The organism is Tardiphaga sp. 862_B3_N4_1 (assembly GCF_051811085.1).
In the GTDB taxonomy this organism is placed as follows: Bacteria; Pseudomonadota; Alphaproteobacteria; order Rhizobiales; family Xanthobacteraceae; genus Tardiphaga; species Tardiphaga robiniae.
In genome coordinates this window covers 1,341,578-1,794,645 of the sequence record NZ_JBPWQB010000002.1, presented here as the reverse complement: position 1 = coordinate 1,794,645, position 453,068 = coordinate 1,341,578, and the positions used below count along the sequence as shown (strand labels likewise).

Genomic DNA, 453,068 nt, shown 5'->3' with positions numbered 1-453,068 from the left:
CGCGGCTGAACTGAGAGGCGCTTTCATAGCCGACCGCATAGGCGACGTCGGAGGCACTATGGTCGCCGGCGAGCAGCAACTGGCGTGCTTCCTGAAGGCGTATCTGCTTCTGATACTGGATCGGGCTCAATCCAGTCAGCGCGACGAAGTGGCGATGCAGGCTGGCGCGGCTCATGCCGGCGGCTTCGCATAGCGCCTCGATCCGCAGCCGCGTGTTGCCGCGGTCGCGAATCCATTCAACCGCGCGGCGGATGCCGCCGATCGCGCCTTCCGGGCGGGCGATGTGGCGCAACAGTCGCCCCTGCGGGCCTTGCAGGAGACGATAGAGCAATTCGCGCTCCGCCATCGGCGCGAGCGCCGGGATGTCCGCCGGCGTGTCGAGCAACGCCAGCAGTCGTAGCAGCGTATCACGTAGCTGGGGCGTCATCGGATTGATCGCGATGCCGCTGCCTGGCGATTCCGCGTCGCGCACCGCCGGCATCGTCGATGCGACCTCGGCGAGAAGTGCCGGATCAAGGACCAGCGAAACCGCCACAAAAGGACTGCCGTCGTCAGCGTCATGGATCTGTCCGCTCAAGGGAAGATCGAGTGCGCTGACCAGATATTGAGACGCGTCATAGCGCAGCAACTCGTCGTGGATGGCCACCTCTTTCGATCCCTGCAGGATGAAGCAGATCATCGAACGGTAGAGACATGGCGACGTGCCCGAGGTCGCCTGTCCGACGCCGATTTCCAGGCGCGGGATGGGCGTGAGGGTCATTCCGGTCCGCCCGTGGCGGAGCGCGAGATCGCAAAGGGGCTTCAGGCTGTCGGTCATGCCAAGGAGTATGACATCAATCCTCACGTCCGCAAAGAGCCTGAGACAATCAGGCAAGTAATTGAGAGCATCAGGCGGGGCTTTGGACACAGCAAGCGCCTATCTGGCTGGCAGCGAACGTGACGCCTAAGCGGCGCGCCGTCCGGAAAATCCAAATCACAAGGAATGTAGCCATGTCTCAGAAGATCGCACTCATTACCGGCGCCAGCCGCGGCCTCGGTCGCAGCATGGCGCTGCACCTCGCCCGTCGCGGCGTCGGCATCGTCGGCACCTATCGCCAGGGCGCCGCGGAAGCCCAGACGCTGGTAAGCGAGATCGAGGCGCTGGGCGGCACAGCGGCGATGCTCGCGCTCGACGTCACCAAGGTAGCAAGCTTCCCGGCCTTCGCCGCATCCTTCGCCGAGACGCTCCGGAGCCGCTTCGGCAGCGACCGGTTCGACTATCTGGTCAACAACGCCGGTGCGGTCGTCCACGTGCAGGTCGCTGACGCAAGCGAGGAACAGTTCGATATGATGATCGACATGCACCTGCGCGGACCGGTGTTCCTGACGCAGGCATTGCTACCGATCATCGCCGATGGCGGACGCATCCTCAACGTCTCGACGGGCTTCACGCGCACGTCGATGGCCAGCTTCGGCCTTTATGCGGCGGCCAAAGCTGGGCTCCAGACGCTGACCCGGTTCATGGCGCTCGAGCTCGGCGCGCGGCAGATCCGCGTCAACGCCATCGCGCCCGGCGCCATCGCCACCGATTTCGGCGGTGGCCGGGTCCGCGACGACGAACAGGCCAATGCCTTCGTCGCGAGCAAGATCGCGCTCGGCCGCGCCGGTCAACCCGATGATATCGGTGGCGCAGTCGCAGCGATCCTGTCCGATGACATGGGCTGGGCCAACGGCACTACCTTCGATGTCTCGGGTGGTCAGTCGCTCTGATGCTGCATCCGGCTCCATCGGAGAAACCATCATGACCGACACCGATCTTACTCTCATCAGCCACCCACTGTGCCCGTTCGTCCAGCGTGCCGCGATCGTCCTGCTCGAAAAGGGGGTGGCGTTCGACCGGGTCAACGTCGATCTATCAGCCAAGCCCGACTGGTTCCTGGCCCTGTCGCCGACCGGCAAGGTGCCGGTGCTGAAGGTGCACCAGCCGAACGGTGAGGATGCGATCCTCTTCGAAAGCGTGGTTATCTGCGAATATCTGAACGAGACGCAGGGTGGCGCGGCGATGTACCCCGACGATGCATTGCTGCGTGCGCGGCATCGCGCCTGGATCGAATTCGCCACCCAGACCTTTACGGAGGGCTGGCAGTTCCTCCACGCCAAGGACATTGCGACCGCCGACGCGAAGCGGGCCGCCTTCCGTGATCGGCTGAGCAAGATCGAGGCGGAACTGGGCGACGGCCCCTATTTCGCCGGGGCGGACTTTGGTCTGGTCGATGCGGTCTACGCACCGCTGTTTGGCTATTTCGGGATCACCGATCCGGAAGTAGCGGACCTGATCTTTGCTGGCCTGCCACGTGTGACGGCGTGGCGCGCGGCACTTGCCGAGCGATCCAGCGTCCAGAACGCCGTGATCGACACCTATCCCGACCTGTTTCGCGATCACCTGCGCCAGCAGGGCGCGATGATCGCGGCTTAACAACCAGAATTCCAAGGAGTGATATCATGACCGACCCATCCAAGAGCGCGCTGATCCTGGTCGAATATGTCAACGACTGGCTCTCCCCGACCGGCGGCATTTATCCGGTGTTTCAGGACCGGGAGCAGGTCGACACCGCTATCGCCAATTCGAAGATCATCCTCGAAGAGGCCCGCCGTCGCGGCCTGCACGTGATCCACGCAGCGCTGAAGTTCGAGCCGACCTTCAAGGTGCTGGGCGAGGCCAAGTACGGCCTGCGCAAGATCACGCGCGACCATGGCGCGTTCCTGGGCGAGCAGGCCGATTTCTTCCCCGGCTTCGAGCCGGCGGCGGGCGAGCATGTCGTTCGCGAGCGCGCCGGCGGCAGCAGCGTTTTTGTTGGAACCACGCTCGACGGCTACCTGCGCAACAACCGCATCTTCGACATCTACCTCGCCGGCTTCTCGCTGCGACAGTGCGTCGAGTCTTCGATGCGCAACGCGCACGACCTCGGCTACCACACCAACGTCATCTACGACGCGTCAGCCGGCTATACTCGCAAACAGCAGGACGACTTCGTCGCCGAGATCGCCCCATTTTACGCCAACGCCGTCACCACGCAGGAGTTCGTGGCTAAGGCATAATCCGCCGCTGGACCCGGCCCGGTTATAGGGCCGGGTTTCCGTCGGCCGTAGATGCGAGGCGATACGATGATTGGGATCAGGGTCGAACTCACCATCGCGCCGGGTAACACCGACGCATTCGAACACGCCTTAGCGGTCCAAGCCGCCGCAGTGCGTGCCAACGAGCCGGGTACCGGCCGTCAAACCTGACGGATCATGAGAAGGTCAAACAATTTTATACGGTTTCGGAAAAGCTACCCGACCCGCAGGCGGCCCTTACGGTTCGTAATACCGGCCCTTGATGGGCGGCTGACGAAGAGCAGAAACGACTATTTGTGCGCCGACAATTGGCTCTATCCCTGAACGAGCTACGGCGCCGCGACTTTCGTCATGGCGCCGTAAGGACTCTATTGTTTAGTAAGAACTTTATTGTCCAAAGACAATCGGCAAACCCGGATCCTTAAAACGTCAGACCTGACGCTCGACCATCTTCATCTTCAGCTCGGCGATAGCTTCAGAGGGGTTGAGGCCCTTCGGGCACGCCTTGGCGCAGTTCATGATGGTGTGGCAGCGATAGAGCCGGAACGGATCCTCGAGATTGTCGAGACGTTCGCCGGTGGCTTCGTCGCGCGAATCCTTGACCCAGCGGGTAGCCTGAAGGAGGGCAGCCGGACCGAGGAAGCGGTCGCTGTTCCACCAATAGCTCGGGCACGAGGTTGAGCAGCAGGCGCACAGGATGCATTCGTAGAGGCCGTCGAGCTTCTCGCGGTCCGAATGGCTCTGCTTCCATTCCTTCTGCGGGGTCGGCGTGGTGGTCTTCAGCCACGGCTCGATCGACGCATACTGGGCGTAGAAGTTGGTGAGATCCGGCACCAGATCCTTCACGACGGGCTGATGCGGCAGCGGATTGACCTTGATGGCGCCATCGTCGACTTCGTCCATCGCGCGGGTGCAGGCCAGCGTGTTCTGGCCATCGATGTTCATGGCGCAGGAGCCGCAGACGCCTTCGCGGCAAGAGCGCCGGAAGGTCAGCGTCGGATCGATGTTGTTCTTGATCCAGATCAGACCATCGAGAACCATCGGACCGCAGTCGTTGGTGTCGATATGATAGGTGTCGACCGACGGGTTCTTGCCGTCATCCGGATTCCAGCGGTAGACGCGGAATTCGCGCGTCTGCGTGGCGCCGGCCGGCTTCGGCCATTCCTTGCCGCCGGTGATCTTGGAATTCTTCGGAAGTGCGAACTCAGCCATTCTCTCAAGCCTTCGCTGTCATCATTAGTACACGCGCGCTTTGGGCACGATGTACTGAACGTCGTTGGTCATCGTGTAGTCGTGCACCGGGCGATAATCGATGGTGGTCTTGCCGCCCCCATCGATCCACGCCAGCGTGTGCTTCATCCAGTTCTTGTCGTCGCGATCCGAGAAGTCCTCGCGCGCATGCGCGCCGCGGCTCTCGGTGCGGTTCGCAGCCGAGTCCATGGTGACGATGGCCTGAGTGATCAGGTTGTCGAATTCGAGGGTCTCGATGAGATCCGAATTCCACACCAGCGACCGGTCAGACACGGCGATATCGCCGATACCGCCATACACCTTGTGGATCAACTCCTTGCCTTCGTTCAGCACTTCGCCGGTGCGGAACACGGCGCAGTTGGTCTGCATCACATGCTGCATGTTCTCGCGGATCTTCGCGGTCGAAGTGCCACCCTTCGCATAGCGGTAGTGATCGAGACGACCAAGCGCGCGGTCGGCCGAGTCCTTCGGCAGGTCGGGCTGCTTGGCATTCGGCGTCAGCTTCTCAGCGCAGCGCAGCGCGGCCGCACGGCCGAACACCACGAGATCGATCAGCGAGTTGGAGCCGAGACGGTTGGCGCCGTGCACCGACACGCAGGCGGCTTCGCCCACAGCCATCAAACCCTGCACCACCGCATTGTCGTCGCCGTCCTTCTTGGTGACGACTTCGCCGTGATAGTTGGTCGGGATGCCGCCCATGTTGTAGTGCACCGTCGGAACGATCGGAATCGGCTCCTTGGTGACATCGACACCGGCGAAAATGCGCGCCGAGTCGGAGATGCCCGGCAGACGTTCGGCCAGCACCTTCGGATCGAGATGGTCGAGATGAAGGAAGATGTGATCCTTCTTCTTGCCGACGCCGCGGCCTTCGCGGATTTCGATGGTCATGGCGCGCGAAACGACGTCGCGCGAAGCGAGATCCTTGGCCGACGGTGCGTAACGCTCCATGAAGCGCTCGCCTTCGGCATTGACGAGATAACCGCCTTCGCCGCGCGCGCCTTCGGTAACGAGACAGCCCGAACCGTAAATGCCGGTCGGATGGAACTGAACGAATTCCATGTCCTGCAGCGGCAAACCAGCCCGCAGCGCCATACCGCCGCCGTCACCGGTGCAGGTATGCGCCGAAGTGCAGGAGGCGTAAGCGCGGCCGTAGCCGCCGGTGGCGAGAATGACGGTCTGCGCCTTGAAGCGATGCAGCGTGCCGTCGTCGAGCTTGAGCGCAATGACGCCGCGGCAGACATTCTGATCGTCCATGATCAGATCGATGGCGAAGTATTCGATGAAGAACTCGGCCGAGTGACGCAGGGCCTGGCCGTACATCGTGTGCAGCATGGCGTGACCGGTACGGTCGGCGGCCGCGCAGGTGCGCTGGGCCTGGCCCTTGCCGTAATCCATGGTCATGCCGCCGAATGGGCGCTGATAGATCTTGCCGTCTTCGGTGCGCGAGAACGGCACGCCCCAATGTTCGAGCTCGTAAACGGCATCGGGCGCGTTGCGCACCATATATTCGATGGAGTCCTGATCGCCGAGCCAGTCCGACCCCTTCACGGTGTCGTACATGTGCCAGCGCCAGTTATCCTCGTGCATGTTGCCGAGCGAGGCGGAGATGCCGCCCTGCGCCGCAACCGTGTGCGAGCGGGTCGGAAACACCTTGGTGATGCAGGCGGTGCGCAGGCCAGCTTCGCCGCAGCCGACGGTCGCGCGCAGGCCGGCGCCGCCGGCGCCAACGACAACGACGTCATAGGTGTGATCTTCGATGGGATAGGCGTGGCCGTTGGTGGCGGGGCCGCCAACGCCGTTCGCGCCAGTGCCGTTGACGGCCATGCGCTACACTCCGGATGAAAGTTTAAGGATGGCGTAGATCGATGCCAGCGCCACAGCGGCAGAGAAGAAATTGTTGCCAATGATCGAGATCAGCTTGATCTTCTCGTCATGGACATAGTCTTCGATCACGACCTGCATGCCGATCTTCATGTGCCAGATGCTGGCAACGATGAAGAGCAGCATGACGATAGCCACGATCGGCGAACCAAGGACCTGCGCGACGCCGGCCTGGTTGCTTCTGAAAACCGACATCACGATGAAGATCACAGGGATCAGCAGAAGCAGCATGGCCACTGCAGTCAGGCGCTGACGCCAGAAGTCTGATGTGCCCGAATGCGAGGAGCCGAGACCACGGACGCGGCCGAGCGGCGTGCGCACCGACTTCGGAGAGTTGGAACCGCTCATCGTCCGCCTCCGATCGCGTAGGCAATGATCCAGAGCAGGATGGTGATGCCGATGCCGCCGATCAATGCGGCCCAGGTGAGCCATTCACGCTCGGATGGCTTGAAACCGTAACCGAGATCCCAGACCAGATGGCGGATGCCGCTCATGGCGTGATGGATCAGCGCCCACGTGTAGCCGAATGCGATCAGGCGACCGATGATGCTGCCGGTGAAGGCCTGCACGTGTGCATAGGCCGCGGGGCCGGACGCAGCGGCGATCAGCCACCAGACAAGAAGCAAGGTGCCGAAATACAGGGCGACGCCGGTAGCGCGATGCACGATGGACAGCGCCATCGTCAGGGTCCAGCGGTACACTTGGAGATGCGGCGAAAGGGGTCGTTCGATCCGAGCGGTCATTTAGCAACTTTGACAGGTTAATGGGCAGACGGTGCCCGATTGGGGATCGCGTAGAGCAATTCTATTTACGAACTCAAAACAACCAGTGCAATCGCGAAATGACATACTCCGAACAATCGTTCAGAGCTTCAAATGAGCCTTGCATTTGCGGGTATTGACAGTTGCCGGGCTTGTTGCTGACAGCCTTGGTGAAGCGCGATTCATGAGAACTTCATGATGCGATAGCAAATGGCAATCGGGGCGGGAATGGCTGGGCTCAATGTAACCGAGATTGTCGAACTGGCGGCGCTTCTTATTGCCGTCGGCGCACTGGCCGGTTTCCTGGCAGGTGTCTTCGGGATAGGCGGAGGCGCCATCCTGGTCCCCGTATTTTACGAGTGTTTCCGCATCGCCGGAGTGCCTCTGGAAGTACGGATGCCGCTCTGTATCGGCACCTCGCTGGCGATTATCATCCCGACCTCGATCCGGTCCTTCCGTGCCCATATGGCCCGCGGCGCCGTAGATATGGAGATCCTGCGGAAGTGGTGGTGGCCGATCCTGATCGGCGTCATCATCGGCAGTGTCACCGCCCGCTATGCGCCGGAGCGGCTGTTCAAGATCGTTTTTGTTGCCGTTGCCTGGTCCGCGGCGGCACGGCTGCTGCTCGCGCGCGACGGCTGGAAGCTCGGCGACGACTTGCCCGACGGCCCACTGATGAAGATTTACGGCTTCTTCGTCGGTCTTCTCTCCACGCTGATGGGCATTGGCGGCGGATTGTTCTCGAACCTGCTGATGACCTTTTATGGCCGGCCTATCCATCAGGCGGTGGCGACATCCTCAGCACTCGCCGTGCTGATCTCGATCCCCGGCGCCATCGGCTACATCTATGCCGGCTGGCCGGCCGCTGCGCGCTTTCCCGATGTCGCAGCGCTGCAGCTGCCGTTCGCCATCGGTTATGTCTCGCTGATCGGCGCGCTGCTGGTGATGCCGACCAGCCTGCTGGTGGCGCCGCTCGGCGTGAAGGCGGCGCATGCGATGTCGAAGCGCGCGCTGGAAATGGCGTTTGGAATTTATCTATTCATCGTCGGTAGCCGGTTTGTCATCGCTCTAATATGACCCCGTAAATCGGGGCGGCCGACGCGCAGCAACAACCGTAATAGTATCCGGATCACAACTTGCTATGGATGCCGTCAGACCACACGACGGAACACCGATGGCGCACTCACATCACGATCATGACGACCACGGTCACACACACGACCATGCCGGCCACGACCACGCGCAAGGCGATCACGCCGGTCATTCCCACGGTCCCGGCGGACATGTGCATGCGCCCGCTAATTTCGGCATGGCTTTTGCCGTCGGCATCAGCCTCAATACCGTCTTCGTCGTCATCGAGGCGATCTATGGCTATGCCAGCGGCTCGATGGCGCTGGTGGCCGATGCCGGGCACAATCTCTCGGATGTGCTCGGGCTGATCGCGGCATGGACCGCAGCTGTGCTGTCGAAGCGCGCGCCGACGCCGCGCTTCACCTATGGTTTGCGCGGGTCCTCAATTCTCGCAGCGCTCTTCAACGCCGTGTTCCTGCTGGTTGCTGTCGGTGCCATCGCCTGGGAGGCCGTGCTAAGACTGTTCAATCCCGAACCGGTAGCCGAGATCACCGTGATGATCGTCGCGACCATCGGCATCGTCATCAACGGCGTGACCGCCTGGCTGTTTGCCTCGGGCCGCAACAGCGACCTCAACATCCGCGGCGCCTATCTGCATATGGTCGCCGACGCTGCGGTCTCGGTTGGCGTGGTCATTGCCGCGATCGTCATCATGTTCACCGGCTGGCTGTGGATCGACGCCCTGACCAGCCTCGTCATCTGTGTGCTGATCGTCTGGGGCACCTGGAGCCTCTTGCGCGACTCCACTGCGATGTCGCTCGCCGCCGTTCCGCGCGGCATCGATCCTGCTGCAGTGCGTACCTATCTGGAGAAATGCCCCGGCGTCGCGCAAGTGCACGACCTGCATATCTGGCCCATGAGCACCACCGAAGTGGCGCTGACCTGTCACATGGTGATCCCGTCAGGCGCGCCTGGTGATGCCTATCTGATGGAAGTCGCCGCGCGCCTGAAGCGTGACTTCGGCATTGAGCACGCGACGATCCAGATCGAGATGGATCCGAATTCGGCCTGCGCACTCGCGCCGGAGCATGTGATCTAGGGTATGGCCACACAGCATCTCATGGTTCGAGACGGCGCTGCGCGCCTCCTCACCATGAGGGACCGTGCGGGGGCTTACTTCGCGTAGATATCCTTGTAGCTATCGCGCAGTACGTTCTTCTGCACCTTGCCCATGGTGTTGCGCGGCAGATCGTCGACGAAGATCACGCGCTTCGGCATCTTGAACTTGGCGATCTGGCCATCCAGCGCCTTGAGCACGGAGGCCTCGTCGATCGCGGTCTTCTTGTCGCTCACGACCACGGCGGTGACGCCCTCACCGAAATCTGCATGCGGCACGCCGATCACGGCGCTTTCTATCACGCCGGGCATGGCGTCGATCTCGCTTTCGATTTCCTTCGGATAGACATTGAAGCCGCCCGAGATCACCAGATCCTTGCCGCGGCCGAGAATGTGGACATAGCCCTTGGCGTCGATCTTGCCGAGGTCGCCGGTGATGAAGAACCCGTCGTCGCGGAACTCCGCCTTGGTCTTCTCCGGCATCCGCCAATAGCCCTGGAACACATTCGGCCCTTTCACCTCGATCATGCCGATGGTGTCGCGCGCGAGTTCTTTGGCCGTCTCCGGATCGGTGACGCGTACGGACACGCCGGGCAGCGGGAAGCCGACAGCGCCAGGCACGCGCTCGCCGTCATAGGGGTTCGACGTGTTCATGTTGGTTTCGGTCATACCGTAACGCTCGAGCACGGCGTGGCCGGTGCGCGCAAACCATTCGCGATGCGTATCGGCCAGCAGCGGTGCGGAGCCGGAGATGAACAGCCGCATGTGGCTGCAAGTCTCTTTCGTCAGGTTCGGCGACTGCAGGATACGCGTGTAGAAAGTCGGCACGCCCATCAGCACGGTGGCGCGGGCCATCAGCTTGATGATGAGTTCCGGATCGAGCTTGGGCAGGAAGATCATCGACGCGCGCGCAAACAGCGTCACATTGCTCGCCACGAACAGACCATGCGTGTGATAGATCGGCAGAGCGTGGATCAGCACATCGTCCTTGGTGAAACGCCAGTATTCAACAAGGCTCAGCGAGTTCGACGCCAGATTGTCGTGGCTCAGCATCGCGCCCTTGGAGCGGCCGGTGGTGCCGGAGGTATAGAGGATCGCGGCGAGATCCTCGTTCTTGCGCTCGACCGTGCTGAAGTCCGGCTTCTCTTTCGCTGCCGCATCGGTCAGCGAACCCTTGCCGTCGGCGCCCAGCGTCTCGACCTTTGCACCGACCTTGGCCGCAATGGCGGCGAAGCCTTCCGCCTTGGAGGGATCGCACACCACCAGCGACGGTTCGGCGTCGGTAATGAAGTAATCGAGCTCGTTCAGCGTATAGGCGGTGTTGAGCGGCAGATAGACCGCGCCGGCCCGCACCGTCGCCAGATACAGCACCAGACCGGGCACCGACTTCTCGGTCTGCGCCGCGACACGGTCACCCGGCTTGACGCCGCGAGCCACCAGCACGTTGGCCATCTGGCCCGCCAGCGCGATCAGGTCGCCATAGCTGATGTGCTTGCCCTCGGGCGTCTCGATGGCGAGACGCGAGGCATCGTCGAGTTTGTCGAACAGGCGAGAAAACAGGTTGGCGTTCATGGCAAGGTCACGCGGTGCAGGAGTGCGGGAGCGACCGGTGCAGCTGCCTGACGATCGCGTCAATTAATCCCGTTCCTTAGCAAGAATGGCCATATCTAGGCAACGCATGCCCCCTGGGGATCGCCCCCATATCTGGTGGATCGGCCCCTGGGGCGCGTCATCCCGGCACGGTTTCCGCACGTGATTGTATTAAACGCGATGCATCGAACTCGTTATTGCCTCGCGCGAACGAGATGCGCCCGCAAAAGTTTCAACGGCGCCAAAAAATATAGACTGAAACTGGCCCCCGAGGCCTCGCGTAACTCGGGCATCGACGGCGCAATCTGGCCTCCAGGGGATTGCCGCGGTTGATGCCGTTCATCGCACCAGCGAGATCGCTGGTCACTCACATCACTCGGGAGACGATCCATGTCCAAGCGCATTGCACTTCTGTCGGCCGTCGCATTCAGCACCCTCGCCATCACTGGCGCCGTGCTTGCCCCCGCACAGGCCGAAGACAAGAAGATGATGAAGAGCGAAATGTCGGGCGAGAAAACCGTCATGGTCGGCGGCGCGCCGATGTATCCGTCGAAGAACATCGTCGAGAACGCCGTCAACTCGAAGGATCACACCACGCTGGTCGCCGCCGTGAAGGCTGCCGGCCTGGTCGATACGCTCTCCAGCAAGGGCCCGTTCACGGTGTTCGCACCGACCAACGCCGCCTTCGGCAAACTGCCGGCCGGTACCGTCGATACGCTGGTGAAGCCGGAGAGCAAGGCGACCCTCACCAAGATCCTGACCTACCATGTGGTCTCCGGCAAGCTGAACGCCGCCGACCTCAAGGACGGCCAGAAGCTGAAGACCGTTGAAGGCGAAGAGCTGACCGTGAAGGCTTCGGGCGGCAAGGTGATGATCGTCGATGCCAAGGGCGGTTCCTCGACCGTGACCATCGCCGACGTCAACCAGTCGAACGGCGTGATTCACGTCATCGATACTGTCCTGATGCCGAAAGCCTGATCTCCGGCTTCTGCGCAACAAGTTCGCGCATCCTGACTTGTCCCCACTGGATGCGCGCGTCCCCCAAGGATACCGAGGGGCGCAAAAGGAGCGAGCCGGGGCAACCCGCCTCGCTTTTTTGTGATCGATATGAGCCGGCCCGACCGGGGTTGTTACAGGAGCCGCCGTAACGAACGACCGGTTATGCCGTATAGCTGGTAATAACTCGCGTGACCGAGCACCAATCGAACCACTGCTCAGCCCAGGATATGCCTATGTCGAGCATCACAGCCGCCGGCGACCGCGCCGCAACCAAGGTTACGAATACCAAAGTCATCCAGCCCGCCTGGGTGCGCGTCGTGCACTGGGTCAATGCCGTCGCGATCGTGCTGATGATCATGTCGGGCTGGCAGATCTACAACGCCTCGCCGCTGTTCAATTTCACCTTTTCATCGTCGATCACGCTCGGCGGCTGGCTCGGCGGCGGCATCATGTGGCATCTCGCAGCGATGTGGCTGCTGGTGATCAACGGCCTCGTCTATCTCACTCTTGGCATTGTCACCGGACGCTTCCGCAAGAAGCTGCTGCCGATCTCGGCGAAAGGTGTGCTCGACGACACCAAGGCTGCGCTGACTGGCAAGCTCTCGCACGCTGATCTCTCGACCTACAATCAGGTGCAGAGGCTGCTCTATACCGGGATTATCGTGGTCGGCATTCTGATCGTCCTGTCGGGCCTCGCAATCTGGAAGCCCGTCCAGTTGCAATATCTTACTGCGCTGTTCGGCGGCTACGACACCGCCCGCTATGTGCATTTCTTCATGATGGCGGCCATCGTCGGCTTCCTCGTCATCCACGTCGCTCTGGCCCTGATCGTGCCGAAGAGTCTGCGTGCAATGATTATCGGACGCTGAGGGACACGACCATGATCAGGAAACTCCGCTCCCTCATCATTCCCGGCGTCGACAAGAATCTCCTCGTCAAGGATGCCACCAAACTGATGCCCGATCTGTCGCGCCGCCGTTTCATCGCGTCGGGTGCAAGCTTCGGCGCGTTAACGCTGCTCACCGGCTGCGATGTGAGCGACAGTCTCTCGGCCGAGAACCTGCTGACGCATATGTCGAAGTTCAACGACATGGTGCAGGCCCGAATCTTCAATCCGAACACGCTGGCACCAACCTATTCCGAGAAAGACATCAAGCGTCCATTTCCGTTCAATGCCTTCTATGCCGAGGACGACGCGCCGAATGTGGACGGCAAGGAGTGGAAGCTCGAAGTCTCCGGCCTCGTCCAGGACAAGAAGTCATGGACGCTGGACGAACTGCATAAACTGCCCGAGGTGTCACAGATCACCCGCCATATCTGCGTGGAAGGCTGGAGCGCCATCGGCTCCTGGCAGGGTACGCCGCTGCGTGACTTCCTGAAACTGGTCGGCGCGGACACCAATGCAAAGTGGGTCCATTTCCGCTGCGCCGAGGACTATACGAGCTCACTCGATATGCCCACGGCCATGCATGCGCAGACGCAGATGACCTTCAAATTCGACAACCAGCTTCTGCCGCGGGCCTATGGTTTCCCGATGAAGATCCGCGTACCGACCAAACTCGGATTCAAGAATCCGAAATACGTCGTCGCGATGGAAGTCACCAACGACTACAAAGGCGGCTATTGGGAAGACCAGGGCTATAACGATTTCAGCGGGAGCTGATCGGTTTCTGGAACATCGACATGGCAGCGCCAATCGCGAGCGTTGCCGCCGAGACCACCAGCGCCGAGGTGAGGCTACCCGTTGCATCCGTGATAGCACCCACCGCGATCGGGCCCAAGGTCTGGCCGATGCCGAACACGATCGTCACCGCTGCAATGGCCTTCGACCATGCCGCGCGAGGATAGTTGAAGCGCACGAAGGCCGTGGTCGCCGCAACCACCGCGAAGAATGCAACGCCGAAAATGGCGGCGGAGATGCCGAGCACCACAGGCGAATGCCCGAGCAGCGGCATCGCTGCGCCTACCGCATTGGTGCCGAGAATGATTGCCATGGCGCGGCCGCTCTGGCCACGCGCGAGCACGCCGCGCCACAGCCAAGGCGACGCGAACGAGCTGACGCCGATCAGACACCAGAACGCACTCTGGGCCACAGCGCTGCCGCCGCCATCGCGCACATAGGCAATCATGAAGGTCATGTAAGCGATATAACCGGCGCCAAACATGAAATAGGCAATGAGGTAAATCCACATCGGGCGGATCGCGAGCGGCACCTTGTCGTCCGTTGACGTGTCATCGGACGCATCAACGCGCGGACGCAATAGAGGCAGGCCGATGACGACCGATACGAGACCAAGGACCAGCCACACGATCCACCAGGAGCCCGGACCGAAGCCCTGCAGCACGAATGGCGCGATCAGGCCGGACAGGAGGATGCCCATACCTGGCCCGGCATAAAACAGACTGAGCAGATAGGACGAGCGTTCGGGATAAGCGAGGCCGATGGTGGCGGCGAGCGCGCCGCCGGCCACGAACGAAACCGCCGCGCCAAAACCGGTGACCAGCCGCGCGATGCTGAGCAGCGTAAAATCCACGGTGACGCCGCAAACGATGAGCGACAGGATGCAAGCAAGCGTACCGCCCTGAATCACCGCGATTAGACCGAAGCGCCTGCCGAGCCCGGCCGCAACCAGAGCGCCGGCGAGATAGCCCGCGGCGTTGACGGTATTCATGAAGCCGGCCGCCGAATAGGACCATTGCAGGCTGTCGCGCATATCGGGCAACACTAGCGAATAGGCAAAGCGGCCGATGCCGAGCCCGATGGCCGGCGCGAGCGACAGGACGACTATCAGCCACGCCGGGTTAGGGCGCGCCGGGGAAGGCACAGATGACGTCACGGGGATCTCCGCTGCGTCAGCAATGTCGCAGGTTTCACGGCACCCGCAATCATCCCTTCGGCAACACTGTCTTGCCATTCCTGCAATGACGTCTTAGCACTCGCGGCAATCAGTAACGGATTGCAAGGGCACTTGAATATGGCAACGCACAAATTGCTGCTTCTCCCCGGCGACGGCATCGGCCCTGAAGTGATGGCCGAGGTGAAGCGCCTGATCGACTGGATCGATGCCCAGGGCATCGCCAAATTCACGATCGAGAACGGCCTGGTTGGCGGCGCCGCCTATGATGCCGACAAGCTCCCTATCACCGATGCCACAATGGCCAAGGCGGATGCGGCCGACGCCATCATCTTCGGCGCCGTCGGCGGCCCGAAGTGGGACAGCGTGCCCTATGAGCATCGCCCCGAGGCCGGCTTGCTGCGCCTGCGCAAGGATCTCGGCCTGTTCGCCAATCTGCGCCCAGCCGTGTGCTATCCCGCGCTGGCGGAATCATCGAGCCTGAAGCGTGAGGTCGTCGAGGGCCTCGACATCATGATCGTGCGCGAGCTCACAGGCGGCGTCTATTTCGGCGAACCGAAGACCATCACCGATCTCGGCAACGGCCAGAAGCGTGCCGTCGATACGCAGGTTTACGACACCTATGAAATCGAGCGCATCGCCCGCGTCGCTTTCGATCTAGCCCGCAAGCGTCAGAACAAAGTGACGTCGATGGAGAAGCGTAACGTCATGAAGTCGGGCGTGCTCTGGAACGAGGTTGTCACCCAGGTGCATGGCCGCGAATACAAGGACGTCACGCTCGAGCATCAGCTCGCCGATTCCGGCGGCATGAACCTCGTGAAGTGGCCGAAGCAGTTCGACGTCATCGTTACCGACAACCTGTTCGGCGACATGCTCTCGGATATCGCGGCGATGCTGACCGGTTCGCTCGGCATGCTGCCCTCGGCCTCGCTCGGCGAAGTCGATGCCAAGACCAAAAAGCGCAAGGCAATGTATGAGCCGGTGCATGGTTCGGCGCCGGACATTGCCGGCAAGGGCATGGCCAATCCGCTGGCGATGATCGCCTCGTTCGGCATGGCGCTGCGTTACTCGCTGGACATGGGTGAGTTGGCCGACAAGGTCGACCAGGCCATCGCCGCGGTGCTGGCAAAGGGTCTGCGCACGGCCGATATCAAGTCGGAAGGGTCAACCGTGGTGAGCACATCCGGCATGGGCGAAGCACTGCTGAAGGAATTGCAGGCGCTGCACGCTTAAGCGCGCGAAGGCTCAAGCCTCTCAATCTGTCGTCCCCGCGAACAGAAAATGCCCGGCTGAGCCGGGCATTTTCGCATTCGGACGTCGCTGCACTCGGTAGAGGGGGAAGCACTCGGGATCGCCGCCGAAATCCCTCTGCGAGTTAAGACGTTGGCGGTCCAGCGGACGGTTTTTAGCAGTCGAAAGGGTGGCTGAAAGGATTAAGATCTATATTCGGTTGCCGATTTGCGGCATTCCATCAGATACATTCTCCAGCAAATTCTTGAGAAGGCTGATTTGACCAATTAATTGGATTGCCTCTCCAGGGGTCATCTTTGCATCTTCCTTGGCGTGCGCAGCAGTATTCCGTGCCTGCCGCAAACTTTGGAACAGTGTAATTACGTTTGCCGAAATATAGCTCTCGTCGGCTAGCGCCTTGAGTACCTCGTTTAGATTTCGATGTGGTTTGTCATCAGGTAGTTTCTGCCGTATTCGCAGCAGCGTCCCTTCCAACCCCTTAAACGATTGCAACAAAGCTGCTTCAGGGAAGTTTTGGGCCAAATTAACGAGAGAGGGATCAATATCTGCGGCGTTCTCTGCAACATCTCCGCGCTCAAACTTTACGGCTTCGCTTGCTCGCTCAGCCAATTGCACCTCTTGCGCAAGTTCAACGTTGACGCCCGCGGCGCCAAATTTCTTGATCTGCGAAAGGATGTGCCTGAGCTGCTCCTTGAATACATAAACTATGACAATAGCAGCCGTCGGCCACGCCAAAGCGCCCACAACGCTAGCAATAAATTGCTTCCAATCCATGTCTTCCCCCGCCCCAATTCTACTTTTAAGAAATATCGCTCGTGAAAGCAATTTCAGATTGATGCGCTACTTCGTTTTATAGCCCCAAACAAAAAATGCCCGGCTGAGCCGGGCATTTTCGTATCGATATGTCGCCGCGCTCAGTAGAGCGGGAAGCGCTCGGGATAGCCGCCGAGATCCCACTGCGAGTTGAGCGGCTGGCGATCCAGCGGACGGTTGTTGTTGTCGCGGGCGAAAGAGTAACCGGGCGGATAGGCATAGTCGGTGAACTTGCGGTCACCCGGGAGCACTTCGACGCCGGCATCGAGCCAGGAGCGACGCGTCACGTAAACGCGGGTGCGGCCCTGCTGATAGGACACGTTCGGGCCGCGCGCGCCATAAACAGCGTCACGGTCAGAAACACGAACCTTCTTCTTGGTGGCGGCATCGGCCGGCGAGACGGCAACGGCGGTCGCGATGACGGCAACCGTCGCGAACAACATGGCGAGAGTTTTCGCGGCGGGGAATTTCAAGGTCATCAGGTCCTCATTGCAGTCAGAAGATCGGCATTCAAAAGCCGAGTCGGCAAATCCGATTTGCGGTCAATTTAGCTGGCCGGGGTATCCGGCCACAAGGTCTATCCGGCCACAGTCGTCGATATAATGCGCGGTGTGGCCGAATGTTGCATGTAATCCAAGGTCTTGGTCCAACCCATCACGAAGAGGTCACAAGCTGCCGCGCAGCAGCGGGTTCTGGGCACCCGTGACCCAATCGGCCGAGGCCGCTGACAGCGCCGCGCCGCTGATGCAGCCGGCCCGCTTCAAATCTGCCTGAGCAAAGGCCTCCTGCAGTCGGGGTTCATTGCCGGCGGTGAGCAGCACCAGCCGGTTTAGCGTGCAGGCAATGGCCGCCCGCCGCGCCGGCAGGCCGTCGCCCTGGCACGACCAGCCGGAAATCCTGAGATTGGCCACCTCCAGCGTCTTCATGAAGCCGAGGCAGCGCTTGCTGTCCTTCAGCCGGTCGGAAAAGCCCATCAGGGCGACCGGCCCGAATTTGCTGTCGATAATGCCCTCGCCCACCACGTCGCGGACGCCGCCGGGGTCCATGCGGCCCGCGATATCCGCTGCCGGCGGGCCTGCCCGGTCAGCCTCGGCACCAGGACGATACAATTCCAACTCGGCCACCGGGGGCTCCCCGGGCGACGCCCAGCGCAAGACATCCTTGCGGCCGCCTTCGGGGTGTCTCAAAATCTCGTAAGAGGCTGTTTTACCTAATGAATCAAACTGGCTGACAGCAAAAGCGGGATGGGAACGGCTAGCGACACTCCAGCCAGCCTTGGCGGCTGGTTCGCTGCTGAGGTCGAATTCCAGTCCGTCGAAAACCGTAACCGCGGCCATGACAACCAGTGCCAGCACCCCCATATAGGCGAGCAGACGCACGGCGATGGCACCGCACTCGTCGGCAAAGCTCTGCAGGGCCGGATGGACACCTGCCGACTTTGGGTGGTGCGAAACCAAAATTGAACGCATCAACACACGCAAACACGCTTAGGACGTTGTCTTTGCGACGTTTCTCGCATAGAAGCGCGGCTCTTCCCTTTCCACGGTATGTGGGGGTGAAGCATATTTCTTCGGAGAGTGAACGATGGGTTACAAAGTCGCGCTGGTCGGAGCGACCGGCAATGTCGGGCGTGAAATGCTCAGCATTCTGGATGAACGTAAATTCCCCGCTGACGAGGTCGTGGCGCTCGCGTCGCGCCGCAGCATGGGCGTTGAGGTTTCCTTCGGCGATAGAACCCTGAAATGCAAAGACCTCGCGACCTATGACTTCAGCGATGTCGACATCTGCCTGATGTCGGCCGGCGGAGCCGTGTCCAAGGAATGGTCGCCGAAGATCGGCGCAGCCGGCGCCGTCGTGATCGACAACTCGTCGACCTGGCGCATGGACCCCGACGTGCCGCTGATCGTACCGGAAGTGAACGCCTCGGCCGTCGATGGCTTCACCAAGAAGAATATCATCGCAAACCCGAACTGCTCGACTGCGCAGCTCGTGGTGGCGCTGAAGCCGCTGCATGACAAGGCGACGATCAAGCGCGTTGTCGTCTCGACCTATCAGTCGGTGTCGGGTGCAGGCAAGGATGCGATGGACGAGTTGTTCTCGCAGACCAAGGCCGTCTACACCAACTCTGAGCTGGTCAATAACAAATTCCCGAAGCGTATCGCCTTCAACGTGATCCCGCAGATCGACGTGTTCATGGAGGACGGCTACACCAAGGAAGAGTGGAAGATGATGATGGAGACCAAGAAGATTCTTGATCCCAAAATCAAAATGTCCGCGACCTGCGTGCGCGTGCCGGTGTTCGTCGGCCACTCGGAAGCGGTCAACATCGAATTCGAGAATCCGATCTCGGAAGATGAAGCCCGCGACATCCTGCGTAATGCGCCAGGCTGCCTCGTGATCGACAAGCGTGAGCCGGGTGGCTACGTCACACCCTATGAGGCCGCCGGCGAAGACGCCACCTATATCAGCCGCATCCGTACGGATTCGACGGTCGATAACGGTCTGGTTCTTTGGTGCGTGTCGGACAACCTGCGCAAGGGCGCGGCGCTCAACGCCGTGCAGATTGCGGAATGCCTGATCAACCGCAAGCTGATCACGGCGAAGAAGAAGGCCGCGTAAGCGGACCTTCGATCTCCAGCAATCAAAAGCCGGATGCTCAGCATCCGGCTTTTTTGTTTTACGCCACCGGCCGAAACTCTTTCGCGGCCTGATCGAGCACGGACAGCGAGCCGACAGCGACGCCGAAGTAAGCGCCGTGCAATTCCAGCTCGCCGCTCTCGACCTTGCTGCTCACGAACGGGAACGTCATCAGGTTTTCCAGACTGCGGAACACGGCGGCCTTTTCGATACGGGTGACGAAATCCTGGAACGCCTCGTGCTCGCGGATCTCGACCTTCTCGTCGGGCTTGATGAACATCGACATCCAGCGGCCGATGAAGTCACCCGGCGACAGCGGCGCCGCATTGTCGACGAAAGCGCGGATGCCGCCGCATTGCGCGTGACCGAGGATGACGATGTGCTTCACCTTCAACACCTGCACCGCATATTCCAGCGCTGCCGAAACGCCATGGGCGCCGCCATCGGGCTGATAGACCGGCACCAGGTTGGCGATGTTGCGCACCACGAACAGTTCGCCGGGCGAAGCATCGAAGATGACCTCCGGCGACACACGCGAGTCGCAGCAGCCGATCACCATGACTTCCGGCGATTGGCCCTTTTCCGATAATTCGCGGAAGCGCGACTGCTCGGTCGGCAATCGCTCCGACGTAAAGGTCTGGTAGCCGGCAATGAGCTGCTTCGGAAATGATGTCATGGTCTGCCTCGTTCGGAGCATGATCCCGAAAAGTGGATACCGGTTTTCGCCGACAAACGGGTTCGTTTGTCGAGAGATCACGCTCAAACATACGGTCCCCACGGATAACCATAGGACGCCAGCGCGAACAAGCCTTCCGGGCGGCGGGCTGAAATGTTATCGCGAATGCCTGAATAACGAACAGGCCATAATCACAGGGAAATGACGCCATGATCCGTCCGCGCCGCAGCCATTTGTTCATGCCCGGCTCGAACCCCCGCGCGCTGGAAAAGGCCCGTACCGTGGCCGCTGACGGCATCATCCTGGATCTCGAAGACGCCGTGGCGCCGGACGCCAAGGGAACCGCGCGCGACGCCATCGCGCAGACGCTCAATGCCGGCGGCTTCGGCAAGCGCGAGGTCATCATCCGCATCAATGCACTGGATTCGCCGTGGTGGATCGACGACGTGACCATGGCCGGCAAGGCCAAGCCCGATGGCATCCTGGTGCCGAAGATTTCCAGCGTCGAGGATCTCTCAGCCGTTGCCGATCGCCTGAGTGACATTGGCGCCGACATGTCGATCAAGGTCTGGGCCATGATCGAGACCTCGCGCGCCATCCTGCACGCGGAAGAACTCGCGGCCGCCTCGCGCGATTCCGAAAATCGCCTGGCCGGATTCGTGTTCGGCCCCAACGATATCGCCCGCGAGACCCGCATCCGCATGATGCCCGGCCGCGCGGCGATGCTGCCGATGATTACCCATTGCGTGCTGGCGACGCGGTTGCATGGTCTCGAAATTCTCGATGGTCCCTACAGCAATTTCAGCGATACCGAGGGTTTCATCGCCGAAGCCGAACAGGGCCGCGACATCGGCTTCGACGGCAAGACGCTGATCCATCCGAGCCAGATCGAGGCCTGCAACAAGGTCTTCACGCCGCCGGACGACGAAGTCGCCCAGGCCCGCCGCATCATCGCCGCCTTCGAACAGCCGGAAAACGCCAAGCGCGGCGCGATTCAGCTCGACGGCAAGATGGTCGAGCGGCTGCATGCGGACATGGCCAAGCGCACGATCGCGATCTCGGACGCGATTGCGGCGATGGGGGGCTAGTACCGGTCAGCAACGACGCGCTTCTTCACCCTCCCCCTTGCGGGGAGGGTGGCGCGTTGCGAGCGCAGCGAGCAGCGCGACGGGTGGGGGTGCCACAGGCGATGCTCTCACGTGTGGCACCCCCACCCCGGCCTCCACCTGAACGATGCTTCGCATCGTCAGGTTCGGCCGACCCTCCCCGCAAGGGGGAGGGATACCGCGGGCCGTTGCGCGAAATTTGTAGATTCAAAGGCTGATACTAACGAGCGCCAACCCACTCCGTCGCCCATGCATAAAAACTCCCCGGCATCGGCGCGTCTTTGCCGCGCCCCTTGGGCGAGATGTGGAAGCCTAGAATCCCGGGATCATCGAGTAGCACTTTGAAATTCGACGGCTCGAAGAACAGCTTCGGCTCGGCATGAACCGCATAATACGACTTCCGCGGCAGCGCGTGATGCTGCGCGCCATGGCGCTTCGCCAGCGCCGTCAGCGATGCCGGGCCGAAGATCGCGACGCGGACGTCGCTCGCGCGCTTCGACCTGTCGCGCCATTTGCGCCATGCGAAAGCGAGGCGATGGCGCAATGACATCCAGTCTGGCGTCAACTCGTCCTGCCTGATCAGCGCCTCGAACGCCGCGACGATCGGATCGTCGGGCGGCAGATACAGCACCGAATTGCCGAGCTGACGTCGCTTCTCCCAGGCGAAATAGGGTTTTGCGGAATCGATCTCGATCGGCTTCAGCAACAGCACATCCGCGTCGAGCCAGAGGCCGAGACCTTCGGCCATCAGCCGGATGCGAAAGAAATCGCTGAACTGCAGTGGGGTCCAGCCAACCCACGCGCCATCGGGAGCTGATGGGCGCAGCCGCTCGGCGAAAGCCCGCGGCAACACGGCTTCTGCATCGGCATTGCTCACGCCATCCGGCAGATCGGTGATCGGTGCAAAACTGTAGAGCGTGACGCGGTGGCCGGCCTCGACCTGCGATCTCAGGCACAGCCGGCGCAGCGCATCGAGTGGGCCCTCCCAAAAGGTGACGACGTCAGGAATCACGCGTCACCTTCCGAAGTGAGATCAGGCCCAGGCGCGTGCGGTCTTGAGCTTCTCTTCGTAGCTGTCGATGGAGGCCTTCTTCTCCATCGTCAGGCCGATATCGTCGAGACCGTTGAGCAGGCAATGCTTGCGGAACGGATCGATCTCGAACTTCACCGTGCCGCCATCAGGGCCGCGGATTTCCTGGTTCGGCAGGTCGATGGTGATCGTCGCATTGGCGCCGCGCTCGGCATCGTCGAACAACGCGTCGAGATCCTTCTGCGAGACGCGGATCGGCAGCACGCCGTTCTTGAAGCAATTGTTGTAGAAAATGTCGCCGAACGAGGTCGAAATCACGCAGCGGATGCCGAAATCCAGCAGCGCCCAGGGCGCGTGTTCGCGCGACGAGCCGCAGCCGAAATTATCGCCGGCCACCATGATCTTGGCGTTGCGATAGGCCGGCTTGTTGAGCACGAAATCCGGGTTCTCGCTGCCGTCATCCAGGTAGCGCGCTTCCGAGAACAGGCCCTTGCCGAGACCGGTACGCTTGATGGTCTTCAGATACTGCTTCGGGATGATCATGTCGGTATCGACATTGATGATCTTCAGCGGCGCCGCGACGCCTTCCAGCGTGGTGAACTTGTCCATGAACGTATCCTCGGATTGAGCGGGCGTTTTAGCCCGATCGGGCGGCCCGTCCAAGGGTGATCTATGCAGGGCTAATCGGCGACGCCGGCCTCGATGGCCTCCATATCGGCGTCCGAGAGGCCGAAATGGTGGCCGATCTCGTGGATCAGCACGTGGCGGACGATATGGCCGAGGGTTTCGTCGTGTTCGGCCCAGTAATCCAGGATCGGCCGGCGATATAGCCAGATCATGTTGGGCAACTGCCCGGTATTGTCCTGGCTCTGGAACGGCAGGCCGACACCCTGGAACAGGCCGAGCAGGTCGAATTCGGTCTCGGCCTGCATCTCCTCCAGCACCTCATCCGTCGGGAAATCGTCGACCCGGATGATCACGCCCGCGCAGAGCTTGCGGAAATCCTCCGGCAGGAGGGCGAGCATGGCATGGGCCATGTCTTCCATTTCCGCGAGATCGGGAGCTTTTGCCTGGTGCCACATGTTTCCCTGTCTAGCCAATTCCCATGACATGGCAATGCGCCGGCACAGGGCCGTCCCGGCGGTTGACGGGCGGGCGTCAATCGGAGACTTTGCGGCATTCTTTTGAGGCATGATCTCTCGACAAACGAACCCGTTTGTCGGCGAAAACCGGCATCCACTTTTCGGGATCATGCTTATGGCAGTTTGGGGCGTGACAATGCGGATCATGATGGCGGCACTGGGATTGGCGGTTGCGCTCGGCGGCTTGCCGATGGCGAACACCGCACAGGCGCAGACGGCCACGCAGGTCGCCCAATCCGACGACAGCGTTCAGCCCCGCCGTGCGCGCCCGCGCGTTCGTATCTATCGCACCCCGGACGAACGCGGTGTCTATCCCAGCTACAATCCCGGCCCGAATGCCGTCCGCGATTGCACCGCCAATCTGGTGCAGGAATATCGCCCGAGCGGCACCGTGATCGTGCCGCGCATGAACTGCTACTGGCGCCGCGGCTGAGTAGACACTTCATACTTTGATTTTGAATAACGTCAGGCCGAGGCTTTGCAACTGCGGAGATGGCGTTCGCATGCGCTGACTTTCGTTCCAGCGATGCGTCACAAAACCCTGCGACATATCGCACCGAGCATATTCACATCGCGTTCACCTCCTGCGCCCTAGCGTCATGCACATGGGCGATGATCCATTCGTGAAGCTGCATCTCGACATGAACGCAGCAGACTCAGGAGAGAACACGTGAACGTGAAGAAATTTTTCGGCCTCGCCGCCATCGCAGGATTGCTGTTCGTCGCAGCGCCGACGCAGCAGGCAAATGCAGTCTCGCTGAACAGCCCGGGCATCGCATCGTCCGTGCAAGGCGGTGAGAAGCTGACGACTGAGGTGCAGTATCGTCATCACCACAATCGCGGCTATCGCGGGCATCACGGCATGCGGCGTCACCACGGTTGGCATCGTCCGCATCACATCCGCCGCCATCACGGCTGGCACCGGCCGCATCACGTGCGTCGTCACGGCTGGCGCTACTGAGACTCTCTCTAAAGTCCAAACAGGCGTGCGCAAGCGCGCCTGTTTTCTTGACGAGATGTTGACCGCGTCGGTCTGTCGCGGGAAATCATTGCAGCTATATGCGTTATGGGGTGAAGGCGACGAAAGACGATCGATGGAAAGCGATCGAGGCAAGGAAAAATCATGAAGAACTGGGTAGGCGCAGCCATGCTGGCTGCAACACTTTCACTCGGTGGCGCATTGACCAGCGCCCCCGCAATGGCTGACGCACAGACGCCTCAAAAGGCTGCGGCAGACAACAAGGCCAAGGCGACGGACTTCAGCGCGCAGCGGCGCCATCGTCACTTTCACCACCGCCATCATCACTTCGGCCACCGGCACTACGGATATCGCGGCTATTACGGCCCGCGCTATGGCTACGGATACGGCTATCGCCCGTACCGTTCCTATTACGGCCCGGCCTATTACGGGCGCCCGTATGCCTATCGCCCTGCCTACTACGGCGGATACGGCTACCGGCCCTACGGCTATTACGGCGGCTATCGTCCCTATGGCGCCTATGGTTATGGCCCGGGCATCGGTTTCGGCGGCCCGCTCAGCGTCGGCTTCAGCTTCGGCCGCTGGTAAATTCCAGGATCTCTAGACGACATTGACAGGCGCCCTTTGCGGCGCCTGTTTTTTTGTGCGCGCCGCGCGGCTTCCGCCTGCGTCATTCATGACGCGTTCAGATCGACATCCTTAATTTTCGGTCAAGGCGCGACAATTCACATGACACGACCATGCGCAAACGCACCGTTCGCGCAAACGCGGACCTGCACTGTCAGGTTTGCGCGATCGATGTCCCATGCGCCGATCGAGGGAGGATGTTTCCGATGAGAGATGTTCAGAATCGACAACCTGTCCTGAATCCCGATCGAGGTTTTGCGATCAGACAATTCATGACGCGCTCGCTCGGCGTGGCTGCCGCCGCAGCGATGGTGATATCGCTGACGCCATCGGCACGGGCGGTCTCGCTGATCAATCCCGGCGCGGCACCCGCAGCCAAACAGGCTAGCGACGCGCTGCTCATGCCGGTCCAGCATCGCGGTGGACGCGGCGGCGGTGGCGGAGGAGGTTTCCGCGGCGGTGGCGGCGGCGGTCACGCCTTTCATGGCGGAGGCGGCGGCGGATTTCGTGGCGGCGGCATGCCGGCGTTTCGGGGTGGAGGTGGCGGCGGAGGCTTCCGGGCCGCAGCGCCGGCATTCCGTGGCGGAGGCGGTTTCCGTCCGGGCCCGGCCTTTGTCGGCGGCGGTTTCCGGCGTGGCCCCGCATTCCATGGCGGCGGCTATCGATACGCGGCGCCATTGATCGCCCGGCGCCCCTATTATGCGCCGACACGCTACTACGGCGCGCGCCATTACGGCTATCGCCGCCATTTCCGGCCGCATTATTACGGCTATGCGCCGAGCTATTATTACGAGCCACGCTACTACCAACCGCGCCGTTTCTGCCGGATCGTCTCGACCTATTACGGCCCACGCAAGATCTGCCGTTATCGCCCCTGGCATCACCGCCACTGGCACTACCGGCGGCATCACCATCGCTTCAACATTTATTGGTGAGATGGGTCGGGTTGACTGAAGCGACTCTCCACACACTCCGTCATGGCCGGGCTTTCCCCGGTCATGACAACTGAGTGTTAGTCGCTCACTCCCCCAACTGAAACGCCTCGAACCGCCCGAGCTCTTCCTCGATACGGCGCTTCCATTCCTTGCGCTGCATTTTCGACTTCGCACCATCACCGACCCAGCTCCATTGCTGCATCAGCAATTTGCGCTTCTGCCGATCGGTCTTGAGATCAACCGCTGCAACGATCTGATCATCCACCAGCACCGGCAGTGCGAAGTAGCCGAGCTGGCGTTTTTCCTTCGGCACATAGGCCTCGAAGCGATGGTCGTGGCCGAAGAACAAATTCGTGCGCTTGCGCTGGATCACCAGGGGATCGAACGGTGACAGCACATGCACCAACCCCACCTTGCCTTCGCTCCCGTCTTCGAGCGCGACGGGCGTCGTCCAGTGCTCCTGCTTGCCGGCGCCATCAAGCGTAACGGCCATCAGCTCGCCCTTGCGCACACGGGCCTCGATCAGCTTGCGTATGCCGGCCTTGCTCGGTGCATCCAGATGGCAGATCGAGTCCAGACTGACGATGCCCTGCGACCGCAGCGCGCGGTTCAGCAGATAGGCGAATTTCTCCGTAGCACTCGCGGCTTTCGGCAGCGTCTCCCAGCCGAAATGCCGCAGCAGAAGATCGTAGGTCTTCAGCATGCCCTGCCGTTCGGAGATCGTGAGATGCCCCTCATAAAACGCCAGCTGCAGCGCCCGCTTTGACGGCTTGCGGCTGGCCCATTCGTGATCCTTCTCGCGCAGCACATCGTCATCGATATCGCGAATCGACAACGGGCCGGCCCTGGCCAGCCGCATGACCTTGCGCTTGTCCGCCGGTGTCACCGACGCGAACCAGCTGTGGCCCTCACGGCGATAATATTTCATGTCCGGCACGAAGAAGCCGATGTCGTCGGTCGGCACATAGGCCAGCGCATGGGTCCAGTATTCGAACACGCTCTTGTCGTGCGTCTGCGCCTGCCTGAGATCGGCGCGTTTGTAGTTCGGGATCCGTGAGAACAGGATGTGATGGTGACTGCGCTCGATCACATTGATGGTGTCGATCTGCACATAGCCGAGATGCTGGACCGCGGCCTTCACGGCCTCCGCGCCATCACCGAACGGCGCCCGCGTATCGAGCCGCTGCGCGCGCAACCAGATGCGGCGGGCCGTCGTGTTGGTCAGTGCGATCGGTTTGACGGGTGCGCGAGGCATGCGTGACAAATTGCGAAGCTCATAGAAAGACGACCTGCATCAGCAGGCCGTCGATCTTACCGAGGATGCGTCGCCCCGTGCAGCTAAATTAATGCCACTCGCGGATATCGACGAAGTGCCCCGCGATCGCAGCCGCAGCCGCCATCGCCGGCGACACCAGATGGGTGCGGCCCTTATGGCCCTGACGACCCTCGAAGTTGCGGTTCGAGGTGGCGGCGCAGCGTTCTTCCGGCGCCAGCTTGTCGGGGTTCATCGCCAAGCACATGGAGCAGCCCGGCTCGCGCCATTCGAAGCCGGCCTTCAGGAAGATCTTGTCGAGGCCTTCAGCTTCCGCTTGTTCCTTCACCAGACCCGAGCCCGGCACGATCATCGCCGAGACATGGCCGTTGACGGTCTTGCCGTCGACGACCTTGGCCGCGGCGCGCAAATCCTCGATGCGGCCATTGGTGCAGGAGCCGATGAACACACGATCCAGCTTGATGTCGGTGATCTTGGTGCCCGCGGTCAAACCCATATAGGCCAGCGCGCGCTCCTTGGAGAGGCGCTTGGCTTCATCGGCGATGTCGGCGGGGTTCGGCACCTTGCCGGAGATCGAGATGACGTCCTCGGGCGAGGTGCCCCAGGTGACGATGGGCGGCAGCTTCGCAGCATCGAGACGAATCTCATGATCGAAATGCGCGCCTTCGTCGGAGCGTAGCGTCTCCCAGTAGCGCACGGCCTGTTCCCACATCTCGCCTTTCGGCGACATTGGACGACCTTTCAGGAATTCATAGGCCTTCTCGTCGGGCGCGATCAGGCCGGCACGGGCGCCGCCCTCGATGGACATGTTGCAGACCGTCATGCGGCCTTCCATCGACAGAGCGCGGATCGCCTCGCCGGCATATTCCAGCACATAGCCGGTGCCGCCGGCGGTACCGATTTCGCCGATGATGGCCAGGATGATGTCCTTGCCGGTGACGCCGTCGGGCAATTTGCCGTCGACGGTAGCGCGCATGTTCTTCGCCTTCTTCTGGATCAGCGTCTGCGTCGCCAGCACGTGCTCGACTTCCGACGTGCCAATGCCATGCGCCAGCGCGCCGAATGCGCCGTGCGTCGAGGTGTGGCTGTCGCCGCAAACGATCGTCGTTCCCGGCAGCGTAAAGCCCTGCTCGGGGCCGATGACGTGAACGATGCCCTGACGCTTGTCGAACTCGTTGTAATATTCGATGCCGAATTCACGCACGTTCTCGGCCAAAGTCGCGATCTGCTCGGTGCTTTCCGGATCGGGATTGGGCTTGGTGCGATCGGTGGTCGGCACGTTGTGATCGACGACGGCGAGCGTCTTCTCTGGCGCATGCACACGGCGGCCGGCGGCACGCAGGCCTTCGAACGCCTGCGGGCTCGTCACTTCGTGCACCAGATGGCGATCGATATAGAGCAGGCAGGTGCCGTCAGCGGCTTCCTCGACCAAATGGTCGTTCCAGATCTTGTCGTACAGGGTGGTCGGCTTTGCAGAGTCAGTCATGAGATCAGGCCTCAAAAGAAAACGTGGGCCAGTTGCGTGCTGCTAAATGATTCGCCGCATCGACGGCGCAAAGCGCGCAACTGAGAAACGGGAAAAGAAACGCGTGAGATTGCTCACGCGCTTCTAAGCGCGCCCACGATCGACGTGGTGAAGCGACCGAAGAAGCGACCGGGCAGCCGACTATGATCGTCGATGACGATGCGCAAAGCGTGCTGGTGCAGGTCTAGAAACATTCCAGTCATATAGCACTCAGCGATCACGACGCCAATGCGACGGAGGTATGCAGTCTTCACGTAACAAAAAAGCGCGGCTTGCGCCGCGCTTTTCGTCTCGCACATTCGATGGTGCGGAAAATTACTTGGCAGCAGCCGTAGCAGCGACCTTGGCCGGACGCTCGGTCTTCTTCTCGACGATGCGGGCCGACTTGCCGCGCAGATCGCGCAGGTAATACAGCTTGGCGCGACGCACCTTGCCGCGACGCACAACCTTGATCGAGTCGATCATCGGGGAGAGCAGCGGGAACACGCGCTCGACACCCTCGCCGTATGAAATCTTGCGAACGGTGAAGCTCTCATTGATGCCGCCGCCGTTGCGGCCGATGCAGACGCCTTCATAGGCCTGCACGCGGGAGCGCTCGCCTTCGACAACCTTCACGTTGACGATGAGGGTGTCGCCGGGACCGAATTCCGGGATCGACTTGGTGGCGGAAAGGCGGTCGAACTGCTCTTTTTCAAGCGTCTGAATCAGGTTCATCGAAAATCTCCATCGGCGGCGCGCCCAGACGTTGCGCGGGCTGCGCTCGAAACTCTTACCCTGCCATTGCACGGATTTGGCGCTGCTATACGGGAAAGCGAAGCCGTTGTCACCCGTCTCTGTCACTCGCCCGTCGTGATTTTTGGCGGTTTTCGCTTTCTGCCCGATTCCGGGGCTTTCGGGCGAGCCGCCCACAAATCGGGCCGCCGCGCCGCGGTCAGCGCCTCCGCCTCGGCCAGTCGCCATTTGGCAACTTTGGCGTGGTCGCCCGAAATCAAGACATCCGGGATGGGGCTGCCCTCGAAGGTCTGCGGGCGGGTATATTGCGGGTATTCCAGTAGCCCATCGGAGAAACTCTCGTCGGTTCCAGACGCTAACTTACCCATGACCCCCGGCAGAAGCCGGACGCAGGCGTCAATCAGCGTCATGGCGGCGATTTCGCCGCCGGACAGCACATAGTCGCCGATCGAGACTTCCTCGAGCCCTCGCGCGTCGATGACGCGCTGATCGATCCCCTCGAAGCGGCCGCAGACGATCAGCGGCCCCGGCCCGGCCGCCAGCTCCGCCACCCGCGCCTGGGTCAATGGCCGACCGCGCGGGCTCATGACCAGCCTGGGACGGTCGTGCGTATCCACCGCATCGATCGCCGCCGCCAGCACATCGGCGCGCAGCACCATGCCCGGTCCGCCGCCGGCAGGCGTATCATCGACACTGCGATGCTTGTCTGTGGCCGAGGCGCGGATATCCCGTGCCTCCAGCGCCCACAGGCCGGAAGCCAGCGCTTTACCGGCAAGGCTGATGCCGAGCGGGCCCGGAAACATCTCGGGAAACAGCGTCAGCACCGTGGCGCGCCATGGCGCGGATGAAGGATCGGAAGTCATGGCCTTCCATCGCGCGTCCGGCGCGAGGCGTCAAACCCTGGCGATCGCCGCGTCAGGCCGCCGACATCTGCTCGCTGGTGTCACCGGCATCGAAGGCGGCGCGAGCGGCCTTGATCTCCGCGAAGCTGCGCTCAGCCCAGTCGATCAGGCCGGCAAGCGGCCCGAGGGCCGATTGTCCCAGCGGCGACAGCCGATATTCGACCGAAAGCAGAGCGACAAAACAGTCCCATACGTTCGTCTGCCGGAAGCCGAATTCGAGGCCATCATGCTCAATGCGGGCCTTCCGGAAGAACTCGCGGATCTGATCGCGACGTCAAACACGGCGGCAGCCGACGGCGCGCTGTTCGATGACAGCCATACGCTGAGTAAGCTGATCGGGCGGAAGACGACGCCGTTTGCAACAACGATTGCAGAAGCGTTGAAAGCGTAAGCCTTACGCCGCGGTGGGGTCGTCGCCGATAATCTCACCGGGCAATTCGATCACGACATGGCCAGCCGCGAGGTCAACGGTCGGCACCACCGCATTGGTGAACGGCAACAGCAGGGTCGCGCCCTCTAGCGGCGCGATCTCAATGATATCGCCGGCGCCGAAATTATGGATACCGACGACACGGCCGATCGCATCGCCCGCGGCATTGACCGCAGCGAGGCCGATCAGGTCGGCATGGTAATATTCATCGTCTTCGGTGTCGGGCAGCGCGTCGCGCGCCACATAGAGCTCGACGCCATTGAGACGCTCGGCGTCTTCGCGGGTGGCGACGCCTTTCAGCGTCGCGACCAGATGGCCCTTGGCCTCGCGCACATCATCGACCTCGAAACTCCGCTTGCCGTCCTTGGTGGCAAGCGGACCGTAGTCGCACACGGCGAATGGATCTTCGGTGAAGGTCCACAGCCGGACCTGACCGCGCACACCATGCGGCGCGCCGATGCGCGCGACGCAGATTTGCGCGGAGGTCATTCCGCCTTACTTCTTGGCGGCGGCTTCAGCGTTGGCCTTGCGCTCCTTGCGCGGCACGGCCTTCTCGGGATTGTTGCGGGCTTCGCGCTTCTGAACGCCAGCGGCATCGAGGAAACGAGCAACGCGATCCGACGGCTGTGCGCCCTTGGCGATCCAGGCCTTGGTCTTGTCGAGGTCGAGCTTCAGGCGCAGCTCGTTGTCCTTGGCGAGCAGCGGATTGAAGTAACCGAGACGCTCGATGAAGCGGCCATCGCGGGGAAAACGCGAGTCGGCGACGACGACGTGATAGACGGGGCGCTTCTTGGTGCCTGCACGAGCGAGGCGGATAACGACGGACATGGGATTCTCCTAAGTGTGTTCGATTTGAATGTGAGTTGAATGGGTCGCGTTATTTCTTTTTCCCGAGACCGGGAAAGCCGCCGAGTCCCGGCAGCGTCGGTTTGCCCAGGCCCGACAGGCCCGGGAAATCTTTCGGCAATGACGGCATGCCCTGCGGCAGCCCGCCCGGCATCTTCTCGGCCATCGCCTTCATCTGTTCGGGCGACGGCATGCCACCGCCGCCGAAGCCCATGGCCTGCGCGATGCCGGCCATCGGGCCGCGCTTGCCTGAGCCCATGGCCTTCATCATGTCGGCCATGTTCCGGTGCATCTTCAGCACCTTGTTGACTTCCTCGACCTTGAGGCCGGCGCCAGCAGCGATACGCTTCTTGCGGCTGGCCTTGAGGATGTCGGGATTCTTGCGCTCCTGACGCGTCATCGAATCGATGACGGCGATCTGGCGCTTCACTACGCGGTCATCGAGACCGGCGGAGGCGATCTGGTTCTTCATCTTGGCGATGCCGGGCATCATGCCCATCAGGCCGGAGAGACCGCCCATATTGGTCATCTGGATCAGTTGCTCACGCATGTCGGTGAGATCGAACTGACCCTTGCGCATGCGCTCGGCGGTGCGCGCAGCTTTCTCGGCGTCGATATTCGCGGCGGCGCGCTCGACCAGCGAGACCACGTCGCCCATGCCGAGAATGCGGCCGGCGATGCGGCTCGGATGGAAGTCTTCCAGTGCATCGGTCTTTTCACCGGTGCCGATCAGTTTGATCGGCTTGCCGGTGACCGCACGCATCGAGAGTGCAGCACCGCCGCGGCCATCGCCGTCGACACGCGTCAGCGCGATGCCGGTGAGGCCGACGCGTTCGTTGAAGGAGCGTGCGAGATTGACGGCGTCTTGACCGGTCAGCGCGTCCGCGACCAGCAGCACTTCGTGCGGATTGGCGATCGCTTTGATCTCGATCGCTTCCGACATCATCTCTTCGTCGAGCGTCGTGCGGCCGGCGGTGTCGAGCAGCACCACGTCGTAGCCGCCGAGCTTCGCAGCGGACAGCGCGCGCTTGGCGATCTCAGCAGGCTTCTGGCCTTCGACGATCGGCAGCGTCTGAATGTCGAGATCGCGGCCGAGCACCGCGAGCTGCTCCATGGCGGCCGGACGATAGACGTCGAGCGAAGCCATCAGCACCTTGCGCTTGTCGCGCTGGGTGAGACGGCGGGCGAGCTTTGCGGTGGTGGTGGTTTTACCGGAACCCTGCAGACCGACCATCATGATGGCGACGGGTGGCACGGCTTGCAGATCGATGCCGCCTTCACCGTCGGCGCCGAGCGTGGCGACCAGCTCGTCATGGACGATCTTGACGACCATCTGGCCGGGGGTGACCGACTTGACGACGGTGGCGCCGATGGCCTGTTCACGGACACGATCAATGAAGCTGCGGACCACGTCGAGCGAGACGTCGGCCTCGAGCAGCGCCCGGCGGACTTCGCGCATGGCGGCATCGACATCAGCCTCCGACAGCGCACCGCGCCCGGTGAGCCGATCGAGAATTCCGCCAAGCCGTTCCGACAGACTGTCGAACATCGATTGTCGCTTCCGCTCGTGCCATCCCCATGATGGCAAATAACCAAACACTTTTGCGCCCGAGGGCGCATCGCGCTGTCGGGCGTTGACCTCCGGTCTCTAGGACCGGTCGGCGGGTCGAAAAGAGAACTTTTCGAGAAGTGGCGGGATTTACAGTGCTGGAGCCCGATAAGTCAAGGTTTGCAGGGCGATCGCCTGGTCAGGCGGCCGCGCTCCGGGTTCCGCCGGCATCATAGTGCTGCTGTGCCTCAAGCACCTGGCCCATATGGTTTTCAGCCCAGACCCGCAGCGCATCGACGGTATCCGACAGGGTTCGTCCGAGCGGAGTGATCGCATATTCGACCGTGACCGGCACGGTGGGGATCGCCTTGCGGCTCACCAGGCCATCGCGCTCCAGGCTTTTCAGGGTCTGCGACAGCATTTTCTGCGAGATTCCCTCGATCTGCCGCCGCAGCTGGTTGAAGCGAACGGGGCCGTCCGTGAGCAGGCCCAGCACCAGAACCGCCCATTTATCGGCGATCCGGTCCAGAACCAGCCGAGTTGGGCAGCTGCTCGCATAGACGTTGCCGGCTTTCCAGCGCTGGGCGGCGCTTTCGATATCGGTCTGCATGGCGGCGGTCTCCTCGGGGTAACCAGCTAACGCAAAAGTGCCTTCTTCACAGCTACTACCGAAATGAATAGCAAGTTTCTATTGGTTACCACATGGAGATATCAAATGAAAATCGCCCTGATCGGCGCCACCGGCCGCGCCGGCTCGCAAATTGTCGCTGAACTGTCCCGCCGCGGTCATACCGTCACCGCCATCGCCCGCAACCCGGAGAAAGCCCCTGTTCTGGCCGGGGTGACGCCACTGAAGGCCGACGCCAACGATGTTGCCGGTCTCACTGCCGCCCTGAAGGGCCACGACGTCGCCGTCAGCGCGATCCATTTCCTCGTCAGCGACCCGCACAAGCTGATCGCGGCTGTGAAGGCGGCGGGCGTTCCGCGCTATCTGGTGGTCGGCGGCACCGGCAGCCTCGAAGTCGCTCCCGGCCTGAAGCTGATCGAGACCCCGGGATTTCCGGCGGAATACCGGGCCGAGGCCGCGGTGGGCGGCCTGTTCCTCGACATCCTGCGCCACGACAAGGAGCTCAACTGGACCTTCCTGTCGCCCTCGGCCCTGTTCATCCCGGGCGAGCGCACCGGGACATTCCGGCTTGGCGGCGATCAACTGCTCGCCAACGACAAGGGCAGCAGCATTTCCTTTGAGGATTATGCCATCGCCATGGCCGACGAGATCGAGACGCCTGCGCACGCGCGCAAGCGGTTCACCGTCGGCTACTGAGCGAACAAAGGATCGGCGCGGGTTGCGGAATCCACTGACAAATTCCATCTGATGCGGGCTGCGCCTCGTTGGGCGCAGCCCGTCGTCCCACCGGATTTGATCCAGCTCCATGATTCTCACCCGCCGCCGCCTTCTGACGTCGCTGGGCGGTCTCGCCGCAGCCGCTGGGCTGTCGGCCTTCTGGGCTTCCCGCATGACCAATTATGACGGCCCCGTCTCCGATCACTTCGACGGCAAGATCTTCTTCGATCCCGACGGCGTGCCGCCCAAGTCGCTCGGCGAAGTGCTGCGGTGGCAATTCGGCGGCGGCCGTACGCGCGAGGTCTGGCCCGACTGGGTCGAGAACGAGTTTGCCGATACGCCGCCGGCCAAGGTCGAGGGTACGGGCGTTCGCTTTAGTTACGTGGGTCACGCGAGCTGGCTGATCCAGACCGCGGGAATCAACATCCTGTTCGACCCGGTGTGGTCCGACCGCGTCTCGCCATTCTCGTTCGCCGGCCCGAAGCGCCACACCGCACCCGGCATCGCGTTCGACAAGCTCCCCAAGATCGATGTCGTGCTGGTATCACACGGTCACTATGACCATCTGGATCTTCCAACCCTGTCGAAGCTATCGGCCAAATTTGCGCCGCGCGTGATCACGCCGCTCGGCAATGACGTCACCATGAAGAGCGCCGACAGCGCGATCAAAGCCGAGGCCTATGACTGGACAGATCGCGTCGAGCTCGGCAACGGTCTCGCGGTCACGCTGGTGCCGACGCGACACTGGACCGCGCGCGGCCTATTCGATCGCAACAAGTCGCTCTGGGCGAGTTTCGTGCTGGAGACGCCAGCCGGCAAGATCTACATCGTCGGCGATTCCGGCTATGGCGACGGCCTGCACTTCCGCCGCGTGCGCGAAGCCCATGGTGCTATCAGGCTCGCGATCCTGCCGATCGGCGCCTATGAGCCACGCTGGTTCATGAAGGACCAGCACATGAATCCGGAAGACGCCGTGAAAGCCTTTGGCGATTGCGGCGCGCAGCAGGCGCTGGCCAGCCATCACAGCACATTCCAGCTCACCGATGAAGCGATCGACGGACCGGTGCAAGGATTGGCTGCCGCATGCACCGCGGCGGAATTGCCCAGTGAGAAGTTTATGGCGCTTAAGCCGGGACAGGTGGTGGAGATTTAAGGAGAGCACGAACTCTCAGTCGTCATGCCCGACCAGCGCGAAGCGAGCTTCGCTAGATGTGCCGGGCATCCAGGTCTTTAGCGAAGACTGAAGACTAAGGCATGGATGGCCGGGACATCTGGCGAAGCCGCGCTTCGCGCTTTGCCCGGCCATGACCGAGTTTGTAGTTACTGCGCCGGCTTGATTTCCCAGCTCACGCTGACATTCACGCGCAGCACTTCCTCGCCTTGCGCCACCGGAGCCGATGCCACATCGGCGCCCATCTTGCGCAACATCATTGGCGCTGGCGCGCTGCCGGAGTCCTCGGAAATGCTGATCGGCGCGCCGAGCTTGACGCCGGCAGCCTTGGCGTAAATCTCCGCCTTGCGCCGCGCATCCGCGATCGCGTCGCTGCGCGCATCGTCGAGAAGTTGCGACGCCTTGGTCACCATGAAATTGATGCCGCCAACCTCATTGGCACCCGACGACACCAGCGCGTCGATCGTGCCGGCCACCTTGGTCACGTCGCGTACGCGGATGGTGACGCGGTTGCTGGCGCGATAGCCCGAGATGACGTTGGGGCCAGGATTGGGATTGGGACGGGTCTGCTGCGCATATTGCGGAAATAGCGACAGCCGCGACGTCTGCATGTCCTTCTCGGCAATGCCGGCACTCTTCAGGGCCGCCAGCACCTTGGCCATCGCGGCATTGTTGGCCTCGGCGGCCTCGCGTGCCGTCTTGGCATCAGTCGTGACACCGCCATCGACGACAGCAAGATCCGGCGGCACCGAGACGGTGCCTTCGCCGGAGACGGAAATCACCGGCGGTGGATTGACCTGCGCGAGCGCAGGAGTGGCGATGAGCGCAATGGCCAGCGAAGCGAGAGCGAAATGATTTGTCATGCCCATTCTCTCGCGACCGTCCAAGGCTTCTTTATGACCAGAGGCTATGACCGAGCTACGGCTCGACTACTTGAGCGGCACATAGACATTGATGACCAGCTTGTCTTCCGCCGTCTTCAAGGGATCGGTCATGTATTCCTCGATGAACGTATCTTTCGCCTCTAACTTCTTGTCGTCGAGGTGATTGGTGATCGCCTCATAGGTGTTGTCCATATTGTCGTAGGAGCCGCGATGGACGAACTTCAGCGCCTTACCATCCGGCGACAGGCCCATCTTCATCGCTTTCGGCAGGTTCTTCACCTCCTGATCGACCGGGATTTCCGCGAGGAAGGTGAAGCCAGTGTCATCGGTGGTCGTATAGACGATCATTGGGTTGCCGGATGATTTGACACCCTGTTTGTCGAGCACGGTGGTGATCTGCTTGAACGCATCCATCAGCGTATCGAAGGCCGAATCCCAATTGGCCTTGCCGACGAACGTCACCATCTGCTTCGGCGACAGCGTGATTTCCTCGCCGAACGGATCGGCAACCTGGACCTGAGGCGCGGGTGGCGTTGCAGGGGCCTGCGCCGCTGCGGGCGGCGTTGCCGGCGCGGCGGGGGCCGGCGTCTCCGGTGTGGCGGGAGCGGGTGTGGCTGGAGCCGTTGCCGCCGGAGCTGGTGTCGCCGGCGCGGGCGGGGTGGCCGGGGAGCTTGCCGCTGGCGGCGTGGCAGGCGGAGATTGTGCCCAGGCCGCGGCGTTCAGCGTCAGCGCGGCTGCCGGGATCAGCGCCGCAGTGGCGAGGCGGGACAGGCGAGAACGGGTCATTCGAAGGGTCTCCAGTGACATCCTGCAGCGCAGCGTCCGGCAACATGCGCGATACGGCATCATGGTAACACGCAGCCGCAGCTTTCGTCCCCTCCCCAAATTGCGCAGGGCCATTCAAAACAACCGACACAGAATAGCCGCACTGGTCAATCGGGCCAGCCTCGCCATATAAGGCAAGGATAACGGGACACGACATGAGCGCACTGGCCAACCATTCCTTCGCCAAGATGAACGGCATCGGCAACGAGATCGTCGTGATCGACCTGCGCGATACGGCATCCGGTATCACGCCTGCCGACGCCCGGGCCGTGGCCACCCCCGAAGGCGTGCCCTATGACCAGTTGATGGTGCTGCAGAAGCCCCGGCTTGCCGGCACCGACGCCTTCGTCTCGATCTACAACAATGACGGCTCCGAGGCCGGCGCCTGCGGCAACGGCATGCGCTGCGTGGCGCGGCAGACGTTTGCCGGCGGCGACAAGACGGCACTCACATTCGAGACCAAGGCCGGCCTGATCAATTGCTGGCAAGGCCCCGCGCCTGACCTTTACACGGTGGACATGGGCACGCCGAAGTTCGGCTGGCAGGACATTCCGCTGGCGGAGGAGTTTCGTGACACCCGCGGCATTGAGCTGCAGATCGGCCCGATCGACGCGCCCATCCTGCACACCCCATCAGTCGTCTCGATGGGCAACCCTCATGCGATCTTCTGGGTGGACGACATCCAGGCCTATGATCTCGAAAAGTTCGGGCCGCTGCTGGAAAACCACCCGATCTTCCCGGACCGCGCCAATATCACGCTGGCGCATATCGTCGATCGCGATCACGTCGTGATGCGGACCTGGGAGCGCGGCGCCGGCCTCACCAAGGCCTGTGGATCGGCTGCCTGCGCAACCGCCGTGGCCGCCGCCCGCCTGCGCAGGACCAACCGAACGGTGCATATGACGCTGCCCGGCGGAGAACTCACCATCGAATGGCGCGAGAGCGACGACCACGTGCTGATGACGGGGCCGGCCGCGTTTGAATATGAAGGTACGTTCGATCCGAAGCTGTTCGCTTCGGTCGCGTAAGCCCTACTCCCCGTTCCAGCCGCACTCCTTCAGCCGCTCATGCAGATGCGGCGGGGCCGGTGCGACGACACGAATCGGGTCCTTGTTGCGCGAAATCGGAATCACGATCTCGCGGGCATGCAGATGCAGTGTCGGCTCGCCGAAGCGTGGCCCGTTGCCGTAGATATTGTCGCCGACAATCGGAAATCCGGATGACGCAGAGTGCACGCGGAGCTGATGCGTGCGACCCGTCACCGGCTCCAGCGCCAGCCAGCTCATGCCACCGCCGCGGCCGAGCACGGTGAAATTCGAGACGGCCTTGAGCCCCTCGGGATCCGGCTTCATCCACCAGCCCCGGTCGGCATTGAGCCGCCCGAGCGGCATGTCGATCACGCCCGAATCTTCGGCAGGCCCGCCCTCGACCACCGCCCAATAGGTTTTGCGGATACGGCTGTGCTTGAACAGCAGGCCCAGCGATGCAGTCGCCTTGCGGTGCCGGCCGAGCACCAGGCAGCCCGAGGTGTCGCGATCCAGCCGATGTGCCAGAACCGGTGCACGCGGCAGGCCATAGCGCAGGAATTCGAACGATGTTTCCAGATTGGCGCCGCCCTTGGGGCCGCGATGCACCGGCAGGCCGGCGGGCTTGTCGATCACCAGCATCAGGCCGTCACGGTGCAGCACCCGCGCCAGAATCTCGGCCTCGGTCAGCTCCACCGCATCGGTGCGGGGTTCCAGCCGGGGCTCGGCCTCCAAGCTTACGTCTTCGTCACTTTCGCTGGTCATACTTTGAATCATGGCGCGAAACGGCTAACACACCCCCGACATGAGCGACACTCCCGAAACGCCAAAACTGAGCTGGTGGCGACGGCTCTCCGGCGGGTTGAAGCGCACCTCGAGCGCCCTTGGCACCGCGGTCGCCGACCTCGTGACCAAGCGCAAGCTCGACCGCGCCATGCTCGAGGACATCGAGGACGTGCTGCTGCGCGCCGATCTGGGTACCGAAGTGGCGGCGCGGATTTCCGCCGCCGTCGGCCATGGCCGCTATGACAAGGCGATCTCCGCCGACGAGGTCAAAACCGTCGTGGCCACCGAAGTCGAGAAAGTGCTCTCGGCGGTCGCCAAGCCGTTGGTGATCGATACTTCGCACAAGCCGTTCGTGATCCTCGTGGTCGGCGTCAACGGTTCCGGCAAGACCACCACCATCGGCAAACTGGCGTCCACCTTCTCCGCCGAAGGCCGCAAGGTGATGCTCGCCGCCGGCGATACGTTTCGCGCGGCAGCCATCGAGCAGCTCAAGGTCTGGGGCGAACGCAACAAGGTGCCGGTCATCGCCGGCGCGCAGGGTTCAGATTCCGCGAGCCTCGCCTTCACCGCCGTCACCGCGGCCCGCGACGACAAACGCGACGTGCTGCTGATCGACACCGCCGGCCGTCTGCAGAACAAGACCGAACTCATGGTCGAGCTCGAGAAGGTCGTGCGCGTCATCAAGAAGGTCGATGCCTCGGCGCCCCATGCGGTGCTGCTGGTCCTCGATGCCACAGTGGGACAAAACGCGCTGTCGCAAGTCGAAGCGTTTCATCGTACGGCTGGCGTCACCGGCCTTGTGATGACCAAGCTCGACGGCACCGCGCGCGGCGGCATCCTCGTGGCACTGTCGGAAAAGTACAAACTGCCGGTGCATTTCATCGGCGTCGGCGAAGGCATCGACGATCTCGCGCCATTCACCGCCAGGGATTTCGCGCAGGCGATTGCAGGAATTGAAAGCTGATATGACTGACGTGATCGACAAGAAGCAGCCGCACCCGCTATTCAAGCTCGCCACCGAGCTCGGCCCGCTGATCGTGTTTTTCGTCGCCAATGCGAAGTTCAACCTGTTCGTCGCGACAGGCGCTTTCATGGTGGCGATCGTCGCGGCGATGATCGCGTCCTATGTCGTGGTCAGGCATGTGCCGATTATGGCGCTTGTCACCGCCGTCATCGTGCTGGTGTTCGGCACGCTGACGCTAGTGCTGCATGACGAGACCTTCATCAAGGTCAAGCCGACCATCATCTATGGCCTGTTCGCAGCGATCCTCGGCGGCGGCCTGTTGTTCGGCCGATCCTTCATCGCCATCATGTTCGACCAGATGTTCAATCTCACACACGAAGGCTGGCGTGCGCTGACGAAGCGCTGGGCGCTGTTCTTCTTCGCCATGGCGCTTCTGAACGAAGCGATCTGGCGCACCCAGAGCACGGATTTCTGGGTAGCCTTCAAGGCGTTCGGCGTCATCCCGCTGACCATGGTCTTCGCGGTGGCGCAGATGCCGCTGATCAAGCGCTACGGCATCGAGCCGGCTACGCTCGCGGAGAGCACGGCGGACGAAGGCGATCTGAGGAAGTAGAAGCGGCTCTTACTTAACCTCGCCCCGCTTGCGGGGAGAGGTCGGATTGCGAGCGTAGCGAGTAATCCGGGTGAGGGGGAGCCAGTGTTTCACTCGTTAGCTCCCCCTCACCCGTCGCGGACTTCGTCCGCGCCACCCTCTCCCCGCAAGCGGGGAGAAGGAAAACATCACACCGCCAGCGTGCCGGCCTTTGCCGCCGCATAGCGCTCGCCGACCTTGGTCCAGTTGACCGTATTCCACCACGCCTTGAGATAATCAGCGCGACGGTTCTGGTAGGTCAGATAATAAGCGTGCTCCCAGACGTCGTTGCCCATCAGCGCGCGCTTGCCGTCCATGATCGGATTGTCCTGATTCGGACGCGTCTCGATCGACAGCTTGCCGTCCTTGTCGACGATCACGAACACCCAGCCAGAACCGAACTGACGGCCGCCGGCGGCGTTGAAATCGGTCTGGAATTTCTCGAGGCCGCCGAGGTCGCGATCGATCGCCGCGAGCACATCGCCTTCCGGCTTGCCGCCATTCGGGCCCATGATCTGCCAGAACATGGTGTGGTTGGCATGGCCGCCGAGATTGTTGCGCACCCCGGTGCGGATCGCTTCAGGCACGCTGTTGAGATTGCCGAGCACCTCGACCAGCGGCTTCTCGCCGATCACCGGGGTATCCTTGGCAAAATTGTTCATGTTGGCAACGTAGGCGGCGTGATGCCTGTCGTGATGGATCTCCATCGTCTTGGCATCGATATGCGGTTCAAACGCCGTGACCGGATAGGTCAGCGGCGGCAGGATGAATGGCGCATTGCCGGCAGTAGGGGTGGCCGGCGCAGCCGCCTGGGCGAAAGCAAGACGGGGCGCGACTGCCGCGGCAGCGATGCCGGTCGCAGCGAGCATGAGATGGCGTCGGGACATCGATGACATGGGGCTTCTCCCTTGAATATGGACTGCTACGTCTGGCAAATACGCACCGCATCTCTGGCAGTTTCGTGTGCGGGCATTGTGACGCAGCGCGACATAGCACATCACAGGTCTGAGATACCGTCTCACATGGGGCGAATCAGGATCCACCGGGCCGGACGCTGCGTTGGCCATCGCGGTGCTTCAGGAGATAACGCAGGCCCACCAAGGCCGCAGCCATTCCCGAGATCGCGCCGATGGTGAGCGCCCAGCGCGGACCGAATCGATCAGCGGCCCAACCGACGATGGGAGCGCCGATCGGCGTACCACCGAGTGCAATCGCCAGCAGGATCGCCATTACGCGCCCGCGCATAGCCGGCTCGGTCGAGAGCTGCACCAGGCTGCTTGTCGAGGTGGTCACGGTTTGAGCTGCCATACCGATCACGATCAGCGTAAGACCGAACAACCAGTAATTCGGCATGGCGGCGGCGAGGGCGAAGCCCGCGCTGAACACAGCGGCCCCGACGATCAGAAGACTGATGCGCGGCCTGTCGCGCCGCGCTGCCAGCAGCGAACCGATCACCGACCCGATCGCCATGACCGATGTCAGGACGCCATATTGACCGGCGCCGGCATGAAATGCCGTGACCGACATGGTCGAGATGAAAATCGGAAAGTTCAAACCGAAGGTGCCGATCAGGAACAGCATCAGCAAGATGGCTTTCAGGTCCGGCCGTTTCCAGACATAGCGAAAGCCTTCGACCAGACTGCCGCGGCCACCTGCAGAACGCTGCGCCGGATACATCTCATCGGCGCGCAGCAGCATGAGGGAGCCAAGCACCGCCATAAACGAGGCCGCATTGAGAATGAACACCCAGCCGGAGCCGACATGGGCAATCAGGAGGCCAGCAACCGCCGGACCGATCATCCGCGCCGCGTTGAACGAGGTCGAGTTGAGCGCGACGGCATTCGACAGATCGGCCTCGATGACCAGTTCGGAGACGAAGGTCTGCCGTGCCGGAAAATCGAAGGCCGCAACACAGCCGAGCAGGAACGCGAACACATAGACATGCCAGAGCTGCACGTGACCGCTGAGGAGAAGGAGTCCCAGCCCAAGCGCCAGCACTCCCATCGCCACCTGTGTCGCGATCAGCAATTTGCGGCGATCCAGATGATCGGCGGCATAACCTGTGAACGGCAACAACAGAAGCATCGGCCCGAACTGCAGCGCCATCACGATGCCAACCGCGGTGGCGTTGTTGTCGGTGAGTTGCGTGAGCACCACCCAGTCCTGCGTGGTGCGCTGCATCCACGAGCCGATATTCGACACCAGCGCACCACCTGCCCAGACGCGATAGTTGAAACCGCGCAGCGAGCGGAACGTACCGGTGGCCGATATACTCATGAACCGAGCGGTGTGTTGCCGCCGTGAAGGCGCCCGAACAGCCGCGCCGTAAAGATTGCCATCAGCAGAGCGCCAAGACCGAAAGCGGTGACATCGATCGTGGAATGCAGATCGAAATCGCCGACGCGGACGACGAGGAGATAGCCGATCACTAGGTTGACGAAGCCCCAGATCACATTGACCGTCGAGGACGACAGTCCCTTGCCCGGCGGCTTCGCGAACGGACTTTGAAACGGCCGGCCGGATACGCCGCTCACGAGGTGCGGGATCACATTGATGAGGAAAGCGCCGCCGAAGAACCAGGCGAGATAATGAAGCCAAAGCATCTCACGCACTCCGTTTGTCGAGCAGGTTGATGACGTCCTGCGTGGTGCCGGTCTCACCGAGACGGGGGAAGACGTTGGCGATGCTGCAATCATGCGCTTCGGCGCGCATATCCGTCATCGCATCGACGGCGAGCGTGACGTTGAAGCCCGCTTCATAGGCTTGGCGCGCAGTGGCTTCGACACCGGTTCCCGTCGCAACACCGGCGATGACGACTTGCGTGACACCGCGCGACTTCAGTTGCTGTTGGAGATCGGTCGTGGCGAACGCGCCCCAGCTGTGCTTGGTCACGGTGATATCGCGGGGTTGCTGATCGAGTTCGGGGATGAGATCGGTCCAGTCCTCGGCAAGCGGCACCGATCGGCGCGGCTGCTCGGTGCGGCCCGGCGCACCGCCGGCCACGTTGACGAGCACGACCGGCAATTCGCGGACGCGAAACGCGTCGAGCAGCACACGTGTCTGCTTCACGACGTCCCCGATCGGATGCACCGTCGGCAGCGCGACGATGCCTTGCTGCAGATCGACGACAATAAGTGCGGTGTTCGGATCGAGCATGGTGAGGGCCATGGAGCTCTCCTTTGAATGCGACGGCGCGATCAGGCGTCGACGATGCGCTTGAGCAACCCGATGCTGCCGGCGAGCTGATCCTGCTCCACGGCGGTCAGGGTTTTCTGGATGGCGTGGAACAGCCAGTCCTCACGGGCGGCGCGACCGACACGGATCCATTCCTTACAGGCGGGGGTGAGCGCCCAAATGGTCTGGCGACCGTCATTCGGATCGGGGGTGCCGCTGACCAGCCCGGTGGTCTCCAGCGCTGCCACCGTGGCGCCCATGGATTGCGGCCGCACGCCCTCGGCGCGAGCGAGGTGGGTCACCGTCGCCGGGCCGTCGCGATCCAGCCGGCTCAGCACCGACACCTGGGACATCGTCAGGTCGCCGATGCCGGCCTTTTCACGCAATCTGCGCTTCACCTGACCGATCAGGTCGCGAATCTCGGTCGCCAATGCCAGCGCCCGGGCATCTTCGGGGTTGTCATGATGGTCCGTCATAACCTCGGACTACAGGATACGAAGGAAAACTACAAAGGAAAACTTCATATCTGTCGATCACATCGCCGTGTCGTTTCAAACCTCGCAGTGATGGGGGCAGGTGTCTTGCCGCTAAACAAAAAGGGCGGCCTTTCGGCCGCCCTTTCGTACTTCGCAATGTCGCGAAAATTACTCCGCTGCAGTCGCGCCTTCGGCAGCCTTCTGCTTGGCTTCGAGATCTTCACCGGTCTCCTGATCGACAGCCTTCATCGACAAACGCGTCTTGCCGCGATCGTCGAAGCCGAGCAGCTTGACCTTGACCTTGTCGCCTTCCTTGACGACGTCGGAGGTCTTCTGCACGCGGCCGCCGGCGAGCTGGCTGATGTGAACCAGACCGTCCTTGGCGCCGAAGAAGTTCACGAATGCACCGAACTCCATGACCTTGACCACGGTGCCTTCATAGATCGCGTTGAGCTCCGGATCCGAAGCGATCGACTTGATCCACTTGATCGCAGCCTTGATCGACTCACCATCGGATGAGGCCACCTTCACGGTGCCGTCGTCTTCGATGTTGACCTTGGCGCCGGTCTTTTCGACGATCTCGCGGATCACCTTGCCGCCGGTGCCGATCACTTCACGGATCTTGTCGGTGGCGATCTTGAAGGTCTCGATGCGCGGCGCGTATTCGCCGAGCTCGGCACGGGCGTTGTTGAGCGCCTTCGACATCTCACCGAGAATGTGAATGCGACCTTCCTTGGCCTGACCCAGAGCGACCTTCATGATCTCTTCGGTGATACCGGCGATCTTGATGTCCATCTGCAGCGAGGTAATGCCGGTATCGGTACCAGCCACCTTGAAGTCCATGTCGCCGAGGTGATCTTCATCACCCAGGATGTCCGACAGAACTGCGTAGCGTGCGCCTTCGAGGATCAGGCCCATGGCGATACCCGCCGTCGGACGCTTCATCGGAACGCCCGCATCCATCAGCGCCAGCGAAGCACCGCAGACCGATGCCATCGACGACGAACCGTTGGACTCGGTGATCTCCGACACCACACGTACGGTGTACGGGAATTCGTGGTGACCCGGCAGAACCGGATGGATCGCGCGCCAGGCGAGCTTGCCGTGGCCGATTTCGCGACGCTTGGTACCGCCCATACGACCGGTCTCGCCGACCGAGTAGGGAGGGAAGTTGTAGTGCAGCAGGAACGTCTCTTTGTAGGTTCCCGACAGCGAGTCGATGTACTGCTCGTCTTCACCGGTGCCGAGCGTGGTCACGACCAGCGCCTGGGTTTCACCGCGGGTGAACAGCGCCGAACCGTGGGCGCGCGGCAGCACGCCGACTTCGGCGACGATCGGACGAACCGTGGTCAGGTCGCGGCCATCGATACGCTTCTTGGTGTCGAGGATGTTCCAGCGAACGATCTTCGATTCCAGTTCCTTGAACACGCCGGCGATGCGGAGCTTGTCGTATTTCGGCTCCTGACCTTCCGGGAAGTAGTGCGCCATCGCCTTCGCCTTGACGGCGCCGACGGCAGCGTAGCGATCCTGCTTCACAGGGATCGCATAGGCAGCGCGCAGCTCGGTTTCGACGAGACCGAGCATTTCCTTCTCGATTTCGCTGTCGTCGATGGTCTTGACCTCGCGCGGCTCCTTCGCGGCCTTCTCGGCGAGCTCGATGATCGCCTTGATGACCGGCTGGAAGTGGCGGTGACCGAACATCACGGCGCCGAGCATCACGTCTTCGTTGAGCTCCTTGGCTTCCGATTCCACCATCAGCACGGCATCGCCGGTGCCAGCGACGACGAGGTCGAGATTGGTGTCGGCCATTTCGTCGAGGGTCGGGTTGAGCACGTATTCATCATTGATGAAGCCGACGCGGGCTGCACCGATCGGGCCCTGGAACGGGGCGCCGGAAATCGTCAGGGCAGCCGAGGTGGCTACCAGCGCGAGAATGTCCGGATCGTTCTCCATGTCGTGCGACAGCACGGTAACGACGATCTGGGTTTCATTGCGCCAGCCATCGACGAACAGCGGGCGGATCGGACGATCGATCAGGCGGGAGACCAGCGTCTCCTTCTCGGTCGGACGACCTTCGCGCTTGAAGTAGCCGCCGGGAATGCGGCCGGCTGCGTAGGTCTTCTCGATGTAATCGACGGTCAGCGGCAGGAAGTCGATGCCATCCTTGGCAGTCTTCGCGGCGACGACGGTGGCGATAACGACGGTCTCGCCATAGGTGGCGATGACGGCGCCGTCAGCCTGACGGGCAACCTTGCCGGTTTCCAGCTTGAGCGGACGACCGCCCCAATCGATCTCGACGGAGTGAACATTAAACATCTTAGGTTTCTTTCATGGGTTCACGGAGGACGTGACGGCCAAAAACACTGAAGTCCAAAACACAAAAGCCATGCGCAAGACGGCAAGAAGCTGTTCGCGATGTCGCGAAATCAGCGTCCGGCGATCCTGCCATGGCTCTGGTATTCTGAATGGCGTCCATCCTTCCGATGGTCGCGGGGATCTTTGGAGGATCGCGCCGCGCGACGGGCACCTTGCCCGTCATCGTCCAGTTGCCGGATTGCTTCTGAACGTTATCGCGAAAGCCACACATGGCTTCCGCTACAAAAAACGCGCGCAAAGGGTTTTTGCGCGCGTGATTTCGCTTAGCGGCGAATGTTGTGCTTCTCGAGCAGCGCCTTGTAGCGCGCCTCGTCCTTGCGCTTGATGTAGTCAAGCAGCGAACGACGCGTGGAGACGAGCTTCAAAAGACCACGGCGGGAATGGTTGTCCTTGGTGTGGGTCTTGAAGTGTCCGGTCAGGTTGGCAATGCGCTCGGAGAGGATCGCAACCTGGACTTCCGGCGAACCAGTGTCGCCGGTCTTGTTGGCATTGGTCTTGATGACTTCCGCTTTGCGTTCTGCGGTAATCGACATCGTCAGTTACTTTCTTTGCGGGCCGAACTGGCGGTCAGTCCGGTCAGGTTAAACACGCGCTTGGGGATGAGTTCGCCGTTGCCAACTTCAGCGAGGGCCAATAATCGCCCTGCCACCGTGACATAAACTGTGCCGCTACAATCGGGCGCATCCCGTCCGCGCAACAAAACGGCTTGGCCCCGATGGAGCCTTGCCGCATCCGCCCGTGTGACGGCCAGTGCCGGGATGTCGTCCAGCGCGGTCTCAACGGGCAGTAGCGCGTCGGCGAGGCTACCCTCGCCAGACGCGGCTCTATCGCACAAAGCCTCCAACTGTTCCAGCGGAATCATGTCGGCTTCGGCGAAAGGTCCGACCAGGGTACGCCGGAGCGCACTGATATGGCCGTAGCAGCCGAGTAAACGGCCGATATCGCGGGCCAGCGCACGCACGTAAGTGCCCTTGCCGCACTCGGCCTCGAACACGGCATGGTCGCTATCTGGCTGTTCTGTCAGGACTAATTCGTGAATTACAACCGGTCGGGGAACCAGCGGCACCACCTCGCCGTCGCGGGCGAGATCATAGGCGCGCTCGCCCTGGATCTTGATCGCCGAGTATTGCGGCGGGGTCTGTTCGATATTGCCGGTAAATTGCGGCAGCAGCGCCCTGATCTGGTCGGCCGTTGGCCTATTCGGGCTGGTGAAGGTCGCACGGCCCTCAGTGTCGTCGGTATCGCGTTCCTCGCCCCAGGCGACCGTGAAGCGATAGCGCTTGCGGCCGTCCATCACGAACGGAACCGTCTTGGTGGCTTCGCCGAGCGCGATCGGCAGACCGCCGGACGCCAACGGATCGAGGGTACCGGCATGGCCGGCGCGCTTGGCCTGGAACAGGCGCTTGGCGATCGCGACGGCCTGGGTCGAGGTCATGCCGATCGGCTTGTCGAGGATCACCCAGCCATGAACGTCGCGCTTGTCGCGCCGGACCTGGCCCTGCTGACGCTGCTTGCCGCCCTGATGGCGGGGATCGTTATTGCCGCGATGGCCCTGATGCTGACGCTGGTCATTGCCGCCGCGGTCACCTTGCTGACCGTGGTCGCCGTGCTGCACGGCCGGAGAGAGGGTGGGCTCGCCATTGCCCGCTTCATCGAGGCGTGAATCGAGGGCGGCGGCTGGAGTCGTCACAGTCATTCGTTTTCGTCCGAGTCTGGTTTGAGGTCGCGCGCAACGGCAGGCGTGCGCAGAAGTTTGTCGATGCGCTCGGCTTCGTCGAAGCGCTCATCGATGCGGAAGCGAAGATCGGGGGCGTATTTCAGGTTCACGCGATACGCGACCTCGGTTCGCAGGAAGCTCTTGTTCGCCGCGAGCGCCTTCAGCACCGGTTCGGTGTTCTGGCCGCCGAGCGGCATCACATAGACGGTGGCGAGCTTGAGATCGGGCGACATCTTCACCTCGGGCACGGTGATGATGGTGGTCTGCAGAACGGGATCGTGGACCCCACCCTGCGACAGGATATCGGCAATCGCGTGGCGCATCAGCTCGCCAACGCGCAATTGACGCTGCGAGCCGCCCGGCGCGGCAGATTTTTGGTGATGCTTGGGCATCGGTTTCCCTACGAAAACAAAATTCGTCATGGCCGGGTTTGTCCCGACCATCCACGACTGCTCTTTTGAAATTCAAAGACGTGGATGCCCGGCCATCTAGCGAAGCTAGCTTCGCGCAGGCCGGGCATGACGTCTCGTTTAAATCCGGTCTCTCTGTAAGATTTGGACTTACAGGGAGCGCTGGATGGTCTCTACGCGGTAACACTCGATCACGTCGCCGGCGCGCATGTCGCCGTAGTTCTCGAACGCCATGCCGCATTCCTGGCCTGACGCCACTTCCTTCACTTCGTCCTTGAAGCGCTTCAGTGTCGACAGCTTGCCTTCGTGCACCACGACGTTGTCGCGGATCAGGCGCACATTCGCGCCGCGTTCCACGGTTCCGTCGGTGACGCGGCAACCCGCAACCTTGCCGACCTTCGAGATGTTGAACACTTCGAGGATCTGCGCATTGCCCAGCATGGTTTCGCGCAGTGTGGGCGCGAGCAGACCGGACATGGCTTTCTTCACGTCATCCACGAGATCGTAGATGATGTTGTAGTAGCGGATTTCGATGCCGTTGCGCTTGGCAGCAGCAGCGGCTTCCTTGTTGGCACGAACCGAGAAGCCGATGATGGCGGCGTTGAAGCCTTCCGCCAGCGTGACGTCCGATTCCGAAATGCCGCCGACGCCCGCATGCAGGATGCGCGCGGCGACTTCGTCGGTGCCGAGCTTCTCGAGCGAGCCGAGAATGGCTTCGAGCGAACCCTGCACGTCGGCCTTGATGATCAGCGGGAAGTCCTTGCGACCCGAGGTCTTCAGCTGGCTCATCATCTGCTCGAGCGAGCCGCGCATGCCGTTGGTGGAGGCTGCGGACTTCTCGCGCTTCTGATGTGCGCGGTAGCCGGTGATTTCGCGGGCGCGGGCTTCGTTCTCGACCACGGCCATACGATCGCCAGCTTCCGGCGGACCGTTGAAACCGAGCACTTCGACCGGCACCGACGGACCTGCCGCGGTCAACGTCTCACCCTGATCGGAGATCAGCGCGCGGACACGGCCCATTTCGGCACCGGCCACGATGATGTCGCCGACCTTCAGGGTGCCGCGCTGAACCAGCACGGTCGCCACCGGACCACGACCACGATCGAGCTTGGCTTCGATCACGGTACCTTCCGCCGGACGTTCCGAATTGGTCTTCAGGTCGAGAATATCGGCCTGCAGCGCGATCATTTCCAGGAGCTTGTCGAGGTTGGTCTTGTTCTTCGCCGACACTTCGACGTCGACCACGTCGCCGCCGAAGGATTCGACCTGCACGTCATGCTGCAGCAGTTCGGTGCGCACGCGCTCCGCCTTGGCATCAGGCTTGTCGATCTTGTTGATCGCCACGATCATCGGCACGCCGGCTGCCTTGGCGTGGTTGATGGCTTCGATGGTCTGCGGCATGACGCCGTCATCGGCCGCCACCACAAGGATGACGATATCCGTGACCTTGGCGCCGCGGGCACGCATCGCGGTGAACGCAGCGTGGCCTGGCGTATCGATGAAGGTGATCTTCTTGCCGCTCTCGGGCGACGTGACCTGATAAGCGCCGATATGCTGCGTGATGCCGCCGGCTTCGCCGGACACCACATTGGCATGACGCAACGCATCGAGCAGCGAGGTCTTGCCGTGGTCGACGTGGCCCATGACGGTCACGACCGGCGAACGCGGCTCGGTATCGGTGGAATCGTCAACCTTGTCGAACAGACCTTCTTCAACGTCCGATTCGGCAACGCGCTTGACGGTGTGGCCCATTTCCTCGGCCACCAGCTGCGCGGTGTCGGCGTCGATGACGTCGTTGATCTTGTGGATCGCGCCCTGCTTCATCAGCAGGCGGATCACGTCCACGGCACGCTCGGCCATACGGTTGGCGAGTTCCTGAATCGTGATCGCTTCCGGGATCGTGACTTCACGAACCAGCTTTTCCTTCGGCTCGTTCGACTGATGACCCTTCAGACGCTGGGTGCGGCGACGGAACGAGGCGATCGAACGCTCGCGGACGTCGCCGGCCGACAGCGCGGTGACCACGGTGAGACGGCCGCGCTCCTTCTGCGGACCGGGCTTGGCAGTGGGCTTCGGCGCGATCACGGGGCGCGCGGCGCCGCCGGGACCACGGCGAATGACGCGCGGACCTTCATCCTCGTCGGTGCCGTCGGCAGCGACGCCGGGCGCACGGGCAGGCGTAGTTGAGGTGGCGCCGGGACGGGCCGTCGTCGTGGCCGGCTTGGCGGCCTTCGCATCGGCTTCAGCCTGACGGCGCTTGGCCTCGACTTCGGCGCGGCGCTTGGTTTCTTCTTCCTGGCGGTGACGCTCTTCCTCGGCCTTGCGACGGGCTTCGGCAGCTTCACGCTCTTCCTGTTCCTTGAATTCCTTGGTGTTGCGGCGGGCAGCCTCGATCTCGGCGAGGCGACGCTCTTCCTGCTCGCGCACGCGGGCATCGGCCAGCGCGCTGGCGCGGGCATTGCGCTCTTCTTCGGTCAGGGTACGGAGCACGACGCCCGAACCTGAACGGGCCGGAGGCTGCGGGCGCTGCGGCGCGCGCGACGGCGGCGCTGCGGGAGGCGGAGCGGAGCTGCGTCCTGCGGGAGAAGGGGCAGCGGTGCGGGAAGCCGGTGCGGCCGGTGCAGGCGCAGCAGCGCGCGCAACCGGCGCCGCGGGCGCAGCAGTTGCAGCGGGAGCAGCCGGCGCAGCAGCAACGGGAGCTGGTGCAGCAGTCTCGACAGGTGCGGGAGCAGCAGTTGCTGGTGCGGCGACAGGCGCAGCCGCGGGCGCATCGCCGGGCATACGGCGCTTGCCGCGCTTCTCGACCACCACCTGCTTGGTGCGGCCATGGCTGAAGCTCTGGCGCACAGTGCCCTGCTCGACGCGCGGCTTGAGCGTCAAGGTCTTGCTGGGAACGCTCAGAGTCTTGTCACCAGGCGTTTTCGTATCAACCATTCAGCAGTCCTAATCTTGTTGCGTTGTGCGCGGTCGCACAGTCGTCGAAGTTTCGATCAGCGAGATCGTTGGCGTCAGCGGCTCCGTCTCCGGCGCAGCAGTTGTCAGCGAAGCTTTGGCGCTTGCGTTGATGTCGTCGTCAGCCAGCCGGTATTGGACCAGAGTCTGGCTGCGCGACAGGAACGTTTTGCCCGCCGGGCCCGTAAGCACGGCAGCATGTATCACATTTGACCGCCCCAATGCCAAATCCAATTCATCGGAGCTTAAAACCGTAATGATCGGCAGTTTCGGCGCGTCGTCGCCGGATTCCGCGTCAAATTCCACGCGTTGCCGGGCAACGCTGTCCAGTTTACGGATTCCGTCGGGGGCGCCGTTGGAGGCGTGGAGAAGAACACCGACCGTTCCGCGGCGCAGGGCGTCTTCGACCTTGGTGAAGCCGGAAACCACCTGACCGGCCTTGGCAGTTATGGCCAGCGCCTCGATGACGCCGCGCACCATGAGCTTGTCGGTGTCGTCGGCCAGGGTCGGCGACGCCTTGACCGCTTTCTTGAAGCCCTTGGCAAAAAGATTGCGCTTGGCCGCCTCGGTCACCGCCTTGCGGGAGGCCGTGACCCAGAGGCCGCGGCCGGGAAGCTTGCGCTTCAGATCCGGGATCGCCTCGCCCGTGGGCGCGACGACGAACCGGATCAGATCATCGATCGGGCGCACGCTCCGCGTAACCACGCACATCCGCATCGTCCCGGGCTTGGTGCTCCGGGGGCCGTTGTCCAGATCTGCTTGGTCAGCAATGGCGAGCATGCGCGTGGCATTGTCCTTACGCTTCTTCGGTGGCGTCGAGCGGCGCACCCTTGTCGAGATCGGCCTGGGTGATCCAGCCGGCCACGACGCGGGCCTGCATAATCAGATGCTCGGCGTCTTCACGCGAAATTTCGCTGGCATCGAGAATGCCCGGGTGCTTGGTCGGCTCGGAGCCTTCCTTGCGTTCGGTCCAGCCCACCAGATCGTCAGTGGCGCAGCCGGCAAGATCCTCGACGGTCTTGATGTCGTTTTCGCCGAACTTGACCATCATCTTGAGGGTCACGCCCGGAACGTCCTTCAAAGCGTCTTCCACACCCAGTTCCTTACGTTTGCCTTCGAGTTCAGCTTCGAGCTGCTCGAGGTATTCACGTGCACGGCTCTGCAATTCGGCCGCTGTTTCGTCGTCGAAGCCCTCGATGCCCGACAGTTCCTTGGCATCGACCATCGAAAGTTCTTCCACCGAAGTGAAACCTTCCGACGCGAGCAGCTGACCGACGACTTCGTCGACGTTCAGCGCTTCCATGAAGACGCGCGTGGAATTTTCGAAATCGGCCTGGCGACGTTCGGATTCTTCCTGTTCGGTCAGGATGTCGATATCCCAGCCGGTCAGCTGCGAAGCCAGGCGCACATTCTGGCCGCGACGACCGATCGCAAGGGATAGCTGGTTATTCGTGTCGGGAACGACAACCTCGATGCGCTCACGATCTTCATCGATCACGACTTTCGAGACTTCTGCCGGCGCCAGCGCGTTCACCACGAAAGTGGCGATATCCGGCGACCATGGAATGATGTCGATCTTCTCGCCCTGCAGCTCGTTGACCACGGCCTGCACGCGGGAACCACGCATACCGACGCAGGCGCCGACCGGATCCACCGACGAGTCGCGCGAGATCACGCCGATCTTGGCACGCGAACCGGGATCGCGGGCCACGGCCTTGATCTCGACGATACCGTCATAGATTTCAGGCACTTCCTGCGCAAACAACTTGGCCATGAACTGCGGATGGGTGCGCGACAAGAAGATCTGCGGACCGCGGGTCTCGCGGCGCACGTCGAACACATAGGCGCGAACGCGGTCACCGTTGCGGAACACTTCGCGCGGCAGCATCTCGTCGCGACGCACGATGGCTTCGCTGCGGCCGAGGTCGACGATCACCGAACCGTATTCGACGCGCTTGACGATGCCGTTGACGATCTCGCCGATGCGATCCTTGAATTCCTGATACTGCCGGTCACGCTCGGCTTCGCGCACCTTCTGCACGATGACCTGCTTGGCGGACTGCGCGGCGATACGGCCGTATTCCAGCGGCGGCAGCGTGTCGGCGATGGTGTCGCCGATCTGCGCACCCGGATTGGCGCGCTGCGCGTCAAACAGCGAGGTCTGGAAAGACGAATTCTCGACGTCCTCTACCACCAGCATGTGGCGGGTCAGAGAGAGCTGGCCGGTCTTGGGATGAATCTCGGCATGCACATCGGTCTCGGAACCGTAGCGCGCGCGGGCCGCTTTCGCGATCGCCTCTTCCATCGCCTGGATGACGATGTTGCGGTCGATCGATTTTTCGCGCGCGACGGCGTCGGCGATCTGCAGCAGTTCGAGTTTATTGGCGCTGACAGCGGCCATAGCTCATTCTCCTTCGATGGGATCGATTTCGCCTCGGCGCGCACGGTCGGCGGCCAGACGATGTTCTTTGGTATTCTTCGGCAAAGGCTTCTTGGTAGCTTTCGCGACCTTGAGTTTCGGCTTCGGCGCAAAGCTCTTTTTCGGATCGCTGCGCTTGGCATGCGGTGCCGGCGGCGGCGCGAGACCGAGCTCCCGTTTGAGATCAAGCTCGGCGTGCTTGCCGCGGCGCATCGACTCGGCGATCAGCTCGTCGGTCAGCACCAGGCTGGCATTGGAGATGTCTTCCAGCGGCAACCGCGTGATGGAGTCCTCGCCGTCGCGGGCGCCTTCCCGATCGATCAGGACGACGTCGCCTTCGATAGCGCCGAGCAGGCCACGGAAGCGTTTGCGGCCGCCGACGGCGACAGCCATCTCGATCTTAACCAGATAGCCATGATAGCGCTCGAAATCGGAGCGTCGGACCAGCGGGCGATCGATGCCGGGCGAGGAAATTTCGAGGCGATAGGCGCGCTGGATCGGATCGGCGACGTCCATCACCGGCGACAGCGCGTGTGAGATCGCCTCGCAGTCCTCGACCAGCATGGTGCCATCCGGCCGCTCCGCCATGATCTGCACGGTGCAGCCGAGCTCGCCGGAAATTTTGATCCGCACCAGCCGGTAACCGAGGTTTTCGAGCACGGGCGTGGCGACTGCCGATACCCGCGCCGCAGCACCCGGCTCGATCACCAGGCGCGGCTCGGAAAGCAGCTCGGTATCAACGGTTTCTGGGTTTTGGTCGGTCATGTCCAGGATCGAAGTATTCCGGTTGGAGGATGTCTGAATGCGCGTGCAGCCTGCAGAAGTGTATCGCGTCGGGCTTTCGGCCCTTTTGGACCCTGCGAGCCCCGCCGGATTATGGCCAAGGTCCGTTCAGGTAATAAAAAAGAGCGGGTCCCGAGGGGCCCACTCTCAAACGCGATCGTATGAGAACCTAATAAGTTGTGGGCGATATAGCCCTTTTCCGGCGCCCCGGCAAGGCCGCAGTGGCTGCCCCGCAATATTTCTGCAACCCGCGGTAGCCCAATCCTGCGGACTAACCGTTCCTTCATCAACCCCATCTAGGGTGCCCCAGCCTTTCCGTATGGTGGTGTTGAGTATTTTTTGATGGCTGAGGCGAAATCGCTCATTCCCGGGCTGGAGAACATCGTCAGAGATGGCGATCCCAAGCGCCGCGGCGAGGCGGTCCGTAAGATTTCCGAGCTTTTCCTGCGGGGCGCGTCCCGTTTTCAGCCGGCCCATGTCGATCTGTTCGACGGCGTTCTGACGAGTCTGGTTCCACAAACCGAGGTCGAAGCACGCACCGAGCTGGCCGAACGGCTGTCCGATCTCGTCAACGCACCGCCGCAACTGGTGGCCTTGCTCGTCCGCGATGACGAAATCCTGATCGCCGGGCCGCTGTTGCGCCGCTCACCTTTGATCGACGAACCGACACTGGTCGACATCGCCAAGGCCCAGGGCCAGTCGCATCTGCTGGCGATCTCCGATCGCTCGACGCTGACCCCGCGCATTACCGACGTGATCGTCCGCCGCGGCGACCGCGACGTGATCCGCCGGGTCGCCGGCAATGCCGGTGCCGCTTTCTCGCAACTTGGCTATACCGGCCTCATTCGCCGCGCCAGCGACGATGGCGCCCTCGCCGTCACGGTCGGGCAGCGCGACGATCTCGCGCCGGAACAACTCAAACACCTGTTGGCACAGTCGGTCGAGGTGGTTCGCCGTCGGCTGTTCGACGCCGCCGCCCCCCAACTGCGCAACGCGATCAACCGCGCGATGCAAGACATCACCGGTACGCCGACGCATCTGGCCGTCACCCGCGACTTCGCCACCGCGCAGCGTGCCATTCGCAAGCTCCACCAGGCCGACGAGCTGGACGAAGGCGCTTTGTTGCGCTTTGCCCGCGCCCATCAATATGAGGAAACCGCCGCCGCCCTCGCCGCTCTGTCGGGCGTGCGGATCGGGACCATCGACCAGCTCCTCAAAGGCGACCGCGACGATCCGATGCTGATACTCGGCAAATCGATCGGGATTTCCTGGGCCACCGTCCGCGCCCTGATGACGCTGCGTCTCGGCCCCGGCCGTTCGCCTGCCGCCGCCGATGTCGAGGAAGCCCGACAGAATTTCGAGCGCCTGGTGCCTGCCACGGCACAGCGCGTGCTGACCTTCTGGCAGACCCGCGAGACCGCCTCAGCGATCCCCCTGCCGCTCTGATCCGCTGGGGTTCCCCGGGGCGGCTGCCCGTCGCTCCCGTTTGCGCCACTCCGCCACAAAACTCACGAACGCCGCCAAAGCCGGCGGTGGCTGCCGACGGCTTGGATAATACAGGAACGGGCCCGGGAATGGCGGCAACCAGTCCTCCAGAACGCTGACCAACCTCCCGGTCGCGAGGTCGTCCCGCACATAGCCCTCAAACACCGCGTAAAAGCCGAGCCCATCCCGTGCCGCTTCCAGCCCGAGCCGGGAATAGCTCGCCAGCAGAGGCCCCCGGGGCGGTATCCGGACCACCTGGCCGTCCTTTTCGAACTCCCATTCCGGGATAGAACCGTTGTCGAAACGCGTTCTGATGCAGCAATGCTGCAGCAATTGCTGCGGTGCAATAGGTCGTCCATGCTGCGCAATATATTGCGAAGAAGCCACCATCACGAAGCGTTGCGGCGGCCCCAGCGAGACCGCGATCATGTCCTGCGCCAGATCCTCGCCATAGCGAATGCCGGCGTCGAAACCCTTGGCGACGATGTCGATCAATGACGTCTCGGCAACGATCTCAAGCTCAACCTGCGGATATTGCTGCAAAAATGGCGTAACCATCGGCGCCACCACGATATCGATGGCTGGTGCTGGACCGTTGATCCTCAGTCGGCCAGACGGCACATCACCGAAATCGCGAACTTGCTGCAGCGCAGCATGGACATCACCCATGGCCGGAGCGATTTTGCGCTGCAGCAATTCTCCTGCCTCGGTAAGCGCAACACTACGCGTTGTGCGATGCAGCAAACGAACGCCAAGCCGCTCTTCCATGTCGCGCAACCGCTGACTCAGGCTGGACACCGACACATGGGTCTCCACCGCCGCCCGCCGGAAATTCCGGGTCCGTGCCACTGCCAGAAAGGCCGCCAGATCGCGCAGATCGAGATCGCTCATTGTTCGACAGAGTGAACAAGCCTTTCGGGATTGTCCAGCTTATCGGATCAATGGAGCGGGCTCATATCGGGGCGGCAGCGGCGGAGGATCGGTCCGGCCGCCTTCTGGGAGAACCACCATGAACCACCTTCAACTCGGAAAGACTGGCCCCACAGTGGCCGCGCTCGGCCTCGGCTGCATGGGCATGTCGGATGTCTACGGCCCGGCCGACCGAGGCGAAAGCATCGCCACCATCCACGCCGCGCTGGAGGCCGGCGTCACCCTGATCGACACCGGTGACTTCTACGCCATGGGCCACAACGAACTCCTGATCGCCGAAGCCCTGCGCGGCCGCAGCCGCGACAGCCTGCAGCTTTCGGTCAAATTCGGCGGTATGCGCGATCCCGCCGGTGCCTTCATGGGCTTCGACAACCGCCCGATAGCGATCAAGAATTTCGTGGCCTATTCGCTGGTGCGGCTCGGCGTCGAGGTCATCGACATCTACCGCCCCGCGCGGCTCGACCCCAATGTGCCCATCGAGGACACCGTCGGCGCCATCGCCGACCTGATCAAGGCCGGCTACGTCAAACATATCGGCCTCTCCGAAGTCGGCTCCGAGACCATCCGCCGTGCCCACAAGGTGCATCCCATCACCGACCTGCAGATCGAATATTCGCTGATCTCGCGCGGTATCGAGGATGACATCCTGCCGACCTGCCGCGAACTTGGCATCGGCATCACGGCTTACGGTGTGCTCTCGCGCGGCCTGATCGGTGGCCACTTCACCAAGAGCGGGATGAACGCAAAGGACTATCGCAGCCACAGCCCGCGCTTCAGCGCTGCGAATATCGATCAGAATCTGGCTCTGGTTGAAAAAATCCGCGCCATCGCCAACGAGATCGGCGCCTCGGTCGCACAGGTCGCGATCGCCTGGGTGGCCGCACAGGGCCACGACATCCTGCCCGTGGTCGGCGCCCGGCGACGGGATCGGCTCACTGAAGCGCTGGGATCGCTGGAGGTGAAACTCACGCCCGCGCATCTCAGGGCGCTGGCGGAGGCGATCCCGGCCGATGCGGCAGCCGGCGGCCGTTATCCGGACGAGCATCTCGCGCATATGGACAGTGAAAAGAAGCGGGCGTGAGACGCGAAGACGCTAGTGGCCTCCCTCCCCCAAGCGCAGCGCAGTGGGGAGGGACAAGAAGCGCCTCACAAATACGCGCTCAAATCCCTGATGCTCGGTGCATCCCCGTTCAGCGGATTCGCCGGATCGCGCCCGTAACGCAGCGTCTCGAAGCGCATGTTGCGGGCGTCGATCATCAGCAGACGCCCGACCAGCCCTTCACCAAAGCCCACGATCTCGCGGATCGCTTCCAGCGCCATCATCGAGCCAACCATACCGGCCAGCGCACCCATGACGCCGGCTTCCTGGCAGCTCGGCACAGTGCCCGGCGGCGGCGCTTCGGAAAACAGACAGCGATAGGTCGGGTTCAATGCGCCCGATGCATTGGCCTCATGGGCACGGATCGTGGTCAGCGAGGCATCGAAAGTGCCGAGAGCCGCGGAGATCAACGGCTTCTTTGCAAGATAGCAAGCATCCGACAGCAGATAGCGCGTGGTGAAATTGTCGGAACCATCGAGCACGATGTCGTAGCCCGACAACAGCGTCATCGCATTAGCTGCATTGAGCCTGACGGCATGGCCGATAAATCTGACATGCGGATTGAGCGCATGGATTTTTGCTGCGGCGCTGTCGGTCTTCAATGCGCCGATATCCGGCGTTGCGTGAATGACCTGCCGCTGCAGGTTCGACAGCGACACCGTGTCGTCATCGACCACACCGAGCGTGCCGATGCCCGCGGCCGCGAGATACATCAGTGCCGGTGCGCCGAGCCCGCCGGCGCCGATCACAAGCACTTTCGCGCCCTGCAGCGCGGTCTGGCCGGGACCGCCGACCTCGCGCAACACGATATGGCGCGCATAGCGCTCGAGTTCATCGGCATTCAGCATCGCAATAGTCGCTCCAAACTCCGACCTTCATGGTGAGGAGCGCGCTTCTTGCGCGCGTCTCGAACCATGAGATGAACAGCTCATCCTTCGAGACGGCGCTGAAGAAGCGCCTCCTCAGGATGAGGCCACAGATCAGGTCCCGCATTGTCGTGAACCCTTCCCGCGCTGTCACCGACCCACGAGATGTGCTTAATTCCACCGAAATCAATCACCAGCTTCAAGACCGGACATGTCATGAGATCGATGCTTTCAGCAACATTGATGATCGTGGCAGCCTCTGCGGCTCACGCACAGGTGCAGGCGACGCCTCCCGCGGTGCAAGGCATCAAGCCGAAGCCGGTCACCACCACACCGATCCGCCCGGCGCTGCAGACCCCTGCCGACACCGCCAATGCCATGGCGCAGGCCGAGCGGCTCGGCATTCAATCGGATCTGGCGTGGACCGGACAGTATAACGGCGCCATTACCGGCGAGGTCTCGGATCGCATGGTCAATGCGATCAAGACGTTCCAGAAGGACAACGGCGCCAAGCAGACAGGCGTTCTGAACCCGCAGGAGCGCGATCTGCTGCGCGCGGCCGCGAGGAAACTTCAGGACAATGTCGGCTGGAAAATGGTCACCGACATGGTGACCGGCGCACGGCTTGGCATTCCCGGCAAGCTGGTGCCGCAGCAGGCCTCCGACGCGAACGGCAGCAAATGGTCGTCCCCCACCGGCACGGTCCAGATCACGCTGGCGCGCCGCAAGGAGGACACGCCCTCCACCGCGAAACTCGCCGAGGCCGAGCGCAAGGAGCCCGGCCGCAAGATCGACTATCAGGTCGTCAAGCCGGATTTCTTCGTGCTGTCCGGCCTGCAGAACCAGAAGAAGTTCTACATCCGCGGCCAGTTCAAGGACTCGGAAGTCCGCATCCTCTCGATCTTCTATGATCAGGCTACCGAAGGCACGATGGAGCCAGTGGTGATCGCGATGTCGTCGGCCTTCAACGCATTCCCCGCGGGTTCGCAGGCCATGGGCCCGCCGCCCCGCAAGAAGGTCGAATATGCCAGCGGCATCGTGGTGAGCGATGACGGCGCCATCGTCACTGATCGCCAGGCCGTCGATGGCTGCATGTCCATTGTCGTCGCTGGTTACGGCAATGCCGACAAAGTCGCCGAAGATAAAGTGCGCGATCTCGCATTGCTGCGCATCTATGGCGCGCGCGAGCTGAAGCCGCTGTCGCTTGGCGCTGGCGCAGCGAAGCCCAATCTCGATCTCGTAGGGATCGCCGATCCGCAAAACCAGGGCGGCGGCGCAGCCGTCACCAGCGTGAAGGCGTCCACCACGCCGGTCGGCACCGGCAGCGAACTGGCCCTCTCACCCGCACCGGGGTTCGGTTTTTCCGGCGCAGCCGCCATCGACAGCGACGGCAAATTTGCGGGCCTCGCGCAGTTGAAGCCACTGCTCGTTGCCGGCCCGCCGAATGCGGCACCGCTGGCGGCGCTGGTGCCCGCGGAACTCGTGCTGAATTTCGTGAAAGCGAATGGCGTGAACGCGAACGGCAGCTCGGCCGATGCGAAGGCTGCGATGGTGCGTGTGATCTGCGTGCGGAAGTAGTTTTCGCTGGAAATTAGCTCTCTTTTGGCCTATGCTCAAGCATATGCCACGGAGGTGCCGATGACCGACTCCCGTCACGTCAGGCTGTTTCGTAACGGTCGCAATCAGGCGGTCCGCATTCCCGTTGAATTCGAGTTACCGGGCAACGAAGCCGTCATGCACCGCGACGGCGACAGGCTCGTAATCGAGCCCGTACGCAAGCGCGGCCTGCTGGCATTGCTTGATACGATGGAGCCCTTCACGGAAGAATTTCCGGACGTCGATGCAGGCTTGCGCCCGCTACGGGACATCAAGCTGTGAGCACACCACGCTACATGCTTGATACAAACGTCGTCTCGGATCTGATCCGAAATCCAGCGGGTCGTGTAGCCAAGAGAATTCGTAAACTCGGCGCCGAGGGACTTTGCGTCAGCATCATTACGTCCGCCGAATTGCGGTTCGGATGCGCCAAACGTAATTCACCGCGGCTCACGCAACTCGTAGAGCAGGTGCTGAATGAGCTCGATATCCTGCCACTGGAAAGTCCGGCCGACACCGAATACGCCCGCATTCGCCACGACCTTGAAAAGAAGGGCGTCCCCATCGGCCCGAATGACCTGCTGATCGCGGCTCACGCTTGCGCCGTCGATGCCACGCTGGTGACTGCGAATGCGAAAGAATTCAAACGGGTGAGCGGTCTGAAAGTCGAGAACTGGCTGTCATAGGCAACCGCCTGTCCGATGCTCTAATCCACTTCCTCGTACATCGCATCCATCTGCGCCGCGAACGGCGTTGCGCGCGGCGGCGGCGCGGCAGGGGCGCGGATGATCCGGCGTTCGAGCTGTTCGCGGTTCTGCTGCTCGACGAATTTCACTGCGAAACCGCCCTGGAGATGGCGCACCACGCGGCCGACGCAGGCGCCGACGGCGAGCGGCGTGCCGACCTCCGGCTGCACATCGGCAGAGACTGCAGCGCCGGACACCGACATGTCGATCACAAAGCAGCTTTTCATGCTGCCGTCAGCGAAGGTGAGCATGGAATGCGGGCTCGCGGGAATGAGGCGCGCCTGCTTGCGCTCTTCCCGCACCGTGGGGTCTTTCTGGAATTTCTCCAGCCAGGTCAGCTTGTCGGAGAGCTTCTGACGCATCGGCGGCGTCATGTTGAGTTCGAGCAGGAAGCTGCCGGAGATGGTGTCGCTGATGCGGCCTTCGAGCTGACCGAAGTCGCCGAAATAGGGCGTGATGCGATCGCCGATCCGACCGACCACCGGCACATCGACAATCATCCGGAACGGCGAGACGCGGCTGGTCCGGCAGGCAAAGCTGCGCGGATTGCCTGCGGAATCCAGCCAGTTCGACAGCGTATATTGCCCGCTGACAACGACGTTGACGGCGCGCTGCTTGAGGAATTTTTCGACGGACACAGGTTCATCCTCTACGGTACATTTCCACCACCATAGAAAACCCAACCACGCCAGCATTTGCGCCCGCCTTGGTTATTGCGTTACTTATATACCCTTTCAAGTTGAGGAAATATTACCGGCAAAATCCCGGCGATTGAGGCCAGGGAGGCCGGAGGATGCTCTGCCTCAGCCGGGCACCCGCCCCTTGATGGCATTGGCGCGGGCACTGCAGGTGATACGACCGGTTGCATCCTCCGAAAGTCCCGTCCGGACGCGCGATTTGAGCTGCACAATCTCCTCCGGCGTCATCGCCGTCAGAGCTGCCTTCACCGATGGCCCTGCAGACGAGGCCGACCAGAAGTCGTCGAAATCGGTGAAGGCACGGGTGACATCGATCACGCGGGTTTCGACGTCCACCAGGCCGGCGGAGGTCCACAGCGACTGCATCACGTCGAGGCGCGATGCGTCCACGCTCGGCGGAAGCGACGGCATCTGGCCCATCTTCAGCAATTCACCCAGGATCGGCTGCAGCGGAAAGCCGCCGCCATCCATATCCCAGGCATAGGCGGCCACCATGCCGCCGGGTGACACGACACGCACCATCTCCGCAACGCCCTTCGACGGCTCCGGCACGAAGAAGATCACCAGCGCCATCACGGCGACATCGAAGGACTTGTCGGAGAACGGCAGTGCCATTGCGTCGCCCAGATGAAACGCCGCCATCGCAGCACCCGGCCGCGTCCGCGCATAAGCAAGCTGCGGCTCCGAGGGATCGATGCCGTCGATCACCGACGGCGCATGGCGCTCGGCGATCAGCTGCGTAAAGGCGCCGTTGCCGCAGCCGACATCGACCCAGGCAAGACCCGGCTTTGGCGCCACCCAATCCAGAAAGACCTCGCCGGCGCTGCGGCTCCAGACGCCCATCATCCGCTCATAGGACGCGCCGTCATTGAAGCGGATGGAGGGAGACGATGCGTCGGTCATGGGGAGTCCTCAATACGGTGTTGGCAGCAGATCATGGCCGGAAATGCCGGGCGCGCAACCACGTTGCCTTCACGGTGGGATCGGCGCGATGCGCACGCATCGGCACGGTTGTTGCTTGGTTTATCGCAAGCAGAACAGTTCGCGACGTCCCGAGGCGTCACCCTGTTACAGAGGAGAGCGAGATGAAGGTCGGCGTATTCATTCCAATCGGGAACAATGGCTGGTTGCTCTCTGAAAATGCCCCGCAATACATGCCGACTTTCGACCTCAACAAGGAGGTGACGCTAAAAGCCGAACATTACGGACTCGATTTTGTGCTCTCGATGATCAAATTGCGTGGCTTCGGCGGGAAAACCGAATTCTGGGATCACAATCTGGAATCCTTCACCTTGATGGCCGGGTTGGCCGCAGTGACCAAGCGAATAAAACTGTTCGCCACGGCAGCGACGCTCGTGATGCCTCCCGCGATTGCCGCTCGCATGGCTGTGACCATCGATTCGATTTCACACGGCCGCTTCGGCCTCAATCTCATCACCGGATGGCAACGTCCCGAATATTCGCAAATGGGGCTTTGGCCGGGCGACGAGTATTTTGCGCGTCGCTACGAATATCTTTCAGAATATGTCGAGATTCTCCGCGAGCTTTGGCAGACCGGCGCCTCGGATCGCAAAGGCGAATTCTTCCAGATGGAAGACTGCCGCGTTAGCCCGCGGCCGCAAGCCGATATGAAGATCATTTGCGCCGGCCAGAGCGGCGCCGGAATGGCCTTCTCCGCAAAATACGCCGACTACAATTTCTGCTTCGGCAAAGGCATCAACACCCCGACCGATTTCGCACCCGCCGCCGAACGGCTGGCCGAGGCTACGCATGACACCGGCCGACACGTGACGACCTATGTGCTGTTCATGGTGATCGCGGCCGAGACCGATGAAGCCGCGTTCGCAAAGTGGGAGCACTACAAAGCCGGCGTGGATCACGAAGCGGTCGCTTGGCTGGGCGTACAGGGTGCCGTCGACACCAAGTCAGGCAAGGACACCAACATTCGCCAGATGGCGGACCCTACATCAGCGGTCAATATCAATATGGGGACCTTCGTCGGCTCTTTCGCCAATGTCGCCCGCATGCTCGACGACGTCGCCACGGTGCCGGGCACCGAAGGCGTGTTGCTCACCTTCGACGATTTCGTCCAGGGCGTTGAAGATTTCGGCCAGCGCATTCAGCCGTTGATGACATCGCGTAAGGGAGTTGCGGAGGCGGCAGCAGAGGCATTGAAAGACATGTGAGGATCGATACTCAACAACGACGTACCGGCAAGGCCGCCCGACGCGGTGTCACCTCTGACACTTTGGACACCAGAAGGTCGACCGCCCGTTCTGCACGAAACGTTTCACGATCCCCGAACACCCATCGGTCTGGCACGGCTCGCCTTCGCGGTCATAGACCTGAAACGAGTGCTGGAAGTAACCGAGCTCGCCATCGGTCTGCCGGTGATCGCGCAGCGACGAGCCGCCGGCCTTGATGGCCTGGTTCAGCACCTCATGGATCGCCGAGACCAGTCGTTTCGAATGATCGGTCGGCTCGCCCTTCTTGGTCGCCAGTGTCGCGGCCAGCCGCCGCGGCGACAGATGCGAGCGAAACAGCGCCTCGCAGACATAGATATTGCCGAGCCCGGCGACGACGCGCTGATCCAGGAGCGCGGCCTTGAGGCTGGTCTTCTTGCCTGCGGTGGCGCCGGCCAGCATCGCCGCATCGAAGGCATTGCCCAGCGGCTCGGGGCCGATGTCCTTCAGGAACGGCTCGTTCTCGATCTCGCTGCGCGCAAAGATCTTCATGAAGCCGAAACGGCGGGGATCGTTGTAGATCACTGACGGGCCCGACGACATATGGAAGACGACGTGATCGTGCGCCCGCTCGTCGCTGCGCGGATGATGGAAGGCACCTGGCATCACATTTTCTTCATCACCTGCGACAGCAGCGGGCGCATCGGACACCACCCGGAACGAACCGGACATGCCCAGATGCATCAGCAGCACATCGCCGGAATCGAGGTCCGCCAGCAGATATTTGGCGCGGCGGCCGAGGCTGGTGATCACCCGGCCCTGCAATCGCGCCGAAAAATCCGGCTGAAACGGAAACCGCAGGTCTTTCCGACGCAATTCCAGACGGGTGATCCTGGACCCCTCCATGGCCGGCTGCAGGCCACGGCGGACGGTCTCGACTTCGGGTAATTCAGGCATGATTCACGTCATTCACCTTGAGAGGCTGACGTGATAGCCCCATTGCCGCAGGCGCGCTATGGTCCGCCGCGATGAGGCTTTTGAGATGAAAACGATGGATCAGCCGGGCGAAACCACCCATTTCGGCTTCAGGGACGTCCCCGTAGGCGACAAGCAGACGCTGGTGAACGATGTGTTCCACAGCGTAGCGCGGCGCTACGACCTGATGAACGATCTGATGTCCGGCGGCATGCATCGCGTCTGGAAGGACGTGATGATCAACGCGCTCAACCCGCCGCGCTCGGACGCGCCTTTCGCCCTGCTCGACGTTGCCGGCGGCACCGGCGACATTTCCTTCCGCGCTGCCAAGGCGTCGGGCCTCGGCTTCTCGGCGACGGTCTGCGACATCAACACCGGCATGCTCGATGTCGGCCGCGAGCGCGCCATTACCCACCATCTCGAACATCAGGTCTCCTTCGTCGAGGGCAATGCAGAAGAGTTGCCATTCGCCGACAAGAGCTATGACGCCTATACGATCGCCTTCGGCATCCGCAACGTGCCACGCATCGACCGCGCGCTCGCTGAGGCCTATCGCGTGCTGAAGCCGGGCAGCCGTTTTCTCTGTCTCGAATTCTCGACCGTCGACGTACCGGGCCTCGACAAGATCTATGACCTGTTCTCGTTCAAGGTGATCCCGCCGCTCGGCAAGGCCGTCACCGGCGATTCCGAATCCTATCAGTATCTCGTCGAATCGATCCGCAAGTTTCCGAAGCCGCCGATCTTTGCCGACATGATCCGCGAGGCCGGCTTCTCCCGCGTGAAATACGAACTCCTCTCGGGCGGCATCGTCGCGCTGCATTCGGGCTGGCGTTTGTGATCTCTGCACTCAATCATATGGCGCGGCTGGCCCGCGCCGGCTTCGTGTTTGCGCGCGAAGGCGTGTTCGGCGTCGTCGATCCCTCGCTGGTGCCGCCGCCGGGACAGCTCGCGCTACGCATGGCGCGGCTCATTGAGCGGCCCGGCGCGAAATCGGGCGCGCGGCTGTCGCGCGCGCTGACCCGGCTGGGACCTGCCTATCTCAAGCTCGGCCAGTTTCTCGCGACACGGCCCGACGTGGTCGGCGTCGCCATGGCGCGCGATCTCGAAAGCCTGCAGGACCGGCTTCCGCCGTTCTCCCTGACCGAAGCCGAAGGCGTCGTCGCCGCTTCGCTGGAACGCCCTGTGGCGCAGCTCTATGCGAGCTTCAGTCCGCCGGTCGCCGCGGCCTCGATCGCACAGGTGCATCGCGCCGAGATCGACAAGGATGGTGTCCGCAAGGTCTACGCCGTGAAAGTGCTGCGCCCGAATGTCGCCGCGCAATTCCGCCGCGACCTCGGCGATTTCGCTTACGTCGCCCACAAGGCCGAAGAGCATTTTTCCGAAGCGCGGCGCCTGCGCTTGATCGAGATCATCACCACCATGTCGCGCTCGGTGGCGATGGAGATGGATCTTCGGCTCGAAGCCGCAGCACTCTCCGAGATGGCGGAGAACACCCGCAACGATTCGGATTTCCGCGTGCCGGAAGTGGACTGGGATCGCACCTCGCACAATGTGCTGACGATGGAGTGGATCGACGGCATCGCACTGAACGATCACAAGGGCCTGGAAGAATCCAACGTCGATCTGCCGGACCTTGGCCGCAAGGTGATCCAGAGCTTCCTGCGCCATGCGCTGCGTGACGGCTTCTTCCATGCCGATATGCATCCGGGCAATCTGTTCCTCGATCCTGACGGCCGCCTCGTCGCCGTCGACTTCGGCATCATGGGCCGGCTCGGTCTGAAGGAGCGCCGCTTCCTCGCGGAGATTCTGCTGGGCTTCATCACCCGCAACTATCGCCGCGTCGCCGAAGTCCACTTCGAGGCTGGCTATGTGCCCGGCCACCATTCGGTCGAAAATTTTGCGCAGGCGATCCGCGCCATCGGCGAGCCGATTCACAATCGCACGGCCGAAGAAATCTCGATGGCCAAGCTGCTGACGCTGCTGCTTGAGGTCACCGGTCTCTTTGATATGCGTACGCGGCCAGAATTGATCCTGCTGCAGAAGACCATGGTCGTGGTCGAAGGTGTCGCACGAAGCTTCGATCCTAAGCTCGACATCTGGAAGGTCGCCGATCCCGTTGTCCGCGAATGGATCGAGCGCAATCTCGGCCCATTGGGCAAGATTCAGGGTGCGCTCGCCGGCGCCGGCGAACTCGGCAAGGTCGCCGGCAGTCTGCCGGCCCTGGCAACACGGGCGCTGACGGTGCTGGAACAGTTGGAGACCATGACCCGCGACGGCGTCAGGCTCGATGACGCGACCATTGCCGCCATCGCGCGGGCACGGGCCAAGCAGCTCCGCTGGCGCACGGTTGGCGTCTGGGTGATCGCCCTGTCGTTTCTGGGACTGCTGCTCTCGATTCGCTAAGACTGATTGCAGTGCTGGCATTTTATGCTAGCATTGCCATCAAAATAGCGCGAGACGCCTCATGGCCAGCCTGACGATCCGCAAGCTCGACGACGCCATTCGCGACGAATTGCGACTGCGTGCTGCCCGCAACGGACGGTCGGTCGAGGACGAGGTGCGGGTCATTTTGCGTGAGGCCTCGCAAGACGGCCTCACGACTGACGCAAGATTTCCGCAAGACGCGCCAAACCCGGAAAACCCACCCAAGCCCTTGAAAAACATCGGCGATCAGCTCCGCGTCACGCTGATCATCGGCGGCGGAATCGCAGCCTATAAAGCGCTCGATCTGATCCGCCGCTTGAAGGAACGCGGCATCCATGTCCGCGTGGTGCTGACCCGGGCCGCGCAGCAATTCGTCACCCCGCTGGCCGCCAGCGCGCTGTCCAACGAGCGCGCCTACACGGACCTGTTCGATCCGCAAAGCGAATTCGATGCCGGGCATATTCGCCTTGCGCGTGAATGCGATCTCATTGTTGTGGCGCCTGCGACGGCGGACCTGATGGCGAAGATGGCCAACGGCCACGCTGATGATCTGGCGTCCGCTGTTCTGCTCGCATCCGACAAACCGATCCTGATTGCGCCGGCGATGAATCCACTGATGTGGAATAACGCCGCGACGCGCCGCAATGTCGCGCAGTTGCAGCGTGACGGCGTGCGGATGATCGGACCGAATGCCGGCGAGATGGCCGAACGCAACGAAGCCGGCGTCGGTCGGATGGCCGAGCCGACGGAGATTGCGATTGCGGCTCACACCTTCCTGCGACCGCCGCGCGCACAACCGCTGGCGGGCAAGCGCGTGCTGATCACTGCAGGCCCGACGCATGAGCCGATCGATCCGGTGCGCTACATCGCCAATCGCTCGTCCGGCAAGCAGGGCTATGCGATCGCCGCGGCGGCACGGGACGCGGGCGCCGAGGTCATTCTCGTCTCGGGCCCGGTCGATCTCGACGAGGTACCGGGCGTGACGATGACGCATGTCGAAGCCGCGCGCGACATGCTCGCTGCAGTTCAGGCCGCGCTGCCGGTCGACATCGCGATCTTCGCGGCGGCCGTGGCCGACTGGCGCGTCGTCAATGAAGGCGCCCAGAAGCTGAAGAAGACCGCCGGTGCTGCGATGGCGCCGCTGCAGCTCACGGAAAATCCCGACATCCTCGCGACGATCTCAAAACTCCCCGAACATCGTCCACCGCTGGTGATCGGTTTCGCCGCCGAGACCGAACACCTGATCGACAACGCCAAAGCCAAGATCGCCCGCAAGGGCTGCGACTGGATCGTCGCCAATGACGTATCGCCCGCGACCGGCATCATGGGCGGCGACAACAATACCGTGCATCTGCTGACGCGCAGCACGGACAGCGCGGATATCGCCGTTGATTCGTGGGCGCCGATGAGCAAGGAACAGGTCGCGACGACCCTGGTCGCGCGAATCGCCGACGCGGCGACATCAAATAAATGGACGCAATCCACGAAAGACCAATCATGAGCGCTGCCATCCCCGTTCAGGTCGACGTCCAGCAGCTCCCGCATGGCGCTGGCCTCGCGCTACCGGCCTATCAGACCGCGCATGCTGCCGGCCTCGATCTGCTCGCCGCGGTTCCCGAAGACCAACCGATGATTCTCGCCCGCGGCAAATATGCGCTGGTGCCGACCGCGCTGACCATCGCGCTGCCGCCGGGCTATGAGGCGCAGGTGCGCCCGCGCTCCGGCCTTGCCGCCAAGCACGGCATCACCGTGCTGAATTCACCAGGCACCATCGACGCCGATTACCGCGGCGAGATTGGCGTGCTGCTGATCAATCACGGCCTCGCGGATTTCACGATCAAACGCGGCGAGCGAATCGCCCAGATGGTGATCGCGCCGGTCACGCATGCGGAACTCGTGGTGGTCGCGGCGCTCAGCGAAACCGAACGCGGCAGCGGCGGCTTCGGATCCACCGGCCGCTAGCGCGTATTTCGTCACATCGCGCAGCATTTGAATCAAATCCGCCTGCATTTTTTAACCGGGGACTCTGCGTTCACGGTCTGGACTCTTACCCGGCGACTCCCGAAGCGGATATTGTCGAACGATTCGCGATCGGGAGGGGCTGGTCGGGAAGACGTGCGGTTTGGGGCGAATGATGTCAGGCGTGATCGCGGCGATGCGTCGGACCTTGCTGTCGTGCACTTCTATGGTGCGCGACGGGCTTGTCGGCATCAGTGCGTCTGCACTTCTGGCCACCTCCTCGGCGTCGGCCGCTGACGAACCCTTCATTACCCAGACGCTCGCCAATCTGCTCGATCTCGATCGCCAGGAAATTGCCGCGCTGACGACCGCCACAGCGGTGCTCGGCTTCTCCGTCGTTTCCGCCATCCTGTTGATGCACAATCGTATTCGCTCGGCCAAGACCGAGGCGAAGCTGCGCGCGGAGCTGCATACGCTGCAGGTCGAATCCGACCGCTTTCGCGCCCTGCTGTTCACTGAGCCGCAGGTTCTGATCGCCTGGGCCGCAGGCGAAACCCGTCCCGATATCTCCGGCGACACCGCATTGATGATGTCGCAGGACCCGCAGCAGCATCAGCCGCAGCGCATTCTCGCGTTCGGAACATGGCTGTCGCCGGAACCCGCGCTGCGGATGGATCATGCCGTCGACGCACTGCTCGATGCCGGCGAAGGTTTCCTGCTCAATCTGACGACCTCCAGTGGCCGCGCCATCGAGGCGATGGGCCGCGCCATCGGCGGTCAGGCCATTGTCCGGATTCGCGAATTGAGCGGTTTACGCCGCGAGCTCGCCGAAGTCTCGCTGCGTCACAAGGAACTGGCCGAGGAAGCCGAGATTCTCCGCGGCTTCGCCAATGCCGCGCCATGGCCGATCTGGGCCAAGCATGCCGATGGCCGATTGAGCTTTGTCAATGCCGCCTATGCGCGTGCGACTGAAGCGGCTGATACGGGCGATGCGGTCGGTCGCAATCTGGAATTGCTGGACAGCGACGACCGCAGCAGCCTGGCGCGTGCGCTGAACGACAACCAGCCATTTGCCGCGCGCGTGCCGATCGTGATTTCCGGCGAGCGCCGCATCTTCGACGTCCACGCCGCCAAGGTCGCCAGCGGCAGCGCCGGCATGGCGATCGACGCCAGCGAAGCTGCCGCGCTATCAGCCGCCTTGGTGCGGATGGCCGAGGCGCATCGCCGCACGCTCGACCAGCTGTCATCGGGCGTCGCCGTATTCGACGGCCAGCGCCGCCTTGCCTTCTACAACGACTCCTATCGCCGGCTGTGGGATCTCGACCGCACCTTCCTCGACGGCAATCCCGACGATTCCAGTGTGCTCGACCGTCTCCGTGCTGCGCGAAAACTGCCGGAGCAGCCCGACTTCCGCGCCTGGAAGGCCAAGCTGCACGAAGCCTATCGTGCCGTCGAAGCTCATAAGGATGTCTGGTATCTGCCGGATGGCCGCGCGCTCTCGATCGTCACCACGCCGAATCCCGAAGGCGGCGTCACCTATCTGTTCGACGATGTGACCGAGAGCCTCGAACTGGCGCGGCGCTTCGATGGCCTGATCCGCGTTCAGCGCGAGACGCTCGACAATCTTGCCGAGGCCGTCGCGGTGTTTGGCAGCAACGGCCGCGCGCAACTGTTCAATCCGGCTTTCGCCAAGATGTGGAAGCTGTCGGACGAAGCGCTGGAGCAGCGTCCGCATATCGAAATGGTCGAGACCTGGTGCCGGCCATTGTTCGACGACACTCCGACATGGCAGGCGATCCGCAGCGCGATTACCGGGATCGACAATCGCAAGTCTGTTCCGCTCAAGCTCGAGCGCAAGGACGGCAGTGTGCTGGCCTGCATGACCATGCCGCTGCCTGATGGCGCGACCATGCTCACCTTCCAGGACATTTCGGACGCCGAGAATGTCGAGCGCGCGCTGCGCGAGCGCAACGAGGCGCTCGAGACCGCCGACCAGATGAAGGTCGACTTCGTCCACCACGTCTCCTACGAGCTGCGCTCGCCGCTGACCACCATCATCGGCTTCGCGCATCTGCTCAGCGATCCCGTGACCGGCCCGCTGATGCCGAAGCAGGCCGAATATCTCGATTACATCACCACCTCGACCGGCGCGTTGCTGGCGATCATCAATAACATCCTGGATCTCGCCACCATCGATGCCGGCGCGATGACGCTGAATCTCGGCCCGATCGATATCCGCAAGACCATCTCTGCGGCGGCCGAAGGCATTCAGGATCGCCTGGTGCGCGACCGCATCGCACTGCAGATCGACGTTGATCCTGCCATCGGCAGCTTTACCGGCGACGAAAGCCGCGTCGTGCAGGTGCTGTATAATCTGCTCGCCAATGCCGTCGGCTTTTCACCGCATGATGCCGCAATCACGCTGACCGCGCGACGATCCGAGCATACCATCACCTTCACCGTCACTGATCGCGGCCCGGGCATTCCGCCCGAGGTGAAGGACAAGGTGTTCGACTGGTTCGAGAGCCACGCCAATGGCTCGCGTCATCGCGGCGCAGGACTCGGCCTGTCGCTGGTGCGCTCCTTCGTCGAGCTGCACGGCGGCAAGGTCCGCGTCGATTCCGCGGTCGGCAAGGGCACCACCGTCAGCTGCGACTTCCCCATCGACCAGACCGCGCATCGCAACGCTGCCGAATGAGCGAACCCATCATAAACGAGCCCTGCACATTTTCGCTGGCGCTCGCAAATGAGACCGCCACTGCGCAATTGATGGCCGACCTCGCTCTGCTGATCGGACCCGGCGATGTCATCACCCTCTCGGGCGATCTCGGCGCCGGCAAGACGGCCGCGGCACGCGCGATGATCCGCTATCTCGCCAGCGATTCTGAACTCGAAGTGCCGAGCCCGACCTTCACGCTGGCGCAGAACTATGACCTGCCGTCGTTTCCTCTCATCCATGCCGATCTCTATCGTATCAACGACGCGAGCGAACTCGAGGAGATCGGCCTATCGCCGTTGCCGGACGACGTGGTGGCGCTGATCGAATGGCCGGAGCGCGCCGATGGTACGCTGCCGCCGGATCGTATCGATATTGCGCTCAGCCATCGTCCGGCACTGGGCTCCGTGGCGCGTGCTGCGGAGATCACCGGTCACGGCAAGGCCGCATCGGTCGTTCTGCGCCTGAAAGCACTGCGTGAATTTCTCGAAGAGGCGCGCTATCTCGATGCTATCAGACAGCGCATGGCCGGCGATGCGTCGACGCGCTCCTATGCGCGGTTGATCCGCGGTGATGACGTCTTCATCCTGATGAATGCGCCGAAGCGGCCGGATGGTGCGCCGGTCTATGACGGCAAGTCCTACAGCGCGGCGGTGCATCTGGCGGAGGACGTCAGACCGTTCGTCGCCATTGCGAACGGACTACGCGCGCAGGGGATCTCCGCGCCGGCGATTCATCACGCCGATCTCGATGCGGGCTTTCTCATTACCGAGGATTTCGGCACAGCGCCGGTGACCGAAGGCGAGCCGCCGACACCGATCGCCGAGCGCTATCAGGTCGCGACCGACATGCTGGCCCTGCTGCACAGCAAGTCGCTGCCGGAAACGCTGCCGCTGTCGCCGCATGTCGATTACGCCATTCCCGTCTTCGACACCGACGCATTGCTGGTCGAGATCGGCCTGATGCCGGAATGGTATCTGCCGGACCGCGACGCGCCGCTCGCAGATGACGCACGCACTGAATTTGTCACGATGTGGCGCGAGCTGCTGGCGAAACCCGCTGCGGCGCCAAAGACCTGGGTACTGCGCGACTTCCATTCGCCGAATATCATCTGGCTCGGTGACCGCGAGGGCATCAATAAGGTCGGCGTAATCGATTTCCAGGACACGGTGCTCGGCCCCGCCGCCTATGATCTCGTCTCGCTGCTGCAGGACGCGCGTATCGACGTGCCCGAGCATCTGGAGCTGACCATGCTGACGCGCTATATCAAGGCGCGGCGCGCGACCGATCCCGCTTTCGATGCCGCGGCTTTTGCCGAACTCTATGCAATCATGTCGGCACAGCGGAATACACGACTGCTTGGCACATTTGCTCGGCTCAACCGCCGCGACGGCAAGCCGCATTATCTCAAGCACCAACCGCGGATCTGGACCTATCTCAACCGCTCGCTGGCGCATCCGACGCTGGCGCCGTTCCAGCAGTGGTATGCAGCGCATGTACCACCGCCCCGCGGTTAGAGGCCCCTCCTTCCGAGACGAATCACGACCTCTGCGTCGTCATTGCGAGGAGCCCTTGCGACGAAGCAATCCAGCCCTCGCTTGTTGCCTTCTGGATTGCTTCGCTCGGCAAAATCGCAAGAGCAATTTTGCCGGCTCGCAATGACGGAGCCGTTGGTCCCGCTGATCGACTCACGCTCTAACACTTCCTTAACTACTTATTAGTCGCACACGCTCTATCCTGCGCTTGAGCCCTGCACGTGCGGGGCTTGGCGTACTGGGCAAGGGACGTGTCATGACGGAGCGGCGTGCCGGAGATCGGGTCGTTTTCGAGCGCGGCTTTCCTGCGCACATGATGGGCATCGACGGCACCTGGCGTCGCTCCTGCATCATGGAAGATATTTCCGAGACCGGCGCCAAACTCACCGTCGACGGTTCTGTCGAAGGCCTGAACCTGAAAGAGTTCTTCCTTCTTCTCTCATCCACAGGCCTCGCCTATCGCCGCTGCGAACTCGGCTGGGTCAATGGCGACCAGATTGGTGTGAACTTTCTCAAACCGAACGACAAAAAGAAAAAGACGAAACGTTCCGAGACGCAGGAGACAGAAACGTGACTGTGCAGGCGGGTGCAATTGTCGCATCCGCGTCATCTCGGCCCATTATGGCTCGATAGGTTCATGCATGCGACACGCCGCTGTGCTACCATTATTTCAGCTCAAAAATTCAAGAACGATTCCATCAAGGCCCATCATTCTACCAAGGCCCGTCCTTCTATTAAGGCCAATGTCGCCATGTCCGTAAAACCCACCAAAGCAATGGTTCTCGCCGCCGGTCTCGGCCTGCGCATGCGACCGCTTACCGACAATCTGCCGAAGCCGCTGGTCCCTGTCGCGGGACAGCCGCTGCTGGATCATGTGCTAGACAAGCTCGCCGCTGCCGGCGTGACCGAAGCCGTCGTTAATGTGCATTACCTGCCCGACCAGATCATCGATCATGTCGCGACACGCACCGAACCGAGGATCGTCATTTCCGACGAGCGCGATCAGGTGCTCGGCACCGGCGGCGCCGTCGTGAAAGCGCTGCCGCTGCTTGGCACCGAGCCGTTCTATCATCTCAATGCCGACACGATGTGGATCGACGGGGTGCAGCCGAATCTCGCGCGTCTTGCGGAGGCCTTCGATCCCGCACGTATGGATATCCTGCTGCTGATGGCGCCGACCGCCAACAGCATCGGCTATGCCGGATGCGGCGACTACGCGATGCTCACCGATGGTGCGCTGCGTCGCCGCAAGGAGAATCAGGTCGTACCGTTCGTCTATGCCGGCGTCGCGATCCTGTCGCCGGCGCTGTTCAAGGATGCGCCATCCGGCGAATTCTCGCTGACCAAACTATTCGACAAGGCCAACGAGCAGGAGCGCCTGTTCGGGCTGCGCATGGAAGGCGTCTGGATGCATGTCGGCACGCCCGACGCCGTGCGCGCCGCGGAAGACGCGTTCCTCGCCAGCGTCGCCTGAGTTTCCTGCGACTCCCGTCGCCTTTCCAGCCATGCCATGATGCACCCTGATCGCGAATCAGGGTGTTCATGCGCGTCTTCAACATTCCATCCTCTGCGCCGTTCCTGCCCACGCTGATCACCGCGCTTGTCGACGGTGATCTCGTCGAGGGATTCTCTGCACGCGGCGAACCTTCGAGGCTGGCTGAAGTCACCCTGTATCTGCCGACACGCCGCGCCGGACGCATGGCGCAGGAGATCTTCCTCGACGTGCTCGGAACCGACGCCGTGCTGCTGCCGCGTATCGTTCCGCTCGGCGATGTCGACGAGGAGGAACTGGCCTTTGCGCAGGCGGCATCGCCCGAAGCACTGGAAAGGCTGGATGCACCTCCCGCGCTTGACGGATTGCAGCGCCGGCTTCTGCTGGCGCAACTGATTGCCGCATGGGCGAAGCAACTCGCGCCCGGCGATCCCGGACAGACACCGCTCGTGGTCGGTGGCCCCGCCTCGACGCTCGCGCTGGCCGACGATCTGGCGCGGCTGATGGACGACATGGCGACGCGCAAGGTCGACTGGGGCGCGCTGGACGGGCTGGTACCCGATGCGCTCGATCAGTATTGGCAATTGACGCTGCAGTTTCTGAGCATCGCCAGGAACGTATGGCCGGATATCCTCGCCGCGCACACTGCAATCGAACCCGCGGTGCGCCGCGATCTGCTGATCGATGCCGAAGCTTCGCGCCTGAAGGCCCACAAAGGCGGCCCCATCATCGCAGCCGGCTCGACTGGCTCGATGCCGACCACCGCAAAATTTCTGCGCGAAGTCGCGCAACTGCCGCAAGGTGCTGTCGTCCTCCCGGGCCTCGACACCGACCTCGATGAGGCCGCGTGGAATCTCATCGGCGGCACCAAGGATGCGCTCGGCCGAACCGAATCCTCGGCATCAAACCATCCACAATTCGCGCTCCATGCGCTGCTGGAACGTTTCGGCATCACGCGCCGTGATGTCATGACGCTCGGCACGCCGTCACCGCAGGGCCGCGAACTGCTGGCCTCGGAGACGATGCGCCCGTCCAATGCCACGGCGCAGTGGCATACGCGTCTGGCACAGCCGGCCGTCGAACAGAAAATCGCGGCCGGCATGCAGAACCTCGCCGTGATCGCCGCCGCGAATCCGGAAATGGAAGCGCTGGCCATCGCGATTGCGATGCGCGAGGCGCATGAGCTGAAGAAATCCGCCGCGCTGGTGACGCCCGACCGCGCGCTGGCGCGCCGGGTGATGGCCGCGCTCGGACGCTGGAATCTGATCTTCGACGATTCCGGCGGCGACGCGCTGACGGAGACCTCGGCGGGCATCTTCGCGCGCCTCATTGCCGAGGCCGCAGCAGAGCAGCTTGAGCCGGCAACATTGCTGGCGCTGCTGAAACATCCGCTGTTTCGGCTGGGTGCGGCACCGAACGCCTGGACAGATGCCATCGAAACGCTCGAACTCGCGCTGCTGCGCGGCACGCGGCCAACGCCCGGCACCGCGGGACTCGCGCAGGACTTCGCGCGCTTTCGCGATGAACTCGGCAAACTGCGCCGCCGCGAAGCGTCGATGCTGCATGGCGCAGAGCCGCGCGCGAAACTCGATGACGACCGTCTCGACCGCGCGGAAGAACTGATCGCCGGATTGCGCACGGCGCTGGCGCCGCTGGAGAGCATCCACCCAATCCGGCCGATCGATTTCGCGGAAGTCGCCTTGCGGCATCGCGAGGCGATCAAATTGTTGTCGCGCGACGACAGAAGCAACGATGTCGCACTTGTCGGGCGCGAGGGCACAGCGCTGACCAAGGCATTCGACGATCTCGTCGTCATAGAGACTGTCGCGACCGAGAGCGGTGACGAGGAACGGCTGCGCCCCAGCGGGCTGATGATGCAGCTCCGCGATTATCCCGATGTGTTTCAGACCGCCTTCGCTGACCGCATCGTGCGCCGGCCCGAAGTCGCCAATGCCAGCTTGCGCATCTATGGCCAGCTCGAAGCGCGGCTGACGCAATCGGACCGCGTGATTCTCGGCGGTCTTGTCGAAGGCATCTGGCCGCCCTCACCGCGCATCGATCCATGGCTGAGCCGCCCAATGCGGCATCAGCTCGGGCTCGATCTGCCGGAGCGCCGCATTGGTCTTACCGCGCATGACTTCGTGCAGTTGCTCGGCACCGAAGACGTCATTCTCAGCCACGCCGCAAAAGTCGGCGGCGCGCCGGCTGTGGCATCGCGCTTCCTGCATCGGCTCGAAGCCGTCGCCGGCGAAACCCGCTGGGAGGCCGCGCTGACCGCGGGCGAGCACTATGTTCGCTATGCCGAAGAACTCGATCGGCCCGATCAGGTCACGCCGATCGCCCAGCCGGAGCCGCGGCCGCCGCGCGCGGCGCGCCCGCTCAGACTGTCGGTCACCGCCATCGAGGACTGGCTGCGCGACCCCTATACGATCTACGCCAAATATATTCTGGGCCTGGCGCCGCTCGATCCCATCGACATGCCACTGTCGGCAGCCGACCGGGGATCGGCGATCCATGCGTCGCTCGGCGATTTCACGATGGAATACAGCAAGGCCTTGCCCGATGACCCCGCCCGCGAGCTGCGCAGGATCGGCGACAGGCATTTTGCGCCGCTGATGGCGCGGCCGGAAGCGCGCGCGCTGTGGTGGCCGCGATTTCTGCGCATCGCGTCGTGGTTCGCCGCGTGGGAAATCGACCGCCGCATCAATGTCGCCAGCATCGACGCGGAAGTGCGCGGCGAGATCAAGATCCCGCTCGATCACGGCCGCGTCTTCCATCTCTCGGCCCGCGCCGACCGTATCGAACATCGCAGCGATCGCACCTTCGCGCTGCTCGACTACAAGACCGGCCAGCCGCCAACCGGCAAGCAGGTCCGCATGGGCTTGTCGCCGCAGCTCACGCTGGAAGCCGCGATCCTGCGCGAAGGCGGCTTTGCCGGCATTGCCGCGGGATCCTCCGTCAGCGAGCTGGTCTATGTCCGGCTCAGCGGCAACAACCCGCCCGGCGAAGAGCGGCTGCTCGAACTGAAAGTCGAGCGCAAGGATGAGCCGCAGTTGCCGGACGATGCCGCGATCGAAGCGCGCGCCAAGCTGGAAGCGCTGATCCGCAGCTTCGAGGATGAGGCCACCGCCTATACATCGCTCAGCCTTTCCATGTGGTCGAACCGCTATGGCAGCTATGACGATCTGGCGCGAATCAAGGAATGGTCCGCCAACGGCGGCGCTGGCGGCGGAGGCGAGTCATGAGCGGCCCGCGCAATATCCCGCCCGCGGCGAGTGCAAAGCAGCAGCTCGCATCGGATCCCGCCTCCTCCGTATTCGTCTCGGCGAATGCCGGTTCCGGCAAGACCTATGTGCTGGTCAATCGCGTGATCCGGTTGCTGCTCGATGGCGTCCCGCCCGAAAAGATTCTTTGCGTCACCTTCACCAAGGCTGCAGCAGCGAACATGGCGGAGCGCGTGTTCACGCGGCTCGGCCATTGGGTCACGCTGGATGACACCGCCCTCGATGCAGAAATCAGGAATGCCGGTGTTCCCACGTCGAACAGCAGACTGCGCTCGCGCGCCCGCGAATTGTTCGCCAGCGCGCTGGAAACGCCGGGTGGTCTGAAAGTCCAGACCATCCACGCGCTGTGCACGCGGCTGCTGCAACAATTTCCGTTCGAGGCTAATGTGCCGGCGCGGTTCAGCGTGCTCGACGACCGCGACCAGAACGAGATGATGGAACGCGCCAGCCTGCAGGTGCTGCTGCACGCGGCGGCTGCGCCTGACAGCGCCGAAGGCCGCGCGCTGACGACGGCGATGACCTCGGCCGCTGACGTCACGTTCCGCGACGTTGTGCGCGAGGCGAGTCTGTCACGCGACCAGTTCCTGGCCTGGATCGAGCGCGCGGGCTCGACCGACGCCGCGATGGCGCAACTCTCAGCCATGCTGGGCGTGACGCCCGGCGATACCAAAGAGAGCGTCGAACTGGAGATCATCGACGGACCGCATCTGCCGCGCGAGCGCTGGATACCGGCCGCCGAAATCTTCGAGACCGGTAGCAAGACCGACAACGATCAGGCAGCGCGGCTGCGCGAGGCATTGACGCTGTCGGACGCAGAACAGGTCGAGAAATATCTCGAACTGTTCCTGACCAAGGATCAGAGCTTACGCAAATCGCTCGCAACCAAAAAAATCGCCGACAGCCGGCCCGATCTGCTCGCGGCTCTGCAGCGCGAGGGCGACCGCGTCATCCCCCTACTAGAGCGTCGCCGTGCTGTCGCCATGCGCGAGCGCACCCAGTCACTGCTGGTGATCGCCAGCCAGGTCGCGGAGAATTATCGCCGCGAGAAGAACGAACGCGGGCTACTGGACTATGACGATCTGATTGCACGAACGCTGGAGATGCTCGATCGGGTGTCGTCTAGCTGGGTGCATTTCAAACTCGATCGCGGCGTCGATCACGTGCTGATCGACGAGGCGCAGGACACCAGCCCGCGGCAATGGGACATCATCACCCATCTGATCTCGGAATTCACCTCCGGCGAAGGCGCGCGCGACGGCCTCAAACGCACGATCTTCGCCGTTGGCGACGAGAAGCAATCGATCTTCTCGTTCCAGGGCGCGGCACCCCGCGAATTCGACCTGCGGCGCAAGACACTCCAAAGTCGATTCAAGGACGCCGGGATGAAGTTCGATCCCATCGCGTTCAGTCATTCGTTCCGCTCGGGCTCGGCCATTCTGCAATCTGTCGATCACGTGTTTCGCGAAGAAGCGATCTTCCGCAGCATCCACGCTGTCGAAAACGGCTATCCCATTCATGAAACGCTGGACGATGCCGGACCCAGCCTGATCGATCTGTGGGAGCTGGAGCAGCCCGACGACCGGCCCAGCATCGAAGGCTGGCAGGCGCCGTTCGACAAGCGCTCTGAGACCAGCCCTGAAGTGAAACTCGCCCGCCGTGTGCAGACCGAGATCAAGACTTTAATCGCAGCGAAGACAGAGACCGGCCCCATCGGCAAGCGTCGCGCGTTGCGCTTTGGCGACATACTGGTGCTGGTGCGCCGCCGCGGCAAAGCGTTCGATGCCATCATCCAGGCGCTGAAACATGCCGGCATTCCCGTCGCCGGCGCAGACCGGCTCAAGCTCACCGAACATATCGCCATCATCGACCTGATGAATCTGGCCGACGCGCTGCTGCTGCCGCAGGACGATCTCGCATTGGCGACCGTGTTGAAGAGCCCGCTATTCGGACTCGACGACGACGACCTGTTCAAGCTGGCCTATGAGCGCACGGGATCGCTGCGCGATGCGCTCGGCGAACAGGCGGCGAGCGATCCCAAGCTCGGCGGCGCTTTCAAGCGGCTCATCGCTTGCGAGAAGCGCTTTGCCCGCGAGACGCCGTTCGCGTTCTATGCCTGGCTGCTCGGCGGTGATCACGGCCGCGCGCGTATCCTGCGCCGGCTCGGCCATGAGGCCAATGATGCGCTCGACGAATTTCTCGAACTTGCGCTGGGCTATGAGCGCAAGGCGCCGGCTTCGCTGCAGGGCTTCGTCGCCTGGCTGCGCGCGGCCGACACGGAAGTGAAGCGCGATATGGAGATCACCCGCGACGAAGTCCGCGTGATGACCGTGCACGGCGCCAAGGGCCTGGAAGCGCCTGTTGTGTTCATGGTCGATACCACATCGTCACCGGCGGATTCGCAGCGGCTCAATTTGATCCATCTCCCGCAGGGCAACGCCGCACCGAACAGCCCGGGCGTCGTGGTCTGGGCCGGCAAGAAGGCGGACGATCCGCCAGCAGTCGCGGCGGCGCGCGCCGACATGATCCGCGATACCGAAGACGAGTATCGCCGGCTGCTTTACGTCGCGATGACGCGCGCAGCCGATCGCCTGATCGTCGGCGGCTGCATGCCCGGCAACCGCAACGAGGTGCGGCCGCTGTCCTGGTACGACCTGATCCAGAAGGGCCTGGAGAATTCCGGGCTGCAGATGCAGAGCGTGCCGCCGCCGGACGGCGTGGTGAAACGCTATACGCGCGTGGAAGACGTGACACCGGCGCTTGGTGCGACGGCACCTGTCGCAGCGGGTGCGCCGATCGTGCTGCCGGCCTGGATGCGCGACAAGGTCGGCGACCAGCCGCGCCGCGAAAGCCTATTGCGCCCATCGGATGCCGACGACGATGACGACGGCCTAGGGCAACGCTCGGGCGAATCCGAACGGCTGCGCCAACTGGCCTTGCAGCGCGGCAACCTCGTACATCGCCTGTTGCAATCGCTGCCCGACATTACCGCCGAGAAGCGTCGCGAGACCGCGCTGAATTTCCTGTCACGCAATGCGGCTGACTGGACCGGGGTGGAACGCGAGGCGCTGGCGACGCAGGTGCTGTCGCTGATTGGCGATCCGCGCCTCGCCGAGCTGTTTACCCCCGGCAGTCGCGCCGAGGTGGCGGTGGCCGGACGACTGACGCGGAAGGACGGGTCGCCCGTGCTGGTGTCGGGCCAGATCGACCGGCTGGTCCTGACCAAAACCGAGATCCGGATCGTCGATTACAAGACCAACCACAACCCGCCGCGCAGGCTGATCGAGGCGCCCAAGGCCTATATCCGGCAGTTGGCGCTGTATCGCGGCGTGCTTGCGAGGTTATACCCAGACCGGCCGATCCGGGCCGCCCTGCTCTGGACGGAAACGCTTGAAATGATGGAGATTTCCGGTGCTGCGCTGGACGCGGAGCTGGCCGCCATCATCTCACTGTGACCAACCTTGACCCGGCAAGGGGGCGTTCATAGGTTGGATGCATCATTCCAGCGCGCGAATCTTCTGGCGCGCCTTTCATTGAACAGGACGAGGATACGACCATGGCCGTTGGCAAGGTGACAGACGCCGATTTCGAAGCGGAAGTGCTCAAGGCGACCGGCCCGGTCGTGATCGACTTCTGGGCCGAATGGTGCGGTCCGTGCCGCATGATCGCGCCGGCGCTCGACGAAATCTCCGCTGCCATGGGCGAAAAGGTCACCATCCTGAAGCTCAATGTCGACGAGAATCCGAAAACCGCATCGAAGTATGGCGTAATGTCGATCCCGACGCTGATGATCTTCAAGGGCGGCGAAATGGCCTCGCGCCAGGTCGGCGCCGCACCGAAGGCGAAGCTGCAGCAATGGATCAGCGCAGCGGTGTGATCGCGCGCTTTATTCGAGAATTTACGGCCGGTGATCACCTCACTGGCCGTTTTTGTTTTGTGTACCTAACCTCGCCCCGCTTGCGGGGAGAGGTCGACTTTCACATGCGGAGCATGTGGAAGGCGGGTGAGGGGGAGCCAGTGTTTCACTCGCTGGCTCCCCCTCACCCGCCGCGGACTTCGTCCGCGCCACCCTCTCCCCGCAAGCGGGGCGAGGGAAGCGACGCCCATCAGCGAATCCATCCCGTCGCTAGTGCGCTGGCCCATTCGGGTCGCTGGTTCTGCAATGCCAACTCCGCCATCGCCTGATGATCGTAAGGCACCTGACGAAACGTCACCTGCCAGCGGCCTGAGCTGGAATCCAGAATCGCATAGCAGGCGTCGGGCGTGCCGACTTCCAGCGTGTGCGGATAGGGCGTGACGTCGCGATAGCCGGGACCGCCTACGCTGCCCGGATTGACGATCATGCGGCCGTCGCGAAGCCGCACCGATCGCGCGATGTGGGTGTGGGCGCAGAGAATCAGCGATTGCGTGATGCCCTTGGCCTTCTCCTCGATGGCTTCGATCGCGGCCATATGCACGATGCCTTCGGGGGTCACCGCTTCCATCCAGTAGGTGTTGTCGTCATCGGGCGTCGCGTGAACGAGATAGACCTCGCCCTGATAAATCGTGCTGAAGGGCAGCGCGCGCAGCCAGTCCATCTGCTCTGGTTCTAGCTGGCTGTGTGCCAGCCGATCGGATGGCCACATGTCGTCAAGCTTGTAGTCGGTGATGTAACGATCATGATTGCCGCGGACATTGGTGGCATTGAGGCCCATCATGATGTCCACCGCACGGCGCGCATCGAGCGCACCGCTGGCCATATCACCAAGATTGACGATGTCGGTGATACCCTGGGTACGGATATCGGCGACAACCGCCTCAAGGGCAAAGTGGTTGCCGTGAACATCGGCAATGGCAGCGAAGCGCATCGAACCTCCCTAAAATCAAGCAAAGATCAATCAGAGATCACTTGTATCGATGCCGTTCTATGCAGGGAGCGTGCCGTTCTCCGCAAGTACATGACCGGCCAGATAGAGCGAGCCTGCAATCAGGATCCGCGGAGGCACTTCATAGGCGAGCCGGGTGAGGGATTGCAGCGCATCGGCGACGCTCGGCGCTGTCTCGACGCGCATGCCGAGACTCCGCGCGGCGTCGGCCAGCGCATCCGGTGCCATGACGCCGTCGCGGCCGGGGATTTTCACGGCGATGATATGGCGGGTCTGGCCGGCGAAATTCGCCAGAAAGCCCGTCGCATCCTTGTTGGCCATCATGCCGGCGATCACCACCAGCGGCCGCGGCACGCGCTCTTCGAGATCGCCGAGCGCGGCTGCAATGACGCGCCCGCCATCGGCATTGTGACCGCCGTCGAGCCAGACTTCGGATTCGGCAGGCGCCGCCGCGACAAGCTTGCCCGACGTCAGCCGCTGCATCCGCGCTGGCCATTCGGCGCGCGCCACACCGGTTTCATAGGCGGCAGGATCGATCTTGAAGATATCCAGCGCGCGCAATGCCGCAATCGCCAGACCCGCATTGCCGAACTGATGGCGCCCGAACAACCGCGGCGCAGCAATATCCATCAACCCGCGATCATCCTGATACACGAGGCGGCCGCGCTCGATATTGACGTGCCATTCCTGCCCGGCGCTCACAAGCGGCGCATGCATCCTGCGCGCCTGCTGTTCGATCACATCGGTTACATCAGGCGCTTGCTCGGCCGTGATGACCGGCACGCGGCGCTTGATGATGCCGGCTTTCTCGGTTGCGATTTTCGCGAGCGTGTCGCCGAGGAAGTCGGTGTGATCGATGGTAATCGGCGTGAGCACGCAGGCGGCGGGCGTTTCGATCACGTTGGTCGCATCGAGCCGCCCGCCGAGGCCGACTTCGAGTAGCACGATATCGGCGGGAGACTTTGCGAACAGACCGAACGCGACGGCGGTCTCAGCCTCGAACGGCGTGATCGGAGCGCCAGCGTTGATCGTCTCGACCCAAGCGAACGCGTCACGCAATGCGTCATCGCTCACCAATGTGCCAGCAAGGCGAATGCTCTCATTCATGCGGACGAGATGCGGTGAGGTATAGACGTGAACGCGCAGGCCTGCGGCCTCACAGATCGCGCGCAGATAGGCGATGGTCGAGCCCTTCCCGTTGGTGCCGGCCACATGAATGACCGGGGGCAGCTTGCGCTCGGGATTGCCGAGCTGCGCCATGAGCCGCTGCATGCGGTCCAGCGACAGATCGATGGCGTTCGGATGCAGCTTGGAGAGCCGCGCCAGAATCTCGCCGAGGTCGGGCGACGATGGCGGCGCGGAGGTGCTCACGCGTGAGCGGCCGGCACCGCGTCCGGAGCCACGAGGATCTCGGCCGGAATGCTCTCCGCGCGCGGCGGGCTCGCAATGGCCGGAGACTTCGTCAGCAGGCGACACAGGCGCGCCAGCGTCGGCTTCAGATCGTGGCGATGCACGACCATGTCGATCATGCCGTGGTCACGCAGATATTCAGCGCGCTGGAAACCTTCCGGCAGCTTTTCGCGAATGGTCTGTTCGATCACGCGCGCACCGGCAAAGCCGATCAGCGCGCCGGGCTCGGCGATCTGCACGTCGCCCAGCATCGCATAGGACGCGGTGACGCCGCCGGTGGTCGGGTTGGTGAGCACGACAATGTAAGGCAGCTTGGCCTCGCGCAGCATCTGCACGCCGACGGTGGTGCGCGGCAGCTGCATCAGCGAAAGAATGCCTTCCTGCATGCGGGCGCCGCCGGAGGCTGCGAAGACGATGAAGGGCGACTTCTTCTCGACGGCGAGCTCGAGCCCCCGCACCAGCGCTTCACCGGCAGCCATGCCGAGCGAGCCGCCCATGAAATCGAAATCCTGTACGGCGACGACGACGCCGGAGCCTTCCATCTTGCCGTAACCGACCTTGACCGAATCGTTCATGCCGGTCTTGGTGCGCGCATCCTTGATGCGGTCGACATATTTGCGCTCGTCGCGAAACTTCAGCGGATCGGCGATCACCTCGGGCAGCGCGACGTCGTACCAGGTCTCGTTGTCGAAGATCGACTTCATGCGGGCGGTGGCACCCATGCGCATGTGATAGTTCGAGCCGGGAATGACGAACTGATTGCTCTCAACGTCCTTGTAGAACACGAGCTGTCCGGTATCCGGGCACTTGATCCAAAGATTCTCGGGCGTCTCACGACGCAGGATGTTGCGGATTTTCGGCCGGACGACGTTGGTGAGCCAGTTCATATGTGTCTCCGCGTCGCTGAGATGATGCGTCGCTCTGATATCTATATGGCGGCCGGGACGGAGCCCGGCAACCGTTGTTCCCGGTTGATGGAGGCCAATTGTGGCTTATTCCGCAGCCTGTTTGGCCCCATGAACGCCCTGGGCGAGGGCTGCAGCCAGATCGGCGACCGCGCTGACAGTCCTGGCCGTGGCCTTGCCATCGGCGTCCAGCGAGCCTTTCAGCGCATCGATCAGCGCGGTGCCGACCACGGCGCCATTGGCATGCCGGGCGATGTCATGCGCGGCTTCCGGCGTCCGGATGCCAAAACCGACGCAGACCGGCAGTTTCGTATGACGCTTGATCCGCGCCACGGCCGTGCTCACGACGGATGAATCCGCGCTAGCTGATCCCGTGATGCCGGTGACCGAGACGTAATAGACGAAGCCCGACGTGTTCGCGAGCACCGCCGGGAGGCGCTTGTCATCGGTGGTCGGCGTGGCCAGACGGATGAAGTTCAATCCGGCTTTGATTGCCGGCAGGCAGAGCTCTGCGTCTTCTTCCGGCGGTAGGTCGACGATGATCAGACCATCCACGCCGGCCGCCTTGGCATCGGGCAGGAACTTGTCGACGCCGTAAATATAGATCGGATTGTAGTAGCCCATCAGTACGATGGGCGTCTTGTCGTCAGCGGCGCGGAAATCGCGCACGAGCTGCAGCGTCTTGCGCAGCGTCATGCCGGCCTGCAGTGCGCGGAGGCCCGCGGCCTGGATCGACGGGCCGTCGGCCATCGGATCGGTGAAGGGCATGCCGATCTCGATGATGTCGGCACCGGCCTTGGGCAGCGCCTTGACGATTTCGAGCGCGGTGGCGGGATCGGGATCGCCGGCCATCACGAAAGTAACGAAAGCCGCGCGGCCTTCGGCCTTGAGTTCGGCGAAACGGGTATCGATGCGGGTGGTCACGACTGCCTGCCCTTCAGGATATCGCCGACCTGCGGGACGTCCTTGTCGCCGCGGCCGGAGAGGTTGACGACCATCAGGTGATCCTTCGGCAGCGTTGGCGCGAGTTCGCTCACCTTGGCGAGGGCATGGGCCGGCTCCAGCGCCGGGATGATGCCTTCGAGTTTCGACAGCAGCTGGAATGCGGCCAGCGCTTCCTCGTCGGTCGCCGACAGATATTTCACGCGGCCGATCGTATGCAGCCACGAATGTTCGGGGCCGATACCAGGATAATCGAGGCCGGCAGAGATCGAATGGCCTTCCTGGATCTGGCCATCTTCATCCATCAAGAGATAGGTGCGGTTGCCGTGCAGCACGCCGGGACGGCCGCCAGCGATCGATGCGGCATGCAGGTTGGTGAGCCCGTGGCCCGCCGCCTCGACGCCGTAGATATCGACCGATGGATCGTCGAGGAACGGATGGAAGAGCCCCATCGCATTGGAGCCGCCGCCGATGCAGGCGATCAGCGAGTCCGGCAGGCGACCTTCGATTTCCTGCATCTGCACACGGGTTTCCTCGCCGATGATCGACTGGAAGTCGCGCACCATCATCGGATAGGGATGCGGGCCGGCGACGGTGCCGATGCAATAGAACGTGTTGTGCACATTGGTGACCCAGTCGCGCAGCGCCTCGTTCATCGCATCCTTGAGCGTGCGCGCACCGACCTGCACCGGCACCACCTTGGCGCCGAGCATCTCCATGCGGATCACATTGGGCTGCTGTCGGGCGACGTCCACCGCACCCATATAGACGATGCATTCGAGGCCGAAGCGCGCGCAGAGCGTCGCCGTCGCCACGCCATGCTGGCCGGCGCCGGTCTCGGCGATAATGCGCTTCTTGCCCATGCGGCGCGCAACCATGATCTGGCCGAGCACGTTGTTGACCTTGTGCGAGCCGGTGTGATTCAGCTCCTCGCGCTTCAGATAGATTTTTGCGCCGCCGAGATGCTCGGTGAGACGTTCCGCGAAATAGAGCGGCGACGGGCGGCCGACATAGGCCTTGAGATAACCATCCATCTCCTTGCGGAAGGCGGGATCGGCCTTGGCATCCTCATAGGCCTTCTGCAGGTCGAGGATCAGCGGCATCAGCGTCTCGGCAACAAAGCGGCCGCCGAAAATGCCGAAGTGACCGGTGTCGTCGGGACCGGACCGATAGGAATTGGGAATGGCTTGAGTCATCAGGTCGTCAACTCTTCCGTTGCGCGCGCGGCGCGGATGAAAGCGCGGATCATGTCGGGATCCTTGATGCCCGGCGCGCTTTCCACGCCGGACGAAATATCGACACCGCCGGCCCGCGTGATGCGCAGGGCCTCGGCGACGTTGGCGGCATTGAGGCCGCCCGACACCATGAAGGGCAGCTTCAGATCGAGGCCTTCGAGCAGATGCCAGTCGAAGACCGCGCCGAGACCACCCGGGCGCGTCGCATCCTTCGGCGGTTTGGCATCGAACAGGATGCGATCGCAGACCGCGGCATAGCCGGGCAATGCAGCGAGATCGGCTCTGGTCTCGACGGCAAGCGCCTTCATCACCGGAAGGCCGAACTTCTGTTTGATATCACGCACCCGCGCCACACTCTCCTTGCCATGGAGCTGCAGGATATCGGGCTTCAAGGCATCGATGCTGTTTTCGAGATCCGCGTCATCGGCATCGACCGACAGCGCAACCTTCACGGCGCGGCCCTTCGCCTGCTTGCCCAAAGCCCGCGCAACGTCGAGCGTGACGTGACGCGGCGACGGCGGAAAGAACACGAAGCCGACCATATCCGCGCCGCCGACCAGAGCCGCATCGAGCGTCTCCGGAGTGGACAGGCCGCAGATTTTGACGATCAGAGACATGCTTCAAATGGCCGCTGGCAATACCGGGAATGGCAGGAAAAGCCTATGCGCGGGGTTCTACAACGTCGCGCCGGACTTGTCTCGCTCACCGGCCATATAGGAGGAACCCGGCGCCGGAAGCCGCTGCGCACCGTTCCGTGACGTGGTCGCGGTATGGGCGCGCAGATCGGCCAGTTCTGCACGGGCCCGCCTGATATCGGCCTCGTGCTGACGTGCTGCACGGCGCCAGTGCCCTTGCCTGAACCAGGTCGCCATTCCCCCTGCGATGACGCCCAGGATGGCCGACAGGATGATCACAACGAACAGCGGCATCGTGGCACCGACCGCAGGATCGCTGCTGTTGAACGGATCGAAGGAGACCGTGACCATATGACGGTTGGCGACGGCGAACACGACGAAGACGATCGCGAGGGGGATGATGACCAGGGCTGAGAAGAATTTGCGCATCAACGTCTCTCGCGAAGGCGATGCGGGCGCGCATTCCGCTAATTGGCTCAGACCTGTCGGCCCGAATGCGCGCTACCTCAAAGTTCTTTATGGCGCTGCGCTTGCTTCCGGCGCAGCACTGTCGCGATTCAGGCGTTCGCGCATTTCCTTGCCGGTCTTGAAGAACGGAACACTCTTCTGGTCTACCGGAACATGCTCGCCAGTCCGCGGATTGCGGCCTGCGCGGGCGGGGCGATGCTTCACCGAGAATGCACCGAAGCCGCGAAGTTCGACACGGTCACCGCGTGCCAGCGCAGCCACGATCTCATCGAGAATCGCATTCACGATGTTCTCAACATCCCGCTGGTAGAGGTGCGGGTTATGCTCAGCGATGCGTTGAACGAGTTCGGATTTGATCATCGAGACGTTGGACTCTGAACGGGAGGATGCATTTCCGTGAAAATGCCTTGAACTGTCAAGACGCTAAATGAATTCGGGCACCTTCGAAAATGCGTGACAAATGCCCGAAACCGTTGTTGCAGCCTTCCTTGCAGTGCGGAAAGAACAGGACGAGCAGTTCCCTAGTTGGTGGTGGCCGGCCGCCACAGCGCCAGCATGCCATCGAGACCGAAGCCGTCCATGGCCTGCGCGAGGCCCGCCTGCTCGACCTGCCGCGCGATCGCGTTGAGACCCACTGCATCGAGTGTGATCGTCGCAGCAGCGCGCAGGAAGGTGAAATCGCTGAATTTAGGCGTCAGCTTGAAGTCGCGAACCGGCAGATCGCTCTTGATCTTCTTCTCGGCTACCAGCCACGCCACGGCGGCTTTCTCGTCGCCAAGCTGATCAATCAGCTTGAGGTCCACGGCCTGGCGCCCCGTAAAAACACGGCCATCGGCGACTTTCTGTAGTTGCGCGTCATCCATGGCGCGGCGGCTCTGCACAAGCCCACGGAACCAACCATAGGAGTCCTTCACGAGCGATTCCAGCGCTGCCCGCGCCTCCGGGCTGGTCGGCTCGAAACCATTGGGCGCCGCCTTCAGGGGCGAGGATTTGACCTGCTCGACCTCGACACCGACGGTCTTCATCAACCCCGTGAAATTGGGAAACTGGAACAGAACACCGATGGAGCCGACCAGCGAGCTCTGCTGCGCAACGATATGGTCGGATGCTAGTGCCGCGATGTAGCCGCCCGATGCGGCCAGGCCCTCGACGACAACGACCATCGGTTTCTTGGCCTTGAGGCGCATCAGCGCGTCATAGAGCTGCTCGGAGCCAGCCGTGGTGCCGCCCGGCGAATTGATATGTACCACCACCGCCGCCGCGGATGACTTCTCCAGCCGCTCCAGCGCCTCGACGCGATCATTGTTGCTCTGGATCAGGCCTTCGATCTTGATGCGCGCAATCGCCCCCGACGACGACAGCGCCTCGGAGCCCGACCGTGTCACGACGACGCCGACGACGACCACAGCAGCGACCGCGGCCAGCACCGCTGCCACGCGCCAGAACGTCAGCTTGCGACGTATCCTGCGGCGATCGACGATCACATCGGAATCAAGCGACATCGGAAATCTCCTAAGCCCTCGGCGAGAGCTGCGTCTGGCGGATGCTGCATCTGTCGTCCGGGCAGCGTTTACTTGAGGTATCTCAAATACATCAATTGCGAGGCAATATGAAGAAAACATGGTCGAAACAACAAAAAGGGCCCCGGTGAAACCGGGGCCCCAATTGGTAGCAACAAGTGAGTCGAAACTTACTTGCGCGCTTACTTGTCGGTGCTCTGCTTGAGCGCCTTGCCGAGAATGTCGCCAAGGGTCGCGCCCGAATCCGACGATCCGTACTGCGCGATGGCTTCCTTCTCTTCCGCCACTTCGAGAGCCTTGATCGACACCTGGACCTTGCGGGCCTTCTTGTCGAACTGGATCACGCGGGCATCGACCTTCTCGCCGACGGCGAAACGCTCAGCGCGCTGATCCGAGCGCTCACGCGCCAGTTCCGAACGCTTGATGAAGGTCGTGAAGTCGGTGCCGGCGATCTGAACGTCGATGCCGGATTCCTTCACTTCGATCACTTCGCAAGTCACGACAGCGCCCTTCTTGACGTCGCCCGGCTCTGCGAAGGGGTCGCCTTCGAGCTGCTTGACGCCGAGCGAGATGCGCTCCTTCTCGACATCCACGTCGAGGACGATGGCCTTGACCATGTCGCCCTTCTTGAAGTTGTCGATGACCTGCTCGCCCGGCTGCTTCCAGTCGAGGTCGGAGAGATGGACCATGCCGTCCACGTCGCCTTCGAGACCCAGGAACAGACCGAACTCGGTCTTGTTCTTGACTTCGCCTTCGACGGTCGAGCCGACCGGGAACTTCTCGACGAACACTTCCCACGGATTGCGCATGGTCTGCTTGAGACCGAGCGAAATGCGGCGCTTGACGCTGTCGACTTCGAGAACCTGCACTTCGACTTCCTGCGAGGTCGAAACGATCTTGCCGGGGTGCATGTTCTTCTTGGTCCACGACATCTCCGACACGTGGATCAGGCCTTCGATGCCCGGCTCCAGTTCGACGAATGCGCCGTAGTCGGTGATGTTGGTGACGCGACCCGAGAAGCGTGCGTTCAGCGGGTACTTCGCCTCGATGCCCTGCCACGGATCGTCGAGCAGCTGCTTCATGCCGAGCGAGATACGGTGGGTCTCGTGGTTGATCTTGATGATCTTGACCTTGACCGTCTGACCGATGGTGAGCACTTCGGTAGGATGGTTGACGCGGCGCCACGCGATATCGGTGACGTGCAGCAGGCCGTCGATACCGCCGAGGTCAACGAACGCACCGTAATCGGTGATGTTCTTGACGACGCCATCGATGACCTGACCCTCTTCGAGGTTCTGGACCAGTTCCTGACGCTGTTCGGCGCGGGTCTCTTCGAGAACCGTGCGACGCGACACGACGATGTTGCCGCGGCGGCGATCCATCTTGAGGATCTGGAACGGCTGCGAGTTGTTCATCAGCGGGGCGACGTCGCGGATCGGACGAATGTCCACCTGCGAACGCGGCAGGAAGGCCACTGCGCCGTCGAGATCGACGGTGAAGCCACCCTTGACCTGGTTGAAGATGACGCCGTGAACCTTCTCGTTGTTGTTGAAGGCCTTCTCGAGCTTGCCCCAGCTCTCTTCGCGGCGGGCCTTGTCGCGCGACAGAACGGCTTCGCCCAGTGCGTTTTCGATCCGGTCGAGGAACACTTCGACTTCGTCGCCGACCTTGAGTTCGCTGTCACGGCCGGGACCGGCGAATTCGCGCAGTGCCACACGGCCTTCAGTCTTCAGGCCGACGTCGATGACGGCCATGTCCTTTTCAATCGCAACCACGATGCCCTTGATAACAGAGCTTTCCTGAAGGTTGCCGCCCGCGAAGGACTCGTCGAGCATTGCCGCGAAATCATCGCGGGAAGGATTATACGAAGAAGCAGTCGAAGCCATTTGTTCTCCAGATGCGGGTATCGCCGGCCGTTCGGGTTAATGGGCGTCTCAAATGTGAAGTGTCAGGGGTCCGCAACCTCTAACGACCGCCTTGCAGGAGGATGCAAGAACGGGCCGGCAGCATGCCTTCACGATCGAAACGTGGGTAGGGTCTTGATGGTGTCCGGAGCCTGAAGCGCGTATCGCAGCTCGAGATCGGGAGCGGGCTTTCCTCCAATGACGGCAACGGTTTTGTCTGAGGTCTTTCAGAAAGAAAGAAAAATCAGACCCGTTGCCGGCCCGCTCGGACGGCCTCGACAATGTCGATGGCGGCCCGGACGCCGCCTTCTATATCCAAATTGGAGTTATCCAGCAAGTATGCATCCGTGGCCGGCTTCAGAGGCGCAATCAGGCGGTTCTGGTCGCGTTCGTCGCGCCTGATGATATCCGCCAGCACGGCGGCCTCATCGGCCACCTCGCCCCGTCCGAGAGCCTCCAGGGTGCGCCGGCGGGCGCGGACCCTGGCATCGGCGACGACGAAGATCTTCACGTCGGCATGGGGGCAGATCACGGTTCCAATGTCCCGGCCGTCGAGCACCGCACCCGGCGGATCCTCGGCAAAACGCCGCTGGAAGTTCAAAAGGACCTCCCGCACCCGCGGGATGGCCGAGACCACAGAGGCCGCATCACCGACTTCCTGGGTCTTCAGCGCCGGATTGCCGAATTTCTCGGGATCGAGCTCACTGGCGACAGCCACGGCCTGCGCCTCATCGGTCAGGTCCGCGCCAAGATCGAGCATCGCCTTGGCGACCGCGCGATAGATCACGCCGGTATCGAGGTGCCGGTAACCGTAATGGTGCGCAAGCCGTTTGCCCAGCGTGCCTTTTCCGGATGCGGCGGGACCGTCGATAGCAATAATCATGCGTTGCGCGTGCTCGTCTTGTCACGATGAATGGCGGTGGATCGGGAGTCAGGCTCGCGCGACCTGCGCGGGCTTAGCACCCGTCTCCGGAAATATCCACGCCGGCAACCTCAGGAGAAATCAGCACCCAGCCGACGCATCATCGGGATGAAATCGGGGAAGCTGGTGGCGATGAATGTCGTGTCGTCGATGGTCACCGGTCTGTCGGAAGCGAGGCCCATGGCCAGCGCCGACATGGCGATGCGGTGATCCATATGGGTGGCGACGAGGCCGCCACCGGCAACACGGCCGTTGCCGTGCACGATGAGGTCATCGCCGACGATTTCGACATTGACGCCGTTGACCCGCAGCATCGCCGCGGTGGCTTCCAGACGGTCGGATTCCTTCACGCGCAGCTCCTGCAGCCCGCGCATGATGGTCGTGCCTTCGGCAAACGCCGCAGCCACGGCCAGCACCAGATATTCATCGATCATCGACGGCGCGCGCTCCGGCGGCACTTCGACGCCGTGCAGCTTCGACGCAGTGATCCGGAACTGCGCCATCGGTTCGCCGGCATCGCCGCGGATATCGCTTTCCTCGATGGATGCGCCCATCTCGCGCAACGTCGTGAACAGCCCGGTGCGCAGCGGATTGGTCATCACATCGGTGAGCACGATCTCGGAGCCCGGCACGATCAATGCCGCAACCATCGGGAATGCTGCGGAGGACGGATCTGCCGGCACCACGACATCGGCACCCTTCAATTCGGGCTGACCGGTGAGCGTGATCTTGCGGCCGTGCGCGCCTTCTTTTTCGGAAGTAATCTCGGCGCCAAAATGCTTGAGCATCAGCTCGGTGTGATCCCGGCTGGCCTCGGTCTCGATGACCGTGGTGGTGCCAGGGGCCGACAGGCCGGCCAGCAGCACGGCCGACTTGATCTGGGCGGAGGCTACCGGGGTACGATAGACGATCGGCAGCGGATCACGCGCGCCTTTGAGCGTCAGCGGTAGACGCCCGCCGTCCTGGCTCGCGGTGACTTTGGCGCCCATCAATTCCAGCGGATCAACGATCCGGCGCATCGGCCGGCTGCGCAGCGACGCATCGCCATCGAATGTCGCCTCGATCGGGCAGCCTGCGACAGCCCCCATCACCAGCCGGCACCCGGTACCCGAATTGCCAAAATCCAGCGGCGCCTTGGGCGCGGCGAAGCCGGCAACGCCGACGCCGTTGACCTTCCACGCAAAATCGCCGGTTCGTTCGACGCTGGCGCCCAGCGCCTGCATCGATTTGGCGGTATTCAGGACGTCCTCACCCTCCAGCAGCCCCGTGATTCGGGTCTCGCCGACCGCCAGGGCACCCAGAATGAGGGCCCGGTGCGAGATCGACTTGTCACCGGGCACGCGGGCGCTACCGCGCAGGGCGCCGGATTTTCGCGCTGTCAGCGGGGTCGGCTGGGCGGCGGCTGTGTCTGATTGGGTCAAGATTGTGTTCCTTCGCGCAGGCGGCTCGTAGCATATGAGCCACGCTGCGTCACGCAGCGGTCATTCTCACGCAAACCGCTATTGACAGGGGCGCGTCAACTAGCCAAGTGAAGCACCGTTTTTCAAAAAATCCCCAGGACCCTTCACGTGGCCAAATCCGATCTCGGAACCAAACGCATTTGCCCCACGACGGGCAAGAAGTTCTACGACCTCAACAAGAGCCCGGTGATTTCGCCTTATACGGGCGAGGTTGTGCCGATTGCGCCGATTGCGCCGCCGCGGACCCGCGCGGATGCAGCCGCACGCGCAGCTGCAGCATCTGCCGCCGCGGAAACTCCGGAAGCCGCCGAGAGCGAAGAATTGGTCTCGCTGGAGGAAGCCGACGCCGAGGAGAATACCGGCAAGAAGGCTGCCGTGCTGGAATCCGAGGACGATATCGAAGTCGATGACACCATCGATGACGATGAAGACGATGATTCGACCTTCATTGCCGACGAAGAAGAAGGCGATGAGGACGTGACCGACATCATCGGCGACGTCTCAGGCGACGAAGAAAGTTAAGCTCAGAAGAGACTTGAGATCACTCCTGATATGTGATCTTGGTTTGCCGCGCGACGCCCCACCCAGTGCGTCGCAGGTATTGGGGCCATAGCTCAGCTGGGAGAGCGCTTGCATGGCATGCAAGAGGTCGGCGGTTCGATCCCGCCTGGCTCCACCATCCTTCGCTCGCTTCGCGAGCTTCGCGAGCTTCGGCTCGGCAAGCCGCACCAACCCATTCTCGTAGAGATTGACCGCGCTAATCCCCGAGCGCTGCGTTCAGCCGATCACGTAGCGCCACGAGTTCATTTTTCATCGCGGCCATTTCACCGACCGTGCAGGCTGACGCCGCGAGAATTCCCTGCGGCACGGCCTTGGCTTTTTCACGCAGCGCCTGACCTTGCGCCGTCAATGCGATCAGCATCTGCCGCTCGTCCTCTGCGCTGCGGGTGCGCTTGATCAGGCCAGCGGCTTCCAGGCGCTTCAACAGCGGCGTCAGCGTGCCGGAATCGAGAAACAGTCGCTCGCCGATGTCCTTGACCGGCACATTGTCGTGCTCCCACAGCACCAGCATCGCCAGATATTGCGGATAGGTCAGCTTCAGCCGCTCCAGCAGCGGCTTGTAGACGCGGTTGAACGCGTGGCCGGTCGAATAGACGGCAAAGCAGAGCTGGTTATCGAGCTGCAGCAGCGGAACAGGTGCGGGTTTCTTGGCCATGATTATCTCCGGAGCTTATTTGGCCACAGCTGACGCCAGACCCCAACCCCTTCACGATCAGTTGAGCACAATTCGATTGCGTCGCGCATTTTATGTATTGTGCACAATCTAATTGTGCGCAATTATAACGGGACAAGACACAAACAACGAGGAGACCAACCATGTCTGTCAACGTGCTCTACAAGACCAGCGCCAAGGCAACCGGCGGCCGCGATGGCCACGCCGCTACGCTTGATGGCGCGCTCGACGTCAAACTCACCACGCCGAAGGAACTCGGCGGCGCAGGCGGCGCCGGCAATAATCCCGAGCAGCTGTTCGCGGCCGGCTATGCTGCCTGTTTCATCGGCGCGATGAAGTTCGTGGGCTCGCAGGGCGGCCCGAAGGTACCCGCCGATGTGACGGTCACTTCCACCGTGGGCATCGGCCCGCGTTCGGCCGGTGGTTTCGGCCTCGATGTCGAACTCGCGGTCTCCTTGCCGGGCCTGCCGCGCGCGGAAGCCGAAGCGCTGGTCGAGAAAGCGCATCAGGTCTGCCCGTATTCCAACGCCACACGCGGCAATATCGACGTCCGCACCGTGATCGTCTGAGTCACAGCGGCGCAAACGAATTAACTCTCGATACGAACGGGCTCGGCCATCGGCCGAGCCCGTTCGCGTTCGTCTGGCGGTTGCGCCATACCCTCGCTCTGGCCATAGCCGCTGCCCGGACAAGGCCATTGCTGACCAGCCGGAAGCCCGCTAGCTCTGACAGCCCTTACATGCTCTCTGGCATAAAAATATCCCAACGACACTTGAGAGAAGGCTGATTGAATGAGCTTGCCCATAGCTCCCGGCGCGATTGCCGGCCTGCGCGTGATCGATCTGTCGCGCGTTCTTGGCGGACCCTATTGCACCCAGATCCTGGCCGACCACGGCGCTGACGTCGTCAAGGTCGAGCCGCCGGCCGGCGACGAGACTCGCGACTGGGGCCCCCCCTTCCACGACGACGACGCGGCCTATTTCATCGGCACCAACCGCAACAAGCGCTCGATCGGTCTCGACCTCGCCTCCGAGGGTGGTCGTACAGTGCTGATGCGGATGCTCGAAAACGCCGACGTGATGATCGAAAACTTCAAGCCCGGCACGCTCGACAAATGGGGCATCGGCAACGATTTCCTGCGCGAGAAATTCCCGCAGCTGATCCATTGCCGCATCTCCGGCTTCGGCGGCGATGGCCCGCATGGCGGCCACCCCGGCTATGACGCGATCATCCAGTCGATGGTCGGCCTGATGGCATCGACCGGCTCACAGGAAAGCGGCCCGACCCGCATCGGCGTCGCGCTTGTCGACATGGCGACCGGTCTCTATGCCTGCGTCGGCATCCTGATGGCGCTCGCCGAGCGCGCCAAATCGGGTCTCGGTCAATTCGTCGAGGCGACATTGTACGAAACCGGTCTCGCGATCATGCACCCGCATACCGCGAACTATTTCTACAACGGTGGCAAGCCGCCGGCACTGACCGGCAACGAGCATCCGAACCTGGTGCCCTATGCCGTGTTCGCTGCTCGCGACGGCAACATCTTCATGGGCGTCGGCAATGACGGCACCTTCCGCAAGCTGTGCCGCGAACTTGGCAAGCCGGAACTCGGCACGGACGTGCGCTTCGCACGCAACCGTGACCGCGTACAGAATCGCGATGCGCTGCGGGCCGAACTGGAAGCGATCCTGAAGGATCACGACAGCGCGCCGCTGTGCGAGCGTCTGCTTGGCGCCGGCCTCCCCGCCGGTCCGGTACAGTCGATCGACAAGGCGCTCGCCAATGCCCACACGAAGCATCGCGGCGATATCATCGAGAAGGACTGGTACAAGGGCGTCGCCTCGCCGGTCCGCTTCGACCGCACCAAAGCGAGCCTGCGCCACGTGCCGCCGAAGTTCAACGAGCACTTCAACGAGATCCTCACCGAGTTCGGCTACTCCGGTGATGAGATCAAGGAGCTGGTCGCCAAAGGAACCGTGAGCGGCTCCGAGCGCAAGCGATAAGAACAACACGGGGCTGCGCGATCCGCAGCCCCGTTCGTCTTCGACTTTTTGCGGCTTCCCAACGCCGCCATTTCCCGCCTAGCATCCGCGCTGTCAAAATGTCGCATGTACGTCATCCGGCGCAGCTTTGTTGCAGCGAGACGATGACGGCTAACGGGAGAAACTGGATGATCCGCCCCCAATTCGCACTCGCCACTCTGTTCGCATGCACGCTGGCGCTCGCTTCGCCCGCGCAAGCGGTGACCGAGATCCAGTGGTGGCACGCGATGACCGGCGGCAACAACGACATCGTCAACAAGCTCGCGGCTGACTTCAATGCCAGCCAACCGGACTACAAGGTGGTCCCGACCTTCAAGGGCAGCTATCCCGACACCATGAATGCCGGCATCGCAGCATTCCGCGCCGGCACCGCACCGCACATCCTACAGGTCTTCGAGGTCGGTACCGCGACCATGATGAGCGCCAAGGGCGCCGTCAAACCTGTCTACCAGCTGATGAAGGATGCGGGCGAGCCGTTCGATCCAAACAACTATCTGCCCGCGATCACCGGTTACTACTCGACATCGAAGGGCGAGATGCTGTCGTTTCCCTTCAACTCATCGTCGATGGTGATGTGGGTCAATCTGGATGCGCTGAAGAAGGCCAATATTGCCGAAATTCCCAAGACCTGGCCCGAAGTGTTCGAGGGCGCCAAGAAGCTCAAGGCGGCCGGCTATGCGACCTGCGGTTTCTCCAATGCCTGGGCGACCTGGGCCAATATCGAGCAGTTCTCGGCATGGCACAACGTGCCGATCGGTACCAAGGCGAATGGACTCGACGGCTTCGACACCGAACTGAAATTCAACTCGCCACTGCATGTCAAACATCTGCAGACGCTGATCGAATTGCAGAAGGACAAGACCTACGATTATTCCGGTCGCGCCAATGCCAGCGAGAGTCGCTTCGGCTCCGGCGAATGCCCGCTCTTCATGACCTCGTCCGGCTATTATGCGACAGCGAAGGGTACCGCCAAATTCGCCTTTACCTCGGTGCCGATGCCTTACTACCCCGAAGCTGCCGGCGCGCCGCAGAACTCGATCATCGGCGGCGCTTCGCTATGGGTGATGGGCGGCAAGAAGCCTGAGGAAAACAAGGGCATCGCAAAATTCTTCAGCTTCCTGTCCGACACAGATCGGCAGGCCAAGCTGCATCAGGAGTCCGGTTATCTGCCGATCACCAAGGCCGCTTATGAAAAGACCAAGGCCGACGGCTTCTATGACAAGAACCCGATCCTGCAGACCCCGCTGAAGGAGCTGACCAACAAGGAGCCGACCGAAAATTCGCGCGGCCTGCGGTTCGGCAACATGGTGCAGTTGCGAGACATCTGGTCCGAAGAGATCGAGGCTGCGCTGGGTGGCCAGAAGACGGCACAACAGGCACTCGACACCGCCGTGAGCCGTGGCAACGCCATGTTGCGGACCTTCGAAAAGACTGCGAAGTAGTATTCAAGCGGACGCTGTCGTTGCCCGGCCTCGCGCGCAATTGCGCGCTTGGACGGGCGATGACATGAGCAGAATGAGGCTGCTTTCTGGGGCACGACGAACTGCATGGAAAAGTCCGCGGTCTTCAAGGGTAAGCTGCTGCCATATTTGTTGCTCGTGCCGCAGCTGGTCATCACCCTGGTGTTTTTCTACTGGCCGGCCAGCCAGGCTGTCTGGCAATCGTTTTTACGCGAGGACGCGTTCGGCCTGAACTCGGAATTCATCGGGCTGGAGAACTATCAGGCGCTACTGGCCCAGCCGGAATACTACAAGGCAATGGCGACGACCGTGGTGTTCTCGTCGCTGGTCGCGGCGCTCTCGCTGTCGATCGCATTGTTGTTCGCCACCCAGGCCGACAAGAATCTGAAAGCGGCACCGACCTTCAAGGTCATGATGATCTGGCCCTATGCGGTGGCGCCGGCCGTCGCTGGCGTGCTGTGGCTGTTCATCTTCCATCCCTCCCTCGGCACCATGGCACGACCGCTGCGCATGATGGGCTTCAACTGGAATCCGATGTTGAACGGCAACCACGCCATGGCGCTCGTCGTCATGGCCGCGGTGTGGAAGCAGATCGCCTATAATTTCCTGTTCTTCCTGGCCGGCCTGCAGGCGATCCCGCGCAGCGTACTCGAGGCCGGGGCGATTGATGGCGCCGGGCCGTATCGGAGATTCTGGACGATCACGTTCCCGTTGCTGTCGCCGACCACGTTCTTCCTGCTGGTCGTCAACGTCGTCTACGTCTTCTTCGACACTTTCGGCATCATCGACGCGGTCACCGGCGGCGGGCCGGCCGGGGCGACGACCACCATGGTCTACAAGGTCTATGCCGACGGCAGGCTCGGCGGCGACCTCGGCGGATCGGCAGCGCAGTCGGTGATCCTGATGGTGATCGTGATCGCGCTCACGGCGATCCAGTTTCGCTACGTCGAGCGCAAGGTGCAATACTGATGGTCGAGCACCGCCGCTGGAACGACATCCTCGCTTACGCGATCCTGACTTTCGGCGTGTTCATCGTCGTCTTCCCGGTCTATGTCGCGCTGATCGCCTCGACCCATGACGCAGCAACGGTGGTCAACGGCAACATGCCGATGCTGCCGGGCAGTCATACGCTGGAGAACTACTACCGGGCGATCTTCGTCGGCGGATCGCGCGCCAGCCGCGAGCCGGTCGGCCATATGCTGATGAACTCGTTCGTCATGGCAATGGGCATCGCGCTCGGCAAGATCGTGATCTCGATCCTCTCCGCCTATGCCGTGGTGTATTTCCGTTTTCCGTTCCGCCAGACGGCGTTCTGGATCATCTTCGTGACGCTGATGCTGCCGGTCGAGGTCCGTATCTATCCGACCTACAAGGTGATCGCCGATCTGAAGATGCTCGACACCTATGCCGGTCTGATCCTACCGCTGATCGCATCGGCCACCGGCACGCTGCTGTTTCGCCAGTTCTTCATGACCATCCCCGATGAACTGCTCGAAGCCTCGCGCATCGACGGCGCCGGCCCCTTTCGCTTTTTCAAGGATACGTTGCTGCCGCTGTCGGTCACCACAATGGCAGCGCTGTTCGTGATCCAGTTCATCTATGGCTGGAACCAGTATCTGTGGCCGCTGCTGATCACGACGCAGGAATCCATGCAGACCATCGTCACCGGCATCAAGAAGATGCTGACGACGACGGATGAACTCGCCGAATGGCAGCTCGCGATGGCGACGGCGATTCTTGCGATGGTGCCTCCTGTCGCCGTGGTGGTGTTCATGCAGCGGCTGTTCGTGCGCGGCCTGGTCGAGACGGAGAAGTAAATTCAGATGGCCAATGTTTCGCTGCGCAACGTCCGTAAGACCTATCCCGGCGGCTTCGAGGCCATCAAAGGCATCGAGTTCGAAATCGGCGACGGCCAGTTCTGTGTGCTCGTCGGGCCAAGCGGCTGCGGCAAGTCGACCTTGCTGCGCATGGTTGCCGGCCTTGAGACCGTCACCTCCGGCGAGGTCGATATTGGCGGCCGTGTCGTCAACGAGATCGAGCCGGCCGATCGCGACATCGCCATGGTGTTCCAGAACTACGCGCTCTATCCGCATATGAGCGTCTATAACAACATGGCTTACGGCCTGCGCAACAGGGGCATGCCGAAGCCCGAGATCGATACGCGCGTACGCGAAGCCGCTCAGACACTCGAACTCGCCGGCATGCTCGATCGCAAGCCCAGACAATTGTCCGGCGGCCAGCGCCAGCGCGTCGCCATGGGGCGCGCCATCGTCCGCCAGCCGAAAGTGTTCCTGTTCGACGAACCACTGTCCAATCTCGATGCCAAGCTGCGCGTCGCCATGCGTGTCGAAATCCGCAAGCTGCAACGTCGCCTCAAGACAACGTCGATCTACGTCACCCACGATCAGTTGGAGGCGATGACGCTGGCGGATATTCTGGTGGTGATGAATGGTGGCCAGGTCGAGCAGATCGGCAGTCCGCTCGATATCTACCGCAAGCCGGCGACCACTTTCGTCGCCTCCTTCATCGGCGCGCCACCGATGAACCTGATCAAGCTGGGCGGCAATGAGATCCGTGCGCAGTTCGCCGGCGACAGCCGCAGCGCCGCCGACGCCGGTATCCTGGGCGTCCGGCCGGAAGACCTTACGATTTCCGGCGCGGCCGCAACTGACGGCGGCATCACGCTGAACCTGACGGTCGAGGCCATCGAACGGGTCGGCGCGGAAACCTTCGTCTATGGCACCCGTGCGCGGGCCGAGAAGGCCGTCAGCGCCACTCCGGGCGAGCTGCCCGAGGGCGAGGTCATCGTGCGTATCCCCGGCCAGGATGCCCCGGCCATCGGTGCTTCGATCCGCGCCACGGCTCCCCGCGACAAACTGCACCTGTTCAGCGTCGATGGCCGCAATCGGATCGATATCTGATCGGTTTCAAGGCCTTAGTAACGGTTTCCCGGCAATTTAGAGGTGCTTGAACCGGGCTTTGGCATGCCCATATTGTGGATTGACCGGTTGGCAGAGTGCCGATTGGCCAGGGGTGCCGTAAGGGCCCCTCAAAGTCGCTTCGAGAGGGCTTTGTAGGTATGTCTCGTGTTCCTTCGTTATCTAGTCCGTTCCTTTTGGGATTCGACGAGATTGAGCGTGCGCTCGATCGCGTCGTCAAAGGTGCCGACGGTTATCCTCCTTACAACATCGAGCGGTGCGACCGTAACAACGGTCAACCCGAACGCCTGCGGATCACGCTGGCGGTCGCAGGTTTCACCCGCGATCAGCTCGATGTGACCACCGAGGAAAACCAGCTCGTGATCCGGGGCCGCCAGCAGGACGACAAGACCCGGCAATACATCCATCGCGGCATCGCCGCGCGCCACTTCCAGCGCACCTTCGTGCTGGCAGAGGGGATGCTTGTGCTGGGTGCGGATCTGAAGAACGGGCTGTTGTCAATTGATCTGGCCAGGCCTGAGCCTGAAAGGGTCATTAAGACAATCGCTATCAATGAACACGAATAATGCATGATGCGACAAACTGGTTTCCGGTTTTCGATCAGGTCATGCATCTTGAGTATGGAACGAGTAGCGGACTCGACCGCTTGATCTCATAGAAGGAGTCGAGACGATGACTGAAGTTGTTACGATCAATGAAAATGCCGCCGTCACCACCGAAGCATTGGCGCATCTGGGCGAAGGTATGATCGCCTATGTGAAGCCGGTTCGCTCGGAAGACGTGCCGGGACTGTTCCCGCAGGCGCCGGAGATTGCGCCCGGATTGCAGCTGTTCGCGCTGCACGCCGCCGACGGCACGCCGATCATGCTCACCGACAGCCGTGAAGCGGCGATCGCGAATGCATGGAGCCAGGAATTGCAGACCGTCAGCGTTCACTAACGCGAACTGGCCAGCATGCAGACGTCAGGATACGCGGTGACAGCCGCGTATCCCAATGTCGAGTATCCCAGCGTCCAAACGACGATCATCACGCGCAGGCGCTCGGCTTGCATGACACGGTATCTATTTAACCCGTCGTCAATATCGTGAGCACATCATCGGACGCAATCGATCCGCACGCGACCTCATCCGCTGCGCCATTTGAAAAACTGATCCCCCTATCAATCGCAATCTGGATATCCGACGCGATGGCATCATTGCACCTGATCTTTGCTGCCGTTTCACAGAAGAAAATGGTGACCACGCATTCACCATGACTTGAGAAAATCTGGTCATGTTGAGATTCGAGGTCGCCATGAATGGATCGACACAAACCCAGATAGTTCAAGTCGAAGACTTGCTACGGAGCTTCGGTGCAACGATCACCGCTCCGAAATCAGAGGCAGTTCCCCGGACCGGCTCCTGGGATTTTGATAGTCGGCCGGTGATCGCAGCCTGTTTCGCGATCCTCGTCTTTGCACCGGGCTGCGCAGCTGCCACCGTATTCTTGATGCGCGCCGACGGCACCGTCCCTCCCATCATCGCACCCGACAGCAGCCCGCCTTTCGTGACCAAGTCAGACCGCTTGCCGCTCGGGCAATGGAGTATCGAGGCCGTTCAGAGCCTCGGCACTCTAAATAACGCGCGCCTTGCGACGGCTGCTGCACTCGCAGATCCCATATTTCTCTCACCAATCCTGATCCGCGGCAGCCTCGAGGACGGCACGCTCACGACCTTCGCCGAGCCCGCGGCCATGCCTGGGCCGACCATGCTGCTGTCAAAGCTGCGGGTGAAGCGTGACGTCCGGCGCCCCAAGTCACCCAAACTCGTCGCCGAAATCACTCACCCTGAGCCGCCACAACCAACCTTCTTCGAAAAGCTGTTCGGACGACGTTTCAACTAGCTCAGTCACTCACAAGCGAGGAACACAATGCAAAACACTGCCGCGATGAACTCGGACGTCAAAGCTCTCCTCACTTTGCTGTTGCTGAAGACCGGCACCGGTTCGCCGGAGATTCACAATGCTCTGCAGCTTGCTGCCGCATCGCGGGTAATGATGGCGGAAGAATATGCCAATCCGATGCGCATGCAGGGCATAGAAACTTCAGGCAGCAACGTCGCCAAGCTTCGTCCCGTAACCGCCGTCAACGTTCCTGAAACGTCAGCGGCCGTGCGACGCATGAAGCAGAGCGCAGACGCGATGAATTCCGACGTCAAGGCGCTGCTGACGTTGCTGCTGCTCAAGAGCGGCGCGGATTCCAACGAGATCCAGACCGCACTGCGGATGGCAGCATCATCGCGCGCAGTTGCTGCAGCGGATGAAGCAGAATCGATCCGTGCCGAAACGCAGGCCGAAGCTGCCTCTGCAGCCATGAACGAGCTCGCATCGATCACCGCGCGGCAGGCGGTGCGCAACGAGTCGCTCGCTCCAATCTCGGCCAAGGAGTTCGCGGCGTAAACTGGCAAGGCCAACCAGCCTTCCATCTCCGCGCAAGCAGGGATCTGGTTCGGAATAGGAGAATCGCCCGGTCCAACCGGGCGATTCCAGCGTAAGCTGCGGGGGTAAGATAGTTAGGCGGCTGTCGCTGGCGGCAAAGCGAGCACCGAATAGATCGCCTGAGCGTCACGGGAGGCACGCAGCTTTTTGGCGACGTCCTGATCGCGCAGCAGACGTGCGATCCGTGCCAGCGCCTTCAGATGATCGGCGCCCGCACCTTCCGGCGCCAGCAACAGAAACACCAGATCGACCGGCTGGCCGTCCATAGCCTCGAAATCGATCGGACGATCGAGGCGCGCAAACAGGCCGAACAGCTTGTCGAGCTTCGGCAACTTGCCATGCGGAATGGCAACGCCATAGCCCACGGCCGTCGTACCGAGCTTCTCACGCTGCAACAGCACCTCGAAAATGGCGCGGTCGTTCTGACCGGTGAGCGCGGAAGCGCGCGCAGCGAGCTCCTGCAGCGCCTGCTTCTTGCTGTTGACCTTCAACGCCGGGATTATCGCCTCGGGCGCGACCAGATCGGTAATCGTCATTGACCGTTCCGAGGATGTTTGACCGTCAGCGGGTAGTTAGAACCAAAACCGGCAGCGTCAAGAAAGACTGGAAAGGGACATCGTTCCCTGTGATGGAAAACGCGCCGGGCGCGAACGCCCGGACGTACTCTAGCACCGGAACCCCCCATGCGAAATCCATTGACCGGTATAACCCTGTCAAAGGCGGCGGACCATAGGGAGGGGCCGTTTGGGCGTCAATGCCGTCAGGACGGTTTAACCACCGGTGGATCGACCCAACCCACGTTACCGTCGCCTCGGCGGTACACGATATTCACCCGACCGGTACTGCCATGCAGGAATAGCACGACGGCCGCGCCGGTGAAATCAAGTTCCATGACAGCTTCGCTCACCGAGAACCGCTTCAGCGACCTAGTCGATTCGGCAATGATGACCGGATCGTAGCCACTGTCGGCATCGCCCTCATGATCGGGCGCCTCAAGAATGTAGCTCGGCGCGTCCAAAGTCGGGGCCGTGAGTTCGGCCATCGCCTGATTTTCAGCATGCGTCTTGCGCGCGGAACGATCCTTCAGCCGGCTCTTGTAGCGACGCAAACGTTTCTCGATCTGAAGCAGCGCCTGATCGGCGCTGGCGTAAGCATCCGCTGCATTGGAGTCCGCTTCGAGCGTAATTCCGGAATCGAGATGCAACGCACAATCGGTGCGGAAGCCGAAGCCGTCTTTGCTGAGCGTGATGTGACCGGAATAGTTGCCATCGAAATACTTGCGAAGGACCTCATCGGTCCGCTCGCTCACGCGGCCTCGCAAAGCGTCTCCGACATTGATGCTTTTTCCCGAGATACGAAGGGTCATGCTGATGCCTCGATTCTTCTGCCTTGAACCGACAGTATCCCGTTTCCACGGGAGTGCAATCAAGCTGGTGCAGTGTCGCGGGATCGGTCGGGTGCCCTATCGGACGGAGTGGCGGGTGCCGTGAGTGCATTGCCGAGCATACTCTGCTTGTCGCGCCGGCGCTGAACTGAAGACGGGATACGCATGGCTTCACGGTATTTGGCAACGGTACGGCGCGCGATATCAATTCCGGCTTCGCGCAAGCGTTCCACGATCGTGTCGTCCGAAAGAATAAGAGAAGGACTTTCTCCATCAATCAATTGCTTGATGTGATGTCGCACCGCTTCAGCCGAATGCGCTTCGCCACCATCAGCCGACGCTATCGATGCCGTAAAGAAGTATTTCAATTCAAAGCTGCCGCGATTTGTCGCCATGTATTTATTGGCGGTAACGCGCGACACCGTCGATTCATGCATTTGAATGGCATCAGCAACCGCCTTGAGATTCAGCGGCCGAAGATGCGCAACACCCTGCGTGAAGAAGCCATCCTGTTGCCGGACGATCTCGGTCGCAACCTTCAGGATAGTACGCGCGCGCTGATCGAGCGCACGCACCAGCCAGGTCGCATTCTGTAGACAATCCGTGAAGTACGACTTGTCGCCATCCTTGCGGATCGTTTTCGACAATTCGGAATAATAAACCTGGTTCACGAGAACGCGCGGCAGCGTGTCGCTGTTCAACTCAACATGCCAGCCACCATCAGGACCCGGCCGCACATAGACATCAGGTACTACCGTCTGTGTTCGCGCCGAGCCAAACTTCAGACCGGGCTTCGGATCGAGCCTGCGAATCTCGCCGATCATGTCGGTCAGATCTTCGTCGTCGACGCCGCAGATTTTTCTGAGATTGCCGATGTCGCGCTTGGCCAGGAGATCGAGATGCTCGACCAATGCCTGCATCGCGGGGTCGTAACGGTTCTGTTCACGCAACTGGATTGCGAGACATTCGCTGAGACTGCGCGCGCAGACACCCGGCGGATCGAATTTCTGCAACGCACCGAGAACGCTTTGGACATCGTCAACAGAGGCACCCAGCCGCTCATGCACGTCGCCGAGATCTTGCGGCAGGTAGCCGGCCTCATCGACGAGATCGATCAGATACTGACCGATCATGCGCTGCGCGGGCGACGAGAACGCCACCGAGAGCTGTTCGGCGAGATGGCTGCCGAGCGTCACTTCCGCGGCAACGAAGGCCTCGAGATTGTAGCTGTCGTCGTTGGAGGCGCCGCCGCCCCATTCGGTATAGGCGGTCGGAGCAGCGTCTTGTGCGTTGCGTGCGGCGGCTTCGGCCGGCTCTTCGGAAAAGACGTTATCCAGCCCGGTGTCCAGGGTCTGTTCGATCTCGGCGCGGGTGCCGAGTTCGCGGTTCATCCACTCGTCGGGCGCCGGCGCATCGAAGCTGTCGCCGCCTGAACGATCGGAAAAATCGGAATGGTCGCCGCCATCGTCGTGGCCGGAGGCATAGCCCGCCTCATCCTGGCTCGAAAACTCGCTGCGCTCGGGGCTGGCCTCGCCAGCCACCGGCGGCTCAGGACCGTCGCTGGCGCGCTCCAGCAGCGGATTGCGCTCCAGTTCATCTTCGACAAAGGTTGCGAGATCGAGATTCGACAGCTGCAGCAGCTTGATGGCCTGCATCAGCTGCGGCGTCATCACCAGCGACTGGGATTGCCGGAACTCTAGTCTCTGCGTCAGCGCCATGGAGGCAAAAACCGATCCACAAGTTGGTCCGTTTCTTGCTTATCTCTTTCCCGGCCTGATGTACACGGCTTGACGAATTGTAAATTTGGTCTAGAGGCGGAATTCCTCGCCAAGGTAAAGGCGACGCACGTCCGGGTCAGCCACGATCTCCTCAGGAGATCCCTCCGTCAGGATTTCACCAGCATAGACGATGTAGGCGCGGTCTGTCAGCCCCAGCGTTTCGCGCACGTTGTGGTCGGTGATGAGCACGCCGATGCCGCGATTGGTCAAGTGACGGACCAAGTCCTGAATATCCCCCACCGCAATCGGGTCGATGCCGGCAAAGGGCTCGTCGAGCAGCATGTAATTCGGCCGCGTCGCCAGCGCGCGCGCAATTTCAACGCGGCGGCGCTCACCACCGGACAGCGCGATCGACGGCGACTTGCGCAGTCTCTGGATGTTGAACTCTTCGAGCAGCCCGTCGAGCTCGCGCTCGCGCTTCTTGCGGCTGGGCTCGACGACCTCCAGCACCGCACGGATGTTCTGCTCGACCGTGAGGCCGCGAAAAATCGAGGCTTCCTGCGGCAGATAGCCGATGCCGAGGCGCGCACGTTGATACATCGGCAGCTGGGTGACGTCGTGGCCGTCAAGCTCAATGGCGCCGCTGTCGGGCTTGATCAGGCCGGTGATCATGTAGAACACCGTGGTCTTGCCGGCACCGTTCGGTCCGAGCAGGCCGACGGCCTCACCACGACGGACATAAATGCTGACGCCGCGGGTGACCTGGCGTGAGCCGAAGCTCTTTTTCACATTATGGACGGCCAGATAGCCCGCACGCGGGGCAGCTTTTGGTGCGGCGGCGCCGTTGGTCCGGGGCCGCGGCGGCGCCTTGTCCGGACGGCGGGCCGGTGCAGGCTGTGGGGCACGCGGCGCCTCACCCCGGGCCTGCGGAACCTGGGGCGTATCGGCCGGGGCGGTGCGCGCCAGTGGCGGCGCCTCACGGCTGGGATTGCCCAGCATGTCGCCCATGCTGTCGCCGAGCGCCGTGATGTCGACCGGCGACCGCGCAAAACCCTGCGGACCGCGTTTTGGAGCGCGCCGACGGAACATGCCGAGGAAATCAACCATTCGCGCTTCGATCAGCCTCTAAACGTCATCCGCGCCAAGTCGCGGCATGTTCGATCACTGGGAACAGCATGGCGAACTAGATGTCCCTTGCCCAGCCGAACGCCAAGCCTTCCATGTCGATTAAAACAATGGCGATAACGGGTTACGCAGCCAGATTCAACCGGATCCGGCTCGCCCCTATCGATAAACCCTTCGAGTTACTTGGGTTTTCCGCCTCCAGGCCCGGGTATGATCGAGGTCGGGCCACCGCCACCCTTCTGGCCGGACGACTCGAACATGCCCTGGACCCTGCCGCTGTTGGATTCGACGCGTGAGGTGCCCGTGGTCATATCCACGGTCAGACGATCGCCGCGCAGCACATTCTTGCCCTGGGTGAGCACAACATTGCCCTGCATAGTGACGAGATTGGTTCGGGTGTCGAACACCGCCGTCTCGCCGGTGACAACCTGGTCTTTCTGGGTGACGATGACCCCGCCGCGCGCTTCAAGTCGCTTGATCGCCGACGAGCCACCCGGGCCCGGCTGCGCAGCCTTGATCGGTGCCTTGGGCGCAGCCTTGGCCGCCGGCTCGTTCGCGGAGCCACCGCCGTCATAGAAGACCACGAGAGTCTTCGATTTCATCGTGGTGTCGCCCTGCACGACCTTTACATCGCCTGCGAAGGTCGCTTCCTTTTTCTTGTCACGCATTTCCAGCGATGCGGCCTCGATCTGAATGGGCTGATCGCGATTCTGCGAGAAGCCCTGCATGGCATTCGGCACACCCTGCACCGCGCTCTGCGCATGTGCATCGGCTGTCAAAGCCAGCAGGAGCACGGCGATCGCAGCGCCGGTCACCCCGCAGAATCGGACATTACTGACGGGAAAAATCATCACATTCATTTCGCGTTGGCGCGCTTGCCGTTGGCGGCCCGCGGTTTCGCGGGCTCCGGCGCGACTTCGGGCTCTGCCGCGGTCTCAGGCTGAGCCGAAGCATCCGGCGAAGGCGGGTCCATCTTCAGGTTCATCGACACACCGCCCTCGAACCGAACCAGCTCACCGTGTTCCGTGATGCGCATCCGTTGCCCGAGCAAAGTGCCGTTAAGAAGTTTGACATCGACCGGTTCGTCCGACGTGACCGTGCCATTGGCAATATCAATGTTCGCCTGTGTCAGCTTGGCTTCGTAGCCGGTCGTCGTTTGCAGGAAAATATCCTGATACAGATAGAGCATCTGCGATTTCGAATTGAACTTCCCGGTGCGGGCATCCATCGTCATCGTCGACTTGTCTTCCATCATCACCTTGGCGCGCAAGGTCGTTAGTTCGACATTGTCGGGATCTGTCAGATCCTGCGTCGCGGCCTTGGCCCATAACTCATAGGGCCGTCCGTCCGGCGAGAAACCGGCCAGATGCGGCGTCTCCATGGTGATCTTGGTCCCCGAAACGACCAGATTGCCCATATCGAGCGGCAATTTGGCGAGGATCCGGAACGGATTGAAGATCGACACGCCGACAATCGCCGCCATCGACAGGATCACAACGGCAGGGACAGCAATCCGCAGCAGACGCACCAGACGGCTGTGGCGTGCTGCGGCCCTGAACCGCGCATCCATGCCCGCCTGATAGCTGGGAATCTGAACTGAACTCACCGTCGCTCCAACGGGCCATGCCGAAAAGGGCCACACCGAAAGGCCTGCCAAACCGGCGCCAGTCTACGCTGAAATGCACCGGTTTGCAGCCCCGCCCCACCAGAACGAGGAGTATGACCGAAACGCGGCGGGAGGGACCCTGAACTGTTTCAGAAAGTCACTTCGCCGCAGGCTAGTCACGAATGAGCGAAAATGTCCTCGTTTTCCCAGCCCGAGAGGTCGAGTTTGGCCTGGGTCGGAAGGAAGTCGAAACAAGCCTGCGCCAACTCGGTGCGTCCTTCGCGCGCCAGCATGACGTTGAGGCGCTCGCGCAGCCCATGCAGATGCAGCACGTCCGACGCGGCGTAGGACAGCTGCGCCTCGCTGAGTGTCTGGCTGCCCCAGTCGCTCGACTGCTGCTGCTTCGACAGATCGACGCCGAGGACTTCGCGGACCAGATCCTTGAGACCATGCCTGTCGGTATAGGTGCGGCACAGGCGGGAAGCGATCTTGGTGCAATAGACCGGCTCAGGCATGACGCCGAGCGCATTGTAGAGAGCGGCGAGATCGAACCGCGCAAAGTGAAAGATCTTCGTCACCTTGGGATCGCCGAGCAGCTTCTTCAGGTTCGGCGCGTCCGTGTGGCCCATCGGGATCTGCACGACATCGGCACTTCCATCGCCGGGCGAGAGCTGCACCACGCATAGCCGGTCGCGATGCGGATTGAGACCCATGGTCTCGGTGTCGATCGCAACCGAATCGGTGTAGCGGCTCAAATCCGGCAGATCGCCGCGATGCAGGCGGATGGTCATGGTCTCAATTGCCTCTTTCAGCGCCCGCGATTCGCGGGATTTGGGTGACTTTACCGCGCAATGGCCGGGCTGACGAGAGATACGCTCCCCCAGGGATGTTTCGCCTGCAGCAAAAAACTGACAGACTGAGAGAGCCATTCATCCAGCGGGCAGAGGTTGCAGATGAACGTCGCACAGCAGCGTTTGCCCCGTTTCGCGGTCCTGATCGATGCCGACAACACGTCCCCGCAGATTGCTGGCGGCTTGTTCGAGGAAATCTCCAAATTCGGCGAAGCCAGCGTTCGCCGGATCTACGGCGACTTCTCAAGTCCGCAGCTCAGATCCTGGGCCGACATCCTGCAAAAGCACGCCATCGATCCTTATCAGCAGTTCGCCTACACTAAGGGCAAGAACTCGTCCGACATCGCGCTGGTGATCGACGCGATGGACCTGCTGCATAGCGGGCGGTTCGACGGCTTTTGCCTGGTGTCCTCCGATAGCGACTTCACACGTCTCGCCTCACGGCTGCGCGAGCAGGGCGCTGACGTCTATGGCTTCGGCACGCGGAAAACACCCGAGAGTTTTCGGCAGGCGTGCCGACGTTTCATCTATACGGAGAACCTGAGATCCGAGCGCGCGACGGCAAGCACGGAGCAACCGTCAAAGCCGGCAGCCTTGCAAAGCCCCGCTGCCGCAGTTCCCATTCTGGAAAAAGTGGTATCCCAACTGAGCAACGAAGACGGCTGGGTCAATCTGGACCGAGTCGGAGAACAACTTCCGAACACCGTGTCTGACTTCGACGTTCGCACCTACGGCTTCAAGAAGCTGAGCGACCTGGTGCGCAAAATGGAGACATTCGAGGTCGGAGAGGGCTCGACCGGACGTTTGCGACTTCGGGTCAAACCGAAGACGGCCACGCCGGCCGAGGAAAAACCTTCCGAAGAAGCAGCAGTCGCGCCACGAAGAAAGCGCGCCGCCATCAGGAGGAGACGCGAAACGGCTCAGGCCGGGTCGAAATAGTGGATTTCCATCAACACGCAGCCGCCGACCGACTTGAACGGACCGTGATAGGCGCCGGGCGGACGGCAGGCGTAGGTATTCGGCTTGAAGGACTCGCCGCCATTGCCCTGCTTGTCATTGCCGACGATCAGGTCGCCGGTGAACAGGAACACTTCTTCCCAATATTCGTGCACGAACGGCTCGGTGGTGTAGACTCCCGGCTCGAAGCGCAGCAGGCGGGTGCGGCTGCCACGCTTGTTCACTTCGTCGAGCGCCCCCGACAGGATCTTCTGCTGGATGCCTGCCGGATAGCCCGCGGGCGTCTCCCATCCCGAAGACATATCGACGGTGCGGAATTCATCGTGAAGTTTATTGATGGCCATGGTCAGTGTTCCTGAGGGGACAGATCAAGCGACAGCGCGCGGCGAGGCAGCCGGCGCCGTTGAGGTGGAGACTTCATCGGCAAGGTCATAGCTGGACAGCATCTTGTCGAGCAACGCCGCCGACCTCATCCAATCATAGGTGCGGAAGGCATGGCCCTTGGTGACGAAGGTCGCGCCGGCGAAAAACATCTCGTATTGCGAGTGACGCGAGGCGAATTCGGAGCCGACCGCGTCCCAGGCCAGCTTGTAAAACTTGACCTTCTCGGTCGCGCTGGCCGCGGGGGACTGCTGGGTCTTGCCGATCAGACGCGCCAATTCCGGATTGGCAAAATCCTTCACCGAGGACGGCAGCATGATCATGCCGCCGCCGGCGAGCTCGCGCAGCGTGTTGATGACCTTGGAATAGAGCTGCTGGGTGAGGACCTGTGCCGAATACAGCATCGCCCGGTCCGGCACGTAATAGGCGCCGCGCTGCGTGCCCTTGGTCTCCATCGCGACGACGAAGGCTTCGACCATCGACACTTCGGCTGCGAGCTGGCCTAGCATTTCCCTGACCTGCGGGAAGCCGGCGATACCATTGGTCTCGGCGGTCCGGTGCGCAATCCCGATCAGGAAACGCAGCTTCACCGAGAGCCGGATCATGGCCTGATAGTTCTGATACACATGCGCCGGGGTCGCGTGGAACTGCTTCTGGCACATCGCGATGTCATCGACGATGAACACGCGATCCCAAGGCACCTTCACGTCGTCGAAATACAGCACGGCATCGTTTTCATCGAAGCGGCTCGACAGCGGATTGTCGAACACGGATGGCGACGCGGCTTCATAAGACTTGCGCGACAGGACCTTCAGACCCTTGGTGTTCATCGGAACCGCGAAAGACACCGCATATTTCTCGTCGCCGGGCTGCAGCGGCTGGATACAGGTGACGAACACCTCGTTCGCCATGATGCCGCCGGTGGCCAACATCTTGGCGCCACGGATCGTCAGGCCCTCGGCATCGCGCGACACTACGCCCGCCGACAGGAACGGATCGGCCTGCTCGGCCGCGCTCTTGGAGCGGTCGGCCTGCGGGTTGATGATCACATAAGTGAGGTAAAGATCGTTGTCGCGGGCGTAGCGATAGTAATCCGCCAGCGCCTTCGCGCGATCCTTGTCGTAGGCCTCGAATACCTCGACGCCCATATACATGCCGGCGATGCAGGAAGCGACGTGATCCGGCGCGCGGCCCATAAAGCCGGCATGCAGCTCGGTCCAGGCCTCCAGGCCACGGCGGCGATTGACCAGCGCATCATAGCTGCCGGGCAATTCCCAGATCCGGTTGGCTCGGGTGCCAGTCTCGGTCTCGAAAGTCATCAGCTCGCGATTTTCCGGCGCGCTCTGGAAATCGAACATCCGCCCAATCGAGGCCACCGCACCCCGGAACGCCGGATGGGTGGTCACGTCATCCACCAGCTCGCCATCGAGATAGATTTCACGGCCATCGCGCAGGCTCGCGATATGTTGTTCGCCGGTCTTGATCATGGGTTGCCTCGATCACTTTCAGTCATGGATAGCATTTTCAGGTGCGTTATTTCAGTAGTGCATCGGCAGCGGCCATTCCGGGCTGCGCTCGGTGCTTGCAAGGCTGCGATAGGCCCCACGGAAGAAGACCAACGGCTCGTTGGCCGGATAGGCGCTGAACTTCACCACCCGGCCGACGAAGATCACATGGTCCCCGCCGTCATATTGCGCGTATGGCGCACATTCGAAGTGTGCGAGCGCGCCGGCGATCAGGGGCGCCGCCTCATGGCCCAGCGTATGCTCGACCGCCGCCCACTTGTCGCCGAGCGCCCTGGCGAACTTGTTCGACAGATGCTCTTGGTCGCGGCCGAGGATGTTCACGGCATAACCCTTGGCCTCGGTCATCGCCTTGAGGCTGAAGGCCTTGCGGTCGATCGAGAACAGGATCAGCGGTGGGTCCACCGAGACCGAGTTGAACGAACTCATGGTCAAGCCGATCGCCTGGCCATCGGCCGCTTCGGCCGTGATCACGGCGACGCCGGTGGCAAACTGTCCGAGCGCCTGTCGGAAGGCGCGAGGATCCACGTCCGCAGTGGCGCCCATGGTCATCTCCTGATCGCGAAACCTGAACGACGCGCATTAGCTTTATAACAAAGCTATATTATCGAACGAAAGTGCGCGCTGTCAAGCATGGCTGGCCTGCTATCAAAACGCACTGGTTCCAACTTGTTTGTGCGTAACGCCGCCGCTATACGACTCATAGGTGTGCGGGGACCTGATGGCGATTAAGAGCAAATCACGTAAAATGAAGGTAGAACCGACGATTTCGCGGCCACAATTGATGGTCGACGGATCGGATCGGGCTTTCCGTCAATTTGTCCATGACACATTGGCGTTTTCGGCGCGGCTTCAGGCTGTGCGCGGGCAACTCGGCGCAGTGATCGGCCTGTCCGGCACGCAATACACTGTGCTGATCGCCATTGCTCATTTGAGCGGCACGGATGAGAAGATCGGCGTCAATCAGGTCGCCGAGCATCTGCACTTCAGCGGCGCGTTCATTACAATCGAGATCAACAAGCTGGTATCAAACGGCCTTGTTGAAAAAGAGACCGATGAGGAAGATCGCCGCCGTGTCATTCTGACCATCACGCCGAAAGCGCGCGCGCTGCTCAATGAATTGGCACCCGTTCAGCGTCCGGTGAACGATATGCTGTTTCGCAGCATGTCGGCTGCGGATTTCGAGCGAACGCGCAAGCTGATGTCGGAGATGGTGGACGCCGCCGACGAGGCGATCCGGCTGCTGGACTACAACGCACCGGCATCGGTCGCCCGGCAGACCAAATAACCTGCTGTTTGACGGCTTTGTCGTTAGCTATTCTCCGGCGCGCAGCCGGTAGCCGATACCCGTTTCGGTCAGGACGAATTGCGGGCGCTCCGGATCGAGCTCGATCTTTTGACGCAGCTGGCGGACATAAACGCGCAGATATTGCGCGTCGGTGAGCTCGTCCCACAATTCCTTCAGCAGAAACCGATGGGTCAGCACCTTGCCGGCATGCTGCACCAGGACCCGCAGCAACTCATATTCCTTTGGTGACAGTTTCACCTCACGGTCACCCACCTTGACGATGCGGCGCACCAGATCGACCGACAATTCCCCGGAGCGGAATACCGGCCGCTCGCCATGAACCTGTAGCTGATGCCTGAGCGCAGCCCGCATGCGCGCAAGTAACTCATCCATGCCGAACGGCTTGGTGAGATAGTCGTCGGCACCGAGATCGAGCGCCTGTACCTTGCCAGCCTCGTCCCCGCGGCTCGACAGCACCACGATCGGCACGCTGTCATCGCGGGCACGAATCATCTGCAGCAGATCGTGGCCCTGGATGTCCGGCAGGCCGAGATCAAGGATGATCACGGCCGGTTTCTCCGCCAGTTTCTCCAGCGCGATCTTGCCGTTGCTGGCCTCAAGGATGTCATAGCCCTGGGTGCTGAGGCCCATGCGCAGCAATTTGCGGATCGGCGGCTCATCATCGATAACCAGGACCTTGATGGCGGCGGTGTTCATGCGGCGGTGTCCAGAGCTTCAGAGGCCGGCGGGATGGGAAGGCGGATGGTCAGCACGGCGCCTGATCGGTCGGCGCGATTGGTGGCCGAAATGGTGCCATGCATTGCCTCAACAAAGCCCCGGGAGATCGCAAGGCCGAGGCCGGTGCCCGCCCGAACGTGATCGCCCTTGTTGGCGCGATAGAATTTATCGAACACCTGCTCGAGATCGGCGGGTGGAATGCCTGCCCCCTCGTCCGTCACCTGCAGCGAGACTGAGTCCGCATCGCGTATGGCCCTGATCGTGATGGTGGTGTCATCCGGGGCATATTTCGCGGCATTATCAAGCAAATTGAACAGCACCTGCTCGAACAGGACCGCATCGAGCTCCAGCATGGGCAGGTTTGGCGCCAGATCGAGCGCGACGCGATGCCTGCTGAGGATCTTGCCGGCCCGGCGCAGCGCGCTGCCGACGATCTCCGCGAGATCCTGCAGCGTTGCATTCGGCACCACGGCACCGGACTCCAGTTTGGTCATATCCAGCAGATTAGCGATGAAACGGTTCAGCCGCTCGGATTCGTCGATCACCGTGCCGAGCAGATCGGCCTTCTCGGCCTCGCTGAGCTTCGACGATAGATCGCGCAGCGTGGAAGCCGCACCGAGCACGGAGGCCAGCGGCGTCTTCAGATCATGCGAGATCGAGGTCAGCAGAGCCTGACGCAGCCGGTCAGATTCGACGTTGCGCTCGGCGCGGTCCATGTCTTCGACGAGCTGTACGCGCTCGATGGCGAGTGCGCTCTGATCCACAAGCGCATCCAGCAACCGGCGCTGGTCGGGTGTCAGCAATGGCCCCGTGCGATCATCGTCGATGCCGATCACACCGATCGGTCCACGACCGGTCCGCATCGGCAGAAACAGCCGCTTCGCACCGGGCAATGTTTCAGAGCCACGACCGGCGGGGCGATCATTGCTCCAGGCCCAGTTGGCAGCGGCCAGATCCGCCTTGTCCAATTCGTCCTCAGGCGGATATCCGGCCTTGACGGTGATCACACCCTGCTCCGGCAACAGCAACACAACCCGCACCTTCAGCATCAATGCGATCTGATACGCGCTCGCCCACAGCACGTCGTCAAGCGCCGCCGTACCCGCGAGTTTGCGGCTGAACGCATAGAGCGACTCGGTTGTGCGCACACGGCCAAAGGCCGAGACGGCCTGGGTGCGCACCCGCGCCGCGACATTGGACACGAGAATGGCGATCAGCATGAAGAAGAAGAAGGCCGCCACATTGGTCGGATCGGTGATGGTAAGCGTATAGACCGGTGGCAGGAAGAAAAAATTATAGCTCAGCGATGCCACGACGCTCGCCAGCAGCGATGGCCAGAGACCAAAGCGCACGGCGACGCCGACCACGGCGGTGAGAAACATCAGATCGACATTCTCGATCCCGAAGATCGGACGCAGCAGCGTTGCGGCCCCAAGAGCCAGCGCCACGACTGCCAGCGCCGCAATATAGGGCTTTGCATCGAACGGCTCGACGCGATCGGTCATCTGCGCACGTTTCGCAGCCGGCTCCGTTGGCAACGCATCGCCGGCGATCACATGCACACTGATATTGCCGGCGCGCCGCACGAGATCATGCACCACCGAACCGCGCACCAGCTCGAACCACCACGACCGTGATGCCTTGCCAATCACAATCTGGGTAACGTTGTTGGCATGGGCATAACCGAGCAGATCGTCGGCGATGCGCCGGCCTGCGCCCGGAATCGTCAGCGCGTCGGCGCCAAGTGCCTCGGCAAGCCGCAGCGTATCGGCCAGCCGGTCGCGCTGTTCTTCGGTGAGTTGAAGGCTGCGTCGCGTCTCGATGCTGACCGCCGTCCACGGCGCGTGAAGCCGATCCGCGAGACGCTTGGTGTAGCGCACCAGCCCGGCTGAGCGCGGGTCCTCACTGATACAGACCAGAATGCGTTCGCCGGCAGCCCACGGGCCGGCAATGGCATTGGCCTGCATATGCGTGAGCAATTGCTCATCGACCCGGTCGGCCGTGCGGCGCAACGCCAGCTCGCGCAACGCCGTGAGATTGCCGGGCGAGAAATAATGTTCCAGCGCACGCTCGGCCTGTTTGGGAACGTAGACCTTGCCTTCCTTCAGGCGCTGGATCAGATCGTCCGGGGTGAGGTCGATCAGCTCGATGGCGTCGGCACGATCGAACACCGAATCCGGCACGGTCTCGCGCACCCGCACATGGGTGATCTGGGCGACCACATCATTCAGGCTTTCGATGTGCTGGATATTGACTGCCGTGTAGACGTCGATCCCTGCGGCCAATAATTCCGCGACGTCGAGATAACGTTTTGGATGCCGGCTGCCGGGCGCATTGGTATGGGCGAGTTCATCGACCAATGCGATCTGCGGGCGCCGCGCGATCAGCGCATCGAGGTCCATCTCCTCGAGGACCTGACCCTTGTGATCGATCCGGCGCCGGGGAATGACTTCAAGACCCGTGAGCAGCGCCTCGGTCTCCGCGCGGCCGTGAGTCTCGACGACACCGACCACCACATCGACACCCGCCTTGCGCCTGGCATGGGCGCTTTGCAGCATCTCGTAAGTCTTGCCGACGCCGGGAGCGGCGCCGACAAAAATCTTCAACCGCCCGGCCGCACCTTCCTCGCGCCTCGCTGTTTCCAGCAAGGCTTCAGGCGAAGGTCGTTGATCGGGATCGCGGCGCTGATTTGCCATAAGGCAATATAGTCTCCGCTACGGCTGCGGCCTAGACGGCCTACTTCAGTGCGGCGTCCAGCGCGAGATTCAAGGCAAGAACGTTAACGCGTGGTTCGCCTAGCAGACCGCCGAGGCGGCCTTCGACCTTATCTGTCACCAGCTGGCGAACGCGGTCCTCCGGCAGCTTGCGCGCCTTGGCGACGCGAGGCACCTGAAACAGCGCACCCTCCGGCGAAATGTTCGGGTCGAGACCGCTGCCCGAGGTGGTCACGAGATCGATCGGCACCGGCATCGACGGGTTCTCTGCCTTCAGTTTCTCGACGTCCTCCTTCACGCGGTCGATCAGCGCCTTGCTGGTCGGGCCGAGATTGGAGCCCATCGAGTTGATGGCATTGTAAGGCTGCGGCACCGTCTTTGTGGAATCCTGCGGGTCGGGACCCAGGGTCGCCGACGGGCGGCCGTGGAAGTATTCCTCACCCTTGAATTCCTGACCGATCAGGGACGAGCCGACAACCTTGCCGTCCCGTTCGATGAGGCTGCCTTGCGCCTGGTTCGGCATGATCGCTTCAGCGACGCCCGTCATCGCGAGCGGGTAGCCGAGACCGGTGATGGCCGTGAGGCCGAGCAGCAGAACGATGGCTGGGCGAATTTCTCTCAACATAATGTAGCTCCTCAAACCAGGTGCAGGGCGGTGACGACGAGGTCAATCGCCTTGATGCCGATGAACGGAACGATGATGCCGCCGAGGCCGTAGATCAGTAGGTTGCGGCCGAGCAGTGCGCCGGCGCCGATCGGGCGATAGGCGACGCCTTTCAGGGCGAGCGGGATCAGCGCAATGATGATGATCGCGTTGAAGATGATGGCCGACAGGATGGCGCTCTGCGGGCTCGCCAGCTTCATGATGTTAAGCGCTTCAAGCTGCGGATAGAAGGCGAGGAAGATCGCCGGGATAATGGCGAAGTATTTCGCCACGTCATTGGCGATCGAGAACGTGGTCAGCGCACCTCGCGTCATCAGGAGCTGCTTGCCGATTTCGACGACCTCGATGAGCTTGGTCGGATTGGAGTCCAGATCGACCATGTTGCCCGCCTCGCGCGCCGCCTGCGTGCCGGTGTTCATCGCGACGCCCACATCGGCCTGCGCCAGTGCCGGCGCGTCGTTGGTGCCGTCGCCGCACATCGCCACCAACTTGCCCTTGGCCTGCTCGTCGCGGATAAGCTGCAGCTTGTCCTCGGGTGTCGCCTGCGCCAGGAAATCATCGACGCCGGCTTCGGCTGCGATGGCTGCAGCGGTCATCGGATTGTCGCCGGTGATCATGATGGTGCGGATGCCCATGCGGCGCAGTTCGGCGAAACGCTCACGGATGCCGCCCTTGACGATATCCTTCAGATGGATGACGCCGAGCAGCTTGCCATCGCGCGCAACCGCCAACGGGGTGCCGCCGCCCTTTGCAATCTCGTCGGAGATCGCCTGGATTTCACGTGCCGTGTCCGACGACATCGCGGCCGGCTGCATCGCACGCACGGTGTTGCCGGACGCCACGGCGAACGACGCGCCACCGTTGACGTAAGCGAGTATCGAATCCACCGCTCCCTTGCGGACCGACGAGCCACCGGCATCGACACCGCTCATTCGGGTCTGTGCGGTGAACGGCACGAAAGTCGCTGACAGTTCGGCCATGTCGCGGCCGCGGATGCCGTATTTCTCCTTGGCCAGCACGACGATGGAGCGGCCTTCCGGGGTTTCGTCCGCGAGCGATGCAAGCTGCGCCGCATCGGCGAGTTCCTGTTCGATCACGCCGCGCACCGGACGGAAGGCTGTCGCCTGACGATTGCCGAGCGTGATGGTGCCGGTCTTGTCGAGCAGCAGCGTATCGACGTCGCCGGCAGCTTCCACCGCACGACCGGACATCGCCAGCACGTTGAAGCGCACCAGACGATCCATGCCGGCAATGCCGATCGCCGACAACAGCGCGCCGATGGTGGTCGGGATCAGGGTCACGAACAAAGCCACCAACACCACCACCGAGATCGAACCACCAGCATAAGCCGCATAGCTCGGGATCGTCACCGTGGCGAAGACGAAAATGATGGTGAGGCCGACCAGCAGGATGTTCAGTGCGATCTCGTTCGGTGTCTTCTGCCGCTCGGCGCCTTCGACCAGCTTGATCATGCGGTCGATAAAAGTCGAGCCTTGCGCCGCGGTGATGCGGACGCGAATCCAGTCGGACAGCACCTGCGTGCCGCCGGTCACCGCCGAGCGATCGCCGCCGGATTCACGAATGACAGGTGCAGACTCGCCGGTGATCGCCGCCTCATTAACTGAAGCCACGCCTTCGATCACTTCACCGTCGGACGGGATGTTGTCGCCGGCTTCCACCAGCACGACATCGCCGACCTTCAGGCTGGTGCCCGAGACCATGCGGTAGCTCTTGTCGCCGCTGTCGCTGCCGGTGAGCAGCTTGGCCTGGCTTTCGGTGCGGGTCTTCTTCAGCGATTCCGCCTGCGCCTTGCCGCGCCCTTCGGCGACGGCTTCGGCAAAGTTGGCGAACAGCACCGTGAACCAGAGCCAGAGGATGATCTGGAACGCAAATCCCAGATCGCTTCCGCCGGTGATGACGTTCTTGATGAAGATCACCGTGGTGAGTGCGGCGACGACCTCGACCACGAACATCACGGGATTCTTGATCATCAGCCGCGGATCAAGCTTTTTGAAAGCCGAGCCGATGGCTGGGATGACAATTTTCGAATCGAGCATGGCCGAGACCGGCACCCGCTTCTGCAGTTTCAACGTTTCCATGGACATAACTCCAAATCCGATCAGAACAGGGTGCTGGCGGTCATCGCGAGGTGCTCGACGATCGGCCCGAGCGCGAGTGCCGGGAAGAAGGTGAGACCGCCGATGATCAGGATCACGCCGATGACGAGGCCGACGAACAATCCGCCGGTGGTCGGCAAGGTACCGGCCGAAGCCGGAATCGACTTCTTCGCGGCCAATGATCCGGCCAGCGCCATGGCGGGCACGATCATGAAGAAGCGACCGACGAACATCGAACTCGCCAGTGTGAGGTTGTAAAAGAAGGTGTTGCCGGTGAGCCCGCCGAAGGCCGAGCCGTTATTGCCGGTGGCTGAGGTGAAGGCGTAGAGCACTTCGGTGAAGCCATGCGGCCCAGCATTGGCCATGGAGGCCACGGCCGAGGGCAGCACCACCGCCACCGCGGTCCAACCGAGATACATCAGCGGCAGGACGAGAATGGCAAGCATCGCCATCTTTACTTCGCGCGCCTCGATCTTCTTGCCGACATATTCCGGTGTGCGACCGACCATCAGACCAGCGACGAAGATCGCCAGTACGACGAACAGCAGCATGCCATAGAGACCGGCACCGACGCCGCCAACGATGATCTCGCCGAGCTGCATATTGATCAGCGGAATCATGCCGCCAATCGCTGTAAACGAGTCATGCATCGCATTGACCGCACCGCAGGACGCCGCCGTGGTGATGACCGCGAACAGGCTGGAGGCGACGATGCCGAAGCGCAGCTCCTTGCCTTCCATATTGCCGCCGGTGAGGCCGAGTGCATTCAGGCCTGTGGTGCCCGAGGCTTCGGCGCCATAGGTGACGGCAACGCCGGTAATGAACAGCACACCTATCACGGCCAGAATCGCCCAGCCTTGCCTGGGGTTGCCGACCATGCGGCCGAACACATTGGTCATCGCCGCACCCAGCGCGAAGATCGAGATCATCTGGATGAAGTTCGACAGCGCCGTCGGGTTCTCGAACGGATGCGCCGCATTGGCGTTGAAGAAGCCGCCGCCATTGGTGCCGAGCATCTTGATGGCAACCTGCGACGCAACGGGGCCAACCGCGATGGTCTGCTTCGCACCTTCAAGCGTCGTCGCATCGACATAGGCGCCGAGCGTCTGCGGCATGCCCTGCCAGACCAGGAACAGCGTGTAGACGATGCAGATCGGCAGCAGCACATAGAGCGTGCAACGGGTAATATCGACCCAGAAATTACCGATGGTGCGCATCGACGACCGTGCGAAGCCGCGGATCAGTGCCACGGCCAATGCGATGCCGGCCGCCGCCGACAGGAAGTTATGTACCGTCAGACCCAGCATCTGGGTCAGATACGACATGGTGCTTTCGCCGCCGTAGTTCTGCCAGTTGGTGTTGGTGATGAAGGAGATCGCGGTGTTGAAGGAGAGATCTTCGGCGACCGCGGACTGCCCGGCAGGATTGAACGGCAGCACGGCCTGCAGCCGCATGATCGCGTAGAGACCGAGGAAGCCGACCACATGAAACAGCAGCATGGCAACCGTATAGGTCAGCCAGTGCTGCTCACGTTTCTCGTCGACGCCACCGATCCAGTACAGACCGGCTTCGACCGGCCGCAGAATCGGAGAGAGGAACGTACGCTCGCCGTTGAAGACTGATGTCATGTAGCCGCCGAGCGGCTTCACCAGCGCGAGAACCACCGCGCAGTACAGAGCAATTTGAATCCAGCCAATCATTGTCATGTCAGTTGACCTTTTGAGGTGCGCGCGCTCAGAACCGCTCGGGTCGCAGCAGCGCGTAAGTGAGGTAGATCAGCAATGCCGCGGACACGAAGCCGGCGAGCGTGTAATCGAAAATCATGATGCGCTCCTCACAGCCGCTCGCAGGCATAGGCGTAGCCCAGGGTGAGAATGAAAAAGCCGAGCCCGAGGGCCAGCATGACGACGTCCAGCATGGAATGCTCCTGATGCAATGACTGCGGCGACACGGAGCAAACGGCTCGCGCGCCCGATGCACGATCAGGTGCCATTCAGGACGTAGGTTTTCGAGATGAGGCCAGCAGCGAACTTATAGGAATCTCATAAAGACGCAGGGGAGCGCATGCGCGTGCGCCGTTAGTCCTCGGGTGCTTATGCAGCCTTTATATCTTCGTGCCCGAAGCTGCCTCGTATTCAAATGACGGACTACGGATATTGCATGATGCGGTCTTCCGAAGATCGCGCTGTTCATGGAGACCCGTCATGTCGTTCATCTCGATTCAGCGAACGCCCCTTTCCGATGCGCCCTCCGAAACGGCTCCGCTTGACGCTACGAGTTTCACCGCGATCTGCCTCGCCGCCTGCAAGCGCCTGCCGGCAATGCGCCGCACAGCGGAGGCCCAGCGCCTCGATCGCCTGGTCGCTGCCGGCGCCTGGACCGATGCCGCGCTTGCCCTGATCGCGATCGAACTGCCGCGGTGGCAACTGCGTCGGCTCGCTTATGACGAAGGTGAATGGCATTGCGCTCTCTCGAACCAGCGTGACCTTCCTGACTGGTTGGACAGCACCGTCGAGACGCATCACCCAGACATGGCGATGGCGATCCTGGATGCATTTCGCGCTGTTGCTAGCCGCGGAGGCACGCCGCATCTGACGCAAGCGCCCGTGCGCGCGATCCAACCCACCGATTCCGAGCCGATGCTGTGTGAGAATTACTCTTGAGCGAAGAGGGGCGGTGCTAAATGCTGTAGCCCGACCGCCGCGAACAGCCTTCCAAGAGTGAAGCTTTCGGCTATGCTCGGCACAAATTCGTGCCATGACAAGCCAGAGCAAAACGTGACAGCAGACAAACCGGCTTTCGTCGCGGTCGATTGGGGCACCAGCAGCTTTCGAGGCTGGTTGATGACCGCCGATGGCAGCGTGCTTGCGGAGACGCGCGGGCCTGAAGGCATGCTGCATTGCGCGGCCGCAGGCTTCGCTCCGGTGCTCGCTGATCATCTTGCCAAACTTGGCGGAATGCAGAACCTGCCCGTGTTGATCTGCGGTATGGCCGGCGCACGACAGGGCTGGATCGAGGCGCCCTATCTGCACACACCGACACGCCTCGACGCCTTGCACGACGGTGCGCAGCGTGTCGACACGCAAGGCGACGTGCGTATCCTGCCCGGTATTGCCCAGGCCGACGCCGCGGTGCCCGATGTCATGCGGGGTGAGGAGACGCAACTGCTCGGCGTGACCGAGCCCGGCTTCACCGGTCTGGTCTGCATTCCCGGCACCCACAGCAAATGGGTATGGATCGAGTCCGGCAGCGTGGTGTCATTCACGACCTATATGACCGGCGAGCTCTTTTCGGTCATCACTCAACACAGCATCCTGAAACACGCGGTGGATCACGACGCACCGTCGCCCGCCGCGAATGACGCGTTCCGCGATGGCCTGCAATGCGCGCTCGATGCGCCGACGGGCCTCACCGCCTCGCTCTTCAGCCTGCGCGCGGCGCAACTGCTCGGCTTCCAGCAACAGACCGACGGCGCGGCGCGCCTGTCGGGCCTCCTGATCGGCACGGAAATCGCCGATGCCGGATCGCGCTATGGCACGCGGCATCCGGTACGCCTGATCGGCGCCGGCGCGCTCAAGGATCTCTATGCGTCGGCGCTTGCAGCTGCCGGCTTCGAGGTCGCCATCGTTGATGCCGAACGCGCGTCGCAACACGGCCTGACCAAGGCCGCAATCCATCTGTGGGGAGCTCAGTTCACATGAACCAGCCAATCCGTTGGCCCTCCGTGAAGCGTCCGCTCGTCGCCATCCTGCGCGGCGTGCAGCCCGACGAGGTGGAGAGCATCGTCGAGACGTTGATCGATACCGGCTTCGAGCTGATCGAAGTGCCGCTGAACTCGCCCGATCCGTTCGAATCCATCGCACGGATCTGCAAACGATTTGGCAACGACACCCTGATCGGCGCCGGCACCGTCCTCACCGCGAATGACTGCGCCCGCGTCGCCGATGTCGGCGGGCGTCTGATGGTGAGCCCGAATGTCGATGTCGATGTGCTGGCGATGGCGGTGAGCCGCGGCATGGTCACGATGCCCGGCGTGTTCTCGCCGACCGAAGCTTTCCTCGCGCTCCGCGCCGGCGCATCCGCCCTGAAATTCTTTCCGGCATCGATCCTCGGCCCGTCCGGCATCGCCGCCATTCGCGCGGTTCTGCCCAGGGATGTCGTGATCGGGGCTGTTGGTGGTGTTTCCGATCGGAATTTCGCGGACTATGTCGCCGCCGGCATACAGGCCTTCGGTCTTGGCAGCAGCCTGTATCGGCCCGGAATGAGCGCTATCGAAGTGAAGGCGACCGCACAGGCTTCTGTCGCGGCCTATGATCAGGCGATGGCCCGTTAGAAACAGGGTGCAATGTCTGTTCGCGGTTGGCGCGCGCTTCGCGGCGGCGGCAAGGCAGAAACACCTCCGCGCCCGCACGCATTGACCGCGCAGCCTCAAACTGTCAAATTCATTGAATTGCTCTGAATATCAGAGACTTAGGAGCACCGTGGTGCCCAGGAAAGGACTCGAACCTTCACGGCCGTTAAGCCACTGGCACCTGAAGCCAGCGCGTCTACCAATTCCGCCACCTGGGCACGTGCGAGGCACGTGGCGCGGTTAGTAGGGGGCCGTTACGCGCTTGTCAAATTGCTTCGTTCAATTCCAAATCCGCTGTACAGGCCTCGCGCGTTGGCGTATCGCGAATTGGTCTAAATTCCCCCGTTTTGCCCTTGCATGACTGACTCAAGGAACTGATCCATGGCTGCCCCCATCGACACCCTCGTTACGGTTTTCGGCGGATCCGGCTTCGTGGGACGCCATGTGGTCCGCGCGCTGGCCAAGCGCGAATACCGGATCAGGGTCGCCGTGCGTCGGCCGGAACTGGCCGGCCATCTGCAACCGCTTGGCCGTGTCGGACAGATCAATATCGTTCAGGCCAATTTGCGCCACCCCGCCTCGATCAAGGCCGCGATGCGCGACGCCAGCATCGTCGTCAATCTGGTGGGTATCCTGACCGAAAGCGGCGCGCAGACCTTTGATGCCGTGCAGGCGCGGGGCGCCGGCGCGGTGGCGCAGGCCGCCGCCGAGATCGGCGCGCGGATGGTGCAATTTTCAGCCATCGGCGCCGATGCCGATTCCGAATCGGCCTATGCCCGTGCCAAGGCAGCCGGCGAGCAGGCCGTGCTGGCGGCTGTGCCTTCCGCGACCATCCTGCGCCCATCGATCGTGTTCGGCCCCGAGGATCAGTTCACCAATCGATTTGCCAATCTCGCCCGGATGGCCCCAGTGATGCCGGTGTTCGGCGCCACGACCAAGATGCAGCCGGTCTATGTGGGCGATGTCGCCCAGGCTGCGGCCGATGCCGTCGACGGCAAGACCAAGCCGGGCGCCACCTATGAACTCGGCGGTCCGGAAGTGCTGACGATGAGTGAAATCATCGACATCATCCTCGCGACCATCGAGCGCAAGCGCATGACGCTGCCGGTGCCGACGGCCATCGCCAAGCTACAGTCCTATTTCCTGCAATTCGCCCCGGGCGACTTCAAACTGACGCCGGATCAGGTCGCCATGCTTGGTGTCGACAATGTGGTGTCGGAAGCCGCCAAGATCGCTGGTCTGACGCTGGATGGCCTGGGTATTGCCGCTGATTCGCTAGAAGCGATTGCGCCACAATATCTCTGGCGCTTCCGAGCCACCGGTCAGTTCGCACATAACGGCATAAACTGACGATATCGTCCCCGCCTGGCACGCCGAGGGCGTGCGCGGCGGGGATGACAGCAGGATGTTTGGCAAAATTCAGTAGCCCAGCGCCAGCGCGATCAGGCCGAGCGTACCGACGATCACGCGCCACCATGCAAACAACGCGAAGCCGTGGCGGGTCACGTAGCCGAGAAAGCTTTTCACCACGATGATCGCGGTGATGAACGACACCACGAAACCGATAACGATGATCACGCCGTGATCTACCGAGAGATCGGCCCGGCTCTTGTAGAGATCGTAGACGAAGGCACCGACCATGGTCGGGATCGCCAGGAAGAACGAGAACTCCGCCGCTGCGCGCTTTTCAGCACCGAGCAGCATAGCGCCGACGATGGTCGCGCCGGAGCGCGACACGCCGGGAATCATCGCCACGCACTGCGCCAGACCGATCTTGAGATACATCGGCAACGGGAACGTCGTGGCATCGTGATGCACAGGCTCAAGATCGAGCTGATCGACCCAGAGCAGGATCGCGCCGCCAACGATCAGCGAGAAACACACGACCCACGGATTGAACAAATAGCTTTTGACATAGCCGCCGGCAGCGGCGCCGATGATGGCAGCAGGCAGGAACGCGATCAGTACGCCGATCACGAAACGGCGCGCCGCAGCGTCGCCTTTGAACAGGTTCAGCGCGATATGCCACAACTTGCCGAAGTAAAGTGCAAGGATCGCCAGAATGGCGCCGAGCTGGATCAGCACGGCGAAGCTCTTCCAGAAATTGTCCTCGCCCAGATCGAAGAAGCGTTCCGCGAGCAGCAGATGCCCCGTTGAGGAAACTGGCAGGAACTCGGTGACACCCTCGACAATGCCGAGAATCACCGCCCTTATCGCATCAGACATCATCTGCTTATCTGTCCTTCGTCAGTGTGGGCCTGAAAAAGCCGGGTTCTTCTCGCCTATTCCCTTCATTGCTGCAATCGCAAATACCATCACATTCGCGGGTTGCCTCAGAGCCAAGCTTCGCTAGTTTGGCGCGCGCTGTGTGACACTTTTACCACCGACGCAACCGAGACGCTTTCTTAACGACCGCATAACTATCAAGGCCCGCATGTACACGCTTTACCATCACTCGTTCTGTCCGCATTCCCGCTTCATTCGTCTCGTACTCGGCGAATACGGACTCGACCTCACACTGGTGGACGAGCGGCCGTGGGATCGGCGCGAGGCATTTCTGGCGCTCAATCCTGCGGGAACTACGCCTGTGCTGCTCACCGATGGTTTCCCGCCCATTCCTGGCGCCGGGATCATCGCCGAATATATCGACGAGACCCATGGACCGGAGATGGGCGATCGCCGCCTGCTACCTGTCGCGATGGCGGAACGCATCGAAGTGCGCCGGCTGATGGCGTGGTTCAACGAGAAATTCTTCGAGGAAGCGTCCGGCCCACTGGTCACCGAACGCATCTACAAGCGCTTCATGAGCGAAGAGGTCGGCGGCGGCGCCCCGGCGATGGATGTGATTCGCGCAGCCACCGCAAATGTGCGCTATCATCTGGCCTATATCGGCTGGCTGGCGCGGACACGCAATTTTCTGGCCGGTGACCGACTGACTTATGCGGATCTGGTCGCGGCAGCTCATCTGTCGGCGATCGACTATCTGGGCGATGTTCCATGGAGCGAGGACGACGCGGCGAAGGCGTGGTACGCGCGGGTGAAATCCCGTCCGTCGTTCCGACCGCTGCTGAGCGAGTGGCTGGCGGGCGTGCCAGCATCGCGGACCTATGTGGATCTCGATTTCTGAGCCCACCCGCTGACGATGTGATCGCCACGCTTCCCGCCGATCTCAAGGATAGGCTGACGCGCGAGGCGAAGGCGCTGGGCTTCGATTCAATCGGGATCACCGATCCGGACGCCATCGCCAGCGTACGCGAACGGCTACAGGAATTTCTCAACGCCGGCGCCCATGGTGACATGGAGTGGCTTGCCGACAATCCCGACCGCCGCGCCGACCCCAAGGTGATGTGGCAGGACGTTCGCTCCGTCATCATGCTCGGCGTCAATTACGGACCCGACGAGAATCCGCTCGAGATCCTCAAGCAACGCTCGCACGCCGCGATCTCGGTCTATGCCCGCGGCGACGATTATCATGACCTCATCAAGAAGCGCCTGAAGCTGCTGGCGCGATGGCTGATCGCGCAAGCCGGCGGCGATGTGAAAGTGTTTGTCGATACGGCTGCCGTGATGGAAAAGCCGCTCGCCGGCGCCGCAGGATTGGGCTGGCAGGGCAAGCATACCAATCTCGTGTCGCGCGAATTCGGCTCATGGCTGTTTCTCGGCGCGATCTTCACCACGCTCGAACTGCCGCGCGATGCGCGCACCATCGATCACTGCGGCTCGTGCCAGGCCTGCCTCGACAGCTGCCCGACATCGGCCTTTCCGGCGCCTTACAAACTCGATGCGCGGCGCTGCATTTCCTATCTCACGATCGAGAACAAGGGCCCGATCCCGCGCGAATTCCGCAAGCCCATGGGCAATCGCATCTATGGCTGCGACGATTGCCTCGCCGCCTGCCCATGGAACAAATTCGCTCAGGAGGGCCGCGAGATCAAACTCGCCGCACGCGATGAGTTGCGTGCCCCGTCGCTGGCCGAACTCGCGAAGCTCGACGATGCGGCTTTCCGCGCGTTCTTTACGAAGTCACCCGTGAAGCGCATTGGCCGTAACCGCTTCATTCGCAATGTGCTGATCGCCATCGGCAATTCGAACGACCTATCACTGGTAAGCGATGCGCAGCGGCTGCTGGGCGATGAAAGTCCTGTGGTGCGCGGGGCAGCGATATGGGCGCTGTCGCAACTAATGCCCGCAGACGAATTTGCTGCGCTCGCCACGCAACTCGGCGACGCTGAAAAGGATGGGAGCGTGAACGACGAATGGCAGCTTGCGCTCAGTTCGTCAGGTGTCGCGCCATCTCCGGTCGCGCTTTGAGCGCTTCACCCTGCTTGGCGACGATCTTGGCGATGCGCTCCGGCGCGAAATGCAAATCGACGAAGGCCGGCGCCGTATTGGCCACTTCATGATAGCTCACGATCTTGCCGTCACGCAGCGTCATGATCGCAACGCCTTCGAACATCGCGCGGCCGCCATTGGCCTCCGGGAGTTTCGAGCGATAACTGAATGTATAGCGCGCATAGAGCGTGGTGCCGTCGCTGACGGGCGTGTGCATGTCCCAACGAAAATCTTCCGCGGTCCGATAGAACCAGTCGTCGACCATGTCGGCGATTTTCACGCGGCCTTCGAATGCGCCATAGAAGACGTCGTGATAGACGCCGTCCTCGGTGAACAGCGTAGCGAAGCTCTGGCCGTCACGCTGTTCAACGGCATCGCAAAATGCGCGCAAGAGTGCCGTAGCGTCCATCCGAATCCTCCCGCTGATTGATCGCTCTTTTCAGGCGAGCCTATTCAACGGTGCGGGTGATGCAATCAAAACTCCGCCACAGCCGACAATAGTCGTGCAATATCCTGCGGGCGTGACAGCCGATGGTCGCCGTCCTGGATCATGGTCAGCACCACATCCTCGCTCGGCAGCCGTTCGGCCAGGCGGAAAGCGTGCTGCCAAGGCACGTCGGGGTCCTGCCTGCCTTGCAAAATCCGCACGGGGCAACCGACATCAATCGCGCTGCCGAGCAGCAGGTGATTGCGCCCCTCTTCGATCAACCGCCGCGTGATCGGATAGGGCTCGCCATATTCCGACGGGCGCAGCCATTGACCGGTGGTCTCGATCTCCGCGCGGATTTCCGGCGAGAAGCCTTTCCACATCAGCTCTTCGGTGAAATCCGGCGCCGGCGCGATCAGCACCAGACCCTTCAGCGTCGCGCGCCCCACTTTGCCGCGTCGGGCCAGCGCGCGCGCCAGCAGGAGTGCCATCCAGCCGCCCATCGACGAGCCGATCACCACCTGCGGACCCTGGCAGGCCGCATCAAACGCCGCGAGGCTATCCTCCAGCCATTGGCCGATGGTGCCATCGACGAAATCGCCGCCGGATTCGCCGTGGCCGGAATAATCGAAACGTACACAGGCCCGGCCATGGTCGGCGGCCCAGGCATCGAGCGCCACCGCCTTGCCGCCCTGCATGTCGGATTTGAAGCCACTCATCCAGAACAGGCCCGGAGCAGCGCCGTCGCGGACCCGCATCGCGATCTGGCGGCGGCTACTGCCTGTACCTGCCGTGATGAAAGCGGGGTCGGTCGATACCGTTGTGCTCATCAAACCATCCTTGTTCGACCCTGAAATGCCGATTGCTGTTTGATTGAGCAGGTCGGGATCGTCAACGTCGATCCCTCAGCGTCCATATCATCCCAGGGAACGTCCACCTCGATGCCGCGTTGCGCTCCTATCAACCACGGCTTGCAGAACGGGCCGGGGAACTCTATTTGAGCAAGGTAAGCGGTGTACGACGCCTATGGCCTTTCGCGTGACGAAATTGCCTCGTATTTGAGTGATTGACGCTGCGTTGCGTGAGTTTGCTTGCTCCAAACGCCTTATTCCTTCACACTGCGGCCTTCCTAAACAACATTGGAGAGTTACCCATTCGCCGTCCCAACAGAGCCCCGCCCGCCGCAACCAAAGACGGGCCGCGCACCAACGATGAAATTCGCAATCTGCAGATCCAGCTGATTGATCAGACCGGCCTCAACCACGGCACCGTGGAAACCATTGCTGCGATCAAGATGGCGATGGAAGCCGGTATGGATCTGGTCGAGATTTCGCCGAATGTGAGCCCCCCCGTCTGCAAGATCATGGACTACGGGAAGTTCAAGTATTCGGCGCAGAAGAAGGCCGCCGAGGCCCGTAAGAAGCAGAAGATCGTCGAAATCAAGGAGATCAAGCTCCGCCCGATGATCGATGATCATGACTACGACGTGAAAATGCGCGCGATGCAGCGCTTCTTCGAAGAAGGCGACAAGGTCAAAATCACCTTGCGCTATCGTGGCCGCGAAATGGCGCACCAGGAAATCGGTACCAAGCTGCTCGACAAGGTCAAAGCAGACGTCGCCGAATACGCCAAGGTGGAGCAGGACGCGCGCTTCGAAGGTCGTCAGGTGGTGATGGTGCTCGCACCGCGCTGATCGCAGCGCCGACTGACCTTAACGAGGTTGGTAATCAGGAACTTCGGCCCGTCAGATTTCTGGCGGGCCTTTTTCTTTGGGCGTATTCTGAGATCGTTCGGAGCTGGGCGGCTCAGCCCGAAATGAGGGCGAGTGCACCGGCCAGCGCGAGAGCCGCGGCGAGGCCAGCGGCTGCGAACATCCAGCGGGTGGCGGTCTGAGCAGCAGCATCTTGCTGGATGGCAACCGCCCTTGCGGCGGCACGTGCATTCCGGGCCATTGTCGTCGTCCCTCTGTTTCTCTGGTCCGGATCACATAGGCATCCGGGGCGCGTCGGACCAGTCTGAAGCCATGCGCTAAACAGAGTGTTGAGCCGCGTTAATCGTTGCCATCGGAGCATTCCTCTGCCATAAGCGCAACCTTCGTCGCCCGGCTGATTAAGGGCTGCCGTGTCGACGACTGTGCTGACTTCCCGCAAACGGCGGTTAGTTGAGCATTTTCAACGCTCTAACGAGCATTTTAGCCGACGCAACGCCTTTCGGGGCGCTTTCTGCGTGGCCATAGGAGAGCCAAATGCCCAAGCTGAAGACCAAGTCGGGCGCTAAAAAGCGCTTTAAAGTCACCGGAACGGGTAAGGTTATGGCCGCCCATGCCGGTAAGCGCCACGGTATGATCAAGCGGACGAAGAAGCAGATTCGTCAGCTCCGCGGCACCCGCGTGCTGTTCAAGACCGACGGCGACAACATCAAGCAGTACTTTCTGCCAAACGCCTGATCGCCCTTACGCCGCTTCATTGCGGCGGATATCACCCCTTTTGTTATTTCAGATGAAGGAGATCAGTCATGGCTCGCGTAAAACGCGGTGTGACGGCTCACGCCAAGCATAAGAAAGTCTACAAGGCCGCCAAGGGTTTCCGCGGTCGCCGCAAGAACACCATTCGCGCCGCAAAGGCCGCCGTCGACAAGGCCGGCCAATATGCGTTCCGCGATCGCAAGCGCAAGAAGCGTACGTTCCGCGCGCTCTGGATCCAGCGTCTCAACGCTGCCGTCCGTCCGCTCGGCATGACCTACAGCGTGTTTATCAACGGTCTCGCCAAGTCCGGCGTGACGGTCGACCGCAAGGTGCTCTCGGATCTCGCGATCAACGAGCCGGCGGCGTTCAACGCGATTGCTGAGAAGGCCAAAGCTGCACTCGCAGCCTAAGCCAGCAAAGGCCGCACTGGCGGCCTGAGCTCTCCACTCCGCGTATTCATCGACATTGTCATGGCCGGGCAGAAGCGTTCACGCGCTCCTGTCCCGGCCATTGACGTCTTAATCCCTGTGATACCCGTGCTGTAGAAGCTGGTGCCCGGCCTTCCGTCGGACGCGCAGACAGCAAGAGGCGCCCGCCTCTCTCATCGAGGTTGCTGATGTCCGATCTGACGACGCTCCAACAGACTATTCTGGCCGATATTGCCAATGCCTCCGACGAAGCCGCCCTGGAAGCCGTGCGCGTCGGCGCGCTCGGCAAGAAGGGTTCGATCTCCGCGCTGTTGTCGACTCTCGGCAAGATGACGCCAGAAGAACGCAAGACCGAAGGCGCGGCCATCAACCTGGCCAAGGACACCGTCACGCAAGCGCTGACCGCGCGCCGCGATGTGTTGAAATCCGCAGCCCTCGATGCACGTCTCGCTTCCGAGACCATCGACGTGACGCTGCCGCTGCGCGATGGCCCCACTGAACTCGGCCGCATTCATCCGCTCAGCCAGACCTGGGACGAATTGACGACGATCTTCGCCGACATGGGCTTCGCCGTCGCCGAAGGTCCGGATATCGAGACGGACGACTACAATTTCACCAAGCTGAATTTCCCCGAGGGCCATCCCGCCCGCGAGATGCACGACACCTTCTACTTCAATCCGAAGGAAGACGGCTCGCGCCTGCTGCTGCGCACGCATACATCACCGGTTCAGGTGCGCACCATGCTGAGCCAGCAGCCGCCGATCCGCGTGATCTGTCCGGGCCGCACCTATCGCAGCGACTCTGACCAGACTCACACGCCGATGTTCCATCAGGTCGAAGGTCTCGTCATCGACAAGGGTTCGCATCTCGGCCACCTCAAATGGATCCTGCACGAATTCTGCAAGGCTTTCTTCGAAGTCGATAACGTCAATATGCGCTTCCGTCCGTCGTTCTTCCCGTTCACGGAGCCGTCGCTGGAAGTCGATATCCAGTGCCGCCGCGACAAGAACGAGATCCGCTTCGGCGAAGGCGAAGACTGGCTCGAGATTCTCGGCTGCGGCATGGTGCATCCGAATGTGCTACGCGCCTGCGGCATCGATCCCGATGTGTATCAGGGCTTCGCCTGGGGCATGGGCATCGATCGTATCGCGATGCTGAAATACGGCATGGCCGACCTGCGTCAGCTGTTCGAAGGCGACGTGCGTTGGCTCAATCACTACGGCTTCAAGCCGCTTGAAGTACCGACGCTGGCCGGAGGACTGAGCACGTGAAATTCTCCCTCTCCTGGCTGAAGGATCATCTCGAGACCGACGAGTCGCTCGAGACGCTGACCGACAAGCTCACCATGATCGGGCTCGAGGTCGAACATATCGACGATAAGGCGAAGCTGCTGAAGCCGTTCACGATCGCCGAGATCGTCACAGCCGTGCAGCATCCCAATGCCGACCGCCTGCGCGTCTGTACCGTCAATGCCGGCGATGACAAGCTGCTGCAGATCGTCTGCGGCGCGCCGAACGCGCGCGCAGGGCTGAAGACGGTTCTCGCCAGGCCCGGCACGTTCATCCCGGGCAAGGATTTCACAATCGGTCTCGGCAATATCCGCGGCGTCGAAAGCCAGGGCATGTTGTGCTCGGCGGGTGAACTCGGACTCCCTGACGCGATCGACGGCATCATCGAACTGCCCGCCGATGCGCCCGTCGGCGCGATCTATCCCGATTGGGCCAAGCTCGGTGATCCCGTCATCGAGATCAATCTGACGCCCAATCGTCAGGACTGCACCGGCGTGTCCGGCATCGCCAGGGATCTCGCCGCCGCCGACATGGGCGTGTTCAAGAATCCCGGCATCAAGCCGATCAAGGGCGAATTCCCCTGCCCGGTGAAAGTCACCGTCGAAGATGCAAAGCTGTGCCCGGGCTTCGCTCTGCGTCTCGTGCGCGGTGTCAAGAACGGCCCGTCGCCGGAGTGGCTGCAGAAGAAGCTGACCTCCATCGGCCTGCGCCCAATCAATGCACTGGTCGACATCACCAACTTCCTGACCTTCGACCGCGCCCGTCCGCTGCATGTGTTCGATGCGTCCAAGGTAAAGGGTGACATCGTTGTCCGCCGCGCACGTGACGGCGAGACGCTGCTCGCGCTCGACGGCAAGACCTACACACTCGACAGCAAGGCCTGCGTTATCGCCGATGACAACGGCGTGGAATCGCTCGCCGGCATCATGGGCGGCGAAGCCTCCGGCTGTTCGGAAGACACCACCGATGTACTGATCGAATCCGCGCTGTGGAACGAGATCAATATCGCGCAGACCGGCCGCAGGCTCGGGATCAATTCCGACGCGCGTTATCGGTTCGAGCGCGGTGTCGATCCGGTCTTCATGGTGCCCGGTCTCGAACTGGCAACCAAGCTGGTGATGGAACTGTGCGGCGGCGCACCGTCGGAGAGCATCGTCGTTGGCAAGCCCTACGGCGACGACCGTATCATCGACTTCCCGATTGCCGAAGTGAAGCGCCTCGCCGCCATCGACGTGCCATTCCCGGAGATGCGACGCATCCTGACGCATCTCGGCTTCATGGTGGCCGGCAGCGGCCCCGTGGTGAAGGTCGCAGTGCCGTCATGGCGTAGCGACGTGACCGGCAAGGCTGACATCGTCGAAGAAGTCATGCGCATCTTCGGCGTCGACAAGGTGCCGATGACGCCGTTCCCGCGCGGCGATGCCCCGCGCAAGCCGGTACTGACGCAGATCCAGCAGCGCACCCGCCGCGCCAAGCGTGGACTGGCCGCGCGCGGCCTCGTCGAGGCCGTGACATGGTCGTTCATCTCGAAGCCGCATGCCGAGGTGTTCGGCGGCGGCGCGCCGGAACTGGCGCTGGCCAACCCGATCGCCTCCGACCTCTCCGACATGCGGCCGAGCCTGTTGCCCGGACTGATCGCAGCCGCTCAGGCCAATGCGCATCGCGGTTCGTCCGACCTAGCGCTGTTCGAAGTCGGCCAGATCTTCCGCGGCGATCGCCCGCAGGATCAGTTCATGGCTGCATCCGGCGTGCGGCGTGGTCTCGCCTCGTCGGCTGGCAACGGCCGTCACTGGTCAGGCGCCAGCGCTGCGAACGCGCTCGACGCCAAGGCCGATGCCTTTGCAGTTCTCGCAGCTGCCGGCGCGCCGATGCAGGCGCTGCAGATCGTGGCCGGTGGCGCGAACTGGCTGCATCCCGGCCGTTCGGGTACGATCCAGATCGGACCGCAGAACGTCCTCGGCCATTTCGGCGAGCTGCACCCGCGCACGCTTGAGGCACTCGGTGCCGACGGCCCGTTGATGGCTTTCGAAGTGATCCTCGATCGCATTCCCGACGCCAAGCAGAAGGCGACCCGCGCCAAACCGACTTTGGAGCTCTCGGCGTTCCAGCCTGTGTCACGCGACTTCGCTTTCATCGTCGATCGCAAGGTCAGGTCCGGTGACATCCTCCGCGCGGCAGCCGGCGTGGACAAGAAGCTGGTCACCGATGTGACGGTGTTCGACGTCTATGAAGGCAAGGGCATCGACGACGACAAGAAGTCCGTGGCCATCGCTGTCACGATCCAGCCGCGCGAGAAGACCCTGACCGATCAGGAAATCGATGCGGTGGCAGCGAAGATCGTGGCGGAAGTAACGAAGAAGACGGGCGGCACGTTACGCGCATGATGGAATCACTCGGCCTGGTCCAGTATTCGACCACGTCGCTCGTTTTTATCACCGTCACCGCCTTCATCGCCGGACTGGCCCGCGGGTTTTCAGGCTTCGGTTCGGCGCTGATCTTCATGCCGCTCGCCTCAAGCGTGGCGGGCGCGCAGGTCGCGTCGCCCTTGCTGCTGCTGATCGACTTCTCGACCACGTTGACGCTGATCCCGAACGCCGCAAGACGAGCCGACAGGCGCGACGTCAGCATCATTTCGCTGGGCGCACTTATTGGCGTGCCGCTTGGCACGATGGCCTTGGCCTGGGCCGATCCGCTGACTGTTCGCTGGGGCATCGTCGCACTGATCGTTACGATGCTGACGCTACTGATCTCCGGCTGGCGCTATCCTGGTAAGCCGACCGTACCGGTGACGGTCGGCGTCGGCGGCGTCGCCGGCTTTTTCGGTGGCTTGGCGCAACTCGGCGGCCCGCCCATAGTGATGTATTGGCTGCGAGACGCGGCAGTCGCTGCCGTCACCCGCGCAAATATCATCCTGTATTTCGCGGTCGCAGACGTCTTGATCATCATCAGCTATACGATTGGCGGATTGTGGAACACGGCCATCCTTGGGCTCGCGGTAGTCACCGGTCCCCTGTTCGGCCTCGGCTTGTGGATCGGCTCGAAACTGTTCGGCAAGGCCAGCGATGAGCTCTTCCGCAAAATCTGCTACGCGCTGATCGCCGTCTCGGCGCTGATCAGCCTGCCGCTGTTCGACGGGATATTTCACTGACGCTTGCGTGACTTGCGGCGCCAGCCGCCGCGGCGCTAGGGTCTCTCCAATTCAAGAACAACGGGAGAAGACCATGATCGATCGCCGCGACATGCTGAAGTTTGCCGCTGCCGGCGCCATGGTCCTCGCGGCGCGCCCCGCGCTGGCGCAGACGCCGGCAAAACTGCGCACTAGGATCATATTTCTCGGCACCAAGGGCGGCCCACGCGTCGGCGTCGGTGCATCCAATCCCGCCAACCTCGTTGTGGTCAACGAAACGCCATTCGTGATCGATTGCGGCATGGGCGTCAGCCGGCAACTGGTCAATGCCGGCGTGCCGCTTCCCTCGGTGAAGTATATCTTCATCAGCCACCACCATTCCGATCACAATCTGGAATACGGCAACTTGTTCTACAATGCTTGGGCCGCAGGCCTCTCGACGCCGATCCACTCGTTTGGTCCCAAGGGCATCGAGGCAATGACCCGGACTTACTGGGAGTTGAACAAATTCGACGTTGATACCCGCATCGAAGATGAAGGCCGCCCCGATCCGCGGCCGTTGCTCGTTGCCAAGGATATCACCGAGGATGGCGTGGTGCTGCAGACCGCCGACGTCAAGGTGACAGCGTTTCGCACTCCGCATCCGCCGATCGTCGACAGCTTCGCCTACAAATTCGAGACGCCCGACGGCGTCATCGTGTTCTCCAGCGACACCGCTTACAACCCGAGGCTAGCAGAGTTCGCCAAGGGAGCGGACGTGCTGGTGCATGAGGCACTTTACATGCCCGCTGTTGACCGGCTGGTGATCAAGACGAAGAACGGCGCAACGCTGAAAAAGCATTTGATGGAAAGCCACACCACCACCGAGGATGTCGGCCGCATCGCCGCCGCGGCTGGCGTGAAGGTGCTGGTGCTCAGCCACTTCGTGCCGGGCGACGATCCCGAAGTCACCGACGAGGACTGGATCTCGGGCGTGCGAAAGAATTTTTCCGGCAAGATCATCGTGGCCAAAGATCTGATGCAGCTGGCGCTACCGGTGTAGCGCCAATAGCAGCCTCACGTCGCGGCTACTCCAACCCCGCTCCGCTCGACCGCTGCCGCCGCTGCTTCGTCCGCACCGGCTTGTCTGGTCCCGGCTCTTTCATTGCGCCGATCTTCTTGAGCGCCGCCTCTGCTGCGCGCTCGCCGCTTTCCCATGCGCCATCGACCGTGCCCCACAATGTTTCGTGCGTGGCTTCGCCGGCAAGGAACAGATTGCCCATAGGCTCAGCCAACACGCGGCGCGAGGCCTGACCACCCGGTGCGGCCCCCGACATGGCTCCGAGCACGAATGGCATCGTATCCCAGCGCGTCGTTGCAGAACGCTTGATCGCCGGTTTGATATCGGAGCCGAACAGCTTCGTCAGCCATTCAACGGCGAAAGCCACCATCGCGGCCTCGCCCTGAGTTGCAAGGTCGCGGCCGAATGCGCCCGCGACATCGACGGTACACAGCGATGACCCGCCAATATTCGCAAACAGCGCACCCGTACGTGTGCTCGTGCTTTGCTCGACCATCAGCTCATCGCGACCAAGCCCGAGCGGATTGCCACTAAACTGTAACGCGATACGGTCATAGCTGCCGAGGCTGAGTTTTGCCGCCGCGTCGAGCTGCCGTTTTGGCAGTTCCGGCGTGAACTTGATCGCCCCCGACGACAACACATTGCTTGATGCGGTGATGATCACCGCCCGCGCCGCAATGCGCCCTGACGCCGTCTCAACGCCGATGTCGCGTCCGCTCCAGGTCACGCGCGTCGCAGGGGTCGACAGCGCCACCGGAACGGCCTCGCCGAGCTTGCCCATCAACGCCCCGAGCCCCTGGCGCGTGGCAACATCGATGGCGCGATCCTGCGCGCGCGAGAGATCCAGCGTCGAGAGATCCTTGAGGTCCTTGCCGGTCGCATAGGCCCCGAGCACGAAATCGATCGTGCCCGCCCAGTCCCCGAGGTCCTTCGGCAGCGCCGCGGCGCAGGAGATGTCGGCACGGCGCGCTGCTTCGTCGATGGCGCGATTGGCCCGCACGACCGCAGCGAGCAATTCCTCGGTCTCGCCGGCGCGGGCATTGCGACGGCCGATACGCAGCTTCTGGCTCGGCGGCGATGGCGCGACATCAATTCCCACCGGCCAGGCAAGCTTCACCACTGCGTTGGTTTCCGGCGTGTGCAGCCAGCGCGCGCCGCGATCGAACGGGGCGTCGAAACTTGTCGCGTCTGTCATGCACCGTCCGCCAATCCGGCTGGAGGCCTCGACCACGATCACCTTGCGATTGGCCGCCTGGATACGACGCGCCGCAGCGATGCCCGCAGCGCCCGCGCCAATCACGACAATGTCAGCATCCCGCGGCAGCGACGCGGCCAATGTCCTTGCGCCGAACAGCGGCACAAGTGTCAATGCTGCGGACGCCGACAGGAAATCTCGGCGTGAAATCGTCATGACATGGTTTCCGAAATTTTATGATGCATGAGAACGTCTCGCGAACCTTGCCGTATTCGAGGGTGTGCGGCAACCGTCGTGGTGAATGAATCGTCACCAGCGCCGCGCGGGCATGAACCAAATTGCAATGGCTCTCGACCATGATGGAGCCAGGGAAAGCGGTCGACATGAACCGCGCTGGGGGAGTCACGATCATGGGCCTCATGCTCGATACGGTCGGGAAACTGATCGCGAAATATCTGCAGAAGGAGCTGCCCGGCTACGAGCCATTCACGCCGAGCGACCCCGAACGCCTGCGCGGTATCATCGAGGAAGGTGACGTGCTGCTGGTCGAAGGCAACAACCGCGTCTCCGGCATCATCAAATATCTCACGCAATCGACCTGGTCGCATGCCGCGCTCTATGTCGGCCCAATCGATGGTGCTGCAGAGCCGAACGGCGAGCCGCATGTGCTGATCGAGGCCAATATCGGCGAAGGTGTCACCTCGGCACCGCTGTCGAAATATTATCCGTTCCACACCCGCCTGTGCCGCCCGGTCGGTCTGTCCTACGAGGACCGCACCACTGTGTGTCGCTACGCCATCAACCGGATTGGCTTTGGTTACGACACCAAGAACATTCTCGACCTGATGCGCTTCCTGATCCCGCTGCCAATACCCCAGCGCTGGCGGCGGCGCATGATCGCTTTCGGCTCCGGCGATCCCACCAAGATCATCTGCTCGGCATTGATCGCGCAGGCTTTCGATGCCGTGCGCTATCCGATTCTGCCGAAAATCACCCGCGCCGGTAGCCGCCAGGCCCGTCGCGAGATTCTGCACATCCGCGATTCATCGCTGTATATGCCCAGGGATTTCGATATCTCGCCCTATTTCGAAGTAGTGAAGCCGACCATTGAACTCGGATTCGACTACACGGCATTGCATTGGGCCGACAAACAAAAGCCGCTCCGGGAGGTGGCGGGCACTTTCGATCCATTTCCGGACGTCTTCGGCACGCCGACGCTCATTCCTGAGACGACTGACACGGAAGCGGAAGTGGCTGACGAAGACGTGAGCAGGCCTCGGATCAGGCTTATCGCCTGATCCGCCACTTCAAGACTTGACCGCGCCCGCTGTGAGTCCGCCGACCATGTAGCGCCGAAAGGCGTAATACACTGCGGCTGGTGGTAGCGCGTAAATAAAGCCCGTGGTCATCAGCAATTCCCAGGGCGAGTCATCAGCGGCCAGAAAGTTGCCGAGCGCGACGGGTAGCGTGATCTCGGTATCCTTGGACAGCAGGAGGAAGGCGTAGAGATATTCGTTCCAGGCGAGCAGCAGCGCATAGGTCCCGATCGCGACCAGCGATGGCAACATCAGCGGCACATAGACCATGCGAAACAGTTGCAGCGGCGTTGCGCCGTCCATGATGGCGGCTTCGTCGAGCTCGAGCGGCAGCTTGTCCGACGCCTGCTTGAGCACCCAGATCGCATAGGGCGAAGCAATGGTCACCATCGCCAGGATCAGCGACCAGTGATTGTTGAGCAGACCGTAATTGCCCATGGTGCGATACATCGGTACCGCGAGGAATGCCGCGGGAATGAAATAGGTGAACAGCGCCATGTTCATCACCGTTCGACCGCCGCGGACGCGCAGACGACTGATCGCAAAGGCCGCCGATGTCGCAATCACCAGCGTCAGCGCACCGACCGCCACCGCAATGACGACCGAGTTCAGGAACTGCGCCCAAAAATCGCGCAGGAAATAGTGCTGCTGATTGAACACGATTCTGAAATTGTTCAGCGTCGGATGATCGGGCCACAGCTTGCCCGCGAACGCATCCTGCTTCGGCGAGATCGCGAACAGGAACATGTGATAGATCGGAATCAGCGTCCAGATCAGCACGGGAATGCCAATCAACAACAGCCGCGCTTCGGTGCCGACCTCTCGTAGCGTTGGCACTCTCATCGGGTGAACCTCTTCATCGAGAGAGCCGTTTCATCATGAAATAGACCAGCGGCAGCACAAGCGGCATCGCGCAAACGATCGATGCCATCGACATGTCGAGCTGATCGAGGCGGAGATAGCGAATCCCCAATGTAGACAGAACATGAGTGAGATCGGCTGGCCCGCCTCCGGTCAACAGATAGACGCTGTTGAAGTCGCCGAGCGTCCAGATCATCGAAAGCAGCGTGCAGGTGAGATACAGCGTCTGCATCGATGGCCAAGTGATGAAGCGGAATTTCTGCCACCAGCTGGCGCCGTCGACATCGGCGGCCTCGAACATGTCCGTCGAGATCGCCAGACGCCCTGTCATCAGGATCAGCGTCCAGAACGGCAGCGACTTCCAGATGTGCACCAGAATCGCCAGCGTCAGGCCCATGGCAGGGTCATTCAGCCAGTTGGGCCCATCCTCGCCGGTGAACTTGAAGATCAGGTTATTGATCACGCCCCATTCGGGATTGAACATGAAGCGGACCGACAGGATGGTCGGGATCGACGGCACGGCCCAAGGCAGGATGAACAGCACCGACAGCCAACGTATCCAGGTGCGCGACTGCACGAAGAATCCGGACAGGAACAGCGCCACCAGCATTTTGAGATTGATGCCGATAATCAGGAAGATCAGCGTGTTGACGACGGCGCGCGCGAATACCGGATCGTTATAGAGCGCGACGTAACTCGCCGGGTGCCGCGCCAACCACAAGCCATAACCGATCGGATAGACCACGAAGGCGGCGAACACGAGCAGATAGGGCGCGATCATCACGACGCCCCAGACCTGCGGCGTCGTGAGGCGGGCCGACCATGGCCGGCGTGGCAGCGTATCGGCGGGAGCGGGATAGGTGATCGTGGCCATGCTGTACACCATTGCAAAAGCCGGCCGCGAGGGGCGGCCGGCTTTGTCTCGGACTAACCCGCGATTTCCTTGATGCGGGCGATCAACTCATCGACGGCCTTCTCGACCGGCACCTTCTCGCTGACCACGCGGTTCATCGCCTTGGCCCAGACGTTCTCGTTATTGAGGATCGTGAACTTGTAATTCTTCACGAAATCGAACGACGAGGTGCCACCCGTGAACTGGGTATAGACTGCCTTGCGATGCTTGTCGGCCTGCCAGAACGGGCTTGCCTGTCCGGCCTTGGTCACCGGGAACCAGCGACCCAGCGCACCTTCGACATAGGGGCCAAGGTTTTCTTCTTCCATCAGGAACTTGACGAATTCCTTGGCGCCCGCCTTGTTCTTCGACTGCGAGAAGATCATCCCCGTCTTCACATCGGAGCGATACTTGATCGGCGTGCCGTCCGGCTTCAGCGGGAACGATGCAGTGACTATGGTTTCCTCATAGGCCTTCTTGCCGGCCGCGCGCTGCTCCGGCGTCAGCGTCTGGTTCTGCGAATCCTCGAACCACTTCGCCGCGATCGAAATCGTGAAGTTGTGGGTCATGATGATGCTCTTGTTGTGGAAGGCGACATTGTTGTCGGGGTCCTTCCACGTCGTCGAGGATGGCGGCGTACAGCCCTTGATATAGGTGTCGGTATAGTCCCTGAGTGCGCCGATCAGGCCTTCCTTGACCTTGGCGTCGTCCACCAGAAGCTTGCCATCGTCGTCCACCAGCTTGACGTTATAGGCATCCATGAAGGTGTAGAATGACTGCAGCGAGTCCGTGGACTCCACGCCCATCGGCTGGCCGACACCATAGGCACGGCTGCCTGACGCCTTGCGATAGGCCGGCTGGACCTTGTCGCACCAGAACGACCAATAACCCTTCCAGTCCTTGGGAATATCGCTGACCTTGAAGCCGGCCTGCTCGAGCAGATCGCTCCAGATCTCCACATGCATCGACTGCTGCTTCAGCGGAAAGCCGTAATACGCCTTCTTCTTGGTCTGGCCGTTCATCAGATAGGCCGTCTCGACCGTGTTCGGCGCGAATTTATCCATCATCGGCTTTAGGATGTCGGTGATATCTTCCAGCTTGCCTTCGAAGGCCCATTTGCCGGATGCCTGCACATCGTAGGTGTCGGCATAGGCGACATCTGGCGGCGTGCCGGAATCCAGCGCGGCCACGGTCTTCGGGATCATGTCCTGAATGGCATATTGCGAGAGTTCGACTTTGATCTTGGTTTTATCTTCGAACTTCTTGATCGCCGCCAGCAGCGATTCATCTTCGGATTTATAAAACCCCTTGCTGAACCAGACGGTGATGCTTTGCTGCGCGAAGGCGGGCGCTGCGGTCAGAAATAAGCCGGAAGCGGCAGTGGCGAAAGCAAGCGCACGGGTACCCTTGGTGATCAAGACGTCGTCCTCCCTGATGATTGTTTTTCTTGAGACTACCTCTTTCTATTTATCCGTCCAGTGAAGAAGTCGATGCTGCGCTGCACTTGTCTGACAACTTCGCAAGGGTTACGTCTTCGTGATTGCAAGGAGAAAATCGGATGCTTGTCGCTGCCGCCAAGGCGCTATCGCAAATTCTTTCACCACCGATGCGCAGCATCCTGTGGAAGTCGATCGGACTTGCCCTGGTTTTAATCACCGTATTGGCGGTCGCCATGCAGCGGCTGTTGAACTGGGCTGCCACCTCGGGCGGCGTCTGGGCCGAAAGTACGATCGGGTCGGACTACCACATGATGATCAATGTGCTGTCCTGGATCTTGTCGATTGCCGCAGGTCTCGGCGTCGTCGCCGGCGCAATCTTTCTGATGCCGGCGATTACGTCACTGGTCGCCAGCGTGTTCGTCGATGATGTCGCCGATATTGTCGAGCGCGAGCACTATCCCGCCGAGCGGGTCGGCGTCGCATTGCCGTTCGGGCTCGCCATCACCGAGGGCGGCAAGACCGCGCTGCTGACCATCGCGGTCTATCTGGTCGCGCTGCCCTTCGTGTTCTTCGCCGGCATTGGTTTCGTTGTCTTCTTCATCGCCACAGCCTGGCTGCTCGGTCGCGAATATTTCGAACTGGCCGCCATGCGGTTCCGCTCGCCGGCGGACGCCAAGGCGATGCGCAAGCAGCATGCGGCGACGGTGTTCACCGCCGGGCTATTCATCGCAGCCTTCGTCTCGATCCCGATCGTCAACCTGGCCACACCGCTGTTCGGCATGACCTTTATGGTCCATATGCACAAGCGATTGAGCGGGCCGCGACCGGAGCTGATCGAGCCGGGTTGCGTAACGAAGATGCCGGTCGCCTAGACCACCGTCTTCTCCGGCCACTGGCACAGATCGTTGATCAGACACACCTCGCAGCGCGGCTTGCGCGCGAGACACGTATAGCGGCCGTGCAGGATCAGCCAATGATGGGCATGCAGCATGAACTCGTGCGGGATCACGCGCTCTAATTCGAGTTCGACGTCCAGTACGTTGTTGCCCGGCGCCATATTGGTGCGATTGCCGACGCGGAAGACATGGGTGTCCACAGCCATCGTGTGCTCGCCAAACGCCATGTTGAGCACAACATTGGCTGTCTTGCGCCCCGCCCCCGGTAACGACTTGATTTCGGTGCGGGTGCGCGGCACGACGCCGCCGAATTCGCGGATCAGTTTTTCCGACAGCGCGATAACATTCTTCGCCTTGGTGCGATAGAGGCCGATGGTCTTGATATACTCCCGCACCGCCTCTTCGCCGAGATCAATCATTTTCTGCGGCGTATCGGCGATGGGAAACAGCGCGCGCGTCGCCTTGTTGACGCCGGCGTCAGTCGCCTGCGCGGACAACACCACTGCGACCAGCAATGTGTAGGGATTGAGATGTTCGAGCTCTCCCTTGGGCTCGGGATTGGCCTTGCGGAAGCGCGAGAAGGCTTCATGGACCTGGGCTTTGGTCCAAGGTTTCAACTTGGGCTTCGGCTTGGCGATCTTCTTCGCAGGCGCCTTCACCGCTTTCGCTACAACCTTCTTTGCAGGACTGGATTTCGTGCTGGCGGGGAGCTTGCGGGTGATTTTCGGCATCAAAGGGATATACTGAGGGACCATGACATCAGGCAACGACTTTGACGTCCCGCCGGAACCGATGCTGTTCAGCGCGCTGCTGCGTCCGCATCACGCGCTGGGTCGCAAGGGCTTCCTCGTGCTCATGGGTTTCATCAGCATGGTCTCGTTCGGCGCGGGGATGGCCTTCCTGCTGATGGGCGCCTGGCCGGTGCTCGGCTTTTTCGGCCTCGACCTGCTGGCGATCTATATCGCCTTCAAGGTCTACGACAGACGCGCCAGGGCCACCGAAGAGATCACGGTCACGCCGTCGGAAATCCGTGTGCGCCGGGTCAGCCCATCAGGCGACGTCGTGGAATGGGCATTCAATCCACTCTGGGTGCAGATCGATCAGGTGTGCCACGCCGAATTCGGCATCGAGCAGCTTTTTCTGGTGTCGCGCGGCCGTCGGGTGTCGATCGCACGGTTCCTCGGCGCGGAGGAAAAGGCAAGCTTCATCAAAGCCTTGATGGAAGCGCTCCAGGCCGCCAAACGCGGCCAGACCTATAATCCGGTGAGCTGATGACCAATCGGGAATCGGGTGGTTTGCGCGCCGGGGCAGGCCTACATCAATATCATGATGAATCTTGCCAGAGACCTAGCGATGACTGAGCATCGCCCGATCAAGCCGGGCCAGCGCGACGCGGCCCTGCGCGATTACGATTCCGTACGCCGCGCCATCGGCTTCATGCACTCGCAGTGGCGGGACCAGCCGAACATCGAGGCCGTGGCGGATGCCGCGAGCGTGACGCCGGACGAGTTGCATCACCTGTTCCGCCGCTGGGCGGGACTGACACCGAAAGCGTTCATGCAGGCGCTGACGCTCGACCACGCCAAGCACCTGCTGCGCGATTCCGCCAGCGTCCTCGACGCCGCGCTCGACTCAGGCCTTTCCGGCCCGGGCCGGCTGCACGATCTCTTCGTAACCCATGAAGCGATGTCACCCGGAGAATGGAAAACCGGCGGCGCCGGCATGGAGTTGCGCTACGGCTTCCATCCCTCACCGTTCGGCACCGCGATCGTGATCGCCAGCGACCGCGGCCTTGCGGGTCTCGCTTTCTCCGATCCGGGCGACGAACAGCGCGCTTTCGCCGACATGAGCCGGCGCTGGCCGGCGGCCACATTGATTGAGGACACTCCCGGCACGGCCGGACTGGCGCAGCGCATCTTCGACAGCAAGCTGTGGCGCCCGGACCAGCCGCTGCGGGTGGTGTTGATCGGGACGGATTTCGAAGTCCGCGTCTGGGAAACGCTGCTGAAGATCCCGATGGGTCGTGCGGTCAGCTATTCGGATATCGCCTGCAAGATCGACAACCCGAAGGCCTCACGCGCCGTCGGCGCGGCCGTGGGCAAGAACCCGATTTCCTTCGTGGTGCCGTGCCATCGCGCGCTCGGTAAATCCGGCGCGCTGACGGGTTATCATTGGGGCATTACACGGAAGCAGGCCATGATCGGCTGGGAAGCCGGACAGGTGGGAGCGAATTAGCAGCAATGGGCCGCAGTTTCCTGCGGCCCATTGGACTGAACGACTAAGACGCTTCCTTCAGCACGGGCGCTGAGGATTCGTCGGTCTTCATTTCTTCAAGGCTGCGGTTCCGTGGCTCAATGCCGAACGCCCACACCGTGATGATCTGCAGCACCAGCAATCCGATCATCAGCGCCATTACGCCCGCAACGCCGCGCGCCTCGAACAGGGTCACCACCAAGAACGGCGTCACGATGGTTGCGCCGCGCCCCAGCGTGTTGACGATCCCCGACGCCCGCAAGCGCACTTCGGTGGGGAACAGTTCGGGGATATAGATGCCGAACAGCAACGCAACCAGCACATAGATCGGGATCGTGAGCGCGAAACCGACCGCTGGCAGCAGAAGCGGATCGGAAATCATCGGATAGATGATGCCCAACACCACCGCGATCAGCGACGAACCGATGATGGTCGGCTTGCGGCCCCAACGGTCGGCCGTCAGCGCGCCGATGGCCGAGCCGACCGGAGCACCCAGCGCCATCAGTAGCGAGTAACTGAACGACGTGGCGACACTCAATCCCTGTTTGATGAAGAACACCGGCAGCCAGGTCACGAAGCCATACAGCAATGTGTTGATGGTGATCAGGCAGATCGAACCGACGATCATACGCGACAGCAGTGGGGGCGCGAATAGCGACGACAGCTGGCCGGACGCCTGCACGGTCGGGACCGTGGTCACCGGCGGCAGCGGCTTGCCTTGGGCGGCCTCGCTCTCGATCTTCTGCATGAGCGCCTCTGCCTCCTCGCGGCGGCCGACGGCCTCGAGCCAGCGCGGCGACTCCGGCAGGTTCTTGCGCATGTACCAGACCACTAGCGCACCGATGCCGCCAAGCACGAACATGGCGCGCCATCCGAACATCGGCACCACGAACGAGGCCACCAGTAGCGCCACCGGCAGGCCACTGACGACGCAGACGGCCATCAGCCCCAGATACTTGCCGCGCGAACGCGCGGGAACGAACTCGGTCATCGTCGAGTAGCCGACCACGTTTTCGGCACCGAGTCCGAGGCCCATCACGAAGCGGCACAGGATCAGGATGGTCATGTTTGGTGCGAATGCCGCCGCAAGCGATGCCACGCCGAACAACAGCAGATTGAACTGGTAGGAGAACCGACGGCCGTAGCGATCGCCGAGAAAGCCGGTGCCGAACGAGCCGAGCATCATTCCGAAGAACGTCGCCGAAATGAACAGCGCATTCTCGGCGAGTGTTGAGAAGCCGCTCTTGAGCGTCACGCCGAGCACTGTTCCTGCGATATAGATGTCAAAGCCATCGAAGAACATTCCAATCCCGATCAACGTCATGATGCGGTAGTGGAACGGTCCGATCGGCAGCCGGTCCAACCGGCCGCCCGCATTTACTGATGTCGGCATCGTCGTCTCTCCCTGTTTGTTTCCATATCGATTAGCGCCGTCCCTCTGTGGGGGATCTGTTGGCGATCGCTTTGCTCTAGTTCAGTCGCTTCTGCCCCGCCGTGTCGCGATACCAGTCGAACGGGTCATCGCCCGTCGCCACCATCACGCTCTTGGTGTTGAAGTGATCATCGAAGCTTTCGGTGCCGCATTCACGGCCGATGCCACTGTCGTCCACGCCGCCCCAGGGCGATGCTGGATCGAGGCGATGATGATCATTGATCCAGACGATGCCCGCCTTGACGCGGCCGGCCACGCGATGCGCGCGAGCGACGTCACGGGTGCGGATCGCCGCGGCCAAGCCGAACGGAGAATCATTGGCCAGACGCAACGCATCGGCCTCGTCCTTGAACGGCGTGACAGATGTGAACGGACCGAACACCTCTTCCTGAAAGATGCGCATGTCCGACCGAACATCGGCGAATACCGTGGGCTCCACAAAGAACCCGTTTTCGTGACCGGCTATCTTTGCCGCAACGCCACCAGCAACCAGCCGGGCGCCATCCTCGTGGCCAAAACGCGCATAGGACAGCACGCGGTCACGCTGGCGCGCCGAGATGACCGGGCCGAGCTGCGTGTTGGGATCGAACGGATCGCCGATACGGATAGACTTCGTCTTGGCCTGTAGCTTCGCGACGAACTCGTCGTAGATCGAGGCCTGCACGATATGCCTGGAAGCGCAGACGCAAGTCTGGCCAGCACCGATGAAGGCACCGAAGGCAGCGTAGTTCACTGCCTGATCGACTTCGAAATCGTCGAACACCATGACAGGCGTCTTGCCGCCGAGCTCCATGGTCTGATGCGCGAACACTTTCGCCGCGGATGATCCGGCGATGCGCCCCGCTTCAGTGCCACCGGTCAGCACCAGCTTGTTGATGTCAGGGTGTTCGGACAGCATCTTGCCGGCGCTCGGGCCGTAGCCGAGCACGATATTAAATACGCCCGGCGGCAGGCCGGCTTCGGTGAAGATCTGCGCGAGCTTCAACGTGGTCAGGGGCGTATATTCCGACGGCTTGACGACGGTGACGCAACCGGTGGCCAGAACGGCAGCCAGCGACTTGCACAGGATCATCAGCGGATGATTGAACGGCGTACAGTTCGCCACGATCCCGATCGGCGTGCGCAGCGTATAGTTGAGATACGCGCCTTCAACCGGAATGACGGAATCGCGCCGCGCCAGGGCGACGCCCGCGAAGTAGCGGAAGAAGTCCGGGAGGCGCGCGAGCTGCGCACGTGTCTCGTTGACTGGACGGCCGTTGTTCAACGTTTCCAGCCGATACAGCGTGTCTAGGTTGGCCTCGAACGCATCGGCGAGCTTATTGATCAGGCGCGCACGGGCACGTGTATCCATGCCACCCCAGGCGCGTCCTTCGAACGCCGCACGCGCGCTCTTCATCGCATGATCGATATCGGCCGTGGTCGAATTGGGGATTCGCGCGATGACGTCGCCCGTAGCCGGGTTCCGCACATCGATCATCTCGCCGTTGCCGGCTTCGATTTCGCGGCCATCGACGAAATTGCCGTGGATCTCGACATCGATGGAGCCTGTTTTTGTTGGAATGTTCATAGATCTCTCCCTTCGACGATGATCGCGTTACGCGCCAAGGCAGGCAGCACGCGCTTTTCTGTTTTCTCGATGTGAGCCTTGATGATGCGCGCAGCGCCGCGCTGGTCGCGGCGCTGCATGGCGTCGATCAGGCTGACGTGCTCGCCCACGAGCTGCATGTGATCGCGGCCCTTGACGTTGGCGATGCTGACGCGCACTAGCCGGTCGGCCTGTTCGATCAGATCGCGCGCGGCCGACGCCATGCGCCGGTTGCCGGACGCCTGTGCCAGCGCGATGTGGAAGGCGCGGTTATAATCGATGAAATCTTCCGCCGAGCCGTCGAACGACCTGTACTGGTCCAATCCGCGCAGGATGTTGTCCGAGGCGTGCTCGATCGCTTCCGACACACAGGCCGGCTCGACCGCATAGCGAAACCGCAACAGGTCCCGGGCGTCCGAGATCGAGATCGGATTGACCCGATAACCCTGGCGCGGCTGCACCGTCACGAGATGCTCGCGCTCCAACCGCAGCAAAGCCTCACGTACGGGCTGGCGGCTGACCGCATAGCGCTCCGCAAGCTCCTGCTCCCGCATATCATCGCCTGGCAGAAAGCGACACATCAGGATATCAGACCTGAGGCTATTGTAGACATTATCTCGAAGAAGCACGGATATTTCCTCTGATTCTCCGACAAAGATGCATCTCGTGAAATATCACGTCAAGTCAGATTTGCGCGATCGAGGCCTTGCTTTTAGGGTCCGGTCCGGGACACAACAGGACAGGCGGATGCGACAGCCGATCAGGCTGCGGGCTGCAAGCTTTTGACGGGAGAGGCAAAAATGGCAGATCGGCGCTTGGCAAACGGCACCGTCAATGCAGCGCAATTCGGCGAAGGACCGGCCATCGTGCTGCTTCACTCGCTGCTGTCTGACCGGGCAAGCTTCGACAGCATCGTGCCGTCGCTGGCCAAGACCCACCGTGTCATCGTTCCCGAATTGCCGGGTTTTGGGGGATCAGACGCCGTAAGCGGCGGACTGGCGGCCGTAGCGGACCGCGTGGCGGAGGCCGTCAGGGACTGCGGCGACGGCGCGGACACGATCGTGCTCGGTAACGGCTATGGCGGTTTCGTTGCCTTGCAGATGGCGATCCGCCATCCCGGCATTGCAGGCCGTCTGGTTCTCGCCGATTGCGGCGCAGCGTTTTCCGAATCCGGCCGCGAGGCGTTCCGCAACATGGCGACGGCAGCATCGACCAAGGGATTGCCGGCGGTTACCGATGTCGCGATGCGACGCTTGTTCGCCGCTGAATTTCAGGAACAGAACCCGGAGCTGATGCGCGATCGCCGCGAGGCCTTTTTGCGCACGGATCCCGGCGTGTTTCAGAGTGCCTGCGAGTCCCTGGCGACGCTGGACCTCCGGCCTGAGATCGGGACCGTCAAAGTGCCGGTGCTGGTACTGGTCGGCGAGCACGATGAAGCGACGCCACCACCGATGTCCAGAGAGCTTGCTGCCGGACTACCTGATGCACGGCTGATCCTGCTTCCGGGCTGCGCGCATGTCCCGCAATTGCAGAAGCCGGACGTCTTTCTCGATGCGATCTCGGATTTCGTGTCGGCTGCGATGGCGCGCTAGCCGCGCCACGCAACCGAGCGCGTCGATCAACCCGCCAGATCGAGTTTCGACGCCACCGTCGCATCGGCATTGAGCCGATAGATCACCGGCACGCCGGTCGCGAGCTCCCGCGCCAGAATGCCTTCCGGCGTCAGCTTCTCCAGCACCATGATCAGGGCACGCAGCGAATTGCCGTGGGCCGCTACCAGCGTGCGTTCGCCGCGCAGCACGCAGGGCAGGATTTCCTGCACGAAATACGGCAGCGTGCGCGCCAGCGTATCCTTCAGGCTCTCGCCACCGGGCGGCGGCACGTCATAGGAACGACGCCAGACATGGACCTGCTCCTCGCCCCATTTGGCGCGGGCGTCGTCCTTATTGAGGCCGGAGAGATCACCGTAATCGCGCTCGTTCAGCGCCAGATGTTTCGTGATCGGCAGGCCGGTCTGGCCCATCTCTTCCAGTGCGAGATTGAGCGTGTGCTGCGCGCGGGTCAGCGCCGAGGTGAACGCGACATCGAAGGTCAGACCCTGCGCCTTCAGCTTGCGGCCGGCTTCCTTGGCCTCTGCGACGCCCTTCTCGGTGAGATCAGGATCTTTCCAGCCGGTGAAAAGGTTCTTCAGATTCCATTCGCTCTGTCCATGACGGACGAGGACGAGAAGACGTTCGTTCATCGAGAATTCCGTTTCGTTCTTCTTACATTTCACCAAGGCCGAGCACGTCAGCCATCGAGTACAAACCTGGCTTTTTTCCATGCGCCCACATCGCCGCCTTCAGCGCACCATGGGCGAAGATCATGCGATCCTCGGCCTTGTGCGACAGCTCGATGCGTTCATGGGGACCGGCGAAGATCACCGTATGATCGCCAGCGACAGTACCGCCGCGCAACGAGGCAAAGCCGATATCGCCGGTTTTGCGCGCGCCGGTGAGCCCGTCGCGGCCACGCGCCGAATGTTGCTCGAGCGGAATCTTGCGACCCTCGGCAGCAGCCTGACCCAGCATGAAAGCCGTGCCCGAGGGCGCGTCGATCTTGGCCTTGTGATGCATCTCCAGCACTTCGATGTCGAAGCCGTCATCGAGCGACTGCGCAACGCGCTTCACCAGCGCGGCGAGCAGATTGACGCCGAGGCTCATATTACCCGACTGCACGACGATGGCCTGACCGGTCACGCTCTTGATCACCGCGTTGTCCGACGACGACAGGCCGGTGGTGCCGATCACGTGAACGAGGCCGCGCTGGGCTGCGATCGCAACATTGGCGATGGTCGCCGCAGGCACCGTGAAATCAAGGATACCATCGGCATCCTTCGACAGCGTCCAGAGGTCGGCCGAGAGTTTGACGCCGTTCTCGGGCAGGCCGGCGAGCACGCCGGCATCCTGTCCGAGCAGCTCCGAGCCGGGCGCCTCGAGCGCACCGGAAACGACAGCGCCGGGGGTTTCGGAGATGGTGCGGATCAGCGCGCGGCCCATTCGGCCGCCGGCGCCAGCAACGATCAGTCTCATATCGGACATTGAACGATCCTCAGTATCTCAAGGCGGTATAGCGGCGCGTTGCCACGGCGGCAACACGCCCACGGTACCTAAAGTCCTTAGATACCAATCAGATCAAACACATGCTTAAGGCCCTGCCGCTCAAGGCTGCGGACCGTCATACCCCTCGATGATCACGAGATCGCTCTCGCCGTGCGGGCTGCGCATCGCGACCAACCGCTGGTATTCCGGCGAATTGTAACAGGCTAGCGCGGTCGCGTAGTCCTTGAATTCGAGCACAACATTGCGCGAGCGCGACGTGCCTTCCTTGGCCTCGAACTGACCACCGCGCACCAGGAATTTGGCCCCGAATTTATTGAAGACCGGGCCGTTCTCGGCCACGTATTGCTTGTAGCCGTCCATATTGTGCACGTCGACGCGTGCAATCCAGTAAGCCTTGGCCATCTGTCTCTCTCCCTGTCCCGTTCTTACTTGTTCGCCAGTGCCTGCGTAATTTCGGCGACGATCGCCTCGGCCGCAGCCTTCGGATCAGCAGCTTCCATTACCGGACGGCCGACCACCAGATAGTCCGAACCTTCGGCAATCGCGCGTGCCGGGGTCATGATCCGCTTCTGATCGCCCACGTCACTGCCCGCAGGGCGCACACCGGGCGTGACCAGACACATCTCAGGCTTGATATGCTTGCGCAGGTTCGCCGCCTCTTCCGGCGAGCAGACGAGGCCATCGATACCGAGCGCCTGCGCCTGCTGCGCGCGCGCGGCGACGAGATCGCTGACACCGAGTTGATAGCCCGCGGCCTTCAGATCCTCGTTGTCGTACGAGGTCAGTACTGTCACCGCGAGGATCTTCAGGCCGGAGCCCTTGCTGGCATTGGCCGCCGCCTGCATGGTCTGCGGATAGCCATGCACGGTGAGAAAGGTCGCGCCGAGCTTCGCCACGCTTTCCACGCCGCGCGCGACGGTGTTGCCGATGTCGTGCATCTTCAGATCGGCGAACACCTTCTTTCCGGTATCGGCGAGCTTGCGCACCAGCGGCAGACCACCAGCATAGCCGAGCTGATAGCCGATCTTGTAGAAAGTCACGCTGTCGCCGAGCCGCGCGATCATCGCTTCGGCAGCGTCAACATCCGGCAAATCGAGCGCGACGATCAGGCGGTCGCGGGGATCAATGGTCTGCAACGTCATCTCGTCTCACTTCATCTGCTGCGCGACATCGATAAGCTGGCGCACCATCGCCGTCATCGCATCCTTGTCGGCGGCGTGTTTCAGCCGGTCCATATCGTCATAGGCCTCACCGGCGAACGCCAGCGTGAGCTGGTTCGGGATCACCATCGCGCGACACGCCGACAGCACCAGCCGCAAGGCCTGCAAACAGCGCGCACCGCCAAGCCGCCCATTCGAAGCCGCCGCAATCGCAAACGGCCGCTCGCGAAACACCTGGCCCTTGCTCTCATGCGTATCTTCCACGCGCGAGATCCAGTCGATCGTATTCTTCACCAGCGGCGGCAGCGACGCGTTGTATTCAGGCGTCACGATCAGCACACCATGATGCGCCGATATCATACGCTTCAGATCGAGCGCATGTTTCGGTACGCCGGAATTGCTCTCGAGGTCGCCGTCATAGATCGGCAGCGGAAAGTCGCCGAGCGAAATCCTGGTGGCATCGACATCGGCGCGAACCAGCGCGTCAATGGCGACAGCCGCGAGTTTCGCATTCAGCGACCCTGTGCGCAGCGAGCCTGGAATAACGAGGATCTTGATCGCAGCCATGATTCCGATCGTCGGGGCGAAGCCACCGCGCGATCGCGGCCGGCACTAGCGTTTGCGATACACCCAGACGCGCGCCGGCGGAAGGTTCATCCAGATCCGCTCGGAGGCCTCTGTGGACACGCCGGGCAGCGATTTGGGGATCGGCGGCGCCACCGAATAGGTGAACTGCACGAAGGGCGCGTTCGGCGACATCGCCGCGAAGGCATCGCGGATCAGCTTGAGGCGCGTCAGCATCGGCTTGGTGACCAGCGGCAGGCCGGAGACGACGGCGGAGGCGGGCTCTTTCAGCACATCCCACAGGGTATCGCGCAATGTGTAGGCGTCGCCCTGAACGATCGTCGCCTGTGGGTAGCGCTCACGCAGCAGTGCGCAAAAGGTGGGATTGAATTCGACGAGCACCAGACGCTTCTGGTCCACCCCATGCGCGACGAGCGCAGAGGTGATCGCGCCGGTGCCGGGTCCAAGTTCGATGACCGGACCGGTCGCGTCATTATCGACATATTGCGCCATCGTGCGGGCAAGAGCTTTGCCCGACGGCATCACGGCACCCATATGCAGCGGCTTATCGATCCATGAACGGAGGAAGCGAACCTCGTCGTCGAGACGGAGCGGCTTCTTCAACGTACGCGCGGACGAGTGCAGAGGCATGTCGCTTCCAGGCAGACCGCGGAACGTGCGGAACGTCAGAATTTCGTCATAAAGAGGTATAGGCAACAATAGAAACGGTCAAGCTTCCAACGTCAGGAGCTTGTCCGCGTTCCGAAGAAGTCCTTGACCTTAGTGAAGAAACCCGCGGCTTCAGGTTGCGTTGCACCCGAAGATAGTTTCTCGAATTCGGCCAGCAGCTCCTGCTGCTTTTTCGTCAGGTTCTGCGGCGTTTCCACGACGACCTGGACATACATGTCGCCGGTCTGGCGCGAGCGCAGCACCGGCATGCCCTTCGACGAAACGCGAAAGCGGCGCCCGGACTGGGTGCCCGAGGGAACCTTGACCTTGTTGCGTCCGCCTTCGATGGTCGGCACTTCGAATTCACCGCCCAGCGCCGCGGTCACCATCGAGATCGGCACGCGGCAATGCAGGTCCGCGCCATCGCGCTGGAAGAAGTCGTGCGAGGCCAGCGACAGGAAAATATAGAGATCGCCCGACGGACCACCGCGCGCGCCGGCTTCGCCTTCATTGGCAAGACGAATGCGGGTGCCGTCCTCGACGCCCGCCGGAATGTTGACCGAGAGCGTGCGCTCGCGCTCGACGCGGCCGGCGCCGGAGCAGCTCGGGCACGGATCCTCGATCATCTGACCCCGGCCCTGACAGCTCGGGCAGGTCCTTTCCAGCGTGAAGAAGCCCTGGGCCTGACGGACGCGGCCGGCACCGCCGCAGGTCGAACAGGCCTTCGGCTTGGTTCCTGCCTTGGCGCCGGTGCCGGAGCAGGCTTCGCAGGTCACCGCGACCGGAATCTCGATCTGTGCGGTCTTGCCGGAGTAAGCCTCCTCCAGCGTGATTTCCATGTTGTAGCGAAGATCTGCCCCGCGCTCGCGGCCGCCGCTGCGGCCACCGCCGCGCTGTCCGGCCATGCCGAACAGGTCTTCGAAAATGTCGGAGAAGGAGGAGGCGAAGCCGGATCCAAAGCCCGGACCACCGCCGCCACCATTGCCCTGTTCGAAGGCCGCATGGCCATAACGGTCATAGGCCGCGCGCTTGTCGCCGTCCTTGAGAACGTCGTAGGCCTCGGCAATTTCTTTGAACTTCACTTCAGCGGCGGCATCGCCTGGATTCTTGTCCGGATGCCATTTCATCGCAAGCTTGCGAAACGACGTCTTCAGGGTCGCATCATTCGCGCCGCGCTCGACTTCCAACGTCTCGTAATAACATTGCTTGGTGGACATCAGTCAGATCCGCCCGAAATTGGTCCTCATCCCGAGGAGCATCCCAGAAGAACGCATCGATCAAGATGCTACTCCCGCACTAACAAAACTTGCCTAACAAGGCCGGCCTAACAAAAAAACAACCCTCATCCTTCGAGACGCGCACCGCGCTACTCAGGATGAGGGTCATCGTTCCGCTCGCCTATCAGGCCGACTTCTTCGGCTTGTCGTCGTCGACTTCCGTGAACTCGGCGTCGACCACGTCATCCTTCTCGGCGTCGCGCTTGGCGTCAGCCTCGGCCTGCTGGGTGTACATCGCTTCGCCGAGCTTCATCGAAGCTTGCGCCAGCGTGTTGGTCTTGGCCTTGATCGCCTCGGCATCATCACCCTTCAGAGCTTCCTTCAGGTCGCTCATGGCATCCTCGATGGCGCGGCGCTCGGTCTCACCGACCTTATCGCCATGCTCGCCGAGAGCCTTCTCGGTCGAATGCACGAGGGCATCGCCGTGGTTCTTGGCATCGACAGCCTCACGACGCTTCTTGTCCTCGGCAGCGTTGGCTTCGGCGTCCTTGACCATCTTCTGGATGTCGGACTCGGACAGACCGCCGGATGCCTGAATCCGGATCTGCTGTTCCTTGTTGGTCGCCTTGTCCTTCGCCGACACGTTGACGATGCCGTTGGCGTCGATGTCGAAGGTCACCTCGACCTGCGGCATGCCGCGCGGAGCGGGCGGAATGCCCATCAGGTCGAACTGGCCGAGCGGCTTGTTGTCGGCCGCCATTTCGCGCTCACCCTGGAAGACCCGGATGGTGACGGCGTTCTGGTTGTCCTCGGCCGTCGAGAATACCTGGCTCTTCTTGGTCGGGATCGTTGTGTTGCGCTCGATGATCCGGGTGAACACGCCACCCAGCGTCTCGATGCCCAGCGACAGCGGGGTCACGTCGAGCAGCAGCACGTCCTTCACGTCGCCCTGCAGCACGCCGGCCTGAATGGCGGCGCCGATGGCCACGACTTCGTCCGGGTTGACGCCCTTGTGGGGCTCCTTGCCGAAGAACTGCTTCACGACTTCCTGGATCTTCGGCATGCGGATCATGCCGCCGACCAGAACCACTTCGCCGATTTCACCGGCGGTGAGGCCGGCATCCTTGAGCGCCTTGCGGCAAGGCTCGATGGTCTTCTGCACGAGATCGTCGACCAGCGCTTCGAACTTGGCGCGGGTCAGCTTCAACGTCAGATGCTTCGGACCGGAGGCATCCGCCGTGATGAACGGCAGGTTGATTTCGGTCTGGGTCGTCGACGACAGCTCGATCTTCGCTTTTTCAGCAGCTTCCTTCAGGCGCTGCAGAGCCAGCTTGTCGTTGCGCAGGTCGATGCCCTGCTCTTTCTTGAACTCGTCGGCGAGGTAGCCGACCAGACGCATGTCGAAGTCTTCACCGCCGAGGAACGTGTCGCCGTTGGTGGACTTCACTTCGAACACGCCGTCGCCGATCTCAAGGATCGAGACGTCGAAGGTGCCGCCGCCGAGGTCATACACCGCGATGGTGCCGGACTTCGACTTGTCGAGGCCGTAAGCGAGCGCAGCCGCAGTCGGCTCGTTGATGATGCGCAGCACTTCGAGGCCAGCGATCTTGCCGGCATCCTTGGTGGCCTGACGCTGGGCGTCGTTGAAGTAAGCGGGCACGGTGATGACGGCCTGCTCGACCTTCTGGCCGAGATGAGCCTCCGCGGTCTCCTTCATCTTCTGCAGCGTGAAGGCGGAGATCTGCGAGGGCGAATAGGTTTTACCGTCGACTTCGACCCAGGCGTCGCCATTGCCACCTTTGGCAATCTTGTAGGGGACGAGCTTCTTGTCCTTCTCGACGGTCGGATCGTCATAGCGGCGGCCGATCAGGCGCTTCACCGCGAAAATGGTGCGCTCGGGATTGGTAACTGCCTGGCGCTTGGCCGGCTGGCCGACGAGGCGCTCGCCATCATCGGTAAAAGCCACGATGGACGGCGTGGTCCGCATGCCTTCCGCGTTCTCGATGACCTTCGGCGTTTTGCCATCCATGACGGCGACGCAGGAATTCGTCGTACCGAGGTCGATACCGATGACCTTTCCCATGCTCTCATATCCTTTTTCTGCGGCAGGTTGGCTGGGCCCTGACGGCACCCCGCTCCCAACCCCCAAACATCAACTATTCGCGATATTGCGACGGTAGGCCTCATATAGGAGGGGGGGTGGTGGCCGCAAGGCATCTGGCACACTCCAGACCCATGAAAACACGACCGATGCGCGAAATTAATATTTGGTGAAACAGACCCTTGGCGGTTGTTTCGCCAATACGCGACGGATGGGCGCGGACGGCGCCGGGAACGGATTTATGGCTTGATCTGTTGGCGGAACAGGGCAACCGTGAAAGCCCTTTCCGACCGGGCGCGCGGCGACCAAGGCCGGAGCCCCGCACCATCGAACAGCCTCAATGCAAACCCAGTAGATTTTTCATGAAACATGCTGCGCCCCTGTTCGCCTTGACCATGCTGACGGCCATTTCGGTCGCCCACCGTCCCGCTTTGGCGGCCGATCCGATTTTCCCGCCGGGGGTCCGCGTGGGTCTGGCCCCGCTGGTCGGCCTCGCCCCGGCAAAGACCTTTGTCGGCTTCGAGACCTCCGATCAGGGCGTTAAGGTGCTCATGACCGAGCTACCAGCCGCCGCCTTCAACGAGGTTGAGATCGCGTTCAAGGCCAATCCGGCTGGTATGGCCGCGAAGCCCGAGAGCATCGAGACCACGGCCGGAAAGGCCTTCTACACGATCGAGAACGCCAAGGACGCGACCGGCAATGTCAGGCGCTATTCGATGATCGTCGGCGGCGGGACCTTCTCCGGCTATGTCGCCGTGCAGGTCCCGGAAAACGCCCAGAAAATCTACACCGACGACGCGGTGCGCCAGATGCTCTCATCCGCCGTGGTCCGCAAGGAAGTCCCGCTGGCAGAGCAACTCGGTCTGATGCCGTTCAAGGTCTCGGAAATGAGCGACTTCAAGACCGTCCGCACGCTGGCGCCGGGTGCCGCGCTATTGCTGGCCGACTCGAGCGACGAGAACAGCATCGAAACGAGTCCTTTTGTGGTGATCGGCAGCCTGGCCTCCGCGCCGGAAAAGGCTGAAGATCGCGGCCGCTTTGCCCAGCAGGCCGCGGGCACGATTCCCGGCCTGCGCGAAGGCCGCATCACCATGTCGGAGCCGCAACGGATCGACGGCATGGCAGGCTGGGAGACCCGTATCGACGCCGTCAGCGGCAAGAACAACACGCCGGTCAGCGTTGTGCAGTGGCTGCGCTTCGGCGGCGGCAAGGTCACCATGCGCATTATCGCAAGCGCCCCACGTGACGATTGGGCCAAGGCGTTTCCGCGCTTCCGCGCCGTGCGCGACGGTATCGAGCCGCGCTAAAGAACGCACGGCCGTCCTCACGGCCCGCTTTACGATCTCCACGTGACCTGATTTGCTGGGCCAATTCGGTACGGGGAATTTCGCGATGCTCAACAGACGTCAAATTCTCGGAGGGCTTGGAACCATGGCCATGACCAGCCTAGCTCCCAAAACACTGTCCGCCGCCGGCAAGGTTAGCCTCGACCGCACATCCGTCCTGCTGGTGATTGACGTGCAGAACTGCTTCCTGCCCGGTGGCAGCCTTGCGGTGAAGGACGGCGATAAGGTCGTGCCGGTCATCAACGCCATCGCGAAGAAATTCGCCGACGTGGTGATGACGCAGGACTGGCACACGCCCGGCCATATCTCCTTCGCGTCCAGCCACAGCGGCAAGAAGCCGTTTGAGACCACCGATGTGAAATACGGCAAGCAGGTGCTGTGGCCGGATCACTGCGTGCAGGGCACTGAAGGGGCTGCGCTCTCGAAGGATCTCGCCATCCCGCATACCGAGCTGATCCTGCGCAAGGGCTTCAACAAGGACGTCGACAGCTATTCGGCCTTCACCGAGGCCGACGGGAAGACCACCACCGGTCTCGCCGCCTATCTGAAAGCCCGCAAATTGCAGCGCGTGTTCATCGCCGGTCTCGCCACAGATTTCTGTGTCGCGTGGTCCGCCCTTGATGCGCGAAAAGCAGGTTTCGATGTCTATGTGATCGAAGATGCCTGCCGTGGCATCGACACGCAGGGCTCGCTGGCCAAGGCTTGGGCCGACATGAACAAGGCCGGCGTGAAGCGGATCCAGTCGGGCGAGCTGGCGGCTTAACTCTCGCTGTCATCGCCCGGCTTGACCGGACGATCCAGCTCCTACTACACAGCTTTATTCCGACGCTACAGGTGCAGCCTTGGCGCCGCCCTTCGACACGCCGACCAGCGCCGGGCGCAGCACGCGCTCGCCGATGGTATAACCGGCCTGCACGACCTGAACGACGGTGCCCGCAGGCACGGAAGCATCGGGCACTTCGTACATCGCCTGCTGGAAATTCGGATCGAACTTCTCGCCCGACGGATCGAACTTCTTCACGCCGTTCTTTTCCAGCGTGTTGAGCAGCGAACGCTCGGTAAGCTCGACACCTTCGAGGAGCGCCTTCAGGCCCGGATCGGCCGCGGCCTTGGTGTCGGCAGGCACGGCGTCCAGCGCACGCTGCAGGCTGTCGGCGATATCGAGCACTTCGCGCGCGAAATTGGCGATCGCATAGGTGCGGCCGTCCGCGACTTCCTTCTGGGTCCGCTTCCGCAGGTTTTCCATCTCCGCCAGCGTGCGCAGCATCTTGTCGCGCGATTCCGCTGCTTCCTTGGTCAGGGCCTCGACCGAATTCGGTTCCGGATCGTCCGGCATGATGTAGGGCTTGGAGACCACCGGATCGGCGGCCGCTGCCGTCTTGTCCTGATTGTCGTTCTGCCCATTGGAATCAGTCATCACGCTGCCTTCTCAAAAACACGCCAAAATGGTGGGATTGCTGAGCGGGATATCGGGGTTTGAGCGCCGAAAATCAAGCACAACCGGCCGGATTCGGCCGATCTGTCAGCCCCCGAGCATGCGGCTGACGATGCGCGCCGCGTAATCTACCATCGGGATCACCCGCGCATAGTTCAGCCGGGTCGGCCCGATGACACCGAGAACGCCGACAATATGGCCGGCGCCATCGCTGTAGGGCGCAATGATCGTGGACGAGCCGGACAGCGAGAACAGCTTGTTTTCCGAGCCGATGAAGATGCGGACACCTTCGGCCGTCTCCGCCCTGCCGAGAAGGTCGATCACCTCGCGCTTGGCTTCGAGATCGTCGAACAGGAGGCGAACGCGTTCAAGATCCTCCAGCGCATGGAGATCCTCGAGCAGATTGGCCTGGCCACGCACGATCAGCTGCCGATCGTCCTTCTCGCCACCCGACCAGCTGGCAATGCCGGCGGCAATGACCTTCTGGGTCAACTGATCGAGCTCGATCTGGTTCTGGGTCAGCGCCGTCTCCAGCTCCAGCCGGGCCTCAGCCAGCGTGCGGCCGCGAATCCGGGCATTGAGGAAGTTCGACGCCTCGTTCAGCGCCGACGACGGCACGCCCGGCGGCAGGGTCAGCACGCGGTTTTCGACCTGGCCATCCTCGGCAACCAGCACGACCAGCGCCTTTTCGGGCTCTAAACGGACGAATTCGATGTGTTTCAGCCGCACATTGGACTTGGCGGTCAGAACCACCGCCGCCGCGCGGGTAAGTCCGGACAGCTGCGTCAGCGCCTCGCCGAGCGCCGCCTCCACCGTCTGCGAGCGCCCCACAGAAGACAGTTGCTGCTGGATCGATTGCCGCTCCGGCTCGGTGAGGTCACCGACCTGCATCAAGGCATCGACAAAAAACCGCAGTCCGAGTTCGGTCGGCAGCCGTCCTGCAGAGGTATGCGGCGCATAGATGAGGCCGAGCTGCTCTAGGTCCGACATGACGTTGCGGACCGAGGCCGGCGACAGCGGAACCGTGATCAGGCGCGAAATGTTGCGCGAACCGACAGGTTCGCCGGTGGCGAGATAGCTCTCGACGATCTGCCGGAAGATCTCACGCGATCGCTCATTGAGCTGGGCGAGCCCGGCATGCGGCGAAATCAGGCCGATCGGATCGTGGTGGGCCACAGGGTACTCCTTGAGAACCTAATCTGTCGCCCCGAGCCCCCGGATACAAGCACCATTGCGGTTGTGGAACCTGCCCTGCCCTTGCCGCTACGCTCCGTGCCCCCTAAAAGCACCGCGAACAGGCTTTCTCTGGACATTTGGAAGGATTTTCTCATGCGGCCAAGCCGTCGTGCGCCCGATGAACTGCGTGCCGTGTCGCTGGAACGCGGCGTGGTCAAATATGCCGAAGGTTCCTGCATGGTGAAATTCGGCGACACTCATGTGCTGGTGACCGCCACGCTGGAAGAGCGCCTGCCGCCATGGCTCAAGGGCCAGGGCCGCGGCTGGGTCACCGCCGAATACGGCATGCTGCCCCGCGCCACGCTGGAACGCACCCGCCGCGAAGCCGCATCCGGCAAGCAGGGCGGCCGCACCGTCGAGATCCAGCGCCTGATCGGCCGCTCGCTGCGCGCTGCCGTCGACCTCGAAGCGCTCGGCGAACGCCAGATCACCATCGACTGCGACGTGATCCAGGCCGATGGCGGCACCCGCACGGCGTCGATCACCGGCGCATGGGTTGCGCTGGCCGATTGCATCTCGTGGATGAAGAACCGCAACATGTTCAAGAACGGCGGCGGCAACGTGCTGCGCGACAATATCGCGGCGATTTCCTGCGGCATCTATCAGGGCACCCCGGTGCTCGATCTCGATTATGCCGAAGATTCCGAAGCCGACACCGACGCCAATTTCGTGATGACCGGCGACGGCCGCATCATCGAGGTGCAGGGCACCGCCGAAAAAACGCCGTTCACGCAGGACGAGTTCCTGAAGTTGATGGCACTGGCGCAAAAGGGCGTCGGACGTCTGGTTGAACTCCAGAAAATGGCCATCGCGTGATTCCGCAAGTCATCAAGCAGGCGTAGACTCGCATCATGCATCGTCGAATCACTGGGAAGCTCGTCATCGCCACCCACAATCCCGGCAAGCTTGCCGAGATGCGCGATCTCCTGGCGCCCTATGGCATCGAAGCAGTATCGGCCGGCGAACTCGACCTCGCCGAGCCCGACGAGACCGGCGACACCTTCAAGGCCAATGCCGCCATCAAGGCGATTGCCGCGGCCAATGTCGCGCAATTGCCGGCCTTCGCGGATGATTCAGGCCTCGTCGTCGATGCCCTCGACGGCGCACCCGGCATCTTCTCGGCGCGCTGGGCCGGCGAGTCCAAGGACTTCACCGGCGCGATGACGCGGATCGAACGCCTGTTGCAGGAGCGCGGCGCGACCTCGCCTGACAAGCGCACCGCGCATTTCGTCTCGGCACTCTGCGTGGCGTGGCCCGACGGTCATCTCGAGGAAGTCGAAGCGCACGCCCATGGCACGCTGGTCTGGCCACCACGCGGCACTGCCGGCTTCGGCTACGATCCGACATTCCTGCCCGATGGTCACACCCGCACCTATGGCGAAATGACCGCGGTCGAGAAGCACGGGTTGCCGCCACTCGGCGAAGGCCTGTCGCATCGCGCCAGGGCATTCGTGAAACTCGCGGAGATCTGCCTTGAATCCCGCTGACGCACAGCAGGACGCTTTCGGCGTCTATGTGCACTGGCCGTTCTGCCTGTCGAAGTGCCCGTATTGCGACTTCAACAGCCACGTCCGTCATCACGCCGTCGACGAAGTACGTTTCGCGCGGGCCTTCGCACGGGAGATCGAAACCACGGCTGCCCGCACGCCCGGCCGTACGGTGACGTCGATCTTTCTCGGCGGCGGTACGCCGTCGCTGATGCAGCCACAAACCGTCGGCGCTATTCTCGATTCGATCGGTAAATACTGGAACGTCGCCTCCGACGTCGAAGTATCACTCGAAGCCAACCCGACCTCCGTCGAAGCGACGCGCTTTCGCGGCTATCGCGAGGCCGGCGTCAACCGCGTGTCACTTGGCGTACAGGCACTCGACGATGCGTCGCTGAAGTCGCTCGGACGTTTGCATACGGCGCGCGAGGCACTCGATGCCGTGGCCATCGCGCGCAGCGCGTTCGATCGATATTCGTTCGATCTGATCTATGCGCGCCCCGACCAGACCCCGCAGATGTGGACCGACGAACTCAAGCTCGCGATCTCGGAAGCCGCCGAACATCTGTCACTGTATCAGCTGACCATCGAGGAAGGCACGCCGTTCTTCGGATTGCACGCCGCCGGCAAACTCAAGACACCCGACGAGGGCCTCGCGCGTACGCTTTATGACGTGACGCAGGAGGTCTGCGCGCAGCAGGGCCTGCCGTTCTACGAGATTTCAAATCATGCCCGCCCCGGCGCGGAGTGCAAACACAATCTCGTCTATTGGCGCGGCCAGGAATATGCCGGCATCGGGCCTGGCGCCCATGGCCGCCTTGACATCGACGGTGTCAGACATGCCATCGCCACCGAAAAGCGGCCGGAAGCCTGGGTAATGCGCGTGGAAGACAACGGCCACGGTGTCACATCGGATGAGTTGCTCAATAGCGAAGAACGCGCCGACGAATATCTGCTGATGGGCCTGCGCCTTGCCGAAGGCATCGATCCCGCACGCTATCAGATGCTATCCGGCCGCGCGCTGGACGAGAAACGTATCCAGATCCTGCGCGAGGAAGGCGCCATCGTCGTGGAACAGAACGGTCGCCTGCGCGTGACGCAGGAGGGCTTCCCTGTGCTCGATGCTGTTGTGGCAGATCTGGCGGCGTAGGCGCTAAGCCCCGAAGCTCTTTGGCGAGCCCGCCACGGCCTGACCACCACCCGACGCGACCTTCATCACGGCGAGGCCGCGATCGTTACCGCCATCGCTGCGGAACCGGAACAGGCCATCGATGCCGGCAAAGCCTGATGGATTGGTGAGCGTTTCAGGTGCGAAGCGCTGTCCGCCCTGGGTGCGCGCCAAAGCGGCGACCAGCGCCACCGCATCGTAAGCAAGCGTCGCTGTACGCACGGGATCGCCGCCATATTTCGCGCGATAACGGCCGGCAAATGCACGAAACCCTGCGGGATCCGGCGCGGCATAGAGCCCGCCCTGCAGCGCGGCGCTGTTGAAGACGCGCGGATTGTCCCACAGGCCCGTGCCGAGCAATTGCACATTGCGCAGATTGGCACCGGCCGCGGTCAATGCATCGGCCGTTGCCACAACCGCGTCGCCATCGTCAGCAATGAACAACGCGTCGGCGCCGGTGAGCGATGCGGCGATGTTGCGTGCTGCGCTGGAGCGGTCAGCACCATAGCGCTCAAAAGCGACGACGCGGCCACCCTTGCGCGCGACGGCCTGCTTGAACGCAACTTCGACCACATTGCCATAGGCGTTCTCGGGCAGCATCGCCGCAAAGGAGCGTTTGCCCGTGCCCGCGGCGTAATCGACGATGCGATTGACGTCGGACTCGGGCAGGAAGCTGAGCAAATAGACACCACGGCCGGCGACGCTGGAATCGGTCGAGAACGCGATCACCGGCACGTTGCGCGCGCGCGTGAGCTGCGCGGTGGCCGGCACTGACAGCGCAAACAACGGTCCGAGAATGATTTCGGATCCTTCGTCGAGCGCCTGCTGGGCGGCCTGCTGCGCGCCCTGCGCGCTGCCATTGTCGTCCTTGATCAGGAGTTGAATGCTGGGATTCTGGAATTCGGTGAGCGCCATTTCGGCGGCGTTCTTCATCGACTGCGCGGCGACGCCAGCATTGCCGGAAGCCGACAGCGGCAGGATCAGTCCGACTTTCGTGCCCCCGGTGCCGATGGCTTGCGACTGCTGCGCCGGTCCGGCAGGCGGTCCCGACGGCGCCGTCGGTCCGGTGCCAAACGCATTGGTCAGCGTCGATTGCACACCCGCGCAGGCCCCGAGCAGCGGCGCGCCCAGCAGCAGGCCGACAGCCGTCCGCCGTGTTGCGCCCGACGTCGCGCCCTTGGTCCCGGATTTGGGGTCGAACGGATCCGCCATCACTTCTCTTCTTTCGGCCGTATCAGATCGGCCCGCCTCGTCACCCACTATATAGTGTGAGGCGCGGATTCAGACATATTGTCGGCAATAAGTTAACCAAAACAAAAGCTTTATGTCTGGCATACCCCGTCACCGCGGCCGGATTAGCACGACGGGAATGAACCATGGCCAAACGCCGAAAAAACGGCTGTCCCCCTTTGGCGCAATTCGCTCTACATTGTCGCCATGCGCGCAACACCCCTCTCCTCATCGACTGCTGACGCCGCGGCACCATCGGCCCGGACCTTCACGGTCTCCGGCCATCTGCTCATGGCACCGAAAGCTGTTCCGGGGCTGCATCTCGTAGCCACGCCGATCGGCAATCTTGGCGACATCACACTGCGCGCGCTGGAGACCCTGGCGGGGGTCGACATCATCGCCTGCGAAGACACCCGCATCACCCGCCGCCTGACCGAGCGCTACGGGATCACCGGCACACTCAAGCAATATCATGAGCACAATGCCGAACAGGCACGGCCAAAAATTCTTGAAAAGCTGTCGCAGGGCGCGTCCATCGCGCTGGTGTCGGATGCCGGCACGCCACTGATTTCCGACCCCGGCTTCAAGCTGGTGCGGGAAGTGACCGCAGCAGGCTTCAATGTGATTTCACTGCCGGGGCCATCCTCGGTGCTGGCCGCGCTGGCCGTCTCTGCCCTGCCGACCGATCGCTTTTTCTTCGAGGGCTTTTTACCGTCGCGGCAGATGGCGCGGCGATCCCGCCTGACCGAGCTGGCTGCCATCGATGCCACGCTGGTGATGTTCGACTCCGGCAACCGCGTGCAGGATACGCTGGCCGATCTCGCGGACATCATGGGCAACCGCGATGCGGCGATCTGCCGCGAACTCACCAAGATGCATGAAGAGATCAATCGTGGACCCATTGTCGATCTGGCCAAGGGGGCCGATGGGCTGGAGACCCGCGGTGAATTCGTGCTCGTCATCGGGCCACCGGCTGCGGATGCGCAGGCCATGACCGAGGACGATCTCGATGCCCTGCTGCGCAGCTCGTTGCAGCGCGACAGCGTCAAGGATGCGGTGGCGCATGCGGTCGAACTGTCCGGCCGGCCGCGCCGCGCCGTCTATGCCCGCGCGCTGGAACTGGCCAAGGAGATTCACAGGGACTCAGGCGATGGCGAAGACTGACAAAGTCTCCGCCCCGAAGCCCGCAGCCAAGCCGGCTGCGCCGGAGCGCGTCGCCGCGTTCAATACCGGCCTCTCCGCCGAAAGCTGCGCTGCCGCTTTGCTGCTGGCCAAGGGCTACCGCATCCTCGCACGCCGCTTTCGCACGCCCCATGGCGAGATCGACATCGTTGCCAGGAAGCGCAGCCTGATCGCCTTTATCGAAGTGAAGGCCCGCGCCAGCCTGGACGAGGCCGCCTATGCGGTGACGCCCCGCCAGCAGGCCCGGATCATGGATGCCGCCCAAGGCTGGCTGATGACGCATCCCGAACATGCGGAATTCGACCTGCGTTTCGACGTCGTGCTGATTGCGCCAAGACATTTGCCACGCCATCTGTTAGCGGCATTCGACGCCAGTACCTGAGTTTTCGCTTTCCCGACCACAATTCCGGACCCCAGCATGACCTTGAACGTCGCCGTCCAGATGGACCCCATCGCGCGCATCAATCACAAGGGCGATTCGACCTTCGCGATGCTGCTGGAAGCCCAGAAGCGTGGCCACAGACTGTCCTATTATACGCCGGACAAGCTCTCGCTGCGCGGCAATGACGTGGTGGCGCCGGTGCAATCGCTGTCGGTGCGCGACGTCGAAGGCGATTACTTCACCCTCGGTGAGCCCACCCGCACCACCATGGAATCCTTCGACGTGGTGCTGCTGCGCCAGGACCCGCCATTTGATCTCGCTTACATCACCTCGACGCATCTTCTGGAGCGCATCCATCCGAAGACGCTGGTTGTCAATGATCCAGCCTCGGTGCGCAACGCGCCGGAGAAGATCTTTGTGATGGGCTTCTCGGATCTGATGCCGCCGACGCTGATCTCGCGCGACAAGGACGAGATCAATGCATTTCGTGCCGAGCATGGCGCCGTGGTGATGAAGCCGCTGCACGGCCATGGCGGCGCAGCGGTGTTTCGCGTGCTGCCGCAGGACATGAATTTCGGTTCGCTCTACGATCTGTTCTCCGTGACCTTCAAGGAGCAGTGGGTCATCCAGCGCTTCCTCCCCGAAGTGAAGCATGGTGACAAGCGCATCATCCTGATCGACGGCGAATTCGCGGGTGCCGTGAACCGCGTGCCGGCTGAAGACGATTTGCGCTCCAACATGGTGCGTGGCGGCGCCGCCAAGGCCACCGAACTCTCGCCGCGTGAGCGCGAAATCTGCGAACGTGTCGGACCGGCACTGCGTGATCTCGGTCTGCTGTTCGTCGGCATCGACGTGATCGATGGCAATCTCACCGAGATCAACGTGACGTCGCCCACGGGCATTCGCGCCATCGCCAAGCTTGGCGGACCGGATGTCGCGGCGCGGGTCTGGGACGTGATCGAAGCGAAGCGGAAGTAAACTCCGCTCGCGTCACTCGCTGCGCTGCGTCAATACTTGACGCAGCAGTTTGAATTCCATTTGTCGCAATTCTCCGCCTGCTGCTTTTGCTTGCCAGTCATGGACGGCAAGCGCAGCATGCCGATGCACGCTCGACCAATCGAGCGGCCCGTTACATGTGGCGGCAAGCAAAAGCATATCAGTGGAGAAACGCATGACTTCAGAAGTTTCGCGAAGGTCCCTGCTCTCGCTCGGCGCTGGTTTGGGCGCAAATCTTCTCGCTCCCGGCCTCATCGGCAGCGCATCGGCCAAGGCACCAAAGCTCGGCACACAGGCGCCCTACTTCCACCGTTTCATGTTAGGCAGCGCGGAAGTCACCGTTGTCTCCGACGGACCTTTGCCGCTCGGCGATCCCTCCGGCACATTCGTCGGCGTACCCAAGGAAGACGTGCAGAAGATGCTGACGGATAATTTCCTCAGCAGCAGCAATGTCGTGCTCGAACAGAACGCGCCGATCATCAACATGGGCGACAGACTGATCCTGTTCGACACCGGCATGGGCACGTCGCAACTGTTCGGCAACACCACGGGTCGCCTGCAGAAAAGTATGGCCGAAGCCGGTATCAAGCCCGGCGATATCGATGCCGTGGTGTGCTCGCACGCCCATATCGATCATATCGGCGGCATCGTCGATGCCAATGACAAGGCGCTATTTCCCAACGCGCAGATCTATCTCAGCGAGGAAGACTTCAAGTTCTGGACCGACGAAGGCAAGCTCGGTTCGCCGCTCAAGGACTTCATCGTCCATGCGCGCAAGAACCTGCTGCCGGTGAAGGATCGCCTGGTGTTCTTCAAGGACGGCCAGGAGTTCCTGCCCGGCGTTACCGCCATGCATGCGCCGGGCCATACGTTCGGCCACCACATGTTCATGATCCAATCGGACGGAAAGTCCTTCGCGTTCCTCGGCGACCTCACCCATCATCAGGTGCTGTTGCTGGAGAAGCCGCGCATGGAGTTCGCCTATGACTCCGATCCGAAGATGGCGGCAGCGACGCGGGTGAAGATGCTCGACATGCTCGCAGCCAACAAGACCGCCGTGATGTCCTATCACTTTGCCTGGCCGGGTTATGGCCATGTGGTCAAATCGGGCGACGGCTTCCGCTATATCGCCGAGCCGATGGTGATGAATCTCTAGCGGAAATCCTGCGACTTTCCTGCGGCGATCTTGAGACAGTGACCGCCGCAGGAATTCCGCATCAATTTATCCTCACGCCGCGGATGAGGCGTCCCTCGGACGTCTCTCCGCGCCGCGTTTGTAGATCCGGAACGTGCCACGTCCGGCATCCTTCGCCGCATAGAGCGCCGAATCGGCCATGGCTGCCAATTGCGATGACGTGCAGTTATCGGCCAGCGCGATGCCGACCGATGCGCCAACCCGTAACTGTTGTCCGCGATGATCAATCGGCAGTCCCAACTGCGTGACGATCGCACGCGCCGTCTCCGAGGCTTCCTCGAATTCCGCGTGAGGCCCCAGCAGAACCGCGAATTCGTCACCGCCGAGTCGTGCGACCAGTTCCGCACCGGCACAGATGTTGCGAATTCGATTTGCAACGACGGTCAGGCAGGCATCGCCCGCTGCGTGGCCGAAACAGTCATTGACCGGCTTGAATTCATCGAGATCGATCAACAGCAGCGCGCCGAACGGCTTCACCTTGATGGCCGACGCCGCATCGAACAGCGACAGCTTGGTTTGAAACTGGCTGCGATTGGCGAGGCCGGTCAGCGTATCGAATTCGGCAAGATAGCGATTGCGATCCGCCAGAATTTTCTCTTCGGTGATGTCTTGCTTCATGCCGAAGATGCGGACGGCAACGCCGTCGACCGACTCGACAGTGGCCGTGATCCTGATCCAGCGCCGGTTGCCCTTGAAGGTGATGATCTCCGCATCGAGACTGAAGCCCGTGCGATCCTCGATGGCCTTGCTGCGCCGCTTCGTCAGTTCCCTGACGGATTCTTCGGGATAACAGGCGAGCGCCTCCTCGCGAATCGGCGTCGAGCCACGCGGTAGATCGAAGATGTCATAGACAACATCGGTCCAGACCAGCGATTCATCGGAGAGGTCGCATTCCCAGACGCCGATTCGCGCTGCCGCCGAGGAGCGATCGAATATCTTCCGGCTATGCGCCAGCGAAGCAGCCTGTTGATCGATGATGGCCTGCTGGACTTCGATCTGCGCCTTCAGCGCAGCGATCAGGTCGGCGTCATCCGGAGCGTCTGGCGGCATCGACAAGCGATCTGACATCTGCGGGCACCCAGTCTTCGTCTCGAAGCTCATAGGATGCTTTGCATGACGTGTTTAAGATTTTCTACGCCAATGGCCTACTTCAGCCAAAACCGGCATACTTTACCGCTACATTTCGTTCACTGATTGTTCTTGAAGTAGAAGCAACCTTAGGTTACGCTCTCATCTCGAATGAGGGCGGCATGGTTCAACGGGTTTCCACCGTAGCCTTTGAGGGGATCGAGGCCCGCGCGGTCGACGTGCAGGTTCAGGTCGTGCCCGGCCTGCCGAATTTCCTGATCGTCGGCCTGCCCGACAAGGCGGTGTCCGAAGCGCGCGAACGGGTCCGTGCCGCGCTGGTCGCCTCGGGTCTGGCGCTGCCGGCACGGCGGATCATCGTCAATCTCGCGCCCGCTGACTTACCCAAGGAAGGCAGCCATTACGATCTGCCGATCGCGCTGGGATTGATGGCCGCGATCGGCGCGATTCCGCCGGATGCATTGACGGGCTTCACCGTGCTCGGCGAACTCGGTCTCGATGGCTCGCTCGCTCCGGTCGCCGGCGTGCTGCCGGCTGCCATCGGCGCCAATGCGCGCGACGAGGGATTGATCTGTCCGGCGGCTTGCGGGGCAGAGGCGGCCTGGGCCAGTCCCGATATTCAGATCATTGCCGCGACGTCGCTGATCCAGATCGCCAATCACTTCAAGGGCACGCAGGTTCTGTCGCGGCCGCAGCCGAAGATACATGCGCGTGAGGAAACACTGGTGGATCTGCGCGACATCAAGGGACAGGAAAGCGCCAAACGCGCGCTGGAGATCGCTGCCGCCGGCGGCCACCATCTATTGATGGCGGGATCGCCAGGTTCCGGCAAATCCATGCTGGCGGCACGGCTGCCATCGATCCTGCCGCCGCTATCGCCGGCGGAACTCCTCGAAGTCTCAATGATCGCGTCGGTGGCCGGCGAGATCAAGGACGGTGCGCTCACCTCACGCCGGCCGTTCCGCGCACCGCATCATTCCGCCAGCATGGCCGCACTCACCGGCGGCGGGTTGCGCGCGCGGCCGGGCGAGATTTCGCTGGCGCATCAAGGCGTGCTGTTTCTCGACGAACTGCCGGAGTTCGATCCGCGCGTGCTGGATTCGCTGCGCGCGCCGCTTGAGAATGGCGAGGTGGCGGTCTCGCGCGCCAATCACCGCGTCACCTATCCCGCGCGATTCATGCTTGTTGCTGCGATGAATCCATGCCGCTGCGGTCACGCTTTCGAGCCGGGCTTCTCCTGCAAGCGTGGCCGCATCGATCGCTGCACCTCGGATTATCAGGCGCGCATCTCGGGCCCCTTGATGGATCGCATCGATCTGCGCATCGAAGTCCCGGCGGTGACCGCGGCGGATCTCATTCTGCCGCCACCGTCGGAAGGTTCCGCCGAAGTCGCGGCGCGTGTCGCCGCCGCGCGCGATCTGCAGACCATGCGCTATGCGGCGGCGGGATTGCCGGGCACACATACCAATGCCTCCGCGCCCGCCTCTGTGTTGGAAACGGTTGCGCAGCCGGATGCGCAGGGGCTGATATTGTTGCGCGATGCCGCCGAAACGATGCGACTGACCGCGCGCGGTTATCACCGCGTACTGCGCGTGGCGCGGACGCTGGCGGATCTCGACGGCGCCGAGAAAATCGGGCGGCTGCATCTGGCCGAGGCGTTGTCTTATCGCGCGCTGGCGGAGGACGTTCGCCGCGCGGCGTGAATTTCCGGCAACGCCCCTGATGTGGACGTCAACGCGATAGTAACGAGTTTTGTTTACGCTCTGCTCACCATAACCCCGCGTTACGGGGCCAGGGCGAGTACCGTGTCATGCTGCGTTTCAAGATTTTAGCCTCGACGATTCCCCTGGCGCTGGCAGCCTTTCTCGCCCGCGGCGATCTCGTAGCCGGCACGCATCCCTGCATCTCCACCGGTGAGACCAGCGTCCAGATCGCCACCATGCCCTGGCAGGCGCAATCGCATGTCAGCTTCACCAGCGATCCCTTTCAGGCGACCGTCCGTGTGCAAATCGTCGATAGTGCTGACACCGCCGACTTCGTCGTACTTGATGATGTCGATGCCGCGGAACCGGATGCTTGTCCCGTCACTGCTGCGACGCGCTTCATCCGCATTGCCGACACATCCGCGAGTTCGGAACCCGTCATCTATCTGTCGGAGGAAGGTGACGCCGACCACCGGATCTTCGTGAAGTCTCGCAGCTTCACGGCGCGTGATGCCGCTGCGCTGATCGTCAGTGCCCACAGCCGCAGCCCGGCGCGGATGGCAGCGGCCAGCCTCTAGGCCGCGCATTAACGCTTCATCAACCATGTCTGCGCGGGCAAATTCAAAACTGCCACCGCGCAAGCACTTGGCAACAACATACCCGCATTGTTTCTGATATCTGCGATCGCCTGATCGCGGCCTGTATTCGCGTGCAATCGCGAGCCATGATGTGACAAGCCGGAGTGCTGATCTGTGGCGAAAGGTGTCTTCCGGATCAAGGTCTACTTCCGCCGCTTCGCGCGCCGTTTTCCGTGGCTTGCTTTTGTCATCCGCTCCTTCGTGATGTTCTCGGCTGCCTTCGGTGGCGCCTATGGTTTCATCTCAGGTTCGACCTCGAAAGACTCAGGTTACGACCCGCACGCTTTTGCGATCGGCGCCAGCTTCCTGTTCGCGCTGGCCTGCGTCGCCCTGGCCACCATGAGCATCCGCATGCGCTTCATGGGCAAACGGATGCGCAAACTGGCTGCGCATAATGAAGCCTTGGTCGACCGGAACTGGGAATTGAAGGAAGCCGAAGAGCGCGCGCGCAGCCTGTTCGAAGCGCAAGGCGACCTGATCGTAATCCGCAACAGCGAAGGCTGCATCACCTTCGTCAACGATGCCTATTGTGCGCTGGCGGAACAATCACGCGAAGCATTGATCGGCAGCCGTTTCGAACTCACGCTGCTGGAGCAGGGCGATATCGCCAACGAGCCCAACGGCACCAGCATGCACGATCAGAAGATCGCCACGGCGACCGGTCCGCGCTGGATCGCCTGGCGCGAAGGTCTGGTGCGGATCGATGCGGGCCAGCCCGCCGAGTTGCAATGCGTCGGCCGCGATGTCACCGACCGCACCCAGACCGAGCGCGCCCTCGGTGAAGCGCGCGACCATGCCAATGCCGCCAACCGCGCCAAATCGCGGTTCCTCGCGATGGCGTCGCATGAAATCCGCACGCCGCTGAACGGCATTCTCGGCATGAGCGGCTTGCTGCTCGATACGCCGCTGACACCCGAACAGACCACTTACGCCAAGGCCGTGAAGACCTCCGGCGAGGCGCTCCTGTCGCTGATCGAGGAGCTGCTGGATTACTCCAAGATTGAGGCCGGCAAGATCGATCTGGAACATCGCCCCTTTGCACTAGCCGGATTGATCGAGGACATCACCGAATTGCTGGCGCCGCGTGCGCAGGCCCGCAATCTCGAAATCGCGGCCTATGTCGACGAGCGACTGCCGCTAACAGTGATGGGCGATGCGGCGCGCCTGCGCCAGGTGCTGCTCAATCTCGCCGGCAATGCCATCAAGTTCACGGCGACCGGCGGCGTGGCGCTGATCGTTGAGCCCGGCATCTGGCCGAACGAAATCTCTTTCCTGGTGCGCGACACCGGCATCGGCATCGCGCCGGATGCGCAGCAGCGCATCTTCCGCGAATTCGAACAGGCAGACGAGGGTACCGCGCGCCACTATGGCGGAACGGGTCTTGGCCTCAGCATCAGCGAGCGTATCGTCAAGCGCATGAACGGCCGCATCACGCTACAGAGCACGCTCGGTGCCGGCTCGACATTCGAAGTATCGATCCCGCTCGCCGTATCTGACAGCGGCACCGCGACTTTCATGGCACCCGATCTTACCGGCCTTTCGGTGATGCTGGTGGCGCCGCAGACCATCGAAGCCTCACTGACGGCCCTGCGGCTCGGGCGCTGGGGGGCACAGACTTGCACCGTGTCCGATATTGCCGTCGCGCAAGCCCTGCTACCCGAACGGTCGTGGCATGCCGTCATGATCGATCGCGCTCTTGGTGCTGACGCTGCCGAGCAGCTTGCGAACGCTGCAATTCCGCACGCGCTGCGACGGATCGTACTGTTCACGCCGGCGATGCGTCATGAGCTGCAGCCTACAACACCGAGTGCGTTCACCGGCTATCTGGTGAAGCCACTGCGTGCGACCTCGCTCGCCGCGCGTCTGACATTGCAGACGGACTCACCGACAATCGCCGCCGATGATCCGTTGGATCGTGATCCGGCCACATCGGAACCGACGGCGGCGATGGCACCCAGCCTCTCGATCCTAGTCGCCGAAGACAACGAGATCAACGCGCTACTGATGCGCTCGTTGCTGACGCGGCTGGGCCACAAGCCCGTCGTGACCACCAATGGCGAAGAGGCACTGGAATCCTGGCTCGCCTCCGACTCCGCAGGCACGCCCTATGATCTCGTCCTGATGGATATCCAGATGCCGAAGCTCGACGGCATCGAGACCACCAAACGCATTCGCGCGCGCGAGGCCGGTCAACGCGTCAGGCGGACGCCGATCCTGGCCCTCACAGCGAACGCACTGGTCGAAGATCGCTATGCCTGTTTCGAGGCCGGCATGGACGGCTTCCTAATGAAGCCGCTGGACCGCGACAAGCTCGCCGAAGCCCTCAAGGGACTCGCCAAGACTCGGCACGTCGCCGCCTAGCAGCTCCACCTTCGCTGTCACACCCCCGCAACACGCCCGTCACACGGCTGTTGAGCGCCCGTGATGTCTGGTGCGGATAAGCCGCATCGATGATTCGCGTGATGCCTGCGGCACAAGGCGATTGAGTTGGGGATGGCCATGCACGGCAACGAACTGGTGCGACCGAAGCAGGGTTTCATGCAGATGTTGCGGCCCCAGAACATGAGCGCCGCCGCGCAGACGGCGATCACCTGGTTCAAGCCGCCGCTGCATCTCGATCCGGCCAACGGTATTCCCGTCGCCACGAGTTCGCTGGGCCGGATGGGTCCGCTCGAAGTTCGCCTCGCGCAGGACAAGCGCGACGTGAAGCGCGCGCAGCGTCTGCGCTACAAGGTATTCTACAAGAACGGCACCGCGATCGCCGACGCCGCCACTATGCTGGCACGCCGCGACAAGGATGCATTCGACAAGATCTGCGATCACCTTCTCGTCGTCGATCACGATGCCAAGCCCACACTGTCCGGCAAGCAGCCGGTGGTCGGCACCTATCGCCTGCTACGCCATGAGGCTGCCATGCAGAATGGCGGCTTCTATACCGATAGCGAATTCGATCTGTCGGGGATGATCGAGCGCCATGCCGGTCTGCGGTTTCTCGAACTCGGTCGCTCCTGCGTGCTGCCGCGCTACCGCAACAAGCGCACCGTCGAATTGCTGTGGCAGGGCATCTGGAGCTACGTGCGGCAGAACAAGTTCGACGTCATGATCGGCTGCGCCAGCTTTGAAGGCACCGATCCGGATCGCCTCGCGCTGCCGCTGTCGTTCCTGCACCACAATGCGCGTGCCCCCGAGGCCTGGCGCGCCCGCGCGCATCCGTCGCGCTATGTCGAGATGAACCGGATGGCCGCGGATGCCATCGACACCAAGGCGGCGCTTCGTGCGCTACCGCCACTGATCAAAGGCTATCTACGGATCGGCGCCATGATCGGCGACGGCGCCGTGATCGATCATCAGTTCGGCACCACCGACGTCCTGATCGTGATGCCGGTGACGTCGATCGGCGCACGCTATATCGAGCATTTCAGCACGGACGCCTCACGCCACGCGGCGTAATCGCTTAGAGGCGGCGCAGCGCGACGTTTTCCACCACGTGATCCGCGCCCTTTTTGAGGATAAGCGTCGCACGCGGTCGCGTTGGCAGGATGTTGTCTTCGAGATTGGCGAGGTTGGTGCGCTCCCAGATCGCCAGCGCCGTCGCCGTCGCTTCTTCATCCGACAGCAATGCGTAGCGATTGAAGTAGGATCGCGGATCGTGGAATGCGGTGTCGCGCAGCGCCAGGAAGCGGCGCACGTACCAGTCGCGCAGCACCGGTTCGTCGGCATCGATATAGACGGAGAAGTCGAAGAAGTCGGAGACTACAGGCACGGCCTTGCCGTCGCGCGGCAGACGCCCGGTCTGTAGCACGTTGACGCCTTCGACGATCAGGATGTCGGGCTGATCGACCTCGACCCACTTGTTTGGGACCACGTCGTAAGTGAGATGCGAATACACAGGCGCGCGGACGGCATTGCGGCCGGCTTTGATGTCACTGAGAAACTGTAGCAGCGTCGGCAGATCGTAGCTTTCGGGGAAGCCCTTCTTCTGCATGATGCCTTCGCGCTCGAGCACCGCGTTCGGATAGAGAAAGCCGTCGGTGGTGACGAGATCGACCTTGGGCCGCGGCGACCATCTTGCGAGCAGTGCCTGCAGCACGCGGGCGGTAGTCGACTTGCCGACCGCCACCGACCCGGCGACGCCGATGATATAGGGCATCTTGCGATCCTCGATGCCGAGGAACCTGCGCTGCGCGTAATACAGACGTTGCGTCGCCGTGACATAGATCGAGAGCAGGCGGGACAGCGGCAGGTAAATCTCTTCGACCTCGCGCAGGTCGAGGCGATCATACATCGAACGCAGGGCGGCGATCTCGCCGGCCTCCAGCGTCATCGGCGTATCGTCGCGCAGCTTGGCCCACTGCTCGCGCGAGAAATTCCGATAGGGATTGTATTGTTGGTCTGCCCGCATATCCATGAAGCGGTCCCCGTTGTGATCGACGCTGTTACTCGCTCTTGCGCGACGCTTTCTCTTGCAGTCCGGATTGGGACGTGCGCTGACCGAGCGCCGCCTCGACCTCCTGAATCGTTACGCCGCGCGCTTTCAGCAGCACCAGCAGATGAAACAGCAGGTCGGCACTTTCATTGATCAGATTGGTGCGATCGTTCTCGACCGCCGCGATCACGGTTTCGACCGCTTCCTCGCCGAATTTCTTGGCGCAATGCTCCGCGCCCTTGTCGAGCAGCTTGCGGGTATAAGACGCGTCGCCACCCGCCGCCGCGCGGGCGTCGATGGTGTCGGCGAGATCGTGAAGCGTAAAAGCCATTTCGGCGCCTTGTTGGCTGGGCAGCGCAGACTCCTGCCAGAGATTGACCTAGGGGTCGAGCCGCATCGGCAGTCCGGCCCGGACCATATGCTCCTTGGCCTCGCGAATGGTAAATTCCCCGAAGTGAAAAATCGAGGCCGCCAGCACCGCGGTGGCGTGGCCGCTCCTGATACCTTCGACCAGATGATCGAGATTGCCGACGCCGCCCGAAGCGATCACCGGTACGCCGACGCTGTCGGCGATGGCCCGGGTCAGTTCGATATCGAAGCCGGAGCGGGTGCCGTCGCGATCCATCGAGGTGAGCAGGATTTCACCCGCGCCCAATGACACGACTTCCTGGGCAAACTCGATCGCATCGATGCCAGTCGACTTGCGGCCGCCATGGGTAAAGATCTCCCAGCGCGAGCCGGACCGTTTGGCGTCGATCGCCACCACGATGCACTGATCGCCGAACTTCTCGGCGGCTTCCTTGACGAACTGGCGATTGGCCACCGCGGCCGAATTGATCGAGACCTTGTCGGCACCGGCGCGCAGCAGCGTCTTGATATCGTCCACCGTACGCACCCCACCGCCGACCGTGAGCGGCATGAAGCAGGCTTCAGCGGTGCGACGCACCACATCCATCATGGTACCGCGGTTTTCGTGGGTGGCGTTAATGTCGAGGAAAGTGAGTTCATCGGCGCCAGCCGCATCATAAGCGATCGCAGCCTCGACGGGATCGCCGGCATCGCGCAGGTCGACGAAGTTGATGCCCTTCACCACGCGTCCATCCTTGACGTCGAGGCAGGGGATGACGCGGACTTTGAACATGGCTCGGTCCTTATGCCGCCTGCTTGATGAGTTTCAGCGCCTCGGCCGGATCAATCCGCCCGTCATACAGCGCACGGCCGGAGATCGCGCCTTCGAGCTTCGCAGCACGTGGCTCAAGCATGGCCTTGATATCATCGATGGAGGCGAGACCGCCCGAGGCGATCACCGGAATTGAAATCGAATCTGCCAGCGCAATCGTCGCATCCCAATTGATACCCTTGAGCAGACCGTCGCGCGCGATATCGGTGAAGATGATGGCGGCGACGCCAGCATCTTCAAAACGCAGCGCGATTTCCAGCGCAGTGACGGTCGAGGTCTCAGCCCAGCCTTCGACGGCAACCTTGCCGTCGCGGGCATCGAGGCCGACGGCCACCTTGCCAGGGAATTTCTTCGCGGCTTCCTTCACGAGCGCGGGATCGCGCACCGCAGCCGTGCCGATGATGACGCGGGTGATACCTTTGGAAAGCCAGGCTTCCACCGTCTTGAGATCGCGAATGCCGCCGCCGAGCTGCACCGGCATCTTGATGACCTTCAGCATCGACTCCACAGCCTGCGCATTCACCGGCTTGCCGGCAAAGGCGCCATCGAGATCGACGACATGAAGATATTCGAAGCCTTGGGTCTCGAAGTCGCGCGCCTGTGCTGCGGGATCGAGGTTGAACACAGTGGCGCGCGCCATGTCGCCCTGCTCAAGGCGAACGCACTGGCCGTTTTTCAGATCGATGGCGGGAAAGAGAATCACGGCTTCCACTTCAGAAAGTTCGAAATCAGAGCCAGCCCGAAACGCTGGCTCTTTTCGGGATGAAATTGCGTACCGATCGCGGTGTCCTTGCCGACGATGGCAGTGATAGGACCGCCGTAGTCGGCGCGTGCCAGCACATCGGCCTCGTTGACCGCGTTCAGGTGATAGGAGTGCACGAAATAGGCGTGTCGACCCTTCGGGCCGAGCGGCAGGCGCTCCAGCACGGCGTGCTCACGCACCATATCGAGCGTATTCCAGCCCATATGCGGGATCTTCAGATTCTCTTCGCGCGGCTGGATCTTCTCGACATCGCCGGCGATCCAACCCAGCCCGTCGGTCGTGACGTGCTCCTTGCCCTTGGTCGCCATCAGCTGCATGCCGACGCAGATGCCGAAAAAAGGTCGAGCCTTGTCGCGCACCGCTTCGGTCATCGCCTCGACCATGCCGTCCAGCGAATCCAGTCCCTTGCGGCAATCCGCAAAGGCGCCGACGCCGGGCAGCACGATGCGATCGGCGCGGAACACCGCTTCGGGATCGCGCGTGACGATGATTTTCTCCGGCACATCCATGCTGCGCGCGGCGCGCTCGAACGCTTTCGCTGCGGAGTGCAGGTTGCCGGAGCCGTAATCGATAATGGCAACGCTCACCGTGTCACTCCCGGTTGCGGGAATAACCCGATGATGTCGTTTTGCGCCGGAGACGGCGGACGTGAGAAAGACTGGCTGGGAACGTGACGGGTCGGCGGCGGACCGCCGCGATCGCTCGCCCACTGATCGTTGACTGCGTTGTGCTGCGCGGTCCAGCGATCGAAGAAGCGACGCTCGGCGGCATCCTTGTTATCGGCGACGACCACATCAAGCTGACGCCACTTGCCGCGCGACAGCGTCCAGCGGCGCAGGCTGGCGGCCTCGAAGCCCATCAGCAGCGCGAACAGCAGCATCACGACGAAACGGGCGCCGAGATCGACCTTCAACATCGACAGCGCGACTTCGCCGGCGATCGACAGCACGACATAGCCGAGCAGTGCCCACCACAGCCGATGATAGATCAGCCAGATGAGGCCGGCGACGAACGCCCAGAAATGGAATCCATCGCGCACGAACTCGAACTTGTCCGTTGCCGCAAACGGCTCAGGGCCGGCACCGCGAGGCGCATGAACTGTGTAGACCGGCATGGCAAACTCCGCCCGAAACCATAGAGGCCGATCAGCCGCCGAGCTGACCCTTGGTGGATGGCACTTCGCCGGCATTGCGCGGATCGATCGCAACTCCCGTCCGCAGTGCCCGCGCCAGACCCTTGAAGCAGGATTCGGCAATGTGATGGCTGTTCTCGCCATATAGGGTTTCGACGTGCAAAGTCACGCCCGCATTGCCGGCAAAGGCGTTGAACCACTCGCGCACCAGTTCGGTGTCGAATTCGCCGATCTTGTGGGTCGGGAAAGTCGATTTGAACACCAGCACCGGCCGGCCGGAAATATCCAGCGCCACCCGGGTCAGGGTCTCGTCCATCGGCATATAGACCGAGGCATAGCGCGTGATCCCGGCCATGTCGCCAAGTGCCTGCTTGACCGCCTGGCCAAGCGCGATGCCGACATCCTCCACCGTATGATGGAAATCGACATGGAGGTCGCCGACCGCCTTCACAGTGACGTCGATGCGGGAATGGCGGGCGAGCAGATCGAGCATATGGTCGAAGAAGCCGATTCCGGTGGTCGATTTGGATACGCCGGTACCGTCGAGGTTCACGGAGACCTCGATATCGGTTTCCTTGGTCTTGCGCCTGATCGTCGCCGTGCGCATGAAAACGCCTCTCCGCCTGCTGAAAACGCGCCCTTTTAACAGGGAGATGACACCTTCGCTACCGCGGGAGAGCCGATTCCGGACCGATCTTTGCCCCTATGGTGACCGGAATCCGCGCGCATCGGCCGCTGGCCTATGCTTCGTCGCCGGATTTGCAACGGCCGGTATCCGTGCCTAGATCAGGCGCTCAAGAGGGTTTCCATGAACGCATCCTATTCGGCCTCCCATGACGGATCGTCTCCGGTCTGGCACGGCACCACCATCCTGACCGTCCGCAAGGGCGGTAAAGTCGTGATCGGCGGCGACGGCCAGGTCTCGATCGGCCAGACGGTCATCAAATCCAACGCCAAAAAGGTCCGTAAACTGGGCAAGGGCGACGTGATCGGCGGCTTTGCCGGCGCCACGGCGGACGCCTTCACGCTGTTCGAGCGTCTCGAAGCCAAACTGGAGCAGTATCCCGGCCAATTGACCCGGGCGGCCGTCGAACTCGCCAAGGACTGGCGCACCGACCGGTATCTGCGCCGGCTGGAAGCCATGATGATCGTCGCGGACAAGGACGTCTCGCTGGTGCTGACCGGCACCGGCGACGTGCTGGAGCCGGAAGCCGGCGTGATGGCCATCGGCTCTGGCGGCAATTACGCGCTGGCGGCAGCGCGGGCGCTGGTCGACACCGACCAGGATGCCGAGACCATCGTGCGCAAATCACTGGATATCGCCGCCGATATCTGCGTCTACACCAACCGGAACGTGACGCTGGAAATGCTGGAGGCATGACCGTCGCGGGTCACAATACCCGCGCGTCGTCCGGCAGCGACCTCTCGGTCAAGCAGGGCGTCGTCATCGCACTCGGCCTGCTCGCCCTGCAGGCGACACTTCTCTATGCGATGGGCCGGTTGCCGATCTGCGCGTGCGGCTATGTGAAGCTCTGGCATGGCGTGGTGCTGAGTTCGGAGAATTCACAGCACCTCACCGACTGGTACACCTTCTCCCACATCATCCATGGCTTCCTGTTTTACGCCGCCACCTGGCTGCTGTTTCCACGACTGTCCTGGATCGCGCGGCTGATCGTCGCCATGCTCATTGAAGGCGGCTGGGAGCTGCTGGAAAATTCGAGCTGGATCATCGAGCGCTATCGCGCCGGAACGATGTCGCTGGATTATTTCGGCGACAGCATCGTCAATTCGCTGGCTGACACACTGTCGATGATCACGGGCTTCATCCTGGCGCGGAAGCTGCCGGTCGCCGCGACCGTCGCGATCGCGCTTCTGTTCGAGATTCTGGTCGGCCTGCACATTCGCGACAATCTCACTTTGAACGTGATCATGCTGATTCATCCATTCGAAGCGATCCGAACCTGGCAGGCCGGGCCACCCATTATCTGATCCGCTTGTCCCCACGCCCTTCTCAACTTACGTAGAGTGACATGACCGACTTTTCTCCCCGCGAAATCGTAAGCGAACTCGACCGGTTCATCGTCGGCCAGCACGACGCCAAGCGCGCGGTATCGATCGCGCTACGCAATCGTTGGCGGCGCCTGCAACTGACCGGATCGCTCCGCGAGGAAGTGCTGCCAAAGAACATCCTGATGATCGGCCCCACCGGCGTCGGCAAGACCGAGATCGCACGGCGGCTGGCGAAGCTCGCCGGCGCGCCTTTCATCAAGGTCGAAGCCACCAAGTTCACCGAGGTCGGCTATGTCGGCCGTGATGTCGAGCAGATCATCAGGGACCTCGTCGAGGTCGCGATCTCGCTAACCCGCGAGCGCAAGCGCAAGGACGTCCAGGCGCGAGCTCAGCTCGCCGCCGAGGATCGCGTGGTCGATGCGCTGGTCGGCGCCACCGCAAGCGCAGCAACGAAAGAGTCGTTCCGCAAGAAGCTCCGCACCGGCGAGCTCAACGATAAGGAGATCGAGATCGAGGTTCAGTCCTCCGGCGGCCCCTCGATGTTCGAAATCCCGGGCATGCCCGGCGCGCAGATGGGCGCGATCTCGATTGGCGATATCTTCGGCAAGATGGGCAAGGGCACCAAGACACGCCGCCTTCGCGTGGAAGACGCACATGAGCCGCTGGTGAATGAGGAAGCCGATAAGCTGCTCGACAGCGACGCACTCGTGCAGGAAGCGATTTCAGTGGTCGAGAACAACGGCATCGTGTTTCTCGACGAGATCGACAAGATCTGCGTGCGCGACGGCCGCAGCGGCGGCGAAGTCTCCCGCGAAGGCGTTCAGCGCGACCTGCTGCCGCTGATCGAAGGCACCACCGTCTCCACCAAGCATGGCGCGGTGAAGACCGACCACATCCTGTTCATCGCATCCGGTGCATTCCATATCGCCAAGCCGAGCGATCTCTTGCCGGAATTGCAGGGCCGCCTGCCGATCCGCGTCGAGCTCAATGCGCTGACCCGTGATGACATGCGCCGTATCCTCACCGAGCCGGAAGCGTCACTGATCAAGCAGTATGTGGCACTATTGCAGACCGAAGGCGTGACGCTCGAATTCGCCGACGATGCCATCGATGCACTGGCCGATGTCGCCGTTGCCGTGAATTCAACCGTCGAGAATATCGGCGCACGACGTTTGCAGACGGTGATGGAGAGGGTGCTCGACGAGATTTCCTTCGCTGCGCCCGATCGCAACGGCGAGACCATCAGAATAGATGCCGCCTATGTGCAGAAGCATGTGGGGGATCTGGCGAAGAATTCGGATCTGAGCCGGTTTATTTTGTGAGACGAAGCACCGACCTCTCGCTCCCTCGCCCCGCTCTTGCGGGGAGAGGTTAAGAACGCGCCCGCCTGATCCGCACATACAGCGCACCGGCGCCGCCGTGCCCGATATGCGCTTCCTCGAATCCCACCACCAGCGACCGAAACTCCGGCAGTCCCAGCCAGAGCGGCACTTGGCGGCGCAGGACGCCGCGCTCGGATTCCGGGCCGGTCGTGCGGCCCTTGCCGGTGATAACCAGCACGAAAGTCATGCCGTCATGGCTGGCGCGATGCAGGAATGCCGACAGCGCGTGATGCGCGCGCGTCTGTGTCATTCCGTGCAGATCGATCCGCGCGTCGATGTCCTTGCGACCGCGCGAGAGCTGCGAACGCTCGCGACGGCCGAGCGGCGCCAGAGGCGGCACCGGCGGCGGCGCAGGCTTTGCGGTTTTGAGGACTGCCGGCGGTGCCGAGGTCATCGTCCTGGGCGCCGCGACTTTCACAAGCGTTGGCCCGTCTTCCTCAGGCTTCGGCTTCACCACACGCTTTTTGCGCAGCGGCTTGACCTGTTTGGCGACCAGTTCCCACAGCGCGCGCTCCTCTTCGCTCAGCACGCGGCGACGGCGCGGCGCCACGGGATCGATGAGTTGCGGTGGACGTGAACGCTTCATTGCCAGGGGAAACGGAAGAGGGACTGCGGCTGCTTCGCTACGCGACGATACACGCGGTGCCTGGCTTTGGCACGTTTCGGTTTAACTTCCCGCTTCACTTCAGGTTTTACTTCGGGTTTTTTCTGCGACTTCGCCTCGGCTGCGACTTGAGGCGCGACCGCAGGCCGTGCCTCCGGCAATGGCACTGTCGTAGCCGCGGCTGGCGGGGATGCCGGAGCGGGTGCGACTGCAGCCGCAGCTGGTTTTGCAACTGGCAATGGCGTCGTCATTGTCACGGCTGGCGCCGCGGGCTTCGACGCGACCGATGTATCAGATCTGGACGTATCGGGCCTTGCTGCAGCCTTGTTATCGATCGCGAAATTTTCGACCTTCGATGCTTCGACCGGCTTCGGCTCGGTCTGCGGGAACATCTTTGCGATTGTCTCAGACGGCCGCGCATCGGGCAGCGGCATGTGATGGCCGCGCACAGAGGGATCGAGACTCTTCGGCACCAGCATAACAAAGCGCGCAGGATGGCGCATCCGGCCGGCGACTCGGCCAGCTTCTGCGCCGGCCCCAAAATACAGATCGGCACGGGCCGGGCCGACAATGGCCGAGCCGGTGTCCTGCGCTACCATCAGGCGACGGAACGGCGTCTTTGCCGTATCCGAGTCGACCGGCAGATCGCCTTCGATGAAGAACGGTGTGCCATAGACATGCAGCGACTTGTCGACGGCGATGGATCGGCCCGGCGTCAGCGGCACGCCTTGCGCACCGACGGCTTCGTCCTTGTCGGAGAGCTGCACTTCGCGAAAGAAGACATAAGAGCGATTCTGCCGACGCAGTTCGCTCGCGGCATCCGGGTTCTCTTCCATATATTGCCGGATACGCTGCATCGACATCTGCTCGCGCGGAATGATGCCACGATCAATCAGCACGCGACCGACCGGCGTATAGCGATAGCCATTATGCGCATCGTAATTGATCCGCACCGTGCCGCCGTCTTCGAGGCGGACGCGCGCCGAGCCCTGGATCTGCGTGAACAGCAAATCGGTCTGGCTCTTCAGCCAGACGATTTCAAGCCCGCGCCCGGCGATGGCGCCGTCTTCGATCTCACCACGATCATAATAAGGCACGAGTTTGCGACGGCCAATCTTGCGGAACACATCGCCGCCATTTGGCATGCTTGCGGATGACTGGCGATAGCCGCGCACAAACAGATTCGACGGGCGGCGATAGACCGGCACGGTGTAAACGTCAGTCTTCGTGCGCGAACCGTCGATCACCGGCTCATAGTAGCCGGTGACGAAACCTTCAGGCTCGCCGAGCCGTGAGATACGCAGCGGCAGAAAATGGTCTTCGAAGAAGGCGCGCGCCTTGGCACCATCGGAAATCTCGGCAGTTCTCGCAGCCCGGCAGGGATCGCGGAGCGTGGTGCCAAGCGCCTTCGAATCAGTTGGTGGGTTGCGTTGAGCAACAATCGGCTTGCAGCTGGTGCGAAACGCCTGGAAGGCGAGGAGGTGATCGTCCTCGCTCCAGCCGCCAATATCGGTCCAATTCACCGGCGCATATTGGCTGCCTGTGAATTCGAACGGCCATTCCCGCGGCGGATTGTGCCGCGGCACATACACAAATTGTGCAGGATCATTCTTGACGTGCTTGGCGTGACGCCGGACCCGTGCGTCTGCAGAGACAGGGACCAACGCAGCAGCAATCACGCACAGCGCGGCAAGCCGGCCGAGCCTGGCAGCGTTATTGCACGCTGCCGGTGCCAACCAGCTTCCAATTCGGATCGCGCGAAGTGATGTCGCGGGCAAAGGTCCAGACGTCGGTGATGTCGCTGACCTTGTCGGCATTGCCGTCGACCACAGCGCCGGTCTTGTCGCGCGTCACCGAAATCATCTGCGACACGAAACGTACGGTGAGCTGTGCCGCGCGATCGCGCACTTCGGCGCCGACGAGTTCGGCCTTGTCGATGGAGACGAAACGGGTCTCGGTCTTCTGCTCGTTCTTCTCGCGGTCCTTGATGACGGCGTCGAACGAGTCGAACACTTCCGATGACAGCAGATCCTTCAGCGACCGACGATCGCCATTGGCAAAGGCCAACACGATCATCTCATAGGCGCCCTTGGCGCCGGTGATGAAATGGCGCGGATCGAACGACGAATCCTGGTCGACGATGGCATCGAGACCGGCGGCGAGCGGCGTGCCCGGTTCGGTGATGCCCTTCCAGCGCTCGGCGGGAGAGACGTCGGCGGCCGGTGCCGGCGCAGCCTGATCGATCGGACCGCCGGGCATCGGCACGACATTGCCTTCGGGCGGCAGAGCATCACGCGCGGCGCGGTCGAAGGGCGGACGCTCCTCGCCGGTGCGCTGTCCGAGCACGTTGCGCAGGCGGATGAAAATGAAGACCGCCAGTGCCAGGAAGATGATGGTGTAAATGTCCACGTCTTATTGCTTTCTGATCGGTGCCGGGCATGCCCGGCGGAAGACTATGCCGCCCATCGCGGTGCTGAAATCGGCTCCCGCAGGTCGGGAGATCGCGTCATGGGCGAACCTGCTCCATGTAGACATGAAACTAAGCCCAGCCAATGGCGCGCCATCGTGTCCGGCTGCGGCAAAGCGGCCTTCGCACCGGCAGCTTCGACCGCAACCGTTTCGATAAATTCTAGCGCGTTTGTCTGTCAGAGGAAATCGGATCGAACGAGGAAAACCCGCACTTTCAGTCATTTAACGTGAATTCGGGGCGAATATGACCGGTTTTGCACCTGGATGCCCAAGCGGTGGGTCAAACCGGCGATTTTCTAGCGTCCAGGTTGCGGCGGGGCATCCTTGTCGAGTGCCTTAGGCCTATGATAGCCACTCGCCGCGATCACCTCATTCGACCGTTCGTGCGGACGCCCGCGACGAACCGGTTCCACCCGCCCGGCAGCGCTTCAGGAGAATTTTCGATGGCAAACGGCAACGGCACCCCTCCGGAGCAGTCCCCCCCTCAGCTTAATGTACTGGCGCAGTACACCAAGGACCTGTCGTTCGAAAACCCGAACGCCCCAGCCTCGCTGGCACCGCAGGCCCAGCAGCCGAACATCAATATCCAGATCAATGTCGGCGCCAACAATCTCTCCGAGAGCGAATATGAAGTGACGCTGTCGGTCGAGGGCAAGGCCGAGAACGCCGGCTCGGTGCTGTTCTCGTTCGAACTGGCCTATGCCGGCGTATTCCGCATCGTCAACGTGCCGCAGGAAAACCTGCACCCGCTGGTTATGATCGAATGCCCGCGCCTGCTGTTCCCGTTCGCGCGCGAAATCATCGCCACCGCTGTGCGCGATGGCGGCTTCCCGCCGCTGATGCTCGATCCCGTGGATTTCGTCGGTCTGTACCGGCAGAACCTGGAACGTCAGGCTCAAGCCGACGCTGGTCCAGCAAACTAAGTTCGGGTGCTCCAAACAATAAGCTTACCTCATGGCCGGGCTTGTCCCGGCCATTGTCGTTTTACGACGGCGTTCCCAGAAATTCGTTCCAGATTGCCTTCTCGCCCATCGTTGCGACAAAGGCGCGGTGCTCGGCGCGATCGGCTTCGGTCACGCGCGGCGCAAGTGCGATCTCGCGCTGGCGGCGCGGTGCGTCATTGATGCTGCCGGTGCGCTGCGCGGGCGCTTCGTCCGCCAGGATAAGTTGCGACTGCCGGGCGCCAATGAGGTCGATATAGACTTCCGCCAGCAATTCGGAGTCGAGCAGCGCGCCGTGCTTGGTGCGGCGGGAATTGTCGATCGCATAGCGGGCGCAGAGATCGTCGAGCTTGTTCGACACACCGGGATGCTTGCGACGCGCCAGCAGCAGCGTGTCAACGAGACGCTCGCGCGGCACCGGCGGGCGCTTGATGCGATCGAGTTCGGCATTGATGAAGCCGAGGTCGAACATGCCGTTATGAATCACCAGCGGCGAATCGCCGATGAAGGCCATGAAGTCGTCGACCACTTCGTGAAACAGCGGCTTGGTTGACAGGAACTCGGCCGACAGCCCGTGCACGTTGAATGCTTCCTGAGGCATGTCACGCTCGGGATTGACGTAGACATGGAAGGTCTGGCCGGTCGGCATCCGGTTGAAAATTTCGAGGCAACCGATTTCCACCAGCCGATCGCCCCGGAGGGGATCGAGGCCGGTTGTTTCGGTATCCATGACGATTTCGCGCATCGCAATAAGCCGGTTGTCGAATCAGGGGGCGGTTACGGTCGCCGTTGCGGCATCTTAACAGCCTCGGCGAGAATTTCACGGATCTGCTCCCGCACGGGATCCAATCCGTTCGATGTATCCACCACGAAGTCGGCGCGCTTGCGCTTTTCGGCGTCAGGCAGCTGCCGCGCCAGAATGGCGTCGAGTTTCTCGGCCGTCATACCCTCGCGCGCCAGGATGCGCTCGCGCTGCTGCTCGGGATTGGTGGACACGACGACTACCGCATCGACCCGCTTTTCTCCGCCGGTTTCATAGAGCAGGGGCACATCGACCACTACCACCGGCACACCCGACTTCTCTGCATCGTCCAGGAATTTTCTGTGATAGGCGCCGAGCAGCGGATGCACGATCTGCTCGAGCCTCTTCATCGCGGCGGCATCGTGCACCACCAGCGGCGATAGCTTCGCGCGATCGACCTTGCCATTCACGGTGGTTCCGGGAAACGCCGCCTCGATCAGCGGTGCAGCTTCGCCCTCATAGATCATGTGCACGGTGGCGTCGGCGTCATAGACCGGCACGCCGGCTTCCATGAACAACTTCGCCGTGGTGGATTTCCCCATTCCGATCGAACCGGTCAGCCCCAATACGCGCATCAATTCCTCATAAAAATCAGATCGCGATCATCTCTTCGCCCCGCAGGAAACTCAACAGCGGCAACAGCGGCAGGCCGAGAATGGTAAAGTGATCGCCTTCAATCAGCTCGAACAGATGCACACCCAGACCTTCGAGCTGATAGGCGCCGACACTCGTCGTCACCTTGTCGCCCGCAGCGTCCAGATAGGCATTGATCGCCGCATCATCCAGCTTGCGCATGGTCATATGCGCCACGGAGACATTGGAGAACAACGTCGCACCATCGCAAACGACGGCAAGCGCTGAATGCAATTCGTGGGTCCGACCGGCGAGGATCGCAAGTTGTTCGGCCGCCTGTTCGCGTCCGGCGGGTTTGCTGAACATCCGATCCCCGAGCGCCAGGATTTGATCGGCGCCAAGAACATAGCGGCCGGGATGACGCAGCGAGATAAAGGCCGCCTTCCGCTCGGCGAGCAAGGCTGCGATCTCGCCCGGCGCCTTCAACCCGGATTTCTGCTGGATGCCGCGCTCGTCGATATCCGCCGGCATCGCATCAAACGTAATGCCAGCATTCGCCAGCAACTCACGACGCGCCAAACTCTGCGACGCCAGGATCAGTGGTTGCACGCCACGCCAAATGGTCATTCGGACATCCTCTGACGCTGGCGATCGGCCAGCAGTTTCATGATGGCTGCCGCGGTTTCCTCGATGGAGCGACGTGTCACTTCCAACAAAGCCCAGCCGTATTTGGCGCTAAGCTTGCGCGCATAGGTGACTTCGTCCGTGACCGACTGGCGATCGATATAATCGTCATTGGCCGTATCGCTACCAATGCTGAGAAGCCGGTTCTGGCGAATCTGAATCAAGCGCTCCGGCGTCGCGTGCAGGCTGACCACCAGCGGATTTTTCAACGTCTCAAGCTGATGGGGAATGGGGATGCCGGGGACGAGCGGCACATTGGCCGTGCGCACACCACGATTGGCAAGATAGATCGATGTTGGTGTCTTCGATGTGCGCGAAACGCCGACCAGAACCACGTCCGCTTCTTCGAGGCCTTCCACATGCTGGCCGTCGTCATGCATCATCGAATAATTCAGCGCGTCGATACGCTTGAAATATTCGGCGTTGAGCGTGTGCTGCGCACCGACGCGGCCGGTGGTCGATGCACCAAGATAAGCCTGAAAGAGCTGCATCACTGGCCCGATGATCGACAGGCTCGGGCTGTTGATCTCCTGGCACTTGGCTTCCAACCGGCCGACGAGATCTTTTTCCAGCAGCGTGAAGAGAACAATGCCCGGCGCTTCCTCGATTTCGGAAAGCACACGATCGAGTTGCTTTTGGCTGCGGACAAGTGGGTAGACATGTTCGACCGGGGTGACGTTGGCATATTGCGCCGCGACGGCGCGGGCCACCGTGATCAACGTCTCACCGGTCGAATCGGAGACCAGATGAAGATGAAAATAGCTGCCGGTGGTGGGCACCATGATCGTGTATGTCCTGTGAATCTCTGTGGAGCTTTTCCGGGAAATCGACCATCACCTCAGCGGGCCCGGGATAACTCGGTTTTTTCTTCACAGGGCTCATGAAGAGGAAAAGCTCTGAGGCTGCTCTGAATGATAATGGGGTTATCCGGGTTTGTCTTGGGATAATCCAGTGCACGGCGACGGTAAGCCTTTGCGCTGCATATCGAACTTGCATGCAGGCCGCTTTGGAGAAATCACGTGGCCATGTGCATAAGCGTGGGACAGTTCCGGGATTGTTTTGGGCGGCTGAAATCCACTGTCACTTAGACTCAAACCTAAGATTCTATAAATATTATTTAAGAGAAGGATGGCTTGCGGATAGTGCGGTGATCCGCTCTGTATCGGCGCGTCCTGCAACGCGGCTTTCCGGTGAAATGTTCCGGTGTCTGCACGTGCGGTGTGACGCAGTGATGCTGGAAAGAACTTTCGAATGTATGAATGGGCCAAGGCGTTGCATGTGATCGCCGTCATCTCCTGGATGGCGGGCATGCTCTATCTGCCGCGACTGTTCGTCTATCACTGCGATGCGGAGATCGGCTCGAAGCAATCCGAAACCTTTAAGGTGATGGAGCGTCGCCTGCTCAAGGCGATCATCAATCCGGCGATGATTGTCACCTGGATCCTCGGCCTGTATCTCGCCTGGGCCGGTCACTGGTTCAGCTCGGGCTGGTTTCACGCCAAACTGACGCTGGTGCTGCTGATGTCTGGCGTTCATGGCTTCCTGAGTGCCCGGGTGCGTGATTTTGCTCAGAACAAAAATACGCGGACTTCGAAATTTTATCGAATTATCAACGAGGTACCGACAATTTTGATGATCCTGATCGTCATTTTGGTGATCGTGAAGCCGTTCTAGGCCAAATTTGTCATCACAACCGCCGTTTCGGCTCCTTGCGCGACACCCTGCGATTTTCTATATTCGCGTTATCCCACCCCACGCAGGCGGATGTGGTTTGTACCGGTTTCGCCTTTTGAACCGGCCACCGCATCAGGTTTGAAGCTCCTTCAGCACCTTCCTCGCTCAAGACTTCCTGGCCAGAGACCTGCGGACTTTCCTGATCTTTTCCAGCGTCCGCATCCGTCTTGGCTACCTCGCGCTCCCTCCCCGACTTTCCACAGGATCCCTCCCAATGCGGGAAATGAAACTCCAGGACCTCAAGGCCAAGACGCCAGCCGAGCTTGTCTCGTTTGCGGAAGAGCTCGGGGTCGAAAATGCCAGCACCATGCGCAAGCAGGAGCTGATGTTCGCGAGCTTGAAGCAGCTGGCGATCAAGGAAACCGACATCATCGGCGAAGGTGTCGTCGAGGTTCTCTCCGACGGCTTCGGCTTCTTGCGGTCGCCTGATGCGAATTACCTGCCTGGCCCGGACGATATCTACGTCTCGCCCTCGCAGATCCGCCGCTTCGGCTTGCGCACTGGCGATACGGTCGAAGGCCATATCCGCAGCCCGAAGGAAGGCGAACGTTATTTCGCTTTGCTCAAGGTCAATACGCTCAACTTCGAAGATCCCGAGAAGTCGAAGCACAAGGTCAATTTCGACAACCTCACCCCGCTGTTTCCGGACCAGCGCTTCCGCCTCGAGCTGGAAGATTCGACCCGCCGCGATCTCTCGGCGCGTGTCATCGACATCGTCGCGCCGATCGGTAAGGGTCAACGCGCACTGATCGTCGCGCCGCCGCGTACGGGTAAGACCGTGCTGATGCAGAACATCGCGCATTCGATCACCGCCAACCACCCGGAATGCTATCTGATCGTTCTTCTGATCGACGAACGTCCGGAAGAAGTCACCGACATGCAGCGTTCGGTGAAGGGTGAGGTCGTCTCCTCGACCTTCGACGAACCGGCGGTGCGTCACGTTCAGGTCGCCGAAATGGTGATCGAGAAGGCCAAGCGCCTGGTCGAACATGGCCGCGACGTGGTCATCCTGCTGGATTCGATCACCCGTCTTGGCCGTGCTTACAACACCGTGGTGCCGTCATCCGGCAAGGTGCTGACCGGCGGTGTCGACGCCAATGCTCTGCAGCGTCCGAAGCGCTTCTTCGGTGCGGCCCGTAATGTGGAAGAAGGTGGTTCGCTGACCATCATCGCCACCGCGCTGGTCGATACCGGCAGCCGCATGGACGAAGTCATCTTTGAAGAATTCAAGGGCACCGGTAACTCGGAACTCATCCTGGACCGCAAGGTCTCGGACAAGCGGACCTTCCCGGCGATCGATATCTCGCGCTCGGGTACCCGCAAGGAAGAGCTCATCACGGATCCACAGCTGCTCAAGAAGATGTATGTGCTCCGCCGGATCCTCAATCCGATGGGTACGATGGACGCTATCGACTTCCTGCTCGACAAGCTCCGCAACACGAAGAACAACTCGGAATTCTTCGATTCGATGAATACGTAAGTTTCGGGGCTGTTCGAGCGAACAGCTGCAGGACTGCAAAACGCGCCGTTGCGAAAGCAGCGGCGCTTTTTTGTGTCGGTTCTTTGTACTGGCCGTTGACCGTCATTCCGGGATGTACGGAGGTCGGCGAAGACGCCTGATGCACAGACCCGGAATCACGGATTGTCTTAAACATCTCGGGATTCTGGGTTCAGAATCCCCATTGCATCGCATCGCCCCCATCGGCAAATAGGCGATGCATCCACGCGACCAGACGATCTACGCTTTGTCCTCCGGCCGCCCGCCGACAGCGATTGCGATTGTCCGCGTGTCAGGTCCTCAGGCAGGTGAGGCGCTGACGCGTCTGGCAAGGAAGCTGCCGGCGCCGCGGATGGCCACCCATGTTCTCCTCTCGGATGACCGGCTCGGCCCGATCGACGATGCGGTGGCGCTGTGGTTTCCGGGGCCAGCGAGCGCGACCGGCGAGGACGTTGCCGAATTTCATATTCATGGCGGGCGCGCGGTATTGGCTTCTTTGTTTGAGGCCCTGGGCGCCATCGACGACTTACGGCCGGCGGAGCCCGGCGAATTCACGCGCCGCGCGTTCGAGAACGGCAAGCTCGACCTGACCGAGGCGGAAGGCCTCGACGATCTGATTCACGCGGACACTGACCGGCAGCGGCGTCAGGCGCTGCGGCAACTCAAGGGACTGCTCGGCGACAAGGCGCGCAACTGGCGACAGCAGATCATCGAGGCGCTGGCCCTGGTCGAAGTCGGCATCGATTTTTCCGACGAGGGCGATGTATCCGCCGAATTGCTGGCGCCGGCTCTGGCGAAAGCATCGGCGCTGCATCGGGAGATCGAGGAGGTGCTGGCGGCGCAGAGTCGAAGCGAGCGGTTGCGTGACGGTCTGGTGGTGGCGATCGCCGGCCAGCCCAATGTCGGTAAATCGACGCTGATGAATCAGCTCGCCCGGCGCGATGTCGCAATCGTATCACCGCATGCCGGCACCACCCGGGACGTTATCGAAGTGCAGCTCGACCTCGACGGTTATCCGGTAACGATCATCGACACCGCCGGCATTCGCGAGACGGCCGATCCGGTAGAGGAGGAGGGTGTGCGCCGGGCGCGGGCTCGGGCGGCCGAGGCGGATCTGGTGCTATGGCTGGTTGACTCCAGCGCGGAGGTATCCAATCCAGAACAATGGCTGGCGGAATCTGAAACGCCGGTCTGGGTGGTCCAGAACAAGGTCGATCTGGTCCAGACTGCGTCGGCCGGGCCTGACCTGTTGATCGCAATTTCTGCGGAACGCGGTGATGGCCTCGCACAACTGTTGGCCCTGCTTGTCGATTTTGCCGGTCGGTACTTCGGGAGCGGCGAGGCCGGGCTGATTACCCGGGAGCGGCAGCGTCTTTTGCTGCGCAGCACATCGGATTTGTTGCAGCACGCTGCAGCATCGGCTGAGCAAGGCGAAGAATTCGTTGCCGAAGATATGCGTGCTGCAGCGCAGCAATTGGGACGATTGCTGGGACGTGTCGATGTAGAGGATATCCTCGATAGCATCTTCCGGGACTTTTGTATAGGTAAGTAATATTTCTTTGTTCATTATTTAATGAAATGAATGTGAGATCATCTAAGAAGCGAGCCTCTCGGTTAAAGAGATTTTACCCGTCTCAAAAGGACAAGACTGCTTCGTTGCGGGCGTGCGCCACGCAATGACGGCTAAAGCAGATGGTGTTTCACGTGAAACAGTCCTGCCTCTCAGATCCTCTTCAGAGGACATCCGTTGTTTCACGTGAAACACTGCCTGTGGATTTCTCTTCAATCCCGGCGGCGCCCGCGCTAGAAGCTGCGGCCATGCAGGACAAGTTTGACGTCATCGTAATCGGGGGAGGCCATGCCGGCTGCGAGGCCGCGGCTGGTGCTGCGCGCATGGGCGCGCAGACGGCACTGGTCACGCACCAGTTCGCGACTATTGGCGCGATGTCCTGCAACCCCGCCATCGGTGGTCTGGGCAAGGGTCATCTGGTTCGCGAAGTCGATGCGCTGGACGGATTGATGGGACGCGTGGCCGATGCCGGCGGCATCCAGTTCCGCATGCTCAATCGCAAGAAGGGCCCGGCCGTCCGCGGCCCGCGCACCCAGGCGGACCGCAAGCTTTACGCTGCAGCGATGCAGGCGGCGATCGTGGCGACCGAGAATCTGAGCGTGATCGAGGGCGAAGCCGACGATCTGCTCACGGCCAATGGTCGAGTCACCGGCATCCGTCTGGCCGACGGCCGCGAACTCTCCGCCGGATCGGTGGTCATCACCACTGGGACCTTTCTGCGCGGCCTGATCCATCTCGGCGAGAAGAACTGGCCCGCTGGCCGGATCGATGAAGCTCCCGCACTCGGCCTGTCCAAGGCGTTCGAGCGCGTCGGTTTTACCCTCGGACGGCTCAAGACCGGTACGCCACCGCGGCTCGATGGGACCACCATCGACTGGGCGGGGGTAGAGATGCAGTTCGCCGACGATCCGCCGGAGCCGTTCTCGGTCATGACCGAGCGGATCACCAATCCGCAGATTCAGTGCGGCATCACGCGCACCACACCGGCCACCCATGAGGTGATCCGGGCCAATGTGCATCGCTCGCCGATGTATTCCGGCCAGATCAAGAGCTCAGGGCCGCGCTATTGCCCGTCCATCGAGGACAAGATCGTCCGTTTTGGCGATCGTGATGGCCACCAGATCTTCCTGGAGCCGGAAGGCCTTGATGACTCCACGGTCTATCCCAACGGCATCTCTACCTCACTGCCCGAGGAGGTTCAGGTTGCGATCCTGGCCTCGATCCCCGGTCTCGAGCGGGTCCGAATGGTCCGCCCCGGTTATGCGATCGAATATGACCACGTCGATCCCCGCGAACTCGATCCGACGCTGCAGACCAAGCGCGTCTCCGGCCTGTTTCTGGCCGGGCAGATCAATGGCACCACAGGATACGAAGAGGCCGCCGCCCAGGGTCTGGTCGCCGGTCTGAATGCGGCCCTGGCTGCGAGTGGGAGCCAGTTGACCGTGTTCGACCGGGCTGACGGTTATCTCGGCGTGATGATTGACGATCTGGTCACCCGCGGAATTACCGAGCCCTATCGGATGTTCACTTCGCGGGCCGAATATCGTCTCACGCTGCGTGCCGACAACGCCGATCAGCGTCTGACTGACAAGGGTATCAGCCTGGGATGTGTCGGCAGCGCTCGTTCGGCCCGGCATGGCGCCAAGATGGAAGCCCTCGCCGCTGGTAAGGCCCTGACCCAGGCGCTGTCGATCACTCCTAACGGGGCCGCTAAGCACGGTCTGGCGCTTAATCATGACGGTCAGCGCCGCTCTGCCTTCGATCTCCTCTCCTACCCAGAGACCGAATGGGCCACCGTGACCCGGATCTGGCCAGAATTATCGGCCATTGACCCAGCGATCGGCACCCATATCGAGATCGATGCCAAATATGATGTCTATCTGAAGCGTCAGACCGCGGATGTGGAGGCTTTTCGCCGTGACGAGGGTCTCTCGCTGGTGGATGTCGACTATGATGCGGTCCCCGGACTGTCCAATGAGGCCCGGGCCAAGCTCAAGGCCGCGCTTCCACACACGGTGGGGCAGGCGGGACGTCTGGATGGTATGACTCCGGCCGCATTGGCCATTCTCGCGGCCTATCTCCGCCGCGAAGCACGGAAGCCGAAGGCTGCTTTGGCCTAATTGGTTGTTTCACGTGAAACAGAAGCCGAAATCAGCGCGGCTCCGTTGAAGATGGCTTCACTGGCCGGCGGGGCCAGAAGGCAACAGCTGCGACGGCGACTGTAAAGAGAACCACGGCGACGATCGTCTGGACCGCGTCGAAATTGAGTGCATCACGCGAGACGAATAGCGCAGTGATGGGTGCTGCCAGCATCAGGAAAAGCCGTACGATCACACTCATGGTCATCTGCCTCCAACGATGATTCATTGGAGGCCGGACTCGTCCTGCTCGCATTGATCCTGGTCAACTCACTGTCCTGAATCCTCTAGACTGCAAACTCTTGCGCCCTCAGGACGGCATTCAGCTGGTCATCAGAGGTGTTGAACTTAGCGACGACAGGTCGGCCTCTGGCCGACCATTGATAGAGCGCGAAGTCATCGGCATCGCGAAAATGCTCCCAGAGCAGGGTGGCTACGGAAGATCTATCCGTGGCACAACAGACGATATCGATGTCGCTGCCGGGTCTGGCCACGCCAAGCGGAAGTGTGCCGACCACATACGGATCGAACGGCGCCAGGATCCTGAGCAGATTAGTTCGCCGCAGAGCCTCCTGATAGGTCGGTCGCTCGGTCATCGCGTGCTTTTCGTCCCGATTTGCCGCTGCCGCTCCGCAATTCGATAGCTGGAAAAATGGACTCAGAGTATGGATGGGTCCCAACAGCTTTACAGACAATCCAATGGCTCAACGATCCCAACAAGCGGCGCCGGCACCCCGGCTCGATGCCGATAAAGCTGCGGCCTTGCGGCTGACCCCTGTTTCACGTGAAACGGAAGACAGGCTCGATCGCTATGTCGACCTGTTGCTGCAGTGGCAGGCCAAGACAAATCTGATTTCGCCGGCCACGCTTCCAAATCTCTGGACGCGCCATATCTCGGATTCGCTGCAGCTTCTGAACCTCGCGCCGGATGCAAAGATCTGGCTGGACTTCGGCAGCGGCGGAGGTTTTCCAGGCGTGGTTCTGGCCTGTGCCATGGGTGACGTCGCAGGTGGGCATGTTCATCTCGTCGAGCGCAACGCCAAGAAGGCGGCGTTCCTGCGCGAAGCGTTACGTGTGACGCAAGCCCCCGGCACGATTCATCTGGCTGACATCGGGGATAATGTGGATAGATTTCCCGAGCATGTCGATTGCATCACCGCGCGTGCCGTTGCCTCGTTACATATCGTCATCGGTTTCGCCGAGCCTCTGATGAAGCCGGGCACAAAAGCCTTATTTCTCAAGGGTCAAGATGTAGAATCGGAATTGACCGAAGCTACTAGATATTGGAATATAAGCCCGCGCCTGCATGCCAGCCTGACCGGCGGACAAGGCTGGATCGTCGAACTCGACCGGATCGAGCGACTGACCCCGTCCGCAAACCAAGATGGCCACACCAATGACCGTAATTGATCAGCAATATCAAGAGCATACGTCAAATGCGGTGCCTGGCCATCCGCGCATCCTGGCGCTGGCCAACCAGAAGGGCGGCGTCGGCAAGACGACGACTGCGATTAATCTCGGCACCGCACTCGCCGCGATCGGCGAGCGCGTGTTGATCGTCGATCTCGATCCGCAGGGCAATGCATCTACCGGTCTCGGCATCGATCGTCGCAATCGCAACTGCTCGACCTATGACGTTCTGATCGGCGAAGCACCACTGCGCGATGCGGTCGTCGTCACCGCCGTGCCGCGTCTGCACATAGCCGCCTCGACCATGGATCTGTCGGGCCTTGAGCTTGAACTCGGTTCGGCCCGCGACCGCGCCTTCCGGCTGCGCGATGCGATCGGCGAATTGAACAACAATGTCTCGCCAGGCTCCGACTATACTTACGTGCTGATCGATTGCCCGCCATCGCTCAACCTTCTCACCGTCAATGCCATGGCCGCGTCGGATGCGATTCTCGTTCCGCTGCAGTGTGAGTTCTTCGCGCTCGAAGGTTTGTCTCAATTGTTGCAGACCGTGGAGCAGGTACGCTCGACGCTGAATCCGAACCTGTCGATCCATGGCATCGTGCTGACCATGTTCGACTCGCGCAACAACCTGTCAAACCAGGTCGTCGCCGACGTACGCGAATTCATGGGCAGTAAGGTCTATGAGACCATGATTCCGCGCAACGTCCGCATTTCGGAAGCGCCGTCCTACGGCAAGCCGGTGCTGGTCTATGACCTGAAGTGCTCGGGCTCTGAAGCCTATCTGCGGCTCGCGACCGAAGTGATCCAGCGCGAGCGCGACCTGCGCACCGCTCACTGAGCAAGTAGGGTGGGCAAAGCACAGCGTGCCCACCACAGCGGATCGCAAACGATAATGGCAGGCACGGCGCAAGTACGCCTTTGCCCAGCCTGCAACCGAATTTCAAGTTTGAGTACGGAGTGGCGCGATGAGTTCGAAGGGATTGGCGATGGCTGATGAAGCGCGTTCGCGGCTGGGCCGCGGTCTTGCAAGTCTGATCGGCGATGTCGGCGGCGAAGCCGCGCATGTCGAGCGTCCTTCGCGTAACCAGCGCAAGGTGCCTATCGAATTTCTCAAGGCCAATCCGCGCAATCCGCGGCGGGTCTTTGCGGATGCGGAACTCAGCGAACTCGCGGCGTCGATCAAGCAGCATGGCGTGATCCAGCCGATCGTGGTGCGGCCGGTGAAGGGTAGCAACGATCGCTTCGAGATTATCGCCGGCGAACGCCGCTGGCGCGCGTCGCAGATCGCCGGTCTACATGAAGTGCCGATCGTGCCGCTCGACGTGACGGATTCGGCCGCGATGGAAATCGCGATCATCGAAAACGTCCAGCGCGAAGATCTCAACGCGATGGAAGAGGCGCAGGGCTATCACGCGCTCGCCGAGACCTACAAACACAGCCAGGACGAGATCGCGAAAATCGTCGGCAAGAGCCGCAGCCATGTCGCCAACATGATGCGCCTCACCAAGCTGCCCGAGGACGTGCAGGGCCTGATCGCTTCCGGTCAGTTGTCCAACGGTCACGCTCGCGCGCTGATCAACCTGCCGGACGCATCGGGCGCTGCGAAGCGGATCATCGCCGAGGGACTGAACGTTCGTCAGACCGAAGCACTCGCGCACGAAGAGGGCGTGCCGGAACGCGCGCCGCAGAAGCCCCGCACGTCGTCTCCCAAGGCGGCGAAGGATGCCGACACGATCGCGCTGGAAAAGCGGGTCAGCGACGTGCTCGGGCTGAAGGTGTCGGTGGATCACCGCGATCCCGGCGGCACCGTGATCATCAAGTATCGTGATCTCGATCAGCTCGACGAAATTCTGAAGCGGCTGGATTCGGAGAGCTAACCGCGCCGCCTTGCATTCACGGCAATCGACATCAACGCCCTCTGTGCGATCACCGCGCCGAGGGCGTTTTGCTTGCGGACGTCGAGGGCGGCGACAGCGAGCTGGTCGATGATGTTCACCAGCCGCTGTGCGGAGAAATTTCGCAGCGCTGCTTCCACCGTTCCCTTGCGGGAAAAATGCAGCCGCGGAAATCCGCTTTCCACGGCTGCTGATGCCGAACTACCAGCCTCCACCAGCAGGCTGGCTTTGTGCAGCAATGCGGCCTGGCGCTGCGCGGCCATCATGATCATGCCCGGATAAGTTCCGGCGATCATCGCCTTGTTGAACTCGACTTCCACCGCGGCGGGATTCCCGGCAAAGGCGCCGTCGACAATTGGATCGATCTTCAGCTCGGACGCGTCGGCGACGACGGCCATCACGTCGTCGAGCGTGACTTCGCCGGTACCATGCGCATAGAGCGTGAGCTTGCGGAGCTCGTTACGCGATGCCTGCCGATCGCCGCCGAGCAGCGACATTAGTGTGGCGCGTGCATCCGGCGCCATGCGGAGATTGGAGACGCGGAGCTCTTCATCGATAAGCTTTGCGAGATCGCGCTCGGTGTCGGGGTAACAGGCGATGGCCACCGCGGTCCTGGCCTTCTCGCAGACTTTCCGCAAAGGTGATTCCGGCCTGAGCTCGCCGGCCTCGATCACGATGCGGCAGTCCTTGATGTCGGAATCGGCGAGCGTGTCGACGCCGCTGGAAAAATTCTTGGAGCCTGCGCGGACGCGGATCGCGCGACGACCGCCGAACAGCGGCACCGTCATGGCTTCTTCGACGAGACGCGACGGCTCGGCGGCCAAATCATCGCCGTCCATGCGAACCAGCGAAAATGGATCATTGGGATCGTCGACCGCGGATTTCATCAGCGCGTCGGCGCGTTCGCGAACGAGTCCAGCGTCAGCTCCGTAGAGCAGGATAATGGGCCGGCCGGCATCCGGCCTGGCCAGGAACGTGTCGATATCTTTTCCGCGAAGCGCGACCACGCGACAGGCTTAGGTGCCGGCGTAGAAGAACGACGCCAGACGGGTATTGATGTTGTCAGCGATCTCACCCGCCGCGCGGTCCTCGGCGTCGCGATAGGCGCGGGCACGGGCGAAGCGCTGCAGCTGACCGGGGATGTCATAGGTGACGCGGGAGAAGGTGCTGCCGGTCAGGACCTGCTTTCCGGTGGCGATCTCGATCAGGCCATAGGTCGCGTCGATACCGTAATTTTCGCTGGTCGGCAGCGCGGTATTCGGGTCGACGATCAGCGAGGTCCGGCTTGGGTTGAAACGGATCTTCAGCTGATAGGTCGGCGGCAGGCCGGTAGCGCTGCCGTACATCTTGAACATCAGTGCATTGCGGATATTCACGCCGACACGGGCTTGCGGCGACGCGTTGGGATAGTCTAGCGGCGGAACCTCGACGCCCTGCAGCTTCTCGCGCAGGCCGGGTTTACCGTCGCCACGCTCGGCATACATCGGCTGGAAGCAGCCGGCCGTCAGCGCCGCCAGGGTGGCGACGACCATGAGCCGGGCGGCAATACGGGATTTAGCCGACAACATTCACGATCCTCTGGGCGACGACGATGACCTTCTTGACGGGTTTGCCGTCGAGAGCTTGTTTTACAGCATCGAGCGCCAGAGCGGCAGCCTCAATTTCCGGGTTCGTCGCTTCCCGGGCCACTGTGACTTCTCCGCGCTTCTTGCCGTTGACCTGTACCGGCAGGGTCATGGTGTCTTCAACCAGCAGATTGGGCTCGATTTGCGGCCAACGGGCTTCCGAGATCATGCCCGGTTGCCCCAGTACGCCCCAGCATTCCTCGGCCAGATGCGGCATCATCGGCGCAAACAGTTGAACAAGAATGACCGAGGCCTCGTGCAGCGCCCAGCAGACGTCCGGGGCCAGAGTTCCCGGCTTCGCTAAAGCTTCGCCCAGCACATTGGAAAATTCGCGGATATGGGCGAGGCAGACATTGAAATGCAGCTTTTCGATCTCGGTCGAGACCTTGCTGAGCGCGCCATGGGCCGCCTTGCGGATCGCCAAGGCATCGGGGCCGAATTCAGCCGGCCGGGCTGCCGGCGCCGATTTGCCGTGCGCGGCTGATTCGTTGATCTGCCGCCACAGACGCTGCACGAAGCGCGAAGCGCCTTTGACGCCTTCTTCGCTCCAGATGACGTCGCGGTCGGGCGGCGAATCCGACAGCATGAACCAACGGGCGGTATCGGCGCCGTAGGTGCCCATGATGTCGTCGGGGTCGACTGTGTTGCGCTTCGACTTCGACATCTTTTCGATCGGGCCGATGGTGATGTCTTCGCCAGTGGCGATCAGCGTAGCGCGTTGGCCGTTACCGCCGATCTCGATGTTGATCTCGGCCGGTGAGGCGAAGGTGCCGTCCTGTTTCTTGTAGGTCTCGTGCACCACCATGCCTTGCGTGAACATGCCGGCAAACGGCTCGTCGAAATTGACGTGGCCGGTGGCCTTCATGGCGCGGGTGAAGAAGCGGCTGTACAGCAGATGCAGGATCGCGTGCTCGACGCCGCCGATATACTGATCGACAGGCATCATTCGATTGGCAACGGCGGTCGTCGTGGGTGCCGACGTGTTCCATGGATCCGTGAAGCGCGTGAAGTACCAGGACGAATCCACGAAGGTGTCCATGGTATCGGTTTCGCGCCGCGCATCCGCGCCGCAGTTCGGGCACTTCACATGCTTCCACGTCGGATGATGATCGAGCGCATTGCCCGGCTTGTCGAAGGAAACGTCCTCCGGCAGCACGACCGGCAGATCCTTGTCCGGCACCGGCACGATATCGCAGCTCGGGCAGTGGATGATCGGGATCGGGCAACCCCAATAGCGCTGACGTGAGATGCCCCAGTCGCGCAGGCGGAAATTGATCTCGCGCTTGCCCCAGCCGTCCTTCTCGAAAATCTCGAGCGACTTCTTCATCGCTTCTTCGCAGGTCATCACACCGGGTGCACCCACCCAACGGACATACTGCACAGTCTCACTTTTCGCCGGAGCGAAAGCGATGTTACCAACGCGCTCATCGCTACCGACGGGCACGAACACGTCGAGCACCGGCAGGTCGTACTTGCGCGCAAAATCCAGGTCGCGCTGATCGTGTGCGGGGCAGCCGATGATGGCGCCGGTGCCGTAATCCATCAGCACGAAGTTTGCGATATAGAGTGGCAGTGTCCATGACGCGTCGGCGGGATGCGTGACCTTGATGCCGGTGTCAAAGCCGAGCTTCTCGGCTGTGTCGATCTCGGCCTGCGAGGTGCCCATGCGATGGCATTCCTCGATGAAGGCGACAACGTTGGGGTCTTTTTCTGCCAGCGCTTTCGCCAGCGGATGATCCGGCGAGATCGCAGCGAAAGTCGGGCCATACATCGTGTCCGGGCGTGTCGTGAACACCGGCAGTTTGTCGAATCCCGCGGGTGCGCCGATCAGTCCGAACTGGAAATGCAGACCTTCCGACTTGCCGATCCAGTTGCGCTGCATTAGGCGCACCTTGTCGGGCCAGCGATCCAGCGTATCCAGGGCAGACAGCAGCTCGTCGGAATATTTACTGATCTTGAAGAACCACTGGGTCAGCTCGCGCTGCTCCACCAGCGCCCCTGAGCGCCAGCCGCGGCCGTCGATCACCTGCTCATTGGCCAGCACGGTATGGTCGACCGGATCCCAGTTCACCTTGGACTTCTTGCGCTCGGCCAAACCTGCCCGCATGAAATCGAGAAACATCTTCTGCTGATGCTTGTAGTAGGTAGGGTCGCAGGTTGCGAATTCGCGCGACCAGTCCAGCGACAAACCCATGGTCTGCAGCTGCTTTTTCATCGACGCGATGTTCTCATAGGTCCACGCCTTCGGAGCGACTTTGCGCTCGATCGCGGCGTTCTCGGCGGGCAGGCCGAACGCATCCCAGCCCATCGGATGCAGCACGTTCTTGCCCTGCGCGCGCTGGAAGCGCGCAACCACGTCGCCCATCGTATAGTTGCGGACATGGCCCATATGGATGCGCCCCGACGGATAGGGGAACATCTCGAGTACGTAATACTTCTCGCGCGGATCGTCGTTCTTGGTGGCGAAGATCGCCTTGTCGTCCCAGACGCGCTGCCAGCGCGGTTCGGTCTCGCGGGCGTTGTAACGTTCGTTGCTCATGGTGTTTTTGAAATCCGCCGGCCGGTTCGAGCGCTTCTCAGATCATGGACGCGCGAACGAGGTCGCAAACCGGTGCTTGCTCGGGCTGAATTCGCGCTTGAGGCCGGGGACTAGGCCATAAAAGGCTGCGTTAGGTCAATGGTTTAAGACAAGAAACGGGACCAGGGGCGGGCCCGTAGTCTCACCCCGCCAGCGACACGGCCGTGCCATATGCCCGCACAAAGCCGTGCTCCACCACGGTGTTGCGGCCACGCCGTTTGGCGGCGTAGAGCGAGGCATCGGCTGCCTCGATCAAATCGTTCGCCGTCTCCAGCGTAGCTGGCATCGTCGAGGCCACGCCGACACTGACCGTGACCCGCTGATGTGCGCTGGTGGCATGGGAGACCGCCAGGTTCCAGATTGCCGCGCGTACTATTTCGCCGATCTGGATGCCGCGGGCGACCTCGGTGCCCGGCAGCAGCAGGCAGAATTCCTCGCCGCCATAGCGTCCGGCAAAGCCCGAGCAGCGATCGGCCAGGCTGGAGAGAGCTTCGCCGACGCGCGCCAGGCAAGCATCGCCTTCGGGATGGCCATAGGTGTCGTTGAAGAGTTTGAAGTGATCGACGTCGATCATCAGCAGCGTCAGATGGTCGCCGGATTGCTGGGCCTTCAGCCATTCGAAATCGAGGCGGCTCTGGAAGCCGCGCCGATTGGCAAGGCCAGACAGCATGTCGATGGAGGCAAGCACCGTGAGCTGCTCGTTGCTGGCGCGCAATTCGCGTTCGCGACCACGCAACTGCGCCGCCATGCCGTAAAATGCGCGTGCCAGCGGTACGAACTCGGCCGGCAGCTTGTTCCGCGCTACGCGGGCCGACCAGTCGCCGCGACCGAAGCGCTGCGCCATGGTCTCCATCATCTGGATCGGCTTGATGATCAGTCGCTCCGCAACCACCAGCGCGCCAAGCAGAACGAACAGGCAAACGAAGGCGAGCTGCAAATAGGCGGTGCGGATCTCGCGATCGGCAACCGCCGAGACTCGGGCCTCGTCGATGCTGACGATCAATTGCGCGCCGGTACCGGGGATTGTCGCGAATGATACGGTGCGCTGTGAACCGTCACTGGCGCTGAATGACAGCGAACCGGTCTGCTTATCCGTATTGCGCAGATGCGCTTCGATCATCGGCAATAGAGCAAGGTCTTCCATCGGCCGACCAATCGCGCTGGCGTTTGTCGGCGGCGCTGCAAGCACGGTGCCGGCATGATCGACCAGCAGTGTCGTGACACCGGGCCGGTCGCCGAGATTGCCCATGATCTTCGACATCCAGTCGAGATTCACCGCCGCCAGTACCACGGCATCGTCGTCCTTAGTCAGGCCCGGTGCGAGATAGGCCGCCATCACGGTCGGCTGGTTCGTCAAGCGGCTGAACAGATAATCGCTGACGACAAACTCACCGGTCGCAATCGCTTTCTTGAAATAGGGGCGATCGCTGAAATCGAATCTCTGCTCGATGACTTCCGGCCAGGTCGAGCACATGGCGATGCCATCCGCACCGGCCACTGTCAGGCTGCGCAGCCACGGCATATCGCCGCGGAGGCTCGCCCGCATGATGGCGCAGCTCCGATTCACCTGAGCGGCCGACGTATAGATGTAGGCGGATGATTTCAGCACGGCCTCGATCGAGGCGAAGACTTCGCGCTGTGCATCGGCGCTGTGCTGGGCGACGCCAGCGAAATCACGCGCGGCCGTCGCGATCTGGTGGGTACGCGTCGCATCGAGTGAGCGAATTCGCTCCGCCATTAATGGCCCGACCAGAATGAGGGCCAACAGGACCAGTCGAGCGCGAATGCCGAGAGCTCCCCTGAGCCTCGCTTTATTGCGGTTAATACCGATGCGTGACATCTTCGATCCCTAAGCCCCGCGGACATAGGTACTCCAAAGCCTTCAAAAAGCCTTTCCCGGATTCGTTAAACTGCAATGGATCTCAAGAAAGTTCGCGCCTTGGTTGAAAATAAATCCGTGCAAGAGTCGTCGGGCGTAACGTCTTCTTTACCAACCGACGGACTCGCTTCGGTCGAGTACGATATCTTCCGCGCATGTAACGAAGCGCGGCGGGACCGCAGTTCTGTGACGTTGATCGCGGTGTCGAAGACGTTCGAGGCTGACGCAATTGCGCCCGTGATCCAGTCCGGTCAGCGTGTGTTCGGCGAAAATCGCGTCCAGGAGGCAAAATCCAAATGGCCGGCGTTAATCGCCACTCAACCCGCGATTGCGTTGCATTTGATAGGGCCTTTGCAGTCCAACAAGGCCAAGGAAGCGGTCGCCTTGTTCGATGCGATTCACTCGGTCGATCGACCGAGCATTTGCGAAGCGTTAAGCAAGGAGATGAAGGCGCAGCAGCGGATGCCGCAGCTCTTCGTACAGCTCAACACCGGTGAGGAGCCGCAAAAGGCCGGTATCGCGCCGAGCGAGGCTGATGATTTCCTGGCCCGCTGTCGCGATACCTACGGGCTGACGATTTCCGGACTGATGTGTATTCCGCCGGTTGACGATGCGCCAGCACCGCATTTCGCGCTGACAGCGAAGATCGCTGCACGTAACGGATTGACCGGGTTGTCGATGGGCATGAGTGCCGACTTCGCCATCGCCATCCAGTTTGGCGCGACTCATGTGCGCGTCGGCTCGGCGATCTTCGGGAAACGGTAGTTCTTCTCTTCACTTCCGTTAATGGGCCGTTGGCGCTTTGCCTGAACTGAAAAGTTCCCGACCGCACGCCGGAAGGTGCGCCATAATGTCGCACTATTCCGTCTCGACTGTGTCCGGACGCAGGATCCCCGCCCCGCGAGAGGGACAGACATGCGACACTTTCGCTCCGTTACCTGGCTTCTGGCCGCGCTGGTCGTGTTCACCATGCCGGTCGTTGCCATGGCGCAGATCATCAGCATCACGATTGCTCCACCGGAACTGCCGGTCTACGAGCAGCCCGCCATTCCCGCGCCCGGCTATATCTGGACGCCCGGCTTCTGGGCCTATGGTCCGGTCGGTTACTACTGGGTGCCCGGCACCTGGGTCGAGCCGCCTCAGGTCGGCCTGTTGTGGACGCCGGGCTTTTGGGGCTGGCACGATGGCTATTACGGTTGGAACGCCGGCTATTGGGGAACCCATGTCGGCTTCTATGGCGGCGTCGATTACGGCTACGGCTATAGCGGCGTCGGTTATGGTGGCGGTCGCTGGAATAACGGCGTGTTCGCCTACAATCGGACCGTCAACAATTTCGGCGGTGTCGCGGTGACGAATGTCTACAACCAGACCATCGTCAACAATACGACCAACATCACAAGGGTCAGTTTTAATGGCGGCACGGGCGGCACAACCGCGCAGCCGACGCCGCAGGAGCAGGCCGTCGCGCACCAACCGCACATCGCGGCGACGGCCGTACAAACCCAGCACGAACATATCGCGAGCACCAACAGAGCGCTGCGCGCGTCCGAAAATCATGGGCATCCGGCGATCGCGGCAACGTCCAAGCCCGGTGAGTTCACCGGCAAGGGCGTCGTGGCAGCGCGGGAAGTCGGGCCGGCCGCCGCACGGCCGGCGGCGACGCTCGTGCCCGCGGCACTTCCTGCGACCGGTGCCAAACCGCCAGCAAACAGGCCGGTTGCGAACGCAACGCCTGAGAACAAGGGGCCACCGACGGCCGTCGCACATGCGACGACCAATGGTGCAGTCGCGCCGAAACCGCTGAACGCGGTCGCCAAGCCACCTGCTATCAGGCCGCCTGTCGCCCCGCACCCGGCGGCGCCCAGGATGGCTGCTATCGCGAAACCGCCGGCCCCGCCGCATGTTGCCGCCGTGCGGCCAGCATCGCATCCGGTTGCAACTCATCCGGCGCCCCGTCCGGCTCCTCATCCGCCGGCGAGACCGAAGGCCCCGCCGCATAACGATTCGCATAAGAAGCCGGAGTAACCGATCGGTCTGGCCGGGGCGTTCTCATCCCCGGTCAGATCTTCACGCCTCGCCTGAAAAATTTGAAGACGGAGTCTGCACCAGATCTACCCAATGACGATGCGCGTCTTCGGTCCGATCCGGGCTAGCAGCCGCAGCATGGCCGGCTTGGTCATCGCCACACAGCCCGCGGTCGGCGCGAATTTCGGGCGGGCCAGATGCAGGAACACTGCACTGCCTCGCCCTGCGATCCGTGGTCGGGTGTTCTGGTCGATCTCGATGATGAAATCGTAGAGATGATCCTCGCGGGCCAGTCGGTCGCCGTCACTTCCACGATCGAGCCGGACCGGTCGATTGTAGTGCCGATCAGACGGATCCTCGCACCAGCCATCCATCAGTGTGATAGGGCGGATCGGCAGAAAACTACGCGGACGTGGATTGCGGTCGGCCCGCCACCACAGCCGGATGGGGCGAAACGTCCCACGCGGCGTTCCGCCGTCGCCTTCGCGTTTGTTCGCCTTGATTCCGCCGCGGCCGAGCGCGACGGGTATGGTTGTGTGGTCGGTCGTCAGCCATCCACGGAGTCTGTCTCCGGCTGACGCGCGAATGTGAACCATAGTTAGCGGTCGATCACGCAAGCTTGTTCGATAAGTGTCTGAAATAACGAGACTTCCCATCCGAATCGCGAACTCCGCCTTGCTATTTACCGCAAATGTTCTATTTCGCGCTGCAGCAGTACATTCGCCGGGAATGTCGCTGATTTTGCGCTAGAATATGCGTTAACGGCGAAGCCTGTCACGATTTCTGGCCCACTGTTTCAGCGCGGCGAACAACGCTTCGCCGCAGCCGTTCAAAGGATTGTCGCAATGCCCAATGCCCGCAAGATCTTGATCGTGGATGACGATACTGATTTGCGCGAGGCGCTGGTCGAGCAGCTGTCGCTGCACGAAGAGTTCGAGGCCTCCGCTGTCGACACCGGCGCCAAGGGCGCTACTGCCGCCAAGGCCAATTCCCCCGATCTGGTGCTGATGGATGTTGGCCTGCCCGACACGGATGGACGCGAAGTCGTGCGCAGCCTGCGCAAGGGTGGCTTCAAGGCGCCGATCATCATGCTGACCGGTCATGACACCGATTCCGACACCATTCTCGGTCTTGAATCCGGCGCCAATGATTACGTCGCCAAGCCGTTCCGCTTCGCCGTACTGCTGGCGCGTATTCGCGCGCAGCTCCGTCAGCACGAAGCCAGCGAAGATGCCGTCTTCACCGTCGGTCCCTATAGTTTCCGGCCCGGCTCCAAGATGCTCACCGGCGCCAATGCCAAGAAGGTTCGCCTGACCGAGAAGGAAACCGCGATCCTGCGCTTCCTGTATCGCGCCGGCCAGTTGCCGGTGTCTCGCGAGACGTTGCTGCAGGAAGTCTGGGGCTACAATTCCGGCGTCACCACGCACACGCTGGAAACGCACATCTATCGGTTGCGTCAGAAGATCGAGAAGGACGCCGCCAATCCTGAAATCCTGGTGACGGAAGCCGGTGGCTACAAGTTGGTGCCGTGATACGATTGGGGAGCCGATTCGCCATTAGCTGTTCGGTATCCTCCTTCGCGCGTCCCGATCACACGGTTCTGCATGTCGATCGATGATGATGTAGCCCTGCTTGAGCGCGTCCCGACATTGCGCCTGTTGGGTATCGCCGCTTTGCGCGTGATCGCGATCGGCTCCGAGCAGCAGGAATTTGCGCGGGGCTCGGTGTTGTTTCGGCAGGGTGACGATGCCGATTGCGGCTATGTCGTTCAGACCGGCGCATTCCGCATCAGCCTCGACGACGGCAGCGATCATGAAGTGATCGCGGGGCCCGGCACATTGATGGGCGAACTTGCACTGCTGGTAGCGATGCAGCGGCCATCGACGGCGGTCGCCACGGAATATTCCAGCACGATCCGGATCACGCGCAGCCTGTTTCAGCGCGTGCTCGACAGCGATCCCGCAGCCGCTCGCCGTCTGCGTGACGACATGGCGACTCGCGTCAGCCAACTCGCCAGCGATGTGACGCTGATCGGCGCCAAGCTCAGCCAGTAACTGGTATCAAAGCTCCAGCACCGTCGTGACCGGTACGTGGTCCGATGGCCGCTCCCAGCCGCGTGCATCTGACGTGACGGTGAAGTCGCGGATCGAATCCTTCAGTGCGGACGACACCCAGATGTGATCGAGGCGGCGGCCGCGATTCGACACCGCCCAGTCGGCGGCGCGGTAGCTCCACCACGTGTAGATCTTTTCCGACAGCGGAATGCGTTCGCGCGCGACGTCGATCCAGTTGCCCTCGCTCTGCACGGCGAGCAGCTTTTCGCACTCGATCGGCGTATGCGACACGATTTTCAGCATCTGCTTGTGCGACCACACGTCATTCTCATGCGGTGCCACATTGAGATCGCCGACCAGGATATGACGCGCATCGCCGCGCGGATGCAGCGGCTCGCAGGTCTTCATCTCGTCGAGGAACGAGAGCTTGTGCGCGAACTTCGCATTCACGTCCGGATCCGGAACGTCGCCGCCGGCAGGCACATAGAAATCATGCACGATCAGCGGCACGGCCATGCCGGCCTTTTCGCCGAACGATACCGAGATGTGGCGTGAGTCCAGATTGTTGCAGAACACGCGGATGTCGCTGCTCTCGAATGGAAGTTTCGAGACGATGGCGACGCCGTGATAGCCCTTCTGCCCGTTCAGCACGACATGGTCATAGCCGAGCTGTTTGAAGCGCTTGAGCGGAAAGGCATCGTCCGGGCACTTGGTTTCCTGCAGACACAGCACATCCGGCTGCATCTCTTCGAGAAACTTGGCGACAAGGTCGATGCGCAATCGCACCGAATTGATATTCCAGGTGGTCAGGGAAAAACGCATGGAAATCCGATGGTGAGACGGCGCAAGCGCGCCTGCTCATCATGAGGGCATCACCTGCAGCGAAAACTAATTCGCGCCGCTGGTGGGATACTTGGTGAAGTCGATCTTGAACAGCCCCGGATCGGGCTTTTTCGCGGTATCGAGATTGTAGATCGCGACCGTGGTGTCATAGCCCTGCGGGTCGGTGACGGTCCACTGCTTGAGCTGTCCATCCTTAGTGCCGACCATCAGCATCAGGCGCGAGGTGCCGACCAGCGCGTTCTTTTCCTCAATGGTCACCGACGTATAGAGGTCGTCAGCACTGACGGCGACCACATTGGTGTCCTTCATCAGATCGATGCGATCGGACAGCAGATAGCGCAACGGTGTCTGCGACAGCGGGTAGATGTCCTGGGTTGCCAGCTTGGAATCGCGGACGGCGAGCGACTGGCCGTCGGACACCATGGCGATGGTCGTCGGCGCATCATATTCGAAACGGACCTTGCCGGGCTTCTGGATGAAGAAGTCACCGGTGGTGCGGCTGCCGTCTGGCCCCACCTGAACAAAGTTACCGCTCAGATTGCTGAGCGATGACAGATAGCTGCTGACCTTGCTTGCCTGCGCCTTCTGATTGGCGTCGAAGCTCATGAAAATGCTGGCGGGAACGTTGCGGCGCGGATCCGGAATGATTGGATTCGGTGGCGTGGATGTCGTCGCCGATGTCTTGGGTGCGATTGCAACTGGCGGCCGAACAGCCTGGGGCTCGGAGGCCGACATCTGGAAACTGCCATTGCTGCGCGCTTGCGGTGCAGGTCGCGGCAATGGGATTGACTGGGCATAGGCCGAGGGCGCCACAATGGCGGCGACAAACGCCGCGACGAGGCCGGCTGCGCCGATGCGCAGGAAAGACCGGTCTGCGGCGTGATGGGTCGGGCGTCTCATCAAGGCGTCGTCCTGCTCGGCGGGTTCGGCGCATTTTACCGCGCTTTGCGTCAGAATGGGTACCGGTTTTGCGGTCCGGCCGGTGGTCTCTTGCGCCCCCGCCGCGGCTGACGCCGCCAGCGCAGGCGCTAACCCGGAGCTGTGGCGATTTCGCGACTCGAAAGCGGGATTGTCCATTGGCAGGGTCAAACTCTCAGAACCCGCTTTCTTCTTCTTCGATCAGAATCTCGCGTTTACCGGCATGGTTGGGCTGACCGACGATGCCTTCGTTTTCCATGCGCTCGATCAGCGACGCTGCGCGATTGTAACCGATCTGCAGCCGGCGCTGGATGTAGCTGGTCGATGCCTTCCGGTCGCGCTTCACGATGGCAACGGCTTGCTGGAACAGATCGCCACCACCGCCATCGGCGCCCATGCCCGTCGAATCGAATACCGCGCCGTCCTCGCCCTCTTCCGGTTCTTCGGCGGTGACCGCCTCGAGATATTCGGGCTCGCCCTGCGTCTTCAGGTGGCGCACCACCTTCTCGACTTCCTCGTCCGACACGAAAGGACCGTGTACGCGCGAGATGCGACCGCCGCCAGCCATATAGAGCATGTCGCCGCGGCCGAGCAGTTGCTCGGCGCCCATCTCGCCCAGGATGGTGCGGCTGTCGATCTTCGATGTGACCTGGAAGGAAATGCGCGTCGGGAAGTTGGCCTTGATCGTGCCGGTGATGACGTCCACCGACGGACGCTGCGTCGCGAGGACGACGTGGAGACCGGCGGCGCGTGCCATCTGCGCGAGACGCTGCACCAGGCCTTCGATGTCCTTGCCGGCGACCATCATCAGGTCGGCCATTTCGTCGACAATGATGACGATATAGGGCAGCGGCGCGAGATCGAGTTTCTCTTCCTCGTAGATCGCCTTGCCGGTTTCCTTGTCGAAGCCGGTGTGAACGGTGCGCGAGAGCTCCTCGCCCTTGGCCTTGGCTTCGACGAGACGCGCATTGTAGCCGTCGATATTGCGCACGCCCAGCTTGGCCATGCGCTTGTAGCGCTCTTCCATCTCGCGCACGGCCCATTTCAGCGCGACCACGGCCTTCTTCGGATCGGTCACGACGGGCGTCAGCAGATGCGGGATGCCGTCATAGACGGAGAGTTCGAGCATCTTCGGATCGACCATGATCAGGCGACACTGATCCGGCCGCAGCCGGTAGACCAGGCTGAGGATCATGGTGTTGATCGCGACTGATTTGCCCGAACCGGTGGTACCGGCGATCAGCATATGCGGGGTGCGCGCAAGATCGATGATGATGGACTCGCCGCCGATATTCTTGCCGAGGCAGAGCGGGAGCTTGATGCTGCCGTCATTGGTGTCCTGCACGGTCAGCAGTTCGCGCAAGTAGACGTTTTCGCGATGGGCGTTCGGCAGCTCGATGCCGATGGCATTGCGACCGGGGACGACGGCGACGCGGGCGGACAGCGCGCTCATGGAGCGCGCGATATCGTCGGCAAGGCCGATCACGCGCGACGACTTGATGCCCGGTGCAGGTTCGAGTTCGTACAGCGTGACGACGGGGCCGGGATTGGCTTTGACGATTTCACCGCGCACGCCGAAGTCCTGCAGCACGCCTTCCAGCGCCCGCGAATTGGCTTCAAGTTCGGCCTTGCTGAGCGGCTTGCGATCCGCGGCCTTCGGCGCGGTGAGCATGCCGACGGAGGGCAGTTCGAACTTGCCGTTGGATTTGCGCACCGGCTCCTTGGCCGAGGATTTCTTGCGCGCCTTCGGGGCGGGCTCCTCTTCCTCTTCTTCTTCCTCGTAGTCGTGCTCTTCGTCCTCGTCGTGATCGCTCTCGTCTTCGTCGCGCGGCGCAATTGACGGGCTGTTACGACGACCGCCGAGATTGGGTTCCTGACGCTCGAAGGATGCCGCGCGCGCCTTGGGCTCGCTTGCAACCATCTTGCCATAGACCAACGAGAGGAAACGGCCGAGACGCGCCTTCGCGCTCATCACGGCATGCGCCGCCCAGCCAAGCGAGACCGAGATCGAGCCGCGATCGCGCGTTTCATCTTCCTCGAACGGCTCGTCATCTTCCTCGATATCGATCTCGGCGAATTCTTCCTTCGCTTGCGCGCCATAGCCACAGGCGATCAAGAAAGTCACGATCATCGCCGCGCAGAGAATAAAGCCGAGGACGAATCGATAGATGAAACCGACAGGGCCGAATACGACCGCGGGCGCGCGAAACAGCGCGTCGCCGACCACGCCGCCGACGCCGGTCGGCAGGGGCCACGATCCGCCATGCTGCCAGCAGCTGGCAAAGCCTGATGCGATGATGGTGCAAAGGACCCAGCAACCGATACGCAGCGCTTCGCGGTCGAAATGCCGATGCGTCATCATCCGCCAGCCCCAGACAGCGATGGTGAGAATCATCATGATCGCGCCGAGGCCGAGGATCTGCATCAGCAGATCGGCACCGATCGCGCCGGGATAACCGGCGACATTGCGGATCGCACGCGAGGTGGCATGGCTCAGGCTCGGGTCCTGTACGGACCACGTCATCATCGCTGCCGCCGCGACAGCTGCGGCGCAGACCAGGCCAAAGCCCGCCAGTTCACGCAGCCGTCGTCCCAGCATCTCACGAATCGACGCGGGCAGATGGCCGACGAGAGGAATGACGCGTTCGATCGTGGTGCTCATACCGGAGTGCTCATGCGCCCTGCATCAATCCAGGATCTTCAATTCAAAATCTTCACCAGCCGATGCAAAGCCTCGGCTGTCGTTTCACTGTCCTGCACCATGGCCAAACGAATATAGCCGGCGCCGGGATTGCTGCCGTCGGCCTGCGGGCGCGCCAGATAACTTCCGGGCACCACGCGCACGCCGCCATCGCGATACAGTCTCACGGCTGCCTCTTCGTCGCCGCCATATGCGGAGACATCGAGCCACAGACAGAAGCCGCCAGCCGGGCGCTTGTAGCCGTAGCGATTGCCGAGAATCTGATCCGCAAGATCGAACTTCAGGCGGTAGAGCCTGCGATTCTCTTCCACATGTGCTTCGTCGCTATAAGCGGCAACCGCGACCTGCTGCAGCGGCACCGGGACCTGCGGCGCGGCCACATTGCGCAATTCGTGAAACGCGCTCAGGAATTTCTTGTCGCCGGCGACGAAGCCGACGCGCATGCCAGGCAGATTCGAGCGCTTTGACAGCGACTGAAACGCAACGACATTGGTGTAGTCAGGTCCGGCTGACGCCAGCATGCTGCCGGGCGCGGCCTGCGTGTAGATTTCCGAATAGCATTCGTCTGATAGCACGATGAAACCGTAGCGCAGCGCGAGGTCGTGCAGCTTCTTGAAGTAAGCGGGTGTCGCGACGGCGCCTTGCGGGTTAGCCGGCGATGCGACGTACATCGCCACCGTGCGTGCCAGCGTCGCCTTATCGAGTGCGTCGAGATCGGGAAGGAAGCCGTTGGCCACTGTGGTTGGCATGAAGATCGGCTCGCAACCCGCGGCGCGCGCACCGGCGCCGTAGGCTGGATAGAACGGATTTGGTAGCAGGATCGCCGGCGTACCTTTGCGCGGGCCGACAAAGCGCGCGGCCGTGATCGCGGCGAAGAACAGGCCTTCACGGCTGCCGTTCAGCACCAGCACTTCGGTTTCCGGATCGAGGGCGCGCGGGAGATTGAAGCGCGTACCCATCCACGTAGCGGCGGCGCGGCGGAACGGCTCAATGCCCTTGGCGATCGGATAGCGGCCGAAATCGGCGGTGTGTTTGGCGAGGACCGGTCCGACGAAATCCGGCACCGGGTGCTGCGGTTCGCCCAATGACAGTGTGATCAGCGGTTGGCCGGGCTGATATGGCGCCAGCAATTCCGTCAGTCGCGCAAACGGCGAGCGCTCGCCATCGGGCCCAGCCGAGGTCCGGCTGCCAGCGCCTTGCGCCGCGGAAGGAGGAGCGGTGAGTGCCATCAGGAAAACGCCAGTACTTTCAAGGCAGCCGATCGCCCCATGAGATCGGCCGAAATGGGATCAAACCACCATAGATACGGCGAGGTTAAGACGCGATTAACCATCGAGGGGCCGGCCTTGCTATCACGCGTTTAGCGGCCGTCCAGGCCTACGCGGGGATCAGAATGGCACCCCAAAAAGTGAAAGGCCCCAGCTTGCGCTGGAGCCCTTCGACGGTTGGGACATTGCCGGGTAGTGCCCCAACCGATCCCTTTGTGAGCATCCCGGACCGATGATCCGGGATGGCTCGTAACGCTTACATGTTGTAGGCGCGTTCGGTGTGCTCGGTGACGTCGAGGCCTTCGCGCTCGACTTCAACATTGACGCGGAGACCGACGATCACGTCGACGACCTTGAACAGGATCGCCGAACCGACGCCCGACCACACCAGCGTGGTCGCGACAGCCTTACACTGCGCGATCATCTGGGTGACCATGTCGTAGTCGCCGATCTTGCCGGCGACGTAGTCCATGACGCCCGTGCCGCCGAGGGCCGGGTTGACCAGGATGCCGGTGCCGAGCGCGCCGATGATGCCGCCGACGCAATGGACGCCGAACACATCGAGCGAGTCGTCATAGCCAAGCGAGTTCTTCACGACGGTGCAGAAGAACAGGCAGACGACGCCTGCGACCAGACCGAGAACCATCGCGCCCATCGGGCCCGAGAAGCCGCAAGCCGGGGTGACGGCGACGAGGCCGGCAACCGCGCCCGATGCTGCGCCGAGCAGCGACGGGTGACCCTTGGTCATCCACTCCGCGAACATCCAGGCCATCGCCGCAACCGCAGTTGCGAGGAAGGTGTTGGTCATTGCGAGAGCGGCAGTGCCCGAGGCTTCGAGGTTCGAACCGACGTTGAAGCCGAACCAGCCAACCCACAGCAGGGACGCGCCGATCATGGTCATGGTCAGCGAGTGCGGAGCCATCAGCTCCTTGCCGTAGCCGGTGCGCTTGCCGATGATCAGGCAGCCCACGAGGCCAGCAATGCCGGCGTTGATGTGAACGACGGTGCCGCCAGCGAAGTCGAGAGCGCCCCACAGGAACACCTGGCCGGCATCGGCCATGACTTCGTCAAGCTTGGCCTGAGCCGCAGCCTTCGCATCGGGAGCCGCAGCTGCAACAGCCTTGGCGGCTGCAACGATGGCGTCCGGACCAGCCCAGTACCAGACCATGTGCGCGATCGGGAAGTAGATCAACGTCACCCAGAGCGGGATGAACAGTGCAATCGCGGCGAACTTGGTGCGTTCTGCGAAGGCGCCGACGATCAGGCCGGGGGTAATGGCGGCAAAGGTCATCTGGAAGCAGAAGTAGACGAGTTCCGAGATGTTGGCGTCTGCGGTGAACGAAGCAGCCATCGAGTCAGGCGTCACGCCGGCGAGGAACGCCTTCGAGAAACCACCGATATAGGCCGAACCGCCAGTGAACGTGATGCTGTAGCCGTAGAGAGCCCAGATCACCATCACGATGCAAGCGGTGTAGAGGACCTGCATCAACACAGAGAGCATGTTCTTGGAGCGAACGAGGCCGCCGTAGAACAGGGCGAGGCCCGGGACGGTCATCAACAGAACCAGCACCGTCGAGGTCATCATCCAGGCGTTATCGCCCTTGTTGACCGTCGGATCGGCGTAAGCCGCAGTTGCGGCGAACAGGCCAACGGCGAGTGCCGCCAATCCCGCGCCAGAGGGACGCTTAAACGTCATTGTGTTTGACTCCTGATTGAAGAATGGGTGAGCGCGAAATCCGAGGAATTCGACTTAGAGGGCTGCAGCATCGGCCTCGCCGGTGCGGATGCGAACCGCGTGGTCGAGGTTGATGACGAAGATCTTGCCGTCGCCAATCTGGCCGGTCTTGGCGGCGGTGGTGATGGCTTCGATGGTCTTGTCGACCTGATCGGAAGCGACAGCCACCTCGATCTTGATCTTGGGCAGGAAGCTCACCGCATATTCAGCGCCGCGATAAATTTCCGTATGGCCCTTCTGTCGGCCATATCCTTTGACTTCCGTCACCGTCAAACCATGAACGCCAATGGCGGTCAGGGCATCACGGACTTCCTCAAGCTTGAATGGCTTGATGATCGCCATAACAATTTTCATGGGTCCTATCCCCGCTTGGGCCCGACCGAAAACCGACCGGGCGATCTCGACTGAGGTTCACCACGCGGAGAAGTTCACTACGCGGGCACAGCCAGACCAGATAGAATCAAATGCCGTGCCAGATCGGCGGAATTCTCTAACGGTTTATGAATCCCCAGCTTTTCGCGTTTCTCACGTGATGAGACAGAGTGCGCTATTCGGTCGCGCCCAAACTCTAGCCAATCCTGCCCAAAATGGAAGCATGACAGGCTCTCGACATATTCCTGCTTAGACGGCGGGCAGCCCAGAGGTGCCCAAATACGTCAATCCGAGGCAAAAAACTCGAAATTGTCTAATCTGCAGGCCTTCCAACTGGCGCGCGTGGAATTGACATGGTTCAACCGGGCAAGACCGTAGAGCCCTTCAGGCGTATTCGAGCGGACTGTGAGAGCAGTTCTGGCTGAAAGCCCAGTGGGCGCTGGCTTATTGCCTAAAGCGCGTCGCTGTCGGTCTCGCCGGTGCGGATACGCAGGGCGTGGTCGATCGGGGTCACGAAGATCTTGCCGTCGCCGATCTGGCCGGTCCGGGCTCCGGTGGAGATGACCTCGACCGCCTTGGCGGCGAGGTCGGACGCCACAGCGATTTCGAGGCGCAGTTTGGGCAGGAAGTTCACAATATACTCGGCGCCGCGATACATCTCGGTATGGCCCTTCTGCCGGCCATAGCCCTTCACTTCGGTCACCGTCATGCCGTGAACGCCGATGGCCGTCAGAGCCTGACGCACTTCATCGAGCTTGAAGGGTTTGATGATCGCGACCACGAGCTTCATGCAGGATTCCTCTTCGGGGGCGGTGTACGACCCTGCTTACGCAATCAGACAGCTTTATGCCATCCCCGTTGGCATGGCGCGTGGAAATTGGGCGGCGACCTGCCTTCGGGGCGGGCCGTTTGCACGCCAAGACGGCGAAGCGGGATTCATGGCTGGAAGCGGAGCAACTTACGTCGCCGGCTTCTCGCGGCGCTCGCGCACTGAGCCTTCCTGCGCCACGGTCGCCACCAGCGTGCCGTCGGGCTTGAAGATCAGGCCGCGCGCGAGGCCGCGACCGTTCTGGGCGCTCGGCGAATCCTGACTGTAGAGCAGCCATTCGTCGGCGCGGAACGGGCGGTGAAACCACATGGCGTGATCGAGACTGGCCGCCATCGCCTGACCGTCGAACAAAGTGCGGCCATAGCGGGCCATGATGGAATCGAGCAGCGAAAAGTCCGACGCATAGGCCAGCGCGCACATATGGAGCGCCGGATCGTCCGGCAGCTTCGCGGCGGTACGAATCCAGAAATTAATCCGCCCCTCCGGAATCTTCTCGCCAGCATAACGCTGGAATTCCACCGGACGCAGCTCGATCGGGCGATCGGACTCGTAATAGCGGCGGATGAAATCGGGCATCTTCTCGATGATCGGATGTTTCGACAGCTCTTCCGCAGTGAGCTTGTCCGGCGGCGGCACGTCCGGCATCGGATCCTGGTGGTTGAACGAGTCCTCCTCCTCGGCGTGGAACGACACCATCATCGAGAAGATCGCATGGCCGTGCTGGATCGCGGTGACACGCCGGGTCGAATAGCTCTTGCCGTCGCGCAGGCGCTCGACCTCGTAGACGATCGGAATCTGCGGGTCGCCGGGCAGAATGAAATAACAATGCAGCGAATGCGGCATGCGGCCTTCGACGGTGCGGCACGAAGCCACCATGGCCTGGCCGATCACCTGGCCGCCGAACACCCGCTGCCAGCGCGTTTTCGGGCTGCGCCCGCGGAACATGTTCACCTCGATGGTCTCGAGATCGAGGATATCGATCAGATCGATCAGGCTCTTGGACATGTCGGCATCTTTCGCTCAGCGGCAATATTAAGGGAGGTTTACCAAGACCTTGGCCGCGCAGGCCCCGGTCCCATTGCCACCCTTGTTTCGCGATCCTGTTTCGCCCAGCTATAAGCGCGTGGCAACAGCGAGAACGGATATCATGGCGGCACAACGAGGCATTGTCATCGGCGGCGGAGCGTTTGCCGGACTGGCGCTGGCTTTGGCGTTGCGGCAGGGGCTTGGCCCCGATCTGCCGATCATTGTCGCCGATCCCGCGCTGGCGAACCGGCCGAGCCGCGATCCGCGCGCCACGGCCATCGTTGCTGCCTGTCGGCGGCTGTTTGATGCTCTCGGTGTCTGGGATGCTGTGGCTGCCGAAAGCCAGCCGATTCTCGACATGGTCGTCACCGATTCCAAGCTGGAAGACGCCACCCGTCCGACCTTCCTGACCTTCGGCGGCCATGTGGAGCCGGGCGAGCCGTTCGCACATATGGTCGAAAATCGCCGGCTGATCGACGAACTCGTGATCCGCGCCGAAGCGGCGGGCGTCGACCTGCGTGCGACCGCGGTGACGACATTCGATTCACGGGCCGACGGTGTCAGCGTCACGCTCGGGGATGGCAGCGTGATCGAGGCAGCTCTTCTTGTCGCTGCCGATGGCGCGCGCTCGAAGCTGCGCGAGCGTGCGGGCATCGCGACCCATGGCTGGGATTATGACCAGTCCGGTATCGTCGTCACTGTCGGCCATGAGCGCGATCATGACGGACGTGCCGAAGAACACTTCCTGCCCGCCGGGCCGTTTGCAATTCTGCCTTTGACTGGCAAGCGTTCGTCGCTGGTGTGGACCGAGAAGCGCGCGGAAGCCGCGCGCATCGTCGCTTTGCCAGATGATGAATTCCATGCCGAGCTCGAGCAGCGGTTCGGCCTGCACCTCGGCGAGGTCAAAGCGCTCGACAAGCCGCGGGCCTTTCCGCTCGGCTACTTCGTCGCGCGCTCCTTCATCGGCGAACGGTTGGCGCTGATCGGCGACGCCGCACATGTGATCCATCCGATCGCGGGGCAGGGACTCAATATGGGTCTCAAGGACGTCGCGGCATTGGCAGAGACCATCGTCGATGCTGCACGACTCGGCATGGATTTCGGCCAGAGCGATGTGCTTGAGCGCTACCAGCGCTGGCGCCGCTTCGACACCATGACGATGGGTGTCGCGACCAATGTGCTGAACGTCCTGTTCTCGAACGATCTGCCATTCGTGCGCAGCATCCGCGACATCGGTCTCGGCATCGTCGATCGGCTGCCGCCGCTGAAAGGCGCTTTCATCAAGCAGGCTGCGGGATTGTCGGGGGAAGTGCCGCGGCTTTTGAAGGGCGAGGCACTGTAGTCAGCACGTCATGCGGTCACGCCGCTCAACGTGGAAGATTTCTGCTTCTTCTCGCCTTCGAACAGCGGGCGCTCGCGGATCAATCCTTCGCCGACGAGATCGAAGAAGGCCCTGACGCGCGCCGTATTCTTCAAATCTGCATGAGTCACGATCCAGAGTTCACCCTCGAGTTCCTTGAGGGGCTCAGATAGTGCTCTTGCCACCCCGGCGTCGTGATCTGCGAGATAGCACGGCATCAGCGCGAGCCCGATGCCGGCTTTCGCTGCGACGAGCTGATTGACCAGACTGTTTGTCCGATAGACGAAGGCGTTCCATGGCGCGGCGCGTGACAGCCAGTCGGCAGCCCCGATGCCTGATGTTGTCTCCTCCCAGCCGATCAGGGAATGGCGATCGATCTCGGATGGATTCGATAACGGGCCGCCAATTGCCTCGAGATAGGCAGGGGCGGCGTACAGTGCCCATGCGATGGCCGACAGTCTGCGTCCCCAAAGATCGCCTTCTTTCGGACGGATAGGGCGCAATGCGATGTCGGCTTCGCGGCGCGAAAGACTCAGCACGCGGTTGTCGATCACCAGCTCCACGACAATGCCAGGGTGAGTCTGCTGGAACGCGGCGAGAAGCGGCGTCAGCCGGCTATAGGCCAGCGTTTCGGACGACGTGACCGTCAGGCGGCCGGACAAACGATGATCGCGACCGGATATATCGCGATCAAGCGCCAGCGCCTCGTCCTCCATGCGCTCCGCGCCGGCAGCCATCCGCGCACCGGCCTCCGTCGCTTGGTAGACGCCGCCTGGAAGTCGTTCGAATAGGCGCACGCCAACCTTGTCCTCCAACGCTTTCAGGCGGCGGAAGGCCGTGGAGTGATCCACGCCGAGTGCTATTGCCGCCGCTGTCAGACCGCCCGCGCGTTGGATGGCGAGCGCCAGCCGAAGTTCGTTCCAATCATCCATGCCGACGAAGATAGCAGTGTGGCTGCTTGCAGTCACGCAAGCGTCGCTGGCGAAAATGCCAATGGGACTTGCGTTTTCGCGGGCGCTACCTTGCTGGTGCGATAGCGACCCCACGACGGATGCAACGAAAGATCCAACCATGAAACTCTATTACGCCACCGGTACCTGTTCGCTCTCGCCGCACATTGTTGCGAACGAGGCGGGTATCCCGCTTGAAATCGTGCGGGTGGATATCCGGAAGTCGCCCCACGTCACCGAGGCGGGCAGCGACTATTCGGCGGTGAACCCGAATGGCTATGTGCCAGCGCTGGCGCTCGATGACGGCACAGTGCTGACCGAGGGCACCGCGATCGTTCAATACCTTGCGGACCTCAAACCCGAGAGCAGGTTGGCGCCGCCTGCCGGCACACCGCAGCGTGTCGAGCTGCAATCCTGGCTCAATTTCATTGCCACCGAACTCCACAAGATGTTCAGCCCGTGGCTGTTTCACCCCGAATATGGCGCACAGGCGGCAGATGTTGCACGCGTAAAGATCGCAGAGCGGCTGGCGTCGGTCGAGCGCCATCTGGCAGCGGGCAGGCCGTTCCTGCTCGGAGAAGGCTTCACGGTGGCCGACGCCTATCTGTTCACGATCGTTGGGTGGTCCAACTTAGCAAAGGTGGATCTGTCCAACTTTCCGTGTCTGCGCGACTTCATGGCTCGCGTCGAAGCGCGACCCGCCGTGCAGCAGACCATGCGCGCCGAGAGAATAAAGGTGAGCGCATGACCGTGGATCAACCAGACGCACCAGCACTGACGCTGGTCAGCCATCATCTCTGCCCTTACGTGCAGCGAGCGGCCATCGTGCTTGCCGAAAAGGGTGTCTGTTTCGAGCGGCGCTATATCGATCTCGCGCACAAGCCGGACTGGTTTTACGCGATCTCCCCGCTGGGCAAGGTTCCGCTTCTGCTTGTGCGACGCGACGGCAACGACACTGCCGTGCTCTTCGAAAGTGCGGTGATCTGCGAATACATCGAAGAGACGCAGACAGGCGTGCAGCTTCACCCTTCCGATCCGCTCGAACGAGCCGGGCACCGTGGCTGGATCGAGTTCGGCTCGTCGATCCTCGCGGATCTGTGGGGATTTGAGACGGCCACCGAAGCGAACAGCTATGAAGCGAAGCGGAAGATGTTGGCCGGCAAATTCGGTCGCATCGAGAAGGTGCTAACCGCAGCGCCGTTTTTCGCGGGGCAGCACTTCAGTATGGTCGATGCGGTTTACGCGCCAATCTTCCGCTATTTCGATGTGTTCGATACCATCGCTGACACGGAAGTCTTCGCCCAAATACCCAAGGTTCGGGCATGGCGCGCAGCGTTACGCAGGCGTCCGAGTGTAGCGAACGCTGTCACGGCCGACTACGCCGACCGGTTGCGTGCATTCCTCGCTGAGCGCGACGCACATCTTCTCAAGATCGCAGCATGAGGCAGCCATGAGCCAGGGCGTCGCATGGCTGCAACTGATCGTGGCCGGGCTTCTGGATGTGGGGTGGGCGATTTCGATGAAATATGCCACGGGTTACACCCGACCGGGCTGGACCATCCTGTCGCTGATTTTCCTCGCCGCGTTCGTCTATCTGCTCGGCCGGGTTCTGGAGGTTTTGCCGGTGGGGTCCGCCTACGCGGTATGGGTCGGGATCGGCGCAGCCGGGACGGTCCTGTTCGGAAGCGTGCTGTTTGGCGAATCGATGAGTCTGCTGCGCGGCGGCGGGGTCGCCCTCATCGTCGCGGGAATCGTCGCCTTGAGATTTGCGCCGGCATGAGCCGCCACATCAGAAATTCAGTCGATCTTCCGCGCTTCTTCCGGGAGCATGATCGGAATGCCATCGCGGATCGGATAAGCAAGCTTGGCCTGGCGCGAGATCAGCTCCTGGCGGGCGGCATCGAATTCGAGTTGGCCCTTGGTCAGCGGGCACACCAGAATCTCGAGCAGCTTGGCGTCGACGGTGCTTTCGGCGCGCTCGATTGGCGGTGTGGTCATGAGTGCGCTCCGGTGATGCGGTCGTTGATCATGGTTATTTATCAGAATTACTGCAGCGGTGGGTCGCCGCTGGTGCGCTTCTTGGCCAGATCCATTTCAGTGACAGCGATCAGGATCTCGGCGCGGGTCTTGAGATCGGGCGCTTCGAGCATCGCCTGTTTCTCGGGCGGACCATAGGGCGACATCATCGCCAGCGCGTTCACCAGGGCCTCGTTGGGCGCCTTGTCGATGCCTTCCCAATCCACTTTCAGGTTGTTGGCCTTGAGGAAGTCGGTGAGCACCGCGAGCAGCGCGGCCCGGTCGACATCGTCTTCGCCCTTGCGTGCGGTGAAATCGTCGATGAAGGGGAAGTAGTCGACCTTGCACTGCCGGTACGCCGTCAGCACCGAGAGTTCCCGCACCACTTCGAAACGGGAAACGCCGGTCAGTTCGAGGATGTAGCGGCCGTCACCGGATTCGGCGAGCTGGGTGATGCGCCCGACACAGCCGACTTTGAACAGTGCCGGCTTGGCCTCATCCGGCGAATGCGCCGCATCGGGCTGGATCATGCCAATCAGCCGGTGCCCGTCGCGAAGCGAATCGTCGATCATCGCCAGATAACGCTGTTCGAAAATGTTCAGCGGCATCTGGCCACGCGGCAGGAGCAGTGCGCCCGGCAACGGAAAGACCGGGATCACCTCGGGAAGTTCGGCAGGCCCGCGATAGTCGGCATTGATGGGCATGTCCGGTTCCGATTCGTCACACGAGAAGAATTACGAGAACAGGATAGTCGATAACCGCCTGCGGCCGTCAACGGTGGCCTCATCCGTTGGTCCCCAAGCGTCGAAGAACTGGATCAATTGCTTGCGGGCGCCGTCGTCATCCCATTTGCGATCACGCTTGACGATTTCAAGCAGGTGACCCGTGGCCTCACTGCGCTGATTGGCGCCATTGAGCGCGATCGCAAGGTCGAAGCGGGCCTGATGGTCGAGCGGATTCGCGGCGACCTTCTGTTCCAGTTCGGTGACCGGACCGAGCGCACTGGCCTGTTCGACCAGATCGATCTTGGCCTGCACGGCCTTGACCGCAGCGTCCTCACGCTTCGCGACCGGGACGAGCTCAAGGGTCTGCTTGGCCTGCTCGATGGCGCCGGTCTCGACGTAACAGCGGGCAAGGCCAGCAATGGCGGCGATATTGCCGGCATCGGCGGCAATCACCTCGCCATAGATCGAAGCGGCGGTGGCCGGATCGCCTTCAGCCAGAATCGCTTCGGCTTCCTGAAGCAGTTCTGCTGCCGTGGGCTCGGCGCCGGGCATGCCGGCTGTCAGCTTGTCTATGAACGCATTGACCTGACTCTCCGGAACCGCACCCATGAAGCCATCGGCCGGCTGGCCGTTGACGAAGGCGATCACGGCGGGGATCGACTGGATGCCCATCTGGCCGGGAATCTCCGGATTCTCGTCGATGTTCATCTTGACCAGCTTCACCTTGCCCTTGGCGGCGGTCACGGCTTTTTCGATGACAGGAGTCAGCTGGCGGCATGGACCACACCAAGGCGCCCAGAAGTCGATCAGGACCGGCTGGCGCTTGGATTCCTCGATGACGTCCTGCACGAAGGTGCGGGTGGTCGTGTCCTTGATGAGAGCGGTTGCTGCCTGCGGCGTCGAACCTGCCTGCGGCGTCTGTGCGCCGCCCTGATCCATGATGGTCACGTGAACCTCGCTCGATGTCTGAAAAATTTGGCTGCTTCTAGCATGGCCTGAGCGATTAAATGGCGTCCGTGACAGTAATTTGCAATCCGGTGAAATAGGTCCGGCAGGGGTCGATTCGACCCGAGAAGCGACATTTGACTGTTTTGAACCGTTTTCCGGGCCGAATCGGGCTCAAAGGGCCATAAATCGCGATTAACTCGCCGCGATCCGAGTTGCAGTCTAACTGTTGCATTCGCCACCGGCATTTGGCATAGGTCTGCGCGTCGGCGGCGAGCAATCGCCGCCTGTCTTCTCGGATGCGGGTGTAGCTCAGTGGTAGAGCACGACCTTGCCAAGGTCGGGGTCGAGGGTTCGAATCCCTTCGCCCGCTCCAGAATTTTCCTGGTTTTTTGGCATCAGTTTTATCGATCACAGGCCGCCGTCCGGCGGCCTTGTCGTTTGTGATCCGCAGGCACGTAGATCCGCCCCGCATCGCTTGAAATCATCGGGCGTTGGGCAGACAATCCACGGGCGAAGCGGGTACGAGACTGACGATGCCGTCGACCACTGATTCCAACCTGGAAATTGCCAAGCGTGCCAATGACGAGGCGCGGGCGGATTTTGCGACCTGGGTGATGATGGCGAAGCTGAAAAGCCTCGACGCGCTGCCGCAGGAAGCCCAGACATTCTATGCGGGCTATCTCGCGCTGCTGGCGCGTGGCAAACAATCCGAGCCAGCCGCGGCCGAAGCCACCATCCAGACTGTCTACCGCAGCTATTATTCCCGCATGGGCGGCACCGGCATCGCGCCCATCATCAAGACGGCTTCGAGATCAAGACCAATGCCCGACGACAACAATAACAATGTCACGCCCTTTCGCCGGATCAAGCCCAACACGCCACCGCCCCCGCGCGAAAAGAAGAAGCTGCCGGTCGCGTTGATCTTCATCGGGTTGATTTTGCTGGCTGTGGCCTGGCGCTATCTCACCAAGGGCAGCCTTTAAAAAACGTAGCAGTGATCGCGCGATGATGCGGTGCGATGCACCAATTGCATCAGGCTACTGGAACTAACTTTCAAAATTTTTTTCAAGATGTCGTCGTGATGGCGACGTCTTTCATTTGCGCGAGCGTTAGTTGCGCTTTTCACCTGCGACATTTGTGCTAGCATCTCACTGTCTGAGAAAATCACAGACCAATAAAGTTCGTCTCGAACGTTCAATAAGACATAGCAGCCGCAACAAGCTGCACAGGGAGTGACGCGATGAAATCGATGACTGGTCGATCCGTTGTTGCGTGCGCCGCCATCCTCGCTACGGCGATCGGCATGGCCTCGCTCAATCAAGCGAGCGCACAGCAGAAGCTCAAGAGCTACAAATCCGATACCAAGGAATTCTGGACCAATCCGCCGGACGACTGGTTCCTCGGTGACGAGACCGAGGCACAGAAGGGGCTGGCGCCGCCGTCGGGCCCGCCGACCGGTGCGTCCGATGCCGAACTCGCAGCCATGATGAAGAAGATCAAGCTGCCGCCGGGATTCAAGATCGAGGTCTATGCATCCGGCGTGCTGGCGGCGCGGCAGATGGCCTGGGGCGATAAAGGCACGCTCTTTGTCGGCTCGTTCGGCCTCGGCAACGTCTATGCGATCACCGACAAGGGCGGCAAGAAAGAGGTCAAGACCGTCATCAAGGGCATGAAGATGCCGACGGGCATCGCCTTCCAGGACGGTGCGCTCTATGTGATCGATATCAACAAGCTGATCAAATACGAGAATGCCGAGGCAAATATCGACAAGCTCGGTGACGGCAAGGTGGTCTACGACGACATGCCGTCATTCGCGGCACATGGCTGGAAGTATCTCGCGCCGGACAAGGACGGCTGGTTCTACGTTCCGTTCGGACCTCCCTTCAACATCGGCATTCCGCCGACCAGCCTCTCGCAGATCCGCCGTGTCGATCCCAAGACCGGCAATGCCGAAATCGTTGCGCTGGGCGTGCGCAACTCGGTGGGCGGCGACGTCGATCCCCGCACCGGCAAATACTGGTTCACCGAAAATGCGCGCGACTGGATCAGCGACGATATGCCGAGCGACAAACTCAACATGATCTCGAAGCTTGGCGAGCATTTCGGCTATCCGCATTGCCATCAAGGCAACATGCCGGATCCGAAATTCGCCATGGGTCACAAGTGTTCGGAATTCACGCCGCCGGTGTTGAATCTCGGCGCCCATGTCGCTCCGTTGGGGATGAAGTTCTATACCGGCAGCATGTTTCCTGCCGAATACAAGAACAACATCTTCATTGCGGAGCATGGCTCGTGGAACCGGCACAAGTATCAGGGCGCACGTATCAAGCGTGTGATCGCCGGGCCGGATGGCAAGAACGCCAAGCAGGAGATCTTCGCCTCCGGCTGGATCGAGGGTGACCAGGGTTATCTCGGCCGTCCTGCCGATATTGTTCTGGCCAAGGATGGATCGCTGCTGATTGCCGACGATTGGGCAGGCGCAATCTATCGCATCAGCTACGCGAAGTAAGTCGCGAATTGCGTGAGGCTGGAGTTGCGTCATCCGCAGCTCCAGCCTCATGTATTCTGGAATGGGAATGTGGCTCATGCATCGTTCTGCAATCGCAGCTGTTCTTGTCTTTCTAGTTCTTGGTTCTGGGTCCAGTCCGGCTGATGCCGCCGATATCGCCGCGGGCAAGGAGAAAGCCGAGCTCTGCAGCGGCTGTCACGGCGAAAACGGCATCTCGCAAATGGAGAACATCCCTTCGCTCGCCGCACAGCCGGATCTGTTTATCCAGTGGCAGCTGGTGTTCTTTCGTTCAGGCACCCGCAAGAACGAACAGATGCAGCCGATCTTGGAGCAGATCGACAACAACGACATCCGTAATCTCGGCGCCTATTTCGCTTCGCTGAAGCCGCCGGAGGGCAAAAAGCCCGATGACAATCCGGATCTGTCGGCCAAGGGCGCGCAAGCGGCGGTCGGCCGTCGCTGCGCGTCGTGTCACACGGAAAGTTATGGTGGCACGAAGGCGGTGTCGCGTATCGCCGGACAGCGCGAGGACTATCTCGTCAAGGCGCTGCGCGATTACAAGTCCGGCGTCCGCGCCGGTGGGGGCATGGCAGCGATGGCTGAGGTTGCCTATTCGCTCAGTGAAGAAGAGATCACTGCGCTGGCGCATTATCTGGCGCATCTATGAGGGGAAATCCGTAGCCCGGATTGCGATTGGCCTGATCCGGGCTACGTTGCGATGCTTACGCTACCCGCTGATGCTCATACGCCTTGAGATGCGTATAGATCATCCGCAGTCGCGGCACGGCAACCTTGGCGGCATCGGCGCGGGCGATGACATCGCCGACGATCTGGTCGGCCTCGATCTGCGCCTTGTTGAGGATGTCGCGATACATCGAGGCGGTCATCTTCGAACCTTCTGCTGTCAGCATGCCCTCGGTGCGTTCGAGGAAGGCTGCCCGCGGTGCGAAGCCGTTGGCCTTGGCGACGCCACTCATCTCATCCCGCACGCCGAGGATGAAGTCTCGGCCGCCAGGTGCCGCGACGATGTCACCGACAGCGCCGCGCATCGCGCTGGTCGAGCCGGCAATCGTCGCCAGGAACACCCACTTCTCCCACATATCCTGCATGATATTCTCGGAGGCCGCGCCTCCAAAGTTGCCGGTCGCCATGATCGCAGCGATCGCCTTCACGCGATCTGAACTGCCGCCCTTGCGTTCGCCGAAGCTGAGCACCTGCATTGGCGCCATCTGGACGACCTCGCGCGCCTCGTTGAGCGTCGCTGCGATCTGGCATTGGCCGCCCATGACGTTCTCGGCGCCGAACTTCTTCTCCAGTACGTCGAGATGCTTCATGCCGTTGAGCAGCGGAATGATCGCCGTGTTCGGCCCAACCGCGGGTGCAAAGGACGCGATGGCGTCGTCGAGGTCGAAGGCCTTGCAGCTCAGCAGCACGACATCGAATTTCTCCTTGATCGCATCTGCCTGCACCGTCGGCGGATTCTTCAGGGTCACGTCGCCGTGCGGGCTCTTGATGACAAGGCCGGCGCTTGCCAGCTCACCGGCGCGCTTCGGGCGAACCAGGAAAGTGATGTCATTGCCGGCCTGTAACAGCCTGCCGCCGAAATAGCCGCCGATGGCACCGGCGCCGACCACGAGAATACGCATTGGGATGAGTCCATGTTGGATTGGAACGTGAAGCTGTCAAACAGTAGCCCGTCATTGCGAGCGAAGCGAAGCAATCCAGTTCCTTGTCGATGCAGGGCTGGATTGCTTAGTCGCAAGAGCTACCTGCAATGACGGCTGCGAGAAGGTGCTCGCTACCACTTCTCCCCGAACGGGCGAATCTCCAGTTCAAACGTCCAGGCGCTACGCGGCTGCTGATAGAGCTGCCAGTATGACTGGGCGACCGACGCAGGCGGCATCAACAAATCGGGATTGTTGAGCGCCTCCTTGCCCCACATCTGCTCGCGGCGTTCGCGCACCCAGGCGGTGTCGACGCCGCTGTCGATAATCAAATGGGCAACATGGATGTTTTTCGGGCCGAGCTCGCGGGCCATCGCCTGAGCTACTGCACGCAACCCGAATTTGGCCGATGCAAAAGCGGCAAAACCACTGCCGCCACGCAAGCTCGCGGTGGCGCCTGTGAAGAAGATGTTGCCCTGGCCGCGCGGCATCATCAGCCGTGCAGCTTCGCGCCCGGCCAGGAAACCGGAATAGCAGGCCATCTCCCAGACCTTGCGAAACACCCGCTCGGTTGTCTCCAAAATTGGGAAATTGACGTTGGCGCCGACATTGAAGATGCAGACCTCCAATGGCGCGTGCGCATCGGCGTCATTGAGGAAGGCGGCGATCTCGTCTTCCTTGCGGGCATCGAGCGAGCGCGCCACGATCGTGCCGCCCATAGCCTCGATCTCTGCCACCAAAGGCGCCAGCTTGTCGCCGTTACGGCGCCCAGCGAACACCGTGAAACCTTCGGCGGCGAATTTCTTGGCGATCTCCGAGCCGATAAAATCACCGGCGCCGATGACCGCGACAGTCGCGTTGCGCTTCTGCATGATGTGCTCTCCGCTATTTGCCGGCGCCGGTAATCAATTCCTCGACCTCGCGCAACTGCTCCTTGCCGAAGAACATCTCATCGCCGACGAAGAAGGTCGGTGAGCCGAACGCGCCGCGCTCGACAGCGGTCTGTGTATTGGCCACCAGTACCGCCTTCACCTCCGGCTCCTGTCCGCGTGCGAACAATCTTGCGCCATCGAGACCGGAGTCGGTGAGTGCTTTTATGGCCACTTCGGGGTCATCCATCTTCTTTGGCTCGCCCCACATATGATGGAACGCGGCGTCGACGTATTTCTCGAACACGCCGTCAAACTGTGCCGCGATGGCGACGCGCATCAGGTTCAGCGTGTTGACCGGGAAGAACGGATTCATCGTGTAGGGCTTGACGCTGAAGCGCTTCACGAACCGCTCGGTCTCGATTTGATGAAATTCACGTTTGTTCTTGACGCCGGCATAGGTCTCCGCCGGCGAGCGATTATTGGTCGCCTTGAAGATGCCCCCCAGCAGGACCGGGACGTATTCGAATGTCACGCCGGTGCGCGCTTCGATCGCCGGGATCGCCAGATGGCTGAGATAGGCGTTGGGGCTGCCGAAATCGAACAGGAATTGTGGCGACGTCTTGGTCAAGGCGGTCTCCCGAATTTTTATTGGGTGCAGTGTGGCGCAGCACGTGCGATGCGTCCACATCTTTTATGATGACCGTAATGCTATGGCTTGACGGCGCACAGTGTCAGATCAGACGCTGTACGGTCCGTTTGCGCCACACCAGCATGTAATAGCTCATCTGCAGAACAAACATGGCGCAGAAGGTGATGGGGTAGGCGGCCCAGACGCCATCGAGACCGATAGTGCGGCTGAGGATGACGGCCGAGGGCACCTCGATGGCAACGATGGCGAAAACCAGAAGCGCCAATGGTGCAAATACCGTTCCGCTGGCACGCATCATTCCGGAGAATGTTGTGGCCATGCCGAACAGGATCGAACTCCACAGTACAATGTGAAGCGACCGCTGTGCGAGTTCGAGGACCGCCGGATCGACGATGAAAAAGCTCATGAGGGTGCGGGAGAACAGGTAGGCGATCGCCACCAGTCCGCCGGTCAGGACGAGGTTCATCAGCAATCCGGTGCGGACGATGGCGCCGAGCTGGTCGGCCTGGCCGCGGCCGATGGCCTGCGCGCCGAAGATCGAGGCCGTAATCGAGATCGAAATGGCGGGAAACTGTACATAGCTCAAAATCTGGTTGACCGCGCCATAAGCGGCGGTCGCGTTGGAGCCGAAGCCGTTGACGAGGCCGAGCAGCACAAGTTCGGCGACCGACATTACGGCCATGCCGATCGCGGAAGGGATACCGATCCGCAACACCTTGCGCAGCAGCGCGGGGTCAAGCCGTATTCTGCGCAGGAACTCCGCGTCGGGCGCGAGCGCGTGTTTCTTGCGGCGCAGGTACATGGCGAGCCAGAGCAGCGTGAACGCGCTCGACGCGGCCGCGGCGCAGGCAGCGCTGGCCACGCCAAGTCGCGGCAGGCCGAACCAGCCCTGGATCAGCGCCGGTGTGACGGTGAGGCCTATGAATGTGGACAGTGCCAGCGCCCATAGCGGCGTCACGGTGTCGCCGACGCCGCGCATCATCGATGTCATCAGAATGAAGATGAAGGTCGCCGGCATCGCCAGCATCATGATCCGGGCATAGGCGCTGGCCTGGTCGAGAATATCCGCCGGTGTCGCAAGCGCAACCATCATTGGTCGGCTCAATAGGGCGCCGAACACTGCGATGATGACCGCTAGCAGAAGGGCGACAGCGAGGGTCGTGCCGGCCACCGCCTTTACCTTGTGGCGCTCGCCCGCGCCCCAGGCCTGGCCAATCAGCACCGACGCGCCCGCTCCCAACCCCACGACGAAGGAGATGAAGAAGAACATTACCGGAAAGAACACCGATGCCGCCGCGAGCGCATCGACGCCGATCATCTGGCCGACATAGATGCTGTTGATGGTGCCGAACAGCGATTGCAGAATATTGCTCAGCATCATCGGTGCAAGGAAGGTGAGAAACGTCCTCCACAAAGGACGCGGTGTCATCGGCAAAGGCTCAGACATAGCGGGTTCTCGGTTGGCACGAAGACATAACGGTCCGTTAGCGCGCGTTGATGCGCACGGTGTTGTGGTGGTCGATGGGGCCGGGTGATCAGGCCGGTGGGGCGGCGGCCTGATCACGAAATGCGAGTATTACGATGTGATCGCGGATATCGACTGGCCAGTTCGCGATGAGTTCGGTGAAGCGCCGTTGATCGCCGGCAAACAGCGCGCGCGACGCTTCCTCAAAGCCCGGCCGATCTCCGGCCATGGTCGACATGAAGTGATAGGCCGCATCGCGCGCGGCGCGTTGACGATCCCTGTCGCCACTCGCGCGGCGGGCATTTTCTACCAGCTTGCGTAGCGCGACTGAGGCACCGCCCGGCTGTGCGCTAAGCCACTCCCAATGGCGCGGCAACAGCGTTACCTCGCGGGCGACAACGCCAAGCTTCGGCCGGCCACGGCCACGGGGCTCGGTCGACGCCTCGACGTGGGGCTCGACCGCGGATAGCTGGGGCAGGCGGGCGACGACCTCGCGATGGCTGCCGCGCAAATCGATATGGAGTGACTTGCCGGTGGCGTTGTCGACAATGACGATCGGATCGGCGATTGCGCCGGTCGCGATCTTGATCGCGATCGCGACCTCGGCCAATGGCCCAGAAGCCAGCAGCTTCGGACCGGCAAAGGCGCTAAACGGAGGAACACTCATTTCAGTCATGGGAATAAGCCCGTCTCATCATCAAGATCGATGCTAATTATACCCGGATAATATATCTGTCAATATTACCCGGGCGATAATTAAGTGCGCCAGCTCGCAAAGGATCGCCATGCTCACTGTCCATCACCTGAATAACTCGCGCTCCCAGCGCGTGCTGTGGCTGCTCGAAGAGCTCGGCACTCCCTATGAGATCATCAGATACAACCGGCAGCCCAACATGCTGGCTCCGCCGGAGCTGCGGGCGATTCATCCGCTCGGCAAGTCGCCGGTCATTACCGACAACGGCAACACGATCGCCGAGTCCGGCGCGATCGTCGAATATCTCGTCAAAACCTACGGCAACGGCCGGCTGATTCCGCCTGACAACACACCGGAGCGCCTGCGCTTCACCTATTGGCTGCACTACGCCGAGGGGTCGGCGATGCCGCCGCTGCTGTTGAAGCTGATCTTCCTGATGCTGCCGAAGCGCGCGCCGCTGCTGATGCGCCCGGTGGTCAATGCCATCGCCGCGAAAGCGCTGAACACGCTGGTCGATCCGCAACTCAAACAGCACATGGCGTTCTGGGAAGGCGAACTGTCGAAGAGCGAATGGTTCGCGGGCAGCGAGTTCACCGCCGCCGATATCCAGATGAGCTTCCCACTCGAAGCGGCCTCCGCGCGCGCCGGGCTGGAGCAAGGACATCCCAAGGCGATGGCGTGGCTCGCGAAGATCCACGCGCGGCCCGCCTATCAGCGCGCGCTGGAGAAGGGCGGGCCGTATTCGGTGGGACGCTAGACCGCGGGGAAGCCGAACAGCTTCTGCGGATTGTTCGTGAGGATACGATTGCGCATCGTCTCATCCGGCACCCACTCTGCAAGCAGGTCGAGCAGATCGCTTACGCCCATCATCACATCCCAGTTCGCCACATGCGGCCAGTCGGAGCCCCAGACGCAACGGTCGGGATTGGCGGCGACCAGCTTCTGGGCGAAGGGAATCGTATCGCTATAGGGCGGCCCACCCTGAATGCTGGTGCGATACGCGCCGGACAGTCGAACCCATGCGCCGTCGCGCACGAGGCCGACCAGAGCGTCGAAGCCCGGATCGTTGATGCCGCGTGAGGTCGGGAAGTGTCCCATGTGGTCAACGAGGAATGGCACCGGCAGTTTCGCAAAGCGTGAGGCGAGAGCCGGAATATCCTTGGCATCGATCAGGAATTGCAGATGCCAGCCCATCTCGCGGCAGAGCGACGCGTAGTCCTCAAGCTGCGCGAAACCCATCCCGCCGCCATAAAGCACGTTGAGCCGAAGGCCGACGACGCCCGCTTCTTTCAGCGCCACCTTCTCCTTCTCGGGGCAATCCAGCCCGATCACCGCGATGCCACGCAACCGCTGGCGATTGGCGGTGAGCGCGTTCACCAGCAGGCGGTTGTCGGTGCCATGCACGCTGACTTGCGTTAGCACGCCGTAAGTCATGCCGGTCGCATCGAGCATCGATAGATAAGATGCCGCCGTGGCCTCCGGCGGTGTGTAACTCCGCCCGGCGACGAACGGATAGTCCGGCGGCAGACCGATCACATGGGCATGGGTATCAACGGCACCACGCGGCACGGTGAACCGTGTCGCGCTGCGCTGGCTCGGTTGCGGCCCCGGGCAAGCCCGGGGTTCGCTGGGGGATGAATCAGGCGTCTGCATAGAGAATACGTCCGCGGGTTTCAGGCAACGCATAGGCTGCGAGGAAGAACAGGCCGTAAGCCAGCACTGCGAAGATCGCGATGGCATTGCCGAGGCTGGTGGTGTTGGACAGAGCGCCGACCAGGAACGGGAACAGAGCGCCGATGCCACGGCCGAAATTGTAGCAGAAGCCTTGGCCCGATCCGCGCAGACGTGTTGGATAGAGCTCCGTGAGGAACGCGCCCATGCCGGAGAAGTAGCCCGACGCAAAGAAGCCGAGCGGGAAGCCGAGGATCCACAGCACTTCGTTGGTGAGCGTCACCTGTGTGTAGATCAGGATGACTGCGATGGCGCCGAGCGAGAAGGTCAGGAACAGGTTGCGGCGACCGATGCGGTCGGCGAGCCAGGCACCGACGAGATAGCCGATGAAGGAGCCGACGATCAGCGCCGAGAGATAGCCGGTCGATGAGACGATCGACAGCTTGCGCTCGGTGGTGAGGAAGCGCGGCACCCAGAAGGTGATGGCGTAATAGCCACCCTGGCAACCGGTCGCAGCGAGCGACGCAAGGATCGTGGTCTTCAGCATCGGGCCGGCAAAGATTTCGCTGAGCTTGGGCCGATCGCCACTGGCGTTCTGCTTGGCGCGGGTCTCCGCGGCGATGACCGGTTCTTCGACGTAGCGGCGCAGATACAGCACCAGCAAAGCCGGCAGTGCACCGATGGCGAACATCCAGCGCCACGCTGTCTCTGGTGGAAGCCATGAGAACAAGACCGCTTGTGACAGCACGGCGAGACCCCAGCCGATCGCCCACCCGGATTGCACCGAGCCGACAGCACGGCCGCGATATTGCGGACGGATGGCTTCGCCCATCAGCACTGCGCCTGCGGCCCATTCACCGCCAAAGCCGATGCCGAGCAGCGCACGCGCCACCAGCAGCTGATCGAAATTCTGCACGAAGGCACAGATCAGCGAGAAGAACGAGAACCACAGGATGGTCAGCTGCAGCGTGCGGACGCGGCCGATACGGTCGGCAAGATAACCGCCGAGCCAGCCGCCGATGGCGGATGCGAGCAGTGTCACCGTGCCGGCGAGTCCGGCGGTGCCGGGATCGACCTTCCACATCACGATGATGGTGCCGATCACCAGCGGATAGATCATGAAATCCATGCCATCGAGCGCCCAGCCTGTGGCACAGGCCCAGAATGTGCGGCGCTCCGGCGGATTCATGTCGCGATAGAAGGCCAGAAGGCTGGTGTCTTCGATTTCCGCGCGCTCAATGGCGCCGGGATCGGTTGGTCGGTTGCCGCTCATGATTGTTTCCCCCGTTAGTCGTCTTGGTTCGGGGGGCGCTCACCCGTGCGCCCCTGGGAGCACCGGATATGTCATTGGACGTCAGTACCCAGATGCCTCAGCGCCACGCGTACGCGGATCAGGGGCACCAAGCAAGCCGTCTGGCGTCACGAGAATAGAATTGGCCGAAGTCTGGCCCATCGGCTCGACCACCTTGTGGCCCATGGCACGCAGGGCATTGAGGGTCTCTTCGCTGAAGCCGCGTTCGATGCGCACTTCATCAGGCAGCCACTGGTGATGCAGGCGAGAGGTCGCGACGGCCGACATCACATCCATTCTGTAGTCGATCACATTGACGATCACCTGCAGCACTGTCGAGATGATGCGGCTGCCGCCGGGCGAACCGGTGACGAGTACCGGCTTGCCGTCCTTCAGGACAATGGTCGGCGACATCGATGACAGTGGCCGCTTGCCTGGGCCGGGCAGGTTGGCTTCGAAGCCGACCAGGCCGAAGGCATTCGAGGCGCCGGGTGCTGCGGTGAAATCGTCGAGCTCGTTATTCATCAACACGCCCGTGCCATCGGCGACGAGGCCGACACCGTAGGGAAAGTTGAGCGTATAGGTATTGCTCACAACATTGCCGGCAGCATCGACCACGGAATAGTGGGTCGTGTTCTGCCCTTCACGCGGAGGCACCGCAGACAGCGCGTCGGTCCATGGCGTCGCCTTGTCGAGATCGATCGAGGCGCGCTGTTTGGCGGCGTAGTCTTTCGAGGTTAGTATCGCAATCGGTGCATTGACGAATGCGGGATCGCCAAGATAGCGCGCACGATCGGCATAAGCGCGTTTCATAGCCTCGATCAGTAGATGCAGCGACGGCGCCGAGCCTTGCCGCAAGGTTGCCACTGGAAAGCCTTCGAGGATGTTGAGTGTTTCCAGCAGCACTGTGCCGCCGGATGATGGCAGTGGCATCGAGACGATATCGTAGCCCCGATAGCTGCCGCGCACCGGCTGGCGGATCACCGGCTGATAGGCCTTGAGGTCTTCGATCGCAAAAATGCCGCCGGCCTTGTTGATGCCATCGACCAGCTTCTGCGCTACCGGGCCTTCGTAGAATCCGCGTGGCCCTTGCGCGGCGATTGCCGTCAGCGTCGCAGCAAGGTCGCTCTGGGTCAGCGTATCGCCCGGTTGCAGCGCTGTGCCATCGGAGCGCGAGAAGATCTTCACCGATGATGGCCAGCGCGCGGTGCGTCGTTGCAGATCGGGCAGCGTGGCGGCGATATCGTCCGCCACGACGAAGCCGTCGCGCGCCAGCGCAATCGCGGGCTGCAGCAGATCCGACCATGTGAATTTGCCCGAACCGTATTTTTCCAGCGCAAGCGCGAGCCCTGCCACCGTGCCGGGGACGCCGATGCCCAATGCGGAGTCACGCGATTTCGCGATATCCGGCTTGCCGTCATTGCCGAGAAACATGTCACGGGTGGCTTTGGCCGGCGCGGTCTCGCGGTAATCGATGGTGATGTCCTCGCCGGCGGCGGTATGGATCACCATGAAGCCGCCGCCACCGATATTGCCGGCGCGCGGATAGGTGACGGCCATGGCGAAACCGCTCGCAACAGCCGCATCGATCGCATTGCCACCGTGCGCCATGACATCCGCACCGACCTTGGCGGAGATCTTCTCCTGGGCGACGACCATGCCATGCGTGGCAGCGATGGGCTTGAGCGTGCCTGACGGTGCGGGGGTATAGACGTCACGCGCCTGCTGCGCGTTTGTCGATGCCGGGACGACGAGTATAAAAGCGAGTGCTGCGACGCACGTACAACGCAGGAAAGCAAACAGTGCCATCGATCACTCCGGCTGACAGCGGACATGATCGCATCGCCGTCTCGAATGCTATATGGCTTGTGAAACGTACGAGACAACACTCTGTGATTCGCGGGGGATACCACGCATGGCGGTCGCCGCCGCTTCATCAGCCTCTGTGACAGCGGCGCCAAAGACCTATCCACCGCGCTCTGCGGTGATCAGCTGGATGTTTTTCGACTGGGCGGCCCAGCCTTACTTCAGTCTCATCACAACCTTTGTTTTCGCGCCCTATTTCGCCACGCGCGTGGCATCCGACGCCGCCACCGGGCAATCCCTGTGGGGCTTCGCCACCGCTGCGGCCGGGTTGGTCATCGCGCTGGCATCGCCGATGCTTGGCGCGATTGCCGACGCGAGCGGCCGCCGCAAGCCGTGGATCGCAAGCTTCGGTGCGATCTTCGTGATCGGCGCCTGCATCATGTGGATCGGCAAGCCCGGCGATCCCGCTATCATCCTGCCGCTGCTGATTGCCTATGGCTTGGCGACCATCGGCGTGGAGTTTGCCACCGTGTTCAACAATGCGATGATGCCGACGTTGGTGCCGCCGGATAAAATCGGCCGCCTGTCCGGTTCGGGCTGGGCGCTCGGCTATGTCGGCGGCATTCTCAGCCTAATCATCGTGCTCGGCTTCATGGCTGCGAACCCGACCACGGGGCGCACATTGTTCGGTCTGGTCCCGATCCTCGGTCTCGACCCCGCGACGTTCCAGGGCGATCGCATTTCGGCGCCGCTGTCGGGCCTGTGGTTCGTCGTCTTCGTGCTGCCGATGTTTCTCCTGACGCCGGATTTTCCTGCAAAGGTTTCGCCCGGTCACGCCGTGCGTGCAGGTCTGACCGATCTCAGGCACACGCTAAGTGATCTGCCGAAGCATCGCTCGATGATGGCATTCCTGATTGCCAACATGATCTACACGGACGGGCTGGTGTCGCTGTTTGCTTTCGGTGGCATCTATGCGGCCGGCACGTTCGGTTGGAATACGATTCAGATCGGCACATTCGGTATCATCCTGGCCATTGCCGGAACGTTCGGCGCCTTCGTCGGCGGCAAGCTCGACGATGCGTTCGGACCAAAGCGTGTAATCACCGGCAGCATCCTGCTGCTGCTGATCTCGATCATCGCGATCCTGCTGATTGATCGCGAAACCATCTTCTTCATCAAGGTCGCGCCGCCGGTGCCCGGTGGCGGCCTGTTCGCGGCGCCTGCGGAGAAGGCCTATCTCGCGCTGGGTTGCCTGATCGGCATGGCGGGCGGTCCGCTGCAGGCGGCATCGCGCACGCTGTTGATCCGGTTGGCACCGCAAGATCGCATCGCGCAGTTCTTCGGTCTGTTCGCGCTGACCGGAAAGGTGACGTCCTTTATGGGGCCGTTGCTGATCGGCCTCGTCACCGCGGTCACCGCCAGCCAGAAGGCTGGCATGGCGGTGCTGGTGCTGTTCTTTGTCGGTGGCCTCGGTCTGCTCGCACGGGTGCGGGAAGACTAGGGTGCGCGTCCCGGGATATCTCCGATCGAATCCTTATTTCGCTCAGCAGCGATGAGCATTTCGACAAAGGCGGTCACCTTGCGCGGCCGGAATTGTGCTGCAGGGTAAACCGTGTAGATGCCGCCGGACGGCAGCTGCCATTCCGGGAGGGCATGGCTCAGCCGCCCCGAGGCTAGATCTTCGGCCACCAGGAAATCCGGCAAAACCGAAAGGCCGCCACCGGCTCTGACTGCCGCGAGTACCCCTGGCGTCGTGTCGATGCCCATGCTCGCCTGCATGCGCACGGTCCGTCGTTCGAGGTCGCTGCGCGAGAACTGACACAGTAGCGGTTCGCGCAGTGCCATGTTGGCAATGAACGGCAGCGCAGCGAGATCCTTTGGATCGTAGGTGGCCGCGATTCGATCCGCGAATGCAGGGGCACCGACCAGCAATTGTCGGAAGGATCCGATCTTGCGCGCCTGCAGGCTGGAATCTGCAAGCCAGCCGACCCGGATCGCCATGTCTATCTTGCCGGAGGTGAGATCCATCGTCTGGTCGCTTAGCGTCTGCTCCACGCGGCAGCCGGGATAGCGCTTTGTGAAGGCCGTGACCACCGGAACGACCACTGCGATACCGTAGTCGTTGGGCGCGGTGATGCGCAGGGTGCCGGTCGGCTCGGCGGCCGCTTGGGTGAGTTCGTTGAACGCATCCTCCGCTTCCCGCAAGATCATGACGCAACGTGCATGAAACATGCGGCCAGCCTCGGTCGGATGGACGCGCCGCGTGGTCCGGACGAGAAGGCTCGTCCGCAACTCCTGTTCGAGCTGCGTCACCTGCTGGCTCACCACGGCCTTGGTGATGCCGAGCCGCTCTGCCGCGCGCGTGAAGGAGCCTGTGTCAACGACAGCAGCGAAATAAGCCAGCCGGTTCAGGTTCATCGCTATGACCGTGAGGAACGGGATAGATTGTCAGTTAATAGCATACATTCTGTCTGGTTTGTCGGTCTTATTCGAGCATTTGCCGTGTGCCATAAATCGCGTCCAAGGAGACCGATATGGCCGCTACCACGCACATCGCCTATCTCTTCGATCCGCTCTGCGGCTGGTGCTACGGCGCTTCTGCAATTCTCGAAAAGCTTGCCGCTCTGCCGGACTTTTCCTTCGCGTTAGCTCCGACCGGGCATTTTGCCGGGTCTGGTGCCAGACCGATGGACAACGGTTTCGCTGCATTCGCCTGGGCCAACGACCAGCGCATTTCCCGCCTGAGTGGTCAGCCCTTCAGCGAAGCCTATCGCCGCAATGTCCTCGGGGATCACACGCGCCCCTTCGACTCTGGCCCGGCGACGCTGGCGATCACCGCGGTCGCACTCACTGCCCCGGACCGGGAGTTCGATGCTCTCAAGGCCATTCAGAATGCACGCTATGTCGAGGGCCGCGACAACACGGACATCTCGGTTCTCTCGCATGTGCTGCGCGTGTTGCAGTTGCCGGAGATCGCGGATCGCCTGGTCGCTCCTGATGACGCGTTGATCGCTGCTAACCGTACGCGCCTCGATACAGCACGCGTCGAGATGCGCCGATTTGGCGCCAATGGCGTCCCATCCCTCATTGTGGGCAACGGGGAGAGCCGACGTCTTGTCAGCGCGAGTAGTCTGTTCGGCAGCATGGAGACGCTCGTCGAGGGACTGAAGGCAGCCTGAGTTTTACTGATCAACAGCGACAGGCGAGCCACGCCTGAATTTTACACTACCCACTCTCACGAGGAGACGCCCATGTTCACCAGGAGAACCATCATGAAAACAACTCTTGCCGCCGGTGCAGTCGCTGTGTTCGCTCCAGAGGGAACGGGCTACGCAGCTGGTGGGCTTTCGTGGAAGCACTTCCCCGCCGGCCCGAAGGGTTTCTTTCGCGCCCCCGTGCTCATTACTGGCGCGTCCGAGGCTGTTCTGATCGATGGCGGCTTCACTTACTCCGACGGTCGGGCTGTAGCCGACGCAATCAAGGCGACGGGCAAGAAGCTCACCACCATCTATGTCAGCCAAGCCGACCCGGATTACTACTTCAGCCTCAAGCCAATTAAGGAAGCTTTCCCCGAAGCTCGGGTGATTGCAGCATCCGATACGGTGGCCGCCATCAACGGCAATGTGGAAAAGAAACTCGCAGTCTGGGGGCCGCAGCTTAAGGAAAACGGCCCGCAGACGCTTGCCGATGTCGTCATTCCCAAGGCTTTCGACGACAAGAAGCTCATCGTCGATGGGGAGACCATTGAGATCGTCGATGCAGAAGGGCTGGCCAGTCGGCGCTATCTCTTCGTGCCGTCGTTGAACGCGGTGTTTGGCGGGGTAATGATCTTTGCGGGTGTGTATGTCTGGACCGCCGATTCACCGACCAAGGAACAGCGCGCTGCATGGATCGCCAATCTCGATAAGATTACCGCCCGCAAGCCGGTAATCGTTGTGCCCGGTCACATGACGCCGGACGCTCCCACTGAACTCACGGGTGTTGCGCACACCAAGGCTTACCTTGTTGCCTTCGAGGAAGAGCTGGCCAAGGCCAAGGACTCAATAACGCTCAAGAGAGCCATGGAAGCCCGCTTCCCCGGTCTCGGCATGGGGGTTGCCCTCGACATCGGCTCCAAGGTCGCCACCGGCGAGATGAAGTGGGGCTGAGATGGGCGCCAATCTCGATCTGATCCGGGCTACCTATGAGGGATCATCATCGGAAGAGAACGGCCATAACCTGCTGGCCGCTCTCGCTCCTGATGCCGCGTGGACCGAAGCTGATGGTTTCCCTTACGCAGGAACTTACGTGGGGCCGGAAGCGATTGCGGCGGGTGTGTTTCGGCGCCTCGCCACCGAGTGGGTGGGTTACCGCGCCGATGTTCACACCTATCTCGAAGATGGCGACCGCGTCGCCGCCTTCGGCGTTTACTCTGGGACCTACAAGACGACGGGCAAGTCGATGCAGGCCGCCTTCGCACACCTCTACCTAGTGAGGGGCGGCAAGATCGCGCGCATGACGCAATATGTCGATACGCTCATGGTCCAACAGGCCTTGGCTTTGTAGCCCGATCACGCCGCTCGATGCGCCGACTGAGAAAATCGATCATCTTGGTCTATCGGTTGGCCGTGGGCCGCTGGCTAGCAGCCGGGGCTCCTTATGGCCGCAACTAGTGCTTGAAGTGGCGGACGCCGGTGAACACCATTGCGATTCCGGCGTCATCCGCCGCCTTGATCACTTCATCGTCGCGGATCGAACCGCCAGGCTGAATCACGGCCGTGGCTCCGGCCTCGATCGCCACCAATAGTCCGTCGGCGAAGGGGAAGAACGCATCTGATGCGACGACCGATCCTTTGGTCATAGGCTCGGCGAGTTTCAGTTCGGCAGCAGCATCCTGCGCCTTACGTGCGGCAATCCGAGCGGAATCGACCCGACTCATCTGGCCTGCACCGATACCGACGGTGGCAAGGTCTTTCGCGTAAATGATCGTGTTCGATTTGACATGCTTGGCCACACGGAATGCAAATTTGAGATCGCGCAATTCAGCTTCCGTCGGCTGCCGTTTGGTAACCGGCTTTAGGATCATGTCATCGACCACCGCGTTGTCACGGCTCTGCACCAGCAGGCCGCCGGCCACCGTCTTGTAGGTCAGGCCTGGCGCGCGCGGATCAGGCAGACTGCCTGCCAGCAGCAGGCGGATATTCCGTCGTTTGGCGATGATGGCGATTGCTTCTTCGGTGGCGTCCGGCGCGATGATCACCTCGGTCAGGATCTCGGTGATGGTCTGCGCGGTCTCCGCGTCCAGCGTGCGGTTCATGGCAATGATGCCGCCGAAGGCCGAAGTAGAATCGCACGCCAGTGCCTTGCGATAGGCGTCGATCAGGTTGCTGCCTTCGGCCACGCCGCAGGGGTTGGCGTGCTTGACGATGACGCAGGCTGCGGTGCGCTTTGGATCGAACTCGGCGATGCATTCATAGGCCGCATCGGTGTCGTTGATATTGTTGTAGGACAGTTGCTTGCCCTGCACCTGCCGCGCCGAGGATACGCCGGGGCGCAGTTCGGGCGTGCGATAGAACGCAGCGGTCTGATGCGGGTTCTCGCCGTAACGCAACGCTTCGACGAGCTTGCCGCCAACAGCCCGGAAATCCGGCGCATCGATTTTCAACTGATCGGCAAACCAGTTCGAGATCGCGGCGTCATAGGCCGCAGTGCGGGCATAAGCCTTGGCTGCCAGACGGCGGCGCAGCGTCAGCGTGGTCGCGCCCTTGTTGGTCGCGAGTTCATCGAGCACCGACTGATAATCGGAGGGCTCGACGACGACGGTGACGTCGTCATGGTTCTTGGAGGCTGCGCGGATCATTGCCGGACCGCCGATGTCGATATTCTCGATACAATCCTCATAGGAGGCGTTCTTCGCGACGGTCTCCTCGAACGGGTAGAGGTTCACGACGAGCAGATCGATCTGCGAAATTCCGTGATCCTTCATCGCCTTGGCGTGTTCGGCATTGTCGCGGATCGCGAGCAGGCCACCATGGACCTTGGGGTGCAACGTCTTGACCCGGCCATCCATCATTTCCGGGAAGCCGGTGAGGTCGGACACGTCCGAGACCTTCAGGCCCGCCGCAGCGATCGCCTTGGCGGTACCGCCGGTGGAAACGAGGTCGATGCCGTGGGCGGACAGCGCCCGCGCGAATTCGATCAGCCCGGACTTATCGGAAACGGACAATAGAGCGCGAGTAACCTTGCGCGGATGGTCGGTCATGATGCGTATCCCGTGGGAGAAGGACGCCGCGTAGCATGGTTTCGCGGTGCAAGAAACCGCAAGGGCTTGCATGCCAGCAATTTCGTCGTGAAGGCCTGATTTACAACGGCAATTCCGGCTCGCGGCGGGCGTTGCGGCGGGCCGTCGTTTGCGACGGCGAGGAGGCCGAGCGGGCAAAACTCCAGCGGATGCTGGAGGTCTGCTGCGCGTTCTGGTGGATCACGATCTGGGCGGTCCGGCGCGGTCCGTCATTGCCGGCCAGGAACACGCTGTCCTCCAGCTCGACCTTGTCGTCGAGGGCTTCGAAGGTCCAGACGTCGCGGTTCGGCAATACCAGCATGACGCCGCGGGCGTCGCTGAGCCGGCTGGCCTTTACCGACGGGTGCAGATGGAAGCGCAAGGCGTAGTCGGTATTACTGCCTTTCAGCCGCGCGCCGGGCGCCGCCGCGACGATGTCCTCGCCCTCGAGTTTCGAACCGTCCTCGGAGATCATCAGCACGCGCCGATGCGTGACACCGAAGCGTGGGTGATAGCCGTCATGCGCGGTGGTCAGGATGGTGCCGTTCGAGGTGATCTCGCGATAGCTCTCCACCACATGCGGGCCATTGACGATCGGCGCGCCCTGCAGAAACTTCTTCATCGCGCTCCGTTCGACGAACTGGCACGACGAGGTGTTGTGATAGGTCATCGTCGAATGCGCGGGCGTGCCGCGCGCGAAAGCGCGCCAGTTGTCGCGACCCGTCGACGGCATGCCGCAATTGATGACGATGCGGCTCGGGCCGGACGACAGTTCGAACGACAACGTACCGGCATGGGCGTCGTGGCTCACACTGGACGGTGGTGGCGGGCCGGTGTCGATGATCACGGTCATCTGACCGGCCTCGAGACGCTGGAAGCCGGTATGCGGCATATGCGCCATCGGCACGCCGTGCGTGTCGTCATAGGCCAGCAGCGTCGCCAGCAGATGCGATGGCGCATTGCTCATACCGTTGAACAGTGCGAACGAGCCGTCGCCATGACGGAAGAATCGCAGCATCGGCATCATGCGATCGATCGCATTCAGTAGCGCCGGCGGTGGCGCGATGTTGCGGGCGGCAAAAGTCTGCCGCAGCGGCAGCAGATCGATCAGCAATTCGATCAACGCGCCCGGATTGCGCGAGATATGCCCGCCGTCCGGTAGAATCTGGCGCTGCAATTCGTCGGAAAGTTTGCGCGTCGCAGTGCGGATGTGGCGCGCCTGATTGGCGAGGCAGAGGGATGCGTAACACAGCGCAATCAGTACCTGCAGCTTTGGCACGCCGTCGGGTGCATGCGACAGCGCGTAGCGTAGCGAGCGAATCTCGCGGCTGAGCGAGCGCAGATAGCGGCGATAGAATTTGCCGTCGGTATCGCCGAGTACCAGTGGTGCCTGCGACAGCAGCGAGATCACACGGCGGGCGATGACGTCGGCGCGGCGTCCGACCGGGCGCTTGCGCGACGTATTCGACATCCAGTCGTCGATCAGCGAGCGCGCATTGGCGCGGGTGATGGCAGTGTCGGCGGCGCGCAGATGTCTCAGCCAGCCAAAGCCGAGCAGCGAGACTTCCCAGTCTTCCGACGGCGGTTCCAGGTCGAAGATCGAACGGCCGTGACAGGTCACGATCTTGCCGGCGAAGACGAAGCGCCCGGCATAGATTTCGGCGGCGCGGGTGGCATCGGTGGTGCGCAGATCATGCGGCGCGATGATCAGGCGATCTGTGCGTCCGGGCCAGAGCCGGGCCAGCGCTGCCGATCCGCCAGATGCGCGCGACATCGCGCTCCGCGCGAAGCGGCCGAGGATCAGCCCCGAGATACGTCTGCGATGTGCGACCACGCGCGCCTTGAACTGGAAGAGAAAGGGTTGTTGCGAATCCTTTTAGCCGGAAACGCGATCCGCACACAGTACAAGGAAGCTCCCTGTGGAAGCCTCGCGAATCGGGAGATTACTCTGTGAATATCAGGATTTAATGAGTCGCGCCGCATAGAAGCCGTCGAGCCCGCCGAGCCGAGGATCGGCATGGGGCAGATGGCTCGGCAAAGTGCGCAGATCGCCCTCGGGGGTGACGATCTCGGCCAGGCCGGCAACTTCACTGGCGTCGGCGGGGGCGCGGCGCATGCTGGAATCCTTGGCCAGCAGGTCGGCGATGGCCTGTTCGCCTTCTTCGGGCTCCAGCGAACAGGTGCAATAGACCAGGGTTCCGCCGGGCTTCAGGATAGAAGCCGCCTTCTGCAGCAGGCGCCGCTGCAGCGCCGTCAGCATGACGATATCGGAGTCCTGTTTCAGCCAGGCGACGTCGGGATGCCGCCGGATAGTGCCGGTCGAGGAGCATGGCGCGTCCAGCAACACGCCGTCGAAACCCTCGCCGGGATATTCGGTGCCGTCGACGACGACGGTTTCGGCCTCGAGCGACAGCCGCGCCAGATTTTCGCGCAGCCGCGCCACACGGTTCGGCGAGCGGTCGATAGCAGTGACCTGTGCGCCGCCCTGGACCAATTGCGCAGTCTTGCCGCCCGGCGCGGCGCAGAGATCGACGATGCGTTTGCCCTTGAGGTCGCCGAACAGTCGTGCCGGCAGTGCCGCCGCGGCATCCTGCACCCACCACTGGCCGTCATCGAAACCGGGCAACATGGTCACCGAGCCCTGCAGCAAGGTTCGGACGGAACCGGTTGGAAGCACTTCGCCGTGCAGGCGCGTGGCCCAGGCATCGGCTTCGGATTTGACGGTGAGATCGAGCGACGGCTCATGGCTCAGCGCCACGGCCATTTCCTTGGCTGCCGTCCCGCCGTAATAGGCCGTCCAGCGCGCCATCAGCCAGGGCGGGATGTCGAGAGTCTGGGCGGCAACTTCGTCGATCAGCGGCTGGCCTTCACGGGCGCAGCGTCGCAACACGGCATTGACCAGTCCGGCATATTTCGCGGCGCGGCGGTCGGATTGCACCATGCGGACCGAGAGGTCGACGGCGGCGTGATCCGGCACATCCATCCAGAGGATCTGGGCAGCACCAATCAGGAGCGCGCTCTGCGCACGCGGGGCATCGGTGGGGACACCGCGGTCGAGCAGGCGGGAGAGAATATGCCCGAGCGTACCGAGCCGGCGTAGGATCGTCGCAACCAGACGTCGCATCAGCGCGCGGTCGCGGTCGGACAGCGTTTTCAGGCCGGGATGGGCCGCGGCGCCTTCGAGCTGGTCGTCGAGGGTCCGATGCTTGTGCAAGACGCCGTCGAGAATATCCGCCGCAATCCGTCGCGCGGCGAGGCCGGGGACCTCGGTTGGCGGTGCGTATCTTACTTGCGACATGCGAAAACATCACGACGGAGGGCGGGCAATGGCGCGGGCAGGCTCAGCATGCGGCCATTGGATGGGAGCGATTCTGTCGCATGCGAATATGCCAAATGTAAGAATCGCCCTTATATGCTCACAGTCGAACGGCAACTGTTCGACATTGATTTATGTAACGCGTGCCGCCCTTGCCGGTTCAGCAGGAAACCTGAGATGAACGACATTCCTTCCGAGTCCGCAACGTCTTTGCCGGAGCCTGAGCCGGCACCGAAGAAAGTTTTGACGCCCGCCGCGCAGCGTGCGCTGGCCGAGGCAGAAGAACGTCGGGCTGCAGCTGCAGCAGCGCATACTGCGGCGAAAGCGAAAGAGTTCCAGGGACCTGAAGGCCCGGAGCCCACGCGCTTTGGCGACTGGGAACGCAAGGGCATTGCGTCCGACTTCTAACTCTTCGGATCACTGGGCCAGATTCTTCTGGCTGGTTGTTTCGACTCACATTATCGCAGGACGATGACCCCAGCATCGCGCATTCACCGTGCGTCGCCGTGGCGATCCCGCATGTCCGCGGCGATGCCGTGGGTATTCGTGCTCGGCCTGGCCGCCGGCACCATGCTGCCGGTGAAGCGCTGGCTGCCGTTCCTGCCCGGCGCGGATCGGACCGAGGCGGCCCGCGATTCCGAGGCGATCGTCAGGCGCGCCGGCAATGCTGAGGCGCGCTACTCGATCGAGATGCGCTATGCCATCGACGGCGATACTTTTGGCGCGCGCGTGCATCTTGGGTCGGGTGAAGACGTCAGCGTGCGCATTCGTTTGCGTGGCATCGATGCGCCGGAGCTGAAGGGGCAATGCGCGCGCGAGATTCAGAAAGCAGAAACTGCGACGGCCGCACTGACCAAGTTGCTCCGCGAGGGAAGCCTTACGATCTACAATATCGGGCCTGACAAATATCCCGGCCGCGTGGTCGCCGATGTCGCGACCAGGCAAACGCCCAACGTGTCTGCAGCAATGCTCAACGCAGGGCACGCGCGCCCGTATGGTGGCGGTCATCGCAACGGCTGGTGCGATAGCCGATGAGATCAGCAAAACAAAAAGCCGCGCATCATGCGCGGCTTTTCAGAATAGCGAAGCTGCCAGCGATCAGCGCTGGGTGACGATCACCGGCGTGCCGACCGAGACGCGCGAATAGAGGTCGGTGATGTCTTCGTTGTACATGCGGACGCAACCGTAAGAGACATAGCCGCCGATCGAATTGGGGCGGTTGGTGCCGTGGATGGCATATTCGCCGCCGGCGAGGGTCATCGCAGCAACGCCCATCGGATTAGCTGGCGAACCGCCCGCAATCACATCCGGGATATTCGGATTGTCACGCTTGACGTCGGCGGGCGGAGCCCAGGCCGGCTGGCGGTACTTGCCGTCGATCTTGGTGGCGCCGGCCCACTGTTTGCCGGGCTTGCCGACACCGACGGGATAGCGCACGGCCTGACCCTGTTCGAGCACGAGATACAGCTTACGCTCATTGGTCTTCACGACGATGGTGCCGGGGGCATAGTCGCCGTGGAAGCCGACCACATTGGGCGCTGCCTGCGCGGTGGGGGACATCAGGACGCCAACGACAACGGTGGCTGCCAGCGCACGAGCAATCTTCAAGGACATCGATCTCTCCAGTTCGGCCCGGCCGGTAGCGGCCGACGAGGTCGTGCCGCCTCTCAAGGCGACGAAAACAATTGCACACGGGAAATTCTCAACCAGTCGCGTAAACAACCGGTCTCTGCCAGCGCGGGGGAGTGCGCCAACGAGCGCCTAAAGAGGAAATCCGCTGAACAAAGTAAATGCCCGGAAAACAACACTCGCTCTAAATTGGCCGGGGGTGGCCATCCGGCCCTGACAATCGCGTGAGGCCAGCCAGATGCAATGCGTTGGAGGTCACTAGGCCAGCGTAAAGGCCTCATGGACGGCGGATTGTACCGCGCCGCCGAGGACTGCACCGCCACCAGCCACATAGATCCAGTCGCCAATAACCGTGGCGCCGACCGCATGGCGCGGGGTCAGCATCGGCGCGTGGCTCTGCCAGGTGTCGGAGGCCGGGTCGTAGCTTTCCATCTGTCCGTACACCTTGCCTTGGGTGAGCTGGCCGTTCTGCACCACGCCGGATTCGCCGCCCATGGCGAACAGCCGGTCGCGATACACCACAAGGCCATGGCCCGAACGGGTCGTCGGCAGTGCGGCGCGCAGCTCCCATGTGTCGCGCTCGGGCAGATACACATGGTGCAGATCGGTATTGTACTCGAACGTATTGAAGCGCCCGCCGATCACGTGGATCACGCCGCGCATGGCGACGCAGCCGACATGGTCGCGCGCACCGGGCAGTGCCTTGCGGGTCTCCCATTTGTCGGTCTTGGGATCATAGACTTCGTGCCAACTGACACTGGCGCGCTCAGCCGCCGGTTCCGACGCGCCGCCGATCAGATGGATTTTGCCGTTCAGCGCAACGGCAGCGCCGGCACCGCGTGGTCGCGGCAAGGGCGCGATCGTATCCCAGCGATTGGCAGCGACATCATAGGCATAGGCGTTCTGGTCCGAGCCGCGGTTCTGCTGCATGAAGCCGCCAAGCGCATAGACGCGGCCGGCATCGGCAGCGACCGAGACATGGTTGGCGCCGCGCGGCAGGGGCGCTGCGTCGAGCCACTGATCTGAAGCGGGATCGTAGACATGGTGATAGGGGCGGTCGACACGGCCTTCGCCGTAGCCGCCGACGATATGCATACGATCGGCCCATGATGTCGCCCAGGCCATCTCGCTGCGCGGTAATGGCAATGCCGCACGCGATATCCACTTGCCTTGCAGCCCTTTCGGCGCGGGACTCTCCGTGACGCGCTGCGCTTCCTGCTCGGGCGTCATGTGATGCGGTACGCCGCCTTGCAATTTGGCGTAGGGCTCTTTCGACGATGGTGCCGCAGGCAATGTGGGATGACCGACATGTTGCGCACGGGCGGAGGCTCCGCCCGCAACAACTGCAGCACTTCCCAACACGAATGACCGACGATCCACCACATCACTCCGTGTTTGCCGACAGATTGGGCGAGCGGTTACGCCCCCGGCTTCTTGTTCTGCCGATGCTCGACGAGGTCGGTGACCACGGCGGGATCGGCCAGTGTCGATGTATCACCCAGAGATGACGGCTCGTCTTCGGCGATCTTGCGCAGGATGCGACGCATGATCTTGCCGGAGCGGGTCTTTGGTAGACCCGGTGCGAACTGGATCAGGTCCGGCGAGGCGATCGGGCCGATGTCCTTGCGAACCCAGGCCACGAGCTCCTTGCGGAGCTCTTCAGTCGGCTCGACGCCGTTCATCAGCGTGACGTAAGCGTAGATGCCCTGGCCCTTGATGTCGTGCGGATAGCCGACCACGGCGGCTTCCGACACTTTCTCATGTGCGACCAGCGACGATTCCACTTCCGCGGTGCCCATGCGGTGGCCGGAGACATTGATGACGTCGTCGACGCGGCCGGTGATCCAGTAATAACCGTCGGCATCGCGGCGGCAGCCGTCGCCGGTGAAGTACTTGTTCTTGTAGGTCGAGAAATAGGTCTGTTCGAAACGGGCGTGATCGCCATAGACCGTCCGCATCTGGCCAGGCCATGACTTGGCGATGCAGAGATTGCCCGAGGTCTCGCCCTCCAGCACCTTGCCATCGGCATCGACGATCTCGGGGACGACACCAAAGAACGGCCGCGTCGCCGAACCCGGCTTCAGTTTCGTGGCGCCGGGCAGAGGCGTGATGAGAATGCCGCCGGTCTCGGTCTGCCACCAGGTATCGACGATCGGCGCGCGCGCCTCGCCGACGACGTGATAGTACCACTCCCAGGCTTCCGGATTGATCGGCTCGCCGACCGAGCCGAGCAATCGCAGGCTCTTGCGCGAGGTCTTCTTTACCGGCTCGTCGCCGGCCTGCATCAGCGCACGGATCGCGGTCGGTGCGGTGTAGAAAATATTGACCTGATGCTTGTCGATGACTTCCCAGAAGCGCGACATCGACGGATAGTTCGGCACGCCTTCGAACATCAACGTGGTCGCGCCATTCGCCAGCGGCCCATAGAGAATATAGCTGTGACCGGTCACCCAGCCGACGTCGGCGGTGCACCAGTAGATATCGCCCTCGTGATAGTCGAACACGTATTGATGTGTCATCGAGGCGAACAGCAGATAGCCGCCAGTGGTGTGCAGCACGCCCTTGGGCTGGCCGGTGGAGCCTGACGTGTAGAGGATGAACAGCGGATCTTCCGCATTCATCGGCTCGCAGGGGCATTCGGTGGTCACGACTTCGGCGGCCTCGCGATACCAGAAGTCACGGGCGGGATCCATATTCACCGGCGTGCCGGTGTGTTTGACGACTACGACCCAGTCGACACCGCCGGCCTTGGCGACCGCGGCATCGACATTGTTCTTTAGCGGCACCTTCTTGCCGCCGCGCAGGCCTTCATCGGCGGTGATGATGATCTTAGACTGGCAGTCAGTGATGCGCTGCGCCAGCGAGTCCGGCGAGAAGCCGGCGAAGACCACTGAATGGACCGCGCCGATGCGCGCGCAGGCCAGCATCGCGTAAGCGGCTTCCGGAATCATCGGCAGATAAATCGTGACGCGGTCGCCTTTGCCGACATTGCGGTTGCGCAACACGTTGGCCATCTTGCAAACTTCGTCGTGCAGTTCCTGATAGCTGATGTGCTTCGACTGCGAGGGGTCGTCGCCTTCCCAGATGATCGCGGTCTGGTTGGCGCGCTTCGGTAGATGGCGGTCGATGCAATTATAGGCGGCGTTCAATACGCCATCCTCGAACCACTTGATCGAGATCTTGCCTGGGGCAAAGGACGTGTTCTCGATCTTGGTGGGGGCGTGGGTCCAGTTGAGGCGCTTGGCCTGCTCGGCCCAGAAGCCGTTGGAATCGCTGATCGAGCGCGCATACATCTCATTGTATTTCGCGTCATCGACGAAGGCGCGCGTCGTCCACTCAGCCGGTACGTCGTAAATTTTGTCGGACATCGTCCCCTCCACCACCGTGCGACCGCTGCGCGAATTCGCCGCCAGCCGGTTCTCGTTGCGCGCAATATGCGCCGGGGCGAGATAGCCGGACAAGCGGGGACGGACTAGGCCTTTGGTCGGTCCGCAAGGTCGCAGCCCCGATCACGTTCGCGTTTTGACGGCTCGGAAACTTCATCATAAAGCCAATTCGGGCGCTAAACGGTAACCAGTAACCGAAATTGCGTACCTGTGGACTCGCAATAGTTGCGGGAAGCCCCTAAATCGCCCTCGCAGGGACGGCCAAGCGGCCCGGAACCAAAAATCAATAAACGGCATTAGCAGAGACACAGGGCCGACGAGGCAGATAACACTATGATGGAACAGCAGAATTTCGCGCCTTCCCGGGCCGTTTCCGCCCGTTCCGTCGCGCGGCCAGCCCGTATGGCCAAGCCAAGCCCCGCGAGCGTGGAGGTTTTGGCCCGTGAAATGGGCCTGAAGCTTGGAGATCAGTCTGAGCTGACGATCCGCCGGCTCAAGCGCGGAAAATCTTATTCCTTCGTCAGGGCCAACGGCACCCCCATCAAGCATATCGGCACGATCAAGCGGCTGAACTCCATGGCGGTGCCCCCGGCCTATGCCGAGGTCCGCTATGCCGCTGATCCTACGTCACATTTGCAGGCCGTAGGCCGCGACGCAGCCGGCCGCCTGCAATACCGCTATCACTCGGATTGGGAGAAGGTCCGCGAGCAGCGCAAGGCGCATCGGCTGGCGAAGCTGGTGGCGGCACTGCCGAAGATCCGCCGCAACGTCTCGGCGCTTCTGGCTGGCGACGAGCCGACGCGTGAGTTCGCGCTCGCCGCTGTCATCGAACTGGTCACGCGGACCGCGATCCGTGCCGGCAATGAGAGCTATATGAAGCTGTCGGGCACCCGCGGCGCTACTACGCTGATGAAGTCGAACGTGCAGCTCGAAGACGATTGCATCGTGCTGACCTTCAAGGCCAAGGGCGGCAAGGCAGTGCGCAAGGAGTCCAATGCGTCGAAGCTCGTCCGCGCGATTGGTATCCTGCACGACGTGCCGGGCAAACGCCTGTTCCAGTATCGCGACAATGCTGGCCGCATTCACAAGGTCAACACGGCAGCAGTGAACGCCTTCCTGCGCGATATCGCCGGCATCAAGATTTCACTGAAGGATTTCCGCACGTTGATGGCGTCGGCGACGGTGGCTGAAACCCTGTCACGGATAGAGCCGGCAGCCAGTGAGCGCGGGCGCAGGAAGCAGGTGCTCGAAGCCGTGCGGTCGGCGGCGGACGAATTGCAGAACACGGCGGCGATCTGCCGCAAGAGCTACGTGCACGACACCATCGTCACCGCCTTCGAGGACGGCGTCCTCGCGCGCATCGCCGCGACGCAAACGGGCTATCGCTCGCAATCGAAACGCGAGCAGCTTCTGGCGCAGGTGGTGGCTGAGGCGGGGTAGTTAGGCCAGCGTCCACACCGCCGTGTTCTTGATCTCTGCATCTTCAAGATCGCGCGTCACGGGCACTCTGTATTCCGCGAGCTTGCGCAACTTGTCTTTCGGCAGATAGCTGCGGCCGGGGTCGCCGATCAGGACCGTTGCACCGCGCGCCGCTTGCTCTGAAAGAAATGCAAAGGCGCGCTCTGCGGTGTCGCGTTCATAGAAAATATCGCCTGCAAGAATCGTTTGTGCGGGCGGGACAGATGAGCCGCCGAGCAGATCGTCACCGCGAGCATTGATCGTAACGCCGTTTTCAGCCGCGTTCAGCGCGATGGCCGTGCGCGCAAAGGCGTCGATGTCATAGGCGAAGACGCTCCTTGCCCCGGCTTTCATCGCGGCGATAGCCACCAGCCCCGATCCTGTTGCGAAATCGATGATGGTCTTTTCAGCAACATGCCCGGGATGATCGATAACAAAGCGCGCCAGTGCCTGTCCGCCGGCCCAGGCGAAGGCCCAGAACGGTGGCGGCAGTCCGGCTTCGCCGAGTTCTTCCTCAGTCTTGCTCCACAGCGGTACGGCCTCGTCGGCTGTGTGCAGCACAATGTTCGGCACCAGTGGCACCGGTCGCAGGCGCGTATTGGCGCGGATGAAAGCTACGGGATCAGTGATTGCAAGATTGGCCGCGCCGTCGGCGCTCACAATCCGCCCATTTTGCAGACGAGCTTCCACTCCTCCGCGGTCACCGGCTGCACCGAGAGCCGCGACAGTTTCAGCAGCGCCATCTCGCCGAGCTTTGGCTCGGCCTTCACGGCAACGAGCGTCACCGGCGTCTTCAAAGGCTTGTCGGCGGCAATGTCGACGCAGACGAACTTGCCGGATTCATCGGTCGGGTCGGGATAATGCTCTTTCACGATCTCGACGATCCCGACAACTTCCTTGCCTTCGTTGGAATGATAGAAGAAGGCGCGATCGCCTTTCTTCATGGCCATCATGTTGAGCTTGGCGCTGTGGTTGCGCACGCCGGTCCAGGCTTCGCCCTTTTTGCCCTTGGCGACCTGTTGATCCCATGACCATACAGATGGCTCCGATTTCACCAGCCAGTATTTCATCTTGCCTCTAACCTTCTGCCTTGAACGGCCGCGTCAGCAGGCCATCGATTGCCTGATCGATGGTTGCCTGGCCGGCCAGAATTGCCGCCACGGCCTTTGCCACCGGCATATCGACGCCCTTCGATGTCGCAAGCTCGATCAGCACCGGCGCCGTGAACTCACCTTCGGCAAGTTTGCCAGGCGCCGGCTGTTCACCGCGGCCCAATGCAACGCCGAGCGAAAAATTACGCGATTGCGCGCTCGAACAGCTCAAGATCAGATCGCCAAGACCTGACAGTCCCGACAGCGTCTCGGTGCGCGCGCCACATGCGATGCCTAGTCGCAGTAATTCGCTGAAGCCGCGCGTCGTGAGTGCTGCAAGGGCCGACGCGCCGAGCTGCTTGCCGGCGACGATACCCGCCGCAATTGCCAGTACGTTCTTCGCCGCACCGCCGATCTCGACGCCGCGCACATCGGTGGAGTGATAGGGACGGAACGTCGCCGAACCCAGGGCCTGCACGAGCGCGACAGCGATATCTTCGTCGGCGCAGGCGAGTGTCACTGCTGTGGGCAGGCCCGCTGCGACATCGTCGGCGAAATTCGGTCCCGACAGAATGGCAGGGATCGCATGCGGTGCGACGTCGGCGATGACTTCCGTCATGAATTTGTGACTGCCGCGCTCGATGCCCTTGGCGCAGGCGACCACCGGAACGCCTGCCGGCAATAGCGGCGCGAGCGCCGTCAATGCCTCGCGCAACTGTTGCGACGGGACGGCGAGCAGAATGATATCGGCGCGCGCTGACAGCGAAAGATCGGCGGTGACGAAGACAGAGTCATCGATGGCAGCGCCGGGCAATCTCGGATTGGCGCGCGATACCTGCATCAGTTCGGCGGCTGCAGTCGAGCGTGCATAGAGCACGACCTCGCGGCCGGCGCGCGCCGCGACATCGGCCAGCGCCGTGCCGTAAGCACCAGCGCCGATCACCGCCACAGAGTTTAAGTCGGCCATGATGTTCCCGTCAGTAAGCCGCGCGGGATTTGGAATGGCCTGCCGGCGCGTTGGCGTCAGCGTCGAGCAGCCAGCGCGCGCGGGGCGGTGCTTCCATCGTGTCGGTGAGTCCCAGCGCAAGGCGCTCTGCGCCGGCCCAGGCGATCATCGCGCCGTTGTCGGTGCACAGTGCCGGCGGCGGGATGATCAGCGTGGTCTGCGCTTTTGCGGCGACGGCCTGCAGCGCACCGCGGATCGCCTGGTTGGAGGCGACACCCCCTGCCGCGACCAGTGCATGCGGCGGGCCGAATTGGTCTTCGAACAATCTGAGGCCGACGCTCAATCGATCCGCCGTCGATTCCAGCGCCGCCGCCTGGAAGCTGGCGCAGAGATCCGCGATGTCCTGCTCTTCCAAAGGAATGAGCCGGCTGGCCTCGTTGCGTACCGCAGTCTTGAGACCTGACAGCGAAAAATTCGCATCGGGCCGGCCAAGCATCGGCCGCGGAAACGCAAAGCGCTTGGGATCGCCACCGGCAGCAGCCCGCTCCACTTGCGGACCGCCGGGATAGGGCAGGCCGAGCATCTTGGCGACCTTGTCGAAGGCTTCGCCCATGGCGTCATCGACGGTGGTGCCGAGCCGGACGTAGTGGCCGACGCCGAGCACCGCGACGATCTGGGTATGACCGCCGGAAACGAGAAACAGGCAATACGGAAACGCCAAGGAAGTGGTCAGCCGCGGCGTCAGCGCATGGGCTTCGAGATGGTTCACGGCCACCAGCGGGGTGTCATGCACCATGGCTATGGCTTTTGCGGTGGTGAGACCAACAATGACGCCGCCAATCAGGCCGGGTCCGGCGGCTGCGGCCACACCGCTCAGTTGCGCGAAATTGACGTCGGCGTCCTTCATGGCGCGGCCGACGATGCCGTCGAGCAGGTCGATATGGGCGCGCGCGGCGATCTCGGGCACCACGCCGCCATAGGGCGCGTGGTCACCGATCTGCGAATGGACGATATTGGACAGGATCTTGCCGCTGCCGTCGGGCTGGCGTTCGATGACGGCGGCCGCGGTCTCATCGCAGGTCGTCTCGATTCCCAGCACCAGCATCGGTTGGTCGGTGGTCACTATCGGTCCTTGCTAAATCAGCCAAATCCGGGCTTTTCCTGTCCCCGGCGTAGCATTGCGGGGTTGCAAGGTGCAATCACTCGATGCCCTGCGTGGCATGCGAGACCCCCGAAACCGGACCTCAGATATGGCTATTCTCGTCACTCGCCCGCAGCCGGACACTACCAGCACCGCCGCCGCCTTGCGCGCGCGGGGCTTTGAGGTGCTGGCGGCGCCGATGCTGCGCTTCGAAAAGGTGATGCTGTCCATCGATTCGGATGCGGATTTCGGCGCGGTGATCGTGACGTCCTCCAATGCGCTACGCGCACTCGCCGATCAGCCGGTGCAGGCAACCCTGCTTCACCTGCCGCTGTTCGCGGTCGGCGACCGGACCGCAGAGGCCGCGCGCGATCTCGGCTTTGCCAAGGTCGTGTCCGCCGAAGGTGATGCTGCGGCGCTGCGGGACCTATTGACGGAGAGCAGCAAGAGCAAGCTGCTGAACAAGACCCGCCCGCTCCTTTATCTGGCCGGCGCCGATCTTGCGCGGGATCTCGCTGGCGAACTCGGTGCGCGTGGTTTCACGGTGGTGACACAAACCACCTACCGGATGATGCCGGTGGCCGATCTGCCGAATGATGTTGCTGCGGCCTTCGTGGCCGGCAGAATCGAGGCCGTGCTGCATTATTCGCGGCGGAGCGCGCGGGCATTCTTCCAGGCGGTGGGCTTGTCGGGCGTCGAGATCGCTGCCCTCGCAGTTCCACACTATTGCCTTTCAGCTGCGGTCGGCACGATTGCGCATGATGCCGGGGCTACCCAGGTCGTGGTGGCGCAGACTCCGGACGAAAATGCCCTGTTCGCTGCGCTGGAACGTGCCATCGCGCCATTATCGCGTTAAGACTGCTGTGACCAAATCCCGGTAGGGATCGGGCATGCCACGAGGGAACCGACGCGATGGCCGACGATAGCGATACAGGATCGTCTCCGGATGCCGGTCGGCCCAAGCGGCCGCCGCCAACCATCGAATTGACGGCTGCCGAGGTCACCGAGCGTCCGGCTGCAGCGGAGCCTGCGCTACCGGAAACAGCATCGGAGTCCATCGATACCGCGCCGTCGGACATGCCGCCGTCCGAACCCGCCGCGGAGGCTGGGGCTGAAAAGCAGGCGCCCGTCTCGCCTGCGCGTGCACCTGTCTTGGTTCCCGCCGCCGTTGGCGCGGTTGCCGGTGCGTTTGTCGCCGGGATCGCATGGTTCGGCCTGAGCGGCATTGCTTCGAGCGACAAGGCAGATGTCGATGCGCTGACCTCTCGCGTTGCACAGATCGAAGCGCGCCCGCTTGCTGCGCCGGATACGGGTCTGGCAACGCGGATCGATACGCTTGAGAAATCCATCGTGGGATTGCGCGGCGATCTCACTGCCGCGAAGGCGCAATCGGATCGTGTCGTCGCCGACATCAATCAACTCAAATCCGCGCCGCGCACCGCGACCGGTGTGGTCGATCTCGGGCCGATCAATGAGCGGCTCGGGCAGATCGAACGTGCAGCCGACGAGTTGAAGTCTTCGGCCGCCCAACAGAATACCAAACCTTTCGATGACACGGTCTTGCGCCGTGTCGTTGTGGCATCGTTGCTCGATACGTCGGTGCGCCAGGGTGAGCCCTTTGCGACGGCGCTTGCGGCGGTCAAACCGCTTGCCGGCAATGCCAATCAGCTGAAGCCGCTCGATGCGTTTGCAATGACGGGCGTACCAAACGCAGTCGCACTCAGCCGTGAACTGCTTGCAGTGTTACCGAAGCTCACACCCGCGCCGGCGGACACGCCTGCGGTAGGCGCAGGTTTCATGGATCGTCTGCAGGCCGGCGCGGCCAAGCTGGTGCGCATCGAGCGCACCGATGCTGTCGGCGCGGGTAGCAACAGCGGCGCTGTGTCACGCGCGTCTGCGGCTGCGCGCAGCAACGATATCGCCACGGCCAGGCGCGAGTTGCTGACGCTGTCGCCAGCGGATCGTGCCGTGGTTCAGCCCTGGCTCGATAGAGTCGATATGCGCGATGCAGCGCTGGCGGCTTCACGTCAATTCGCAGCCGACGCGATGGCGGCGCTTTCCAAACCAGCGCCATAGGAATCCGATGTTCCGCATTATTCTGTTTCTTGTGTTGATAGCACTTGCGGCCGCTGGCGCCGCCTGGGTCGCCGATCAGCCCGGCGATGTCGTGATATCCTGGGGCGTCTGGCGCGCTTCGCCGTCGGTGCCGGTGTTTGTGCTGGTGCTCGGCCTGACAATCGTCGCGGTGGTGTTCGCCTGGTCGCTCCTGCGTGGTTTGTGGGGCGCGCCGAAGCGAATGCGCCGTCGTCGCCATGAAAAGCGTCAGGCGCGCGGGCGTCAGGCCATCACCCATGGTCTGCTGGCGATCGGGCAGGGCGATGGCCACGCCGCGCGGCGTCATGCCGATATCGCCAAACGTTTGACGACTGACGATCCGCTCGCTCTGTTGCTGCATGCCCAGTCCGCCCAGCTCGATGGCGACCGCGCCGGTGCGCATCGTGCGTTTCAGGCGATGGCTGAGCGTGGCGATACGCGGCTGCTGGGTCTGCGCGGTCTGTTCATCGAAGCGCAGCGCAGCGACGATCCCGTCGCCGCCGTGACGATTGCCGAAGAAGCGCTTAAATTATCGCCGGCATCGACATGGGCGTCGCAAGCCGTTCTTGGCTTCCGCTGCGCGCAGAGCGATTGGACCGGCGCGCTGAAAATCCTCGACAACAATTTTGCCTCTGGCCTGATCGATCGCGCGGCGTTTCGTCGGCAGCGCGGCGTGCTGCTCACCGCGCGTGCGCTGGAGCTTGAGACACAAGATCGCGATCTGTCCCGCGACAGCGTGACCGAGGCGATCAAGCTTGCGCCAACTTTGGTGCCGGCCGCCGTTCTCGCCAGCCGATTCCAGAGCGAGGCGCATCAGACCCGTCGGGCAATGAAGATCATCGAGACAGCGTGGCTGGCGCAGCCGCATCCGGATCTCGCCGACGCCTATGCCCATGTGAAGCTCGGCGATTCCGCGCGGCAGCGGCTGGTGCGTGTCGAGACGCTGGCGTCGAAAGCGCCAGGCCATATCGAAGGCGCGCTGGCGATTGCCCGAGCGGCCATCGATGCCGCCGAATTCACACGCGCCCGCGAAGCACTGGCGCCGTTCACGACCGATTCCACCCAGCGCGTTGCGATGCTGATGGCGGAAATCGAACGTACCGAACATGGCGACAGCGGCCGCGCCCGCGCCTGGACATTGCGTGCCGTGCGCGCGTTGCATGATCCGGTCTGGACCGCCGACGGCTATGTGTCCGATCGCTGGCGGCCGGTGTCGCCGGTCACCGGCCGAATTGATGCGTTCCAGTGGCAGACGCCGCTGGCCGCGCTGCCGTCGGACAGGGCCTCGACGATTGAGACCGAGATTTTGCGCGAAACCGTGCTGGCTCCGCCGCCCGCGATGCCAAAACCCGTGGTGCCCGTGCCAGCCGAGATCACGCCTGTCGCGCCGGTTCAGGATCTCGCGGCGGAACCTGAAGTACCAGCACAGCCCGAACCGGTGGCCGCTGCCACGCTCGAGCCCGCCGAGGCGCCGCCGCCGCTCCCGAAACCGGCCCCCGCGCCGCCACCGCTGTTCCGTGATCGCACCGATGTCGCCAGCGCCGCTAAGCCCGCTGTCGCCATTCCAGCCGTCATTCCCATCGTCAGGCCCCCGGACGATCCCGGCGTGGACGAGGCAGACGATTATCGCGATGAATTCGCCGAGCTGAATGCAGGCCAGCAACAGGGCGGTTGGCGCGGGTTTCTACGGCGCTGGGGCGGATAACAGCCCCGATTCAGGCCCAAATGGCCGGTTTCAGTGGGTGGTTCGTTGCGCTTTTCGGTCGCGAGATTAGCCGCCGCTTCTTGCAAAGCAACGCCACGGGCGATATCAGATGCCCCAGCGTTTTCGGCCGAAAAGCCGAATCGCCGCTTGGTTCGCCGCAATAGCTCAGTTGGTAGAGCACGTCATTCGTAATGACGGGGTCACAGGTTCGAGTCCTGTTTGCGGCACCAATTGCGCTCCGGCGCCATCCGTTTCAGTCGCAGCAGTCAGTCGCAGCTTTGGTGCCTTACGCGGCGGTGGCCGGCATTTCCAGGTCGGCCCAGATCTTGGCGAAATAGGCCTGGAAGGCAGCGTCGGTGCGCAGCGCCACGGGATCGCGGCCTGCTTTGGGCAGATCGATGACATGCAGCGCCCGCACGGTCGCCGGACGTGCGCTCAGCACCAGAACGCGGTCGGCCATGGCGATGGCTTCGCCGATGTCATGGGTGACCAGAATGGCGCTCTTGCCGTTTTCGGCGATGATGCGTGACACGTCGGCCTGCAGCAGCAGGCGGGTCTGGAAATCCAGCGCCGAGAACGGCTCATCCAGCAGGATCACCTGCGGGTCGAAGGCCAGCGTGCGCATGATGGCCACGCGCTGGCGCATGCCGCCTGACAAGGTTGCGGGCTTGGCGTTCTCGAAACCGGCCAGGCCGTAGGCGCGGATCAATTTCATGGCGATGTCGCGCGACGTCTGTCGCGGCGCACCGCGCACTTCCAAGCCGAGCATCACATTGTCGATGACGGAACGCCACGGCAGCAGCAGATCCTTCTGGAGCATATAGCCGACATGTCCTGCGGCGTCGTCGACGCGAATGCCTGCGACCTCGACATGGCCGCGCGTCGGTTTCAGCAAACCGGCAATGACATTGAACAATGTGGACTTGCCGCAGCCGGACGGGCCGACGATCGCCAGCGTCTCGCCCTGCCGCAGCTCGAAGCTGACGTCGCGGATGGCTTCGACATATTGCTTGCCGCTTCCGAATGATGCGCCGACCTGTTCGGCCTTGAGTACGGCGGATGTGGTCGAGGTCGGTGTTGCGAGTTGCGTCATAGCGTTCATGCGTCCACCTCGCTGCAGAAGCCGAGCAGCATGTTATTGAAAACATCGGGTATCACGGCGGTGAAGGCATGGGCGCCCCATTCCACTTCGCGCATGCGCGCGCCCGGAATGGCGGCAGCCAGTTGTTGCGAGAGATAGGCCGGCACCAGACTGTCGTCTCGCGATGAGGCCAGCAGTGTCGGCGTTGCAATGGTCGCGAGAGCGTCGCCGGGGTCGAAGGCGAGAAACATGTCGATCCGTGCGTTCATCGTCGCCGCTGTCGGGAAGTGTGCGAGGATGCGCTCTTCTTCCGCGTCAAGCTGCGCGGCATTGTCGGAAATCCATCGCGGCGGATAGAGAAACAGCGGCTGCGCACGCACATAGGCTTTCGGGCCGGACTGATTCAGGATCTGTTTGCGCACTTCAAAACAGCGCCGCAGGAACGGATCGGCGCGACCCCAGCCGTTCACCACCACCAGGCTGCGCAAGCGCGCGGGGTCGCGCAGGGCAAGTTCAATTCCGACGATGCCGCCGATGGCATGGCCCACTACATGTGCATTGCTGACACCGGCATGGTCGAGCACATGCGCGATGTCGTTGGCCATGCCCGAGATTGATCGTGGCGGCGCGGTGTTATCAGCGCTGCGGCCGGTGCCGACGTGGTCGTAGAGGATGACCTGGTGGCGCTGCGCGAGTGTTGCGACCTGTGGCGTCCAGAACGATCCGCTGCCGCCCATGCCGGCCGACATGAGGATCGCCGTTCCGTGTCCATGAGTTTCGTAATAGATGTCGGCGTCACCGCCGCTTGCATAGGGCATGGGTTGTCTTGCGGGTTCGAGCGATGGAAAGTCAGAAGCGCAGGCGGCGTTCGAGAATGTCGATCGCGCCGTACATCAGTAGCGCCACGGCCATGAGCGCGGCGATGCCGACCCACACGGCGTTCAAATCGTAGAGCACGCCGGCATAATAGATCATGTAGCCGAGGCCCTCTTTCGAGGCGATGTATTCGCCGACGACTGCGCCGATCAGCGCGAAGCCGACATTGAGACGGAAGGCGGACACGATCCACGGCATGGCGCCCGGAATGACGACAGTACGCCAGGTCTTCCATCGGCTGGCACCGAGCGAGCGCATCAACTTGATCAGGTCGCTATCGACTTCCTTGGCGCCCTGTTGCGCGGTGATCACCGCGACGATGAAGGTAATGATGGCGGCGATGGCGATCTTCGACGAGATGCCGATTCCGAACCACACGATAATCAAGGGTGCGAGTGCGATCTTCGGCAAGCCGTTGAGCGCGATGAGATAGGGGCGCAGCACCGCCGCGCTGGTGGGAAACAGCCAGAGCAGCAGCCCGACGGCGCTGCCGGCAATAGTGCCGATCAGGAATCCGGCGATGGCTTCCCAGGCAGTCAGCGCAGCATCGCGCAGGAGTTCTCCGTTGGCGATCAGAATAGAGGCCTTGGCGAAGATGCCGCTTGGCCGTCCGTAGAGATAGACCGCGATCCATTTGAAGCTAATCGCAATTTCCCAGGCAGCAAGTAACAGAGCTAGCAGTGCCACTTGCAGCAGCGCGATCCGCAGGACCGGCGGCATCAGCCGCCGCGCGACATTGGCTTGGGTGGCTTCGATGGTCGTCACATCAAGCTCGCTTGTGTGCGATCGACGCGATCTCGACGAGGCAATCCGGTTTCACCAGTCCGCACTGGATGCAGTAGCGAGCCGGCTTCTCGCCGGGGAAGTATTCGGCATAGACCTTATTGACGGCGCCGTAATTGGCCCAATCGGTTACGAAGATGGAGTTGAAGGTGACATCGGCCATCGTGGCGCCTGCGGCAGTCAGCACGCTCTTGATCGTCTCAAGGATGTGCCGGGTCTGCGCCGCCGCATCGCCGACATGAACGACGTCGTTGTTCTTGTCGAAGGCCAGCGTGCCGGACACATAGATCACGCCGTCGGCCATCATGCCGGGCGAGTAAGGTGCGAGCGGCGGATGAGTGCCGGGCGGAATAATCGCGCGATCTGTCATGGGATCCTCAGGCTTTCGTGGAGGTTTCAGTCTGCGCGAATGCGCGGCGGAAATCGGCCGTGCTGGAAACCCAGCCGAAGAAGGTTTCGATGTTGAAGACAGCCGCCTTCTGGACGTAGTCGGGGCCGGCCTGATGCGTGGCGTCTTCGAGCATCACGCCGAAATATTCGAGATGGAAGCCGTCGCGCAGGGTCGATTCCACGCAAACATTGGTGGCAACTCCGCAGAAGACGAGATTGCGGATGCCGCGCGCGCGCAGGATGCTGTCGAACTGGCTGTTGAAGAAGCCGCTGTAGCGCGGCTTCGGTACCACGATGTCGCCGGGCTGCGGCTGGAGTTCATCGACGAGCGCATAGTCCCAGCCACCCTTGGCGAGTAGGCTGCCTTGCAATTCCGGGCGCGCGCGCATGGTCTTGAGTGCGTTCGATTTGTGCCAGTTCGGGGATCCCGGACCGCCGGCCTCGACATAGTCGGCGTCCCAGCCGTTCTGGAAATAGATCACAGTGACGCCGGCCTCGCGCGCGACCTCCAGCGTCTCCTTGACGGCCATGATCGCTGCCTTGGCGCCGGTCACGTCGAAGCCCGCGAGATCCAGATAGCCGTTCGGCGACGCGTAGGCGTTCTGCATGTCGACCACGATGACTGCGGTCTCCTCGACCGCGAGCCGCAACGGCTCGGGGCGTGCGGGCAAGGTGACGTAGCGCCGTTCAGGCGGAAAGCTGGTTGAGACCGACATCACGCCAATCCGAATTCTTTGGTCGCTTTCTCGGCGAAGCGATTGTCGACCATTTGTGCATAGGGAAGCGTCGTTGAGACTGCGCCGCCGCCTTGTTCCAGCAACATCGCGCGATCCCATTCCTCGGCGGAGATGGTGGGGTTTTTCGGAATCGCCGTCTTGCTGCCAAAGAAATTCTTCGTCGCATTTCCGACGACCGAGGGCGAGACTTTCGGAAAGTACTTCTCTGCGACCTCGGTGAAGACCGCATTGTTCTCGTGCATCATCTTCTGCGCCTCGGCGATGGCGTTACAGAAGCCTTGCACCGCCTCCGGGTTGGAGGCGATCACGTCTTCGGTGGCCATGGCCGTCGTGAAACACAGCGGACCAAGCAGATCGGCAAATGATAGCGACGGTACGAGGCCAAACTGTTCGGCGCCGATGCTGATGTCCCATTCGAATGCGGTGGCGATGTCGGCACGGCCATCCTTGACGGCTGCAGCCTGGGCGCCCGGTGGCAATTCCAGGAAGGTGACGCCGGCTTCCTTGGGGTCGAACTTGCCGACCGTCTTCATGGCATAGGTTGGGACCTGGATCGTCGAGGACGGGAATTTCAGCGTCGCGATGGTCTTGCCGCGCAGATCATCGATGGTGGTGATCTTGGTGTCCGGGCGGGTCATTCCCCACATCGACACGCCGCCGACGATCTTGGCGATATTCTTGATCTTGCCGCCTTCACGCGTGGCGTTGACCGACATGCCAGGGCTGGTGACGCCGATCTGGCCGCGGCCGGACAGCAGGATCGGCACCGGCAGGGCGATGCCGCCCGCGGTCGACAGGTCGGTGTCGAGGCCGTGCTTGGTGAACAAGCCTTTGTCGGTTGCGACATAGAGCGAGGCATACATGCCGAGCCGGATGGCTTCCGACACCAGCACCTTGCGGCCGGCGGCAAAGGCCGGGCCTCCCAGGCCAGCAAACGGGGCCGCTGCGGCGCCGATGAGCGAATATTTGAGTAGGTTGCGCCTGTCGATCATGCCTCTGTCCCTCGCCGCCATTGCCGATGTCAGATGGTGCGCTGCATAGTTTTTAGCCGCTGCGCCTTTTCGCATAAAATTCTTGCACCCGTTAATTTCATTAACAAGTCGGGAAAAACAGATATATTTATCTGTGATGCTTATGAATATTGACCTCCGGCAACTCCGTGCCTTCGCCGAGGTGGTTCAGGCTGGCAGCTTCAGCCGGGCTGCGCGGAAACTTGGCGTTTCCCAGTCCGCCCTCAGCCAGGCCGTTCGCCAGCTCGAGGACGAGCTGCAGGTCCGGCTGCTGGACCGGACGACGCGCAGCGTCCAGCTCAGCAAGGTCGGTGCCGAATTCCTGCCGGGGATCCAACGCCTGATGGCGGATCTCGATCACCAAATTCAGGATTTACGCGATCTGCGCGAGCATCGCCGCGGCCATGTTACGGTCGCCTGCGTGCCGTCGGTGGCGTTGCGTCTGATGCCGGTGGTGTTGGCGAACTTCCAGCGCGAATATCCCATGGTGAGCGTGACGCTCAAGGAAGTGTCGCGGCATCAGATCATTGCCGGGCTGCGCAGCGGTGATGCTGAACTCGGTATTGCCAATGTGCCGGGTGAGGATGCCGATCTCGATGCCACAAAGCTGCTGACAGATCGTTTTGCGCTGGTGATGCGGCGGGATCATCAGCTGGCGTCACAAAGCACCGTGAACTGGATGGACGGCGTCGCTGCAGGCATGATCGCAATGGCGACCGGCACCGGGATCCGGTTGGAAATGGAACGCGGTCTGCAGGAACTGGGGCGTAGCAACCCGCTGCATGAGGCCGAACACCCGGCGACCCTGCTCGCCATGGTCGAGGCCGGCGTCGGCGTGGCGCCATTGCCAGGTCTGGCGTTGCCGGCGACGGACCACCCCGTGCTGACCTTCCGCAGGCTGCTCGATCCGGTCATCGAGCGCGATCTGTATCTGATCCGTCGCGTGGGGCGTGACCTGTCGCCGGCCGGTCGCGCGCTTTACCGCGGCATCCAGCTCGTGGCGCAATCGATCCGCGAGCGCACTGCTGCCGGGTGGTAGCGAACACGCTTTGACCTTGCTCCCATGAGTCCCTATTTTGGGATGAACAGTCCTATTCCGCTAATTTGAGCCCCTTATGACCGCCTCGCTGAAAGCCATCGACGGATCGGCAGATTTGCCTGTCCTGATGAACGACCTCGCCCGGAGCGCCCGTGCGGCTGCGCGTGCGTTGGCGGTGGCTCCAACGGAGCAAAAGAACCGGGCGCTTGCGGCCATGGAGCGCGCGATCCGTGCCGGTGCGCCGGCGATTCTGGCGGCCAATGCCGAGGATGTCGCCGAGGTGCGCGCCAATGGCGCCACATCGGCCTTTATCGATCGGCTGACCCTGACCGAGGCGCGCGTGCATGCGATGGCCGACGGCATTCGTGTGATTCATGACATCGCTGATCCCGTCGGCGCCGTCACCGAAAGCTGGCAGCGGCCGAATGGCATGACCATCGAACGCGTGCGCGTGCCGCTCGGCGTCGTTGCGGTGATTTTCGAGAGCCGTCCGAATGTTGCGGCGGATGCCGGCGTGCTGTGCCTGAAGTCCGGCAATGCCGTGATCTTGCGCGGCGGCTCGGACAGTTTCCGCTCGTGCCGTGCAATTCATGAATGTCTGGTGCAGGGCCTGCGTGAAGCCGGTCTGCCGGAAGCCGCGATTACGCTCGTGCCGACGCGCGATCGTGCGGCGGTTGGCTTGCTGCTCACCGGCCTCAATGACGGCGTCGATGTGATCGTGCCACGCGGCGGCAAGAGCCTGGTCGCGCGTGTCGAGGCCGAAGCGCGGGTCCCGGTATTCGCGCATCTCGAAGGCGTCAATCACGTCTATGTCGATCACGCCGCGAGGCTCGATATGGCGAAGTCGATCGTGCTGAACGCGAAGATGCGCCGTCCCGGCGTCTGCGGCGCGACCGAAACGCTGCTGATTGACCGCGCGGTGGCGGGCACGCATCTCAAGCCTTTGGTGGAAATGTTGATCGACGCCGGCTGCGAGGTGCGCGGTGACGCCGCCGTGCAGCAGGCCGATGCGCGCGTCAAGCCTGCAACGGACGAGGATTGGGACACCGAATACGAAGACGCGATCATTTCGGCCAGGGTCGTCGATGGTGTCGATGATGCGCTTGCGCATATTCGCGATCACGGTTCGCATCACACCGATGCGATCGTGACCGAGGACGTCGCGGTGGCCACGAAGTTTCTCAACGAAGTGGATTCGGCGATCGTGCTGCATAACGCCTCGACGCAGTTTGCCGACGGCGGTGAATTCGGCTTCGGTGCAGAAATCGGAATCGCCACCGGCAAATTCCATGCGCGCGGCCCGGTCGGTGCCGAGCAGCTCACCAGTTTCAAATATCGCATTCACGGCACCGGACAGACCAGGCCGTGATGATGTGCGTTTCGGCGCGTGGAGACTGAATTGGATTTGCATTCAGTCCCGCCGGCGCAGGGCATACCGCCACATAGTCCCGGCATGCGGATCGGTCTGCTTGGCGGATCGTTCAATCCGCCGCATGCCGCGCATCGGGCTATCAGCCTGTTCGCGATGAAACGGCTGCAGCTGGATCGCGTCTGGTGGCTGGTGTCGCCGGGCAATCCGCTGAAGGATCAACGCAATCTGCACGATCTCGCCGAGCGCGCGGCTGCTGCGAAGGCGACGGCCGATCATCCGCGCATCGATATCACCTGTCTCGAGAGTGTCATCGGTACGCGCTATACCGTCGACACCATCAGCTACCTCCGACGTCGATGTTCGCAAGCACGATTTGTCTGGATCATGGGTGCCGACAATCTCGCCCAGTTTCACCGCTGGGAGAGCTGGCAGGTGATTGCGGGAGAGGTGCCCTTTGCGGTCATCGACCGACCGCCGCAGAGCTTCCAGGGACTGGCATCGACCGCCGCCCAGGCCCTCGGCCGTTACCGGATACCGGAGCAGGACGCTGGGTCATTGGCCGACCTGAAGCCCCCCGCATGGGTATTTTTGACCGGTTTGAAGCTGAATCTGTCCTCCACCCGGCTGCGGAACCCGGATGGCAGCTGGAAGACGTAATTCCACAACACTCGCCCGATAAGTGCTATAGGGCGGGCGCTGGAATATTGAATCCGGCATTCCCACATGCATACTTGATCTCACCGGGCGTCGGATTCGGCGTCCCAATACAGTGAAAGGAATGGTCCTCTGGCCACTTCTGTATTGTCCAAGACGGGTGCCAAGAAAGCCTCGTCCAAGGTTGTCCCACCCAAGAAGTCCGCTTCGGTAAAGAAGGCTGCCGCGCCTAAAAAGGCTGCCGCTAAGACACCTGCTGCGGCAAAAGCTGCACCGAAGGCTGTCATTCCGAAGAAGATTGCTTCGCCCAAGGCGAAGAAATCTGCTGCGGCAGTGCGCGATAGCGCGACCGAAACGCTCAATCTCGTTCTCGCCCGCCTTGACGACATGAAGGCCGAGGAAACGGTGACCATCGACCTGCGTGGCAAGTCGGCTTTCTCCGATTACATGGTCGTGACCACCGGCCGGTCAAACCGCCATGTCGGCGCGGTGGCCGAAAATGTCGCCAAAGGTCTCAAGGAAGCCGGTCAGAAGAAGCTGCATGTCGAAGGCCTGTCCAATTGCGATTGGGTGCTGATCGATACCGGCGAAGTCATCCTGCATGTCTTCCGGCCTGAAGTTCGCGAATTCTACAATCTGGAACGTCTGTGGACGCAGAGTCCGTCGGATGAACCGCGGATCGACCTGAAGGCTGTTTGAGCCAGCGGCCATTCGGCAACGGCGCGATGCGTGCTAGTCTGTGCTGATGCATCTTCTTGTGATCTCCATCGGCAAGCTCAAGCAGGGTCCGGAACGCGAGCTCGCGGAACGGTACCGTGATCGCTTCGACGATATTGGCCGCAAGCTCGGTTTTCGCGGCCTTGCGATTCATGAAATTTCGGAAAGCCGCGCACGCGATGCGGCGACCCGGATCAATGAGGAAGCAGCGGCGATTTCGGCGCTGATTCCGGAAAAGGCTGTATTAGTAGCGCTCGACGAGCGTGGCAGCAGCGTCGACAGTGCCAGTTTCGCTCGCCATATCGGGCAGTGGCGGGACGAATCGGTGCCGCATAATGTTTTTGTCATCGGCGGGGCGGACGGACTTTCGCCCGAATTGCGGCGCAAAGCCAAACTGAGCATTGCATTCGGCTCGGCGACCTGGCCGCATCAAATGGTTCGCGTCATGCTTCTGGAACAGATTTACCGGGCAGCTACAATTTTAGCTGGCCACCCGTATCACCGCGTTTAGCTCACTATATTGAGCGTATCGCGTTTGAAAGAAGGCGCTGTCGAAACCACGATGCTGTCACCGCGGTCCATTCCATCTGAACACGACGCCGTTCGCCGCGGGATGTCGAACGCATCGTCGTTATCCATGATGCTGGTATCAGCGTCTCTTGCAGGTTTGATGACGACGTCAGTCCGTGCGCAAACCGCTGCGCCGATCCAGCAAGCGAATGCGCCGTCACCCGATATCATTCGTCAACGCGAGCAGGAGCTTGAAGCGGTCCGCGCGCAGCAGAAGAGCGCTGCGGAGCTGCAGGCGAAATTGAAAGCCGATATTGCGGCGATCGGACAGGATCGCGGCAAGCTCAGTCAGCAGCTCATCGATATTGCCGCCCGCGTCCGCAGCGTCGAAACCCGGATCGACGATGCCGAAGTACGATTGCGGCCGCTGGATGCGCGCGAGCAGAAGATCCGCGGCACGCTGGAATCGCGCCGCGGCGAAATCGTCGAAGTGTTGTCCGCCTTGCAGCGCGCCGGCCGCCGTGCGCCGCCGGCTTTGCTGGTGCGTCCCGAAGATGCGCTGAAGTCGCTCCGCACCGCGATGTTGCTCGGCTCCGTTGTGCCCGAGATGCGCGCGCGCGCCGAGCAACTGGTGGCTGACCTCAGCGAACTCGTGAATTTGCGCAAGGCGATCTCGACGGAGCGCGATCGGCTTGCCGGCGATCGCGACAAGCTGAAGGAAGAACAGACGCGCCTCGCGTCCTTTACCGAGGAGCGCCAGAAGCAGCAGTCGGCTGCGGAAAAGGACATGGAAGCGGAAGCCGCGCGTGCGCTGACATTGTCCCGTCAGGTTGACAGTCTGCAGGGCCTGATCGCGAAGATGGAGCAGGATTCCAAGGCGGCGGCGAAGGCAGCGGCCACAGCCAATCTGCAGGGCACGCCGGCGGCGCTCAGCAACGGCAAGCCGAATATCGGTGCCTTCAAGGATCCCGGCAGGCTCAGTCCGGCGATCGCCTTTGCTTCGGCAAAGGGCATGCTCGCGCTTCCGGTCAACGGGGTTAAAATTCGCAATTTTGGCGGTTCCGACGGTGTCGGTGGCGTCGAAAAGGGCATGTCACTGGCCGCACGGGCGGGTGCGCAGGTCACAACACCGTGTGACGGCTGGGTTGTTTATTCCGGTCCGTTCCGTAGCTATGGACAACTCTTGATCCTCAACGCTGGGGGCGGGTATCATGTCTTGATCGCCGGGATGGAGCGTATTTCGGTGAACATTGGTCAGTTCGTCCTTACCGGGGAACCGATCGCTGTCATGGGATCAACATCCCGGGTAGCATCCGTCCTTGCGGCCAATGCCAGCCAGCCTGTGCTTTATATCGAGTTCCGGAAAGACGGGACTCCCATTGATCCAGGCCCATGGTGGGCCGCTAACGAAGGCGAAAAGGTTCGCGGATGATGCGCAAGACTTCCATAATTCTGCTGAGTGCTGCCACTGGCGCCGCCTTGACGCTCTTCGTGACTCAGCCACGCGCCGTGTTCATGGGCACCAGTGCCCGCGCAGCGACCTCGGATACCTATCGTCAACTCAACCTGTTCGGCGACGTGTTTGAGCGCGTCCGCAGCGACTATGTCGAGAAACCCGACGACAGCAAGCTGGTCGAGTCGGCGATCTCCGGCATGCTCACCGGCCTCGATCCACATTCCAGCTACATGGACGCCAAGAGCTTCCGCGACATGCAGGTGCAGACCCGCGGTGAGTTCGGTGGCCTCGGCATTGAAGTCACTATGGAAGACGGCCTGATCAAGGTGGTGTCACCGATCGACGATACCCCGGCATCGAAGGCCGGTATCATGGCCAACGACATCATCACCAGCCTCGATGAAGAAGCCGTGCAGGGTCTCACCCTGAACCAGGCCGTCGAGAAGATGCGTGGCCCGGTCAACACCAAGATCAAGCTGAAGATCATCCGCAAGGGTCAGGACAATCCGCTCGACGTCACTCTCGTGCGCGACAACATCCGTGTTCGCTCGGTGCGTGCTCGCGTTGAAAGCGACGATATCGCTTACATCCGCATCACGACCTTCAACGAGCAGACCACCGAAGGCCTGAAGCGCGAGATCGCGGCTCAGACCGCGGCGATCGGTGCTGACAAGGTCAAGGGTTACATCATCGACCTCCGCAACAATCCGGGCGGTCTGCTTGAAGAAGCCGTCACCGTTTCCGACGCGTTCCTCGAGCGTGGCGAGATCGTCTCGACCCGCGGTCGTAACGCTGAAGAAACCCAGCGCCGCACGGCGCATGCAGGCGATCTGACCAAGGGCAAGCCGGTGGTCGTGCTGATCAATGGCGGTTCGGCTTCGGCATCGGAAATCGTCGCCGGCGCGCTGCAGGATCACAAGCGTGCGACCACGATCGGTACGCGCTCGTTCGGTAAGGGCTCGGTGCAGACCATCATCCCGCTGGGCTCCGGCAACGGTGCGCTGCGTCTGACCACGGCGCGTTACTTCACGCCGTCGGGCAAGTCGATCCAGGCCAAGGGTATCGTCCCGGACATCGAAATCGTGCAGGACGTGCCGGATGAGCTGAAGTCCCGCGACATCAAGGGCGAGGCTTCGCTCCGTGGCCATCTGAAGAACGATGGCGACGAGAAGACCGGTTCGCAGTCCTATGTGCCGCCGGATGCCAAGAATGACAAGGCGCTGAAGGCCGCTGCCGATTTGCTCCATGGCATCAAGGTGACGTCGAACGCAATCATCACGCCGCCGCCGGGAGCCGCTGCTGCTGCGGACAAGCCAGCAGACGATAAGGCGGCCGCCAAGCCGAACTGATCGGCGAATACGCATCAATTCTGCGGAAAGGGCGGCCTTCGGGTCGCCCTTTTTGTTGCAATCCTTCCAGGTGATCCCGCGCCCTTCCGGGTGCCGTGGCCGCGACCGGGCGTGTTATTGTCCGGTCGGCTGATTCGGGAGATCCATGGCAGTGTCGGCGGACGATCTGAGCGCCCCGCTTGGACAAAAATCGACGCGTAAGCGGCGGTTCCGGCTGCCTTTTTCCGGAACGCAGGCGCTTGCCACGATCCTCGCCTTGCTGCTGCTCGGTTTTCTCGGTGTTGCCATCTTCAATAACAACCCGATGGGCGGCGAGCCGGTAGCGCGCGTAGCGATCAAGGCGCCTGCCGCGACTGATGATCAGAAGGTCGCCGCCAAGCCGCCGGTCGAGGTCAAGCACGGTACGCCCGAGACGGCCAAGGCACCCGAGGTTCCCGGCCAGAAGACCATTACCATCATCGACGGCTCCAGCGGCGCCCGTAAGGATGTCGTGGTGTCGAGCGAGGGGTCGGACAACGCTGCGGCCGATGTGTCGCCGCCGGTCATGACGGGGATCGATCAGAAACTGCTGGAGAAATCCCGCCACGGCATGGTGCCGATCGCCATCGGCGCGCTGAAGCCGGTCACGGTCTATGCCGCCGGCTCCGAAGCCGAGCGCGCCAGGGCGATGAAGACGCCGAGCATTTCCATCGTGATCGGCGGCCTCGGCGTCGGCGCGGCCAAGACCACCGATGCTATCATGAAGCTGCCGCCGGCCGTGACGCTCGGCTTCACGCCCTATGGTTCGGATCCCGGCAAACTGGTCGAACGCGCCCGTGCGCAGCGCCACGAGGTGCTGCTGCAGCTGCCGATGGAGCCGTTCGACTATCCCGACAACGATCCCGGCCCGCAGACGCTGTTGTCCTCGGCTACGGCCGAGCAGAACCTCGATCGCATGATGTGGCATATGAGCCGCTTCCAGGGCTATGTCGGCGTGGCCAATTTCACGGGCGCGCGCTTCATCGCCACGGATACGGCCATGCAGCCGATTGCACGCGAGGCCAGCAAGCGCGGGCTTGCGTTGTTCGACGATGGCTCGACGCCGCGCAGCGTTGCCGCCGCAGCCGCCGAAGGGCAGGGCATGCCCTTCGCACGCTCCGATGTTGCCATCGACGCGGTCCCGACCTCCGCAGACATCGACAAGGCGCTGGCGCGGCTCGAGGGGCTGGCCAAGGAGCGGGGTGTGGCTGTCGGCGTCGCTTCGGCGCTGCCGATCTCGATCGAACGTATCAGCGCCTGGGCGAAAACCCTTGAAAGCCGCGGGGTCATGCTGGTGCCATTGACAACCGCGATGCTGAAATCAAAATCAAGCTAGCGTCTTTGGGCTAGGGTGAATTCGGCACGGCCGAATCGCTGCGATTCAGCAAGGTCGAATCGCTGCGTAAAGAGTGCTCGAACGGACGCGAGAGGCATTGACGGAATGGCGCGCTACGAAGACCTGCCCTATCGAACTTGCGTCGGAATGATGCTGATCAACCCGCAAGGGCTCGTCTTTATCGGCCGACGTGCCGGCGGTATCGAGCACGTCGATGATATGCATGTCTGGCAGATGCCGCAGGGCGGCGTCGATCCCGGTGAGGACACCTGGGAGGCCGCAAAGCGCGAGCTCTACGAAGAAACCAGCGTCCAATCGGTCGAGAAGCTCGGCGAAGTGCCAGACTGGTTGATCTATGACATTCCCCGCACGGTGGCCGGGCGGGCCTGGAAGGGTCGCTATCGTGGCCAGCGGCAGAAATGGTTCGCCGTACGCTTCACCGGCGATGACAAGGAAATCAACGTCACGCATCCACCTGGTGGCCACAAGGCCGAGTTCATTAATTGGCGCTGGGAGCCAATGAAGAACCTTCCGGAGCTGATCGTGCCGTTCAAGCGCCCCGTCTATGAGCGGGTGGTGAAGGAATTCGCCGGTCTGGCGGACGGCTAGCGCCGGAATGACGGACAACCGGCCCTATCGCCCCAATGTGGGCGTCGCACTGTTCAATGCCGACGGCAAAGTTCTGATCGGCCGCCGTTTCAAGGATGACGGGCCAGAGATCGTCCTGCCGGGCCTGGAATGGCAGATGCCTCAGGGTGGTATCGATCCCGACGAAGATCCTCGCGTCGCCGTGATGCGCGAATTATGGGAAGAGACTGGCGTCAGCCATGCCGACTATCTCGGCGAGACCGGCTGGATGACCTACGACTTCATCCCGTTCGAGAACCCCAGCCATCGCTTTGCGCAGTTCCGCGGGCAGCGGCAGAAGTGGTTTGCGCTGAAATTCACTGGGGATGATGCCGAAGTCGATCCGCTGACGCCGCGCAACGGTCAGCCGGCTGAATTCGACGCCTGGCGCTGGGAGCGGCTGGATCGCGTCGCGGATCTCGTGGTGCCGTTCCGGCGGGAGGTCTATCGCGCCGTGGCCGAGAGTTTTGCGAAATTTGTCTGAGGCGAAGCCCTGACGAAACGAAGCGCTACCCGGGCTATAGCGCTTAGTGCATCGCCGTCGAGGTGATGTGCTGCTGGATGACCTTGAAGTGGTCGAGGCGCTCGATGGCACGGTCCAGAGCGGAGCCCTCCTTCTCGGCCAGCTTCTCTTCCATCTCCGCGATGTCCTTGGCGAAAGCTTCGCGGTCAAGCTCGGCGATCGACGTCGCGACGTCAGCAAGAACCGTCAAGCCCTTGTCCGAGACTTCGGCAAGGCCGCCGAGCACAATGATCTTCTCATGCTTGCCACCGGTGGTGACAGTCATGATGCCCGGACGCAACGCGACCACCACAGGCGCGTGGCCGGCCATCACACCGACATCGCCCTCGGCGCCGGGAATATCGACCTGCTCGACTTCACCCGTGAAAGCGAGCTTTTCCGGTGAGACGAGATCGAAGTGGAACGTGGCCATGTCGTTATCCGCTGACTGCTCCCTCCCCCCTTGCGGGGGAGGGTTGGGGAGGGGGGTAACCATGGGCGAAGGCGCTTGTGGCACCCCACCCCGGCGCAAATGCGCCGACCCTCCCCGCCTAGCGAAGCTTTGCTTCGCGCGGGGGGAGGGTAAGAACTTTATGCCGCTTCCGCAGCCAGCTTCTTGCCCTTCTCGACGGCTTCTTCGATCGCACCGACCATGTAGAAGGCGGCTTCCGGCAGATGATCGTACTTGCCTTCGCAGATCGCGCGGAAACCCTTGATGGTATCGGCGAGCTCGACGAACTTGCCCGGCGAACCCGTGAAGATTTCAGCGACGAAGAACGGCTGCGACAGGAAGCGCTCGATCTTGCGGGCGCGGGCCACGGCCAGCTTGTCCTCTTCCGACAGTTCGTCCATGCCGAGAATGGCGATGATGTCCTGCAGCGACTTGTACTTCTGCAGCACCTGCTGAACCATACGCGCGGTCTCGTAGTGCTCCTGGCCGACGATCAGCGGGGACAGCATGCGCGAGGTGGAGTCGAGCGGATCCACTGCGGGGTAGATGCCCTTTTCCGAAATCGCACGGTTGAGCACGGTCGTCGCGTCCAAATGGGCGAACGAGGTAGCAGGCGCCGGATCGGTCAAGTCGTCAGCCGGAACGTAGATGGCCTGCACCGAGGTGATCGAACCCTTATGCGTGGTGGTGATACGCTCCTGCAGCGCGCCCATGTCGGTCGCGAGCGTTGGCTGATAACCCACCGCCGAAGGAATGCGGCCGAGCAGCGCCGACACTTCCGAACCTGCCTGGGTGAAGCGGAAGATGTTGTCGATAAAGAACAGCACGTCCTGGCCCTGATCGCGGAAGTGCTCGGCGACGGTCAGACCGGACAGAGCAACGCGCATGCGGGCGCCCGGAGGCTCGTTCATCTGGCCGAACACGAGAGCGCACTTCGACTTCACGGCCGGATCCGGATTGTGCGGATCGGCGTTCACCTTGGACTCGATGAACTCGTGATAGAGATCGTTACCTTCGCGGGTACGCTCGCCGACGCCGGCGAACACCGAGTTGCCGCCGTGCGCCTTCGCGACGTTATTGATCAGTTCCTGAATGAGAACCGTCTTGCCGACGCCGGCGCCGCCGAACAGGCCGATCTTGCCGCCCTTGGCGTAAGGCGCGAGCAGATCGACGACCTTGATGCCGGTGACGAGAATTTCAGCCTCGGTGGACTGCTCAGTATACATCGGCGCTTCCTGATGGATAGCGCGGTTGCCTTCCGAAGCGATCGGACCGCCTTCATCGATCGGCTCGCCGATCACGTTCATGATACGGCCGAGGGTGCCGACGCCAACGGGAACCTGGATCGGCGAGCCAGTGTCGGTGACTTCCTGACCGCGGACCAGACCTTCGGTGGTGTCCATCGCGATGGTGCGGACCGTCGATTCGCCGAGATGCTGGGCGACTTCGAGAACCAGGCGGTTGCCACCGTTCTTGGTTTCGATCGCGTTCAGAATTGCGGGCAGGTAGCCTTCGAACTGCACGTCGACGACGGCGCCGATGACCTGGGTGATACGTCCGGTCTGGTTGGCGGATGCGGCCATGAAAACTTCTCCATAAACTTCAAGGACTCGGAAGTCCGAAACTTGAACGGCGGCCCATGAGGCCGGAAGGTTGTTGTTAGATCGCCTCGGCGCCGGAGATGATTTCGATCAGCTCCTTCGTAATCATCGCCTGGCGGGTGCGGTTGTAGATCAATGTCTGCTTGCGGATCATGTCGCCGGCGTTGCGCGTAGCGTTGTCCATCGAGCTCATCTGCGCGCCATAGAACGAAGCGTTGTTCTCGAGCAGAGCGCGGAAGATCTGCACCGCAAGATTGCGCGGCAGCAGGCCGTCGAGGATCTCATCTTCGGCCGGCTCGTAGTCGTAGCTCGGCGTTGGGCCGGCATCGGCTTTAGGCGCCTCGACCACCAAGGGAATGATCTGCTGGGCGGTCGGGATTTGCGCGATCACCGACTTGAAGCGGGAATAGAACAGCGTGCAGACGTCGAATTCGCCAGTGCTGAAGAGTTCGAGAACCTTCTTGGCGATGTCGTTGGCATTGACGAAGCCGAGCTGACGCACCGAACGCAGTTCGAGATGACCGACGATCTGCTTGTCGAAGTTACGGCGCAATTGCTCGTAGCCCTTGCGGCCGACGCAGAAGAATTTGACCGTCTTGCCTTGGTTCATCAGCGCCAGTGCGCGTTCGCGCGCCAGACGGACGATCGAGGAATTGAAAGCGCCGCACAGGCCACGCTCGCCGGTGCAGACCAGCAGCAGATGAACCTGATCCTTGCCGGTGCCGACGAGCAGCGCCGGGCCGGAGCCTGCCGTTGTAGCGCCGGCAATGCTGGCGATCACGGTATCCATCTTCTCGGCGTAAGGACGTGCAGCTTCGGCAGCGGTCTGCGCACGACGCAGCTTCGACGCTGCGACCATCTGCATCGCCTTGGTGATCTTCTGCGTCGCCTTGGTCGAGGCGATGCGGACGCGCATGTCTTTAAGTGAGGCCATTCTCAGTCCACCCCGGCGATCTGGCCGTTTGGCCGATCGCGAACCTCTCGTTCGAAACGCCCGACCTCGTGCCGGACATCAACGCGAATGGCCGGCAGGAGCCGGCCATTCATTGACAGTATTAAGCAGCGTAGGTCTTCGCGAAGCCTTCGACGACGGCCTTGAGCTGGGCGGCGACGTCATCCTTGAGATCGCGGCTGTCGCGGATCGCGTTGAGGATCTCAACGTTCTTGCCGCGCAGCAGCGACAGAAGACCGTCTTCGAAGCCCCGAACCTTGGCGATCGGCAGAGTGTCGAGATAGCCGTTGGTGCCGGCCCAGATCACGCAAACCTGCTCTTCCATCTTCAGCGGCGAGAACTGCGGCTGCTTCAGGAGTTCGGTCAGACGCGCGCCGCGGTTCAGCAGGCGCTGGGTCGACGCGTCGAGGTCGGAGCCGAACTGCGCAAAGGCCGCCATTTCGCGGTACTGCGCGAGCTCACCCTTGATCTTGCCGGCGACCTTCTTCATCGCCTTGGTCTGCGCGGCGGAGCCGACGCGCGACACGGACAGACCGACGTTCACGGCAGGACGGATGCCCTGGAAGAACAGGTCGGTTTCAAGGAAGATCTGACCGTCAGTGATCGAAATCACGTTGGTCGGAATGTAGGCGGACACGTCGTTGGCCTGGGTTTCGATGACCGGCAGCGCCGTCAGCGAACCATTGCCCTGGGAATCATTGAGCTTCGCAGCGCGTTCGAGCAGACGCGAGTGAAGATAGAACACGTCGCCCGGATAGGCTTCGCGGCCTGGCGGACGGCGCAGCAGCAGCGACATCTGGCGGTAAGCAACGGCCTGCTTCGAAAGATCGTCATAGATGATGACGGCGTGCATGCCGTTGTCGCGGAAGAATTCGCCGATCGTGCAGCCGGTGAACGGCGCGATGTACTGCATCGGAGCCGGATCTGAAGCGGTCGCGGCGACGACGACGGAGTATTCCATCGCGCCCTGCTCTTCGAGCACCTTCACGAATTGGGCGACGGTCGAACGCTTCTGACCAACGGCGACGTACACGCAGTACAGCTTCTGGCTCTCGGGAGCGCCAGCAACGTTCAGCGACTTCTGGTTCAGAATGGTGTCGAGCGCGATTGCGGTCTTGCCGGTCTGACGGTCACCGATGATCAGCTCGCGCTGGCCACGGCCGACCGGGATCAGAGCGTCGACCGACTTCAGGCCGGTTGCCATCGGCTCGTTGACCGACTTGCGCGGAATGATGCCCGGTGCCTTGACGTCGACGCGCATACGCTTGTCGGCCTGGATCGGACCCTTGCCATCGATCGGATTGCCGAGCGCGTCGACCACGCGGCCGAGCAGACCCTTACCAACCGGCGCGTCCACGATCGAACGGGTGCGCTTAACAGTCTGGCCTTCCTTAATTTCGCGGTCAGCGCCGAAAATAACGACGCCGACGTTGTCGGTTTCGAGGTTCAGCGCCATACCGCGGGTGCCGTTCTCGAATTCGACCATTTCGCCGGCCTGGACGTTGTCGAGGCCGTAGACGCGGGCAATGCCGTCGCCGACGGACAACACCTGTCCGACTTCAGAAACTTCAGCTTCCTGGCCGAAATTCTTGATCTGGTCTTTGAGGATCGCGGAAATTTCTGCGGCGCGGATGTCCATCAGCCTGCCTCTTTCATCGAGTGCTTGATCGAGTTGAGTTTGGTGCGAAGCGAGCTGTCCACCATGCGGCTGCCGAGCTTGACGACAAGCCCGCCGATGATGGACGGATCGACTTTCACGTTGAGCGCGACGTCCTTGCCCGTCACTGACTTCAGCGCGGTCTTGAGAGCGTCGAGATTCTTGTCACTGAGCGGCTCGGCGACGGTGACGTCAGCCGTAGCTTCGCCCTTAAACTTGGCGACCAGCGCATTGAAGCCGCGCGCCACGTCACCAATGGCGAAGAGGCGGCGGTTGGCGGTGAGGACCTTGAGGAAGTTGGCGATGATGCCGGTAATTCCGGCTTTCTCCAGAACCGAAGCGAGGGCCTTGCCCTGAATCTCGGCAGAGAACACCGGGCTGCGAACCAGTCGCGCCAAGTCGGCGCTGTCGGCCAGCATCGCTGCGAATTTGTCGAGATCGGCCTTCACCGCATCGACGGACTTTTCGTCACGCGCCAGCTCAAACAGAGCCGTTGCGTAACGACCGGACATTCCCGAAACCGACGGATCTTGTGTTGCCACGAATTGCGCTCTTCAGGCTGTCAAACTCGCAAGGGAATAACTATCGCCTGAATGTGGCGCCTAGCGATCCAAGTCCTTGGAATTCAAGCGGGACTTCGATTTTTAGGTCGCAACAAAATGTCGTGACCCGTTCAAATCGCGGCTTTGCTAACATAGCCCGCGCGCTGGTGCAACGCGACGAAAGCGTTTGATGATGCCTTGTCGCAGGCCCTCGCAAAGAATCATTTCAGGGAGATGTGACGCGCCAATCGGGTCGCTGACGGAGTGTTTCATCGTCCATCTCCGAGGCGGAATTTCTTATTCCGCATGACGGTACACGGTGCCGATTCTTTTGAATCACGCAACGTCGAGTACGGTGAGGCGGCAATTGAAATCGCGGGGCAGCGCGGCGTGCGCGTTTATGTCACCGTTTCGGACTGCTTAACATTTACTTATCGAATGCTATCCATGCACGGCGATCACTTAGCTATTCAGTATAGTTATGTAATATGCAGTATATTTAATAGTTAAAAATTCATTAAATCGGCTCATTAGGCATGTTCTGTTCCATCACAAGATATTTCATCTGGTGATGGAACGATTGCGTTGCCTATTTTACGCCTCATTACGTCGTCAAACGCTCAGCCAATGAAATTGGGACGGGGGTCCACTTGCCACATTTGTGGCAATACTGTCTGAGGGACAACAACTTATGCTGCGTTACGGAAAATCGACGCTGGGCGCTATCGCCCGGCCGCGTACGGCAATCGCTGTCATGACTGCCGCTCTTGTTCTCGGGGGAACGGTTTCTGAGGCTTCGGCCAAATCCCGGCACCATCGCCATCACCACAAGCACCATTACGTCGCCAAGGCTTCGCCGTCGCTGTTCGATGCCAATGCGTCGATCGCGCCTTCGACCGGCGGCCGCAGCTTCTCGGGTGTTGCGTCCTATTACGGCAATGAGTCCGGCAGCCGCACTGCGTCGGGTCAGCGCTTCAATCAGAATGCGATGACCGCCGCGCATCGTTCGCTGCCGTTCGGCACCAAGCTCCGCGTCACCCACGGCGGTCGCAGCGTTGTCGTCACCGTCAACGATCGCGGCCCGTTCATCCGTGGCCGGGTGCTCGACCTGTCCAAGGGCGCAGCGAGCGCGATCGGTCTGACCGGTCGTGGTGTCGGCCGTGTCGTTGCGGAAGTCATGTAAGCAAGACAAACGCGTCGCGTCCCTGATCTTCCAAGTTCAGTAGCGTTGTGTGTGTATTGAGTAGAGTAAGCGTTGAGTAAAAGAGCCTGCTGTCATCAAAAGACAGCAGGCTTTTTCTGTTTTTGCGTTGTCAATTCACACCGTCATTCCAGGTTCGCTCACAAGAGTGAGCCTTCCGGAATGACGAAGCTCAAAGAAAGCTCTGCGGATCGACATCGACTTCGAGCTTTAGGTTGCCTGTAGGCTTTGGGCCGTGCGCCAGCCAGTCGCGGAGATAGTGCGACAGGTCGACATTGCGCGCCGACTTCACCAGCAGTCGGAAGCGATAGCGACCTTTGATCACGGCGAGCGGTGCTTCGGCGGGGCCGAGCACCATGATGCGCTCGTCGATCGGCGCCACGGCGGCGAGCTTGCGCGCGTAGCCCTCCGTGGTTGGCCGGTCGCCGCCTGAGATGATCAGGCTCGCCAGCCGTCCGAAGGGCGGATAGCCCGCGCGCTCGCGCGCCTCGATCTCGCTGGCATAAAACGCTTCGCGATCGTTTGCGATCAACGCCTTCATCACCGGATGTTCCGGCTGATGGGTCTGCAGATAGCCGACGCCGCGGCCCTGTTCACGTCCGGCGCGGCCGATGACCTGATTGAGCATCTGATAGGTGCGCTCCGCGGCGCGCGGATCGCCATTACCGAGGCCCAGATCGGCGTCGATGACGCCGACCAGATTGAGCCGCGGGAAGTTATGACCCTTGGCCACGAGTTGCGTGCCGATGATGACATCGACACGGCCTTCGGCGATTTCGGCCAGTTCCGTGCGCATCGCATCGATCGACGTAATAAGGTCGCTCGACAGCACCATGGTGCGTGCATCCGGAAACAGGCTCGCCGCTTCCTCCTGCAAGCGCTCGACGCCCGGGCCGACAGCCACCAGCGATTCCTCGGCCTGGCAATGCGGGCATTGATGCGGACGATGCATCGAGAAGCCGCAGTGGTGACAGACAAGCCGCTGGCGAAAGCGATGATCGACCAGCCAGGCATCGCAGATGGTGCAGGCAAACCGGTGTCCGCAGCCGCGGCATAACGTCAGCGGCGCATAGCCGCGGCGATTGAGGAACAGCAGCGCCTGTTCCTTGCGCTCGATGGCGATCTGGATTTTCTCGGCGAGGCGCGGTGCGATGAAGCGGCCGCGCATCGGCCCTTCGCGGCGCAGGTCGATGGCTTCGATATGCGGCATGTGCTGGCCGCCAAAGCGCGAAGGCAGCGCGATGCGCTGATAGCGTCCCTTGCGCGCGTTGACCTCGGACTCGACCGATGGCGTGGCAGAAGCGAGCACGATGGGGATTTTCGCAATCGATGCGCGCACCACCGCCATGTCACGGGCGTGGTAATGCGCGCCTTCGTCCTGCTTGTAGGCTTGGTCATGCTCTTCATCGACGATGATCAGGCCGAGTTTCGCATAGGGCAGAAACAGTGCCGAGCGGGCGCCGACGATGACATGGGCCTCGCCATTGGCGATCGACGCCCAGTTGCGGGCGCGGGTGCGCGGTGTCAGTTCGGAATGCCACTCCAGCGGCCGCACGCCGAAGCGTTTTGAGAAGCGCTCGAGGAATTGCCCCGTCAGCGCTATTTCGGGCATCAGGATCAGCACCTGTTCGCCGCGCTTGATCACCTCGGCAACCGCCTCGAAATACACCTCGGTCTTGCCGGAGCCGGTGACACCGTCGAGCAGGGCGGCGTGAAAATCCCCCTTGGCGGCGAAGGTCCGCATCGCTTCGGCCGCGACGGCCTGATCGTCTGAAAAGTCCGGTTCGGCGAAGGTGGGATCAGGCGCCGGCGGCGGCAGCGCGCGGGGTATGGCTTCAATCGCAAGCGTGCCCTCATCGACGAGGCCGTCGATCACGCCGGCGCTGACGCCGGCTTCCTTGGCGGCTTCGGATTTCGCGTGCAGCAGGCCGTCCGACAGGATCTCAATCAGCCGTGCGCGTGCCGAGGTCATGCGCTTGGGCACTTCGCCGACCAGGCGGACGCCCATGCGCACCCGCTCCGGGCCGAGGTGCTCGCCCATCCGCAGAGTCATCTTCATAACCATGCCGCGCGCGGACAAAGTGTAATTCGCCACCCAGTCGACCAGGCTGCGCAATTCCTGCTTCAGCGGGGGGACATCGAATTTCTCGCCAACCTCTTTCAGGCGATTGTGCAGCCGCGGATCGGGATTGGTGTTTTCTGCCCAGACCACGCCGATCACCTCGCGGGCGCCGAGTGGCACGCTGACGACATCGCCGGGCTGCAGATCGAGGCCACGAGGCACGCGATAGGAATAAGCCTGGTTCAGCGCGACCGGCACCAGCACGTCAACGACGCCAGACGATGTTTTGGTGCGCGCAGCTTCGTCCATCGGCCGAATCAGACTCGAAATGGGGTATCCGCTAACCTAAGCTCGCGGTGCGGGCCGGACCAGTGCCGGCCGTGTGGCCCGGTCTTATGACCGATGGGCCGCCACGACAATGAAACAAAAACAATAAGCCAAAGGGAGACCCTTCATGGGCCACAGGCTCGCCGGGGCAATCGCCTCATTCGTCATGTTTTCTGCCGTCGCGATACCTGCGCTGGCGCAGGACCGGATGCCGCCGATCCCGGCCGACAAATACACCGAAGCGCAGAAGAAAGCTGCCGAGGAGTTCTCCGGCGGCCGGGGCTATGAAGTCCGAGGCCCCTTCGTGCCGCTAATTCGCAGCCCGGAAGTGATGCTCCGCGCCAAGGCGATGGGCGATCATCTCAGGTTCAAGAGCGTACTGGCGCCGCGACTCAGCGAAATGATCATCTTGATCACCGCACGCGAATGGACCCAGCAATACGAGTGGGTTGCGCATCATGACATCGCGATCAAGGCCGGCCTGCGCAACGACATAGCCGATGCGATTGCCGATGGCCGGCGTCCTGTTGGCATGGCCGAGGACGAAGAGGCCGCCTACGACATGTCGATCGAGATCCAGCGCACCAAACGCGTGAGTGATCCGACCTGGAACAAGGCCGTCGCCAAATTCGGCGAGCAGGGCGTCATCGATCTGCTCGGGATCAATGGCTATTACACCTTCCTGGCCATGGCCATGAATGCAGCGCGAACAGGCCTCCCGGCCGGGGTCGCGGAGCCCCTGAAGCGGTTCCCGGATTGACGATGCCGGCGGTTCACCAAAGTGAAACGAGCAGGGTGTGATAATCTCCGCCCGTACGCGTACCGCGAACTGCAAGGCATCCCGATGGCCAAGCTTTCCGACAAGAAACCAGCCGAAGCCAAATCAGGTGGGCCGGCGCCGATCGACCTCATCTGTGCGGATGCCGACGTCTCGCTGCAGATGACGCGGTGGCTGTCACATCTTCGCGCCGAGCGGCGGCTGTCGCCAAAGACGCTGGAGGCTTATGCGCGGGACGTCCGGCAGTTTCTGACATTTCTCGCCGAACACTGGGGCGCGCTCGTCTCGCTGCCACGTTTCGCCAAGCTGGAGACCAGCGATGTCCGTGCCTTCATGGCGGCGCGGCGCGGCGATGATATCGGCGGCCGCTCGCTGATGCGCGCGCTGGCCGGTCTACGGTCATTCGGTCGTTTTCTAGAGCGCGAAGGCAAGGGCAACGTCGGTGCGTTGTCCGCGGTTCGCGCGCCGAAAATCGGCAAGAGCCTGCCGAAACCGTTGCAGATGGTCTCGGCCAAGCGCCTCGCCGATGCGGATGAGCGCGCGGGCGAAAATCGCGATCCGTGGATCTGGGCGCGCGATGCCGCGGTGATGGCGCTACTCTACGGGTCCGGCTTGCGTATCTCCGAAGCACTTGGCCTGAAGCGCCGCGACGTGCCGGCAGCCGGCGCGGGCGATGTGCTGATCGTCAACGGCAAGGGTAACAAGACCCGTATGGTGCCGGTGCTGCATAATGTGCTGGAGCTCATCGCCGACTACGCCGCGCAGTGTCCGCATCCGCTCCCTGCCGATGGCCCGATGTTCGTCGGCGCGCGCGGCGGCCCGCTCAGCCCTCGGATCATCCAGTTGACCATGGAGCGGATGCGTGGCGCGCTCGGCCTGCCCGACAGCGCCACGCCGCACGCGCTGCGCCATTCCTTTGCCACCCATCTGCTGACCCGCGGTGGTGACCTCCGCGCGATCCAGGAATTGCTCGGCCACGCCTCGCTGTCGACCACACAGATCTATACCGGCATCGACACCGAGCGGCTGTTCGAAGTCTACAAGACCGCACACCCGCGAGCGTAGGGCCAGGCAAACCCCAGCTGTAGTAGAAGTGTCATGAGCTGCCCCTTGCGAAGTCGCCGCGGTTCGGTCAAATCGACACATCGACCAACCGGAGGGGATTACGATGGGTGCGCACGAAAGTATGGAGCACGCGGAGCATGCCGAGCATGCGTCCGGCTCGAACAAGAATATTGCACTGCTGATTGCCGTGATCGCGCTGTTTCTGGCGTTCTCGGAAACCCTCGGCAAGGGTGCGCAAACCGAATCTATCAGCAAGAACGTCGAGGCATCCAATCTCTGGGCGTTCTTCCAGGCCAAAAGCATCCGCCGCACCGTCGTTCAGGCGACGTCGGACCAGGCCAGGCTCAGCCTCGGCCTGATGGGTGACGATGCCGCCAAGGCCGCACTATCCAAGCAGATCGACGACTGGAAGAAGACCGCGGATCGTTATCGCTCCGAGCCGGAGACCGGCGAAGGCTCCGAACAGCTCGCCGCCCGTGCCAAGGAAGCCGAGCATGCGCGCGACCTCGCAATGGCGCGTTATCATCACTATGAAGTGGCCTCCGCCGCATTCCAGATCGGCATCGTGCTGGCGTCGGCCACGATCATCACCGGCATGATCGCGCTGGCCTGGGTATCAGGTGCACTGGCGATTGCCGGCGTCGCCTTTACCGCGATCGGCCTGTTCGCGCCGCATGCGGTTCATCTCATGTAATGACTTAAGCCGAAGCGGTCCGGCATAGCTGCAGGACCGCTTCGGCAAAGGCCTTGGGCGCTTCCTGCGGTACATTGTGGCCAACGCCCGCGATGACGCGGCGCTCATAAGGGCCCGTAAAATACTGGCCGTGATTCTCGGAATTCTTTACGGGTCCAATGCCGTCGTCAGCGCCGTGCAGAACGATAGTCGGGACATCGATCTTCGGCTGCGTCGCAAGCTGGGTCTCCAGAAAAGCATAATTCGGATCGCCGGCGATGCTGCCGGTACGGTGCATATAAGAGTGCACGACCACATCGACGAAGTCATCGTCGTCGAAGGCCGAGGCCGAGCGCTCGAATGTGGCGTCGTCGAACGCCCAGCTGGGCGACCACATCTTCCAGAGCAATTTGGCTAGTGCGTCGCGGTTCTGGATCAGGCCGTTGCGGCCGCGTTCGGTATGGAAATAATACTGATACCACTGTCGCGCTTCCTGCTCGGGAGCGGCTGGCCGCGCCGCATTCGTCAGGTCCTGGATGTTGTAGCCGGTGCAACTGACGACGCCGTGTACGCGTTCGGGCCATAGCGCCGAGACGACACAGGCCGCGCGGCCGCCCCAGTCATAGCCTGCGACAACAGCCTTGCCGATACGCAGCGCGTCCATCAGCTCCAGCAGATCCTGTCCGAGCGCAGCCTGTTGCCCCGAGCGGATGGTCGCGCTGGAAAGAAACCGCGTCGGCCCATAGCCGCGCAGATAGGGCACGATGGTGCGGAAGCCGGCGGTGTTGATGATGTCGACCGCGTCGTCATAGCCTCTGATGTCATAGGGAAAACCATGCATCAGCAGGACGGGTAGGCCGTCATTCGGTCCGCTATGTTCATAAGCAATATCGAGAAGGGGAGTTTGGATGCGTGCCAGTTCAGCCAAGTTGCTCTCCCGTTCGGTCTACCGCGCCGAATGCGCCCGATGACGCAGCCGTTGTACCAGCCGCATCCAACGCGACGATGAATTGGAGCGGAACATCGCCATCGTCGCCTTGATTCTTGCCGTCACAGGCGCGACCAATTCGCCGGCCCGGCGGCGGATGTCGAGAACGAATTCGTAGAGCTTCCGAAACCAGTTCATCTGCAACAGCTTCGGCCGTGTCACATCGAAGATGAACGCGGCGACGCCGACGCCGAGAAACTTGCTGAATACGATGAGCGTGAAAGCGCTGATCCAATACTGATGCATAAGCAGCCAGGCGCCGGCCAGTTTCAACGGAAACAGCAGAATCGCCGGAACAACAAACACGACCAGCGTCAACATTGGCGACAGCCGCGCGATTCGCGCGGCCAGCCATTCCTTGAATGCGCGCAGCGGTATCGCTGCAACGATGCGCGCGACGACCGGTTCGAGATGATCCCACAGCCACGCTTCGATCAGGAAGATCAAAGCGAGGAAGAACCATAGCGGCTGCAGCACGCGTCGCATCATGGTGTTCGTCTCCCAGCCGGCGTCGTGCCGGCCGTGACTCACATATGGATAGCGCGCTTGGCTACTGCAAATGCAGCTTCCTTCACCGCCTCGGAGCGGGTCGGATGGGCATGGCAGGTGCGGGCCAGATCTTCGGCGGAACCGCCGAATTCCATCAGCACGCAGGCTTCATGGATCATTTCGCCGACTTCGCGGCCGATCATATGCACGCCGAGCACGCGATCGGTCTTCGCATCTGCGAGAATCTTCACGAAACCATCGGTGGTCTGGTTGACCTTGGAGCGGCCATTGGCCGTGAACGGGAACTTGCCGACATTGTAAGCGATACCGGCAGCCTTGAGCTCTTCCTCGGTCTTGCCGACGGCGGCGACTTCCGGCGTGGTGTAGACCACGCCCGGGATCACGTCATAGTTCACATGACCGGCTTGGCCTGCAAGAATCTCGGCGCAGGCAACGCCTTCGTCTTCCGCCTTGTGCGCCAGCATCGGGCCCGCGACGACGTCGCCGATAGCGTAGACGCCCTTCACGTTGCTCGAGAAGTGATGGTCGATCTTGACGCGGCCGCGCTCGTCGAGTTCGACGCCAGCTTCCTTGAGGCCAAGCGCTTCGGTGTAAGCCACACGGCCGATCGCCACGAGAATCACGTCGGCTTCGATGGATTCGGCAGCGCCGCCCGCGGCTGGCTCGATCTGCGCCTTCAGTTTCTTGCCCGACGTATCGACGCCAGTGACCTTGGCGCCGAGCTTGAAGGTCATGCCCTGCTTCTCAAGCATGCGCTGGAACTGCTTGGCGACTTCGCCATCCATGCCGGGCAGGATACGGTCGAGGAATTCCACGACGGTGACTTCGGCGCCGAGGCGGCGCCACACCGAGCCGAGTTCGAGGCCGATCACGCCGGCGCCGACCACGATCATCTTCTCCGGCACCTTGTCGAGGGACAGCGCGCCGGTCGACGACACGATGCGCTTCTCGTCGATCTCGATGCCCTTCAGCTTCGCGACGTCAGAGCCGGTAGCGATGACGATGTTCTTTGTCTCCAGCGTCTGGGCCTTGCCGTCAGCGCCGGTGACTTCGACCTTGCCGGTGCCGAGCACACGGCCGGTGCCCATCACGACGTCGATCTTGTTCTTCTTCATCAGGAACTCGACACCCTTGACGTTGCCGTCGATGCCCTGCTGCTTGAAGTTCATCAGCGCGGGAAGATCGAGCGTCGGGGCGGACACCTTGATGCCCATCTTGGCGAAGGAGTGGCCGGCTTCCTCAAAAAGCTCTGACGAATAGAGCAAAGCCTTCGAGGGCATGCAGCCGATGTTCAGGCAGGTGCCCCCCAGCGTGCTGTTCTTCTCGACGACGGCGACCTTCATGCCGAGCTGCGCCGCGCGAATCGCGCAGACATAACCGCCGGGTCCGGTGCCGATAACAACGAGGTCGTAAGAAGCCATGATGCAGTCCTGTATTGTCTTCAGATGATATGGGGTGTCAGAGCCTCAGCGGCCACCGGACACGTCGAGAATGGTGGATGTGACGTAAGAAGCCTCGTCCGACAGCAACCAGACGATGGCATTGGCAACTTCATCCGCTGTGCCGACGCGCTTCATCGGCACGTTGACGGAAAGACGATGCGCGCGGTCCGGCTCGCCGCCTGACGCGTGAATATCGGTATCAATCAAACCCGGCCGAATGCCGGCAACGCGAATGCCTTCGGCGGCGACTTCGTGTCCCAATCCGATGGTGAAGGAATCGATCGCGCCTTTCGACGCGGCATAGTCGACATAGGTGTTCGGCGCACCCAGTTTGGCGGCTACCGATGACAGATTGACGATAACGCCACCCTTGCCGCCGTGTTTGGTCGACATGCGCTTCACGGCCTCGCGGGCGCAAAGAATGCTGCCGGTGACATTCACCGTCATCATGTTGGCGATGCGTTCGGCAGTCATCTGATCGACGCGGATGGAAGGGCCGACAATGCCGGCATTGTTGACCAGGGCGCCGAGAGGACCAAAGGCGTCCGCTGCCTTGAACAGCGCAAGAATGTCAGCCTCGGAGCCGACATCGCATTTTACGGCGATGGCCTTGCCGTTGGTCGCTTCGATCTTCGAAACGACCTCGTTGGCGGCGGCTTCGTTGCTGGCATAGCCGACGACGACCTTGAAGCCACGTGAGGGCGCCAGCAGCGCGGTGGAACGACCAATGCCGCGGCTTCCGCCGGTAATGATGACGACGTTGTCGCTCATGCGTCGCTCCCGGTGAGTGCGGCGTTGAAGGACCAGATGTGTCCGAACGGATCGCGAATGGTGCCGTAGCGGGCCCCCCAGAAAACATCCTGAGGCGCCATCACGACTTCTGCTCCCGATGTTTCCGCGCGGGCGATCGCGGCGTCGACATCTTCAGGCTTGGGCAGATTGATATTGATCGTCATGCCGGCGCCGCCGCGGGTCTGCGGCGACAGGATGTGGCCACCAAACTCGGGAAATTCGTCATGCAGCATAACTTCGCTGCCGAACATTTCGAGGTTGGCGTGCATAACCCGCTTGCCGTCGTCGGCCATTGCGTGGAACGAGCACTTCGCGCCAAGCGCCTTCTCATAGAAGGCAATGGCTTCAAGCCCACCCTTGACGCAAAGGTGGGCCTGAATTGGCGGAGGGTTCGGTCCGAACGCCATGGCGACCTCGGGTTAGAGATCCAGAACGAGACGGGCCGGATCTTCCAGGCTTTCCTTGACGCGAACGAGGAATGTCACGGCTTCCTTGCCGTCGATCACGCGGTGATCGTAGGACACCGCCAGATACATCATCGGGCGGATCTCGATCTTGCCGCCGACCACGACCGGACGTTCCTGGATCTTGTGCATGCCGAGGATGGCCGACTGCGGTGCGTTCAGGATCGGCGTCGACATCAGCGACCCGTAGATGCCGCCATTGGTGATGGTGAAGGTGCCGCCCTGCATTTCGTCGATCTTGAGCTGGCCGTCACGGGCGCGCTTGCCGAAATCCGCGATGGTTTTTTCGATGTCGGAGATCGACTTGGTATCGCAGTCGCGCACCACGGGAACGACGAGGCCCTTGTCAGTGCCGACGGCAACGCCGACGTGATAATAGTTCTTGTAGATCAGGTCGGAGCCATCGATCTCTGCGTTCACGGCCGGAATATCCTTCAACGCCTGCACGCAGGCCTTGGTGAAGAAACCCATGAAGCCGAGCTTGGTGCCGTGCTTCTTCTCGAACACATCCTTGTACTGCGAGCGCAGCGCCATCACGTTGGTCATGTCGACCTCGTTGAAGGTCGTCAGCATCGCGGCGGTGTTCTGCACGTCCTTGAGGCGACGCGCGATGGTCTGACGCAGGCGCGTCATTTTTACGCGCTCTTCGCGGGCAGCATCGTCAGCGGGTGACGGTGCACGTACCTGCACGGCGGCGGCAGACTGATTGATCGGTGTCGGTGCCGACGCAGCCTTCTCGATCGCGGCGAGCATGTCGCCCTTGGTCACGCGGCCATCCTTGCCCGAGCCGGGGACGGTGGCGGCATCGATGCCGCTCTCGACCGAGATCTTGCGGACTGACGGCGCCAGCGGCGCATCGACGGGGGCGGACTTCTGAGCGGGAGCAGGCGCAGCAGCGGCAGGTGCAGCGGCCGCGGGCTTCGCGGGAGCTGCGGCTGGCTTGGCGCCGCCGGCACCATCGGTGATCTGGCCGAGCAGTGCGCCGACGGCAACGGTCTCGCCGTCCTTGGCAACGATCTCGCCGAGGACGCCGGCGGAGGGCGCCGGGACTTCGATGGTGACCTTGTCGGTCTCGAGTTCGACCAACGGCTCGTCAACGGCGACGGCATCGCCGGCCTTCTTGAACCAGCGGCCGATGGTGGCTTCCGTCACGGATTCGCCGAGCGTGGGAACGCGAATTTCAGTCATTGTCTATTTCCTCTTGTGGCGTGGCGACCCGCTCGGTCATTCCTGCCTGAACTTGAAATCAATGGGGATATGCGAACGCCCCGCGGGTGCGGGGCATTCGCCAACAGAATGGAGGCTTAGCCGAGCGCTTCGTCGAGGAAGGCCTTGAGCTGGGCGAGATGCTTGGACATCAGGCCGGTGGCGGTCGCTGCCGAAGCAGCGCGGCCGGCATAACGCGGACGCTTGTGGGTGGCGTTGATCTGGTTGAGCACCCATTCAAGATACGGTTCGATGAAGTGCCAGCCGCCCATGTTGCGCGGCTCTTCCTGACACCAGACGAATTCCGCACCCTTGAAGCGGGTCAACTCCTGCACCAGCGTCTTCAGCGGCACCGGATAGAGCTGCTCGATGCGCATCAGGTAGACGTCGTCGATGCCGCGCTTCTCGCGCTCCTCGTAGAGGTCATAATAGACCTTGCCGGAGCACAGCACGACGCGACGGATCTTGTTGTCGGCGGTGAGCTTGATCTTCTCGTCCGGCAGCTTCTCCGCATCGTCGAACAACACGCGATGGAACGATGTGTCGGCACCGAGTTCGCTCAGCTTCGACACCGCACGCTTGTGGCGCAGCAGCGACTTCGGCGTCATGACGATCAGCGGCTTGCGAATCTCACGCTTCAACTGACGACGCAGCATGTGGAAGTAGTTGGCCGGAGTAGTCGGATAGACCACCTGCATGTTGTCTTCGGCGCACATCTGGAGGAAACGCTCAAGGCGTGCGGAGGAATGCTCCGGGCCCTGGCCTTCATAGCCATGCGGCAGCAGGCAGACGAGGCCCGACATACGCAGCCACTTGCGTTCACCCGAGGAGATGAACTGGTCGAACAGCACCTGTGCGCCGTTGGCGAAGTCGCCGAACTGCGCTTCCCAGATGGTCAGCGCCTTCGGCTCGGCCAGCGAGTAGCCGTATTCGAATCCGAGCACGGCTTCTTCGGACAGCAGCGAGTTGATGACCTCGTAGTGACCCTGGTCGGGCTTGAGGTGGTTGAACGGCGTGTAGCGGCTTTCGTCTTCCTGGTCGAACAGCACCGAATGGCGCTGCGAGAAGGTGCCGCGCTCCGAGTCCTGGCCGGACAGCCGGACATGGTGGCCTTCTTCCATCAGGGTACAGAATGCCAGCGCCTCGCCCGTCGCCCAGTCGATGCCTTCGCCACTATCGATCGCCTTGGCGCGGGTATCGAGGAAACGTTGCACCGTGCGATGAACGCGGAAACCATCGGGCACCTTGGTGATCTTGGCGCCGATCTCTTTCAGCGTCTTGACGTCGACGCCGGTCACGCCGCGACGGGGATCTTCCTCCTGGTCGGCATATTTGAAGCCGGCCCACTTGCCGTCGAGCCAGTCAGCCTTGTTCGGCTTGTAGCCGGCGCCGGCTTCGAGTTCGGCATCGAGACGGGCGCGCCAGTCGGCCTTCGCCTTATCGACTTCGCCCTCGGTCATCACGCCATCGGCGATGATGCGCTTGGCGTAGATATCCAGCGTCGACTGATGCGCGCCGATCTTCTTGTACATCACCGGCTGGGTGAACGCCGGCTCGTCGCCTTCGTTATGGCCGTGGCGGCGATAGCAGAACATGTCGATGACGACAGGCTTGTGGAACTTCTGCCGGAACTCGATCGCGATCTTGGCGGCGAATACCACCGCTTCCGGATCGTCACCGTTCACATGGAAGATCGGAGCATCGATCATCTTCGCGACATCGGACGGATAGGGCGACGAACGGGAGTAGCGCGGATAGGTGGTGAAGCCGATCTGGTTGTTGACGATGAAGTGGATCGAACCGCCGGTGCGATAACCCTTCAGGTCCGACAGCGCGAAGCATTCAGCAACCACACCCTGACCTGCGAAGGCCGCATCGCCATGCATCAGCAGCGGCAGCACGGAAATACGCTGGTCCGGCGGATCACCATTCTGGTCCTGCTTGGCGCGGACCTTTCCGAGCACCACGGGATCGACGATTTCAAGATGCGACGGGTTCGCCGTCAGCGACAGATGAATGTTGTTGTTATCGAACTCGCGATCCGACGAGGCGCCGAGGTGATACTTGACGTCACCCGAGCCTTCGACCTCGTCCGGATTGGCCGAGCCGCCCTTGAATTCATGGAACAGCGCGCGGTGCGGCTTGCCCATCACCTGGGTCAACACATTGAGGCGACCGCGATGTGGCATGCCGACGACGATGTCACGGACACCGAGGCTGCCGCCGCGCTTGATGATCTGTTCCAGCGCCGGGATCAGTGATTCGCCGCCGTCGAGGCCGAAGCGCTTGGTACCGGTGAACTTGACGTCGCAAAACTTCTCGAAGCCGTCGGCTTCGACCAGCTTCTGGAGGATGGCGCGGCGGCCTTCCGGCGTGAAGCTGATTTCCTTGTCCGGGCCTTCGATACGTTCCTGGATCCACGCCTTCTGCGCGCGGTTGGAAATGTGCATGAACTCGACGCCGAGGGTCTGGCAGTAGGTGCGCTGCAGGATCGCAACGATCTCGCGCAGCGTGCCGTATTCGAGGCCGATGACGTTATCGAGGAAGATCTTGCGGTCGTAGTCGGCATCGGTGAAGCCGTAGGAGCGCGGATCGAGCTCCTCGTGATCCTTCTGGCCTTCGATGCCCAGCGGATCGAGATTGGCGTGGAAATGGCCGCGCATGCGGAAGGCGCGGATCAGCATCAAGGCGCGTACCGAATCGCGGGTCGCCTGATTGATGTCGCCGGTCGGGGCGGCTGCACCGGGCTGGGCGGTCTTGGCGGCGAGCTTGGCGCCCATCACCTTCTCGACCTCGGCCCAGTTGCCGTCCATGGCGGAGGTTAGGTCGTCCTTGGGCGTCAGCGGCCAGTTGGCCTTCTCCCAGGACGGGCCTTCGGCGTTCTTTTGAACGTCGGCGGGCGAGTCCTTCAGGCTCTTGAAGAACTCCTGCCACTCGGCGTCAACTGAGGAGGGGTCCTTTTCGTAACGGGCATAGAGTTCGTCGATGTAAGTGGCGTTTGCGCCTTGCAGAAATGAAGAGAGTGCAAAGGCGGCGTTCGCGTCCTGGCGAGACATGATGGCGTCCTGATTTGGTATCGCGCGGAAATTTTAGCGAGGGCTGATCCGGTTGCCGGACCATCCTAAAGTCGAGCGAGCTTCTACCCTATTTAATCCGAATGTGCGCCCTGAAAAGCACGAAGAACTGAATATTTCGTCAATTCTTTGTGCGCGAGATTTTGTCCGCTGATTTCAGTCGACGACACTGAGGTCTTCCTTAGCCAAAGCGGCAGCGCCTCCTTGCAGTCCGGCGCGCCGGGTGCGGCGGATTTTGGGCGGCCCGCAAGCCTCGTCGAGCAGGGCATTGGCGGCCATGCCGGCGGCGTCTGCCACGGTCGGATCGCGGGTCACCATGGCGGCGACGATGGCGCCGTCCATCAAGAGGCCGATCTGGTGCGCGAGAAAGTCCGGCTTCTTGGCGCCGGCGGCCTCGGCCAGTCCGGAGATGTGCTTGAGAATGAATGATTTGTGCCGGATCGTGATGTCGCGCAGCCGGGTCTCGTCCTTGGCGTGCTCGCCGACTGCATTGATGAAAACACAGCCATAATAGGTCTCTTCGGCAAACCAGCCCTTCAGCGCGGGGAAAATCGAATCCAGTTTTTCACGCGGAGTTCTGGCGCGTTCCACGGCGGCAATGAACCAGCCGCGCCAGGTCTCGCTCTCCGCCCTGAGCACGGCGTCGACCAGGTCGTCCTTGGATTTGAAGTTTTTGTAGAGGGTGGTTTTGGCCGTACCGGCCTCGCTGACGATGGCGTCTATGCCGGTGGCATTGATGCCATTCTTGCAGAACAGCCTTGTCGCCGCGTCCATCAGCCGCTCACGCGGCGTCACCTGCGGAACATTGCTCTCGACAGCCTGCGGCATCGCATCAGTCATGCCCTGTCATATGTCATGGCGCGCGCGCGGCGCAAGCGATCATCGGTTCCTGACCAATATTCGAGCGGGTAGATACGTATTTGCCGCGCTAAGCGGCAGTTCAGCGTCTGCCCCATTTCGCGTCAATTGCGTAACTCGCTGATCCCGCGTTGATTTTCGCATCGACCGACGCTGGCACGGTTTCTGCAAAGCTACAGAACGTTCTGTATCTATCCATTCTTCCAAGGGAGAAACCCAATGACTGCTGTTGCCGCCAAAACCGCCCTGACCGGCTGCCTCGCGCCGATCGACAAAGGCGGACTCGAACAGCTGATCGCCAACGGCAAAGCCAATCCCAATGTCATCAAGACGCTGAAGTGCAAAACGGTGGCCGAGGGCAAGTTCCGCCACGCCAACTACATCCGCAACCTGCCGCCTTACATCGTCGATGAGCCGCCGGCGCTGCTCGGCGACGACACTGCGCCGAATCCGTCAGAGGCGTCATTGGCGGCGCTTGGCTCCTGCATCGCCGTCGGTCTGCACGCAAATGCCGTGCATCGTGGTTGGACCGTCAACAAACTCGAACTGCAGCTCGAAGGCGATCTCAACATCACTGCCGTCTGGGGCACCGGCGACATCAGCGAGAAGCCGGTCGGTTTCACCGATGTGCGCATCAAGGTCGATATGGAATGCGAAGGCATCGCACAGGCCGAGATCGATGCGCTGATCACCCACGTCAAGAAGTGGTCGCCCGTCGCCAACACGTTTACGCGCCCGGTCAATCTCGAAGTCTCTGCCTGAATGTGAGTTAGCGCGGCCGCAGCGATGCGGCCGCGGTCTCTCTTCCTTGCGCGTGACGGAGATCGACATGACCACGACGGCAGTGCTGCGGAAATCTGACGATATTGAAGGGGCCGGCGACACACCGTCGCTCGTCGAACGAATAGCTGCCGTCGCGCGCACCGATCTTTCACCGATCGCTTTGGAGATAGATGAAGGCACGATCTATCCGGATCGGGCGCTACGTCATCTCGGCGGTGTTGGTGCCTGGTCGGCACACGCGGATCTCGGCGAGACGATCGCGGGCATCACCACCATCGGCGAGACCTGCGGCTCCACGGCCTTCATGGCGTGGTGCCAGAACACGCTGGTCTGGTACATCCTCAACTCCGACAATGCCGCACTGAAGGCGAAGTATCTGAGCGATGCCGCGAGCGGCAAGCTGCTCGGCGGCACCGGCCTGTCCAATCCGATGAAGAGCTTCTTTGGCATCGAGAAGCTCAAGCTGAAAGGTCGCCGCACCAACGGCGGTTACATCGTGCGCGGTGCTCTGCCATGGGTATCGAATCTTGGCCCCGACCATATGTTCGGCACCATCTTTGAACTCGATGACGGCTCCGGCGAGAAGGTGATGTTCCTCGCCGACTGCGCCGACGAGAATCTCTCGCTGACGCCGTGCAAGCCGTTCCTCGCGATGGATGGCACCGGCACCTACGCCGTGCAATTCCGCGATGTCTTCATTCCAGACGGTCAGGTGCTCGCGGCACCGGCGATGCCTTTCGTGAAGAGAATTCGCGCGGGGTTCATCCTGATGCAGATGGGCATGGGGCTCGGGCTGGTGCGCGATTGCGTTGCTATCATGGAGAGCGTCAAGCCGTCGCTCGCCCACGTCAATTGCTTCCTGCCGCAGCAGCCCGAGGATTTCGCGGGTCTGCTGGCGAAGATGGAAGCCGAGACGATGATGCTCGCCGCCACACCCTTTGACACGAGCAATGCCTATTGGCGCAGCGTCGTCGAACTGCGTCTGCGCGCCGGCGACGCCGCCGTCGCCGCAGCCCATGCAGCGATGCTGCATTGTGGCGCGCGCGGCTATCTCAAATCGCACCGCGCCCAGCGCCGACTGCGCGAAGCCTATTTCGTGGCGATCGTCACCCCCGCCACCAAGCAGCTCAGAAAAATGCTCGCAGACAATGCGCGCGAATATCAGGGAGACCAGGGCGGGGCGTGATCCCGATCATGCAAATGATCCCGATCACGCGAACGGAAAGCGAATTGACTTAAGTCACGGCGAAACGACAGGCGATCCAGCACAAACGAATCAACAACGACGGTTCAACACAGAGGAGGCTTTCAATGGCTGAAGTTCTCATTTCCGCAGACGACCTCGTCACGTTCATGAAGTCAGAACCTTGTGTCATCATCGACACGCGCAATCCCGACGCCTATGCGGCCGGGCATATCCCCGGCGCCGTCAATCTCCATGAGATCTTTACGTTCCTCGCCACCTCGACGCCCGAAGGTATGGACGAGTTGAAGAAGAAGTTCGCTGCGGCCTTCGGCGGAGCCGGCCTGTCCGGCAGCGAGACTGCGGTGATCTACGAACAGTCGATGAATTCGGGCTTCGGCCAATCCTGCCGCGGCTACTTCCTGCTGGAGTTTCTCGGCTATCCCAAGATCAAGGTCCTGCATGGCGGCTTTGAAGCCTGGACCATGAAGGGCCTGCCGACCACCACGGATGTTCCGACGCCGACGGCAGCATCCTTCGTCATCAAGCCGGAAGCCGGTTCGATCCTGATCGATGCGGGCACCATGCAGGGCGCGCTCGGCAATCCGTCGATCGCCATCCTCGACGTACGCGATGTCGATGAATGGATCGGCGAAAGCTCGTCGCCCTATGGCAAGGATTTCTGCCCGCGCATGGGCCGCATTCCCGGCGCCGTCTGGATCGAGTGGTACCGCATGATGAAGCCGACATCGGAAGGCCCGCGCTTCAAGTCGAAGAACGAGATCCTCGCCGAATGCGCGACTGTCGGGATCACGCCGTCGACCACTGTCTATCTTTACTGCTTCAAGGGCGCACGCGCGTCGAACACGTTTCTCGCGCTAAAGAACGCCGGCGTGGCTGATGTCCGGATGTATTTTGGTTCGTGGAACGAATGGTCGCGCGATACGAAGTATCCAATCGAGGAAGGTTTGCCGCTGGTTGGCGAGAAGCAGGCGCAGGCGGCGTAGAACTCCAGTGTCCTCGCCCGGCCGGGCGCGCACTTGGACGGGGCGATCCAGTCAGAGTGTCAAAACAAAAGGCCCGCTCTCGCGAGCGGGCCTTTCTTTTCTCAACTCTGCCGAGCTCAGCTTAGCCCTTCAGCACATCAACCAGCGTGGTGCCGAGGCGGGCCGGCGACGGCGAGACGCGGATGCCGGCGGCTTCCATGGCCGCGATCTTCGACTGGGCGTCGCCCTTGCCGCCCGAGACGATGGCGCCGGCATGGCCCATGCGACGGCCGGGAGGTGCGGTGACGCCGCCGATGAAGCCGACCATCGGTTTCTTGCGGCCGCGCTTGGCTTCGTCCTTGATGAACTGTGCCGCGTCCTCTTCCGCCGAACCACCGATTTCGCCGATCATGATGATCGAGGTGGTCTTGGGGTCGGCCAGGAACATCTCGAGCACGTCGATGAATTCGGTGCCCTTGACCGGATCGCCGCCGATGCCAACCGCCGAGCTCTGGCCGAGGCCGGCCTGGGTGGTCTGGAACACGGCTTCATAGGTCAGCGTGCCGGAGCGCGACAGGATGCCGACGCTGCCGGGCTTGAAGATGTTGGCCGGCATGATGCCGATCTTCGATTCGCCAGCGGTGACGACGCCCGGGCAGTTCGGCCCGATGAGGCGTGACTTGGAGCCGGACAGCGAGCGCTTGACGCGCACCATGTCGAGCACCGGAATGCCTTCGGTGATGCAGACGATCAGCGGGATTTCCGCGTCGATGGCTTCGCAGATCGCGTCCGCAGCACCCGGCGGCGGCACATAGATCACCGACGCATCGGCGCCGGTCTTGTCGCGGGCCTCGGCCACGGTGTCGAACACCGGCAGGCCGATATGGGTGGAGCCGCCTTTGCCCGGCGAGGTGCCGCCGACCATCTTGGTGCCGTAGGCAATCGCCTGTTCGGAGTGGAAGGTGCCGTTCTTGCCGGTAAAGCCCTGGCAGATGACCTTGGTGTTCTTGTCGATCAGGACGGACATCGGCTTACTTTCCCTTCACGGCGTTGACGATCTTCTGAGCGGCGTCGTCGAGATCGTCGGCGGGCAGAACGTTGAGACCGGATTCACGGATGATCTTCTTGCCTTCCTCGACATTGGTACCTTCGAGGCGGACAACCAGTGGCACCTGGAGGCCGACAGCCTTCACTGCGGCGACAACGCCGGCAGCGATGACGTCGCATTTCATAATGCCGCCGAAGATGTTGACCAGGATGCCCTTCACGTTCGGATCGGCAGTGATGATCTTGAACGCTGCGGTCACCTTCTCCTCGGAAGCACCGCCACCGACGTCGAGGAAGTTGGCCGGGCTTTCGCCATACAGCTTGATGATGTCGAGCGTGGCCATTGCGAGGCCCGCGCCGTTGACCATGCAGCCGATGGTGCCGTCGAGCGCGATGTAAGCGAGGTCATATTTCGACGCCTCGATTTCCTTGGCGTCTTCTTCGGTCGTGTCGCGCAGCGCGACGATTTCCGGGTGACGATACAGCGCGTTCGAGTCGAACGACATCTTGGCATCGAGGCACTTCAGCTCGCCCTGCTTGGAGATGATCAGCGGATTGATCTCCAGCATGTCCATGTCCTTGGCGATGAATGCGGTGTAGAGCTGCGACACCAGCTTCTCGGCCTGCTTGGCGAGATCGCCCTTGAGGCCAAGCGCCTGAGCCACGGTGCGGCCGTGGTGGCCCATCACGCCGGTGGCCGGATCGACCGAGAAGGTCACGATCTTGTCCGGGGTGTTATGCGCGACTTCCTCGATGTTCATGCCGCCTTCGGTCGAGACGACGAAAGCAACGCGCGAGGTTTCACGGTCGACGAGCAGCGAGAGGTAGAATTCCTTTTCGATGTCCGAGCCGTCTTCCAGATAGATCCGGTTGACCTGCTTGCCCGCGGGGCCGGTCTGTTCGGTCACGAGGGTCGCGCCGAGCATTTCCTTGACGAACTGCTTGGTCTCGTCGATCGATTTGGCGAGGCGGACGCCGCCCTTGTCGCCGGCCGATGCTTCCTTGAACTTGCCCTTGCCGCGGCCGCCGGCGTGGATCTGGCTCTTCACCACCCACAACGGACCGCCGAGCTGTTTGGCGGCAGCTTCAGCTTCCTCGGCCTTGAGGATTGGCACGCCCTTGGAAACGGGCACGCCGAATTCCTTCAGCACGGCCTTCGCCTGATATTCATGGATATTCATAAGTTGCTCCCGAACCCCGGATGGTGAACTTGGAATTCACGTCATTTTCTTTGAACTGGCATACCGTATACCAAGCATGCTGCAAGTCAAAGCCGACGATAATTCCGTGTGACGGACGAATTGGCTGAGGGGTTCGTTGCAGTGTTTGCCAACGTCGTCAAATGCAAAACCGGCACCCAGAGGGTGCCGGTGAAGTGAGCTTGATCTTAGCCGAGCAGGTCGGGTGCGATCTTCTTGCAGGCGTCCATCAGGCCGACCACCGAAGCTACCGACTTGTCGAAGCCTTCCTTGTCCTTGCCGAGGAGTTCGATCTCGACGATGCGCTCGACACCCTTGGCGCCGATCACGACGGGAACGCCGACATACATGTCCTTGACGCCGTATTCACCGTTCAGGTGCACGGCGCAGGGCAGAACGCGCTTCTTGTCCTTGAGGTAGCTCTCGGCCATCGCGATGGCCGAAGCGGCCGGAGCGTAGAAGGCCGAACCGGTCTTCAGCAGGTTGACGATCTCGGCGCCGCCGTTACGGGTACGGTCGACGATTTCGTCGATGCGGGCCTGCGAGGTCCAGCCCATCTTCACGAGGTCGGGCAGCGGGATGCCGGCAACGGTCGAATACTTGACCAGCGGAACCATGGTGTCGCCGTGGCCACCGAGCACGAAAGCGGTGACGTCTTCGACCGACACATTGAATTCATCGGCCAGGAAGTAGCGAAAGCGCGCCGAGTCCAGCACGCCGGCCATGCCGACGACCTTGTTTGCCGGCAGGCCGCAAGCCTTCTGCAGCGCCCAGACCATCGCATCGAGCGGGTTTGTGATGCAGATGACGAAGGCATTCGGGGCGTACTTCTTGATGCCTGCGCCAACCTGCTCCATCACCTTGAGGTTGATCGAGAGCAAGTCGTCGCGGCTCATGCCCGGCTTGCGCGGCACGCCGGCGGTGACGATGATGACGTCCGAACCTTCGATCGCCTCATAGGAGTTGGCGCCGGTCAGCTTGGAGTCGAAGCCGTCGACCGGTGAGGACTGCGCGAGATCGAGCGATTTGCCCTGCGGCACACCTTCCGCAATGTCGAACATCACGACGTCGCCGAGTTCTTTCAGGCCGACGAGGTGAGCAAGTGTTCCGCCGATCTGACCAGAACCAATCAATGCGATTTTGTTACGCGCCATGGGAAATCTATCCTTTAAGCCCGAAGGGGTAGGGAGGGAGCAGGAAATGCTGACAGGCTGGTTATCCCTTTCGCGGACACCGTTCAAGTCGGAGCCTGCCCAATTGTCGAGCGCCGGCCTGCAATGCAAATTATTATGAGTGAACTGGAAATTGGAATCGCTCGCGAAAGTACCGATTCCGCTTTGATATCCATCTGATTGCGCGCGTCAGGTTTCGACCAGGCCCGTGGTGGCGCCTGACGCGGTGGAATCGCTGCGGCCATGGGGTAGGGCCAGATATGTTTCAGAGCCCATCTCGAACAGGCGCGAGGCGGTTCGTGCGAATTCCATCGCCTCGAAGCCTTCGCTGGCCTGATACAGCGCGTGCGGTTCGCCGGCCGCCGAGGCCATCAGCTTCACGGCATTGTCATAGAGCGTGTCGATGAGTGCGATGAAGCGTTTGGCGGCGTTGCGGTCGCCGTAGTCCATCATCGGAATATGTTCGATGAACAGCGTGTGATAGTCGTGCGCCAGTTTCAGATAGTCTGACGCGCCAAGCGGCTTCTCGCAGAGATCGCCAAATGAAAACCGGGCCACGCCCTGCGCTTCCAGGGGAACACGCAGCGTGCGGCCCTTGATCGAGATATCACGCGACTTTGCGGGTGCGCCGCCCGTGAGCTTTGCCCAGGCCTTGTCGAGCGCAGCCTTTGCTGCATCATCGTCCGGCACCAGCCAGCTCTTTACGCCGGCCAGTTTTTCCAATCGATAGTCGGTGCGTGAATCCAGCTTGCGCACCTCCATATGATCTTCGATCTGTTTGATGAACGGCAAGAACAGCGCGCGGTTGAGCCCGCCTTTGTAGAGATTGACGGGTTCGACATTGGACGTCGCGAAGACGACGGTGCCGAGTTCGAACAGCCGTGCGAACAGTCGGCCGAGGATCATCGCATCGGCGATGTCGGTGACGTGAAATTCGTCGAAGCAGAGGAGCCAGGCTTCGTCGAAGATCGAATTCGCCGTCAGCGCGATGACATCGCCGTCGGGGAGCTCGCCGCTCGCGATTTTCTGGCGAAAATTATAGATGCGCTCATGGGTGTCGGCCATGAACTCATGGAAATGAGCGCGACGCTTGTGCGTGACCGCGCTGGCTTCGAAGAACAGGTCCATCAGCATGGTCTTGCCGCGGCCGACCTCGCCATGGACGTAGAGACCGCGCGGCGGTTGCATATCCTTGTCGCCGAACAGGCGTCCAAAGAAGCCCTGCTTGCGCGGTGGCTTATAAGTGGACAGCGCAACGTCGAGCGCCGCGATGGCCTCGACGGCGCCGGCCTGCGCCGGGTCAGCCTCGATAGCGCCGGAGGCAACGAGGGCTTGATATTGTTCGCGGAAGGATTGCGGAGGGCTGGACGACATGGGGCCCTAACGGCCCCATGCGCCCGGAAAATGCAAGATGCGAATTGGTCGAAGCGGATATGCGCTCATGCGCAGAGCGCGTAGGAATCCTCGACCAGATAAGGGCCGCCGCCCGTGGATGCCCGCGAGGAGAACAGCACGAAGCGCGAGGCGGTGAAGATCTTCGTCGGGAAGTAGCCGCGCACCGAAAGATAGTCGGCGACGTCGCGGTCGCAGGAATCGCGCAGTCGGGCCAGCGTGACATGCGGCGTGAATTTGCGGCCCTCGGGCTCGAGCCCGCAGCGGCGCACCAGCCGTTCCAGTTCGGATTGCAGTTCAAGCAGCGGACGGCTCGGCTCGACCGCAGCGACGACAGCGCGGGGTTTCTTGCCGCCGAAGCTCGAAAGGCCACGCACCGCGACCTCGAAGGGTCTGCGCTCCACGCGTGACATCAGATCGGCGATTTCGTTGGCGGAAACGCCATCGATATCGCCGATGAAGCGAAGCGTGACATGATAATTTTCGGGATCGATCCAGCGTGCGCCTGGCAGGCCGCCACGCAAATTGGCCAATGTCTGGCCGATCTCGGCTGGTATCTCCAGTCCGGCGAACAAACGCGGCATAGTCAGCTCCTCTTTGCCGGGGCGCGATTTTCGCCGAAAGGTGCTGACTACGGTGTGCTTACGCACGCCCGCACCCCTCGGCGAAAATCATGCCCGAACAAACGAGCCGGTGACGAATCACCGATGTCTTTTTTTACCCGACTTCTGTGACTCTGCGAAGCAGATGCCGCGCTCGGTGCATGAAGGTTCCGTGAAAAACCGTCATTAAGGTTGAGGCTGCCTGTTTCTCAACTGCGTTGCCCAGCGATCGTGCCGACAAATGCCTCGACGCTGGGCAGGATGTTTTTCACGACGATGTCGACGCCATCCGCTGTCGGATGCATCGCGTCGGCCTGGTTGAGTTTACTGTCACCGGCGACGCCTTCGAGAAAGAACGAATAGAGCGGCACGCCAAATTGCTTGGCGAGATCCGGATAGATCGAATTGAACTTTTCCGCATAGTCGGCGCCGTAGTTCGGCGGTGCCACCATGCCGCAGAGAAGCACGGCGATGTTGCGGGCCTTCAGCCGCGTCAGAATCTCGGTGAGCGCCGCACGCGGGACCTTCGGATCGGTGCCGCGCAGCGCGTCGTTGGCGCCGAGTTCGACGATCACGCCCTGCGTCCCCTCGGGCACCGACCAGTCGAGCCGCCCGAGGCCGCCCGAGGTGGTATCCCCGGATACACCCGCATTGATCATCTCGACCTCTATCCCCTTGTCCTTCAGGGCCTTTTGTAGCCGGACCGGAAACGCGGCTGCCGCCGGCAGGCCATAACCTGCGCTCAGGGAGTCCCCCAGCACGACCAGTTTGACGGGCTTGGCCGTGCCGGTGGCGGCCGTCTGCGCCGTAGCGGTGGGGATCGGAAGTGCGACCGTCAGCCCGGCGACGACCAGCCACATAAACGTGCGCAGCAGCCCCTCGACCGCCGCAAACGAAGTGCCATATGAAGCTCGCATGGATACTTTCATTGAAGCCTCATCATCGGCCGGCGTTTCGCCGGACACCATTTCAATCTCTAACATCAACCTCTCGCTCGGCACCGGCGCCGCGCGTGTGCATATCCTCAAGGATATCAGCCTGCGCGTCGGATCGGGTGAAGCGATCGGGCTGATTGGCCCGTCGGGCTCCGGCAAGTCCACGCTGCTGATGGTGATGGCGGGGCTGGAGCGTCCTGACTCCGGTCAGGTGGTGGTCAATGGCACCTCTTTCAATGATCTCGATGAGGACGGATTGGCGCGGTTTCGTGGCCGTCATGTCGGCATCGTCTTCCAGTCCTTTCACCTGATCCCGACCATGACGGCGCTGGAGAATGTCGCGGTACCGCTGGAGCTGGCAGGTCATCCCGACCCAGCCGGCCGTGCGGCGCGCGAGCTGGAAGCGGTCGGTCTCGGCGCCCGTCTGCATCACTATCCGACCCAGCTTTCCGGTGGCGAGCAGCAGCGCGTCGCGCTGGCGCGCGCATTGGCGCCGGATCCTGCGATCCTGGTCGCCGACGAGCCGACCGGCAATCTCGACGAATCCACCGGCGGCCAGATCGTCGATCTCTTGTTCGCGCAGCACGCGCAGCGCGGCATGACGCTGGTGCTGGTGACTCACGACAATACGCTGGCGCATCGCTGCGACCGCGTGGTGCGATTACGTTCCGGCCGGATCGATGGGCCCGCCACCGAGCGCAACTGGGTCGAGACGGCCTGATCCGATGACCATCACCGAGACCATTCCTAACAGCCGAGGCCCGTCGCTGGCGTTGCGTTACGCTTTCCGCGAGATGCGCAGCGGCCTGCGCGGCTTCTACGTTTTCATCGCCTGCATCGCGCTGGGCGTCATGGCCATCGCAGGCGTTGGCTCGGTCGCGGCAAGTTTGGGCGAGGGCGTGGCGCGCGAAGGCCGTACGCTGCTCGGCGGCGACGTGGCATTCTCGCTGATGCAGCGTGAGGCCAAGCCGGAAGAACTCGCCTTCTTGCGCGCACGCGGTGCGGTGTCGGTTGCCGCAACGCTGCGCGGCATGGCGCGCGCGCCGGACGGCAATCTTGCGCTTGTTGAGATCAAGGCCGTCGATGGCAGCTATCCCTTGCTCGGCAAGGCGACCCTGGCGCCGGACATGCCGATGAGCGATCTGCTCGCCGAACGTGACGGGGCCTATGGCGCCGCGACGGATACGACATTGATGGCCCGGCTAGGCCTCAAGGTTGGTGACCGCCTCACGGTCGGTAATGCGACGTTCGAGCTTCGCAGCGAAATTTCAGCGGAGCCCGACAAACTCGCTGGCGGTGTCGGGTTCGCGCCGCGTTTCCTCACCAGTGAGGACGCTCTGCGCGCCACCAAGCTTCTGCAGCCCGGCAGTCTGGTGCGCTGGATCTATCGTGTTCGCCTGCCGGACACCGTTTCCGGCGATCGCGCTGCCAAGGCGCTGGCTGACGATGCGCGTGCCCAATTGCCGCAAGCCGGCTGGGAAATCCGTTCGCGCGACAACGCGTCGCCGCAGCTTGAGCGTACCATCACGCGATTCACCCAGTTCCTGACATTGGTCGGCCTCGCGTCCCTGCTGGTCGGCGGCGTCGGCGTCGCCAATGCCGTGAAGAGCCATATTGATCGCCGCCGCGATGTCATCGCGTCGTTGAAAGCGCTTGGCGCGACTGGCCGCGACGTATTCGCGATCTACCTCACCCAGGTACTGGTGCTGGCGGTGATCGGCTCGCTGATCGGTATGGTGGTCGGTGCGTCCTTGCCGTTTGCCATTGTCGGCCTGTTCGGCAAGCTGCTGCCGCTGCCGGTGGTGCCGGCGCTTCATCTCGGTGAGCTGGCATTGTCGTTGCTGTACGGGCTGCTGACGGCGCTGGCCTTCGGCCTATGGCCCTTGGCGCGCGTACACGACGTGCCGGTTGCGGCGCTGTTTCGTGATGCGGCACTGACGGAATCGCACCGGCCGAAGCTGCGCTATATGCTCTGGATGGCACTCGTGGTCGGGCTACTGATCGCGGTGGTGGTCGGGCTCGCTTACGACAAACGTGTCGCTGCCGTATTTGTGGTGTCGTCGATGGTCGTGTTCGCCTTGCTGCGCGGTATCGCCGGCGCATTGATGGCTTTTGCGCGCAAATTACCGCGGCCGAGCATGACCATGCTGCGGCTGGCTATTGCCAATATCTACCGGCCGGGCGCGCTGACGCCGTCGGTGGTGATGTCGCTCGGGCTCGGCCTGACGGTGCTAGTGACCGTCACCCAGATCGACGGCAATCTGCGCCGGCAGTTCATGGCAGCGCTGCCGGAGAAGGCGCCGTCGTTCTATTTCATCGACATTCCCTCCACCGAGGCAGACCGCTTCAGCGCGTTTCTCAGGGAGAAGCAGCCGCAGTCGACCGTCGAGGATGTGCCGATGTTGCGCGGCCGGATCGTTGCCGCGCGCGGCGTCAAGGCGGAAGACCTCAAACCGTCATCCGATGCCGAATGGGTGCTGCAGAGCGACCGTGGCCTCAGTTACACCAACGAGGTTCCGCGTGGCTCCAAGCTGGTCGAGGGCGAATGGTGGGCACCCGACTATAGCGGGCCGCCACTGGTGTCGTTCGAGAAGAAGCTGGCCGACGGGCTCGGGCTCAAGCTCGGCGACGAGGTCACCGTCAATGTGCTCGGCCGCGATATCACCGCCAGGATCGGCAATATGCGGTCCGTCGACTGGCAGAGCCTCGGCATCAATTTCGTGCTGGTGTTCTCGCCCAATACCTTCCGTGGTGCGCCGCATACCCATATTGCCACGCTGACCGAACCGAAGTCCGATCCCTCCCAGGACGCCGGTCTGGTCAAGGCGGTGGCCGACGCATTCCCAATGATCACCACCGTCCGGGTCCGAGAAGCGCTCGACACTGTGGGATCGGTTGTCACAAATCTCGTGCTGGCGATCCGCGGTACCAGCGCGGTGACGCTGCTCTCGGCCATTCTCGTGCTCGGTGGCGCGCTGGCCGCCGGTCACCGGCATCGCGTCTATGACGCCGTTATCCTCAAGACCCTCGGCGCCACGCGTGCGCGGCTTCTGGGTGCCTATGCACTCGAATATCTGATGATCGGCCTGGCCACGGCGGTGTTTGGGGTCATCGCCGGCTCGGTGGCGGCGTGGCTGATCGTCACGCGCCTGATGACGCTGAGCTTCGTCTGGCAGGCTGGCAGCGCGGCTGGCGTCGTGCTGGCGGCGCTAATTGTCACAGTGGGCCTGGGCCTGGTGGGTACGTTGGTAGCCTTGAACCAGAAGCCTGCCACCGTGTTACGGAATTTGTGACCTGTTTTGACACGAAGCAGCCTTTGCGCGGGCTGATTCGTGCAAAATGACTGAGAAATCGCCAAGCTTGCGTCAGGCTGAAAGTTTACCAGGATGCCTGAATACAAATCGGAGCGACATTCCGCCACGCGTGGAAGCTTGCAGCGAATGTGTTAGTTTACCACATACCCTTTGGGTCAGACATCGAGTGCAGATGACGTCGATTTTTTATGAAATCGAGTTTAGTGTCAGGAAGCGCAGATATCTGGGATATAATTTGAACCGGCGACGCGAACCCTTTGCGATCAGCCGGACAACATCGAGGTTTCGACCATGTCGGATCTAGACCGTAACTATGCTTCCCCCTTCGGCCGGGCCGGCGCGCGCGATGCCGCTGCCGTGGACGCCGGACTGCGCTCCTACATGCTGCGCATCTACAACTACATGACGATCGGTCTGGCCATCACCGGCCTGGCTGCTCTCGGCGTGTACATGGCGGCTGTCACGACCGATCCGTCGGGCGCTGCTGCCCGGATCGGTAGCTCCTACCTGACGCCGTTCGGCTATGCGATGTTCGTGAGCCCGCTGAAGTGGGTGTTCATCCTGGCGCCTCTGGTCATGGTGTTCGCCATCTCGTTCGGCATCAACCGGCTGAAGCCGGCCACCGCGCAACTGCTGTTCTGGGCCTTCGCGGCTCTGATGGGCATCTCGCTGTCGTCGATCTTCCTCGTGTACACGCACACATCGATCGTGCGGGTGTTCTTCATTACCGCTGCCTCGTTCGGTGCGCTGAGCCTTTACGGCTACACTACCAAGCGTGACATGACGGGCATGGGCTCGTTCCTGCTGATGGGCCTGTTCGGCATCATTATCGCGAGCGTCGTGAACATCTTCGTGGCGTCGTCGATGCTGCAGTTCATCGTGTCGGTTGTCGGCGTGCTGATCTTCGCAGGCCTCACTGCCTACGATACCCAGCGGTTGAAGAACGACTACATCTACGGTTACGCCTCGCAGGGCGGCGATATCGCCGAGCGCGCGGCGATCACCGGTGCCCTGTCGCTCTACTTGAACTTCATCAACCTGTTCACGCTGCTGCTGCAGCTGCTCGGACAGCGCGAATAAGCTCAGAGCATAGAGAAGATCTTAGCCCCGGCCGAAAGGCCGGGGCTTTTCTTTTGGGTGGAGCAAAAATAGTCTCAGCGCCATGTCCGATATTGAAATCAGGCCCGCCACGGCGGCAGATCTGCCCGCGATCACCGCGATCTATGCCGAGGCGGTGCAGTTCGGCACGGCCACGTTCGAACTGATCCCGCCAGATTTGGCCGAGATGACGCGGCGTTTCGAGGGGATGGTGAGCGGGGGCTATCCGTATCTCGCGGCTGTGCTGGAAGGCCGGGTTGTCGGCTATGCCTATGCCAGCGCGCATCGCCCGCGACCGGCCTATCGCTTTACCGTCGAGAATTCGATTTATCTCGATCCGAAAGCCCAACGGCGAGGCGTTGGCGGCAAACTTCTCGCGCGGCTGATCGCCGAATGCGAGAGCCGCGGCTACCGCCAGATGGTCGCCGTGATCGGTGACAGCGCGAATGCCGGCTCCATCGCGGTTCATCGCAATGCCGGATTTCAGATGGTTGGGGTGCATACCGATGTCGGGTTCAAGTTCGATCGCTGGCTTGATACCGTTTCGATGCAGCTCGCACTTGGCGACGGCGCCCGCACGCTTCCCTGACGCTCAGCGAATCGATTACACCACCGCCAGCTTGCGATCGATCACCAGGAGCACGCGGTCGAGTTCCTGGCCGCGGCGCAGAATCATGCCGCTGGCCGAAATCACGCTATACATGCCCTGCTTGCGCGCCAGTCGCGGATCTTTCTCGATGCGATAGAGCGGCACTTCCGACGAGCGGCGGAACACCGAGAACACCGCGCGGTCGCGCAGAAAGTCGATGGCGTAATCGCGCCACTCACCGTCGGAGACCATACGGCCGTACAGGTTGAGGATGCGGCTGAGCTCAAGGCGATTGAAGCTGACGACGGGCGCGGCGGCGGCAGAGCCCGTCGCCGCGCGATTCTCGGTGGGCTCAGTATCTCCCGGAATCACATTCATGCAGCGCCTCCTGTCATATCGTCGACATGATCGCGCCGACCGCGGTCCTCTGCAAGGGCCGATCCGCAGGGCTGATGGTAGAAATTTCCCGTCACGGGAACGTCAGGTGAATCTTATTGCCGCCAAATTTTGGCCCATCGGGCGCCCTTCTGGATTGCGACAAGAAGATACTGCGTCGGGTCCGGTTCTTCCGGTCTCGGATTCCTCAGCCCCCAGCCCCCCGCGGTCGTTGGGATCGGACCCTGCGCAGGAAGTTAATCCCCACTGGGCCAACGCAAGTTGGTCCTTTTCTTTTTGGTGGATGCTTTTGCGAGACCATCAAACGTCATTGCGATAGGCGAAGCGACGAAGCAATCCAGTCTTCGCCGAGGGCTCACAATGGTGCGGGCATGCCACGCGTAAGTGCAGCAGCAGCCGAAGTTATCAATCTGAAGACTTACTGCAGCGACGTATAGGCCGCGCCGCGCATCGCGCCGGGCTTGTCGCGTGTGCCGTCTTGCACATAAACGACGGCGGCATCGACACCATCCCTGGAGATGTTCTCCAGCGGCAGCGTCCAGTTGGCGGCGTTGCCGGTCCAGTCACCGACCTTCAGCCAGTTCCGGACGACATTGTAGTAGGTCAGTTGCTTGCCGCGATTCTCGCCGCGCCCGACCGTGATCGGCACTGCCTTCGACACGGAACAGATCCAGACTTCGCCATGCGCCGTATCCGGCGCATTGCTCGATGCGGCAACGGACACGTTGACGTGTTTGCCGGAAACCGACATCGACACCGGCACCGTCATCACGGTGCCTTTCTTGGTTTCGCTGATCGCGCCCTGGATACGATCGGCATCGCTGCCGATCACCTGAGTGGCGCCGTTGACGACGACTTGCGGCGTGTAGACGTCGCGATCGCCGCGCATCTGTGAATAGGCCTTCTGCCGCGCGCTGAAACGCGAGTCGGCCAGCGTGTCCTTCCAGCCCAGGTAGTCCCAGTAGTCGATCGGCATGCTCAATGCGATCACCGACGGGTCTTTGGCGAGGTCGCCGATGATCTTGTCTGCAGGCGGGCAGGACGAGCAACCTTGCGAGGTAAACAGCTCCACCACGGCCCTAGGCTGGGCCAGCGCGCTACCGCTTGCTGCAATGGCGGCGCACACGCTGAGCGCGCCGGTCCACTGCGATATGCCGCCAAAGGATTTCATGAGGTTTTGCCACGCTCGAGGTGAGACACATAACAGACGGTGTCGCACATTGGTGTCGCTAACACGTTCATGCCCTCAAACGCCAGAAGGCGGCCCTTCATAGGCCGCCTTCTGTTCACTAGCCACTCACTTCGCGGTGAGGCACTACGTCACACCACGTATGGGCGTCAGGCTGCAAGCTGACGCAGCACGTAATGCAGGATGCCGCCATTGCGGTAATATTCGAGCTCGTCCAGCGTATCGATGCGGCAGAGCAGCGTCTCCTTGTGGAGTGAGCCATCGGCCGACACGATTTCCGCCACCATCTGCTGGCGCGGCTTGATGTCGCCGGTCAGGCCGCGGATCGTGACCTTCTCGTCGCCCTTGAGGCCGAGTTTCTTCCACGATGAGCCGTTCTCGAAGGTTAGCGGCAGAATGCCCATGCCGACCAGATTGGATCGATGAATACGTTCGAAGCTTTCGGTAATCACGGCGCGAACGCCGAGCAGACGGGTGCCCTTCGCAGCCCAGTCGCGCGACGAACCGTTGCCGTATTCGGCACCGCCGAACACGACCAGCGGCACTTGTTCGGCCTGATACTTCATCGCGGCGTCGTAGATCGACATGGCTTCTCCATCGGGCCAGTGCTTGGTCATGCCGCCTTCCGGCACGTTGCCGTCAGCACCCTGCATCATGAAGTTCTTGATGCGGATATTGGCAAAGGTGCCGCGCATCATGACTTCGTGGTTGCCGCGGCGCGTGCCGTACTGGTTGAAGTCGGCCGGGCGCACCTGGTGCTCCGACAGATACTTGCCCGCGGGTGAGGTGAGCTTGATCGAACCGGCAGGCGAGATGTGGTCGGTAGTGATCTTGTCGCCGAACAGAGCCAGGATGCGCGCGTCGATGATGTCGGTGGTCGGCTCCGGTTCCTTCTTCATGCCTTCGAAGTAGGGTGGGTTCTGCACATAGGTCGAACCCATGTTCCACTTGTAGGTCTCGCTCTCGACCGTCTTGATCTTGCGCCAGTTGGCATCGCCGTCGAACACGTTTGCGTACTTCTTCTTGAAGATCGTCGACGTCACGTACTTCTTGATGAAGGCGTTGATATCCTTCGTGGTCGGCCAGATGTCTTTCAGGAACACCGGCTTGCCATCCTTGCCTTCGCCGATCGGCTCGACCGCTAGATTCTTGGTCACCGTACCGGCAAGTGCGTGCGCGACGACCAGCGGCGGCGAGGCGAGGTAGTTTGCCTGCACGTCCGGCGAGACGCGACCCTCGAAGTTACGGTTGCCCGAAAGAACCGCTGCGGCAACGATGCCGTTGTCGTTGATCGACTTCGAAATCTCCGGCGGCAGCGGGCCGGAATTGCCGATACAGGTGGTGCAGCCGAAGCCGACGAGGTTGAAGCCGATCTTGTCGAGATCGAGCTGCAAGCCGGAATTGGCGAGATATTCAGCGACGACCTGCGAGCCCGGCGCCAGCGAGGTCTTCACCCACGGCTTGGTCTTGAGGCCCTTGGCCACGGCGTTACGTGCCAGCAGGCCGGCGGCGATCAGCACGCTCGGATTCGAGGTGTTGGTGCAGGAGGTGATGGCAGCGATCACCACGTCGCCATGGCCGACATCGAAGTTCTTGCCCTCGACGGGGAAGCGCGCGTTGTGGTTATCCGGCTTCTTGTATTCGGTGGTTAGCGCGGCAGAGAAGCCATCGGCGATGGCGGGCAGTGCGACGCGGCCTTCCGGACGCTTCGGGCCGGCCATCGAGGGTACGACGTCGCCGAGATCGAGCTTCAGCGTTTCGGTGAACACCGGATCGGGCGACTTGGCGGTGCGGTACAGGCCCTGCGCCTTGGCATAAGCGGCAACCAGTGCGACACGCGCCGATTTGCGGCCCGAAGTTTTCAGATAGTCGATGGTGGCGGCATCGACCGGGAAGAAGCCGCAGGTCGCGCCATATTCCGGCGCCATATTTCCGATTGTCGCCTTGTCAGCGACCGACATGGCGTCGAGGCCGGGGCCGTAGAATTCCACGAACTTGCCGACGACGCCCTGCTTGCGCAGCATCTGGGTGACGGTGAGCACGAGGTCGGTGGCGGTGACGCCTTCCTTGAGTGCGCCCGACAGCTTGAAGCCGACCACGTCGGGCAGCAGCATCGACTGCGGCTGGCCGAGCATCGCGGCTTCCGCCTCGATGCCGCCGACGCCCCAGCCGAGCACGGCGAGGCCGTTGACCATGGTGGTGTGCGAGTCGGTGCCGACCAGCGTGTCCGGATAGGCGACCTCGAAGGTGGCGGTCTTCTTACCGACCGTCATCTTCTGCTTCTTCGTCCAGACGGTCTGGGCGAGATATTCGAGATTGACCTGGTGGCAGATGCCGGTGCCGGGCGGCACGACGGAGAAATTCGAGAACGCGCTCTGGCCCCACTTCAGGAACTCGTAGCGCTCCTTGTTCTGCTTGTACTCTTCGGCGACGTTCTTGCCGAACGCCTTGTTGTCACCGAAGAAGTTCACGATCACCGAGTGGTCGATGACCAGATCGACCGGGACCAGCGGGTTGATCTTCTTGGGATCGCCCTTCAGCGCCTGCATCGCATTACGCATGGCCGCAAGATCGACTACCGCGGGGACGCCAGTGAAGTCCTGCATCAGCACGCGCGCAGGGCGGAACGAGATTTCGTGCTCGAGCTTGCGCTTCTTCAGCCATTTCGAGAAAGCAACGATGTCTTCCTTCTTGACGCTGCGGCCGTCCTCGTTGCGCAGCAGATTCTCGAGCAGGACCTTCATCGAATAGGGCAGCTTCGAAATGCCTGTCAGACCATTTTTCTCAGCGAGCGGCAGGCTGTAGTACACGTAAGTTTTAGCGCCCACCTTGAGGGTTTTTTGGCACTTGAAACTGTCGAGCGAGGTCATGTGAAGGGGTCCCAATTCAGTTGACCGATACCCGGAAAATGGTATCGAGACACCGTCGGCGGAGAAGGCCGGTTTGCTTGCAGGCGCCGATTGTGTGCTGCATCAAGTTCCGACTTATAGAATCTTTCTAGAACCGCTGCCATATCGACAATCGTTTGCAGCCCTGCGAAATGATGCAACAACGCCGCGGCGACCTCTGAGCCAAATCAGATGGTCATGGAAGGGTTAAGATGCGGCTCTCGGGGCGCAATTTACGATGCCTGCGGGGCGGCCGCGAAGTCTTCGCCGGGCTCGATTTCGATGCCACGGCAGGCAAGGCAGTGGCGGTCATTGGCCCTAACGGGGCAGGCAAAACCTCATTGCTGCGGTTGATCGCAGGCCTGCTGGCGCCGGCCGAGGGCTCCATCACTCTCGAGGGCGGCGACGGCGAAATGACCGTTGCCGAACAGGCCCATTACCTGGGCCACCGCGACGCCATGAAGCCGGCTTTGACGGTGACGGAAAACCTGACCTTCTGGGCCGACTTCCTCGGTGGCACGCCGGCCGATCCAGCCACGTGCATTGCAGCAGTAGGTCTCTCCCATGCCGCAGCATTGCCCGCGGGTTTCTTGTCGGCCGGCCAGCGTCGCCGGCTGTCGATTGCGCGTCTCCTGACCGTCCGCCGGCCGATCTGGCTGCTCGACGAACCGACCGCAGCGCTGGATCTCGCCAGCCAGCGAGTGTTTGCGGGGCTGATGACGGATCATCTCGCATCGGGCGGACTGGTTATTGCCGCGACCCATGGTCCGCTCGGCATTCCCGCCCGGGAGTTGCGCATCGGGGGCGAGGCGTGAGTGCCCTTGGCGCGTTGATTCGCCGTGACATCCGTATTGCCGTCCGGGTCGGCGGCGGGGCGCTGATCGGTGTGCTGTTCTTTCTGACGGTTGTCGTGCTGATGCCTTTCGCGCTGGGGCCGGATCTAGCGTTGCTGGCACGGCTGGGGCCCGCGATTCTATGGCTCGGGGCGCTGCTCGCGAGCCTGCTGACGCTGGACCGGTTGTTTACCGCCGATCACGACGATGGCTCGCTGGATCTCATTCTGATGAGCCGGACGCCACTGGAACTCGCCTGCGCCGCCAAGGCTCTTGCGCACTGGCTGGCCGCGGGCGTGCCGCTGATCGTCGCGACGCCAGTGCTGGGGCTGCTGCTCAATCTCGACGGACCGGCGACGCTGGCGGTCGCCCTGACGCTGTTGGCGGGCACGCCGGCGCTGACCTTCACCGGCATGATCGGGGCCGCGCTGGCGGTGACCCTGCAGCGCGGAGGGCTCTTGCTGGCGGTGCTGGTGTTGCCGTTATCGATACCGGTGCTGATTTTCGGCGTTGCGGCCTCCAATGCGGCCATCGCCGGACAGTTGTCATTCTCGACGCCATTCTCGATCCTCTGCGCGCTATCGCTGGCGAGCCTCGTGATCGGGCCTTTCGCGGCGGCGGCGAGCCTGCGGCATGGACTGGATTGAGACAGTTGGATGGATCACGACAGGCTGAGACACTGGATTGACCTGGGTCAACTCGTCGCGAGCTATGTTGAACAAGAATAAGTTGCATTGATCGCGGACAGGGCCGCGACTATTGGAAATGCCATGACGCTGACCGAACTCGCCAATCCAACCCGGTTCCTGTCGCTCGCCACCCGCATCCTGCCGTGGCTGGCGATGGCGACGGGCATTCTGCTTGCGATCGGCTTGTATCAGTCGGCCATGGCCCCCGATGACTATCAGCAGGGCGCCACCGTCAAGATCATGTTCATCCATGTGCCCAATGCCTGGCTGTCGATGTTCGTCTGGGGCGTCATGAGCGTGGCATCGCTGGGCACGCTGGTGTGGCGGCATCCGCTCGCCGACGTCGCCGCCAAATCCGCAGCACCGATCGGCGCGGCCTTCACCTTTCTCGCATTGGTCACGGGTTCGTTGTGGGGCCGGCCGATGTGGGGTACCTATTGGGAATGGGACGCCCGACTGACTTCGGTGCTCATTCTGTTTCTGATGTATCTCGGCCTGATCGCGCTGTGGCGCGCCGTCGAAGATCCATCGCGGGCGGCGCGCGCCGCTGCGGTGCTGACCTTGGTCGGCGCAATCAATATTCCGATCATCAAGTTCTCGGTTGATTGGTGGAATACGCTGCATCAGCCTGCGTCGGTGATGAAGATGGGCGGCTCGTCGCTCGACAAGTCGTTTCTGATCCCACTGCTGGTGATGGCGGTGGCATTCTCGCTGCTGTTCATCACACTGCATCTCGCGGCTATGCGTAACGAGATCCTGCGGCGCCGCCTGCGTGCGCTGCAGATACTGCAGGCCTCAAAGCCGGTGGTACTCCCGTGATGGCGCTTGGTCCCTACGCATCTTTCATCGTCACGTCCTACGCGCTGGTCGCAGCGGTGGTGCTGATCCTCATCGTGTGGATCGCCATCGATCATCGTCGCGTCCGCGCGCGGCTGCATGAGTTGGAATCCTCCGGCGTGGCGCGGCGCTCGGGTCGTGGTGCGACGGATCTCACATGACCACGCAAGCCACTCCGAAGCGCCGCTGGATGCTCGCACTGCCTCTGCTGATCTTTGCCGCGCTCGCGGCGCTGTTCTGGTTTCGACTCGGCGCCGACCCTGCGAAACTTCCCTCCGCATTGATTGGCCGTGTCGCGCCGCAGACGGCGTTGCCCGCGCTGGAAGGCCTCACTGATAGCGGCGCGCCGGTGCCGGGTCTCGATCCCGCAGCCTTCAAGGGCAAGGTCAGTCTCGTCAATGTCTGGGCATCGTGGTGCGTGCCGTGCCATGAGGAAGCGCCGCTGCTGACAGAACTCGGCAAGGACAAACGGCTGCAACTGGTCGGCATCAACTACAAGGACGCACCGGACAACGCGCGCCGTTTTCTCGGTCGTTACGGCAATCCGTTCGGCATCGTCGGCGTCGACGGCAACGGCCGCGCCGCGATCGAATGGGGTGTCTATGGCGTGCCCGAAACCTTCATCGTCGGCCGCGACGGCCGCATCGCCTACAAGATGGTCGGCGGCATCACGCAGGAGAACTACGAGCGCGTGCTGAAAGTCGAGATCGACAAGGCACTGCAGGCAGGGTCCTGAGCGCAATCCTCATCATGAGCAAGCCGGCTTAACTACCAAAATAAACTTCAGCTTTTATCTGCGGTTCATTTTCGCGCCATGGCGGCGCCATGAATCCGCAGCTAGCTTGATGGCGTTACTTAACCGTCCTTGGAGGGACACCACGATGCGCCATTTCAAATTTGCTACTTTGACCGCTGCCGCTCTCACTCTGGGTCTGCTCGCATCCGCGCCGTCGATGGCGCAGTCGCCGCAGCCTGCTGCTCCCGCCGGCAAGATGGCTCCGGCCGCCACATCCAAGATGGCGCCTACCAGCGAATCGAAGATGGCTCCGGCACCGAAGGCTGAACTGCTCGATCTCAACTCGGCGAGTGTCGAGGCGCTCGAGGCTCTGCCCGGCATCGGCAAGGCCTATTCAGCGGCCATCGTCAAAGGCCGTCCGTATAAGGGCAAGGACGAACTCGTGCAGAAGAAGATCGTGCCCGAGAAGACCTATGACGGCATCAAGGACAAGGTCATCGCCAAGCAGAAGAGCTAGGCGCGATCGCTTCGCTCGTCCGGAAACGCATCGGCGCAGCCGCGCCGGTGCGTTTTCTTTTGCGGTCCATCACGATCAGCCGATAACGCTGTCCTTCACCACATCGCCCAATGCGGCGAAGTCCGCCTTGCGCGGAGACGTCCGGCGAAAGGCGAGGCCGATGGTGCGGCCGGGCTGCGGATTCTCCAACCGCAGGAATTTGACGCGCTGGTCGCGTTGTTCGACATCGGCGGCGATCTGCGGGATCAATGTCACGCCATAGCCGCTGGCGACCATCTGCATCACCGTGGAGAGGCTGGACGCAGCGAAGGCCATGCCGTTGCCGCCGGACTGATGGCCGCGCGCTGCGGTGGCGCAGAAGGCCAGCGCCTGATCGCGCAGGCAGTGGCCGTCCTCCAGCAGGATCAGTCGGCTCTGGTCGATCTCCATCGCCTTGATGCGTTTGTCGGCCGGGCGGGGATCGTCTGCCGGCACCGCGAGCAGGAACAGATCGTCGAACAATTTGGCCGTATCGATCTCAGGCTCGCCAAGCGGCAGCGCCAGCATCGCGGCATCGAGTGCGCCTGACTTGATATCGTCGACCAGTTGCCTGGTCTGCGTCTCGCGCAGCTCCAGCCGCAATTCCGGAAACTGTTTCTGTAGCACCGGCAGGATCCGCGGCAGCAGATACGGCGCCAGCGACGGGATCACGCCGAGCGTCAGCCGCCCGGTCAAGAGTCCGCCGCGATGCCGCGCAAAGTCCACCAGGTCGCGCGAGGCCGCCAGCACGTCCTCGCCGCGCCGCGCCACTTCGCGCCCGACATCGGTCAGCATCACCTCGCCGGGCCGGCGCTCCACCACCTTGACGCCCAGCGTCCGTTCGAGGTCGCGTATCTGCATCGACAGCGCAGGCTGGGTGACGTTGCAGGCCTCGGCCGCGCGGCCGAAATGGCCGTGTTTGGCGAGCGCGGCGAGATAGCGGAGCTGGCGAAGCGTGATCATGGATCATCAGATAAACTGATCGGGAAGCGAAGACAATTCGACTGGACCTGATCTAAGAATTCTTCCAATCTCTCGTCACGAAGTCCGACTATGGTGAGTGCCAGGCTCGCTGAGGAATTCGGCAGATAATTGAAATTAGACAGCTTTTGGAAAATTTGAGCGGGTTTTGGTGGCGATCCGGTGTGTCGGTGTTGCCTGGGACGGCTCATATTCCAAACAGCCAGAAGGAGAGACTGATGGAGACGACGAATGAGAATGGCGCCGGCAAGTGCCCCGTTGCGCATGCCCCCGCTCCCCGGGCCAATCGTGACTGGTGGCCGAACAAGCTAGACCTGTCGATTCTCCACCAGCACTCGTCGCTGTCCGATCCGATGGGCGATGCGTTTAACTACGCCGAGGAATTCAAGAAGCTTGATTACGAGGCGTTGAAAAACGACCTGCGCAAGCTGATGACCGATTCGCAGGATTGGTGGCCGGCTGATTTCGGACATTACGGTCCGCAGTTCATCCGCATGTCGTGGCACGCCGCCGGCACCTATCGGCTCAGCGATGGCCGCGGCGGTGGCGGTCGCGGTCAGCAGCGTTTCGCTCCGCTCAATTCTTGGCCGGACAACGTCAACATCGACAAGTCACGCCGCCTCCTGTGGCCGATCAAGCAGAAATACGGCAACAAGATCTCGTGGGCCGACCTGCTGATCCTGACCGGCAACGTGGCGCTGGAGACCATGGGTTTTCGCACCTTCGGTTTCGCCGGCGGTCGCGCCGACGTCTGGGAGCCTGATCAGGACGTGAACTGGGGTCCCGAATCCACGTGGCTGTCCCACCGGTCGCTCGACAAGTTCGAAGCTCCGCTCAGTGCCACGGAAATGGGCCTGATCTACGTGAATCCGGAAGGTCCAGGTGCCAGCGGCGATCCGGTAGCGGCCGCCAGCTTCATCCGCGAGACCTTCAAGCGCATGGCGATGAACGACGAGGAAACCGTGGCGCTGATCGCCGGCGGTCACACCTTCGGTAAGACCCATGGCGCTGCGCCTGAGTCCCACAAGGGTCCGGAGCCCGAAGCTGCCGGCCTGGAAGCGCAGGGCCTGGGCTGGAAGAGCAACTACGGTACTGGATCCGGTGCAGACGCCGTTGGTAGCGGCATTGAGGTCACCTGGACGCAGACGCCGGCGCAGTGGAGCAACTTCTTCTTCGAGAACCTGTTCAAGTATGAATGGGTGCAGACCCGCAGCCCCGGTGGGGCCATCCAGTGGGAGGCCAAGGACGCCGAGGAAGTGATCCCCGACGCGCATGATCCATCGAAGAAGCACAAGCCGACCATGCTCACGACGGATCTGTCCCTGCGTCTGGACCCGGCCTATGAGAAAATCTCACGCCGCTTCCTGCAGAATCCGCAGGCCTTCGCTGAAGCTTTTGCTCGGGCCTGGTTCAAGCTGACTCATCGCGACATGGGTCCGCGCGTGCGTTATCTCGGTCCGGAAGTGCCCAAGGAAGAGTTGATCTGGCAGGATCCGATCCCTGCGGTTGACTATCCGGTGATCGACGACACCGACGTCTCTGCGCTCAAGGCCAAGCTGCTGGCATCGGGCCTGACCGTGTCCGAATTGGTCAGCACGGCCTGGGCTTCGGCCTCCACCTTCCGTGGTGGCGACAAGCGTGGCGGTGCCAACGGCGCGCGTATCCGTCTGGCCCCCCAGAAGGACTGGGAGGTCAACCAGCCGGCTCAGCTAGCCAAGGTGTTGCAGGTGCTCGATGGAATCCGGAAGGAGTTCAACGCGGCGCAATCTGGTGACAAGCAGGTTTCGCTTGCCGACCTGATCGTCCTCGGCGGCAGCGCGGCGGTCGAGAAAGCCGCGAAGGATGCTGGCCTGGATGTGACCGTTTCGTTCTCTCCGGGGCGCGGCGACGCCTCGCAGGCGCAAACCGATGTGGAATCCTTCGAGGTGATGGAACCGGTCGCGGACGGCTTCCGTAACTACCTCAAGGGCACGTCTGCCGTACCGGGCGAAGTATCTTTGGTGGATCGCGCGCAATTGCTGACGCTGACTGCTCCGGAAATGACGGTTCTCGTCGGCGGCTTGCGAGTACTTGGTGCGAATTCCGGGCAGTCCGTGCGCGGTGTCTTCACCAAGACACCGGAGACGTTGACCAACGACTTCTTCATCAACCTGCTCGACATGAGCACGGAGTGGAAGGCAGTCGATGGCTCGAACAACGTGTACGAGGGACGTGATCGCAAGAGCGGCGAAGTCAAGTGGACCGGTACACGCGCCGATCTGGTCTTCGGTTCGCACTCGCAGCTGCGTGCCTTCGCGGAGGTCTATGCAAGCACCGACGCCAAGCAGAAGTTCGTGAAGGACTTCGTCAAGGCTTGGGTCAAGGTGATGAACGCGGATCGTTTCGATCTCGTCGAGAGGCCGATACTGCAGGCGGCTGAGTAACCTCGGCCCGCCATCGTGAATATGAAAGCCCCTGCGACTATGTCGCGGGGGCTTTTTCTTGTCGCGCCGCGTCATACTCAACTGTCATCACTGACACTGCCGGTTACTGGATCCCGCTTTCGCGGCGATGAGAGTTTCAAAGAGTCTGAGCGCTCTGCGTCTTGCAGCTTTCTCCGAATCCCCGCACAAATGGCAAAATGTTTCTCCGGAGGATCTCCAGATGATGAAACTCTACTGGTCGCCGCGCTCGCGCTCATTCACGGCGCTTTGGCTGATGGAGGAAACCGGCGTCGCCTATGAGCGCGTGCTGACCGATATCTCCACCGGTGCGCAGCGCACGCTGGAATTCCTCGCCGTCAATCCGATGGGCAAGGTGCCGGCTCTGCAGGATGGCGACGCCACCATGGCCGAGGCTGCGGCAATCTGCGCTTATGTGGCCGAACGCTACCCCGAGGCGAAGCTGGCGCCCCCGCTCGGCGATTCTCATCGCGCGAAATATCTCTATTGGCTGTTCTTTGCGCCGGGCTGTATCGAACCGGCGATCGCACAGATCGCGACCAAGATGGAGCTGAATCCGGTGGCCGCGGGCTGGGGCGATGCGCAGCGCGTGTTCGATGTGCTCGAAGCCGCGCTTGATGAAGGTCCATGGATTCTTGGCGCACAATTCTCTGCCGCCGATATCGCCATCGGTTCAGGACTGAACTTTGCCGTGCGCAATTTCAAGATGGTCCCGTCGCGCCCGGCGTTCGAGCGCTATCTCGACCGTTGCAGCGCTCGTCCGGCCTTCCAGCGGGCAATGGAATTTGCATCGGGGGAAAAGACGTAAGGCGAATTACTCGCTTGCGTCTGCCTTCAACGCATCCGGATGCGGCATCGAGATGGATGTTGTAGCCGGAGTCGACGAAATGCGTTTCGCCGGTCACGCCGCCGGAAAGATCCGACAGCAGATACAGCGCAGTGCCGCCGAGTTCTTCCAGTGTGACGCCGCGGCCGAGCGGCGAATGCTTCTGCTGGAATGCGAACATCGCGCGGGAATCGCCGATGCCCGAGCCGGCCAGCGTGCGTACCGGACCGGCCGATACCGCGTTGACGCGAATGCCCTGGCGGCCGAAGTCAGATGCGAGATAGCGCACCGAGGCTTCGAGAGCGGCCTTGGCAACGCCCATGACATTATAGTTTGGCATCACGCGGGTCGATCCGCCGAAAGTCAGCGTGATCATGGCGCCGCCGGGCTTCATCATCTCTGCAGCACGCTTGGCGACTTCGGTGAAGGAAAAGCACGAGATCACCATGGTGCGCGAGAAATTGGCGCGCGTGGTGTCGGCGTAGCGCCCCTTGAGTTCGTTCTTGTCGGAGAAGCCGATAGCGTGGACCAGGAAGTCCAGCCCGCCCCATTTCTCCTTGATCGCAGCAAAGGTCGCATCGACGCTGGCGATGTCCTCGACGTCGCAGGGCAGGATCAGATCGGCATTGAGCGATTCCGCCAGCGGCTTGACGCGCTTGCCAAGTGCATCGCCCTGATAGGTGAAAGCCAGTTCGGCACCCTGCGCATGCAGGGCCTTGGCGATTCCCCACGCGATAGAATGATCATTGGCGACGCCCATGATCAGTCCGCGCTTGCCCTGCATCAGTGATGGCATCGCGTTATGCATCCATCCGCTTGAAGACCAGCGTGGCGTTAGTGCCGCCGAAGCCGAAGGAGTTCGACAGCACGGTGCCGACCTTCACATTGTCGATGCGCTTGCGCACGATCGGCATGTCGGCGAACACTGGATCGAGTTCGGTGATGTTGCCGCTCTCGCAGATAAATCCGTTCTGCATCATCAGCAGCGAGTAGATTGCTTCCTGGACGCCGGTGGCGCCGAGCGAGTGGCCGGTGAGGGCCTTGGTCGCCGAGATTGGCGGGCATTTCTCGCCAGTGCCGAACACGTTGCGGATCGCCTGCATTTCCGGCGGATCGCCGGCAGGCGTCGACGTCGCATGCGGGTTGATGTAGTCGATCTTGATGCCGCCGGTGGTGGCCAGCGCCATCTTCATGCAACGCTCTGCGCCTTCGCCGGATGGAGCGACCATGTCGTAGCCGTCCGAGGTGGCGCCGTAGCCGATGATTTCGCCATAGATCTTGGCGCCGCGTGCTTTCGCGTGCTCGAGTTCTTCGACCACGACCACGCCGGCGCCGCCGGCGATGACGAAGCCGTCACGGCTGACGTCATAGGGACGCGAGGCCGTCGATGGGGTGTCGTTATACTTCGAGGACATTGCGCCCATGGCGTCGAACAGCACCGAGAGCGACCAGTCGAGCTCTTCGCAGCCGCCGGCGAATACGACGTCCTGCTTGCCCCACTGGATCATCTCATAGGCATTGCCGATGCAGTGGTTCGAGGTCGCGCAGGCCGAAGAGATCGAATAGTTCACGCCCTTGATCTTGAACCAGGTCGCGAGCGTGGCGGATGCCGTCGAGGACATCGCCTTCGGCACCGCGAACGGACCAACGCGCTTCGGACCCTTCGTTCGCGTGATGTCCGCGGCTTCGACGATGGTGCGTGCGGAAGGTCCGCCCGAGCCCATGATGATGCCGGTGCGCTCGTTCGAGATATCCGACTCTTCGAGACCGGAGTCCTGGATCGCCTGTTCCATGGCGATGTGATTCCATGCGGCGCCTTCGCCGAGGAAGCGCATCGCGCGGCGGTCGATCACATCGGCCGGATTGATGGTCGGTGCGCCCTGCACCTGCGAACGGAAACCGAGCTCTGCGTATTTGTCGGCGCGCGTGATGCCCGACTTTGCCTCATGGAGGCTCGCAAGCACTTCCTGAGTGTTGTTTCCGATAGATGAGACAATGCCCATCCCCGTGACGACAACCCGCCTCATGATCGCCTCGCCCTTTGAATTACGTTGTTGTGGAACTGGCGGTCGCCCCCTCGGAGACCGCCGTTGAATGGCACCCGGTAGATCACGTTCCCGGCTGCAATGCGGCAGGTGCTTCCTGCTTGAACAGGCCGACCTTCAGGTCCTTGGCGCGATAGATAATCTCGCCATCGGCCGAAAGCGAGCCGTCGGCAATCCCCAACCACAATTTTGAACGCATCACGCGCTTGATATCGATGGTGTACACGACCTTTTTGACGTTCGGGAGAACCTGGCCGGAAAACTTCAGCTCGCTGAGCCCGAGCGCACGTCCGGGGCCGATGCCGCCCGACCAGCCCAGAAAGAACCCGACCATCTGCCACATGGCGTCCAGGCCGAGGCAGCCCGGCATGACCGGATCGCCCTTGAAGTGGCAGGCAAAGAACCAGAGGTCCGAATTGACGTCGAGTTCAGCGCGCACGAGACCCTTGCCGAATTCGCCGCCATCAGCCGTGATCTCGGTGATGCGGTCGAACATCAGCATCGGCGGCAGCGGCAATTGCGCGTTGCCTGGTCCGAACAGCTCGCCGCGGCCGCAGGCCAGCAGGTCTTCATATGCGTAGCTGTTGCGTTGTTCCTGGATCATGCCGGCTTTCTGGGTCCATCGATGGTGGTGGCTACCCCGGGTTGGAGTCGCCACATATAGAATTGTTCCAAATAACGCGGGAACTTGCCCCGGTTGGGCGCTCTCTATCATAGGCTTATTGGGCGGCAAAGCGGCGGATCGCCTGCTATTGGCGGGTTATTGACCATGTTGCGATGCACTGCGGAAGCATCCCTTCTGATGCATGGCTCCTAGTTGCGAAAACCTTGCATCTGAGGCCCCGCCTTTCTATAATAGAAGGCTAATTCAGTGTTCTTTTTGAGTGTGAACGGCAGGATTACTGACGTGGATATGAGCGACAGCGTTTCAGTTCTGGATGACGCAGCTGCGGTTGCGGAAATCAATCATGGCCGCCAGCCGGCTTTGACTGGTTGCCCGTGGCATGACGTCAACGAGATGCTGCAATCGGTCGGCCTGCGTCCCACCCGTCAGCGCATGGCGCTGGGCTGGCTGCTGTTCGGCAAGGGCGCGCGTCATCTCACTGCAGAAATGCTTTACGAGGAAGCGACCCTCGCCAAGGTGCCGGTGTCGCTGGCGACCGTTTACAACACGCTCAATCAGCTCACGGATTCCGGCCTGCTTCGTCAGGTCAGCGTCGATGGTACGAAGACCTATTTCGATACCAATGTGACCTCGCATCACCACTACTATCTCGAGAACAACCACGAGCTGGTCGATATTCCGGACCAGAACCTCGTGCTGACCAAGATGCCGGAAGTCCCCGAGGGCTTCGAGATCAGCCGCATCGACATGGTCGTTCGTCTGCGCAAAAAGCGCTAACGGCTTTATCCAAATTCTGAAGTTATTTGCGCCGCCGAACCGTTTTCGGCGGTGTTTGCTCGCCAGCTGCAGTTGTCGCCACGATCGCGCGGGCGAGGGAGCGACCGGTGCATTCGTAGCCGGCTGCGGAATTGTGTAGTCCGTCCCAGGCCGTCAGCGCTCCCATGGAGAGCCCTGCGTCTACTGCACGGCGCATCAGCTCGAAGCGTGAGAACAGCGGTACGCGTTCCTGCCGGGCGGCGTCAGCTATGCTCGCCTGCATCTTGGAATATTGCGATGCGAGAATGACCGGCGCGTATTGCTGATCCATCAGGATCACGTCGGCGCCGTCAGCCTTCAGCAGGCGGATGCCCTCGACGATCCTGCCGGTCAGGCTGTCAGCGCTTTGCAGCCAGGTCACGTCATTGGTGCCGATCTGCCAAATCACGAGATCCGGGCGATGCGCCAGCACATCGCGGTCGAAGCGGGCGATATTGCCGGGGATAGTGTCGGCGTTCCGCCCACTATTGATGACCTCCAGCCGCAGTCCCGGCTTCAGGTGTTGCAGCTCGCTCTGCAGCATGCCGGGATAGGTTTTGGCGGGGTCGGATTGCCACAGGCCGAGCGTCGAGGACGAGCCCATGGCGACGATCTTGAGCGGGCCACCGGTTTTGAGCGCAGCCACGGTGCGCGGAAGGGTCGCATCACCAGACAGCCGCTGATCCACAGCCAGGCACGTTTCAGTGGCGGATTGCGCACGAGCCGGGCCGGACCATGGCAGCGCTGCCATGGCGACCACTGCGCCGGCGCAGGCCAGGCTCCCGATGCGGGATGTGCTCAGTTCACCTTCTCGTCGGCGTAGACGCCCCATAGTCGTTGCTGTTCGATCCAGCCATCAAAGCCGTTGCCGATCACCCGGCACCAGCCGTTGTTGCAGCGCTTTACCTGCGCCACGACACCCGCCTGTAACCGCGCTGCGACGGCGCTGGTCGCATCCGGATTGTCGTAGATCGAGGCGAGTTCGTCCTTGGATTTCATGGTCACGACCGCGGTGCGGCGGCCGGACAGCAGCGAGTGATAGACCCAGCCCTCGGCGCCCTCGGAATCACGAACGCGGCGCCAGTTCTCGTATTCGGCGGTGATCTCTACCGGCAGGCCGGAGCGAGTATAGACCCAGGCGACATCGTTGTCCTTGGTGGGGCCGGCGCGGACATTAACGTGATCCGACTTGAGGCTGACGTAGCGCGGCACCGGCAGGCCGCTGGCGCCCAGCGGCGTGTCCTTGGCAGCGAGAGCCGGATCGATTGCTGCCGCGATCAGAGTACCCATCGCCAACATCGCACACGCAAATCGCCGGAACGCCATCAACCCCACCTCAACCCAATCCAAAGAACGCAAGTGCCGCCGCGCCGCACGCGCCTGTTGGGTTCTTGTTTTGGCTTGGTCTTCTGCTAGAGAGGACCGAAGGCCAAGGCACCAAAAAGGGTGTCGGGGAACCCGAGGAAACGGTGAATTCGCGGCTGCGGCAGTTTCGAACAACCGGGTTAATGCGGACTGAACGGATTAGCCAAAGCGCGAGTGAGCAGGACATGTCGGTCAAGAAAAAGCCTCTCGTCATCGTCACGCGCAAGCTGCCGGACTCAATCGAGACCCGCATGCGCGAACTGTTCGATGCGCACATCAATCTCGACGACACGCCGCTGACGCCCGAGCAACTCGCTGAAGCGACCCGCACCGCCGATGTGCTGGTGCCGACGGTCACCGACGAAATCACCAAAGAGCTGCTCGAGCACCCCGACTGCAAGCTCCGGCTGATCGCCAATTTTGGTAACGGCGTCGACAATATTGACGTCACCGCGGCCCACGCCCGCGGCATCACCGTCACCAATACGCCGAAAGTGCTCACTGAAGACACCGCCGACATGACCATGTCGATGATCCTCGCAGTGCCGCGCCGGCTGATCGAGGGTGCCTCGATCCTGACCGAAGGCAAGGACTGGCAAGGCTGGTCGCCGACCTGGATGCTGGGCAAGCGGTTAGGGGGCAAGCGGCTCGGTATCATCGGCATGGGCCGCATCGGCCAGGCTGTGGCGCGCCGCGCCCGCGCTTTCGGGCTACAGATCCACTATCACAACCGCAAACCCGTCGCGCCGAAGATCGCCGAAGAACTCGGTGCGACCTATTGGGACTCGCTCGACCAGATGCTGGCGCGCATGGACATCATCTCGGTGAACTGTCCGCATACGCCGGCGACGTTTCATCTGCTGTCAGCACGCCGCCTCAAGCTGATCCGCAAGGACGCCTACATCGTCAACACCGCGCGCGGCGAGGTGATCGACGAAGAGACGATGATCAAGCTGATCGAGTCGGGCGACATTGCCGGTGCCGCGCTCGACGTGTTCGAACATGAGCCCGCGGTGAGTCCGAAGCTGGTGCGGCTCGCGCGCGCCGGCAAGGTGGTATTGTTGCCGCATATGGGCTCGGCGACGATCGAAGGCCGTGTCGAGATGGGCGAGAAAGTCATCATCAACATCCGTGCCTTCCTCGACAATCACAAGCCGCCGGATCGTGTGCTTCCGAACATGCTGTGAGGCGAAGCGCTTACGCTCGCCGCTTATCTTACGAGATCAGTTTGAAGATGAGATAGGCCGCGATGCGGCCCTCGCGCGTGGCTTTGCGGCCGTAGCGCGTCATGGTGTAGTTCGGCCATGGCAGACGCCAGTCATCGGCGCGCTCTGCAGTCCAGGTGAAATCCGGCGATCGCGACACATGCCAGAGTGTCCACGCGACGTAATCCGGAATGTCATGCACGAAACGAAATTCGCCTGACGGCTTCAGCACGCGCGCCATCGCAGCCAGTGTTGCGTCCTGCACGAAGCGGCGCTTCCAGTGACGCTTCTTCGGCCACGGATCCGGATGGATCAGGTCGATGCGTGACAGCGATTGTGCCGGTGCCCATGTGAGAAGTTCGGCGGCGTCGCCGGCGACGAGGCGGATATTGCCGATGTTCTGCGCCTCGATCTGCGTCAGAATTTTCGCCATGCCGTTGATATAGGGCTCGCAGCCGATGAAGCCGATGTCGGGACGCGCCAGCGCTTCCGCGACCAGATGCTCGCCGCCGCCGAAGCCGATCTCCAGACGCACGGTCTCGACATCAGTGCCGAACAGCGTGCGGATATCGTCAGGTGCGGGATGTGCGATGTCGACGGTGAGCGCCGGCAGCAGCGTCGCCATCAGGTCGGCTTGATGGTCGCGCAGCTTGTGGCCCTTGCGGCGTCCGAAGAACGAGCCGGTGTAATGGCTGCTCTCGGCAGGCGTGGACGCACCCGCATCAGCGGGGGCATCGTGATCGTTATGATTGGAATTGGCTGTGGTCATCGCGCGCGAGTGATACAGCCGAAACGCCATCGGCGCCATCAGGCGCGATGACGAATTTCCGTTGAAACTACCGTGATTTTAGCGCTGATCCGGGGCTTCGCGCGAAGCGATCTGTTCGACCAGGTCGACGATGCTGCGGCGGAGCTTGGCATCGGTGATGCGCGTGAAGGCGCGGGTCAGAGCGAGGCCTTCGGAGGTGGCTAGGAAGTCGGAGACATAGGCAGGCGAGGACGCTTCAGCGAAGCCTTCGCCGTTATGGATCGCACCGGGGCCGCCTTCGAACAGGAACGAGACGGGGACCTGCAGAATTTCCGAAATCTGCTGCAGCCGGCTGGCGCCGACGCGGTTGGTGCCCTTCTCGTATTTCTGAACTTGCTGAAACGTCAGACCGAGGGCTTCGCCCAGCTTTTCCTGACTCATGCCGAGCATAATGCGCCGCATGCGCACACGGCTGCCGACATATTTGTCAACAGGATTGGGCGCTTTCGTCGACATCTCAATTACTCCTGGATCACATCAAGGGAGACGGATCATGCGTGGCAATCCGTCATTTAGGGCGGCTTCGGTTGTAACCAAAGGTATCCTAGTGGATTATAACAACCGCGCAAATTTTCCTAAGCGGAAAATTTAAGCCACTGCACCTTTATTTCTCAATAGGTGAGAAATAAAGCTTACAAAGCTAGCTTAAAAAGCAATCACATCGAGAGGGTTGTTCGGTAGGCGGCGAAAGCTAGCTTGCAAGCTATATCAAATGCTTCAAGTATCAAGCTAGTGGCGTACTGGCGTACGCCGCCGAACGGCGAAAATGATCGCGAGCGCGACAAACATCGCGGCGGGAATATCGCCGATTTTCGAGTAGACCGTCGGCGAAATGGCCGCTGGTAATCCCGAATCCAGCACGCCTTCGACACCGAGATCGAGCCGCGCGATCAGGCGGCCGACAGGGTCGACCACGACGGAAATGCCGGTGTTCGCAGCGCGAACCAGCGGCAGGCCTTCCTCGATGGCGCGGACGCGGCTTTGCTGCAGGTGCTGATAGGGGCCCGTGGAAATGCCGAACCAGCCATCATTGGTGAGATTGACGATCCAGCCCGGCCGATCGTTGCGCGTGGTGATATCGTCCGGGAAAACTGCCTCGTAGCAGATCAGCGGCAGCATGCGCGGCGCGCCGGGAATATCCATCGGCTTGCGACGGGAGCCGGGAATGAAGCCGCCATGGACTTTGGTCAATTGCTGGAAGCCGATCTTCTCCATGAAGCTCTGGAACGGCAGATACTCGCCGAACGGCACCAGATGAAGTTTGTCGTAGGTCGACAGGATGCTGCCGTCATGGTCGATCACGTAAATGGAATTATAGGCCTGCGTGATGCGCGCGCCGAGCGGCGCATCCGGCGGGCGCACGGCGCCGGTGACCAGCACGGTGCCCTTCGGCAGCAGATTGGCGATCTGCGCCATCGCATCGGGTTCGCGCGACAGGAAGAACGGGAATGCCGATTCCGGCCAGATCAGAATATTGGCTGCGCCGACGCCTGAATTCTGCGGACCGGTCGCGCGGTCCGATAGCGCAAGATATCTGCTCATGACATCCGCCTTGGCGGAATAGTTGAAGCGCGTGTCTTGCGACAGGTTCGGCTGCATGATGCGCAGCTTCACATTGGCGACGAGCTGCGTCGGGGTGCGTGACAGCCGGGCCATGCCATAGGCGCCCATCACGACGAGCAGCACCAGCGCAAGCGCCGGCGCCAGCCACGGCCGCTGCGTGCGCGAGCGTCCGTCGATCAGCACCGCAGGCGATGCAAAGATCGCCACAGCGATAAATGTCAGTCCCCAGAGGCCGACCAGCGATGCGCTCTGCGCCAGCGCGAGCGGTTCGGTGAGTGCATAGCCGAACGCATTCCAGGGAAAGCCCGTCAGCACGTGGCCGCGCAGCCATTCGCCGATCGTCAGGCTGGCGGCGAGCGCGAAGATGCGGCTGGCATCCTTGGTCCAGAGCAGGCGTGCCAGCGCGAAACCGACCGCGGTGAACAGCGCGAGATAGGCGGGCAGGCCGCAGATCGCGGCGGGCAACAGCCATGCGAAGGTCTGCGCGTCGACGAGGAAAGCGTAGCCGATCCAGTATAGGCCCGGCACGAAATAGCCGAAACCGAACCACCAGCCCGCCATGGCGGCCGCGGGAATGCCGCGCATCTTGCCGGCGGCGGCGCCATCGATCAGCCAGACGACGACGGGGAACGTGATGAACAGCACCGGCCAGGCGTTGAACGGCGCCATCGCCAGCGACGATACCGCGCCGGCCAGCAGCGCGATGCCTGCGCGCTTCCAACCCCAAGCGAGAATGATGCTGAGTGCGACCGAGCGCAGGCTACGTGATGTCACGGCGTTCCCGCGCTGTCGCCTGATGGAGGCGTATTCACATTGTCATTGGACGGTGCTGCGCCGGTGTCTGACGTCGTATCGCGGCGGCGCGGTTCGCGGGTGCGCGGCGCAGGCCGCTCCTTGCGGGGGCCGACGCGCAATCGCTTGACGCGGCGCGGATCGGCATCGAGCACTTCGATCTCGAAATTACCAGGGCCGGAAATCACTTCGCCGCGCACCGGCAAACGGCCGACATGGGTGACGAGATAGCCGCCGAGCGTTTCGACTTCCTCGCCGTCTTCGCCGGTCTCGAATTCTTCACCGATCATGGCGCGCACGTCATCGAGGCTGGCGCGTGCATCGGCGATGAAGCTGTCGCCCTGCCTGACAATGGATGGCGGCTCGTCGCTGTCGTGTTCGTCATCGATCTCGCCGACGATCTGTTCGACGATGTCCTCGATAGAGACGAGGCCGTCGGTGCCGCCATATTCGTCGACAACGAGTGCGAGATGGATGCGTGCTGCCTGCATCTGCGCGAGCAGATCGATGGCGCGCATCGATGGCGGCACGTAGAGCAGCTTGCGGATGATGCCGGTGTCAACGACGGTCTGCGCCAGATCGACCGAACGCAGGTCGAGGCCCGCGGGAAACACTTTCTTCTTCTTGGCTGTCGACGGCACGACGTTGCGCGCCTTCACGGTCATATATGCCAGCAGGTCGCGGATATGAACGATGCCGACGGGATCGTCGAGGGTTTCGTTGAATACGACCAGGCGCGAATGCGCCGCGCTCTCGAACAGGCCCATCAATTCGCCGAGCGAGATATCCTGCTTCACCGCGATAATATCGGCGCGATGCACCATGACGTCGGCGATGCGGCGCTCGTTGAGCCCCAAAATATTGCGCAACATCGTGCGCTCGATGGTGGAGAAGCCGGTCTCGTCCGGCGCGGAGGCGTCGAGCACGACTTGCAGGTCGGCACGCACCGAGCCCGGCTTCCAGCCGAACAGCGAGCGGATCGCGCGGGTCAGCCAGGTCTCCGACGTCGGGCGCATGACCTCGCCGTCGTGAACCACCGCAGGCAGATTGCTTGAGGTCTTCGAATGATCGCTTCTAGTGTCGCCGTCCGGCATCTCAGGTCACCCGATCCTGATCTGCATAGGGGTCCGGGATCCCGAGCGTTGCCAGGATCTCGCGCTCCAGCGCTTCCATCTCTTCGGCTTCGTCGTCCTTCTCATGATCGTAACCGACCAGATGCAAGAAGCCGTGAATGGCGAGATGGCTGAGATGGTTGGCGAAGCTCTTCTCTTCTTCGTCAGCCTCGCGGCGCGTGGTCTCGTAGGCAATAGCGATGTCGCCGAGCATGCGCGGCATGTCATCGGGCTCGTCTGCGCCTTCGGGCGGCTGCAGCGCCGGGAATGACAGCACGTTGGTCGGCTTGTCGATGCCACGCCAGTTCTGGTTCAGCGTGCGGATGCCGGCATCGTCGGTGAGCATGATGGCGAGTTCGGCGTCGGCCGTATCGGTATCGACCATGGCGGCGGCAGCTTCGATGGCGCGGTGAATCACGGCGTCGGCATCGGCCTCCGCAGACCAGCAATCGGCGACAACAAGAACCTCTGTCGCGGGAGATGAATAGGTCGGCATCGGTATCGAACTTCTTTCGCGAACGGACCCGATTCCGGGTCCGCCGTCAGCGTATGAGTGTGTCATCAGGTCTTTGTAGCGACCGCCTTCTGCGGCGTTCCTTCGTAGGCGGCGACGATGCGGGCCACGAGTTCGTGGCGGACCACGTCTTCGCCCGTGAATTTCACCTGCGAGATACCCTGCACGCCGTCGAGCAGACGCGCGGCTTCGGCGAGACCCGAGGTCTGGCCGTTGGGCAAGTCGACCTGCGAGGGATCGCCGGTGATGATCATGCGGCTGTTCTCGCCGAGACGCGTCAGAAACATCTTCATCTGCATTGAGGTGGTGTTCTGCGCTTCGTCGAGAATGATTGCGGCATTGGTCAGCGTGCGACCGCGCATAAACGCAAGCGGCGCGATTTCGATTTCGCCGGTCTGCAACGCGCGTTCGACAATGCGCCCGTCCATCAGGTCATACAATGCGTCATAGATCGGGCGCAGATAGGGATCGACCTTCTCGCGCATGTCACCGGGCAGGAAGCCGAGCCTTTCGCCGGCTTCCACCGCCGGACGCGACAGGATGATGCGATCGACTTCCTTGCGCTCGAACAGCATCGCCGCTTGCGCAACCGCAAGCCAGGTCTTGCCGGTACCGGCGGGGCCGATGCCGAACACCAGCTCGTTGCTTCTCAGCGCGCGGATATAGGCGTCCTGCGTCGCGGTGCGGGCACGCACCGGGCGCTTGCGCAGATTGATGGTGTCGAAATTCGAGGCGGCTGCTTTCGATCCCTTGGGATCGAATGGAAACAGCGTGCCTTGTGCCAGCGTCGCGCGGATCGTGCCTTCGACATCGCCGGGGGCAAGGTCATGGCCCTGCACCGCTTGCGCATAGAGCGTTTCGAGGACGCGCCGTGCGGCATCGCAGGCGTCGCGGGTACCGGTGAGGGTGATGTGGTTGCCGCGGGAATCGACGACGACATTCAGCCGGCGTTCGATGATCGCGAGGTTCTGGCCATAAGGCCCGACCAGCGAAGAGGCCGCCCGGTTGTCATCAAAGTCGATGACGACCTGCGTCTCGGCCTGCGGTGGAGTATCGAGTTTGCGAACAGCGAGCGTAGACGAATCCGATGCGCTTTTGGCCAAGAATTCAGGCTCCCGTGACGGTGTGAGAACGGACTGGCTGCAACACTGGTGGTACTGGAGAACTAGCAACTGGAGGTGATGCGAGGCTGCCGAGCAGGCTGTAGCGCTCAAGGCTCTCAATGGTGACCGGAAGCACTTGGCCGATGATGTCGTCGGAGGCCATCACATGGGCCGGCTGCAGGTAAGCGGTACGCCCGACAATCTGGCCGGGATTGCGCGCGGGGCGTTCGAACAGCACATCCACAGTGCGTCCAATCGTGGCCGCGTTGAAGGCCGATTGCTGGCTGTCGATCAGGTTCTGAAGCCGCACCAATCGCTCGTCCATGTCAGCCTGTGACACCGTCTCCTGCAAATCCGCGGCCGGCGTTCCCGGACGCGGCGAATACTTGAACGAATAAGCGCCAGCGTATCCGATTTGTGTGACGAGCGCGAGCGTGGCTGCAAAATCTTCCTCGGTCTCGCCCGGGAAGCCCACGATGAAATCAGAAGTAAAAGCAATGTCTTGCCGCGCGCCGCGAAAACGGTCGATGACGCGGCGATAATCTTCGGCTGTATGTTTCCGGTTCATGGCCGCCAGAATGCGGTCGGAACCCGACTGCACCGGCAGATGCACGAACGGCATCAGCTCCGGCAAATCGCGATGCGCCGATATCAGCGTGTCCTCGACGTCGCGGGGATGGCTGGTGGAATAGCGCAGCCGGGCGATGCCGGGAATTTTTGCGAGGCGATAGAGCAGCGTGCCCAGTGCCCACGGACGGCCGTCGGGACCCTCGCCGTGATAGCCGTTGACGTTCTGGCCGATCAGCGTGATCTCGCGCACGCCGTTATCGGCGAGCCGCTGCACGTCGTCGATGATCTTCGCCACCGGGCGCGAGACTTCGGAGCCGCGGGTGTAGGGCACGACGCAGAAGGTGCAGAACTTGTCGCAGCCTTCCTGCACGGTAACGAAAGAGGAAATGCCGCGGGCACGAATCGCTGCCGGCTTCGGCGGCGGCAGGAAGCCGAACTTGTCCTCGACCGGAAATTCGGTGTCGAGCGCGCGGCCGCCGGCTTTCGCCTGCTTCAGCAGCGCAGGCAGGTTGTGATAGCTCTGCGGCCCGACCACGACATCGACAACAGGCGCGCGGCGAATGATCTCGTTGCCCTCGGCCTGCGCGACGCAGCCGGCGACGACCACGTTCATCTTGCGTCCGGCCTGCGCGGCTTCTGCCTTGGCCACGCGCAGCTTGCCGAGCTCCGAATAGACCTTCTCGGACGCCTTCTCGCGGATGTGGCAGGTGTTGAGGATCACCAGATCCGCGTCGTCGACATTGGCCGTCTCGACGAAGCCTTCAGGCGCCAGCGTGTCCACCATGCGCTGGGCATCGTAGACGTTCATCTGGCAGCCGTAGGATTTGATATGCAGCTTACGCGGCGCGGTCATGGAACCTGTAATGGGCTGGAAATGCGCTTGCTGCGCAGCGCTCAATTATAGGCTAACGTCCGGAAAATCCAGCATTTCTGCAAAATATAAGTGCTCGCAATGGCTTAGACGAGGCCGACGGGCTCGCCAGCCAGTGCGCCCCTGGCCACCAGGCCAGGGAGTTGCCGCATATCGTCGAATACGAGATGGGCTCCAGCGGCCGTCAGGACTGCGGCGGTGGTCGGGCTGCAGTGGCCGCCGCCGTGATAGCCGAACACGGTCATGCCGGCTGCGATGCCCGCCGTCACGCCGGGAATGCTGTCCTCGATCACCACGCAGCGCTTGGGTGCGGCATTCATTTGCGCGGCGGCAAACAGAAACAGATCGGGCTGCGGCTTGCCGCGCTCGACCTGCAGAGCGGAAAACAGATGCGGATCGAAACGGTCGAGCAGCCCGGTCGTGGTGAGGCTGCTGCGAATGCGTGTCGGTGTGCCCGAGGATGCCACGCAAACCGGCTGCGACAAGATCGCGAGTGTCTCGGCAATATGCGGGATCGGCTGCAGCTTCGCGCCGAACACCTCGTCGATCGTGGCTTTCAGCGTCGCGGTGTAGTCGTCAGGCAGCACGCGGCCGAGCTCGGTCTCGACTTCCAGGCGCGCCTCGCGCGCGGACCGGCCGAGGAAACGCTCATGCACCTGATCGGCGGTGATGGGATAACCGAACTGGGTCAGGACATCTGCGTGGACGACGCAGGCGAGGGACTCACTGTCGACGAGCACGCCGTCACAATCGAAGATGACGAGATCGAAGCGCGAAGAAACTGCACTCACTTGGTTGATTCGCTCACTTGGTGGTTTTGTCCTCGTCGAGCGGCACGCAATACAGCTCCAGCCGGTGATCAACCAGCTTGTAACCGAGCTTCGCGGCGACTTCAGCCTGCAATTTCTCGATTTCTTCAGACGTGAATTCGATGACGGTCCCGTCACGCAAGTTGATCAGATGATCGTGATGGCTGTCACGCATCGTCTCGTAGCGCGCGCGGCCTTCGCGAAAATCGTGACGCTCGATGATGCCGGCGTCTTCGAACAGCTTCACAGTGCGATACACCGTCGAGATCGAGATCTTGTCATCCACCGCAACGCAGCGGCGATACAGTTCCTCGACATCGGGATGATCGTCGGCTTCCGCCAGAACGCGTGCAATCACGCGGCGCTGCTCCGTCATGCGCATGCCGGTCGCGGCGCAGCGCGCCTCGATACCAGCAGACTTCATCGCAGATGATTTCAGTGCAGTCATGATCCGGATCCCATCGTGGCTTCTTTTGCCACTCCGCAGGCGTCAGGACAAGTCGCGCCGCATCACCAACGCATTCAATTCCGCTCCATCCGCTTCCTTGTAGTAGCGTTCCCGGCGTCCCGCGACTGCGAAGCCGGTTCTGTCATAAAGCCGCCGCGCGGGTAGATTGTTTTCCTCGACTTCGAGGAATACGGTACGCACGCCGCGACCGGCCAGATGGCCGAGATGGGTGAGAAACAGATCGCGCGACAGGCCGCGGCCGCGATGAGCGGGCGACACGGCAACGGAGAGAATCTCGGCTTCATCGGCAGCGATTCGTGAGACGGCGAAGCCAATGAGGCGGCCGCGCAGTTTCAGCCGATGCACGAGGGTGTTTTGTTCGCGCAGCATCTGTTCGAATTCCCCGGCACCCCAGCCGCGATGGAAGGATGCCGCATGCAGTTGTGCGAGTTGTCGCGCGTCGCGCAGCGTGGCGGGCTCGACCACAGCATTGCCGTGGCCGAACAGGCGCGACCACCAGGCCGGCATCATGATGCGGCTAGTGCGGCCTGCTGCATCAGGCTGCTTTGCGGCTTGGCGTCGGGTGCGCGCAGATAATAGGGACGCGCCAGCGCGGTCTCCGGATTCACGGCGGCACCAAGCCATGCCACCCATGAGATTTCGGGAGCAGGTTGCATATCGACGCGCAGCGGCGCCGGTGCATCGGACGGCCAGCGCGCGGCCAGGATCTCTGCGGCATTGCCGACCAGATACGGTGCGCCGAACTGCGCGGCCTCAAGGGCCTCGTCGATGGGGATGACGCCCGGCCGCACCAGCGAGGTGCCGTTACCGCTGACGACCTGGAAATAGACATGGTCATGCCGCGCATCGATGGCGGCGATGACAGGCGCATCCATGTTCTCACTGACGACGGGTGCCGCATAGGCCGTCAGTGTGGTGATGCCGACCACAGGCTTGCTGGCCGCCAGGCCAATGCCGCGCGCCGCCGACAGGCCGACGCGCAGGCCGGTGAAGCTGCCGGGGCCGGTGGTGACGGCGATACGGTCGAGGTCGGCGAAGGCGATGCCGGAATCCGCTATGACGCGCCCGAGCAGTGGCATCAGCGCTTCGGCGTGACCGCGCTTCATCGGCATGGACTCATGCGCAATGAGCTTGCTGGTGCGGGTGTCGAGGATGGCTGCGGCGCAGGCATCGAGGGCGGTATCAATGGCAAGGATCAACATAAAAGAGACGCTACCACGGCTTGCGAGGGTTTGCGCCTGCCACTCGCAGAATATCGCTCCACGCGCAATGGTGCTGTGATTCGCTTTGCTGCCGGAGAGGGGCGGCAGCTTTGGCGTGCATCCACTACTCGCTTTCTCATAAAGATATTTCACAAGATACGATAGCGAGACCACGAAAGTTCCCGTGAGCGAAATGGGCTCGTGGAACAGCTTCAGTTTCACTCTGGTTAAAAGCTTCACTTAATAAATTCTTCGGAGATCGATGAGATAAGCATACCGTTTGGAAGCGACATTTCGCGGATGCGTGTGGCTTTCATGCGGGCTGAAATTATTCGTCTAATTTTTTGGATACGATTATATTTATGGGAGGCGATCCGATGCTGCATTGGTTGAGCAGTTCAGAGGCGCGCGAGGGGCGGGCCCTGGCGGCAGCGATCAAAAAATCGCAAGCCGTGATCGAGTTCAGCGCTGACGGCACGATCCTCGGAGCCAATCCAAACTTCCTGTCCGCCCTTGGATATACGCTGGAAGAAATCGTCGGCAAGAACCACAGCATGTTCGTGACGCCGGAAATGAAGAGCAGCGCGGAATATCGCGCGTTCTGGAATAACCTCAATCGCGGCGAGTACCAGGCCGGCGAGTTCAAGCGTCTCGGCAAAGGTGGCAAGGAGGTCTGGATCCAGGGTTCCTACAACCCGATCCTTGGGAATGATGGCAAGCCCCTGAAAATCGTCAAGTTTGCCATGGATACAACTGCAGTGAAAACCCGCAGTATGGACGATGCCGGCAAGATCGCAGCCATCGGTCGTTCGCAGGCTGTCATCGAGTTCAAGCTCGATGGGACGATTGTCACGGCCAATGACTTGTTCTTGAATGTCATGGGTTACAATCTCGCGGAAATCGAAGGCAAACATCACAGCATGTTTGTCGATCCCGCAACCCGCGACGGCGCGGCCTATCGCGAATTCTGGGCCAGCCTCAATCGTGGTGAATATCAGGCCGCCGAATACAAGCGGATCGGCAAGAACAGCAAAGAGGTCTGGATTCTCGCGACCTACAATCCAATCCTTGATGAGACAGGCCGGCCAATCAAGGTAGTCAAGTTCGCGTCAGACGTTACCGATCAGAAGCTGCGCACGGCGAATTTCTCAGGTCAGATCGAGGCCATCGGCAAGTCGCAGGCCGTGATCGAATTTAGCATGGATGGCATCGTTCTCAGCGCCAATGAGAATTTTCTGGGCGTGCTCGGTTACGCGCTCTCGGAAATACAGGGCAAGCACCACAGCATGTTCGTTGTGCCGAGTGAGCGCGACGGTGCCGACTATCGCGAATTCTGGGCGGCGCTCAAGCGGGGTAACTACCAGGCGGCGGAGTACCAGCGGATCGGTAAGGGCGGCAAACAAGTCTGGATACAGGCTTCGTACAATCCGATCCTCGACCTCAATGGCAAGCCCTACAAGGTCGTGAAGTATGCCACCGACACCACGGCGCAGGTGATCGCGCGCATGAAGAGCGAACGCGTCCGCGCGATGATGGAATCGGTCGCCGCTGGCGCTGAGGAACTGAACGCGTCGGTGCGCGAAATCTCTGAGGCCATGATGAAATCAAAGACCACGGCGATGTCTGCGGTGGGCAAGGTCGAGTTGGCGGACGATCAAGCGCAGCGTCTCAGCACGGCAGCGCAGGCGATGAGCGGGATCGTCGAGCTGATCGGCAACATCACCGGGCAAATCAACTTGTTGGCGCTGAATGCCACCATCGAATCGGCGCGTGCCGGTGAAGCCGGTCGTGGCTTTGCGGTCGTTGCATCGGAGGTGAAAAATCTGGCCAACCAGGCCAAGCAGGCGACCGATAAGATCGCCAGCGAGATCGGCAGCCTCAATGGCATTTCGAGCGATGTGGTCGACGCGCTGAGCGCGATCAAGCAGGAGATCCAGAACGTCAGCGAATATGTCACCGCAACGGCGGCTGCCGTCGAAGAGCAGAGCACGGTGACGAACGAAATGTCATCGAGCATGCAGCGGGCCGCAGAAGAAGCCGCAAGTATCGGCCGCTAAACGAAGGCTGGTTCCAGAAACGAAAATGCCCGGGATTGTCCCGGGCATTTTGATGTGTCGCGGTGCGACCGAACTTACATCGGGCGGACTTCGATCACATCCGGCACGAAGTGCTTCAGCAGGTTCTGGATGCCGTGCTGCAGGGTCGCTGTCGATGACGGGCAGCCGGCGCACGACCCCTTCATGTTCAGATAGACGATGCCGTCCTTGAAGCCGCGGAAAGTAATGTCGCCGCCGTCATTCGCAACAGCCGGGCGCACGCGGGTCTCGATCAGGTCCTTGATCGTATCGACTGTCTCGGCGTCTTCCTCATTGAAGAATTCCTCCTCGTCGTCGGAGATCACATCGCCGCTCACGCTGCCGTCGGCCATGAGCGGCGCGCCGGACATGTAGTGCTCCATGATGGCGCCGAGGATCGCCGGCTTGAGGTGCTGCCAGTCGCTGTCGTCCTTGGTCACGGTGACGAAGTCGGAGCCGTAGAACACTGACGTGACGCCCTTCACGGCGAACAGCTTTTCGGCCAGCGGCGAACGCGTTGCGGCTTCCGGTGAGGTGAATTCCATGGTGCCGCTGTCGAGCACATCGCGGCCGGGAATGAACTTCAGCGTGGCGGGATTGGGGGTAGCTTCGGTCTGGATGAACATCGGTCTCTCCTGCGTCGCCGGTTCAAGGCCGGCGCGTGAGTATCCCCTAGCAGATGGCGACGAAAAACGCACGATCAAGGCGCGAAATCGCCGAATTCGGCCTATTTCGCAGTCCCTTAGCCGTCCAAAAGGGTGGTTACGACAGGGCGTCGATGTCGAGGTCGCTCAGGGCGCCCGACACGATGACGACCGGCACCGGAAACGAGCCGACCAGCTTGGCCATCATGGTGACGATCGGGCCGGGGCCTTCCGCGCCGGCCGAGGCAGCCAGCACCAGCATGGAAATGTCGACGTCCTTGTCGATTACGTCGAGGATTTGCTCGGTGGGATCACCCTCGCGGATCACGCGTTCAGGGGTGATGGCGGCGATGCCATTGGCGCGGCCTGAGGCGCGGTCCAGCGCGGCATTGGCACCTTCTTCCGCTTCGGCCTTCATGACATCGGCAACGCCGAGCCATTGCTGGTTGCGATCTTCGGTGTCGATGATGCGCAGCATCACCACGCCGCCACCGACACGAATGGCCCAGCGACTGGCGTAATATACTGCGCGATCCCATTCCTCGCTGTCATCGACGACCACGAGGCATTTCGGCTTGTGGCCGCTCTCATAACTACGTCGCTGGGTGCTCATGCATGTCCCGATGCTGTGGCGTGTCTGATGCGCCAGAATGTGAGCGGCTTGGCAATGACGTCATGCTGCCACGGCGCAGCGGCGTTCGACAAGCGCGACGCAAGGATGACTTGCGTCGCGTCGATTGTGGCAGAGAAAAGGAATGCGATAGCAAATTTACCGCTTGTGGACGAAGCCGATGATGTCTTTCACGGACTTGATGGTTTCGGCGGCAATGACACCTGCGCGTTCACCGCCATCGGCCAGAACCTGATCGACATAGGTCAGATCGGATGTCGTCAGCCGCTTCATCTCGCCGGCGATAGGTGACAGTTTTTCGACAGCGAGATCGACGAGGCTCGATTTGAAGCCCGAAAACTGCGCGCCGCCGAACTCTGTGAGAATGTCAGCCTTCGACCGGTTGGATAGCGCCGCATAGATGCCGACGAGATTGTCGGCTTCCGGACGCGGCTCAAGGCCCTTCTCTTCCGACGGCAATGGTTCCGGATCGGTCTTCGCCTTGCGGATCTTCTGCGCAATGGTGTCCGCATCGTCCGTGAGGTTGATGCGCGAATTGTCCGACGCGTCCGATTTCGACATCTTCTTGGTGCCGTCGCGCAGGCTCATCACCCGCGTGGCGGGACCAGTGATGACAGGCTCCGGCATCGGGAAGTAAGGGCCGTCATGGCCCTGCGCTGCGATGGATTCGGAGAAGTCGTTGTTGAACTTCTGCGAAATGTCGCGGCACAGTTCGAGATGCTGCTTCTGGTCCTCGCCGACCGGAACGTGCGTGGCGCGATACAGCAGAATGTCCGCAGCCATCAGCACCGGATAGTCGTAGAGACCCACGGACGCGTTTTCGCGGTCCTTGCCGGCCTTTTCCTTGAACTGGGTCATGCGGTTCAGCCAGCCGAGGCGGGCGACGCAGTTGAAGATCCAGGCCAGCTCGGCATGGCCGGAAACCTGGCTCTGGTTAAAGATGATCTGCTTCTTCGGATCGATGCCCGAGGCGATGAAGGCGGCGGTCACTTCACGGGTGTTGCGGCGCAATTCATCCGGGCCGCCCCACACGGAAATCGGCACGGTGACGGCATGCATATCGACCACGCAGTAGATGCAATTATGCGTCTCCTGCAGTTTGACGAAATTCACGATCGCGCCGAGATAGTTGCCGAGGTGCAGATTGCCGGTCGGCTGGACGCCCGAAAAAACCCGTTGAGTAAAAGCCATCGTCTAGTTCCTGTGCGCCCGTGGTGGAATGCGGGCCAAGGGGCGTGACTTGCCATAGGCGCCGGGCGGCGTCCATTGCCAATCTGCCCTAGCCGGCCGCCGGTGATCGCTTGAGGGCGCCGCGGACTTCGGCCCAGCGCACGGCGCCGGAGAGGGTGAGCAGTGCTGCGTAGATTGCCAGCCCGCCAACGATCAGGAGACCCAGCAGGCTCGCTCGTACCAGGCCGTGGGCCTGCGCCGTCCAGGGCAAGGCAATATGCGCGGCGAGCCATAGCAGGCCGCCCATGGTCAGCGACGACAGGACAATGATCGGCAGTCGGCGTCTTGCATCATGGTCGGGCGAGAAGCCGAAAGCTGCTGCGCTCCGGACGATCAAAAAGATCGCGCTGCCCCACGCAGCCAGAGCGATCGCCGCCGCGATGCCGCTCGTACCGAATGGCCTATTCAAAACCAGTGCGAAGATGATTGCGATTACCAAACCGACGAGCGTCGCCAGCAGTGGCGTCGTCGTATCCTCGCGTGCGAAGAAGGCGGGCGACAGAGCTTTCACAAGCACCTGAGCGGGCAAGCCCAGCGCCAACCATATCAGCGCACTTGCAGTCGAGACCGTGTCGCTCGCGCCGAACGCGCCGTGTTGAAACAGACACTGCACGATGAGATGGCTCAATATCATCAGTCCGAGCGTAGCCGGCAATGCGAGACCGATCGCGAGTTCAAACCCGCGCGATTCCGCCTGCGCGATGGCGGCTTGATCGTCTGATCGCACGGCGCGCGTCAATGCGGGGACCAGCACAGTGCCCATGGCCGTGCCGACGATGCCGAGCGGCAGTTCAATCAGGCGGTTCGCGAAATACAGCCACGACACGGCAGCCGGAGTCGTCGATGCGATGATTGCGCCGGTGACGATGAGAAGCTGCGGCCCGGAATTGGCGACCATGCCAGGCAACGCCTTGCGGAAGAAGCCGCGCATCTCGCCATCGAGCGACAGCCGCAAAGGCGCCGCAAGATTGCCGCCAGATTTCCGCAAGATCAGCATCAGCAATTGCAGCAGCCCGGCAATGCCCACCGTGGCCGCCATGGCCATAGCGGCAGTGTCTGGCTCTTGCCGCCACACTAGCAGTAGGGCCATGACGGCGATCAGGGCGATGTTGAAGAGCAGCGGCGAAAATGCGGTCACCGCGAAGCGTTGTTGCGCGTTCAGCAGTCCCATCATGACAGTGACGGGGCCGGCGAAGGCGAGATAGGGCAGCATCAATCGCGCATTCTCGACGGCGAGCTGCAGCGTCGGCTGGCCGACGAAACCCGGGGCAAGCATTGCGATCACGAGCGGCATCGCAAAGCCGATCAGGATCGTCGCGACGATCAGCGCAACGCTAATGGTGCCGAGCACACGACCCGCAAAAGCTGTGGCTGCGACAGCGCCCTGCGTCGTCTGGATGCGCAGCCAGGCCGGAATCAGCGCCGCGTTCAGCGCGCCCTCGGTGAGCAGTCGCCGGATCACGTTGACGAGCTGAAATGCGACCAGAAAAGCATCCGCGACCGGGCCTGCACCGAGCAGCGCGGCGACCATGGCGTCGCGGGCAAAGCCCAGCAACCGCGATGCCAAAGTGCCCGTGGAAACGGTCAGGATGGAACGGATCATAGAACCATCGTAAGGGGCTGTCCTTGCTGGTGCGGGGCAGAACGTGATAGTCGCTGCAGCCATCAAACCGGCCTTTACCGACGGCTCAACTTGGGCGACCGCGAGACGAGTTGAAACGGATTTTCAGCCTCATCGCAATTGCCGCAACGGGATATTCTTAATGACCTCAGCAAAATATGACGTGCTCGGAATCGGCAACGCGATTTTCGATGTGCTGGTGCAGGCCGACGACAAGTTTCTCGCCGCGCATGAGATGACCAAGGGCGGTATGGCGCTGATCGACGAAGCCCGCGCCACCGCGATCTACAAGGCGATGGGCCCTGCCACCGAAATGTCCGGCGGTTCGGCCGCCAATACCATCGTCGGCCTCGCCAGCCTCGGCGCCCGCGCGGCCTATGTCGGCAAGGTCAAGGATGACCAGATCGGCACGCTCTATACCCACGACATCCGCGCCGCTGGCGTCGCTTTCGATACAAAGCCTGCGACGGGCGGCCCGGCCACCGGCTGTTCCTACATCCTGGTGACGCCCGATGGCGAGCGCACCATGAACACCTATCTCGGTGCCGCGCAGGATCTGACGCCCGACGATATCGATGCCGCTGCAGTCGCTGCCTCGTCGATCGTCTATCTCGAAGGTTATCTGTGGGATCCCGCCAGCGCCAAGGAAGCCTTCGTGAAGGCCTCGAAGATCGCCCATGACGCCAAGCGTCAGGTCGCATTGACGCTGTCGGACGCGTTCTGCGTTGGTCGTTATCGCGCCGAGTTTCTCGACCTGATGCGTTCGGGCACCGTCGATCTCATCTTCGCGAACGAGGCCGAACTGACCTCGCTTTACGAAACCACGGATTTCGATGCGGCGCTCAAGCAGCTCGGCCAGGACATCAAGCTCGGCGTCGTCACCCGCAGCGAGAAGGGCTGTGTCGTGACATCGAGCGATGGCGTCGTTGCAGTGCCTGCACACAAGATCGAGAAGCTCGTCGATACCACCGGTGCAGGCGATCTGTTCGCGGCGGGCTTCCTGTTCGGCATGGTGCGCAACGCCGGGTATGAGAATGCCGGCAAGCTCGGCGCGATGGCCGCTGCCGAAGTCATCCAGCATATCGGCGCGCGTCCCCGGGTTTCGCTGAAGGACCTGGCGGGCAAGAACGGGTTGCCGGTTTAAGACTGCATTTCTTGGGTTTTCTTCTCTGTCGTCATGCCCGGCCAGCGCGAAGCGAGCTTCGCTAGGTGTGCCGGGCATCTACGTCTTGGCAAGAGAGGAAAGTCGTGGATGGCCGGGTCAAGCCCGGCCATGACGTGGTGAGAGATCAACGCATCGCGGCTCTCACGTCGCCTTCTTCGCGTCCAATCCCGCATACACCGCGCGTTCGAAATCCGAAAACACCTTCAAACAAGTCGAATCCGCAAACGGCAGCACCTGCATCATGATGACGCCGGTGATATCTCGCGCTGGATCTATCCAGTAGTAGGTGTTAGCGAGGCCGGCCCAGGCAAGGCTGCCGGCGCTGCGGCCTTCGGCTGACTGCGCCGTATTGATCATGAAGCTGAGCCCGTATTTCTTGTCGATGCCCGGAAGGAAGTCGACATTGTTACTGGCGGTCGGTACCGCTGAAGCCATCGGCGTCATGTTGAGTTCGCCGATGTGGTTTTGGCTCATCAGCGCGACGGTCTCTGGCTTTAATATCCGATTGCCGTTTCCGGTCCCGTTATTCAGCATCATTTGCGTAAACTTGATGTAGTCGGGGGCGGTGCCATAGAGCCCCCCGCCACCGGCGAAGAATTCCGGATCCTGTTTGATCTCGAATGGGATCGGGGTCAGTGCACCGTCGGCGCCGCGGCTGTGCATGGCAACGAGGCGCTTGCGCTGGTCGCCGCCAATCACGAAGGCGGTGTCGGTCATCCCAAGTGGCGCCAGCAAATGGTTCTGGAAATAGGCGTCCAGGCGTTCGCCGCTGACGGCCTCGACGACCTTGCCGACGAAGTCGATATTGGTGCCGTACTCCCAGCGGGTCCCGGGATCGCGCATGATCGGCGCCTTCATGGCGGCGTTCAGTCCGGAGCGAAACGGCGGAATGCCGGTTGTCTCAAGATAGCGCACCATGTCGCCGTTCCACATGTCGTAACAGAAGCCGGCGGTGTGGGTCAGCAGATGCCGCAAGGTGATCGGCTGACGCGGCGGACGTAGTTTCGGAGTGCCTTCGCTGTCGAAACCATCCAGCACCTGCGTCTCCGCGAGGTCCTGAAGCATGGTCGCCAGCGGTGCGTCCAGCGTCAATTTGTCCTGCTCCACCAGCTGCATCGCTGCAGCGGCCGTAATCGCCTTGGTCATGGAGGCGATCCAGAACACGCTGTCCGGCGTCATGGTGGTATCTTTGGATGCGTCGCGCTTGCCGAATGCTCCTTGGTAAATGATCTCATTCCGCGTCGCAGCCACCGTCACGGCACCTGGAATCGCGCTGGTTTCGCTGGCTTGCTGCAGAATCCGGTCAATCTCGACTTGAACTGACATCCGTTTCCTCTCCGATTTTCTTTGATCTTACCGATGTGCGGCGTGAACATTCAACTTGGGCGCGAGGTCGTCGGTCTCGCGGATGTGATTACATTTGCGCTGGTTTTAGCATTTGAGGGGAACCATATCGGGCCTGGGGGCGAGTTTGATCGCGCCTTGGAACGAAATTGGCGCAGCTGTGTTCAAAAAATGACGTGAACGTCAAAGCGCTTTCCGACACTAACCCGTAAGACCATGAGTAACACGTGCAGCGTGTCAGCTGCGGAGACCGACGATGATCGCGAACTGGACCGACTGGAAACATTATCCCCGCGCTTCCCGTGGCGAGAGCATCGAGGCCCCGATCGGTCCAGGAATTTTCGAAGTTCGCGTGGCGCAGACCGGCGCCCTGTTCGCTTTCGATGCGGCTGATAATCTGGCGCAGGCGCTGGCGAAGATTTCGGCCCCGCCCAAATCGTTTATTTCCTGGTTCGGTCGCAGCGACGCAGCGATGCTGCCGGAGCTGGAATACCGCACCTTCTCCACGACCAACCGTGCCAACGCCCGCATCGCTTTCGAGCGAATGATCGATCGGCGCGAGACCTATATGCGCGGCGCGGCCTGATCGGGCTTGCGGCGTTCTGCGACTGTTGAATTCGGGCGTTAAATACCCCTGCGGGCGATAGCTGCCATTCGCCGCCAAGGGGCGCTTTCGGGCCTATACTCCTCTACAAGTCCGCGGCTATACGTTCGCGACACTTTCCGCAGGAGAACCGCCCATGTCACCGACCTCAGCCGCACGCCAGTCCACCGCCCCTTCGCTGCGCGACCGCCTCAAGGACCCCTCGCTGCTGCGCGACAAGTGCTACATCGACGGCGCCTGGGTCGGCACGGGCGAGACCTCGGTGACCAATCCGGTCAATGAGATTGAAATTGCCAAGGTGCCCAATATGGGCGCCAAGGAAACGACGCAGGCTGTCGAGGCCGCCGAAAAGGCGTTTCCTGCCTGGGCTAAGTTCACCGCCAAGCAGCGCTCCAACATCCTTCGCAAGTGGTTCGAGCTGATCATCGCCAACCGCGAGGATCTCGCGCTGATCCTGACCACCGAGCAGGGCAAGCCGCTGGCCGAAGCGCTGGGCGAGGTCGATATCGGCGCCGCTTATATCGAATTCTTCGCCGAGGAAGCCCGCCGCGTCTATGGCGAGACCATCCCGACCCAGCGTGCCGATGCCCGGCTCCTCGCCATCAAGCAGCCGATCGGCGTCTGCGGCGCCATCACGCCGTGGAATTTCCCGAACTCGATGATCACCCGCAAAGTGTCGCCGGCGCTGGCCGCCGGCTGCACCGTGGTGATCAAGCCTGCCAACGAGACGCCGCTGTCGGCGCTCGCGCTGGCTGAACTCGCCGAGCGTGCCGGCGTGCCGAAGGGTGTGTTGAACATCATCACCGGCGACGCGTCGGCGATCGGCCTCGTGCTCTGCGAACATCCTGCGGTGCGCTTCGTCGGCTTCACCGGCTCCACCAATGTCGGCAAGATCCTCTACAAGCAGGCTTCGGTCGGCGTGAAGAAGCTCGGCCTTGAACTCGGCGGCAACGCGCCCTTCGTGGTGTTCGACGATGCCGACATCGACGCCGCCGTCGAGGGCGCGATCGTGTCGAAGTATCGCAACATGGGCCAGACCTGTGTCTGCGCCAATCGCCTCTACGCTCAGGAAGCCATCTACGATCAGTTCGTCGAGAAGCTGGCGAAGAAGGTCGCGGCGATGAAGGTCGGCGACGGCACCGAACAGGGCATCACCCAGGGCCCGCTGATCAACGAGAAAGCCGTCGAGAAAGTCGAGCGCCACATCGCCGATGCGGTAAAGGGCGGCGCCAAGATCGTCACCGGCGGCAAGCGCCATGCGCTCGGCGGCACGTTCTTCGAGCCGACGGTGCTCGCCAATGTGAAACCGGATGCACTGGTCTCGCAGGAAGAAACCTTCGGCCCGCTGGCGCCGGTGTTCCGCTTCAAGGACGAAGCCGATGTCATCGCCATGTGCAACGCCTCGCCGTTCGGTCTGGCATCGTACTTCTATTCGCGCGATCTCGGCCGCGTCTGGCGTGTTGCGGAAGCGCTGGAGTCCGGCATGGTCGGCGTCAATACCGGCCTGATCACCACCGAAGTCGCTCCGTTCGGCGGCGTGAAGGAATCGGGCCTCGGCCGCGAAGGCTCGCATCACGGCATGGAAGAATATGTCGAGATCAAATACATCATGATGTCGGGAATCTGAGGCTTCGCGCCTTCCCAATTCTGAACCAGTCACCGTCATGCCCGGCCAACGCGAAGCGAGCTTCGTGAGATGCGCCGGGCATTTACGTTTTGCAGGCATGGTCAACGGCACGATCATGCCCTGCACAGATCAATGTCTGTTGCTGGGCCGTTTGCCGGCAAGTCCGACGGGCCGTCCGAGTTGATCGACTTCAGCTGAACCCGCCCTCGGTCAGTAGCAGCGACGTACGCGCACGCCATTGACCCAGACGGTGCGGCACGCGACCGCCACCGGGCGGCGCACCACAGCGGCGCCACGATAGCCGGCGCAGCCGGCACGGTAGACACCGCGTGCGCAGACGACGGCGTTGGCGTCGGTGGCTTCAAACGTCATCGTCGTGCCGAATGCGAGAACGGCTGCAACCATCATCAAGAAAGTACGCATGGTGATCTCCCGGCTGTGTTGGTTGGCAAACAAACGAAGAAAGGTTCGTGGGCTTCAGTAGGCGGAATTAAGAACGATCAAATGAGAAGTGGCTTCACGCGCAAAGAGTAGTTCGCAGGAGACGCAAAGGCTGCGTGGTCAATGAGAAATCTTGCGACGCCGCCTTGCGTCTCGATCCGACAGAACGTTTATTCAATCTCCTAAATACAAATCCTTGCCGACCAGAAACATGCGATGTGATGATTTCGCCCCGTGTTGATCTCAACAGGAGAAAGCATGTCGGATTTCAGAACCAGGTGGCTTACTTTTCACGGTCGGCATATCGAGCCCGCCTCAAAGGAAATATTTAGTCACGTCGAAAAGATGGTGATCGGCACTTTGATCATCTCGGCCGGGGCGCATGTGTCGAGCAATGAGCCCCTGATCGTCCTGTTTGGATATTTGCGCCACGGTCTTGTTGGCCGCGGTGTCATGCTGTTCGGAATCGTTCTGTTGCTGCTGAATTTCCTCGATGGCCTCTACAAACTCGCAAAGTTGGAATGGCACGTGGCGCTTCAGATCATCATGTCGCTCTGTTACGTCATTCTGTCTGTCCGATTGATACAGCTGATCCTTGCCTTTCGTGGAGAGTAACTGACGCGGTCGGTCATCGTTGTCGCGTAGCCTCAATCATCGTTGAGCGAATGGTGCAAGGACGCTGGTGCAAGCCGGCGAAAGCGATGCGCTGTTGCTGGCCAGGCACTGCACGATGCGGCCGCCACCCGGCGCTATGCCGCCGCAGAGCGATCTGATGTCGCCACCGCATGCTGATCTCATCACAAGCAATTCTTCGCGTGGCCGCATCGGCCGCAGCACGATAGCTGCAGGAGCAGCGGCGGCAGCAGGCGCAGCGGTTGTGGCTGCCGCAGCAGGTGGCGGAGCTGTGCTTTTCGCTGCCGCCTTTGGCGCGGCAGTGGCGGGCGCGGGCTTGGTAGCCGGTGGTGTTGCTTCTGTCTTGGGCGCTGCAGCAGGCGTTGGCGCGGTGGCCTTCGGTGCCGCAGTTGGCGCCTGAACTGCGCGCACCGCGCCCGCACATCCCGCAGAAAGACTAGCCATGTTCTTTTGCAGGCATTGCAGCGAGGCTTCTCCACCAGGAGGAACGCTTGAGCAATGCGCGATGTAATCCGAGCGACACTGCGTCTTGATCGCGTCACGCTGCGCCTGGCTCGGCGCTTGCGCAAAGGTGGGGCCCGCGATTGCGATTAGAATGATAGTAGCCATCGATACGCGATATCGCGCGGCCAAGCCGAACATGAAATTCATCGCTGAAATCCTCGTTGCTACCGCCCGGTTAGTCAGGGCAACTGCGTAAAATCTTCAAGAAGCGTGAGTTCTGAAAGGCATTCGCAAAACAACTTCGGTCCGACATCATTTTACGGTTTCGGTTTCACTACAAGTGGATTGTTGCTATTGATGCGGACGGCTGTCGTTTTTGGCCAAGGATTTTTTAAGAGTCTTTTGATTGAGGCAGGACAATGCGATTTATGCGCGCCTGTTCATCTGGACCGAAAACCCGCATTGAGCAGCTGCAGCATGTCACGGTCATGCGTGTTTCAAGCATCGCCCTGGCGAGTCTCTTTTTAAGTGCCTGCGAGCAAAACACTTTCGTGCCGCCACCGCCGCCGAAAGTTGAGGTGGCGGTCCCTGTGCAGCGCGGCATCACGCGCTTCCTCGAAGCGACAGGCAATACTGCACCGATCAAGAATGTCGATCTCGTGGCGCGCGTTCAGGGCGTTCTGCAGTCGATCAACTACCAAGACGGCTCCTTCGTCAAGCAAGGCACCACGCTGTTCACGATCGAGCCTGAGACATACCAGTTGAAGCTGGAACAGGCGCAGGCTGCGGAAGCCGGTGCGCAGGCGTCTGCAAAGCAGGCGGAAGCGGATTTCAAACGCCAGTCGGACCTCGTATCCCGCCAGGTTGTTGCGCAGTCAACGCTCGAGCAGTCGACGGCGACACGAGAGAATTCACAAGCCAATCTGCAGCAGGCGCAAGTCAACACCAAGATCGCGGCCGTTAATTACGGCTATACGAATGTCATTGCGCCATTTGACGGCATCGTCAGCGCACATCTGGTGTCGGTTGGCGAACTGGTCGGTGTCGCGTCGCCGACCCAGCTTGCGACGATCGTGCAGCTCGACCCGATTTATGTGAATTTCAACGTCAACGAACAGGACGTTCTGCGCATCCGGGATGAAGCCCGGCGACGCGGGCTGACGGTGAGCGATCTCAGGCAGTTGCCGATCGAGATCGGACTGCAGACCGAGACTGGTTTTCCGCACAAGGGCCAGATCGACTACATCTCGCCGACCATCAACCAGTCGACGGGTACGCTGCCGGTGCGAGGTGTTCTGCCAAATCCGGATCGCATCCTGTTGCCGGGTTTCTATGTTCGCGTTCGCGTGCCCATCGACCAGCAGGACAACGCTCTGCTGGTGCCGGATGTATCGCTCGGCAGCGATCAGGCCGGGCGTTATGTGCTGGTCGTGAATGGCGACAATGTCATCGAGCAGCGCAAGGTCGTCACCGGCCCGCTGGAAGGTGAGCTTCGCGTCATCGAAAGCGGTCTGAAGCCGGATGATCGCGTCGTCATTGCAGGCCTGCTGCGTGCCATTCCGGGGCAGAAGGTCGATCCGCAACTGAGAAAGATCGAAGCGCCGACCCCGATCAAATAGGACAGGCCATGATTTCGAAGTTCTTCATCGAGCGGCCGGTCCTGTCCAATGTCATCGCGCTGCTGATGATCCTGATAGGCGGCGTCTCGCTCTATGGCCTCGCTGTCGCACAATATCCCGATGTGGTGCCGCCGACCGTCCAGGTGACGACGCGCTATCCCGGCGCCAGCGCCAAGACCATCGTGGACACGGTCGCGCTGCCGATCGAACAGCAGGTCAATGGCGTCGAGGACATGCTCTATATGCAGTCCTACAGCGCTGCAGATGGCACCTATTCGCTCACGGTCACGTTCAAGATCGGCACCGATCTGAATTTCGCACAGGTGCTGGTGCAGAACCGCGTATCGAGCGCGCTGTCATCGCTGCCGACCGCCGTTCAGAATCAGGGCGTGACCGTTCAGAAGAAATCGACGGCGATCCTGTTGTTCGTGACACTGACGTCGCCGAAGGCGACCTATGACAGCCTGTTTCTGAGCAATTACGCCACGATCAACATCCGGGACGAGTTGTCGCGTCTGTCGGGGGTCGGCAATGTGACGGTGTTCGGCGCCGGCCAGTATTCGATGCGGATATGGCTGGATCCGAGCAAGCTGCAAGTGCGCGGGCTGATGCCGCAGGATATCATCCAGTCCATCCAGCAGCAGAGCCAGCAGGTTTCTGCGGGGCAAATCGGCATGCCGCCGACGCCCGCGGGACAGGCCTTCCAGTACACGCTGAACATCAACGGGCGGCTGGATGATCCCGGTGAATTCGAGGACATCATCGTCAAGACCGGCGACAATGGCGATGTCACGCGGGTCCGTGACGTCGGACGCGTCGAATTGGGTGCGCAGACCTACAGCCAGATCTTTTCGCTCAACCAGAAGCCAGCCGTCGGCATCGGCGTATTCCAGTCGCCGGGCGCCAATGCGCTCGAGGTGGAGAAGGCTGTCGAGAAGAAGATGGCGGCGCTGGCCACGCAATTTCCCGACGACATTAAATACGACACGCCGTTCGACACTACGAAATTCGTCCAGGCATCGATCAACGAGGTCTACAAGACGCTCCTCGAAGCAGGTTTGCTAGTGCTGGTGGTCATCCTGATCTTCCTGCAGGACTGGCGCGCGATGCTGGTGCCGGCGACCACTGTGCCGGTGACGATCATCGGCGCCTTCGCGGCGATGGCGGCGCTCGGTTTCACCATCAATCTGTCGACCCTGTTTGCCATTGTGCTGGCGATCGGCATTGTCGTCGACGATGCCATCGTGGTTGTCGAAGGCGCGGCGTACAATATCGAGCAGGGCATGTCCGGCCACGACGCGGCGATCAGCGCGATGGACAAGCTGTTCGCCCCGATCATCGGCATCACGCTGGTGCTGATCTCTGTGTTCTTGCCGGCGGCATTCCTGCCCGGGCTGACGGGGCGCATGTATGCGCAATTTGCACTGGTTATCGCGGCCACGGCGCTGCTCAGCGCCGTCAATGCGGCCACGCTGAAGCCGACACAATGCGCATTGTGGCTGCGCCGCCCGGTGCCGCCGGAGAAGCGCAATTTTTTCTATCGTGGGTTCAACAGGGTCTACGACCGGCTCGAACGGGGCTATGCCGCTCTGATCGGTCGCATGGTCGCGCACAGCAATCTCTCGGTTGTCCTGGCATTGATCCTGATCAGTATTGGCGGTTACGGCCTATCCCGGATTCCCACCGGCTTCATCCCGATCGAGGATCAAGGCTATCTGCTGGTCGCAGTCCAGCTGCCCGATGGTGCCGCGCTGGATCGGACTCAGCGTGTACTCGATCGGGTCAGTGAATTGGCCGCGAAGACGCCAGCGGTGGAACAGGTGGTTACCATCGCCGGCATCTCCGCGCTCGACAGCAGCTCCAGCCTGGCCAATGCCGGTGTCGCCTATCTGATCCTGAAAGAATGGAGCGAGCGCGGACCGGGACAGGATCTTCGTTCGTTGTTCGTTGGATTGAACGAGAGCCTGTCGGTGATTCCAGAGGCGCGCATTCTGGTGATCCCGCCGCCGCCCATTCAGGGCATCGGCAACGCGGCGGGCTTCGCCATGCAGATCGAACTGCGCGATGGCAATGCCGATTACAGCAAGCTGCAGGCGATCACCGGGGCGATTGTAGCTAATGCAGAGACGCAGAGTGCTTTGCAGCGCGTCAGTTCGCCGTTCCGCTCAATGGTGCCGCAATTCGATATCGAGATCGACCGTATCAAGACCCAGACCCTGCATGTCACGACGGATCAGGTGTTCTCAACCCTGTCGTCCTATCTGGGCTCGTCCTTCGTCAACCAGTTCAACAAGTTTGGCCGCACCTTTCAGGTCTACACACAAGCAGATGCCAAATTCCGGCTGACTGCCCGGGACATCGAGAACCTGATGGTCCGCAACCAGCAGGGCAACATGGTCCCGCTTGGCACCGTGGCGAAGATTACGCCTGCCGTGGGGCCATCGCTGATCAGTCTCTACAATCTCTATCCGACGGCGACGGTGATCGGCCTGCCAGCACAGGGCTACAGCTCCGGGCAGTCGATGGCATTGATGGAGCAGATCGCAGCGAAGACTTTGCCTCCGGGAACGGGATTCGAGTGGACGGCGATGTCGTATCAGGAAAAGATTGTCGGCAATCAGCTCTATTATGTATTCGGTCTTGCGCTGCTGCTCGTCTATCTGGTGCTCGCCGGACAGTATGAAAGCTGGTACGCGCCGATTTCGGTGATCCTGGCCGTGCCGCTGTCACTGCTTGGCCCGATGGCGGTGCTCACCGCGCTGCGGATCGAGAACAATCTCTACACCCAGATCGGCATTATCCTTTTGATCGCGCTGTCAGCGAAGAACGCGATCCTGATCGTTGAGGTGGCGATCGAACTGCACGTGCATGATCGCAAGCCACTACTGGAGTCGGCGGTCGCAGCTGCACGTGCGCGATTCAGGCCGATTCTGATGACGTCCTTCGCCTTCATTCTCGGCGTGCTGCCGCTGGTGCTCGCGACCGGCGCCGGCGCCAACGCCCGCAAGTCGATCGGCATCACCGTATTCTCGGGCATGCTCGCCTCGACCTGCCTTGCCGTCCTGTTCGTTCCGACCTTTTTTGTCGTCGTCCAAAGGTGGGAGAACTGGCGCGCCAGTCGCAAGGCAACGAAACCTGCCAATTCAACCGTCGGTGCCGGGGGCACCAACTCGTAGACGATCGTGACGTCTGTTTCAGATGCGCTGTGTCGGCTATTCTTACCTTCGCAACACTGCAATCATCCGGCTCGCAAATGCGAGCCTCTCCGCCATCACAGACACGAAATAGGTTAGCAGCTTCTGGCTCAATGCCGGATGGTTCTGCTTGATGTCCTCGAAGGCGTCGGCGCGCAGCAGATACAGCACGCTGGCGATCTCTGCCTGGATGGTGGCGCTGCGCGGTGCATAGGCGACAAGGCCCATTTCGCCCACTGTCGTGTAACGCCCGAGGCTGCGCACCCGCGTCAGCTTGCCATCGCCCGCCGGCACCATGATGCCGAGTCGGCCGTCCAGAATGAAGTGCATGGAATCGGCAGCGTCGCCAGCCTGAACGATGATCTCGCCGGCAACGACCTCGACGCGCTGGCAGCGTCGCATCAGTTCTTCGGAATCGTCGGCGGTGCGCAGGATCTTGGTGAACCAGTCGCGCAAGTTGGCTTCTTCTTCCGCGAGTCCACGATGCCGCGCGATCACCTCGTTCTCGCACCACTCCAGCGCGTGATCGAGTTCGCCCATGACCTTGACGGCGTCATCGATGAACAGGCTGGCGCGCAAATTGCGATTGGCTGAGGGATGAAGATTGGCGAGCACCAGCGTGGTGCCGTGGCCTTCGGCGATGCGCTTGATCTGGGCGAAGCTGTGGGCGGCCGACGAATCGATGCCCGTCACCAGCTTGAAGTCGAAGACGAGATAGTGGCACTCGGGATGACGGCGCAGCAGCGCCTTGACATGCAGATAGAGCCGGTTGGCCGAGCCGAAGAACAAATAGCTCTGCAGGTTAAGGCCCTGGATTTCGCGGCCATGCGCCGCCAGCGTACGCTGATCCTCAAGTGATCGATCGAGCGAACTGCGATATTCGGAGCCATCGAAACCGTATTTGATCGAGGATACCCGCGATACGCTGAGCGCAAAGGTGGCGCAGCCGATCACGATGCCGATCAGCACGCCGGCCACGAACCCCCATGTGAGAATAATGATGATGATTGCCAGCAGGGACAGGTAGTCGAGCAGCGACAGCCGCTTGCGGGAGTCGACGATCCAGCGATGGAGCTGCTCGAGGCCGAGATACAGCAGCAGGCCGCCGAGCACGAAGCGCGGCATATAGGCCAGCAGCGCGGGGTCGACGACGAGCATCAGCGCGGCTGCCGCGGCGACGGTGAGGCCCGAAAGCCGCCCCGTGGCACCGCTGTTGCGATTCAGGAGCGAACGGCTGATCGAGATGCAGCCGGCATAGCCTCCCAGTACCCCGGCCAGGATATTGGCCGCCCCGGTCGCATTGAGCTCGCGTTCGATATCGGCTTCCCGATGTGCGGCGACTTCGAGGCCCGTCGTATTGAACAGGGTACTCACGGCCGTCACGAAGATCACAGCGATGAAATTGCCGATGAGTCCGGGCAGCGCCTGCCATGGATAGCCGTCGCTGAAGAAGGCCCAGGGTAAGGTCAGGTTGGCCTTGGGCGGCGATGCGAAGGTCCAGCCCATAGCCTGTGCCTCGATCACGGACACACCGGCGATCTTGAAAACTAGATGAGCCGCTATGACGCTCCCGATGAGAATCATCGGCAGGCCTAGTGGCTTACGGGACCGATGCCAAGTCGCATAGATGGTCAGTGCCACGGCTGCCGCGGCCAGCAACTCGTAGAAAATCATCGGATTGGCGAGTTTTGCCAGGTTCGTCCATTGCAGCTTGTAGCCGGTGATCACCTGAATGGCGCCGGTGACGATCAGGCAGGCGGTGGCTCCCAAAAATCCGCCGATCACCGGATAGGGCACATAGCGGATAGCGCGTCCCATGCGGGTAACGCCGAAGCCGCACAGCACAATGCCGGTGATGATCGTGGCCGAGGATAGGGTGATGAGCACCGGGCCAAGCAAGGCAGACGGTGCATCGGCCGTAACGATGTGCTCGACCAGAGCCGCCGCCAGGATGGCGGTGACGGCTGCGGTCGAGCTCTCGGGGCCGGCGACCGCGAAGGGGAACGAACTGCCAAGGGCGATCACGGCGGCTATGACGCTTGCAGAGATGAAGGTCGCGGCAATGCCGTAGGGCAGCAGCGAGGCCAGCGGCCCGGTGAAGATCAGCACCGAATAGGACAGGCCGAAGCTGATGGTGAGGACGCTGGCGATCAGGCCGCCGAACACGTCATTGCGCCAGGCGCGCAACACGCCCGGGCTGACAAGGGTGTCAGTCATGGGCGGCTACTTTCGCAATGACGGGCGATGAGGAGTGCGGGCCGGAAGTATGTCACGCGCGAACCTGTAGGAGCGCTGCGCGACAGGCGCAACCGCCGCCGTCTCTGGTAGACGACGGTGAGATGTACGGACAAGACTATTTTTATGACAGTCCGCGGAAAGACGGTCAGTTTGTTAGTTGATGACCAGCTCCGTGCCGGTCAGGCGGCGATAGGCCTCCAAATAGCGCTTGCTGGTGGCGTCGATCACCTCAGGGGGCAGCGGCGGCGGCGGGGCTTCACCGTTCCAGCGGCCGGCGCGGCGCTCGATGTCGAGATAGTCGCGCAGCGGCTGCTTGTCGAAGCTCGGCTGCGGCTGGCCCGGTCTATAGACGTCGGCGGCCCAGAAGCGGGAGCTGTCGGGGGTCATCACCTCGTCGATCAGGATGATGCGGCCACTGCCTTCCCTGCCGAATTCGAACTTGGTGTCGCCGATGATGATGCCTGCCTCGCGGGCGATCTCTTCACCCTGGGTGTAGACGGCGCGAGTCATGCTCTCGAGCGTGAAGGCATCCTCCTCGCCGATAATCTCGCGCATCCGGGCGATGGTAATGTTCTCGTCATGGCCGGTCTCGGCCTTGGTGGCCGGGCTGAACACCGGCTCGGCGAATTTCTGGCTTTCGAGCAGCCCGGCATCGAGCTTCTCACCGGCCAGCGTGCCTGACGCGGCATATTCCTTCCAGGCCGAACCCGAAATGTAGCCGCGGATCACGCACTCGATCGGGAAGACGGTGGTGCGGCGGCACAGCATGGCGCGACCGGCCAAAGCGGCCCGGTGACCTGCGAGCGCCGGCACCTGCCCGATGATCTCGTCGGCATCCGCCGAGATCATGTGATGCGGGACCACGCTGCCAAGCTGGTTGAACCACCAGGCGCTGATCTGGGTCAGCACCGCGCCCTTCATCGGGATGGTTTCGTTCATGACCACGTCAAAGGCGCTGATGCGGTCGGTGGTCAGCAGCAGCACGCGGTCGTCGCCGACGGAATAGATATCGCGCACCTTGCCGCGACCGATCTTGGGGAGGGGCAGGTCGCTGGTGGCCATTGTGGTCATGTCAGGGTCTTTCGAAAGCAGAGTCGTCCGGCGTCTGGCCGGCGGCGGCGTGATGAAGGAGTGGGCCTATTCCGGCAGCGGGATGAATTCGTGTTCATTGGGCACATGGGCGAAGCGGCCGGTCTTCCAGTCCTCTTTCGCCTGCTCGATGCGTTCCTTGCTGGAGGACACGAAATTCCACCACAGATGCCTCGGCCCTTCCAACGCGTCGCCGCCGAGGAACATCATGCGGGTCTTGCGCGTCGCCTTGATGGTGATCGCGTCGCCGGGCCGGAAGATCAGCAGTTGCGGCCCCTCATGGCGGTCGCCGGCGATCTCTACCTCGCCATCGACCACATAGACTGCGCGTTCCTCATGGTCGGGATCGAGCGGCACGCTTGTGCCGGCCTCGACGGCCACTTCTGCATAGAACCATGGCGACACCATCGACACCGGCGACGCTTTGCCAAACGCCTTGCCGGCGATCACGCGTGCGGTGAAGCCGGTATCGGTGATGGTCGGCAGGCTGTCCGCGGCATAATGCTGGAACGACGGCGCGATTTCCTCGGAGCCCTTGGGCAGCGCGATCCAGCTCTGCAGGCCCAGCATCTTCTGGCCGTCGCGGCGTTGCACGTCTGGAGTGCGCTCGGAATGGGCGATGCCCTTTCCGGCGGTCATCAGGTTCATGGCGCCCGGTTGAATCTCGCGGACATTGCCTTCGCTGTCGCGATGCATGATCGCGCCGTCGAACAGATAGGTCACCGTGGCCAGGCCGATATGCGGATGCGGCCGCACGTCCATGCCCTTGCCGGAGATGAACTGCATCGGGCCGAAATGGTCGAAGAAAATGAACGGGCCGACCATCTGGCGCTTGCCATGGGGGAGGGCGCGGCGGACGAGGAAGCCGTCGCCGAGATCGCGGGTGCGCGGCACGATCACGAGCTCCAGCGCGTCGCAGGTCTGCGCGTCGCCGAGGATCGGATCTTCTGATGGTTGCCAGCTCATGAGGGCTCCGTGGGGTTGGGGCCATCATAACAGCATTTGGCGGGGCGGGTAAAAGGGCCTCAGCCCGGATGGATCGCTCCGTCCGGACTGAGGAATGGCTGTGCTTACAGGGGCTTGATCTGGACCTTGCGGAATTTCACCACGCCTGAGCCGTACTGCAGGGCGATCGGGCCGGCGGCGTGCTTGGTGTCCTCGACATCGACGGTCTTTTCGCCGTTCAGGATGACCGTGAGCTTCGGACCTTTCGCCGTGATCTCATAGGTGTTCCACTTGTCCGCCGCCTTGGGCATCGGATTGACCTTGGCCACATCGACGATGGCGCCGGTGCCGTAGGACGGGTCGGGCCGCTTGTCGAAGATGTTGACCTCGTAGCAGGTCTTGCCATCGATCACCTTCGGGTTATCGCAGCGGATGAAGATGCCGCTATTGGCTTCGGCATCGGTCCAGAACTCGGCCTTGATCTGGAAATCCTTGTAGGGCGTCTTGCTGACGAGATAAGCGAGATCCTTGCCGGAGAGCAGCTTGTCGGCGGCGAGTGCCCCGTCCTTCATCTCCCAGTTGGCGTCGCCAACCTTGTCCCAGTCGCCCATCTTGGTGCTGTCGACCAGCGTGACCCAGCCGTCAGACTGGCTCATGGCAGGCTGGATTGTCGTAAGAGCCGCAACGCCGATAACGAATCCGGCTGCAATCGCTGTAACGCGCAACATAAAGGTCTCCTCCTGTTTGCTTTTTATTGGCGTGACGTTAGCCACGGGAGAATGCGGTTGTAAATCTACTTCACATTGTGCGGTGCGTTAACGCTTGATGCCTTGCGCTTAGCTGCAGGGCCGCGGGTCGTTCGTTCGTCCAGCAGCACCTGTTGCATTGCCTGGACGTTCGGCGAAGCCGCGCCCCTGCGCCAGATCAGCACCGTCTCGGCGTGATTCTCGCCGCTCGGCAGGCGATGCACGGTGAGCCGCTTGCCTTCCGGGAATGTCGACAGCACGCTTTCCGGCAGCAGCGCGATGCCCATACCCGCGACTACGCAGCCGAGCATGGCGTGATAGGAGCCGAGTTCGATGGTGCGCTCGGGCATCTCGCCGCGCTTTGCATACCAGTCTTCCAGCCGCTTGCGATGCGGGCAGCCGTTCTCGAACACCAGTACCGAGCGCGGCGCGCTGTCCTTGCGCCCGATCGGCGGATGGCGTGGCGACGACACGATCACCGGCTCCTCGTCGAACGCATGCATGCGGTCGAACGGCGCCGCGGCAATCGGCTCGGCCACGAAGGCGGCGTCGAGATCACCGGCAAGGATGCCTTTCGCGAGGGTCTCCGGATTGCCGATGCGCATTTCGAGTTGCACGTCGGGATAGCGGCGGTGAAATTCATTGAGCGGTCCGGGCAAGCGCACCGCCGCGGTGCTCTCCATGGCGCCAAGGCGGAAGACGCCGCGCGGCCGTGGGTCCTGCACCGCGTCGCGGGCCTCGTCGGCCAGCGCCAGCAGCCGGTCGGCATAGCCGAGGAGCGTTTGGCCCGCGGGCGTCAGATGCAGGCGCTTGCCTTCGCGCACGAACAACGCCGTGCCGAGATCGTCCTCGAGCTGACGCACCCGCGTCGTCACGTTGGACTGCACGCGGTGCAACCGTTCCGCGGCGCGCGTCACACCGCCTTCGCGCACAACGGCGCGGAAGATGCGCAGCTCGGACAGATCCATACATCTCTCCATGAGATCGAAATGATCTTGATTATTCATTTTATGGGATGAAATGCGCCGGGTAAACCCGCATGGCCAACGGCACCCATCAGCGGAAAGGGGCGGACATGATCGACGACAAACGCGAAACGTATGCGCACGACGTCCGTCGCCTGACGCCGCTGCAATGGACTGCGCTGAAGCGATCCATCATCCGGCGTGTCCATGCTGAGCGCGGCCGGATGTTGCGTTCGGTCGCGATCGCCGCCGTCGCGGCCCTGCGTCACGGCTGGCGATGCCTGCGCGAGCGGCAACAGGCGCGTGACGAACTACGCTCCATGAGCGATTACGAATTGCGCGATATCGGCGTGACCCGCGCCGGCATTGATGCGGTGACCCGCCGTGGCAACGACGACGCGACGCAGAGCGCGTCACAACGATCACATCAAAACTGGAGAGCCATGATGTCGAAAGCCTACTGGATTGTCCGCGTCTCGGTGCGCGACGAGGGCCGTTATCCGGAATATCTCGCTGCGGCCAAGCCGGCGTTCGACAAGTTCGGCGCACGGTTCATCGTGCGCGGCGGCGCCTTCGAAACCATGGAAGGCGACGCCCGCGATCGCAATGTGGTGGTGGAATTCGCCGACCACGCGACCGCAACCGCCTGCTACCGTAGCCCGGAATACGAAACCGCCAGATCCATCCGGCAAAAATACGCCGAGGCCGATTTCATCATCATCGACGGCGCTTGATGTCCGTTACCGTCCCAGCGCCGTCGCCGTCGCCACGCGGTCGAAAGTCTCGAGCGAGAGGATCGCATCCGCGAATTTCTCGGCGCGATTGTTCAGCACGGGGCGCGCGAGCTGCAGGAATTTCTGCTGCATCGCCACGGCATCGGGAAACGATGTCGGCTCGCCCGACGGATCGGCATAGATGCGCTCATGCACGCCATCTTCGGTGTGGATGCTGACGCGTGCGCCGAACGGATGACGCTTGCCTTCCAGGCGTTCGTCCTGAACCACGTCGAAGCGGTCGGCCAGCGTATTGATCGCGCTGTCGCCGAGGCGCTTGTAGTCGTCCCAGCCGAAGCTGCCCTGATCGAGCGCCAGCGCGCCGGTAAAGAACATCGAGAACTGGCCGCCAACGATGGAGGTCGGATGACGCTTGGTGGCGGCGTCGCCCGTCAGCGTGATGCCGTTGCGATGGAGGCCGATCTCGACGCGCTTGATCTGCTCGGGCGTCAGATTGTGCTCGCGCCGCATCGCCACCAATGCGTCGATCGCCGCATGCGTGTAGCGGCAGCTCGGATAGGGCTTGATGCCGATCTTCATGGTCTCGTAGACCGAGCCGAGATCGGCCACGGCCTTCTCCGGATGCGAGTTATCGCTATAGCCAACCAGCAGGCCATGCTTGCCCTCGACGGATTCGGTCGCGCCAATGAAGTCGTTGCGCGCTAAAGTCGCGGCGATCACGCCGTTCATGGCGGCCGCGCCGACCTGGTAGCGCTTGTTCCAGGCGCCGTTGACGAGGAACTGCAGCGAACCCGCCGCTTGGCTGCCCGACACGCCGAAGGCTGAAATCAGTTGATCCTTCGAGAGCCCGAACAACTTGCCGGCCGCAGCTGCAGCGCCATAGGTGCCGGCTGTGGCGGTTGGGTGGAAACCCTTGGCGTAATGCGAGGTCGGATCGAGGGCGTTGCCGAGCCGGCAGCAGACTTCATAGCCGGCGACGATAGCCGTCAGCACCTGCTTGCCGGAGGCGCCGACCATTTCGCCGACGGCGAAGGCGGCGGGAACGACGGGGGCGCTCGGATGCAGTGAGGAATCGGCATGGGTGTCGTCGAAATCGAGCGAGTGGCCGAGCGCGCCGTTGAGCAGGGCGGCCACGGCCGGCGTCCAAGTCTTGCTGTCACCAAATACGGTGGAGTCGCCCTTACCGTCCAGCGACAGGGCTTCCAGCATCTTCAGCAGTGAGGGGGTGGATTCGGCCTCGCTGCGGGCACGGATGGTGCTGCCGAGATAATCGAGGGTAAGGACCTTGGCGCGTTCCAGCACGTCCTGCGGAATGTCATCGAATTTCAGGTCCGCGACATAAGCGGCAAGCGTTGCAGTCTCGTTAGCCATTGTGTTTCCTCACTCTTGTTGAAATAGCCTTAGGCGGACCAAATCGGCGTTTCAAGCGGCCATGGCGACGCGTGGATCAGCCATGCTGAAACTGGTTCGTCAAAATCCGTTTCAGGGATCAATTCTGACATGTCCGCATCGAAGCGAATTCTCGGCTTCCTGAAACGGGTGGTTGCCTTCTTCTGGGCGCGAAAGGTCGAACTCGGCCTCGGCGTCCGAGTGACCACAGCGGCGCTTGCTGCGCTGATCATAGCCCTGACCGTCGGGCTGAAACTGCCGCTGTGGGCTGTGCTGACGGCGATCATTGTCACCCAGATGAGTGTCGGGCGGTCGCTGAAGGCAACACGTGATTATCTGGTCGGCACGATCGGCGGCGCCATCTATGGCGGCGCGGTTGCGATCCTGATCCCGCATTCCAATGAAGGTGCGCTGCTCGCGGTGCTTGTGCTCTCCGTGGCGCCACTGGCCTTCATCGCGGCGATCAATCCGAGCCTCAATGTCGCGACCGTGACGGCCATCATCGTGCTGCTGCTGCCGATGATGAACCACAACACGCCGCTGGAATCTGCCATCGACCGTGTGCTCGAAGTGACCGTGGGTGCGATCACCGGCTTGTTAGTGTCGTTCCTCGTGCTGCCGTCGCGGGCGCATAGTCAGGTCCGCGCCAGTTCGGCCGAGGCGCTCGATCTGATCGCGACGGCGTTGACCGAGCTGTTGGCGTCATTGACGCGCGGGCGCGACAATGAGGCACTGCACCGGTTGCAGGACGGCATCGGCCATGCGCTCACCAATCTGAATGCGATCGGAGCCGAAGCCGAACGGGAGCGTGCCGCGCATTTGTCCCGCGGACCCGATACAGGTCCCTTGCTGCGTACGACGCTGCGGCTGCGGCATGACCTGGTCATGATCGGGCGGTCCACGGTGGTGCCGTTGCCATCCGCATTGCAGGTCAGGCTGGCGGGTCCTCTGTCGCGGGTCAGCGATGCGATGACGACGTTTCTGCATTCGACCGCCGTAGCACTGCGCAGCGGCACCGGCGCGCCGGCGATCTGGCCGGTGCAGACCGCACTACAGGCTTATGCAGGAGAGGTCGGTGCGCTTCGGCAAGAGGGGCTAACGCGCGGATTACCCGGCGATGTGGCTGAGCGCTTCTTTGCGATCGGCTTTTCGCTGGAACAGATGCGACAGAATTTGAAGGATCTCGAACGTTGCGTCGCCGAATGGGCCGAGACGGATCCGGTGAGCAAGGAGCCTACTGACGCGACTTGAGCAGTGCCAAGGCGCGGAGCTGCAGCTTTTCCGGGTCGCGCTCCCCGCGCGATGCTTCATCGAGAATACTGCTCGAGAGCAACTGCACGGCGTCAGATGAAATCCGCAGCGGCAATTCATCGAGGCAGCGATCCAGCGCTGTGGACATCGCAGCGACCGTCTCCGGGCCGAACGACTGGTTTCGTTGGTCGTCAGCTTGGGGCGCCAGATCGGGAGATGCGACGTCACGAATGCGGGCGGAAAGCCGCGCCGCCTCGGCGAGTACGCGGAGGTAAATCAATCCGGCCTCGCTGAGCGCCTTTTCATCGATCTGTCCTGACCGCGCCACGGCGACAATCCGCGCGGCAAGGCGGCGGCGGTTCTCGGGCGTGTCCGCGGACTCGCCTTCATGCGTCACAAAGGGCTGCCAAGCGGCGTCAAACGCGTGCGCCAGCGTGACTTTCAGCTCCTCGTTCTGCGGATCAATCTCTGTAAATGGCATATGGGCTAACGGGCTGCGATGACCCAGGTTCCCCACGGCCGCCACCGCAAATTCAGCGCGTGACCTGCCGCAACATGGAACGGACCACCATCCGGTGAAATGGCTTGATGACCGACAGGTAGATGCGTCCGAGCCAGTTATGCATCAGCACGACAGTCGTTGCCGTAACGCGCTGGCCGGTACCGTCCGCTGCGACATCGACCACGACGCGAAAATCGAGATGATTGTCATTGAATCCCGCGATCAGACGCTGCGGCGTCTCGCTGAGCACAGGGAAAAAGCCGACCTTGTCGACATTGGCGTGACGCGCAGAGTGCGCCGTCTTCAGCCCGAAGGGCGCAACGATCAGATCCCGCAGCCGCATCAGGGCGTCCACCCAGGGCGGAGAGTGGCTGAGCATGCGGGTGGCGGCGTCGCGGGCGGTCAGGTCCGTCGTTTTGGTCGTGATACTGAAGGCGTCGGCGAATTGTGCGCCGGCCAGCAGGCTCTTGGTGTCGATCGTTGGGTGAACCATGGAGATGGTCATAGGACCTCCGTAGACGTCAAGGGACGGCGCCGCACGCCGTCGGTTACGCCGCTCTGCAGCATAACATGTCTTTGCATCCGGCGCCGGATACTCCCTAAGATCACGGAAAAATCAGGCAAAGATCTACTTAGACAAGACCTGGTCAGGGAGGATTTGGGATGGCTTGGTTCAGGCTTGCTCCGCTCTGTCTGGTGCTGATCGCGCCGCTGTGCGCATCCGCGCAGGATTATCCCACCCGTCCCATCACGCTCGTTGTGCCATTCGCTGCCGGCGGCAGTTCCGATGTCAATGCACGGCTGATTGCCGAACAGATGAGCCGGCATCTCGGTCAGCCCATCGTGATCGAAAATATCGGCGGTGCGGGCGGGGCCGTGGCGCTGGCTCGCATCGCGCAGGCCCCGCCTGACGGCTACACCATCGTGCAGGGCAATAGCGGCACCAATACTGCGGTCTACCTGTTCACGCCTGATGTGAAATTCGCGCCGTCGGATTTTGCAGGCATCGGCATGTTCAACAAGAGTTCGGCTATGGTTGCCATCCGGCGCAATTTTCCGGCCGACAATCTCGCGCAATTCATCGCGCATGCGAAACAGAATCCCGGCCGTCTCAATATCGGCCACTCCGGTGTGGGCTCGCAGAACTATCTGTTCTGCAAGGCTTTCGTTCAGGCTGCGGGCATCGATGTCACGCTGGTCGGCTATCGCGGCGGCGGTCCGGCCCTGAATGATCTGATAGGTGGGCAGATCGATGGCATCTGCGATTCCTCGGCCTCTGTGACGCCGGCCATCCAGAGCGGTCTCATTCGCGCGATTGCGCTGGCATCCAGAACGCGGCTGCCGCATCTGCCTGACGTTCCGACCGCCAGCGAGGCGGGGTTGCCGCAATTTGAAATATCCGGCTGGTATGCGCTGTTCGCGCCGAAGGGCACGCCTGCGCCGATCATCTGGAAGCTCAATGCCGCGATGCGCGCTGCCGTTGCCAATCCCGATTATCAGAAGCGCCTCGATGATCTCGGCTCGATGCCCGCCGCAGATGCCGAAATGGCGCCGGCCTATCTTGCGCATTTCGTGCCGCAGGAGATCGAGCGTTTTCGAAAGATGCTGGGTGACAGCAAGTGATCTAAGGCCGGACCACCCATGCAACGGTATAGTATGGCCGTCATCGCTTCTGTGTTATAAGGGTTCCAGTCTGATTGTGGGTGGGGGACTAAGTTGGCTTATGATCGTTCGACCGTTGAAGCGGTGATCCAGCATTATTTCGACGGCCTCTACGAGGCTGATGCCGACAAGCTTGGCGCGATCTTTCATCCGACCGCGGACCTGCGCTGGGTCGAGAATGGCGAGCTGAAAGTGCTGACCATGCCGAACTGGATGGCCATGGTTCGTACGCGGACCTCGGGCAAGGTCGATGGCAAGACCCGCGATGACCTCATTGTCACCATCGATCGCTCCGACGACAAGACGGCCTTCATCAAGGTGCGTTGCCAGCTGCCGCCGCGTTACTTCACCGACTACCTGATCGCGATGAAGCTGGCCGATGGCTGGCAGATCGTCTCGAAATCCTATCGCTACGACGTGAAGGACTAGCAGGCGCTGGCATCCTGTCTGCGCCTGTAGAAGAGACGCGCCAGGTTCGGTTGCGCGACATTGGTTGTAAGTATCAAAAATTGCGATTGATCCCGGTCGGAATCCGTTCGCGGGCTTGACCTAAGTCAATCGCTGTGGCGGCGGAGTGAGCTACTCTCGATGGTGTGAGGATGCTCTGTGCCGATCGGGCGCTGCGCGTCCTGTCTGACGAGCCGCCGCGAGACGAGCAGGGGATGACCGGATGATCGCGCAATTGACCAAATCGGAGCGGCAGCTCGCGCTCATCATCCTGCTGGCTCTCACGATTTGCGGCCTCGCGATGGCGATCGCCGGCCGCCAGGACCCGCTCGGCGTCCATGGTGCGATTGTCATGCTGGCGGGGATCGCCGGCATCTTCGGTGTCATTTATGTCTATTACGAGCCAGAGCCGGACGAGGCCCGGCTCGCGCTGTATTACGATGACCCTACCAAATTGGCGATCATTCTGGCGATGATCTGGGCCGTCATCGGCATGTTCATCGGCGACTGGGTTGCCTGGCAGCTGGTGTTTCCCAATCTGACGTTCGATGCCGGCTGGTCGAGCTTCGGCCGCATCCGCCCCGCGCATACCAGCGCAGTGATCTTCGGCTTCGGCGGCAATGGGCTGATTGGCACCTCGCTCTATGTGCTGCAGCGGACTTCGCGCGCGCGGTTGCCCGATCAGATCAGCCCGTGGTTCGTGTTGCTCGGCTACAATCTGTTCTGCGTGCTCGCCGCCACCGGCTACTTCATGGGCGTCACCCAGTCGAAGGAATATGCCGAGCCGGAATGGTATGCCGACCTCCTGCTGGAAATCGTCTGGATCGTCTATTTCGTCATCTATATGCGGACGCTGGCGCGGCGGAAGGAGCCGCATATCTACGTCGCCAACTGGTACTACATGGCCTTCATCTTGGTGGTGGCGATTCTGCATACCGTCAATAATCTGGCGATGCCGGTCTCGTTCGGTCACGCCAAGAGCTATTCGGCCTTTTCCGGCGTGCAGGATGCGATGACCCAATGGTGGTACGGCCACAACGCCGTCGCTTTCTTTCTCACCTCCGGCTTCCTCGGCATGATGTATTACTATCTGCCGGTGCGCGCGGGTCGGCCGATCTATTCCTACCGGATGTCGATCATCTCGTTCTGGGGCATCACCTTCATGTATATGTGGGTGGGCTCCCATCACCTGCATTACACAGCGCTGCCGCAATGGGTGCAGACGCTCGGCATGACTTTCTCGCTGATGCTGCTGATTCCGTCTTGGGGCTCCGCCGGCAATGCCCTGCTGACGCTGAACGGCGCTTGGTACAAGGTGCGCGACGATGCGACGTTGCGTTTCATGATGGTGGCTGCGGTGTTCTACGGTCTCACCACGTTCGAGGGATCGTTCATGGCGATCCGCTCGGTGAATTCACTGTCGCATTACACCGACTGGACCGTCGGCCACGTCCATGCCGGCGCACTCGGTTGGGTGGCCATGATCACCTTCGGCTCGATCTATGCGTCGGTGCCGTGGCTGTGGAAGCGCGAGCGGATGTATTCGCCCGCGCTTGTCGAATGGCACTTCTGGCTCGCTGTCGCCGGCCTCTTCACATACGTCTTCGCCATGTGGAATTCAGGTATCATCCAGGGCTTGATGTGGCGCACCTATAACAGCAGCGGCACGCTGTCTTATTCCTTTATCGAGACAGTGATCGCGATGAAGCCCTATTACGTCGCGCGCGCGGTCGGCGGGTTCTTCTTCTTCGCTGGTGCGGTGATCGGTCTCTACAACATCGTCATGACTATCCGCACTGCTGATCAGCCGGCCGATGAACGCGCCGCAGATCGTCCGGCGGCACAGCCCGCTGGCGTGCCTGCGCTGCAGCCTGGAGAATGACGATGGGTTTGTTCGGCCTGCATTACAAGCTCGAACGCAAGACGATGAGTCTTGCCATCGGCATCATCATTGCCGCTAGCATCGGCGGCCTCATCGAGATCGTGCCGCTGTTCACGATCCATCAGACGGTGGAAGATGCACCGGATATGCGCGTCTATACGCCGCTCGAAATCGCCGGCCGCAACATCTACATCCGCGAGGGCTGCTACGCCTGTCATTCGCAGATGATCCGCACATTGCGCGACGAAGTGGAGCGTTATGGGCCATATTCGCTCGCGGTCGAATCCAAATACGACCATCCGATGCTGTGGGGCTCGAAGCGTACCGGACCGGATATCGCGCGTCTCGGCGGCAAATATTCCGACGAATGGCACGTTAAGCATCTGATCAACCCACGCGACGTGGTGCCGGAATCCGTGATGCCGCCTTATGCCTATCTCACGCGGGCGAAGGCGCGGATCGACGATCTCGGCCTGCATCTGGCCGCGCTGCGCAAGGTCGGCGTGCCTTATACGGATGAGATGATCGCCAACGCATCCAACGATGCCTATGGCCAGACCTCGCCCGATACGCCCTTCGCCGAAGGCGTCACCAAGCGCTATGGTGAGGCGACCAATGTGCGCGCCTTCGATGGCCAGCCCGGCGAGCCCACCGAGATGGATGCGCTGGTCGCTTACTTGCAGATCTTGGGCAAGCTGACTGATGCGGCCCACAAGGCTAAAACGGCTGCGGCGGGAGAGTGACGATGGAGCACGAGGCCACTGTCTGGTTCGCGAAGTCCTTCGGGCTGTTCTATCTGATCGCCATGTCGATCGGCGTGGTGGTCTATGCCTATTGGCCGAAGAACAAAAAGTCGTTCGACTCTGCGGCGCAGTCGATCCTCGATCCTTCCGTTGAGGACAAGCCATACGAGGCGAAGCGATGGCAGTAGAGGAACGCGATCCCGTCTCCGGCTATCTCACCACCGGTCACGAATGGAATGGCATCAAGGAACTGAACACGCCGGTGCCGCGTGCGGTGGTCTTCTTTCTGTGGGCCACGTTTCTGTATTCGGTTGTGTACTGGATCCTGATGCCGGCATGGCCGCTGGGCGTGACCTATACCAAGGGTCTGCTAGGGATCGACCAGCGCAACATCGTGGCCGAGCAGATCAAGGACGCGGCCTCGGACCGCGCCAAGTGGAGCAAGCTGATCGAGACCGAAAGCTTCGAGGCTATCCAGGCCGATCCGAAGTTGATGAAGATCGTGCGGCAGACCGGCGCGACTTTGTTCGGGGATAATTGCGCGGCCTGTCATGGCCGCACCGCCGAGGGCGGCGACGGCTTTCCAACGCTGGTGTCGCAGGCCTTTCTCTGGGGCGGTACGCCCGATGCGATCGCCGAGACGATCCGCGTTGGCATCAATTCGCCGCACAAGGATTCGCGGACGTCGCAGATGCCGGCCTTCGGCCGCGACGGGATGCTGAAGCGCGAGCAGATCGACGATGTTGTCGACTATGTTCGAAGCCTGTCGAATCCCGCGGTGGCCAAGGCGATCGCGCCCGGGAAGCTCGCCAGCGGCAAGGTGGTGTTCACCGACAATTGCGTCGCCTGCCATGGCGAGAACGCGACCGGCAATATCGAACTCGGTGCGCCGAACCTGCGTGACAATTTCTGGATCTATAGCGGTGACGCCCAGTCGGTCTTCACGACTGTCTGGGGTGGCCGGCAAGGTCATATGCCGAGCTGGGATTCGCGACTGTCGGCGCTCGATCGCAAGATCCTCGCGCTCTATCTCGTCAACCTCAGGGCTGCCGGGCCATGAATGTAGCAGCGATGAAGCACGTCAACGCGAAGGTCTGGGTCTGGATGGCGATTGCTGCCGCTCTGCTGTTGGTGCTGATGGCCAATGCGCACATGGTCTATGTGGCGTTCTCGTCGCAGCCCGACTGTATCGATCACGTCAAGCGCGGCACCAGTGCCGCGGAAGCCGGCAAATTCAGTGCGGCATCCTCGTCATGCACGCCGCGTCGTTGAGATTGCGAGGTCGAAGATGACTCTTCCAGCCGTTGCCCCTCCGCTGCCGCCCTCGGTGTCGTGGAATCGCCATGTTGCGCCATCCGTCGCCTTTGACTGGCTCAAAGCCGGCTGGCGCGATCTGACAATTATCCCGTCGGTGAGCCTCAGCTATGGCGTGCTGGTTTTCGCGGTCTCGGTCGTCCTGGTCGGCGGGTTGTTCGCCTTCGGCTGGGACTACATCCTGTTTCCGGCCTTTGCCGGCTTCATGGTGGTCGGGCCGGTACTCGCCATCGGACTCTATGAGAAGAGTCGCCGGATCGCCGCCCATGAGCGTGTCTCGCTGTTGCAGATGATTCTCGTCCGGCCGAAGTCGGGCGGGCAGCTGCTGTTCGCGGGCCTTTTGTTGTGCTCGCTGATGCTGGTCTGGATCCGCGCCGCGGTGATCATCTACGCGCTGTTTTTCGGCATGAACCCGTTTCCCGGCCTCGATGGCGTCGCTTCCATGCTGTTCACCACACCCGTCGGCTGGGCGATGCTGATCGCCGGCACTGCGGTCGGCGGCATCTTTGCGGCATTCTCCTTTGCGATCAGCGTGTTCGCCATTCCCATGCTGCTCAACGAACGCGTCGATGCGCTCACCGCTATGGGCACCAGCATGGGGATGGTCTGGGCCAATCTACCGGTCATGCTGACCTGGGCGGGAATCGCGCTGGCTTTGTTCTTGATCAATGTCATGACCGGCCTGCTCGGTATGATCGTCGTGTTTCCCGTGCTCGGTCACGGGACATGGCACGCCTATGTGGCGATGAAGCCGGGTGTCGAGGTGACTGGCTAAAGCATGATCCGGAAAAGTGGGAACCGGCTTTCCGAAAGGATCATGCGCAAAGTGAGAAACGAGGTCTCCGATGAGTTGCTGTGGCTCAGGAGCAGAGTTGGCCATACTGGCGGCGCCGGATCCGCGCGAAGTCCTGCTGGTCAGCCGTACCATTGCCGGCGGTTTGAGGCAGACCGATCTCTCGGTGCCGGACGTTCATTGCGGCGCCTGTATTCGCACGGTCGAACAAGCGCTTGGTGCGCTCGATGGCGTGACATGGGCACGGGTTAATCTCTCCACGAAGCGCGTCACCATCAAATGGCGCGCCGATGCCGCACCGCCGCCTTTCATCGAAACGCTACGCAATGTTGGCTATGAAGCGCATCTGTTCGAGGTCGATGGCGATGCTACGGATACGACGCTGTCGGAACTGATCCGTGCGCTGGCGGTGTCGGGCTTTGCAGCCAGCAATATCATGCTGCTGTCGGTCTCGGTGTGGTCTGGTGCCGAGCCCGCGACGCGCGATCTGTTCCACGGTATCTCTGCGCTGATCGCGCTGCCGACGCTGATTTATTCCGGCCGGGTATTCTTTCGCTCGGCCTGGCAGGCACTGCGTCACGGTCGCACCAATATGGATGTGCCAATCTCGCTCGGCGTGTTGCTGGCCTTCGGCATGAGCCTGTACGAAACCGCGATCCATGGGCCGCATGCTTATTTCGATGCCTCCGTGACACTGCTGTTCTTTCTACTGATCGGCCGCACCCTCGATCACATGATGCGTGAGCGCGCGCGTGTCGCGGTGAAGGGGCTCGCACGCCTGGCGGCGCGGGGCGCGTTGGTTCTGCAGAGTGACGGTGCGCAGACCTATCTGCCGGTCGGCGAAATCACGCCGGGTATGACCATCATGCTCGCTGCCGGCGAGCGCGTGCCGGTCGATTCGCAGGTGACCAAGGGTCTGTCGGAACTCGACGTCTCGCTGGTCACCGGTGAGAGCGTGCCGCAGCCGGCTCTGCCGGGTTCAGTGCTGCGCGCGGGTACGCTGAATCTCACAGGGCCTCTGATCATCACGGCGACAGCCTCGGCCAACGAGTCGTTCCTCGCGGAAATGCTGCGGATGATGGAAGCCGCAGAGCAGGGCCGTTCGGTCTATCGCCGCATCGCCGATCGTGCGGCCGGGCTCTATGCGCCGGTGGTGCATCTTACCGCGGCCATCACGCTGGTTGGCTGGCTCATCGTGTCCGGCGACGTTCATCGCGCGATCACTATTGCCGTCGCGGTGCTGATCATCACCTGTCCCTGTGCGCTTGGCTTAGCTGTGCCGATGGTGCAGGTGGTTGCTGCGCGGTGGCTGTTTGAGAGCGGCATCATGATCAAGGATGGCGGGGCGCTTGAGCGTCTCGCCGAGATCGATACGGTGGTGTTCGACAAGACTGGCACACTGACGCTTGGCAATGCCCGCGTCGTCAATTCGGACAACGTCGATCCTGCGACCCTGGCGTTGGCCGGCGCGATCGCCGCGCATTCACGTCATCCCTATTCGCGTGCACTCGCTGCTGCCGTTTCAACAACGACGACTCCGATTGAGCTCGATGATGTCTCCGAACATCCGGGCTGCGGCATGGAAGCGCGTCTCGGCGGCAGCGTGCTGCGCCTCGGGCGGCCGGAATGGGCCCTCACCGATACCAGCGGTATGGATCTCGATGGCTCTTCCGTCGTGTTGTCGCGCGATGGACAATGCGTGGCGGATTTCCGCTTCGAGGATCGGTTGCGTGCGGGCGCGGCTGAAACGGTCGGCGACCTGAAGCGCGACGGACTGGCTGTCGAGGTTGTCTCGGGCGATCGCGAGACGCCGGTGCGGACACTCGCTGCAGGCATAGGCGTGCCATATTTCGCCGGCGTGCTGCCGGGCGGCAAGGCGGCGCATGTGGCAGAGCTGGCGTCCGCCGGCAAGAAGGTCCTGATGGTCGGCGACGGTCTCAATGACACGCCGGCGCTGATGGCCGCGCATGCGTCGATGGCTCCGGCATCGGCCGCCGATGTCGGGCGCAACGCCGCAGATCTCGTCTTCCTGCGCGAGGATCTGTCGGCCGTGTCTCAGGCAATCGCGGTCTCGCGCGAGGCAGGGCATCTCGTGCGGCAGAATCTCGCGCTGGCAGTCGGCTACAATCTCATTGCGGTGCCGATCGCGATCATGGGCTATGTCACGCCGCTGGTTGCAGCCATCGCGATGTCCGGCTCGTCCATCGTGGTTGTCGCCAATGCGCTGCGGCTGCGTGGCCGCGGCAAGTCCGACAAGTCTCAGGGCGCAAGCGCATCAACGCCGCGAATGTCAGTCAGAATGGAGCCGGCGGAATGACAGACTATTTCTATCTGATTCCGATCGCCATCGGGCTTGGCCTGTGCGGCCTCGCGGCGTTCCTGTGGTCGCTGAAATCAGGCCAGTATGACGATCTGCAGGGCGCCGCCGAACGCATCCTGCATCAGGATGATGTGCCACTGTCGCATTAGCGAAATAGATGCCGGTTCGCGTCAGGGAAACGAGTCAGAACAAAAAGAAAGGGCCCCGGTTCTGCTCAGAACCGGGGCCCTTTCTTTAGCGGCGGTGTTGCTTACGGCTGGATCGCCGAGGCGTCGCGGCTGGCGAACTGCCGGTTGATCGAGATCGCAAGCAGGGTCACAACTGCGCCCGACAGCAGATACACGCCGGACGAGGACAGGCCGAAGCGGCTCGACATCACCAGCGCCACGAATGGTGCGAAGCCGGCGCCGAACAGCCAGGCAAGGTCGGTGGTAAGCGCCGAACCAGTGTAGCGGAAGCGCTTCGAGAAGCTCGATGCGACCGAGCCCGAAGATTGACCGAGCGACAGGCCGAGCAGGATGAAGCCGGTCACCATGAAGGCGAGTTCGCCGACAATGCCGCCGTCCAGCATCTGCGGTGCGAAGCCGCTGAACACGGCGATGGCAATCGCCGAACCGGTCAGCAGTGTGCGGCGGCCGACCTTGTCGGCGACATAGCCTGACACGATCATGGCGATGATGCCGAACACGGCGCCGATACATTCGACGATCAGGAAGCGGCCGGGTGCTTCGCGGGTGAACAGGAACACCCATGAGAGCGGGAATACTGTGACCATGTGGAACAGTGCGAAGCTCGCCAGCGGTGCGAAGGCGCCGATCACCACGGTGCGGCCCTGCTGGGCGATCGTCTCGGTGATCGAGGACGGCTCGAGTTCGCGGGCTTCGAAGAGTTCGGTGTAGCCCGGCGTCACCACCATGCGCAGGCGGGCGAACAGGGCGACGACATTGATGGCGAAAGCAACGAAGAACGGATAGCGCCAGCCCCAGTCGAGGAAGTCGTCAGCGGACAGGGTGTCGACGAAGAAGGCGAACAGCGCGCTCGCTACCAGAAGGCCGATCGGGGCGCCGAGCTGCGGGATCATGGCGTACCAGCCCTTCTTGCCTTCCGGCGCATTCAGCGCCAGCAGCGAAGCAAGACCGTCCCAGGTGCCGCCCCAGGAAATGCCCTGGCCGATACGTGCAGCAGCCAGCAGCCAGGCCGATGCGACGCCGATGGATTCGTGACCGGGCAGGAAGGCGATGGCGACGGTGGCAACGCCGAGCAGGAACAGCGCGATGGTCAGCTTGGCGCCTTTGCCCTGGCTGCGATCGATAGCTGTGAAGATCATCGTGCCGATCGGGCGGGCGATGAATGCCAGCGAAAAGATCGCAAAGGAATATAGAGTGCCGGTCAGCGGATCGAGATAGGGGAAGACGAGCTTCGGAAATACCAGCACCGAAGCGATCGCATAGACGAAGAAGTCAAAGAACTCGGAGGTCCGGCCGATGATGACGCCAATGGCGATCTCGCCCGGGTTAACCGCTCCGTGGCCATCCGCGTGCAGAAGGCGTGCGTCCCGTTCAATCGTCGATGACGTCTGCGCCATATTTTCTATCCGTCGGTGGTGTGTTGAAGGTCATGCAATCGACGCCAAAGGGCGACGCGAGGTTGACGATTTGTCGCGAACCGTGTCTTCGGACCATTGGACAAATTGTCCAATGTTGCCCTGCAGCAAATACGCCTAACCGTGCGCGCGAACGGACATTATCGAATGGGTAACACCTTGAGCCGCCTACGGATACTCCTTTTGCTGCCCTTGGTTGCCTTGCTGGGCGGATGCAATTTCGTCGTGATGAATCCTGCGGGTGACATCGCAGTGCAGCAACGCGATCTCGTGGTCATTTCCACGGTGTTGATGCTGCTGATCATCGTGCCGGTGATGGCCCTGATCGTGTTCTTCGCCTGGAAGTACCGGCAGTCGAATGCTGACGCGAAATACGAGCCGGACTGGGATCACTCGACCCATCTCGAGCTCGTCATCTGGTCGATGCCCCTCCTCATCATCATCTGTCTCGGCGCCGTGACCTGGTCCAGCACGCATCTGTTAGACCCGTATCGCCGGCTGGACCGGATTGCGCCCGGCAATGCTGCGAGCCTCAATGAGCCGCTGCAGGTGGAAGTCGTCGCGCTCGACTGGAAGTGGCTGTTCTTCTACCCGGAATATGGCATCGCTACGGTCAATGAACTGGCTGCGCCTGTGGATCGTCCAGTGCGCTTCAAGATCACTGCCTCGTCGGTGATGAACTCCTTCTATATCCCCGCGCTCGCCGGCCAGATCTATGCGATGCCCGGCATGGAAACCAAGCTGCACGCGGTCATCAATAAGGCCGGCGTTTATGACGGCTTCTCGGCGAACTATAGCGGCGCCGGCTTCTCCGGCATGCGCTTCAAGTTCCATGGCGTCGACCAGGCCGGCTTCGATGCCTGGATCGCCAAGGTTAAGGCGAGCAGCGAGACGCTGAGCCGCGAGGCCTATCTGGATCTCGAAAAGCCCAGCGAGAATGTGCCGGTTCGTCTCTATAAGGAAGTCGCGCCTGACCTCTACAAGGCGATCCTCAACATGTGCGCCCAGCCCGGCAAGATGTGCATGAGTGAGATGATGGCGATGGACGCGAAGGGTGGCCTCGGCCTCGCCAGCGCCCGCAACATCCTGCCGCTGAAATACAATATTTCGATGCTTGACGGCTCCAGCTCGACCAAGAACTACGTCGCCAGCGTCTGCACCCTCGCCGAGGCCGCACGCGAAGCAGCCGATCACCGCTCGACGACGACTCCACTTGACCCGACGCCGGTCACCGGTGCTGGTCTCGCGCGCCCGGGTGCCGCCCCCGCGCCATTCAATTTCACGCCTGCGCCGCCGCCTGCCGAGCGGCGCGCTTCCAACACCTGATCGGGTCGATCTAAATGTCTGATACAGCCGTAGTGGCAAATACCGGGCTTGCGAAGTTCATCTTCGGCCGCCTGACGCTCGAGTCGTTCCCCTATCATGAACCGATCCTGGTCGCGACTTTCGCGATGGTCGCGCTCGGCGGCATCGTGCTGCTCGCTGCGCTGACCTATTTCAAGCTCTGGGGTTATCTCTGGAAGGAGTGGTTCACCAGCGTGGACCACAAGAAGATCGGCATCATGTATATGGTGCTGGGCATCGTCATGCTGCTGCGCGGTTTCGCCGACGCGATCATGATGCGCGCCCAGCAGGCCATGGCCTTCAACGGCTCCGACGGCTTTCTGCCCGCCCATCACTACGATCAGGTGTTCACGGCGCATGGCGTGATCATGATCTTCTTCGTGGCGATGCCGCTGGTCACCGGTCTGATGAACTACATCGTGCCGCTGCAGATCGGAGCACGCGACGTGTCGTTCCCGTTCCTGAACAATTTCAGCTTCTGGATGACCACCGGTGGCGCCATCCTCGTCATGATGTCGCTGTTCGTCGGTGAATTCGCCAAGACCGGCTGGCTGGCTTATCCGCCGCTGTCGAATCTCGGCTACAGTCCGGATGTCGGCGTCGACTATTATATCTGGGCGCTGCAGGTTGCCGGTGTCGGCACGACGCTATCGGGCATCAACCTGATCGCGACCATTGTGAAGATGCGTGCGCCCGGCATGACCATGATGAAGATGCCGATCTTCACCTGGACTTCGCTCTGCACCAACGTCCTGATCGTGGCGTCCTTCCCGATCCTGACCGCCGTTCTCGCGCTGCTGTCGCTGGATCGCTATGTCGGCACCAACTTCTTCACGAACGATCTCGGCGGCAACCCGATGATGTATGTGAACCTGATCTGGATCTGGGGCCATCCGGAGGTTTACATCCTGATCCTGCCGCTGTTCGGCGTGTTCTCGGAAGTGACCTCGACCTTCTCGGGCAAGAAGCTGTTTGGCTACACCTCGATGGTCTACGCCACGCTGGTCATCACGATCTTGTCCTATCTGGTCTGGCTGCATCACTTCTTCACCATGGGCTCGGGCGCCAGCGTGAATTCCTTCTTTGGAATCACGACCATGATCATCTCGATCCCCACGGGCGCGAAGATATTCAACTGGCTGTTTACGATGTATCGCGGCCGCATCCGGTTCGAATTGCCGATGATGTGGACCATCGCCTTCATGCTGACCTTCGTGATCGGCGGCATGACCGGCGTGCTGCTTGCGGTGCCGCCGGCCGACTTCGTGCTGCATAATAGCCTGTTCCTGATCGCTCACTTCCACAACGTCATCATCGGCGGCGTGGTGTTCGGCATCTTTGCGGCCATCAACTTCTGGTTCCCGAAGGCCTTCGGTTTCAAGCTCGATCAGTTCTGGGGCAAGGTCTCGTTCTGGGGCTGGGTCCTCGGCTTCTACTTCGCCTTCATGCCGCTCTATGTGCTTGGTCTGATGGGCGTCACCCGCCGCTTGCGCACCTTCGACGATCCGTCGCTGCAGATCTGGTTCGTCATCGCCGCCTTCGGTGCAGTTCTGATCGCGATCGGCATCGGTGCTTTCCTCGTCCAGATCGCCGTCAGCATCTGGAATCGCGAGAAGCTGCGCGATACCACGGGCGATCCCTGGAACGGGCGCACGCTGGAATGGGCAACGTCGTCGCCGCCGCCGGATTACAACTTCGCTTTCACCCCGGTCATTCACGACAATGACTCGTGGTGGGACATGAAGCGTCGCGGTTATACGCGTCCGCTGGAGGGCTTCAGGCCGATCCATATGCCGAAGAACACCGGCACCGGCGTGATCCTCTCGATCTTGGCCACGGCGATGGGCTTCGCCCTGATCTGGTACATGTGGTGGCTCGCGGCCCTGAGCTTCATTGCCATCGTCGGCGTCGCGATCTTCCACACCTTCAACTACAACCGTGACTTCCACATCCCGGTGGAGGACGTCATCCGTACCGAAGGCGAGCGTACGAAACTTCTCGCAGTACAGGCCGCGTCATGAACGTACCGACCCAAACGATAAACGGCACTGAAGTCCCGGTCTTCTACGTCGTCGACGAACACGATCATCCGGCCGGTTCCAGCACCATGCTGGGCTTCTGGCTCTACCTGATGAGCGATTGCCTCATCTTCGCGATGCTGTTCGCCACCTTCGGCGTACTCGGCGGCAGCTATGCTGCGGGCCCCGGGCCGAAGGATTTGTTCGACCTCAAGCTCGTCGCGCTTAACACCGCGATGCTGCTGTTCTCGTCGATCACCTACGGCTTCGCGATGCTGGAAATGATGAAGGGCAGAGTGAAGTCGACCCAAATGTGGCTCGGCATCACCGGTCTGTTCGGCCTCGCGTTCCTCTGCATCGAACTCTATGAGTTCCATCACATGATCCACGAAGGTGCTGGCCCCTGGCGGAGCGCCTTCCTGTCGTCCTTCTTCACGCTGGTAGGCACCCACGGCCTGCACGTCACCTTCGGTATCATCTGGCTGGTGACGCTGATGGTGCAGGTCGCCCGTTTCGGCCTGATCGAGGCGAACCAGCGGCGGCTGATGTGCCTGAGCATGTTCTGGCATTTCCTCGACGTCGTCTGGATCGGCGTCTTCACCTTTGTTTATCTGCTGGGAGTGCTGCGATGAGCGCCGATGCACATGCCGCGCACGGACATGGTCACGATGACCACGGCCACGATGACGGCCGCGACCATGGTTCGTTCAAGTCGTATATGACTGGCTTCGTCCTCTCGGTCATCCTTACCGCCATTCCATTCTGGCTGGTGATGACGGGCGCGATCGAGAACAAGAACTGGACCATCGCGATCGTCGTTGCGTTCGCTGTGGTGCAGATCGTGGTTCACATGGTCTACTTCCTGCACATGAACACGACGTCGGATGCCGGCTGGACCATGATGGCGCTGATCTTCACGATCATCATCGTCGTGATTGCGCTGAGCGGTTCGCTCTGGGTGATGTACCACCTCAACGTCAACATGATGCCGGTTCATGACATGAGGAATATGCCCTGATGGCCACGGCGCGCGCCAACGACGGGATCGTCGTAGGCCGCCCGGCCAGACAGGAGTCGTCTGAATCGAAAATGGAATCCGGGCGGTCGCCCCGTAGCGCGACAACCCTCACGGTGCTGGGCCTGCTGGCACTGCTCGGTATCGCGGGATTGACCGCGCTGGGCATCTGGCAGGTCGAACGCCGCGCCTGGAAACTGGATCTGATCGCACGTGTCGATCAGCGCAGCCACGCCGCGCCCGAAGCTGCACCCGGGCCTGCGGCGTGGCCTGCGATCAATCGCAATGACGATGAATATCGTCGCGTCAGCGTCACCGGGCGGTTTGTGCCGGGCGCCGATACTCTGGTGCAGGCTGTCTCGGATCTCGGCGCCGGTTTCTGGGTGCTGACGCCGCTGCGCGCCGAGGCCGGATACACTGTGCTGGTGAATCGGGGCTTCGTCAGCCCCGACGAGCGCAAAGCCGGCGCATTCGCGGCGCCCGCGACGTCGGTGTTAGTGACGGGCCTGTTGCGCGTCACCGAACCGAAGGGCGGGTTCCTGCGCTCAAATGATCCCGCTGCCCAGCGCTGGTATTCCCGCGACGTCGAAGCGATTGCCGCCAGCCAGACGCTCGGCGCCGTCGCCCCCTATTTCATCGATTCCAATGCCGCGCTGGACGCACCGGGTCAGCCCCATGGTGGCCTGACCGTGATCGTCTTCCCGAACAACCATGTGGTCTATGCCATCACCTGGTTCGGCCTCGGTTTGATGCTGGCCGGCGGTGCCCTGTTCGTCGTTCGCGACGAGTGGCGGATTCGGAAAAAATCACTACCTCGCGTATGACGTCTTGGATGATGCGCCGGTCCGATTGAGGCTGGCCGATCAAGCTGACGGGGCGAGATGCCGGGTTTGGGAGCAGAGAGCAAGGTGGGCGCACCAGACGTCACTGGCGTCAGTGCGGTTGCCGCGTCACCAGTCGACGCGACGGGTGTCACCACACCCGTTGCGGTCACGGCTCTGCCGCTCGACGAGACCACCAATATCAAGAACATCAATCTGCTGATCCAGTTGCGCTGGATCGCAGTGGTCGGGCAGGTCCTGACCATCGGCTTCGTGCATCTGGTGATGGGCATTTCGCTACCGCTGATGGCCATGGTCATGGTCCTGTGCGGCTCAGTATTCCTGAACGTCATCAGCCAGGAGTGGCTGCGCCAGCAGACCGACGCGCGTGACCGCGAACTGCTCCTGCTTTTGCTGCTCGACGTCGCGGCGCTGACCGCCCAGCTTTATCTGAGTGGCGGTGCCACAAATCCATTCATATCGCTCTATCTCCTGCAGGTTACGCTCGGGGCGATGTTGCTGAACGGTCGCTCGACCTGGGTCGTTGTTGTTGTTGCCTGTCTGTGCTTCGCCGGGCTGATTGTATTTCATCGCCCCCTCGATCTGCCGGACGCGCTGCGCAACGATCTGTTCCAGTTGCACATCATCGGTATGTTGATCTGCTTCGTACTCGACGCGGCGCTGATCGTCGTTTTCATGACGCGCATTGCAGAAAACTTGCGCGAGCGCGACGAGGGTCTGGCAGCGCTGCGTCAGCAGGCCGCGGAGGAAGATCATATCGTGCGCATGGGCCTGCTCGCCTCTGGTGCCGCGCATGAACTCGGTACGCCGCTGGCATCGCTGTCGGTGATCCTCAGTGACTGGCGCCGGATGCCGGAACTTGCAGGCAACCCGGAGCTGATGGAAGAGATCAGCGAGATGCAGGCCGATGTGCAGCGCTGCAAGTCGATCGTCACCGGCATTCTCATGTCGGCCGGCGATATGCGCGGCGAGGCGCCGGTTGTGACGACCGTCAACGGCTTCTTCGGCGAACTGGTCGAGGACTGGCGCGGCGCCCGCTCGATCAACACGCTGGTCTATGAGAATCGGTTCGGCGAGGACATGCCGATCGTGTCGGACTCGGCGTTGAAACAGATGATCTTCAACGTGCTCGATAACGCCAACGAGGTATCGCCGCTCTGGGTGCGCCTCGCTATCGAGCGCGATGGCGATTCGCTGGTGCTGAAGGTCAGCGACATGGGGCCGGGTTTCGCCAAGGAGATGCTGGCGAATTTCGGCAAGCCCTATAATTCAAGCAAGGGCCAGTCCGGGCGCGGGCTCGGTCTGTTTCTGGTGGTCAATGCCGTCCGCAAGCTGGGCGGCGCAGTGGTGGCGGAGAATCGTCCTGTGGGCGGTGCCCTCGTGATGTTGTCGCTACCACTATCCGCCCTCGCGATTGGAGCGCGCAAACATGTCGGATGAACGTCTGCTGATCATTGTCGAGGATGACGAGGGTTTCGCGCGCACGCTGAAGCGATCGTTCGAGCGTCGCGGTTACACCGTGCTGCATTCCGAGGGCTTCGAGACCTTGACCGAGGTGCTCGGCGACAAGGTGCCGGGCTATGCGGTGGTCGATCTCAAGCTCGGCGGAGCCTCGGGCCTGGCTTGTGTCGAGGCGTTGCATGCGCTGAGCCCTGAGATGCTGATCGTAGTGCTCACCGGCTATGCCAGCATTGCCACGGCGGTGGAGGCGATCAAGCTCGGCGCGTGTCATTACCTCGCCAAGCCTTCGAACACCGACGATATCGAGGAAGCGTTCCAGAAGGCGACCGGCGACGTGCAAGTGGCGCTCACGGAACGTCCGACCTCGATCAAGACGCTGGAATGGGAACGCATCCACCAGACGCTGGTGGAGAGCGATTTCAACATTTCGGAGACGGCGCGCCGCCTCGGCATGCATCGCCGCACGCTGGCACGAAAGCTGGAAAAACGTCAGGTGAACTGAAGCCGCTGAAGGTCTGGTGAGCTAGCAACACCCCTGTTGCCGGAACCAGCGTGACACAGCGCTCTCGAACGGTGCCCAGGCGCGTTCGAAAGCCTTGAACTGGGGCACGCTCTTGCGATAGAACCCGCGCAACTCGGTCTCCATGGCCTCCAGGTCGACGCCGGTCGGCTTGCCATCGCGGCTGATGGTACGCCCGTCGACCACGACATCGCGAATGCAGCTGCTGTTGCCGCGGGCAAACAGCATGTCGATCGGATCGACCGGCATGATGGCATCGCGGTCGAGTTGGCCGATATCGAGAACAATGAAATCAGCGGCTTCTCCGGCGGCGAGCATGCCCGAGCCCGGTGCGCCGATCGACTTCCGGCCGTTGCGGACGGCGAGCGTGAGAAACTCCGCACGGCTCCATGTGCGGTCGAAGCCGAGGCCGTCATGCGCCATCTGCACGAGGCGCATTTCGCGGATCGCGTCTTCGTCTTCGTCGAGCGCGACGCCATCGATACCCACGGCAATGGGGCAGCCGCGGCGATGCGCATCGGCAATCGGAGCGAGGCCTGAATGCAGATGAAGATTGGAGCTGAAATTCGTCACGATGGTCGCGCCGGACTCGGCGATCATATCGAGTTCGTCCGGCCGGGCATGGATGCAATGGGCCAGTGTCAGGCGGTTGGATAGCAGGCCGATATCTTTCAGGTAGCGCACAATGCCGCTCGGAAAAGTGCGGTCGGCCCATTGCCGCTGATAGATGGTCTCGAGCAGATGCATGTGCACGCGCCGGCCGGTCGTCGCGGAGCGCTCAGCAATGGCTTCGAGCAGTACAGGCGAGCACCACTGGACGCCGGCCGGACCGTATTGCACATCGATCATCGGACCGACGATGGCGGCATGAATGGCTTCGACGCGGTCGAGATATTCCGATGGTGTCGGGCTCGGACGAACGAACATGTCCTGAATCGTGCTGCGGTCGTCTTCGGGCAATGCGGCAAGCACGTCGGCGCTATCGCCATAGACGATTGGATTCTGGTCGCGTACGGCCAGCGCGAAGGCCAGCCGGATACCGACATCGCTTGCGGCCTTTGCGATTGCGATCGACTCATCGAGAATCGGCATTTTGCCGCTCGGCCGGGTATAATGGACCATCGCGCCGCCGCAGCCTGCACGCGCTGAACGGGCGAGCGAGACGGCGGCGACGAGATAGGGATCGGGCGGAGTGCCGAAGGCCGAGCGGACGATCCACGATTCTAGCGGCATGTTCGATGCGCCGAAGGATGTCATGGACGGCCGGGCATGGTCGTGGGCGTTGACCAGTGCGGGGATGATCAGGTGATTTGTCTGCGGCGAAATATGCGCGCCGGCCGAGACGCTCGTGATCAGACCATCCGCATGGTGGATGCTGGCGTGAGGCACGAGGCCTCGATCTGTGCCGGTGAAAATATTCGTCGCAGACAGGATCCGGTTCATCCGCGTGCAAGCCTTAGTTCGCCGTATAGACCAGTTCGCGATCCCCGCGTGCCGGCAGGAATTCGCGCGAGAATACTTCCTTCGGGGTCGGCGTGCGCTTCAGGTCGTAACCTTCGACGACCATGCCGATGGCGCGGGTCATGCGGTCATCCTTGATATCGCCGACGCCGATCTCTTTCATCTCGGGCGAGACCATCAGCTTGTCGAAGGAATATTGCAGGCGGCGCTTCTCGACGGGGACATCGACCAGGTTGTCGAAGGCGACGACCGACGCCATGCCGGCGTTCTGATCCTTGGCGACGGCGATGTTGGCCTTGTTGATCGCGCGGACCAGACCAGCAACGGCCTTCGGGTTCGATGCCAGCAGCTTCTGTGACACCATCACGCCGTTGGAATACAGGTCGAGGCCGAATTCACCGAATGAGAACCACTTATAATCCTTCTCGGGATCCTGGCGGTTCAGGACGAGATTGAAATAGCTGGTAATGTTGAACACCAGCGCGGCGTCGATGTCGCCCTTGATCAGCATCGGCTCCTGCAGATTGGGAGCCATGTTCGTCACGTTGATCTTGTCGGCCGCGAGGCCGTTCTTCTGGATGAAGACGGGCAACAGACGGGTCGTCGGCGTGCCCTGCGCGCCGCCCAGCGTGTGTCCTTCGAAATCCTTGATCGTCTTGATGCCGCTAGTGTTCTTGGTGACGATCGAGAAGGGAGGTTGGTTCCACATCATATAGACCATCACGGGCGCGTCCGCAGGGCGCGTCGACGAGTTCTGGATGATGGCATTGACGTCGCCGAAGCCGGCATCCCAGGCGCCGGACATGATACGGGTCACGGTCGCGCCCGAGCCTTCGCCTTGATCGATGACAACGTTCAGGCCCTCTTCCTTGAAGTAGCCCTTGTCCTTGGCATAGAAGAACGCCGCGTCACTGCCCTGGGTTTTCCAGCCCAGCGTGAACTTGATGGTCGTCTCCTGAGCGAAGGCGGAGCCTGTGAGCAGGACGCTGCCGACTGCGAGGGCGGTCAATCTCTTCAACATGACGTTCTCCTGGTTGATATGGGTGGATTAGGTCGCAACGAGATCGTTCTTGCGCGTGGCCCAGCCGGTCACACGCGCCTCGATCAGAGAGAAAATGACGTAGAGCGCCACGCCAAGGATCGCGAGAATGAACAGGCAGGCGAACACCAGCGGGACGTTGAAGTTCGACGATGCGCTCATCATCACATTGCCGATGCCGCGATTCGACGCGACGGTCTCGGCCAGAACGGCACCGACAAAGGCGTAGCTGACCGCGACTTTCAGCGAGGCAAAGAAGAACGGCATGGTGCGCGGCAGGCCAACATTCCAGAGAATGTCCATCTTGCTGGCGCCGAGTGCCTTCAGTACGTCTTCCAGCTCCGGTTCGGTGGTGGCGAGACCGGTCGCGATATTGACGACGATGGGGAAGAAGCAGATCGATAGCGCGGTAAGAATCGCAGGCACCGAGCCCGAGCCGAACCACAATACGAAGATCGGCACGACGGCGACCTTTGGAATCGACGAAAAGCCAACCAGCAGAGGATAAGCGGTGTCATAGGCGACTTTCGAGACGCCGATGACCGCGCCCAGCACCACGCCGAGGCCGACGCCAAGGACGAAGCCGGCCATGGTCGTGCCGAGGGTCTGTAGAATATGCGGCCACAGGATCGGGAAGCGCGCGATCAGCGTCGCAATGATTTCCGTCGGACGCGGAAGAACCAGATCCGACACGCCCGACATGGCGCAAAATAACTGCCATGCGGCGAAGAAGATGACGATCAATCCGAACGACCAGAGTTTTTGACGCAGGCCTACACTCATGACCTATGCCTCCTGCGCTTCGGGAGCGTTGCTCCGGGCGTTGACGATGAGTTCACGCAGGCGCTGATTGAGTGCGACGAAATCAGGCTCGAAAGTCATGGGGATGGTGCGCGGGCGCGGGAAGTCCACCGGGCTGTCGTCGAGGATGCGGCCCGGTCGTGCGCTCATCACGCAGATGCGGCTGGCCAGGAAGCCGGCTTCGCGGAGGTCATGCGTAACCAGCAGCACCGTCGGCTTGTGTTGCAGCCAGAGGCTCTGCAGAATCGACCAGAGTTCTTCCTTGGTGAACTGGTCGAGCGCGCCGAACGGCTCGTCGAGCAGCAACATGCGCGGCTCATGAATCAGCGCGCGGCAGAGATTTGCCCGCTGCAGCATGCCGCCGGACAGCTGCCAGGGATATTTGTTGCCGAAATCCTTGAGGCCGACCTGGGCCAGCAATGCATGCGCCTTGTCGCGAAATTCGCCTTTGCGCTTCTGTCGATACTCCGACCGGAACGGCTCCACGATCTTGAGCGGCAACATGATGTTCCGCTCGATGGTCAACCAGGGCAGCATGGTCGGGTTCTGGAACGCCATGCCGATTCGCAGCGCCTTGGCAGCGACCTCACGCCCGCCGACGATGACGACGCCGGTGGTGGGGCGGAGCAGATTGCTGACGAGCTTGAGGATCGTCGACTTGCCGCAGCCGGAGGGGCCGACAAGGGCGAGGAATTCGCCGTCGGGGATGATAAGGTTGGTCTCGGCAAGCGCCGGCGTGGCGGTCGGGCCGCGGCCGAACGTTACTGAGGTAGCGGACAGCTCAACGGCGACCGGTCTGCGCTGGCCCTCGGTGGGTCCATTTTCTTGCATACTTGTCATGGCGATAAGTGCATGCAATTGGGGTGCCACTTGAGTCGGGAGCGAAACGTTGTCATTTTACGTTCGCTCGCCATTCCCTGAGGAATTATTGGGCAGTCACTCTCCTCGATTGCATGCACTTCGGGCACGGCCCGGAATGCCCAAATCGCGACAGGTTCGATCTGAATGCCAGAAGCGCCGAATTCAAAAGACAAGGTTGGGGTGATCTGCCGCGCGCTGCGGCGGGCGATCATCGAGCAGGCTCTGGAACCCGGCGCCAAGCTTCCCGAGGACTCCTTGGGTGAGCGCTTCGGCGTTAGCCGCACCATTGCGCGCTATGCACTCGGGCAACTGGCGTCCGAGGGGCTTGTGGAGCTGCGACGTAACCGCATCGCTGTAGTCGTGACGCCGAGCTGGCAGGACGCGCGCGACATCTTCGACATTCGGATGGATCTCGAACGGCTGATCGTCCGCAAGATCGCCGGCAAGCTCAGCAGCAGTCAGATCGCGCGCCTCAAGGCGCATGTCGAGGCGGAGCGCGAGGCGCATGACGGGCCGAACGCCGTGTCCATTCGCTTGGCGACTGAATTTCACATCATGCTGGCGTCGATGACCAACAGTCCGGTGCTGGTCCGCTATGTCAGCGAGATCGCCTATCGCTGCTGTCTGACACTGTCGCTGTTCAGTCGCCCGCATTCGTCGGAATGCGGCATCAGCGAGCATATCGCGATCATCGAGGCGCTTCAGGAGGGCGATGCCAACAAGGCGATGTCGCTGATGCATTCGCATCTGGATTCGGTCGCCAACCGCGCGCTGGTGGAGCCGACCCCGGCGCGGGGCCGGGATCTGCTGGATGTGCTGGCGCCCTATACCGAGGAAGCGACCTGAAGGCGTCGCGGCGTCTATTGCAGCCGGCGCAGCAGAAATTCGTAGAATTTTGGATTGTCCGCCCGCGACACATTGATTCTGATCGCCCGCGCCAGCCGACTGTTCTTGTCGAGGCAGAACAGGCTTCCCGGCGCGATGAAGATGCTGTCCTTCGCGCCTTCGCGCGCCAGCGCCATGTCGTCGATTCCGTCCGGCAGCAGCAGATACAGGTAATAGCCCGTGCGTGCGTCGGCATAGAGCGGATGTCCGCCGCGCACGAGATTGGCGCGCACCTGGCCCATGGCGGCTTCACTCCGCTGTCCCAGCCGCTTCAGGTGCCGTTCATAGTGGCCGTCCGCGAGCAGCCGGTGCAGCAGTCGCTCCACATGGCCTGAACTGTTAACGGTGGTAAGCATCTTCAATTCGGCCAGCGTCGCGATGCGGTCGCTGCGGGCCGCGATGAAGCCCGATCGCAGGCTCGCCGACAGCGTCTTCGAAAAGGTTCCGATCGAGATCACATTGTTCAACTGATCGAGCGTCGCCAGCCGGCTGTTCACCGCCATCGGCAGATCGGCAAACGGGTCGTCCTCGACGATCACGAGGTTCGATCGCATCGCCGTCTGAAGCACCGCATGCGCCACGGGCAGCGTGATCGATCCTCCAGTCGGATTGTGGCCAAGCGACTGCGTGAAAAACAGCTTCGGCCGCTCCGACTGGATCTTTGCGGCGAGGTCGTCGACATCCGGCCCATCCGCCAGGCGGCGAACGCCCACGATGCGAACCTGCGCCAGCGTGAGCTTGGCGAACAGAGGATAATAGCCGGGCTCGTCCACCAGCACCGTATCGCCAGGCGACAGCATCGCGCGGATGATCAGGTCGAGCGCGTGATTGGCTCCGAATGTGAGTAGAAGCCCGTCTTCCTTCGCCGCGATTTGTTGGGCTTGCAGCCGCAATGCAATCTGTTGTCGGAGCGGCAGGAATCCGAGCGCGGAGCCATAGGCATCAGCGGCGGCCGGCAGGATCCGTCCGGTCCCGCTCAGATGGCGCTTAATCTCCGATTGCTCCGTCCACGACGCCGGCGGCCGTCCGTCGCCGACGCGGATCTCGAAATTCTGCGAGAGCTGGGCACTTAGCAGCGATGCGATGTCGACGGCTTCGCTCACGTGTTTCGGTCGCCCGCCATCATCGCCGCGATAGATGACCACGAAACCGGAGCCTGCCTTTGCTGCGACGAGATTGCCAAGCACCAGCCGGTCATAGGCTTCGACAACGGTGTTCTTCGACACGCCAAATTCCCCGGCGGCCTTTCTGATCGAGGGCAGGCGGTTGCCTTCCGGCAATGCGCCGGAGAGGATTTGCACACGCAACCGGCCGGCCAAAGTCTCGGCCAGCGTTGTGCTGCGGTCGGACGGCTCACGAGAAGCAGTCAAGCAATGCCTCCAGGTGCAGTGCTGGACGGTCCATCAGAACCGTACCTTTCTCGAGCGACAAGATTGAATTCAATCGTCCAGTCTCATGTCTTCGCGCAGATGGACCTGGTCTGCGCTCCATTTGCACGGAAGAATACTGCATCCGCGAATAGAGAGGTCATATCGCAATGGGTACAGTCTAGGACAATATTTCAAAACTGTCTCTTTCGGACCTCATCCGCGGATGCCTAACGTGCCGCCAACAGAAGACCCTGTGTGGGAGGCGCCGCAATGGCCGGTTCGAAGTCGGGCGAACAGCCCGGAAAGATCAATTCGCGTTTGGAAAATCTGCGTAATCTCGCGCCTGCCGAAAGGCTGGGCCGTGTGATCGACGCGACCTCGCTCGGTGATACCGAGCGCGCGGCCTTCGGCCCCGGCGCGCTGCCGCTCGAACTCGCCAATGGCATGATCGAGAATGTCATCGGCACTTTCGAACTGCCGGTGGGTATCGCCACCAATTTCACCGTGAACGGCCGTGATTACCTGATTCCGATGGCGGTCGAGGAGCCGTCGGTGGTGGCCGCGGCGTCCTATATGGCGCGCATCGTTCGCAAATGCGGCGGTTTCCAGACCTCAAGCTCCGCGCCGATCATGCGTGCGCAGGTGCAGGTGCTGGGTGTCGCCGACGTGCACGGCGCCCGTGCGCGCGTGCTACGCGAGCGCGATGCCATCCTTGAGGCGGCCAATACCAAAGACAAGGTGCTGATCTCGCTCGGCGGCGGCTGCCGCGACGTCGAGGTGCATGTGTTCGAAAACACATCGGTAGGGCCGATGATGGCCGTGCATCTCATCGTCGACGTGCGCGATGCCATGGGCGCCAACACCGTCAACACGATGGCGGAGACGGTCGCGCCGCTGATCGAGAAGATCACAGGCGGAACCGTGCGTCTGCGCATTCTGTCGAACTATGCCGATCTGCGCATCGCCCGCGCAATGGTGTCAGTGACGCCGGAGGCGTTGAAGACCGAGGAATATGATGGCGAGCGGATCGCCCGCGGCATCGTCGAGGCCTGCGCGTTTGCAATCGTCGATCCCTACCGCGCTGCGACCCACAACAAGGGCATTATGAACGGTATCGATCCCGTCGTGGTCGCGACCGGCAATGACTGGCGCGCCATCGAGGCCGGCGCCCATGTCTGGGCCTCGCGCTCCGGCCGCTACACCTCGCTCACCAATTGGGAAATCGATGGCAAGGGCAATCTCGTCGGCACCATTGAGATGCCGATGGCGCTCGGCCTCGTCGGCGGTGCCACCAAGACCCATCCCGCCGCGCGAGCGGCCCTGAAGATACTTGGCGTGCAGAGTGCGCAGGAGCTGGCGGAAGTCGCCGTTGCCGTCGGTCTGGCGCAGAACATGGGCGCGCTTCGTGCGCTGGCCACCGAAGGCATCCAGAAAGGGCACATGGCACTGCATGCGCGCAACATTGCCATCGTCGCCGGTGCCACCGGCGACGAGATCGAAAAGGTCGCCGCCGCGCTCGCCGCCAATCACGACGTGCGTGTTGATCGCGCCAAGGAAGTTCTCGAGAAGCTGCGTTCGGAAAAAGTGGAGGCGTTCTAACGCCACTTTGTGCAACGCAACTTCGTGCAGGCGTCACGCCTGCACGGCCGGCGGGTATGAAAATGTATCTTCGATACTCATGCTCTTGTACGAAAACCATGCGTGCCGATGTTGTCGGCGGATATTCGTATGGACTGGGAGGATGATGTGAACACAGCAGAAAAGATAGGTGGGCTCAAGGAGCGCAACGGTCCTCTCAAGGGCGTGACGGTGCTTGACATCACGCGTGTTGTCGCAGGTCCATTCTGCTCGATGTTGTTCGCAGACCTGGGTGCCACCGTGATCAAGGTGGAGCATCCCGGAGAGCCGGATTATGCGCGGACCTTTCCACCCTTCGTCGGCAACGACGATGAGCAACTCAGCGCGTTCTTCACACAGTTCAACCGCAACAAGAGGGGTATCACGCTCAATCTCAAATCCGATGATGGCAAAGCCCTGCTGAAGAAGCTGGTGCAGAAGGCCGACATTCTCGTCGAGAACTTCCGCCCCGGCACGATGGACAAGCTTGGCCTCAGCTACGAGGTGCTGCGCGAGATCAATCCCAGGCTCGTCTACACCGCGATTAGCGGCTTCGGCCGCACCGGACCCAATTCATCCAAGCCGGCCTATGACAATACGGGGCAGGCGGCCGGCGGACTGTGGTCGATGAATGGCTATGCCGACATGCCGCCCGTTCGCGTCGGCACCATCATCGGCGACCTCGCCGCTTCCCTCTATGCGGCTATCGGAACGCTTGCAGCATTGCGAGAGGCGGAGAAGACCGGCGTCGGCCAGGTGGTCGATGTCTCCCAGCAGGATTCCGTGCTGACGCTGACCGAGAACGCGGTGGTCCGTTACACCGCGCAGAAAGAGGTCGCCTCGCCACTGGGTAACGATCATCCGTTCGTTCGGCCCTATGGCCAGTTTCCTTGCAAGGACGGCTACGTTTTCTTCGGCGGCTACACCGACAAGTTCTGGGCGATTACCTGCATGCTGTTCGGCGAGCCGGAACAGGCCAAAGATCCTGCCATCGATACGATGGAGAAGCGGTTCGACCACGCGGTGGCAGAGACCAAGGTCAAGCCGCTGCTGGAACGCTGGTTCGCGAACTACACCAAGGCCGAACTCGAGGAGATGGCGGGTGACAAGATCCCGCTCAGCGCCATCAAGACCATCGCCGAGGTGGTCGAAGATCCGCATATCGCCGCACGCAACATGATCGTCGACGTTCCGATCGCAGGAAAGCTGATCGGCATGTTCGGTCTGCCGATCAAGCTATCCGGTGCGGGGCAGATGTCGTTCGAAAAAGCGCCGCTGCCTGGCGAGGACAATGCAGAGGTTCTCTCCCGGTTGGCGGATGTCACGGCGACCGAACTGGCGCGTCTCAAGGCGTCGGGAGCGATCTGATGGCGATTGATTTCACCAAGGACAGTCACGTCGCAACGGTCCGGATCAACCGGCCGGACAAGATGAATGCGCTGACGCTCGCCATGTATGATGACCTCGGCCGGACATTCCACGCCATCAAGGATGACGATGAGATCCGGGCCGTGGTGCTGACCGGTGCGGGCGATCGCGCCTTCTGCGTCGGTGCTGACCTTCGGGAGTCTATTCCTGCACTCGCGGCGGACACAATCGACATCTCTGCCTGGGATCCGGCCCACATCAAGTTTCCCGGATTCTATAAGCCGGTCATCAGCGCCATTCGCGGCATGTGCATGGGCGGCGGGTTCGAGATCATGCTGGCGACGGATATCCGGATTGCGGCACGCGACGCTGTCTTTCAACTGCCCGAACCGAAGCACGGCTTCGTGCCGGCGGGAGGCACGCTCGTGCGCCTGGTCCGGCAGATCGGCTACGCGCATGCCATGGAGATCATGCTGACGGCTGAGCGCTTTTCCGCGGATGACATGCTTGCCAAAGGCGTCGTCAACCGGGTTGTCGATTCCGATCAAGTCGAACCGCTGGCCTATGAGATGGCAGCCAAGATCGCGGCACTGAGTCCGATCGCCATCCAGACCATCAAGGAAGCGGCGCTGACGCTTCAGGACCTGCCGCTCGCAGAAGCATTTCGCGTGGAGGCCGCGCTCGGTCAGCGCACGTTCACGAGTGCGGATGCCAAGCGTGGCCTGGCTGCGTTTGCGAACAGAGGAAACGAGAAGTGACGATGCGATAGGTCTTTGGAGAGATCGCGCGTCGCAGGCGTATTGAAAAATCAAAAACGTAAAAGGGTGGATGATATGAGACGATCTGAACTGGGTGCGTGCTTTACGACGGCGATTGTCAGCGTTTTTCTTTGCACCGCCTCTGCTTTGGCGCAGAACGCACAGGTCTCGGATGGCGTCGTCCGTGTCGGCGCGATCGAGGATATGTCGGGCGTCTATGCCGACATTACCGGCAAGGGTGCCGTGACTGCGGCGCAGATGGCGGTGGAGGATTTCGGCGGCAAGGTCCTCGGCATGCCGGTCGAAGTCGTATTCGCAGATCACCAGAACAAGCCGGACATTGCCGCCAACGCTGCACGGAAATGGTTCGATACCGACAAGGTCGATGCCATTCTCGACGTTGCGTCATCATCGCCTGCCTTGGCCGTGCTCGAGATCGCCAAGGAGAAGAAGAAGATCATCACGCTGAGCTCGCCGGGATCGACCCGGATCACGAACGAGGTGTGTGGACCCTATGTGGTTCATTGGGCCTATGACACATTCGCGATCGCGAACAGCACAGGTAAGGCGCTAGTCAGCCAGGGTTTCGATACCTGGTATTTCGTGACGGCGGACTATGCGTTCGGTCAAGGCCTCGAGAAGGACACCGGCGATGTCGTCAAGGCTTCGGGCGGCAAGGTCGCCGGTGCGACGAAACACCCGGTCGGGACCGCGGACTTCGCCTCCGTCCTGCTGCAGGCGCAGTCGTCCAAGGCCAAGGTTGTGGCTCTCGCCAATGCCGGCGGCGACACCATCAATTCGATCAAGCAGGCGGCAGAGTTCGGCTTGACGGCAGGCGGCCAGAAGCTCTCGGCGCTGGCGGGATTTATCAACGACGTTCACGGTCTCGGATTGAAAGAGGCTCAGGGGCTGACGATCACCGAGGCGTCGTATTGGGACATGAACGACGAGACGCGGAAGTGGTCGAAGCGCTTCTACGAGAAAGTGAACGCCATGCCGAACATGCTGCAGACCGGCACCTATTCATCGGTGCTGCATTATCTGAAAGCCGTTCAGGCCGCCGGCACCGATAGCACCGAAGAGGTGATGAAGAAGATGCGCGAACTGCCCATCAATGACGTGTTCTACAAGAATGGCAAGATCCGCGAAGACGGTCGTATGGTCCACGACATGTATCTGTTCGAGGTGAAGAAGCCGACCGAGTCCAAGGCGCCGTGGGATTACTACAAGCTGCTCGCCACGATCCCGGCAGATCAGGCCTTCCAGCCGTTGGCGCAGTCGCGCTGCCCGCTGGTGAAGAAGTAGGATAAACGCAAAAGGCCCGCCAGAATGGCGGGCTTTTCAGTTTTATCTCTGGAGAGCGGTCTGCTTACACGTCCACATTCGCGCTGAGCGAATTGTCCTGAATGAATTCGCGGCGCGGTTCGACCACATCACCCATCAGCTTGGTGAAAATGTCGTCGGCCTCGTCGACTTCCTTGACCCGGACCTGCAGCAGCGAGCGCTCATTGGTGTCGAGCGTGGTTTCCCAGAGCTGGCCGGGATTCATCTCGCCCAGACCTTTGTAGCGCTGCAGGGCCACGCCCTTGCGGCCGGCGTCGGTGACAGCCTCGAACAGACTGACAGGGCCGTGGATCGGGAATTCGATGTCCTTGCGGCGCAGGACACCGGATTTCGGATAGGCTTCCTGCAGGCTGCTGGCATATTCGTCGAGCTTGCGCGCATCGGCGGAGCCGAGCAGGGCGTCGTCGATGAAGGAGACGTCCTTCACACCGCGAATCGTGCGTTCGAAGAAGAAGCCCTGGCCTTCGCGGAATTCACCGATCCAGCCACGCTCGACTTCGTCGGCCAGCGCGTCCAGCCGCTTGGCGATGTAGTCGGCAGCGGCATTGGCGGTGGCGAGATCAGCGGTGACCCGCGGATTGAGCACGCCAGCGATTGCAGCCTGCTCGACGACTTTGCGATTATAGCGCGAATGCAGATTGTTGAGCGTGCCGCGGATGATGCGGGCATCTTCCACCAGCGCCAGCAGATCGCGGCCTGTGCGATCCTCGCCCGAAGCGAGCTTGAAGATGCAGTCGTCGAGACCGGTCTCGATCAGGTAGTCTTCCAGCGCCCGCTCGTCCTTGAGGTACTGCTCGGACTTGCCGCGCGTCACTTTGTAGAGCGGCGGCTGCGCGATGTAGAGATAGCCGCCTTCGATTAGCGTCGGCATCTGGCGGAAGAAGAACGTCAGCAGCAGCGTGCGGATATGCGCGCCGTCGACATCCGCGTCCGTCATCAGGATGATCTTGTGATAACGCAGTTTCGACAGGTCGAAGTCGTCGCGGCCGATGCCGGTGCCGAGCGCCGTGATCAGCGTGCCGATCTGTTCGGAGCCGAGCATCTTGTCGAAGCGCGCGCGCTCGACATTGAGGATCTTGCCGCGCAGCGGCAGCACGGCCTGGAATTCGCGGTTGCGGCCCTGTTTCGCAGAGCCGCCTGCCGAGTCACCCTCGACGATGAACAGTTCGGACTTGGCGGGATCGCGCTCCTGACAGTCAGCCAGCTTGCCGGGCAGGGAGGCGATATCCAGCGCGCCCTTGCGCCGGGTCAGCTCGCGGGCCTTGCGGGCGGCTTCGCGGGCGGCGCCGGCTTCGATCACTTTGCTGACGATGATCTTGGCTTCGGTCGGATGTTCCTCAAACCACGAGGCGAGGGCTTCGTTGAGAATATTCTCGACCACCGGGCGCACTTCCGAGGATACGAGTTTGTCCTTGGTCTGCGACGAGAATTTCGGATCGGGCACTTTCACTGACAGCACGGCAGTGAGGCCTTCGCGGCAATCGTCGCCGGTCAGCGCGATCTTTTCCTTCTTGGCGACAACTTCGGCATAGCCATTGACCTGGCGCGTCAGCGCGCCGCGAAAGCCGGCGAGATGGGTGCCGCCATCGCGCTGCGGGATGTTGTTGGTAAAGCAGAGGACGTTCTCGTGGTAGCTGTCGTTCCACCACATCGCGACTTCGACTGATATGCCGCCCTGTTCGGCGCGCATTACGATCGGCGTCGGCACCATCGCCTTCTTGTTGCGGTCGAGATATTTGACGAATTCCTCGACGCCGCCCTCATACATCATGTTCTCGGTCTTCTCGACCGGATGACGCAGATCCGACAATCTGATGTTGACACCGGAATTCAGGAAGGCGAGTTCGCGCAGACGATGTTCAAGCGTCGCGAAATCATATTCGAGTGTCGTGAAGGTTTCCGCCGAGGCATAGAACGTCACTTCGGTGCCGCGCCTGCCATTGGCATCGCCGACCACCGAGAGCGGCGCCACCGCGTCGCCATGGGCGAATTCGATGCGGTGCTCTTTGTCGTTGCGCCAGACGCGAAGGATCAACTTGCTCGACAGTGCATTCACGACAGAGACGCCGACGCCGTGCAGACCGCCGGACACCTTGTAGGAGTTCTGGTCGAATTTTCCGCCGGCGTGGAGCTGGGTCATGATGACCTCGGCTGCCGAGATGCCTTCGCCCTTGTGGATGTCGACGGGGATGCCGCGACCGTCGTCGCGCACCGTCACCGAACCATCGGCATTCAGAATGACTTCGACGGCGCTGGCATGACCGGCCAACGCCTCGTCGATCGCGTTATCGACGACTTCGTAGACCATGTGATGCAGGCCCGAACCGTCGTCGGTATCGCCGATATACATGCCCGGCCGCTTACGGACGGCGTCGAGTCCCTTCAGGACCCGGATCGATTCCGCACCGTATTCGATGGGAATGGCATGCTCAGTGTCGGCGATGGGTTGCCGGGCTGGTTCAGTCATGTAGGGGCCTTCGAAGGTGTGCCGAATCAGCGCGGAAAACGGCGCTTGAATCGCTCTATTTGTGCCATGAAAGGCGCATTGCGCCTAGCGCAAAGTAACGCGCAGCAAGTTATTGAATAAATAGGATTTTTTGGCACCATTTCAAGACGATTTGAGGTCGTTTTAGCAGTCCGATTTCGCGCCTGTTCCGGGCGTCGAAAATGCCCGGCTTGCGTGCATTCCGAAGGCTATTTGTCAGCCAGTCCCGCAACCGGTTTGTCGGCATTCGTCTTGAGGCTGCGCCGGGCGATCAGATGCGCGATGAGCACCACCGGCTCCAGTAACGCCATCCCGAACAGAATGCCGAACAGGCGGTCATAGCCGGGCTCCAGGGCGGCATTGGCGTAGTTGTCAGGCACCAGCACCACGAGGAAGGCCAAAGTGAATTGCAGGCCCGCATAACTCATGGAGGGCGGGCCATTTTCGATGTGACGGCCGATCATGACGCCGAGCGCGAGCCCGATGGTCATCACGACCGGCGAATGGCGGCTGACCAGCAGGATCGCGCTGGCGAGCAAGCCACCGGCGAGACAGCCTATCAGACGGTTCATCATGCGCGACGAGACCGGGCTGAGCATGCCTTCCGCTAGCGACGCGGCCGGTACCAGCATGACCGCGAAGATCGTGATGCTGGATTGGCTGAGCGAGGGGATGCCGAGCCAGAGCCAGGCCCACGGGATCAGCGCCAATGCAATGCCGCCGACCAAGGCGTGACGCGCCACCGTGGCGTGCCATTGCCGCGTCGGCTGGTCGACCGGCTTGGCGCGCAGATTGTTGTCCGGATTCGGTAGCGCGCGCCGCACTGTCCAGGTCGAGATCGCACTGACGATGACGCAGGCGGTGGTACCGGCCAGCACTTCGAGCACGCGCGTGGAGGCAAAGCGCAGGATCGGCTCCCGCGCATGTTCCATGCCTTCGATCAGCACCATCAGGAAAGTGAGCCCGGTGAACAGCCAGGCATAGGCGCGGTGGCCGACGATAGCGAAATAGAGGGTGATGCTGCCGCCGATCAGAAGACCGAGACTCAGCGACACCGGCTGGCGCAGCAGTAAAGGCGCAGCAGCAAGTGCGAGTCCTGCGCCAGCGAGCGTCCCAATCACGCGAAGGATGCCGCGCGTAAAACTTTCGGCGACGTGCGAGCGCATTACCATGTATCCGGAGAATGCGGCCCAGCCGACATTCTCCGCGCCGATGGCGTGCGACAAGACGATCGCCAGCAGCACCGAACAGATGCATTCGGCCTCATCGATCATGCGCGGTCCGGGAATCGGAAGCGACCGCATTTCGTTTCCGAATGCGCGCGCGATCCGCGACAGATGAATGGCCAAAAATACCAGCATGGCCAGATATTTATGCTGTCGAACGTGGTCTACAACAGACGATTTCTCATGGCCCAATGCAGTGGCGGACGCGCGCGCTGACGCGCTTGCACGCTTTGTCCTCAGTAGAGCTGGAGCGGGAGGATATCCCGACCGTCAGGGCCAACCATCAGGCCCCAGCTGTCGTTGGCCGCCACCTTGATCGTACTGTCATGTGCGGGCTTGCCCGCGGCCTTGATCGTGACCTTGTAGGCGCCGGGCGGCAGTTCCATCGTCGGCCCGTTCGGATTTTGCGGTCCGCCCACGCCGGGCGCGACCTTGATCGTCTTGTTATTGACGCTGACCGACACTTCCGCGTCACCCATATTGCCGAACAGCAGCCGAACCTTGCCCAGTGCAGGCAGGATGCCCGCCTTCGTCGCTTCTGCGGGATGGCGCACCACTAGACTGACCGTGGTCTCGTCGTTGCGGCGTTCCAGTTTCAGCGTGGCGGGACCATCGGGCGCCTTGAAGGCCAGCATGGCGCTGTCGGGTTTGATGACCGCGTTCTTCGTGTCTTCCTGCCACTGTCGCTGCGTGAGTTCGCGTCGGTAGAACGCCAGAACCGAGTCCAGTCCCGCAGGCACAGATGCACTCAACTCATGTCTGAACGGCGCGCCGCCTGGCAGCCCTGAAGTACCCAGCGATCGCAACGTCCGCTGTTTCGGTGTGGGATAATCGGTGTCGCCATCGGACTCGAGAACCTGTTCGGCGCTCTTGGCGTTGCCCGTGGTCGTGTTGCCGGCAACGGGTGCGACAGGCGCGCCCCTCAGGCCCGAGCCTGTCGCCGTGACATTGACCTTCGGGCCCATCTGCATCGCCGTCAGCGAGATGCTTTGCTTGGCCTTGCTGAAATTCAACACCACCATATTGGGATTGTTGATGACCGACGGCGTGCTCTTCCAGCCGAGCGCTTTCATTCCGCTGCGGTAAAAATCCGCCAGCGCGCTGACACTCGAGGAGCTCGTGAATGCGAGCCTGCCATCGGCGCCGTCGAAGTCGATCTCGCTGGTGGTGTCGGGGACGGGAATCGGTGTGCTCGAACCGTCCATCGCGCGCAACGCAGTTTCCGGCCCGCGTGCGGTTTGCGCTGCAGCACGTTTCGCATCCGCCTCGGCAATAGCTGCTTGCCCGAACGCGAGTGCATCCTTGATAAAGCGGTCGTCTGCTTCCTTTTTGGCCTTCGCGCGCGCCGCGATCACAGATGGCAGAATTTGTACGTCGATCTGCACGGTGGTCAGATCGTATTTGCGACCGATCCGCAGCGTTGCCGTCTCTTCCGGCGAGGTGAATGCGAGCGAGGCGCGATCGGTGGTAACGACGGTGTCCTTGCTCTGTTCGATCCAGCCCTTCTTGCCGAGTTCGCGGCGATAGAAGGCGAGCACGGGGCCGAGCTCGGCCGGGATCAGCGCATGTGCTTCGCGCTTGACGGAATCTGCGCTGCCGGTGGTTCCGGCAGATTTGATGCGTTCCGGCCGCGGCAAGCCTGCGGATTCAGGACCCGCAGCGAGATCTTGCGGGAGAGCGAAGGGCGCGACGCGAATTTCGACGCTGGTCTTGTTATCGGCGCTCCGCTGTAAGCTCAGCATCACCGGCAATTGTCGCGTGTTACCGTCGCGGGTAAAATAGACACGCACGCCATTCGCGCTCGTCTCGTCGATCTTCGCGTCTGGCCAACGGGTCTCCGCAGCACTCGCGGACAGCGGCGACCAGCCCAAAGCAGCGAGTTCTTTCTGAAAGAAAGCCAGCGTTGCATCGACCGTTTCAGCCGTCGTGCATCCAAGATACGGCCGCCGTTCGTCATAGACGATATCGGTCGCGCGATCGGGGAAAGGCAGGTTCACTTCCAGGCGCTGCGAGCTGTAGCTGACGCCCGACCGATCCGTTCGGCTGCCGTCAGTCATGAAGGATGCTGACACGCCCTGCGCACCCTTCTTGTACCAGCGGCTGCGATCTGATCCCTCGAGTGGCGGCGTGTAGGCGATCCAGCCATCGGCTGCGAGTAATTTTCCGGTATTGGCAATGGTGTCTGCGACGCTGCCTGCGCCGAAATAGCTGGCGCTGAGATTGGGGTATTTGGTGGCTTCAGGCCGGGCCATCGCGCCTTCGATATGCGGCAGCGTTCTCACATCCACCAGGCCGTCTTCCGCACGGCAGGCCAGCGAGCCGCCGGCGATGGCGGTGCTGACGAGCAGGGCCAACAGGCAGTGTCTGGCCGGGAGCTGTATCCCGCGCTTGCTTGAAAACATCACTGAAAGCCTCCGGCGTTTGCTTGCGTGCATGCAAAAGCGCTGCCCACAAGGGCAGCGACATTATTTGCGCGGGGCACTTAGAGTGAGTTGTAGGAGGTGTTGCTTTGGTTCAACCGGCCGGCTGGCGCCGCGCGATATGCCCATTGGCGACGTCGAAAATCTCGCCGGATGGGCCGATTTCTGCGAAAGCAACAGGATCGGCGCCGGTCATCCAGACCTGGGCGCCCAATTTCGAGAGTTCGCCGAACAGCGACTTGCGCCGATCAGGGTCGAGATGGGCGACGACTTCGTCAAGTAACAGGAGCGGCGTGATGCCGGTCATCTCGGCGACCAGCGTGGCGTGGGCGAGGATGAGCCCGATCAACAGGGCCTTCTGTTCGCCGGTGGAGGCATCGCGTGCCGGCATGTTTTTCGGCGCATAGATCACCTGCAGATCGGTGAGATGCGGGCCGTCGAGCGTGCGGCCGGCGGCGGCATCACGCGGGCGACCATCGCGCAAGATCTGGCGATAACGATCTTCGACCGCCGTGGCCGGTTCATTGACCAGCGCATTCTCCATCCAGCCGTCGAGCATGATGAGTGCGGATGGAAAGGCCGAGGCTTCGCCGCGCACGCGCAGCATCTCTCCGAGCCGCATTGCAGTCTGGCCGCGCGTCGCGGCGACGGCAACCGCGAGTTCGGCTGTCTCCCGCTCGATGGCATCGAGCCAGTGGGCGTCGCTGTTCCGGTCTTCGAGCAAGCGGTTACGCGAACGCAGGCTACGCTCGAGTGCGGAGACGCGACCGGAGTGATCCTTGTCGATGGCCAGCACGAGGCGGTCGAAGAAGCGCCGGCGTTCGGAGGCGGCGCCCATGAACAACTGGTCCATGGCTGGCGTCAGCCACACCATGCGGAGGTGATCGCCGAACGCTGCGGCAGAACCGACAGGCTCGCGGTCGATACGACAGCGACGGCTGGTGGACGCACCTTCTGCCGCGGGGGCATCGATGCCGGTGCCGAGTGTGGCGAGACCAACCTCACCCTCGACAGTCGCCGACACAGCCCAGGAACCGTCGCCTTCGTTATTCGCAACGTCTTCGAGCGTCGCGCGGCGCAGGCCGCGGCCGGGCGACAGAAACGAGATCGCTTCGATACAATTGGTCTTGCCGGCGCCGTTCGGACCGACGAGGGCGACCATGTCCGCCGATGTCTCCAGCGACGCCGCGCGATAGCTGCGGAAATTGGTGAGCGACAGGCGATGGATGCGGGAGGCGGTCATTCGTGAATATGGGACTCAGCTAAAGTCGTCGCAACGCGCCGCGCCAATCTCCGTTGTCATCCCCGCCTAGTGCGCCGAAGGCGCATGCGGGGCGGGGATCCATGACCACGGCCGGCATAAAACGGCAGAGTCGTGGCTACCTGGCTGCAACTAGTTCTTCGGAGGCTATGGGTCCTCGCTTTCGCGGGGACGGCACCTGAAGGAACTCACACCCGCATCGGCATCAGCACATACAGGGCGCCCTTGGCGTCCTTGTCCTGTACCAGCGTCGGCGAACCGGGATCGGCGAGGCGCAGCACGGCGACTTCGCCTTCGATCTGGGCAGCGATGTCGAGCAGATAGCGCGAGTTGAAACCGATATCGAGCGCGTCGGAGGCGTATTCGACCTCGAGCTCTTCCGTCGCGCTGCCGGAATCCGGATTTGTCACCGACAGCACCAGCTTGCCCGCCGACAGCGCGAGTTTCACGGCGCGGCCGCGCTCGCTGGAGATTGTCGAGACGCGGTCGACCGCATTCTCGAAATCCTTCTTGTCGATCACCAGTTCCTTGTCGTTGTTCTGCGGGATCACGCGGCCATAGTCGGGGAAGGTGCCGTCGATCAGTTTCGAGGTCAGAACCACATTGCCGAGCGTGAAGCGGATCTTGCCCTGCGACAGCTCGATGGTGATCTCGGCTTCCAGATCCTCGATCAGGCGCTGCACTTCACCGACCGTCTTGCGCGGCACGATGACGCCCGGCATGCCGTCGGCGCCCTTGGGCAGCTTGAGGTCGATCTGTGCCAGACGATGACCGTCGGTGGCGACGGCACGCAGGGTTGCCGCGGTCGCGGTGCCGGCGGCGTGGAGATAGATGCCGTTGAGATAATAGCGGGTCTCTTCGGTGGAGATCGCAAACTGCGTGCGGTCGATCAGGCGCTTGACGTCGGAGGCGGGCAGCGCAAACGAGTGCGTCATTTCGCCGGCGGCGAGATCCGGGAAATCATTCTCCGGCAGCGTCTGCAGCGTGAAGCGCGAACGGCCGGCGCGGATCGCCATCACCGAGCGATCGCCATCGGCTTCGAGCACAATCTGCGAGCCATCCGGCAGTTTGCGGACGATGTCGTAAAACATATGCGCGGGCACGGTGGTGGAACCGGCGGTGCCGACTTCGGCGGCCAGGGTTTCCGTGACTTCAAGGTCGAGGTCCGTGGCCTTTAGCGACAGCCGGGCATTTTCGGCGCGGATCAGCACGTTTCCCAGGATCGGAATCGTGTTGCGGCGCTCGACCACGCGATGCACGTGGCTCAGCGACTTCAGGAGTTGCGCGCGTTCGACGGTGACCTTCATAACAAAACCCGCCCGATTCAATCCGGTGTCGTGTGGAAATGCCTGGCGGCCCGAATGGGCGCCGCGGCGATGACACCCGCAAGCTCGATCAAGTGGATTTTGCTCAATCCCGCGGGGGACCGCAAGGTGGCGTGGATGGCCGGGAAGCGCAAGAGAGATGCGCTTCCGGCCCCCAATGTTTTGACGGTTAACACCCTCGTCCTGCCCCGGCGCACGCTTTGGCGCGTCGGGGGCGGGGACGCTTTTACTCCTGCAGTTGGCGCTTCAGCGTTTCGACCTCATCCTGCAGGGCCACGTCCTTGCCGACCAGCGCCTCGATCTTGCGTACGGCATGCAGAACGGTGGTGTGATCGCGGCCACCGAAGCGGCGGCCGATTTCCGGCAGCGAGCGCAGCGTCAGGGTCTTGGCCAGATACATCGCAACCTGACGGGGGCGAACGACATTGGCGGTGCGGCGCGACGACAGGAGGTCGGACCGGCTGACGTTGTACTGGCGCGCGACGACACGCTGGATGTCCTCGATCTTGATCCGCTTCGGCTCCTGCGGACGGATCAGGTCGCGCACTTCGCGTTCGGCCATTTCCAGCGTCACCGGCGTGGCGTTCAGCTTCGAATGCGCCAGCAGGCGGTTGATTGCGCCTTCGAGATCGCGGCCATTGTGGGTGATGGTGCGGGCCAGATAGTCCAGCACCGGTTCCGGTACGTCGAACGAGGCATGATGTGCACGGGCCGCGGCAACGCGCGACTTCAGGATGCCCAGGCGCAGCTCTTCGCCGAGCGAGCTCATTTCGACGACGAGACCGCCGGCGAGGCGTGAACGCACGCGTTCGTCAAGGCTTTCCAGATCCGACGGCGGACGATCGGCGGCGATCACCACCTGGCGGCCGGCATCGATCAGCGCGTTCAGTGTGTGACAGAATTCGGCCTGCGTGGTCTTGCCCTGCAGGAACTGCATGTCGTCGATCACCAGCACGTCGATGCCGCGCAGCGCTTCCTTGAAGGCGAGCGCCGTCTGCGTCTTCAGCGCAGCGACGAAGCCGTACATGAACTTCTCGGCGGTGAGATACAGCACCTTGCGGTCGGGGCCGGAATTGCCAGCCCAGGTCACGGCCTGCAACAGATGGGTTTTGCCGAGGCCGACGCCGGCATGGATGTAAAGCGGGTTGAACATCACCGGATCGCCGCGGCGACCTTCGGCGACCTGACGCGCGGCAGCATGGGCCAGCGTGTTGGCGCGGCCGAGCACGAAGCTCGCAAAAGTCAGGCGCGGATCGAGCGGCGAGCCGCCGAGTGCTTCATGGCTTGCGGACACCGGCGCGGTGGCCGTGGCGCGGAGTTCGGGCGCGGGACGGTTGTTGAACGTCTCGGTGCGGCGCGCTTCGGTCGGCGCTGCGGCTTCCTTGTTGGCGGGCGCCACGTTGCGCATTGCGGAGCGCACGGTGAGGTCGACGCGGTGAACCTGCGGCATCTCGGCCTGCCAGGCGTTTAGCACGCGCTCGGCATAGTGGGCCTGGATCCAGCTCTTCAGGAATCGGGTGGGTACCGAAAGATGGACGCTGTCGTCCTGCACGCTTTCGAGATCCATCCGCGCGAACCAGCTGGAGTAAACGTCTTCGCCAACCGTCGACCGCAGCCGACCTTTCACGCGAGACCAGTGATCCTGTTCCATATTAGCCATTGTCAGAGAACTTTTCAGATAGAGTGAGTGTCCGGCACAACGCTGCCGATGAATGTCCGCGTATGGAGACGCGGTGCGACCTCGTGTGACGCGTCGTCTTCGGGCACAGCTCCGCCAACGGCCATCCGGCCGAGGTCAGATCAGTGATGTCGAAGAGGACCTCGTCGCGAGGTCAGCGCGTACTGGAGGGTCTGTCGGGAACGTGGGCGGAGGTGTGGGTCGCCGTATCTGAACGAGACGCAGATCGCGGTCGCTGGAATGCTGTCGTGGTCGATTTGCGCATAAAGCCTCCCCCGCTCACCGCGGTCGCTCGCGGCAAGATGTCAGTTCACATGTGGTTCAAAGTCAGTCCGCAACGCTGAACATCGAAACTCGTTCAGTCGTATTCCCGTATCGTCGTCTTGCCCGCTCGCCTGCCCGCTTACTTCCGCACCGTCAGCTTTGCTGGTTGCGATTGGCCGGTGCGCATTTCTTTTCAAAGCATCCGAATGGATACCCGAGAAATTTCGACACAGAACAACCCTTCCCATATTGCTATGGGCTGCGATCCGATCAAAGCTTGGAAGGTGTCGCTAACCTGAAGACCGTCGCTGATCCTAAGGTCCGTCCTGGTTCTTAAATCGCTCTGATCTGAAGAACCGCGGGCGCCGCGAGTGATTAAAGAAATACAGCACGCCCGGTTTCTCGCAACGGAATCATTTTTCAGGTGCCCCGCAAAAGCCTCACTTGCGCAGCCCGGAACACGTCGTGATTTTTTTGACGATGCGTCAAGGTTTTGAATCAACGCGCTGAATCGTAATGTGACAGTGCCGTTGCAGATTCGATCCAGCGAAAAAAGAAATTCATAATTCATTTACGAATGAAGGGGCGGAGTCCGCGTTTTCAAACTGGTCCGCTTCGCTATGCCGATAAGTGATTAGAGCCGCGCGTTTTTTTCTGTGCGTTGAGTCAGGGTAACCCTAGACATCGGACTCGCGCTGGCGGTGTGGCGCTGTTGCTTTTTCAGAATCACGCTGACGCAAGCGATAACGCGGATTGGCACTCGGTGTGATGCGTTGTGCGTTCCGGCTGTGCCGTTGAAGAGACATGACGAGACGCGCATCGCGCAAGCGCGCGGCGGTCTTTGCGCTTCATCAGAATTTGTGACGCGATAGCGCGAACGCATTGCGGCATAAAAAAAGCCCGGCGTGCAGCCGGGCTTTTTGGAAAGAATGTTGTCGTCAGATTACTGCGCGAGCTTCGCGATCTGATGGACGAGACGCGAGACCTTGCGGCTTGCGAGATTCTTGTGAACGAGGTTGCGCTGAGCAGCCTTCATCAGTTCGGGCTCGGCGAGCTTCATCGCCTTCAGCGCCGCTTCGCGGTCGCCGCTCTTGATCGCCGCCTCGACGGTGCGGACTGCACCGCGCATCTGGGTGCGGCGGGACTTGTTGACGATGGTGCGGCGGGCAATCTTGCGCGTCGCCTTCTTGGCGGAGGTCGTATTGGCCATATCTCACTATCCTTCAGCAGCGTCCCGTCTCGGGCGCCGGGCTGATTGACGTCTGCCGCTCGACTGCGGCCAACGCTGATCTGTTTCCGGGGTGTTCCTGAAAATGCTATCCCCGGAGCGGCAAAGCTCACGCGTTTCGAAACTCACGGGGCGCGCCGCTCAAAGAACAGCGGCGGCGGGATTGCGCCCACCGCCATTGGCGCTCCTTATAGAGTGCCCGATTTCCACCGTCAACGCCTTCCGGCTGCGCCTTTAGACGAAAAACAGCCGCAGAGTGGCGGTTAAGTTGCTGATGAGGTTGAATTTCTCGGGTTTGCCCGGTATTGCCGGGGGTGAGAGCGATGAGGGGATTCGGATGATCCGCGGGTTTTTCCGCCTGATAGGGCTGTTATTGCTGGCCGGTGGGTTCGTGTTCCTAGTCTATGATGGGGCGCGCTCGATTGCCGATCAAGCGCTGCGGCTGACCCGGCTCGGGGAGTTCTGGAACGACATCAACCAGGCCAGCCAGCGTTCCTTCCAGGCGATGGTCGATGCCAATGCGCCGTTCCTCAGCGGGCTTCTCAAATTGCTGCTCAACCAGCCGGCCTGGGCCGTCATGGGCGTGCTCGGCATCGTGCTGATGCTGTTGTTTCGGCCAAGCAAGCCGTTGATCGGCTATTCGCGGAATTGAACGGCGCTCGACGACGTAACACACCTGCCGTTTCCCTCGTAGATACCTATATTGCCACCTGAGATACGCCGCGCGGCAGGAGTGAATCCGGTTCTGCCTCGCGGGTGCTGTTGGCCCCCAGATCTGCGCGTTCGTCCAGCGAACCGGAGTCCACTTCGTTCGCGAGCGCGCCGGGAGATGATCCATGCTGTTCATGCGCAAGACCGCTGCATTGCCGACCGCCGCCGAAGCACTGCCCGGTCGCGATACGCCGATCCCCACTACCAAGCATCACTTCGTCAATGGCAGTAACATCCAGCCGCCCTATCCAGAAGGAGTTGAGCGGGCGGTGTTCGGGCTCGGTTGCTTCTGGGGTGCTGAGCGCAAGTTCTGGGAGCTCGGCGACGGCATCTATACGACCGCGGTCGGCTATGCCGGCGGCTTCACGCCGAACCCGACCTATGAAGAGACCTGCTCGGGCCGTACCGGTCACACCGAAGCGGTGCTGGTGGCGTTCGATCCGAAGAAGATTTCTTACGAGCAGTTGCTGAAGACGTTCTGGGAGAGCCACGATCCGACCCAGGGCATGCGTCAGGGCAACGACATCGGCTCGCAGTATCGTTCCGCGATCTACACCTTCAGCGATGCACAGCGCGATGCCGTCGCAGCGTCGAAGGCGGCGTATCAGAAGGCACTGTCGGCGAAGGGCCTCGGCACCATCACCACCGAGATCGCGCCGGCCGGGAAGTTCTACTTCGCCGAGGACTATCACCAGCAGTATCTGGCGAAGAATCCCGGCGGCTATTGCGGTCTCGGCGGCACCGGCGTGTCGTGCCCGATCGGGGTCGGCGTCACGGCCTGAGCTGACTACGGCTAAGTGTAGATAAACAACGTCAAAAGCCCGCTTTCGGATATTCCCGAGGGCGGGCTTCTCGCTGCCTGGTGGACGGCGACGACAACGGAATTTTAACCATAAGAGGCCAAAACCGAAGCTGTCTCTATGAGGGATGAGTCCAGTGTCGTTTGCCCGCGCGTTTCGTCTGCCCATGATTGTCGCGGTTGCCGCGCTGGCTCTGTCCGGTTGCATGCGCAGACCCGGCCCTGTCGCAGTGGTCGCGCCGGCTGCCGATCTCGACACGCTAGCTTATGGCCGCCCGGGTTACGGGCCGGCAGCAGTGCCGGTTGCTTATGCTCCCCCGGTCTCGACCTATGATGCGCAGTACAAGCTCGATGCCGGCGACAAGCTGCGCGTCGTGGTTTACGGCCAGGAAGGTCTCACCAATTCCTACGCCATCGATGCCGGTGGCGCGATCACCATGCCGCTGATCGGCCGCGTGCCGGCGCGCGGCATGACGCCCGCTGCCCTGGCTGCGAGCATCACCGGCCGCCTGCGCAATGGCTTCATTCGCGAGCCGTCGGTGGCTGTCGAAATCGAAGCCTACCGTCCGTTCTTCATCCTCGGTGAAGTTGCCGCTCCTGGGCAGTATCCCTACGTGCCCAATATGAGCGTCGAGAGCGCGATCGCCATTGCCGGCGGCTTCTCGCCCCGCGCCAAGCGTGATGAAGTCACGCTGACCCATACCACCGTCGAGGGCTCGTACCGCGCCGTGGTGCCATTGGGCACGCCGATCAATCCCGGTGATACGGTGCTGGTCAGCGAGCGCTGGTTCTGATCGCACGCATCGATCGCGGTCATCACCTCACACGCGATTTTCTCCGCTTCACGGAATAGACGCGCTTTCCCGCGATGAAATTGGCTGCGATGTATCGGCGCATTGGCGTCAGGATACGCGTTGCTCTGTATCAGAATCGTCTCCCGCCCTGTAGCAATGATCAAGCGAGGCCAACTCGCTGAAAATGCGCCGCCATGTCGGCACATATGGATATCAGGGGGAGAAGAGATGAAGACCAGTCCGTCGGTCAACGTGATGCGCGGCGTCACTCTGGCAGCCATCGTGGCGCTGGGAGCGGCGCTGTCTTCGCAAGCATTTGCGCAGACCGCGCAATCCTATCCCGATAGGCGCATCACTTTCGTCGTACCCTATGCGCCCGGCGGTGCGACCGATGTCGCGGCGCGCCTACTTGCGCAGAAGCTGCAAGAATCCTGGAAACAGACCGTCACCGTCGAGAACAAGCCGGGCGCCGGTGGCGTGATCGGCAACGATTTCGCTGCCAAGGCTCCTGGCGATGGCTACACGGTGCTGATCGCAATCACGCAGATCATCCAGGCGCCGAGCCTGATGTCGAAATTGCCCTACGATGCGTTCAAGGATCTCGCGCCCGTCACGCAGGTCGCGATCTCGCCGATCGTGCTCGTCGTGCCCGAAGCGCAGCCGATGAAGTCGGTGAAGGAACTGGTCGATCTTGCCAAATCCAGTCCCGGAAAATATCCGTACGGCACTTTTGGCAATGCCACGACGTCGCATCTTTATGGCGAGCTTCTGAAGAAGAACACCGGCATTGATATGACCCATGTGCCGTATCGTGGCGCCGCGCCGCTCTTGAACGACTTGCTCGGCAATCAGGTCACGGCGGCCTTCCTCGACTTCACCACGGCCGGTCCGCAGCTCGAAGCCGGCAAGATCCGTCCGCTCGCGGTGGGCGGCGAGAAACGCAAGCCCAAGCTGCCGAACGTGCAGACCATGGCCGAACTCGGCTATCCCGGTTTCGAGGCTGAAGGCTGGGTCGGCGTCTTCGTGCCAGCAGCGACGCCGAAGGACATTGTGAGCAAACTGTCGGCCGAGCTCGGTCGCATCATCAATTCGCCGGAGGGGACCGCCGGCCTGCAGGCGGTCAATCTCGTTCCGGTCGGAGACAGCCCCGAATCTTTCGAGAAGAGCCTGCGCCGCGATTTCGATCGCTGGGCGACGGTGGCAAAGACAGCGGGCGTGAAGGGCGAGTGATGTTCCAATCTCTCCCGACTGGCAGGGAAAGATCGAGGCTGCTCCCTCTCAGTCGTCATACCCGGGCTTGACCCGGGTATTCAGCTTTGCCCAAGCGCCTGTTGGTGCCGCAAAGGTGGATTGCCGGGTCAAGCCCGGCAATGACGTGGAGAGGGCGGCGGCTTACTTCAGATGCTTCGCGAGGAACGCGAGGCTCCGTTCTCTCGCAACATCCGCGCTGGCTTTGTTGTAGCTGGCGCGCTGATCGCAATTGAAGCCGTGTTCGGCACCGTCATAGACGAAGATCTCCACATCCGGCCGCTTGGCGCGGATGGTCTCGACGTCCGACAGCGGAATGCCGTGATCCTTTTCGCCGAAATGCAGCTGCGTCGGGACGGTCGGCTTGTCGTCGGCAAAGCGCACCACGGCGCCGCCGTAATAGCCAATGGCGGCGCTGAGGCCGGTCAGCTTCGTGGCGGCGGCGAAGGCAACGCTGCCGCCGAGGCAAAAGCCGATGATGCCGACATTGCCGATATCTCCAACTGAATCGATGGCGGCCTGGGTATCGCGCAGCATCGCGGGCCAATCCGGATTAGCAACGAACTTGCGCGCGATGGCGATTTCCTCGGGCGAATAACCGGACTGGAAGTTGGGTTCGGTGCGATCGAAGATCGACGGCGCCACCGCCACATAGCCTTGCACAGCGAAGCGATCGCAGACCGTGCGGATGTGGTCGTTTACGCCGAAGATCTCCTGGATCACCACCACGGCGCCCTTGGGCTTGCCCTCAGGCTGGGTGCGGTAGGCGCCGAGTTTGAAGCCGTCAGATGCAGTCAGCGTGATGTCTTGTCCCACGAGGTATTCCATATCGTTGTTAAGGGGTGAGGTCTGTTTGGCGCGGGCGACAGCACGGGTCTACTCACAAAGCGGCTACTGCCACATCCAATGCCGGCCCCAGTCGCCCTTCCAGCCGGTCAGGCGTCCCTTGCGAAACTGGAGATAGAGGCGGTCGCGGCGGTCGAAGAAGCCGCTGCCGCCGAAGGTGCGGATCGCCAGATAGATCTCATCGCCCGGTCGGCCGCTGACATAGGTTAGCGGGGTGCCCAAGATACGGGCGGCGTCATCCGCCGCCATCCCAAAAGCCAGCGGGGTGGCGTTCGAAAGGGTTGCCGTGAATGGCAGATCGGGCCTCGTCCCGGCGGGCTGCCCGTGGGCTGGAACCGTGACGGCGAGGGCGGTCGCGACGCCGAGGATGAACCTGATGGTCTTCATGGCGCGATTGTTTTCCGGATCGGATTCCGGCGCAAGGCGGCATTGCTTAAAGTTTTCGCGAAAGCCCTAACCGACTGATAGTGCTATCCGCCGGAATGAAACCTTCCGGGGGGCGATCAGGAAGCATTAACAATACCCATTAAGCTTCAAGAACCCTGTTCCAAGGTATGTATGTCCTGCTTGCGGCCCGTTCGCCGCAATAGATCGAGGGCATATGACCGCTTCAGTCAACCAATCGCCGGCGCGCCGCCGACTGCTTCTGGCATCGGACCGCAGCGATCACAGCAGCGAACTCGTCGATATCCTGCAGAAGGTCGGCGAAGTCGATGTTGTCCCAACGTCAGCCATTCCGGAGACGCCGCCGAGCGAGCTGTCGGGTATCGTGGTCGATATCAATCTGCGCTCGGCAGAGGCCGTGCAGCGCGTGCGCAACAAACTGCGCCACAAATCCTATGAAGCGATACCGCGCCTGTTCGTGCTGGCCGACTCGCTGCATCACGGATCCATGCAGGCCTGGGCGCTCGGCGCCACCGATACGATCGCGCGGCCGTTCGATGCACGTGGCATCATGCAGCGTATCCGCGCCGCGTTTCCGAACCCGCATGACGAGGACTTCTCCGCCCGCGGCAAGGCGCTGAATCGCGGTGTCGAGGCGGCGCATGCGGTAATGGTCAAGATCTTCGAGAAGCTGCCCGCTGGCGTTCCGCTCACCTTCAACGACGTGATGCAGGCCGAGAACCAGATTCTGAAGGCCATCAAGCGCACATCGCTGCGCGAATGGCTGGCCGCCGTCGGCCGTCATCACAATCACAGCTATCGTCACTGCCTGTTCGTGACGGGGTTCGCGGTGGCCTTTGCGCAGCATCTCGGCATGCGCGACGAAGATCAGCGCCGTCTCACGCGCGCAGCTCTCGTGCACGACGTGGGCAAGGCGTTTATCCCGGTGTCGATTCTGGACAAGCCGGGCAAGCTCACCGAGGACGAGACGCTCGAGATGCGCAAACATCCGCGTCTCGGCTTCGAAGCGCTGGTGGCGCAGGGCAGCTTTCCGCGCGAGATGCTCGACGTGGTGCTGCATCACCACGAATTCCTAGATGGCAGTGGCTACCCCGATGCGCTGGCCGGCGACCAGATCAGCGACATCGTGCGCCTGATGACCATCGTCGACATCCATGCGGCTCTGGTGGAGCGGCGCGCCTATCGCATGGCCTTCACGCATGCCAAGGCATTCGAGATCATGGAGCAGATGGGCGACAAGATCGACCAGCAATTGCTGCAGGTGTTCCGCCCGGTGGCGCTCGGCGCGTAAGCGCCGTTCGCCTCAGGCCAGCAGCTTGCGCAACTCGGCCTTGGCGACTTTCTCGAGAGTTGAACGTGGCATCTCGTCCACGAAATGGATTTCGCGGGGCACTTTGAAATCCGCCAGCCCGCTCTTGCAGGCCGCCATGACATTGTCATGCAGCGCGGGTGGCGCCTGCGCCACGCCGGCATGCGGGATGATGAAAACCACCGGCACTTCATCCAGCATCGGATGTTTCTTGCCGACGACGGCCGCCTCGCGAACGCCGGGCACCGTGATGACGACTTGCTCGATCTCGGACGCGGCAACGTTCTCGCCGCCAACTTTCAGCATGTCCTTCGCACGGTCACCAAACTTGATATAGCCGCGCTCGAGTAGCGTGACGCGGTCGCCAGTGATGAAGAGGCCGTTGGTGTCGAAACTGTCTGAGGTCGCAGCTTCGTTGTGCAGATACTCCTTGAACAGCGACAGGCCGGGAATGCCCTTGATCGTGAGATTGCCGGTCTCGCCCACGGCGGTCGGCGTGCCGTCGTCATTGGTGACGCGGATGCCATATTCGGTTGCGGCGCGGCCGATGGCCATCGGCGTATTGGGCTGGTCGACCTCGCCAATAATGCCGTGGGTGATGGTCTCGGTCATGCCCCACCAGCCGATAATCTTGACGCCGAATTTGGCGAAGGCCGGCGGATCGCAGAACGAGGCTCCCCACAGACGGAAGTGATGATGCTTCGGCACGTCGTGCTCGAGCAGCGCCTTCATGCAGAACGGGATCGTCGACAGCCAGGTCGCGCGATGTTCGAGCGCTACGTTCCAGAACCGGCGCGCGGAAAAACGCGGCTGAAGCACGAGGGAGGCACCGACCCACAACGTCGACAGCATCGAATAGGCCAGCGCATTGGTATGAAACAGCGGCAGATAAGTCATATGAGTATCGAACGCATGGAGGTCCTGATGCGCAGCATTCACCTTGCCGCCCCACAGCGCATTGGCATGGGTCCACAGCACCGCTTTGGGCCGCGATGTGGTGCCTGACGTATACTGGACGCTACAATGCGCCCAAGGGTCGACCGGGCGTCGCGGACGATCGGCGCTGTCAGCGAACAGGGATTCGAACCGCTCAGCCTTGCCCACCGCATGGCCGTCGGCCGACGCGCCGGTGTTGTGCGACGTCACCGCGATCCAGCGCAGTTTGCGGCAATTGGCGACGACGAGCTCGGCATAGGATGGCTGGGTGATGGCGGCGACGGCGCCGCAATGATCGGCGAAATATTCGATCTCCGCAGCCGACGAGCGGGTATTCGTGGTGACGGCGATGGCGCCGAGTTCGACGCAGGCGAACCAGGCCAGCAGCATCTCGACGCAGTTGTCGAGATGGATCAGCACATAGTCGCCCTGGACGATGCCGCGTTGGGCAAGGCCTGCGGAAAGTGCCCCGACGCGCTCGTGAAATTCGCCATAGGTCCATGGCCGCGCCGGCGCATCGAATGGCGACCAGATGATGAAAGGGCGATCGCGACGCGTCTCGGCGTGCATGCGCAGCAGCCACGGCACGTCCATGCCGTCGAACGGGCCGATCGAACCGGGAATCATGGCGGGATTCGTCACGGGGTGGGGCATGCATCCTCCGTCGAAAGCCGCCGGAGCGACCGCTTACGCGGGTGCGGCTTTCTTATTCTTGTTTTTACGGAAGATGTTGTGCCATCAGCGGCGGCGGTGCGCAAACCGCAACGCGTGCAGGATCAGCCTATTTCGTAAGACGAAATTTCAATCAGGCTGCCATCGGGATCCCGGCAATAGACCGAGCGCAAGGTGCCGCGCGCTCCCTGTTTGGCCACCGGGCCTTCCTCGATAGCAACATCGCAAGCGCCGAGATGCGCAACTACGGCGTCGGGCGGTGATGCAGTGAGAAAACAGAGGTCGTCACTGCCGGCCATCTCATGATCCGCCGTGAACCACTCGACCTTATCGGCGCCGATCGGCCGCAGATTGATCTTTTGCACGCCAAAACTCACCGATGTGCGCGGCAACTTGCCCGGACCGGGATCGAACACCTTCACCTCCATGCCCAGGACGCGTTGATACCAGGTGGCTGAGCGTTGGACGTCAGTGACATTCAGGACGAGATGATCGAGGGCCGTGACGGTGAGGGACATGAAATGGTCCTTGGCGTTGCCTTGACGTTTCTTTGGGCTGGTGCCGCAGTAGTGTCGCACTGGCCGATAGTTGAATTGTTTGGTAGATACGGCCGTTGTCAATTCAACACACGCTGACCGCGCGCAAAGTTGCGGCAGCCGGAGGGAATAAAATATGACGTCACGTCGTGCCGCGATCGGTCTGATTGCGCTTGGCTTTTCTGCTTTTACTGCAACCGCTCTCGTTCCGGTCAGCTCGGCGCTGGCCGTGGATTATCCGACGCGGCCGGTTCGCTTTGTCGTCGGCTATCCTGCTGGCGGTGCAACCGATATTCTGGCTCGCCTGATCGGGCAGAAGCTATCCGAGCGAACCGGTCAGCAATTCGTCGTCGAAAACAAGCCGGGCGCGGGCAACAATATCGGCACCGAATCTGTCGTGAATGCAGAACCCGACGGCTACACGATCCTGCTGGTCAATCCGGCGAACTACATCAACGCCACGCTTTATGGGAAGCTGAGCTTCAATTTCGTGCGTGATATCGCGCCTGTCGCCGCCTTCCATCGCACCGCCAATGTGATGACCGTCAACAAGGACATCACGGCGAAGACCGTCGGGGAATTCATCGCCTATGTGAAGGCCAATCCGGGCAAGGTGAACATGGCGTCGTCGGGCAACGGCACCTCGGTGCATCTGTCCGGTGAGATGTTCATGATGCTGTCAGGCGCCAAGATGCAGCATGTGCCCTATCGCGGTGCTGCGCCGGCGATCACCGACATGCTCGGCGGTCAGGTCCAGGTGATCTTCGACAATATGCCGTCAATCATCCAGCATATCCGCTCGGGCAGCCTTCGTGCGCTGGCGGTGACGACCACCGAGAAGTCGTCGCTGTTGCCCGATGTGCCGACCGTCGCGGAAACCGTGCCGGGGTATGAGGCCAGCGCTCTGTTCGGCATGGGTGCGCCGAAGAAGACGCCGCCGGAGATTATCGCCAAGCTCAACGCGGACGTTAATGCGGTGCTGGCGGATCCGGCCGTCAAGGCCAAGCTGATCGATCTCGGCGGCGAACCGCTGATCGGACCGCCGGAAGCCTTCGGTAAGATGATCGTCGCGGAGACCGAGAAGTGGGAGAAAGTGGTCAAGGCTGCGGGCCTTAAGGTCGAATGAACCCATGCGGCACTATGGTGTCTAACCCTTGTGATTCCGCCAGTATAAGCGCGTGATCACAAGACCGGGATGTACCGGAGCTTGCGGGAACGTTCATCCGCAGGCTCTGTTGCTTTCTGGGGATGTCACAGGACCGCTGCCGCGGAGGAGAAGACGTGATGCGCAATCTGATGCTGGCCGTGTTGGCTGTTGGTGGTGTTTCGGCCATGGCTTCCAGCCCTGCAGCTGCCGCCCCGGCCTATCCCTATTGCATCCAATCGCAGGCTTTTGGGACCGATTGCTCCTATCCGAGCTATGAAGCGTGCCAGGCCACCGCATCGGGTCGCGGCGTCGACTGCATCGTCAATCCGCGTCTGGCGTTCAGCCCGCAGCCCTATAGTGAACCGCGCCGCAGTCGGCGTTCGGTTGCCTATTAAAACCCATCTTCGTGGCGGCGACGGCTATGTTTTTGGCTTCGTCGCCAGCCAGATGACATGACGGGCGCCACCGCGTGTGCCGGTGGCGCGGATCTTGATTTCCTCGGCGTTGAAGCCTGCCTTGCCGAGGAGCGCCGTGAATTTGTCATATGGAAATGACGACCAGACGGCTAGTACGCCGCCCGGACTGAGCGCGGCCTGGGCCGCGCGCAACCCTTTCAGGTCATAGAGCGCATCGTTCGATTTTCGCGTCAGGCCTTCGGGCCCGTTATCGACGTCGAGCAGGATCGCATCATATTTGCCGCGTGCACCAGCGATCGCTTTAACGACATCGCCCTCGACAATCTCCACGCGCTCATCACTCAGGCTGTCGCCAGACAGCTCGGCCATTGGGCCACGCGCCCAGGCGACGATCGCGGGCACCAGTTCGACCACGGTGATCTTCGCCTTCGGGCCGAGCACCTTTAGCGCAGCGCGCAATGTAAAGCCCATGCCATAGCCGCCGATCAAAAGCCGCGGCGCCTTCATATCCTTGAGGCGAAAGCAGGTGAGTGTCGCCAGCGCTTCCTCGGAGCCGAACAGCCGACTGCTCATTAACTCGTTCTGGCCGAGCTTGATGGTGAACTCTTGCCCGCGCTGCATCAGGCGCAGCGGCACGCCGCCGCCGGGGACTTCGGTCGTATCGATCAGTTTCCAGGGTAGCACGGGTGTCTTTCATCAAGCGATTGCGCGGCGGCCCGTGGTAGCGCGAGAACCGAGCTCCACGCAACTCAGCTATCATGCAAAGGCCTTGCGGCAATTGAAGTCGCTCGTGTCGCAGCACTTCGATCGCAGCGGGATCGGATGCCGGGTTCCGGTCTCTGGAATAGCTCCAACACGTCGCTGCATCTTCGTTTAAAGGGAACTACACTGATGAAGTACTTCGCGCGGGAGCTCCGTTCGCCGTTCTTAACGGGCGGATAACTAACCGAACGGGTTGTGCCGGTGCATTGATAGAACGGAATTGCCAATGGTATCTGGTGCCTCTAAGCAGAATGAAGACCAATGCATCTTCGGGTTGCGCATCGCGCGGCAAGGCGAAGACGCTTTCGTCGGGGCCGAGTGATCTTCAACTCATCGAGAGGAATAGAATGACCAAAATTCTGCACATGATGGCGGCATGTCTCGTCGCCATGTTCATCGTCTCGACGCAGGCAAGTGCTGCGCCGATGATGGGCCAGAGCATCGCTGTCGAAGCGCACGTGATCCCGGTTGCGGGTGGTTGCGGTCCGAACGGCTGGCGGGGTCCCTATGGTGGCTGCCGCTATACACCTTATTACGGCCCACTCCCGGGCGGCTACTATCAGGAAGCTCCCGTAATGGGGAACGGCTGCCCTCCCGGTTACTGGCGCGGTCCTTGGGGCCACTGCCGCAACACGCCCTATCACGGCAATCTGCCGGGCGGCGGCTGGAAGCCATAAGGCAAACGTGACGCTGCGTCGCACGTCGCAGCGCACGATCTGACTGTCGATCAGCTGAAAGGCCAGCCGCAAGGCTGGCCTTTCTGTTGCGCGCAAACATTGAAGCGCAGCGTTGAATGTGTTGCCTTGGGCCATCTACGGATGGCCTGGAGACACTTTAATGACGATGCGATTCACACCGGGTACGGTGACGCTGGCGGACTGGCGGTCGATCTATCGGGGGGCAGTACCAGTTCTCGATGAGAGCTGTATTCCCCGCATCAATGCCAGTGTTGCGGCAGTTGCCCGGATCGTCGCCAAGGGCGAACCCGTCTATGGCATCAATACAGGCTTCGGAAAGCTTGCACATGTCGGCATAGAAGCCGAAAGCATCACGGCCCTCCAGAAAAACATCGTGCTGTCACATTGCGTGGGCGTCGGCGATCCAGCGCCAGCGCCGGTGGTGCGGCTGATGATGTGCCTCAAGCTTGCGAGCCTGGCACAGGGTTTCTCCGGCGTCCGCATGGAGACGGTCCAGTTGCTCAGCGCCATGATTGCGCATGACATCACGCCCATCGTGCCCGCGCAGGGATCAGTCGGTGCTTCCGGCGATCTGGCCCCGCTCGCGCATATGGCGTCGGTCATGATCGGCGTCGGCGAGGCGCTGACGACGTCCGGGCGACTGCCGTCGACGGAGGCGCTCGCCAGTGCGGGTCTGCAGCCGATCGAGCTGCAGGCCAAGGAGGGACTGGCACTGCTGAATGGCACGCAGTTCTCGACGGCCTATGCACTTGCGGGATTGTTCGAGGCTGAAATTCTTTTCAAGACAGCACTCGTCAGTGGTGCCTTGTCCACCGATGCCGCGCGTGGCTCGGATACGCCGTTCGATCCACGCATCCATCAACTGCGCAAACATGAAGGGCAGATCGCTTCGGCCCAGGCATTGAAGGAACTTCTCGCCGGCAGCGCGATTCGCGAGTCGCACCGCACCGGCGACGTCCGTGTTCAGGATCCTTATTGCCTCCGCTGTCAGCCGCAGGTGATGGGCGCCGCGCTGGACCTTTTGCGACAGGTGGCCACCACACTTCTCACCGAAGCGAATGGCGTCTCTGACAATCCTCTGGTCTTTGCCGAGGACGATATCGCGATCTCCGGTGGCAATTTCCATGCAGCGCCGGTTGCCTTTGCGGCGGATATGATGGCGCTTGCGATCTGTGAGATCGGATCGATCTCAGAGCGCCGGATCGCCATGCTGGTGGATCCGGTGTTATCCGGTGTGCCCGCGTTCCTGACACCGAAGCCGGGGCTTAATTCCGGCTTCATGATCGCGCAAGTGACGGCCGCGGCGCTGGTATCTGAGAACAAGCAGCGGGCTTATCCGGCCAGCGTCGATTCGATTCCGACATCGGCCAATCAGGAGGATCATGTCTCGATGGCTGCCCATGCGGCGCGCCGGCTGTTGCCGATGATCGAGAATGCGATGGCCGTCATTGCCATCGAGCTGCTGGCGGGCGCGCAAGGCTGTGATTTCCATGCGCCGCTCAAGTCCAGCGATCGTCTGGAAAACGTTCGCGCACGGATCCGGGCAGACGTCGCCCATCTCGACGAGGATCGATATTTTCACGACGACATTCAGAAGTCGCTGCGCCTTGTGCGATTCGGTGCGATCGTTGCGGCAGCCAATCTCGATACGATCCCGGGTGTCTAGAACGCGGGAGCGCAGTTACCCGATTGCGGTCTTGATCACGCTGAGCAATTCCTGGAACGGCTCGGCGCAGGACGGGTCGGTCGGGTGCTGTTGCAGCACGTCGTAGATCTTGGGCACGAGCTGGACGGCCTGATCGAGTTCACTGTCGCGGCCGGGCTGATAGCCGCCCATCAGGCGAAGGTCGCGGGTGTCCTCAAAGCGGGCGATCATGGCGCGCAGCTTACGCACCAGATTAGCTTCCTCCGGCGACCACACATGCTGGCCGAGGCGCGACACCGATGACAGCACATTGACGGCCGGATAGCGGCCCTGATCGGCGACGTCGCGGTCGAGCATGATGTGCCCGTCCAGTGTACCACGCACCGTATCCGCCACAGGTTCGTTGTGATCGTCACCATCGACCAGCACGGCAAACACGCCCGTAATGGAGCCTTGGCCTTCGAGGCCCGGTCCCGAACGCTCCAGCAGACGCGGAAGTTCGCTGAAGACGCTCGGCGCATAGCCGCGTGCGATCGCCGGCTCGCCGGTAGCGAGCGCGACTTCACGGGATGCGTGGGCGAAGCGCGTTACCGAATCGACGATCAACAGCACCGATTCGCCGCGATCGCGGAAATATTCGGCGATGGTCATCGCCGTCTTCGGCGCCAGTCGACGCATCATCGGGCTTTCGTCGCTCGTCGAGACGACTGTGATCGCGCGGGTCTTGTGATGGACCAGCGATTCTTCGAGAAATTCACGTACTTCTCGTCCACGCTCGCCGACCAGTGCAGTGACTACCGTGTCGAAGCCGGCGCTGCGTGCCAGCATCGAAAGAAGGGTGGTCTTGCCGACGCCGGAACCAGCGAAAATACCGATGCGCTGGCCGATACAGAGCGGTGTGAAGAGATCCACGACGCGGACGCCGGTGCGGAGCGGCTTGCTCACGCGGGAGCGGCTCATCGCCGGTGGGGGATTGGCATCCGTTTGCATCTCGCGCTCGCCGACCGGCATGTCGCCGGCGCCATCCAGTGGCTCACCAAGGGCATTGATGACGCGACCTTTCCAGGCCGGATGTGGAGACAGCGTCTTGGGAGGCATTCGGAAGGCGGGAACGCCGAGGCCGGCAGCAAAGTGGGAATCGAACGGTTTGGCCGTTACGCCGTCAGTATCGATCCGCACGACCTCACCGAGATGAACCTGCTTGTCGATTTCCAGTCCGATCAATTCACCGAGCCTGACATAGCGCGACAGGCCGGAGACGCGAAAATGCGTCGGCGTCACCTCGGACACCATGCCACCGACACGAACCGTGGGCACGTCCCGGCGCAGGGTTGCGATGGTCGATTCGAGTTTTTCAAGCGCGTTCATCGAGCTCTCCCGCCGGTCACATCAGGCATCAGGCTTTTGGATCGCCCAGCGTGCGAATGGCGTTCTGCATGGTACTTTCGGAATTGTCGATCAATGAGCTGACGCTCTGGAAGGTGCGCTGTGCGGTCATCATCTGCGTGAGTTCTGTCAGAGGATCGACATTCGATCCTTCCACATAGCCTTGCTGAAAGCCGACCGTGACAAAATCGAGCGCGGTGGTCGCCGGTTTGCTCGGAATCACGCCCGACGTTCCGAATCGTTCCAGCTTTGCGTCCGGGGCGATATCGAACAGGCCGAGCTGACCGACCTGGATGCGACCCTGCGAAATGGTGCCATCGCGCACAATCGTTAGCGGGCCAGCATCGGGATCGACGATGATCGGCGTGCCGCCAGAATCGAGGATTGGATAGCCGGTGAGGGTCTGAAGCTGCCCGTTGATGTCGATCTGCATGCGGCCATCGCGCGTATAGACGGTGCCGTTCGGCCCAGCAAACGCCATCCACGTCGTGTGGCCGGGATCGGGGCCGCCGGGGTACGCGGCCATGCTATTCCCGGTGACCGCCACGTCCAGGGTATTGCCGGTCTGGGTAATAGCGCCTTCCTTGCGCGAGATGAAGTTTTCGCCGGGCGAGGAGAACGCGACCGCCTGCGTTGCTGCGCGCGACATTGCAGTCTCGAACTTCACCGCGTCGGCACGGAACGCGGCGGTTTTCATATTGGCCATGTTGTTGGCAATGGTTTCGAGTCGCTTCTCAAGCGAGACCTGGGCCGAGAGGCTGACATAGAGCGCTGATTGCATTTTATCGTCCGATTTTCAGGTTCTGCAGGGTGGTCAGCACGTCCGTGCTGAGGCCCATTTCGAGCGGCTGCGCGATAAGGGTGCTTGAAGCCGATTGGGCGATGGACGTTCCGTTCTCCATCTCCCACATCACCGAAAAACGCTGCAGGAACGTCTGCAGCTTTTCGGGGGTCTGGAAATCCGCGATGTCGACTTTCGCGCTGAGCATATTCGCCTGTTTGTCGACATCCGCCATCGAGGTCATCGGTGAGATGCCAAGCGCGATCTGGGCGACCTTGATCAACGCCGGATCAGCGAGAATCTGATAGATGCTGGTGATCTTGGGCGCCTTGCGCTCGAAATAGAGTGCCAGACGAACGCCTTCATTTTGCGATCCGGCGTCTTCCTCGAGTTGCTGCCGGACGTATTTCTCGACGGTGCCGACCTGTGCGGCGGTCGTGCTCGTCGCCTGGTCACCCAGCTTGGCGAAGTCGAATGCGGTGGCGAATTCGCGGTAGCGGGCGTCGGAAAGCTTGTTGGCGAATGTGGTCGAGCTGGCAACACCTTCCGTAAGAACCTTGCGCATGAACGCCTTGGCATAGGTCATGTCGCTCAACCCGTACGCCTTCATGGCATAGCTGAACAACCGATAGTCGCCGATGAATTCGTCGATCGTATTCACATCGCGGATGTGTGACAGGTAGTATTCTGTGTCCTTCGACACGTCCGGCTTCTCCATCGTCTGCTGCAACGATTTGACGATATTCTTGGAGATCAACTGGTAGCTTGCGATTGTCGAGACCATCGGCAGTGGGTTCCCAGTCTGCGGGCGCATGCGGCGAGACTGGCCTCAAACTCCCCGCACAAGCTTGCGCGGGGCTGGCCGGCGCAGGCCGATGTCAGCCTCGTGCAAGCATCGTTGCCTAAGTGAAACGTATCCTCAATTTGGAGCGGTGCGCTTGAGCATTCTCTTTGGCGTCATTATCACACTCGCCAGTCTGATCGGCGGCTTCACCGCGATGGGCGGGCATCTCAGCGTGATATGGCAGCCCTGGGAGTTCGTCATCATCATGGGGATGTCGCTGGGCACCTATGTCATTGCGAATCCCTGGAAAACCGTGGTCGACACCGGCCGCGCCACCGTGCAGGCATTGACGGTCGCAGTGCCGAAGCAACGCCATTACCTCGATCTGCTCGGGCTTCTGCATTCTCTGATGCGCGAGGTACGAAACAAGGGTCGCAACGAGGTGGAAGCTCATATCGACGATCCATCATCGTCAGAAATATTCACCGCCTTCCCGACCGTTCTCGCCAATGAGCCGCTTCTGCACTTCATCTGCGACTACTTCCGCCTGATCATCATGGGCAGCGCGCGGCCGCATGAGATCGAAGCGCTGATGGACGAGGAAATCGAAACCATCATTCGCAGCAAGATGAAACCATATGGCTCGCTGATGATGGTGGCCGAAGGACTGCCGGCGCTCGGTATCGTCGCCGCGGTACTCGGCGTCATCAAGGCGATGGGCGCTCTCGACCAATCCCCGAAATTGCTCGGCGGCTTCATCGGCGCAGCTCTGGTCGGCACATTCGCCGGCATCTTCTTGTCCTACGGTCTTGTCGCGCCGCTGGCCCACAAGATCAAGCTGGTGCGCGAGCAGCGCGCGCGGATGTATGTAATCGTCAAGCAGTCACTGCTCGCCTTCATGAACGGGGCCCTGCCGCAGATCGCGATCGAACACGGCCGCAAGATGATCGGCCCCGGTGAACGCCCGTCGATTGATGTCGTCGAAAGCGAAACCATCTCCGGCGGTCCCGCGAAGGCGGCACCTGCTGAATCCTCGGCGAAAGCGGGAGCACGGGCCTGATGTCAGAAGTAAAGTCAGGCCGCGTAGATCAAGGATCAGATCAACTTTTAGGGGCTGCCGGAATTTCCGTCGAACGCATGCCGATGCTGCATGTGATTTTCGACCAGATGACGAATCTTTGTGCCGAAAGCCTGCGATCCATGTCGCCCTCGCAGTCGTATTTCTCGCTAAGCAGCGTGGGCAGTGATCGCCTCTCCGATATCCTCGATCGCTATGAGGGCGAAGCCATTGCCGCGGTTTTCTATGCACAAGCATGGGACGCCCGTATCCTGATCGGGTTTGATCGCGATTTCGTCTACACGATGATCGAGCTCCTGTTCGGCGCCGACGGTGCGGAGCCGCCGCTGGACATGCCGCGGGTATTTTCGAATGTGGAGTTGCATGTCGCGCAATCGCTGTTCGAGCGCTTTGGCAAGGCGTTGCAGGCGTCATTCGACCGCGCTTCCGACGTGGCGTTCAACCTGGAACGTGTCGAGACGCGCATGGACTATCTTGCGATCGGTCGCCTCAACAACATGGCCGTGTGTGCGAAGATCCTGCTGCAGGGTCTCGATCGCGGCGGCGAGATGTTCATCGTCATTCCGCACGCAGCGCTTAATCCGATCCGGCAGTCGCTGTCGCAGATCGTATCCGGTGAGTCGGCATCCACCGATCCGAACTGGAGCCGTCAGTTGCACAGCGAGATCAAACGGACTGAAGTCGTTCTGAAGGCGGTTCTCGAAGAGCGACAGTTTACTCTCGGCGAGGTCGCGAAATTTCACGTCGGCCAGGTGCTCAAGCTTAACGCCACGCCGGACACGATGGTTCGCCTCGAATGCAATGATCAACGCCTGTTCTGGTGCCAGCTCGGCCAGATGAATGGCGTCTATTCACTGCAGGTCAAGGAATCGGCCGACCAAAAACGGGAATTTATCGATGGTATCCTCGCTTGTTGACATCATCCTTTTTGCAGCCCTGCTTTTCACGAGCATCCGCGTTACCAAGATGCATCGTGAGCTTGTGAAGTTGCGCGCGCATCAGGGAGAGTTTACCGCGGTGGTCGGCAAGACCAATGAGACGGTGGACGACATGGTGCTGATGGTGCGCGAATTCAGTTCGGACGGACGGCAAATGGTTCAGGCGCTTGGCGACAAAATAGATGAGGCGCGCAAGGCTATCGCGGAAATCGATACTCGCACTGCGGCACAAAATCCGGCTTAGGCCAAGATCTGAGTTTTCAAGAAGGCAGGGGATATGAAGCAACCATTCGATATCGATCCAGTAAGCGCAGCGACCGCTACAGCTAGCGACCCGCTCAAGGCTGACGGCGCGTCGTTCGGCAAACTGGCAGATCTCGCGGCTCGCGCTGCCGAGGAAACCAGCCGGCTGACAAATCTTGAACCTATCCTGCGCATCCCGGTCACCGTGCAGGTGCTGCTCGGCTCAGCCACCATGCCGGTCGCGGATCTGATGAAGCTTGGCCGTGGCGCAGTGATTCCGCTCGATCACCGTGTGGGCGAGCCTGTCGAAGTCGTCGTCAACGGACGCATCGTTGCGCGCGGTGCGGTCGTGGTCGTGGAAGACGAAAATTCGCGTTTCGGTGTATCGCTGACGGAAATCGTCGGAGGAGCGGCCGGGGATCCGGACGCTTAAAGAGATTTTCCCAAAGAGATATTCCTAATGGCATTCAATGCACCTGCTAAGCGCGCCGGCACCAGCATCAAACCGCTGGGTGGTACCGAGAAAGCGGCAGCTCTTTTGCTGGCCATGGGGCGTGAGCTCTCGGGCGGCCTGCTTCGGGAGTTCGATCCCGAAGAGATCAAACTGGTCACGCGCGCTGCCGCTGAGCTCAAGCCCATCTCGGGGCCTGAGCTCGAGGCGATCATCGAGGAATTCGCTCAGAATTTCTCGGAAGGTCCGAATATCTTCGGCACTGTCGGTGAGCTGGAGAAGCTGCTCAACGGCGTGCTGCCGCCGGAACAGATTACTGACATCATTTCCGAAGTTCTGGGCAACAAGACCAAGTCAGTTTGGGAGCGTATCTCTCTCGTCTCGGAAAGCCTGCTCGCCAACTATCTTCTCAAGGAGCATCCGCAAACCGCTGCACTCATTCTCTCGCGGGTGAAGCCGGCATGTGCTGCCCGCGTGATGAGTCATCTTCCGCCGGATATCCGGCACGACCTGATGCGGCGCATGCTTAGCCTCAAGCCGGTTGTCGAGGATGCCATGGGCATTATCGAGAAAACGATGCACGAAGACTTCATGATCAACTTCGCTCGGAACCTGGCATCCGACACCTATCCGCGCATGGCTGACATCATCAACAAGATGGAGCGGACGCAGATGGAGGAATCGCTGAAGAACCTCACCGAATCGCGGCCGAAGTCGGCCGAGATTCTGAAGGGCATGCTGTTTACCTTCGACGACATCGTGAACCTGACCGCCAAGGCACGCATGCTGATCTTCGATCAGGTGCCGACGGACCGTGTGGTGATGGCGCTCAAGGGATCGGATACGACATTCCGCGAGCTCATTCTGTCGTCGCTCGCCTCACGCACCCGTCGTCTGGTGGATCACGAACTGGCAAACGGTATCCCCGCCAATCAGCGCGAGATCCTGGATGCCCGGCGCGCCATTACCGATCTTGCGCTCGATATGGCCGGACGCGGCGAAATTGAACTCAACCCCGATCAAGAAGATCAGCCGGTATTCACCTGAAGATAGAGCATTGTGTCTGACGAACCCGATAAGGACAGTAAAACCGAAGAGGCGACAGAGAAGAAGGTTCGTGATTCCGTCGAGAAGGGCCAAATCCCGGTCTCGCGCGAAGCGCCGATTTTCGCCTCTATGCTCGCACTGCTGATTATTCAAAGCTTTCTGACCACCGACAACGTCAGAAAACTGACATTCACTTTAGCCCGATTGATCGACGATCCGTCGGGCATCCGCATCCGTAATGGAACGGATGCTATTGAGTTGCTCACCGCGGTCGGTATGAGTGCGGCGGGACTGGTTATTCCGATTGTTATCGTCCTGATGCTGGCCGGGCTGGCGTCATCTTTCCTGCAGAACGCACCGCGAATTGTGTTCGATCGCATCCAGCCGGAAGCCTCGCGCATCTCAATAGCGAAAGGTTGGGGCAGAATCTTCGGCGCGCAGGGACGTGTGGAATTCGGAAAGTCGGTCTTCAAGTTCGTTGCTATCAGTCTGGTCGTGATGATCGTCCTGCGGGCTGAGGAGGCCGTGGCCGTGAATGCATTGTTTAGCGATCCGGCGGCCGTTCCGGAATTAGTGCTGACTACCGCGATGCGGCTCGTCTCCGCCATCAGCATTGCGACCATTGTCCTGGTATCGCTCGATCTCGTCTGGGCACGCTTCCATTGGCGCCGCGAACTGCGCATGACGAAGCAGGAGATCAAGGACGAGTTCAAGCAGGCTGAAGGCGATCCGATCGTCAAATCACGGTTGCGTTCGTTGGCACGCGATCGCGCTCGCAAGTCGATGTTGGCGGCCGTTCCGCGCGCCACGCTGGTGATCGCGAACCCCACGCATTACGCGATTGCGCTGAAGTACAAGCAGGGCGAAGACGCTGCGCCGACGGTGCTTGCAAAGGGGCAGGACCTGATCGCGCTGAAGATCAGGGAAATCGCAGAGAAGAATGGTGTTCCGGTGGTGGAAGACAAGATGCTGGCGCGCTCGATGTATGATGTCGCATACATCGACAAGATGATTCCGTCGGAGTTTTTCCGCCCTGTCGCGGAAATCATCTACTTCCTGCATTCGCGAAAGCAGAAGACGAACGCGTAAGCGCTCCGCGCATGTCGTGATGCGCATCTCCAGCCTCGGACAAGTTTCCATTTGTAAACCATGATCAAGGAATCATGTTTGCCTGGGGGATAAGTGGGACCCGTCTATCTCTTCGATGTTGCCTCATCGCATGAGCGATGGCTGTCGCTGCGGCAGTCCGCAATCTCGGCGAATGTCGCCAATGCGAACACGCCGGGCTATCGCGCGCAGGACATCGAGCCGTTCAACAAGATTATTGAATCGAAGGTCGTGCCCGTGACGGTGACGTCACCGGCGCATATCACGACCGGTTCTTCAGTTGAGGCCCAGGGCATGCGCAAGGAGAAGAGCTGGGAAACCGTGCACTCCGGCAACTCTGTCAGCCTTGAGCAGGAGATGCTGAAGGCTGGCGATATCAATCGCGACTATTCACTGAATACGGCGATCGTCAAATCGTTTCATCGCATGTTCATGACAAGCATGAAGACCTGAGGGAAATGACGATGATTGATCCGTTACAAGCATCTGTTCAGATCGCAAGTTCCGGCCTCGAAGCGCAGTCGACCCGCTTGCGCGTCGTGTCGGAGAACCTTGCTAACGCCAATTCAACCGGCCGCACGCCAGGCTCGGATCCGTATCGCCGCAAGACCACGACCTTCACAGCCGAGATGGACCGTGCCGCTGGTGTGCGCATGGTCAAGGTGAAGGATGTCGGAACCGATCAGGCGCCGTTCCGCGTGGACTATGAGCCAGGCCACCCGGCTGCCGATCCAACCGGTTACGTGAAGCTGCCCAATGTGAACTCGTTGATTGAAATGGGCGACATGCGGGAAACCAACCGGTCCTTCGAGGCCAACCTACAGGTCATCAAACAAGTGAGATCCATGGTGTCGATGACCATCGATCTCTTGAGGAGCTAACCATGCTTGAAGCGGTATCCTCAGTCATCAGCAGTGCTGGTGAGCTCGCCAAAACCAGCGAAGTCATCAATTCCGCGACACCCGCGGTGCAACCTGGTGCGGCCACCGTCGGTTTCAACAACGTCCTCGAACAGGTCGCAGCCGATGCCATCGGTTCGATCAAGGCCGGCGAAGCCGCGTCAATCCAGTCCATCCACGGCAAGCTCTCCGCACAGAAGGTGGTCGAGGCGGTCATGTCTGCCGAACGGTCATTGCAGATGGCTGTCGCCGTCCGCGACAAGGTCGTTCAGGCGTATCAAGAAGTCAGCCGAATGGCGATTTGAGGTTTAATCATGAGAGCTCTGGCCATTGCTGCCACCGGTATGGGCGCGCAGCAGCTTAATGTCGAAGTGATCGCGAATAATATCGCGAATATCAATACGACCTCGTACAAGCGATCCCGCGCGGAATTCACCGATCTGTTCTATCAGATCGACCGCGCGCAGGGCGTTCCCAACCGAAGCGGTGAGGGCGCAGTACCTGAAGGCGCAAAGCTCGGTCTCGGCGTGCGTTCGGCTGCCGTGCGCAAGCTGCATCTGCAGGGCGCCATGGCGCAGACTGGCAACACTTATGACATGGCCATTAATGGCCGCGGCTGGTTCCAGATCGCCGGTCCGAATGGTGAGACGCTCTACACACGCGCCGGTGCATTCAACCTGAATGAAAACCGCCAGCTGGTGACGCCGGACGGCTATCTGGTGACGCCTGCGATCATTGTCCCGCAGAATGCCGTGGATGTCACTGTCAACGAGTCCGGCCAAGTCTTCGCGAAGGTCGACGGGACCGTTGCGCCCGTTCAGCTCGGGCAACTCTCGCTCGCGAACTTCTCCAATGAAGCCGGTCTGGACCCACTCGGCGGAAATCTCTATCGCGAGACGGTTTCATCCGGCGTGCCCGTTGTGGGCTTCGCAGGCGACATTGGCTACGGCAAGCTGCATCAACACTATCTCGAGAGTTCGAACGTCGATCCGGTGAAGGAAATCACTGAGCTGATATCGGCGCAGCGTTCTTATGAAATGAATTCCAAGGTCATCCAGGCGGCTGACGAGATGGCATCGACCATTTCGAAGGGCATGCGGTAATCCACAGAACGGGATCTCGGCCTGATGCGCGCAGTCACCATCGTCACCCGCTGGCTCGCGAGCTTCGTGCTCGCGGCCGGCATCGCAGGCGTCGCAAATGCTGCGGAAGATGCCGTCCGCTATCCCGTGCCGGCCACGGCGATCTATCCCGGTGACGTCATCAGGGATGAAATGATCATGGATCGCAATTTTGCGCCCAATATTCAGGGCGCAAGTGCATTCATCAACGACCGTGCGTCCCTCGTTGGCCGCATTGCGCGTCGTACACTGTTGGCGGGGCACCTGATTCCGATCAACGGTCTCGAAGATCTGAAGGCCGTCACCCGCGGGGCTGTGGTGAAGGTGCTCGTCGAGGATGATGGGCTCATTATCGTCACCTATGCAACATCCCTGCAGTCCGGCAGTGCCGGCATGATGGTGCAGCTTCGCAACCTCGATACCGGCGTTACGATTCGGGGCATCGTCCAGCAGGACGGATCAGTACGGATTCAGAACGGATGATGCTGCGTCTCCTTTGCGGTCTCCTGCTTTCGCTTTCGATCTCGGCGGCAGATGCCGCTGTGCGTGTGAAGGACATCGCCAATCTCAAGGGCGTGCGGGAGAACCAAATCCTCGGCTATGGCCTTGTGATCGGCCTCAAGGGTACCGGTGACACGTTGCGCAACGCGCCGTTCACCGAACAATCGTTGCAATCGATGCTCGACAATATGGGCATCAATATCCGTGGCACCTCGTTGCGCACGCGCAACGTGGCCGCCGTCGTTGTGACGGCCGACCTGCCGCCGTTCGTCGCAGGTGGTTCGCGAATCGACGTCGCGATCTCGTCGCTGGGCGACGCATCATCCTTGCTTGGCGGAACGCTGGTGATGACGCAATTGCGCGGCGCCGATGGTGAAACCTATGCCGTCGCGCAAGGAGCTATCGCCGTAGGCGGCTACAACGTTGAAGGCGCTGCACAAACGCTCAGCCAGGGTGTGGCCACAGCTGGCCGTATCCCAAATGGCGCGCTGATCGAACGTGAGGTCAAGGGGCGTTTCAGCGAGATGGAATCGCTCATCCTTGAGTTAAAAAACCCGGATTTCGTTACCGCAACGCGCATCATGGATGCGATCAACGCGCACGGCAGTGGCCGTTACCAAAAGGCCGTAGCCTTCGAACGGGATTATCGTACTATCGTACTGTCCCGACCGCGTGGCACCTCGCCGGTGCGCTTTATCGCCGAGATCGAGGAACTGCTGGTCGAGCCGGATACGCCGGCGCGGGTCGTGGTCGACGAACGTACGGGAACAGTGGTCATCGGCCGGAATGTACAGATTTCGACGGTCGCGGTGACCCATGGCAATCTGTCCGTGAGAATCACCGAGGCGCCGATCGTATCGCAGCCGTCGCCGTTTGCGCGGCGCGGTGAGACCGTGGTGGTGCCGCAGACCTTCATCGAAGCGAATGAGCCTGGCGCCAAGATCGCAATTCTGCGCGGGGCAGATTTGCAGCGCCTGGTGCGTGGTCTCAATCAGATCGGCCTGAAACCGCAGGGAATCATCGCGATCTTGCAGGCGATCAAGGCGGCCGGCGCGCTGCAAGCGGAACTCGTCATCCAGTAAGCCCGGGTCAGCGTCACGCAAGCCAAAGCGTGCAACGCTCGCTCAGCTGAATCACGAGAACACGAATGGCGCGCGTCGCAAATCGATCGATCAAGTTTCTCATGCTGGTCGGTATGGTGCTGTCCACACAGGCATCGGCCGAACCCGAGCAGAAGCTCTCAAAGCCGCTGAACCTCGGTGAATTTGCAAAGACGCCGCAAGTCGCGCGCCCACGCCCGGCTGCCAACAAGCAGGACCCGGTGGTGCGTCCGCCAGCCGATTCGGCGCTGATCACGGGCGCAATCGACAAAAAGGATAGCGCAGCCGCGAACTCCCAGGAATCCGACGTCGCGCGCTTTTGCAGCAATATCGCAGACCAGGCACTCGATGCCCGGGTGGCGTGGCAGCAGAAAGAGCTGGAAGCGACGGAATCCAAGCTGAAGCTGCGCATTGCCGAACTTGAGGCCAAGCGTGCCGAATATGAGGAATGGCTGAAGTTGCGCGAAGAATTCCTCAAAAAGGCGGAAGATAACGTCGTCGAAATCTACTCGCGCATGAATCCGGAAGCTGCGGCGCAGCAGATTGCCAGCATGGCTGATGACACGGCAGCTGCTGTTCTCGCCAAGCTGCGCGTTCGCGTTGCCAGCGCGATCCTCAATGAAATGGAACCGGCACGTGGCGCACATCTCGCTGACACGCTTGCCGGGATGCGTCGCACCGACGACGGGAAAGCCAAGAAATGATGTGGTTGAGAGTGATTCTGATTCCGGTCGCACTGTCGTGCCTGACCGGTTGCGCCAGTAATCTCGCCGAGGTTGGCCAGGCGCCCTACATGTCGCCGATCGGCAACGGTATGCAGGTTGATGCGCGCGCAATTCCGATCGAGCGGCGCGCGTATCGTAGCGCGGGCCCTCACTCGATCTGGAATGACCGCAAGGACCTCTATCGTGATTCGCGGGCAACGCGGGTCGGCGATCTTCTGACCGTGAATATTCTGATGAACGACAAGGCGATTCTCGACAACAAGACGGATCGGTCGCGGGACTCGCAGATCAAGGTGGAGTCCGACTATTCGGCCAATATTGCCAAATGGCTATCGGCCGGAAATTTCGACACCAACGTCAAATCCCAATCATCGAACAAGGGCGCTGGCAAGATCGACCGCAATGAAGAAGTGCGCTTCTCGGTGGCCGCAGTCGTTGTCGATGTGTTGCCGAACGGAAATCTCCTGGTTAGCGGCTCGCAGGAGATGCGCGTCAATTACGAAATGCGCATCGTCAATGTCGGTGGCATCGTGCGTCCGATCGATATCAGCCGCAACAACACCATCGCCTATGAGAAGATCGCCGAAGCCCGCATTTCGTATGGCGGGCGCGGCCGGTCCATGGAAGTGCAGCAGCCGAACTGGGGTCAACAGGTCTACGACCAGGTCGCGCCGTTCTGATGGGAATCGATCATGGCCGATAACACAGCGAATGAAGGCCAGCGCCCGGGATTCATGCAGTGGTTTGGCGCCCTGCTGCTTGTTACGGCGCTCTCGGTCGGGGCTGGAGCGCTGGCAAGCCTGCATCTGATGTCGACGTTCCAGCGCATCAGTGAAAGCCAGAAGGAAGTCCCAGAGAAACCGATCTCGTCGGCCTTCAATGCCAATGATCGTCTGCGCAAGATCACGCCGGTCGTGACCAATCTGGCGGCGCCGCCAAATGCCTGGATCCGCATGGAGGCATCGATCGTAACCGATAAGTTGACCGAGGAGGAGGCGAGCATCGTGGTCGCTCGCATCGGTGAGGATGTTGCAGCCTATCTGCGCACGCTCACACCCGCGCAGATCGAGGGTGCCCGCGGCCTGCAATATCTGCGCGAAGACCTGAATGAGCGCGCGCTTACGCGTTCGAGCGGCAGGGTTCGTGAGTTGATTATCGAGACGCTGGTGGTGCAATGAAGCGTATCATTCCGATCCTGCTCCTGGTGCTTCTGCCGACGGCTGCAGTGGCGCAGGTTCCGGATCTGTCGACCTTGCTTCCGCAGGGCGAGGGTAGTGCGAGCGGCCGAATCATCCAGATGGTCGCGCTGCTGACGGTGCTGTCACTGGCGCCGGGCCTACTCATCATGGTGACGAGCTTCACGCGCTTCGTTGTCGCACTCTCATTCCTGCGCACAGGGCTTGGCCTGCAAACCACGCCGGCCAATATCGTGATGATCAGCCTTGCGCTGTTCCTCACATTCTATGTGATGGCACCGACCTTCGATCGCGCGTGGCAGAACGGCCTTCAGCCCCTGATGAAGAATGAGATCACAGAGCAGGAAGCCTATTCGCGTGTCACAGATCCGTTTCGGGATTTCATGCTGCAGCACGTACGCGAAAAGGATCTGCAAACCTTCGAGAACCTTGCTGCCGAAAGTATGAAGATCAAACTCGAAGGTCAGCGGATCGATCTGCGAATCATCATTCCGGCTTTCATGGTGTCGGAGCTTCGCCGCGCATTCGAGATCGGATTTCTTGTCGTCATGCCGTTTCTGGTGATCGACATGATCGTTGCAACACTAACGATGTCGATGGGCATGATGATGATGCCGCCCACGGTATTCGCGCTACCGTTCAAGGTACTATTCTTCGTATTGATCGACGGCTGGAATTTGCTCGCAGTTGGTCTTGTGAAGTCGTTTCTCTAGATCATTTGATTCATCACAAGGTAAGTGACGAATCAAATGATCGCTGTTAACTATACGAGCGGCCGCTCCCTTCAGCTTTGGGTAAGGTTTGGCGGCTAGCTTGCAATTCACGACAGGTTGGGTCGATCAGATATCGACATTCCAAAGGCATGATGCCGCCCTCTCGTACCGGTGAAAGTCCGGTATGTCCCCAGCAAATCAATCAAATTAAAGGGACATACGATGTCTAGCTTGATGACCAACTCCCAGGCCATGACCGCGCTGCAGACTCTGCGCTCGGTCGATGCCAACCTCTCCACCACGATGAACCGCATCTCGACCGGCTATCGCGTGGCGACCGCGTCGGACAACGCCGCTTACTGGTCGATCGCTACCACGATGCGTTCGGACGTTCAGGCTCTGGGCGCCGTGCAGGACGCTCTCGGTCTCGGCGCTGCGACCATCGACACGATGTATACCGGCCTCGAAGGCACGGTTGACGTCGTCTCGTCGATCAAGGAAAAACTGGTTGCTGCCCGTACCCCGGGTGTTGACCGCGCCAAGATCCAGAGTGAAATCACCGAACTCCAGAAGCAGCTGAAGAACACCGCCGACTCGGCCGTGTTCAACGGTGAAAACTGGATCTCGGTCGACTCACAGGACCCCACCTACAACTCGACCAAGTCGGTCGTGTCGTCCTTCTCCCGCGCCGGCGGTGTCGTTTCGGTGGACACGCTCACCATCGACCTCGACGCCATCAAGCTCTACGATACAACGCTGGACGCCGCCTACATCACGGCTCACGCTGCCGCCACGACGTCGACCCTCGTTTTCGATCCGGCCACCGTCGGTGCGGCTGGCCCGCCCGCGACGACCACGGGCACGATCGCTTTCGCCGTCACGCCTCTTGGTGGAGCTGTCACGACGACCACGATCAACGTGTCGCAGACTTCCACGGTTCAGGACATCGCCAAGGCACTTAACGGTTTGGGCATCCAGGGCCTCACTGTTGGTGTCAATGCCGATGGCAAGACGCTTGAGATCAAGAACGCCAGCACGACCTCGATCGCCACCACAAGCACCAATGGTGGCGCGACCGGCGGTACCGTTGCGTTACAGCCAGCGGCTACCGCCAATGTGGCGACCCAAAAAGGCGTTCTCGACCAGACCTACGACGTCTACAAGAATGGTGGCTGGACTACCTTCAGCGTCGCTAATCTGGACATCTCGAAGTTCACCGATAGCGCCTCCGATCTGACTGCGCTCGAGACTTACATCTCTGGTACAGACAAAGCGCTGAGCAAGATCACCGATGCCGCCACCAATCTCGGCGCCATCAAGAACCGCATTGGTCTGCAGCAGGACTTCGTGAAGACTCTGACCGACTCGCTCGATCGCGGTATCGGCCAGCTCGTCGACGCAGACATGAACGCCGAATCGACCCGCCTCCAGGCCTTGCAGACGCAGCAGCAGCTGGGCATCCAGGCGCTGTCGATCGCCAACGCCGGCAGCCAGAGCATCCTGTCGCTGTTCCGCGGCTAATCGCTCTCGCATCGTGAATGGGAATGGCCGCGACCGTCATAGGTCGCGGCCATTTCGCTTTCCAGCTCTCCGTAACCCTCGGACAAGCTTCGCAATCGATGATCGATTCGGAAGTGGGCAGGGGTATTTATGGTCAATCGCGAGCACGCGCAGAAGCTCTGGAACAATCTGCTTGAGCTGGGTACGAAGCGTCTCATTTTGCTCGCGGTGGTTGGCCTCGCTGTGTTTGGCGGCGTTGGCGGCGGCGCGTACTACATAAGCCGACCGGAATACAATGTTCTCTATTCGGGTCTTAGCCGCGAGGATGTGACGCGTGTCAGCTCGGTGCTGCGCGACGCGAATATCGCTTTCGATCTGAATACGGCGGGCGATACCGTCTACGTTCGTCCCGGACAGACCGCGCAGGCGCGTACGCTGCTGGCCGACAAGGGTCTGCCCAGCACTACCGGTGGCGGCTACGAGCTGTTCGACAAGATTGGCTCGCTAGGCCTGACGTCGTTCATGCAGGAAATCACGCGCGTGCGTGCGCTCGAGGGCGAGATTGCGCGGACGATCCAGGTTCTCAAAGGCGTCAAGGCAGCCCGCGTCCATATCGTGATGCCTGCGCGCGGCTCGTTCCGGCGTGAGCAGTCGCCGCCGTCGGCTTCGGTCGTATTGCGAACGGATGGTCCGGCGGATGCACGCACGGCACGTTCGGTGCGCCATCTCGTGGCTGCGGCCGTGCCGGGGATGACCGCGGACAAGGTCACCGTGCTCGACAGCGACGGGTCGCTGCTCTCGGATGATGATGGCAGCGGCAGCGTCGGGGCAACGCCGACCACGATGGCGAACTTGCAGAAGGTTGTGAGCCGCTCGATCCAGGAGAATGTCAGCCGGGCACTGACGCCCTATCTGGGGCTCGATAATTTTGAGGTCAGCGTTGCAACCCAGCTGTCGACCGACAAGAAACAGACCAATGAGACGGTCTACGATCCGGATTCGCGGGTGCAGCGCTCCGTACGCGCTGTGCGAGAGAAGGAAACGTCGCAGAGCCTCGATCGGCAGCAGCCGACAACCGTTCAGCAGAACCTGCCAGATCAGCAAGTCAATGCGACCGGCGCCAAGAATCAGAATGACGAGAAGCAGCGCCGCGAAGACATCACCAATTACGAAGTTTCGTCGAAGACGGTGACGACCACGAGCGATGGTTTCGTGGTGAACAAGATGTTCCTTGCCGTTCTGGTCAATCGGCCGCGTCTCATTGCGAGCCTTGGCGACAAGGTGAGCGATGCTGCGATCGAAGCCAAGGTCGCGGAGATCTCGCAGATTGCTGCGACCGCAGCTGGCATCGATCGCCCGCGTGGCGACCAGATTCAGGTTTCGGCGGTCGAATTCATGGAAGGTGCGCGCGATCTCGCGCCGGTGCCGTCGATCACCTTCACAGAGGTGATGATGCGCCAAGCGGGCAGTCTCGTGAGCGCCATCACCATTCTAGCCGTGGCCGGCATGCTGATCTGGTTCGGTCTGCGCCCCGCGATCAATACGATCCTGGCCAGCGCGAAGACGGACGAGACAACGCAGTTCCAGGCGGAGACGAATGCGCTGCTCAGTGGCGGCAGCACGATGGCGGCCGCGGCTCTGTCAGGAGGCGAGGCTCCGCCCAATCTTATCCAGGATGTCTCGAGCAGTATGCAGAATACGCCACAGAAGCGGCTGGAACAGATCATCCAGCTTGATGAGAAGCAGGCGGCAGCGATTCTGAAACAATGGATCAGACAAGAGGAAGCGGTATGAGCGCAGAGCAAGTCGCACGTCTGATCGCCGATTTCGATCGACCGGAGCCGCCGAAAACACGCAGCCGCGTCGTTCCGTTCGACCATCTGCATCACTCCAGCGTGCAGCCGCAACATCAGCCGCTTCTGCAGAAGGCAAAGCAGCAACCGTCGTTTCAACCGCAGCCGCAGATGCATCCAAAGCCGCCCCTCGTGCAGGAGGATGATGGCTATGAGCGCGGTCGCGCCGAAGGCTATGCGAGTGCACTCGCCGAGTTCGAACGGCGCATTGAGCAGGAGAAGCAGGCACTTGCGGCACAGGCCGCCGAAGAACGGCAGCAACTGCTCAAAGAAACGGCGGCCAAGCTCGTCGGCGATATCGCCGAAATGGGTGATCAATTGCAGGGAAGAATCGCCGGCGTAGCGGCTCGACTTCTCGAGCCGCTCATCAGTAACGCCGTGCAGAAACAGGCCGTCACTGCGTTCATCGAGCATCTGTCGTCAATCACGACCGATAGCCGCCGCCCGGTCCTGCGCATCACAGGCCCATCGGAGCTGCTCGAACTGATCCGCAGCAAGCTCGGCGTACGTGCAATCGCATCGGAATTGCGTGTCGGCCCCGAGGCGGAAGCGTCGATTGTCGTTGATCAGATCGTGCTTGAGACTCAGCTCAAGGTTTGGACCGAACGACTGAAGATGGCGGTCCAGAGCTGAGATGGCCGATCCGCTTCCGCCAGAAATAGTGATCATCCGCCGCCGCAGTTCGCTCGAGAGCGGCGAGACGAAGAACAGTGTCTGGAAAATCGCTTACGCCGACTTCATGACGGCGATGATGGCATTCTTCCTGGTGATGTGGCTGATCAATGCCACCAATCAGGAAACGCGCGAAAGCGTGGCCACCTACTTCAACCCGATCAAGCTGACGGACTCGACGCCGGATCGCAAGGGCATCAACGATGCCCGGCGGGTTGACCCCGGCAAGGCCGTGGAAGGCGAGAGCAAGTGGCCGCACCCGGAGCCAGGTCAGCCGACGGATGCGCTTGCGCGCCCGCAGCCTCCGCAGCCACGCTATGGCGAGGCGACGTTGTTTCGCGATCCTTATGCTGTACTCTCGGAGATTGCCGGCGGTCCTCCGCGTCCGGGACAGACCAGCGCGGCGCTCGACCCAAATCGCAAAGAAGGGCTGAAGGGCGGGGAGGCCTATCGAGATCCGTTCGATCCGATCAACTGGCCGATGGCGTCGATCTCGTCGCTCGAGAAGAAGCTGTCGGGACGCAAGGACGCGGGTAGCCTACCATTCGGCGAAGATGTTGCTGCCGCGGCGAGCGAGGGTCAGGAGCCGCGCCCGCTCGATGCCAAGCCTGATGCCACCGGCACCCCGGGGCAAGAGATGTCCGGATCGAATTCAACTCCCGCGAAATCCGACAAGCAGGAGGCACCGAAGCCCGCCGGGTTGTTTGCCGACGATGGCGACAAGTCCAATCCGGCAGCGGGTCGTCCGCAACCGGCGCAGGCAGACAAGACTGCAGCGCCGGCTGACAAATCCTCGGCGCAGCCTGACAAGGCGCCCGCCCAGCAAGAAAAAGCCCAACCGATGGACGCCGCCAAGCTCCAGGCCGCAATTTCGGCGGCGCTGGCCGCCATTGGACCGGCGCGTCCGGTGGCCGAAGTGAGGGAAACCCCCGAAGGACTTCTGATCAATCTGACGGACGACGTGAACTACGGAATGTTTGCCAACGGCTCGGCCGAGCCCACGCCCGGTCTCGTTCGTGCGCTCGACAAGATCACGCCGATGATTGCGCAGAACCGCGGCCAGGTCATCGTGCGTGGTCACACCGATAGCCGTGTCTATCGCACGTCGGAATATGACAATTGGCGGCTTTCGACCGCGCGTGCGCATATGGCGTATCACATGCTGGTGCGCGGCGGCCTCGACGCCGGGCGGGTCGAGCGCATCGAGGGCTATGCGGACCGCCGGCCGAAAATTCAGAACGACCCGCTTGCCGCGCAGAACCGGCGGATCGAGCTTCTGATCCGTGCTCCCGTGCTATGACCAGCGCCAGGATAATTGCAGCAACGCTTCTAGCCTGTCTTGGCAGCGCACATGCGCAGCCGGCCGACGAACAAATGCGCGAGCCGTATCAGATGGTTCGTTCATTGCAGATGCTGCAAGATCAGATCGCGCGCGGCGATCTCGACGCTCACAATTCCCAACCCGCCCTGCTGAAGCGCCTGGGTGAGAATTTTCTGAAAGCCGATGCTACCGTCTGGAAGGAACCACGCAATTCGCGCGCAGCTGTCACCTTCCTCTTGAGTGGTGGGTCGCCGCAAGTGGTTGCGAGCCTCCGCTCCCGCAACGTGCTGAATATTGACGAGGCTATTGTCGATGGCGCCATCGCTTATGTCGAAGGGCGCACGGACGAAGCGAAGTCGAAGCTCGCCAATATCAAGCCACGTAGCCTGCCTGCGGCACTCGGTGCCGAGATCGCGCTGGTGCAATCGGCACTGGTTGCACAGGACGACCTGAAGGTCGCGATCGCATTGCTTGACGAGGTGCGGCTGATGATGCCGGGCACGCTGGTCGAGGAAGCGGCACTGCGTCGGGAGATTTTCATCGTCGGACAGGACGACGACTTCGACAAGTTCGAAGCCCTCGCGGTGCGCTACTTTCGCCGATATCGGCATTCCATTTATGCGGGCAATTTCCGTCAGCGCTTTGCGCTCTCTGTGGCACGCTTCAGCTTCGTGCAGCGCCCCGATCGTTTCCCGCGTCTTGTCGCCGTGCTCGATCATCTCGATCGGGCGAGCCAGCGGGCACTCTATCTTCTGATTGCAAGAACGGCATTGGTTCGCGGCAAGACTGAAATGACCGTGCTTGCCGCCGACCGTGTATTTGCATTGTCCGATGACGATAGCGTCGAGCGCGTCCGCGCGCGCCTGTATCGCGCCGCGGCACGCGTCGCCACATCGGCACACAGTACGGCAATCGCCGAGCTTGAGCAGATCGACAAGGCAAAACTGTCCGAACGTGACGTCGAACTGCAAACCGCGGCGCTTGCCATTGGACTGAATGTTCGAAAGGCACTGCCGGAGGCAAAGGCCAAGAGCGACGGAAGCAGCGAAGTGAAGACGGCCATGCGGCCGCGCATTGATTTCAGCCGCTCTCTCGCCGCCGTCGACCGCGCGCAAAAGCTGCTCGATGCGTCGCAGGAACAATTAAAGGAGAGAACCCGATGAACAATGCCGATCTCCTGATGGCAGCGCTTCGCCAGACAGCGGCCGGAAAGGCTGGGACGAAAGGCGGATTGAACGGCGGTGCCCATGCCAAGGACGGCAAGGAGAAGGCCGATCACTTTCGCGAGCAGCTCCGCCTGATCTCAAAGGAGTCCAAAACAGTCACGCCGCATGTCGCCAAGGCAGCCGATGACGCGAAAATCGTTGACGCAAAGCCGGTGCTCGACGCGGCATCCGTTCTTGCGGAATTGACGGGTGAGGTCGCGCAAAAACCTAACGTCAGTGACGACCAATCCGATGATGACGATTCAAAGGCCACGAGGGGCGAGGAGAGCGCGACAAAATCTGCACCCTGGCGCGGACCGGATCCCGCGCTTAGCGCGGTAATGGCCAAACTCGATCACGCACACTCACCTTTGCCAAGTGATGACAAGGCGGCGTCTCGCATTTCGGTATCGGACGTGAAGGCAGATGATGCTCCGCGCGATCCCACAAAGCTCATTCACGCCGCAACAGCCGACGTGCCTGACGCCGATGCGGCCACCACGCAACGATTTACGTTGGCGGTCGAGACGACGGATACCAAGCCGCTTCCGGTTGCGAAGGCGGTCGTCCGTGAGCAAGAGACGCATTTCGAACCCGTGCAACAGGTGACGACGCTGCAGAAGATGGTCGATCGGATGGCTACTGATCTGGTGACCGTCGCATCACCTGAAGGGGCTCGCGTGGCTGACGCGCCGGGGCTCGAAACGAACAAAGCTGCGGATAGCCGGCCGGTGCGCATGATGACGCTCGAACTCGATCCGCCCAATCTCGGCTCTGTCACGGTGAAGATGCGGCTTGCCGGCGATTCCGTGGAGATTCATCTCACTGCGGATCGCTACGAAACCACGCAGATGCTGCGGCAGGAGCGCGGTGCGCTCACCGACGCCATGCAGTCGGCTGGCTACACGTTCGACATCGCGGCGATCGATCATACCCGCACCCCCGACGCAAATCTGAACAACGGTCAGCAGCAACAGCAACAACAAGCGCCGTCCGATCAACGTTCTTCGCTGCCGTCGTCAGGCGGATCGCAGGCGGACGGTGGTTCTTCGGGCCGGTCGTCCGGCGATGCGCAGAGCGGCGCACGGCATAACAGGCAGGATCATGAGCAATCGCCAAGGTCGTCGGAGCGGCAGCAGGATCAGAATAGTAATCGGGTTCGCAGCAGCACTGTTTATATCTAGCGCTGTAACGGACGCTCGAGCCGAGGGGCCGTGCGAACGGGAGATGGCGCGCGCGGCACGCCGCCACAATGTGCCACTCGGCGTTCTCTTTGCGGTCGGTCTCAGCGAGACCGGGCGCAAGGGTGTGCTGAATCCCTATGCGCTCAATGTCGATGGCCGGACGGTGCTCGCCACCGATCTGCGCAATGCCGTTGCGCGTTTCGCCGAGGAGAAGAGCAGGGGCGCCAAGCTGGTCGATCTCGGCTGCATGCAGATCAATCATCGCTATCACGGGGAAAAATTTCCAAGTGTAGAGGCGATGTTCGATCCCGCGCGCAATGTCGACTACGCCGCACGATTTCTGAAAGACCTGCGTGAGCGCGAGGGAAACTGGACGATGGCTGTCGCGCGCTACAATGCTGGGCCGACCAATACTGTCGGCCAAAAACGCTACATCTGCAGTGTTATCGGCAGCCTTGTCGCGAGCGGATTTGGGTCGTGGACGAGCAAGGCCCGAGATTTTTGCGCCGAGCGCACTGCGTCACGATGACCCTGTGGATAACCGCCAGCCTCGCGCAAGCAACTTCAACTCTAATACTTCACACGTGAAACGGAGGATAATCGATGAGTCTGTATGGGGTGATGCGCACAGGCGGCTCCGGCATGAACGCGCAGTCGAACAAACTGGCGACGGTCGCTGACAATATCGCGAACGTGAATACCACGGGCTACAAGCGCGCCTCGACGGAATTCTCCTCTCTGATCCTTCGCAGCGGAACCGGAAACTACAATTCCGGTAGTGTCGAGACGCAGGTTCGTTACGCGATCTCTGATCCCGGTACGATGAATTACACGACGTCCGCGACCGATTTGGCGATCCAGGGCAACGGATTCTTTGTTGTCAGCGACGCAGGAGGCACGCCTTACCTCACGCGCGCTGGCTCTTTCGTTCCGGATGGCCAGGGGAATCTCTACAATACCGGTGGCTACTATCTGATGGGCTACAACATCAAGAATGGCGCCCAGCCGAACGTCGTTGCCAACGGCCTCGGCAATCTCGAGGTCGTAAACATCGCGCAGCAGTCCTTGCTGGGAAATCCGACGACCCAGGCAGGCATCAGTAGCGCCAACCTGGATTCCAATGCTGCGATCAGCGCCGGACCGCCGAACTTTACGTCGAAAACGTCGGTCATCACCTACGATAATATTGGAAATGCGGTGAAACTTGACATGTACATGTTCAAGACAGCCGCCAATACATGGGATGTGCAGATCTACAACAGCGCAGGCGCGGCAGCAGGCGGCGGCTTCCCCTATGCAGCCGGGTCGCAGCTGGGCACCACCCAGACATTTACCTTCGACGTCAGTGCCACAGGCAAGGGCCGCCTCGCTGCCGCGAGCCCGACCTCGATGGCCTTCACAATCCCGGGCGGCTCGCCCGTCACTTTCGATATGTCGAGTATGACGCAGGTCGCGGACGAGTTCCAGTTCAAGGCCACGACCAACGGCAACGCGCCGAGCGCGCTCGACCGTGTGGAGGTGAGCTCAGACGGCACCATGTATTCGATCTTCGACGACGGCACGCGAATCGCGAGCTACAAGATCCCGCTGGCGACGGTACCGAGTCCCGACAATCTCTCGCCCGAAGTCGGGAATGTCTATTCGATCAGCACCAACTCCGGCAACATCCAGGTCGATTTCGCGGGCAATAGCGGTCTCGGTACCATCAAGCCGGAAGCGCTCGAAGCATCCAACGTCGATCTGGCCAACGAGCTCACGGCGATGATCGAGTCGCAGCGTGGCTACACCGCGAATTCCAAGGTGTTCCAGACCGGCGCTGACCTGCTCGACGTACTCGTCAACCTGAAGCGCTAGCACACAGCGCGGATCACTGACGGGAGTCTCCAATGTCACTTACGGTCGCACTCAATTCGGCCCGCTCGTCGCTTATGGCGTCGGGCGTCCAGTCTTCCGTCATCTCGCGCAACGTCGCCGGCCTGCACCAGGACGGCTACTCCCGCAAGAATGCTCTGATCGTTTCCCAGCCGGGCAGCGGTGTCTATGTCAGTGGTATTCAGCGGGCCGCCAGCGCCGGTCTGTTCAACAATGTCGTCAAGGCGGTATCGAACACCGCACAGCAGGATGCCCTTTACAACGGTCTGCAGAAGGTTGCGGCTGTCACCATCGACGACCCCGAGCTCGATCAGTCTGCCGCGGCGCAATTGGCCAAGCTGAAAAGCGCCCTGCAGCAATATGCATCGGCGCCGGATAACGTAACGTTCGCGAATTCTGCCGTCACGGCGGCCAAAAATGTTGCCGCATCGCTGAACGATTCGACCAACACCGTGCAGACTGTCCGCGCGGATGCCGACGCCGAAATGGCGACGTCGGTCGGGAATATCAATCAGCTTCTGGCGCAATTCGAGACGGTTAATACGGCGATCATCAAGGGAACGATCTCCGGCTCCGACGTCACCGACTACCTTGATACGCGCGATAGTATCCTGTCGAAGCTGTCCCAGGAGGTTGGGATCACGTTTGCCACCCGCGCAAACAATGACATGGTTGTCTATACGGATTCCGGGGTCACGTTGTTCGAGCGTACCGCTCGCTCCGTAACCTTCGCTCCGACAAATTCCTACACGGCCGCCACAACGGGTAACGCTGTGGTCGTCGATGGCGTTCCCGTTACCGGCGCTAACGCGATCATGCCGATCGGCTCCGGCAAGCTCGCTGGTCTCGCGACGCTTCGCGACGACAAGATGGTGACCTATCAGAATCAGCTCGACGAAGTTGCGCGCGCCGTGATCGAGATTTTTGCCGAGAAGGATCAGAGTGCTGCCGCTGGACCAGACCAAACCGGCCTCTTCACCTATGCCGGTGGACCCGGAATGCCGACCACGGGCGTGATCAATACCGGGCTCGCCGGGACGATCAAGGTGACGGCCCTGGTCGATCAGGCCCTTGGCGGCAATCCGAGCCTGATCCGCGATGGTGGGATCAATGGCGTCAATTATGTCTACAATGCCGGCGGTGAGGCGGGTTTCTTCGCCCGCATTCAGGGCCTCGTCGATGGCATGGCGGCATCCCGAACCTATGATCCGGCCGCGCTCGGCAAGCCTAGCGGCAGCCTCATCGACTTTGCCGGCTCCTCGGTGAGTTGGCTGGAATCGCAACGCAAGAGCGTCGGCGACGACGCCACCTATAGCCAGACGCTCCTGGAGCGCAGCGCCGATGCGTTGTCGAACGTCAATGGCGTCAACATGGATGATGAGATGACCTTCATGTTGCAGGTCGAACGCACTTTCTCGGCATCGTCGAAACTGATCTCAACGATCGACGACATGCTGAAAGAACTTCTGATGGCGGTGGGGTAATCGATATGGCTACAAATTTCATTTCATCGAACTCGATCTCGACCACCCTGCGCATCTCCGCGTCGAAAAGCCAGGTGGCGATCTCAAAGGCCACCAAGGAGGCGACGACAGGAAGACTCGCTGACGTCGGGGGGAGTCTTGGTGCACTCACGGGTCGCGACGTGACCCTGCGTGCGGAGCTTCTCGATATGGAGAAAATCGTCGATACCAATGCACTCGTGAGTGCCCGCCTGGACGTCACGCAGGAGCGTGTTTCGCAATTGATCGAGACGGCACAGTCCTTCCAGAAGGATCTGCTGGCGGCGCGAAATTCGGCAAATGGCGGCGTCATCATCGCCCAGCCGGCGGCGTCGAACCTCCAGTCGCTTCTTACGACGCTCAATGTTTCGATGGACGGGCAATATCTGTTCGCCGGCATCAACACGGCGCAACAGCCGATGACGCCTTATCAGACCGGTTCGGCCAGCAAGACGGCAATCGATGCGGCCTTTACTGCCGCTTTTGGTTTTCCGCCCGGTGACGTGGCTGCCGTAAATATCACCCCCGCCGCCATGAATAACTTCCTCGACAATGCGTTTGCGACCGAATTCGACGATCCGGCCTGGGGAACGAACTGGTCTTCGGCATCCGATCAGGTCATGCGCAGTCGCATCTCTACGACACAAACCGTCGATTCCTCCGCCAGCGCCAATGACAAGGCATTCCGGAACCTGGCGATGGCCTACACGATGCTCAGCGGGCTTGGTCTGGAAACTCTGAATCAGAGCGCGTTCCAGGCCGTTACAGACAAGGCGCTGCTGCTGGTCGGCGGTTCGGTGTCCGACCTCGCGAGTGTCGGTGCACGCCTCGGCACCGCGCAGGAACAGACGACAAATGCAACCAGTCGTCTCAAGGTGCAGACCGACATCGTCAACAAGCAGATCAACGCGATGGAAGTGGTCGATCCGGAAGAGGCATCCGTCCGGGTCAACTCTCTGAAAAATCAGTTGGAGATGTCGCATGCGCTGACCGCGCAAATTCAGAACCTCAGCATCCTCAATTATCTCTGATAGGTGGGCTGATCTATGAAGCAACAGGTTATCGATTGAAATGACATTGGCAGGTTACGACGCGGAAATCGAGGATAGCGGCCGCGAGGCGCGATCCAGGGAACAACAAGCGCTCAATCACGGAATTAAACTACTTCAGAAAATCCAGAGCGGAGCGCTTGCTTCATCCGAAGAAACTGATGCCCTACTCTATATTCGTAATCTCTGGACCTTCTTCATACAAGATCTGTCGAATCCGCGAAACGGCCTGCCGGAGCAGTTGCGAGCGCAACTGATTTCGATTGGTCTCTGGGTCATCAAGGAAGCCGAGCGCCTCCGGGAAGGGCAGTTGTCGGACGTGAGCGATCTCGTTGCGATCAATATCGTCATCCGGGATTCGCTGGCATGAAGAAGCCAATGTGCATATCGCTGCGATCGGGCGAGAAAATCTATATTAACGGCGCAGTTTTGCGGGTCGACCGCAAGGTGACACTGGAGCTGATCAACGACGTGACTTTCCTGCTAGAAAGCCAGGTCATGCAGGTCGCCGATGCGACAACGCCGCTTAGGCAGCTCTATTTCGTCGTGCAACTGATGTTGATGAGCCCGAGCGATATCGAACAGGCGCGTGCGGTCTTTGGACATCAGCGCTGCGCGATCTACGCGGCGGCCGATAACAAGGAATTGTTGCAGGGCCTCGATGCGATCGAGGAGCTCGTCGAGGCTAAACGTTATTACGAGGCGTTGCGGAAGATCCGGGCTCTGTTCGAAGTCGAACAGGCGATCCTGAGCGGCGCCGACATGCTGCTGCCGGTCGTGGCCTAACCCAGGGAGAGCGAGATGATCGTCAACGGCGTAGATACCGCGAAATCCACCACAAGTACGACGACGTCGACGTCGTCGACCAACATGATCGACTACAACGGCTTCCTGCAGCTTCTGATCGCGCAGATGCGCAACCAGGATCCCACCAATCCGACCGATTCAACCGAATATATGAGCCAGCTTGCACAGCTGTCGTCCGTCGAGCAGGCGGTTCAGACCAATGCAAAGCTCGATACGCTGCTGTCGACCAGCGCGATTACCCAGGCAGAAGGGTTGATCGGCCGCACCGCTTCGTTCACGGATGAAAGCGGAACGAGCACGACCGGCAAGATCAAGGAAGTCTATATCATCCAGGGCGGTGCAGTTGCGACGCTCGAAAACGGTACGAAGGTCCAGCTCGGGCCCGGCATTACCATTAGCTGAGCCATGAACGAGCGCGACGCCCTCGATATCGCCCAACAGGCGATCTGGACCATCATCGTTGCCGCCGGCCCGGCGGTTGGTTCCGCGATGTTCGTCGGCATCGTCATTGCCCTCCTGCAGGCGCTGACTCAGGTACAGGAAATGACGCTGACCTTCATCCCCAAGATCGTGGTGATGTTAATCGTGGTCGCCGTCACCGGCTCCTTCATGGGAGCCCACATCTTTGCCTTCACCGAAGTGCTCTACGGCCGGATCGAACGCGGCTTCTAGCCGCCACCGTCTTCACCATCTTCACGCAAGGTCGGCGCTGCACAGTGCGGCCATGATATTCGCGCGAGACTTGCCATGGCCGACGTAATGATTTCAGCCCTGCCGGCCGAACGGCGGGCCGGCACGGACGTCGCCTTTGCATTCGGCATCGTCACCATTCTGGTGATGCTGGTGCTGCCGGTTCCGACGATCCTGATCGACCTCGGCCTGGCCTTCTCGATCGCGTTGTCCGCGCTGATCCTGATGGTGTCGCTGTGGATTCAGCGGCCACTGGATTTCTCGGCATTTCCCACCGTGCTGCTGATCGCCACCATCCTGCGATTGGCGCTGAACGTGGCGACCACGCGCGTGATCCTGTCGCATGGCGGTGAGGGAGAGCACGCCGCCGGCTATGTTGTCGCCGGTTTCGCCAAATTCGTGATGGGTGGCGACTTCGTCATCGGCCTCATTATCTTTGCGATTCTCGTCACCGTGAATTTCGTGGTGATCACCAAAGGTGCGACGCGTATCGCCGAAGTCGGCGCCCGATTTTCGCTTGACGCCATTCCCGGCAAGCAGATGGCGATCGACGCCGACCTGTCGGCTGGTCTGATCGATGACAAGGAAGCGCAGCGTCGGCGCCACGAGCTGGAGGAAGAGAGCTCGTTCTTCGGCGCCATGGACGGTGCCTCGAAATTCGTGCGCGGCGACGCGATTGCCGGCCTGATTATCACCGCCATCAACATCTTTGGCGGCATCATCATCGGCGTCACTCATCATGGCATGGAGCTGTCACGCGCCGCTGATGTTTTTACCAAACTCTCGGTCGGTGACGGCCTGGTCTCGCAGATCCCCGCACTGATTGTGTCGCTCTCGGCCGGTCTGCTCGTCTCCAAGGGCGGTACCCGCGGCTCTGCCGAGCAGATGGTGCTGAAGCAGCTCGGAAAGTATCCGCGCGCCCAGTCAGTTGCCGCGATGATGATGTTCGCGCTCGGTCTGCTGCCCGGACTTCCATTCCTGCCCTTCGCGCTGCTTGGCAGCGCCATGGCCTTCATGAGCTTTACGCTGCCGCGCCAGCAGGCCGCCCGCGCGAAGGTGGAGCAGGCGCGCATCGCGCAGGTTCAGGAAAAAGCGCAGATCGAGAACAGGGATTCCGTCAAGGAATTGCTCAAGACCTCCGATGTCGAGCTCTGCGTCGGTAGCCAGCTTGCGATTCAGATGCTGAATGCCCATGGCGAACTGGCGCACCGCGTGGCCAAGGTTCGGCGGCGTTTCGCTGCCCAATATGGCTTCGTCATTCCCGAGATCAAGCTGACCGATGACCTCTCCATCGGGCCGAAGTCATATCGTATCAAGATCTACGGCACCGTCGTGGCCCATCACGAACTACGTATCGGCGAGTCCCTCGTGTTGTTTGACGGCGATCGGAAGCCCGATGTTCCGGGCGACGAGACGATCGAACCCGCTTTCGGCATGAAGGCGATGTGGGTTCCGGAGACGTTTATTGATGAAGTCAAACAGGACGGATTCAAGATCGCTGACAATATCTCGGTGCTGCTCACGCATCTCAGCGAGGTCGTCCGCAACAATCTGGCCCAGCTCCTTACCTATAAGGACACCCGGGCACTGATCGATCGGCTCGATCCCGAATACAAGCGGCTGATAGAGGATATGGTGCCATCGCAGATTTCCTATTCCGGGCTGCAGGCGGTGTTCAAGCTACTGCTCGCCGAGCGGATCTCGATCCGCAATCTGCATCTCATTCTGGAAGCCATCGCCGAGATCGCGCCGCATGTGCGTCGTTCCGAGCATGTGGCCGAGCATGTGCGGATGCGCATTGCGCAGCAGATCTGCGGTGATTTCGCCGACAACGGCGTGCTCAAGGTGCTCCGCCTCGGTAATCGCTGGGACCTCGCCTTCCATCAGAGCATCAAGCGCGACG

At 61.7% G+C, this 453,068-nt stretch carries 448 protein-coding genes, 4 tRNA genes and 2 pseudogenes (2 of these 454 running past the window's edge); 222 read left to right on the top strand and 232 right to left on the bottom strand.

Translation table 11 applies throughout. The features are described from left to right. Positions 1-817 carry the 5' portion of an AraC family transcriptional regulator N-terminal domain-containing protein gene (locus tag AB8B02_RS25825; RefSeq protein ID WP_439065513.1) on the bottom strand. It extends 83 nt beyond the left edge of the window, so only the first 817 of its 900 coding nucleotides appear in the window; it begins with the start codon at positions 815-817; the stop codon falls past the left edge of the window. Positions 818-990: 173 nt separating this feature from the next. Between AB8B02_RS25825 and AB8B02_RS25820 the strand changes: the two genes are divergently transcribed. From AB8B02_RS25820 to AB8B02_RS25810, 3 genes are read left to right on the top strand one after another with little or no spacing between them, the layout of a single operon-like run. Further along, a complete protein-coding gene (locus tag AB8B02_RS25820) occupies positions 991-1,749 on the top strand; it encodes an SDR family NAD(P)-dependent oxidoreductase (protein WP_439060337.1) in 759 nt (252 codons plus the stop codon). Positions 1,750-1,780: 31 nt separating this feature from the next. Then, positions 1,781-2,455, top strand: coding sequence for a glutathione S-transferase family protein (locus tag AB8B02_RS25815; protein WP_439065512.1), 675 nt, complete (start codon positions 1,781-1,783; stop codon positions 2,453-2,455). Positions 2,456-2,481: 26 nt separating this feature from the next. Further along, the gene (locus AB8B02_RS25810) at positions 2,482-3,078 is read left to right on the top strand and encodes an isochorismatase family cysteine hydrolase (protein WP_439060335.1); all 597 of its coding nucleotides are present in this window, start codon (positions 2,482-2,484) and stop codon (positions 3,076-3,078) included. Between the two features lie 447 nt (positions 3,079-3,525). Here AB8B02_RS25810 and AB8B02_RS25805 read toward each other — a convergent pair whose 3' ends face one another. From AB8B02_RS25805 to sdhC, 4 genes are read right to left on the bottom strand one after another with little or no spacing between them, the layout of a single operon-like run. Continuing rightward, a complete protein-coding gene (locus AB8B02_RS25805) occupies positions 3,526-4,308 on the bottom strand; it encodes a succinate dehydrogenase iron-sulfur subunit (protein WP_068737894.1) in 783 nt (260 codons plus the stop codon). 24 nt (positions 4,309-4,332) lie between these two features. Beyond that, on the bottom strand, positions 4,333-6,171 hold the full coding sequence (gene sdhA / locus AB8B02_RS25800) for a succinate dehydrogenase flavoprotein subunit (protein WP_089266499.1): 1,839 nt from the start codon (positions 6,169-6,171) through the stop codon (positions 4,333-4,335). Positions 6,172-6,174: 3 nt separating this feature from the next. Then, a complete protein-coding gene (gene sdhD, locus AB8B02_RS25795; RefSeq protein ID WP_089266497.1) occupies positions 6,175-6,576 on the bottom strand; it encodes a succinate dehydrogenase, hydrophobic membrane anchor protein in 402 nt (133 codons plus the stop codon). Further along, a complete protein-coding gene (gene sdhC / locus AB8B02_RS25790) occupies positions 6,573-6,971 on the bottom strand; it encodes a succinate dehydrogenase, cytochrome b556 subunit (RefSeq protein ID WP_068737900.1) in 399 nt (132 codons plus the stop codon). The genes sdhD and sdhC overlap by 4 nt, the downstream gene beginning before the upstream one ends. A gap of 246 nt (positions 6,972-7,217) precedes the next feature. Between sdhC and AB8B02_RS25785 the strand changes: the two genes are divergently transcribed. Then, positions 7,218-8,066 carry a sulfite exporter TauE/SafE family protein gene (locus AB8B02_RS25785; RefSeq protein WP_439065511.1) on the top strand — a complete coding sequence of 283 codons (849 nt, stop codon included), beginning with the start codon at positions 7,218-7,220 and terminating at the stop codon, positions 8,064-8,066. A gap of 232 nt (positions 8,067-8,298) precedes the next feature. After that, positions 8,299-9,159, top strand: coding sequence for a cation diffusion facilitator family transporter (locus AB8B02_RS25780; RefSeq protein WP_439065510.1), 861 nt, complete (start codon positions 8,299-8,301; stop codon positions 9,157-9,159). Between the two features lie 74 nt (positions 9,160-9,233). On the opposite strand, the gene AB8B02_RS25775 is transcribed toward AB8B02_RS25780, so the two are convergent. Next, positions 9,234-10,748, bottom strand: coding sequence for a malonate--CoA ligase (locus AB8B02_RS25775; RefSeq protein ID WP_309941193.1), 1,515 nt, complete (start codon positions 10,746-10,748; stop codon positions 9,234-9,236). A gap of 408 nt (positions 10,749-11,156) precedes the next feature. Between AB8B02_RS25775 and AB8B02_RS25770 the strand changes: the two genes are divergently transcribed. The 3 genes from AB8B02_RS25770 (at position 11,157) to AB8B02_RS25760 (ending at position 13,428) form a co-directional block, all read left to right on the top strand. After that, on the top strand, positions 11,157-11,744 hold the full coding sequence (locus tag AB8B02_RS25770; RefSeq protein ID WP_309941195.1) for a fasciclin domain-containing protein: 588 nt from the start codon (positions 11,157-11,159) through the stop codon (positions 11,742-11,744). Between the two features lie 254 nt (positions 11,745-11,998). Then, a complete protein-coding gene (locus AB8B02_RS25765) occupies positions 11,999-12,634 on the top strand; it encodes a cytochrome b/b6 domain-containing protein (RefSeq protein WP_439065509.1) in 636 nt (211 codons plus the stop codon). 11 nt (positions 12,635-12,645) lie between these two features. After that, positions 12,646-13,428 carry a molybdopterin-dependent oxidoreductase gene (locus AB8B02_RS25760; protein WP_315840051.1) on the top strand — a complete coding sequence of 261 codons (783 nt, stop codon included), beginning with the start codon at positions 12,646-12,648 and terminating at the stop codon, positions 13,426-13,428. Here AB8B02_RS25760 and AB8B02_RS25755 read toward each other — a convergent pair. Beyond that, the gene (locus AB8B02_RS25755; protein ID WP_439065508.1) at positions 13,415-14,602 is read right to left on the bottom strand and encodes a YbfB/YjiJ family MFS transporter; all 1,188 of its coding nucleotides are present in this window, start codon (positions 14,600-14,602) and stop codon (positions 13,415-13,417) included. The two genes, AB8B02_RS25760 and AB8B02_RS25755, sit on opposite strands and share 14 nt — an antisense overlap. Before the next feature lie 138 nt (positions 14,603-14,740). Here AB8B02_RS25755 and leuB point away from each other — a divergent pair, with 138 nt between their 5' ends. Further along, positions 14,741-15,853 (top strand): 3-isopropylmalate dehydrogenase, encoded by a 1,113-nt coding sequence (gene leuB, locus AB8B02_RS25750; protein ID WP_439065507.1) that lies wholly within the window; start codon positions 14,741-14,743, stop codon positions 15,851-15,853. A 207-nt stretch (positions 15,854-16,060) separates the two neighbouring features. Here the strand turns inward: leuB and AB8B02_RS25745 are convergent, their stop codons facing one another. The 3 genes from AB8B02_RS25745 to AB8B02_RS25735 form a co-directional block, all read right to left on the bottom strand. Further along, positions 16,061-16,645 carry a hypothetical protein gene (locus tag AB8B02_RS25745; protein ID WP_439065506.1) on the bottom strand — a complete coding sequence of 195 codons (585 nt, stop codon included), beginning with the start codon at positions 16,643-16,645 and terminating at the stop codon, positions 16,061-16,063. Positions 16,646-16,785: 140 nt separating this feature from the next. Beyond that, the gene (locus AB8B02_RS25740; protein ID WP_089266485.1) at positions 16,786-17,163 is read right to left on the bottom strand and encodes a hypothetical protein; all 378 of its coding nucleotides are present in this window, start codon (positions 17,161-17,163) and stop codon (positions 16,786-16,788) included. Positions 17,164-17,349: 186 nt separating this feature from the next. Further along, complete coding sequence (locus AB8B02_RS25735; protein WP_439065505.1) at positions 17,350-18,153, bottom strand: hypothetical protein; 804 nt, start codon at positions 18,151-18,153, stop codon at positions 17,350-17,352. 115 nt (positions 18,154-18,268) lie between these two features. On the opposite strand from AB8B02_RS25735, the gene AB8B02_RS25730 reads away from it, so the two are divergent. Then, positions 18,269-19,303: an aspartate-semialdehyde dehydrogenase gene (locus AB8B02_RS25730; protein ID WP_068737914.1), complete on the top strand. Its 1,035-nt coding sequence runs from the start codon at positions 18,269-18,271 to the stop codon at positions 19,301-19,303. 58 nt (positions 19,304-19,361) lie between these two features. Here AB8B02_RS25730 and AB8B02_RS25725 read toward each other — a convergent pair whose 3' ends face one another. After that, on the bottom strand, positions 19,362-19,997 hold the full coding sequence (locus AB8B02_RS25725; protein WP_068737916.1) for a carbonic anhydrase: 636 nt from the start codon (positions 19,995-19,997) through the stop codon (positions 19,362-19,364). 209 nt (positions 19,998-20,206) lie between these two features. Here AB8B02_RS25725 and AB8B02_RS25720 point away from each other — a divergent pair, with 209 nt between their 5' ends. Then, positions 20,207-21,085, top strand: a complete 879-nt coding sequence (locus AB8B02_RS25720) for an HpcH/HpaI aldolase/citrate lyase family protein (protein WP_439065504.1) — start codon at positions 20,207-20,209, stop codon at positions 21,083-21,085. A gap of 238 nt (positions 21,086-21,323) precedes the next feature. On the opposite strand, the gene AB8B02_RS25715 is transcribed toward AB8B02_RS25720, so the two are convergent. From AB8B02_RS25715 to AB8B02_RS25705, 3 genes are all read right to left on the bottom strand, one after another. Further along, positions 21,324-22,115, bottom strand: coding sequence for a hypothetical protein (locus tag AB8B02_RS25715; RefSeq protein ID WP_439065503.1), 792 nt, complete (start codon positions 22,113-22,115; stop codon positions 21,324-21,326). A gap of 21 nt (positions 22,116-22,136) precedes the next feature. After that, positions 22,137-22,742: a 3-isopropylmalate dehydratase small subunit gene (gene leuD, locus AB8B02_RS25710; RefSeq protein WP_089266479.1), complete on the bottom strand. Its 606-nt coding sequence runs from the start codon at positions 22,740-22,742 to the stop codon at positions 22,137-22,139. A 71-nt stretch (positions 22,743-22,813) separates the two neighbouring features. Beyond that, on the bottom strand, positions 22,814-23,215 hold the full coding sequence (locus AB8B02_RS25705; RefSeq protein WP_089266478.1) for a metallopeptidase family protein: 402 nt from the start codon (positions 23,213-23,215) through the stop codon (positions 22,814-22,816). Between the two features lie 205 nt (positions 23,216-23,420). On the opposite strand from AB8B02_RS25705, the gene AB8B02_RS25700 reads away from it, so the two are divergent. From AB8B02_RS25700 to AB8B02_RS25685, 4 genes are all read left to right on the top strand, one after another. After that, a complete protein-coding gene (locus tag AB8B02_RS25700; protein WP_374725621.1) occupies positions 23,421-23,708 on the top strand; it encodes a hypothetical protein in 288 nt (95 codons plus the stop codon). Positions 23,709-23,945: 237 nt separating this feature from the next. Further along, a complete protein-coding gene (locus AB8B02_RS25695) occupies positions 23,946-24,236 on the top strand; it encodes a hypothetical protein (protein WP_120287769.1) in 291 nt (96 codons plus the stop codon). A gap of 162 nt (positions 24,237-24,398) precedes the next feature. Beyond that, entirely contained in the window at positions 24,399-24,842 is a 444-nt protein-coding gene (locus AB8B02_RS25690; RefSeq protein WP_439065502.1) for a hypothetical protein, read from the top strand. 311 nt (positions 24,843-25,153) lie between these two features. Then, the gene (locus AB8B02_RS25685) at positions 25,154-25,816 is read left to right on the top strand and encodes a hypothetical protein (RefSeq protein WP_439065501.1); all 663 of its coding nucleotides are present in this window, start codon (positions 25,154-25,156) and stop codon (positions 25,814-25,816) included. Positions 25,817-25,901: 85 nt separating this feature from the next. Here the strand turns inward: AB8B02_RS25685 and AB8B02_RS25680 are convergent, their stop codons facing one another. The 5 genes from AB8B02_RS25680 to trmD all read right to left on the bottom strand — a co-directional run bounded on the left by AB8B02_RS25680 (position 25,902) and on the right by trmD (position 30,209). Further along, complete coding sequence (locus tag AB8B02_RS25680) at positions 25,902-27,071, bottom strand: winged helix-turn-helix domain-containing protein (RefSeq protein WP_439065500.1); 1,170 nt, start codon at positions 27,069-27,071, stop codon at positions 25,902-25,904. 88 nt (positions 27,072-27,159) lie between these two features. Continuing rightward, positions 27,160-28,575 carry a 3-isopropylmalate dehydratase large subunit gene (gene leuC, locus AB8B02_RS25675; protein ID WP_093757912.1) on the bottom strand — a complete coding sequence of 472 codons (1,416 nt, stop codon included), beginning with the start codon at positions 28,573-28,575 and terminating at the stop codon, positions 27,160-27,162. A 113-nt stretch (positions 28,576-28,688) separates the two neighbouring features. After that, positions 28,689-28,817, bottom strand: a complete 129-nt coding sequence (locus AB8B02_RS25670) for a hypothetical protein (protein ID WP_256438178.1) — start codon at positions 28,815-28,817, stop codon at positions 28,689-28,691. Positions 28,818-28,929: 112 nt separating this feature from the next. Then, positions 28,930-29,328, bottom strand: coding sequence for a 50S ribosomal protein L19 (gene rplS, locus AB8B02_RS25665; RefSeq protein WP_175369441.1), 399 nt, complete (start codon positions 29,326-29,328; stop codon positions 28,930-28,932). 122 nt (positions 29,329-29,450) lie between these two features. Next, complete coding sequence (gene trmD, locus AB8B02_RS25660; protein WP_439065499.1) at positions 29,451-30,209, bottom strand: tRNA (guanosine(37)-N1)-methyltransferase TrmD; 759 nt, start codon at positions 30,207-30,209, stop codon at positions 29,451-29,453. On the opposite strand from trmD, the gene AB8B02_RS25655 reads away from it, so the two are divergent. Then, positions 30,208-30,639 carry a hypothetical protein gene (locus AB8B02_RS25655; RefSeq protein ID WP_439065498.1) on the top strand — a complete coding sequence of 144 codons (432 nt, stop codon included), beginning with the start codon at positions 30,208-30,210 and terminating at the stop codon, positions 30,637-30,639. The two genes, trmD and AB8B02_RS25655, sit on opposite strands and share 2 nt — an antisense overlap. A gap of 3 nt (positions 30,640-30,642) precedes the next feature. Here AB8B02_RS25655 and rimM read toward each other — a convergent pair whose 3' ends face one another. The 4 genes from rimM to AB8B02_RS25635 all read right to left on the bottom strand — a co-directional run bounded on the left by rimM (position 30,643) and on the right by AB8B02_RS25635 (position 33,683). Further along, on the bottom strand, positions 30,643-31,167 hold the full coding sequence (rimM, locus tag AB8B02_RS25650) for a ribosome maturation factor RimM (RefSeq protein WP_309941236.1): 525 nt from the start codon (positions 31,165-31,167) through the stop codon (positions 30,643-30,645). Between the two features lie 6 nt (positions 31,168-31,173). After that, a complete protein-coding gene (gene rpsP, locus AB8B02_RS25645) occupies positions 31,174-31,506 on the bottom strand; it encodes a 30S ribosomal protein S16 (protein WP_089266465.1) in 333 nt (110 codons plus the stop codon). 49 nt (positions 31,507-31,555) lie between these two features. Then, positions 31,556-33,073, bottom strand: a complete 1,518-nt coding sequence (gene ffh, locus AB8B02_RS25640) for a signal recognition particle protein (protein WP_439065497.1) — start codon at positions 33,071-33,073, stop codon at positions 31,556-31,558. A gap of 199 nt (positions 33,074-33,272) precedes the next feature. Then, positions 33,273-33,683 carry a winged helix-turn-helix transcriptional regulator gene (locus AB8B02_RS25635; RefSeq protein WP_089266461.1) on the bottom strand — a complete coding sequence of 137 codons (411 nt, stop codon included), beginning with the start codon at positions 33,681-33,683 and terminating at the stop codon, positions 33,273-33,275. A 105-nt stretch (positions 33,684-33,788) separates the two neighbouring features. On the opposite strand from AB8B02_RS25635, the gene AB8B02_RS25630 reads away from it, so the two are divergent. After that, positions 33,789-34,397, top strand: a complete 609-nt coding sequence (locus AB8B02_RS25630; RefSeq protein ID WP_439065496.1) for an NAD(P)-dependent oxidoreductase — start codon at positions 33,789-33,791, stop codon at positions 34,395-34,397. A 109-nt stretch (positions 34,398-34,506) separates the two neighbouring features. Then, complete coding sequence (locus tag AB8B02_RS25625) at positions 34,507-35,571, top strand: MBL fold metallo-hydrolase (RefSeq protein ID WP_309941247.1); 1,065 nt, start codon at positions 34,507-34,509, stop codon at positions 35,569-35,571. Positions 35,572-35,738: 167 nt separating this feature from the next. Here the strand turns inward: AB8B02_RS25625 and AB8B02_RS25620 are convergent, their stop codons facing one another. Next, the gene (locus tag AB8B02_RS25620) at positions 35,739-36,452 is read right to left on the bottom strand and encodes an SIMPL domain-containing protein (RefSeq protein ID WP_184512632.1); all 714 of its coding nucleotides are present in this window, start codon (positions 36,450-36,452) and stop codon (positions 35,739-35,741) included. Between the two features lie 66 nt (positions 36,453-36,518). Next, entirely contained in the window at positions 36,519-37,259 is a 741-nt protein-coding gene (locus AB8B02_RS25615; protein WP_089266456.1) for a GyrI-like domain-containing protein, read from the bottom strand. Positions 37,260-37,453: 194 nt separating this feature from the next. Between AB8B02_RS25615 and dapF the strand changes: the two genes are divergently transcribed. After that, positions 37,454-38,326 carry a diaminopimelate epimerase gene (dapF, locus tag AB8B02_RS25610; protein ID WP_439065495.1) on the top strand — a complete coding sequence of 291 codons (873 nt, stop codon included), beginning with the start codon at positions 37,454-37,456 and terminating at the stop codon, positions 38,324-38,326. 3 nt (positions 38,327-38,329) lie between these two features. On the opposite strand, the gene AB8B02_RS25605 is transcribed toward dapF, so the two are convergent. After that, complete coding sequence (locus AB8B02_RS25605) at positions 38,330-38,965, bottom strand: RluA family pseudouridine synthase (protein WP_439065942.1); 636 nt, start codon at positions 38,963-38,965, stop codon at positions 38,330-38,332. Positions 38,966-39,128: 163 nt separating this feature from the next. On the opposite strand from AB8B02_RS25605, the gene ftsY reads away from it, so the two are divergent. Both ftsY and AB8B02_RS25595 read left to right on the top strand, forming a co-directional pair. After that, entirely contained in the window at positions 39,129-40,073 is a 945-nt protein-coding gene (gene ftsY / locus AB8B02_RS25600) for a signal recognition particle-docking protein FtsY (RefSeq protein WP_175369431.1), read from the top strand. Between the two features lie 13 nt (positions 40,074-40,086). Beyond that, on the top strand, positions 40,087-40,686 hold the full coding sequence (locus AB8B02_RS25595) for a septation protein A (RefSeq protein ID WP_093758216.1): 600 nt from the start codon (positions 40,087-40,089) through the stop codon (positions 40,684-40,686). A gap of 167 nt (positions 40,687-40,853) precedes the next feature. On the opposite strand, the gene AB8B02_RS25590 is transcribed toward AB8B02_RS25595, so the two are convergent. The 13 genes from AB8B02_RS25590 to rimP form a co-directional block, all read right to left on the bottom strand. Then, a complete protein-coding gene (locus AB8B02_RS25590) occupies positions 40,854-41,600 on the bottom strand; it encodes a superoxide dismutase (protein WP_439065494.1) in 747 nt (248 codons plus the stop codon). Positions 41,601-41,736: 136 nt separating this feature from the next. After that, a complete protein-coding gene (locus AB8B02_RS25585) occupies positions 41,737-42,981 on the bottom strand; it encodes an MFS transporter (protein WP_439065493.1) in 1,245 nt (414 codons plus the stop codon). Beyond that, positions 42,978-43,307: a hypothetical protein gene (locus tag AB8B02_RS25580; RefSeq protein WP_089266447.1), complete on the bottom strand. Its 330-nt coding sequence runs from the start codon at positions 43,305-43,307 to the stop codon at positions 42,978-42,980. The genes AB8B02_RS25585 and AB8B02_RS25580 overlap by 4 nt, the downstream gene beginning before the upstream one ends. A gap of 1 nt (position 43,308) precedes the next feature. Further along, positions 43,309-43,872, bottom strand: a complete 564-nt coding sequence (locus AB8B02_RS25575; protein ID WP_439065492.1) for an isochorismatase family protein — start codon at positions 43,870-43,872, stop codon at positions 43,309-43,311. Between the two features lie 29 nt (positions 43,873-43,901). Then, a complete protein-coding gene (locus tag AB8B02_RS25570; protein ID WP_439065491.1) occupies positions 43,902-44,354 on the bottom strand; it encodes a MarR family winged helix-turn-helix transcriptional regulator in 453 nt (150 codons plus the stop codon). A gap of 168 nt (positions 44,355-44,522) precedes the next feature. Further along, positions 44,523-46,670, bottom strand: coding sequence for a polyribonucleotide nucleotidyltransferase (gene pnp / locus AB8B02_RS25565; RefSeq protein ID WP_089266441.1), 2,148 nt, complete (start codon positions 46,668-46,670; stop codon positions 44,523-44,525). 323 nt (positions 46,671-46,993) lie between these two features. Next, on the bottom strand, positions 46,994-47,263 hold the full coding sequence (gene rpsO, locus AB8B02_RS25560; protein WP_068734145.1) for a 30S ribosomal protein S15: 270 nt from the start codon (positions 47,261-47,263) through the stop codon (positions 46,994-46,996). A gap of 2 nt (positions 47,264-47,265) precedes the next feature. After that, on the bottom strand, positions 47,266-48,426 hold the full coding sequence (truB, locus tag AB8B02_RS25555; RefSeq protein ID WP_093757901.1) for a tRNA pseudouridine(55) synthase TruB: 1,161 nt from the start codon (positions 48,424-48,426) through the stop codon (positions 47,266-47,268). Then, complete coding sequence (rbfA, locus tag AB8B02_RS25550) at positions 48,423-48,839, bottom strand: 30S ribosome-binding factor RbfA (RefSeq protein WP_068734171.1); 417 nt, start codon at positions 48,837-48,839, stop codon at positions 48,423-48,425. The genes truB and rbfA overlap by 4 nt, the downstream gene beginning before the upstream one ends. Positions 48,840-49,007: 168 nt before the next feature. Then, positions 49,008-51,791 (bottom strand): translation initiation factor IF-2, encoded by a 2,784-nt coding sequence (infB, locus tag AB8B02_RS25545; protein WP_089266436.1) that lies wholly within the window; start codon positions 51,789-51,791, stop codon positions 49,008-49,010. Positions 51,792-51,800: 9 nt separating this feature from the next. After that, positions 51,801-52,589, bottom strand: a complete 789-nt coding sequence (locus tag AB8B02_RS25540; protein WP_175369427.1) for an RNA-binding protein — start codon at positions 52,587-52,589, stop codon at positions 51,801-51,803. A gap of 16 nt (positions 52,590-52,605) precedes the next feature. Next, complete coding sequence (gene nusA / locus AB8B02_RS25535) at positions 52,606-54,210, bottom strand: transcription termination factor NusA (protein WP_068734140.1); 1,605 nt, start codon at positions 54,208-54,210, stop codon at positions 52,606-52,608. A 3-nt stretch (positions 54,211-54,213) separates the two neighbouring features. Further along, positions 54,214-54,993 (bottom strand): ribosome maturation factor RimP, encoded by a 780-nt coding sequence (gene rimP / locus AB8B02_RS25530; protein WP_439060305.1) that lies wholly within the window; start codon positions 54,991-54,993, stop codon positions 54,214-54,216. A gap of 360 nt (positions 54,994-55,353) precedes the next feature. On the opposite strand from rimP, the gene AB8B02_RS25525 reads away from it, so the two are divergent. Further along, complete coding sequence (locus AB8B02_RS25525) at positions 55,354-56,457, top strand: DUF2336 domain-containing protein (protein ID WP_089266433.1); 1,104 nt, start codon at positions 55,354-55,356, stop codon at positions 56,455-56,457. On the opposite strand, the gene AB8B02_RS25520 is transcribed toward AB8B02_RS25525, so the two are convergent. Continuing rightward, positions 56,434-57,387 (bottom strand): LysR family transcriptional regulator, encoded by a 954-nt coding sequence (locus AB8B02_RS25520; protein WP_439060304.1) that lies wholly within the window; start codon positions 57,385-57,387, stop codon positions 56,434-56,436. The two genes, AB8B02_RS25525 and AB8B02_RS25520, sit on opposite strands and share 24 nt — an antisense overlap. 118 nt (positions 57,388-57,505) lie before the next feature. On the opposite strand from AB8B02_RS25520, the gene AB8B02_RS25515 reads away from it, so the two are divergent. Continuing rightward, the gene (locus AB8B02_RS25515) at positions 57,506-58,507 is read left to right on the top strand and encodes an aldo/keto reductase (RefSeq protein ID WP_439065490.1); all 1,002 of its coding nucleotides are present in this window, start codon (positions 57,506-57,508) and stop codon (positions 58,505-58,507) included. 65 nt (positions 58,508-58,572) lie between these two features. Here the strand turns inward: AB8B02_RS25515 and AB8B02_RS25510 are convergent, their stop codons facing one another. Then, positions 58,573-59,373 carry a HesA/MoeB/ThiF family protein gene (locus tag AB8B02_RS25510; RefSeq protein ID WP_439065489.1) on the bottom strand — a complete coding sequence of 267 codons (801 nt, stop codon included), beginning with the start codon at positions 59,371-59,373 and terminating at the stop codon, positions 58,573-58,575. Positions 59,374-59,607: 234 nt separating this feature from the next. Here AB8B02_RS25510 and AB8B02_RS25505 point away from each other — a divergent pair, with 234 nt between their 5' ends. The 3 genes from AB8B02_RS25505 to AB8B02_RS25495 are packed head-to-tail and all read left to right on the top strand — an operon-like array spanning position 59,608 to position 61,673. Then, positions 59,608-60,969, top strand: coding sequence for a serine protease (locus tag AB8B02_RS25505; RefSeq protein WP_439065488.1), 1,362 nt, complete (start codon positions 59,608-59,610; stop codon positions 60,967-60,969). 60 nt (positions 60,970-61,029) lie between these two features. Then, positions 61,030-61,269: an antitoxin gene (locus tag AB8B02_RS25500; protein WP_439065487.1), complete on the top strand. Its 240-nt coding sequence runs from the start codon at positions 61,030-61,032 to the stop codon at positions 61,267-61,269. Positions 61,270-61,283: 14 nt separating this feature from the next. Next, complete coding sequence (locus AB8B02_RS25495) at positions 61,284-61,673, top strand: type II toxin-antitoxin system VapC family toxin (protein ID WP_439065486.1); 390 nt, start codon at positions 61,284-61,286, stop codon at positions 61,671-61,673. A 20-nt stretch (positions 61,674-61,693) separates the two neighbouring features. Here the strand turns inward: AB8B02_RS25495 and AB8B02_RS25490 are convergent, their stop codons facing one another. Continuing rightward, positions 61,694-62,371, bottom strand: a complete 678-nt coding sequence (locus tag AB8B02_RS25490; RefSeq protein ID WP_093757894.1) for a PilZ domain-containing protein — start codon at positions 62,369-62,371, stop codon at positions 61,694-61,696. A gap of 165 nt (positions 62,372-62,536) precedes the next feature. Further along, complete coding sequence (locus AB8B02_RS25485; protein ID WP_439065485.1) at positions 62,537-63,334, bottom strand: class I SAM-dependent methyltransferase; 798 nt, start codon at positions 63,332-63,334, stop codon at positions 62,537-62,539. 182 nt (positions 63,335-63,516) lie between these two features. Between AB8B02_RS25485 and rutA the strand changes: the two genes are divergently transcribed. Then, positions 63,517-64,617 (top strand): pyrimidine utilization protein A, encoded by a 1,101-nt coding sequence (gene rutA, locus AB8B02_RS25480; protein ID WP_439065484.1) that lies wholly within the window; start codon positions 63,517-63,519, stop codon positions 64,615-64,617. A 48-nt stretch (positions 64,618-64,665) separates the two neighbouring features. On the opposite strand, the gene mutM is transcribed toward rutA, so the two are convergent. After that, the gene (gene mutM, locus AB8B02_RS25475) at positions 64,666-65,571 is read right to left on the bottom strand and encodes a bifunctional DNA-formamidopyrimidine glycosylase/DNA-(apurinic or apyrimidinic site) lyase (RefSeq protein ID WP_439065483.1); all 906 of its coding nucleotides are present in this window, start codon (positions 65,569-65,571) and stop codon (positions 64,666-64,668) included. A 94-nt stretch (positions 65,572-65,665) separates the two neighbouring features. Between mutM and ubiE the strand changes: the two genes are divergently transcribed. The 11 genes from ubiE to trxA (AB8B02_RS25420) all read left to right on the top strand — a co-directional run bounded on the left by ubiE (position 65,666) and on the right by trxA (AB8B02_RS25420) (position 82,873). Next, positions 65,666-66,427, top strand: a complete 762-nt coding sequence (gene ubiE / locus AB8B02_RS25470; RefSeq protein WP_120288096.1) for a bifunctional demethylmenaquinone methyltransferase/2-methoxy-6-polyprenyl-1,4-benzoquinol methylase UbiE — start codon at positions 65,666-65,668, stop codon at positions 66,425-66,427. Continuing rightward, on the top strand, positions 66,424-67,992 hold the full coding sequence (ubiB, locus tag AB8B02_RS25465; RefSeq protein WP_093757889.1) for a 2-polyprenylphenol 6-hydroxylase: 1,569 nt from the start codon (positions 66,424-66,426) through the stop codon (positions 67,990-67,992). The genes ubiE and ubiB overlap by 4 nt, the downstream gene beginning before the upstream one ends. Before the next feature lie 61 nt (positions 67,993-68,053). Further along, on the top strand, positions 68,054-69,514 hold the full coding sequence (coaBC, locus tag AB8B02_RS25460) for a bifunctional phosphopantothenoylcysteine decarboxylase/phosphopantothenate--cysteine ligase CoaBC (protein ID WP_439065482.1): 1,461 nt from the start codon (positions 68,054-68,056) through the stop codon (positions 69,512-69,514). Continuing rightward, entirely contained in the window at positions 69,511-69,975 is a 465-nt protein-coding gene (gene dut, locus AB8B02_RS25455) for a dUTP diphosphatase (RefSeq protein WP_439065481.1), read from the top strand. Before coaBC ends, dut begins: the two co-directional genes overlap by 4 nt. A gap of 172 nt (positions 69,976-70,147) precedes the next feature. Next, entirely contained in the window at positions 70,148-72,670 is a 2,523-nt protein-coding gene (locus AB8B02_RS25450; RefSeq protein ID WP_439065480.1) for an ATP-binding protein, read from the top strand. A gap of 11 nt (positions 72,671-72,681) precedes the next feature. After that, complete coding sequence (gene tsaE / locus AB8B02_RS25445) at positions 72,682-74,205, top strand: tRNA (adenosine(37)-N6)-threonylcarbamoyltransferase complex ATPase subunit type 1 TsaE (protein ID WP_439065941.1); 1,524 nt, start codon at positions 72,682-72,684, stop codon at positions 74,203-74,205. Between the two features lie 274 nt (positions 74,206-74,479). Then, positions 74,480-74,797 (top strand): PilZ domain-containing protein, encoded by a 318-nt coding sequence (locus tag AB8B02_RS25440; RefSeq protein ID WP_439065479.1) that lies wholly within the window; start codon positions 74,480-74,482, stop codon positions 74,795-74,797. Between the two features lie 177 nt (positions 74,798-74,974). Further along, a complete protein-coding gene (locus tag AB8B02_RS25435) occupies positions 74,975-75,697 on the top strand; it encodes a nucleotidyltransferase family protein (protein ID WP_439065478.1) in 723 nt (240 codons plus the stop codon). A gap of 68 nt (positions 75,698-75,765) precedes the next feature. Further along, positions 75,766-78,960, top strand: a complete 3,195-nt coding sequence (gene addB, locus AB8B02_RS25430) for a double-strand break repair protein AddB (RefSeq protein ID WP_439065477.1) — start codon at positions 75,766-75,768, stop codon at positions 78,958-78,960. Next, positions 78,957-82,451 (top strand): double-strand break repair helicase AddA, encoded by a 3,495-nt coding sequence (gene addA / locus AB8B02_RS25425; protein ID WP_439065476.1) that lies wholly within the window; start codon positions 78,957-78,959, stop codon positions 82,449-82,451. The genes addB and addA overlap by 4 nt, the downstream gene beginning before the upstream one ends. A 101-nt stretch (positions 82,452-82,552) precedes the next feature. Next, the gene (trxA, locus tag AB8B02_RS25420) at positions 82,553-82,873 is read left to right on the top strand and encodes a thioredoxin (protein ID WP_068734104.1); all 321 of its coding nucleotides are present in this window, start codon (positions 82,553-82,555) and stop codon (positions 82,871-82,873) included. A gap of 229 nt (positions 82,874-83,102) precedes the next feature. On the opposite strand, the gene AB8B02_RS25415 is transcribed toward trxA (AB8B02_RS25420), so the two are convergent. The 12 genes from AB8B02_RS25415 to aroA form a co-directional block, all read right to left on the bottom strand. Beyond that, positions 83,103-83,843, bottom strand: coding sequence for a metallophosphoesterase family protein (locus AB8B02_RS25415; protein WP_439065475.1), 741 nt, complete (start codon positions 83,841-83,843; stop codon positions 83,103-83,105). A gap of 57 nt (positions 83,844-83,900) precedes the next feature. Further along, positions 83,901-85,232: a bifunctional folylpolyglutamate synthase/dihydrofolate synthase gene (locus AB8B02_RS25410; RefSeq protein ID WP_439065474.1), complete on the bottom strand. Its 1,332-nt coding sequence runs from the start codon at positions 85,230-85,232 to the stop codon at positions 83,901-83,903. Then, the gene (gene accD, locus AB8B02_RS25405) at positions 85,229-86,158 is read right to left on the bottom strand and encodes an acetyl-CoA carboxylase, carboxyltransferase subunit beta (protein ID WP_439065473.1); all 930 of its coding nucleotides are present in this window, start codon (positions 86,156-86,158) and stop codon (positions 85,229-85,231) included. The genes AB8B02_RS25410 and accD overlap by 4 nt, the downstream gene beginning before the upstream one ends. Before the next feature lie 105 nt (positions 86,159-86,263). Then, positions 86,264-87,100, bottom strand: coding sequence for a tryptophan synthase subunit alpha (gene trpA / locus AB8B02_RS25400; protein ID WP_439062048.1), 837 nt, complete (start codon positions 87,098-87,100; stop codon positions 86,264-86,266). Beyond that, positions 87,097-88,314 carry a tryptophan synthase subunit beta gene (gene trpB, locus AB8B02_RS25395; protein ID WP_120287734.1) on the bottom strand — a complete coding sequence of 406 codons (1,218 nt, stop codon included), beginning with the start codon at positions 88,312-88,314 and terminating at the stop codon, positions 87,097-87,099. Before trpB ends, trpA begins: the two co-directional genes overlap by 4 nt. Continuing rightward, the gene (locus AB8B02_RS25390) at positions 88,314-88,970 is read right to left on the bottom strand and encodes a phosphoribosylanthranilate isomerase (protein WP_439065472.1); all 657 of its coding nucleotides are present in this window, start codon (positions 88,968-88,970) and stop codon (positions 88,314-88,316) included. Before AB8B02_RS25390 ends, trpB begins: the two co-directional genes overlap by 1 nt. Before the next feature lie 57 nt (positions 88,971-89,027). After that, complete coding sequence (locus tag AB8B02_RS25385) at positions 89,028-89,417, bottom strand: LapA family protein (RefSeq protein ID WP_439065471.1); 390 nt, start codon at positions 89,415-89,417, stop codon at positions 89,028-89,030. 87 nt (positions 89,418-89,504) lie between these two features. Continuing rightward, positions 89,505-89,816 (bottom strand): integration host factor subunit beta, encoded by a 312-nt coding sequence (locus AB8B02_RS25380; protein ID WP_439065470.1) that lies wholly within the window; start codon positions 89,814-89,816, stop codon positions 89,505-89,507. A 161-nt stretch (positions 89,817-89,977) separates the two neighbouring features. Continuing rightward, positions 89,978-90,958, bottom strand: a complete 981-nt coding sequence (gene sppA, locus AB8B02_RS25375) for a signal peptide peptidase SppA (RefSeq protein WP_120287731.1) — start codon at positions 90,956-90,958, stop codon at positions 89,978-89,980. A gap of 200 nt (positions 90,959-91,158) precedes the next feature. Then, the gene (gene rpsA / locus AB8B02_RS25370) at positions 91,159-92,862 is read right to left on the bottom strand and encodes a 30S ribosomal protein S1 (protein ID WP_068730324.1); all 1,704 of its coding nucleotides are present in this window, start codon (positions 92,860-92,862) and stop codon (positions 91,159-91,161) included. A 262-nt stretch (positions 92,863-93,124) separates the two neighbouring features. After that, a complete protein-coding gene (gene cmk / locus AB8B02_RS25365; RefSeq protein ID WP_439065469.1) occupies positions 93,125-93,763 on the bottom strand; it encodes a (d)CMP kinase in 639 nt (212 codons plus the stop codon). A 110-nt stretch (positions 93,764-93,873) separates the two neighbouring features. Further along, positions 93,874-95,223 carry a 3-phosphoshikimate 1-carboxyvinyltransferase gene (aroA, locus tag AB8B02_RS25360; protein ID WP_231078585.1) on the bottom strand — a complete coding sequence of 450 codons (1,350 nt, stop codon included), beginning with the start codon at positions 95,221-95,223 and terminating at the stop codon, positions 93,874-93,876. Positions 95,224-95,370: 147 nt separating this feature from the next. Here aroA and AB8B02_RS25355 point away from each other — a divergent pair, with 147 nt between their 5' ends. Together AB8B02_RS25355 and AB8B02_RS25350 are read left to right on the top strand one after the other, a co-directional pair. Next, complete coding sequence (locus AB8B02_RS25355) at positions 95,371-95,784, top strand: TIGR02300 family protein (RefSeq protein ID WP_068730321.1); 414 nt, start codon at positions 95,371-95,373, stop codon at positions 95,782-95,784. A gap of 81 nt (positions 95,785-95,865) precedes the next feature. Beyond that, positions 95,866-95,941: transfer RNA gene (locus tag AB8B02_RS25350), tRNA-Ala, on the top strand. Between the two features lie 78 nt (positions 95,942-96,019). Here the strand turns inward: AB8B02_RS25350 and AB8B02_RS25345 are convergent. Then, positions 96,020-96,478 (bottom strand): MarR family winged helix-turn-helix transcriptional regulator, encoded by a 459-nt coding sequence (locus AB8B02_RS25345; RefSeq protein ID WP_231078586.1) that lies wholly within the window; start codon positions 96,476-96,478, stop codon positions 96,020-96,022. A 161-nt stretch (positions 96,479-96,639) separates the two neighbouring features. On the opposite strand from AB8B02_RS25345, the gene AB8B02_RS25340 reads away from it, so the two are divergent. The 10 genes from AB8B02_RS25340 (at position 96,640) to AB8B02_RS25295 (ending at position 105,371) form a co-directional block, all read left to right on the top strand. Beyond that, positions 96,640-97,065, top strand: coding sequence for an organic hydroperoxide resistance protein (locus tag AB8B02_RS25340; protein WP_439065468.1), 426 nt, complete (start codon positions 96,640-96,642; stop codon positions 97,063-97,065). Positions 97,066-97,287: 222 nt separating this feature from the next. Continuing rightward, complete coding sequence (locus tag AB8B02_RS25335) at positions 97,288-98,496, top strand: CaiB/BaiF CoA transferase family protein (RefSeq protein ID WP_184512580.1); 1,209 nt, start codon at positions 97,288-97,290, stop codon at positions 98,494-98,496. Positions 98,497-98,663: 167 nt separating this feature from the next. Further along, positions 98,664-99,977 (top strand): sn-glycerol-3-phosphate ABC transporter substrate-binding protein UgpB, encoded by a 1,314-nt coding sequence (gene ugpB, locus AB8B02_RS25330; protein WP_231078588.1) that lies wholly within the window; start codon positions 98,664-98,666, stop codon positions 99,975-99,977. Positions 99,978-100,082: 105 nt separating this feature from the next. Further along, the gene (gene ugpA / locus AB8B02_RS25325; RefSeq protein ID WP_089266387.1) at positions 100,083-100,964 is read left to right on the top strand and encodes a sn-glycerol-3-phosphate ABC transporter permease UgpA; all 882 of its coding nucleotides are present in this window, start codon (positions 100,083-100,085) and stop codon (positions 100,962-100,964) included. Continuing rightward, on the top strand, positions 100,964-101,812 hold the full coding sequence (ugpE, locus tag AB8B02_RS25320; RefSeq protein ID WP_089266386.1) for a sn-glycerol-3-phosphate ABC transporter permease UgpE: 849 nt from the start codon (positions 100,964-100,966) through the stop codon (positions 101,810-101,812). Before ugpA ends, ugpE begins: the two co-directional genes overlap by 1 nt. A 6-nt stretch (positions 101,813-101,818) precedes the next feature. Beyond that, positions 101,819-102,916, top strand: a complete 1,098-nt coding sequence (locus AB8B02_RS25315) for a sn-glycerol-3-phosphate import ATP-binding protein UgpC (protein ID WP_439065467.1) — start codon at positions 101,819-101,821, stop codon at positions 102,914-102,916. 158 nt (positions 102,917-103,074) lie between these two features. Then, positions 103,075-103,500, top strand: a complete 426-nt coding sequence (locus tag AB8B02_RS25310; protein WP_068730313.1) for an Hsp20 family protein — start codon at positions 103,075-103,077, stop codon at positions 103,498-103,500. A 106-nt stretch (positions 103,501-103,606) separates the two neighbouring features. Then, complete coding sequence (locus AB8B02_RS25305; RefSeq protein WP_089266380.1) at positions 103,607-103,873, top strand: DUF1150 family protein; 267 nt, start codon at positions 103,607-103,609, stop codon at positions 103,871-103,873. Positions 103,874-104,228: 355 nt separating this feature from the next. Beyond that, complete coding sequence (locus AB8B02_RS25300; protein WP_439065466.1) at positions 104,229-104,816, top strand: hypothetical protein; 588 nt, start codon at positions 104,229-104,231, stop codon at positions 104,814-104,816. 27 nt (positions 104,817-104,843) lie between these two features. Then, positions 104,844-105,371, top strand: a complete 528-nt coding sequence (locus AB8B02_RS25295; protein ID WP_439060289.1) for a hypothetical protein — start codon at positions 104,844-104,846, stop codon at positions 105,369-105,371. A gap of 113 nt (positions 105,372-105,484) precedes the next feature. On the opposite strand, the gene ptsN is transcribed toward AB8B02_RS25295, so the two are convergent. The 7 genes from ptsN to AB8B02_RS25260 form a co-directional block, all read right to left on the bottom strand. Next, on the bottom strand, positions 105,485-105,946 hold the full coding sequence (gene ptsN / locus AB8B02_RS25290) for a PTS IIA-like nitrogen regulatory protein PtsN (RefSeq protein ID WP_089266376.1): 462 nt from the start codon (positions 105,944-105,946) through the stop codon (positions 105,485-105,487). 224 nt (positions 105,947-106,170) lie between these two features. Beyond that, a complete protein-coding gene (gene hpf / locus AB8B02_RS25285) occupies positions 106,171-106,776 on the bottom strand; it encodes a ribosome hibernation-promoting factor, HPF/YfiA family (protein WP_089266375.1) in 606 nt (201 codons plus the stop codon). A gap of 59 nt (positions 106,777-106,835) precedes the next feature. Continuing rightward, complete coding sequence (gene rpoN, locus AB8B02_RS25280; protein WP_175369396.1) at positions 106,836-108,512, bottom strand: RNA polymerase factor sigma-54; 1,677 nt, start codon at positions 108,510-108,512, stop codon at positions 106,836-106,838. 90 nt (positions 108,513-108,602) lie between these two features. Then, entirely contained in the window at positions 108,603-109,619 is a 1,017-nt protein-coding gene (lptB, locus tag AB8B02_RS25275; protein WP_120287721.1) for an LPS export ABC transporter ATP-binding protein, read from the bottom strand. A 197-nt stretch (positions 109,620-109,816) separates the two neighbouring features. Then, a complete protein-coding gene (locus AB8B02_RS25270) occupies positions 109,817-110,488 on the bottom strand; it encodes an LptA/OstA family protein (protein WP_439065940.1) in 672 nt (223 codons plus the stop codon). Between the two features lie 5 nt (positions 110,489-110,493). Beyond that, complete coding sequence (lptC, locus tag AB8B02_RS25265) at positions 110,494-111,243, bottom strand: LPS export ABC transporter periplasmic protein LptC (protein ID WP_439065465.1); 750 nt, start codon at positions 111,241-111,243, stop codon at positions 110,494-110,496. Positions 111,244-111,419: 176 nt separating this feature from the next. Continuing rightward, positions 111,420-112,034: a ribonuclease D gene (locus AB8B02_RS25260; protein WP_439065464.1), complete on the bottom strand. Its 615-nt coding sequence runs from the start codon at positions 112,032-112,034 to the stop codon at positions 111,420-111,422. A 162-nt stretch (positions 112,035-112,196) separates the two neighbouring features. On the opposite strand from AB8B02_RS25260, the gene AB8B02_RS25255 reads away from it, so the two are divergent. Next, positions 112,197-113,033 (top strand): NYN domain-containing protein, encoded by an 837-nt coding sequence (locus AB8B02_RS25255; RefSeq protein WP_439065463.1) that lies wholly within the window; start codon positions 112,197-112,199, stop codon positions 113,031-113,033. On the opposite strand, the gene AB8B02_RS25250 is transcribed toward AB8B02_RS25255, so the two are convergent. From AB8B02_RS25250 to AB8B02_RS25240, 3 genes are read right to left on the bottom strand one after another with little or no spacing between them, the layout of a single operon-like run. Continuing rightward, entirely contained in the window at positions 113,015-113,395 is a 381-nt protein-coding gene (locus AB8B02_RS25250) for a cupin (protein ID WP_089266367.1), read from the bottom strand. The two genes, AB8B02_RS25255 and AB8B02_RS25250, sit on opposite strands and share 19 nt — an antisense overlap. A 24-nt stretch (positions 113,396-113,419) precedes the next feature. Beyond that, positions 113,420-114,919, bottom strand: coding sequence for a 4-hydroxyphenylacetate 3-hydroxylase family protein (locus AB8B02_RS25245; RefSeq protein ID WP_439065462.1), 1,500 nt, complete (start codon positions 114,917-114,919; stop codon positions 113,420-113,422). 51 nt (positions 114,920-114,970) lie between these two features. Further along, positions 114,971-115,501 (bottom strand): flavin reductase family protein, encoded by a 531-nt coding sequence (locus AB8B02_RS25240; protein ID WP_210269356.1) that lies wholly within the window; start codon positions 115,499-115,501, stop codon positions 114,971-114,973. A 202-nt stretch (positions 115,502-115,703) separates the two neighbouring features. On the opposite strand from AB8B02_RS25240, the gene AB8B02_RS25235 reads away from it, so the two are divergent. Continuing rightward, positions 115,704-116,243, top strand: a complete 540-nt coding sequence (locus AB8B02_RS25235; RefSeq protein ID WP_158596735.1) for a MarR family winged helix-turn-helix transcriptional regulator — start codon at positions 115,704-115,706, stop codon at positions 116,241-116,243. Positions 116,244-116,270: 27 nt separating this feature from the next. Here the strand turns inward: AB8B02_RS25235 and AB8B02_RS25230 are convergent, their stop codons facing one another. The 6 genes from AB8B02_RS25230 to AB8B02_RS25205 are packed head-to-tail and all read right to left on the bottom strand — an operon-like array spanning position 116,271 to position 124,300. Beyond that, positions 116,271-116,960, bottom strand: a complete 690-nt coding sequence (locus AB8B02_RS25230; RefSeq protein WP_439060283.1) for a response regulator — start codon at positions 116,958-116,960, stop codon at positions 116,271-116,273. Next, positions 116,957-119,677 (bottom strand): DUF4118 domain-containing protein, encoded by a 2,721-nt coding sequence (locus tag AB8B02_RS25225; protein WP_439065461.1) that lies wholly within the window; start codon positions 119,675-119,677, stop codon positions 116,957-116,959. The genes AB8B02_RS25230 and AB8B02_RS25225 overlap by 4 nt, the downstream gene beginning before the upstream one ends. A 40-nt stretch (positions 119,678-119,717) precedes the next feature. Further along, entirely contained in the window at positions 119,718-120,320 is a 603-nt protein-coding gene (locus tag AB8B02_RS25220) for a K(+)-transporting ATPase subunit C (RefSeq protein WP_439065460.1), read from the bottom strand. Positions 120,321-120,331: 11 nt separating this feature from the next. Then, positions 120,332-122,458 (bottom strand): potassium-transporting ATPase subunit KdpB, encoded by a 2,127-nt coding sequence (kdpB, locus tag AB8B02_RS25215; protein ID WP_439065459.1) that lies wholly within the window; start codon positions 122,456-122,458, stop codon positions 120,332-120,334. Positions 122,459-122,478: 20 nt separating this feature from the next. Next, positions 122,479-124,182, bottom strand: coding sequence for a potassium-transporting ATPase subunit KdpA (gene kdpA, locus AB8B02_RS25210; RefSeq protein WP_439065458.1), 1,704 nt, complete (start codon positions 124,180-124,182; stop codon positions 122,479-122,481). 28 nt (positions 124,183-124,210) lie between these two features. Further along, a complete protein-coding gene (locus AB8B02_RS25205; RefSeq protein WP_081421711.1) occupies positions 124,211-124,300 on the bottom strand; it encodes a K(+)-transporting ATPase subunit F in 90 nt (29 codons plus the stop codon). Between the two features lie 380 nt (positions 124,301-124,680). On the opposite strand from AB8B02_RS25205, the gene AB8B02_RS25200 reads away from it, so the two are divergent. From AB8B02_RS25200 to AB8B02_RS25190, 3 genes are all read left to right on the top strand, one after another. Then, positions 124,681-125,139, top strand: a complete 459-nt coding sequence (locus tag AB8B02_RS25200; RefSeq protein WP_439065457.1) for a hypothetical protein — start codon at positions 124,681-124,683, stop codon at positions 125,137-125,139. A gap of 114 nt (positions 125,140-125,253) precedes the next feature. Further along, the gene (locus AB8B02_RS25195) at positions 125,254-126,177 is read left to right on the top strand and encodes a 2-dehydro-3-deoxygalactonokinase (protein WP_439065456.1); all 924 of its coding nucleotides are present in this window, start codon (positions 125,254-125,256) and stop codon (positions 126,175-126,177) included. Beyond that, the gene (locus AB8B02_RS25190; protein ID WP_439065455.1) at positions 126,174-126,809 is read left to right on the top strand and encodes a 2-dehydro-3-deoxy-6-phosphogalactonate aldolase; all 636 of its coding nucleotides are present in this window, start codon (positions 126,174-126,176) and stop codon (positions 126,807-126,809) included. The genes AB8B02_RS25195 and AB8B02_RS25190 overlap by 4 nt, the downstream gene beginning before the upstream one ends. 149 nt (positions 126,810-126,958) lie before the next feature. On the opposite strand, the gene AB8B02_RS25185 is transcribed toward AB8B02_RS25190, so the two are convergent. Continuing rightward, positions 126,959-127,045, bottom strand: a tRNA-Leu gene (locus AB8B02_RS25185). Positions 127,046-127,208: 163 nt separating this feature from the next. On the opposite strand from AB8B02_RS25185, the gene AB8B02_RS25180 reads away from it, so the two are divergent. Further along, entirely contained in the window at positions 127,209-128,177 is a 969-nt protein-coding gene (locus tag AB8B02_RS25180) for a complex I NDUFA9 subunit family protein (protein ID WP_231078606.1), read from the top strand. Between the two features lie 69 nt (positions 128,178-128,246). Here the strand turns inward: AB8B02_RS25180 and AB8B02_RS25175 are convergent, their stop codons facing one another. After that, entirely contained in the window at positions 128,247-129,056 is an 810-nt protein-coding gene (locus AB8B02_RS25175) for an undecaprenyl-diphosphate phosphatase (protein WP_231078607.1), read from the bottom strand. Positions 129,057-129,261: 205 nt separating this feature from the next. On the opposite strand from AB8B02_RS25175, the gene AB8B02_RS25170 reads away from it, so the two are divergent. Together AB8B02_RS25170 and queG are read left to right on the top strand one after the other, a co-directional pair. After that, a complete protein-coding gene (locus AB8B02_RS25170; protein ID WP_068730287.1) occupies positions 129,262-129,954 on the top strand; it encodes a glutathione S-transferase family protein in 693 nt (230 codons plus the stop codon). After that, a complete protein-coding gene (gene queG, locus AB8B02_RS25165) occupies positions 129,903-131,138 on the top strand; it encodes a tRNA epoxyqueuosine(34) reductase QueG (RefSeq protein WP_439065939.1) in 1,236 nt (411 codons plus the stop codon). Before AB8B02_RS25170 ends, queG begins: the two co-directional genes overlap by 52 nt. Here the strand turns inward: queG and AB8B02_RS25160 are convergent. Then, on the bottom strand, positions 131,098-131,568 hold the full coding sequence (locus AB8B02_RS25160) for a nuclear transport factor 2 family protein (RefSeq protein WP_439065454.1): 471 nt from the start codon (positions 131,566-131,568) through the stop codon (positions 131,098-131,100). The two genes, queG and AB8B02_RS25160, sit on opposite strands and share 41 nt — an antisense overlap. Before the next feature lie 65 nt (positions 131,569-131,633). Beyond that, positions 131,634-132,416 carry an alpha/beta hydrolase gene (locus AB8B02_RS25155; protein ID WP_439065453.1) on the bottom strand — a complete coding sequence of 261 codons (783 nt, stop codon included), beginning with the start codon at positions 132,414-132,416 and terminating at the stop codon, positions 131,634-131,636. Between the two features lie 323 nt (positions 132,417-132,739). Here AB8B02_RS25155 and infC point away from each other — a divergent pair, with 323 nt between their 5' ends. Next, complete coding sequence (gene infC / locus AB8B02_RS25150; RefSeq protein ID WP_086936983.1) at positions 132,740-133,279, top strand: translation initiation factor IF-3; 540 nt, start codon at positions 132,740-132,742, stop codon at positions 133,277-133,279. Positions 133,280-133,391: 112 nt separating this feature from the next. Here infC and AB8B02_RS25145 read toward each other — a convergent pair whose 3' ends face one another. Next, complete coding sequence (locus AB8B02_RS25145) at positions 133,392-133,538, bottom strand: hypothetical protein (RefSeq protein WP_176454502.1); 147 nt, start codon at positions 133,536-133,538, stop codon at positions 133,392-133,394. A 293-nt stretch (positions 133,539-133,831) separates the two neighbouring features. On the opposite strand from AB8B02_RS25145, the gene rpmI reads away from it, so the two are divergent. The 6 genes from rpmI to AB8B02_RS25115 all read left to right on the top strand — a co-directional run bounded on the left by rpmI (position 133,832) and on the right by AB8B02_RS25115 (position 139,936). Continuing rightward, the gene (gene rpmI, locus AB8B02_RS25140) at positions 133,832-134,032 is read left to right on the top strand and encodes a 50S ribosomal protein L35 (RefSeq protein WP_068730283.1); all 201 of its coding nucleotides are present in this window, start codon (positions 133,832-133,834) and stop codon (positions 134,030-134,032) included. A gap of 68 nt (positions 134,033-134,100) precedes the next feature. Continuing rightward, on the top strand, positions 134,101-134,460 hold the full coding sequence (rplT, locus tag AB8B02_RS25135; RefSeq protein ID WP_068730282.1) for a 50S ribosomal protein L20: 360 nt from the start codon (positions 134,101-134,103) through the stop codon (positions 134,458-134,460). A 206-nt stretch (positions 134,461-134,666) separates the two neighbouring features. Then, positions 134,667-135,749, top strand: a complete 1,083-nt coding sequence (pheS, locus tag AB8B02_RS25130) for a phenylalanine--tRNA ligase subunit alpha (RefSeq protein WP_439065452.1) — start codon at positions 134,667-134,669, stop codon at positions 135,747-135,749. After that, positions 135,746-138,151 (top strand): phenylalanine--tRNA ligase subunit beta, encoded by a 2,406-nt coding sequence (pheT, locus tag AB8B02_RS25125; protein WP_439065451.1) that lies wholly within the window; start codon positions 135,746-135,748, stop codon positions 138,149-138,151. The genes pheS and pheT overlap by 4 nt, the downstream gene beginning before the upstream one ends. Then, a complete protein-coding gene (locus tag AB8B02_RS25120; RefSeq protein WP_439065450.1) occupies positions 138,148-138,915 on the top strand; it encodes a TSUP family transporter in 768 nt (255 codons plus the stop codon). The genes pheT and AB8B02_RS25120 overlap by 4 nt, the downstream gene beginning before the upstream one ends. Before the next feature lie 73 nt (positions 138,916-138,988). Next, positions 138,989-139,936, top strand: coding sequence for an MBL fold metallo-hydrolase (locus tag AB8B02_RS25115; protein WP_439065449.1), 948 nt, complete (start codon positions 138,989-138,991; stop codon positions 139,934-139,936). Positions 139,937-139,961: 25 nt separating this feature from the next. On the opposite strand, the gene AB8B02_RS25110 is transcribed toward AB8B02_RS25115, so the two are convergent. Beyond that, complete coding sequence (locus tag AB8B02_RS25110; protein WP_439065448.1) at positions 139,962-141,365, bottom strand: flavin monoamine oxidase family protein; 1,404 nt, start codon at positions 141,363-141,365, stop codon at positions 139,962-139,964. Between the two features lie 194 nt (positions 141,366-141,559). Between AB8B02_RS25110 and AB8B02_RS25105 the strand changes: the two genes are divergently transcribed. Then, a complete protein-coding gene (locus AB8B02_RS25105; RefSeq protein WP_120287707.1) occupies positions 141,560-142,447 on the top strand; it encodes a YiiX/YebB-like N1pC/P60 family cysteine hydrolase in 888 nt (295 codons plus the stop codon). A gap of 9 nt (positions 142,448-142,456) precedes the next feature. Here AB8B02_RS25105 and AB8B02_RS25100 read toward each other — a convergent pair whose 3' ends face one another. Genes AB8B02_RS25100 through AB8B02_RS25090 form a run of 3 tightly spaced genes read right to left on the bottom strand, consistent with a single transcriptional unit; the run spans position 142,457 to position 145,636 of the window. After that, on the bottom strand, positions 142,457-143,308 hold the full coding sequence (locus tag AB8B02_RS25100; RefSeq protein ID WP_068730277.1) for a carbohydrate ABC transporter permease: 852 nt from the start codon (positions 143,306-143,308) through the stop codon (positions 142,457-142,459). 13 nt (positions 143,309-143,321) lie between these two features. Continuing rightward, on the bottom strand, positions 143,322-144,200 hold the full coding sequence (locus tag AB8B02_RS25095; RefSeq protein ID WP_231078616.1) for a carbohydrate ABC transporter permease: 879 nt from the start codon (positions 144,198-144,200) through the stop codon (positions 143,322-143,324). A gap of 53 nt (positions 144,201-144,253) precedes the next feature. After that, entirely contained in the window at positions 144,254-145,636 is a 1,383-nt protein-coding gene (locus tag AB8B02_RS25090) for an ABC transporter substrate-binding protein (protein ID WP_439065447.1), read from the bottom strand. Between the two features lie 140 nt (positions 145,637-145,776). On the opposite strand from AB8B02_RS25090, the gene AB8B02_RS25085 reads away from it, so the two are divergent. Next, entirely contained in the window at positions 145,777-146,529 is a 753-nt protein-coding gene (locus AB8B02_RS25085; protein ID WP_439065446.1) for a sulfate transporter family protein, read from the top strand. Here AB8B02_RS25085 and nth read toward each other — a convergent pair. Continuing rightward, a complete protein-coding gene (nth, locus tag AB8B02_RS25080) occupies positions 146,526-147,284 on the bottom strand; it encodes an endonuclease III (protein WP_439065445.1) in 759 nt (252 codons plus the stop codon). The two genes, AB8B02_RS25085 and nth, sit on opposite strands and share 4 nt — an antisense overlap. Positions 147,285-147,306: 22 nt before the next feature. Between nth and AB8B02_RS25075 the strand changes: the two genes are divergently transcribed. Together AB8B02_RS25075 and AB8B02_RS25070 are read left to right on the top strand one after the other, a co-directional pair. Further along, positions 147,307-147,825: a DUF2244 domain-containing protein gene (locus AB8B02_RS25075; protein ID WP_439065444.1), complete on the top strand. Its 519-nt coding sequence runs from the start codon at positions 147,307-147,309 to the stop codon at positions 147,823-147,825. An 81-nt stretch (positions 147,826-147,906) separates the two neighbouring features. Further along, positions 147,907-148,788 carry a methylated-DNA--[protein]-cysteine S-methyltransferase gene (locus tag AB8B02_RS25070; RefSeq protein WP_414716825.1) on the top strand — a complete coding sequence of 294 codons (882 nt, stop codon included), beginning with the start codon at positions 147,907-147,909 and terminating at the stop codon, positions 148,786-148,788. 43 nt (positions 148,789-148,831) lie between these two features. Here AB8B02_RS25070 and AB8B02_RS25065 read toward each other — a convergent pair whose 3' ends face one another. From AB8B02_RS25065 to AB8B02_RS25055, 3 genes are all read right to left on the bottom strand, one after another. Further along, positions 148,832-150,199 carry an MFS transporter gene (locus AB8B02_RS25065; RefSeq protein WP_089263047.1) on the bottom strand — a complete coding sequence of 456 codons (1,368 nt, stop codon included), beginning with the start codon at positions 150,197-150,199 and terminating at the stop codon, positions 148,832-148,834. Positions 150,200-150,275: 76 nt separating this feature from the next. Further along, a complete protein-coding gene (locus AB8B02_RS25060) occupies positions 150,276-151,805 on the bottom strand; it encodes an aldehyde dehydrogenase (protein ID WP_439065443.1) in 1,530 nt (509 codons plus the stop codon). Next, positions 151,802-152,452 (bottom strand): GntR family transcriptional regulator, encoded by a 651-nt coding sequence (locus AB8B02_RS25055; protein ID WP_320446131.1) that lies wholly within the window; start codon positions 152,450-152,452, stop codon positions 151,802-151,804. Before AB8B02_RS25055 ends, AB8B02_RS25060 begins: the two co-directional genes overlap by 4 nt. A 171-nt stretch (positions 152,453-152,623) precedes the next feature. On the opposite strand from AB8B02_RS25055, the gene AB8B02_RS25050 reads away from it, so the two are divergent. Further along, the gene (locus AB8B02_RS25050; RefSeq protein ID WP_120287701.1) at positions 152,624-153,415 is read left to right on the top strand and encodes an alpha/beta fold hydrolase; all 792 of its coding nucleotides are present in this window, start codon (positions 152,624-152,626) and stop codon (positions 153,413-153,415) included. Positions 153,416-153,441: 26 nt separating this feature from the next. On the opposite strand, the gene AB8B02_RS25045 is transcribed toward AB8B02_RS25050, so the two are convergent. The 8 genes from AB8B02_RS25045 to dnaK form a co-directional block, all read right to left on the bottom strand. Beyond that, positions 153,442-154,065: a 2,3-bisphosphoglycerate-dependent phosphoglycerate mutase gene (locus AB8B02_RS25045; protein WP_089263055.1), complete on the bottom strand. Its 624-nt coding sequence runs from the start codon at positions 154,063-154,065 to the stop codon at positions 153,442-153,444. A gap of 22 nt (positions 154,066-154,087) precedes the next feature. Beyond that, positions 154,088-154,903, bottom strand: a complete 816-nt coding sequence (dapB, locus tag AB8B02_RS25040) for a 4-hydroxy-tetrahydrodipicolinate reductase (RefSeq protein WP_089263057.1) — start codon at positions 154,901-154,903, stop codon at positions 154,088-154,090. Positions 154,904-155,023: 120 nt separating this feature from the next. Then, complete coding sequence (locus AB8B02_RS25035) at positions 155,024-155,326, bottom strand: DUF1330 domain-containing protein (protein ID WP_068730266.1); 303 nt, start codon at positions 155,324-155,326, stop codon at positions 155,024-155,026. Positions 155,327-155,349: 23 nt separating this feature from the next. Then, the gene (pyrF, locus tag AB8B02_RS25030; protein WP_089263059.1) at positions 155,350-156,066 is read right to left on the bottom strand and encodes an orotidine-5'-phosphate decarboxylase; all 717 of its coding nucleotides are present in this window, start codon (positions 156,064-156,066) and stop codon (positions 155,350-155,352) included. A 6-nt stretch (positions 156,067-156,072) separates the two neighbouring features. Beyond that, the gene (locus AB8B02_RS25025; RefSeq protein ID WP_093757831.1) at positions 156,073-156,651 is read right to left on the bottom strand and encodes an NADPH-dependent FMN reductase; all 579 of its coding nucleotides are present in this window, start codon (positions 156,649-156,651) and stop codon (positions 156,073-156,075) included. 45 nt (positions 156,652-156,696) lie between these two features. Further along, on the bottom strand, positions 156,697-157,299 hold the full coding sequence (locus AB8B02_RS25020) for a class I SAM-dependent methyltransferase (RefSeq protein WP_093757830.1): 603 nt from the start codon (positions 157,297-157,299) through the stop codon (positions 156,697-156,699). Positions 157,300-157,391: 92 nt separating this feature from the next. Continuing rightward, on the bottom strand, positions 157,392-158,534 hold the full coding sequence (dnaJ, locus tag AB8B02_RS25015) for a molecular chaperone DnaJ (RefSeq protein ID WP_089263665.1): 1,143 nt from the start codon (positions 158,532-158,534) through the stop codon (positions 157,392-157,394). Positions 158,535-158,718: 184 nt separating this feature from the next. Then, on the bottom strand, positions 158,719-160,617 hold the full coding sequence (gene dnaK, locus AB8B02_RS25010; protein ID WP_068730261.1) for a molecular chaperone DnaK: 1,899 nt from the start codon (positions 160,615-160,617) through the stop codon (positions 158,719-158,721). A 380-nt stretch (positions 160,618-160,997) separates the two neighbouring features. On the opposite strand from dnaK, the gene AB8B02_RS25005 reads away from it, so the two are divergent. Both AB8B02_RS25005 and pncA read left to right on the top strand, forming a co-directional pair. Then, positions 160,998-161,942, top strand: coding sequence for a hypothetical protein (locus AB8B02_RS25005; protein WP_439065442.1), 945 nt, complete (start codon positions 160,998-161,000; stop codon positions 161,940-161,942). 85 nt (positions 161,943-162,027) lie between these two features. After that, positions 162,028-162,744 carry a bifunctional nicotinamidase/pyrazinamidase gene (gene pncA, locus AB8B02_RS25000; RefSeq protein ID WP_439065441.1) on the top strand — a complete coding sequence of 239 codons (717 nt, stop codon included), beginning with the start codon at positions 162,028-162,030 and terminating at the stop codon, positions 162,742-162,744. Between the two features lie 54 nt (positions 162,745-162,798). Here the strand turns inward: pncA and grpE are convergent, their stop codons facing one another. Both grpE and hrcA read right to left on the bottom strand, forming a co-directional pair. Further along, the gene (gene grpE / locus AB8B02_RS24995; RefSeq protein WP_175369366.1) at positions 162,799-163,398 is read right to left on the bottom strand and encodes a nucleotide exchange factor GrpE; all 600 of its coding nucleotides are present in this window, start codon (positions 163,396-163,398) and stop codon (positions 162,799-162,801) included. Positions 163,399-163,503: 105 nt separating this feature from the next. Beyond that, a complete protein-coding gene (gene hrcA, locus AB8B02_RS24990; protein ID WP_068730256.1) occupies positions 163,504-164,592 on the bottom strand; it encodes a heat-inducible transcriptional repressor HrcA in 1,089 nt (362 codons plus the stop codon). A gap of 153 nt (positions 164,593-164,745) precedes the next feature. Here hrcA and rph point away from each other — a divergent pair, with 153 nt between their 5' ends. The 3 genes from rph to hemW are packed head-to-tail and all read left to right on the top strand — an operon-like array spanning position 164,746 to position 167,289. After that, on the top strand, positions 164,746-165,468 hold the full coding sequence (gene rph, locus AB8B02_RS24985; protein WP_093757824.1) for a ribonuclease PH: 723 nt from the start codon (positions 164,746-164,748) through the stop codon (positions 165,466-165,468). A gap of 35 nt (positions 165,469-165,503) precedes the next feature. Further along, positions 165,504-166,139 carry an RdgB/HAM1 family non-canonical purine NTP pyrophosphatase gene (gene rdgB, locus AB8B02_RS24980; RefSeq protein WP_439065440.1) on the top strand — a complete coding sequence of 212 codons (636 nt, stop codon included), beginning with the start codon at positions 165,504-165,506 and terminating at the stop codon, positions 166,137-166,139. Next, entirely contained in the window at positions 166,126-167,289 is a 1,164-nt protein-coding gene (gene hemW, locus AB8B02_RS24975) for a radical SAM family heme chaperone HemW (RefSeq protein ID WP_093757822.1), read from the top strand. Before rdgB ends, hemW begins: the two co-directional genes overlap by 14 nt. Positions 167,290-167,292: 3 nt before the next feature. Here hemW and AB8B02_RS24970 read toward each other — a convergent pair whose 3' ends face one another. Then, entirely contained in the window at positions 167,293-168,519 is a 1,227-nt protein-coding gene (locus tag AB8B02_RS24970; protein ID WP_093757821.1) for a penicillin-binding protein activator, read from the bottom strand. Between the two features lie 225 nt (positions 168,520-168,744). Between AB8B02_RS24970 and rsmI the strand changes: the two genes are divergently transcribed. From rsmI to gshB, 3 genes are read left to right on the top strand one after another with little or no spacing between them, the layout of a single operon-like run. After that, on the top strand, positions 168,745-169,701 hold the full coding sequence (rsmI, locus tag AB8B02_RS24965; RefSeq protein WP_439065439.1) for a 16S rRNA (cytidine(1402)-2'-O)-methyltransferase: 957 nt from the start codon (positions 168,745-168,747) through the stop codon (positions 169,699-169,701). Continuing rightward, a complete protein-coding gene (locus AB8B02_RS24960) occupies positions 169,688-170,101 on the top strand; it encodes a YraN family protein (RefSeq protein ID WP_439065438.1) in 414 nt (137 codons plus the stop codon). The genes rsmI and AB8B02_RS24960 overlap by 14 nt, the downstream gene beginning before the upstream one ends. A gap of 36 nt (positions 170,102-170,137) precedes the next feature. Next, positions 170,138-171,079, top strand: a complete 942-nt coding sequence (gshB, locus tag AB8B02_RS24955; RefSeq protein WP_439065437.1) for a glutathione synthase — start codon at positions 170,138-170,140, stop codon at positions 171,077-171,079. A 12-nt stretch (positions 171,080-171,091) separates the two neighbouring features. Here gshB and AB8B02_RS24950 read toward each other — a convergent pair whose 3' ends face one another. Beyond that, positions 171,092-171,274, bottom strand: coding sequence for a hypothetical protein (locus AB8B02_RS24950; RefSeq protein ID WP_439065436.1), 183 nt, complete (start codon positions 171,272-171,274; stop codon positions 171,092-171,094). Between AB8B02_RS24950 and AB8B02_RS24945 the strand changes: the two genes are divergently transcribed. Next, positions 171,273-172,253 carry an MBL fold metallo-hydrolase gene (locus tag AB8B02_RS24945; RefSeq protein WP_439065435.1) on the top strand — a complete coding sequence of 327 codons (981 nt, stop codon included), beginning with the start codon at positions 171,273-171,275 and terminating at the stop codon, positions 172,251-172,253. The genes AB8B02_RS24950 and AB8B02_RS24945 overlap by 2 nt on opposite strands. Before the next feature lie 72 nt (positions 172,254-172,325). Here the strand turns inward: AB8B02_RS24945 and AB8B02_RS24940 are convergent, their stop codons facing one another. After that, on the bottom strand, positions 172,326-173,360 hold the full coding sequence (locus tag AB8B02_RS24940) for a diguanylate cyclase domain-containing protein (protein ID WP_439065434.1): 1,035 nt from the start codon (positions 173,358-173,360) through the stop codon (positions 172,326-172,328). Positions 173,361-173,542: 182 nt separating this feature from the next. Between AB8B02_RS24940 and AB8B02_RS24935 the strand changes: the two genes are divergently transcribed. The 4 genes from AB8B02_RS24935 to AB8B02_RS24920 all read left to right on the top strand — a co-directional run bounded on the left by AB8B02_RS24935 (position 173,543) and on the right by AB8B02_RS24920 (position 179,169). Further along, the gene (locus tag AB8B02_RS24935) at positions 173,543-175,081 is read left to right on the top strand and encodes a YifB family Mg chelatase-like AAA ATPase (protein ID WP_439065433.1); all 1,539 of its coding nucleotides are present in this window, start codon (positions 173,543-173,545) and stop codon (positions 175,079-175,081) included. Positions 175,082-175,188: 107 nt separating this feature from the next. Then, positions 175,189-175,659, top strand: coding sequence for a hypothetical protein (locus tag AB8B02_RS24930; RefSeq protein ID WP_439065432.1), 471 nt, complete (start codon positions 175,189-175,191; stop codon positions 175,657-175,659). A gap of 174 nt (positions 175,660-175,833) precedes the next feature. Further along, on the top strand, positions 175,834-178,080 hold the full coding sequence (locus tag AB8B02_RS24925; protein WP_439065431.1) for an ATP-binding protein: 2,247 nt from the start codon (positions 175,834-175,836) through the stop codon (positions 178,078-178,080). 138 nt (positions 178,081-178,218) lie between these two features. Beyond that, the gene (locus AB8B02_RS24920; protein WP_439065938.1) at positions 178,219-179,169 is read left to right on the top strand and encodes a GNAT family N-acetyltransferase; all 951 of its coding nucleotides are present in this window, start codon (positions 178,219-178,221) and stop codon (positions 179,167-179,169) included. A gap of 4 nt (positions 179,170-179,173) precedes the next feature. Here the strand turns inward: AB8B02_RS24920 and coaA are convergent, their stop codons facing one another. The 7 genes from coaA to hisB are packed head-to-tail and all read right to left on the bottom strand — an operon-like array spanning position 179,174 to position 183,827. Continuing rightward, complete coding sequence (coaA, locus tag AB8B02_RS24915; protein ID WP_309941501.1) at positions 179,174-180,127, bottom strand: type I pantothenate kinase; 954 nt, start codon at positions 180,125-180,127, stop codon at positions 179,174-179,176. Between the two features lie 28 nt (positions 180,128-180,155). Further along, positions 180,156-180,476, bottom strand: a complete 321-nt coding sequence (locus AB8B02_RS24910) for a phosphoribosyl-ATP diphosphatase (protein ID WP_089263096.1) — start codon at positions 180,474-180,476, stop codon at positions 180,156-180,158. 48 nt (positions 180,477-180,524) lie between these two features. Next, positions 180,525-181,286: an imidazole glycerol phosphate synthase subunit HisF gene (gene hisF, locus AB8B02_RS24905; protein WP_439065430.1), complete on the bottom strand. Its 762-nt coding sequence runs from the start codon at positions 181,284-181,286 to the stop codon at positions 180,525-180,527. A gap of 10 nt (positions 181,287-181,296) precedes the next feature. After that, positions 181,297-182,028 (bottom strand): 1-(5-phosphoribosyl)-5-[(5-phosphoribosylamino)methylideneamino]imidazole-4-carboxamide isomerase, encoded by a 732-nt coding sequence (hisA, locus tag AB8B02_RS24900; RefSeq protein ID WP_439065429.1) that lies wholly within the window; start codon positions 182,026-182,028, stop codon positions 181,297-181,299. Continuing rightward, positions 182,025-182,675 (bottom strand): imidazole glycerol phosphate synthase subunit HisH, encoded by a 651-nt coding sequence (gene hisH / locus AB8B02_RS24895; protein WP_439065428.1) that lies wholly within the window; start codon positions 182,673-182,675, stop codon positions 182,025-182,027. Before hisH ends, hisA begins: the two co-directional genes overlap by 4 nt. Next, positions 182,672-183,202 (bottom strand): DUF2628 domain-containing protein, encoded by a 531-nt coding sequence (locus tag AB8B02_RS24890; RefSeq protein ID WP_089263100.1) that lies wholly within the window; start codon positions 183,200-183,202, stop codon positions 182,672-182,674. Before AB8B02_RS24890 ends, hisH begins: the two co-directional genes overlap by 4 nt. 31 nt (positions 183,203-183,233) lie before the next feature. Further along, the gene (gene hisB / locus AB8B02_RS24885) at positions 183,234-183,827 is read right to left on the bottom strand and encodes an imidazoleglycerol-phosphate dehydratase HisB (RefSeq protein ID WP_439065427.1); all 594 of its coding nucleotides are present in this window, start codon (positions 183,825-183,827) and stop codon (positions 183,234-183,236) included. Between the two features lie 201 nt (positions 183,828-184,028). On the opposite strand from hisB, the gene hslV reads away from it, so the two are divergent. Genes hslV through hslU form a run of 3 tightly spaced genes read left to right on the top strand, consistent with a single transcriptional unit; the run spans position 184,029 to position 186,552 of the window. Then, positions 184,029-184,601 carry an ATP-dependent protease subunit HslV gene (gene hslV / locus AB8B02_RS24880; protein ID WP_068730238.1) on the top strand — a complete coding sequence of 191 codons (573 nt, stop codon included), beginning with the start codon at positions 184,029-184,031 and terminating at the stop codon, positions 184,599-184,601. Further along, positions 184,598-185,209 carry a DUF2585 domain-containing protein gene (locus AB8B02_RS24875; RefSeq protein WP_439065426.1) on the top strand — a complete coding sequence of 204 codons (612 nt, stop codon included), beginning with the start codon at positions 184,598-184,600 and terminating at the stop codon, positions 185,207-185,209. The genes hslV and AB8B02_RS24875 overlap by 4 nt, the downstream gene beginning before the upstream one ends. Before the next feature lie 41 nt (positions 185,210-185,250). Further along, positions 185,251-186,552 (top strand): ATP-dependent protease ATPase subunit HslU, encoded by a 1,302-nt coding sequence (gene hslU, locus AB8B02_RS24870; RefSeq protein WP_068730236.1) that lies wholly within the window; start codon positions 185,251-185,253, stop codon positions 186,550-186,552. Positions 186,553-186,601: 49 nt separating this feature from the next. Here the strand turns inward: hslU and AB8B02_RS24865 are convergent, their stop codons facing one another. Genes AB8B02_RS24865 through AB8B02_RS24855 form a run of 3 tightly spaced genes read right to left on the bottom strand, consistent with a single transcriptional unit; the run spans position 186,602 to position 189,625 of the window. Then, positions 186,602-187,198 carry a Smr/MutS family protein gene (locus AB8B02_RS24865; RefSeq protein WP_439065425.1) on the bottom strand — a complete coding sequence of 199 codons (597 nt, stop codon included), beginning with the start codon at positions 187,196-187,198 and terminating at the stop codon, positions 186,602-186,604. Further along, positions 187,195-188,952 (bottom strand): murein transglycosylase A, encoded by a 1,758-nt coding sequence (gene mltA / locus AB8B02_RS24860; protein WP_439065424.1) that lies wholly within the window; start codon positions 188,950-188,952, stop codon positions 187,195-187,197. Before mltA ends, AB8B02_RS24865 begins: the two co-directional genes overlap by 4 nt. After that, positions 188,930-189,625, bottom strand: coding sequence for a Tim44/TimA family putative adaptor protein (locus AB8B02_RS24855; RefSeq protein ID WP_068730234.1), 696 nt, complete (start codon positions 189,623-189,625; stop codon positions 188,930-188,932). The genes mltA and AB8B02_RS24855 overlap by 23 nt, the downstream gene beginning before the upstream one ends. Positions 189,626-190,128: 503 nt before the next feature. Here AB8B02_RS24855 and secB point away from each other — a divergent pair. After that, positions 190,129-190,608, top strand: a complete 480-nt coding sequence (gene secB, locus AB8B02_RS24850; RefSeq protein WP_068730233.1) for a protein-export chaperone SecB — start codon at positions 190,129-190,131, stop codon at positions 190,606-190,608. A 61-nt stretch (positions 190,609-190,669) separates the two neighbouring features. Here the strand turns inward: secB and dnaQ are convergent, their stop codons facing one another. From dnaQ to AB8B02_RS24830, 4 genes are read right to left on the bottom strand one after another with little or no spacing between them, the layout of a single operon-like run. Continuing rightward, positions 190,670-191,371 carry a DNA polymerase III subunit epsilon gene (dnaQ, locus tag AB8B02_RS24845; protein WP_089263111.1) on the bottom strand — a complete coding sequence of 234 codons (702 nt, stop codon included), beginning with the start codon at positions 191,369-191,371 and terminating at the stop codon, positions 190,670-190,672. 32 nt (positions 191,372-191,403) lie between these two features. Then, entirely contained in the window at positions 191,404-192,003 is a 600-nt protein-coding gene (coaE, locus tag AB8B02_RS24840; RefSeq protein ID WP_184512508.1) for a dephospho-CoA kinase, read from the bottom strand. A gap of 16 nt (positions 192,004-192,019) precedes the next feature. Then, positions 192,020-192,628 (bottom strand): Maf family protein, encoded by a 609-nt coding sequence (locus AB8B02_RS24835; RefSeq protein WP_309941539.1) that lies wholly within the window; start codon positions 192,626-192,628, stop codon positions 192,020-192,022. Beyond that, entirely contained in the window at positions 192,625-193,464 is an 840-nt protein-coding gene (locus tag AB8B02_RS24830; protein WP_089263669.1) for a pyruvate, water dikinase regulatory protein, read from the bottom strand. Before AB8B02_RS24830 ends, AB8B02_RS24835 begins: the two co-directional genes overlap by 4 nt. A gap of 472 nt (positions 193,465-193,936) precedes the next feature. On the opposite strand from AB8B02_RS24830, the gene hemJ reads away from it, so the two are divergent. From hemJ to mnmG, 4 genes are all read left to right on the top strand, one after another. Further along, positions 193,937-194,359 (top strand): protoporphyrinogen oxidase HemJ, encoded by a 423-nt coding sequence (gene hemJ, locus AB8B02_RS24825; RefSeq protein WP_439065423.1) that lies wholly within the window; start codon positions 193,937-193,939, stop codon positions 194,357-194,359. A 274-nt stretch (positions 194,360-194,633) separates the two neighbouring features. Then, positions 194,634-195,899 carry a transcription termination factor Rho gene (gene rho, locus AB8B02_RS24820; RefSeq protein WP_068730228.1) on the top strand — a complete coding sequence of 422 codons (1,266 nt, stop codon included), beginning with the start codon at positions 194,634-194,636 and terminating at the stop codon, positions 195,897-195,899. Positions 195,900-196,134: 235 nt separating this feature from the next. Next, the gene (gene mnmE, locus AB8B02_RS24815; protein WP_439065422.1) at positions 196,135-197,469 is read left to right on the top strand and encodes a tRNA uridine-5-carboxymethylaminomethyl(34) synthesis GTPase MnmE; all 1,335 of its coding nucleotides are present in this window, start codon (positions 196,135-196,137) and stop codon (positions 197,467-197,469) included. A gap of 266 nt (positions 197,470-197,735) precedes the next feature. Further along, entirely contained in the window at positions 197,736-199,607 is a 1,872-nt protein-coding gene (gene mnmG, locus AB8B02_RS24810; RefSeq protein WP_439065421.1) for a tRNA uridine-5-carboxymethylaminomethyl(34) synthesis enzyme MnmG, read from the top strand. 31 nt (positions 199,608-199,638) lie between these two features. On the opposite strand, the gene AB8B02_RS24805 is transcribed toward mnmG, so the two are convergent. Together AB8B02_RS24805 and AB8B02_RS24800 are read right to left on the bottom strand one after the other, a co-directional pair. Beyond that, positions 199,639-199,827: a hypothetical protein gene (locus tag AB8B02_RS24805; RefSeq protein WP_309941551.1), complete on the bottom strand. Its 189-nt coding sequence runs from the start codon at positions 199,825-199,827 to the stop codon at positions 199,639-199,641. Positions 199,828-199,912: 85 nt separating this feature from the next. Next, a complete protein-coding gene (locus AB8B02_RS24800) occupies positions 199,913-200,221 on the bottom strand; it encodes a DUF4269 domain-containing protein (RefSeq protein WP_439065420.1) in 309 nt (102 codons plus the stop codon). A 103-nt stretch (positions 200,222-200,324) separates the two neighbouring features. Here AB8B02_RS24800 and rsmG point away from each other — a divergent pair, with 103 nt between their 5' ends. The 3 genes from rsmG to AB8B02_RS24785 all read left to right on the top strand — a co-directional run bounded on the left by rsmG (position 200,325) and on the right by AB8B02_RS24785 (position 202,915). Next, positions 200,325-201,035 (top strand): 16S rRNA (guanine(527)-N(7))-methyltransferase RsmG, encoded by a 711-nt coding sequence (gene rsmG / locus AB8B02_RS24795; RefSeq protein WP_309943840.1) that lies wholly within the window; start codon positions 200,325-200,327, stop codon positions 201,033-201,035. Beyond that, positions 201,022-201,876 carry a ParA family protein gene (locus AB8B02_RS24790; RefSeq protein WP_309941557.1) on the top strand — a complete coding sequence of 285 codons (855 nt, stop codon included), beginning with the start codon at positions 201,022-201,024 and terminating at the stop codon, positions 201,874-201,876. The genes rsmG and AB8B02_RS24790 overlap by 14 nt, the downstream gene beginning before the upstream one ends. A 148-nt stretch (positions 201,877-202,024) precedes the next feature. Further along, a complete protein-coding gene (locus tag AB8B02_RS24785) occupies positions 202,025-202,915 on the top strand; it encodes a ParB/RepB/Spo0J family partition protein (protein ID WP_120287673.1) in 891 nt (296 codons plus the stop codon). On the opposite strand, the gene holA is transcribed toward AB8B02_RS24785, so the two are convergent. The 4 genes from holA to AB8B02_RS24765 all read right to left on the bottom strand — a co-directional run bounded on the left by holA (position 202,912) and on the right by AB8B02_RS24765 (position 208,976). Beyond that, on the bottom strand, positions 202,912-203,940 hold the full coding sequence (holA, locus tag AB8B02_RS24780) for a DNA polymerase III subunit delta (RefSeq protein ID WP_439062036.1): 1,029 nt from the start codon (positions 203,938-203,940) through the stop codon (positions 202,912-202,914). The genes AB8B02_RS24785 and holA overlap by 4 nt on opposite strands. A 9-nt stretch (positions 203,941-203,949) precedes the next feature. Next, entirely contained in the window at positions 203,950-204,501 is a 552-nt protein-coding gene (locus tag AB8B02_RS24775; RefSeq protein ID WP_089263131.1) for an LPS assembly lipoprotein LptE, read from the bottom strand. Beyond that, the gene (leuS, locus tag AB8B02_RS24770; RefSeq protein ID WP_120287671.1) at positions 204,488-207,097 is read right to left on the bottom strand and encodes a leucine--tRNA ligase; all 2,610 of its coding nucleotides are present in this window, start codon (positions 207,095-207,097) and stop codon (positions 204,488-204,490) included. Before leuS ends, AB8B02_RS24775 begins: the two co-directional genes overlap by 14 nt. Positions 207,098-207,278: 181 nt before the next feature. Further along, positions 207,279-208,976, bottom strand: coding sequence for a diguanylate cyclase domain-containing protein (locus AB8B02_RS24765; protein ID WP_175369338.1), 1,698 nt, complete (start codon positions 208,974-208,976; stop codon positions 207,279-207,281). A gap of 75 nt (positions 208,977-209,051) precedes the next feature. Here AB8B02_RS24765 and AB8B02_RS24760 point away from each other — a divergent pair, with 75 nt between their 5' ends. Together AB8B02_RS24760 and AB8B02_RS24755 are read left to right on the top strand one after the other, a co-directional pair. Beyond that, complete coding sequence (locus AB8B02_RS24760; RefSeq protein WP_439065419.1) at positions 209,052-209,780, top strand: YggS family pyridoxal phosphate-dependent enzyme; 729 nt, start codon at positions 209,052-209,054, stop codon at positions 209,778-209,780. Between the two features lie 150 nt (positions 209,781-209,930). Beyond that, positions 209,931-211,040 carry a hypothetical protein gene (locus tag AB8B02_RS24755; protein WP_439065418.1) on the top strand — a complete coding sequence of 370 codons (1,110 nt, stop codon included), beginning with the start codon at positions 209,931-209,933 and terminating at the stop codon, positions 211,038-211,040. Positions 211,041-211,126: 86 nt separating this feature from the next. On the opposite strand, the gene AB8B02_RS24750 is transcribed toward AB8B02_RS24755, so the two are convergent. Continuing rightward, the gene (locus tag AB8B02_RS24750; RefSeq protein WP_439065417.1) at positions 211,127-211,636 is read right to left on the bottom strand and encodes a L,D-transpeptidase family protein; all 510 of its coding nucleotides are present in this window, start codon (positions 211,634-211,636) and stop codon (positions 211,127-211,129) included. Positions 211,637-211,885: 249 nt separating this feature from the next. On the opposite strand from AB8B02_RS24750, the gene AB8B02_RS24745 reads away from it, so the two are divergent. Together AB8B02_RS24745 and AB8B02_RS24740 are read left to right on the top strand one after the other, a co-directional pair. Beyond that, positions 211,886-212,572 (top strand): response regulator transcription factor, encoded by a 687-nt coding sequence (locus tag AB8B02_RS24745; protein WP_068730214.1) that lies wholly within the window; start codon positions 211,886-211,888, stop codon positions 212,570-212,572. Positions 212,573-212,644: 72 nt separating this feature from the next. Further along, entirely contained in the window at positions 212,645-213,094 is a 450-nt protein-coding gene (locus tag AB8B02_RS24740; protein ID WP_184512497.1) for a cyclic nucleotide-binding domain-containing protein, read from the top strand. A gap of 6 nt (positions 213,095-213,100) precedes the next feature. Here the strand turns inward: AB8B02_RS24740 and AB8B02_RS24735 are convergent, their stop codons facing one another. The 8 genes from AB8B02_RS24735 to tesB all read right to left on the bottom strand — a co-directional run bounded on the left by AB8B02_RS24735 (position 213,101) and on the right by tesB (position 222,765). Then, positions 213,101-213,916 (bottom strand): exodeoxyribonuclease III, encoded by an 816-nt coding sequence (locus AB8B02_RS24735; RefSeq protein WP_120287667.1) that lies wholly within the window; start codon positions 213,914-213,916, stop codon positions 213,101-213,103. A 66-nt stretch (positions 213,917-213,982) separates the two neighbouring features. Continuing rightward, the gene (locus AB8B02_RS24730) at positions 213,983-214,837 is read right to left on the bottom strand and encodes an outer-membrane lipoprotein carrier protein LolA (RefSeq protein ID WP_439065416.1); all 855 of its coding nucleotides are present in this window, start codon (positions 214,835-214,837) and stop codon (positions 213,983-213,985) included. Between the two features lie 193 nt (positions 214,838-215,030). Beyond that, a complete protein-coding gene (locus AB8B02_RS24725) occupies positions 215,031-217,517 on the bottom strand; it encodes a DNA translocase FtsK (RefSeq protein WP_184512495.1) in 2,487 nt (828 codons plus the stop codon). 38 nt (positions 217,518-217,555) lie between these two features. Further along, on the bottom strand, positions 217,556-218,785 hold the full coding sequence (locus tag AB8B02_RS24720; RefSeq protein ID WP_439065415.1) for an aminotransferase class I/II-fold pyridoxal phosphate-dependent enzyme: 1,230 nt from the start codon (positions 218,783-218,785) through the stop codon (positions 217,556-217,558). A 295-nt stretch (positions 218,786-219,080) separates the two neighbouring features. Beyond that, positions 219,081-220,520, bottom strand: a complete 1,440-nt coding sequence (locus tag AB8B02_RS24715) for an ammonium transporter (protein WP_089263149.1) — start codon at positions 220,518-220,520, stop codon at positions 219,081-219,083. 54 nt (positions 220,521-220,574) lie between these two features. Next, the gene (locus AB8B02_RS24710) at positions 220,575-220,913 is read right to left on the bottom strand and encodes a P-II family nitrogen regulator (protein ID WP_068730208.1); all 339 of its coding nucleotides are present in this window, start codon (positions 220,911-220,913) and stop codon (positions 220,575-220,577) included. Between the two features lie 469 nt (positions 220,914-221,382). Further along, on the bottom strand, positions 221,383-221,721 hold the full coding sequence (locus tag AB8B02_RS24705; protein WP_089263151.1) for a P-II family nitrogen regulator: 339 nt from the start codon (positions 221,719-221,721) through the stop codon (positions 221,383-221,385). A 168-nt stretch (positions 221,722-221,889) separates the two neighbouring features. Further along, entirely contained in the window at positions 221,890-222,765 is an 876-nt protein-coding gene (gene tesB, locus AB8B02_RS24700; protein ID WP_089263153.1) for an acyl-CoA thioesterase II, read from the bottom strand. A gap of 142 nt (positions 222,766-222,907) precedes the next feature. Here tesB and AB8B02_RS24695 point away from each other — a divergent pair, with 142 nt between their 5' ends. Further along, entirely contained in the window at positions 222,908-224,128 is a 1,221-nt protein-coding gene (locus tag AB8B02_RS24695) for a ubiquinone biosynthesis hydroxylase (protein ID WP_089263155.1), read from the top strand. Between the two features lie 8 nt (positions 224,129-224,136). Here AB8B02_RS24695 and AB8B02_RS24690 read toward each other — a convergent pair whose 3' ends face one another. Further along, positions 224,137-225,114 (bottom strand): LysR family transcriptional regulator, encoded by a 978-nt coding sequence (locus AB8B02_RS24690; RefSeq protein WP_439065414.1) that lies wholly within the window; start codon positions 225,112-225,114, stop codon positions 224,137-224,139. Positions 225,115-225,217: 103 nt separating this feature from the next. Here AB8B02_RS24690 and gstA point away from each other — a divergent pair, with 103 nt between their 5' ends. Genes gstA through AB8B02_RS24675 form a run of 3 tightly spaced genes read left to right on the top strand, consistent with a single transcriptional unit; the run spans position 225,218 to position 226,876 of the window. Next, positions 225,218-225,844 (top strand): glutathione transferase GstA, encoded by a 627-nt coding sequence (gstA, locus tag AB8B02_RS24685; protein WP_439065413.1) that lies wholly within the window; start codon positions 225,218-225,220, stop codon positions 225,842-225,844. After that, positions 225,841-226,539 (top strand): glutathione S-transferase family protein, encoded by a 699-nt coding sequence (locus AB8B02_RS24680; protein ID WP_439065412.1) that lies wholly within the window; start codon positions 225,841-225,843, stop codon positions 226,537-226,539. Before gstA ends, AB8B02_RS24680 begins: the two co-directional genes overlap by 4 nt. Positions 226,540-226,546: 7 nt before the next feature. Continuing rightward, a complete protein-coding gene (locus AB8B02_RS24675; RefSeq protein ID WP_439065411.1) occupies positions 226,547-226,876 on the top strand; it encodes a DMT family transporter in 330 nt (109 codons plus the stop codon). Between the two features lie 17 nt (positions 226,877-226,893). Here the strand turns inward: AB8B02_RS24675 and AB8B02_RS24670 are convergent, their stop codons facing one another. From AB8B02_RS24670 to trxA (AB8B02_RS24660), 3 genes are read right to left on the bottom strand one after another with little or no spacing between them, the layout of a single operon-like run. Then, a complete protein-coding gene (locus AB8B02_RS24670; protein WP_068730204.1) occupies positions 226,894-227,094 on the bottom strand; it encodes a Trm112 family protein in 201 nt (66 codons plus the stop codon). A gap of 47 nt (positions 227,095-227,141) precedes the next feature. After that, a complete protein-coding gene (locus AB8B02_RS24665) occupies positions 227,142-227,816 on the bottom strand; it encodes an LON peptidase substrate-binding domain-containing protein (protein WP_089263165.1) in 675 nt (224 codons plus the stop codon). Positions 227,817-227,846: 30 nt separating this feature from the next. Then, on the bottom strand, positions 227,847-228,785 hold the full coding sequence (trxA, locus tag AB8B02_RS24660; protein ID WP_439065410.1) for a thioredoxin: 939 nt from the start codon (positions 228,783-228,785) through the stop codon (positions 227,847-227,849). Positions 228,786-229,083: 298 nt separating this feature from the next. On the opposite strand from trxA (AB8B02_RS24660), the gene AB8B02_RS24655 reads away from it, so the two are divergent. The 4 genes from AB8B02_RS24655 (at position 229,084) to AB8B02_RS24640 (ending at position 231,961) form a co-directional block, all read left to right on the top strand. Further along, positions 229,084-229,158: transfer RNA gene (locus tag AB8B02_RS24655), tRNA-Gly, on the top strand. 160 nt (positions 229,159-229,318) lie between these two features. Then, the gene (locus AB8B02_RS24650) at positions 229,319-229,768 is read left to right on the top strand and encodes a hypothetical protein (protein ID WP_170849625.1); all 450 of its coding nucleotides are present in this window, start codon (positions 229,319-229,321) and stop codon (positions 229,766-229,768) included. 257 nt (positions 229,769-230,025) lie between these two features. After that, positions 230,026-231,294 (top strand): PQQ-dependent sugar dehydrogenase, encoded by a 1,269-nt coding sequence (locus AB8B02_RS24645; RefSeq protein WP_120287658.1) that lies wholly within the window; start codon positions 230,026-230,028, stop codon positions 231,292-231,294. A gap of 76 nt (positions 231,295-231,370) precedes the next feature. Continuing rightward, positions 231,371-231,961 (top strand): c-type cytochrome, encoded by a 591-nt coding sequence (locus AB8B02_RS24640; RefSeq protein ID WP_175369328.1) that lies wholly within the window; start codon positions 231,371-231,373, stop codon positions 231,959-231,961. A 55-nt stretch (positions 231,962-232,016) separates the two neighbouring features. Here the strand turns inward: AB8B02_RS24640 and panE are convergent, their stop codons facing one another. The 5 genes from panE to AB8B02_RS24615 form a co-directional block, all read right to left on the bottom strand. After that, positions 232,017-232,940: a 2-dehydropantoate 2-reductase gene (gene panE, locus AB8B02_RS24635; protein ID WP_184512487.1), complete on the bottom strand. Its 924-nt coding sequence runs from the start codon at positions 232,938-232,940 to the stop codon at positions 232,017-232,019. A gap of 152 nt (positions 232,941-233,092) precedes the next feature. After that, positions 233,093-233,830, bottom strand: coding sequence for an SDR family oxidoreductase (locus AB8B02_RS24630; protein ID WP_120287656.1), 738 nt, complete (start codon positions 233,828-233,830; stop codon positions 233,093-233,095). 13 nt (positions 233,831-233,843) lie between these two features. Beyond that, positions 233,844-234,458 carry a 2-hydroxychromene-2-carboxylate isomerase gene (locus AB8B02_RS24625; RefSeq protein ID WP_439065409.1) on the bottom strand — a complete coding sequence of 205 codons (615 nt, stop codon included), beginning with the start codon at positions 234,456-234,458 and terminating at the stop codon, positions 233,844-233,846. A 103-nt stretch (positions 234,459-234,561) separates the two neighbouring features. Beyond that, positions 234,562-235,926, bottom strand: a complete 1,365-nt coding sequence (locus AB8B02_RS24620) for an MATE family efflux transporter (RefSeq protein WP_439065408.1) — start codon at positions 235,924-235,926, stop codon at positions 234,562-234,564. Positions 235,927-236,014: 88 nt separating this feature from the next. Continuing rightward, positions 236,015-236,620 (bottom strand): DUF2239 family protein, encoded by a 606-nt coding sequence (locus AB8B02_RS24615; protein ID WP_439065407.1) that lies wholly within the window; start codon positions 236,618-236,620, stop codon positions 236,015-236,017. Between the two features lie 109 nt (positions 236,621-236,729). Between AB8B02_RS24615 and AB8B02_RS24610 the strand changes: the two genes are divergently transcribed. After that, positions 236,730-237,395, top strand: coding sequence for a glutathione S-transferase family protein (locus tag AB8B02_RS24610; RefSeq protein ID WP_439065406.1), 666 nt, complete (start codon positions 236,730-236,732; stop codon positions 237,393-237,395). On the opposite strand, the gene AB8B02_RS24605 is transcribed toward AB8B02_RS24610, so the two are convergent. The 3 genes from AB8B02_RS24605 to ggt all read right to left on the bottom strand — a co-directional run bounded on the left by AB8B02_RS24605 (position 237,392) and on the right by ggt (position 241,409). After that, positions 237,392-238,291: an amidohydrolase family protein gene (locus AB8B02_RS24605; protein WP_439065405.1), complete on the bottom strand. Its 900-nt coding sequence runs from the start codon at positions 238,289-238,291 to the stop codon at positions 237,392-237,394. The genes AB8B02_RS24610 and AB8B02_RS24605 overlap by 4 nt on opposite strands. Beyond that, positions 238,278-239,582 carry an MFS transporter gene (locus tag AB8B02_RS24600; RefSeq protein ID WP_089263183.1) on the bottom strand — a complete coding sequence of 435 codons (1,305 nt, stop codon included), beginning with the start codon at positions 239,580-239,582 and terminating at the stop codon, positions 238,278-238,280. The genes AB8B02_RS24605 and AB8B02_RS24600 overlap by 14 nt, the downstream gene beginning before the upstream one ends. Positions 239,583-239,663: 81 nt before the next feature. Continuing rightward, positions 239,664-241,409: a gamma-glutamyltransferase gene (gene ggt, locus AB8B02_RS24595; protein ID WP_439065404.1), complete on the bottom strand. Its 1,746-nt coding sequence runs from the start codon at positions 241,407-241,409 to the stop codon at positions 239,664-239,666. 106 nt (positions 241,410-241,515) lie between these two features. On the opposite strand from ggt, the gene AB8B02_RS24590 reads away from it, so the two are divergent. Further along, positions 241,516-242,907, top strand: coding sequence for an MFS transporter (locus tag AB8B02_RS24590; protein WP_175369320.1), 1,392 nt, complete (start codon positions 241,516-241,518; stop codon positions 242,905-242,907). On the opposite strand, the gene AB8B02_RS24585 is transcribed toward AB8B02_RS24590, so the two are convergent. Then, a complete protein-coding gene (locus tag AB8B02_RS24585; RefSeq protein WP_175369319.1) occupies positions 242,904-243,824 on the bottom strand; it encodes a LysR family transcriptional regulator in 921 nt (306 codons plus the stop codon). The genes AB8B02_RS24590 and AB8B02_RS24585 overlap by 4 nt on opposite strands. A 116-nt stretch (positions 243,825-243,940) precedes the next feature. On the opposite strand from AB8B02_RS24585, the gene AB8B02_RS24580 reads away from it, so the two are divergent. From AB8B02_RS24580 to AB8B02_RS24570, 3 genes are all read left to right on the top strand, one after another. Next, entirely contained in the window at positions 243,941-244,585 is a 645-nt protein-coding gene (locus AB8B02_RS24580; protein ID WP_175369318.1) for a DsbA family protein, read from the top strand. A 72-nt stretch (positions 244,586-244,657) separates the two neighbouring features. Then, positions 244,658-245,554: an MBL fold metallo-hydrolase gene (locus tag AB8B02_RS24575; RefSeq protein ID WP_439065403.1), complete on the top strand. Its 897-nt coding sequence runs from the start codon at positions 244,658-244,660 to the stop codon at positions 245,552-245,554. A gap of 1 nt (position 245,555) precedes the next feature. After that, entirely contained in the window at positions 245,556-245,951 is a 396-nt protein-coding gene (locus AB8B02_RS24570; protein WP_175369316.1) for a nuclear transport factor 2 family protein, read from the top strand. A 103-nt stretch (positions 245,952-246,054) separates the two neighbouring features. Here the strand turns inward: AB8B02_RS24570 and purH are convergent, their stop codons facing one another. The 3 genes from purH to AB8B02_RS24555 form a co-directional block, all read right to left on the bottom strand. Next, positions 246,055-247,647, bottom strand: coding sequence for a bifunctional phosphoribosylaminoimidazolecarboxamide formyltransferase/IMP cyclohydrolase (gene purH, locus AB8B02_RS24565; protein WP_439065402.1), 1,593 nt, complete (start codon positions 247,645-247,647; stop codon positions 246,055-246,057). Positions 247,648-247,747: 100 nt separating this feature from the next. After that, positions 247,748-249,439: a heparinase II/III family protein gene (locus AB8B02_RS24560; RefSeq protein ID WP_089263676.1), complete on the bottom strand. Its 1,692-nt coding sequence runs from the start codon at positions 249,437-249,439 to the stop codon at positions 247,748-247,750. 183 nt (positions 249,440-249,622) lie between these two features. Further along, on the bottom strand, positions 249,623-250,963 hold the full coding sequence (locus tag AB8B02_RS24555) for an RsmB/NOP family class I SAM-dependent RNA methyltransferase (protein ID WP_439065401.1): 1,341 nt from the start codon (positions 250,961-250,963) through the stop codon (positions 249,623-249,625). A gap of 195 nt (positions 250,964-251,158) precedes the next feature. On the opposite strand from AB8B02_RS24555, the gene AB8B02_RS24550 reads away from it, so the two are divergent. Continuing rightward, the gene (locus AB8B02_RS24550) at positions 251,159-251,389 is read left to right on the top strand and encodes a DUF1674 domain-containing protein (protein WP_115033144.1); all 231 of its coding nucleotides are present in this window, start codon (positions 251,159-251,161) and stop codon (positions 251,387-251,389) included. A gap of 111 nt (positions 251,390-251,500) precedes the next feature. Then, entirely contained in the window at positions 251,501-252,016 is a 516-nt protein-coding gene (locus AB8B02_RS24545; RefSeq protein WP_439065400.1) for a thermonuclease family protein, read from the top strand. A gap of 63 nt (positions 252,017-252,079) precedes the next feature. Here the strand turns inward: AB8B02_RS24545 and AB8B02_RS24540 are convergent, their stop codons facing one another. From AB8B02_RS24540 to acs, 3 genes are all read right to left on the bottom strand, one after another. Then, complete coding sequence (locus tag AB8B02_RS24540) at positions 252,080-252,595, bottom strand: L,D-transpeptidase (protein WP_093757775.1); 516 nt, start codon at positions 252,593-252,595, stop codon at positions 252,080-252,082. Between the two features lie 273 nt (positions 252,596-252,868). Continuing rightward, positions 252,869-253,990: a Kelch repeat-containing protein gene (locus tag AB8B02_RS24535; protein WP_439065399.1), complete on the bottom strand. Its 1,122-nt coding sequence runs from the start codon at positions 253,988-253,990 to the stop codon at positions 252,869-252,871. Between the two features lie 38 nt (positions 253,991-254,028). Next, complete coding sequence (acs, locus tag AB8B02_RS24530) at positions 254,029-255,978, bottom strand: acetate--CoA ligase (RefSeq protein ID WP_439065398.1); 1,950 nt, start codon at positions 255,976-255,978, stop codon at positions 254,029-254,031. 351 nt (positions 255,979-256,329) lie between these two features. Here acs and AB8B02_RS24525 point away from each other — a divergent pair, with 351 nt between their 5' ends. Continuing rightward, entirely contained in the window at positions 256,330-257,436 is a 1,107-nt protein-coding gene (locus tag AB8B02_RS24525) for a DNA topoisomerase IB (protein ID WP_089263196.1), read from the top strand. Here the strand turns inward: AB8B02_RS24525 and AB8B02_RS24520 are convergent, their stop codons facing one another. Genes AB8B02_RS24520 through tsaD form a run of 4 tightly spaced genes read right to left on the bottom strand, consistent with a single transcriptional unit; the run spans position 257,437 to position 260,596 of the window. Continuing rightward, positions 257,437-258,114 carry a class I SAM-dependent methyltransferase gene (locus tag AB8B02_RS24520; protein ID WP_244558218.1) on the bottom strand — a complete coding sequence of 226 codons (678 nt, stop codon included), beginning with the start codon at positions 258,112-258,114 and terminating at the stop codon, positions 257,437-257,439. It lies immediately after the preceding gene. Next, positions 258,111-258,524, bottom strand: a complete 414-nt coding sequence (locus tag AB8B02_RS24515; RefSeq protein ID WP_093757772.1) for an EVE domain-containing protein — start codon at positions 258,522-258,524, stop codon at positions 258,111-258,113. The genes AB8B02_RS24520 and AB8B02_RS24515 overlap by 4 nt, the downstream gene beginning before the upstream one ends. 7 nt (positions 258,525-258,531) lie before the next feature. Then, a complete protein-coding gene (locus AB8B02_RS24510; RefSeq protein WP_439065397.1) occupies positions 258,532-259,512 on the bottom strand; it encodes an NAD(P)H-dependent glycerol-3-phosphate dehydrogenase in 981 nt (326 codons plus the stop codon). Between the two features lie 10 nt (positions 259,513-259,522). Further along, a complete protein-coding gene (gene tsaD / locus AB8B02_RS24505; RefSeq protein WP_439065937.1) occupies positions 259,523-260,596 on the bottom strand; it encodes a tRNA (adenosine(37)-N6)-threonylcarbamoyltransferase complex transferase subunit TsaD in 1,074 nt (357 codons plus the stop codon). Positions 260,597-260,741: 145 nt separating this feature from the next. Here tsaD and AB8B02_RS24500 point away from each other — a divergent pair, with 145 nt between their 5' ends. From AB8B02_RS24500 to AB8B02_RS24485, 4 genes are all read left to right on the top strand, one after another. Continuing rightward, positions 260,742-261,488: a uroporphyrinogen-III synthase gene (locus AB8B02_RS24500; RefSeq protein WP_231078673.1), complete on the top strand. Its 747-nt coding sequence runs from the start codon at positions 260,742-260,744 to the stop codon at positions 261,486-261,488. 56 nt (positions 261,489-261,544) lie between these two features. Further along, a complete protein-coding gene (locus AB8B02_RS24495; RefSeq protein WP_439065396.1) occupies positions 261,545-262,708 on the top strand; it encodes a COG4223 family protein in 1,164 nt (387 codons plus the stop codon). A 7-nt stretch (positions 262,709-262,715) separates the two neighbouring features. Beyond that, positions 262,716-264,431: a heme biosynthesis protein HemY gene (locus AB8B02_RS24490; RefSeq protein WP_439065395.1), complete on the top strand. Its 1,716-nt coding sequence runs from the start codon at positions 262,716-262,718 to the stop codon at positions 264,429-264,431. A gap of 154 nt (positions 264,432-264,585) precedes the next feature. Continuing rightward, positions 264,586-264,661 (top strand) — tRNA-Thr (locus AB8B02_RS24485). 56 nt (positions 264,662-264,717) lie between these two features. Here the strand turns inward: AB8B02_RS24485 and AB8B02_RS24480 are convergent. The 6 genes from AB8B02_RS24480 to AB8B02_RS24455 are packed head-to-tail and all read right to left on the bottom strand — an operon-like array spanning position 264,718 to position 269,290. After that, positions 264,718-265,533, bottom strand: coding sequence for an ABC transporter ATP-binding protein (locus AB8B02_RS24480; RefSeq protein WP_231078676.1), 816 nt, complete (start codon positions 265,531-265,533; stop codon positions 264,718-264,720). Next, positions 265,530-266,330, bottom strand: coding sequence for a pyrimidine utilization protein D (rutD, locus tag AB8B02_RS24475; RefSeq protein ID WP_439065394.1), 801 nt, complete (start codon positions 266,328-266,330; stop codon positions 265,530-265,532). The genes AB8B02_RS24480 and rutD overlap by 4 nt, the downstream gene beginning before the upstream one ends. A 31-nt stretch (positions 266,331-266,361) precedes the next feature. Further along, positions 266,362-267,153 (bottom strand): ABC transporter permease, encoded by a 792-nt coding sequence (locus AB8B02_RS24470; protein WP_089263216.1) that lies wholly within the window; start codon positions 267,151-267,153, stop codon positions 266,362-266,364. Position 267,154: 1 nt separating this feature from the next. Further along, a complete protein-coding gene (rutC, locus tag AB8B02_RS24465) occupies positions 267,155-267,541 on the bottom strand; it encodes a pyrimidine utilization protein C (RefSeq protein ID WP_093757765.1) in 387 nt (128 codons plus the stop codon). Positions 267,542-267,548: 7 nt separating this feature from the next. Beyond that, positions 267,549-268,277 carry a pyrimidine utilization protein B gene (gene rutB, locus AB8B02_RS24460; RefSeq protein WP_184512468.1) on the bottom strand — a complete coding sequence of 243 codons (729 nt, stop codon included), beginning with the start codon at positions 268,275-268,277 and terminating at the stop codon, positions 267,549-267,551. After that, entirely contained in the window at positions 268,277-269,290 is a 1,014-nt protein-coding gene (locus tag AB8B02_RS24455; RefSeq protein ID WP_309941677.1) for an ABC transporter substrate-binding protein, read from the bottom strand. Before AB8B02_RS24455 ends, rutB begins: the two co-directional genes overlap by 1 nt. 82 nt (positions 269,291-269,372) lie before the next feature. On the opposite strand from AB8B02_RS24455, the gene AB8B02_RS24450 reads away from it, so the two are divergent. The 10 genes from AB8B02_RS24450 (at position 269,373) to AB8B02_RS24405 (ending at position 278,870) form a co-directional block, all read left to right on the top strand. Beyond that, on the top strand, positions 269,373-270,347 hold the full coding sequence (locus AB8B02_RS24450; protein WP_439065393.1) for a LysR family transcriptional regulator: 975 nt from the start codon (positions 269,373-269,375) through the stop codon (positions 270,345-270,347). 76 nt (positions 270,348-270,423) lie between these two features. Then, entirely contained in the window at positions 270,424-271,716 is a 1,293-nt protein-coding gene (locus AB8B02_RS24445; RefSeq protein ID WP_439065392.1) for a glutamate-5-semialdehyde dehydrogenase, read from the top strand. Positions 271,717-271,746: 30 nt separating this feature from the next. Further along, the gene (locus AB8B02_RS24440) at positions 271,747-272,376 is read left to right on the top strand and encodes a nicotinate-nucleotide adenylyltransferase (RefSeq protein WP_309941682.1); all 630 of its coding nucleotides are present in this window, start codon (positions 271,747-271,749) and stop codon (positions 272,374-272,376) included. Positions 272,377-272,670: 294 nt separating this feature from the next. Beyond that, positions 272,671-273,072 (top strand): ribosome silencing factor, encoded by a 402-nt coding sequence (gene rsfS / locus AB8B02_RS24435; RefSeq protein WP_420882365.1) that lies wholly within the window; start codon positions 272,671-272,673, stop codon positions 273,070-273,072. A 46-nt stretch (positions 273,073-273,118) separates the two neighbouring features. Then, positions 273,119-273,601 (top strand): 23S rRNA (pseudouridine(1915)-N(3))-methyltransferase RlmH, encoded by a 483-nt coding sequence (gene rlmH, locus AB8B02_RS24430; RefSeq protein WP_184512464.1) that lies wholly within the window; start codon positions 273,119-273,121, stop codon positions 273,599-273,601. Between the two features lie 126 nt (positions 273,602-273,727). Then, the gene (locus tag AB8B02_RS24425; RefSeq protein WP_439065391.1) at positions 273,728-275,032 is read left to right on the top strand and encodes a murein hydrolase activator EnvC family protein; all 1,305 of its coding nucleotides are present in this window, start codon (positions 273,728-273,730) and stop codon (positions 275,030-275,032) included. After that, positions 275,029-276,405 (top strand): S41 family peptidase, encoded by a 1,377-nt coding sequence (locus AB8B02_RS24420; RefSeq protein WP_120287632.1) that lies wholly within the window; start codon positions 275,029-275,031, stop codon positions 276,403-276,405. Before AB8B02_RS24425 ends, AB8B02_RS24420 begins: the two co-directional genes overlap by 4 nt. Positions 276,406-276,550: 145 nt before the next feature. After that, positions 276,551-277,759 (top strand): divergent polysaccharide deacetylase family protein, encoded by a 1,209-nt coding sequence (locus tag AB8B02_RS24415; RefSeq protein ID WP_439065390.1) that lies wholly within the window; start codon positions 276,551-276,553, stop codon positions 277,757-277,759. Between the two features lie 105 nt (positions 277,760-277,864). Beyond that, positions 277,865-278,368 (top strand): RNA pyrophosphohydrolase, encoded by a 504-nt coding sequence (locus tag AB8B02_RS24410; protein ID WP_068730156.1) that lies wholly within the window; start codon positions 277,865-277,867, stop codon positions 278,366-278,368. Between the two features lie 7 nt (positions 278,369-278,375). After that, the gene (locus AB8B02_RS24405) at positions 278,376-278,870 is read left to right on the top strand and encodes an RNA pyrophosphohydrolase (RefSeq protein WP_439065389.1); all 495 of its coding nucleotides are present in this window, start codon (positions 278,376-278,378) and stop codon (positions 278,868-278,870) included. A 43-nt stretch (positions 278,871-278,913) separates the two neighbouring features. Here AB8B02_RS24405 and AB8B02_RS24400 read toward each other — a convergent pair whose 3' ends face one another. The 5 genes from AB8B02_RS24400 to AB8B02_RS24380 all read right to left on the bottom strand — a co-directional run bounded on the left by AB8B02_RS24400 (position 278,914) and on the right by AB8B02_RS24380 (position 284,091). After that, positions 278,914-279,321, bottom strand: coding sequence for a F0F1 ATP synthase subunit epsilon (locus AB8B02_RS24400; protein ID WP_120287630.1), 408 nt, complete (start codon positions 279,319-279,321; stop codon positions 278,914-278,916). 158 nt (positions 279,322-279,479) lie between these two features. Beyond that, positions 279,480-280,922, bottom strand: coding sequence for a F0F1 ATP synthase subunit beta (gene atpD, locus AB8B02_RS24395; RefSeq protein WP_089263243.1), 1,443 nt, complete (start codon positions 280,920-280,922; stop codon positions 279,480-279,482). Between the two features lie 76 nt (positions 280,923-280,998). Then, positions 280,999-281,874 carry a F0F1 ATP synthase subunit gamma gene (locus AB8B02_RS24390; protein WP_439065388.1) on the bottom strand — a complete coding sequence of 292 codons (876 nt, stop codon included), beginning with the start codon at positions 281,872-281,874 and terminating at the stop codon, positions 280,999-281,001. A 121-nt stretch (positions 281,875-281,995) separates the two neighbouring features. Then, the gene (gene atpA, locus AB8B02_RS24385) at positions 281,996-283,531 is read right to left on the bottom strand and encodes a F0F1 ATP synthase subunit alpha (RefSeq protein ID WP_068730144.1); all 1,536 of its coding nucleotides are present in this window, start codon (positions 283,529-283,531) and stop codon (positions 281,996-281,998) included. Beyond that, complete coding sequence (locus AB8B02_RS24380) at positions 283,531-284,091, bottom strand: F0F1 ATP synthase subunit delta (RefSeq protein ID WP_439065387.1); 561 nt, start codon at positions 284,089-284,091, stop codon at positions 283,531-283,533. Before AB8B02_RS24380 ends, atpA begins: the two co-directional genes overlap by 1 nt. Before the next feature lie 691 nt (positions 284,092-284,782). Here AB8B02_RS24380 and AB8B02_RS24375 point away from each other — a divergent pair. Then, on the top strand, positions 284,783-285,274 hold the full coding sequence (locus tag AB8B02_RS24375; RefSeq protein WP_439065386.1) for a septal ring lytic transglycosylase RlpA family protein: 492 nt from the start codon (positions 284,783-284,785) through the stop codon (positions 285,272-285,274). Positions 285,275-285,464: 190 nt separating this feature from the next. Here the strand turns inward: AB8B02_RS24375 and AB8B02_RS24370 are convergent, their stop codons facing one another. Next, positions 285,465-287,663, bottom strand: coding sequence for a primosomal protein N' (locus AB8B02_RS24370; protein WP_439065385.1), 2,199 nt, complete (start codon positions 287,661-287,663; stop codon positions 285,465-285,467). 145 nt (positions 287,664-287,808) lie between these two features. Here AB8B02_RS24370 and AB8B02_RS24365 point away from each other — a divergent pair, with 145 nt between their 5' ends. The 3 genes from AB8B02_RS24365 to AB8B02_RS24355 all read left to right on the top strand — a co-directional run bounded on the left by AB8B02_RS24365 (position 287,809) and on the right by AB8B02_RS24355 (position 290,218). Next, positions 287,809-288,441: a carboxymuconolactone decarboxylase family protein gene (locus AB8B02_RS24365; RefSeq protein ID WP_439065384.1), complete on the top strand. Its 633-nt coding sequence runs from the start codon at positions 287,809-287,811 to the stop codon at positions 288,439-288,441. Between the two features lie 84 nt (positions 288,442-288,525). Then, entirely contained in the window at positions 288,526-289,524 is a 999-nt protein-coding gene (locus AB8B02_RS24360) for a tyrosine recombinase XerC (RefSeq protein WP_439065383.1), read from the top strand. A gap of 103 nt (positions 289,525-289,627) precedes the next feature. Then, complete coding sequence (locus AB8B02_RS24355) at positions 289,628-290,218, top strand: DUF4337 domain-containing protein (protein ID WP_068730131.1); 591 nt, start codon at positions 289,628-289,630, stop codon at positions 290,216-290,218. Between the two features lie 4 nt (positions 290,219-290,222). Here the strand turns inward: AB8B02_RS24355 and AB8B02_RS24350 are convergent, their stop codons facing one another. The 8 genes from AB8B02_RS24350 to AB8B02_RS24315 form a co-directional block, all read right to left on the bottom strand. Further along, on the bottom strand, positions 290,223-291,116 hold the full coding sequence (locus tag AB8B02_RS24350; RefSeq protein ID WP_439065936.1) for an alpha/beta fold hydrolase: 894 nt from the start codon (positions 291,114-291,116) through the stop codon (positions 290,223-290,225). Between the two features lie 27 nt (positions 291,117-291,143). After that, entirely contained in the window at positions 291,144-291,674 is a 531-nt protein-coding gene (locus AB8B02_RS24345) for a hypothetical protein (RefSeq protein WP_231078684.1), read from the bottom strand. Between the two features lie 38 nt (positions 291,675-291,712). Further along, complete coding sequence (gene lpdA, locus AB8B02_RS24340) at positions 291,713-293,116, bottom strand: dihydrolipoyl dehydrogenase (RefSeq protein WP_439065382.1); 1,404 nt, start codon at positions 293,114-293,116, stop codon at positions 291,713-291,715. Positions 293,117-293,161: 45 nt separating this feature from the next. Beyond that, positions 293,162-293,908: an SDR family oxidoreductase gene (locus tag AB8B02_RS24335; protein ID WP_439065381.1), complete on the bottom strand. Its 747-nt coding sequence runs from the start codon at positions 293,906-293,908 to the stop codon at positions 293,162-293,164. Continuing rightward, on the bottom strand, positions 293,905-294,336 hold the full coding sequence (locus AB8B02_RS24330; RefSeq protein ID WP_120287625.1) for a VOC family protein: 432 nt from the start codon (positions 294,334-294,336) through the stop codon (positions 293,905-293,907). The genes AB8B02_RS24335 and AB8B02_RS24330 overlap by 4 nt, the downstream gene beginning before the upstream one ends. A gap of 12 nt (positions 294,337-294,348) precedes the next feature. Continuing rightward, positions 294,349-295,581 carry a 2-oxoglutarate dehydrogenase complex dihydrolipoyllysine-residue succinyltransferase gene (odhB, locus tag AB8B02_RS24325; RefSeq protein WP_439065380.1) on the bottom strand — a complete coding sequence of 411 codons (1,233 nt, stop codon included), beginning with the start codon at positions 295,579-295,581 and terminating at the stop codon, positions 294,349-294,351. A 116-nt stretch (positions 295,582-295,697) separates the two neighbouring features. Then, entirely contained in the window at positions 295,698-298,655 is a 2,958-nt protein-coding gene (locus AB8B02_RS24320) for a 2-oxoglutarate dehydrogenase E1 component (RefSeq protein WP_439065379.1), read from the bottom strand. A gap of 174 nt (positions 298,656-298,829) precedes the next feature. After that, positions 298,830-299,513, bottom strand: coding sequence for a TetR/AcrR family transcriptional regulator (locus tag AB8B02_RS24315; RefSeq protein WP_309941723.1), 684 nt, complete (start codon positions 299,511-299,513; stop codon positions 298,830-298,832). A gap of 237 nt (positions 299,514-299,750) precedes the next feature. Here AB8B02_RS24315 and AB8B02_RS24310 point away from each other — a divergent pair, with 237 nt between their 5' ends. The 3 genes from AB8B02_RS24310 to AB8B02_RS24300 all read left to right on the top strand — a co-directional run bounded on the left by AB8B02_RS24310 (position 299,751) and on the right by AB8B02_RS24300 (position 302,504). Beyond that, a complete protein-coding gene (locus tag AB8B02_RS24310) occupies positions 299,751-300,293 on the top strand; it encodes an OsmC family protein (protein ID WP_184512455.1) in 543 nt (180 codons plus the stop codon). Positions 300,294-300,360: 67 nt separating this feature from the next. Continuing rightward, a complete protein-coding gene (locus AB8B02_RS24305) occupies positions 300,361-301,500 on the top strand; it encodes an acyl-CoA dehydrogenase family protein (protein ID WP_439065378.1) in 1,140 nt (379 codons plus the stop codon). 125 nt (positions 301,501-301,625) lie between these two features. Beyond that, positions 301,626-302,504 (top strand): sulfurtransferase, encoded by an 879-nt coding sequence (locus AB8B02_RS24300; RefSeq protein WP_439065377.1) that lies wholly within the window; start codon positions 301,626-301,628, stop codon positions 302,502-302,504. A gap of 121 nt (positions 302,505-302,625) precedes the next feature. On the opposite strand, the gene sucD is transcribed toward AB8B02_RS24300, so the two are convergent. The 6 genes from sucD to AB8B02_RS24270 form a co-directional block, all read right to left on the bottom strand. After that, positions 302,626-303,510 (bottom strand): succinate--CoA ligase subunit alpha, encoded by an 885-nt coding sequence (sucD, locus tag AB8B02_RS24295; protein ID WP_093757749.1) that lies wholly within the window; start codon positions 303,508-303,510, stop codon positions 302,626-302,628. Positions 303,511-303,514: 4 nt separating this feature from the next. Beyond that, positions 303,515-304,711, bottom strand: a complete 1,197-nt coding sequence (gene sucC, locus AB8B02_RS24290) for an ADP-forming succinate--CoA ligase subunit beta (protein WP_089263274.1) — start codon at positions 304,709-304,711, stop codon at positions 303,515-303,517. Between the two features lie 206 nt (positions 304,712-304,917). Next, positions 304,918-305,883, bottom strand: a complete 966-nt coding sequence (gene mdh, locus AB8B02_RS24285) for a malate dehydrogenase (RefSeq protein WP_068730094.1) — start codon at positions 305,881-305,883, stop codon at positions 304,918-304,920. A 207-nt stretch (positions 305,884-306,090) separates the two neighbouring features. Beyond that, complete coding sequence (gene zapE / locus AB8B02_RS24280; protein ID WP_120287618.1) at positions 306,091-307,275, bottom strand: cell division protein ZapE; 1,185 nt, start codon at positions 307,273-307,275, stop codon at positions 306,091-306,093. 65 nt (positions 307,276-307,340) lie between these two features. Next, positions 307,341-307,877: an RNA 2',3'-cyclic phosphodiesterase gene (gene thpR, locus AB8B02_RS24275; RefSeq protein ID WP_089263280.1), complete on the bottom strand. Its 537-nt coding sequence runs from the start codon at positions 307,875-307,877 to the stop codon at positions 307,341-307,343. 227 nt (positions 307,878-308,104) lie between these two features. Next, entirely contained in the window at positions 308,105-308,812 is a 708-nt protein-coding gene (locus AB8B02_RS24270; protein ID WP_089263282.1) for an arylesterase, read from the bottom strand. On the opposite strand from AB8B02_RS24270, the gene AB8B02_RS24265 reads away from it, so the two are divergent. The 4 genes from AB8B02_RS24265 (at position 308,811) to AB8B02_RS24250 (ending at position 313,831) form a co-directional block, all read left to right on the top strand. Beyond that, positions 308,811-309,551, top strand: coding sequence for an ABC transporter ATP-binding protein (locus AB8B02_RS24265; protein ID WP_089263284.1), 741 nt, complete (start codon positions 308,811-308,813; stop codon positions 309,549-309,551). The genes AB8B02_RS24270 and AB8B02_RS24265 overlap by 2 nt on opposite strands. A gap of 4 nt (positions 309,552-309,555) precedes the next feature. Then, complete coding sequence (locus tag AB8B02_RS24260; RefSeq protein WP_120287616.1) at positions 309,556-312,123, top strand: ABC transporter permease; 2,568 nt, start codon at positions 309,556-309,558, stop codon at positions 312,121-312,123. A gap of 312 nt (positions 312,124-312,435) precedes the next feature. Continuing rightward, on the top strand, positions 312,436-313,224 hold the full coding sequence (locus tag AB8B02_RS24255) for a Bax inhibitor-1/YccA family protein (RefSeq protein ID WP_089263288.1): 789 nt from the start codon (positions 312,436-312,438) through the stop codon (positions 313,222-313,224). A gap of 82 nt (positions 313,225-313,306) precedes the next feature. Continuing rightward, positions 313,307-313,831, top strand: a complete 525-nt coding sequence (locus AB8B02_RS24250; protein ID WP_089263290.1) for a GNAT family N-acetyltransferase — start codon at positions 313,307-313,309, stop codon at positions 313,829-313,831. Between the two features lie 15 nt (positions 313,832-313,846). Here AB8B02_RS24250 and AB8B02_RS24245 read toward each other — a convergent pair whose 3' ends face one another. The 3 genes from AB8B02_RS24245 to acnA form a co-directional block, all read right to left on the bottom strand. Further along, positions 313,847-314,209, bottom strand: a complete 363-nt coding sequence (locus AB8B02_RS24245) for a DUF2794 domain-containing protein (protein ID WP_089263291.1) — start codon at positions 314,207-314,209, stop codon at positions 313,847-313,849. 436 nt (positions 314,210-314,645) lie between these two features. Beyond that, positions 314,646-315,398: a DUF1223 domain-containing protein gene (locus AB8B02_RS24240; RefSeq protein ID WP_089263293.1), complete on the bottom strand. Its 753-nt coding sequence runs from the start codon at positions 315,396-315,398 to the stop codon at positions 314,646-314,648. A 167-nt stretch (positions 315,399-315,565) separates the two neighbouring features. Next, positions 315,566-318,286, bottom strand: a complete 2,721-nt coding sequence (gene acnA / locus AB8B02_RS24235) for an aconitate hydratase AcnA (protein WP_120287614.1) — start codon at positions 318,284-318,286, stop codon at positions 315,566-315,568. Between the two features lie 230 nt (positions 318,287-318,516). Between acnA and ccmA the strand changes: the two genes are divergently transcribed. The 6 genes from ccmA (at position 318,517) to AB8B02_RS24205 (ending at position 321,916) form a co-directional block, all read left to right on the top strand. Beyond that, entirely contained in the window at positions 318,517-319,119 is a 603-nt protein-coding gene (ccmA, locus tag AB8B02_RS24230) for a heme ABC exporter ATP-binding protein CcmA (RefSeq protein ID WP_309941749.1), read from the top strand. Continuing rightward, entirely contained in the window at positions 319,116-319,784 is a 669-nt protein-coding gene (gene ccmB, locus AB8B02_RS24225; protein ID WP_089263299.1) for a heme exporter protein CcmB, read from the top strand. Before ccmA ends, ccmB begins: the two co-directional genes overlap by 4 nt. Positions 319,785-319,907: 123 nt before the next feature. Continuing rightward, positions 319,908-320,645 carry a heme ABC transporter permease gene (locus AB8B02_RS24220; protein WP_439065376.1) on the top strand — a complete coding sequence of 246 codons (738 nt, stop codon included), beginning with the start codon at positions 319,908-319,910 and terminating at the stop codon, positions 320,643-320,645. Next, positions 320,645-320,824, top strand: coding sequence for a heme exporter protein CcmD (gene ccmD, locus AB8B02_RS24215; RefSeq protein ID WP_068730071.1), 180 nt, complete (start codon positions 320,645-320,647; stop codon positions 320,822-320,824). Before AB8B02_RS24220 ends, ccmD begins: the two co-directional genes overlap by 1 nt. Continuing rightward, complete coding sequence (locus tag AB8B02_RS24210; RefSeq protein ID WP_439065375.1) at positions 320,821-321,399, top strand: DsbE family thiol:disulfide interchange protein; 579 nt, start codon at positions 320,821-320,823, stop codon at positions 321,397-321,399. The genes ccmD and AB8B02_RS24210 overlap by 4 nt, the downstream gene beginning before the upstream one ends. Positions 321,400-321,544: 145 nt before the next feature. Beyond that, the gene (locus AB8B02_RS24205) at positions 321,545-321,916 is read left to right on the top strand and encodes a ComEA family DNA-binding protein (protein ID WP_439065374.1); all 372 of its coding nucleotides are present in this window, start codon (positions 321,545-321,547) and stop codon (positions 321,914-321,916) included. A 75-nt stretch (positions 321,917-321,991) separates the two neighbouring features. Here the strand turns inward: AB8B02_RS24205 and AB8B02_RS24200 are convergent, their stop codons facing one another. Beyond that, a complete protein-coding gene (locus AB8B02_RS24200; protein WP_093757738.1) occupies positions 321,992-322,897 on the bottom strand; it encodes a LysR substrate-binding domain-containing protein in 906 nt (301 codons plus the stop codon). Positions 322,898-323,133: 236 nt separating this feature from the next. On the opposite strand from AB8B02_RS24200, the gene katG reads away from it, so the two are divergent. Next, the gene (gene katG / locus AB8B02_RS24195; protein WP_439065373.1) at positions 323,134-325,338 is read left to right on the top strand and encodes a catalase/peroxidase HPI; all 2,205 of its coding nucleotides are present in this window, start codon (positions 323,134-323,136) and stop codon (positions 325,336-325,338) included. Positions 325,339-325,558: 220 nt separating this feature from the next. Next, positions 325,559-326,164: a glutathione S-transferase family protein gene (locus AB8B02_RS24190; protein WP_089263313.1), complete on the top strand. Its 606-nt coding sequence runs from the start codon at positions 325,559-325,561 to the stop codon at positions 326,162-326,164. 6 nt (positions 326,165-326,170) lie between these two features. On the opposite strand, the pseudogene fabI reads toward AB8B02_RS24190, so the two are convergent. From fabI to fabA, 3 genes and pseudogenes are all read right to left on the bottom strand, one after another. Then, positions 326,171-326,978 (bottom strand): annotated as a pseudogene (gene fabI / locus AB8B02_RS24185) (enoyl-ACP reductase FabI). Between the two features lie 4 nt (positions 326,979-326,982). Then, a complete protein-coding gene (fabB, locus tag AB8B02_RS24180; RefSeq protein ID WP_068730055.1) occupies positions 326,983-328,209 on the bottom strand; it encodes a beta-ketoacyl-ACP synthase I in 1,227 nt (408 codons plus the stop codon). Positions 328,210-328,291: 82 nt separating this feature from the next. Then, complete coding sequence (gene fabA / locus AB8B02_RS24175) at positions 328,292-328,831, bottom strand: bifunctional 3-hydroxydecanoyl-ACP dehydratase/trans-2-decenoyl-ACP isomerase (protein ID WP_210269351.1); 540 nt, start codon at positions 328,829-328,831, stop codon at positions 328,292-328,294. Between the two features lie 309 nt (positions 328,832-329,140). Between fabA and irrA the strand changes: the two genes are divergently transcribed. Further along, entirely contained in the window at positions 329,141-329,629 is a 489-nt protein-coding gene (gene irrA / locus AB8B02_RS24170) for an iron response transcriptional regulator IrrA (protein ID WP_089263317.1), read from the top strand. A gap of 22 nt (positions 329,630-329,651) precedes the next feature. Here irrA and AB8B02_RS24165 read toward each other — a convergent pair whose 3' ends face one another. Both AB8B02_RS24165 and AB8B02_RS24160 read right to left on the bottom strand, forming a co-directional pair. Continuing rightward, the gene (locus AB8B02_RS24165) at positions 329,652-330,398 is read right to left on the bottom strand and encodes an SGNH/GDSL hydrolase family protein (protein ID WP_439065372.1); all 747 of its coding nucleotides are present in this window, start codon (positions 330,396-330,398) and stop codon (positions 329,652-329,654) included. Positions 330,399-330,445: 47 nt separating this feature from the next. Beyond that, positions 330,446-330,973 (bottom strand): SH3 domain-containing protein, encoded by a 528-nt coding sequence (locus AB8B02_RS24160; protein ID WP_068730049.1) that lies wholly within the window; start codon positions 330,971-330,973, stop codon positions 330,446-330,448. A gap of 224 nt (positions 330,974-331,197) precedes the next feature. Here AB8B02_RS24160 and AB8B02_RS24155 point away from each other — a divergent pair, with 224 nt between their 5' ends. Then, positions 331,198-332,199, top strand: coding sequence for a 2-hydroxyacid dehydrogenase (locus AB8B02_RS24155; protein ID WP_120287607.1), 1,002 nt, complete (start codon positions 331,198-331,200; stop codon positions 332,197-332,199). A gap of 28 nt (positions 332,200-332,227) precedes the next feature. Here AB8B02_RS24155 and AB8B02_RS24150 read toward each other — a convergent pair whose 3' ends face one another. The 11 genes from AB8B02_RS24150 to tsaB all read right to left on the bottom strand — a co-directional run bounded on the left by AB8B02_RS24150 (position 332,228) and on the right by tsaB (position 342,030). Continuing rightward, positions 332,228-332,986, bottom strand: a complete 759-nt coding sequence (locus AB8B02_RS24150) for a tRNA (guanine(46)-N(7))-methyltransferase TrmB (protein ID WP_439065935.1) — start codon at positions 332,984-332,986, stop codon at positions 332,228-332,230. Positions 332,987-333,064: 78 nt separating this feature from the next. Further along, positions 333,065-333,481 carry a helix-turn-helix domain-containing protein gene (locus AB8B02_RS24145; protein WP_068730045.1) on the bottom strand — a complete coding sequence of 139 codons (417 nt, stop codon included), beginning with the start codon at positions 333,479-333,481 and terminating at the stop codon, positions 333,065-333,067. A 273-nt stretch (positions 333,482-333,754) separates the two neighbouring features. Next, entirely contained in the window at positions 333,755-335,362 is a 1,608-nt protein-coding gene (gene lnt, locus AB8B02_RS24140; RefSeq protein ID WP_439065371.1) for an apolipoprotein N-acyltransferase, read from the bottom strand. Beyond that, entirely contained in the window at positions 335,359-336,474 is a 1,116-nt protein-coding gene (locus AB8B02_RS24135; RefSeq protein ID WP_439060157.1) for a hemolysin family protein, read from the bottom strand. Before AB8B02_RS24135 ends, lnt begins: the two co-directional genes overlap by 4 nt. A 1-nt stretch (position 336,475) precedes the next feature. Beyond that, complete coding sequence (ybeY, locus tag AB8B02_RS24130; protein ID WP_093757733.1) at positions 336,476-336,988, bottom strand: rRNA maturation RNase YbeY; 513 nt, start codon at positions 336,986-336,988, stop codon at positions 336,476-336,478. Between the two features lie 65 nt (positions 336,989-337,053). Then, the gene (locus AB8B02_RS24125; RefSeq protein WP_068730036.1) at positions 337,054-338,109 is read right to left on the bottom strand and encodes a PhoH family protein; all 1,056 of its coding nucleotides are present in this window, start codon (positions 338,107-338,109) and stop codon (positions 337,054-337,056) included. Between the two features lie 4 nt (positions 338,110-338,113). After that, entirely contained in the window at positions 338,114-339,532 is a 1,419-nt protein-coding gene (gene miaB / locus AB8B02_RS24120) for a tRNA (N6-isopentenyl adenosine(37)-C2)-methylthiotransferase MiaB (RefSeq protein ID WP_439065370.1), read from the bottom strand. 104 nt (positions 339,533-339,636) lie between these two features. Continuing rightward, on the bottom strand, positions 339,637-340,341 hold the full coding sequence (locus tag AB8B02_RS24115) for an HAD family hydrolase (RefSeq protein WP_439065369.1): 705 nt from the start codon (positions 340,339-340,341) through the stop codon (positions 339,637-339,639). Between the two features lie 13 nt (positions 340,342-340,354). After that, the gene (locus tag AB8B02_RS24110; protein WP_068730031.1) at positions 340,355-340,807 is read right to left on the bottom strand and encodes a Fur family transcriptional regulator; all 453 of its coding nucleotides are present in this window, start codon (positions 340,805-340,807) and stop codon (positions 340,355-340,357) included. A gap of 42 nt (positions 340,808-340,849) precedes the next feature. After that, a complete protein-coding gene (gene rimI / locus AB8B02_RS24105) occupies positions 340,850-341,335 on the bottom strand; it encodes a ribosomal protein S18-alanine N-acetyltransferase (RefSeq protein ID WP_439065934.1) in 486 nt (161 codons plus the stop codon). Further along, on the bottom strand, positions 341,335-342,030 hold the full coding sequence (gene tsaB / locus AB8B02_RS24100) for a tRNA (adenosine(37)-N6)-threonylcarbamoyltransferase complex dimerization subunit type 1 TsaB (RefSeq protein WP_439065368.1): 696 nt from the start codon (positions 342,028-342,030) through the stop codon (positions 341,335-341,337). Before tsaB ends, rimI begins: the two co-directional genes overlap by 1 nt. 377 nt (positions 342,031-342,407) lie before the next feature. Here tsaB and AB8B02_RS24095 point away from each other — a divergent pair, with 377 nt between their 5' ends. Next, positions 342,408-344,087, top strand: a complete 1,680-nt coding sequence (locus AB8B02_RS24095; protein ID WP_439065367.1) for a methyl-accepting chemotaxis protein — start codon at positions 342,408-342,410, stop codon at positions 344,085-344,087. Positions 344,088-344,161: 74 nt separating this feature from the next. On the opposite strand, the gene AB8B02_RS24090 is transcribed toward AB8B02_RS24095, so the two are convergent. The 4 genes from AB8B02_RS24090 to murJ all read right to left on the bottom strand — a co-directional run bounded on the left by AB8B02_RS24090 (position 344,162) and on the right by murJ (position 348,213). Next, positions 344,162-344,731, bottom strand: a complete 570-nt coding sequence (locus tag AB8B02_RS24090; RefSeq protein ID WP_439065366.1) for a NifU family protein — start codon at positions 344,729-344,731, stop codon at positions 344,162-344,164. A 136-nt stretch (positions 344,732-344,867) separates the two neighbouring features. Further along, a complete protein-coding gene (locus tag AB8B02_RS24085; RefSeq protein WP_089263331.1) occupies positions 344,868-345,362 on the bottom strand; it encodes a universal stress protein in 495 nt (164 codons plus the stop codon). Between the two features lie 156 nt (positions 345,363-345,518). Then, a complete protein-coding gene (gene trpS, locus AB8B02_RS24080; RefSeq protein WP_093757729.1) occupies positions 345,519-346,571 on the bottom strand; it encodes a tryptophan--tRNA ligase in 1,053 nt (350 codons plus the stop codon). Between the two features lie 88 nt (positions 346,572-346,659). Further along, on the bottom strand, positions 346,660-348,213 hold the full coding sequence (gene murJ / locus AB8B02_RS24075) for a murein biosynthesis integral membrane protein MurJ (RefSeq protein WP_439065365.1): 1,554 nt from the start codon (positions 348,211-348,213) through the stop codon (positions 346,660-346,662). Positions 348,214-348,373: 160 nt separating this feature from the next. Between murJ and AB8B02_RS24070 the strand changes: the two genes are divergently transcribed. Next, the gene (locus AB8B02_RS24070; RefSeq protein ID WP_439065364.1) at positions 348,374-349,375 is read left to right on the top strand and encodes an adenosine kinase; all 1,002 of its coding nucleotides are present in this window, start codon (positions 348,374-348,376) and stop codon (positions 349,373-349,375) included. A gap of 162 nt (positions 349,376-349,537) precedes the next feature. Here AB8B02_RS24070 and AB8B02_RS24065 read toward each other — a convergent pair whose 3' ends face one another. Continuing rightward, positions 349,538-350,722, bottom strand: a complete 1,185-nt coding sequence (locus AB8B02_RS24065) for a serine hydrolase domain-containing protein (RefSeq protein ID WP_439065363.1) — start codon at positions 350,720-350,722, stop codon at positions 349,538-349,540. A gap of 274 nt (positions 350,723-350,996) precedes the next feature. Between AB8B02_RS24065 and AB8B02_RS24060 the strand changes: the two genes are divergently transcribed. Together AB8B02_RS24060 and AB8B02_RS24055 are read left to right on the top strand one after the other, a co-directional pair. Then, positions 350,997-351,326, top strand: coding sequence for a hypothetical protein (locus AB8B02_RS24060; RefSeq protein WP_439065362.1), 330 nt, complete (start codon positions 350,997-350,999; stop codon positions 351,324-351,326). Between the two features lie 154 nt (positions 351,327-351,480). Beyond that, positions 351,481-352,971, top strand: coding sequence for an NAD-dependent succinate-semialdehyde dehydrogenase (locus AB8B02_RS24055; protein WP_439065361.1), 1,491 nt, complete (start codon positions 351,481-351,483; stop codon positions 352,969-352,971). Between the two features lie 210 nt (positions 352,972-353,181). Here the strand turns inward: AB8B02_RS24055 and AB8B02_RS24050 are convergent, their stop codons facing one another. After that, positions 353,182-353,394 (bottom strand): hypothetical protein, encoded by a 213-nt coding sequence (locus AB8B02_RS24050; protein ID WP_089263345.1) that lies wholly within the window; start codon positions 353,392-353,394, stop codon positions 353,182-353,184. Between the two features lie 276 nt (positions 353,395-353,670). On the opposite strand from AB8B02_RS24050, the gene AB8B02_RS24045 reads away from it, so the two are divergent. From AB8B02_RS24045 to AB8B02_RS24030, 4 genes are all read left to right on the top strand, one after another. Further along, positions 353,671-354,027, top strand: a complete 357-nt coding sequence (locus AB8B02_RS24045; protein WP_089263347.1) for a hypothetical protein — start codon at positions 353,671-353,673, stop codon at positions 354,025-354,027. A 67-nt stretch (positions 354,028-354,094) separates the two neighbouring features. Beyond that, the gene (locus AB8B02_RS24040; protein WP_439065360.1) at positions 354,095-354,445 is read left to right on the top strand and encodes a hypothetical protein; all 351 of its coding nucleotides are present in this window, start codon (positions 354,095-354,097) and stop codon (positions 354,443-354,445) included. A 532-nt stretch (positions 354,446-354,977) separates the two neighbouring features. Next, positions 354,978-356,108, top strand: a complete 1,131-nt coding sequence (locus tag AB8B02_RS24035) for an efflux RND transporter periplasmic adaptor subunit (RefSeq protein ID WP_439065359.1) — start codon at positions 354,978-354,980, stop codon at positions 356,106-356,108. An 8-nt stretch (positions 356,109-356,116) separates the two neighbouring features. Next, complete coding sequence (locus AB8B02_RS24030) at positions 356,117-359,284, top strand: efflux RND transporter permease subunit (RefSeq protein ID WP_439065358.1); 3,168 nt, start codon at positions 356,117-356,119, stop codon at positions 359,282-359,284. Positions 359,285-359,326: 42 nt separating this feature from the next. On the opposite strand, the gene AB8B02_RS24025 is transcribed toward AB8B02_RS24030, so the two are convergent. The 5 genes from AB8B02_RS24025 to AB8B02_RS24005 form a co-directional block, all read right to left on the bottom strand. After that, the gene (locus tag AB8B02_RS24025; protein ID WP_439065357.1) at positions 359,327-361,519 is read right to left on the bottom strand and encodes an SLC26A/SulP transporter family protein; all 2,193 of its coding nucleotides are present in this window, start codon (positions 361,517-361,519) and stop codon (positions 359,327-359,329) included. Between the two features lie 174 nt (positions 361,520-361,693). Beyond that, positions 361,694-362,611: a phosphoribosylaminoimidazolesuccinocarboxamide synthase gene (locus AB8B02_RS24020; protein WP_439065356.1), complete on the bottom strand. Its 918-nt coding sequence runs from the start codon at positions 362,609-362,611 to the stop codon at positions 361,694-361,696. A gap of 66 nt (positions 362,612-362,677) precedes the next feature. Then, positions 362,678-363,595, bottom strand: coding sequence for a pirin family protein (locus AB8B02_RS24015; RefSeq protein WP_231078718.1), 918 nt, complete (start codon positions 363,593-363,595; stop codon positions 362,678-362,680). A 104-nt stretch (positions 363,596-363,699) separates the two neighbouring features. Continuing rightward, the gene (locus AB8B02_RS24010) at positions 363,700-364,302 is read right to left on the bottom strand and encodes a 3-keto-disaccharide hydrolase (protein WP_089263360.1); all 603 of its coding nucleotides are present in this window, start codon (positions 364,300-364,302) and stop codon (positions 363,700-363,702) included. A 65-nt stretch (positions 364,303-364,367) separates the two neighbouring features. Continuing rightward, complete coding sequence (locus AB8B02_RS24005; RefSeq protein ID WP_439060143.1) at positions 364,368-365,288, bottom strand: LysR substrate-binding domain-containing protein; 921 nt, start codon at positions 365,286-365,288, stop codon at positions 364,368-364,370. Positions 365,289-365,359: 71 nt separating this feature from the next. Between AB8B02_RS24005 and AB8B02_RS24000 the strand changes: the two are divergent. Beyond that, a pseudogene (locus AB8B02_RS24000) lies at positions 365,360-365,635 on the top strand (DUF1127 domain-containing protein); the annotation flags it as partial. A 96-nt stretch (positions 365,636-365,731) separates the two neighbouring features. Then, complete coding sequence (locus AB8B02_RS23995) at positions 365,732-366,019, top strand: DUF1330 domain-containing protein (protein WP_439060566.1); 288 nt, start codon at positions 365,732-365,734, stop codon at positions 366,017-366,019. Positions 366,020-366,025: 6 nt separating this feature from the next. Here the strand turns inward: AB8B02_RS23995 and AB8B02_RS23990 are convergent, their stop codons facing one another. After that, positions 366,026-367,390 carry an MmgE/PrpD family protein gene (locus tag AB8B02_RS23990; RefSeq protein WP_439060142.1) on the bottom strand — a complete coding sequence of 455 codons (1,365 nt, stop codon included), beginning with the start codon at positions 367,388-367,390 and terminating at the stop codon, positions 366,026-366,028. A gap of 129 nt (positions 367,391-367,519) precedes the next feature. Here AB8B02_RS23990 and AB8B02_RS23985 point away from each other — a divergent pair, with 129 nt between their 5' ends. After that, complete coding sequence (locus AB8B02_RS23985; protein ID WP_439065355.1) at positions 367,520-368,659, top strand: FUSC family protein; 1,140 nt, start codon at positions 367,520-367,522, stop codon at positions 368,657-368,659. Here the strand turns inward: AB8B02_RS23985 and AB8B02_RS23980 are convergent. Continuing rightward, positions 368,643-369,185, bottom strand: coding sequence for a hypothetical protein (locus AB8B02_RS23980; protein WP_439065354.1), 543 nt, complete (start codon positions 369,183-369,185; stop codon positions 368,643-368,645). The genes AB8B02_RS23985 and AB8B02_RS23980 overlap by 17 nt on opposite strands. A gap of 7 nt (positions 369,186-369,192) precedes the next feature. Beyond that, positions 369,193-369,666, bottom strand: a complete 474-nt coding sequence (locus AB8B02_RS23975) for a DUF2867 domain-containing protein (protein ID WP_439065353.1) — start codon at positions 369,664-369,666, stop codon at positions 369,193-369,195. Between the two features lie 158 nt (positions 369,667-369,824). Between AB8B02_RS23975 and AB8B02_RS23970 the strand changes: the two genes are divergently transcribed. The 10 genes from AB8B02_RS23970 to ccoS all read left to right on the top strand — a co-directional run bounded on the left by AB8B02_RS23970 (position 369,825) and on the right by ccoS (position 378,471). Further along, positions 369,825-370,784 (top strand): tripartite tricarboxylate transporter substrate-binding protein, encoded by a 960-nt coding sequence (locus tag AB8B02_RS23970; protein WP_439065352.1) that lies wholly within the window; start codon positions 369,825-369,827, stop codon positions 370,782-370,784. Positions 370,785-370,877: 93 nt separating this feature from the next. After that, positions 370,878-371,252, top strand: coding sequence for a nuclear transport factor 2 family protein (locus AB8B02_RS23965; RefSeq protein WP_439065351.1), 375 nt, complete (start codon positions 370,878-370,880; stop codon positions 371,250-371,252). A gap of 241 nt (positions 371,253-371,493) precedes the next feature. Then, entirely contained in the window at positions 371,494-373,152 is a 1,659-nt protein-coding gene (gene ccoN / locus AB8B02_RS23960) for a cytochrome-c oxidase, cbb3-type subunit I (RefSeq protein ID WP_439065350.1), read from the top strand. 2 nt (positions 373,153-373,154) lie between these two features. Next, complete coding sequence (ccoO, locus tag AB8B02_RS23955; protein ID WP_439065349.1) at positions 373,155-373,895, top strand: cytochrome-c oxidase, cbb3-type subunit II; 741 nt, start codon at positions 373,155-373,157, stop codon at positions 373,893-373,895. Between the two features lie 2 nt (positions 373,896-373,897). Beyond that, a complete protein-coding gene (locus tag AB8B02_RS23950; protein ID WP_439065348.1) occupies positions 373,898-374,083 on the top strand; it encodes a cbb3-type cytochrome oxidase subunit 3 in 186 nt (61 codons plus the stop codon). Further along, positions 374,074-374,955, top strand: a complete 882-nt coding sequence (gene ccoP, locus AB8B02_RS23945) for a cytochrome-c oxidase, cbb3-type subunit III (protein ID WP_439065347.1) — start codon at positions 374,074-374,076, stop codon at positions 374,953-374,955. Before AB8B02_RS23950 ends, ccoP begins: the two co-directional genes overlap by 10 nt. Before the next feature lie 11 nt (positions 374,956-374,966). After that, the gene (locus tag AB8B02_RS23940) at positions 374,967-375,167 is read left to right on the top strand and encodes a hypothetical protein (protein WP_439065346.1); all 201 of its coding nucleotides are present in this window, start codon (positions 374,967-374,969) and stop codon (positions 375,165-375,167) included. 16 nt (positions 375,168-375,183) lie between these two features. After that, positions 375,184-375,984, top strand: coding sequence for a DUF2189 domain-containing protein (locus AB8B02_RS23935; RefSeq protein WP_439065345.1), 801 nt, complete (start codon positions 375,184-375,186; stop codon positions 375,982-375,984). A 70-nt stretch (positions 375,985-376,054) separates the two neighbouring features. After that, a complete protein-coding gene (locus AB8B02_RS23930) occupies positions 376,055-378,319 on the top strand; it encodes a cation-translocating P-type ATPase (protein WP_439065344.1) in 2,265 nt (754 codons plus the stop codon). Further along, the gene (gene ccoS, locus AB8B02_RS23925; RefSeq protein ID WP_089263381.1) at positions 378,316-378,471 is read left to right on the top strand and encodes a cbb3-type cytochrome oxidase assembly protein CcoS; all 156 of its coding nucleotides are present in this window, start codon (positions 378,316-378,318) and stop codon (positions 378,469-378,471) included. Before AB8B02_RS23930 ends, ccoS begins: the two co-directional genes overlap by 4 nt. Positions 378,472-378,572: 101 nt before the next feature. Here ccoS and AB8B02_RS23920 read toward each other — a convergent pair whose 3' ends face one another. Then, positions 378,573-379,907 (bottom strand): MFS transporter, encoded by a 1,335-nt coding sequence (locus AB8B02_RS23920; protein WP_089263383.1) that lies wholly within the window; start codon positions 379,905-379,907, stop codon positions 378,573-378,575. Between the two features lie 177 nt (positions 379,908-380,084). Between AB8B02_RS23920 and cyoA the strand changes: the two genes are divergently transcribed. The 7 genes from cyoA (at position 380,085) to AB8B02_RS23885 (ending at position 387,107) form a co-directional block, all read left to right on the top strand. Beyond that, positions 380,085-381,251, top strand: a complete 1,167-nt coding sequence (gene cyoA, locus AB8B02_RS23915) for a ubiquinol oxidase subunit II (protein WP_439065933.1) — start codon at positions 380,085-380,087, stop codon at positions 381,249-381,251. Between the two features lie 14 nt (positions 381,252-381,265). Then, entirely contained in the window at positions 381,266-383,290 is a 2,025-nt protein-coding gene (cyoB, locus tag AB8B02_RS23910) for a cytochrome o ubiquinol oxidase subunit I (RefSeq protein ID WP_439065343.1), read from the top strand. Beyond that, positions 383,287-383,919 (top strand): cytochrome o ubiquinol oxidase subunit III, encoded by a 633-nt coding sequence (cyoC, locus tag AB8B02_RS23905; RefSeq protein ID WP_089263389.1) that lies wholly within the window; start codon positions 383,287-383,289, stop codon positions 383,917-383,919. Before cyoB ends, cyoC begins: the two co-directional genes overlap by 4 nt. Continuing rightward, a complete protein-coding gene (gene cyoD, locus AB8B02_RS23900; RefSeq protein WP_093757703.1) occupies positions 383,916-384,305 on the top strand; it encodes a cytochrome o ubiquinol oxidase subunit IV in 390 nt (129 codons plus the stop codon). The genes cyoC and cyoD overlap by 4 nt, the downstream gene beginning before the upstream one ends. Then, a complete protein-coding gene (locus tag AB8B02_RS23895; RefSeq protein ID WP_439065342.1) occupies positions 384,305-385,126 on the top strand; it encodes an SURF1 family protein in 822 nt (273 codons plus the stop codon). The genes cyoD and AB8B02_RS23895 overlap by 1 nt, the downstream gene beginning before the upstream one ends. Positions 385,127-385,210: 84 nt before the next feature. Continuing rightward, positions 385,211-386,584, top strand: a complete 1,374-nt coding sequence (locus tag AB8B02_RS23890) for an ATP-binding protein (RefSeq protein WP_439065341.1) — start codon at positions 385,211-385,213, stop codon at positions 386,582-386,584. Next, positions 386,574-387,107 carry a response regulator transcription factor gene (locus AB8B02_RS23885; protein ID WP_089263395.1) on the top strand — a complete coding sequence of 178 codons (534 nt, stop codon included), beginning with the start codon at positions 386,574-386,576 and terminating at the stop codon, positions 387,105-387,107. The genes AB8B02_RS23890 and AB8B02_RS23885 overlap by 11 nt, the downstream gene beginning before the upstream one ends. Positions 387,108-387,128: 21 nt before the next feature. Here AB8B02_RS23885 and AB8B02_RS23880 read toward each other — a convergent pair whose 3' ends face one another. The 4 genes from AB8B02_RS23880 to AB8B02_RS23865 are packed head-to-tail and all read right to left on the bottom strand — an operon-like array spanning position 387,129 to position 391,266. Next, positions 387,129-388,568, bottom strand: coding sequence for an amidohydrolase family protein (locus AB8B02_RS23880; RefSeq protein WP_439065340.1), 1,440 nt, complete (start codon positions 388,566-388,568; stop codon positions 387,129-387,131). Between the two features lie 13 nt (positions 388,569-388,581). Beyond that, positions 388,582-389,607 carry an ABC transporter substrate-binding protein gene (locus AB8B02_RS23875; protein WP_439065339.1) on the bottom strand — a complete coding sequence of 342 codons (1,026 nt, stop codon included), beginning with the start codon at positions 389,605-389,607 and terminating at the stop codon, positions 388,582-388,584. Positions 389,608-389,634: 27 nt separating this feature from the next. Beyond that, entirely contained in the window at positions 389,635-390,408 is a 774-nt protein-coding gene (locus tag AB8B02_RS23870) for an ABC transporter permease (RefSeq protein ID WP_439065338.1), read from the bottom strand. A 3-nt stretch (positions 390,409-390,411) separates the two neighbouring features. After that, the gene (locus AB8B02_RS23865) at positions 390,412-391,266 is read right to left on the bottom strand and encodes an ABC transporter ATP-binding protein (RefSeq protein WP_309941851.1); all 855 of its coding nucleotides are present in this window, start codon (positions 391,264-391,266) and stop codon (positions 390,412-390,414) included. A gap of 165 nt (positions 391,267-391,431) precedes the next feature. On the opposite strand from AB8B02_RS23865, the gene AB8B02_RS23860 reads away from it, so the two are divergent. Then, entirely contained in the window at positions 391,432-392,133 is a 702-nt protein-coding gene (locus tag AB8B02_RS23860; RefSeq protein ID WP_120287567.1) for a GntR family transcriptional regulator, read from the top strand. Between the two features lie 14 nt (positions 392,134-392,147). Here the strand turns inward: AB8B02_RS23860 and AB8B02_RS23855 are convergent, their stop codons facing one another. After that, entirely contained in the window at positions 392,148-393,542 is a 1,395-nt protein-coding gene (locus tag AB8B02_RS23855; protein ID WP_439060132.1) for a PLP-dependent aminotransferase family protein, read from the bottom strand. A 270-nt stretch (positions 393,543-393,812) separates the two neighbouring features. Here AB8B02_RS23855 and AB8B02_RS23850 point away from each other — a divergent pair, with 270 nt between their 5' ends. The 4 genes from AB8B02_RS23850 to AB8B02_RS23835 all read left to right on the top strand — a co-directional run bounded on the left by AB8B02_RS23850 (position 393,813) and on the right by AB8B02_RS23835 (position 398,590). Further along, on the top strand, positions 393,813-395,141 hold the full coding sequence (locus AB8B02_RS23850; protein WP_439065337.1) for a hydroxymethylglutaryl-CoA reductase, degradative: 1,329 nt from the start codon (positions 393,813-393,815) through the stop codon (positions 395,139-395,141). A 147-nt stretch (positions 395,142-395,288) separates the two neighbouring features. Beyond that, on the top strand, positions 395,289-396,527 hold the full coding sequence (locus tag AB8B02_RS23845; protein WP_439065336.1) for a CaiB/BaiF CoA transferase family protein: 1,239 nt from the start codon (positions 395,289-395,291) through the stop codon (positions 396,525-396,527). After that, on the top strand, positions 396,527-397,285 hold the full coding sequence (locus tag AB8B02_RS23840) for an enoyl-CoA hydratase/isomerase family protein (protein ID WP_439065335.1): 759 nt from the start codon (positions 396,527-396,529) through the stop codon (positions 397,283-397,285). The genes AB8B02_RS23845 and AB8B02_RS23840 overlap by 1 nt, the downstream gene beginning before the upstream one ends. Positions 397,286-397,360: 75 nt before the next feature. Then, positions 397,361-398,590, top strand: coding sequence for an ABC transporter substrate-binding protein (locus tag AB8B02_RS23835; RefSeq protein ID WP_439065334.1), 1,230 nt, complete (start codon positions 397,361-397,363; stop codon positions 398,588-398,590). 64 nt (positions 398,591-398,654) lie between these two features. Here the strand turns inward: AB8B02_RS23835 and gyrB are convergent, their stop codons facing one another. The 7 genes from gyrB to rpsT all read right to left on the bottom strand — a co-directional run bounded on the left by gyrB (position 398,655) and on the right by rpsT (position 410,498). Beyond that, on the bottom strand, positions 398,655-401,096 hold the full coding sequence (gene gyrB / locus AB8B02_RS23830; RefSeq protein WP_439065333.1) for a DNA topoisomerase (ATP-hydrolyzing) subunit B: 2,442 nt from the start codon (positions 401,094-401,096) through the stop codon (positions 398,655-398,657). 227 nt (positions 401,097-401,323) lie between these two features. After that, positions 401,324-402,418, bottom strand: a complete 1,095-nt coding sequence (locus AB8B02_RS23825; RefSeq protein WP_439065332.1) for an FUSC family protein — start codon at positions 402,416-402,418, stop codon at positions 401,324-401,326. Positions 402,419-402,576: 158 nt separating this feature from the next. Further along, on the bottom strand, positions 402,577-404,694 hold the full coding sequence (locus tag AB8B02_RS23820; RefSeq protein ID WP_439065331.1) for a hypothetical protein: 2,118 nt from the start codon (positions 404,692-404,694) through the stop codon (positions 402,577-402,579). A gap of 160 nt (positions 404,695-404,854) precedes the next feature. Further along, positions 404,855-406,003, bottom strand: a complete 1,149-nt coding sequence (gene recF / locus AB8B02_RS23815; protein ID WP_184512397.1) for a DNA replication/repair protein RecF — start codon at positions 406,001-406,003, stop codon at positions 404,855-404,857. Positions 406,004-406,209: 206 nt separating this feature from the next. Continuing rightward, positions 406,210-407,328, bottom strand: coding sequence for a DNA polymerase III subunit beta (gene dnaN, locus AB8B02_RS23810; RefSeq protein WP_089263411.1), 1,119 nt, complete (start codon positions 407,326-407,328; stop codon positions 406,210-406,212). A gap of 244 nt (positions 407,329-407,572) precedes the next feature. Then, positions 407,573-409,006: a chromosomal replication initiator protein DnaA gene (dnaA, locus tag AB8B02_RS23805; protein WP_089263412.1), complete on the bottom strand. Its 1,434-nt coding sequence runs from the start codon at positions 409,004-409,006 to the stop codon at positions 407,573-407,575. A gap of 1,225 nt (positions 409,007-410,231) precedes the next feature. Then, positions 410,232-410,498, bottom strand: coding sequence for a 30S ribosomal protein S20 (gene rpsT, locus AB8B02_RS23800; protein ID WP_068729934.1), 267 nt, complete (start codon positions 410,496-410,498; stop codon positions 410,232-410,234). A gap of 355 nt (positions 410,499-410,853) precedes the next feature. Between rpsT and AB8B02_RS23795 the strand changes: the two genes are divergently transcribed. The 4 genes from AB8B02_RS23795 to AB8B02_RS23780 all read left to right on the top strand — a co-directional run bounded on the left by AB8B02_RS23795 (position 410,854) and on the right by AB8B02_RS23780 (position 414,050). Next, on the top strand, positions 410,854-411,168 hold the full coding sequence (locus AB8B02_RS23795) for a hypothetical protein (protein WP_068729932.1): 315 nt from the start codon (positions 410,854-410,856) through the stop codon (positions 411,166-411,168). Between the two features lie 184 nt (positions 411,169-411,352). Then, positions 411,353-412,009, top strand: coding sequence for a peptide-methionine (S)-S-oxide reductase MsrA (gene msrA, locus AB8B02_RS23790; RefSeq protein WP_439065330.1), 657 nt, complete (start codon positions 411,353-411,355; stop codon positions 412,007-412,009). 145 nt (positions 412,010-412,154) lie between these two features. Then, positions 412,155-412,820, top strand: a complete 666-nt coding sequence (locus AB8B02_RS23785) for a polysaccharide biosynthesis/export family protein (protein WP_439065329.1) — start codon at positions 412,155-412,157, stop codon at positions 412,818-412,820. A 228-nt stretch (positions 412,821-413,048) separates the two neighbouring features. Next, on the top strand, positions 413,049-414,050 hold the full coding sequence (locus AB8B02_RS23780; RefSeq protein ID WP_093757686.1) for a Bug family tripartite tricarboxylate transporter substrate binding protein: 1,002 nt from the start codon (positions 413,049-413,051) through the stop codon (positions 414,048-414,050). Between the two features lie 162 nt (positions 414,051-414,212). Here AB8B02_RS23780 and AB8B02_RS23775 read toward each other — a convergent pair whose 3' ends face one another. Together AB8B02_RS23775 and AB8B02_RS23770 are read right to left on the bottom strand one after the other, a co-directional pair. Continuing rightward, positions 414,213-414,884, bottom strand: a complete 672-nt coding sequence (locus AB8B02_RS23775) for a dienelactone hydrolase family protein (protein ID WP_120288071.1) — start codon at positions 414,882-414,884, stop codon at positions 414,213-414,215. A 75-nt stretch (positions 414,885-414,959) separates the two neighbouring features. Then, entirely contained in the window at positions 414,960-415,301 is a 342-nt protein-coding gene (locus AB8B02_RS23770; RefSeq protein ID WP_093757685.1) for a hypothetical protein, read from the bottom strand. A gap of 214 nt (positions 415,302-415,515) precedes the next feature. Between AB8B02_RS23770 and AB8B02_RS23765 the strand changes: the two genes are divergently transcribed. After that, a complete protein-coding gene (locus AB8B02_RS23765; protein WP_089263417.1) occupies positions 415,516-416,610 on the top strand; it encodes an HD-GYP domain-containing protein in 1,095 nt (364 codons plus the stop codon). Between the two features lie 12 nt (positions 416,611-416,622). Here the strand turns inward: AB8B02_RS23765 and AB8B02_RS23760 are convergent, their stop codons facing one another. Continuing rightward, complete coding sequence (locus AB8B02_RS23760) at positions 416,623-418,218, bottom strand: AMP-binding protein (RefSeq protein ID WP_439065328.1); 1,596 nt, start codon at positions 418,216-418,218, stop codon at positions 416,623-416,625. 122 nt (positions 418,219-418,340) lie between these two features. Next, positions 418,341-418,754 (bottom strand): VOC family protein, encoded by a 414-nt coding sequence (locus tag AB8B02_RS23755; RefSeq protein WP_089263419.1) that lies wholly within the window; start codon positions 418,752-418,754, stop codon positions 418,341-418,343. Between the two features lie 154 nt (positions 418,755-418,908). On the opposite strand from AB8B02_RS23755, the gene AB8B02_RS23750 reads away from it, so the two are divergent. Beyond that, on the top strand, positions 418,909-419,898 hold the full coding sequence (locus AB8B02_RS23750; RefSeq protein WP_089263420.1) for a Bug family tripartite tricarboxylate transporter substrate binding protein: 990 nt from the start codon (positions 418,909-418,911) through the stop codon (positions 419,896-419,898). Positions 419,899-420,056: 158 nt separating this feature from the next. Then, on the top strand, positions 420,057-420,314 hold the full coding sequence (locus tag AB8B02_RS23745; RefSeq protein WP_309941896.1) for a DUF3551 domain-containing protein: 258 nt from the start codon (positions 420,057-420,059) through the stop codon (positions 420,312-420,314). A 24-nt stretch (positions 420,315-420,338) separates the two neighbouring features. Here AB8B02_RS23745 and AB8B02_RS23740 read toward each other — a convergent pair whose 3' ends face one another. Continuing rightward, on the bottom strand, positions 420,339-421,019 hold the full coding sequence (locus AB8B02_RS23740) for a spermidine synthase (protein WP_093757681.1): 681 nt from the start codon (positions 421,017-421,019) through the stop codon (positions 420,339-420,341). A 425-nt stretch (positions 421,020-421,444) separates the two neighbouring features. Between AB8B02_RS23740 and AB8B02_RS23735 the strand changes: the two genes are divergently transcribed. Further along, on the top strand, positions 421,445-421,774 hold the full coding sequence (locus AB8B02_RS23735; RefSeq protein WP_231078751.1) for a GCG_CRPN prefix-to-repeats domain-containing protein: 330 nt from the start codon (positions 421,445-421,447) through the stop codon (positions 421,772-421,774). Between the two features lie 160 nt (positions 421,775-421,934). Next, the gene (hutH, locus tag AB8B02_RS23730) at positions 421,935-423,461 is read left to right on the top strand and encodes a histidine ammonia-lyase (RefSeq protein WP_439065327.1); all 1,527 of its coding nucleotides are present in this window, start codon (positions 421,935-421,937) and stop codon (positions 423,459-423,461) included. A 15-nt stretch (positions 423,462-423,476) separates the two neighbouring features. Here the strand turns inward: hutH and fliI are convergent, their stop codons facing one another. From fliI to AB8B02_RS23715, 3 genes are read right to left on the bottom strand one after another with little or no spacing between them, the layout of a single operon-like run. After that, the gene (fliI, locus tag AB8B02_RS23725; RefSeq protein ID WP_089263423.1) at positions 423,477-424,808 is read right to left on the bottom strand and encodes a flagellar protein export ATPase FliI; all 1,332 of its coding nucleotides are present in this window, start codon (positions 424,806-424,808) and stop codon (positions 423,477-423,479) included. A 28-nt stretch (positions 424,809-424,836) separates the two neighbouring features. Beyond that, on the bottom strand, positions 424,837-425,607 hold the full coding sequence (gene flgF, locus AB8B02_RS23720) for a flagellar basal-body rod protein FlgF (protein ID WP_093757679.1): 771 nt from the start codon (positions 425,605-425,607) through the stop codon (positions 424,837-424,839). Between the two features lies 1 nt (position 425,608). Beyond that, positions 425,609-426,391: a DUF1217 domain-containing protein gene (locus AB8B02_RS23715; RefSeq protein ID WP_439065326.1), complete on the bottom strand. Its 783-nt coding sequence runs from the start codon at positions 426,389-426,391 to the stop codon at positions 425,609-425,611. Positions 426,392-426,545: 154 nt separating this feature from the next. Between AB8B02_RS23715 and motA the strand changes: the two genes are divergently transcribed. The 31 genes from motA to flhA form a co-directional block, all read left to right on the top strand. Continuing rightward, positions 426,546-427,451 carry a flagellar motor stator protein MotA gene (motA, locus tag AB8B02_RS23710; RefSeq protein ID WP_256461226.1) on the top strand — a complete coding sequence of 302 codons (906 nt, stop codon included), beginning with the start codon at positions 426,546-426,548 and terminating at the stop codon, positions 427,449-427,451. Beyond that, positions 427,451-428,386, top strand: coding sequence for a FliM/FliN family flagellar motor switch protein (locus tag AB8B02_RS23705; protein WP_439065325.1), 936 nt, complete (start codon positions 427,451-427,453; stop codon positions 428,384-428,386). Before motA ends, AB8B02_RS23705 begins: the two co-directional genes overlap by 1 nt. Further along, positions 428,367-428,651, top strand: coding sequence for a hypothetical protein (locus AB8B02_RS23700; protein WP_093757678.1), 285 nt, complete (start codon positions 428,367-428,369; stop codon positions 428,649-428,651). The genes AB8B02_RS23705 and AB8B02_RS23700 overlap by 20 nt, the downstream gene beginning before the upstream one ends. A 33-nt stretch (positions 428,652-428,684) precedes the next feature. Continuing rightward, a complete protein-coding gene (gene fliN, locus AB8B02_RS23695) occupies positions 428,685-429,083 on the top strand; it encodes a flagellar motor switch protein FliN (RefSeq protein ID WP_175369216.1) in 399 nt (132 codons plus the stop codon). Between the two features lie 27 nt (positions 429,084-429,110). Further along, a complete protein-coding gene (locus AB8B02_RS23690) occupies positions 429,111-430,148 on the top strand; it encodes a flagellar motor switch protein FliG (RefSeq protein WP_093757676.1) in 1,038 nt (345 codons plus the stop codon). Between the two features lie 12 nt (positions 430,149-430,160). Continuing rightward, positions 430,161-431,237 carry a flagellar biosynthesis protein FlhB gene (flhB, locus tag AB8B02_RS23685; RefSeq protein ID WP_093757675.1) on the top strand — a complete coding sequence of 359 codons (1,077 nt, stop codon included), beginning with the start codon at positions 430,161-430,163 and terminating at the stop codon, positions 431,235-431,237. 93 nt (positions 431,238-431,330) lie between these two features. After that, positions 431,331-431,708, top strand: coding sequence for a flagellar basal body rod protein FlgB (gene flgB / locus AB8B02_RS23680; RefSeq protein WP_092141368.1), 378 nt, complete (start codon positions 431,331-431,333; stop codon positions 431,706-431,708). Between the two features lie 11 nt (positions 431,709-431,719). Beyond that, positions 431,720-432,136: a flagellar basal body rod protein FlgC gene (flgC, locus tag AB8B02_RS23675; protein ID WP_089263697.1), complete on the top strand. Its 417-nt coding sequence runs from the start codon at positions 431,720-431,722 to the stop codon at positions 432,134-432,136. Positions 432,137-432,138: 2 nt separating this feature from the next. Beyond that, a complete protein-coding gene (locus AB8B02_RS23670) occupies positions 432,139-432,459 on the top strand; it encodes a flagellar hook-basal body complex protein FliE (protein ID WP_068729891.1) in 321 nt (106 codons plus the stop codon). A gap of 9 nt (positions 432,460-432,468) precedes the next feature. After that, the gene (gene flgG, locus AB8B02_RS23665) at positions 432,469-433,257 is read left to right on the top strand and encodes a flagellar basal-body rod protein FlgG (protein ID WP_089263432.1); all 789 of its coding nucleotides are present in this window, start codon (positions 432,469-432,471) and stop codon (positions 433,255-433,257) included. Between the two features lie 24 nt (positions 433,258-433,281). Continuing rightward, the gene (gene flgA / locus AB8B02_RS23660) at positions 433,282-433,758 is read left to right on the top strand and encodes a flagellar basal body P-ring formation chaperone FlgA (RefSeq protein WP_115032323.1); all 477 of its coding nucleotides are present in this window, start codon (positions 433,282-433,284) and stop codon (positions 433,756-433,758) included. Continuing rightward, positions 433,758-434,858 carry a flagellar basal body P-ring protein FlgI gene (gene flgI / locus AB8B02_RS23655; protein ID WP_170849648.1) on the top strand — a complete coding sequence of 367 codons (1,101 nt, stop codon included), beginning with the start codon at positions 433,758-433,760 and terminating at the stop codon, positions 434,856-434,858. Before flgA ends, flgI begins: the two co-directional genes overlap by 1 nt. A gap of 65 nt (positions 434,859-434,923) precedes the next feature. Continuing rightward, positions 434,924-435,580: a MotE family protein gene (locus AB8B02_RS23650; protein ID WP_244558224.1), complete on the top strand. Its 657-nt coding sequence runs from the start codon at positions 434,924-434,926 to the stop codon at positions 435,578-435,580. Between the two features lie 5 nt (positions 435,581-435,585). Next, a complete protein-coding gene (gene flgH / locus AB8B02_RS23645; protein WP_089263698.1) occupies positions 435,586-436,281 on the top strand; it encodes a flagellar basal body L-ring protein FlgH in 696 nt (231 codons plus the stop codon). 12 nt (positions 436,282-436,293) lie between these two features. Then, entirely contained in the window at positions 436,294-436,779 is a 486-nt protein-coding gene (locus AB8B02_RS23640; protein ID WP_120287544.1) for a flagellar basal body-associated FliL family protein, read from the top strand. Then, positions 436,776-437,510, top strand: a complete 735-nt coding sequence (gene fliP / locus AB8B02_RS23635) for a flagellar type III secretion system pore protein FliP (RefSeq protein ID WP_068729883.1) — start codon at positions 436,776-436,778, stop codon at positions 437,508-437,510. The genes AB8B02_RS23640 and fliP overlap by 4 nt, the downstream gene beginning before the upstream one ends. A 222-nt stretch (positions 437,511-437,732) precedes the next feature. Then, positions 437,733-439,031 carry a flagellin N-terminal helical domain-containing protein gene (locus AB8B02_RS23630; RefSeq protein WP_184512385.1) on the top strand — a complete coding sequence of 433 codons (1,299 nt, stop codon included), beginning with the start codon at positions 437,733-437,735 and terminating at the stop codon, positions 439,029-439,031. A 129-nt stretch (positions 439,032-439,160) separates the two neighbouring features. Continuing rightward, a complete protein-coding gene (fliF, locus tag AB8B02_RS23625; RefSeq protein WP_120287542.1) occupies positions 439,161-440,804 on the top strand; it encodes a flagellar basal-body MS-ring/collar protein FliF in 1,644 nt (547 codons plus the stop codon). Then, positions 440,801-441,496, top strand: a complete 696-nt coding sequence (locus AB8B02_RS23620) for a hypothetical protein (protein ID WP_439065324.1) — start codon at positions 440,801-440,803, stop codon at positions 441,494-441,496. The genes fliF and AB8B02_RS23620 overlap by 4 nt, the downstream gene beginning before the upstream one ends. 1 nt (position 441,497) lies before the next feature. Next, positions 441,498-442,835 carry a MotB family protein gene (locus AB8B02_RS23615; protein WP_439065323.1) on the top strand — a complete coding sequence of 446 codons (1,338 nt, stop codon included), beginning with the start codon at positions 441,498-441,500 and terminating at the stop codon, positions 442,833-442,835. Then, entirely contained in the window at positions 442,832-444,019 is a 1,188-nt protein-coding gene (locus tag AB8B02_RS23610; protein WP_439065322.1) for a chemotaxis protein, read from the top strand. The genes AB8B02_RS23615 and AB8B02_RS23610 overlap by 4 nt, the downstream gene beginning before the upstream one ends. Positions 444,020-444,234: 215 nt before the next feature. Further along, entirely contained in the window at positions 444,235-445,245 is a 1,011-nt protein-coding gene (gene fliK / locus AB8B02_RS23605; RefSeq protein ID WP_439065321.1) for a flagellar hook-length control protein FliK, read from the top strand. Between the two features lie 43 nt (positions 445,246-445,288). Next, a complete protein-coding gene (locus AB8B02_RS23600; RefSeq protein WP_439060106.1) occupies positions 445,289-445,774 on the top strand; it encodes a transglycosylase SLT domain-containing protein in 486 nt (161 codons plus the stop codon). A gap of 74 nt (positions 445,775-445,848) precedes the next feature. Further along, complete coding sequence (locus tag AB8B02_RS23595; protein WP_068729872.1) at positions 445,849-447,099, top strand: flagellar hook protein FlgE; 1,251 nt, start codon at positions 445,849-445,851, stop codon at positions 447,097-447,099. A gap of 32 nt (positions 447,100-447,131) precedes the next feature. Continuing rightward, positions 447,132-448,601 carry a flagellar hook-associated protein FlgK gene (gene flgK, locus AB8B02_RS23590; RefSeq protein ID WP_231078762.1) on the top strand — a complete coding sequence of 490 codons (1,470 nt, stop codon included), beginning with the start codon at positions 447,132-447,134 and terminating at the stop codon, positions 448,599-448,601. A 5-nt stretch (positions 448,602-448,606) separates the two neighbouring features. Further along, positions 448,607-449,650, top strand: a complete 1,044-nt coding sequence (locus AB8B02_RS23585; RefSeq protein WP_089263446.1) for a flagellar hook-associated family protein — start codon at positions 448,607-448,609, stop codon at positions 449,648-449,650. Positions 449,651-449,690: 40 nt separating this feature from the next. Beyond that, positions 449,691-450,038, top strand: coding sequence for a flagellar biosynthesis regulator FlaF (gene flaF, locus AB8B02_RS23580; protein ID WP_068729866.1), 348 nt, complete (start codon positions 449,691-449,693; stop codon positions 450,036-450,038). A gap of 8 nt (positions 450,039-450,046) precedes the next feature. Next, positions 450,047-450,454 carry a flagellar biosynthesis repressor FlbT gene (flbT, locus tag AB8B02_RS23575; RefSeq protein WP_120288068.1) on the top strand — a complete coding sequence of 136 codons (408 nt, stop codon included), beginning with the start codon at positions 450,047-450,049 and terminating at the stop codon, positions 450,452-450,454. Positions 450,455-450,469: 15 nt separating this feature from the next. Continuing rightward, on the top strand, positions 450,470-450,877 hold the full coding sequence (flgD, locus tag AB8B02_RS23570; protein ID WP_439060104.1) for a flagellar hook assembly protein FlgD: 408 nt from the start codon (positions 450,470-450,472) through the stop codon (positions 450,875-450,877). Positions 450,878-450,880: 3 nt separating this feature from the next. Further along, positions 450,881-451,147 carry a flagellar biosynthesis protein FliQ gene (fliQ, locus tag AB8B02_RS23565; RefSeq protein WP_089263448.1) on the top strand — a complete coding sequence of 89 codons (267 nt, stop codon included), beginning with the start codon at positions 450,881-450,883 and terminating at the stop codon, positions 451,145-451,147. 75 nt (positions 451,148-451,222) lie between these two features. Beyond that, a protein-coding gene (gene flhA, locus AB8B02_RS23560) for a flagellar biosynthesis protein FlhA (RefSeq protein ID WP_309941945.1) crosses the window boundary here: on the top strand, positions 451,223-453,068 show its 5' portion. Its footprint extends 242 nt past the window's final position; only the first 1,846 of its 2,088 coding nucleotides appear in the window; its start codon is at positions 451,223-451,225; its stop codon lies off the right edge, out of view.

Coding starts and splice junctions, on each gene's coding strand:
- AB8B02_RS24940 (WP_439065434.1), bottom strand. CDS start 173,360: ATGTCAGATCGCTTGTCGATGCCGCCAGACGCTCCGGATGACGCCGAC.
- dut (WP_439065481.1), top strand. CDS start 69,511: ATGAGCGCTGCCATCCCCGTTCAGGTCGACGTCCAGCAGCTCCCGCAT.
- secB (WP_068730233.1), top strand. CDS start 190,129: ATGGCAAACGGCAACGGCACCCCTCCGGAGCAGTCCCCCCCTCAGCTT.
- AB8B02_RS24620 (WP_439065408.1), bottom strand. CDS start 235,926: ATGTCTGAGCCTTTGCCGATGACACCGCGTCCTTTGTGGAGGACGTTT.
- AB8B02_RS24590 (WP_175369320.1), top strand. CDS start 241,516: ATGGCGGTCGCCGCCGCTTCATCAGCCTCTGTGACAGCGGCGCCAAAG.
- miaB (WP_439065370.1), bottom strand. CDS start 339,532: ATGACCGCGCCGCGTAAGCTGCATATCAAATCCTACGGCTGCCAGATG.
- AB8B02_RS25300 (WP_439065466.1), top strand. CDS start 104,229: ATGAATGGATCGACACAAACCCAGATAGTTCAAGTCGAAGACTTGCTA.
- AB8B02_RS25205 (WP_081421711.1), bottom strand. CDS start 124,300: ATGATTTTCGATTACACGCTCGCCGGCTTCGTGTCCGCGGCATTGCTG.
- coaE (WP_184512508.1), bottom strand. CDS start 192,003: ATGCGCGTATTGGGGCTGACCGGTTCGATCGGAATGGGGAAATCCACC.
- AB8B02_RS25155 (WP_439065453.1), bottom strand. CDS start 132,416: ATGAGCACAACGGTATCGACCGACCCCGCTTTCATCACGGCAGGTACA.
- AB8B02_RS23795 (WP_068729932.1), top strand. CDS start 410,854: ATGATCCGCGGGTTTTTCCGCCTGATAGGGCTGTTATTGCTGGCCGGT.
- AB8B02_RS25435 (WP_439065478.1), top strand. CDS start 74,975: ATGTCCGTAAAACCCACCAAAGCAATGGTTCTCGCCGCCGGTCTCGGC.
- acnA (WP_120287614.1), bottom strand. CDS start 318,286: ATGACCTCGCTCGACAGTTTCAAGTGCCAAAAAACCCTCAAGGTGGGC.
- AB8B02_RS25670 (WP_256438178.1), bottom strand. CDS start 28,817: ATGACTGGAATGTTTCTAGACCTGCACCAGCACGCTTTGCGCATCGTC.
- AB8B02_RS25260 (WP_439065464.1), bottom strand. CDS start 112,034: ATGACCATCCGCCTGCATCGCGGCGATCTGCCGGATTTGAGCCGCTAC.
- leuS (WP_120287671.1), bottom strand. CDS start 207,097: ATGAGCAACGAACGTTACAACGCCCGCGAGACCGAACCGCGCTGGCAG.
- AB8B02_RS25025 (WP_093757831.1), bottom strand. CDS start 156,651: ATGGCTGCGATCAAGATCCTCGTTATTCCAGGCTCGCTGCGCACAGGG.
- AB8B02_RS25110 (WP_439065448.1), bottom strand. CDS start 141,365: ATGACGATTTCACGCCGAGATTTCCTGTCGGCGTCCGCAGCATTGACA.
- AB8B02_RS24150 (WP_439065935.1), bottom strand. CDS start 332,986: ATGACCACAGCCAATTCCAATCATAACGATCACGATGCCCCCGCTGAT.
- AB8B02_RS24085 (WP_089263331.1), bottom strand. CDS start 345,362: ATGAGCACCCAGCGACGTAGTTATGAGAGCGGCCACAAGCCGAAATGC.
- AB8B02_RS24480 (WP_231078676.1), bottom strand. CDS start 265,533: ATGAACGCTATGACGCAACTCGCAACACCGACCTCGACCACATCCGCC.
- AB8B02_RS25270 (WP_439065940.1), bottom strand. CDS start 110,488: ATGATTTTTCCCGTCAGTAATGTCCGATTCTGCGGGGTGACCGGCGCT.
- addB (WP_439065477.1), top strand. CDS start 75,766: ATGCGCGTCTTCAACATTCCATCCTCTGCGCCGTTCCTGCCCACGCTG.
- mnmE (WP_439065422.1), top strand. CDS start 196,135: ATGCATCCACGCGACCAGACGATCTACGCTTTGTCCTCCGGCCGCCCG.
- AB8B02_RS24370 (WP_439065385.1), bottom strand. CDS start 287,663: ATGGACGAAGCTGCGCGCACCAAAACATCGTCTGGCGTCGTTGACGTG.
- ccoS (WP_089263381.1), top strand. CDS start 378,316: ATGACAGACTATTTCTATCTGATTCCGATCGCCATCGGGCTTGGCCTG.
- AB8B02_RS24220 (WP_439065376.1), top strand. CDS start 319,908: ATGACGCTGACCGAACTCGCCAATCCAACCCGGTTCCTGTCGCTCGCC.
- rdgB (WP_439065440.1), top strand. CDS start 165,504: ATGCATCGTCGAATCACTGGGAAGCTCGTCATCGCCACCCACAATCCC.
- tesB (WP_089263153.1), bottom strand. CDS start 222,765: ATGTCCAAGAGCCTGATCGATCTGATCGATATCCTCGATCTCGAGACC.
- AB8B02_RS25580 (WP_089266447.1), bottom strand. CDS start 43,307: ATGCTTTGGCTTCATTATCTCGCCTGGTTCTTCGGCGGCGCTTTCCTC.
- ftsY (WP_175369431.1), top strand. CDS start 39,129: ATGAGCGACACTCCCGAAACGCCAAAACTGAGCTGGTGGCGACGGCTC.
- AB8B02_RS25515 (WP_439065490.1), top strand. CDS start 57,506: ATGAACCACCTTCAACTCGGAAAGACTGGCCCCACAGTGGCCGCGCTC.
- AB8B02_RS23700 (WP_093757678.1), top strand. CDS start 428,367: ATGGTATCCTCGCTTGTTGACATCATCCTTTTTGCAGCCCTGCTTTTC.
- AB8B02_RS25255 (WP_439065463.1), top strand. CDS start 112,197: ATGAACGTCGCACAGCAGCGTTTGCCCCGTTTCGCGGTCCTGATCGAT.
- AB8B02_RS25815 (WP_439065512.1), top strand. CDS start 1,781: ATGACCGACACCGATCTTACTCTCATCAGCCACCCACTGTGCCCGTTC.
- AB8B02_RS24605 (WP_439065405.1), bottom strand. CDS start 238,291: ATGCAGACGCCTGATTCATCCCCCAGCGAACCCCGGGCTTGCCCGGGG.
- AB8B02_RS23585 (WP_089263446.1), top strand. CDS start 448,607: ATGGCTACAAATTTCATTTCATCGAACTCGATCTCGACCACCCTGCGC.
- AB8B02_RS24200 (WP_093757738.1), bottom strand. CDS start 322,897: ATGATCACGCTTCGCCAGCTCCGCTATCTCGCCGCGCTCGCCAAACAC.
- AB8B02_RS24405 (WP_439065389.1), top strand. CDS start 278,376: ATGACGGACAACCGGCCCTATCGCCCCAATGTGGGCGTCGCACTGTTC.
- AB8B02_RS25505 (WP_439065488.1), top strand. CDS start 59,608: ATGAGATCGATGCTTTCAGCAACATTGATGATCGTGGCAGCCTCTGCG.
- gyrB (WP_439065333.1), bottom strand. CDS start 401,096: ATGACTGAACCAGCCCGGCAACCCATCGCCGACACTGAGCATGCCATT.
- AB8B02_RS25095 (WP_231078616.1), bottom strand. CDS start 144,200: ATGGCCACGATCACCTATCCCGCTCCCGCCGATACGCTGCCACGCCGG.
- AB8B02_RS25230 (WP_439060283.1), bottom strand. CDS start 116,960: ATGAACACCGCCGCCATCAAGGTCCTGGTTATCGATGATGAGCCGCCG.
- hisF (WP_439065430.1), bottom strand. CDS start 181,286: ATGTTCAAAGTCCGCGTCATCCCCTGCCTCGACGTCAAGGATGGACGC.
- rutB (WP_184512468.1), bottom strand. CDS start 268,277: ATGTCGGTCTCAACCAGCTTTCCGCCTGAACGGCGCTACGTCACCTTG.
- AB8B02_RS25005 (WP_439065442.1), top strand. CDS start 160,998: ATGAAACATGCTGCGCCCCTGTTCGCCTTGACCATGCTGACGGCCATT.
- AB8B02_RS24490 (WP_439065395.1), top strand. CDS start 262,716: ATGTTCCGCATTATTCTGTTTCTTGTGTTGATAGCACTTGCGGCCGCT.
- accD (WP_439065473.1), bottom strand. CDS start 86,158: ATGAACTGGCTCACCAACGTCGTCCGGCCGAAAATCCGCAACATCCTG.
- AB8B02_RS25680 (WP_439065500.1), bottom strand. CDS start 27,071: ATGCCTCGCGCACCCGTCAAACCGATCGCACTGACCAACACGACGGCC.
- AB8B02_RS25520 (WP_439060304.1), bottom strand. CDS start 57,387: ATGAGCGATCTCGATCTGCGCGATCTGGCGGCCTTTCTGGCAGTGGCA.
- AB8B02_RS24090 (WP_439065366.1), bottom strand. CDS start 344,731: ATGTTCATCCAGACCGAAGCTACCCCCAATCCCGCCACGCTGAAGTTC.
- AB8B02_RS24375 (WP_439065386.1), top strand. CDS start 284,783: ATGCTGCGTTACGGAAAATCGACGCTGGGCGCTATCGCCCGGCCGCGT.
- AB8B02_RS24240 (WP_089263293.1), bottom strand. CDS start 315,398: ATGAAATCCTTTGGCGGCATATCGCAGTGGACCGGCGCGCTCAGCGTG.
- AB8B02_RS25345 (WP_231078586.1), bottom strand. CDS start 96,478: ATGGCCAAGAAACCCGCACCTGTTCCGCTGCTGCAGCTCGATAACCAG.
- AB8B02_RS24110 (WP_068730031.1), bottom strand. CDS start 340,807: ATGACTGCACTGAAATCATCTGCGATGAAGTCTGCTGGTATCGAGGCG.
- AB8B02_RS25190 (WP_439065455.1), top strand. CDS start 126,174: ATGAACCAGCCAATCCGTTGGCCCTCCGTGAAGCGTCCGCTCGTCGCC.
- flgK (WP_231078762.1), top strand. CDS start 447,132: ATGTCACTTACGGTCGCACTCAATTCGGCCCGCTCGTCGCTTATGGCG.
- AB8B02_RS24835 (WP_309941539.1), bottom strand. CDS start 192,628: ATGACCATTTGGCGTGGCGTGCAACCACTGATCCTGGCGTCGCAGAGT.
- AB8B02_RS24525 (WP_089263196.1), top strand. CDS start 256,330: ATGATGGAACAGCAGAATTTCGCGCCTTCCCGGGCCGTTTCCGCCCGT.
- AB8B02_RS23770 (WP_093757685.1), bottom strand. CDS start 415,301: ATGAAGACCATCAGGTTCATCCTCGGCGTCGCGACCGCCCTCGCCGTC.
- AB8B02_RS24875 (WP_439065426.1), top strand. CDS start 184,598: ATGACCGTCGCGGGTCACAATACCCGCGCGTCGTCCGGCAGCGACCTC.
- AB8B02_RS25785 (WP_439065511.1), top strand. CDS start 7,218: ATGGCTGGGCTCAATGTAACCGAGATTGTCGAACTGGCGGCGCTTCTT.
- cyoB (WP_439065343.1), top strand. CDS start 381,266: ATGTCTGATACAGCCGTAGTGGCAAATACCGGGCTTGCGAAGTTCATC.
- AB8B02_RS25495 (WP_439065486.1), top strand. CDS start 61,284: ATGCTTGATACAAACGTCGTCTCGGATCTGATCCGAAATCCAGCGGGT.
- AB8B02_RS24890 (WP_089263100.1), bottom strand. CDS start 183,202: ATGCCGGTCTACACAGTTCATGCGCCTCGCGGTGCCGGCCCTGAGCCG.
- AB8B02_RS24270 (WP_089263282.1), bottom strand. CDS start 308,812: ATGCGAGCTTCATATGGCACTTCGTTTGCGGCGGTCGAGGGGCTGCTG.
- hisB (WP_439065427.1), bottom strand. CDS start 183,827: ATGCGCACGGCGACGATCAGGCGCAAGACCAAGGAAACCGATATCGAG.
- AB8B02_RS24310 (WP_184512455.1), top strand. CDS start 299,751: ATGACTGCTGTTGCCGCCAAAACCGCCCTGACCGGCTGCCTCGCGCCG.
- dnaK (WP_068730261.1), bottom strand. CDS start 160,617: ATGGGAAAGGTCATCGGTATCGACCTCGGTACGACGAATTCCTGCGTC.
- hemJ (WP_439065423.1), top strand. CDS start 193,937: ATGTATGAATGGGCCAAGGCGTTGCATGTGATCGCCGTCATCTCCTGG.
- AB8B02_RS23650 (WP_244558224.1), top strand. CDS start 434,924: ATGGCGCGCGTCGCAAATCGATCGATCAAGTTTCTCATGCTGGTCGGT.
- AB8B02_RS24615 (WP_439065407.1), bottom strand. CDS start 236,620: ATGACTGAAATGAGTGTTCCTCCGTTTAGCGCCTTTGCCGGTCCGAAG.
- AB8B02_RS24540 (WP_093757775.1), bottom strand. CDS start 252,595: ATGTCCTTGAAGATTGCTCGTGCGCTGGCAGCCACCGTTGTCGTTGGC.
- ccoP (WP_439065347.1), top strand. CDS start 374,074: ATGGCAGTAGAGGAACGCGATCCCGTCTCCGGCTATCTCACCACCGGT.
- AB8B02_RS24720 (WP_439065415.1), bottom strand. CDS start 218,785: ATGGCACTCACCGCTCCTCCTTCCGCGGCGCAAGGCGCTGGCAGCCGG.
- mdh (WP_068730094.1), bottom strand. CDS start 305,883: ATGGCGCGTAACAAAATCGCATTGATTGGTTCTGGTCAGATCGGCGGA.
- AB8B02_RS24335 (WP_439065381.1), bottom strand. CDS start 293,908: ATGAGCGACAACGTCGTCATCATTACCGGCGGAAGCCGCGGCATTGGT.
- AB8B02_RS24580 (WP_175369318.1), top strand. CDS start 243,941: ATGGCCGCTACCACGCACATCGCCTATCTCTTCGATCCGCTCTGCGGC.
- AB8B02_RS24640 (WP_175369328.1), top strand. CDS start 231,371: ATGCATCGTTCTGCAATCGCAGCTGTTCTTGTCTTTCTAGTTCTTGGT.
- AB8B02_RS25500 (WP_439065487.1), top strand. CDS start 61,030: ATGACCGACTCCCGTCACGTCAGGCTGTTTCGTAACGGTCGCAATCAG.
- AB8B02_RS25740 (WP_089266485.1), bottom strand. CDS start 17,163: ATGACCTTGAAATTCCCCGCCGCGAAAACTCTCGCCATGTTGTTCGCG.
- atpD (WP_089263243.1), bottom strand. CDS start 280,922: ATGGCCGCATCCGCCAACCAGACCGGACGTATCACCCAGGTCATCGGC.
- AB8B02_RS24680 (WP_439065412.1), top strand. CDS start 225,841: ATGACCGTGGATCAACCAGACGCACCAGCACTGACGCTGGTCAGCCAT.
- AB8B02_RS25105 (WP_120287707.1), top strand. CDS start 141,560: ATGGGCCTCATGCTCGATACGGTCGGGAAACTGATCGCGAAATATCTG.
- pnp (WP_089266441.1), bottom strand. CDS start 46,670: ATGTTTAATGTTCACTCCGTCGAGATCGATTGGGGCGGTCGTCCGCTC.
- fliI (WP_089263423.1), bottom strand. CDS start 424,808: ATGAACGCGCTTGAAAAACTCGAATCGACCATCGCAACCCTGCGCCGG.
- ugpE (WP_089266386.1), top strand. CDS start 100,964: ATGGTCGAGCACCGCCGCTGGAACGACATCCTCGCTTACGCGATCCTG.
- AB8B02_RS23780 (WP_093757686.1), top strand. CDS start 413,049: ATGAAGACCAGTCCGTCGGTCAACGTGATGCGCGGCGTCACTCTGGCA.
- AB8B02_RS24205 (WP_439065374.1), top strand. CDS start 321,545: ATGCGCCATTTCAAATTTGCTACTTTGACCGCTGCCGCTCTCACTCTG.
- AB8B02_RS24515 (WP_093757772.1), bottom strand. CDS start 258,524: ATGAAATACTGGCTGGTGAAATCGGAGCCATCTGTATGGTCATGGGAT.
- AB8B02_RS24365 (WP_439065384.1), top strand. CDS start 287,809: ATGGGCCACAGGCTCGCCGGGGCAATCGCCTCATTCGTCATGTTTTCT.
- AB8B02_RS25070 (WP_414716825.1), top strand. CDS start 147,907: ATGACTGAGCATCGCCCGATCAAGCCGGGCCAGCGCGACGCGGCCCTG.
- AB8B02_RS25115 (WP_439065449.1), top strand. CDS start 138,989: ATGATCGATCGCCGCGACATGCTGAAGTTTGCCGCTGCCGGCGCCATG.
- AB8B02_RS23825 (WP_439065332.1), bottom strand. CDS start 402,418: ATGCGGTCGCTTCCGATTCCCGGACCGCGCATGATCGATGAGGCCGAA.
- AB8B02_RS24095 (WP_439065367.1), top strand. CDS start 342,408: ATGCTGCATTGGTTGAGCAGTTCAGAGGCGCGCGAGGGGCGGGCCCTG.
- AB8B02_RS24045 (WP_089263347.1), top strand. CDS start 353,671: ATGTCGGATTTCAGAACCAGGTGGCTTACTTTTCACGGTCGGCATATC.
- AB8B02_RS24630 (WP_120287656.1), bottom strand. CDS start 233,830: ATGCAGAAGCGCAACGCGACTGTCGCGGTCATCGGCGCCGGTGATTTT.
- AB8B02_RS23930 (WP_439065344.1), top strand. CDS start 376,055: ATGAGTTGCTGTGGCTCAGGAGCAGAGTTGGCCATACTGGCGGCGCCG.
- AB8B02_RS24930 (WP_439065432.1), top strand. CDS start 175,189: ATGCTGCGTTTCAAGATTTTAGCCTCGACGATTCCCCTGGCGCTGGCA.
- cyoD (WP_093757703.1), top strand. CDS start 383,916: ATGAGCGCCGATGCACATGCCGCGCACGGACATGGTCACGATGACCAC.
- katG (WP_439065373.1), top strand. CDS start 323,134: ATGGAGACGACGAATGAGAATGGCGCCGGCAAGTGCCCCGTTGCGCAT.
- trpS (WP_093757729.1), bottom strand. CDS start 346,571: ATGGCTTTTACTCAACGGGTTTTTTCGGGCGTCCAGCCGACCGGCAAT.
- AB8B02_RS25780 (WP_439065510.1), top strand. CDS start 8,299: ATGGCTTTTGCCGTCGGCATCAGCCTCAATACCGTCTTCGTCGTCATC.
- ubiE (WP_120288096.1), top strand. CDS start 65,666: ATGGATCAGCCGGGCGAAACCACCCATTTCGGCTTCAGGGACGTCCCC.
- AB8B02_RS23760 (WP_439065328.1), bottom strand. CDS start 418,218: ATGCCCCACCCCGTGACGAATCCCGCCATGATTCCCGGTTCGATCGGC.
- AB8B02_RS24300 (WP_439065377.1), top strand. CDS start 301,626: ATGGCTGAAGTTCTCATTTCCGCAGACGACCTCGTCACGTTCATGAAG.
- AB8B02_RS25625 (WP_309941247.1), top strand. CDS start 34,507: ATGATTCTCACCCGCCGCCGCCTTCTGACGTCGCTGGGCGGTCTCGCC.
- truB (WP_093757901.1), bottom strand. CDS start 48,426: ATGACTGTGACGACTCCAGCCGCCGCCCTCGATTCACGCCTCGATGAA.
- grpE (WP_175369366.1), bottom strand. CDS start 163,398: ATGACTGATTCCAATGGGCAGAACGACAATCAGGACAAGACGGCAGCG.
- AB8B02_RS24260 (WP_120287616.1), top strand. CDS start 309,556: ATGACCATCACCGAGACCATTCCTAACAGCCGAGGCCCGTCGCTGGCG.
- AB8B02_RS25620 (WP_184512632.1), bottom strand. CDS start 36,452: ATGACAAATCATTTCGCTCTCGCTTCGCTGGCCATTGCGCTCATCGCC.
- AB8B02_RS24800 (WP_439065420.1), bottom strand. CDS start 200,221: ATGACCGAGCGACCGACCTATCAGGAGGCTCTGCGGCGAACTAATCTG.
- ccmA (WP_309941749.1), top strand. CDS start 318,517: ATGCGGCTCTCGGGGCGCAATTTACGATGCCTGCGGGGCGGCCGCGAA.
- sppA (WP_120287731.1), bottom strand. CDS start 90,958: ATGTCGCTTGATTCCGATGTGATCGTCGATCGCCGCAGGATACGTCGC.
- AB8B02_RS24020 (WP_439065356.1), bottom strand. CDS start 362,611: ATGACCACAATGGCCACCAGCGACCTGCCCCTCCCCAAGATCGGTCGC.
- AB8B02_RS23745 (WP_309941896.1), top strand. CDS start 420,057: ATGCGCAATCTGATGCTGGCCGTGTTGGCTGTTGGTGGTGTTTCGGCC.
- AB8B02_RS24610 (WP_439065406.1), top strand. CDS start 236,730: ATGCTCACTGTCCATCACCTGAATAACTCGCGCTCCCAGCGCGTGCTG.
- AB8B02_RS23615 (WP_439065323.1), top strand. CDS start 441,498: ATGGCCGATCCGCTTCCGCCAGAAATAGTGATCATCCGCCGCCGCAGT.
- AB8B02_RS24585 (WP_175369319.1), bottom strand. CDS start 243,824: ATGAACCTGAACCGGCTGGCTTATTTCGCTGCTGTCGTTGACACAGGC.
- AB8B02_RS24250 (WP_089263290.1), top strand. CDS start 313,307: ATGTCCGATATTGAAATCAGGCCCGCCACGGCGGCAGATCTGCCCGCG.
- AB8B02_RS25220 (WP_439065460.1), bottom strand. CDS start 120,320: ATGTTGAGAGAAATTCGCCCAGCCATCGTTCTGCTGCTCGGCCTCACG.
- fabB (WP_068730055.1), bottom strand. CDS start 328,209: ATGAGGCGGGTTGTCGTCACGGGGATGGGCATTGTCTCATCTATCGGA.
- flgC (WP_089263697.1), top strand. CDS start 431,720: ATGATTGATCCGTTACAAGCATCTGTTCAGATCGCAAGTTCCGGCCTC.
- AB8B02_RS25120 (WP_439065450.1), top strand. CDS start 138,148: ATGATGGAATCACTCGGCCTGGTCCAGTATTCGACCACGTCGCTCGTT.
- AB8B02_RS24315 (WP_309941723.1), bottom strand. CDS start 299,513: ATGACTGATGCGATGCCGCAGGCTGTCGAGAGCAATGTTCCGCAGGTG.
- sucC (WP_089263274.1), bottom strand. CDS start 304,711: ATGAATATCCATGAATATCAGGCGAAGGCCGTGCTGAAGGAATTCGGC.
- AB8B02_RS24165 (WP_439065372.1), bottom strand. CDS start 330,398: ATGGCAGCGCTGCCATGGTCCGGCCCGGCTCGTGCGCAATCCGCCACT.
- AB8B02_RS24665 (WP_089263165.1), bottom strand. CDS start 227,816: ATGCCCATCAATGCCGACTATCGCGGGCCTGCCGAACTTCCCGAGGTG.
- AB8B02_RS24950 (WP_439065436.1), bottom strand. CDS start 171,274: ATGCGTTTCTCCACTGATATGCTTTTGCTTGCCGCCACATGTAACGGG.
- sdhC (WP_068737900.1), bottom strand. CDS start 6,971: ATGACCGCTCGGATCGAACGACCCCTTTCGCCGCATCTCCAAGTGTAC.
- fliN (WP_175369216.1), top strand. CDS start 428,685: ATGAAGCAACCATTCGATATCGATCCAGTAAGCGCAGCGACCGCTACA.
- AB8B02_RS24025 (WP_439065357.1), bottom strand. CDS start 361,519: ATGACTGACACCCTTGTCAGCCCGGGCGTGTTGCGCGCCTGGCGCAAT.
- pheS (WP_439065452.1), top strand. CDS start 134,667: ATGTCCGATCTGACGACGCTCCAACAGACTATTCTGGCCGATATTGCC.
- AB8B02_RS25615 (WP_089266456.1), bottom strand. CDS start 37,259: ATGACCCGTTCTCGCCTGTCCCGCCTCGCCACTGCGGCGCTGATCCCG.
- AB8B02_RS24545 (WP_439065400.1), top strand. CDS start 251,501: ATGTCCGCGGCGATGCCGTGGGTATTCGTGCTCGGCCTGGCCGCCGGC.
- AB8B02_RS25805 (WP_068737894.1), bottom strand. CDS start 4,308: ATGGCTGAGTTCGCACTTCCGAAGAATTCCAAGATCACCGGCGGCAAG.
- AB8B02_RS25160 (WP_439065454.1), bottom strand. CDS start 131,568: ATGGACGCTACGGCACTCTTGCGCGCATTTTGCGATGCCGTTGAACAG.
- AB8B02_RS25690 (WP_439065502.1), top strand. CDS start 24,399: ATGAAGAACTGGGTAGGCGCAGCCATGCTGGCTGCAACACTTTCACTC.
- AB8B02_RS23690 (WP_093757676.1), top strand. CDS start 429,111: ATGGCATTCAATGCACCTGCTAAGCGCGCCGGCACCAGCATCAAACCG.
- acs (WP_439065398.1), bottom strand. CDS start 255,978: ATGTCCGACAAAATTTACGACGTACCGGCTGAGTGGACGACGCGCGCC.
- hslV (WP_068730238.1), top strand. CDS start 184,029: ATGAACGCATCCTATTCGGCCTCCCATGACGGATCGTCTCCGGTCTGG.
- AB8B02_RS24155 (WP_120287607.1), top strand. CDS start 331,198: ATGTCGGTCAAGAAAAAGCCTCTCGTCATCGTCACGCGCAAGCTGCCG.
- AB8B02_RS24010 (WP_089263360.1), bottom strand. CDS start 364,302: ATGTTGCGCGTTACAGCGATTGCAGCCGGATTCGTTATCGGCGTTGCG.
- ccmD (WP_068730071.1), top strand. CDS start 320,645: ATGGCGCTTGGTCCCTACGCATCTTTCATCGTCACGTCCTACGCGCTG.
- AB8B02_RS24345 (WP_231078684.1), bottom strand. CDS start 291,674: ATGATGCGACGCGTGCTGCAGCCGCTATGGTTCTTCCTCGCTTTGATC.
- AB8B02_RS25485 (WP_439065485.1), bottom strand. CDS start 63,334: ATGACCGACGCATCGTCTCCCTCCATCCGCTTCAATGACGGCGCGTCC.
- AB8B02_RS23850 (WP_439065337.1), top strand. CDS start 393,813: ATGGCCGGTTCGAAGTCGGGCGAACAGCCCGGAAAGATCAATTCGCGT.
- rimM (WP_309941236.1), bottom strand. CDS start 31,167: ATGACCTCCGCGCAAATCTGCGTCGCGCGCATCGGCGCGCCGCATGGT.
- AB8B02_RS25540 (WP_175369427.1), bottom strand. CDS start 52,589: ATGCTCGCCATTGCTGACCAAGCAGATCTGGACAACGGCCCCCGGAGC.
- flgD (WP_439060104.1), top strand. CDS start 450,470: ATGATCGTCAACGGCGTAGATACCGCGAAATCCACCACAAGTACGACG.
- purH (WP_439065402.1), bottom strand. CDS start 247,647: ATGACCGACCATCCGCGCAAGGTTACTCGCGCTCTATTGTCCGTTTCC.
- AB8B02_RS23950 (WP_439065348.1), top strand. CDS start 373,898: ATGGAGCACGAGGCCACTGTCTGGTTCGCGAAGTCCTTCGGGCTGTTC.
- AB8B02_RS23755 (WP_089263419.1), bottom strand. CDS start 418,754: ATGTCCCTCACCGTCACGGCCCTCGATCATCTCGTCCTGAATGTCACT.
- AB8B02_RS24920 (WP_439065938.1), top strand. CDS start 178,219: ATGCACGGCAACGAACTGGTGCGACCGAAGCAGGGTTTCATGCAGATG.
- rpsO (WP_068734145.1), bottom strand. CDS start 47,263: ATGTCGATTACCGCAGAACGCAAAGCGGAAGTCATCAAGACCAATGCC.
- AB8B02_RS24910 (WP_089263096.1), bottom strand. CDS start 180,476: ATGGCTTTTACGCTTCACGATCTCGCCGACACCATCGACGCCCGCGCG.
- ybeY (WP_093757733.1), bottom strand. CDS start 336,988: ATGCCGACCTATTCATCTCCCGCGACAGAGGTTCTTGTTGTCGCCGAT.
- AB8B02_RS25390 (WP_439065472.1), bottom strand. CDS start 88,970: ATGTCTCTGATCGTCAAAATCTGCGGCCTGTCCACTCCGGAGACGCTC.
- AB8B02_RS25250 (WP_089266367.1), bottom strand. CDS start 113,395: ATGGCCATCAATAAACTTCACGATGAATTCCGCACCGTCGATATGTCT.
- AB8B02_RS24730 (WP_439065416.1), bottom strand. CDS start 214,837: ATGAGACGCCCGACCCATCACGCCGCAGACCGGTCTTTCCTGCGCATC.
- atpA (WP_068730144.1), bottom strand. CDS start 283,531: ATGGACATCCGCGCCGCAGAAATTTCCGCGATCCTCAAAGACCAGATC.
- AB8B02_RS24760 (WP_439065419.1), top strand. CDS start 209,052: ATGGATCTCAAGAAAGTTCGCGCCTTGGTTGAAAATAAATCCGTGCAA.
- AB8B02_RS25745 (WP_439065506.1), bottom strand. CDS start 16,645: ATGGATTGGAAGCAATTTATTGCTAGCGTTGTGGGCGCTTTGGCGTGG.
- rbfA (WP_068734171.1), bottom strand. CDS start 48,839: ATGCCCAAGCATCACCAAAAATCTGCCGCGCCGGGCGGCTCGCAGCGT.
- AB8B02_RS25295 (WP_439060289.1), top strand. CDS start 104,844: ATGCAAAACACTGCCGCGATGAACTCGGACGTCAAAGCTCTCCTCACT.
- AB8B02_RS24160 (WP_068730049.1), bottom strand. CDS start 330,973: ATGGCGTTCCGGCGATTTGCGTGTGCGATGTTGGCGATGGGTACTCTG.
- AB8B02_RS24775 (WP_089263131.1), bottom strand. CDS start 204,501: ATGTTGTCGGCTAAATCCCGTATTGCCGCCCGGCTCATGGTCGTCGCC.
- AB8B02_RS25720 (WP_439065504.1), top strand. CDS start 20,207: ATGATCCGTCCGCGCCGCAGCCATTTGTTCATGCCCGGCTCGAACCCC.
- AB8B02_RS24750 (WP_439065417.1), bottom strand. CDS start 211,636: ATGGTTCACATTCGCGCGTCAGCCGGAGACAGACTCCGTGGATGGCTG.
- AB8B02_RS24190 (WP_089263313.1), top strand. CDS start 325,559: ATGATGAAACTCTACTGGTCGCCGCGCTCGCGCTCATTCACGGCGCTT.
- hpf (WP_089266375.1), bottom strand. CDS start 106,776: ATGACCCTTCGTATCTCGGGAAAAAGCATCAATGTCGGAGACGCTTTG.
- tsaD (WP_439065937.1), bottom strand. CDS start 260,596: ATGCTGGTGCTGGGAATCGAGACGACCTGCGATGAGACCGCGGCCGCC.
- trxA (WP_068734104.1), top strand. CDS start 82,553: ATGGCCGTTGGCAAGGTGACAGACGCCGATTTCGAAGCGGAAGTGCTC.
- fliP (WP_068729883.1), top strand. CDS start 436,776: ATGAAGCGTATCATTCCGATCCTGCTCCTGGTGCTTCTGCCGACGGCT.
- rpsP (WP_089266465.1), bottom strand. CDS start 31,506: ATGTCCGTCGTTATCCGCCTCGCTCGTGCAGGCACCAAGAAGCGCCCC.
- gshB (WP_439065437.1), top strand. CDS start 170,138: ATGACCTTGAACGTCGCCGTCCAGATGGACCCCATCGCGCGCATCAAT.
- rph (WP_093757824.1), top strand. CDS start 164,746: ATGCGGCCAAGCCGTCGTGCGCCCGATGAACTGCGTGCCGTGTCGCTG.
- AB8B02_RS25315 (WP_439065467.1), top strand. CDS start 101,819: ATGGCCAATGTTTCGCTGCGCAACGTCCGTAAGACCTATCCCGGCGGC.
- AB8B02_RS24960 (WP_439065438.1), top strand. CDS start 169,688: ATGGCGAAGACTGACAAAGTCTCCGCCCCGAAGCCCGCAGCCAAGCCG.
- rpsT (WP_068729934.1), bottom strand. CDS start 410,498: ATGGCCAATACGACCTCCGCCAAGAAGGCGACGCGCAAGATTGCCCGC.
- AB8B02_RS25075 (WP_439065444.1), top strand. CDS start 147,307: ATGACATCAGGCAACGACTTTGACGTCCCGCCGGAACCGATGCTGTTC.
- AB8B02_RS25380 (WP_439065470.1), bottom strand. CDS start 89,816: ATGATCAAATCCGAACTCGTTCAACGCATCGCTGAGCATAACCCGCAC.
- trmD (WP_439065499.1), bottom strand. CDS start 30,209: ATGACTTCCGATCCTTCATCCGCGCCATGGCGCGCCACGGTGCTGACG.
- rimI (WP_439065934.1), bottom strand. CDS start 341,335: ATGCCGGCCTGGTGGTCGCGCCTGTTCGGCCACGGCAATGCTGTGGTC.
- ccoO (WP_439065349.1), top strand. CDS start 373,155: ATGGGTTTGTTCGGCCTGCATTACAAGCTCGAACGCAAGACGATGAGT.
- AB8B02_RS24420 (WP_120287632.1), top strand. CDS start 275,029: ATGATGCGCAAGACTTCCATAATTCTGCTGAGTGCTGCCACTGGCGCC.
- AB8B02_RS25085 (WP_439065446.1), top strand. CDS start 145,777: ATGCTTGTCGCTGCCGCCAAGGCGCTATCGCAAATTCTTTCACCACCG.
- AB8B02_RS25765 (WP_439065509.1), top strand. CDS start 11,999: ATGTCGAGCATCACAGCCGCCGGCGACCGCGCCGCAACCAAGGTTACG.
- ccoN (WP_439065350.1), top strand. CDS start 371,494: ATGATCGCGCAATTGACCAAATCGGAGCGGCAGCTCGCGCTCATCATC.
- AB8B02_RS23670 (WP_068729891.1), top strand. CDS start 432,139: ATGCTTGAAGCGGTATCCTCAGTCATCAGCAGTGCTGGTGAGCTCGCC.
- AB8B02_RS24735 (WP_120287667.1), bottom strand. CDS start 213,916: ATGCGTTTTTCCCTGACCACCTGGAATATCAATTCGGTGCGATTGCGC.
- gstA (WP_439065413.1), top strand. CDS start 225,218: ATGAAACTCTATTACGCCACCGGTACCTGTTCGCTCTCGCCGCACATT.
- pncA (WP_439065441.1), top strand. CDS start 162,028: ATGCTCAACAGACGTCAAATTCTCGGAGGGCTTGGAACCATGGCCATG.
- AB8B02_RS25575 (WP_439065492.1), bottom strand. CDS start 43,872: ATGGCCCTCACCATGCTCGATCCGAACACCGCACTTATTGTCGTCGAT.
- dapB (WP_089263057.1), bottom strand. CDS start 154,903: ATGTCCGATATGAGACTGATCGTTGCTGGCGCCGGCGGCCGAATGGGC.
- mutM (WP_439065483.1), bottom strand. CDS start 65,571: ATGCCTGAATTACCCGAAGTCGAGACCGTCCGCCGTGGCCTGCAGCCG.
- AB8B02_RS25240 (WP_210269356.1), bottom strand. CDS start 115,501: ATGGGCGCCACTGCGGACGTGGATCCTCGCGCCTTCCGACAGGCGCTC.
- leuD (WP_089266479.1), bottom strand. CDS start 22,742: ATGGACAAGTTCACCACGCTGGAAGGCGTCGCGGCGCCGCTGAAGATC.
- AB8B02_RS23885 (WP_089263395.1), top strand. CDS start 386,574: ATGTCGGATGAACGTCTGCTGATCATTGTCGAGGATGACGAGGGTTTC.
- AB8B02_RS24330 (WP_120287625.1), bottom strand. CDS start 294,336: ATGGCGTTCGGACCGAACCCTCCGCCAATTCAGGCCCACCTTTGCGTC.
- sdhD (WP_089266497.1), bottom strand. CDS start 6,576: ATGAGCGGTTCCAACTCTCCGAAGTCGGTGCGCACGCCGCTCGGCCGC.
- murJ (WP_439065365.1), bottom strand. CDS start 348,213: ATGATCCGTTCCATCCTGACCGTTTCCACGGGCACTTTGGCATCGCGG.
- rplS (WP_175369441.1), bottom strand. CDS start 29,328: ATGAACCTGATTCAGACGCTTGAAAAAGAGCAGTTCGACCGCCTTTCC.
- AB8B02_RS23875 (WP_439065339.1), bottom strand. CDS start 389,607: ATGTTGAAGAGATTGACCGCCCTCGCAGTCGGCAGCGTCCTGCTCACA.
- AB8B02_RS23895 (WP_439065342.1), top strand. CDS start 384,305: ATGGCCACGGCGCGCGCCAACGACGGGATCGTCGTAGGCCGCCCGGCC.
- leuC (WP_093757912.1), bottom strand. CDS start 28,575: ATGACTGACTCTGCAAAGCCGACCACCCTGTACGACAAGATCTGGAAC.
- AB8B02_RS25510 (WP_439065489.1), bottom strand. CDS start 59,373: ATGCTGAATGCCGATGAACTCGAGCGCTATGCGCGCCATATCGTGTTG.
- AB8B02_RS25730 (WP_068737914.1), top strand. CDS start 18,269: ATGGGTTACAAAGTCGCGCTGGTCGGAGCGACCGGCAATGTCGGGCGT.
- panE (WP_184512487.1), bottom strand. CDS start 232,940: ATGCGTATTCTCGTGGTCGGCGCCGGTGCCATCGGCGGCTATTTCGGC.
- AB8B02_RS23870 (WP_439065338.1), bottom strand. CDS start 390,408: ATGAGTGTAGGCCTGCGTCAAAAACTCTGGTCGTTCGGATTGATCGTC.
- AB8B02_RS23640 (WP_120287544.1), top strand. CDS start 436,294: ATGGCCGATAACACAGCGAATGAAGGCCAGCGCCCGGGATTCATGCAG.
- ffh (WP_439065497.1), bottom strand. CDS start 33,073: ATGTTCGACAGTCTGTCGGAACGGCTTGGCGGAATTCTCGATCGGCTC.
- AB8B02_RS23630 (WP_184512385.1), top strand. CDS start 437,733: ATGTCTAGCTTGATGACCAACTCCCAGGCCATGACCGCGCTGCAGACT.
- AB8B02_RS24935 (WP_439065433.1), top strand. CDS start 173,543: ATGGTTCAACGGGTTTCCACCGTAGCCTTTGAGGGGATCGAGGCCCGC.
- rho (WP_068730228.1), top strand. CDS start 194,634: ATGCGGGAAATGAAACTCCAGGACCTCAAGGCCAAGACGCCAGCCGAG.
- lpdA (WP_439065382.1), bottom strand. CDS start 293,116: ATGGCTTCTTACGACCTCGTTGTTATCGGCACCGGACCCGGCGGTTAT.
- dnaJ (WP_089263665.1), bottom strand. CDS start 158,534: ATGTCCACCAAGCAATGTTATTACGAGACGTTGGAAGTCGAGCGCGGC.
- AB8B02_RS25305 (WP_089266380.1), top strand. CDS start 103,607: ATGACTGAAGTTGTTACGATCAATGAAAATGCCGCCGTCACCACCGAA.
- AB8B02_RS25020 (WP_093757830.1), bottom strand. CDS start 157,299: ATGCCTCTGCACTCGTCCGCGCGTACGTTGAAGAAGCCGCTCCGTCTC.
- AB8B02_RS25630 (WP_439065496.1), top strand. CDS start 33,789: ATGAAAATCGCCCTGATCGGCGCCACCGGCCGCGCCGGCTCGCAAATT.
- fabA (WP_210269351.1), bottom strand. CDS start 328,831: ATGATCCAGGAACAACGCAACAGCTACGCATATGAAGACCTGCTGGCC.
- AB8B02_RS25385 (WP_439065471.1), bottom strand. CDS start 89,417: ATGCGCAAATTCTTCTCAGCCCTGGTCATCATCCCCCTCGCGATCGTC.
- AB8B02_RS23735 (WP_231078751.1), top strand. CDS start 421,445: ATGACCAAAATTCTGCACATGATGGCGGCATGTCTCGTCGCCATGTTC.
- AB8B02_RS23975 (WP_439065353.1), bottom strand. CDS start 369,666: ATGACCATCTCCATGGTTCACCCAACGATCGACACCAAGAGCCTGCTG.
- AB8B02_RS24005 (WP_439060143.1), bottom strand. CDS start 365,288: ATGGATCTGTCCGAGCTGCGCATCTTCCGCGCCGTTGTGCGCGAAGGC.
- rimP (WP_439060305.1), bottom strand. CDS start 54,993: ATGACCGACCAAAACCCAGAAACCGTTGATACCGAGCTGCTTTCCGAG.
- AB8B02_RS24805 (WP_309941551.1), bottom strand. CDS start 199,827: ATGAGTGTGATCGTACGGCTTTTCCTGATGCTGGCAGCACCCATCACT.
- odhB (WP_439065380.1), bottom strand. CDS start 295,581: ATGACTGAAATTCGCGTTCCCACGCTCGGCGAATCCGTGACGGAAGCC.
- AB8B02_RS25035 (WP_068730266.1), bottom strand. CDS start 155,326: ATGGCCAAGGCTTACTGGATTGCACGCGTCGACGTGCACAATATGGAC.
- fliF (WP_120287542.1), top strand. CDS start 439,161: ATGGTCAATCGCGAGCACGCGCAGAAGCTCTGGAACAATCTGCTTGAG.
- AB8B02_RS24765 (WP_175369338.1), bottom strand. CDS start 208,976: ATGTCACGCATCGGTATTAACCGCAATAAAGCGAGGCTCAGGGGAGCT.
- AB8B02_RS24355 (WP_068730131.1), top strand. CDS start 289,628: ATGGGTGCGCACGAAAGTATGGAGCACGCGGAGCATGCCGAGCATGCG.
- AB8B02_RS25145 (WP_176454502.1), bottom strand. CDS start 133,538: ATGGCCCGGAATGCACGTGCCGCCGCAAGGGCGGTTGCCATCCAGCAA.
- coaA (WP_309941501.1), bottom strand. CDS start 180,127: ATGGATATGCGGGCAGACCAACAATACAATCCCTATCGGAATTTCTCG.
- AB8B02_RS24070 (WP_439065364.1), top strand. CDS start 348,374: ATGACCTCAGCAAAATATGACGTGCTCGGAATCGGCAACGCGATTTTC.
- AB8B02_RS24360 (WP_439065383.1), top strand. CDS start 288,526: ATGGCCAAGCTTTCCGACAAGAAACCAGCCGAAGCCAAATCAGGTGGG.
- AB8B02_RS24065 (WP_439065363.1), bottom strand. CDS start 350,722: ATGTCAGTTCAAGTCGAGATTGACCGGATTCTGCAGCAAGCCAGCGAA.
- AB8B02_RS25450 (WP_439065480.1), top strand. CDS start 70,148: ATGTCAGGCGTGATCGCGGCGATGCGTCGGACCTTGCTGTCGTGCACT.
- AB8B02_RS25415 (WP_439065475.1), bottom strand. CDS start 83,843: ATGCGCTTCGCTGCCATTGCCGATGTTCACGGCAACCACTTTGCCCTT.
- dapF (WP_439065495.1), top strand. CDS start 37,454: ATGAGCGCACTGGCCAACCATTCCTTCGCCAAGATGAACGGCATCGGC.
- AB8B02_RS24790 (WP_309941557.1), top strand. CDS start 201,022: ATGACCGTAATTGATCAGCAATATCAAGAGCATACGTCAAATGCGGTG.
- kdpB (WP_439065459.1), bottom strand. CDS start 122,458: ATGGAAACGTTGAAACTGCAGAAGCGGGTGCCGGTCTCGGCCATGCTC.
- AB8B02_RS24550 (WP_115033144.1), top strand. CDS start 251,159: ATGAACGACATTCCTTCCGAGTCCGCAACGTCTTTGCCGGAGCCTGAG.
- AB8B02_RS24060 (WP_439065362.1), top strand. CDS start 350,997: ATGATCGCGAACTGGACCGACTGGAAACATTATCCCCGCGCTTCCCGT.
- ptsN (WP_089266376.1), bottom strand. CDS start 105,946: ATGACGATTACCGATCTGGTCGCGCCCGAGGCGATAATCCCGGCGTTG.
- thpR (WP_089263280.1), bottom strand. CDS start 307,877: ATGCCGCGTTTGTTCGCCGGACTGGAGATACCAGCCGAGATCGGCCAG.
- AB8B02_RS24445 (WP_439065392.1), top strand. CDS start 270,424: ATGACCGCCTCGCTGAAAGCCATCGACGGATCGGCAGATTTGCCTGTC.
- infB (WP_089266436.1), bottom strand. CDS start 51,791: ATGGTTGATACGAAAACGCCTGGTGACAAGACTCTGAGCGTTCCCAGC.
- AB8B02_RS25810 (WP_439060335.1), top strand. CDS start 2,482: ATGACCGACCCATCCAAGAGCGCGCTGATCCTGGTCGAATATGTCAAC.
- flgA (WP_115032323.1), top strand. CDS start 433,282: ATGCGCGCAGTCACCATCGTCACCCGCTGGCTCGCGAGCTTCGTGCTC.
- AB8B02_RS25705 (WP_089266478.1), bottom strand. CDS start 23,215: ATGTGGCACCAGGCAAAAGCTCCCGATCTCGCGGAAATGGAAGACATG.
- rplT (WP_068730282.1), top strand. CDS start 134,101: ATGGCTCGCGTAAAACGCGGTGTGACGGCTCACGCCAAGCATAAGAAA.
- flgG (WP_089263432.1), top strand. CDS start 432,469: ATGAGAGCTCTGGCCATTGCTGCCACCGGTATGGGCGCGCAGCAGCTT.
- AB8B02_RS24865 (WP_439065425.1), bottom strand. CDS start 187,198: ATGAAGCGTTCACGTCCACCGCAACTCATCGATCCCGTGGCGCCGCGC.
- AB8B02_RS24785 (WP_120287673.1), top strand. CDS start 202,025: ATGGCTGATGAAGCGCGTTCGCGGCTGGGCCGCGGTCTTGCAAGTCTG.
- AB8B02_RS24715 (WP_089263149.1), bottom strand. CDS start 220,520: ATGACGTTTAAGCGTCCCTCTGGCGCGGGATTGGCGGCACTCGCCGTT.
- AB8B02_RS25760 (WP_315840051.1), top strand. CDS start 12,646: ATGATCAGGAAACTCCGCTCCCTCATCATTCCCGGCGTCGACAAGAAT.
- AB8B02_RS25050 (WP_120287701.1), top strand. CDS start 152,624: ATGGCAGATCGGCGCTTGGCAAACGGCACCGTCAATGCAGCGCAATTC.
- AB8B02_RS23715 (WP_439065326.1), bottom strand. CDS start 426,391: ATGGTCTCGACAATCGCAAGCTACCAGTTGATCTCCAAGAATATCGTC.
- ugpA (WP_089266387.1), top strand. CDS start 100,083: ATGGAAAAGTCCGCGGTCTTCAAGGGTAAGCTGCTGCCATATTTGTTG.
- AB8B02_RS25045 (WP_089263055.1), bottom strand. CDS start 154,065: ATGAACGAACGTCTTCTCGTCCTCGTCCGTCATGGACAGAGCGAATGG.
- AB8B02_RS24415 (WP_439065390.1), top strand. CDS start 276,551: ATGGCAGTGTCGGCGGACGATCTGAGCGCCCCGCTTGGACAAAAATCG.
- AB8B02_RS25065 (WP_089263047.1), bottom strand. CDS start 150,199: ATGCCGACATCAGTAAATGCGGGCGGCCGGTTGGACCGGCTGCCGATC.
- AB8B02_RS24455 (WP_309941677.1), bottom strand. CDS start 269,290: ATGATCGACAGGCGCAACCTACTCAAATATTCGCTCATCGGCGCCGCA.
- leuB (WP_439065507.1), top strand. CDS start 14,741: ATGGCAACGCACAAATTGCTGCTTCTCCCCGGCGACGGCATCGGCCCT.
- AB8B02_RS24495 (WP_439065396.1), top strand. CDS start 261,545: ATGGCCGACGATAGCGATACAGGATCGTCTCCGGATGCCGGTCGGCCC.
- AB8B02_RS23880 (WP_439065340.1), bottom strand. CDS start 388,568: ATGAACCGGATCCTGTCTGCGACGAATATTTTCACCGGCACAGATCGA.
- mnmG (WP_439065421.1), top strand. CDS start 197,736: ATGCAGGACAAGTTTGACGTCATCGTAATCGGGGGAGGCCATGCCGGC.
- AB8B02_RS25225 (WP_439065461.1), bottom strand. CDS start 119,677: ATGGCAAATCAGCGCCGCGATCCCGATCAACGACCTTCGCCTGAAGCC.
- AB8B02_RS23620 (WP_439065324.1), top strand. CDS start 440,801: ATGAGCGCAGAGCAAGTCGCACGTCTGATCGCCGATTTCGATCGACCG.
- AB8B02_RS24320 (WP_439065379.1), bottom strand. CDS start 298,655: ATGTCTCGCCAGGACGCGAACGCCGCCTTTGCACTCTCTTCATTTCTG.
- flaF (WP_068729866.1), top strand. CDS start 449,691: ATGACATTGGCAGGTTACGACGCGGAAATCGAGGATAGCGGCCGCGAG.
- AB8B02_RS23935 (WP_439065345.1), top strand. CDS start 375,184: ATGACTCTTCCAGCCGTTGCCCCTCCGCTGCCGCCCTCGGTGTCGTGG.
- AB8B02_RS25235 (WP_158596735.1), top strand. CDS start 115,704: ATGAAGGTAGAACCGACGATTTCGCGGCCACAATTGATGGTCGACGGA.
- AB8B02_RS24030 (WP_439065358.1), top strand. CDS start 356,117: ATGATTTCGAAGTTCTTCATCGAGCGGCCGGTCCTGTCCAATGTCATC.
- AB8B02_RS23600 (WP_439060106.1), top strand. CDS start 445,289: ATGGCGCGCGCGGCACGCCGCCACAATGTGCCACTCGGCGTTCTCTTT.
- rpmI (WP_068730283.1), top strand. CDS start 133,832: ATGCCCAAGCTGAAGACCAAGTCGGGCGCTAAAAAGCGCTTTAAAGTC.
- AB8B02_RS24050 (WP_089263345.1), bottom strand. CDS start 353,394: ATGCGTACTTTCTTGATGATGGTTGCAGCCGTTCTCGCATTCGGCACG.
- cmk (WP_439065469.1), bottom strand. CDS start 93,763: ATGATTATTGCTATCGACGGTCCCGCCGCATCCGGAAAAGGCACGCTG.
- ugpB (WP_231078588.1), top strand. CDS start 98,664: ATGATCCGCCCCCAATTCGCACTCGCCACTCTGTTCGCATGCACGCTG.
- AB8B02_RS24755 (WP_439065418.1), top strand. CDS start 209,931: ATGCGACACTTTCGCTCCGTTACCTGGCTTCTGGCCGCGCTGGTCGTG.
- rutA (WP_439065484.1), top strand. CDS start 63,517: ATGAAGGTCGGCGTATTCATTCCAATCGGGAACAATGGCTGGTTGCTC.
- AB8B02_RS23610 (WP_439065322.1), top strand. CDS start 442,832: ATGACCAGCGCCAGGATAATTGCAGCAACGCTTCTAGCCTGTCTTGGC.
- flgI (WP_170849648.1), top strand. CDS start 433,758: ATGCTGCGTCTCCTTTGCGGTCTCCTGCTTTCGCTTTCGATCTCGGCG.
- ggt (WP_439065404.1), bottom strand. CDS start 241,409: ATGGCACTGTTTGCTTTCCTGCGTTGTACGTGCGTCGCAGCACTCGCT.
- recF (WP_184512397.1), bottom strand. CDS start 406,003: ATGACCGCCTCCCGCATCCATCGCCTGTCGCTCACCAATTTCCGCAGC.
- rsmI (WP_439065439.1), top strand. CDS start 168,745: ATGCGCGCAACACCCCTCTCCTCATCGACTGCTGACGCCGCGGCACCA.
- AB8B02_RS25200 (WP_439065457.1), top strand. CDS start 124,681: ATGTCGTTCATCTCGATTCAGCGAACGCCCCTTTCCGATGCGCCCTCC.
- AB8B02_RS24695 (WP_089263155.1), top strand. CDS start 222,908: ATGGCGGCACAACGAGGCATTGTCATCGGCGGCGGAGCGTTTGCCGGA.
- nusA (WP_068734140.1), bottom strand. CDS start 54,210: ATGGCCGCTGTCAGCGCCAATAAACTCGAACTGCTGCAGATCGCCGAC.
- hslU (WP_068730236.1), top strand. CDS start 185,251: ATGACCGACTTTTCTCCCCGCGAAATCGTAAGCGAACTCGACCGGTTC.
- AB8B02_RS25100 (WP_068730277.1), bottom strand. CDS start 143,308: ATGAGAGTGCCAACGCTACGAGAGGTCGGCACCGAAGCGCGGCTGTTG.
- AB8B02_RS24600 (WP_089263183.1), bottom strand. CDS start 239,582: ATGAGCGGCAACCGACCAACCGATCCCGGCGCCATTGAGCGCGCGGAA.
- rlmH (WP_184512464.1), top strand. CDS start 273,119: ATGCATCTTCTTGTGATCTCCATCGGCAAGCTCAAGCAGGGTCCGGAA.
- AB8B02_RS25180 (WP_231078606.1), top strand. CDS start 127,209: ATGGCTGCCCCCATCGACACCCTCGTTACGGTTTTCGGCGGATCCGGC.
- AB8B02_RS25685 (WP_439065501.1), top strand. CDS start 25,154: ATGACGCGCTCGCTCGGCGTGGCTGCCGCCGCAGCGATGGTGATATCG.
- AB8B02_RS25335 (WP_184512580.1), top strand. CDS start 97,288: ATGAGCTTGCCCATAGCTCCCGGCGCGATTGCCGGCCTGCGCGTGATC.
- AB8B02_RS24710 (WP_068730208.1), bottom strand. CDS start 220,913: ATGAAAATTGTTATGGCGATCATCAAGCCATTCAAGCTTGAGGAAGTC.
- AB8B02_RS25170 (WP_068730287.1), top strand. CDS start 129,262: ATGTACACGCTTTACCATCACTCGTTCTGTCCGCATTCCCGCTTCATT.
- AB8B02_RS23985 (WP_439065355.1), top strand. CDS start 367,520: ATGTCCGCATCGAAGCGAATTCTCGGCTTCCTGAAACGGGTGGTTGCC.
- AB8B02_RS24400 (WP_120287630.1), bottom strand. CDS start 279,321: ATGGCCACGTTCCACTTCGATCTCGTCTCACCGGAAAAGCTCGCTTTC.
- AB8B02_RS23785 (WP_439065329.1), top strand. CDS start 412,155: ATGAGTCCAGTGTCGTTTGCCCGCGCGTTTCGTCTGCCCATGATTGTC.
- AB8B02_RS24425 (WP_439065391.1), top strand. CDS start 273,728: ATGATGCTGGTATCAGCGTCTCTTGCAGGTTTGATGACGACGTCAGTC.
- AB8B02_RS25725 (WP_068737916.1), bottom strand. CDS start 19,997: ATGACATCATTTCCGAAGCAGCTCATTGCCGGCTACCAGACCTTTACG.
- AB8B02_RS24560 (WP_089263676.1), bottom strand. CDS start 249,439: ATGTCGCGCGCATCTGGCGGATCGGCAGCGCTGGCCCGGCTCTGGCCC.
- AB8B02_RS24705 (WP_089263151.1), bottom strand. CDS start 221,721: ATGAAGCTCGTGGTCGCGATCATCAAACCCTTCAAGCTCGATGAAGTG.
- AB8B02_RS23595 (WP_068729872.1), top strand. CDS start 445,849: ATGAGTCTGTATGGGGTGATGCGCACAGGCGGCTCCGGCATGAACGCG.
- AB8B02_RS23990 (WP_439060142.1), bottom strand. CDS start 367,390: ATGGCTAACGAGACTGCAACGCTTGCCGCTTATGTCGCGGACCTGAAA.
- AB8B02_RS24390 (WP_439065388.1), bottom strand. CDS start 281,874: ATGGCCTCACTTAAAGACATGCGCGTCCGCATCGCCTCGACCAAGGCG.
- AB8B02_RS24015 (WP_231078718.1), bottom strand. CDS start 363,595: ATGAGCTGGCAACCATCAGAAGATCCGATCCTCGGCGACGCGCAGACC.
- AB8B02_RS23865 (WP_309941851.1), bottom strand. CDS start 391,266: ATGACAAGTATGCAAGAAAATGGACCCACCGAGGGCCAGCGCAGACCG.
- trpB (WP_120287734.1), bottom strand. CDS start 88,314: ATGACTCAAGCCATTCCCAATTCCTATCGGTCCGGTCCCGACGACACC.
- rutC (WP_093757765.1), bottom strand. CDS start 267,541: ATGACAGATCGCGCGATTATTCCGCCCGGCACTCATCCGCCGCTCGCA.
- AB8B02_RS24510 (WP_439065397.1), bottom strand. CDS start 259,512: ATGGCCGACTTAAACTCTGTGGCGGTGATCGGCGCTGGTGCTTACGGC.
- AB8B02_RS24570 (WP_175369316.1), top strand. CDS start 245,556: ATGGGCGCCAATCTCGATCTGATCCGGGCTACCTATGAGGGATCATCA.
- AB8B02_RS24410 (WP_068730156.1), top strand. CDS start 277,865: ATGGCGCGCTACGAAGACCTGCCCTATCGAACTTGCGTCGGAATGATG.
- AB8B02_RS25245 (WP_439065462.1), bottom strand. CDS start 114,919: ATGATCAAGACCGGCGAACAACATATCGCGAGCCTGCGCGATGGCCGT.
- cyoC (WP_089263389.1), top strand. CDS start 383,287: ATGAACGTACCGACCCAAACGATAAACGGCACTGAAGTCCCGGTCTTC.
- nth (WP_439065445.1), bottom strand. CDS start 147,284: ATGCCGAAAATCACCCGCAAGCTCCCCGCCAGCACGAAATCCAGTCCT.
- AB8B02_RS24745 (WP_068730214.1), top strand. CDS start 211,886: ATGCCCAATGCCCGCAAGATCTTGATCGTGGATGACGATACTGATTTG.
- AB8B02_RS25820 (WP_439060337.1), top strand. CDS start 991: ATGTCTCAGAAGATCGCACTCATTACCGGCGCCAGCCGCGGCCTCGGT.
- AB8B02_RS24500 (WP_231078673.1), top strand. CDS start 260,742: ATGGCTATTCTCGTCACTCGCCCGCAGCCGGACACTACCAGCACCGCC.
- AB8B02_RS24575 (WP_439065403.1), top strand. CDS start 244,658: ATGTTCACCAGGAGAACCATCATGAAAACAACTCTTGCCGCCGGTGCA.
- AB8B02_RS24675 (WP_439065411.1), top strand. CDS start 226,547: ATGAGCCAGGGCGTCGCATGGCTGCAACTGATCGTGGCCGGGCTTCTG.
- AB8B02_RS25700 (WP_374725621.1), top strand. CDS start 23,421: ATGATGGCGGCACTGGGATTGGCGGTTGCGCTCGGCGGCTTGCCGATG.
- AB8B02_RS25340 (WP_439065468.1), top strand. CDS start 96,640: ATGTCTGTCAACGTGCTCTACAAGACCAGCGCCAAGGCAACCGGCGGC.
- AB8B02_RS24245 (WP_089263291.1), bottom strand. CDS start 314,209: ATGAATGTGATTCCGGGAGATACTGAGCCCACCGAGAATCGCGCGGCG.
- hutH (WP_439065327.1), top strand. CDS start 421,935: ATGACGATGCGATTCACACCGGGTACGGTGACGCTGGCGGACTGGCGG.
- addA (WP_439065476.1), top strand. CDS start 78,957: ATGAGCGGCCCGCGCAATATCCCGCCCGCGGCGAGTGCAAAGCAGCAG.
- AB8B02_RS25060 (WP_439065443.1), bottom strand. CDS start 151,805: ATGAACATTCCAACAAAAACAGGCTCCATCGATGTCGAGATCCACGGC.
- rutD (WP_439065394.1), bottom strand. CDS start 266,330: ATGCCCTATGCAAGCGGCGGTGACGCCGACATCTATTACGAAACTCAT.
- flbT (WP_120288068.1), top strand. CDS start 450,047: ATGTGCATATCGCTGCGATCGGGCGAGAAAATCTATATTAACGGCGCA.
- AB8B02_RS23970 (WP_439065352.1), top strand. CDS start 369,825: ATGGCTTGGTTCAGGCTTGCTCCGCTCTGTCTGGTGCTGATCGCGCCG.
- AB8B02_RS23995 (WP_439060566.1), top strand. CDS start 365,732: ATGTCGAAAGCCTACTGGATTGTCCGCGTCTCGGTGCGCGACGAGGGC.
- AB8B02_RS24210 (WP_439065375.1), top strand. CDS start 320,821: ATGACCACGCAAGCCACTCCGAAGCGCCGCTGGATGCTCGCACTGCCT.
- AB8B02_RS24265 (WP_089263284.1), top strand. CDS start 308,811: ATGGATACTTTCATTGAAGCCTCATCATCGGCCGGCGTTTCGCCGGAC.
- lptB (WP_120287721.1), bottom strand. CDS start 109,619: ATGGTTGATTTCCTCGGCATGTTCCGTCGGCGCGCTCCAAAACGCGGT.
- AB8B02_RS24135 (WP_439060157.1), bottom strand. CDS start 336,474: ATGCCGGACGGCGACACTAGAAGCGATCATTCGAAGACCTCAAGCAAT.
- AB8B02_RS25570 (WP_439065491.1), bottom strand. CDS start 44,354: ATGACGGACCATCATGACAACCCCGAAGATGCCCGGGCGCTGGCATTG.
- AB8B02_RS23765 (WP_089263417.1), top strand. CDS start 415,516: ATGACCGCTTCAGTCAACCAATCGCCGGCGCGCCGCCGACTGCTTCTG.
- AB8B02_RS24740 (WP_184512497.1), top strand. CDS start 212,645: ATGTCGATCGATGATGATGTAGCCCTGCTTGAGCGCGTCCCGACATTG.
- dnaN (WP_089263411.1), bottom strand. CDS start 407,328: ATGAAGGTCACCGTCGAACGCGCGCAACTCCTGAAGTCGCTGAGCCAC.
- AB8B02_RS23750 (WP_089263420.1), top strand. CDS start 418,909: ATGACGTCACGTCGTGCCGCGATCGGTCTGATTGCGCTTGGCTTTTCT.
- AB8B02_RS24255 (WP_089263288.1), top strand. CDS start 312,436: ATGTCGGATCTAGACCGTAACTATGCTTCCCCCTTCGGCCGGGCCGGC.
- coaBC (WP_439065482.1), top strand. CDS start 68,054: ATGGCCAGCCTGACGATCCGCAAGCTCGACGACGCCATTCGCGACGAA.
- AB8B02_RS24945 (WP_439065435.1), top strand. CDS start 171,273: ATGACTTCAGAAGTTTCGCGAAGGTCCCTGCTCTCGCTCGGCGCTGGT.
- AB8B02_RS24145 (WP_068730045.1), bottom strand. CDS start 333,481: ATGTCGACGAAAGCGCCCAATCCTGTTGACAAATATGTCGGCAGCCGT.
- dnaQ (WP_089263111.1), bottom strand. CDS start 191,371: ATGCGCGAAATCGTCATGGATACCGAAACAACCGGCCTCGATCCCCTC.
- AB8B02_RS24670 (WP_068730204.1), bottom strand. CDS start 227,094: ATGACCACACCGCCAATCGAGCGCGCCGAAAGCACCGTCGACGCCAAG.
- AB8B02_RS25585 (WP_439065493.1), bottom strand. CDS start 42,981: ATGAGTATATCGGCCACCGGTACGTTCCGCTCGCTGCGCGGTTTCAAC.
- AB8B02_RS25310 (WP_068730313.1), top strand. CDS start 103,075: ATGTCTCGTGTTCCTTCGTTATCTAGTCCGTTCCTTTTGGGATTCGAC.
- AB8B02_RS24555 (WP_439065401.1), bottom strand. CDS start 250,963: ATGTCGCAAGTAAGATACGCACCGCCAACCGAGGTCCCCGGCCTCGCC.
- sucD (WP_093757749.1), bottom strand. CDS start 303,510: ATGTCCGTCCTGATCGACAAGAACACCAAGGTCATCTGCCAGGGCTTT.
- rsmG (WP_309943840.1), top strand. CDS start 200,325: ATGGCTCAACGATCCCAACAAGCGGCGCCGGCACCCCGGCTCGATGCC.
- AB8B02_RS23860 (WP_120287567.1), top strand. CDS start 391,432: ATGCCAGAAGCGCCGAATTCAAAAGACAAGGTTGGGGTGATCTGCCGC.
- AB8B02_RS25770 (WP_309941195.1), top strand. CDS start 11,157: ATGTCCAAGCGCATTGCACTTCTGTCGGCCGTCGCATTCAGCACCCTC.
- AB8B02_RS24305 (WP_439065378.1), top strand. CDS start 300,361: ATGACCACGACGGCAGTGCTGCGGAAATCTGACGATATTGAAGGGGCC.
- AB8B02_RS25605 (WP_439065942.1), bottom strand. CDS start 38,965: ATGCTGGTGATCGACAAGCCCGCCGGCCTGCCGGTGCATCGCGGCCCC.
- AB8B02_RS25440 (WP_439065479.1), top strand. CDS start 74,480: ATGACGGAGCGGCGTGCCGGAGATCGGGTCGTTTTCGAGCGCGGCTTT.
- AB8B02_RS23920 (WP_089263383.1), bottom strand. CDS start 379,907: ATGGCGCAGACGTCATCGACGATTGAACGGGACGCACGCCTTCTGCAC.
- flgF (WP_093757679.1), bottom strand. CDS start 425,607: ATGCAATCAGCGCTCTATGTCAGCCTCTCGGCCCAGGTCTCGCTTGAG.
- irrA (WP_089263317.1), top strand. CDS start 329,141: ATGAGCGACAGCGTTTCAGTTCTGGATGACGCAGCTGCGGTTGCGGAA.
- tsaB (WP_439065368.1), bottom strand. CDS start 342,030: ATGTTGATCCTTGCCATTGATACCGCCCTCGATGCCTGCGCCGCAGCC.
- AB8B02_RS24645 (WP_120287658.1), top strand. CDS start 230,026: ATGAAATCGATGACTGGTCGATCCGTTGTTGCGTGCGCCGCCATCCTC.
- dnaA (WP_089263412.1), bottom strand. CDS start 409,006: ATGGCTAATATGGAACAGGATCACTGGTCTCGCGTGAAAGGTCGGCTG.
- AB8B02_RS25775 (WP_309941193.1), bottom strand. CDS start 10,748: ATGAACGCCAACCTGTTTTCTCGCCTGTTCGACAAACTCGACGATGCC.
- AB8B02_RS23835 (WP_439065334.1), top strand. CDS start 397,361: ATGAGACGATCTGAACTGGGTGCGTGCTTTACGACGGCGATTGTCAGC.
- AB8B02_RS24725 (WP_184512495.1), bottom strand. CDS start 217,517: ATGAGCACCACGATCGAACGCGTCATTCCTCTCGTCGGCCATCTGCCC.
- AB8B02_RS25635 (WP_089266461.1), bottom strand. CDS start 33,683: ATGCAGACCGATATCGAAAGCGCCGCCCAGCGCTGGAAAGCCGGCAAC.
- AB8B02_RS23840 (WP_439065335.1), top strand. CDS start 396,527: ATGGCGATTGATTTCACCAAGGACAGTCACGTCGCAACGGTCCGGATC.
- AB8B02_RS25655 (WP_439065498.1), top strand. CDS start 30,208: ATGGCCTTCCATCGCGCGTCCGGCGCGAGGCGTCAAACCCTGGCGATC.
- AB8B02_RS23705 (WP_439065325.1), top strand. CDS start 427,451: ATGTCAGAAGTAAAGTCAGGCCGCGTAGATCAAGGATCAGATCAACTT.
- msrA (WP_439065330.1), top strand. CDS start 411,353: ATGCTGTTCATGCGCAAGACCGCTGCATTGCCGACCGCCGCCGAAGCA.
- AB8B02_RS24650 (WP_170849625.1), top strand. CDS start 229,319: ATGCCGTCGACCACTGATTCCAACCTGGAAATTGCCAAGCGTGCCAAT.
- AB8B02_RS24035 (WP_439065359.1), top strand. CDS start 354,978: ATGCGTGTTTCAAGCATCGCCCTGGCGAGTCTCTTTTTAAGTGCCTGC.
- pyrF (WP_089263059.1), bottom strand. CDS start 156,066: ATGACGTTGCAGACCATTGATCCCCGCGACCGCCTGATCGTCGCGCTC.
- AB8B02_RS25735 (WP_439065505.1), bottom strand. CDS start 18,153: ATGCGTTCAATTTTGGTTTCGCACCACCCAAAGTCGGCAGGTGTCCAT.
- AB8B02_RS25175 (WP_231078607.1), bottom strand. CDS start 129,056: ATGATGTCTGATGCGATAAGGGCGGTGATTCTCGGCATTGTCGAGGGT.
- rpoN (WP_175369396.1), bottom strand. CDS start 108,512: ATGGCGCTGACGCAGAGACTAGAGTTCCGGCAATCCCAGTCGCTGGTG.
- fliQ (WP_089263448.1), top strand. CDS start 450,881: ATGAACGAGCGCGACGCCCTCGATATCGCCCAACAGGCGATCTGGACC.
- kdpA (WP_439065458.1), bottom strand. CDS start 124,182: ATGACAATGATTGGCTGGATTCAAATTGCTCTGTACTGCGCGGTGGTT.
- AB8B02_RS24055 (WP_439065361.1), top strand. CDS start 351,481: ATGTCACCGACCTCAGCCGCACGCCAGTCCACCGCCCCTTCGCTGCGC.
- zapE (WP_120287618.1), bottom strand. CDS start 307,275: ATGTCGTCCAGCCCTCCGCAATCCTTCCGCGAACAATATCAAGCCCTC.
- AB8B02_RS23940 (WP_439065346.1), top strand. CDS start 374,967: ATGAAGCACGTCAACGCGAAGGTCTGGGTCTGGATGGCGATTGCTGCC.
- AB8B02_RS25590 (WP_439065494.1), bottom strand. CDS start 41,600: ATGTCATCGATGTCCCGACGCCATCTCATGCTCGCTGCGACCGGCATC.
- sdhA (WP_089266499.1), bottom strand. CDS start 6,171: ATGGCCGTCAACGGCACTGGCGCGAACGGCGTTGGCGGCCCCGCCACC.
- AB8B02_RS24970 (WP_093757821.1), bottom strand. CDS start 168,519: ATGGCGGATCCGTTCGACCCCAAATCCGGGACCAAGGGCGCGACGTCG.
- AB8B02_RS25525 (WP_089266433.1), top strand. CDS start 55,354: ATGGCTGAGGCGAAATCGCTCATTCCCGGGCTGGAGAACATCGTCAGA.
- rpsA (WP_068730324.1), bottom strand. CDS start 92,862: ATGGCTTCGACTGCTTCTTCGTATAATCCTTCCCGCGATGATTTCGCG.